Consider the following 461,373-nt stretch of genomic DNA (forward strand, 5'->3'; position numbering starts at 1 on the left):
CATAGGCGGTTTTATAGCATCCTCTCTTATTTCGGCCCCTTTTAAACTCATCATTCTTAGAAAATGATTGTCAAAAGAAGATTATAGAACAGTTTAAGGAATAAAGCTGACAATTTTCGAATATATCATTAAAAAAAAACCTATTATCGAATCCAAATTATGACACACTTTGGATGTGCAGTAGGATATACTTCGATAACAAAAGGGAAGAAAAAGGGGGAAAACATTGGTAGTCTATCTCGATGTGATATGGCTATTAAACTTGCTGGTGGACAGTTTGTTGTTATGGATGACGGCGCTTTTTTTAAAAAGGCAAGTGTCCTTTTTTCGTATTCTTCTCGGAGGGATAATCGGATCTTGCCTTGTTCTTCTATTGGCAACCAAGTTTGCGCCGATCGCGGGAAATCCGGCTGTGAAAGTTTTGTTCTCCATATGGATGGTATTGGCGGTGTTCGGCTATAAAAGGTTTCGCTTTTTTCTGTCCAATTTACTGACATTATATTTTGCAACTTTTCTGCTGGGGGGAATCTTAATAGGCATTCATTATTTTATTTCATTTGATTCCGATCTTCACTCCGCCACGCTTCTAGCAAATGTAAAAGGATTTGGCGATCCCATCAGCTGGGTGTTTGTCATGTTGGCGATTCCGGTTGCTTGGTATTTCTCTAAACGAAGATTGGAAGATTTTGAAACGGCCAAAATTCAATATGATCAACTTGTTGATGTGATGATTCATTTTGCCGGCTGCCAATTGGAATTGAAAGGGCTTGTCGACAGTGGCAATCACCTTTTCGATCCTTTGACAAAAACGCCCGTTATGATTGTTTCTACCAAAGGTCTGGAAAATACTCTTCCTAGAGAAATATTGGAAATAGCCGAAGAACCAGATAAGTTTTTAAATGGGGAATTAGAATTAAACCAAAAGTGGGCGGACCGGGTCCATTTCATTCCTGCTCAAAGCGTCGGAAAAACTCGTCAGCTTTTGCTGGCTTTTAAATCGGATGGGGTGGAAATCCAAAACCAACCTAGAGGAACTGTCAGCAAAGCATTGATTCATTTTACCGTTCAACAATTGTCGGCAGATCAATCTTTTGCATGTATCGTTCACCCGAAATTAGCGGCAACTGCCCCGAAAGAAAGTGCATCTTAACGTATTATTACTATACTCGTATGGATCGAAAATAGAAGGGGGATGACAAAAAATGAAAAAATGGAGAGTGCGATGGACGTATTTGTGGTATAAATTATTGATTGCTTTAGGATTAAAAACCGATGAAATTTATTACATCGGGGGGAGCGAGGCTCTTCCTCCGCCGCTGTCTAAAGAAGAAGAAAAAGTGCTGCTTGAGAAGCTGCCAAAAGGGGATAAAGCCGCTCGATCCATTTTAATTGAACGCAACTTAAGGCTGGTAGTCTACATCGCCCGAAAATTCGAGAATACAGGCATTAACATAGAAGATCTGATTAGTATCGGTACAATTGGTCTCATCAAAGCCGTTAACACGTTTAATCCTGAGAAAAAAATCAAATTAGCTACATATGCCTCTCGCTGTATTGAAAATGAAATTTTAATGCATTTAAGAAGAAACAATAAGATCCGTTCTGAAGTTTCCTTCGATGAGCCACTCAATGTCGATTGGGATGGAAACGAATTGCTTTTATCGGATGTGCTTGGTACTGAGGATAATATTATCACGAAAGACTTAGAATCGACTGTGGACAAAAAATTGTTGTTTAAAGCTTTGCATCAACTATCGGACAGAGAGAAGCAAATTATGGAGCTGAGATTCGGCCTGAACGGGGAAGAAGAAAAAACGCAAAAAGATGTCGCAGATATGCTTGGAATTTCCCAATCATACATTTCTCGGCTGGAAAAACGAATTATTCAAAGACTCCGAAAAGAGTTTAATAAAATGGTTTAAACAGTTAAGATTGATTGACATCCGATCATTTGTCGGAAAATAAAAAATAGATGGAAATAATAAATTTTAAAAGCGATCTAACGAAAAATACGGGCCAATCGCTTTACAGATAAGCGGCGGCGACAGGTTTTGAAGATGGATTCAGGCGTGCATAAAATTCCCTTCCAAGGAGATACTGATCTTTGAAATAGCAGCTCCTGCAAGGAGGGGAATCAATGGCTCGCAACAAAGTTGAAATCTGTGGTGTGAATACTTCTAAACTCCCTGTATTGAAAAATGAGGAGATGCGTGAGCTTTTTAAGCAAATGCAAGCAGGTGACATTTCTGCAAGAGAAAAGCTCGTTAATGGAAATCTTCGTCTTGTTTTAAGTGTGATCCAGCGGTTTAATAATCGCGGTGAATACGTGGATGACTTATTTCAAGTGGGCTGCATCGGATTAATGAAATCGATCGATAATTTTGATTTAAGTCAAAATGTTAAATTTTCCACTTATGCGGTCCCGATGATTATTGGGGAAATTCGCCGTTATTTGCGAGACAATAACCCAATCCGTGTTTCGCGTTCCCTTCGAGACATCGCCTATAAAGCGTTGCAAGTACGGGAACGGCTGATCAGTGAAACCTCAAAGGAACCAACAGCCGAAGAAATCAGCAAGGAATTGGATGTCCCCCATGAAGAAATTGTGTTCGCATTAGATGCCATTCAAGATCCCGTTTCTCTTTTTGAACCCATTTATAATGACGGGGGGGATCCCATTTATGTCATGGATCAGCTGAGCGACGAGAAAAATTTAGACAGCCAGTGGATTGAAGGGATCGCGCTTAAAGAAGGAATGAAGAGATTGAATGAACGCGAAAAAATGATCATAAGGAAACGCTTTTTCCAAGGAAAAACTCAAATGGAGGTGGCCGAAGAGATAGGCATTTCGCAAGCGCAAGTTTCAAGATTGGAAAAAGCGGCCATCCGACAAATGAATAAAAATATTCAATAAGAAACGGACCTCGCAAGCGAACAGCTTGCGGGGTCTTTTGTGCGGAGAAAGAGCATATATTGTAACAATAAGACGGAAAAGAAATGGGGAGAGATAATGGCAAGAGTCTCTGATTTTCAAGTGAAGGACGTTGTCAATGTTTCTGACGGAAAAAAGCTTGGAAATATAACGGATATTGAAATTAATCTCGATACTGGAAAAATTGATGCGATTGTGATGAATAACGGCGGAAAAGTCCTTGGCTTTTTTGGAAAAGAAGAAGAAACAGTCATACCTTGGAGTCAGATAGTAAAAATCGGCGAAGATGTGATTCTTGTCCGAACACGCGGATCTTATTATACTCAGTCGAAATTAGAAGAACCAAAAGAATAAATCACTTTAACAGTGACGTTTGTTGGCAATCGTGTTAAACTAAAGAAAAAACGGGAGTTGTCGTTATGACAGAACCTTTTCGTTTAATGAATGACCTCTATATTCTTGACTCCTGGATGAAGAACAATTCCGGCCTCGTAGCCGGATTTACGACGAGAAATGGAGGAAAAAGCAGCGAACCGTTTCGCAGCATGAACTTGGCGTTTCATGTCAATGACAACAGCGACGATGTGTGCGAAAACCGCCGTATATTAGCAAAAAAGATCGGGTTTCCTCTTCAGCAATGGGTAAGCGCAGAACAGACTCATGGAAAAAATATTCGCCGCATCTCGCAAAATGATCGTGGAAAAGGCGCACTTCGTTATGAAGATAGCATAAAGGACACTGACGGTTTTTACACAGAGGAAAAAGGCATTTTGCTTACCATGTGTTATGCTGACTGTGTCCCTATCTATTTTCTTGCCCCTAAACAGCAAAGAATCGGCATTGTTCATTCCGGATGGAAAGGAACCGTGCAAAAAATTGCCGGGGAAATGGCGGCAAAATGGCTGAGTGATGGAATCGATCCGACTGAGCTTTTTGCGGCCATTGGACCTTCTATCTGCCAAAATTGTTATCAAGTGGATGATCGTGTCATTCAACAAGTCGATGCCGTTCTATCTCCTAACGACGACATTCCATATGTTGAAACAGAAAAAGGGCGTTATCAATTGGATTTAAAAGCGTTAAACCGCACTATTTTAGAAAATGCGGGATTGCCAAAAGAAAACATCCTTGTCACCTCATTATGTACAAGCTGTCATCACGAGTTTTATTCTCATCGCCGCGATAATGGAAAGACGGGGAGAATGCTTGGTTTTATCGGATGGAATAAGGAGGTTTCGCATCTTGAGAGTAGCCGATAAGCTGGCAAACATACAAAAACAGATTGAAGAAGCATGTGGACGTTCAGGGCGCAGTCCGGAAGAAATTCAAATCGTGGCCGTTACGAAATATGTATCCGTTGAGAGGGCGAAAGAAGCTCTGGATGCAGGGATCATTCATCTTGGCGAGAATCGAGACGATAGTCTTCTTTCCAAGTGGGAAGCATTAAAAGATCAGCCTGTGTGGCATTTTATCGGCACGCTGCAAAGCCGAAAAGTAAAAAACATTATAGATAAAGTTTCCTACATACACTCTTTGGATAGACTGTCGCTCGCTAAAGAGATCGATAAGAGGGCGAATGAACCAATCTCTTGTTTCGTCCAAGTGAATACGTCGGGAGAGGAAACGAAACATGGATTAGCTCCTGAAGCGGTTGAAGATTTTGTTAAGCGATTGGAAGAATTTCCAAAGATTAAGGTGGTCGGTCTCATGACGATGGCCCCGTTTACAACCGATGAGCTCATCATAAGGGACTGTTTCAGACGATTGAAACAATTGCAGTTGGAAATTCAAAATCTCGATTTGCCTTATGCGCCTTGCACGGAACTATCTATGGGCATGAGCAATGATTTTCCCATCGCGATTGAAGAAGGTGCAACTTTTATCAGGATCGGAACAGCTCTTGTAGGTGAATAAAGGAGGGTTGGAAGGATGGGAATCAAGTCAAAAATTAAAACGTTTTTCCTTTTGGACGATGATTATGAAGCGGTTGAGGAGAGCGAAGTACAGGAAGAGCCGAAACAACCGTCAAAAGAAGCTCCAAAACGAAATGTTGTCAGTTTGCAAAGTGTGCAAAAATCATCTAAAGTGATTTTAATAGAACCGCGTGCTTTTGCTGAAGCTCAAGAAATTGCAGATCATTTAAAAAGTCATAAAGCGGTGATTGTCAATTTACAAAGAATCCAGCATGACCAAGCCAAAAGGATTGTGGATTTTTTGAGCGGAACTGTTTATGCTATTGGTGGAGACATCCAGCATTTAGGACCGAAAATTTTTCTTTGCGCTCCTGACAATGTGGAGGTTTCCGGTTCTATTTCTGAAATATTGTCAGAAGAAAATATGGATAATTCAAGGTGGTTATAAGAAGAATGGTATTCGTTTTTAATGCTTTGTCTTGGCTCATTGAAATCTATTCATGGGCGTTAATTATCTACATTTTGATGTCTTGGTTGCCTGGAGCTAGAGAATCTGGTTTCGGACAGTTTCTTGCTAAAATATGTGAACCTTATTTAGAACCGTTCAGACGCATCGTGCCTCCGATCGGGATGATAGATTTTTCCCCTATTGTGGCGTTCATTGTTTTAAACCTAGCTACTCGGGGACTGCATCAACTTGCCTACTGGGTGTTATAGCAGAGTTGAAAATTCCGTTTCGCAACGTTTTTTGTGATCGTTGCGAAAGGAAAATTCTGTAATCATGCTAATCATGACCGACAAACCATTGTGCGGAAGAGAAAGGTTATTTAAATATTTATTTCGATTTCGTTAGTGAAAAGGAGTAAACGATGTCATCGATTTATCAGCACTTTCGACCGGAGGAAAAGGAATTTATTGACGATGTCCTCGAGTCGATTCGACAGGTCGAAGAAAAATATGCACCAAAATTGATGGATTTTTTAGATCCTCGGGAACAGCAAATTTTGTCTTCATTGCTGGGGAAAAACACCGAGGTTAACGTGTCGTTTTTCGGAGGAACGGTACAGGCGGAACGAAAGAGGGCGCTCCTTTATCCGCCTTACTTTTCTGTACAGCAAGAAGACTTTCAAGTAGCGCTTTTTGAAATTCTCTACCCGCAAAAATTTGTTGTTTTAAATCATCGCGACGTATTAGGAAGTTTAATGGGTCTTGGACTTCGACGCGAAAAATTCGGCGATATTCTAGCTAAAGAAGGGCGTTTTCAGTTTTTAGTTGCTGCGGAAATGGCTGATTTTGTGAAATTAAATTTTCGTCAAGTGGGAAAAGCGTCCGTCCAATTGGAAGAAAAAAAACTAGAAGAAGCGATTGAATCAGAAGAAAGCTGGCAACCGGTTCAAACAACCGTCTCATCGTTGCGTTTAGATGTTATGATTTCCGCTTATGCCAAGCTGTCCCGCCAAAAAGTGCAGACGATGATCAAAAGCGGCTTAGTCAAAGTGAATTGGAAAGTGGTGGACAACCCTGCTTTTCTATGCGAAGAAGGGGATGTTCTCTCCGTGCGTGGAAAAGGAAGGTGCAAGCTGCTGTCGATTGATGATAAAACAAAAAAAGAGAAGTGGCGAATTACATTAGGTCTTTTGAAATAATTTGGGGAAAATTGCAAGATATTCATTACAAATGGGAAAAAAACCGTTATAATAAAGTCCATAGATAGGTATGGAGGTGGCTGTATGCCTTTAACGCCCTTGGACATACATAATAAAGAATTCAGTAAAGGATTTAGAGGCTATGATGAAGATGAAGTCAACGAGTTTCTAAATCAAGTGATTAAAGACTACGAACTGATATTGCGGGAAAAAAAAGATCTGGAAGAACAGCTGGAATCTTTGCGTGAACGTCTGAATCATTATTCAGATATTGAAGAAACGCTCAATAAATCGATTTTGATCGCTCAGGAAGCCGCGGAAGACGTAAAGCGGAATGCTCAAAAAGAAGCTAAGCTAATCATTAAGGAAGCGGAGAAAAATGCGGATCGCATTGTCAATGAAGCTTTATCAAAAGCGAGGAAAATCGCTCTTGACATCGAAGAGCTCAAAAAGCAGTCAAAAGTATTTCGCACTCGTTTTAAAATGCTTGTGGAAGCCCAACTGGATTTGTTAAACAACGACGATTGGGATCAGCTGATGGAATTTGAAGTAGATGCAACCGATCTTAAAAGTCTGCAAAATGAACACGAGGAGTAAGATTTATTTTTGATTGTCTCACCGTTCTATCCGGAAGAGAGTGCCGTTGCAAGACTTGACTGACAGACATACGATTTCTATAATGTAAAAGGTATAAGGGAAAAACGATGACGGGGAGAGTACATTCTTTTAGCTTATTGTTCAGCGAGCCGGGACGGTGGAAGCCGGTATAAGCGAAGAGTGGAAGATCACCCTTGAGTCCTGTCTTTGAAAATCCTAAACGGATGTGTAGAAGACAGCGGTTTGTTCACGTTACGAATGAAAGAGAGGGCAGACAGTTTGTTTGCCAATAAGGGTGGTACCGCGGGAATCATCAACCTTCTCGTCCCTTTTTGGGGATGAGAAGGTTTTTTTGTATTTACATTCACGAACGGACAAGGAGGTAAAAAGAATGGACTATAAAGAAACACTGTTAATGCCTAAGACGGATTTTCCAATGCGTGGGAATTTACCAAAAAGAGAGCCTGCCATTCAAAAAAAATGGGAAGAAATGAATATTTACCAAAAAGTGCAAAAACGTACGGAAGGACGCCCCCTTTTTGTTTTGCATGACGGCCCTCCTTATGCGAACGGAGATATTCATATGGGGCATGCGCTGAATAAAATTTTAAAGGATTTTATCGTCCGCTATAAATCAATGAGCGGTTATCACGCCCCTTACGTTCCCGGTTGGGATACGCACGGACTTCCGATTGAACAGGCTTTGACGAATAAAGGCGTCAATCGGAAAGAAATGAGCGTGGCCGAATTCCGTAAACTTTGCGAGCAGTACGCTTACGAACAAATTAACAATCAGCGTGAACAATTTAAAAGACTAGGTGTACGAGGAGATTGGGAGAATCCTTATATTACATTAAAGCCGGAGTATGAAGCCCAACAAATTAAAGTTTTTGGTGAAATGGCCAAAAAAGGATACATTTATAAAGGCTTAAAACCGGTATATTGGTCTCCTTCCAGCGAATCGGCCTTGGCAGAAGCGGAAATCGAATACAAAGACAAAAGATCCCCGTCCATTTATGTTGCTTTTCCTGTGAAGGATGGAAAAGGGGTACTGGATTCGGATACAAGCATCGTCATTTGGACGACCACTCCTTGGACGATACCTGCCAATCTTGGGATTTCGGTTCATCCTGACATTAATTACGTGGTAGTTCAAGTCAATGGCCACAAATATGTGGTGGCGGAAGCTCTGCTTGAAGATGTATCATCTACGCTTGAATGGAATGAGCCAAGTGTAGTGAAAACATTAAAGGGCACAGAACTGGAGTATGTCGTTGCCAAACATCCTTTATACGGACGCGATTCCTTAGTGATGCTGGGAGAGCACGTGACCACGGATTCAGGTACGGGATGTGTTCATACAGCTCCTGGACACGGGGAAGACGATTTCTTGGTCGGGAAAAAATACAATTTGGATGTCTTATCAGTGGTAGATGATAAAGGCTGCATGACAGAAGATGCTCCAGGTTTTGAAGGACTCTTTTACGATGATGCGAATAAAGCCATTACGAAAAAATTGGAAGAAGCAGGCGCACTGTTAAAACTTGCGTTTATTACCCATTCTTATCCACACGATTGGCGTACGAAAAAACCGGTCATTTTTAGAGCCACTGCTCAATGGTTCGCTTCTATCGACGCCTTCAGAGAACAGCTTCTGGAAGCCGTAAAAGAAACGAATTGGGTGCCTGAATGGGGAGAAACTCGTCTTTACAATATGATTCGTGACCGCGGTGATTGGTGTATTTCCCGTCAGCGGGCTTGGGGAGTGCCGATTCCGGTATTTTATGCGGAAAACGGGGAAGCTATTATTACCGATGAAACCATTCAGCATGTTTCGGAATTGTTCCGTCAATACGGTTCCAATGTATGGTTTGAAAGGGAGGCTAAAGATCTTCTTCCGGAAGGATTTACTCATCCTGGCAGCCCGAACGGTCAATTTACAAAAGAAACGGATATTATGGACGTATGGTTTGATTCCGGATCATCGCATCAAGCCGTTTTACTGGAAAGAGAAGAATTGAACCGTCCTGCCGATCTGTACTTGGAAGGTTCCGACCAATACCGCGGCTGGTTTAACTCTTCATTGACAACCGCTGTCGCTGTAACGGGAAAAGCTCCGTACAAAGCCGTTCTTAGCCACGGATTTGCTTTAGACGGTGAAGGACGAAAAATGAGTAAATCGCTTGGCAACGTGGTTGTACCGGCAAAAGTCATGAATCAATACGGCGCTGATATTTTGAGACTTTGGGTAGCTTCTGTTGATTTTCAAGCCGATGTGCGCGTGTCTGATGCGATCTTAAAGCAAGTTTCGGAAGTGTATCGCAAAATCCGCAATACGTTCCGATTCCTTTTAGGAAACCTTGCCGATTTCGATCCGAAAAAAGACTCGCTTTCTTATGACAACCTGCGTGAAGTCGACCAATATATCCTTGTAAAATTAAATCATTTAATTAAAAGTGTTCACGATCATTATGAACATTATGAATACTCGGCGATTTATCACGAAATTAATAACTTTTGCACATTTGATTTAAGTTCGTTCTATCTCGATTTTGCGAAAGACATTCTGTATATTGAACCGATGAACTTCTATGAACGGAGGGCCATTCAGACCGTTTTGTATGAATGTCTCGTTTCCCTCGTCAAATTAATAGCTCCTATTCTGGCGCATACGGCGGATGAAGTGTGGGAACATATTCCGGGTGTAACGGAAGAAAGTGTGCAGTTAACTGACATGCCGGTTTATAAAGAGATTCCTAACAGTAAAGAATTAGAAGAAAAATGGGATCAATTTATGAAACTGCGCGATGATGTTCTTAAAGCGCTAGAAGAGGCGCGGAACGAAAAAATAATTGGAAAATCGCTGACCGCCCACGTCAAACTTTATGTAAACGATGAAACAAAAGCTCTGCTTGATTCCATTCATGAAAACTTAAAACAATTGTTCATCGTGTCGGGATTTGAAGTAGCTGGTCGGTTGGAAGACGCTCCTGAACACGCCTTAAAGCTGGAACGGGCAGCCGTTGTGGTCGAAAAAGCGGAAGGGGAAACATGTGAACGCTGCTGGACAGTGACGCCGGAAGTTGGATCAGATCCGGAACATCCGACTCTTTGCCCGCGCTGTGCGGATGTGGTGAAAAATCATTATTCCCATTTAGCTTAATTCGAAAGAAGCTTTGGATCATAATTTATCCAAAGCTTCTTTTTCTTTCATCGTAATAATTTTGTTCATAAAGGAACACTAACGATAACAAGAAATTCAGAAGTGAGCGTTTTCGCGTTGATGCAGTTTTCAATAAGACTTCCCGGGAATAAACTTCAATCGGTGTTAACGGAGGGATGAAGATGGCAACGTATGATAAGATCTATCATGAATTGCAGATCGTCTATCAAGAATTAATGAATTCACGATCCCAAAAAGAAGAAGTGTATCGTTACATCGAGCAGGAAAAGAAGGATATTGTAAAAGCTTTAAAAAAATTTGAGTCGGGAGATTTTGGAAAATGCGAAATCAGCGGAGAATGGATTCCCTTTGAATGGATCAAACAAATTCCTACAATGGAAACGATCGATGAATGGGAGAAATGCGTTTTAACATATGGCAGAAAAGGGATATACGGATAAATTCATTCTACAATTGTTGAATCAAAAAGGTTATGCTAAAATGCAAAGGTAACAATTCACTTTAGAGGTGGAGGTAACCAATGTGCGTTTATTGTATTACTTTGGTTTAGCAATTGTGGTGGTGATAATCGATCAATGGTCGAAGTGGTTGATTGTCAAATACATGCAAGTCGGTCAAAGCATAGAGATCGTGCCGAATCTTTTGTACTTAACTTCCCATCGCAATAAAGGAGCAGCATGGGGAATGCTCCAAGGACAGCTATGGCTGTTTTATATCTTAACCGTCATTGTTGTCATTGGCATCATTTATTACATGGTAAAATACGGAAAAGATAAAACGCTTCAATCCATCGGTTTTTCCTTTATTCTCGGGGGAGCGATTGGAAATTTTCTGGACCGTTTTTTCCGGAAAGAAGTCGTCGATTTTATCCATACGTATATTTTCCATTATGATTTTCCAATATTTAATTTCGCCGATTCATCGCTCACCATCGGGGTGGTGCTTTTGATTATTGCTCTGTTATTAGAAGATCGGAGGGAAAGACAGAAAGCGAATGGAACGAATTGAACATATCATCACAGAAGAGGAACAGCATCAACGAATTGATAAAGTTCTTAGTCAATGGAACGAAGATTGGTCACGGAGTCAAGTTCAAGAATGGATTAAAGAAGGACGTGTAACAGTCAATGGAGCGACTGTGAAAGCAAATTATAAATGTGAGGCAGATGACCGTATTGTTGTTAGCGTTCCGGAACCGGAAGTACTGGAAATCACACCGGAAAAAATGGACTTGGACATTTACTATGAAGATCGAGATGTCATCGTTGTCAATAAACCGCGTGGAATGGTGGTTCATCCGGCTCCAGGGCATCTGTCAGGCACTCTTGTCAATGGGTTGATGGCTCACTGCAAAGACTTGTCAGGCATCAACGGCGTTCTAAGGCCTGGAATTGTTCATCGCATTGATAAAGATACTTCCGGATTATTGATGGCGGCTAAAAATGATTATGCTCATGAAAAGCTTTCTCAGCAGCTTTCTAATAAAACGGTTACAAGAAAATACAAAGCCATCGTTCACGGCATGATTCCACATGATGTTGGAACGATTGATGCTCCCATTGGCAGAGACCCAAAAGACAGGCAAAAAATGGCGGTTGTCGATAACGGCAAACATGCGGTCACTCATTTTCGAGTTTTGGAACGTTTTAGTCAATATAGTTTAATTGAATGTGAGTTGGAAACGGGAAGGACTCATCAAATCCGCGTTCATATGAAATACATCGGTCATCCTTTAGCCGGAGATCCGAAGTATGGCCCCAAAAAAACATTAAATATTGAAGGACAAGCTTTACATGCTGAGGTACTTGGCTTCATTCATCCGAGAACGGAAGAATATTTAGAGTTTAAAGCGCCATTACCGGATGATTTTTCTCGAATTCTGACTTTTTTGCGATTGGAAGGTTGACAGTACATTTTGAAAAGAGTATCATAATGGCAGTTGAATATGAACCTTTAATCCAGTCCCGTGAGGCTGAGAAGGAAACGGAAATGATCGTAATCACTTTGACAAGATATGCTTTCGAAATGAATCCTCTCATCCTGACGATGAGAGTTTTTTTTGTGCCGTTTCCAAAAAAAGAGAGAAGGTGAGTCCGATGCAAAAAGCTATGGTGCTTGATCAGCCTGCCATACGCAGGTCCTTGACTCGAATTGCCCATGAAATTATCGAAAAAAATAAAGGTATTCATAATTGCTTGCTTGTCGGCATCCGGACGAGAGGCATTTATCTCGCAAACAGACTAGCAAAAAAAATCGAGGAAATCGAGGGACAGAGTGTTCCGGTCGGAGAGCTGGACATCACTTTATATCGAGATGATCTCACGTATAAATCTAATCGTAAGGAGCCACAGGTAAAAGGGTCGGATATTCCGACAGATGTCACTGATCGTAAAGTGATATTAGTAGACGATGTTCTTTTTACGGGAAGAACAGTGAGAGCAGCGATGGACGCTTTAATGGATATGGGGCGTCCTGCTCAGATTCAACTGGCGGTTCTTGTGGACAGAGGACATAGGGAATTGCCCATTCGAGCGGATTATGTCGGAAAGAACATACCTACCTCCATTCATGAAAAAATTGTAGTAGAGCTGGAGGAGGTAGATCAACACGAGAGAGTAACGATCCATGAACGGATTGAAAACTAAATAAGTTCCCTTTTAAATGCAGTCCAGAGAGGCTGACAAAGGGCAGAATGAATGACGGCGCTGCTGATTTCGGTACCGTGTATGGGAGATCGAACAGCGAGCGCATGATTTTGCTTACCTCTTTGTCGGCGTTTAGCTGCAAAGAGGTTTTTTTATGCTTGTATAAAAAAACAAATATCAAAAAACACAATATTTTTGGATGATTCGAACGAAAAAAGAAAAACTTTTTTATTCAAGCAAAAAAACGAAATTTAAGGGGTGCAGAGCGCATGTTAAAAAATTTAGTATCAATTAAGGATTTGCATAAAGATAAAATTTTGTTAATATTAATGCAAGCCGATTATTTTAGCAAAGGCTATCGCTGGCAACCTGACAATCAAACTTTTATCGCAAACTTATTTTTTGAGCCGAGCACAAGAACAAAAAGCAGCTTTGAGATGGCCGAGAGGAAATTAGGACTTGAAGTGATACCGTTTGAAGCGGGAAGTTCAAGCGTATTAAAGGGAGAAACTCTTTATGATACAGTCCGTACTTTGGAATCACTAGGAGTGGATGCGGTTGTGATTCGCCATGAAGAAGATGAATACTATCGCCACTTAATTGGAAAAGTGAATATCCCCGTTATTAACGCAGGCGATGGATGCGGGCAGCATCCGACTCAAAGTTTGCTGGATTTATTTACGATTCAGCAAGAGTTTGGAAGTTTTGAAGGATTGAAGATTGGAATTGTCGGCGATATTCGTCACAGCCGAGTTGCCCGTTCCGACGCAGAGGCATTAAGAAAACTGGGAGCGAATGTTTTTTATTCAGGTCCGAAAGAATGGTTTGATCAGGATTTCTTGTATTCGGGTGAATTTGCAGCGATCGACGATTTGATTCCTGAGGTGGATGTGCTGATGCTTTTAAGAATTCAGCATGAACGTCATAACGAACATACCTCTTTTTCAACAGAGGAATATCACGAATTGTACGGCCTGACCGTTGAACGCGAGAAAAGAATGAAACCGGGAAGCATCATCATGCATCCCGCTCCCGTTAATCGAGGCGTTGAAATCGATGATCGTTTAGTTGAATGTAGAAGATCAAGAATATTTAAGCAAATGGAAAATGGAGTTTATGTCCGCATGGCTGTTTTAAAAGAAGTGTTGGAAGGGAGAATGGCCAATGAAGCTGCTGATCAAAAATGGCAATATTCTTTGTAAAAACGGTAAAATGAAAATCGTCGATATTCGCGTGGAAGCCGGAAAAATAACCGAAATGGGAGAGCATCTGACCGCTTTCGATGAAACCATTTTGGACGCTGGAGGAAATTTGGTTGCGCCTGGCTTTATCGATGTCCATGTTCATTTACGTGAGCCGGGCGGAGAACAGAAAGAAACAATCGAAACCGGTACGCTCGCCGCGGCACGAGGAGGATTTACGACCGTCTGCGCCATGCCTAACACAAAGCCGGTTCCCGATACGGTGGAACGGATGCAAGAATTGCAGAAGCGAATTAAGGAAAAAGCTTATGTGCGCGTTCTCCCTTATGCCTCGATTACTGTCAATGAAGCGGGGAAGGAATTGACGGATTTTGAAAGTTTGCAAAAAGAAGGAGCATTTGCCTTTACCGATGACGGGGTTGGTGTTCAAAATGCAGGAATGATGCTTTTGGCAATGAAAAAGGCGGCGGCCGTTCAAGCATCGATTGTCGCCCACTGCGAAGAGAATACTTTAATTTTCGGAGGAGTCGTCCACGACGGCACGTTTGCGAAAAAACATCATTTGAAAGGAATCCCTTCCGTATGTGAAGCGGTACATATCGCAAGGGACGTGCTGCTCGCTGAAGCAGCGGGATGCCACTACCATGTTTGCCATATCAGTACGAAAGAATCGGTAAGAGCCGTACGGGATGCCAAAAAAGCGGGTGTTCGTGTGACGGCGGAAGTAACGCCTCATCATTTGCTGTTGACAGAGGAAGACATTCCGGGGCTTGACGCTAATTTTAAAATGAATCCTCCTCTTCGCAGCAAAGAAGATCGTGAAGCTTTAATCGAAGGGCTTTTAGATGGAACCATTGACTGTATAGCAACAGACCACGCTCCGCATACAATGGAGGAAAAACAAGCAGGGATTGAAAAAGCTCCTTTCGGGATCGTCGGTCTGGAAACAGCTTTCCCGCTGCTTTATTCACGATATGTTCAAACAGGCATTTTTACGTTAAAACAGCTAGTCGATTGGATGACGATTAAACCGGCGGAAGTGTTTCATTTGCCATATGGGAAGCTTGAGGAAGGAGCTCCCGCAGATCTTGTGATCATTGACTTGAACTTGGAAAAGAAAATTGAGCCAAAGCATTTTGCTTCTAAAGGACGGAATACTCCGTTTGCAGGGTGGAAATGCAAAGGTTGGCCAGTCGCAACCATCGTAAACGGAAAAATAGTTTGGCAGGAAGGAAGGATTTACGCGTGAAGAAACAGCTTATTTTAGAAGATGGGACCATCATGATCGGTGAAGGGTTTGGAAGCGAAAAAGAAACGATTGGAGAAGTCGTATTTACTACAGGGATGACAGGTTACCAAGAAGTGCTGTCCGACCCTTCTTATTGCGGTCAAATCGTCACATTTACTTATCCGCTCATTGGAAATTATGGCATAAACCGAGATGATTTTGAAACGATCCATCCGGCGGTAAAAGGATTGATCGTAAAAGAAGCCGCGGACTTTCCTTCCAATTGGCGGAGTGAATGGTCGATCGATGAATTCTTGAAACATAGAGACATTCCCGGCATATCAGGGGTGGACACGAGAAAACTAACGCGAATTATCCGCCGATACGGCACATTAAAAGGGGCGATTGTTTCCGAAAACGAATCTCCTGATCGCGTCATTGCTCGTTTAAAAGAAACGAAACTGTCAACCGATCAAGTAAAACAAGTATCGGTTAAAGCTCCATTCCCGAGCCCTGGTCGAGGATTTCGCGTGGTGCTGATGGATTTTGGGATGAAACACGGCATTTTAAGGGAGCTAAACAAACGAAATTGTGATGTTGTCGTTGTTCCATACAATACAACTGCAGAAGACATTCTTCGATATAAGCCGGATGGTGTGATGCTTTCCAATGGCCCGGGAGATCCGAAAAACGTTCCTGAAGCCATTGAAACCGTCGGTAAACTGCTTGGAAAAGTGCCTGTTTTCGGCATCTGCCTGGGACATCAGCTATTTGCATTAGCTTGCGGTGCAGATACGTTCAAATTAAAATTCGGCCATCGAGGATCCAATCATCCTGTAAAAGATTTAGAAACAGGAAAAACCGCCTTAACTTCCCAAAATCACGGATTTGCCGTAAACGAGGCTTCTCTTGAAAATACAAGATTGGAAATCACCCATATTGCTCTGAATGACGGAACGATCGAAGGGTTGAAGCACAAAGATTATCCGGCTTTTACCGTTCAGTACCATCCGGAAGCCTCACCGGGTCCGGAAGATGATAATTCGTTATTTGATCGTTTTATGCGCATGATGGAAAACTATCAACATGTTGGAAAGGAGACTCTCCATGCCTAAACGTACAGATATTGAAAGCATTTTAGTAATTGGATCCGGCCCGATTATTATCGGTCAAGCAGCAGAATTTGACTATGCAGGGACGCAAGCTTGTTTGGCTTTGAAAGAGGAAGGCTATCGGGTCATTCTAGTCAACTCAAATCCGGCGACCATTATGACGGATACTGAAATTGCCGATGTTGTGTATATGGAGCCTTTAACTTTAGAGTTTGTGACCCGAGTGATTCAAAAAGAACGACCTGACGCCATTTTGCCAACGCTTGGCGGTCAAACCGGCTTGAACTTAGCTGTCGAACTGGCGAAAGAAGGCGTGTTAGAACAGTACGGAGTGGAAATTTTAGGGACGAAGCTATCCGCCATTCAAAAAGCAGAAGATCGGGAATTGTTCCGCAATCTGATGAAAGAATTGGGCGAACCGGTTCCGGAAAGCGAGATTGTCCACACTTTGGAAGAAGCCTATTCCTTTGTGGAAAAAATCGGTTATCCGGTCATTGTTCGTCCTGCCTATACACTTGGCGGGACCGGCGGCGGAATTTGCCATAACGAGGAAGAACTCATTGAAATTGTATCAGGAGGACTGAAAAAAAGCCCGGTTCATCAATGCTTGGTAGAAAAAAGTATCGCCGGGTATAAGGAAATCGAATATGAAGTCATGCGTGATTCCAATGACAATGCCATCGTTGTCTGCAACATGGAGAACATCGATCCGGTCGGCATTCATACAGGCGATTCCATCGTTGTAGCGCCAAGCCAAACACTTAGCGACCGCGAATATCAAATGCTTCGCAATACGTCATTAAAAATTATCCGCGCTTTAGAAATCGAAGGCGGATGCAATGTCCAGCTGGCGCTTGATCCGAACAGTTTCCATTACTATATCATCGAAGTGAATCCACGCGTTAGCCGCTCGTCGGCGCTCGCTTCAAAAGCAACGGGATATCCCATTGCCAAATTGGCGGCCAAAATCGCTGTTGGATTAACACTTGATGAAATAAAGAACCCTGTGACCGGGAAAACGTACGCTTGTTTTGAACCGGCCCTTGATTATGTCGTTTCTAAAATTCCGCGTTGGCCATTTGATAAATTCGAATCGGCAAACCGCATTCTCGGAACGCAGATGAAAGCGACTGGAGAAGTAATGGCGATTGGAAGAACGTTTGAAGAATCCATCTTAAAAGCCGTCCGCTCCCTGGAAAACAATGTGTTCCATTTAGAACGGAAAGAGTTGGCGGGACTGGATGAGCAAACATTGGCGACCCGAATTAAAACAGCAGATGATGAACGATTGTTTTGCATTGGCGAAGCTCTTCGCAGGGGGATTTCGATTGAAACCATCCATGAATGGAGCAAAATCGATCTCTTTTTCTTAAAGAAGCTTCAAAACATTGTATCCTATGAATCTGTATTAAAAGCCCACCCGTTTGATGTGGAAAAAACGAAGAAAGCTAAACAAATGGGCTTTGCCGATGCGACTATTGCAAAACTGTGGAACGTGACTGAAAAAGAAGTATATGACTGGAGAAAACAATACGGGATTGTTCCGGTTTATAAAATGGTCGATACGTGTGCTGCCGAATTTGAGTCGGAAACTCCTTATTATTATGGAACGTATGAAGAGGAAAATGAATCGATTGTCACCCGTCGGAAATCGGTGGTCGTAATCGGATCTGGACCCATCCGAATTGGTCAAGGAGTGGAATTTGATTATGCGACGGTCCATTCTGTCTGGGCCATTCAAGAAGCAGGGTATGAAGCGATTATCATTAATAACAATCCGGAAACGGTTTCCACTGATTTCAGCATTTCGGATAAACTTTATTTCGAGCCGCTCACGATTGAAGATGTCATGAATATTATTGATTTGGAAAAACCGGAAGGAGTTATCGTCCAATTCGGAGGACAGACAGCTATTAACTTGGCAGATTCATTAGTGGAGAGGGGAGTCAACATTTTAGGAACATCTCTGGAAGACATTGATCGTGCGGAAGATCGCGACAAGTTTGAAATCGCACTCGATCAATTCAACATTCCGAAACCGCTTGGAAAGACGGCCTTCTCCGCAGAAGAAGCAGTGAAAATCGCAGCTGAAATCGGCTACCCGGTTCTTGTGAGACCATCTTATGTGTTAGGTGGTCGTGCCATGGAAATCGTTTATCATGAAGAGGAATTGCTTCATTACATGAAAAATGCTGTCAAAATCAATCCAGAACATCCGGTGCTGATTGATCGTTATCTAACAGGAAAAGAAATCGAGGTTGATGCCGTTTCGGATGGAAACGATGTGCTCATCCCGGGAATTATGGAGCATATTGAACGTGCCGGCGTCCATTCAGGTGATTCCATTGCTGTCTACCCGCCGCAAACGTTGACGAAAGAACAGAAAGACAAAATCGTCGATTATACGATTAAATTAGCAAAAGGTTTAAACATTATCGGTTTACTGAATATTCAATATGTGGTGACCAAGGAAGATGTATTTGTTCTGGAAGTCAATCCGCGTTCAAGCCGCACAGTGCCGTTTTTAAGCAAAATCACGAATATTCCAATGGCAAACTTGGCGACAAAAGCCATTTTGGGAACGAATTTAAAAGAAATGGGTTATTCTACAGGATTAGCTGAAGAACAAAAGGGTGTATATGTAAAAGTTCCTGTTTTTTCCTTTGCGAAGCTGCGCCAAGTGGATACAACACTTGGACCGGAAATGAAATCAACCGGGGAAGTGATGGGGAAAGACGTCACATTGGAAAAAGCGCTCTATAAAGGGCTGCTTGCTTCCGGAATCAAAATTCAGCAAAAAGGTTCCATCTTATTGACCGTTGCGGACAAGGATAAGGAAGAAACGTTGGAACTAGCCAAACGATTTGCGGCCATTGGCTTTAAACTTCTGGCGACAAGCGGTACAGCCAAATATTTGCAAATGGGAGGCATTTCAGCAGAAACGGTAGGAAAAATAGGCTCGAAACAGCCGGATATATTGGATGTCATTCGTCAAGGACAAGCGCAGTTTATCATTAATACGTTGACAAAAGGAAAGCAGCCGCAGCGCGACGGCTTTAAAATTCGGCGTGAAGCGGTGGAAAACGGCATTCCATGTTTAACGTCGCTAGATACAGCGGAAGCGATATTGAGAGTGCTGGAATCGATGACTTTTTCGATGGAAGCTATGCCGAAAACAAAAATGAAAGGACACATCGAGGCGGTGATGGCGTGATCAAACAAGAGTTTATGACCATTGTTTCTCAACAACAAATTGCCAAGAATATTTATGAATTAACAATGGAAGGCGAATTGGTTCAGGAGATGGACGAACCGGGAAGGTTTGTTCATCTCCGTATCAACGGCGGGACTGCACCCCTTTTGAGGCGGCCCATCAGTGTTGCTGCGGTTCATCAACATTTGGGACAGTTTACCATTATTTATCGAGCGGGCGGGGAAGGGACACGACTTCTTTCCGAAAAGAAAGCGGGGGAAAGAATCGATGTCCTGGGCCCTCTCGGCCACGGCTTTCCGTTGGAAGCGATCGAATCTGGTCAAACCGCCGTTCTCGTCGGCGGAGGAATCGGAGTGCCTCCTCTTTATGATTTGTCGCGACGACTTAAAGAAAAAAATGTTCATGTCATCCATGTTCTTGGTTTTCAAAATCAAGAGAGTGCTTTTTATATGGAAAAATTTTGTGATTTAGGTGAAACCTATATGGCGACGGAGGATGGTTCGCTTGGAATAAAAGGATTTGTCACAGATGCCATCAAGCAGTTTTCTGTAAAAGGAGATGTTTTATATGCTTGCGGTCCGATCCCGATGCTGAAAGCTCTTGAAAAGGAAAATCCGGCCGATCGGGGGTTCGTTTCCCTTGAACAGCGGATGGGTTGCGGAATCGGAGCCTGTTTTGCCTGTGTTTGCCATCCTAGTAATGATCCAAAGGGAACGGAATATCGAAAAATATGCAGCGATGGTCCGGTGTTCCCGATTGGGGAGGTTGTATTGTGAATCCATTGCATGTCCAATTGCCAGGTTTAGAGTTGAAAAATCCAGTGATGCCGGCCTCAGGCTGCTTCGGATTTGGAAGAGAGTTCAGTCAGTTATATGATTTGAATCAGTTGGGAGCGATTATGATCAAAGCGACCACACCGGAACCAAGGTTTGGAAATCCGACTCCGCGAGTAGCAGAAACACCTTCGGGAATGTTGAATGCCATTGGGCTGCAAAATCCGGGATTAAAAAAAGTAATCAGTGACGAGCTTCCATGGCTCTCACAATTTGATGTGCCGATTATCGCCAATATCGCCGGATCGGAAATGGAAGACTATGTAACGGTTGCTGAAGCCATCTCACAAGTGGACAACGTGAAAGCGTTGGAACTGAATATTTCTTGTCCGAATGTTAAAACAGGCGGGATTGCTTTTGGGACGGTACCGGAAATTGCAAAAGAACTGACGAAAAAAGTGAAAGAAGTATCCGAAGTTCCGGTATATGTGAAATTGTCTCCTAATGTCACCAATATTGTGGAAATAGCAAAAGCAGTAGAAGAAGGCGGAGCGGACGGTATTACGATGATTAATACGCTTTTAGGCATGAAGATAGACATCCATACTGGAAGGGCTCTATTGGCAAACGGCACCGGAGGTTTGTCAGGTCCCGCTGTCAAACCGATTGCGGTGCGGATGATCTATGAAGTGAGCCAGCATGTCCATATTCCGATCATTGGAATGGGCGGTATTTCCTCGCTCGATGATATTCTCGAATTTTTTTATGCGGGGGCCAGCGCAGTGGCCATCGGTACAGCGAATTTTGTTGATCCGTTTATTTGCCCGAAACTCATTGATCAGCTGCAAGACTATGTGGCTTCTAAAGGAATTGATCATATCAGCGAATTGACGGGAAGGAGCTGGAAGTCTCATGGAAACAGAACCTATATTGGCTCTTGATTTTTCCGATTGGAATCAAACAAAAGCATTTTTGGCGCCGTTTTCCGGGAAGCCATTGTATGTAAAAGTGGGAATGGAACTTTATTTTCAGAATGGACCAGTCATCATCGAAGCATTAAAAGCAGAGAATCATCGAATTTTTTTGGATTTAAAACTCCATGATATCCCTAATACGGTCAAACAAGCGATGAAAGGCTTGGCGAATCTCGGAGTGGATATGGTCAACGTGCATGCAGCGGGCGGGAGACGGATGATGGAAGCGGCTTTGGAAGGGTTAGAAGCCGGAACGCCGGCAGGGAAATCGCGCCCACTGTTATTGGCCGTCACCCAGCTTACGTCAACAAGTGAACTTGAGATGCAGTCTGAACAGCTTGTTGCTGTCTCGCTGGAGGAATCAGTGGTCCATTATGCAAAGCTGGCAAAAGCGGCTGGTTGCAACGGAGTCGTATGCTCTGTACATGAAGCAGTAAAAATATCGGAAGCATGTGGAGCCGAATTTCTAAAGGTGACACCGGGAATCCGCTTGCAAACAGATCAATCTCATGATCAAAGTCGTGTGGCAGATCCGAAAACCGCCAGACAACTTGGTGCAAGCATGATCGTGGTGGGAAGACCGATTACTAAAGCTCCAGATCCTCTACATGCATATCAACAGGTAAAAAAACTATGGAATGATTATTCAAAGCCTCTTGTTAGAAATTCTGGTCTATAAACCAGCAGATCTGAAAAAAAGCTGTAAAAATGGTGAGAGGAGAACAGTCACATGCAGAACGATCATATACAAAGTAAAAGAATAGCAGAACAGCTTCTCAATATTGAAGCCATCTATTTGCAACCAAACGATCCATTTACATGGTCCTCAGGAATAAAATCGCCCATATATTGCGACAATCGTCTTACCCTCTCTTATCCGGCGGTGCGAAAAGAAGTTGCGAAAGGACTCGTTTCTTTGATTAACAAACATTTTTCAGAAGTACAATGCATTGCCGGGACTGCGACAGCGGGCATTCCTCATGCGGCTTGGGTAAGCGATCTACTCGATTTGCCCATGTGCTATGTTCGTTCAAAAGCGAAAAGCCATGGAAAAGGGAAACAAATAGAGGGAAAAGTACAGCCGGGCGTTAAAACGGTGGTCGTAGAAGACTTAATTTCGACAGGAGGAAGCGCTATTCAAGCAGCTAACGTCTTGCGAGAATCAGGATGCGAGGTGCTTGGAGTCGTGTCGATTTTTACTTATGAACTTGAAATAGGAAAGCAGCTGCTTGATGAAGCCAATTTAAAAGCTTATAGTTTAAGCAATTATTCAGCGCTAATGGAAGTTGCTTTAGAAAAAGGAGCGATTCAACCCACGGATTTAGAGACTCTTCGTCAATGGCGGGAAAATCCTGAGCATTGGCCGATGGTACAATCGTAATACATAGATGAAAAAATAAGGAAGAGAGCGACTCTTCCTTATTTTTTCAATTTCACCACTAAATCAGGATCCGGTGTAACATAAATGGTTTGCTGATTGTCATAGATGACAAATCCAGGTTTTGAACCGTTCGGTTTTTTGACATAACGAATTTTCGTGTAATCCACCGGTACCGAACTGGAATGTTTTGCTTTGCTGAAATAAGCGGCCAGGTTGGCGGCTTCCAACAGCGTTTCTTCGGATGGGTTATTATGGCGAATCACAACATGGGAACCGGGAATGTCTTTTGTGTGCAGCCAAATATCATCTCGTCGAGCGAGTTTCGTTGTGACATAATCATTTTGTTTATTGTTTTTGCCCACTAATATAATCGTTCCGTCACTGGCTGTGTAAGTATCGATCATTGGTTTCTCTTTTCCTTGTTTTCTCTTCGCTTTCGATTTCATCCGCAAATAGCCTTCTTCCTCTAATTCTTCGCGGATTTCTTCAATGTCTTTCGGGGATGCGGATTCAAGCTGCTGAAGCAAATTTTCAAAGTATTGAATTTCTTGCTTTGTTTTATCGATTTGCTCGTTTACAACGACCAATGCATGTTTTGCTTTTTGATACTTCGAAAAATAAGACTGGGCATTTTCCGACGGACTTTTTTTCGGGTCCAAAGGAATGGTGACCTTTTCTCCGTTTTCATCATAATAATTGATGACTTCAATTTCCGTCATTCCTTTTTGAACGGCGTACAGATTGGCGGTCAGCAATTCGCCGAGTATTTGGTACTCATCGGCATTTTCCGCTTCCTGAAGCGTTTTTTCCAATTTTTTTAGCTTGGATATATTTTTTTCTAATTCATTTTTCACCAGTCGTTCTAAATCACTGCCCAGCTGTTTTACACGGTCCCGCTCCGCTTTGCCGAAATAAAAACGGTCAAGTAGAGAACTTAGGGAATGAAACGGCTGCTTGGTTCCTTTAAGATGATTGAGATCCCGCCAGTAAAAATGCTCTTTTTCGTCTCCTTTCCACAGCATTGGCTGAAAACGCCCTTCTTTTAGCGGCTGCAGCAGGCGAATAAAGGCAGCCGGGACTGTCGTACGGTTAGGAATTCCGGCTTCATGAAGCACTTCCTTCGCGAACAACGGTGAAACACCGGAAAAGTGCTGAACTAGCTGTTTGTCGAGTTTTCCGCCATTAAAATCGAGGAGACGAAGCACGTCATCTTCGGTCGCCTCCAGTGGATTCAACTTGTTTTGGGAAGGCGGATATAAATATTCGTTTCCTGGCAATACGGTTCGGTACCGGCTAAGGGCAGGCGTAATATGTTTAATGCTGTCAATAATTTTCTGCGTCGGCTGATCCACCAGGACAATATTGCTGTGGCGTCCCATAATTTCAACGATTAACTGTTTAGTAGAAACATCGCCGATTTCGTTTTTTCCTTTTAGCTTAAAAATCAGTATACGGTCCAATTCTTTCTGTTTCAGTTCTTCGATAATAGCCCCTTCTAAGTGCTTGCGCAAAAGCATGCAGAACATGGGCGGTTCTTTCGGATTTTCGTACGGCTCATTTGTCAGCTGCACCCTGGCATAGGTAGGATGGGCAGATAGAAGCAGTTTATAATTTTTCCCTTTGGAACGGACGATGAGAATAATTTCGTTTTTATAAGGTTGATGGATTTTCGTAATTCTTCCGCCAGTGAGTACTTTTTGCAGCTCCATCATCATGGCGTGGGTAAATAATCCGTCAAACGACATAATGAAACATCCTTTTCTTTATATGATTTTAATGTTCCTTGTAAGAGCGTCCTTTTTTATGAATCTTTATTATTATAATGGAAACTCTCATTGAGTTGTTGTTAGAAATCTGTGCAAGGGAATTATGAATGGATTAAAATCCATTAGCCTTCATTTGTTTTTGCCATCACAACTAACTCCAAGCGTGAAAAGTGCTCTTTTCTAATAAATCATATCATTTTTTTGGACGAGTCTGAATAACCTTGCTATAAGAGCGACGTTTAAGGGGAGAGTGTGATAGAGAAATGAAATTCTATGAGATGGAAAGGCCGGATATAGAAAAAAAATTGAATGTTAATCTGGAAAAGGGATTGAACTCAAAAGAAGTAGAAAAAAGGAGAAAACAATTCGGCGTTAATGAATTGGAAGAAGGGGAATCCCAGTCCGCGTTTAAATTGTTTATTTCTCAGTTTAAAGATTTTATGATATTGGTTTTACTGGCAGCTACCTTAGTGTCTGGATTGATGGGGGAGTACATGGACGCGATCGCTATCGTTGCCATCGTGATCGTGAATGGGTTTCTTGGCTTTTTTCAGGAACGTAAAGCCGAACAATCTTTGCAAGCATTAAAGGAATTATCTGCTCCCAAAGTAAACGTGCTCCGGAACGGTGAATGGATAAAAATTCCTTCAAAAGAGCTCGTGATCGGGGACGTGATGAAATTCGAAAGCGGAGACCGAATTGGTGCCGACGTCCGTATTTTAAAAGCGAATAACTTAGAATTGGAAGAGTCCGCTTTAACAGGAGAATCGGTCCCTGTACCTAAAATCGCTGAATCGATTCACGGGGAACATTTAAATATCGGGGATTTAGAGAATATGGCTTTCATGGGGACAATGGTTACGAGGGGAAACGGAATCGGAGTTGTTACGGCAATCGGCATGAATACGGCAATGGGAAAAATTGCTGATTTGCTTCAAAATGCCGAAACCCTTTCTACCCCGCTCCAAATGCGGTTGGAACAGCTGGGAAAAGTATTAATTGTCGCCGCTTTGTTTTTAACGGCGTTAGTGGTGGGCATTGGGATTTTGCAAGGTCATGGTTTTTATGAAATGATTTTTGCTGGCGTATCGCTGGCGGTTGCGGCGATTCCGGAAGGGCTTCCGGCCATTGTGACAGTCGCTTTGTCATTGGGGGTTCAGCGGATGATTAAAAAAAGGGCCGTTGTCCGCAAATTGCCGGCTGTCGAAACGCTTGGATGCGCATCCGTTATTTGTTCCGATAAAACCGGAACGATGACGCAAAATAAAATGTCCGTGACCCATTTATGGTCGAATGGGAAAACGTGGACCGTAAGCGGAACAGGTTTTTCACCGAATGGAGAATTTTTTGAAGATGGCGTCCGGATCATACCCCAACGGGAAAAAAGTCTTTACCAGCTGCTGACATTCGGACTTTTATGTAATCATGCGGAGTTAAAACAAAACAAGCGTGATTTTTTTATTGACGGCGATCCAACGGAAGGGGCTTTATTGGTGGCGGCGATGAAAGCGGGCCTGACAAGGGAGAATTTGTCGCAACAATTCACAATTGAACAAGAATTCGCGTTCGACTCTATTCGAAAAATGATGTCCGTTGTGGTGAAAGATCAAAGCGGGCAGCGTTTTGTCATCACCAAAGGAGCACCGGACGTGTTAATCCAAAAGTGTTCGTCGATTCTATGGAACGAGAAAAAGGTAAACTTTTCCCGGGATCATAAAAAGATCGTAGACAACGTAATCAGTGATTTTGCTGGCATGGCTCTTCGCAATATTGCAGTTGCTTACAAACCGCTTAAGGAGAGGGAATCAGCTATTCAAAATGTAGAAGAAGCGGAAAAAGAGCTTATTTTTATTGGCATTGAAGGAATGATTGATCCGCCTCGTCCGGAAGTCAGACAAGCCATCAAAGAGTGCCGAGAAGCTGGCATTAAGACCATTATGATTACAGGAGACCATGTAATGACAGCAAGAGCCATTGCCAAGCAATTAGGGATTTTAGATAATCGTTCCAAAGTGGTCAGTGGTCAGGAACTTAATCAAATGTCTATCGCTGAACTGGAAGAAGTAGTTCAAGATACAGCTGTATTCGCCAGAGTCTCCCCGGAACATAAATTAAAAATCGTTCGGGCTCTCCAAAATAATGGCCACATTGTGGCGATGACGGGAGATGGAGTCAATGACGCACCTGCCATCAAAGCTGCTGATATCGGGATTGCCATGGGGATCTCGGGTACAGATGTGGCTAAAGAAGCTTCTTCGCTTGTGCTCATGGACGACAATTTTGCCACTATTAAGTCAGCGATTCAAGAAGGAAGAAATATATATGAAAATATTCGCAAATTTATTCGCTATTTATTAGCTTCCAATGTAGGGGAAATTTTAGTGATGCTATTTGCCATGATTTTAGCCTTTCCTCTTCCACTCGTCCCCATTCAAATTTTATGGGTCAATTTAGTGACGGATGGACTTCCGGCCATGGCACTAGGACTGGACCATCCGGAAGAAGATGTGATGAAGCGCAAACCGAGAAATCCAAAAGAAGGGGTATTTGCTCGTGGTCTTGGTTGGAAGGTTTTGTCCAGAGGATTTTTAATTGGCGCTGTCACCATCATCGCTTTTATTGTTGCTCGAAAACAGCATCCGGAAAATTTAGCCTATGCTCAAACGATTGCTTTTGCCACTTTAACCGTTAGTCAATTGATTCTTGTATTTGATTGTAGAAGCGAACATTCGATCTTTTCTCGAAATCCGTTTGAGAATCGTTGGCTCGTTCTGGCTGTTCTCTCATCGGCCGTTCTATTGCTGGCGGTGATCTATATTCCTTCGCTGCAGCCGGTTTTTCAAACGGTCACCCTTCCTCCCAGGGAATGGCTGCTTATATTAGGGCTAAGTGCATTACCGACATTTCTTTTGGCAGGCTCTTTTTATACAAGAAAAAGAAAATGATTTGTGATATAATCCAAAAGGTATCAGAGGATTTCCTCTATACCTTTTCTTTTTGCAGAAAGACATTTATCATAATGGACCCTTTTTTCATCATGTCAATATATGTAATTGACTGAATCAATAAGAAGGTTGCGTCCGATTGTCAGCTGTCCCAAAAATGCATAAAGCTTGAATGACAGCAATCCGGAAGATTACCTTGTGGATGAAGGACATTTGGGAGGGTGAAATGCTCTCCTCGATAGACGTTGTTCGTAAAAGAGAAATTCATAGCTGGATAGGATGTGAAACCGATGGTTGTTAGCATGACAGGCTTTGGAAGAAGCAAAGCAGAGTCTGCTCAGCATGCGGTTACGGTTGAAATGAAATCAGTGAACCACCGCTTTTGCGAGTTTACGATACGCATGCCCCGACAGTTATTAAAGCTGGAAGATAAAATCAAAAAATATCTCGGACAATACATAAAACGTGGGCGTGTTGAAATTTTTGTGATCATCGAAGGAGCGGGGGCTCTTAAACGTTCAATACATGTTGACTGGAATTTGATTGAGGATTATTATCAATTCATAAAAAAAATAAAAGAAAAATATCAGTTAAATGGCGAAATCCAAATCAGCGACTTTCTTCGTAAAGAAGAATTAATTACGATAGAAGAAAGAGAGGAAGAAAACGAGGAACTTGAAAAACTTGTTTTCCAAACGATAGAAGAAGCTGTTCGAAATTTGTTGGAAATGCGTAGATTAGAAGGGGAACAGCTTGAAAAAGATTTGCTGATTCAATTAAATAAAATTCAGACGGTCATTAAAAAAATTCAATCTCTTGCACCGAAAGTGTCCAAGCATTATCAAGAACGCCTTGAAAAGAAAGTAAAAGAAGCTGTGTCCAATAACGAGGTGGATGAAGCCAGAATTTTATCGGAAGTGGCTATTTTGGCTGATAAAGCGGATATTAATGAGGAATGTGTAAGATTAGCCAGCCATATAAAGCAATTTTCACAGCTTTTGGAGAAAGATGAACCGATCGGCAGAAGGCTTGATTTCATCATTCAAGAAATGAACAGAGAAGTCAATACGATTGGTTCCAAAGCGAATGACTCAGAGATCGCGGCAAATGTCATTGAATTAAAAAGCTGTTTAGAAAAAATGAAAGAACAAGTACAAAATATTGAGTAATAGGTCAGAACTTCTACGTTCAAAATCAAACATTGATTGGAGGAGCCGCATGTCCATCAGGCTGATTAATATTGGGTTTGGAAATATTGTTTCTGTCAATCGAATCATTTCCATAGTCAGTCCTGAATCCGCCCCGATTAAGCGGTTGGTTCAGGAAGCGCGCGAAAGAGGTTCATTAATTGACGCTACATACGGGAGAAGGACTAGAGCTGTCATTATTATGGACAGCGGTCATATTATACTCTCAGCCGTTCAGCCCGAAACGGTCGCGCATCGAATTGTTTCAAAAGAAGAATTGGAGGAAGGATAATTTCATGAGGAAAGAAAAAGGATTGTTGATTGTCTTGTCCGGGCCGTCCGGTGTAGGAAAGGGAACGGTGCGCAAGGCGATTTTTTCAGACCCAAATGTTGATTTCGAATACTCGATTTCCATGACGACCAGACAGCCTCGGGAAGGTGAAGTAGACGGTGTAGATTATTTTTTTAAAACCCGCGAACAATTCGAACAGCTTATAAAGGAAGGAAAGTTGCTTGAATATGCGGAGTATGTGGGGAATTATTACGGAACTCCGCTTGATTATGTGAAAGAAACATTGGAAGCGGGAAAAGACATCTTTCTGGAAATCGAAGTGCAAGGAGCCAAACAAGTACGTGAAAAAATTCCCGATGGCTTATTTATTTTCCTTGCGCCGCCAAGCCTTTCCGAACTGTATAATCGCATCGTGAATAGAGGAACAGAAGATGATGAACGAATTCGCGGACGAATGGAAAAGGCTCGCAAAGAAATCGAAATGATGGATTTATACGACTATGTAGTGGAAAATGATGAAGTGGAAAAGGCATGCGAACGCATTAAAGCCATCGTTATTGCCGAGCATTGCCGACGTGAAAGAGTTCAGCATCATTATAAAAAAATGTTGGAGGTAGAATAGTATGCTTTATCCATCGATTGACTCTTTATTAAAGAAAATTGATTCCAAATACTCACTTGTCAGCATTGCCGCCAAAAGAGCGCGTCAATTACAAGATCATCCTGAAGACGAACTTTTAGATTCCTATGTTTCACAGAAATATGTCGGTAAAGCATTGGAAGAAATAGATGCCGAGTATTTAACCTTAAAAGAAAAAACAGAAGGTACAACTTACTCCGATGAAGGATAACAACCTTATTAGGTTGTTATTTTTTCTTAATCAAAAAAGTCGAATCATGTCAGCGGTTTTCATTCGTGTGACATAAAAGCATAGACAAGTCAGTCGTTTATACGAAGAAGGAATTTTGAAATAGGAAGAGATGCTTTTAACCTGTAGGCGCCCATTAACCGATTTTATTTCCGTGAGGTTTTTTGTTTTGCTTCTTGATCCGGAATGTTTCGTTTACAAAGTCGAGTGAAAAAACAAAGCTTTTCTGTCCAATAGCGGTACAATGGTATAGAGAAGGGGGTTTCATAATGTTGAAAGGAAAAAACATCTTACTATGCGTTACAGGTGGCATTGCCGTTTACAAAGCAGCGGCATTGACCAGTAAATTAACGCAGGCGGGGGCTTCTGTAAAAGTCATTATGTCCAACGGAGCTCAAAAATTTGTCACGCCCTTAACGTTTCAAGCGCTGTCTAGAAACGATGTTTATACAGATACATTTGATGAAAAGCATCCCGAATCGATCGCCCATATTGACCTGGCAGATTGGGCCGATCTCGTTCTCGTGGCGCCGGCTACAGCGAATATAATCGGAAAACTTGCCAACGGCATAGCGGATGATATGATTTCGACGACTTTGCTTGCTGCTACTGCTCCGGTTTGGATAGCGCCGGCAATGAACGTCCATATGTACGACCATCCTGCGGTGAAGCGGAATATTGAACGTCTGCAATCTTACGGTTATCAATTTGTAGAACCAAATGAAGGTTATTTGGCTTGCGGATATGTAGGAAAAGGAAGGATGGAGGAACCGGAGAACATTGTCAAGTTGATTAGCTCGTATTGGGAAAAAGAAAAAAATCAGCCTTTGAAAGGAAAGAAAATCGTCATAACAGCGGGGCCGACACGCGAAATTTTAGATCCTGTCCGCTTTTTTTCCAACCGTTCTAGCGGAAAAATGGGATACGCCTTGGCGGAAGAGGCCCATCAATTAGGAGCTGATGTAACGCTTATTTCCGGCCCGGTTTCGTTAAATCCGCCGATCGGTGTGAACGTAAAATATATAGAAAACGCAGAAGAAATGTACGACGCCGTACTGGAGGAGTTTCCGTCCGCAGACATTGTCATTAAAAGTGCGGCTGTTGCCGATTATCGTCCAAAACAAGTATCCAATGAAAAGATGAAAAAACAGGATGGAGATTTGATCATCCAAATGGAACGGACGAAAGATATTTTAAAAACGCTCGGCGAAAGAAAAGATCATCAGTTCCTCGTTGGTTTTGCCGCTGAGACTTCCAATCTCGATGAATATGCAATGAGTAAATTGAAGCGGAAAAACGCAGATATGATCATTGCCAATAATGTGAACGAAAAAGGCGCCGGCTTTGAGGAAGATACCAATATTGTGACAATCTATAAAAAAGACGGTTCAAACAAACGATTAGGGCTTATGTCCAAAAAAGAATTGGCAAAAGAAATCTTTCGTGAAATCGTCAAAACGCTTCAAGAGGAAAGATCAAAATGAACGTAGCAAGCGTGATTGTGGATGTACCAACCATGCAAACCGACCGGCCGTTTGATTACTTGATTCCTGAAAAATGGAGTCAAATGATCCAGCCAGGCATGAGAGTGATCGTGCCTTTCGGGTCAAGAAATGTGCAAGGGTATGTAGTGAAAGTAAAAGACCATTCGTCTTTTCCTCAGTTAAAAGCCATTCGAGAGCCAATGGACGTTGTTCCGGTACTGAATCAAGAGTTGATGGATCTAGCTGACTGGTTGACGAAAACGACGCTTTGTTTTAAAGTTTCGGCCTATCAAGCGATGCTTCCAGCTGCCATGAAAGCAAAATACGAAAAGCGATTCGCGGCAGTCAACGAAGAGAAGATAGCGGATGAGAAGGTAGCCGAGCTGTTTAAGAATAAAAAGGAAATCACTTGGGAAGAAGGGGAAAAGGCGGGACTTTTAACCTCTATACAAAAAGAGGTGAAAGCTGGAACGGTTGAATTGATTTATAAGGTGAAAAGCAAAGGAAACAAAAAGACAGTACGGATGATTGGCACGAGATTATCGGCCGAGGAACTGTCAGAAGCCGCTTCCCGTTTAAAGGGGAATGCCGTCAAACAAAAACGGCTGATCGATGTGTTTAAACAACATCCAGGAGAAATGATATCTGCAAAAGAACTGCTGGAGAATGCAAACAGTACGTCATCCAGTTTGCAGGCGCTGATCCAAAAAGGGATTTTGTATGAAGAGCAAAAAGAAGTATATCGCGATCCTTATGCTCAAACGGATTTTGAAAAAACAAGTCCCTTTCCTTTGACAGATGAGCAAAGAAAAGCCATTTCCCCCATTATTGAAGCTTTGGAAGAAGAAAAGCATGAAACTTTTTTATTATACGGAGTGACAGGCAGCGGAAAAACAGAGATTTATTTGCAATCGATCCAAAAGGTACTGGAAAAAGGAAAAGAAGCCATTGTGCTCGTACCGGAAATTTCTCTGACACCGCAAATGGTTCATCGCTTTAAAAGCCGATTTGGTGATGATGTAGCCGTTTTGCACAGCGGATTGTCCATTGGCGAAAAGTATGATGAATGGCGGAAAATTTTAAAAAAAGAAGCGAAAGTAGTGGTGGGAGCTCGTTCGGCTATTTTTGCGCCGTTTGAAAACATCGGGATCATCATCATTGATGAGGAACATGAGACAAGCTATAAACAAGAAGAAACTCCGCGATATCATGCTAGGGACGTCGCGATCAAAAGAGCACAGCATTTTAATTGTCCCGTCATTTTAGGAAGCGCCACTCCTTCGTTGGAAAGTTTCGCGAGGGCGCAAAAAGGTGTATACCATTTATTAACGCTGAAAAACCGTATGAATCACCGCGATCTTCCTGAAGTGGAAATTGTCGATATGAGAGAAGAGCTGCGGGCTGGCAATCGTTCGATATTTTCAAGGTCTCTATTTGAAAAGTTAAAAGATAGAGTGGAAAAGGGCGAACAAACCGTGCTGCTTTTAAACCGAAGAGGACATTCCTCCTTTGTCATGTGCCGAGACTGCGGCTATGTCGTTCAATGTCCGCATTGCGACATTTCATTAACATATCACCATTTTTCAAATGAAATGAAATGCCATTATTGCGGCTATGAAACAATAGCGCCGTCTGTTTGCCCGGAATGCGGCAGCCCATATATTCGCTATTTTGGGACCGGAACACAAAAAGTAGAGGAAGAATTGGGAAAGCTGCTGCCTGAGGCCAGAGTCATTAGAATGGATGTGGATACGACACGAAAAAAAGGCGCTCACGAAACTCTTCTGCGCCAGTTTTCAGAAGGAAAAGCCGATATTTTACTAGGAACGCAAATGATTGCGAAAGGGCTGGATTTTCCGAATATTACACTTGTCGGGGTGTTAAGTGCGGATACGATGCTGCATCTTCCCGATTTCCGCTCGTCAGAAAAAACGTTTCAGCTATTAACCCAGGTGAGCGGACGAGCCGGCAGGCATGAATTGCAAGGAGAAGTGGTTGTTCAAACCTATACCCCTGAACATTACAGCATACAGCTTGCCGGTCAACAAAATTTTGAGCGTTTTTATCAGCGGGAGATGATCATGAGAAAATTGGGAAGTTATCCTCCGTTTTATTATTTGGCCCTTGTCAATGTCAGCCATGAGGATCCGCTCGTGGCAGCCTCCGTAACAGAAAAAATTACGAAATTCATCCGCAGCCGGCTCTCCAATAAAACGGTTGTTCTCGGACCGACTGTTTCTCCCATTCCTCGGATCAATGATAGATATCGCTATCAATGTTTGATAAAATACAAGCATGAACCAATGCTTTCCGATACGTTGAAATCGATATTGGAACAGTATAACGGACAAGGATCCTATTCTCATTTGCAAATAGCAGTGGATATCAATCCGTTTGTGATGATGTAAGTTAGGAGGAAAAGTTTTGGCGATATTACCTATTGTCACTTATCCGGCAGAAATATTAGAAAAAGAATGCAAGCGAGTGACATCTTTTGATAAACATTTAAAAAAATTGATTAAAGATATGCACGAAACAATGTTAGAGGCGGACGGGGTTGGTCTGGCCGCTCCTCAAGTCGGGATCGATCTCCAAGTAGCAGTTGTGGATATCGGAGACGAAAATGGAATGATCGCACTTGTCAATCCGGAAATTTTGGAAACAAAAGGGACCCAAACAGATATAGAAGGCTGTTTAAGTATTCCCGGTCTATACGGGGAAGTGACAAGGCCCTATTACGTGAAGGTAAGGGCAAAAGATTGGAAAGGTCGAACTTTCATCATCGAAGCCAATGGTTTTTTGGCAAGGGCGATTCAACATGAAATTGATCATCTTCACGGTATTTTGTTTACTACTAAAGTAGATAAATATATAGAAAAAGAATCGTTGGAAGGGTATGAGGCTGAATGATCAAGATTGTATTTATGGGAACACCCGATTTTTCTGTTCCTATTCTAAGAAGGCTAATAGAAGACGGCTATGAAATTCAAGCGGTTGTGACACAGCCTGACCGCCCTGTTGGCCGCAAAAAAATACTCACTCCGCCTCCTGTTAAAGTAGAAGCAGAAAAACATGGCATTCCCGTTCTCCAGCCAGAAAAATTGAGAAACTCAGACGAATTGCGAACGATATTGAGTTTCAAGCCGGATATCGTCGTGACCGCAGCCTACGGACAAATTTTGCCAAAGGAACTGCTTGAAGCACCCAAATACGGCTGTATAAATGTTCATGCTTCTCTTTTGCCGGAACTTCGCGGCGGAGCGCCGATCCACTACGCGATCATACAAGGCAAAAAGAAAACAGGCATCACCATCATGTATATGGCAGAAAAATTGGATGCCGGAGATATTATCAGCCAAGTGGAAGTGCCGATCGAAGAAACGGATCATGTCGGCATCTTGCATGACAAATTAAGCAGGGAAGGGGCCGAATTGCTTTCCAAAACGCTTCCAAAAATTATAAATGGCGAAATCACGCCGATTAAGCAAGACGAGAGTCGGGCGACATTTGCTCACAATATTAAGCGAGAGCAGGAAAAAATTGATTGGACCAAGCCGGGTGAGGATATTTACAATCATATACGTGGTTTGCATCCTTGGCCGGTTGCCTATACTACACTTGATGGGAATATAGTGAAAATTTGGTGGGGAGAAAAACAAACGCTCCCTGAAAAACAAGAACCCGGAACCATCATGGCGATAGAAAATGACGGAATTCTCGTCGCTTCCGGAAATGAAACAGGCATCAAGATTACGGAGCTCCAGCCAGCCGGAAAAAAGAGGATGAAAGCAGAACAGTTTTTGAGAGGAGCCGGATCTCTGCAAATTGGAATGAAATTGGGAGATTGAAATGGAGAAAAAAAAGAAAAATGTTCGCGAGGCTGCGCTTGAACTGTTGGAAGCAGTCGAACAAAATCAGTCATACAGTAATTTATTGCTGAATTCAGCTATTCAAAAATACGATTTAACAGGTCCGGATGCCGGTTTATTGACAGAATTAACATATGGGACGATACAAAGAAAATTTACGCTGGATTATTTTTTGGCACCGTTTTTGAAACACAAGCTAAAATCATGGGTACGAAATTTATTGCGATTATCTTTGTACCAAATGGTGTATTTAGACAAAGTTCCTGACCGTGCTGTTATATTCGAAGCGGTGGAAATAGCCAAAAAACGGGGCCATAAAGGAATTGCCGGCATGGTCAATGGCGTGCTTCGCTCCATACAACGAAAGGGATTGCCAGCATTAGATGCGATCACGGATCCAGTCAAGCGAATTTCGATTGAGACAAGTCATCCGGAGTGGCTTGTCAAGCGCTGGATTCGTCAATTCGGATTGGAAAAAACAATAGCGATGTGTGAAACCAATTTGTCCGTTCCTGTTCAAACGGTGCGCGTGAATGAAACGAAAGCAGATAGGGCGGAAGTTTTAATCAGCTTGCGCCAAGAAGGATTTTCAGCAGAAGAAAGTCCGATTTTGCCGGAAGCCATTCGAGTTTTGAAAGGGAACGCAGCCCAATCGTCCGCTTTTCAGAAAGGGTTGATGACCATTCAAGATGAAAGTTCTATGCTGGTAGCGCACGCCATGAAACTGGAACCCGGAATGGTTGTCCTTGACGCCTGCGCTGCTCCCGGCGGGAAAACGACCCATATGGCGGAAAAAATGCAGGGAACAGGAAAAGTGTATGCTCTTGATTTACATCCTCATAAAATCAAATTGATTGAAGAAAATGCAGTTCGATTAGGTCTTGAAAATATTTCCTCCCTCCCTCTTGATAGCCGTAAAGGAGGAGAAAAGTTCCCGCCGCAATCTTTCGACCGTATTTTAGTCGATGCCCCCTGCTCTGGACTAGGCGTTTTAAGACGGAAGCCGGATATAAAATATGTCAAAAAACAGGAAGATCTTCAGTCTTTGCAGAAAATACAATTGGAAATATTGGACGCCCAGGCACCTCTTTTGAAATCCGGCGGCCTTTTGATCTACAGTACTTGTACGGTGGACCAAGAAGAAAATGAAGGTACCGCCAATCGATTTCTTGATCGCCATCCTGAATTTGAACCCGAGCCGTTGGATCATCTGCCGGAAGCGGTGCAGCCGTTTGTAACGGGACATTTTCTTCAAATTTTTCCTCAAGATTTTGGCGGAGATGGATTTTTTATCAGCTGTTTTAGAAAGAAGGATGAATGAAAATGGAACAGACAATCACGATGACGAAAAAATCTAAGAAAATGATAGAAGACAGGCCGCCTTCTATCTACTCAATGGAACTGCCTGAGTTGAAAGAATGGATCCGCCATCATGGCGAAAAACCTTTCAGAGCAGAACAAATTTATGATTGGCTCTATAAGAAACGGGTCACGTCGTTTGAAGAAATGACGAATTTGCCGAAAAGCCTTCGGGATAAACTGGCGGAACACTTTACTATCACCACATTGAAAACGATTGTTCAACAAACTTCTCAAGATGGCACCATTAAATTTTTATTTGAATTGCATGATGGATTTTCTATTGAAACGGTGCTAATGCGTCATCGATACGGAAATTCGGTTTGCGTGACCACACAAGTTGGATGCCGGATTGGATGCACATTTTGTGCCTCAACTTTAGGAGGATTAAAAAGAAATTTAGAGGCGGGGGAAATCGTGGCGCAAGCGGTGCATGTGCAAAAAGCGCTCGATGAAATGGGAGAACGGGTCAGTTCCGTCGTCATTATGGGAATTGGAGAACCGTTTGATAATTATGATCAAATGCTTTCGTTTTTAAAAATTATCAACCATGAAAAAGGACTCAATATCGGCGCTCGCCATATTACGGTTTCTACAAGCGGAATCATACCGAAAATCTATCAATTTGCCGATGAAAATTTGCAAATTAATTTCGCCATTTCCCTCCATGCTCCTAATAATGAGCTTCGCAGCAAATTAATGCCAATTAACCGCGCATACAAATTGCCGGATTTAATCGAAGCCGTAAAGTATTATATTGAAAAAACAGGCAGAAGAGTCAGCTTTGAATACGGATTGTTCGGCGGAGTAAATGATTCGGTTGAACACGCCGAAGAATTGGCCGAGCTGATCAAAGATCTAAAGTGTCATGTCAATTTAATTCCAGTGAACTATGTTCCGGAACGAAATTATGTTCGGACGCCGAGAAGCCAAATCTTTAAATTTGAGAAAACGTTGAAAAAACACGGAATCAATGTAACGATTCGCCGTGAACACGGGCATGATATTGACGCTGCTTGCGGGCAACTCCGCGCTAAGGAGCGGAAAGAAGAAACGAGGTGACCGCTTATGGAGTCAGTGTTTAAGACTGATAAAGGATTAGTCCGCCAGCATAACGAAGACAGCGGCGGAATTTTTCGCAACTCATCCGGTGACCTCTTGGCCATTGTGGCCGATGGAATGGGCGGCCACAATGCTGGAGATGTCGCCAGTGAAATGACGATCAAAGAATTGCAAAAAGAGTGGCAGCAAACAGAGATGATTTCCACCCCTGACAAGGCGGAAGAATGGCTAAAGACGGCCATTGTCAAAGTGAATGAGAAGATTTTATCCCACTCAAGGGAAAATATTGAATGTTCGGGTATGGGCACGACCATTGTGGCTGCGGTTTGCACAAGCCGCTTCTGCACGATTGCCAATATCGGGGATAGCCGTTGTTATATTTTGAATGAAAACGGCTTTCAAAAGCTGACGGAAGATCATTCTTTAGTGAACGAACTTGTAAGAACAGGACAAATCACCAAAGAGGATGCTGAACATCACCCCCGCAAAAATGTTTTGACGAAAGCCCTTGGGACAGAGGAGGAAGTAGCTGCCGATGTGCTAAGCATCACCTTTGAAGATGGCGATTATTTGCTGCTCTGCTCGGATGGCCTTTCCAATAAAGTTTCGGAAGCGAAAATGGAAGAAGTGATTAAAGGGGAACTTCCGTTGGCGGAAAAAGCTCAAACGCTCATTGACTTAGCCAATCAAGAAGGCGGAGAGGATAATATCACCATTGTGATTTTACACCAGACAGCCGGGAGTGAAAGCGGGTGATCGGAATGCTTGCCGGCAGGAGAATCAGCGGAAGATACAAAGTAATCGAAATGATTGGCGGAGGCGGGATGGCGCATGTCTATTTAGCACGAGATATCATATTGGACCGAGATGTGGCTCTAAAAGTATTGAGAATGGATTTTGCCGAAGAAGAAGAATTTATACGCCGTTTTCAAAGAGAAGCTCAATCGGCAACCAGTCTTGTTCACCCGAATATCGTGAATATTTATGATGTGGGAGAAGAAGACAATATTTTTTACATTGTGATGGAATATGTGGATGGAATGACTTTAAAACAATACATAATGCAGCATTCCCCTATCCCGGTGGAGAAAGTGCTAGACATCATGAGTCAGCTGACTTCTGCTATCGCCCATGCACACCGCAATTCGATTATTCACCGTGATATTAAACCGCAGAATATTTTGATCGATCACAATGGTCATGTCAAAATTACCGATTTTGGCATTGCGATGGCTTTAAGTGCGACGTCGATTACCCAAACCAACTCTTTTCTCGGATCTGTGCATTACATCTCTCCTGAACAAGCTCGAGGAGGAGTAGCAACAAAAAAATCAGACATTTACTCTCTTGGTATTGTAATGTATGAACTGCTGACAGGAAATTTGCCATTTTCAGGAGAAACAGCTATTTCCATCGCCTTAAAACATTTGCAATCCAATACCCCCTCTTTGCGGGAAAAATTTCCGGAAATTCCGCAAAGTGTGGAAAATATTGTGCTGAAAGCTACTTGCAAAGACCCTTTTTACCGTTATAACAGCGTGGAAGAAATGGAAGAAGATATAAGGACTGCTCTTGAACCGAGCCGACTGAATGAACCGAAATTTACCATTTTGGTGGACGAAGAAGAAACAAAAGTCATACCTGCCATTAAAGGTCCACTTCCGGTAGATGATTTAGAATCGACGGCTGTTTACCCATTAAAAGAAGAAACGAACAGTGGGTCGGACAAGCCGGAAAAAAAGAAAAGAAAAAAATGGCCTTGGATTGTAATCGGAATTTTCTTGCTCTTGTTGTTGGCAGCGGGGAGCGTCTTTGTGATCCCGGATTTATTGGGACCGAAAGAAATCAAGGTGCCGGATGTTCATGGGAAAACGGTGGATGACGCCGTTTCGAAATTGGTGACGGATGGATTGAAAGTTGGAGACACGATCGAAAGGTTTAGCGATCATGTACCGGCAGGAAAGGTCATCTATACCAAACCTGGTGCTAATCAAACAGTAAAAGAGGGATCTTCTGTTGATCTGTATGTAAGCTCCGGGAAAAAAACATTTAAACTGGATGATTATCGTGATCGGGATTATAATGAAATCGCCGACATGTTGGAAAAAGAACATTTTAAAAGGATCCGTAAAGTAGAGATATATGACGATCACCCGCCGGGAACCATCATAGACCAAGATCCGGGGCCAAATGAAAAAGTCGTTCCGGAAGAAACAGAGATGACATTTACGGTAAGCAGGGGTCCGGAAAAGGTATCGCTGATTGATTTGACTGATTACAACGAGAAAAGTTTGAAAGATTATGCGGCCACAAGCGGTTTAAAAGTGGACATTGTCAGAAGAGATTATTCTGACAGTGTGCCGGAAGGGCTGGTAATCTCTCAAAATCCTTCAGCCGGTACGCTGTTAAACAAAGGGGATAGAGTGGAAGTTGTGCTGTCAAAAGGCAAAAAAGAAATTCCGCCTAAAACCGTTACAAAAGAATTGTTCATTCCATATGAACCGGATGAAGAAGGAAAGCCTCAAGAAGTGGTCATTTACATCGAAGACGCAAACAACAGCATGACTGTACCATATGAGACTTTTTTCATTCATGAAGACACGAGAAAAACGATTTCATTGACGATTGCCAGTGGCAAAAAAGCAGGATATAAAGTGGTTAGAGATAAAAAAGTCATCATTGACGAAATGGTCCCTTTTCCGGATGACGAGTAAGTCCATAACGACAACTTTGACCAACTATTTTTCTTGAGCGATCCGTTGGCTTTAAAAGTCTTACCTGTAAGAAAATCATTTTGAGTAAGGAGGAATGCAATGGCTAATGGAAAAATTATTAAAGCGCTGAGCGGATTTTATTATGTATTAGATGGAGAAAAAGTGGTTCGATGCCGAGGAAGAGGGGTGTTTCGAAAACAAAAAATTTCCCCTCTTGTCGGTGATTATGTGGAATATCAGTTGGAAAGCAATCAGGAAGGATATATTTTAAGCATAGAGAAGCGCAAAAATGAGCTGATCCGTCCGCCCATTGCGAACGTAGACCAAGCCATTTTGGTTTTTTCAGTGGCGCGTCCCAATTTTCATCTCGGGCTTTTGGACCGTTTCCTTGTGTTAATCGAATCTAAAGCGATCACACCGATCATATGCCTCACAAAAATGGATTTGCTTTCGCCGGAAGACGAACAAAAAATCCACTCATACTGTGAGGATTACAGGGAAATCGGCTATCAAGTCATTACCACATCTGTTAAAAACGGGAGCGGCTTAGATCAAATTCGTGCTGTTTTGCAAGAGAAAACATCGGTGTTTGCTGGACAATCTGGTGTCGGTAAATCTTCGCTTTTGAATGCATTGCGTCCAGACTTACAATTAGAGACGAAAGATATTTCCGATTCGCTGGGAAGGGGAAAACATACCACTCGCCATGTGGAATTGATTGAAATAGATAATGGTCTTGTGGCCGATACTCCTGGTTTTAGCTCCCTTGAATTAGGAGACTTGGACCTTGATGAATTGTCGTCTTGTTTTCCGGAAATTCATCAACTAAGTCAATATTGCAAGTTCCGAGGGTGTCGTCATTTGAATGAACCAAAATGTGCAGTGAGAGAAGCGGTGGAAATGAAGAAAATTCCCGCTTATCGTTATGATCATTACCAACAGTTTTTAGTTGAAATAAAAGAGAGAAAGCCGAGGTATTGATGGACTATGATCAAAATTGCACCTTCCATCCTTTCCGCCAATTTTTCGAAATTAGGGGAAGAAGTGAAAGAAGTTGAAAAAGGCGGGGCCGACTACATTCATGTGGATGTGATGGATGGACATTTTGTCCCTAACATTACGATGGGACCGTTGATTGTCGAAGCCGTCCGACCTGTTACGAAGCTGCCGCTGGATGTCCACTTAATGATTGAAAACCCGGATGCTTATATTGACACATTTGCCAAAGCAGGTGCTGATTATATTACGGTCCATGTGGAAGCGTGTCCGCATCTTCATCGCACGATTCAACACATCCGTTCGCTGCGAGTAAAGGCAGGTGTAGCGGTCAATCCGGCTACCCCTGTAGAAATGATCCGTCATGTGCTAAATGACGTTGATTTAGTTCTCGTCATGACCGTCAATCCTGGATTTGGCGGACAAACCTTTATCGATACTGTTCTTCCGAAAATTCGTCAAGTGCGGCAATTAGTGAGTGAAAACGGTCTTGATGTCGAAATTGAAGTGGATGGCGGTATCAACGCAGAAACAGCAAAATTATGCGTCGATGCCGGCGCGAACGTGTTAGTGGCCGGCTCAGCCATTTTTAATCAGGAAGATCGCCAAAAAGCGATCAGCTTGATCCGTAAACGACTGGAACAATAATGGATAAAGGATATTGTTGTATCCTCCATCTTTATACTCTTACACAATAGTTTCATAGAAAAGGCGGAGGACCTCCCTCCCTTTTTTTAATGGTTGATTCGCTAAGAAGAGGGAAAAAATATTTGCACATTAGGCGTTTCCCGTTTGGAAAAGTTTAAAATCAGTACTCATTGCTATAGATGCATTCATGGGAATCGATAGGAGGAATATGGATGAATGTGGGCATTGTGGCAGGCGGTCCCCGTATATGTATACCGGATTTAAAAGCGTTTGATGGACAAGAGATGTATTGGATCGGGGTCGATAAAGGCGTGCAATATTTGCTGGATGAACAAATTGTGCCTGATCTCGCTGTAGGTGATTTTGATTCCATTCGAGAGAGCGAATGGAAGCGAATAAAGGAAAAAGTGCGAAATATTAAAAAATACAGACCGGAAAAAGATGAAACCGATATGGAGCTAGCCATCGAATACGGTGTAAAGCAAAATCCAAACACCATCTCTCTGTTTGGCGCCACCGGCGGGAGGCTGGATCATTTTTTGGCTAATATCAGTTTGCTTGTGAATGAGAAATGGAGCAAAAGCTCTATAGATTTTAAGATCATCGATCGCCAAAATATCATCTCGGTTCATCGTCCGAAAAAATATGAAATACGAAAACTTCCTGATAAGCCATATGTTTCTTTTCTTCCTGTGAACGGCCATGTTGAAGGATTAACGCTTACAGGGTTTAAATATCCTTTACATAATTATACGGCAATATTTGGATCGACTCGATGCATAAGCAATGAACTGATTGAAGAAAAAGGTACTTTTTCCTTTACAAGCGGCATATTAATGATGGTAAGAAGTTCCGATGAAATGCCAATCAGTCCGGCACGTTAGGACGATACGTACTTATTTCCTTTGTTTGAATATAATATGGCGAATAGACCATTATCATCCTTCAGATGAATGGGGAGGGACATGGAATGAAATTTTATACGATTAAATTGCCTAGATTTTTAGGCGGAATTGTCCGGGCAATGCTTGGTACCTTTAAAAAAGGATAAAGAGAAAAGAGAAATGGTTTCCAAGGGGCTGACGTCGGGCGGAAGGCCAGATTTTTCAGCATGCTATGAACTGCCCAGCGTAGCGTGTCTTGAGTGATTGAGTGAGTCAGGCCTTTGGACTCACCCCCCTTTTCATGAGACATAAATGGGTGAAAGCGTAAAAAAGAGAAACGAGAGGAAAGCGAAAATGGTCACCTGAAATGGCCGTTGAAGTGAAAATGGAATGGCTGCAGATCATTCATTATATTATATGACGGGATAAAAAACAAGCACCCGAGAGTGGGTGCTTATTGTCATTATACACGTTCAACTTTTCCGGATTTTAAAGCTCTTGCAGAAACCCAAACCCGTTTTGGCTTACCGTTAACTAGAATGCGCACTTTTTGTAAGTTTGCTCCCCAAGTACGCTTGTTGGCATTCATAGCGTGGGAACGTCTATTTCCGGTACGCGTTCTGCGACCAGTAATCACGCATTGTTTTGCCATTTGATTCCCTCCTAACTGCAGAAGCTGAAAATGTTCAATTTCATTACTTCCTTATCTTCAAACAGACACTAATATAATTTAACATAGAATATTGGTTAATGCAATATCAGGAAGGGAAAAGACACCGATGAATCTCTGGCTTTTTAGCTATTAAGATGTAAAAAATGACCAAATCATGGGAGGCAAAGCTTTTGTTCACAGTTAAAATGGATTTTGAAGGATTAAACAGCTGTCTGTTGTACTCATGCACAAAATTTGATGTTCAATAGAAGCCATCTGGCTGTACGTTCATTGATCTGTATGATAGAAAAGGAAGGAAAAGCAAGAATGAAAGAGTCATTTCTCATCTCTTCTTGTAATAAAATAAGTTGGGTTTGGTTGATTCACAAGGACAGAAGGGAAGAGGACTTATTTTTAATATGATAGGAATTTACGAATAGGAGACAAAAACTGGAACAAAATATCTTTCAAGAAAAACACCTTGACGCTGATCGATTAATTTGGAATGATAAGAACGGAAGGTTCACTTTTAAAAAGCCCCTATGTATAGTAAAATGTTTGTAACAAAGGAAGAATCCGATAAGGAGGGCTCTTTTCATGTCGATTGAGCTAAAAACGAAGTATGGAACGGTAGATATTTCTAATGAAGTCATTGCCACTATTGCCGGTGGAGCTGCTGTAGATTGTTACGGCATAGTGGGTATGGCGTCCAAAAATCAACTGAAAGATGGATTAACGGAAATTTTGAGACGAGAAAATTTCACCCGTGGCGTGATTGTTCGGCAAGAAGGCGATCGGATTCATATCGATATGTACATTATCGTTAGCTATGGAACGAAAATTTCCGAAGTGGCCCATAACGTTCAAACGAAAGTAAAATATACACTTGATCAAACAGTTGGGCTGTCAGTTGATACAGTCAATATTTTTATACAAGGTGTCAGGGTGACGAACCCTTAGTGAGGAGGAAAAAATACGTGTCGATAACATCTTTGGATGGTAAGCGTTTTGCGGAAATGATCATTGCCGGTGCCAATAACTTGGCTGCCAATGCACAAATGGTCAATGCATTAAACGTATTCCCTGTTCCTGACGGCGACACGGGAACAAACATGAATTTGTCTATGACTTCCGGAGCTAAGGAAGTTCAAGAACATTTAACAGATCATGTAGGTAAGACTGCGGCTTCCCTTGCAAGAGGATTATTGATGGGAGCGCGCGGCAACTCAGGTGTGATTCTTTCCCAATTATTCCGTGGGTTTGCTAAAGCAATTGAACAAAAAGAATGGATTAATAGCCAAGAATTCGCTAATGCTTTTGAAGCTGGAGTAGATACAGCTTATAAAGCGGTCATGAAGCCGGTAGAAGGAACGATATTAACGGTTGCGAAAGATGCTGCAAAAAAAGCCGTTCTAACGGCTAAGCATGAGCGCGATATTGTGAAAGTGACGGAAGCATTGCTGGAAGAAGCGAAAAGCTCTTTGAAACGAACCCCAGAATTGCTCCCGGTGTTAAAGGAAGTGGGGGTAGTCGACAGCGGGGGACAAGGGCTTGTCCTTGTATATGAAGGATTTTTAGCCGCTTTAAAAGGGGAACAATTGCCCGGAACTCCTGCGATTGAACCGACGCTTGACGAACTCGTCAAAGCGGAACATCATAAAGCTCAAAGCTTCATGAAAACAGAAGACATTGTGTATGGCTATTGTACGGAGTTTATGGTTCGTTTGGAAAAAGAGAAACTCAAAGATCATCCATTTTCAGAAGAAAAATTTCGGGAAGACCTTAGCCAATTTGGCGATTCTCTGCTTGTTGTTGCAGATGACGAAGTGGCTAAAGTACATATCCACTCGGAACGACCTGGTGAAGTGCTTACATATGGACAGCAATATGGAAGCTTCATTAAAATAAAAATCGAAAACATGCGTGAACAGCATAGTCAAATTGTAGGGGAAACCCACCAACAGCTGCATACGGATACAAAGAAGAAAGAGAAACAGCCGTATGGGATTGTAACGGTTGCCATGGGAGAAGGAATTGCTGAAATGTTCAAGAGCATAGGAGCTTCTGCAGTCATTCCGGGCGGACAAACGATGAATCCAAGTACGGAGGACATCGTCAAAGCGGCGCAGGAAGTTAACGCTGAAAAAGTCATCATTCTCCCAAATAATAAGAACATTATTTTAGCAACGGAACAGGCAAAAGAAATGATTGATGCAGAAGTAGTGGTGGTCCCTTCGAAATCGGTTCCCCAAGGAATAGCCGCTCTGCTTGCTTTTCGTCCAGACCAAAGTTTGGAGAAAAATCAGGCAGCTATGGCGGAAGCGATGGCTCATGTTAAGACGGGACAAATTACGTATGCCGTTCGAGATACGGCGATTGACGGCATTTCCATTGCTAAAAATGATTTTATGGGCATTTTAGATGGAAAGATTGTAACGACCAGCAAAGATAAAATGGAAGCTGCCATACATTTAATTGAGAATATGGTGGAAGAAGATAGTGAAATTATCACCATTTTTTATGGTGAAGATGTTTCCAAAGAAGAAACAGAAGAACTCGTTGCTTTCATTGAAGAGAAATATGAGGATTTGGAAATAGAAGTTCATAATGGAAAGCAACCGCTTTATTCTTTTATTATTTCGATTGAATAGGAAAAGGAACTAAATCGAATATTGGGAAGTCGACGAATAGAAGGGGATATTCCCCTTCTATTTCGTATGGAAATCATTTTAATTAAAAAAATGATTTCGTTGGGAAAGATGGAATATGGCGGCTGTGTGAAACGGGACTATTAACCCTTTTTGAATTCAATCACGAAACAGAAAGCTTTAGCCAAAGTAAAAAAGTGATAGAAAGGTGCTGCCTCTGTCAAAAGTATCTTTGCCATTCACGATAATGATAGTCACAGCAGAAGGGGGGGATGCGGTGGCTCTCCTGTAGGAGATGTCCGTAATAAGGGGGAGACATCGCAAAATAACCGTGAATAATCTGCTTTCTCGAGACGTTGGTGTTTTAAAAGGGATCGGTAAAGAAACAGCCAATTCGCTTGCGGAAATGAACATTTACTCCATTAAGGACTTATTGGAATATTTTCCTTACAGGTACGAAGATTACCGCTTGAGAGACTTGGCCGATGTCCCTCATGAAGAGAGGGTAACGGTCGAAGGGAAAGTTCACAGTGATCCTTCTGTCATGTATTACGGTCGGAAAAAATCACGTTTAACGTTTAAACTTCTTGTAGATCGCTATTTAGTGACAGCGGTCTTTTTCAATCAGCCCTTTTTAAAGAAAAAAATCAAACTGAACGATACGATCACAGTCACCGGAAAATGGGATCGCCACCGTCAAACGATCACTGTGCAACACTATCATCTCGGTCCCTACTCATATCGCAGCGAATTTGAACCGGTATATTCTTTAAAGGGAAACATCACGTCCAATATGTTGAAAAAATTTATTGCAACCGCCCTTAATGAATATGGAGATTATATTCGAGAAAATCTACCGACCGCATTTCTTGAAAATTATAAATTACCGGGTCGCCGGGAAGCCATTCGGGCGATACATTTCCCGAAAAACGCGCAGGAATTAAAACAGGCGCGCCGTCGTTTTGTGTACGAGGAATTTCTATACTTCCAATTAAAAATACAGGCGTTGCGAAAATTTGAGAGAGAGCATTCAAAAGGTCAAGAGCAACATTATGATGTGAAAAAACTTAGAGAATTTATTCAACATTTGCCATTTCCTCTGACTAATGCTCAGAAACGTGTGATCAATGAAATTTGCGCCGATTTAAAATCGCCTTACCGTATGAACCGATTGCTTCAAGGAGATGTTGGTTCGGGAAAAACTGTCGTGGCTGCCGTTTGTTTATATGCAACGATTACAGCAGGCAATCAAGGAGCCTTGATGGTGCCGACGGAAATATTGGCGGAACAGCATACGGCGTCTTTACGTGAACTTTTTGAACCTTTTGACGTCACCGTTGAGCTGCTTTCAAGTTCTGTAAAAGGAAAGAAAAGAAAACAGGTATTGGAACAGCTGGAAAACGGAGACATTGATATTTTGGTAGGTACTCACGCTCTCATACAAGAGGATGTAAATTTCAAACAATTAGGCACGGTCATTACGGATGAACAGCATCGATTCGGAGTTGAACAAAGAAGAGTGTTGCGGGAAAAAGGAGAAAATCCCGATGTGTTGTTTATGACGGCGACGCCGATACCGAGAACGCTGGCGATCACCGCTTTTGGAGAGATGGATGTGTCCATCATTGATGAAATGCCAAAAGGACGAAAAGCGATTGAAACGTATTGGGCAAAGCATGATATGTTTGAACGTGTTCTAGCCTTTATGGAAAAGGAGCTGCGTCGAAATAAGCAGGCATATGTGATCTGCCCGCTGATTGAGGAATCTGAAAAGCTGGACGTGCAAAATGCCATCGATATTCATGCCCAATTAACCCATTATTTTCACAACCGCTACAACATCGGGCTGATGCACGGACGACTAAGTGCTGAGGAGAAAGACCAAGTGATGAATGCATTTAGTCGCAATGAAATTCATGTTCTTGTTTCCACAACTGTTGTCGAGGTCGGAGTGAATGTTCCAAATGCTACCATTATGGTGATTTATGATGCTGATCGTTTCGGACTTGCTCAGCTGCATCAATTAAGGGGACGTGTTGGACGAGGGAATGAGCAATCGTATTGTATTCTAATCGCTGATCCTAAAACAGAAGTAGGTAAAGAACGTATGAAAATTATGACGGAAACGAACAACGGGTTCGTTTTAAGCGAAAAAGACTTGGAATTGCGCGGACCGGGAGATTTATTTGGGAAAAAACAAAGCGGGTTGCCAGATTTTAAAGTGGCTGATGTCGTTCATGATTATCGTGCGCTGGAAACAGCCCGGAAAGATGCGGCCGAGCTTATCCAGTCAGATGCTTTTTGGACCACCGAAGAATACGAACCGCTGCGCACGTATTTACAAGAGTCGGGAGTCCTGTCTGGCGAAAAGCTGGATTAACCAAAAAAGAGAGGTCGTTTCCTTCCGCATCCTTTACTCTCACTCGTCGGGAGGAAAGATTTGAATGATTGTCTCGGTTGAGGAAGAAAAACGTTTACAAATTACGAACGGAATGCCAATATGATCTTGCATTCTATATTTTTTGATTATATACTACTGTTAGTACCTAGTACTAATATCGGATGGTGTATAATATGAGATTATCCAAAAAAGAACGGCAAAAAAGGCTCCAGGAGACAATTGAAGACAATCCTTTTATCACCGACGAAGAATTAGCAGAACGATTTCGTGTGAGTGTGCAAACCATTCGATTAGATCGTATGGAACTTTCCATCCCGGAGTTGCGGGAACGGATTAAACACGTGGCAGAAGAGCGATTTCGGAACGAAGTCCGTTCTCTCCCGATTGAAGAAGTGATCGGTGATATTGTTGATATAGAACTTGATAAGAGCGCCATCTCCATTTTTGATGTGAAAGAAGAACATGTTTTTAGCAGAAATAAAATTGCCAGAGGCCATCATCTTTTTGCCCAAGCCAATTCGCTTGCAGTCGCTGTGATCAATGATGAGCTTGCTCTTACGGAAAAAGCCAACATTCACTTTACCCGTTCTGTCAAAGAAGGAGAGAGGGTAGTAGCAAAGGCGAAAGTATCAAATCCTCAAACGGAAACGGGAAGAGCGATTGTGAAAGTAAGAAGTTATGTTGGACAAGAGCTGGTATTTTATGGAGAATTTACTATGTTTCGTTCGAAATCAACAACAAAGGATGAAGAACTATGAAAATAGCAGTAGACGCCATGGGCGGTGACAACGCCCCGAAAGAAATAGTGCTGGGAACAAACAGGGCTTTAGAAGAGTTTCCGGATTTAGAAATTGTTTTGTTTGGAAAAGAACAAGAGATTAAACAGTATTTAAAAGCAAGCGATCGAGTGAAAATTGTACATACGGATGAAGTCATTCTGGGGACGGATGAACCCGTAAAAGCAGTTAGAAGGAAAAAAAATTCATCCATGGTTTTAATGGCTGAAGCGGTAAAATCAGGAGAAGCAGATGCGTGCGTGTCTGCCGGAAACACAGGGGCTTTAATGGCCACGGGACTGTTCGTGGTTGGAAGAATTCCGGGAATTTCCCGTCCGGCTCTCGCCATCACGTTGCCGACAGTTGACGGAAAAGGCTTTTTAATGCTTGACTTGGGAGCCAATGCTGAAGCAAAACCGGAGAACTTGCTTCAATATGCTTTGATGGGGACGATATACTCTGAAAAAGTTCGGGGAATATCCCGTCCGCGGGTAGGACTTTTGAATATTGGAACCGAAGAGAAAAAAGGAAATGAACTGACGAAATCGACATTTGATCTATTGTCCCATACAAATCTCAACTTTACGGGCAATGTGGAAGCAAGAGATTTGCTTCAGGGGGCAGCGGATGTCGTTGTGACAGACGGATTTACCGGAAATATGGTGTTAAAAACAATCGAAGGAACGGCTCTTTCTGTTTTTTCTATGACAAAAGAAGTCATGCTGTCGTCATGGAAAACAAAATTGGGAGCTAGCTTGATGAAATCGGAATTATCAGGGCTGAAAAAGAAAATGGATTATTCGGAATATGGAGGCGCCGGGCTCCTTGGGTTGAAAGCACCAGTCATTAAGGCTCATGGATCTTCCAACGCCACAGCTTTTTATAACGCCCTTCGCCAGGCGCAGGAAATGGTCAAATACAACATAACCGGAATTGTGAAGGAAGAAGCGGAAAAACTGCAAAATCAAGAAGCGTAAGGAGAGACAAGAATGGGAAAAATAGCCTTTGTATTTCCTGGACAAGGATCACAAACAGTTGGCATGGGGAAGGAATTGGCACAACAAGATCAGGAAGCTGCCGCCCTTTTCGCTAAAGCAGATGAAAAACTTGGTTACTCGTTAAGCGATATTATGTTCAATGGTCCTCAAGAGACGCTCACACTGACGTACAATGCTCAGCCGGCTTTATTGACTGTAAGTTCGGCGCTAGTGAACAGGCTCAATAAAGAGGGAATTCATGCCGATTATGCCGCTGGACACAGTCTGGGAGAATATTCTGCGTTGACTTATGCCGGAGCTCTCCGTTTCGAAGATGCCGTTTATACTGTGCACATGCGTGGACGTTATATGGAAGAAGCAGTTCCGGCAGGTGTAGGGACAATGGCTGCCGTGTTGGGCATGGAGCGTGAAGAACTGCTGAAAGTGACGGAAGAAGTATCGCAAGGCGGGGATAGTGTCCAATTAGCCAATTTGAACTGTCCTGGGCAAATTGTCATATCGGGGACAAAAAAAGGCGTCGAAACAGCTGGAGAACTGGCCAAGGAACGTGGAGCTAAAAGAGTCATTCCACTGCAAGTGAGCGGGCCGTTCCATTCTAGTTTAATGAAGCCTGCTACAGAAAAACTGGAAAAAGTGTTGGATCAAATAGAGATTCATGACTGCAAAGTCCCGGTAGTCGCCAATGTGGACGCCCGTCCGGTTCAACTTGCCAGCGATATTCGTGCTAAGCTGTTGGAACAGCTTTATTCTCCTGTATTGTGGGAAGATACCATTCAAACACTTTTGGAGCTGGGGGTTGATACTTTTATTGAAATTGGGCCGGGAAAAGTACTGTCTGGTTTGATTAAAAAAGTGAACCGCCGAGTTCGTACATTCGCCGTTTCGGACGAAGAATCGATTCGGTCCACCGTTCAAGAACTGAAGGAGGGAACAGTGTGAGATTAGAAGGAAAAGTGGCCCTTGTGACAGGGGCTTCAAGAGGAATCGGCCGGGAAATAGCACTTGAGTTTGCAAGAGAAGGAGCCGATGTAGCTGTTAATTACGCTGGCAGTGAAGAAAAAGCCCGTGAAGTAGCCGAAGAAATTAAAGCAATGGGAAGAAAAGCACTCCTTGTTCAATGTGATGTTTCGGATAGTCAAGCTGTTCAAGATATGATAAAATCAGTTGTCGATTACTTTGGTGGTTTAGATATCCTTGTCAATAACGCTGGTATTACGAGAGATAATTTGATTTTGAGAATGAAAGAAGAGGAATGGGATGCTGTCATCAACACGAACTTAAAAGGTGTCTTTTTATGTACAAAGGCAGCAGCACGGGCCATGATGAAGAAAAGAAGTGGTCGCATTATCAATATTTCCTCTATTGTCGGGATTACTGGAAATCCAGGTCAAGCGAATTATGTGGCAGCCAAGTCAGGGGTAATCGGTTTAACCAAAACCACCGCGAAGGAGTTTGCTTCGAGGGGAATTACGGTCAATGCGATCGCGCCTGGATTTATATCTACTGATATGACAGAAGACCTGCCAGAAGAAGTAAAAGAAGCCATGATCAAACAAGTTCCTCTTGCTCGAATAGGGGAGCCGAAAGAGATTGCAAGAGTGGCCTTATTTTTGGCGTCGCCTGATTCCAGTTATATGACTGGGCAAATATTGCGGGTTGACGGTGGAATGGGCATGTGATATAAGAGTTAAGTCGAAGTATTTGAGGGGAGGTGAGTAGAATGGACGACGTTTTAGAGCGTGTAACTAAAATTGTTGTGGACCGCCTAGGAGTGGAAGCATCTCAAGTGACGCTTGATGCTTCTTTTAAAGAAGACCTTGGTGCTGATTCTCTTGACGTAGTAGAACTTGTCATGGAATTGGAAGATGAATTTGAAATGGAAATTTCTGACGAAGAAGCTGAAAAAATCGTAACAGTCGGTGATGCTGTTAATTACATAAAAAGTAAACAATAATCGTCAGAAGTTTAAAGCGGTCGCTCGTCCTTCCAAAGGAGGCGGCTGCTTTTTTTTGTAAGAATCTTTGTTTCAAACACATTTATTCCCATATACGATTTTTTCTAATCCTCCTGTATACATATCGCAAATGGCAATTGTTTAACGGAAGAAATGACATTTCACATTCCATTAGTCAGAACACACGAAGGATCAACGATGATCGTCTTTCCAAAACAAATGATTGAATGTCCATGACCATAATGCTCGAAAAGTTCAACTAGTCATCAGTTTTTTTCATTAACTCTGATGAAAGTTGCACTTTTACACTGATTATTTCAGAAGGCTCTGTGCCGAAAAGAAAATTGGGAAAACATTTTGCGCTGAAAGGATATTTCGTCTAAACTTGTTATGTGAGTGAAGATGGAGGCATTCAGACTAAGAAGTTTTTCATTTTATGCTAGTGGAGGAACTTTGTAATGAGGAAACAATCCAAAGAAGACAAGAGAATAGAAGAGCAGCGATTTCGGCAGCTGCAAAAGAAGCTTGAAATTGATTTTCATGATCAAAGCCTTTTAATGCAAGCCTTTACCCATTCATCTTATGTGAATGAGCATCGAAAAAAGCCAAACGATGATAACGAAAGGTTGGAGTTTTTAGGAGATGCAGTGCTGGAACTGACGGTATCCAATTATTTATTCAACAAATATCCTTTCATGAGCGAAGGTGAATTAACAAAGCTGCGTGCGGCGGTTGTATGTGAACCTTCCCTTGTCGGATTCTCCAACGAACTGCAATTCGGTCAATACATTCGATTGGGAAAAGGAGAAGAGATGACTGGAGGACGAACGCGGCCTGCTTTGCTCGCTGATGTGTTTGAAGCGTTCATAGGGGCTCTTTATCTTGATCAAGGATTAGAGGTCGTTGTCCAGTTTTTAGAAAAAATCGTGTTTCCTAAAATCGATGCCGGTGCTTTTTCTCATGTGATGGATTTTAAAACTCAGCTTCAGGAAATGGTTCAAAGGGACGGAAACGGTATTTTAACGTATCGTATACTGCAAGAAAAAGGACCGGCCCATCATCGGGAATTTGTTTCTGAAGTTGCCTTAAACGGTCAGGTTCTCGGCGTAGGGACAGGGCGGTCTAAGAAAGAAGCGGAGCAGCGTGCCGCCGAACAAGCATTGTCTAAACTAAAACAAAATCAGAAATGACAGGGGGAAAATAAATGTTCCTCAAACGATTGGAGATCGTTGGCTTTAAATCGTTTGCTGACAGAATCACCATTGATTTTGTTCCTGGTATAACAGCAGTGGTTGGGCCAAACGGGTCGGGGAAAAGCAATATTACCGATGCCGTCAGGTGGGTATTAGGAGAGCATTCTGCAAAGTCGCTCCGCGGATCAAAGATGGAAGATGTTATTTTTGCTGGAAGTGATACCCGAAAAGCCTTAAATTTTGCGGAAGTTACGTTAGTTCTCGATAATGAAGATGAATTTTTGCCGCTGGAATATAATGAAATCAGTGTCACTAGAAGGGTGACTCGATCTGGTGAAAGCGAGTTTTTTATTAACAAACAGCCATGCCGATTGAGAGACATTGTCGAGTTGTTCATGGATTCCGGTCTTGGCAGGGAAGCTTTTTCTATGATAGGACAGGGCCGCGTAGAAGAAATTTTGAACAGCAAGCCGGAAGACAGACGAAGCATTTTTGAAGAAGCAGCGGGAGTGTTGAAATACAAAACGCGCAAAAAAAAGGCAGAGGCCAGATTGGCTGAAACGGAAGAAAATCTGAACAGGGTCAATGACATTTTGCACGAACTGGAACACCAAGTAGAGCCGCTCAAAATTCAAGCTTCTATCGCCAAAGATTATCTTCAGAAAAAAGAGGATTTAGAAAAGGTGGAAGTGGCTTGCATCGTTTATGAGATTGAAGAATTACATAAGCGATGGGAAAAATTGAGCAGCGAGCTGGATAGTCATAAAAAAGATGAAATGGCTCGATCGGCCGAAATTCAAAAAAAGGAAGCTAGGCTTGCGGAGTTGAGGGATCGGCTGACGGCATTGGATGAATCCATTAGTGATTTGCAAAATGTTTTGTTGGCGGCCAGTGAAGAATTGGAGAAACTGGAAGGGCAAAAAAAGGTATTAATAGAAAGAAAGAAAAATGCGGCTCAAAACGAAAGCCAATTAAGGCAAAATGTTATCGAACTTACAGAACGTCTTCAATCTTTGCAAAACGAAAAAGAGCTTCTCAAACAAGAAACGGAAAACTGTAAAGAGGAAGCGCTCGCCTTAAAACAATCACTCGCTGATAAACAAAAACAATTAAACGAGCTGGCCGACGACGTAGACGAACGGATTGATTCATTAAAAACCGATTATATCGATCATTTAAACAATCAAGCGTCTATCAAAAATGAGCTGCAGTACATTGAACAGCAATGGCAGCAATATGAAGCTCGCCAACAAAGGCTGACGAAGGAAAACGAAAAATATTTAAGCTCTCGTACTGAATTTGAAAACGAAAGAAAAAATTTAGAAAACGAGTTGAAACGAATTGAACTTGAGTTGAATCAGCACATTCATTCTTTCCAAACGGAAAAACGAACGCTTGAAGCACAGAAACAAAAATATGCGAAATTGGAATCGAATTTATATCAAGCCTATAAAATTCTGCAGCAAGCCAAGTCTCGTAAAGAAATGCTCGAAACGATGGAAGAAGAGTATGCCGGCTTTTTCCAAGGCGTAAAAGAAGTTTTGAAAGCTAAAAATTCGGTTCTTCATGGAATTGAAGGAGCGGTGGCTGAACTGATTGAAGTCCCGAAAGAATTGGAAAAGGCCATCGAGACAGCTCTCGGCAGTGCCACGCAGCACATCGTGACGGTGGACGAGCGTTCTGCCCGTGAAGCTATCGGATTTTTGAAGAAGCATCATTACGGCAGGGCGACTTTTTTGCCGTTGAATATCATAAAAGGCAAATCGATTTCCAATGACCTGATTGCATTGCTGCGATCGGATAGCCGTTTTGTCGGAATTGCGGCAGAATTGATTCGTTGTGAAGATAAATATCGTGACATCATTTCCAATTTGTTAGGAAATGTTGTGATCACAACGGATTTAAAAGCAGCTAATGATCTGGCTAAAAAACTTGGATACCGATTGCGGATGGTAACGCTTGATGGCGATGTCGTCAACCCCGGAGGTTCCATGACAGGAGGAGCAGTTAAACAAAAGAATGCTTCCATTTTAAGTCGCAAAAATGAGCTGGAATCTTTAAAGCAGGAAATCGAAATCATGGAACAAAAAACAACGGAGGCGGAAAAAAAGGTAAAGGAATTAAAATCGGAAATCCAATCCCGCGAATCTCATTTGGAAGAAATGCGAAAAGATGGGGAAAAGCTTCGTTTGCAGCAGCAAGAATGGAAAGCCAAATGGCGTGAAAACGAAATGGCCTTTGAGAATCTAAATGAAAAACTGGCCGTGTACGATTTGGAAAAATCGGAATACGAGCGGGAAAAACAAGCGTTGACAGAGCGAAAAGAGTCTTTGCTTCGATCTCTTGAAAATACAGAATCTGCGTTGAAGAAAATCAATGCTGAATTAGAACGTCTGACAGAGCAGAAATATCATGAGAAAGAATCAAAAGAAAAACTGCAAAGTGAAATCAGCGATTTGAAAGCATTATTGGCGGTTAAAAATGAGCAGCTTAACGCACGCAAAAAAGAACTTCAAAGAGTAGAAACGGAGATTGAAGTAGCATCCAACAAACAAAAGCAATTGGAAAACGATTTGAACGATCTGCAGTCCGAAATGGTGAACAGTGAAGACGGGGAAGTTCAAGTGGAAGCAGCTGCTAAGCAAAAATCCCAAGATAAGGAAGAGACAGCACGTCTCATCTCATTGAGAAGGGAAGAACGATTCAAGCTTCAGCAAATCATTGAAGATGAAGAACTTGAATTAAAAGAATTAAAACGAATTCACAAAGGTCTTGTCGAAGTTGTTCAAGATGAAGAAGTAAAGATTAATCGTTTGGATGTCGAACTAGAAAACCGTCTTTCCGTTTTAAATCAAGAATACAAGCTGACATTTGAAGCGGCAAAAGAACATTATCCGCTTACGATTCCCATTGAAGAAGCTCGCAAGCAATTAAAACTAATCAAATTGGCGATTGAGGAATTAGGGACGGTCAATTTGGGAGCGATAGATGAGTATAAGCGGATTTCCGAACGTTATTCCTTTTTGTTGGAACAAAAAAATGATCTTCAAGAAGCGAAAGAAACACTCTATCGTGTGATCTCCGAGATGGATGAAGAAATGGCTCGACGTTTCGAAGAGACCTTCACTGCTGTACGTAAACAATTTGGCTCGGTTTTTTCGCAATTGTTTGGTGGAGGAAGAGCTGAATTAAAATTAACAGATCCTGAGCATATGTTGACTACCGGTATTGAAATAATTGCTCAGCCTCCAGGAAAAAAACTGCAAAATTTGGGGCTTCTCTCCGGCGGAGAACGGGCGCTTACGGCCATTGCATTGCTCTTTTCGATTTTAAAAGTACGTCCCGTTCCATTTTGCATTATGGACGAAGTAGAAGCAGCGCTTGACGAAGCCAATGTCTATCGCTTCAGCCGTTATTTAAAGCAATTCAGCGAAGAAACACAGTTTATTGTCATCACTCACCGAAAAGGTACAATGGAAGAAGCCGATGTGCTGTATGGAGTCACAATGCAAGAATCAGGAGTATCAAAGCTCGTTTCCGTCCGGTTGGAAGAAACGAAGGAATTGTTAAAAGTGTAAGAAACACTTTTTCTTAATGTCTCATTTTGAACTTTTTCTTTTAAGAATCAAGCAATCTTCTGTTTAAGTCCAAATTCGATTTTTATTCAGAATACAAAGGTTTGTTTTGAAGGTAAAAAGAAGCGCAAAGACTCTGGTAGTATGAGTAAAGGAAGTGAAATGATGAGCTTTTTTCAAAAACTAAAATCAAAATTTACGAAATCAACGGATACTGTAACAGAAAAATTCAAGAGCGGTTTGTCGAAAACAAGAAATGGATTTTCGAGTAAAATCAACGATTTGATCGCCCGCTATCGGAAAGTGGACGAGGAGTTTTTTGAGGAATTGGAAGAAATTATGATCAGTGCCGATGTCGGTGTTCAAACCGTGATGGAACTGGTGGAAGAGCTGAAAATGGAGGCCAAACGCCGTAAAATTCAAGACTCTGCTGAATTGCAAGATGTGATTGTGGAAAAACTCGTGGAGATTTATCAAGGGGGAGATGAAACCCTTCATGACCTCAATCTCCAGAAAGACAGTCTGACAGTTATTTTATTTGTCGGCGTGAATGGGGTCGGCAAAACGACAACGATAGGGAAGCTGGCCCATAAATTTAAAAATGAAGGAAAATCAGTGCTTCTGGCTGCAGGTGATACGTTCCGCGCCGGAGCCATTGAACAATTGGAAGTATGGGGGGAAAGGGTCGGAGTCGATGTGATCAAACAGACTGAAGGTTCGGACCCAGCTGCTGTCATGTTTGACGCCATCAAAGCAGCAAAAGCGAGAAAAGTAGACGTTCTCCTTTGCGATACGGCTGGACGCCTGCAAAATAAAGTGAACTTGATGAAGGAATTAGAAAAAGTGAAACGCGTGATCGAAAGGGAAGTGCCCGGGGCTCCTCATGAAGTGCTTCTCGTTTTAGATGCCACAACCGGCCAAAATGCACTGATCCAAGCAAAAACCTTTAAAGAAGCTACCCAAGTCACAGGAATTGTGTTGACCAAGCTGGATGGCACGGCGAAAGGGGGCATCGTGCTGGCGATACGAAATGAATTGCAAATTCCGGTAAAATTTGTTGGACTTGGTGAAAAAATGGATGATTTGCAGGAGTTTGATGTTGAAAAGTATGTATACGGATTATTTTCCGACCTTATGAAAGAGGATTCCACCAACTGACGTTTTGGGGGAGAGGCAGGAATAAAGGCTTCTTCTAATACCGTTTGAGCCGCAGCTGGGACTATCCGGTCAGATGGAAATAAACAGTCTATGGCTCAAACGGTTTTTCGCTTTTGAAATAAGGGGAATGGGAGCTCCATGAGTTCCTTTATCGCCAAAAAGCGCTTTATATTCTGTCGTCAGGCACATGCAAGGGAATTTCCTTGACATTTGAAGTCATTCAAAGTACACTGAAATAGTGTAAAGGAATTCCACTTAACAACGAAAAGAGGGGAATGGCATGCTGGAAAAAACAACGAGAATGAATTTCTTGTATGATTTTTATCAATCGTTGTTGACTCCAAAGCAGCGTAATTATATGGCCCTCTATTACCTCGATGATTACTCGTTGGGGGAAATAGCAGAAGAATATGGTATAAGCCGTCAAGCGGTTTATGATAACATTAAACGGACAGAAGCCATGCTGGAAGAATATGAAGAAAAATTGTCTTTATTCAAAAAGTTTCAAATGAGGACTGAACTGTTTCAACAATTAAAGAATGCCATCTCTTCTGACAACCATTCAAAAGAGCAGTTGCTCGAGTTGGTGGAACAATTGGAGAGGTTGGAGTAGATTTTTTATAAAGAAAGGAGGCGGCAGCATTGGCTTTTGAAGGATTGGCCGAGCGTTTGCAAAACACCATTCAAAAAATCCGCGGCAAAGGAAAAGTATCCGAAGCGGATGTGAAAGAGATGATGAGAGAAGTTCGTTTAGCGCTTTTGGAAGCAGACGTCAACTTTAAAGTTGTAAAGGACTTTGTAAAAAAAGTGAGCGAACGCGCCGTTGGCCAAGAAGTGATGAAGAGTCTGACTCCCGGCCAACAAGTCATCAAAGTCGTTAAGGAAGAATTGACCGAGCTGATGGGCGGTGAACAGAGCCAAATTGCCGTTGCGAAGCGCCCTCCGACTGTTGTGATGATGGTCGGTCTCCAAGGAGCGGGGAAAACGACGACAACAGGCAAGCTGGCTAACCTTTTGAGGAAAAAATACAACCGCAAGCCGTTGCTGGTCGCTGCGGATATTTACCGTCCTGCTGCCATCAAGCAGTTGGAAACTCTCGGCAAACAGCTGAATATGCCTGTCTTTTCTCTCGGCGATCAAGTCAGCCCGGTGGAAATTGCCCAAAAGGCGATTGAAAAAGCAAAAGAAGAGCATTATGACTATGTTTTAATTGATACCGCCGGTCGGCTCCATATTGATGAAAATTTGATGGAAGAATTAAAACAAATCCAGTCTTTGACCAAGCCTGAGGAAATTTTTCTTGTCGTTGATGCGATGACAGGGCAGGATGCTGTCAATGTCGCTCAAAGCTTTGATGAGCAGCTTGGCATCACCGGCGTCATCTTAACCAAGCTGGACGGGGATACACGCGGAGGGGCAGCCTTATCGATTCGTTCGGTAACCGGCAAGCCCATCAAATTTGCCGGAATGGGCGAGAAAATGGATGCTCTTGAACCTTTCCATCCGGAACGAATGGCATCGCGCATTCTCGGAATGGGAGATGTGCTGACATTAATTGAAAAAGCGCAGGCTTCCGTTGACGAAGAGAAAGCAAAACAGCTTGAACAAAAAATCCGAACGATGTCATTTACACTCGATGATTTTCTTGACCAATTGGGCCAAGTCCGCTCGATGGGTCCACTCGATGAATTATTAAAAATGATCCCCGGAATGAACAGGATCAAAGGGCTGAACAACATTCAAATTGATGAAAAGCAAATCAGCCATGTGGAAGCGATTATTCGCTCAATGACAAAAGAAGAGAAAGAGCATCCGGAAATTATCAACTCCAGTCGAAGAAAACGTATCGCAAAAGGAAGCGGTACAACCATTCAAGAAGTCAATCGGCTGTTGAAACAATTTGAAGAAATGAAAAAAATGATGAAACAAATGACCAGCATGCAAAAAGGAAAGAAAAAGGGCTTCAAATTCCCTTTTATGTAACGCGATGAGCGGCCCGTAACTATTTCACCCTTTTCATGTGAGATCTATGATGTTTTACTTTTACGGGTCTTGATCTAAACACTTTTAAATTGTAAGTTTTTTGAGGCAATATTCATGTGTTAAGAAAAAACACTTTACAAGCAATAGGATTTTTTGATAACATACTATCTTGTGTGAAACTATTCGGAGGTGCATTAATCATGGCAGTAAAAATTCGTTTAAAACGTATGGGGGCAAAAAAAGCTCCGTTCTATCGTATTGTAGTGGCAGATTCTCGTTTTCCTCGCGATGGCCGTTCTATTGAAACCATCGGAACATACAATCCGTTGACTCAACCGGCTCAAGTCGAAATTAACGAAGAATTGGCGCTTAAATGGTTGCAAAACGGTGCAAAACCGTCTGACACAGTTCGCAACCTTTTCTCTCAAAAAGGAATTATGGAAAAATTCCACAACGCTAAATACGGCAAATAAGAATAATTGAATTCATTCTTGCCGTTGACCAACCTTTCGCGGACCACTCGGAAAAAGCTCCGTGTCGATCCGCGAAGAAAGGTTTCTAGCCTTTCCAATGGACCGGCTGATACCGGAAAAGTGGTTGAAAAATACGGACGTATGGTGAAAACCATCCGGACTGTTCTTTAGGCAGCTAGTGCTGATATAAAGGAAAAAGTATATTTGGAAATTGCCGAAAAAGGGAGGGAAAACCTCCCTTTTTGTATAGGACTCATGGTCAGCCTATTGGGGGCAATCTCGGAGGTGTCCCGATGGAAATTATCCAAAAAGTGGTCGTTAAGCAAGTATTAACGGAAAAAAGCAAAGAGTTGCTAATCCAAAAATACTCGGAAAAAATCGAGCAGCTGGAAAAGGAATGTGCTCAGCTTCAATTTGAGCAAAAAAAGGTAGAAAAAGAAAAAAAATTCTCCCTTGCGCAAGTTCGTGCCTACTTCGGAAAGGAAATCGACAAACGAAGAGAAAAAATCAAGCAATATGAATTTCAACTTCAACAATTGGATTTATTGCCGCTTGGAAGCGAAATAAAAGAGCAGGAATTGGAGACGATTGTAACAGTGGAAATTGGAGACCGTTGGGATGAAGTGGCAAAAGGGAAAACGATTGTCGTGAAAGACGGAATAATTATTGACATTCGTGAGGGGTGAAAGAATGGAGAAATGGTTCAATATCGGTAAAATCGTGAATACACACGGAATCAAGGGAGAAGTGCGGGTGCTCTCCCGTACCGACTTCCCGGAAAAACGCTATAAAAAAGGCAATACTCTCTATTTATTCCTCCCCGGACAAACGGAAGGAATTCCGCTCGTGGTGAATAGTCATAGGACTCATAAGTCATTCGATCTTCTTTCATTTGAAGGTTATGAAAGCATCAACGATGTGGAAAAGTTTAAAGGTGCGATGTTAAAGATTCCTGAAAGCCAGCAACACGAATTGGAGGAAGGGGAATATTACTTTCATCAAATCATTGGCTGTCAAGTAAAGACGGAAGATGGCGACCCGGTGGGAATCGTAACGGAAATTCTTACACCGGGAGCCAATGATGTCTGGGTGGTAAAAGACTCCAATGGAAAAGAATATTATATTCCGTATATTGAGGACATCGTGAAGAAGGTAGATATTGACGAAAAAATCATTATAATCCATCCAATGGAAGGACTGCTGTCATGAAGATTGATATTTTAACATTGTTTCCGGAAATGTTTGACGGTGTCTTGTCATCTTCCATTCTAAAAAAAGCGGCAGAAAAGCAAATTGTCACTTATCATGTAGTCAATTTCAGAGAATTTTCTAATGACAAGCATCAATCAGTAGATGATTATCCATACGGGGGCGGCGCCGGGATGGTATTAAAACCACAGCCCATTTTCGACGCCGTCGCCCATTTGAAACAAAAAAGCGAAAACACTCAGCCAAGAGTGATCCTTATGTGCCCCCAAGGCGAGAGATATACGCAGAAAAAAGCGGAAGAGCTGGCCGAAGAAGACCATTTGATTTTAATTTGCGGACATTATGAAGGCTATGATGAACGTATTCGGACGATCGTTACCGATGAAATTTCCATTGGCGATTTTGTGTTGACTGGAGGCGAAATCGGTGCGTTGGCAGTTGTCGACAGCGTTGTAAGACTGCTTCCCGGAGTTTTAGGCAATGAGAATTCACCGATTATGGACTCTTTTTCCTCTGGATTGCTGGAACATCCTCATTATACACGCCCCGCCGACTTTCGTGGGTTGAAAGTTCCAGACGTACTGTTGTCCGGAAATCACCGATTGATTGAGCAATGGCGGATGAAGGAGTCGCTGCGAAGAACTTGGGAAAGAAGGCCTGACTTGTTAGAAAATTATCCATTAACTCCAGAGCAAAAAGAATGGCTGCAAGAATGGGAAAAGGGGAATTACTCGTCCAACGACTCTTAAAAACGTACTGGCAAAATTTCTAATTGCTGCTTGATTTGCGGTTGGCGATATGATAAGATTTAGCTTGTGATTTGAACGAAATATTTCGTTCTTTTCGTTTGAAAACGATGTTCCGCTGCAAACGATCGATCTGCAAGAGCATCTGTTGGAAGGAGTTGAATACGATGCACCATTTAATTGATGAAATTACAAAAGAACAACTTCGCAATGATATTCCGGATTTCCGTCCAGGGGATACTGTACGCGTACACGTGAAGGTTGTAGAAGGAAATCGCGAACGTATCCAAATTTTTGAAGGTGTTGTAATCAAACGCCGCGGCGGCGGAATCAGCGAAACTTTTACTGTACGTAAAGTTTCTTACGGTGTAGGGGTTGAACGTACATTCCCTCTTCACACACCAAAAATTGCGAAGATTGAAGTTGTGCGTCGCGGTAAAGTTCGTCGTGCGAAACTTTACTATTTGCGTAACTTGCGAGGAAAAGCTGCTCGTATTAAAGAAATTCGATAATAGAACGATCTTTGCAAAAAGGAGCTTGTATTCAAGCTCCTTTTTATGTCCCAATACATACTGCATGCCGTTCCAAATGGTGGCAAAAATATTTTAAATGAAGTAAAATAAATGCCATGTATGGATTCTTCAGACGAAGCTTCGTTTTATGGATGACCAAGTACACTGTGTGAATAACGCTTCAACAAATAATAAGAGTTGCGGCAGGAAAACGTATAGATCAGATCATATTTCCGTTTTTTCTGCTTGAATTAATAGAAAAACAAACGCCGTTTTTCCTCGAAATTTGTGTGGCAATGGTCCGAGGAAACAGCATGCAGGCGCAATTTTGATTCTATATAGGCATTGGGTGGTGGACAATTTGGCAAAACAGAAAAATGAATTATGGGAATGGACAAAAGCTCTTTTAATCGCGGTGGCTCTCGCGGCGATTATTCGTTACTTCGTTTTTGCTCCTATTGTGGTTGACGGACTTTCGATGATGCCGACACTACATAACGGAGACCGTATGATTGTCAATAAACTTGCGAAACCCAAACGATTCGATATTGTCGTATTTCACGCACCGGAAGGAAAAGATTATATTAAACGAGTGATCGGGCTTCCGGGAGATAGAATCGAATATAAGAATGACAAATTGTATATTAATGGAAAATACTATAAAGAACCCTATTTAGACAAATACAAAAAAGAAGTGACGGACGGCCCTTTAACACAAGATTTTACTTTGAAAGAAATTATTGGCCGCGATACAGTACCAAAAGGAGAGATTTTTGTCTTAGGGGACAATCGCCGATTCAGCAAAGACAGCCGCCATATCGGGACGATCAAAATGGATAAAATAGTAGGAGAGACAAAGTTTATTTATTGGCCGATTAAAGATTTCGGAATAGCCAAATAGCCTGTTTTTTGTACCAAAGGGATGTTTATTTGTCATTCCATTAAACCCTGTTTTCTGAATCGCGGATTCATCTTAGAATTTCTCGTTGGGATAAGCTTGGCTTGATCAAAAGCACTTCATCTCATAGCTAAGCTTATCAGAAACCATTCAGATAGGAGGTGAAATCATGACGATACAATGGTTTCCTGGCCATATGGCAAAGGCGAGGAGAGAAGTGACCGAGAAACTTAAACTTATTGATATCGTTTTTGAGCTGGTAGATGCTCGTTTGCCTCTGTCTTCACGAAATCCGATGATCGATGAAATCATCCAGCAAAAACCTAGAATCATTTTATTGAACAAAGCGGATTTGGCTGATTCGGAATGGACGAAAGAATGGATCGCTTACTTCAAGAGTCGCCAATTGCCCGCCATTGCAATAAACTCTCAAGAGGGTCAGGGACTTTCCCAAATAATGAATAAGACAAAAGACCTGTTGAAAGAAAAATTTGAGCGAATGAGAGCAAGGGGGATCAAGCCCCGTGCTGTTCGTGCGATGATTGTCGGTATTCCAAATGTGGGGAAATCCACTCTGATTAATCGGCTGGCTAAACGAAACATTGCCAAGACAGGCAATACACCAGGGGTGACGAAAGCTCAACAATGGATAAAAGTGGGGAAGGAACTGGAACTTTTAGATACCCCAGGTATTTTATGGCCTAAATTTGAAGATGAGGAAGTAGGATATAAATTGGCGCTAACGGGGGCCATAAAAGATTCGATCATTAATTTGCAAGATGTTGCAGCTTATGGACTGCGATTTTTAAAGGAGCATTATCCCGAGCGTCTGACAGAGCGATACCAGATTGACCCTCATTTGGAAATCATCGAAATGTTTGATGCCATTGGAAAACTGAGAGGCTGCCTGCTAAAAGGCGGAGAAATTGATTACGATAAAACTACTGATATTATCATCCGCGATATCCGTTCTGAAAAGTTAGGGAAATTGACATTTGATTTTCCGGAAAATCACCTTTCTTAAAGATATTTGCGGCGTAACCCCTTTTCTTTTTAACCTGCCTGTGAGGGAATAAAGACGAAGCTTTTTGGGGAGAAGCTGAATTTTTTCCATATGGACGCTTCAAAGTTAAATGAATCGGACGATGTCCACGACAGACTCAAGACCCTCTTAGCGGGTCTTTATTTTTTATTGTGAAAAGCCGATAATAAAACCAAGAGGGGACATGCCCCTTATCCAATATCGAGCATTTTCTGATGAAATTCAGCTGACGATTCGAAGTTTTGGATGTTTATTCTGTCCTTTTATCCAGATAGAAAGAAAAGGGATTCTTAGAATAGAAGTAATAGTTTTGAAAGATTTCCGTTCCATTTCAAAAAGGAGGAGACGGTATATGAGCCTGACAATTGGGGAAATCAAAGAAAAAATCAAAGAGATCGAGTCTGAGGATGACCCGTTATTTCGGGAATGGCTGCGTGATGAGCGAAAAGGAGTGCAAAAACTGATTCAGGCTTGGTATAAAGAACAAGAAAAGAAACAGAGAGAAAAAGAACAATTTCGATCACTATTTACTTATGAAAATAAAGCCAAAAAAAAAGGTTATTCGATTATTGCCGGGATCGATGAAGTTGGCAGAGGGCCGCTTGCCGGACCCGTTGTAGCGGCGGCGGTCATTTTGTCGGAAGATTTTTATTTGCCGGGTCTCAATGATTCTAAAAAACTGAGTAAAGCAAAACGAGAATCCTATTATACATATATTAAACAACATGCAGACATAGGAATCGGGATTGTGGACCATAAGGAAATTGACCAATTGAACATCTATCAAGCGACAAAAAAAGCAATGCAGATGGCTGTACAATCGCTCACTCGAACTCCGGATTATTTGCTGATCGATGCCATGACTCTCCCGCTTTCTGTTCCTCAAGAATCTATTATAAAAGGAGACACTAAAAGTGCTTCGATTGCCGCCGCATCGATTGTTGCGAAAGTGGTAAGAGACAGGATGATGGAACAGTTCGCAAAGAAGTACCCCTATTACGGATTTGATCAAAACATGGGCTACGGAACGAAGGAGCATCTCGATGGTTTGAAAATATACGGCCCTTCAGACATCCATCGCCTATCCTTTTCTCCGGTGAAAGAAATCGTGGAGAGCCTAAAAGGGGAGAAGATTCATTGAATATTTTGCAAAGTATTGTTTCCCTCAAAGGGATCCCTCAGGAAAGACAAGTCCATTTTCAGACAGGAGAAATGTTTTCGGCCAAAATTGTCCGGTGGCTTCCGCAAAATATGGCAGAAATCAATATAAAAGGACAAAAGATGTTCGCTAAAATGGAAGTTCCGCTCCAAGCCGGAGAACGGTACTGGTTTATAGTAGCCACGGTGAAAAATGGTTTGCACTTAAAAGTGCTTGCCAATGCAGCAGAAATGGGGACGGACCCTAAACTTGCGGCCGAAAGTCTTGTGAAAAAACTTTCTCTTCCCGTTTCTCCGGAGATCAAGGCGATTGCAGAAAAAATGGCGGCTGAACAATGGGTGCTGACAAAAGAAAAAATGGAAAATGCAGCCCAATGGCTGAAGCTGACGGATACAAAAGCAGGGCTTGACATTTTAAAGTTGATGATGGATCGTTCCCTCCCATTTACGAAAAGCGTCTTTAATTCATTGATGTCAGTAATGGGGGAGACGGGCAGCACCCATTCATTGTTGTCGGCATTAAGGGAACAGATGGCGTCTTCATCGCCTGAAGGAGATCTTGTGCCCCCATTGATGAACACGCTTCATCAAATAAAGGATCCTTCCACAAAATTATTGGCAATGAAGTTTTTCCAAAAGTTTCTTGCGCTTCTGGAAAGCGGCGGTCCATCCGAACAAGATGCCGCAGCTGATTTGCTTCAAAAGTGGGGATTTTTGCCGAAAGAAGAACAAAACGGTGTTCGACTGTCCGATTTGGCGATCAAATGGCTGAATTCTTTATTTTCTTCTTCAACGGATGATGATTCCTTTCAACGGCTTTTTTCATCGGGGGAGATTGGAAGAAAACAGCTTTCATCCTTTTTATCCCGGCTGGATCCCGCCCAGCAAGAATTGGTTCGTGATATTTTGCGTGAGAGTGGATCGAAACAGTCGCAGACAACGGAATGGGCTGAAAAAGTTTATTCGGCATTGCTGAAGGAGGCGGCATCCATTCCGGAAAACGGTGAAATCTCATTAAAGAAACTGGCTGCTTTGCTGACAGTTTCGGAAGGCCAGCTGCTAAAACTAGTGGAACAGGAGGCTGACCGTACGAGACAGCTTCCCTTAGATAGCTTAAGCGAAGGGGAAAAACTGTTCCAAGGCTTGTGGGAAAAAGTAAAACAAGAGACGGAAAATCATTTAACAGGCAAGGATGCTTTTGCTCTCTTGAAAACGATGATGAAATTATTGGGCGCCGATTACGAATCCAACCTTTTATCTTTCACTGAAAATTGGAAAGAAGTTTTAAAACCACAGCTGGCCGATCTTGTAAAAGACCAGGCTTCCGGAGAGATCAAAGACAGCGCCGAAAAACTATTGGCGAGGCTGAATGCATACCCGATTTTATCAAACGATCTGGGAGCCGCTCAAACCATTGTCATGAATTTTCCTCTTTCTTTTTTCGGGCTCAACACAGATTTGACGATAAAATGGTCTGGAAAAAAGAACAAAGACGGAAAGCTTGACCCGGACTATTGCCGAATTCTTTTTTATTTGGATTTGAAAAATTTAAAGGAGGTTGTTGTCGATATGCAAGTTCAAAACCGTATCGTCACTCTCCTTATAATGAACGACAACCCGGAACTAAAAACGATTGCCTCTCCGCTTCTATCCAACTTAAAAGAAGGATTGCAACAGATTCGCTACCAATTATCTTCTGTCCAGTTTAAACCTTTAGATGAAAAAAACGGGAAAATGATCCTTCAGGAAATGATGCAAGATCCATTTTCGACCGGAGTGAATATTTTGATATGAAAAAAGAAAACGGAATAAAACGAAAACAAGCAGCTGCTCTTTCTTATGATCCTCATAAGCATCAAGCTCCAATTCTTATCGCTAAAGGGTCGGGCAAAACGGCTGAGGCGATTATTGAAAAAGCTAAAGAAAACCATATTCCCATTCAAGAAGACCGTAATTTAGTGGAATTGCTTTGCAAACTGGAATTGTCTACAGCGATACCGGAAGAACTGTATCAAGCAGTTGCAGAAGTTTTTGCCTTTATTTATCGGTTGGATAAAGCAGAGAAAGAAGGGCATAATGAGTGAACCGGCGGAATGCCGGTTCTTTTTCGCAATTATTAAAGTAAAAGAGAAGAATAGGGACATAAAATACAAAAAAAAAGACATAAATGCTGATAAAATGAGAGAAGAGCTAGACAAATAGTCAGAGTTTTTATAAAATAAACAATACGCAGTCCATTATTGGTTGTTAATAGGAGGATGGAATGAATGAATATCCATGAGTACCAAGGAAAAGAAATACTCAGAAAGTATGGGGTGGCGGTTCCAAACGGCAAAGCGGCTTTTTCTGTGGAAGAAGCAGTCGAAGCCGCTAAAGAACTGGGGACGGATGTTTGGGTTGTGAAAGCGCAGATTCATGCTGGGGGACGTGGAAAAGCAGGCGGCGTCAAAATTGCGAAAAACTTAGATGAAGTTCGTACATATGCGGAGGAATTGTTGGGGAAAACACTTGTCACACATCAAACTGGTCCAAAAGGCAAAGAAGTAAAGCGCTTACTTATTGAAGAAGGCTGCGATATAAAGAAAGAATATTATGTGGGGATCGTGCTGGACCGTGCCGCTTCCCGCGTTGTATTAATGGCTTCAGAAGAAGGCGGTACGGAAATAGAAGAAGTGGCTACGAAGACACCTGAGAAAATTTTCAAAGAGACGATAGATCCATTAACGGGATTAACACCTTTCCAAGCCCGCAGGATTGCTTTCCATATCAACATTCCAAATGAACTGGTGAATCAAGCGGCGAATTTCATGCTGGGTCTTTACAAAGTATTTGTTGAGAAAGACTGTTCCATTGCAGAAATTAATCCGCTTGTTGTGACCGGCGACGGAAAAGTCATGGCGTTGGATGCAAAGCTTAACTTTGACTCAAATGCTCTGTATCGCCATAAAGATATCCTTGAATACCGCGATTTAGACGAAGAAGATCCAAAAGAAATCGAAGCTTCTAAATATGATTTAAGCTACATTTCTCTTGAAGGCAATATCGGTTGCATGGTAAATGGAGCTGGTCTTGCGATGGCAACTATGGATATTATTAAATATTACGGCGGTGAGCCAGCGAATTTCCTCGATGTCGGGGGCGGCGCTACAGCTGAGAAAGTAACGGAAGCCTTTAAGATTATATTATCTGATCCCAATGTAAAAGGGATATTTGTCAATATTTTTGGAGGCATTATGAAATGCGACATCATCGCGACGGGTATTGTCGAAGCCGCTAAAGAACTTGGCTTGCAAGTTCCGCTTGTGGTACGTCTAGAAGGAACCAACGTGGATCTAGGCAAGAAAATTTTAAATGAATCTGGTCTTCATATTATAGCCGCAGAATCCATGGCGGATGGAGCACAAAAAATAGTGGAACAAGTAGGTTAAGAAAGGCGGGGAAAAAATGAGTGTATATGTGAATAAAGAAACAAAAGTCATTGTTCAAGGAATTACCGGATCTACTGCTCGATTTCATACAAAACAAATGCTGGAATATGGTACGAAAATTGTGGGCGGTACTTCACCTGGTAAAGGTGGCACGGAAATAGAAGGGGTGCCCGTATTTAATACTGTGAAAGAAGCCGTGGAAACCACCGGGGCAAACGCATCGGTTATTTATGTACCTGCGCCTTTTGCTGCCGACGCGATTATGGAAGCAGTAGATGCCGAACTGGAATTGGTCGTCTGCATCACAGAGCATATTCCCGTTTTGGATATGGTTCAAGTAAAACGCTTTATGGAAGGAAAGAAAACACGGTTAATTGGTCCCAACTGTCCAGGCGTTATTACACCGGAAGAATGCAAAATTGGCATTATGCCCGGATATATTCATAAAAAAGGCCATGTCGGCGTCGTTTCCCGGTCTGGAACTTTAACGTATGAAGCTGTGCACCAATTGTCACAAGCCGGTATTGGCCAATCTTCAGCCGTCGGGATCGGAGGAGATCCTGTCAACGGAACGAATTTTATTGATGTTTTAAAAGAGTTTAATCATGATCCCGACACTTATGCCGTCATTCTGATTGGAGAAATCGGTGGTACCGCAGAGGAAGACGCGGCCCGCTGGATAAAAGCCAATATGAAAAAGCCGGTTGTCGGATTTATCGGTGGAAGGACGGCCCCTCCGGGTAAACGTATGGGTCATGCCGGCGCGATTATTTCAGGCGGCAAAGGGACGGCGGATGAAAAAATCCGCGTGATGAAAGAATGCGGCATTAAAATAGCGGATACGCCGGCGAAAATAGGCGAAACATTGATTGAAGCCATTAAAGAGGCAGGACTGTACGAACAATGTAAGACCCATTGACCAAAATGAAGTTTAAACAGACAATCTTTTTTTGTCAAAATACTTGTAATAGTCGGCCGTTGGGAAAAGCAATCGGTGGTTCTGCAACCAACCATTGCTGAAAAGTCCCAACGGCTTATCAAGCTTAACTAGGAGTAAGAATATTTCTTAGTACAAGATTGTTTCGGTGCTTAATTTAGTAAAAAGTTCGTTTTCTACCGTTCCGTTCCTTTAGATGCCTCAATGTATTGACCCCAATTTGTAAAAAGGACGCTGTATTAAGAACCAATCAGACATTCGGAAGAGTTTCCCCATTGAACCAATATTAGACTTGCCAATATTGAAGAAGGGGCTTCCTGCCCGTTCATGTGCGATAAAGGAAACTTCCGTCAAGAGACCGGTGATGGTTAGTTGAACCAAAAAAGGAGGACTTTTATGGATGAATTGTCGCAAAAACTGTTTCATTTATCTCATTGCCCGTCGATGACTTGGAACAGAATCTTTCGCCTGTTAAAGGCCGATCCTTCGTTGAAACATATCTACTCTTATTCTGCCCGCCATTTCAGTGAAGTTTTGTCCATCCCCTTGGAAAAATCTCTTCAGATTTATCACGAAATCCATTCCTTTGACATTCATCGATCGTTGAATATATATAATCTTTATCAAATTAAGTTTTTTCCCATATATGATTCTAATTATCCTCGCTTGTTAAAGCAAATCCCCACTCCGCCTTGGGGTCTTTATGCAGCAGGAGATTCCCGGCTTTTATCTGATGAGAAAAAGATTGCGTTTGTTGGATCCAGAAAAGGAAATGATTATGGAAAAAAAGTCATCTCCGAGTTTATACCGCCGTTGGTAGAGGAAAAATTTATTATTGTCAGCGGTTTGGCTTCCGGTATTGATTCCTTCAGCCACCAAGCGGCCTTACAAGCTGGCGGGAAAACCATTGCTGTACTTGGCGGCGGCTTTTTTCATCTTTATCCGAAAGAAAACGCTCCTTTAGCGAAACTTATTGCGGAAAAAGGGCTTTTAATTTCAGAATATCCGCCAAATAGGAAACCGAAAAAGTGGCATTTTCCGGAACGAAATCGAATTATTAGCGGTATGACGATTGGTACGGTGGTCATACAGGCAGGAAAGCGGAGCGGATCTTTGATCACCGTTCAGCATGCTTTGGAGCAAGGAAAAGAAGTGTTTGCAGTCCCCGGCGCCATTTTTGATCCCCTTTCCGAAGGCACACATGATTTAATTGCGGATGGAGCTCATCTCGTTAGAAACGCCGAAGATATTATAAAGGCTTTTTAAATGGAGGCAAAGAAAAAAATTTCAACATAAAAATGAAAATAGGAATTTTTTCATCCACAACGGATTATGAATGAAAAACAGATTTTTTATGTAAAAAGGTTGCATTTCTTTTCATTCTGTTATACATTGTGCAACAGAATACTCGCAAACAAGTTTCCAAAATTATGAAAACTGAAAAACGAGAGAAAACATTACAAACGGAAGATGCCTCTAATCAGTGGGTATATCTTTCGTATAAATGTTTCCATTTTTACCCGTTAGGGGAGGTTTACACATGTCAGATTATCTCGTAATAGTGGAATCCCCAGCAAAAGCAAAAACCATTGAAAAATATTTGGGGAAAAAATATAAAGTGAAGGCTTCCATGGGGCATGTCCGCGATTTGCCTAAAAGCCAAATGGGAGTTGATATAAAAAATCGTTTTGAACCAAAATATATTACTATTCGCGGAAAAGGCGCCATCTTAAAAGAGCTGAAATCAGCAGCCAAAAAGGCGAAAAAAGTTTATCTTGCCGCCGACCCGGACCGTGAAGGAGAAGCCATTGCATGGCATCTGGCTCACAGCTTAAACCTTGATATAGACTCTGATTGCCGTGTAGTTTTTAATGAAATCACAAAAGATGCCATTAAAGAATCTTTCAAACATCCACGGCCGATCAATATGGATTTGGTCGATGCCCAGCAGGCGCGCAGGGTGCTGGATCGTCTCGTAGGGTATAAAATAAGCCCGCTGCTTTGGAAGAAAGTAAAAAAAGGATTGAGCGCAGGCCGAGTTCAATCGGTTGCACTTCGGCTTATCATCGATCGAGAAAAAGAAATTCAGAATTTTAAGCCGGAGGAATATTGGACGATCGAAGCAGTCTTTCGAAAAAATAGCGATCGTTTTCAAGCTTCGTTTTACGGGATCGATGGAAAAAAACAGGATGTGAAATCAGAGGAGCAAGTAAAGGAAATTTTAGCCAAACTTAACGGAGAAGAATTCACGGTTGATAGCGTTACGAAAAAAGAACGAAAACGAAACCCTGCTCCGCCTTTTACCACATCTTCTTTACAGCAAGAAGCTGCCAGAAAGCTTAATTTCCGTGCGAAGAAAACAATGATGATCGCCCAGCAGCTTTATGAAGGGATTGATCTGGGAAAAGAAGGCACGGTCGGTTTGATTACGTACATGAGAACCGATTCGACACGTATATCGGAAGTGGCTCAGAAAGAATCTTTACAGTATATAGAAGAACATTTTGGAAAAAACTATACTCCAACGGAAAAGCGAAAAGAAAGAAAGCAAACAAATGCCCAAGATGCCCATGAAGCGATTCGGCCTACCAGCACATTTAGAGAGCCGGCGAAAATAAAAGAATATTTAACCAGAGATCAATTTAAACTGTATAAACTGATTTGGGAGCGTTTTGTAGCTAGTCAAATGGCTCCTGCGATCATGGATACCATCAGTGTGGATCTTCTGCAAAATGGGGTCATGTTTCGGGCAAATGGTTCGAAAATAAAATTTCCGGGATTTATGAAAGTTTATGTGGAAGGAACGGACGATAACAAAGAAGAAAAGGAAAATTGGTTGCCTGATTTACAAAAAGGTGATAGAGTAAATTCGGAAAAAATTGAACCTGTACAGCATTTTACACAACCACCGCCAAGATATACGGAAGCTCGTTTAGTGAAAACGCTGGAGGAGCTTGGAATTGGACGGCCATCCACCTATGCTCCTACTCTTGATACGATACAAAAACGAGGCTATGTGTCTTTAGATAATAAACGCTTTGTTCCCACAGAGCTTGGCGAAATTGTCTATGAATTATTGCTTGAGTTTTTCTCGGAAATTGTAGATGTGGAATTTACGGCCAATATGGAAAAGGAATTGGATGAAATCGAAGAAGGAAAAGTAGAGTGGATCAAAGTCATAGATGATTTTTACAAAGGCTTTGAAAAACATTTGGATAAAGCAGAACAAGAAATGGAAAAAGTAGAAATAAAAGATGAGTATGCCGGGGAAGATTGCGAACGATGCGGAAGCCCGATGGTATTTAAAATGGGCAGATACGGAAAGTTTATGGCCTGCAGCAATTTTCCGGAATGCCGAAACACTAAGCCGATAGTGAAAGAAATCGGAGTGAAATGCCCGAAATGCCATAAAGGAAATATAATAGAAAGAAAAAGCAAAAAAAGCCGGATTTTTTACGGCTGCGACCGTTATCCGGAATGCGATTTTCTTTCATGGGATAAACCGATTGATCGTAAATGCCCGAAATGCGAAGGACTGTTAGTAGAAAAAAAATTAAAAAAAGGTGTGCAAGTTCAATGTACACAGTGTGAATATAAAGAACAACCGCAACAATAAATGGAATTTGGCTGCATGATTGAATGTGGGCGTTCTTTGTCCTTTCGTTCCGAAAATGCCTGCAGCAAAAGCAGTCCGTAAAACAGCCTCGTGTGAGGAATGTTAAGATTCCAATAAGATCACGGAAGGGTGGGCAAAATCGCTCACTCTTTCTTCGTGGTAAGCAAAACGCTTTTTTTGACGATTCAGCTGTTGTAAAATCCATACGGGATAAAGAAGAGACAGTAAAACGATAAGGTTCATCTATCAGGAGGCAATATAAATATGACACAAACAGTAAATGTAGTAGGAGCCGGTCTTGCCGGAAGCGAAGCCGCGTTCCAAATCGCAGAACGGGGATTAAAGGTCAATCTTTATGAAATGAGGCCGGTCAAACAAACACCGGCTCATCATACCGATAAATTTGCGGAACTGGTATGTTCCAACTCTTTGCGGGCCAATACGCTTACCAATGCGGTAGGCGTACTAAAAGAAGAAATGAGGGCACTCAATTCCGTTATCATTCGTTCTGCTGATGATTGCCAGGTACCTGCAGGCGGAGCGCTTGCGGTTGACCGCCATGAATTTGCGGCCAACGTGACAGAACGAGTCAAAAACCACTCGAACGTGACAGTTTTTACGGAAGAAGTGACTGAAATACCAGAAGGCATCACGGTTATTGCGACCGGTCCTCTGACCAGCCCCTCGTTGTCAGAAAAATTAAAAGAGCTGACTGGCGAAGATTATCTTTATTTTTATGATGCCGCGGCGCCGATCATTGAGAAAGAAAGCATCGATATGGACAAAGTATATTTAAAATCGCGCTATGATAAAGGGGAAGCGGCCTACTTAAACTGTCCGATGACGGAAGAAGAATTTAATCGTTTTTACGAAGCGCTTTTGGCGGCGGAAACCGTTCCTCTCAGAGAGTTTGAAGAAGAAAAATATTTTGAAGGCTGCATGCCGGTGGAAGTGATGGCGCGAAGAGGGAAAAAGACGCTGCTGTTTGGACCTTTAAAACCAGTTGGATTGGAAGATCCTCGAACGAATAAACGCCCGTTTGCCGTTGTGCAATTGAGACAGGATGATGCTGCTGGAACATTGTATAATATTGTTGGATTCCAAACTCATATGAAATGGGGACCGCAAAAAGAAGTCATCCGTTTGATTCCTGGATTAGAAAATGCGGAAATTGTCCGCTATGGTGTGATGCATCGAAATACATTTATTAATTCTCCGAAGGTGTTAAAAGCGACCTATCAATTTCGTAAACGGGACACTCTATTTTTTGCGGGACAAATGACGGGGGTCGAAGGTTATGTAGAATCAGCTGCCAGCGGATTAGTGGCAGGATTAAACGCTGCAAGACTGGCGAAAGGCTTAGACCCTGTGGAATTTCCTGCTGTTACGGCGATTGGCAGTATGGCACATTATATTACGACTGCTAATCCGGACCATTTTCAACCGATGAATGCGAACTTTGGATTGTTTCCTGTACTTCCGAAGAAAATTCGTGATAAAAAAGAAAGAAATATGGAATACGCACGCCGAGCATTAGAAACAATTCATAACTTTGTGAAAAGTTTGTAGAAACATTGCAAGGGCTGCTGATATATGTTACTATTTAGTAGCCCTGTGAGGTGTCCAACATGGAAGATGAGTTGAAGTTCTTTTTGCAGTATTTGCAAATAGAAAAAAACTACTCCGAATATACAATTGACAATTATCGCCGTGATATCGAGCAGTTTTATAAGTTCATGATTGAGCAAAGTATCAAAAAGGTCGAGGATGTGGAGTATATAGATGCCCGGCTTTTTTTGACGAAGTTATATGAAGAGCAAATGGCTAGAACGACCGTTTCTAGAAAAATATCCAGTTTAAGAAGTTTTTATCGCTTTTTAGAAAGAGAAAATAAGATTACTGGAAATCCATTTTTACTTGTGTCCCAGCCTAAAAAAGGAAAAAGGCTGCCTGACTTTTTTTATGATGAAGAAATGCAAGCTTTATTTGCTGCTTGTGAAGGCGAGGAACCCCTTGCCATCCGAAATAAAGCGTTGCTGGAACTATTATACGCCACCGGAATTCGCGTAAGCGAGTGTGCTAATATTCAAATGAATGATATTGATTTCGAATTGTGTACACTTTTAGTGAAAGGAAAGGGAAAAAAAGAAAGATATGTCCCTTTTGGCAGTTTTGCCGAAGAAGCCATCAAGCGTTACATACAAAAATCTAGAAGCATACTTATACAAAAAAATGACCATCAACATTCCGCCTTATTTGTGAATGCCCGCGGTGGACCATTAACGCCCAGGGGCATACGGCATATTTTAAATCAAATCATAAAAAAAGCATCATTGTCTGGAAAAATTCACCCTCATATGTTAAGGCACACCTTTGCAACGCATATGTTGAATAATGGGGCGGATTTGCGAGCGGTTCAGGAATTGTTGGGCCATTCTCATTTATCGTCTACTCAGTTGTACACACATGTGACGAATGAGCATTTGCGAAAGAGTTACTTAAATCATCATCCTCGGGCTTAGTCCGGATAAGGAGGAAGGACAGTGAGCAATTTTCATGCGACAACCATTTTTGCCATACAGCATAATGGTCAATGTGCAATGGCGGGGGATGGCCAAGTCACGTTTGGCGAAGCCGTAATCATGAAACACACGGCTCGAAAAGTCAGAAAAATTTTCAACGGACGTGTGCTTGCTGGTTTTGCCGGAAGCGTAGCGGATGCCTTTACTTTATTCGACATGTTTGAAGGAAAGCTTCAAGAGTATAATGGAAATCTGCAAAGGGCTGCTGTGGAGCTTGCCAAAGAATGGCGAAGCGATAAAGTGCTTCGAAAATTGGAGGCCATGTTGATTGTCATGGATCAAAAAGATCTTCTACTCATCTCTGGAACAGGGGAAGTCATTGAACCGGATGACGGTGTTTTGGCGATTGGTTCCGGAGGGAATTATGCACTGGCTGCAGGCCGTGCCTTAAAAAGATTTTCTGGAAATGAGCTTTCGGCGAAAGAAATTGCGAGAGCGGCTCTTGAAATTGCCGGTGAAATTTGCGTCTATACGAATGACCATATTATAGTGGAAGAGCTGTAAAGGGGTGAGTTTCCATGAAAAAAAGCGCTCTGGAATTAACGCCAAAACAAATTGTCGATCGGCTTGATCAATATATCATCGGGCAAAAGGAAGCGAAGAAAGCAGTGGCGGTGGCACTGAGAAATCGATATCGCCGCAGTTTGCTTCCGGATCATGTTCGGGATGAAATTATTCCGAAAAATATTTTGATGATTGGACCGACAGGAGTCGGTAAAACGGAAATCGCTCGACGAATTGCCCGAATAGTCGGAGCTCCATTTGTCAAAGTAGAAGCGACAAAATTCACGGAAGTCGGATATGTGGGACGTGATGTTGAATCAATGGTCCGTGATCTGGCGGAAGTTTCGGTCCGTATGGTAAAAGAAGAAAAAATGCTGGGGGTAAAAGAACGTGCAGAAGAAGCGGCAAACAGGCGGCTTGTTGAACTGCTCGTTCCCGGCAAAAACAATTCCCATCACTATAAAAATCCTTTTGAAATGATATTCGGCAGCAGCACAGAAATGGAATCAAATCAAGCGGGCGACACGGATAATGATCAAAATATCCACGAAAAGCGCAAGAGAATTGCCGAAAGGTTGGCAAAAGGGGAATTGGAAGACGAACTGGTCACCATTGAAATTGAAGAACAACAACCTTCCATGTTCGACCTTCTGCAAGGGTCCGGAATTGAACAAATGGGGCAAAACTTCCAAGAGGCCCTTGGCAGCCTTATGCCAAAGAAAAAGAAAAAACGAAAAATGCCGGTGAAAGAAGCGCGGAAAGTACTCACCAATGAGGAAGCTCAAAAATTAATTGATATGGACGAAGTCGTTCAAGAAGCCATCTATCGTGCTGAACAGACTGGCATTATTTTCATCGATGAAATTGATAAAATCGCCAATAAAAATGGAACCTCTTCTTCTGCCGATGTATCGAGAGAAGGTGTTCAAAGAGATATTTTGCCAATCGTAGAAGGCTCGACTGTGACGACCAAATATGGTTCAATTAAAACGGATTATATTTTGTTCATTGCGGCGGGTGCTTTCCATATGGCAAAACCGTCTGATCTCATACCGGAACTTCAGGGCCGCTTTCCGATCAGGGTAGAACTGCAAAAGTTGTCTGTAGAAGATTTTCAACGCATTCTTGTTGAACCTGATAATGCTTTGATTAAACAATATCAAGCATTATTGGAAACGGAAGGTATAAAAATAGAATTTTCTGACGATGCTATAAAAAGAATCGCTGAACTTGCATTTAAGGTTAATCAAAATACTGATAATATTGGAGCCAGAAGACTTCAAACCATCATGGAAAAATTGTTGGAAGACTTATCCTTTGAAGCACCGGATATCAATTTGGAAACGATCCAAATCACTCCTCAATATGTGGATGAAAAATTAGCAGCTATTTCAAAGGATAAGGATTTAAGCCAGTTTATACTCTAGTTTGAATCTTCTTGACAGAGTTATAAAATAGGGAAAATGCAACGTTCATACCATAAATAAAAATTGAATAGTATTAGGAGGAACAGTAATGGATCTATTAACAAAAACTAGAAAAATTAATGCGATGCTACAAAAAGCTGCAGGAAAACCTGTGAATTTTAAAGAAATGGCGATCACGATGGCCAAAGTGATTGGAGCCAACGTGTTTGTGGTAAGCCGTCGAGGAAAATTGCTCGGATTTGCCGTTCATCAGCAAATTGAAAATGAGCGTATGAAAAAAATGCTGGAAGAACGCCGTTTTCCGGAAGAATATACGAATAATTTGTTCAACATTAAAGAAACTTCTCCAAACTTGGATATCGACAGTGAATATACTGCTTTTCCGGTTGAGAACAAAGACTTGTTCAGAAATGGCTTAACAACAATCGTGCCAATCGTGGGCGGAGGAGAGCGTCTTGGAACTCTCATACTTGCCCGCTTGAATGAACAATTTTCAGACGATGACTTGATCTTGGCGGAATATGGAGCTACTGTAGTCGGAATGGAAATTTTACGTGAAAAAACGGAAGAAATTGAAGAAGAAGCCCGTAGCAAAGCGGTTGTTCAAATGGCTATCAGTTCGCTCTCTTACAGTGAATTGGAAGCGATCGAACATATATTTGAGGAACTGGACGGCAAAGAAGGGCTGTTAGTGGCTTCGAAAATCGCTGACCGTGTCGGCATTACCCGTTCTGTTATTGTCAACGCCCTTCGCAAACTGGAAAGTGCCGGAGTGATCGAATCACGCTCTCTTGGAATGAAAGGTACTTATATTAAAGTATTAAACGATAAATTTTTAGTGGAACTTGAAAAATTAAAATCTCATTAATCATGTTCAACCGCCGATTTTTCGGCGGTTTTTTTATGAGTATAAATACAAAAGACGAATGTGAATTTTTTCAATTGAATGAACAAAGGGATCTTAATCATATGGGAAAGTACGGGAAAATACAGCACCCCTTTCATATGATAACGGGCATGTGATAAAGGAACCAGCTATATTCGTATAATTGACAAAAAATGACAAGAAACAACCATTTCGTATAAAGTGGTATAAACAAATCCATGATAGAAAAAGACAAGAGAATAGCATTTTTTTGAAAGCAAAAGAACGTTATACTAATAATAACAATTATCCTTCTATTCAGAATTATTACAAGTGTATTAAGAGCAAAAAGTCCCAGTGTTTCGACAAGGAAAAATATGATATATTTTACATTGTAGGATTTTTTAGTTAATAGGTCATGGTGCAAATATGTCCCATAGGTTATTATTGGTAAAGGGATGTTGAGATTTTTGTCTTGTCCATCATGATTGGAATTGGCCGCGACACCATCATTCTAAAAAAACATGATCAATTATCGAAAAAGAAAGATTTTGACGGTTTTTAAGACAAAGAATTCAAGGGATGGGGGGTGAAAAAATGGATTTCTTTTCAAATTCAATCACAACGCTAGAACAGGCGCTAAACTATTCGGCATTAAAACAAAAGGTCATAGCCAATAATATCGCCAATGTTGACACGCCCAACTACAAAGCCCAGGATGTCAGTTTTCAAAAACTGCTGGAATCGTCCAAGTCCAACCAATTAACCGCCTATCGAACGGATCGGAGACATTTCCCGTTTCCAAACGAAGATACATTGTCTAGTGCCATTTTCAGCCGTCCATCATCCTATAACGAGAATGGAAATAGTGTCGATATGGATAAAGAAATGTCGGATCTTGCAAGTAATCAAATTTATTATAATGCGATGGCCGAGTTGATTAGTGGAAAATTTTCTTCCTTAAATACGGTTATTAAAGGTGGGAAATAGTCATGTCGATTTTTCAAAGCTTGAATATAAGCTCTTCCGCGTTAACTGCTGACAGAGTAAGAATGGACGTCATATCGTCTAATATGGCGAATATGGATACGACAAGGGCGAAAATGGTCAACGGACATTGGGAGCCTTATCGGAGAAAAACGGTTGTTTTGGAGCCGCAACAGACCAATTTTTCATCCTACATGCAGGCAGCGATAAATGGCGGCAATGCCCCCACTGCCGGCGGCGGCGTAAAAGTGACGAAAATTGTAGAAGACCAGACGACACCTTTTCAACTTGTTTATGATCCGGAAAATCCAGATGCCAATGCGGCCGGATACGTACAAATGCCCAATGTCGATCCTTTAAGAGAAATGGTGGATTTAATGTCATCAACCCGTTCGTATGAAGCAAATGTCACCGTACTGAATGCCACAAAGGGGATGTTAATGAAAGCTTTGGAAATCGGAAAATAAGCTCATAAACTTATAATCACACTGAAAGGAGTTATGCAAATATGGCGATTCAATCAATAGGTGCGGTTGAGTCCGTTTTTAAGCCGTCCGCTCCTACACTCACAAAAGCTGCTGATACAAACCAGCAAAAAGACTCCAGTTTTCGTGATATATTAAAAAATTCCATAAACAGCTTGAATGACAGCCAATTGCAGGCCGACCAACTTAGCCAAAAACTGGCTCTCGGTGATGATGTAGATCTTCATGAAGTCATGATTGCTTCCCAAAAAGCACAAGTAGCGCTGAATTTAGCGGTAGAAGTTAGAAATAAAGCGGTCGAAGCTTACCAGGAAATCATGAGAATGCAAGTCTAATAAAACGGTTATGTTGAGAGATTAAGAGAAATAACCGGGGGATCATAATGAACGAAAAATTAAAACAGTATTTTGCCAATGCATCTAATTTCTGGAAAAGTCGTTCAAAGAAACAAAAAACGATTTTTCTAAGCAGCTTAGCGTTAATTGTGCTACTGGCGAGTGTTATCACCTTTTTTGCAACGCGAACGAAAATGGAGCCTTTGTACAGCAATTTATCGCCGGAAGAAGTCGGTTCAATCAAGCAAGATTTGGATTCCCGCGGCGTCAAGTATGAAATTACCGACGGGGGAACCACCATCATGGTGCCTTCAGATTCGGTGGATTCGCTGAAAGTGGACCTGGCGGCTGAAGGATTGCCTAAAACGGGGCAGATTGACTACAGCTTTTTTAGCCAAAATGCAAAATTCGGAATGACAGACAACGAATTCAACGTGTTGAAGTTGGATGCCATGCAAACCGAACTTGCGAACTTAATTAAAAGCATTGATGGTGTCAAAGATGCAAAAGTCATGATCAATCTTCCAGAAAAAAGTGTGTTTGTCAGTGATAAAAACGAAGAAGCATCAGCGTCTGTCGTTTTGCAAACCGAGCCGGGATATCAATTTGATAACAAGCAAATCAAAGCCCTTTATCATTTGGTTTCCAAAAGCGTTCCGAATTTGCCGGAAGATAATATTGTCATTATGAACCAAAATTTTGAGTACTATGATTTGCAAAATAATGACGATACAACCGGCGATGAGTTCGCACAGCAATTGAATGTGAGAAAGCAAGTGGAACGGGACATCCAACAGCAAGTCCAAACCATGCTCGGTACTTTGATGGGACAAGACAAAGTAGTCGTATCTGTTACGGCCGATATCGACTTTACAAAAGAAAAACGGGATGAAAAATTAGTAGAACCTGTTGATAAAGAAAATATGAAGGGAATTGAGATCAGCGCCCAACGAATATCCGATACATATACTGGGACAAACGCAGCTCAAGGAGGAACCCCTCAATCCCAAAACCAAGCGGATACAGTAGGATCCACTTATGTTCAAGGTCAAACCGGCAGCGGAAATTCCGAACATAAAGAAGAAACGATTAACTATGAGATCAACCGCATTCATAGACAAATTGTAGAAAGCCCTTATAAAATTCGCGATTTAGGTATTCAAGTGTTAGTTGAGCCGCCAAAAGCGAATGATCCGGCGTCTCTTCCGCAAAGCCGGGTGGACGACATAAAAAAAATATTGTCAACTGTTGTTAGCACGTCCATTGACAAGAGTACAGGAACACAGTTGACGGATAATGACATTCAAAACAAAATTGCCGTTTCTGTTCAACCGTTTAACGGCAAAATCAAGTTTCAGGATCAAAAGCAGCCGCTCCTTCCGTGGTGGGCTTATTTGATCGGAGCGATCTTATTATTAATCATTGGCTTGCTTGTTTTCTTCTTAATCCGTTCGCGGATGGCAAGAGAGGACGAATTAGAGGAAGAACTGTTGGAGTCTGAACTTGCAGCTGAAAAAATTCAACAAGAAGAAGAAAAAAATAATGAGCAATTGGAGCGCAGGAAGCAGATAGAAAAAATGGCGAAAGAAAAGCCAGAAGAGTTTGCAAAACTAATCAGAACTTGGTTGTCTGAGGAATAGGAGGGTGAAGGTTGGCCGGAACGAAAAACAAGTTAACAGGCAAACAAAAAGCAGCCATTCTCCTTATTTCGATGGGGCCGGATGTTTCGGCGTCCGTCTACAAACATTTGACCGAAGAAGAGATTGAGCGGTTAACATTGGAGATTTCCAATGTGAAAAAAGTAGATTCAAAGGCAAAAGATGAAGTGATGGAAGAATTTCAGCAACTTGCCATGGCCCAAGACTATATTTCTCAAGGAGGGATCGGTTATGCGAAAACGATCCTTGAAAAAGCGCTTGGCAAAGAACAAGCTCAGGACATCATCAATCGGCTTACTTCTTCCTTGCAAGTCCGTCCGTTCGATTTCGCACGGCGAGCGGACCCGAGTCAAATTTTAAATTTTATCCAAAATGAGCATCCGCAAACGATTGCGTTAATACTTTCTTATTTGGATCCGCAGCAAGCAGGGCAAATTCTGTCAGAATTGCCTCAAGATGTTCAAGCGGATGTGGCGCGTAGAATAGCGATTATGGACCGGACTTCGCCGGAAATCATCAGTGAAGTTGAGGCGATTTTAGAAAGAAAATTAAGTGCCACCGTTACACAAGACTACACGCAAACTGGAGGAATTGAAGCAGTTGTTGAAGTGTTAAACGGTGTGGATCGTTCGACGGAAAAAACGATTTTAGATACTTTAGAAGTTCAAGATCCGGAACTGGCAGAAGAAATTAAAAAGCGGATGTTTGTATTTGAAGATATCGTGACATTAGATAACCGTTCGATCCAGCGTGTTATCCGCGATTGCGAAAATGAAGATTTGCTGCTTGCGTTAAAAGTCGCGAGCGAGGAAGTGAAAGAAGTAGTCTTTCGAAATATGTCGTCCAGAATGGCAGAAACGTTTAAAGAAGAAATGCAATACATGGGCCCTGTCCGTCTTCGTGATGTCGAAGAGGCTCAGTCGCGAATTGTCGGCGTCATTCGGAGATTGGAAGATGCTGGAGAAATTATTATTGCCCGGGGCGGAGGAGATGATATTATTGTCTAAAATATTGAAATCTTCGTGGGGCTACCAGCAAAAACGATCCGCGAGAGTGATCACCATTAGAGAAGTCTCCACCACCGAATTAAATGAAGAGTCTGCTGCCGGCACAGACTTAGACAAGGGGCAACTACTTGTAAAGGCAAGGCAAGAAGCAGATGAAATCATGGAGAAAGCGGAATACGAAGCAAAAAAGCTAAAGGAACAACTAGAACAAGAAAAATTGTCGTGGAAACAAGAAAAGGAATCTTTAATGGAGCAAGCTTATCAGGAAGGATATGAACGAGGGATAGAACAAGGACGGCAGGATGGCTACAAGGAATATAAAACTTTGCTTCAATCCGCGAAAAATGTTGTCGAACAATCAAAAATGGAAGCTCAAAAGAATATTATTCAGTCGGAAAAAGTCATTTTAGAGCTAGCGATGAAAACCGCGGAAAAGATTTTAGGGACGGTTTTAGAAAAAGATGAGGAACTGTTCTCGTCTCTTGTTAAAAGGAGTTTTAAGGAAATTAAGGATTCACGGGAAGTTGAAGTCCACGTTCATCCGTCTCGTTATGAGTTTTTGCTTTCGCAAAAGGAAGAATTGGAGGCCATTTTTCCGGCTGTCGTTGAACTTTATCTGTATCCGGATGAAGACTTAGACATAAATGATTGCATTATCGAAACTATACATGGAAGGTTGGACGCCAGCGTTGACAGTCAATTGTTCAAAATCAGGCAGACGCTCATGGAAATGTTTGAAGGTGATCTTGCTTGAAAGCGGCTGATCTTATTCATAAAATCGCCAATATAGCGTCCTATCAGCAATATGGACGAGTCAAGCGGGTCGTCGGACTTATGATCGAATCTCAAGGCCCCGATTGTTCGGTAGGCGATATATGCTATATTTACCCTTCGCAAAAACAATCAGATAAGAAGATTCTGGCGGAAGTTGTCGGTTTTCGTGATGAAATGGTCATTTTAATGCCATATACTCATTTGAGTGAAATTGCGCCGGGAAGTTTAGTAGAATCTGAGGGAAAACCGTTGGAAATTAAAGTGGGTTCCGCTTTGATCGGTAAAATTGTCGATCCACTCGGTATGCCGATGGACGGTTCGGTTTTGCCTAGAGGTCTCTCGTCTATCGCAACCGATCAGGAACCGCCCAATCCTTTAAAGCGCCCTCCTATATCGGAGCGTTTGGAAGTAGGGGTTCGTGCAATTGACAGCCTGCTTACTGTAGGAAAAGGTCAGCGTGTCGGCATTTTTGCAGGCAGCGGCGTCGGTAAAAGCACATTGCTTGGCATGATTGCCCGCAATACGAAAGCGGATCTCAACGTGATCGGTCTCATCGGAGAAAGAGGAAGAGAAGTGCGGGAATTTGTTGAGCGAGATTTGGGGCCTGAAGGTTTATCTCGTTCCATTGTAGTGGCCGCCACTTCCGATCAGCCTGCCCTCATGAGGATCAAGGGGGCCTATACGGCGACAAGCATTGCAGAATATTTTCGTGATAAAGGATTCAATGTCATGTTGCTGATGGATTCTGTCACCCGCGTAGCGATGGCTCAGCGGGAAATCGGGCTTGCTACCGGAGAGCCGCCGGCGACAAAGGGTTATACGCCTAGCGTCTTTGCCATTTTGCCTAAATTGCTGGAGAGAACCGGTACTAGCGAAAAAGGAACCATCACCGCTTTTTACACGGTGCTGGTAGACGGTGATGACATGAACGAACCGATTGCAGACACCGTTCGCGGAATTTTAGACGGACATATTGTCCTGGACCGAAACCTTGCGAATAAAGGTCAATTCCCGGCCATTCATGTACTGAAAAGCATCAGCCGTCTGATGAACACGTTGGCGGAAGAAGACCACAAACATGCTGCTGCAAAAATAAGAGAAATGATGAGTACATATTTAAACGCCGAAGATTTAATTAATATCGGCGCCTACAAAAAAGGCTCATCCGAGGATATTGACAAAGCGATTGCTTATTATCCAAAAATTGTTTCCTTTTTGAAACAAGATGTGAATGAAAAGTCGACGATGGAAGAAAGTATCCGTTCGCTTATTCATTTAAGTGAAAAAGGAGACTGGCAGTAATGGGATACTATTTTAAGTTCGAAAAAATCCTGCAAATAAAAGAACGCGAAAAAGAAGAAATTCAATCGGGATATCACCGCGCCAAAAGGCAATTTGAACAAGTCGCCGAGAAATTATACGAGTTATTAAAGAAAAAGGAAGATTTACTGGCTTTTCAAGAGACCCAATTGGCATCCGGCTTTCCGGTGTATGAAATCCAGCATTATCAGTTGTTCATCAGTAATTTGGAAAAGATGATTGACTATCAGCAGCAACTGGTGATGAACGCACGAAATAGAATGTTCTGGTTTGAAAACAAGCTGAAAGAAAAGAACATAGAAGTGAAAAAATACGAAAAAATTAAAGAAAAAGAATGGCAGAAATATCAAAAGTTGTTAGGGCAGATGGAAAACAGAGAAATGGATGAACTTTCCGTTATTCAGTTTATGAATCGGAGAAACAGGTGAGTCAAATGGCAAAAAACAAGATATCCGGCAAACCAGATCAAGAAGAGAAAGAGTATAGCGCTTTTCAATGGATATTATTTGTTGGCATTATACCGCTTGTGTTTGCTGCTGTGATTGCTTATTTTGTTATGTCAGTGTCCGGTGTATCGGTTGCTGACGCTATCAAAAAAGCGGGTGGCAAAATTCCATTTTTAGATCAAATGGCCGCTTCCCATGAGCAGAAGCAAAAGATGAATGAATATGTGCACAAAATTGCTTCCTTAGAAAAAGAAGTGAAAAAAAAGCAATCGAAAATTGATCAATTGCAAAACCAGCTGGATTCTGCCAATTCAAAAATGGAGGATCTGCAAGTAGAAAATGATCGACTAAATATTGAAATGGAAAATCTCTCGAAGCAAAAACAAGCAGCCAATAAAGCTCAAATGAGCAAAAACGTTGCGAAAACATACGAAACGATGTCGCCTCAAAATGTAGCGGCCATATTAATGAAAATGACGGATGAACAAGCGGTCAGCATTTTGTCACAGCTGAATACGGACCAACAAGCTCAAGTGTTGGAAAAACTCCCGCCAGATACAGCCGCCAAATACACAAGATTGTTGGCCAATCCGTAATGACATTTCTTCTGTATCGATGGGAACTGGAAAGGAGGTGAGGGTTTGAATGCAGGGATGAAACAAATGCCCTTGTTGGGGAGCATGATCCCCTTTTCGAACAAAAACGGGGTCAGTTTAAATGCAGAAATGATGAAAATGCCATTGTTGGGTGCGGTCCAATCAACGGCTGCATTAGAGTTGCCTGATTTCCAAATGGCTGAAGGCTCACCGTTTGCTGCTTTGTTCAGCCAAGTTATGGAAGAAAGCGGAAAGGGATCAAAGTCCGTTATCACACCGCAGCAAAACAATGCGTCTTCGCAAGACTGGATCGCTCGTGTTTTGCAGATTCTTGAGGGCAGTCAAGGCTCGGGTGAGGGTTTGGAAAAATCGTCCATCGAGTGGCAAGGCGAATCGTTAAAAGATCTAGTGTTGCCGTCTGAATTATTACAAAAGGCTCAAGCTGTGGTTTCAGATGCCCTCCACAAATGGCTGGGATCAGGAGCGCCTGACATCGAACAAAACGATTCAAAGATACAAAAGGATTCTGTTGAACAATTGATCGCAGTGTTAGAAGGGCTAGTCGCTTTACCCATCGATCAGTGGAAAAAACTAGATCCAAATGTAATGGTGCCACTGTTCGCAGCGGCAAAACAGCTAACGAACCTCGACAGTAAAGCACAGTTATCACCGAATGTATCAGAGTCTGTGCACTGGATTCAAAAGCTTTTAAGTGAAATCAGCCAAAAAGCGGAGACGGAAACGGTTGAAGCCGATAACCAGCAGCTGGCCATTTTGAAAAAGGCTTATTCCCATTATGTTCAACCGCAAACGCAAACGACAGATGGAGAAAAGGAACTGTCAGGACTTGAATCGGTCGCTAAATGGGGAGAGAGTGCAAAGGAAATTCAGCCGTTGAATGAACATGAAGCGTCTTTTAATTCTTCATTGCAGTCCAATACGGCTAAGGCCGGGGAAACGATTTCAGTTCCGTTGCAATCAAATCCGAAACTGATGAACTTGCAGCAGTTTATTGATAAATTTAGACAGATCTTAGAAAAGTCGCAATTTGCTAAACAACCGAATGCGAATACTTTAATGATTAAATTGTATCCAGAGAATTTGGGGACGCTGCGGATTGAGCTGCAGCAAAAAGATGGCGTTGTAACAGCGCGAATTTTGGCTTCCGCTCAAACCGTTAAAGAATTGATTGATTCTAATATAGCTTCTTTAAAACAGGCATTCACTCAACAAAATATTTCCGTAGATAAAGTGGAGATCGTGTTTCATCCGCCTGAATTAGACACATATCATCGCGATTCATCTGAAGGCGGGCGCCAAGAACAGCGGCAGCAGCCGCAAAAACAAAAGGACGATGAAAAAGAATCCGACCGTTCCTTTGAAGAACTACTCATTAATATGGAAGTTTAGGTGAGAATATGGGAAATACCATTGATCCAAGCCTTTATTTACCGACGACTAATAATCAATCCAATACGAATGGAAAAGACAATTCGATTTTAGGAAAAGATGATTTCTTAAAACTGTTAATGGCCGAGATGCAAAATCAAGATCCTTTGAGTCCGATGGACAATAATGAGATGATCGGCCAAATGGCGCAATTTTCGACGTTGGAACAAATCACGAATTTGGCTGCTTCTTTTGAGAAACTTTTGAACATGGAGCAGCAAAATCAATATATTGCTTACAGTTCTTTTGTCGGGAAAAACGTCACTTATCACAAACTGGAAGACAGCGATGATCCAAATGGAGACCCGGTGGTAAAAGAAGGACATGGAGTGGTATCATCCGTACGATTTACAGGAGATAGCGTTGAGTTTGTGTTAACGGATGGCACAGTATTGGAGCCTGCCAATATTTCAGAAATTCAAGCATCGTCTGAAACTCCTAGTACGGATGAAACCTGAAAAAGTCTGTGCATGGCTCAATAATATGGAAACTATCATCATTTGAAGCTAGAAACTAAATGAATGATGATAGAACGACCTCTTGTTATGGAATGCTTGAGACAAGCGATGAACTGTCGCAGAAAATCGGAAAGGGGAAATGTGATATGCTTCGATCCATGTACTCGGGAATCGGCGGAATGAAAAATTTCCAAACGAAACTCGATGTCATCGGGAACAATATTGCCAACGTCAACACTTATGGCTTTAAAAAAGGACGTACGATTTTTAAAGACCTCGTCAGCCAGGAAATTTCCGGGGCAAGTGCTCCAGTGGCTGGGGCAGTAGGAGGAACAAATCCGAAACAAGTCGGTTTGGGCTCTACACTTGGTGCTATCGATACAGTGCAAACGCAAGGAAGCTTGCAGACTACCGGCAGGACGCTTGATTTGGCCATTTCCGGTGATGGATTTTTTATTGTACGTGATGGAACGAATGATTACTTAACTAGAGCCGGAAACTTTTATCTCGATAAAAATGGAGATCTTGTGAATGAAGATGGGCTATATGTAATGGGTATGGGTGACAAAAAAATTAATATTCCCACTTCAGCTAAATCGATTAGTATAGGTGCTGATGGAACAGTTACTTATGTAGATGATTCGGACACTCTAAAAACGGCAGGGCAAATCGCATTGGCTAAGTTGCCCAACCCCGAAGGTTTAGAAAAGGTTGGAAATAACCTTTATCAGGTCACAACGAATTCAGGCAATATGAATAGTAATGCACCAGGAACAAAGGGAGCAGGAAAAATTGTTCCCGGTGCTTTGGAAATGTCCAATGTCGATTTATCTGAGGAATTCACGGAAATGATTGTGGCCCAACGCGGCTTTCAAGCCAATTCAAGAATTATTACGACTTCGGACCAAATTTTGGAAGAGTTGGTCAATCTAAAACGATAGAATACGAGTTTTTTAGCAAGGGAGGGAGGGGCCGCAGGCTCTTAGCGGCCCTCTGACAGTATGATTACATTAACGCGCTTAAATGGAAGGCCCTTTCAGTTAAACGCACTTTACATAGAAACGATCGAAGCTTTTCCGGATACGACGATTACGTTAACGAATGGGCGCAAATATGTAGTGAAAGAATCCAAAGATCAGGTGCAAAAGCTGGTGCTGGATTTTTATCGGAGCATTCAGCTGTTCGGAAAATTGGATAAGGAGGTGTCTGGCGATGGGGAATGAAGCGGTTAGCCAAGGTCGAAATAAAATGCTGACCATTATGCTCATTATTTTAACCGTCATCACATTGGCCGGGGCTGTTGCGCTGGTGATCATGTTAAAGTCGAACAGCGGGCATCAAGGAAAAGAACCGGATATTGATCAAGTTCTGGAATGTTCCGTCGATGTACCGGAAATTACAACCAATTTGGCTTCGAACGACTTCATCCGCATTTCCTTTAAAATTCAAACCGACAGCAAAAAAGCAAAAGAAGAACTCGAAAAACGTGATTTTCAAACAAAGGACATCATTATAGAATTATTATCCGGGATGAGAGCGGAAGATTTGAAAGGAGCAGCCGGAAAAGAAAAGCTGGCGGAAATGTTGAAATCAAGATTAAACGAGGTGATGCAGGAAGGAAAAATCGTCAAAGTGTACATTACCTCCTATATCATCCAACAATCTTGATGGAACCGTAAGGAGGTGAAGCTCTTTGTCGGAGGAAGTATTATCCCAAAGTGAAATTGATGCTCTTTTGTCGGCTCTATCTGCCGGGGAAATGAATGCGGATGAATTAAAAAAAGAAGAAGAAGAAAAAAAGGTTAAAGTATACGACTTTAAACGAGCGCTGCGGTTTTCAAAAGATCAAATCCGCAGTTTAACTCGGGTTCATGAAAACTTTTCACGGTTATTGACGACGTTTTTTTCTGCTCAGCTGCGAACTTATGTACAAATATCTGTTGCTTCAGCGGACCAAATTCCTTATGAAGAATTTATACGATCAATCCCTAATTTGACGATCTTAAACGTATTTGAGGTTCCGCCGTTAGATGGAAGGATTATTATGGAAATTAATCCGAATATCGCCTATGCGCTGGTTGATCGTTTGCTGGGAGGAAGAGGATCAGGAGAAAGTAAAATTGAAAAATTGACGGAAATCGAAACAAATATTATGTCAAACATGTTTGAACGAGCTTTTTATCATTATCGGGAAGCATGGGAAAACATTGTTGAAATCAATCCGTCCTTGACTGAATTTGAAGTAAATCCACAGTTTTTACAAATGATTTCGCCCAATGAAACCGTCGTGGTCATTTCTTTGAACACGGTCATTGGCGAAGTGATGGGCATGATCAATATTTGTATCCCTCATGTAGTGTTGGAACCTATTCTTCCGAAATTATCCGTACACTATTGGATGCAAACATCTGAAAAAAAAGAGCGCAAGCCCGGGGAATTGGAGATTTTAGAAAAGAATCTACGAAATGCGCAAATTCCGGTGACGGCAGAACTGGGAACTTCTGAGATTACGATTGAGGAATTTTTAACGTTGGATGTGGGAGATGTCATCAGACTGGATAGAAAAATCGATGAGCCATTGATAATCAAAACAGGGGATGTTCCTAAATTTATCGGCCAACCGGGAAGAGTCAACAAACAACTGGCTGTGCAAATTATAGATTCCATTGAGGGGGGAGAAAACGATGAAAAATGATGACATGCTCTCGCAGGATGAGATTGACGCTTTGCTGAAAGGAACTGTGAATGACGCAGAAGCTCCGAATCAAGAGATAGACGATGTGGAAACGCAACAAGAAAAACAAGAACAACAGGAAATGATACATACGGAAGATTATTTAACGCCGGTTGAAGAAGATGCCTTGGGTGAAATCGGCAATATCTCGTTCGGTAGCTCGGCAACAGCCTTGTCCAGTCTATTAAACCAAAAAGTAGATATTACCACACCTTCTGTTTCGATTATCCCTCGGAGCAAAATTCAGGATGAATTTCCTCATCCGTATGTTGCGATATTGGTAGAATATCGCGATGGGTTTGCCGGAGTGAATCTTTTAGTGATAAAACAGCAAGACGCCGCGATCATTGCGGATCTCATGCTAGGGGGAACTGGTGAGAATCCAAGCGAAACTTTGGATGACATCAAACTAAGCGCCGTCCAGGAAGCAATGAACCAAATGATGGGTTCGGCGGCCACGTCCATGTCGACCATCTTCCAAAAGCGTGTAGATATTTCCCCGCCTTCGCTCGTCTTAATGGACTTAAAAAACGGAGAAGGATCTGACGCTATACCTGATCACGAACTGTTCGTCAAAGTCTCCTTCCGTTTAACGATTGGAAACTTAATTGATTCCAATATCATGCAATTATTGCCGATTTCATTTGCCAAAAGTCTTGTAGAAGAATTGGTGAACCCTTCAACCGATGGGGAAGAGCCGCAAATGGCAAATGAAGAAAACGCATCAGATAAAAATTCTGTTCAAAAAGGAACAATCGCTGAGGGAAGGAAAGAGACTGCGTCGAAAACCGACCGACCACAACCCGATGTTCAGAAAGAAGAGAATGTAGGAAAAAGCAGGAAAACGGAACCGATGGTTCATGTGGAGCCTGCCGCTTTTGCGGAATTTCAGCCGACAACCGCACCTTCTGTTGAAACAAGAAATTTAGATTTATTGCTTGATATTCCTTTAAATGTGACTGTCGAGCTTGGAAGAACCGTGCGCACGGTAAAGGATATTCTGGAACTTTCCTCCGGCTCTATCATTGAGCTCGATAAACTGGCAGGGGAACCGGTGGATATATTGGTCAATAATAGGTTGATAGCAAAGGGCGAAGTTGTGGTTATAGATGAAAATTTCGGTGTTCGTATAACGGAAATACAAAGCCAAAGTGAACGCATTCATCAATTAAAATAATCATTTGAGGAGGAATGAAAATGGGAAATCGTATTTTAGTTGTAGATGATGCAGCTTTTATGAGAATGATGATCAAAGATATTTTAACGAAAAACGGTTATGAAGTGGTTGGAGAAGCGGCCGATGGAAATCAAGCCGTGGAAAAATATAAAGAGTTGCAGCCGGATCTTGTAACGATGGATATTACGATGCCTGACATGGATGGAATTGAAGCGTTAAAAGCGATAAAAGCGATTGATGCCAATGCGAAAGTCATTATGTGTTCGGCCATGGGACAGCAGGCTATGGTCATTGATGCGATTCAAGCCGGAGCAAAAGACTTTATCGTCAAGCCTTTCCAAGCGGATCGGGTGATAGAAGCAATTAAAAAGACGCTTGGTTAATGTTAAGAAGGTGCTTTCGATTGAATCTGGAACGAGTCAAAAAGTGTTTGATCATATTCATTAGCCTGTTTCTCTTGGGTATTGGCGGAACATCTGTCACTGCCGCGGGAACTTTGAGCGGAAACGTAAAAGATTGTATCGAACATCCTGATAAATGTCAGGATTCAGGAACATCTAAAAAAGAAAAAAGCACTGCGACGGACGATATTTCCGGAGTCAGTGCTTGGGATTATGCAAGAATGCTGTTCGCGCTCCTTTTTGTGATTGTATTAATCTACTTTTTAATCAAATTTATCAATAAAAAAAGCCAAACTTATCAAGATTCGAAGCTGATCCAGCATTTGGGCGGTTCTCCTCTTGGAGGAAACCGCTCCATCCAATTGGTAAAGGTGGGAGAACGCATTTTTATTCTGGGAGTTGGTGAAAACATAGAACTGCTGAAAGAAATCAACGACCAAGAAGAATATAAACAGCTTTTGCAAGTTTACAATCAACAAAAGGATCTATTGCTGGATACGAAAGATATTTTTACGGTCGCTTTGAGAAAATGGCAGGAGAGAAAACAAAAAGCGGTCAAAAAAGGTGGTTCAGCGCCTTTTAAAAGTGTGCTTGAAAAGCAGTTAAACGAAATAAAAACTTCAAGGGAGCAAGCGCTCCAGCAGCTGGAAACCAAGGAGAAGAAGTCTGATGAATGAATTTATGCATTATTTTAATAACAGCTCCCCGGAAAATGTGTCATTGTCGGTAAAACTGCTTCTTCTTTTGACCGTTTTATCGCTGGCGCCGAGTATTTTGATTTTAATGACTTGTTTTACGCGCATCATCATTGTGCTGTCTTTTGTCCGTACTGCCTTGGGAACGCAACAGATGCCGCCGAACCAAGTATTGGTGGGCCTTGCTTTGTTTTTGACTTTTTTTATCATGACGCCGGTGTTTCAACAGGTCAATAAAGAAGCTTTGACTCCTCTTTTTAAAAATGAAATCAATCTGGAAGAAGCTTATGATCGGGCGAGCGTCCCTTTTAAAGACTTTATGAGTCGATACACGAGAGAAAAGGATTTGGACTTATTTTTGCAATATTCGAATGCGAAACGGCCAAAAAGCATAGAGGATATACCGTTAACTGCGCTTGTGCCGGCGTTTGCGATCAGCGAGTTGAAAACGGCGTTTCAAATGGGATTTATGCTTTTTATTCCTTTTCTTGTCATCGATATGGTGGTGTCCAGTGTACTCATGTCTATGGGGATGATGATGCTTCCTCCGATTATGATTTCATTGCCATTTAAAATATTATTATTCGTTCTTGTCGATGGCTGGCATTTAGTGATTGAGTCGCTTTTACAAAGTTATAAGTAGGTGAAGAGTACATGAATCCCGAAATGGTCATTTCTCTCGCAGAAAAAGGAGTTTATATGATTTTGATTCTATCCGGTCCGATCATGCTGATTGGGCTCATTGTCGGACTTGTCGTGAGTATTTTTCAAGCAATGACTCAAATTCAAGAACAAACACTCGCTTTCATTCCTAAAATTGTGGCGATGCTGGTTGGATTGGTATTTTTTGGTCCTTGGATGCTGACTCATATGATTTCTTATACTTCGCAAATTTTATCGAATTTAACACAGTTTGTGGGATGATGGCATGGATCAGCTAGTTCCGAAATTCTCCGTGTTTCTTCTCATTTTTGTCCGGGTAGCGTCTTTTTTTGTGACCGTGCCGCTTTTTTCGTATCGGACCATTCCGGCCATACATCGGGTGGGCGTTTCTTTCGCTCTTTCTTGGATGATGTACTATACCATGAATACTGCGCCGATTGCGATAGATGGCGCCTACTTTTTATTAATATTAAAAGAGATGCTTGTCGGTCTGTTGATTGGATTTACAGCTGCGTTGGTGATGGCGGCGGTTCAAGTAGCCGGAGCTCTCATTGATTTTCAGATGGGGTTTACCATTGCCAATGTCATTGATCCTCACACAGGAATGCAAAGTCCGATCATGGGACAATATTTTTACATGTTTGCTCTGCTTTTTTTGCTTTCTGTAAACGGGCATCATCTTCTCTTGGACGGAATTTATTACAGTTATCAGCTCATACCGCTGGAACAAGGGAAGTTTTCGCTTGGCAGCAGCTCTTTTGCGCAGTATATGATTCATGCTTTCCAATCCATGTTTGTCATCGCCTTTCAAATGGCCATTCCGGTGGTTGCATCCCTATTTCTAGTCGACGTCGCGTTGGGGATTATTGCCCGCACCGTTCCGCAGATGAATATTTTTGTTGTCGGATTTCCTGTGAAGATTGCCGTGGCTTTTATTGTCATGATCGTGGTGATGAGTGCCATTTTCGCGGTGGTGCAACATTTATTTGAAATGATGCTATACGCGATGAGAGATGTGATGAAAATCATCGGAGGGACGTAAAGTGAGATTATTGACCGTTGATTTGCAGTTTTTTGCGGGGGAGAAAACGGAAAAAGCCACACCCAAAAGAAGGGAAGAAGCGAAGAAGAAAGGTCAAGTGGCAAAAAGCCAAGAGGTCGTTACGGCAATCAATCTGTTGGCTGTTTTTTCCTCGCTCTATTTTGCTTCTTCTTTTCTTGGCGATATTGTGAGGCGGCTCTTTTCACGTTCTTTTCAAGATTATATGCTCATGCCTATTACGGAAGGAAACTTAAAATCCATCGTTTTAGATGTATTGAAAGATTTTGCATATATGGTCGGCCCTTTTCTGCTTGTCGCATTAGTGGGAAGTTTAGCCGCCAATTATCTGCAAGTTGGGTTTTTGTTTACGACGGAGACGTTGGTTCCCAAGCTGGAAAAAATCGATCCTATGAAAGGATTTCAAAGGATTTTTTCGATTAAGGCACTAGTAGAGTTACTGAAGTCCATTTTAAAAATTTCCATTGTCGGAACCGTGACCTTTGTGATTTTGTGGATGAATATGGACAGAGTACTTGGCCTGTCTTTTGAGTCATTGTCCGATTCATTGAAAACGGTAGGAACGTTAACGGTGCAAATGGGAATTTCTGCTTCGATCGCTCTGTTGTTTTTGGCCTTGTTTGATTATCTTTATCAGAAATACGATTTTGAAAAAAGCATTCGAATGTCAAAGCAAGACATTAAAGATGAATATAAAAACTCAGAAGGCGACCCGCAAATCAAATCACGGATTAAGCAAAGACAACGGGAAATGGCGATGAGAAGAATGATGCAAGAAGTGCCTAACGCAGACGTCGTAATCACCAATCCAACTCATTTTGCCGTTGCGCTGAAATATGAAGAGGAGAAAATGGATGCGCCGGTTGTAGTCGCTAAAGGGGCAGATTATTTGGCGCAAAAGATTAAGGCCATCGCCAAAGAGAATCATGTTGAAACGGTTGAAAACCGTCCGTTGGCAAGGGCTCTGTACACCCAGGTGGAAATTGGAGAGAGGATACCGGAAGAATTTTTCAAAGCGGTCGCTGAAATTTTGGCGTATGTGTACCGATTAAAAAATAAAGTGTAGGTCTTATTGAAAGTTGGGAGAGAACATCATGAAGGTAAGAGATTTTTCGGTGTTACTGGGAGTCATTTTAATCGTCGCAATGCTTATTATTCCTTTTCCTTCATGGCTATTAAGCATTTTGATTATCCTGAACATATCTCTTGCGTTATTGGTGCTGTTAACAACCATGAATATGAATGAAGCGCTCCAATTTTCCGTATTTCCGTCTTTGCTGCTTCTATTAACCTTATTTCGATTAGGTTTAAACGTGTCGACAACGCGTTCTATTTTGAGCAAAGGGGAGGCAGGAGGCGTTGTCGAAACGTTTGGAACGTTTGTTGTCGGCGGAAATTTGGTTGTTGGTTTAGTCGTGTTCCTCATATTAATCATTATTCAGTTTGTTGTCATCACGAGAGGAGCAGAACGCGTTTCTGAAGTGGCAGCACGTTTTACTTTAGATGCTATGCCGGGTAAACAGATGGCCATTGACGCGGATTTAAATGCAGGAATGATATCGGAGCAGGAAGCGCGGGAACGACGTGAAAATATTTCACGGGAAGCAGATTTTTACGGAGCGATGGATGGTGCGACTAAATTTGTAAAAGGCGATGCGATCGCCGGTATTATTATCGTCATCATTAACTTGATTTTTGGAATGGTCATTGGCATGGTCCAGCAAGGTATGGGGTTTCAAGATGCAGCCAATCATTATTCATTGTTGACAGTGGGGGACGGAATTGTCAGCCAGATACCGGCATTATTAATTTCCACCGCTACTGGCATCATTGTCACTCGAACCGCTTCAAACAGCAATCTTGGCGAAGATGTAATGTCTCAATTGTTATCCTATCCTAAAATGTTATATGTTACGGCCGGTACCATTTTTTTGCTTGGAATTGCCACGCCTATTAATGATTTGCTGACGATTCCGGTTGCGGCGCTGCTTGCGATCGGAGGATACAGGCTTCAAAAAGTTCCGGATGAGCCGGTGGAAACGGAAGAGGTTCAAGAAGAGAACGAAGCAGAAGAATTGCGGCGGCCCGAAAATGTCGTCAATTTATTAAATATTGACCCGATTGAATTTGAATTTGGCTATGGACTTATCCCTCTTGCCGATGCAAACCAAGGCGGCGACTTGCTTGATCGGATTGTGATGATCCGAAGACAGCTGGCCATGGAATTGGGGATTATTCTTCCGGTTGTGCGCATCAGAGATAATATTCAATTAGCCCCGAATGAATACAGAATTAAAATTAAAGGAAATGAAGTGGCCAAAGGAGAGTTGTTTCTTGATCACTATTTGGCCATGAATTCCGGCGAAGAAGAGGATTCGATTGAAGGAATTGATACGATTGAGCCTTCATTCGGTCTTCCTGCCAAATGGATTACGGAAGAAGTAAAAGATCAAGCAGAAATGCTGGGCTATACTGTCGTCGACCCACCGAGTGTTGTTTCCACTCATTTAACGGAAGTATTGAAAGCAAATGCCCATGATTTGCTCGGAAGACAAGAAACGCAGCAATTGATTGACCATATGAAAGAAACGTATCCTGTTCTTGTTGAAGAAGTAACACCGAATCCTTTATCCGTTGGAGACATACAAAAAGTGTTGGCAAAACTGTTAAAAGAAAATATTTCGATACGCAATCTGCCGATCATTTTTGAAACGCTAGCCGATTACGGCAAATTAACATCCGACACCGATTTGTTAACCGAGTATGTTCGTCAAGCTTTATCACGACAAATTACCAATCAATATGCCGATGAAGGAACCATCAAAGTGATCACTTTGTCAGCGCAGGTGGAAAAATTGATCGCTGATAGTGTACAACAAACAGAGCATGGAAATTATTTGTCGATCGACCCGGTCAATTCGCAAAAATTAATAGAAGCCGTTTCAAAAAAAGTAGAAGAAGTTTCTATCATGCAGCAAATGCCGGTCATTTTATGTTCTCCGGCAATTCGAATGTTTGTAAGGCAGCTGTTGGAAAGATATTTTCCACGATTACCGATCCTATCTTTCAACGAACTTGAACCAAATGTGGAAGTACAAAGCGTCGGGGTGGTGACCATCGAATGAAAGTGAAGAAATTTATAGCCCCTTCCATGCCGGAAGCCATGAAAAAAATTAGAAAGGAGTTAGGCGAGCACGCTGTTATTCTGAATTCCAAGATTACGTACGGTGGAGGCTTTCTCGGTTTTTTTAAAAAGAAACAATTTGAAGTGATTGCCGCTGTGGATCCTGAACTGGAAATGATGGAAAGGATGGAAAGGATGGAAGCGGAACAGCCGAAAATGCCTCTCCATGTTTCAGAACGGCAAAAGCAAGCTGACCACGGCGAAAATCAACAGCTCAAACAGGAATTAGAAGAATTAAAGTCGATGATCGCTCTTTTGACATCAAAAGAGGATCGTTCCAAATACCCGGAAATGATTCATTCCATTCTGTCAGAATTGGAGCAAAAAGAAATCGGATCCGACCATGTGCGAACCATCGGGGACGAGCTATATGCGTTTTATATTGAATCCAAGGGCGAAGTGAGCGAAACAGAAATACGCAAACGAGCCATTGATTACTTAAAAAGAAAACTTCAATCCGTTCAAACCGACAACCCACTATTTGCTAAAAAATATATCAATGTTGTCGGGCCGACTGGCGTGGGAAAAACGACTACGTTGGCGAAATTGGCGGCAAAAGCAGTGCTGGAACACAAGAAAAAAATCGCTTTTATCACCACGGATACTTTCCGAATTGCCGCGATTGAACAATTAAAAACTTATGCCAATTTGCTGAACGTGCCTGTAGAGGTTGTTTATAATTCTGCTGATTTTGAAAAGGCGACGCAAAAATTTTTGGATTATGACCTCGTTTTGATTGACACGGCGGGACGTAATTATCGGGAAAATCAGTATATCGACCAATTAAAAGAAATCATTCCGGTCCGTGAAGAGATGGAGACATATCTTGTGCTGGCTCTTACGTCCAAAGCAGAAGATTTGGATGAAATAATAGAAAAATTTCAAGACCTTCCATTTGATCAATTTATTTTTACGAAATTAGATGAAACAAAGCGAAAAGGCTCATTGTTCAATCTTGTTTGCAAGTACAGGAAAAAAGTGGGGTTCCTGGCAAATGGACAAAACGTCCCGGACGATTTATTGACTGGCAATCCTGAAATCATTTTGAAAGAAATATTGAGGGAGTAAGCATATGAAAGACCAAGCAGAAGGATTAAGGCTGAAATTGAGAGAGTTGCATCAGTCACCTGCTAAAACGGCTGCCGTGATCAGCGGTAAAGGGGGCGTGGGAAAGTCCAATATTTCTGTGAACATAGCTGTCATTTTGGCGCAGTTAGGAAAAAAAGTTTTATTGTTTGATTTGGATATTGGCATGGCGAATATTCATATTTTATCAGGTATTAGTGCGGATCGCTCGATTGTAGATTTTATAGAAAACGGATATGAATTGAAGGATCTGATCATTTCCGGTCCGGGGGGCTTTTCCTACATATTCGGCGGTTCTGGTCTTGGGCGTCTTCTTGAATGGTCTGAGAATGATTTTCAACGTTGGATCGAGTCCGTAGCAAAATTGCAGTGGGAATATGATTATATTTTGTTTGATATGGGGGCCGGAGCATCAAAAGAAAGCTTGGAGCTGTTGATGTCTGTTGATGATTTATTGGTGATCACGACCCCTGAACCGACTGCTGTGACAGACGCGTATTCCATGATGAAATATATTCAAATAAGAGATCAAGACAAACATTTTTATTTGATTTGCAATCGTGCTGAATCCAATCAAGAAGGACAAGTCACGCTCGAACGTATATCGATGGCCATGGAGAAATTTTTGCATAAAGAGGTTTCAAAACTTGGAATATTGCCTGAAGATAAAATCGTAAAGAATGCAGTCGCAAGCCAGACACCTTTCTTTTTATACAATCCTTATTCCAGTATTTCCCGCTCATTAAAATCGATCGTGGAAATTTATTTGTCCCAATCGAACGCAATGGGAACCATCCAAAAGGGTCGTTTTATTGGGAAGCTTCGCCAGTTTTTTCTGAAAGGCAGTGTTGGAGATGGATAAAAAGAAAGTACTCATAGTAGATGATTCCGCATTCATGAGAAAATTGATCTCGGACTTTGTTTCCGAACATCCTGAATTGGAAGTGGTCGGGACAGCTAGAAACGGAAAAGATGCCATAGAAAAAGTGAAGACGTTATGTCCGGATGTCGTCACGATGGACATCGAAATGCCAGTCATGAACGGACTTGAAGCGCTAAAATGGATCATCAGCCATTATCAGCTGCCGGTTGTAATGCTGTCGAGTACGACGAAGGAAGGAACAGAAAATGCGATTAAAGCCCTTGAAAATGGAGCTTTTGATTTTGTGGCAAAGCCGTCCGGACCGATTTCGCTGGATCTGGATAAGGTAAAAAATGAATTGATCTCGAAACTTTTGCTGGCTTCAAAGGTAAAAAAAGGAACGAAAAGCAACGTGCGGGTCCATACAGACGAGATGGATCGCGGCCTAATGACGTCCAATAGGGAGTCGGAGTTAAACCATTGGAGTACGAAAGAATATGCAAAAAGTTTAGTGCTAATTGGCACTTCCACCGGTGGACCGAGAGCGCTTCAAGAAGTGCTGCCGCAACTGCCAAAGGAAATTGGAGCGCCTATTCTAATCGTTCAACACATGCCTCCAGGATTTACAAAATCCTTGGCTGATCGTTTGAATCAACTGTCACGCATCTACGTTAAAGAAGCGGAAGACGGTGAGCTGTTGAAAAAAGGAGTTGCCTATATTGCCCCCGGGAATTTTCATATGAAAATCAAGGAGGTAGGAAGGTCTCTTGCCATCTCGCTTGATCAATCTCCCCGAATGAATGGTCACAAGCCTTCTGTAGATGTTCTTTTTGAGTCAGCTAGCAAATTGGAATTTTATAAAAAAATTGCCGTTATTTTAACTGGAATGGGTTCAGATGGGACTTATGGTCTGATAAAATTAAAAGAAAAAGGCAATGTACATGCCATTGCTGAGTCTAAAGACTCATGCGTTGTATTTGGAATGCCAAAATCTGCAATTGAAGCGAATGTCATTGATGAAGTGAAACCGATTCAAGATATCGCTCAATCAATCTTAAAATATTTGTCTTAGGAAGAGGTGGAACAGATGGAAACGACTCAATATCTTGAAATATTCATAGAAGAAAGCAAAGAGCATTTGCAAGCTATTAATGAAAATCTTCTTGAGCTTGAAAAAAACCCGGAAGATATGGAGATCGTCAATGAGGTATTCCGGTCTGCCCATACTTTAAAGGGAATGTCCGCCACAATGGGATTTGAAGATTTAGCAAACCTCACTCATAAAATGGAAAATGTTCTGGATGCCATCCGCAACCATAAAATAAAAGTTACAACAGACGTATTAGATGTTGTCTTTGCTTCGGTGGATGATTTGGAGGCCATGATTCAAGATATTGCTTCTGGTGGAGATGGCAAAAGAAATGTAGAGGAGATAGTGGCACGGCTTAAAGCGATTGAAAGCGGATCGAACGTCGAAAAGAAGGAGAAAAGTGAAGTCCGGGAGCCAAGCCATTCAAGTGAAGGGAATTCTGTGCAATATGACGAATTTGAAACAACCGTTATTCAGCAGTCAAAAGAACAAGGATTTTCCTGTTACGAAGTGATCGTTACATTAAAGGAAGACTGTCTGTTAAAAGCGGCACGGGTTTATATGATTTTTGAAGTTCTTGAAAAATGCGGAGAAATCATTAAATCTGTTCCTGCAGTAGAAGAGTTGGAAGAAGAGCATTTTGATCATCGATTTACGGTAACGATTGTGACGAAAGACGAAGCTTCTGAGATTGAAAAGAAAGTGATGAAAGTTTCAGAAGTAGAAAAAGTGGTCGTTCAGCCTTTTGCAGATTCTCCAAAACAAGCCAGCGACCATTCAAAAGAAACAGATCATTCCGACAAGGAGGAAAAGAAAAAGGCCTCTGCAGAAAAAAACGCGAAAGATCATCAAGCAGATGGAGGCAAACAAAGAAAATCCAAAAATGTTTCCAATAAAACGATTCGTGTCAACATCGAACGTTTGGACAGCTTGATGAATTTATTTGAAGAACTGGTGATTGACCGCGGACGACTTGAGCAAATCTCCCGTGAGTTAAATCACCCTGAATTGACTGAAACAGTGGAACGGATGTCCAGAATTTCCGGAGACTTGCAAAATATTATTTTAAATATGCGGATGATTCCGGTTGAAACGGTATTTAATCGTTTCCCGCGGATGGTTCGTAAACTAGCCCGCGAATTAGATAAACAAATTAATTTAGAAATCATCGGGGCGGAAACGGAGCTGGACCGGACGGTTATAGATGAAATCGGTGATCCGCTTGTCCACTTGCTCAGAAATGCTGTCGATCATGGAATTGAAACGAAAGAAGAAAGAAAAGCGAAGGGGAAACCGATAGAAGGTACAGTAAAGTTAAAAGCCTATACAAGCGGAAACCATGTTTTCATTGAAGTGGAGGATGATGGAGCGGGAATCAACCGTGAGAAAGTATTAAAAAAAGCCATTGATAAAGGAATTGTATCTCAAGAGGAAGCGGAGAAATTAACGGACAGTGAAGTATTTGGCCTCATTATGGAATCCGGTTTTTCGACAGCCGACCGTATTACGGATATTTCCGGAAGAGGTGTGGGACTTGATGTAGTCAAGACGACGATTGAATCGATTGGCGGATCCATCAATATCAACTCAGTTGAAGGCAAAGGTTCCGTCTTTTCTATTCAGCTGCCGCTGACACTCTCTATTATTTCAGTCATGCTGATCGAAGTAGGAAATGAAAAATATGCCATACCGTTATCCTCCATAATCGAAACAGCCATTATCAAAAAAGAAGACATCTTAAGTGCGCATAGTAAAAAAGTCATTGATTTTAGAGGGAAAGTCGTGCCTCTTCTCTTTTTGGAAAAGCTCTTCGAGGTACCGAAAGAAGAGGCGGAAGATGATTACTTGTCAGTTGTCATCGTCCGAAAAGGCGACAAAATGGCGGCATTGGTCGTGGATTCTTTTATTGGGCAGCAAGAAGTGGTATTGAAAAGTCTCGGGAATTATCTAACGAACGTATTTGCCATATCCGGAGCGACTATTTTAGGAGACGGTCAAGTAGCATTAATCATTGATTGTAACGCACTAATCAAATAGGGAAGGGGAGAGAAAAAATGAGCAAAATATCAGCACCTTCTGTTCTGAAGGTTATTGCCTTTCAATTAGGCGACAACGAATATGCGCTGCCAATCCATCAAGTCCAATCCATCGAAAGATTGATGCCTATTACTCGAGTACCTAAGACGGTCCCGTTTATCAAAGGTGTGATCAATTTAAGGGGAGTGGTCACCCCGATCATTGATTTAAGAACACGATTTGGGCTTCCCGAAAAAGAGTTTGATGATGGTACAAGAATTATTGTTGCGACGCTTAATGAAATGGAAGTAGGGTTCATTGTGGACGGAGCGAATGATGTGTTAGATATTTCCGAAGAGTTCATCGAACCCCAGCCTGAAATGGTAGGGGAAATTGAAGCAGAATATATCACGGGTGTTGTCAAATGGGAAAAAAGGCTTCTTATTTTATTAAGTCTTGAAAAAATTCTAGAAAAATAAGGATGAAAGCTGATGAGTTACTTAGATCGGATACAAAACGCTCATTTAGACACGTTCAAGGAAATTGGAAATATCGGGGCGGGCCATGCAGCCACTGCTTTGTCCACTTTGATGAATAAAAAAATAAATATGGTGGTTCCCACTGTACAAATTCTTCACTTTGATGACGTGATGGAAATGGCGGGCGGACCGGACAACATTGTAGCAAGCGTTTTTTTGCGGATTGAAGGAGATATTGAAGGAAGCATGTTTTTCGTCCTCCAGCTGGAACAGGCAGCACTTTTTATACAAAAGCTGACTGGCGACCAATCTTTTTCTTTTGACCATCCGCCCTATTCGGAAATGGCTTTATCGGCGCTTCAAGAATTAGGAAATATTTTGTCCGGTTCGTATTTGTCTGCTTTGGGAGATTTTACGGGTCTGCATGTTTTTCCGTCCGTACCCGCCTTGGCCATTGATATGGTGGGAGCCGTAATGAGTGATGGATTGTTTGAAATATCCCAATACAGCGATTATGCCATTTTTATTGACACGACTTTGAAAGAAGCAGATGGAAAAGCCTCTGATTCCGTGAAAGGACATTTTTTTCTCTTGCCTGACCCGAATTCCTTTTGGAAAGTTTTGGATGCATTGGGAGTGCCGCTAGATGAATGAGACGGTAAAAGTCATTAAAGTAGGTATCGCTGATTTAAATGTGGTGCGCCCACCCGATCGAATTCGAACGGCTGGTTTAGGTTCTTGCGTTGGAATTGTCATATTTGATGAAAAAACAAAAATTGGCGGGTTGGCTCATATTATGCTGCCGGATTCTTCGCTAGCCAAGACGGAAACATTTAATAAAGCCAAATTTGCTGATACAGCTATTCCCCAATTAACGGATATGTTAATCAACGAAGGTGCGCTGCGTAAACGATTAAAAGCAAAAATTGCCGGAGGAGCACAAATGTTCCAATTCTCGTCCAAAAATGAAATAATGAGAATCGGACCGAGAAATGTCGAGGCAGTGAAAAAACAATTGAACAGAGAACATATTCCCATCGTAGCCGAGGACGTTGGCGGTAACAGTGGAAGAACCATTGAGTTTGATCCTTCCACTGGCCTTTTGGAAATCAGAACCGTGAATAAAGGCGTGTCCATCATTTAACATTTTTTTCGAAAGAAGCCCGTCTTTAAGCGAAGTGTAGGGGCGACGAAAGGGTTTGTTATTTTAGATGTGTGTGACGGGAAAAGGAAACTTCTGATCGAAAAAATAGTAGAATACTAGATGTATTATCATTTCGTATACTCGGATACTGTCTCAAAGAGCAATAGACGATTTTTCATTCGCTTCGCTCGACTGTTGTTTGTTTCGAAATCACATCCGTCGCAATAAAGATCATCTATTTTCTGCTATTTTTACCGCATTCATTCAGGCAAACAAAAAATGGTTGTACGAAAACCGAATATCGGCCTCGCTATGAATCACAAACTTCCCTGGGAAACATTCGAGGAGGAGAATCATGATAGATGTACAACTTGTAGAGGAGAAAAAATGGTGGGATTTATGGCTTACATCAAGAGATCCGGACGCCGGGGATTTGCTTGTCAAACGATATACTCCGCTTGTCAGTTATCATGTTCAGCGCCTCTCTGTTCACATGCCGAAAAATGTAAGCCGGGATGAACTCAAAAGCCTCGGATTTTTAGGCTTGGTGGATGCGTTGACAAAATTTGATCCGTCCAGAGATTTAAAGTTTGATACATACGCTTCTTTTCGTATTAGAGGAGCAATATTAGATGGGCTCAGAAAAGAGGACTGGCTTCCAAGAGGGACGAGGGAAAAAGCGAAAAAAATCGAAGCCAAAATCGAAGAATTAGAGCAGCAATTTTTAAGACATGTCACGGCGGAAGAAGTCGCAAACGAACTAGACATGAGCGTAGAGGAACTTCAACAAATCATGGCTGAATATTATACGGCCAACATATTATCGATGGACGATCAAATAAAAGATCAAGAGGAAATGGATGGAAAAGGCTACGATATCAAAGATGACCGAATCTCTACTCCTGAAGAAGAGGTTGTCAAAGAGGAGTTAATCCAAGAGTTATCCCGTGAAATAGCGGGATTGTCTGAGAAAGAAAAATTAGTGCTGAGCCTATTTTATCAGGAGGAGTTAACATTGACTGAAATTGGAGAGATTCTGAATCTTTCCACTTCACGAATTTCACAGATCCATTCGAAAGCTCTTTTTAAATTGCGGAACAAGCTAAAAAAAGTCAGCGGCATCCCTTTTCGCTGCTAAAAGAATTGAAATTCAGGTGGGAATCATGGTGTCAACTTTTTTGTTTTTCATATCCATTATTTTTAATGTCATCACACTGTTTGCTGTTGTGCTCCTTTACATGAGACAAAACCGCCTTTTCGGATTAAAAGAGGAGCAAGAAAAAATGATTCAAGATACGGAAGAATTGTTATCAACCTATCTTCTTCAAATGAAAGATGAAAATGAAGCATTTCTGAAAAAAATATCGTCCATGGATGCTGAACAGCCGCAGCTTAAGCATAAAAAGGAAAGTTTCGAGATTCAGTCGAAACAGGATGAACGGAAATGGACCCAGTCCAAACAGCCTGTCGTTTCGAAAAAAGAAGCGTTGAAAAAATACCAGCAAGAACCGTCGGTCGTTGGGTCTAAAGAATCCAAAACGGAGATGGACGTATTGGATTGGACGGAAGACGACTTATATGAAAATGTATTGTTTTTACAAAAAAAGGGTTTAACGATTGAAGAAATTGCGCATAAATTAAATAAAGGTACAACAGAAATACAACTGCTTTTAAAATTTCGAACAAATGGGCAATGATAAGCTTGATAGTTAGATTTGATTATGATATAGTATCTTTTGGTGTGAATACACACGTTCTCGGATTTAATCAGAGGGTGCTGATTTTTGTCAGTCTCTGTTTAAATATGAAGAGGACGGAGGATAATAACCCATAGGAGGAAAGAAAAAATGTCTGTTATTTCTATGAAACAATTATTAGAAGCAGGTGTGCATTTTGGACACCAAACACGCCGTTGGAATCCGAAAATGAAAAAATACATTTTCCAAGAACGCAACGGCATCTATATTATCGATCTTCAAAAAACCGTGAAGAAAGTAGAAGAAGCTTATCAATTCGTTAAAGAATTGGCTGCTAACGGCGGAAAAGTTCTTTTTGTTGGTACGAAAAAACAAGCACAAGAATCCGTAAAAGAAGAAGCAGAGCGTTCCGGAATGTATTATGTAAATCATCGTTGGCTCGGTGGAACGTTAACCAACTTCCAAACGATTCAAAAACGTGTTCAACGTCTGAAAGACATCGAAAGAATGGAAGAAGACGGCACATTCGATGTATTGCCTAAAAAAGAAGTCGTTCAGCTGAAAAAAGAACATGAACGCCTTGTGAAATTTCTTGGCGGCATTAAAGATATGAAAGAACTTCCTGACGCTTTGTTTGTGATCGATCCACGCAAAGAACGTATCGCAGTAGCAGAAGCACGGAAATTGAATATTCCGATTATCGGTATTGTTGATACGAACTGTGATCCGGATGAAATTGATTATGTCATTCCTGCGAATGACGATGCGATTCGCGCTGTTAAACTTCTGACTTCAAAAATGGCGGATGCTATTTTAGAAGCTAAACAAGGTGAAGAAACAGCTGAAGTTTCTGAAACGGCAGAAGTTGCTGCTGAATAAGCTCCAGCGCCAATCAAGATAAAAATGAAAAGGTGATAAGAGGGAAGGCCCTTATCACCTTTTTTTAAGAAATTTTACGGTGAAATCAAAAGCTGGATGGCTGTTTCGGCTATTGCGGCTTAGTACATATATTCTTAAGGAGGAAAAAAAGATGGCAATTACTGCGCAAATGGTAAAAGAACTACGTGAAAAAACGGGCGCCGGCATGATGGATTGCAAAAAAGCGCTGACAGAAACGAATGGCGATATGGAAAAAGCGATCGATTTTCTTCGTGAAAAAGGAATGGCCAAAGCTGCCAAAAAAGCTGACCGCGTAGCAGCTGAAGGAACAACTTATCTGTTAAGCGAAGGAAATAAAGCCGTTATTTTGGAAGTCAACTCCGAAACAGATTTCGTGGCTAAAAACGAAAGCTTCCAAAATCTCGTAAAAGAATTGGCTCAACATATTTTGAAAAATGAACCAAAAACAGTCGAAGAAGCTCTTGACCAAACGATGGAAAATGGCGCAAAAGTAAGTGAATACATCAATGAAGCCATCGCTAAAATCGGTGAAAAATTAACTCTTCGCCGTTTCGAAGTGAAGACGAAAGGCGAAAATGAAGTTTTTGGTGAATATTTGCATATGGGTGGACGAATCGGCGTTCTTGCCCTCTTAAGTGGAACGACGGATGAAAGTGTAGCAAAAGATGTAGCTATGCATGCTGCTGCCTTGAATCCAAAATACGTTTCTCGCGACCAAGTGCCGCAAGAAGAAGTAGAGCACGAACGTCAAGTTTTGAAACAGCAAGCTCTCAATGAAGGAAAACCTGAAAAAATTGTTGAAAAAATGGTTGAAGGACGTCTTAACAAATTCTTTGAAGAAATTTGTCTGCTTGAACAATCCTTTGTTAAAAACCCTGATCAAAAAGTTCGCCAATTCGTTGAATCTAAAGGTGCAACTGTCAAAGATTTTGTGCGTTTCGAAGTAGGAGAAGGAATTGAAAAACGCCAAGAAAACTTCGCTGAAGAAGTAATGAATCAAATGAAAAAATAATTTCGACCTTTCCAAGAATATCTGAGTGAGAAGATACTCACTATGCCTTATTTGAAAACAAGATGAACGTTTTTTGTTCTCGGAAATCGAGGGAATAGAGGGAACACAATGTGTTCCCTTTTTTTCAGAATGACATGACATTAAATTAAGAAGGTACACAGCTAAACGATAAAAACTAGTGATTTACATACGGAGGTTCTTATGAGCGTTCCAAAATATAAACGTGTTGTATTAAAATTAAGCGGTGAAGCGCTGGCTGGGGATCGGGGCTTTGGCATTCACCCGGAAGTCGTGAAATCCATTGCGGAACAAGTGAAAGAAATTGCTGAACTTGGTGTCGAAGTGGCAGTAGTCGTTGGGGGAGGAAATATTTGGCGCGGGAAAACCGGAAGCGAAATGGGAATGGATCGTGCCACCGCTGATTATATGGGAATGTTGGCAACGGTCATGAATTCAATGGCGCTTCAAGACAGCTTAGAGCAGCTTGGAATTGAAACTCGTGTACAAACTTCCATTGAAATGAGACAGGTGGCGGAACCTTATATAAGAAGAAGGGCCATTCGCCATCTGGAAAAGAAACGGGTTGTGATTTTTGCCGCCGGCACCGGAAACCCTTATTTCTCTACGGATACGACGGCTGCGTTGCGTGCGGCGGAAATTGAAGCAGAAGTCATCTTAATGGCCAAAAATAATGTAGATGGTGTTTACTCTGCAGATCCAAAAGTGGATAAATCGGCTGTGAAATACGATCAGATTTCCTATCTGGATATGTTAAAAGAAGGTCTGGCCGTAATGGACTCCACTGCTTCCTCGTTATGTATGGACAATGATATACCGCTCATTGTATTCTCTATTATGGAAAAAGGCAATATTAAAAAGGCTGTTTTAGGAGAATCCATTGGAACGATGATAAGGGGGAAAGCCGAATGACAAAACAAGTGATTGAGCAAGCGAAAGACAAAATGTCAAAAGCGATTCAAGCTTTATCCAGGGAATTGGCGACGATTCGGGCAGGGCGTGCAAACGCATCGCTGCTTGATAAAGTAGTAGTGGATTACTATGGAGCGCCTACACCGGTGAATCAACTGGCATCGATTTCAGTTCCGGAGGCTAGATTGCTTGTCATTCAGCCTTATGACAAATCCGTTGTCGGAGAAGTGGAAAAAGCGATTTTAAAATCGGATCTTGGATTGACGCCTACGAGCGATGGCAGCGTCATTCGCATCACGATTCCGCCGCTTACCGAAGAACGCCGCAAAGAATTAGTAAAATTAGTGCGAAAAGAAGCGGAAGAAGCGAAAGTAGCAGTACGGAATGTTCGCAGGGATGCAAACGAAGATTTGAAAAAATTAGAGAAGAACGGGGAAATTACAGAGGACGATTTACGCGGCTATACAGAAGATGTCCAAAAGATTACCGATGAACATGTGAAAAAGATTGACGACATGGCGAAAAAGAAAGAAAAAGAAATTATGGAAGTTTGATCGTGTGAAAACCCTCTTGCCAAAAGGGGGTTTTTCCGTTATATACATACTTCGTTTTTATTGATGTGTCTATCGCTGGGATGGATTGTGAAATTCCATCGAAAAAATGAGGAAGATCGGTAATTAATAGAGATACTGTCTCAAGTTTTTGGTATTATAGATTTGCACCGTGTGAAAAATAAACACCAATGAGCGCTTATCGCGATAAATGATTGGTAAGGATGCGAAGTGGAGGATGTTATATGATTAATAAAAACAAGCTTTGGAAAACCCATAACAATCTCTCACTGGAAGAACGAATGGAGATTGTTAAAAAAGGCCCCATTCCGAGCCACGTCGCCATCATTATGGATGGAAATGGAAGATGGGCGAGAAAACGCGCCTTACCGAGAATTGCCGGTCATCACGAGGGAATGAAAACCGTTCGCAAAATCACTCGGCTCGCCAATCGTTTAGGCGTGAAAGCATTGACCCTTTACGCTTTCTCAACCGAAAATTGGAAACGTCCCAAAAAGGAAGTGGACTATTTAATGAAGCTTCCCCAAGAGTTTCTTGGAACGTTTTTGCCAGAACTGGTTGAAGAAAATGTAAAAGTGCAAATGATGGGCAACCAACAGCAATTGCCTTCCTATACGGTAGATGCCATTAAAAAAGCGATCAATGATACAAAACAGAATAACGGGCTTATTCTTAATTTCGCCTTGAATTATGGAAGCAGAGCAGAAATTATGGAAGCCGTCCATCATGTACTGGAAGACATTAAAAACGGCGTAATGAACGAAAAGCTCTTAAATGAGGAAACTTTCTCCCGCTATTTAATGACGAAACAGCTGCCTGATCCGGATTTGTTGATACGTACAAGCGGGGAAATCCGTTTAAGCAACTTTATGCTTTGGCAGCTGGCCTACACGGAACTATGGTTTACAGATACTCTTTGGCCGGATTTTTCAGAACACCATTTTCTTGAAGCGGTGGAATCTTATCAAAAACGGTCACGCCGCTTTGGTGGATTAGGCTAATGTCCATTCACGAAAGAGGATGATCAAGCAAAGCGGTTTGTAAAGATCCGTTATCATCGATCAAGGAATGAAGATCATAGAAGAGCTTGAAAAAATTATTTGAAATCAAATGGCATTGTCTGAGATAACGTAGAAAGATGAATTCGGTGATCGAGGGATTTAATATGGAATAGTAGCGTATGTAATCAAAGTTGGTATGGAGAAAAGTGAGGAGTCAATCGTATGAAACAGCGATTTATAACTGGTGTCATAGCGGCAGCCATCTTTTTGCCTATTGTTCTTTATGGAGGATGGCCGTTTCTAATATTAACGTATTTAATGGCGTCCGTGGGGCTTTATGAAGCACTGAAAATGAAGAAAATTCGGCTATTGTCGCTTGAAAGCGTGATCCCTTTCATTATGTTATGGCTATTGCTCATTCCGAATCGGTATGAGAACCTCATAGAAAAATGGGGGTATCATAAGCTTGAACTTTTGCTTTTCTTGGTGTTGATTTATTTAATGTATACAGTCGTCACCAAAAATCGTTTTACATTTGATGATGCGGCGTTTGGAGTTCTTTCCGCACTGTATGTAGGGTTCGGGTTCTATTATTTAATCGAAACGAGAAATGCGGGAGTGGCTTATGTATTTTTGGCGTTGTTTATCATTTGGGCGACTGACATCGGCGCCTATTTAATAGGAAGATCGTTTGGAAAGAAAAAATTGTGGCCTGAAATCAGTCCTAAAAAAACAGTCGAAGGTTTTTTTGGCGGCATTCTTTCCGCCTGTGTAGTCGCATTTGTCTTTGCGTTCTCGATCCATTTGGAGGTGCCTTTAGCGAAGCTCTTGATAGCGGCTCTCGTGATGGCTGTTTTTGGACAAATTGGCGATTTGGTTGAATCCGCACTGAAGCGGCATTATAATATTAAAGATTCTGGGAATATTTTGCCTGGACATGGCGGAATTTTAGATCGCTGTGACAGCTGGCTGTTTGTTCTGCCGTTGATACATATTTTTCACATCATATAAGACGGCGGAACCAATATGGAGGAGATGAGTTTTTTGAAGAACATCAGTCTATTGGGGGCAACCGGTTCTATCGGAAGGCAAACATTGGATATTATCCGGCAGCATTCAGACTATTTCCGATTATCGTCTTTTTCAGCCGGACGAAATATAGAGGAAACGCGAAAAATTATTAAAGAATTTTCTCCAAAGCTTGTGTCCGTATTGGAAAAAGATGATGCTTTAAGGCTGAAAGGAGAATTTCCTTTCGTTCAATTCGTATATGGAGAAAAAGGTTTAACGGAGACAGCCCTTTTTTCTGAATCGGATACGGTTGTCAATGCAGTCATGGGGAGCGTTGGACTGATTCCAACGTTGGAAGCGATCAAAGCGGGGAAAACAATTGCATTGGCCAATAAGGAAACACTCGTTACAGCTGGCCATTTGGTGATGAGAGCTGCCCAAAAATATCATGTCGATATTTTGCCTGTGGACAGCGAACATTCGGCTATTTTCCAATGTCTTCAAGGTGAAAACAGCCAAAATGTTGCTAGGCTCATATTAACGGCTTCAGGAGGAAGTTTTCGTGATCGAACGAGAGAAGAGCTGCGACACGTTACTCGTGAAGAAGCTTTGAACCATCCGAATTGGTCGATGGGTGCCAAGATCACCATTGATTCGGCTACCATGATGAATAAAGGATTGGAAGTCATCGAAGCGCACTGGCTTTTTCAAATGCCATATGAACAAATCGATGTTATACTTCATCGTGAAAGTATTATTCATTCTATGGTAGAATATCAGGACCATTCTGTCATTGCTCAGCTCGGAACTCCTGATATGCGTGTTCCAATTCAATATGCTTTAACTTATCCTGAAAGGCTTCCATTACCTGTTACAAAGCGGCTCAATTTAGCAGCCATTGGGTCTCTTCATTTTGAAGAAGTAGATTTTGACCGTTTTCGTTGTCTTGCATTTGCTTATGAAGCAGGAAAAGCAGGAGGCAGCATGCCTACTGTGTTGAATGCGGCAAACGAAGTGGCAGTAAAAGCCTTTTTGGATGGAAAAATTTCTTTCCTCAAAATTGAAGAATTAATCGGAAAAGCGCTAGAATGGCATACACTAATAAAAGACCCGGATTTAGAATCCATTCAATGCATCGATCGAGAAACACGCCGATTTATCGACTCACTATTATAAAAAGGTGGTTATTCATTTGAGTACAATTTTAGCCTTTGTTGTGATTTTTGGAGCTCTCGTGTTTTTCCATGAATTTGGCCATTTTATTTTTGCTAAAAGAGCAGGGATCCTTTGCCGTGAGTTCGCCATTGGATTTGGTCCGAAGATTTTTGCACACAAAAAAGGGGAAACCGTCTATACGATTCGTTTATTGCCGATCGGCGGATATGTCAGAATGGCCGGCGAAGATGCGGAAACGGTTGAATTAAAACCTGGTTATCGCGCCGGTCTCATCCTTAATGACAAAGGAGAAGCGGTGAAAATCATATTAAATCGAAAAGACCGCTATTCGAATGCAAAAGTAGTGGAAGTAGAGTACGCTGACTTGGAAAAAGAGTTGTTGATCCGTGGCTATGAAGATGGCGAAGAAGAGTTAAAAACTTTTCCTGTCCATCGAGAAGCAGTTATCGTTGAAAATGGCATTGAAACGCAAATTGCGCCTTTAGACCGTCAATTTGCTTCCAAGTCTCTTGGCAAAAGAGCGATGACGATTTTTGCCGGACCTATGATGAATTTTGTTTTAGCGTTTATTGCCTTTTTGTTAATTGCCGCCTTGCAAGGAGTTCCAACCAATCAACCTGAATTGGGGAAATTAACGGATAATGGCGCTGCAAAACAAGCTGGATTAAAAGAAGGCGATGTTGTACTGAGCATAAATGGAAAAGAAACGAACAGCTGGAACGATATTGTGTCCATTATTCAAAAACATCCGGAACAAGAACTTCGTTTCAGTATAGAACGAGGCAAGAAAACGCTGGAAGTTCCTGTAACTCCCGAAGCAAAGAAAATCGATGGGAAAACGATTGGGATTATTGGCGTTTATAACCCTGTTGAGAAGTCAGTGTTCGGCACTATTACTTATGCGGCTGAAGAAACGTATTCTTGGACCGTTGAGATTTTTCACTTGTTAGGGAAACTTATCACGGGCGGTTTTTCCATTAACATGTTGTCAGGACCTGTTGGTATTTACGCATCCACCGAGACCGTCGCCAAATCAGGAATTATTTATTTAATCAAATGGGCGGGAGTGCTAAGTATTAACATTGGCATTATGAACTTGCTTCCCATTCCGGCGTTGGATGGAGGCCGTTTGATGTTTTTTGCCATTGAAGCAGTTAGAGGAAAACCGATCGATCAACAGAAAGAAGGACTTGTTCATTTTATCGGATTTGCTCTATTAATGCTGCTGATGATTGTGGTAACATGGAATGACATCCAAAGATTCTTTTTATAAATCAATGCTTCATAATCGAAATGAAAATTCCTCAAAAGGCGATGAAACGAAAGATAAGTTTGAAAGTTTATTCACGACCAATAGAAAAATCATGGATGTATGTATGAAAAAATGATCGATCGTTTGTTGCCTGATGAGGAGACTCCCTGCGAAGCAGCGATATTTGAAACAAGATAGAAGTATTAGAAATGATGGGGTGCTAAAGATGAGACAAAGTCAAACGCTTATACCAACTATGAGAGAAATTCCTGCTGATGCGGAAACAAAAAGCCATCAGCTTTTACTTAGAGCGGGATTTATCCGCCAAACAGCAAGTGGAATTTATACTTTTTTGCCTTTAGGGAAGAGAGTTTTAAAGAAAGTAGAAGAAATTGTACGTCAAGAAATGGATGCAGCCGGAGCAGTCGAAATGTTGATGCCCAGCTTGCAACAAGCTGAATTATGGCAAGAATCCGGAAGATGGTATACATACGGCCCGGAGCTTATGCGTTTAAAAGATCGACATGACCGCGAATTCGCACTAGGACCGACTCATGAAGAAGTCGTTACGAGCATTGTTCGTGATGAAATCAAATCATATAAACGCTTGCCGCTCATCGTTTATCAAATTCAAACAAAATTTCGTGATGAAAAGCGTCCTCGTTTTGGACTGCTTCGCGGCAGGGAATTTATCATGAAAGACGCTTATTCTTTTCATTCTAATACACAAAGTTTAGACGAAGTCTATGATCGTATTTTTCAAGCTTATTCTAATATTTTCAGGAGATTAGGATTGAACTTTCGTGCTGTTATTGCCGATTCTGGGGCCATGGGTGGAAAAGATACGCACGAATTTATGGTGCTCTCTGAAATCGGTGAAGATACCATTGCTTACTCCGACTCGTCTGATTATGCAGCAAACATAGAAATGGCGCCGGTAGTGTCTACATACGAAAAACCGGATGAACCGTTAAAAGAAAGGCAGAAAGTTTCCACACCAAATGCCAAAACGATTGAAGAAGTTTCAAAGTTATTAAACGTAGAAGAAACACGCTGCATTAAAACGCTTCTTTTCAAAGTGGATGATAAGTACGTACTTGTGCTTGTACGTGGAGACCACGAAGTAAATGACGTCAAGGTAAAAAATTATTTTCAGGCAAGTGTAGTGGAATTGGCTAGTCCCGAAGAAGTGAAATCCGTTTTAGGCTGTCCTATTGGTTCACTCGGACCTGTAGAAGTAAAAGAAGGTATTCAAGTGATTGCCGATCATGCAGTCCAAGCTATTGTCAACGGAGTTTGCGGCGCGAATGAAGATGGATGGCATTTTGTCAATGTGAATCCGGAAAGAGATTTTCAAGTGACAGCCTATACAGATTTACGTTTTATTCAAGAAGGCGACCCTTCTCCGGATGGAAAAGGAACGATTCGATTTGCGAAAGGAATTGAAGTCGGCCACGTGTTTAAGCTTGGCACGCGATATAGCGAAGCGATGGGGGCTTACTATTTAGATGAAAACGGAAAATCTCAACCGATGATTATGGGATGCTATGGAATAGGAGTTTCCAGAACGGTTTCAGCTGTGGCAGAACAATTTAATGATGAAAAAGGTTTTATTTGGCCTAAACAAATTGCTCCGTTCGATGTACATTTAATTGCGGTCAATACAAAAGATGAAGTTCAAAGAGAACTGGCGGAACAACTTTATCAATCGCTTCAAAAAGAGCGGTACGAAGTGTTGTTTGATGATCGTCCGGAACGTGCCGGTGTGAAATTCGCCGATGCTGATTTAATCGGGCTTCCTGTTCGTGTAACCGTCGGAAAAAAAGCTTCTGAAGGCATTGTCGAAGTAAAAGTGCGTAAAACACAAGAAACGTTTGAAGTCCCTGCATCTGACATTGTTTCTCAACTTGCATCTATTTTTGAGCGCTTGTAAAAAATCTTTTGGACAAGCCGGTCGATGCTTATAAGGTGCCTGAAAGGCGCCTTTTTCTCTTTTGAATGGAATGAATTGGGGGATTTATAGAAAGGAAAGTTTCCTTCTATTGAAAGACTAGTGGTCTTTTTTTAAGATGATAGTAGTATGAAGAAATTTAAACGAATTGGGAGAGGTCACAAATGAATGAAAAGGCCGAAGGGAAAAAGCAACGGTTTCAGCTGCTTCTTGAGCAGTTGAATTTGAAAAACCAAGAGCTTGAAACCTATTTTTGCAACGCTGAAATCGATAAATTAACCGTATTGCGGAAAGAAAAAAAGTGGCATTTTCATTTTACGTTTGAGCGAATCATCCCGGCGGCCATTTGGAGACAACTGCAGCAGCAGCTATCCATTGCTTTTCGGGAAATCGCGGATGTCACCTTTTCTGCAAAAGTGCTCGATCCTTCGTTCACAGAAGATTTGATAAGAGGTTACTGGCAAGATTGTATTCGAAATTTGGATGGAATTTCTCCGCCGGTGAGAAAAATTCTTGAAACCCAGGAACCGGTTCTCCAAGGAAACAAACTGTTGATTCAAGCCCCCGGCGAAATGGAAGCTTTGACGATCAAAAGAAAATATGGTTCTTTCATTCAAGCAAACTATCAAAACTATGGATTCCCCCTTTTGCAGGTGGATGTCGAGATCAGTCAGCAGCAAGACATGCAAGAATATGCGCAATTTTTGCAGGAAAAACAAAAAGAAGATGAAGAGAGAGCGAAGCAAGCCATTGCGGAAATGCGGAAACGAGAAGAACGTAAGAATGAAGAGGCCAATGGAAGTGCAGAAGATGATGGTCCGCTAATGATCGGATATGCCATAAAAGATGATGCTGATTTCCGGAAGCTGGAAGATATCGTAGATGAGGAACGTCGAGTTACGATCGAAGGTTATGTGTTTGATGCGGAAACAAAAGAGTTAAGAAGCGGCAGAACACTTCTTACTTTTAAAATCACCGACTACACTAGTTCGATCTTAGTCAAAATGTTTTCAAGAGATAAAGAAGATGCTGCTCTGTTAAACAAGGTGAAAAAAGGGATGTGGCTCAGGGTTCGCGGTTCTGTACAAAACGATACGTTTGTCCGCGACCTTGTGATGATCGCCAATGATATTAATGAAGTGAAAGCGGTAGTGCGGGAAGACAAAGCTCCTGAAAATGAAAAGAGAGTGGAACTTCATCTTCATACTCCAATGAGTCAGATGGACGCTGTCACCAGTGTTTCCGACCTAATTGCTCAGGCAAAAAAATGGGGTCATAAAGCGATTGCGGTCACAGACCATGCCGTCGTACAGGCTTTTCCGGAAGCATACAGCGCCAGCAAAAAGCATGGCATCAAAGTGCTGTACGGATTGGAAGCAAACTTAGTGGATGACGGTGTTCCCATCGCGTACAACGACGCAAACCGCCTGCTTGCCGATGATACATTTGTTGTCTTTGACGTGGAAACGACGGGACTCTCAGCTGTATACGACACCATAATTGAACTGGCTGCCGTAAAAATTCGTGATGGGGAAATTATTGATCGATTTGAACGGTTTGCCAATCCGCATCACCCGTTATCAGCGGAAACGATCGAATTGACGGGAATTACGGATGAAATGCTGGAAAATGCACCGGATGATGAGGTCGTTCTAAAAGAATTTTTTGAATGGGCAGGAGATTCGATTTTAGTAGCCCACAATGCTACATTTGACATGGGATTTTTAAATGTCGGTTTCCAAAAAATTGGGCTGGAACGAGCAAAAAATCCGGTTATCGATACTCTGGAACTTGCCAGATTTCTCTATCCGGAGTTGAAAAATCACCGGTTAAATACGTTGGCAAAACGATTTGATGTAGAATTGACGCAGCATCACAGAGCGATCTATGACGCGGAAGCAACCGGTTATTTGTTGTTGAAAATGCTGAAGGACGCCAAAGAAAAAGGAATTGAATACCATCACCAGTTTAATGAGCATATGGGGGAAGGAGAGGCCTATAAGCGGAGCCGTCCGTTCCATTGCACGCTGCTCGCGCAAAATCAAAAAGGATTAAAAAACTTATTCAAACTGGTGTCGATCGCCCATATCGACTATTACTACCGGGTTCCGCGGATTCCGCGCTCAAAGCTGCAACAATACCGAGAAGGCATCATTGTCGGATCCGGCTGCGATAAAGGCGAGGTATTTGTGGGAATGATGCAAAAAGCTCCTGAAGAAGTAGAGGAGATGGCCCGATTTTATGATTATTTGGAAGTTCATCCAAAACCCGTATATGCTCCGCTTCTTGAACAAGGTTTGATCAAGAACGAACAAGATTTAGAGGAGATCATTTCCAATATCGTGAAACTTGGAGAAAAATTGCATATCCCTGTAGTAGCAACCGGGAATGTGCATTATTTGAATCCGACCGATAAAATATATCGCGAAATACTGGTACGGTCACAAAGCGGCGCCAATCCACTGAATCGTTATCAGTTGCCTGAAGTTCATTTTCGGACGACGGATGAAATGCTTGAAGAATTTTCATTTTTAGGGGAAGAAAAAGCGAAAGAAATCGTAGTGGAAAACACCAATAAAATTGCTGATTTGATTGAAGAAGTGAAGCCGATTAAAGATGAACTGTACACACCGAAAATCGAGGGAGCAGAGGAAGAAATTCGGCGAATGAGCTATGATCGGGCAAAAAAAATATACGGCGATCCACTTCCGGAAATAGTGGAAGCCCGTCTGGAAAAAGAATTGCAAAGTATTATCGGGCACGGATTTGCCGTTATTTATTTAATTTCCCATAAACTTGTAAAAAAATCGCTGGAAGACGGCTATCTTGTCGGGTCGCGGGGATCTGTAGGATCATCCTTTGTCGCCACGATGACAGAAATTACAGAAGTGAATCCTCTTCCGCCGCACTATGTCTGTCCAAACTGCAAACACTCAGAGTTTTTTAACGATGGATCTGTCGGATCAGGATTTGATTTGCCTGACAAAAATTGTCCTAAGTGCGGAGCCAAATATAAAAAAGATGGACATGATATTCCATTTGAAACTTTCTTGGGATTCAAAGGCGACAAAGTACCGGATATCGATTTGAATTTTTCCGGAGATTATCAGCCTAGAGCCCACAATTATACAAAAGTGCTTTTCGGTGAAGATAATGTGTATCGAGCTGGAACGATCGGCACTGTGGCTGATAAAACGGCATACGGCTATGTGAAGGGATATGCCCAAGACCACAATTTGCAATTGAGAGGGGCCGAAATCGACCGCCTTGCTCAAGGATGTACAGGTGTAAAAAGGACAACGGGGCAACATCCGGGAGGGATTATCATTGTTCCGGATTATATGGATATTTACGATTTTTCGCCGATCCAATATCCGGCTGACGATCAATCTTCTGAATGGAGAACGACCCATTTTGATTTCCACTCAATCCATGATAATGTGCTGAAAATGGATATTCTCGGCCACGATGATCCGACCGTTATCCGGATGCTTCAAGATTTGAGCGGTATTGATCCGAAGACGATTCCGACCGATGATCCGGAAGTGATGAAAATTTTTCAAAGCCCTGAACCGTTGGGAGTTACAGAAGAGCAAATCATGTGTAAAACAGGAACGCTTGGCATTCCTGAGTTCGGTACTCGATTTGTTCGGCAAATGCTGGAAGACACAAAGCCTTCCACTTTTTCGGAGCTTGTGCAAATTTCCGGATTGTCTCACGGAACGGATGTATGGCTTGGAAATGCAGAAGAATTAATTCAAAATGGCACGTGCGAATTAAGCGACGTGATCGGTTGTCGTGACGACATCATGGTTTATTTGATTTATCAAGGCTTAGAGCCAAGTTTTGCTTTTAAAATCATGGAATCCGTCCGCAAAGGTAAAGGGTTGACGGAAGAGATGGAAGCGGAAATGAGGAATCATGATGTACCGGAATGGTATATCAATTCTTGCAAAAAAATAAAATATATGTTCCCTAAAGCCCACGCGACCGCTTACGTTTTAATGGCTGTCAGAATTGCTTATTTTAAGGTTCATCATCCGCTATTATTCTATGCCGCCTATTTTACGGTAAGAGCGGAGGACTTCGATCTTGATGCGATGGTACGCGGCTCTCAGGCTATCCGTGCTCGAATCGAAGAAATCAATGCCAAAGGTTTGGATGCCTCGCCAAAAGAGAAAAGCTTGTTGACGGTTTTAGAAATGGCGCTTGAAATGTGTGAAAGAGGCTACAAATTTAAAATGGTTGATCTCGAACGGTCGAGCGCTTCTGAATTTATCATCGATGGCGATGCGCTCATTCCGCCGTTTAATGCCATCCCGGGTCTTGGAACAAGCGTGGCCTTAAATATTGTGAAAGCACGATCTGAAGGCGAGTTTTTATCAAAAGAGGACTTGCAGCAAAGAGGAAAAGTGTCGAAAACGATCATGGAATATTTGGATCAACATGGCTGCCTGGATGCTCTTCCTGAACAAAATCAATTGTCCTTGTTTTAGCCATTATTCCGCACTATTGCATAATTTTAATGGTTATGGTATATTTTTAGTGGAAATACTAACAATAACTCTCTTTTGAAAGAGTGGGGTGTCCCCACTCTTTCGTGTTTGTTATCCTATTTTTCATTCTTGGTAAATTTTTTTCGGCCAGGAGGTTTCTATGAGTAAAATTACAGAATTAGTAGAGCGGCTAGTCCAACCCATACTGGACGATATGAAACTCGACTTAGTCGATGTCGAATATGTAAAAGAAGGAAAAAATTGGTTTCTTCGCGTCTATATTGATAAAGAGGAAGGCGTGGACATCGAAGAGTGCGGAACGGTCAGCGAACGTTTAAGCGAAAAATTAGACGAATTGGATCCAATTTCCCATAATTATTTTTTGGAGGTTTCATCGCCCGGAGCGGAGAGGCCGCTGAAAAAAAAGAGCGATTTCGAAAAAGCCGTTGGAAAGCACGTTCATGTTAAAACTTTTGAACCTATTGATGGCGAAAAAGAATTTGAAGGGAAAATGATATCGTTTCGTGATGATGAATTGGTGTTAGAAATCCGCGTGAAAACACGGAAAAAAGAAGTCATCATTCCGTTCCAAAAAGTGGCCAAAGCCCGTTTAGCCGTTTCCTTCTTTTAATGAAAGGATTCTATTCAAAGCGAGTCAGTCTGTTCACAATCCGTGGAAAGGGATCCGCTTTCGAATGAACGTTATCATATAATGATAGAGCTTAATTGTGATCTTGAAGGGGGATGAACCGACAATGAGCACAGAGTTTTTAGATGCTCTTGTTATTTTGGAAAAAGAAAAAGGGATTTCAAGAGAAGTGATTGTCGATGCCATTGAAGCCGCGCTTGTTTCGGCTTATAAACGGAACTTTAACCAAGCCCAAAACGTTCGTGTCGACTTAAATGTAGAAACGGGAACGATGAGAGTTTTTGCCAGAAAAGAAGTGGTGGAAGAAGTATTTGATTCTCGTTTGGAAATTTCTCTGGACGAGGCTAAAAAAATAAACCCGTCCTATGAAATCGGCGATATTGTAGAATTGGAAGTTACACCGAAAAACTTTGGAAGAATTGCGGCACAAACCGCGAAGCAAGTAGTGACGCAGAGAGTTCGGGAAGCGGAAAGAGGAATTATTTATTCCGAGTTTATTGACCGTGAAGAAGATATCATGACGGGGATTGTGCAGCGGCAAGATTCTCGTTTTATCTATGTCAGTCTAGGGAAGATTGAAGCGCTCCTTCCGCAAAACGAGCAAATGCCGAATGAAACGTACAAGCCGCATGATCGCATTAAAGTCTATATTACGAAAGTAGAAAAAACGACAAAAGGACCGCAAATCTATGTATCGCGTACTCATCCTGGCTTGCTGAAAAGACTATTTGAAATTGAAGTTCCTGAAATTTTTGATGGCACCGTTGAAATTAAGTCGGTCGCTCGTGAAGCGGGAGATCGTTCAAAAATTTCGGTGTATGCGGAAAATCCGGATGTCGATCCTGTCGGTGCTTGCGTCGGTCCTAAAGGCGCCCGTGTTCAGGCGGTTGTAAACGAACTAAAAGGAGAAAAAATCGATATTGTCAAATGGTCCGACGATCCTGTAGTGTTCGTGGCCAATGCGTTAAGCCCTTCCAAAGTGTTGGATGTTCAGGTGAATGAGGAAGGAAAAGCGACGACTGTCGTTGTTCCGGATTATCAACTTTCGCTGGCCATTGGCAAAAGAGGTCAAAATGCACGGCTTGCGGCTAAACTAACCGGATGGAAAATTGATATTAAAAGTGAATCGGAAGCGAGAAAACTTGGAATCTATCCTCCGGCTGCCGCAAACTTGGAAGAAGAAATAAACGAGAGTGATGAATCTGAAACGACAGAAGAAATGATACAGCTTGAGGAAGTGGAGAATTCACAAGAAACGGGTACAGAAGCAACTGATTTTTCATCTGAAAAAATCGAATAGGGGTGGAGAATCATGGCTGTTCAGAAAAAAATACCATTGCGTAAATGTGTTGCAACGGGTGAAATGAAACCTAAAAAAGAAATGATTCGCATCGTCCGTTCGAAAGAAGGAACGGTTTCGATTGATCCAACCGGCAAAAAATCCGGAAGAGGAGCCTATTTGTCAAAAGATAAAGAAGCGGTCCTTCTGGCCAAAAAAACCAATGCGCTTTCCAGACATTTAAATGTTCAGATCGACGATTCTTTATACTCAGAACTAATCGAGTATATCGAAAAGGAGAAAAAGTAAGTGAAACAGGAAAAGTGGGTTTCACTTCTTGGATTGGCCAATAGAGCGGGGAAAATTATTTCCGGAGAAGAATTGGCAGTGAAAGAAATTCGAACGGGTCGAGCAAAGCTCGTCCTTTTGTCGAAAGACGCCTCGGAAAACACCATAAAAAAAATAAAAGATAAATGCCTTTATTACCAAGTTCCTGTAAAAGAAGTTTCCAACCGGTATTTGTTGGGACAATCGATCGGAAAAAAGGAAAGAGTCGTGGTGGCTGTGCTGGACGAAGGCTTTGCGAAAAAGCTGCATTTTCTGCTCGACGAAACTATACGGGGGTGAACATATGAGTAAAATGAGAATATATGAGTATGCCAAGACCAAGCATGTGTCTAGTAAAGAGGTGATTTCTAAGCTTCAGGAATTAGATATTGATGTTTCCAACCATATGACGACCATCAATGATGAAACCATTCAAAAACTGGACAAAGCGTTCGATCAATTACACAAAGAAAAAGAACATGGCCATCGCCATGAGAAGAATCCGGAAAGGTCAAACAAGCCGCAATCGAAAGCTTCTCCTCAGTTCAAGCAGTCGAATGAGGAAAACGCAAAAGAAAATCGTGTGAAATCACAGCCAAGATCGGGATCAAAAGGCGGAGAAGGCAAAAAACATGATCATCATGATCACCGTCCGAAAGAAACTGCTGCCTTCGACCGTAAAGGAAACAAGCCAAAAAACAACAAGCATAGAAATCAAAAAGGAAAGAAAGCGCATCAACCATCCAATGCTCAACAGCCTTCTGCCAAGAAAAGAGAACTTCCTGAAAAAATAACATTCTCAGGATCTATGACAGTTGCTGAATTTGCCAAAAAATTGCATGTTGAGCCGTCCGAAATCATTAAAAAATTATTTATGCTAGGAATTATGGCCACGATCAACCAAGAATTAGATAAAGATGCCATTGAGTTGATTGCGGACGAATACGGTGTGGCAGTAGAAGAAGAAGTCCAAATTGATGAAACCGATCTGGAAGTGTACTTTACGGAAGATCAACCGGAAGATTTAGTAGAGCGGCCATCTGTTGTGACGATTATGGGGCATGTTGACCACGGGAAAACGACATTGCTGGATTCGATCCGTCATACAAAAGTGACGGAAGGAGAAGCAGGAGGAATTACCCAACATATTGGTGCTTACCAAGTCGAAGTGAACGGAAAGAAAATCACGTTTTTGGATACGCCGGGCCATGCTGCTTTTACAACGATGCGGGCCCGTGGGGCACAAGTGACGGACATCACTGTGCTGGTTGTTGCTGCCGATGACGGGGTAATGCCGCAAACGGTTGAAGCCATCAATCATGCGAAAGCGGCTAATGTACCGATCATTGTAGCGGTCAATAAGATTGATAAACCATCTGCCAATCCGGATCGTGTCATGCAAGAATTGACGGAATACGGATTGGTTCCTGAGGATTGGGGCGGCGATACGATCTTTGTTCCAATATCGGCCTTAACCGGAGAAGGCATCGATAATTTATTGGAAATGATCCTGTTGGTCAGCGAAGTAGAGGAGTTAAAAGCGAATCCGAATCGACTGGCGCTCGGAACGGTGATTGAAGCGCAGCTAGATAAAGGCCGTGGCCCTGTAGCCACATTGCTTGTTCAAAACGGTACTCTTCATGTGGGAGATCCGATTGTAGTAGGAAATACTTACGGTCGGGTTCGTGCGATGGTAAACGATCTAGGGCGTCGTGTCAAAACGGCTGGACCGTCTACTCCGGTAGAAATTACTGGTTTAAACGACGTTCCTCAGGCTGGTGACCGTTTTGTTGTATTTGAAGATGAGAAAAAAGCCCGTCAAATTGGCGAGGCAAGGGCTCAACAAGCACTGGCGGCACAACGAAGCGAAAAAGCCAAGATCAGCCTCGACAATTTGTTTGAACATATGAAACAAGGGGAAATGAAAGAGTTAAATATCATTTTAAAAGCCGACGTGCAAGGATCGGTTGAGGCACTGGCTGCTGCTTTACAAAAAATTGATGTAGAGGGCGTAAATGTAAAAATTATTCATACGGGTGTTGGAGCGATTACGGAATCAGATATTATTTTAGCAAGTGCTTCCAATGCCATCGTTATAGGTTTTAATGTTCGTCCGGATGTAAATGCTAAACGTGCGGCTGAGACGGAAAAAGTCGATATCCGTCTGCACCGTATTATTTACAAAGCGATTGAAGAAATTGAATCCGCAATGAAAGGAATGCTTGATCCGGAATACGAAGAAAAAATTATTGGTCAAGCAGAGGTTCGACAAACGTTTAAAGTTTCTAAAATTGGTACCATTGCCGGTTCTTATGTAACGGAAGGAAAAATTACCCGTGATAGCGGAGTTCGGCTCATTCGTGACGGCATCGTCATCTTTGAAGGCGAGATTGATACTTTGAAACGTTTTAAAGACGATGTAAAAGAAGTCCATCAAGGATATGAATGCGGAATTACCATTAAAAACTTTAATGACATTAAAGAAGGAGATGTCATTGAAGCATTTGTCATGAAAGAAGTGGAACGTTAATGACGATCGGCAGCCTGGAAGTTGAATTTTTCATCCAGGATGCCCGGTCATTAAAAGAAAAACGGGCTGTACTTCAGCGTGTGTTAACACGTTTGAAGCAAAAAATGAATGTTTCCGTGGCTGAAATCGACCATCAAGATGTCTGGCAACGAACAAGAATTGCGGTTGTGACGGTAGCATCGTCACGACAAGCTTGTGAACGCCAATTGGAGAATGCCCTCCGTTATTTGGATTCATTTCCTGAGTGGGAAAGGTTAAGCGCATCTTATGAATGGTTATAGAGATAGAGGTGATAAATGTGAACCTTCGTGCAAACCGAGTCGGAGAACAAATGAAAAAAGAGCTGTCGGATATCATCGGCAGAAAAATTAAAGATCCGCGTATTGGTTTTGTCACTGTGACGGATGTGCAATTGACAGGCGACTTGCAGCAGGCAAAAGTATATATTTCCGTGTTAGGCGATGAAAAACAAAAAAAGGATACATTAAAAGCTCTTGCCAAAGCGAAAGGATTCATTCGTTCTGAAATCGGCCAACGAATTCGCCTGCGGAAAACGCCCGATCTTCTTTTTGAATTTGATGAATCCATTGATTATGGCAATCGCATTGAAACGCTGCTGAAAGAAATCAGCAGCAATGAATCCAATCAGGAGAATTAAAGGAAGGGGATAGACCCACAAGTCTATCCTTTTTCTTTAAGGGTTCTGTACGATCTTAAAAAAGGTTCATGTTATGTAATGACCATTCAAACGAAGGAAATCGATATTTCTATTGTATTGGTCTGTAATCAGCCCTTTTTCTATATAGAGCTTTTCGTAAAAAATCATTTTCATAATGATAATGAAACCGTCTAGTGACAGAAAAAAAGGATGTGAATCGATGGACGGTATTGTAGCACTTTGGAAAGAACGAGGAATGACATCGCATGACTGCGTTTTTCAAATCCGAAAATTGTTTAAAACAAAACGAGTCGGCCATACAGGTACGCTGGATCCGAATGTGTCTGGTGTTTTACCTATCTGTATAGGCAAAGCGACTAAAATCGCCGAATACATGACGAATGCAGGAAAGACATATGAAGGAGAGGTAACGATCGGACTTTCCACGACAACGGAGGACGCCGACGGAGAAACCGTAGAAGTAAAAACGGTAGATAAAACCTTTTCTCGGAAAGAAATTTTGGATGTGTTCGAGCGGTTGACGGGTACCATTGAACAAACGCCGCCCATGTTTTCGGCAGTGAAAGTGAATGGAAAGCGACTATACGAATATGCAAGACAAGGGTTGGAAGTGGAAAGACCTAAAAGAACGGTCACCATTTATGAACTGGAGTTATTGGATGACCGTGAATGGTTCTCTGGAGAATTTGTCTCCATTCCATTTAGAGTCGTTTGCAGCAAAGGAACATACATTCGTACTCTTGCTGTCATGATTGGTCAAGAGCTTGGATATCCTGCCTATATGTCCAAATTAACGAGAACAGCGTCGGGTGGTTTTTCCAAAACAGATTGTGTCACGCTTTCAGATTTATCCAAGCTGGCTGAAAAAAATCAGCTGGAAACAATCCTTTTTCCATTGGAACAAGGTGTGTCCCATTTGCCGAAATGGAATATTAGTGATAAAGTAGCGGAGAAAGTAAAAAACGGAGCAATATTGGAAAAACCTATTGATTGGCCGGAAAATGACGGAAAAGTGGCGGTTTTTTACAAAAATCGTCTGATGGCCATCTATCAAACACATCCTACGAAACAGCTATACATAAAACCAGTGAAAGTTTTGACTGAATGAGATAACGGACAGATGTCAGACTCTATTGTCGGCAAGGGCTGGACAGACTGTTTCGCGTCTGTTCAATTCCGCGAAGAGAAATGCGGAAGAAAGAGGGATAGGTGAGGATAATGAAAATAACGATGTTGAATCACCCGCACTCCATCCAAAAAGAGGAACTGCCCCCGATGGCAATGGCATTAGGATTTTTTGACGGGGTGCATGCGGGTCACCAGCAAGTGATTGAGACAGCGAAGAACATTGCGGCCGAACGAAACTGGAAAAGTGCAGTGATGACGTTTGATCCCCATCCTTCCGTCGTGTTGGGGAAAAAACATGAAAAGATTCAGTATATCACTCCCCTTGAGGAAAAGATTCGAATGATAGAACATCTAGGAATCGATCATTTGTTTGTTATTCGATTTACGTCTGATTTTGCCAACTTGGAACCGCAGCAATTCGTAGATCAATATATTATTGGTTTAAATGTCCAGCATGTTGTGGCAGGCTACGATTTTACATACGGCCGGTGCGGAAATGGAACGATGGACACGCTTCCAATGCATTCTCGTCATTTATTTGCCATCACAAAAGTGGATAAGCTTGCATACGACGGGGAAAAAGTCAGCTCCACCAAAATTCGATGCTTACTAACGGAAGGGCAAATCGAAGAAGCCAATCGTCTTTTAGGGCGGCCTTATCGAATTACCGGGACGGTGGTCCACGGTGACCAACGGGGAAGAAAAATTGGATTCCCGACAGCTAATGTGGAATGTGATGACGACTATTATCTGCCGAAAACGGGAGTATATGCGGTGAAAATGAAAGTGAAAGACAAATGGGTGAATGGTGTATGCAATATTGGGTATAGACCTACTTTTAAACAACCGGATGAACGTTTCATGTCGATTGAGGTTCATTTGTTTGAATTTGACCACTCCATCTATGGCGAAGAAGTGACAGTAGAATGGTACAAGCACATTCGACAAGAACGCAAATTCAACGGCGTTCAAGAATTGGTCGCTCAAATTGAAAAAGATAAACAATCGGCCATCAAATATTTTCAAAATGAAGCCGAATAGACTTGCTTTTTGTTTGAAAACATAGTATTCTAATTATCGTATGAAAAAGAACCATTACTTGGCATGACGTTGCTCCGGCGCTTGCTCAGTAATTGGGGATCGAAAAGAAAATGGAGGTGAAAAGGATGGCTTTATCACAAGAACGCAAAAACGAGATCATCAATCAATTCAAAACACACGAGAATGACACTGGTTCTCCAGAAGTTCAAATCGCTGTCCTGACTGAACAAATCAATGTATTGAATGATCATTTACGTGTTCATAAAAAAGACCACCATTCACGTCGCGGTCTTATGAAAATGGTAGGGAAACGCCGCAACTTATTGACGTACCTACGCAAAAAAGACGTGCAACGTTACCGTGAATTGATTCAAAAACTTGGTTTGCGCCGATAATCAGCAAAAAGCGGGATTTTTCCCGCTTTTTTGTTAGCAGAAAAATAAGTGGCTTTTAGTGCGTGATATAAGCAAGTCGACCGCACTGAGCCTGTATGTTCCAGGATGACAGATGTTAAATTCGGTAAAAATACATAATACAGAGTTTTGTTCTAATGGGTTTTCCATTTACGACACCCTTAGGTTTGTCCGTTTCGTGTTTCATGGCTCGATGGAAAAGCATGGAGATTATTTTTTGTCTATACTTTTCCTGAAAGCAATGATATTCTTGAAGGCAAGAGTGCGTCATTAGGAACTATGTGATTGAATAGAGAGGAGTTCATTTATGGAGCAAGAGAAACAAACATTTTCTATAGATTGGGCTGGACGCAAACTGACGGTGGAAATTGGACAGGTTGCCAAACAAGCGAACGGCGCTGCGCTCGTGTATTATGGTGATACGGTAGTTTTAAGTACGGCAACCGCTTCAAAAGAACCAAAGTCAGTAGACTTTTTTCCGCTTACCGTCAATTATGAAGAAAGATTGTATGCGGTTGGTAAAATCCCAGGCGGATTTATTAAAAGGGAAGGCCGGCCCAGCGAAAAAGCCATTCTTGCAAGTCGTTTAATAGACCGCCCGATCCGTCCGTTATTTGCGGAAGGATTTCGAAATGAAGTTCAAGTCGTAAGTATGGTGATGAGCGTTGACCAAAACTGTTCATCGGAAATGGCAGCGATGCTTGGTTCATCACTTGCGCTCAGCATTTCGGATATTCCTTTTGAAGGACCGATTGCTGGGGTCATTGTCGGGCGCGTTGACGGTGAATTTGTCATTAACCCGACAGTGGAACAAATGGAAAAAAGCGATATTCATTTAACCGTTGCCGGTACAAAAGATGCCATTAATATGGTGGAAGCTGGAGCGAATGAAGTACCAGAAGAAACCATGTTAGAAGCGATAATGTTCGGTCATGAAGAAATCAAACGGTTGATCGCTTTCCAAGAAGAAATCGTCAAATTAGTTGGCAAAGAAAAAATGGAAGTTCAGCTGTATGAAATTGATCCTGAATTGGAAAAACAAGTTCGTTCCATGTGCGAACAAGAAATGTTGGCTGCCATTCAAGTAAAAGAAAAGCATGCCAGGGATGACGCCATCCAAGAGATAAAAGACCGAGTAGTTGCGGAATTTGAAGAGAAAGAAGATATTGAGGAAGAAACGATTAAACAAGTAAAAGAAATACTGGATAAAATCGTGAAAGAGGAAGTCCGTCGTTTGATTACAGTCGAAAAAATTCGCCCGGACGGACGAAAAATCGATGAAATTCGTCCGCTTTCTTCTGCTGTTGGCTTATTGCCGCGTACACATGGTTCCGCATTGTTTACTCGTGGACAAACACAGGCTTTAAGCGTATGTACATTAGGAGCGCTTGGTGATGTTCAAATCTTGGACGGTCTCGGAATTGAAGAATCAAAACGTTTTATGCATCATTATAATTTCCCTCCTTTTAGTGTAGGGGAAACTGGACCAATGAGAGGACCGGGACGCCGGGAAATTGGGCATGGTGCATTGGGAGAAAGAGCTCTGGAACCTGTTGTTCCGAATGAGAAAGAATTCCCTTATACCATTCGTCTTGTTTCTGAAGTTTTGGAATCAAACGGATCGACATCTCAGGCTAGTATTTGTGCTAGTACGCTGGCGATGATGGACGCCGGTGTGCCCATTAAAGCGCCGGTTGCGGGAATTGCAATGGGATTAGTGAAATCCGGAGAACATTATACGGTCTTAACAGACATTCAAGGAATGGAAGATCATCTTGGCGATATGGACTTTAAAGTTGCCGGTACAGAAAAAGGCGTTACCGCTCTGCAAATGGATATTAAAATAAAAGGACTAAATCGTGAAATCTTGGAAGAAGCACTCCAACAAGCTAGACGGGGAAGATTGAAAATCCTTGAACATATGATGAGCACCATTTCAAAACCACGCACCCATTTATCGATGTATGCTCCTAAAATTTTGTCGATGACCATTAATCCGGATAAAATCCGCGATGTCATCGGACCAAGCGGAAAACAAATCAATAAAATCATCGAAGAAACAGGAGTTAAAATCGATATTGAACAAGATGGAACGATCTTTATTTCTTCAGTAGATGAAGAAATGAATAATAAAGCCAAAAAGATCATTGAAGATATCGTTCGAGAAGTTGAACCAGGGCAAATCTATCTTGGGACTGTTAAACGGATTGAAAAATTCGGTGCTTTCGTGGAAATTTTCAACGGAAAAGACGGCTTAGTCCACATTTCTGAATTGGCGGAAGAAAGAATTCGAAAAGTAGAAGATGTCGTGTCGATAGGAGACCAAATACTAGTGAAAGTCATCAATATTGATGAACATGGTCGGATCAATTTATCGCGAAAAGCGGTGTTAAGAGATCAAAAGAAAAAAAATGAACAAGCATAATTTTCATCCAGCCATTGAAACGGATTTTCATCCTATGTTATAAATAATGAGTAAAGAGGTCAGGGGTTCCCTGGCTTTTTTGTTGCAGAATAACGCTTTGAAGAAACACGGTTCTAACTGTCCCTCTTGTTTCATATGGTAGTGAAGGGGGGAGGGAAAACCGTGGCTAATTCAAGACGAATCTTTGGCATCCTTTTTTTATGTGTGCTATCCTTTTTCATTGTGGATAACCCTATGACGACCCAATACTTATCTTCTTTGAAATCAGAGGCGCTTTCTGCAGATGCCAAGGCTGAGCCATCTTTGTATAACCAAATCAAAGCAGCTGATCATAAATATTCCCGAAAAGCGCAAGATGCCGTGATTGATCGGGTTTGGAAGAAAATCCCCGGTTATAATGGGATAAAAGTGGATGTGAAACGTTCTTACGAAAGAATGAAAAAAGACGGAAAGTTTAATGAGGATAAACTTGTTTTTCATCAAACGAAACCCCAAGTTCATTTACATAATCTTCCTCCCGCTCCCATATACCGCGGTCATCCCGATAAGCCGATGGTTAGTTTTGCGGTGAACGTGGCGTGGGGAAATGAGTATTTGCCCAAAATCCTTTCTGTCTTAAAAAAGCATCATATTCATGCCACTTTTTTTCTGGAGGGGCGATGGGTAAAGAAAAATCCGGATTTAGCCAAAATGATTGTGGACGGTGGACATGAAGTGGGAAATCATTCCTTCACACATCCTGACATGAAAACCCTCTCGTCCGACCGAATCAGGGAAGAGATGATCAAAACGAATCAAGTGATAGAGGCGACGACAGGAAAAAACGTTTCGCTCTTTGCGCCTCCAAGCGGAAGCTATCGCGATGAAGTTGTCAAAATTGCGGACAGTCTAGGGATGGAAACAATCATGTGGACGGTTGATACCATTGATTGGAGAAATCCTGCCCCAGATGAATTGGTTAATAGGGTCATTTCCAATGTCGGACCGGGGTCGATTGTTCTCATGCATCCGACAAAAAGCACCGCAGCTTCTTTGGAACGATTAATCACAAAAATTCAAAAAAAGAATTTGAAGATCAACACGGTGTCGCAGTTATTAAACGAAGAACGCATTTTTCCAATAGAAGATGAGAAAAATGACTAATAATGGAAGCAGCAAGATAGGAGGATGCAATTTGATCAAAACTTATACTTGTCAGAATGGAGTAAGAATCGTATTAGAAACTATTCCTACGGTCCGCTCCGTTGCCATCGGAATATGGGTAGGAACCGGTTCGAGGGATGAATCCCCTGAAAACAATGGCATTTCCCACTTTTTAGAGCATATGTTTTTTAAAGGGACAGAATCCAAGAATGCAAAGGAAATTGCTGAGAGTTTTGATAGCATAGGCGGACAAGTCAATGCGTTCACATCGAAAGAATACACGTGCTATTATGCAAAAGTTCTTGATAATCATGCCTCATATGCATTAGAACTGTTAGCCGATATGTTTTTCCATTCCACATTTGAGGAAGAGGAATTAAAAAAAGAAAAAAATGTCGTTTTAGAAGAAATTAAAATGTATGAAGACACTCCTGACGATCTTGTACACGACTTGTTAAGCAAAGCAGCATACGGACGGCATCCTTTAGGATATCCTATCCTTGGAACGGAAGAGACTTTGGAGAGCTTTACTAGCCAAAAATTAAAAGAATATATGCATCAAATGTATACTCCGGATCGTGTTGTGATCTCTATCGCAGGAAACGTCGATGAAACGTTTATAAAAGAAGTGGAAAAACGATTTGGCTCTTATGAAGGTGGAAAACGTGATCGGGGATCCATTCAACCCACATTCCATGCTGACCGGATTTCAAAAACAAAAGACACCGAACAAGCCCATTTATGTATCGGTTTCAAAGGATTGGAAGTTGGACATGAAGATAGTTATAATCTCATCATTTTAAACAATGTGCTGGGCGGCAGCATGTCTTCAAGACTGTTCCAAGAAGTCAGAGAGCAAAGAGGGCTTGCTTATTCCGTCTTTTCGTATCATTCATCCTACCGTGACAACGGGATGATCGCCATCTACGGCGGTACAGGGGCCGATCAGCTGGATCAACTTTCTGAAACGATTTTTCAAACGCTGGAACACTTAAAGCAACAGGGTATCACGGAGAAAGAGCTACATAACAGTAAAGAACAACTAAAGGGCAATTTAATGCTAGGGCTGGAAAGCACAAACAGTCGTATGAGCCGAAACGGCAAAAACGAATTATTGCTGAAAAGACATCGCACTTTGGATGAAATGATTCAATTAATCGATCAAGTGAATATTCAGTCCGTCAATGAAATGGCGCAAGAACTTTTTTCGAAACCATATGCCCTTTCGTTGATCAGCCCTGATGGGAAACTGCCGTCATCCCTTATATAATCATCTCCATTCCAGCGGTTGGCCGCGGGTGGAAGACGCTGATTAAAAAGAAGAGCTGTAGCCACACAGAACCAGTTCTCTACGTTTATTTTAATGAAAAAGTTGATGCACTGGATCTTTAATTTTTAAAAAAGATTTTTGGATTTTCACATTGAACGGATTTTTTGATGCATAAAAAAGGAATCTGATCCCCTTATAGTAGATAAAATCTGCTATAAGGGGTTTTTGTTTGGCTAGAAATGAGTGGTTCACCTTTTGATCTTGTGCAAAGTATGAGTGAGTTTTAGACGAAAAAAGGCTGCCCATGTTCATCCAAATTAGATCAATAAAACATATGGATTGCAAGCTAAAATTTTTTTGAAAGGAACAAATAGGTTAAATTCAAAGAAATATCCTGTTTTTTATGTCAACTATTTATTTGATAGGTTGACAATCAAAAATGGAAAGATTATGCTATTTGGTAGAGACAGAAAGGGGAGAGGGTGTTGAAACCAAGAAATATAAAGGCGATTGATTTGACGATGATGGCGTTGTTTGCTGCATTGATGATGATCGGGGCAAATATTACTTCTTTTGCACCTTTTATGGTCATTAACGGGGTGCCCATTACGTTGCAGACAGTCTTTGCCGTTCTGGCTGGTGCGGTTCTCGGCAAACGGCTAGGGGCTATCTCCATGACTGTTTATGCCCTTATCGGAATAATCGGTGTACCGGTTTTTGCCCAATTTAAAGGAGGTTTCGAAACGATTTTTAGCCCGACATTTGGGTTTATATTGTCTTTTATTTTGGCTGCGTACATAACAGGATGGATAATCGAAAAAAAGAAAACGCAGACTGCCTACGTAATAGCCTCATTAGCCGGTATGGCAGCCAATTATCTTTTCGGAACGAACTGGATGTATATGGCGATGAAATTGTGGGCAGATGCCCCGCCGGCTTTTTCTTATAAAGCCGCTTGGCTGACGATGTTAGTCCCGCTTCCGAAAGATATCCTTTTATCTGTTTTTGCCGGATTTCTTGCTTATCGGTTAGAACGTACTGTACTTTCCAAAAGCAAATTGCGTAATCAAAATGTATAGAAAGAAGGGAAAAAATGTCTAGATGGATCGAACTGGCTGAAAGCGTTTTAAACGGTTATGAAATAAGCGATTTGGAAGCGATGAATATTTTGAATTGCCCCGATGCAGAATTGCTTGAACTGCTTCAGGGAGCCTATCGGATACGGCACCACTATTACGGCAACAAGGTAAAATTAAATATGATTTTAAATACAAAATCAGGACTCTGTCCAGAAAACTGCAGCTACTGCTCTCAATCCGTCATATCCACAGCACCGATTGAAAAATATCGGATGATGGATAAAGAAACGATTTTAAAAGGAGCAGAAAGGGCGCGGCAATTAAATGCCGGAACATTCTGCATCGTGGCGAGCGGAAGAGGACCTAGCAATAAAGAAGTGGAACACATTGCTGCCGCCGTGGAAGAAATTAAAGAGCGATATCAAATGAAAATATGTGCTTGCTTGGGGATATTGAAGCCGGAACAAGCCAAGCGGTTGAAAGAAGCGGGGGTAGACCGTTACAACCATAATATCAATACATCGGAGCGCCACTATGAAAACATCACGACAACGCATACGTACGAGGATCGCGTAGAAACCATTGAAACGGTGAAAGAAAGCGGAATTTCCCCTTGTTCGGGTGTCATAGTCGGAATGAAGGAAACGAAAGAAGATGTCATCCATATGGCCCGCAGTTTGCATATTTTAGATGCAGACTCGATACCGGTGAACTTTTTAAATCCGATAGAGGGAACGCCGCTCGAAGGAGTAAGGGAGTTGAACCCGCTCTATTGTTTAAAAGTTCTATGTTTATTCCGTTATATCAATCCGTCAAAGGAAATTCGCATCGCCGGCGGAAGAGAAGTGAACTTGCGCAGTTTGCAGCCATTTGGACTCTATCCGGCCAATTCGATTTTTATCGGAGACTATTTGACAACGGAAGGCCAGGAAACAACCGCAGACCATCAAATGATTACCGATTTAGGTTTTGAAATCGAATTCGTGCAAGAAAAAGAACAGGTGATTTAAATAAAAATGCAATCACAAAGAAAGGCTGATTCAGCCGTCGTACAGGCCGCCGCTTCCATGAAGCGGCGATTTTTTGTGTTTTGTTCATGGAAGATGGTTTGTCTTGCTCAGGATGGTTAGGACAGTGACAATAAAAGGATGAGACCGCACAATCATGAACGGGTTCGGTGTGGACATCCTATCGTGATAAAAAGTTTAAGGCGTTGATAAAATAAGGACTTTTTTTCATTTCAATCATTCTACGGAAAATTTGTTATGATTTACATATATTTCAAATTATGATATCATTTTGATATAAATTCCAATAGGAAGGGGAAGCGAAAATTGAAAGAGAAAAATGCATGGCACATGAACGGATTTATCGGAATTTTGTTAATTATCGCTCTGTTGGCTGTGGCTTTTTTAGCCATGTCTCGAGATCATTTTTTTCGTTCTATTTTGTTGGTGATCATTGCCATACTGATCGGGAGCGGTCTGACTATTGTACAGCCTAACCAAGCCAATGTTGTCGTTTTTTTCGGGCGTTATGTAGGAACCATTCGAAAAAGCGGTATAGCTTTAACTGTTCCATTTACGAATAAGAAAAAAGTGTCTCTTCGCGTGCGAAATTTTAACAGCAAAAAACTGAAAGTAAATGATGTGGAAGGAAATCCGATTGAAATTGCTTCCGTCATCGTCTTTAAAGTCATTGATTCAGCGAAAGCAACTTTTGATGTAGATGATTATGAAGAATTCGTGGAAATCCAAAGCGAGGCTGCTATCCGCCACGTCGCAACAAAGTATCCTTATGATACGTTGGATGACCACCATATTACATTAAGAGGCAATGCGGATATTGTTTCCAAAGAATTGGCCGACGAATTGCAAGAACGGTTAAACGTTGCGGGAGTTCAAGTAATCGAAGCGAGGCTGACCCATTTGGCTTATTCGACAGAAATTGCGAGCGCCATGCTTCAGCGTCAACAGGCCGCCGCCGTTCTATCGGCCAGAAAAATGATTGTAGAAGGTGCTGTCAGTATGGCTCAAATGGCCGTCGAACAGCTTTCGAACGATGGAACGATTGAACTGGATGAGGAAAGAAAAGTGAACATGGTCAATAATTTAATGATTGCGATCATATCTGACCGTGGCGCTCAGCCGGTCATTAATACCGGCAGCTTGTACTAATGGTTGTGGATCAACATGGCCAACAAGAAACATTTTCCGTTGAGAATAGATCCTGAATTGTATGCAATCATTGAACGGTGGGCGCAAGAAGAATTCCGTAGTGTGAATGCTCATATTGAATTTTTATTAAGAGAGGCTGCTCGGCGTGAAAAGAGATTGCCAAAGAGAAAAAAAGAGGATGAATAATTTTTTCATACACTTGCTTTTGATTCATAAATGATAAGAGGATATGATGTTCGTTCAAGAACGTATATCCTCTTTTTTATAGACGCATACAGGGGACGGATCGATGAAAGGGATTAGCTGAATTTTCTATCATTCTTTTAGACTAGGAAAAAAGGCAGCAGGGAAATCATTGTTTATTCCTATTAAAATATGTTAATATTCTGATATATTATAATTTTCTGAACAATGGAGGAGATGAGTTATGCACGTTCCTTTAGTACTGACAGATTTTTTAGATCGCGCTGCTGATTTGTATGCAGAAAAAATTGGAGTGATTAATGACGATCGCTACTTCACTTATCGACAATTAAAAGAAAGAGTGAATCAGTTGTCTCATGGGTTGTATTCACTAGGCATCCAGAAGGGAGATCGAGTGGCGTATTTGGCGCCCAACACATTGGAAATGCTTGAAGGTTTTTATGGAATTTTTCAGCTAGGAGCTATTATGGTTCCTTTGAATATTCGATTGAAACCTGAAGATTATTTGTTTATGCTAAATCATAGTGAATCGAAAGTACTGTTTGTCGACCAAGATCTTTATCATTTGATCCAACCGGTGAAAGACCGTCTAGAGACCGTTGAACATATTATTGTTCATTATAAAGACAAAGACAACGAGGAAATAGATTATGACAATTGGTTGAGCATGTTTCCAACTAACGAAATAGAACGACCCGAAATCCATGAAGAAGATGTATGTAGTTTATTGTATACGAGCGGGACGACCGGGAACCCAAAAGGGGTTATGTTGACGCATCGCAATAATTATCTTCATGCACTTTGGTCGATGCATCATTTGCGCGTTTCGGATCGAGACAAGCTGCTTCATGTACTGCCTATGTTCCACGTCAACGGTTGGGGAGCCCCCTTTTATTTTACAGCCAATGGAGCGACTCATGTAGCTTTGAGAAAAGTGGAAGCAAAAACGATATTTGATTTAGTGCAAAAGCATCGTGTAACCTTTATGGAAATGGCTCCAACAGTATTGAATTCCTTGCTTCAATATAATGAACAGCATCATCCAGTAATCGAACAAGATGTACGTGTAGTTATTGCCGGATCAGCTCCTCCGCCTTCCTTTGTGAAAAGAGTAGAGAATGAATTGGGTTGGGAGTTTATCCAAGTTTACGGAATGACGGAAAGTACGCCGCTGCATTTGGTTTCCACCGTTCGTTCCCATTTGAGCCATTTACCTTTGGAAGAGCAATGGCGTGTGAGAGCCAAAGCCGGTTATCCGATGATTGGTTGTCGTGTTAAGGTTGTTAATGAACATGGGGAGGAAGTAGCACGAAACGGAAAGGAAATAGGAGAACTGGTTATTCGAAGCAACGCCGTGATGAAAGGTTATTGGAAAAATGAAGAAGCGACAATGGAGACGATCCGAAACGGTTGGCTTCATACCGGCGATATGGGGACGATTGATGAGTACGGGTATATCGACATTGTGGACAGAAAAAAAGATATTATCATTAGCGGCGGAGAAAATATTTCCTCTATTGAAGTCGAGGGCGTTCTCTACGAGCATCCGGCTGTATTAGAAGCTGCTGTCATCGCCGTGCCGCATGAAAAGTGGGGAGAAACTCCGCATGCTTTTGTAGTCAAGAAACCGAACGAAACCGTAACAGAACAAGAATTAATCGAATTTTCCCGTTCAAAGTTAGCTCATTTTAAAGCGATTACAGGAGTAACGTTTGTGGAGGAACTGCCGAAAACGGCATCGGGAAAGATTCAAAAGGTGTTATTAAGAAAAAATTATTGGGAATCAAAAGGAATAACGGGGCGATTGGTCAATTAATGAAATGGGCGGCAAGTTTCTTTTGCCGTCTTTTTCATAATTTGGTTCCTCTCATACCCTTCATAACGTTGTTTACGAATATTAGCCGCACCTTTTTCTCCTGAATCAGGTCTGATTTTCTTTTTTGATCTGTACATTATTCATAAAGAGAGTCGAAAATGGCATCAGGAAAAAAACGGTGTACGTACAATGAATTTTCCTTTACAATAGAAAAAAGGGAGCGTACTCTGCTCCCTTTTTCTATCGTTATGGAAATGAGAGACGTTTCACAAAAAAAGAAACGAGCTTAAAAAGGAACATTCCTTTTTGGGAGATGAAAACAATGAAAATTCCAATTCTTGATACGTTGAATCGACCTTTGCGAGATTTGCGTATAAGTGTGACTGATCGCTGTAATTTCCGCTGTCAATATTGTATGCCCGCCGAAATATTTGGCCCGGATTTTGCTTTTTTGCCGAAAGAGGAAGTGCTTTCGTTTGAGGAAATAGAAAGATTGGCAATCATCTTTAGCAAATTGGGGGTCAGAAAAATCCGAGTTACAGGCGGGGAACCGCTCATGAGAAAAGAACTCCCCTCCCTCATTCAGCGATTGTTGAAAATTCCCAGCATTCAAGATATTGGTCTTACAACAAATGGAGTATATTTGCCTAAATATGCAAAAGAATTGAAAGAAGCTGGTTTAAAACGGGTGAATGTCAGCCTTGACGCTCTGAATGATGAAATTTTTATGAAAATGAACGGCCGAGGAGTCCGTTCCAAGGCAGTCATAAAGGGGATTGACGCTGCTCTTGCCCATGGCCTTAAGGTGAAAATAAACATGGTTGTCCAAAGAAGTATGAATGAAGACGAGATTTTGCCGATGGCAGAATTTTGTCGAAAAAAAGGACTTTCTCTCCGTTTTATTGAATTTATGGATGTCGGAAATTCAAATGGATGGAAATTAGATCAAGTGGTAACCAAAAAAGAAATATACGAAAAATTAAAGAGCCGTTTTCAATTAGAGCCAGTGGAACCGGCGTATTTTGGCGAAGTGGCTAAACGGTATCGTTATCAAGGTGAACAAACGGAAGTCGGTTTTATCACCTCTGTTACAGAATCTTTTTGCTCAAGCTGCACAAGAGCCAGAATTTCGGCCGAAGGAAAACTGTATACTTGCCTGTTTGCAAGTGAAGGCTACGACTTGAGAGCTCTTCTGCGAAGCGGGGCGAAGGATGAAGAAATTGCACAAAAAGTAGCAGACATTTGGAACCACCGAGCAGATCGTTATTCAGATGAACGTTTGGCTAATACTCATCATCCCCGTAAAAAAATTGAAATGTCCTATATCGGTGGATAACCGTCCAATAAGAAAAAAACAAATGCGCGTATTGTCAAAACGAACAAGATATAATCAGAAAAAATTGAAGGAAATCTTCCATACAAGGACTGAAAGTTGATCAAGCCTGACATATGGAAAAAAGGAGCAAAAGTGACCGGACGGAAGAGATGGAGAATCCATTTCTCCCATTGGTATTTGCTGAACTTCAAAACGACGCCAGGGAAAATGTGGTATAATCTACAAAGAATGAAGGATAAAAGAGAAGAACATCATTCGAAAATTTGTTAATTTCCCTTTTATAAAATGGATCGGAACGAAAAAATCACTCGATCGCTCTATATATGGATGAATGGAACGAGTATGGGTCCAACCGGATCAAGAACGTTGACTGGAACTGGCTCAAAGTTGCCGACGTCGAAGAATGATGGTGGTAAAGAGAAAGGATGAGGATCATGGTGGAACGGAGAAGCCCGATCAAAGTTGGTGAAGCCGTTCGGAGAGTCATGGAGTGGAAGCAGCTTGGAGAAATAGAATATGTGGATATTGATGCGTGCGATCGCCGCTTTTTAGGAAAACCGTTAGTAGCGGATCACGATGTACCGCCCTTTGACCGCTCTCCTTATGATGGGTTTGCCGTCCGCAGCGAAGATACTGCAGATGCGACTAGCGACAGCCCGGTTTTTCTTGAAGTCATCGATGAAATTGGAGCCGGGCAAGTAAGTCCTTTTCGAGTTGGGAAAATGGAGGCAATCCGCATTATGACAGGAGCGGCTATTCCGGAAGGGACGGACTGTGTCGTCATGCTTGAATTGGTTCATGAGGAAAAACGGGATGGCAAAACATTTATTGCGATCAAACGGCCGTTCCAAAAACATGATAATATTTCCTTTAAAGGAGAAGATGCCAAGAAAGGTCAGCCTTTGATAGAAGAAGGAATTCAAATTAATCCCGGTGTAAAAGCGTTGCTTGCAACTTTCGGTTATGCCAAAGTTCCCGTTGTGAAACCTCCCGTTGTCGGTGTACTTGCTACGGGATCTGAGCTATTAAATGTAGATGAAGAATTGGTGCCGGGAAAAATCCGCAATTCCAATCTGTACATGATCGCTTCGCAAATTGAAAGAGCAGGGGGAAAAGTCAAAACATACGGGCAATGCGCCGATGATGTCGATTCGGTATTAAATGCTGTCAAAACTGCGTACAAAGAATGCGATATAGTCATTACGACGGGCGGAGTTTCTGTAGGAGATTTTGACTATTTGCCGGAAATTTATCGCCAAATGAAGGCTGAAGTGCTTTTTAATAAAATCGCTATGCGTCCTGGTAGTGTGACAACGGCCGCCGTTTTGAATGGCAAAATGCTGTTTGGATTGTCCGGAAATCCTTCTGCTTGTTATGTTGGATTTGAATTGTATGTTCGCCCCCTTATACGTTACTGGCTTCATTCTTCTAAACCATACTTGCGCCAAGGAAAAGCTTTTTTACAATCAGAATTCCCGAAAGCCAATCCTTTTTCCAGGTTTGTGCGCAGCAGAGTCTTTTATGGCGAGGACGGAAAGCTGCATGTAAAACCGGTGGGACTGGATAAATCAAACGTCGTAACGTCCTTGGCGTGGTCAGACTGCTTAATGGTTCTTCCGGGAGGAACAAGAGGGTTTGGAAGCGGAGATCTTGTAGATGTTCTCTTTCTCGAAGATAACACGGGGAGTGAGTCGTGGTGGGAAGAGAGCAAAAGATCTTCCAAATAGTAGGGTATCAAAATAGCGGGAAAACAACTTGGATCGAATATTTGCTTGAATATGCTTCTTTTCACGGAAAAACGGTGGGCGTAGTGAAACATCATGGACATGGTGGACGACCTGTCATCGGAGATAAAGGAAAAGATACAGAAAGGTATCGGAAAAAAGGCGCTTATGCTGTTACGGTAGAAGGCGGAAACACAGCCGTTGTCACGATCAACGGTTACTATGGCTTAGAAGACATATTGAAACTGTATCAATCGCTTCCACTTGATTTCATTTTGATAGAAGGCTATAAAAAAGCTTCGTTTCCTAAAGCGGTTATGATTCACCGAGAAGAGGACAAGAATTTATTGAAATTGGAAAATGTACAAGCCGTCATCACGCCTTTCCCGCATCAATTTAAACAAATTCCTGCTTTTCACGTTGAGGATAAAAAATCAATGGCAGAATGGCTATGGAACTATTTCTTGTTATAGGCGGAAAAACACGAAAAAATCATTTCAGCATGAAAAATACAAGCAGCTCATAATAAGATTTCTCTGAGATGAACCGTCTTGCTAAATGGTAAATGACGAAAAGCCAAGTCTTTTCCATTGTCTGCTTTTTTGTCGGTGTCAAACTTCAAACAACAGATAAGGACTTTTGTCTTTTCTGACGTTCTAGTAAGCAATTGAGACTGGATGGGAAAGTTTTCAACAGTAAGCACTTCACTTGAGAGAGCATATGAAAGCCGGAAAAAACACTCAGCGGGTTTTCCCGCTGAGTGTCTCTATTGAAGTCGGTTTTCAACTTCACGACAAACTTCATCGGCGCTTAAGCCGTCGGCGTTGATGACTGGTCCTTTTATGACCGTATTTTGAATGCCCAACATATCGAAGTCCAATCCGGTGACCACACAACAATCGCAGCCGCGGGCGTCAGACTCCTTCTTCAATTCCACCACTTGATATCCTCTTTCTTTTAAGGCTTCGGATACATTGTGCAATGATTCTTCTACTCCGATTTTTGCCATTCCTAACACCTCCCTTCCTATCGTTTTCTAGGATGAAAGGATTTATACACAATATGGCGTCTGTTTTTTTCGAAAACGATGAAAGATGGATTTTTTTCTCCATTCATTGGACGAATGAGTTACAATAAAATTAATTGTTATTTGAATTTTCGGTAAAATGGAGGTGTGAGTGATGAAGCAGGGATTTATTTTTGTGTTGCAAATCGCTTTTTTATGGCTTATCAATGAGATTAGCTATAGTATCGTCGAGTTTTTTCATATCCCCATTCCGGGAAACGTGCTGGGAATGGTGATTTTATTTATACTGCTTCTAACTGGAATTGTGAAAATTCATTGGGTGGAGAGGGGAGCTTCTTTTCTAAATAAGCATTTAGCGTTTTTCTTCATTCCCATTTCAGTAGGTTTCATGAGCTATGGGAATTTTTTTGTCAAAAATGGATTTGCATTGATCATTATTTTACTGGGCAGCTCCATTATCGGTCTGTTGATTACGGGGTATACAAGTCAATGGCTGGGAAAAGAGAAAGAAGGGAATATGGATGAAGATCGCCATTACAGTGTTTAGTATTGTCGTGACGATAGCGGCTTATTGGATTTCTCGCATTTTGGCCCGGAAATACCCATCCCCTTTGACCACACCTGTTTTTTTGAGTACAGTACTCATCATCATCGTGCTTACGGTATGTAGAATGGATTACAAAGACTATGGGCCGGCAAAGGATATTATGACTTATCTGCTTGGACCAGCGACAGTGGCGCTTGCTGTTCCGCTTTATCATAATAAAGATTTGCTGTTAAAAAAATGGATGCCTGCACTTGCCGGACTCGTCTTGGGTACCTTTTCAACCGTCATTTCTGCTGTTTTGCTTGCCAAACTATTTGATTTTTCGGGAACCATTGCAGCCTCAGTAGCGACGAAATCGGTTACAACGCCGGTTGCCATAGAAGAAGCGAAGATTATAGGGGGAGATCCTGCGCTATCGGCGATTTTTGTCATGGTCGCCGGCATCTTCGGAGCAATGTTCGGACCGTGGCTATTGAATGTGACGAGGATATCAGATCCGTTTTCCAGAGGACTATCCATTGGTACGGTTTCTCACGGTATCGGCACAGCGCAAATACTGTCAGAAGGGTCGTTGCCGGGAGGAGTATCCGGGGCTGCCATGGGGTTTGCGTCCATTTTGACATCAGCCGTTCTTCCGTGGTTGTTTCCGCTCTTGTTCTGACGGACAAACAAGATTTAAGTCACGGACGTGGATTTCCATCCTAAAAAAAGCAGCTGGTATGATACATAAAAAGCGGCTGTCAAGGTAAAGTAAGACAGAGGTGATGGAAATTGAGCAAACGAGTAAAAAAAGATCCTTCCACTATTGGTTTAGACTCTTCTCAAACGGAAGGGCAAGGAACAACGGAACGAGAAACAGCCGGCGGTGTGAGCCACTCATCAGCAGAGAAAAAACAGAAAAAGTATTGATTTTTATTGGTTTCCTCCGGTTTCCATTGGTCATCCTGACTTGGCCCGGAGGAAACTGATTTTTTATTGAGCGCAAAAGTTTGTAAATAACGGATGGACCAAAATAGGATTTTCCTATTTTTATGTCGAATAAAATTTTCAGAATTTTATAAAATATTATTGTCAGGAATACTTAATTGATATAACATACAATTAACGGCACATACCGACCGGTTAGTTAAAAAAGGGGGCCAAACTTCTATGGATTTTTCGTTTTCCGAAAAAGTGATCAATCTTCAAAAGCGGTTGACAGCCTTTATGGAAGAATACATTTATCCGAATGAAAAAACATTCGAGGAACAGTTGAATGATCAAGAAACTCGCTGGTCCATTCCACCCATTTTAGAAGAGCTGAAGCAGAAGGCTAAGAAAGAAGGATTATGGAATTTGTTTTTGCCTGACAGCGAATATGGCGCCGGATTGACCAATTTGGAATATGCCCCGCTCTGCGAAATTATGGGAAGAAGCATGATCGCTCCGGAAATATTTAACTGCAATGCACCTGATACCGGGAATATGGAAGTTCTCGTCCGTTATGGAAGCGAGCAGCAAAAAGAAAAGTGGCTGAAACCTCTTCTGAACGGCGACATTCGTTCTTGTTTTTCGATGACGGAACCGGATGTTGCGAGCAGCGACGCCACCAATATTTCGGCCAGCATCGTGCGGGATGGAGACGAATATGTGATAAACGGTTTGAAATGGTGGTCTTCCGGAGCAGGGGATCCGCGTTGCAAATTTGCCATCGTCATGGGCAAATCGAACCCCGATGCTCCAAAACACGAACAGCAATCCATGATTATCGTTCCTCTTGATACAAAGGGTGTGGAGATTAAGCGCATGCTCCCCGTTTTTGGATATGATCACGCTCCACATGGGCATGCGGAAATTCTTTTTCACGACGTGAGGGTACCGGCGGAAAATATCATTTGGGAAGAAGGCAAAGGATTCGCCATCGCCCAAGGTAGGTTGGGACCTGGACGAATTCATCATTGCATGAGAATTATTGGCGCTGCAGAAAGAGCGCTGGACGAAATGTGTAAACGCGTACAAGAAAGGGAGGCTTTTGGCGAATCTTTATCGAAGAAAGGAGTGATCCAAGATTGGATTGCTCAATCGCGGATCGAAATTGAACAGGCAAGGCTGTTGACTTTAAAAGCGGCTTATATGATGGATACGGTCGGCAATAAAGCGGCCAAAAAAGAGATTGCGATGATTAAAGTGATTGCTCCGAATATGGCCTTAAAAGTAATAGACCGCGCCATACAAGCATTCGGTGCGAAAGGCGTCAGCAATGATACGACTCTTGCCGCTCATTGGGCCAATATAAGAACACTAAGACTAGCTGATGGTCCGGATGAAGTTCATAAACAGCAAATTGCGAAGCTGGAATTGCGTGAGCATTCACTAGAAAGGGAGAGATTTCAATGGCAACAGTAAAGGAACTGTTTGACTTAACCGGAAAAACGGCGATTATTACTGGAGGAGGGCGAGGATTAGGAGAGCAGATCGCAGAAGCGTACGCTGAATCAGGAGTGAACGTTGTCCTTTGTTCGCGTAAAGTAGAGAATTGTCAAGAAACAGCTGAACGTTTACAGTCCGTGTACGGGATAAAAACATTAGCTCTGGAATGCGATGTCACAAAACCGGAGGATGTTCAGACGGTAGTGGATCAAACGATTCGCAAGTTGGGACGCATTGATATTTTAGTGAATAACAGCGGAGTTTCATGGGGGGCGCCAGCGGCGGAAATGCCGATTGATGCTTGGAAAAAAGTAATCGATGTGAATGTTACCGGCACGTTTTTAATGTCGCAAGCGGTTGGGAAAAAAATGATAGAGCAGCAGTCGGGAAAGATTATAAATATGGCTTCGATTGCCGGGCTTGGCGGAACGGATCCCGATTATTTGGATGCCATCGGCTACAATACCAGCAAAGGTGCCATCATTACTTTTACAAAAGATTTGGCGGTGAAATGGGGGCCGTATCATATTCATGTGAATGCGATTGCGCCGGGGTTCTTCCCGACGAAAATGTCGAATGTCGTTATTGAGAAAGGGAAAGATTATTGGCTGTCACATACGCCGTTAAGAAGATTCGGTAGTGACGATGATTTAAAGGGAGCGGCCGTTTTTTTGGCCTCAAAAGCTTCGGATTATATAACCGGGGATGTCCTCTTTGTGGATGGTGGATCGCACGCTCTGACATAAAATTTCCGGACTGATTGGATCAAAAGGGGGATTTTCCAATGGAGGAAGTTCAATACTTTGCTCCCTATCAGGGAAACTGTTCCCATGATATAACGATTCCGGAAATGACATTGCCTGAAATGTTAGAACAGTCGGTGGAAAAATTCCCTCAAGCATATGTCGCCAGTTTTTATGGCCGTAAACTGACATATGAACAACTTTGGGAAGCAGTTCAAATATTTGCCGCCCATTTGCAGAAACTAGGTGTTCAAAAAGGTGACCGGGTCGCCATACAATTGCCAAATTGCCCACAATATTTGATCAGTTATTATGGGATCCTTGCCGCTGGCGGAATCGTCACCCAGCTAAACCCGATGCTATCGGAGAAAGAACTGGAGTATATTTTAAAAGATTGTCAGGCGAAAATCATCATTCTGATAGATGCTCTTTACCCAAAAATAAAATCAGTACAGAAATATACGGCAATTGAAACCGTGATGACTGTCAGTTTAGGAGATCTTTTTCATCCTAAGCTTCCCGATTTGGCGCTTCAATCTGTTCTTTCAGTAAAAAACGATTTTTTGCCTGTGAAGATAGATCCAAAAAACGATATTGCGGTTTTGCAGTATACGGGCGGTACTACAGGCAGATCAAAAGGGGCTATGCTGACTCATTTTAATTTGGTGGCTAACATTGTTCAAACTTACGAGTTTTTTAAAAGTGAATTAAATCCAGGCAATGAAAAATGTTTAACGGTTATTCCACTATTTCATGTATTTGGGATGACATCATGCATGAACTTTTCCATTTTTTGTGGGAATGAAATGATCCTTCTCCCAAAATTTGATCTTCAAGAAGTGTTGGAGACCATTAAGAAAGAACAGCCGACGGTATTTCCAGGTGTTCCAACCATGTATGTAGCGATTACCAATCACCCACGCGCCCACGAGTACCAATTGGATTCTATGAAATTATGCAATTCCGGAAGTGCGCCTATGCCAATAGAAGTCATGAAAGAATTTGAAAGAAAAACAGGAGCGAAAATAGTAGAGGGGTACGGTCTTTCAGAAGCGTCACCTACAACCCATTGCAATCCTCCGTTTGCAGCAAGAAAAGCGGGAACGGTTGGGATCGGGTTCCCTCGGACAGCTTATAAAATAGTCGATTTGGAATCTGGAACGAAAGAAATGCCGCCTGGTGAGCCAGGAGAATTGGTCATCAAAGGCCCGCAAGTAATGAAAGGATACTGGAACCAACCGGAAGAAACGGCGATGACGTTACGCAACGGCTGGCTGTATACGGGAGATATCGCCAAAATGGATATGGAAGGATACGTATCCATTATCGATCGCAAAAAAGATATGATTATCGCAAGTGGCTATAATATTTATCCGCGCGACGTAGAAGAAGTTTTATACGAGCATCCAGCCGTTCAGGAAGCAGTGGTGATTGGCGTTCCAGATGCCTACAGAGGGGAGACGGTTAAAGCTGTTATCGTCTTAAAGGAAGGGGCAACAACAAGCGAGAAAGAATTGATCGATCACTGCAAACAGCATCTATCCGCATATAAAGTACCAAAAATCATTGAATTTAGAAACGAATTGCCCAAAACCAATATAGGGAAAATTTTGAGAAGAGCCATCCGAGAAGAGTCAATGAAAAAACAATGAAGACTTGTATTGATGCTCTCGTTCTTATAGTATAATCACAAAAAACTGATAACGGTGAGGATTGTACAATGAAAGAAACAATCATGGACAAGAGCATCGAGCTATTTGCTGAAAAAGGCTTTAAAGAAACCTCTATACAGGACATCATGGATGAACTGCATGTAACGAAAGGAACCTTTTATTATTATTTCAAAAGCAAAGAAGAATTGCTAAAGGATATCCATTTGCAATATATCGAACGTCTTTTAGAGAATCAGAAAAAAATCATCTCGGATCCAAGCAAAACGTGTCAAGAAAAATTATTTGCGATCATTTATAAATTAATTCAAGATATCGAAAAAGAAGGACAGCGAGCAAAAGTATTCATAAGGGAAATCAATCATTTAAGCGATCAATATCTTGATATCGTTCTGCCGAAAAGAGATCAATTTCGAGAAAATGTTCAATTATTGATTGAAGAGGGAATAAAAAACGGAGAATTCCGCACAGACTTGCCGCCTGATATTGTTTCATTCGGCATTTTAGGCATTGCCAATTGGAGCTATTTTTGGTTTAAGCCAACAGGAAAAGTGAGCGACAAGCGTGTGGCCGAAATTTTTTATGAAATGCTCATTCATGGGATCCAACATAATAATTGATATTCAGTATCAACTCTTGATTGCGATGTAATGAGTCCATAAGGGGGTACTGTCATGAACATTAATGATGTGAAGAAAATAGCAGTGATCGGATCAGGACAAATGGGGCACCAAATTGCGATGTTGGCTGCATTGGGCGGTTTTGAAACCGCTATCCAAGACATAAGCGAAAGCGCGCTAACGAAAGCTGAAAAATCTTTGAATGGAATTATGAATAAATGGGTTTCCAAAGGGAAAATCACAGAGGATGCCGTAAATGCCGCTTTTGCCCGGCTCGTTTTTTCCACGAATTTAAAGGAAGCGGTTCAAGATGCCGATTTTGTCATTGAAGCGGTTGTCGAGAAACTGGAAGTGAAGCGGAGCGTATTTAAGGAGCTTGATACATGGGCGCCAAAACACGCTATATTAGCCACCAACAGTTCTACGATCGTGAATTCTCTCATAGCAGAAGTAACGGAACGGCCGGAAAAAATGATTAATATGCACTTTTTCTTCCCACCGCTTGTCATGGATTGTGTGGAAGTCGTCATGAGCAGCCAAACAAGCGAAGAAACGGCAAAGGTGACGATGGAAGTCTGCGAACGGATGAATCGAACAGCTGTCCTGTTAAAAAAAGAAATTTCCGGATTTATTGCAAACCGGATTTTAGGTGCACTAAATAAGGAAGCTATTTATCTATATGAAAATGGCTATGCCGACTATCAAGATATTGATTTGATCGTTAAGAAAGCATTAGGTCATCCGATGGGGCCGTTTGAGTTAATGGATTTCTCTGGTCTAGATGTTGTCTATTTCGTTCAAAATCAGCAATATCAAGAATCAGGAAACCCTCTGGAACGACCGGCGAAATGTTTGCAAGAGAAAGTGGAAAAGGGAGAGCTTGGACGAAAAACAGGCAAGGGTTTCTATACGTATGAAAAAGAAGAGGTGAAATAAGAATGACATTAATAAGCCTTGAAAAAGAAGGAAGGACAGCGATTGTGACGATAAACAATCCTCCTCTCAATGTGTTAAGCCGACAAGTGACAAATGAAATTTCGGAAATTTTCGATCAACTGGAAGAGGACGAAAACGATTACTGCTATTCTTCTAACTGGTGCAGGAGAACGGGCTTTTATGGCGGGAGCGGATATAAAAGATTTCCCACGATGGATTGGGAAAAAGGGGCTTCAAGAAGAATTCATGAAAACGGATAATTTTTTCTTTAAAATTCAGAATATTAAAAAACCTACGATAGCTGTGTTAAATGGATTGGCATTGGGAGGCGGCTGCGAATTAGCACTGACAGCTGATCTCCGGATAGCCGAAGATCACGTCCAAATCGGTTTGCGGGAAATCAAGCTAGGCCTATTCCCAGGGGGGAGGGACTCAACGGCTTCCACGCCTAATTGGGGCAAGCAAAGCGAAGGAATTGATGTTCACAGGTGATCCCATATCGGCAGAAAAAGCACTTCAAATTGGGCTCGTGGATCATGTTGTCCCGAAAGGAGAAGGTTTAAACTATGCAAAAAAACTGGCGGAAAAAATCAACCGCTTTTCCTTGCCAGCTTTAATCAGAATTAAAAAAGCCATCAATGAAGGTCTTCAAGCTCCATTGTGGGAAGGAATTCAGCTGGAAGCACAGCTCTTTGAAGAAGTTTTTCAAACAGAAGATATCAAAGAAGGTGTGCAAGCGTTTATAGAAAAAAGGGAAGCATCTTTTTCCCATCGGTAAAGGAGGAAATTCGTTGCATTCAACTGAAATCCGTGTCCGTTTTTGTGAAACGGATGCTTTTGGGCATGTGAATAATACTAGTTATTTTGCTTATTTAGAGGAAGCGCGTCTCGATTTTTTGGAAGAAACTAATATGGATCATTGTTTTATATTGGCTTCCACACGCTGTGATTTTGTTGCTCAAGCCTATTATAATCAAAGGCTTGTTGTCACGACATCGATCAAAAAAATCGGAACGAAAAGTTTTACATTGGGTCACGAAATTATAGACAAACATACTGGCAAAACTGTCGCTTGTGCCGAAGCCGTGATCGTCTATTTTAACTTTGATACCCAAGAAAGCGAACCTTTGCCGACAGAACTGAGAAATTATTTACATCAACACTTGGAAGAAACGGAATTTCTGAAAAGGAAGTGATACCGATTGTCCCATATCATACCTGTCCGAAAAGGAGAGGAAATAAATAAAGAAAAATTGGAAGCGTATTTACGCAAGAATTTTAAGGATTTACCGGATTCGCCGTTAGAGATCCGGCAATTCGGTACGGGAGCCTCGAACCTCACATATGCATTAAACATAGGAAATTGGGAGGCGGTATTAAGGCGTGCGCCTATGGGGCCTGTTGCTCCGAAAGCTCATGATATGAAACGGGAGCATCAATTTCTGTCAGTATTAGCGGAACATTTCCCTTTGGCGCCGCGGCCATTTCTATTTTGCGAAGATGATTCTATTGTGGGAAAGCCATTTATTTTGATGGAAAAAAAAGAAGGGATTTTGATCGATACCGATTTTCCGGAAGAGATTGAACCAACGCCGGCATTAGGGAAGCGCATTTCTGAGATGATGGTCGATATGCTTGTGAATCTTCACTCTGTTCCATATAAAGGAACAATACTAGAGAAAATGACGAAGCCGGAAGGATTTTTACAACGGCAAGTGCATGGCTGGATCGCTCGTTTTGAACGAGTGAAAACGGAAGATCTTCCCGAGTTGGAACGGTTGAAAACATGGCTTGTCCACCATATTCCAACTTCACCTGAACCGGCCATTATCCATTATGATTACAAGCTGAACAATGCTCTATTTTCTGAAGATTTGTCGAAGATGACAGGGTTGCTTGACTGGGAAATGGCAACAGTAGGAGATCCATTGGCTGATTTGGGAGCAGCTATGAGCTATTGGCAGGAACCAGATGATCCGCCCGAGTTGAAAGCAGGATTTGGGAAGCCCTCTGTCACAACGTTGGCTGGATTTTACACAAGAAAGGAATTTGTGAAAAGCTACAGCAGGAAAAGCGGAAGGGACGTGGAACATTTTCCATTTTATTTATCGTTCGGATATTTTAAATTAGCTGGTATTTGCCAGCAGATTTATTATCGTTACAAAAACGGCCAGACAAATGATCATCGCTTTGCCCGCTACGGAGAATTTGCCAAATCATTAGTTCGATATTCCTGGCTGACGGCTTTTCATAGTGAAAGAGGTGAGCTATGACAAGGAAGATCCACGTAGTATTGAAAAAAGAAGATTTAGTGATGGAAAGATTGGCAGGAAAAATCGCCGTTGTATTTGATATTATACTGGCCACATCCACCATTACGGCTGCGCTGGAACAAGGGGCCGAAGCCGTGATTCCTGTATACGACAGGGAAGAAGCAGTCGAAGTATCCTCTGCATTTCCGTCATCGTCTGCTGTGCTTGCCGGAGAATATAACGGGAAATCAATGGAAGGGTTTCTGGATCCTTATCCAAAAGAGCTGGGAAAAAGGATTAAAGAAAAAACGCTCATTTTATCGACGACAAATGGTACAGTGGCACTGAAGAAAGCGGAGTCGGCCAAAAAATTATACGCAGCCAGCCTATTAAATACAGAAGCTGTCGCAGCCGACATTGTGAAACATTATCAAAATGAAACCATCCTCCTTATTTGCGGAGGGTCGCGCGGCAGCTTCAGTATGGAAGATTTTTATGGGGCCGGCTACATGGTCGACTGCTTGCTTTCGCTTCATTCTTTTCAGTTGACGGATGCTGCGAAAACGGCGCAATTGTTTTATCGATCCCAAAAGGATCATCCTTATGAACTTTTGCGCTTAACAAGAATCGGAAAAATACTTTCGCGCTATTCGTATGATGATGAATTGGACTTTATTTCCCAAAAAAGTGCCTTCACTGTCGTTCCGCGCTGGAAAGACGGAAAGTTAATCCATGTGGAAAATGAGCAGGATAGTCAACCTCATTTTTAAGGGAAGTCTGAATCCAATCAGATATACAATATGAGTGGGTATATACTCATTACAAAAAGGAGAAGCGTCCAACAATCCATTTGGAAAGCGTTTACTTTTGTTCTGTGATTCCAGCGGAACAGTTGTTCAAATACACGGATCAACGTCGCCACTAATTTATTAGTAGATTCGGTAAGTTGATCAAAAAAATGGGAAAAGGAGATGGAAAAGAATGAGTGATGTATTAGTGGAGAAACAAGGAAAAATTTTGATTTTGACGTTAAATCGTCCGGAAAGTTTAAACGCTTTTAGCGAGGATATGCTCATTGGTTTGAGAGAACAACTGCAACAAGCGGGTGAGGATGATTCAGTGAAGGCAATCGTCATAAGAGGTTCAGGCAGAGCTTTCTCTGCGGGGGGTGATGTGAAAAGCATGGCCAGCCGAACTGACATCACATCCTTGTATGAGCATGTAGGTCATCTCAATCAATGTATCTTGACGATGCAAGAAGTGGAAAAACCGATTGTGGCAGCCGTTCATGGATATGCGGCAGGAGCGGGATTTAATTTGGCTCTAGCTTGCGATTTTATTCTTGCATCGGATGAAAGTAAATTTATCTTAAGTTTTGCTCAAGTAGGGCTTATTTCCGATGGCGGAGGCCTCCATTTTTTACCTAAAATTTTAGGTCCCCATAAAGTGAAAGAATTGTTCTTCTTAGCAGAGCCTATCACAGCAAAAGAAGCGCTTGCGTTAGGAATCATCAACCGCGTGGTGCCTATCGAAGAGCTGCAGGATGAAGTCATCATTTTTGCTGCGCGCTTATCGCAAGGACCTCTTAAAGCGTATGGAAAAATGAAAAAGTTGATCAATGAATCTTATCAGCTGACTTTAGAACAAGTGCTTGAAAGAGAAAGGCTCACACAGATGCTGATGGCGGAAACAGAGGACCATAAAGAAGGTGTTACCGCTTTTAATGAAAAAAGAACACCGATTTTTCGAGGAAAATAAACGGCTGCACTGAAATACACGATGAAGCTCGACTATGGATCATGATAGAAAGAACGATAAAGATTGTTTCTGATTATGAATAACGTTCAGATGCCTGTGGTAAAGACCGTATAACAAGTTGACACACTAAAACTGGAATATTAGAAATCTCCCTTTTAGACACCCGGCTGTTTTGATAAAAGGAAAATATTATGAATTCATGAGGTGAGGAGAAAAATGAAAAATACTGCCCATTTTTCATTCTGGCCAACAAGAGTCCCCAAAACGCTAACGGTTCCAAAAACCAATATTTTCGATAATTTAGTTGTTTCCGCCAAACGATTTCCTCAAAAAAATGCCATTTATTATTATGGCGCCACGTATTCTTATCAACAAATTTTGGAAGAAGCAGAGAGAATCGCGGGTTTTTTGGAAAAAAGGCTGCACGTCCAAAAAGGGGACCGTGTCATGCTGTATATGCAAAACTCGCCTCAATTTATCATTTCTTATTACGCTATATCCAGGATTAATGCGATTGTCGTTCCGATCAATCCGATGAATACAAACGAAGAACTTAGATTTTATATTCAAGACGCCCAGATCAAAACCGGTATCGTTTCACAAGAAATTTATGATTATGTTGCCCCGCTTTTGGAACAAACTCCTCTAGAACAGTTAGTGATCGCTTGTTATCATGATTATTTGCCCGAAGAAGTGGATGATCCAATTCCTCCGGTAGTGGCAGAAAGTCGCCGTCTGTTCTCAAAACAAAATCATTATTTATGGAAAGATGTGTTAGAAGCTGGAGAAAAACCGGAGTGTACGCTGGGAGATGCGGACGATCTTGCCGTCATGCCGTACACATCCGGTACAACGGGTTTGCCAAAAGGATGCTTGCATAAACATAGCAGTGTCCAGGCAAACACGATAGGTGGAGCATATTGGGATATTTTAACGCCCAATTCAGTTTGTTTCACAACATTGCCGCTGTTCCATGTGACCGGAATGATTCACAGCATGCATATGCCTATTTTTGTAGGAGCGGAAATGATCGTATTAACGCGCTGGGACCGCGAATATGCCAGAAAAATCATAAAAAAGAAACAGATTTCTCATTGGGTGGTCATCAGCACCATGCTTATTGATTTTCTTGCCAATCCCCTGCTGAAAAAAGAAGATGTCGACTCGCTGGAATTAATTGCGGGGGGAGGAGCTTCGCTGCCAGCGGCCGTTGGGGAGAAGCTGTACAAATTAACGGGCCTTCGCTATGTAGAAGGATATGGATTATCCGAAACGATTTCTCATACACATTTCAATCCGCCGGATCGCCCAAAATTGCAATGTTTAGGGGTTCCATCGTTCGATGTTGATGCTAGAATCATAAACCCACAAACTTTAGAAGAATTGGACGACGGTCAAGAAGGGGAAATTGTGGTACACGGTCCTCAAGTATTTGTCGGATATTATAACCGCAAAGAGGATAACGAAAAGGCTTTCCTTGAAATAGATGGTAAAAAATTCTTCCGGACTGGCGATATTGGGGTTCGCGATGAAGAAGGATATTATTTCATTGTGGACCGTTTAAAAAGAATGATCAATGCTTCGGGATTTAAAGTTTGGCCGACTGAAGTCGAAAGTTATCTTTACAAACATCCAGCCGTGCAGCAAGCTTGTGTGGTCGGAATTCCAGATCCAAAAAGAGGTGAAAATGTAAAGGCTTTCATCATTTTGAATGAAGACTACAAAGGAAAAATTACGGAAGAAGAATTGATTCGTTGGTCTAAAGAACACATGGCAGCTTATAAATATCCAAGATTTATTGAATTCCGCGATTCCTTGCCCACTACGTCCAGTGGAAAGCTTTTGTGGAGAAAACTCGCGGAAGAAGAGAAGAAAAAATTTGAAATGAATAAATAATTCCTGAAAAAGGTCAAAAAGACCGTGCGTTTCAACATTTGCACGGTCTTTTTCTGTAATCGGATATTTTTTGGACCGAAAACCGATCACGTTTGTGAAGGATTCATTTCGATTGTACTTTTACTGTTGAGAAAGGGGAAGGTTTGATTTTGTTCAAAGTAAAAAAGTGAAACACGGAATTCTCATAAGCATTTGGCCGTTTTTGAAGGAAGAAGAAGAATTCATAAATCGGGGGAAGGTGAAACTTTTAGAATGAACCATCTTCAAAAAAGTAAAAATCGAATTTATCACAGCAAAGAAAAATAAGGCAAGGCAAAAGGCAAAAGAACCAGATTCCTCCCAGCTTCTCTAAATTCAAGCGATTCGCTGAATTTAGAGGAAAATCAATAGAGGATCCAGCTCTTGTAAGCCCTTACTATTTTACCGCTATTAGTTCAGAGAGATCCACACGCTTTTTACTTCCGTATAGTTTTGCAAAGCGTAGGAGCCCATTTCCCGGCCGATACCGGACTGTTTGTATCCACCGAAAGGACTTGCAGCGTCAAATATGTTGTAACAGTTGACCCAAACGGTTCCAGCACGGAGATTATTGGCGATGTAATGTGCTTTTTTCACATCTTGTGTCCAAACTCCAGCAGCCAATCCATAGATGGAATCGTTCGCGCGATTGATTAAGTCATCTAAATCTTCATACGGCAGGGCAGAAATGACCGGACCGAAAATCTCTTCTTTTGCAATCGTCATATCGTCTTCCACATTGGCGAAAATGGTAGGAGTGACGAAATAACCTTCCTCAAACGGTTTCTTTCCTCCGGTGACTAATTCAGCGCCTTCTTCCAATCCTTTTTCAATATATCCAAGAACGCGATTTTGCTGCTCATCGGATACAAGCGGACCCATTTCTGTATCGGAATGAAGTCCGAAACCTTGCTTAATGTTTTTCGCATAATCCGCCATATCGGAAACGATATTATCATATTGCTTTTTCGGTACAAAGACGCGTGAGCCGGCACAGCATACTTGACCTTGATTGAACATAACCCCGTTTAAAGCTCCCGGGATGGCTTTTGAAAAATCTGCGTCCGGAAGGATGATGTTCGGTGATTTACCACCCAATTCAAGCGTGATCCGTTTGATCGAATTGGATGCTCGCTTCATAATTAATTTTCCGACTTCTGTTGAACCTGTAAAGGCAATTTTATCGACAAGAGGATGGTCTACAAGCGGTTGCCCGGCTGTTTCACCAAATCCTGGTACGACGTTCACTACTCCTTTAGGAAAACCGGCTTCATCGATCAGCTCAGCTAAATACAAAGCGGATAAAGGCGTTTGTTCTGCTGGTTTTAATACGACGGTGCAGCCGGTAGCAAGTGCGGCCCCTAATTTCCACAACGCCATTAAAAGCGGGAAGTTCCAAGGGATAATTTGGCCGACTACTCCAACCGGTTCATGGCGGGTGTAGTTAAAGAACGGACCGTTCACAGGGATGGTTTGGCCAACGATCTTCGTTGTCCAACCGGCATAATAGCGCAAATGTTCAATGGCCAACGGAACATCGGCATTCAAAGTTTCCCTGATCGGCTTACCATTATCGAGGGTTTCTAGTTGAGCCAGTTCTTCTTTATTTTCTTCCATTAAATCTGCGAGTTTGTACATTAATCGGCTTCTTTCCGCGGGGGTTAGTTTAGACCACGGACCATTGTCAAATGCTTCTCTTGCTGCTTTTACAGCACGGTCAATATCTTCTTCTTGCGCTTCATAAACTGTAGCCAACACTTCACCCGTCGCAGGGTTGGGAGTATCAAAGGTTTTTTCAGAGGCGCTTTTTACAAATTCTCCGTTAATGTACAATTTTTTGACACCAGACAAAAATTGTTCAACTTTTTCCTTTAATGGAGTTGCAACTGAGCTCATCGAATTCCTCCTTACATTTTAGTTTGGGAGTTACCACTATCAATCTAACATGAAAATAAATGACTTTCAATTATAAATATTAAAAATATTTAATTTATTTTTCGACAACAATCTTGTTTTTTCTTCGCAATCTATAAATATCTTGCCATGATATAGGGCATTGAATAGAATTTTATATTGAAATTCTTCTTTAGAGCAGCAATTTTGGAGGAATGAAAATGTCAAACAAAAGGAGCGAAACAGAGACAATAAAAGGATCTTCAAAAGTAAAATTGCCTCAAATAACCTGAATTTTGTGTATAATAGAAAATAATGACATTTTTCTTCATTGCTAAGGGGTTTAATTTTATGGTGAACAAAAAAAACATTTCATTTATTGTGAATAAATTCCAATCGTTGATCAAAGATTCCAGACATCTGATCATGTGTATTTCTTCCAACGGCAGATTGACGTACGTATCACCAGCCTCAGCTCTCATCCTTGGCTATGAAGCTTACGAATTGCTGGGGACGTTTATCTATTCCTACATCCATCCGGAAGATCGGTATAAGTTGCAACTTTCCGATCATGGCTGGGATAAGATTGAGTACCGTGCACGAAGAAAGTGCGGCGATTATGTTTGGCTTGAAACGAGCTGCATTGCTATGACAAATGAAATGGAATATTTTTGTATCTCCCATGATGTGTCTGAACGAAAAGTGTTTGAAGAACAAATTCAAGAAGAAAAAGAAAAGTACCGCCTTTTGTTGGAAAATACGGTCGATACAATAGGAATCGTCACGGAGGAAGGCTTTTTTGTCGATATTAACCAAGCCGGTAAACAACTACTCGGTTCAGCAAGAAAGGAGGAAATTATTGGCCGTTCCCTTTTCGACTATCTCCTTGAGGAATATATCCCGCTTGTTAAAACATATCTTCAACATCCTCACCAGCAAGATTCGCTGGAAGTTTGCATTAGAAGAGTGGATCAAATTGTTAAATGCGTAGAATTCAAATTAATACCTCTGTTTTATAAAAATCGGCATACATATCAAATCATTTTAAAAGATATCACCAACAAAAAAGAAACGGAAAAAATGCTTCAGAAAGCTGAAAAGCTGACCATTGTCGGACAGTTGGCCGCGGGTATCGCCCATGAAATACGAAATCCGTTAACGGCGATCAAAGGGTTTACCCAATTATTAAGCAATATGGGTCATCGGGATTATACGGATGTGATTTTGACAGAACTCGACCGTATTGATAAAATTGTCAGCGATTTGCTTGTGCTTGCCAAACCGCAGATTTCCCATCTTGAAGAAATCAATTTAGTCGAGTTAATTGATCGTGTTGTCACGCTCCTAAGGACTCAAGCTATTATGTATAATATTGATATTATTTCTGATATTCGCTTGAAGGATTGTCCTGTGATTGAAGCGGAAGCGGATCAAATTAAACAAGTGTTAATTAATCTTATTAAAAATGCGATTGAAGCGATGCCGGAAGGCGGGACCGTCACGATTGAAGCCGAAGTGGATCATTCCGAAGATCATGTGGTGATACGTGTGATCGACGAAGGAATTGGAATTCCAAGAGAGCTGATTTCAAGATTGGGGGAACCGTTTTTTAGCACAAAAGAAAAAGGAACGGGTCTTGGATTAATGATTTGTCAGAGAATCATAAAAAATCATAAAGGGTCTTTGGAAATTGATAGTGAAGTAAATAAAGGCACTACTTTTACGATTCGATTGCCTAGAAAAATCAGCAAAAAAACGATAGGCAGAAGATAAAGCCGGATGGAACAATATAAAAGCGCCGATCGCGTTTAAAAACTTCCTCCTTCTTAATCTTCTAAACGGAGAGAAACGAAATGGTTTTCCGAATGTTAATTGTTGTTGTGTTTCACTCCAAGGAAAAAGATCTTTTATATGCTTTGCTGAACGGTTCGCGATCGTCGAAATTCGGTTTAGAAAAAGTCGCACACATCGAATGAAAATCCTTTCTTTTTTTATAGAATCTCTCCTTCTTATATTTCGTTGTTGATCGTAAAAAACGAAAAGATGATAGGGCTTTCAAACTCCTTATCGCTTTCTTTTTTATTTTTTGGCGAATAATTGAGGGAGAAAATACAAGTTTAATATAAGGATCGAGAGACTCGAGAACCCCCTGTTCCAGAGGACGGAACGACTAAAAAGTCGCATTAAAATAAAAACTAGAATAGTATAAAGAAAGCAGAAGCAGGAAAAGAAAGAGAGCTGGTCAGAAATGAATTTTGCGAGAACAAAGGAAGAACAAGAACGTTTGGAACGAATTGGGAAATTGGCTGTTCGTTTTTCTGAAAGAGCGGGTAAAATAGACGAAACGGGAGATTTTCCATATGAGAATATGGAAGATTTAAAAGAGGCAGGCTATACGACGTGGACTTTAGACAAAGAATTTGGCGGAAAAGGAATTTCTTTATATGAATTTCTTCTTTATCAAGAAAAAATTGCCGAAGGAGACGGCTCTACTGCTTTGGCAATCGGCTGGCACATGGGCACGATGATGGATTTATCCGCAAGGCGGCCATGGAATCAAGATGTTTGGAACGAAGTAGTGAAGAAAGTAAAAAAAGGGGCTTTAATCAACACTGCAGCTACTGAGCCGCAAACGGGAAGTCCAACTCGAGGTGGCTTGCCGCAAACTACGGCTGTATTCGAAAACGGACAGTGGGTGATCAATGGCCGAAAAACGCATACGACTTTATCCCCCGTTCTCGATTTCATATTGGTAAAGGCTTATATTCCTCAACGAAAAAAGGTCGGTATTTTTCTCATACCGAAAGAAACGAAAGGGGTTTCCGTTGAAGAAACTTGGAATACCATTTCGATGAGAGGAACCGGAAGCCATGACTTATTATTAAAAGATGTTCGTATAGATGAAAAATATTTTGTGGAGACCGTCGATCCTGTGAACAATCAATCAGCGGGATGGCTGCTCCATATCCCGGCCTGCTACCTTGGAATTGCCGGTGCTGCCCGTAATTATGCCCTCCGATTTTCGACTGAATATTCTCCCAACAGCATAGAAGGCACGATCAGTGATTTACCGAATATCCGCCAGCTGATTGGGCAAATGGAACTAGAACTCTTGCAAGCTCGTACGTTTATGTATGCAATCGCAGAAAAATGGGATCGTTCGGAATCCAAAGTGGAACTTCAGGCAGCTCTAGGAGCCGTAAAACATGTGGCTGTGAATGCAAGTATACGCGTTGTGGATGCGGCCATGCGGATTGCCGGCTCCAAAAGTTTATTTTTCGAAAATCCTTTGCAGCGCTATTACAGAGATGTTCGAGCCGGATTGCATAATCCTCCAATGGATGACGCTGTCATTGCCATGCTGGCCCAAAAAGCTCTTGATGGGATTCAAAATTGAACAAAATGGAATTCCATTTTGTGGATAGATATTTGTAAATGCCTCCGAGTCTTTCGCTCGGAGGTTTTTCGCTCGTTTTTAGAAAACCGGGAAGTATGGGAGCGGCGGTGCTATTGAAATTCAATGTCAATCGTTTTACGATTGGAATTCTGCAATTTGTTGGCTCTTATTTCAAGAATACCGTTCTTATAAGTGGCTCGAACGCTGTTTTCATCCACTTTTGCAGGCAAAGTTATTTTTCTTTGGAAGCTTCCATAATATCGTTCTTCATGATGAATCTGCTCTGATTCCCTTTTTTCGGTTTTTTCTATTTTTCCAGAAATTTGAAGTTCTGTGCCATCTAAATGAATAAACAAGTCTTCTTTTTTCTCTAATCCTGGAATTTCACAAGTAACAATAACTTCATTATCCGTTTCACGCACATCCATTCTTGGAAAGTTGAAATTATTTTGGAAAAATGAAGGGAAATTTGTATTAAAGAAACGTTCCATGTCTTTTCGAAACTGGCCTAAAGGTTGGAAAGCATCATTGCTTGGCCATTGAATCACCATGATAACCTCCTTTATAAAATGATCGATCCTTTAAATAAGATTCCCACTTCTGAAAAAAACATTCATGGTGCGTTGAAAAATGGTTCCGTGAGGACGATGGATTATCCCTTTTTTATCAATTGTTTCCTTTTGAATGAAAGGGGCTTTGGAAAAGTTGATTTATAAAACAGACAGAAAGAGCGATATTACGTCAAGAAAAGGATTCTCCATTGATTCAGAAGAATTTTTCAGCAAAATGGTTTGAAGTGAAAAATAAAAAGAACAGAACATCAAAGGCAAACTGACAGGGGGAAGGAAATGGATATACGGAATGGACTGAAATCAATTTTGATTTCTGTTAGAAAACGTTGAATTTTTTGTGTGGACTACATTTTGGGGAAAGAATCTTCAAGGAGCGTTTGGGGCTATCCTTGAGATTGCGTTCGTTCAATCCTTTGGTTCAATATGGACGTGAGCCCCAAATACGTCATATTTTTCCGTTAAAATATTTTCCACTTTGTCGGAAATTCCATGGCTGGAACGGACATCAAGAGTAGGGTCAACGAGGATCACGATATCCACTATGACATTGTTTCCGTATTTTCGTGCTTTGACGCTTTTTACTTTAATCACGCCGGGAACGGTAAGAACAGTTTCTTTAAATTTCTGTAATTGCCCTTCATCAAAACCATCTGTCAAGTCATGAGAAGCATCTCGGAAAATTTCCCATGCAGTGCGGCAAATTAATAATCCAATGATGACAGCGGCCAAAGGATCGAGCCAGGCTAGGTGAAATTGGGAGCCGATGATTCCAATTGCTGTCCCGACCCCGACTAAGGCATCAGACAAATTGTCTTTAGCGGCAGCCATAACCGATTGGCTGTTAATGCGTTTGGCGAGACGACGATTATAAAGATAAACAAGAAACATGACAAAAGAGCCGAAAAGAGCGGCCCATGCAGATATCCAATCAGGAATTTGTTCCTTATGATGAAAGATGGAGGAAACAGCGTTGAAAAGCACTTGCAAACCTACCATCATCATAATGAATGAAGCCATAAGAGATGCGACCGTTTCTGCGCGCCAATGGCCATATGGATGATCTTCATCGGCAGGTTTACGCGCCAATCTCAATCCAATGAGTACCGCGACAGAGGCGATGATATCAGTGGTGTTATTCAAACCATCCGCTTTAAGGGCTTCCGAGTGGCTCGTAATTCCGATCAACAGTTTGAAAACCGATAAAAAGAGATAAGAAAAAATGCTGATGACAGCGCCTCTTTCTCCTGCCTTCAGATCTTGAAATTTTTTTTCATCCATATGCGACTATCTCCTTACCAACTTATGCTACTAGAACATGTTACCAAATGGATGGCGTTTGAGTCTATAGCAACCTTTTTAGGAACGTTCATGAATATAGGAAGGTGTAAAAAAAGTTTCTCTATGGAAAAACAAACGTTGTATCGATCGGCTTTTCTATTTTTTACTAACTGCTTTGTTTCATTCAATAAAAAACAGCACAAAGTCGTTTAGAAAAGAATATGTCATTTATTAAGCGGCAGTGCCTGATCGCTTCTTAGATGAGAGCACATTAGATAGAAAAATTGCGTATTCTGTTAACACACCATATCAAAGCAAATCATTCGCCTATACGCGGCCATTTTTTTTTGAATAAACTATAATGTCAAAAATGCGGGAGGAGGGCAGAGCAATGGCAGAGAAAAAAAAGAAACAGCCGAAAAAAGAAAAAATCAAGGAAAAGACCGAGAAAAAGACTGAGGAAAGGATCGAGGAAAAGGCCAAAGAGCAGTCTCCTGAACGATCTCCATCAGTTTGGGACAATTTTTGGCGGATCCGACCCCATGAAGAAGAAGCAACCAACGAGACAAAAGGGGAGGAACAGCCCCGTTTCCGTTGGATATAAAAATCAAATGAATTTTTTTTCATCAATTGGAAGTCCTCGGGTTTTGGCTTGCGAAAATCCGAGGATTTTTATAAGGAGAAAACTTTTTTGTTTCTAATTTTCCGATAATTATATATAATATTGACAATCTAAACTAAATTGAAAGAGTGAAGGGAAATGACAAGTATTGCAAAAGAAAAACAACCCATGCCAAAAGGCGCAATGGCCACCGTATACGGCATCCTTTTGGCCATAAGCACCGGTCATCTTGTGAACGATTCCATCCAGTCGGTCGTCCCGGCTATGTACCCGATTTTAGAACATTCATTACATATTACTTATGCCCAAATTGGGTTGATTGCTTTTATGTTAAACATGACGTCCTCTGTGATGCAGCCGGTGTTTGGTGTATTTGCGGATAGAAGACCAACCCCTTTTTTGCTTCCTTTTGGGATGTTCATGAGTACATTAGGTCTGATCGGATTTTCCATATCCAATGAATTTTGGGCGCTGTTGGCATCGGTCATTTTCATCGGCCTTGGTTCAGCGGTTTTTCATCCTGAAGGCTCGCGGGTAGCGTATATGGCGGCAGGGAGCAAAAGAGGACTGGCACAATCCATTTACCAAGTAGGGGGGAATGCCGGCCAATCGCTAGCTCCTCTTTTCACAGCTTTGATTTTTGTTCCTTTAGGTCAAAGAGGAGGATTATGGTTTACATTCGTTACGGTTATGGGCATTATTTTATTATTTATGGTTTCGAGATGGTACAGCAGGCAGCCTGTCATTATAGAGAAAAAAAGAAGACAAGGTGCAAAACCGGCAAGTCAAAATACGAAAATTCAGCAATCGATTTCTGGCAAAATCAAATGGGCGATGGTCGTGTTGGTTTTCTTCGTGTTTGCTCGTTCTTGGTATTATGCCGGGATCTCCAATTTTTATCAATTTTATTTGTTGGATGATTATGGCTTATCGATTCAAGAAGCGCAAATTTATTTATTTGTTTTTTTAGTTGCTGGAGTGCTAGGAACATTTTTTGGCGGCCCGCTTGCAGACCGTTTCGGACGAAGAAATATCATCGCTGTTTCCATGCTCGGCTCCGCTCCGTTGGCTGTCCTATTGCCGCATGTTCCGTTATGGCTGGTAATTCCAATGATAGCACTTATTGGTTTTATTTTGATGACGAGTTTCAGTGTCACAGTCGTATATGCTCAAGAGCTGATGCCGAAGAAAGTAGGTATGGCTTCGGGGCTAATCGTCGGATTGGCTTTTGGAATGGGAGGAGTTGGATCCGTTTTATTTGGTTCGCTTGCCGATTTGTTCAGCATTCGCTTTGTCATGATTTTTTGTAGTTTATTGCCTCTTTTTGGATTGGTTTCTTGGCTGCTTCCGAGAGATGAAAAAGTTCGCGAGATAACAGGTCAATAGTTTCGTTGTGAATTGGCATGAGTGTTCCTTCATATCAATATGGACTTGTTCGATTGAAAATCATCGTTCGTTAGAAGCCTTAATTTGGTGCACTTATGAGTTTGCGGATGTCAATGCAAATAGAAGTCATTAAATGGCCTATCTTGCGGATAGGCCATCTTTTTTCGGAGATATTCCTACCATTTTGATCGATTTTGTATTATATTAATGAATATGAAAAGGAGGGAATGATATTGGAATTAGCAGCTCACAATCGTACAGAACAAATGAAAAAACCAATATCAGGTAAACCGCACTATTTTGATATTATGCTGAAAATCATATCAGCGGCCGTTCTTTTAGGAGGTGCCGTCTTTTTATACGAGCGGGTTTCCGTCAGTCAAGCTTTATTATATCTTCTTGGTGGCTTGGGTGGTTTTACTCTTTATCAAGCGCACTTTGGCTTCACTTCTGCTTGGCGTAAGTTCATTCTTTACCGAAAAGGGGAAGGTTTGCGTGCCCACATGATTATGTTGGCAACAGCAAGTCTTTTATTTTTACCTTTTCTAATAAAAGGATCCATATTCGGTCATCCAGTTGAAGGATATGTATCACCCGTCGGAATGTCTGTTTTGATCGGAGCCTTTTTGTTTGGCATTGGAATGCAGCTTGGAGACGGTTGTGCTTCTGGAACGCTTTATCATATAGGCGGCGGAGATGTTAACGGGATTGTGACGTTAATCGGATTTATTATAGGATCTGTAATCGCGACAACTCATTTCAATTGGTGGATGAATACGCCTCATTTTGAACCCATTTCCTTTATCCAAACCTTCGGGCCGCTGGGAGGATACATCTTTCAACTGATTATAATAGCCGTTGTGTTTGTTATCACGATTATGTTAGAGAAACGCCGAAATGGCCATTGGGTTGCGCCGACACTTAAACAGGGAAATGGTTGGAAATCGGTGTTTACCGGACCTTGGTCTCTTGTCATTGGCGGATTATTATTGGCTATTGTGAACACGCTCGTCCTGATTATTCAAGGAAAGCCTTGGGGAATCACTTCGGCGTTTGCCTTATGGGGAGCCAAAATTGTGCAGCTGTTCGGAGGCCATCCGGAACATTGGTCGTATTGGACTGATCCGGCGAGAGCAGCTTCTCTCCACAATCCATTATATATGGATATTACAACAGTGATGGATATTAGTGTGATGGTTGGAGCTTTATTGGCTGCGGCAGTTGCCGGTCGATTTAAGAAACCTATTCATTGGAAACGCCCGACAAGAATGACCATTGCTGCCCTATGCGGCGGAGTGATTATGGGTTATGGAGCTCGGATTTCCTTTGGCTGCAACATCGGATCTTATTTTGATGGAATCGCATCTTTCAGCGTTCATGGTTGGTTGTGGTTTGCTTCCGCTTATATAGGAAGTATGATTGGAGTCAAATTGCGCCCATATTGTGCTTATGAACAATAGAGAAAAGAGGGACTGGATTGTATTTCCAGTCCTTTTGTGTTTGGGAGAAAATAGTTAAAATCATCTAGGTTTGGGAAAGCAAATCGGTTTAATGAGCAATATGGCTTGATAAAGGATATAGTAAGAAAAAAAGGCCAAAATCATCATAAATCCTTGTAAAATGGGGAATGTATAGGAAACAAGCAGGGCGATGAATGTGCTGAAGGAATCGCCGGCATGAAAATAAGAACGGGGATGATTCCATTGAATAGCTTTCGACACAATCGTGGAGACGAAGAAAGCAAAAACTCGAACGTTTTCGTTGGAAGAGCAAAAGAATATTTAAAAGATAAGAGAAAAGCGATGAAACTTATTCGGCGGGCGACAATAAAAGCAGGAAAAAACAGAAGGCGCCTTCGTGATGTTTGGAACAATTTGCAATTATTATTAGAACTGGCTAAAGCTTGGTCGAAAGGGGAATACCGCCAAATTCCTTATCGTTCGATGCTGTCCATTTTTGCGGCCATCGTCTATTTTGCTGTCCCAACGGATGCGATTCCTGATGTCTTGCTAGGATTTGGACTGATCGATGACGCGGCCGTCATTGGTTTTACATTAAAATTAGTGGAAAAAGACTTAGAGCGATTTAAACAGTGGAAAGAAAAAAAGAACAGTCCCCAAATGATTGATACAAAAGAATAATTTTATAATCCATTGAAAAGAGCTTTAAAATAAGAGTTCATACTGAAAAAGAAATGTTCATGTTTAAAAAAGGGGGAGGGGAAAAAACGAATGAGACAAAAGAAATTCTTTTGCATCATTCCGTGTGGCAAACGGAAAATTTGGGATCAACATCCAGAGGCCGGACCGGTGCGGGCTGATGCGGCCTATATCGGAATATTTCATGGCCTTTGTCAAAACTACGCTCGCCTGTTTTTTGATCATTGGGGCATTTTGTCGGCTAAGCATGGGTTATTGCTTCCGGATGATATTGTCCCTGGTAATTATGATTTATCTTTTTCAGATCATCATCGAAAATCGGAAATGATCGAAATAAGCCAACTGAGAGAACAAGCGGAGGTAAAAGGAGCCGCTGCGGTTGACGTGGTTGTCATGTTGGGTGGAAAAAAATTTCAACCCATTTTGCGGGAAATGTTCCCGGAATGCCACGATATTCAGTTTCCGCTCCAAGGAAGCAGAGGGATCGGCGACATGCAAAAACGATTAAAAGACGCAATAGAAAACAGGAACCCCATTCATAAAATTGATTTCGATTAAAATTTATTATAATAATGTTATGTTAACAAGTGACCCACAATATGTAATGGTAATGTGCTCACTGATGAATAAATCAAAAAATCGGTAGCCTTTTTTTATTTTATCAGATGATTCAGCTGGGTGATGTCGGGTATATAAGAACCGACTTCTCTTGATGGATGTTCAATCCATCACTATGTTTGTTGCATGATGTTTTCAATATGAGTCCATTTTAACGTGTTTATCAAAAAGAAATGTTTGGAAACAGCTATTCGACTAAGTAGGAATTCAAATAAGTGTACATAATAATAAGCAAGATTGAAAAGGAAGGAAAGGATTCATTCATGGAGCATATTGAATATCCAGCTGAAGGCTACAGCAAAAAAAGATCCGCCTCTCAACAAGAAAAAAAACATCGTAAACCGGCGGCCGTATTATCAATCTCAACGGTTCCTCTTATTATGACACTTGGGAATTCTATGCTTATACCGGTTCTTCCAGTTATAGAAAAGCAATTGGGGATTTCGAATTTGCAATCGAGCTTGATTATTACGGTTTATTCAGTTGTTCCGATATTGCTTATTCCCATTGCTGGTTATCTTTCGGACAGACTGGGACGTAAAATGGTCATGATTCCGAGTTTGATCATTTCGGGAATAGGTGGGCTTTTGGCGGGATGGGCCTCTTGGAAGATGTCGAACCCATACTATATGATCCTGATCGGCAGGATGCTGCAAGGAGTGGGGGCATCTGGAGCTTTTCCTATTGTACTGCCCCTAGTCGGAGATTTGTTCCGACAAGAAGAGGAAGTAAGCGCGACGCTTGGTGTCATTGAAACGTCGAACACGCTTGGAAAAGTACTCAGTCCCATCTTGGGAGCTTTGTTGGCGGGTTGGATTTGGTTTATGCCTTTTTTTTCTTTTCCGTTATTTTGTTTAGTCTCTATTTTCCTTTTGCTTCTTTTCGTTAAAAGCCCAAAAAGAGAAGAAGAGAATAAAGAATCGATTCGTGAATTTATCCAAAAGGTGAAGGAAATTTTTCAGAGGGAAGGCAGATGGCTTTATGCCGTTTTTGCTATTGGGACTATATTAATGTTTGTTTTGTTTGGATTTCAATTTTATTTATCGAGCATCTTGGAAGATCAATTTCATACTGTTGGAATTATGAAAGGATTTTTGCTTGCGATCCCGCTCGCAGCTTTATGCTTTGCTTCTTTTTTAACCGGGAAATATATTAAAGGGAATAAAAAGACGATGAAATGGATTACAACGATCGGGCTTGTTGTCACTGCTATATCATTATGTATGATCCTTTTTTCAGATCGATTGTGGTATATATTAGCCATTTTTGTGATCTGCGGGATCGGCATTGGTGCCGGCTTGCCTTGTATGGATGCCATGATCACAAGCAGCATTGAAAAGGAAGAGCGAGGGACGATTACTTCTATTTACAGTGCTATGCGTTTTGCCGGTGTAGCAGCGGGGCCTCCTGTCAGCTCCATTCTCATGAAAAATTCGGAATTTGTGATGTTCTTTATTTTGGCCTTTTTATGCCTCGTATCCGCTTTTTTTTCGATGAAAGCAATAAAGCCAAATTCTTAATGAAAAAGAACGAGAAGGAATTTTTCTTTCTCGTTCTTTATGTTTGCATTGATTTTTCATCAAACTAAGGTAGCAAATAAAACAAAACAGCAAAGAAATGGGCAAATGATCCACCTAAAACAAACAGATGCCAAACCGCATGATGGTAATGAAATCCCCTCCACACGTAAAAAACTGTTCCCACTGTATAGAATATGCCGCCGATGACTAACAGTAAAATTCCGTTTGGAGCCACCGTTTCTGTCAGAGGACCCCATGCAACAACCACAAGCCAGCCCATCGCTACATACAAAAGAGTGGAGGTGTAAAGAAATTTATTCACAAAAAAACATTTAAAAATGGTTCCGCCCACAGCTATCCCCCACACGATGCCAAAAAGCGTCCATCCAAGCCAGCCTTTTATCGCCAGTAAAGCAAAGGGAGTATAAGTACCAGCGATAAAAAAATAGATCGACGAGTGATCGAAAATTTCAAATAATTTTTTTGCTTTCCCAGGCGGAAGGCTATGCACAATCGTGGAGGATAAGTATAAAAGAAGCATGGTGGCGCCGAACAACGTAAAACAAACGATATGAAGGGGTCCGCCATACGATGCAGAGTACACAATCAACATCACTAATGCCGCAATGCTAAACAGCGCTCCAATGCCGTGAGTAATCGAGTTGGCAATTTCCTCATTTTTTGAATAAGAATGCGTATTGGCCATTAGTCAGTCCTTTCCATCCATTAGGATCGTTCAACTTATTGAAAGACATTTGAAAAACTTTGTTATCCATAATGAAGCTTCCTATTCATTTTACCATAAAGTCTTTCGAGTATGTAAAATTGTACAGGTTAAATCTCAAAAAGTTATGGAAACAAATGTAAAATTAATGATAAATTAACAAATTTTTCATTCAGCATTAACAGTTTAATAGTTTAATAGATTACAGAGAAAAGAAACGATCTTGAACTAGGAGATGAAAAGTAGATGAAGCTGATTACGAAAAAAGGAGCCACATTCGCATTCGCACTAGCTTTAACCATTCCTGCTGTAACACCGGTTGCTGCGGCGAGTAACGAGAAAGTGAGCATTGATTCCATCCAATTTAACGGAATGAATCCACCTTCCACGATTGATCAAATGGTGAATACTTATACCGATGCATCAGTTGAGGTAAAATACAGCGATGGCAGAGTTCGAAAGTTTCCGCTTGCCTATAAAACATTGTTTAAATCGGAAGATCAAGTAGCCGCGAACAAAGGCGAAAAAATTCCGGCGGGTACACCGATTGATGTACATGGGAATCCCATTATGGATCACAGTGTTGAAGGTAAACCAACTTATTTTATATCGGATGCACCTGACTCAAATAGCTTATTAAATATAAAAGGTCAACTTTATATGGTGACCCATTATGAATACGACACATTTGATGCGGCCGGCCATTCAGCTTATGGATTAGTTCCAGCCTCTATGACTTTGACGAAATTAGCGCAGGATAAGAAAACTGGGGAGCTGAAAGCAGTAGAAGTGAAAAAAATTGATTTTTCTTCCGTAAATGGTCTTTGGATTCCATGTAATGGCAGTGTATCGCCTTGGAACACTCATCTCGGATCAGAAGAATATGAGCCGGATGCACGCAGTTTTGAATTCAATCCACAATCTTCTGCAAGAACCTGGACAGAAAGTTTTGCTAAGCTTTATTTTGGTGATGAATCGAAAGCAAATCCTTATTACTACGGATTTATTCCGGAGATTACGGTGAAGGAAGACGGTTCAACAAAGGTGGAAAAACATTATAGCGTTGGGCGCTTTTCACATGAATTAATGAAGGTGATGCCTGATAAACGTACAGCCTTTTTTGGTGATGATGGCTCTTATACTACTTTATTCATGTACGTAGCGGATAAGCCTGCGGATTTATCAGCAGGTACACTTTATGCTGCTAAATTTCATCAAACCGGTACTGAAAATGGCGGTAGCGGGAAATTAGAATGGATTAAGCTAGGTCATGCTACAGATAAAGAGATAAAAGATATCATTGACAGTGGCATTCAATTTAGTGATATTTTCGAAACTTCAGATGCGCCCAAAGAAGGCTTTACTGCCATCAAGCAATATTCCTACGGCAAAACAGAATATTTAAAATTAAAACCAGGAATGGAAAAAGCAGCTGCCTTTTTAGAATCACGACGTTATGCAGCCATGCTTGGAGCGACATCTGAATTTAATAAAATGGAAGGTGTTGCACTTAATGCAAAAGATAAAAAAGTTTATATAGCCATTTCAGACCAAAGCAGCGGAATGGCAAAAGATACAAAAGGAACAGATCCTGTTGACGATATTCAATTACCAGTCATTAAATCGGGTGTCACGTACCAATTGGATTTAACCGGCGGGCAAAAAGATAAGGATGGAAATGCCATTGATAGCGACTATGTTGCCGCGACCATGTCTGGTTTAATTGCCGGTGAAGATTTAACAACAGCGGATTCATACGGCAATACGGCTAATGTGGACAAAGTAGCCAATACGGATAATTTAAGCTATTCCGAGCCGCTTAGAACATTATTCATAGGCGAAGACAGCGGAAAACATACGAACAACTTTGTGTGGGCGTACAATGTCGATACAAAAAAATTGTCCCGTATTTTATCTGTTCCGGCCGGGGCAGAAGCAACCGGTTTGTCAGCGGTAGATAATATGAACGGTTTCTCTTATATTTTGAGCAATTTCCAGCATCCTGGAGATGAATTAGATCAAAACAGCATTACGGCTGTTGACAAATCAGAGTTAAAAAAAGCGATGGAAGAAAAGATTGGAATCGATAAAACAGGCGGTGTTGGGTATATAACCGGACTGCCTTCACTCACAAAATTGCCGAAGCCTTATAAATTCAAAGATGTAGACAAAAGTCATTGGGCTTATGAATATGTCTCGGATTTACAATTAAGAGGAATCGCAAAAGGCATGACAGAAAAATCTTTTGTGCCGAACCAAAATGTGACTCGCGGCCAGTTTACTTCCCTTATCGTCCGTGCTTTAGGATTAGAAGCAAAGGGAAAACCGCCATTTAAGGATATTAAAGGTTTGGAACTTTCTCAAGATATTGCCGCAGCCTATGAAGCAGGAATCATTGATGGAAAAACAAAGGATAAATTTGCTCCGAACGACACAATTACTCGCGAGCAAACAGCGAAAATCTTAATGAAGGCCTATGAAGTGAAAACGGGACAACGTATTGCGACCACACATAAAACCATTTTTAAAGATACATCTGCGATTTCAGCAGAATTTTTGCCCTATGTCAATGCGGCCTACGAAAAAGGCTTCCTTAGTGGCTATCGAGATGGTACCTTTGCTCCTAATAAAAACTTAACTCGTGCTCAAGCGGCCAAACTCGTTGATTTATTTTTAAAAAATGTGGAATCATAGACAAACGGTTGATCCGTTATGCCGATGAGTATCTTTGCTGATCATCGTTGCTTGTTTGTAAAGACTGTGAGTAACTCTGATGTTTATACAGTGGCTTATTCGAACATAAGGATGGTTGTTAAAATAGGAAAAGGCTGGCTCAATATCGCTCCAACGCGATGTTTTGAGTCAGTCTTTTTTTGACAATGGGAGGTATGATAGTTTTCAAAGGCTTGCTTTTTTAATTAAATGTGTATGAATAAGAGAGAGCAGATGCCGTTAAAGAATGCTAAAAAACATGATGAAAAAGCGATGCTGGAATTCGTTACTGCACACTTTCAGAATGAATTGTTTTGAAAAAAAGAAAAAAGTAAGATAGTATAGGAAACGAATATTTACAAAATAAGAAGGAAGAGAGATATGATTGTAAAAACGGAACAAGAACTAGAAGGGTTAAAGCAAAGCGGTAAAGTGATGGCCGCGATTCGCGACCAATTAAAAATCCATACAAAGCCCGGCATCACAACAAAGGAATTAGATGAATTAGCCGGAAAATTATTTGCAGAATACGGTGCAGAATCAGGACCGAAAAAAGAATACAATTTTCCCGGCTATACTTGTATAAGCGTGAATGATGAAGTAGCACACGGAATACCCGGCGACAAGGTCATTCAAGAAGGGGATCTTGTAAATATTGATGTCTCCGGGTCTTTCGACGGTTTTTTTACAGATACGGGAATTTCATTTGTTGTCGGCAATGGGGATCCAGAACTGTATCGATTATGTGAAACGGCGGAGAAAGCTTTTCAACAAGGAATATTAAAAGCAAAAGCGGGGTCTAAACAAAATCAAATTGGTAAAGCAGTGATGAAAGAAGCAAAGCGCAATGGCTTTTCTGTCATCCTGAATTTAACCGGCCATGGAGTTGGCCGATCACTCCATGAAAAGCCCGATCATATATTGAATTATTACGACCCGTGGGATAATGAATTATTAAAAGAGGGTCTTGTCATTGCGGTTGAGCCGTTTATCTCTACAGGGGCTGATATGATTGAAGAAGCAGGAGATGGATGGACTTACAAAACTCCTGACGGCAGCCTGGTGGCTCAAGTGGAGCATACTATTATCGTAACAAAAGATAAGCCGATTATTTTGACTTTGTAGAAGGAGAAAAGAAATCGACAGCTGGTAGGCTGTCGATTTTTTCGTATTTATGAAATCGTTGTTTCTTCCTCTAAGACGTACGAATTTCGTCCTGCACCTAGTCCAGAAACCAATTGAACGGTTGTGGCTGCCACCAGAAGAAAGAGGGGAACGAACCAGTGGCCTGTCAAGTCATGCAAAAGTCCAAACAGAAAAGGGCCAAATGCTGCGAACAAATATCCGATTGATTGAGCCATACCCGAAAGTCTTGCCGCCGTATAATCCGTTTTTGCCCGCAAAGAAATAAAAGTCAAAGCTAAACCGAACGTCGCTCCTTGCGAGATGCCTATGAGCAAAACCCACCAAATCGTATAATCGGGATTTTCCATTAGAAGTCCTGCATAGCCGATAATCCCGATCAAGCAGACGATGGTGGATAAAAGCCGCTGACTACTCCAGCGCTCTGCAAGGATCGGAACTATAAAGGTCGCCGGCATACCAACAAACTGCATGATGGAGACCATCCAACCCGATGCCTCAGCACTCATTCCACGATCTTGAAAAACGTTGGGAAACCAGTTAATGGATATATAAAAAACAAAAGACTGGAAACCCATAAAAATCGTCACTTTCCAAGCAAGCTTGGATCTCCAGAGCCGGTTTTTTTCCTTGTTTTTATACGTTGGTAAGTGGTTCATCGTTGTATGGCGGAGCTGAGGCTGCCAAATGAACAGCGCCACAAGCGACAACAAAGCCCAAAACATAAGGGAGCCTTGCCATCCATAGCCAAGAGCATGAGTCAATGGAACACTTAGGCCGGATCCAAGTGCGGCAAAAGTGTTCATCGAAAGAGAATATCCGCCTGTCATCAGCCCTACTTGATGAGGGAAATCCCTTTTGATCAGCCCCGGCAAAAGAACATTGCCAGCAGCAATCGCCGTTCCTATCATAAATGTTCCTAAAAATAACGTAAAAATAGAGGAACAGGAACGTATGAATATGCCCGCCGTCAATAACAGCAAGCTGAAAAAGAGGGTTCGTTCCATTCCAAACTTCCCAGAAAGTTGAGGAACCAGTGGGGAAAAAACGAAAAATGCCATAAGCGGGAGTGTGGAAAGCAACCCGGCCACGGAATGGGACAAACCTAAATCTTCTCTGATAAAACCGAGCACCGGCCCCACTGCGGTCAGAGAAGGGCGTAAATTGGCTGCTACGAATAAAATTACTATTACTAAGAAGACCCATTTTTTATCAAAATGTTTGAACGCAGCCGTTTCTTTCATGACAAAACCACCTTTCATTCACATGCATCCAGTCAATAATTTAAGGAAAATGATTGCAAAATGACGGTACGGCCTCCCATTTTAACGTCTCAATCCATTAAGACTCATCCGCCATCCACAAACTGTTGATGAGTGTATCAACATTTAGGGAGTTCATACAGTCGGTTGAACGGATCGTTTAAAAGGCCATTGGCTTAAATGAAAAAAGACTCGAATCCCAGTATATCATATTTCAAAACATGACAGCCGTAAATGTGCCATGACATATCCTAAATTACATTGCGAACTTTCTTCAGTCGCCAGGGCAAAGAATGATAGTAGAACAATAAAAAAAGGAGACCTTAAGGGGGTCTCCTCTTGATTAGCTAAAAGCCTGCCGTTTTTCGTGAAAGGTGTGGCTTGAGTTTGTTTGCGCAAAGAAGGATAGAAGATCAGTCCACTAGCCAATAAAGCGGCTCCGAACAAAAATGTTTTTAAATCAGAAGTACCTGCATAAATGACCCAAATGGAATAAATAGTGGACAATAAAGCAATAAGACCATCGGTGTACCGGCTTTTGTTAAGCTGATACGTTTCACCGGTACAAACGAGCTTAAGCTGGAACAAGGATGCAATAAGATAAGGCATGAGATAAGCCAATGTGGCGATATAAATGACAAAGTCAAATGCATGGGCCATTGAATTGGATATGGTTGAAAAAATAAAGAGTTGTCCAAGAACGTTTGACAGCCATAAGGAAAAGGATGGAACGCCTCTTTTGTTTTCTTTTAGAAAAGAAGCTAAAAACAATCCTTGCTTAGCCGCTTGATAAGGAACCTCGGCGCTCATTAACACCCAACCTATTGTGGAGCCGGCTAAACTAATCAAGCCCAATCCAGCGATTAAATAAGCTCCGATTGGTCCGATTATGGTTTCAATAGCATCCACGAGTGGTTTTTCGGAATGTATTAGAGTTTCCTGTGGCAGAACGCCCATCACCAGCAAGGAAATACCGATATAAATCGCCAATGCAATCATTAGCCCAATAATAGTGGCCCGTTTTATATCACTTTGTTTTTTGGCTCTGGAGGCAAATACAATAGCCGATTCAACACCTACGAAAGCCCAAAGTGTTGAGACAGCTGCGTGGTTTATTTGTGTTAAAATTCCTAATGGATGTCCGCTATCATCTAAGCGTGGAGCCGTAAATGGAAGCAAATTACTTTTTTGAAACGCAAACAGGCTTAGGACAATAAATAAAAAGAAACCGATCACTTTTGCGCTCGTGGCCAAAAAATTGATTTTTCCGGCTCCTTCAATTCCTCTTAAAATTAAAAAATGTGTAAACCAAAGCATGGCGGTGCATATAATAAAGGTTAGAACGTTGCCTGTTTTGAAAGCAACGGTTCCGATTGTGAATAACGGGGCTTTGCTGTTTAAAATGGGAAAAAAGGTTGCTAAATAGCTTGTAAAAGTAGTGATAATAGCAACATTTCCAGCGAAGTTTCCGATCCAATACCCCCAAGAAGACATAAATCCTGACAATGTGGAAAGTGTTGATCCCTCTTTAAACAGTTCTTTTGCGTAAATTTGTGGTCCGCCGTTCAGTTCTGGTTTTCGGATGGATAAATTACCGAAGACAAGAGCCGTTGTGAGGACACCGAAACCAGTTAAAGACCATCCCAATAACACAGCAGCTGGATTGGCGGCTTCAGAAAGCGTTCGTGGCAACATGAATATTCCGGATCCTACCATATTTCCAACGACCAGTGCGGTCAAAAGCCAAAACCCTAATCGTTTTTGTTCCATTGAATCAATGAACCCCTTTCTACTTGGATGACGAAACAGTGCTGCAAATGTAAAACGGGGATTGACATTTGCGAAAATGTAATGAGAATGTGTTTATTTATTCGCAACCAGGCAGGCATGTTTTTTATGCATCCTTCATCCGGTAACGTTTACCGCCGTCTCGTTTGAAATTTTCGCAGATGCCTTCAAAATAGTATTCAAGTACGTTGAAAACAGCCCGATCAGTCAATCGATCATTATTTGTATATTTTTGCAGAAATGACTATCATTCTTCATTGTGAAGGTATGATTATTTAGAACGCAAAATAAATATACAACAATCGACACAATTCGTCTATTGTTATTTTTATCCGCAGAAAAATCCTTTTGCTGTAAGTTTCACGATATCTTAAGGAAAAAAGGAAGCGAATGGTATTTTGAAGTCGTTCTCACTAAAATCGGTCTTTTAAGGTTATAATCTGTCTTCTCGAGGCATAATCTTAATACGTAGTAGCCATTCAATAGAACGAATGGGAGGACTAGAAATTTGAGCGAGATTGGCTTTCTGTCAATTAAGTGGTAAGATAGAAGTACGACTTGTTGCTTTATCAGTAAAGTCAGGGCCCTCATCCCAAAATTGGTCGTATACTGTTATGAAGTTGTTCTTCATTCTACTTGAGATCGGGCTTTTTGTGTTTTGCAGAAACATCATCAATTATAATAAAGGGGTCTTTATTTGTGTATTATAATAAACGGAATCAAGAAGAAGTTGAAATGGTCGAAACGAGTGTCTACGCTTGCCAATCGCCTGATTGCAATGTTTGGATGAGAAAAGAATTTGCGACACCCAATTTGCATTGCCCAATTTGCGGAAGTGAAATGAAAGAAGAGATACGGGAGTTATATCCAATCAAAAAGAACTAATGTATGATGGCAGCTGCCTATAAGTGGCAGCTTTTCTTTTTTTATGACGAGTTTATGTTCTCGCTTTACTTTAAGGCGTTCCCACAAACGCTTAGAAAAAGAATAAAGTCCTCTTTTTTGGGGAAGATTTCCTTTAGATACTAACCCCATGAAGGAGGAATTGGATGTTTTCGGAAAATGCAAGCCAACACATGCCTCCATTTCCCGAGTCTTTTTGGAGATCCAATTTGGAATTACCGTCTTTTCCGAAACTGGAGAAAGATATAGAGGTGGACATTTCCATTGTTGGTGGCGGAATTGTCGGAATCACTTCTGCCAACTTATTAGGAAAAGCAGGAATGAAAGTCGCTCTGATCGACGCTGGCAAAATTCTCACTGGCACAACGGGGCACACAACTGCCAAAATTACCGCTCAGCATGATTTAATCTACCACGAATTGATGGAACATTTTGGATTGGAGAAAGCACGTGGTTATTATGAAGCGAATATGTCTGCCTTACATTTTATCCGCGACACCGTTTTACGTCATCAAATCGAATGCGATTTTACCGAAGAAGATGCTTATCTCTACACGAATACGGATTCTTATATAAGCAAACTTGAAAAGGAGATGGAGGCCTATGAAAAACTGGGGATAGAGGGAGACTATCGCAACTCTATTCCCGTTGATATACCCGTAAAAGCAGCCGTTAGGATGAATGCGCAAGGCCAATTCCATCCGTTAAAATATTTAAAAAAACTATTGGAAGAGACCGAACATCAAGGAGCAGAAATATTTGAAAATACGACCGCAGTGGATATAGAGCAAGGGAATGAGATAAAAGTTGTTGCTAGAAATGGCTGCACGATTTCATGTAAGCAAGTAGTCATTGCGTCCCATTATCCGTTTTACGATGGGGCAGGATTTTATTTTGCCAGAATGTATCCAGAAAGATCTTATCTTCTTGCCGTCAAACCTCAAAAAACATTTTCTGGCGGCATGTATCTTATGGTTGAAGAACCAACACGATCGTTGCGGTATACGCTGTGCGACAATGAAAAAATATTGCTTGTAGGCGGGGAACGTCATAAGACTGGACAAGGGATTTCTACGATACATCATTATGAAGCACTGCAAAAATACGCAGAAGAAACATTTGGAATCAACGAATTTTTGTACCGCTGGTCGGCGCAAGATTGGACGACATTAGATAAAGTGCCTTTTATTGGGCGAATCACTTCTGAAAAACCGAATATTTATGTTGCAACGGGTTTTCGAAAGTGGGGAATGACAAACGGAACAGCGGCAGCCCAATTAATCAGTGATTTAATTTTAGAAAAGCCCAATCCTTATGAAGAGTTGTTTACTCCTTCTCGTTTCAACGTGGATCCATCAGTGAAAACATTGATTAGAGAAAATACCAATGTCGCGGGGCATTTATTAAAAGGGAAATGGGAATCCCCGTTAAAAACGGTGGATGATTTACAAACGGATGAAGGCTCTGTCATTCGTGTGAACGGAAAAAGAGCGGGGGCCTATAAAGATAAAAATCAAAACGTATATATGGTGGATACCACTTGCCGGCATATGGGGTGTGAAGTGGAATGGAACAGTGGTGATCGTACTTGGGATTGCCCGTGCCACGGGTCACGTTATTCAGTGACAGGAGAAGTATTGGAAGGACCGGCGAAACAGCCGCTCAATAAGGTGGAAGAATGAAAAAATTTGGTTTCGATGGTAAGGATAAGGGAAACTTCCATCAGCAGGGGCAGTGTCCCCGCTGATGGTTGGCTGAACGAATCGAATTTTTAGGCGGTAGCCTGGCGCCAAATTGTTTTTGTCCATCATGGCCTTAATGAGGACGTTGGCGGAGATGATATTTTTTGAAGGCTTTCGAATTCAAAAGGATGGGAGAGGCGATGGACGTTTCTTTCTATTTTTTTCCTTTTTTAAAGGGTGGTTAAAATGCCTAGCAATACATATGCGGCTGTCGGTATGCCATAATAAATAAACTGATTTGTTGGAACGTTGTTCACTTTTTCCACCTCCCTCTTTATAGCCTCCCCTTAAGCTTTGCTTTTCATGATAAATGGTTGGCCATGGAATTGACAAAATTTTAATTCAATTTATAGTGGAAGTAGACGAAAAAATGAAAATTCACTGTATGTAAAGGGTGGATCTACATAATGGCAGAGAATGCTCGAATAAATACTATTTCATATCCATATTCGGAAGAGGGGTTTTGGCAAGGGGCGAAAGACTGCGTGCCCACATTATTGGGCTATTGGAGCATCGGTTTTGCAGCCGGTGTGGTGGAAAAAACAGCGGGGCTTACCATCGCGGAAATTGTGCTGATTTCCCTTATTCTTTATGCCGGATCGGGGCAATTTATTGCATCAGGAATGATCGCGGCCGCAAATCCTGTTTCCGCTATTATTTTTACGATCTTTTTTATTAATCTTCGTCATCTTCTCATGAGTGCAGCGATATCCCCTTATTTTCGTCATCTTCCTTTGTGGAAAAATGTGTTGACCGGTTCGTTGTTAACGGATGAAACATTTGGCGTTGCGATGAATCATTTATCTAATCGAGCAGCCGGAAGTTTTAAATGGATGCTCGGTTTGAATGTCACTGCTTATGTCAACTGGCTAATTGGCAATGTAGCAGGTGGATTTTTTGGAGAATGGATTCCAGATCCGAATGCATTTGGACTTGATTTTGCCCTGCCAGCGATGTTTATTGGATTGCTTGTTTTACAGATTACTAGCAGAAAAAAATGGATGGTCGATTTAGCAGTGGCTATATGCAGTGCATCATCGATCGTGATCTTAAGCTTTTTTGTTTCGGGCAGCACGGGAGTGATTACCGCAGCCATCGTGGCGGCAACAGCGGGGGTGTTTATTGAAAAATGGAAATAAGATCATATGTTTTGGCGGTCATTATTGGATCGGGGATTGTCACGATCATACCGCGAATTCTTCCGCTGATGATTTTAAGCCGATTTCAATTGCCCCAATGGGCTGAACGTTGGTTAAGCCATGTGCCTGTTGCGGTCATGACGGCCCTGTTGGCGCAAGAGCTGCTGCTTTCAAACGGAAAATTTTCGATCATGGAAAATCGACTGGAGTTGTTGGCAGCCATACCGGCATTTGTGGTGGCGCTTGCGACCCGCAGTTTATTAGGGACGGTTGTGATAGGAATTGTCGCGATGATGGCTGCGCGCTTTTTTATTTAGGTTAGAATAAAGAAAACGGGAAGGAATCATTTTCCTTCCCATTTTTTAACCGTCCTAATAGATGAAAAACCGTAAGAGCTTCTTTTTTCCATTTCCAGTTTACCTTTTTGGTTGCCACCAACTGCTCCTTTAATACCGATCCGTACATCCATCCACCGATCAACTGGACTTTCAAAGGTCTAAGCAATGTTAAGAAGCTTATTCTTCTTTGTTGGCTAAGCAGCGGTCGCATTCCATCATATACGATTCAGCCTGTTCTTCAATATATTCACCGCATTCCGGACAAACTTTTTTAGGAAGATCACGGAACATTTCAACCGGACTTGGAACCATTTTTATTCCTCCTTATCAAATTTTTTCATTTTTGTTCTAATGAAGCCGAATATTGTCTCAATGAAAAAATAATGAACTTATGAAGTGGATGAAACGGATGTTATTCTTCTGATTGCGCAAGGCAGCGATCGCACTCCATCATATAAGATTCCGCTTGCTCATCCATATGCTGGCCGCATACCGAACAAACTTTAATGGATATGGTTTGGAAAAATTCAACCGGACTTTGAACCATTTCAGGCACCTCCTTTTTATAATACAGATTATAAAATATTGTTTCTGTTATAATACAGTATACACAACATTTTTCTTGTTGTGTACCCCTTTTTTAAAAAATTTAAAAAAATAAAATATAAATGAATATTCGCTGAAAAGAATGGATCTAATTTTCATGCAATAGAATTTTTATTTATTTCCATATGAAAGGAAAAAGGGTCGTAAAAGAATTTTTACTATGATAAAAGTATGAACAAAATGGTTCCGCTTAATCCAAAATAAGCGAAACAGATTTTCTATCGCTTCACTTGAAAAAACAGAAGTCGCTCCTTTTTAAAAGAATGAAACTTGTCATTTCACTTTGGTCCAATCAGCTTTTTCGCCGCGAGCTTTTCGTGTACACAGCTGTTTTATTTCGTTGTTTACAATAGATTGATATCTTGGTATAGTATTTTCGAGAATGGATAGATCGTCTATTCATTTGGGCAGCGGTTCTAATTATTTCTTTTAGTTTGGATTGAAACCGCTGCCATTAACATGTTATTGGAGGAGAGCTGCTGTGAGAGTTGTTTTTTTTCTAACTGGTTTGCTGTTAGTGTATGGGCTTGCCATGTTGGTCAGCTATGATCGAAAACATGTGCGCTATAAGGCAATTTTTACTATGCTGATTGCCCAATTAGTACTTGCTTTTATTATGTTTAATACAAAAGCAGGCATTTCGGTCATTGGATTTGTGTCGAAAATGTTCAGTAAATTGCTTGAGATGGGCAGTAAAGGGGTCGACTTTGTTTTTGGAGGGTTGGAAAACAAAGGGATATCCAATTTTTTTCTTGATGTGTTAATGCCTATTATTTTTATTTCGGTTTTGATCGGTATTTTGAACTATTTCAAAATTTTGCCTGTGATTATTAAATATGTTGGCCTTGTTTTAAGCAAACTAAACGGGATGGGGAAACTAGAAAATTACATTGCGGTTTCTTCTGCTGTCTTAGGACAATCAGAAGTGTTTTTGACGACGAAAAAGCAAATTGGACACATTTCCCGGAAGCGTTTGTACACACTATGTACGTCGGCTATGAGCGCTGTCAGCATATCGATTGTCGGTGCTTATATGACCATGCTGGAGCCGAAATACGTCGTGATTGCGATAATACTCAATATATTTTCCGCTTTGATTGTCGGAAATATCATTAATCCTTATGAAATTTCAGAGGAAGAGGACTTGCTTGTCGTTGAAGAAACAAAAAAATTGAGCTTTTTTCAAATGATCAGCGAAAGTATCATGGATGGGCTGAAAGTAGCTATTATTGTAGCAGCGATGTTAATTGGATTTATTGCATTGATCAACTTAATTGATTATCTCTTTACGCTGGTCTTCCATATATCATTCCAAACAATACTCGGCTATGTCTTTTCTCCTATCGCCTTTTTAATGGGTGTTCCTTGGGGAGAAGCAGTCAAAGCCGGCAGCATCATGGCTACAAAATTAGTGACAAATGAATTTGTGGCGATGGCTAATTTTACAAAAATATCCCACTCGCTGTCCGAAAAAACAGTTGGAATTGTCTCCGTGTTCCTGATCAGTTTCGCGAATTTTAGTTCGATCGGAATTGTCACTGGCGCCGTGAAAGCGTTAAATGACAAACAAGGAGACGCAGTGGCGAATTTTGGCTTGAAATTATTGTATGGTTCAACTTTGGCGTCCATTTTATCCGGGACGATTATCGGTTTATTTTTGTAATGGGGAATGGTGGTTGAATAAAAAGGATCGGTCTTCATGTTGTGGTTTAACAAAATGGAAGTAGAGTGATACCATGGATGCCAGCGGTGATCAGTGAGGGTGAAATTCAAAATTCATGGCAATTTCACATCTTTCGGCTTTGAAAATAAGACAAGATCCTGTTACACTTTAAAAGGAAATAGCAGCTGCTGCCGATAGAAAAATATACGGTTAAGGAGATGTACTTCGATGTTGTTGGAAAAAGCAAACATGATTGATCATACATTATTAAAAGCCGATGCTACGAAGGATGATATCGTCCGGTTGGCGGAAGAAGCCAAAAAATACGGTTTTGCTTCGGTGTGCGTAAACCCGGTTTGGGTGAAAACCGCTTATGAAATTTTAAAAGATACCGATGTGAAAGTATGTACCGTCATCGGTTTTCCACTCGGCGCAACCACGCCTGAAGTTAAAGCTTTTGAAACGACCAATGCCATTCAAAATGGAGCCGAAGAAGTGGATATGGTGATCAATATCGGGGCTCTTAAAAGTCGTGATCTGGAATTGGTGGAAAATGATATTCGAGCCGTCGTGGAAGCAGCAAAGGGAAAAGCGCTGGTGAAAGTGATTATTGAAGCCTGCTTGCTGACAGAAGAGGAAAAAGTGCTCGCTTGTCAATTAGCAGTCAAAGCCGGAGCAGATTTTGTCAAAACATCTACCGGTTTTTCGACAGGAGGAGCAACAGTGGAAGATGTTGCATTAATGCGTAAAACGGTTGGACCGGATTTTGGGGTGAAAGCTTCTGGAGGAATTCGAACTGCAGAAGACTTGCTGGCGATGGAAAAAGCAGGGGCAAATCGTATCGGAGCCAGTGCGGGCGTAAAAATTGTGACAGGCCAAGCTTAAAATGTTAGAAATGTAAAGAGGACAACAAATCCGCACATTTTCAGCCCGCTCCCGTTTTACAAAATTTCTCTAAGGGGGAAGGGACTTGATTAGCGAAACGTTGATTCAAGCAGCTGTCGCGGGGAGAGAAAAAGCATATGCCCCTTACTCTCATTTTAAGGTGGGCGCTGCCATAGCGACTAAAAGCGGAGACATTTATTCAGGATGCAATATTGAGAATGCATCTTATGGTCTATGTAACTGTGCAGAGAGAACGGCCATCTTTAAAGCGATTTCGGAAGGACAAACTGATTTTGCGATGTTGGCGGTGGTCGGGGATACGGATGGTCCTATTTCGCCTTGTGGAGCTTGCCGCCAAGTGATTGCAGAATTTTGCACTCCGGATATGCCGGTTATTTTAACGAATTTAAAAGGAGAAAGAAAAGAGACAACCGTTAAGGAACTGTTGCCGTATGCTTTTTCACCAAGTCATTTAGATTAATGAAAGGGGATTAAGGAGATGTCCTTGATCCCAAATTGCAGGAAGAAATAATCACTCATTTCAGTTTTGAGTCGAGCTGGCTTTTTCATCGGTTAAGCCAGCTTTTTTATTTTACTCTTAAGAAAAAGGTAAATTCTGCAAAAATAAAGCAGCGGACAAAGAACGTTTAGCAAGCATATGAAAATAAGCCGTATGAACGGATAAAACGGCAATGATGATAATGTTTTTAATCGCTTTTCGCTTTTCTTCATCCAGCTGGAAATGCTCCTGAACCATTTCCTCTGCCTTATATTTAATAATTCTTTCGATCGTTTCGATCGTTCCTTCATTCGGTAAGCGGTTTTCGCTCAAAGAATGATCATTGATTTCTTCAAACAGGGTAGAGTAACATGCATACAGATGAATAGGATTGATGAGATCATCTTTTTGGTCATCAGGATCGTTGATAATCAACTTTAATAGTTGACGAATGGATTCAAAGTCAAGGGCTGTTTTTAAATCCTCTACAATGAATAAAAGCGCGGTTTGCTCAAGTGAATATTTTTTTCCTTTTTGGGGAGAGCCGATCATTTCTTTAATATCCCGTTTAATCCAGTTTTGTAACGCCGTGACAGAAAAATTAGTGTACTCGATTTGATTGCCAAGTGCTGCTATTTCGTTTAAAGAAAAACCTCTATCGAGTTTATTCGTTTTTATGATTTTTTCAAAAATGGGCGGAAGCGTTCCAACGTTCGCAGCATTTGGATCGAGTTCGGAGAGAGAACCATGTTCTTCAGAGTGAATCCATGCTTCTTGCAGTACCGAAAGCGGTGGTTTTTTGCTCCAACCTTTTAATGAAAGGAGAAGGAACGCCATTTCCTTTCTTGTTAATTGAAAGGTATTCACGAAGTTTCCTCCTATTTACAAGTTCTTTTGAACTTATCTTACGCTTTGATATTAAGAAAGTCAAATGACTTTGTTACTAAATGAACTTCATGTCGTTACAATAGCCGGTTTAAAAATAAAAGGAATCGGTCTATCTTCTTTTCAAAATGGAAGAAATTCTACTTGAAAATTTTTAGATAAGATCATATAATAAGTTCATAAGAACCTGAACATGACAGTTCTTTAAACTAAAATAAAAAATATGGAAAAGGAGTCGAATTCATCGATGTTCAAAAAATGGGTTAAATGGCTTTCTTCATTAGCTCTTGTTTTTTCTCTTGTTGGACTAGGTATGGTAGACAGCGCTGCGGCAAAAGGATACAGATCTGGAAAAGGATTTTATCAGCCGAGTCATAGCCAGCAAGTTGTTCCGAACAAAAATCAAAATTCTAGCATCTTCAATTCGTCAAAATCAAACACTACTCCATACACTCATACGGTTCCGCCAAAAAGCAGCAAAGGCAGTTTTGCCAAAGGGCTTTTATTGGGTGGTCTAGGCGGATTTTTAGCAGGAAGTTTGTTTCATGGTCTCGGACCAATCAGCTCCATGCTGGGATTTGTCATCAATTTATTTCTTCTATTTGCCGTTGTCATGCTGGTGTTGAGCGCTATAAAATTGATCTTTAATCGCAGACATCAAAGGGAGTATGACTCATGGAGACGTTAAAACTTTCTGAACAAGAAATCATAAATGCCGTCTGTGTTTATGTAGCGGCGAAAGCAAATGTTCGCCCGGAAGATGTCATTACTGAATTACTGTACGATGATGACACTGGATTTGGAGCAGAAGGAGAAATTGCAGGCGTATTGCATCCATTGACAGAACCACAACTTATTGAGGCGATCAGAGGTTGGATTAAGAGCGAGTATCAAATCGATCCGTATGCGGCTGGAATTCAGCTGAAATTAGATGATCATGAAGGAATTATCGCTATGATAAACGAATAAAGACATCCAAAATTTTAATATTGTGGCGTTTGAAGTCTCCTTGGGTAAAACCCGAGGAGATTTTTTTACCATGAAAAAACATTACGCATTTTTTAGATTGATGAAATGATAGCAGGATCATAAAAGTTTCAACATGAGGGAAAACGGGGTTTTAAAAAATAATAAAAGGTTGTCACTGCGGGAATTTTCTTAGTGGAAATTTTCCAATGGAAATGAAACAAAGGATGAAGGGAAAAACCTTTCATCCTTTTGCGTAATTATTTAGCCAATCTTAGTTCCCACATATTTCCGTTTTTCCAGAATCTTTTTTTTGTTACAAAGCGGTTTCTGGCCGTCTCACTTGAATATTGGAAAAAACTTCTAGAAGTACTGCGTCTGGAAGAGCGCCTAGAAGTCCGTCTGGAAGAACGCCTAGAAGTCCGTCTGGAAGAACGCCTAGAAGTCTGTCTGGAAGAACGCCTAGAAGTCCGTCTGGAAGAACGCCTAGAAGTCTGTCTGGAAGAACGCCTAGAAGTCTGTCTGGAAGAGCGTCTGGAAGTCTGTCTGGAAGAGCGTCTGGAAGAGCGTCTGGAAGAGCGTCTGGAAGAGCGCCTAGAAGTCCGTCTGGAAGAACGCCTAGAAGTCCGTCTAGAAGAGCGTCTGGAAGAACGTCTAGAAGAACGTCTGGAAGAACGCCTAGAAGAGGTGCTCGACCTGCGGGACGTTGATGGACCGCCTTTTACTTCCTTAACGACGCTTGGATCTTGATACATAAAATCCTCTAACCCAGCATCAGTTGCTTTTTCAACGGCCTCTTTAATATCATCATGGGTGATCTGTCCCATGTGAAAACCTCCTTTAAAAATTATATAAAAAATGTAAATTTCTTTTCACGATTCATAGTATGAGGACAATGAGGAATTGCCTGAGACAAATATGTAGTTTTTGTAAAAAAATTATGAAGGTGTCTTCAGGTGTCACCCTCTTATTTTTTTCATATGATTATAGTAATCATGCGAGATTTCTTTATATGGAGCGAGGAGGAGAGAGATGGATAAAAACAACTTGACTCAATATGAACTTTATATCCATCCTAAAGATTACCAAGAGCTGAGAAGAGATATTTGGAACGATGAACCACTGCCGGCAAAATTAAAAATAGGCAACAAGAAGCTTGAAATTGATATAGCTTATCGTGGTTCGCATATCAGAAAATTTAAAAAAAAATCTTATCATATCGCTTTTTATAAACCCCAAATATACAGGGGAGCGAAAGAAATTCATCTGAATGCAGAGTTTAAAGATCCGGCCGTCATCCGAAATAAATTATCATTTGATTTCTTCAACGAAATAGGCGTATTGTCGCCGCGTTCCCAGCATATTTTTTTGTCCATAAATGGCCGAAACGAAGGGATCTATTTAGAATTGGAATCTGTAGATGAATGTTTTCTTAAGAAAAGGAGCTTGCCAGAAGGGGCCATTTTTTATGCGGTGGATGGGGATGCCAATTTTTCATTAATGAGTGATCTAGACAAGGAAGTGAAACGTTCGTTGGATTTAGGATATGAAATGAAATGGGGGAATGAACAAGACATATTTTACTTGCAAGAGATGATTCTTAAATTGAATACTACTCCGCGGGCGGAATTTGAAAAAGAGATTCAAAAATATTTTCATGTCGAGCAATATCTATACTGGCTTTCAGGAATCGTCTGCACTCAAAATTACGATGGATTTGTTCATAATTACGCGTTATATCTGAACAGGGAAACGGGTTTATTTGAAATTATCCCTTGGGATTATGATGCAACATGGGGAAGGGACATCAATGGAAAGGAAATGTCGGAAGATTATGTAAGAATTCAAGGATATAATACTCTTACAGCTCGACTTCTGGACGTTCCCTCGTTTCGAAAAAAGTATCAATTGATTTTGCAAGAAATATTGGAAGAAAAATATACCGTTGCAAACTTGCAGCCGAAAGTGGAACAGCTCTACAAACAAATTAAACCGTATGTACAAAAAGATCCCTATATAAGAGACCGTCAGATGCTATTTGAAAATGAACCTGAACTCATCTTGCGTTTTATTGAAAAAAGAGGAAATTATATTCGAAATCATTTACAAGTATTGGATTAGTAAGGTGGAAATTTTTGTGAATAGGCAACTACAAGGTTCATCTCTTCCTTGTGATGAGTATACATGCACTGTAGTTATACCATATGGATCACGAACAAGGAGGATATGAATGAATAAGAAATCGAATTTGAACCATCAGTGCAACAAGGAGCGATTTCAATCCTTTTTAGAATCCTTAAAAGGACGGATGGTTACTATATATCGCAACGATCCCGAAGCAAAAACGGGACGTTTGTTGGACGTTCAGTCAGATTATATTGTTTTAGAGCTTGAACATAATACGATCGTTTATTATCAAATTCATCATGTCAAAAGCGTAAGTGAAGATTCCAAAGCCAATCAACCAGTAAAGGAACTGGACGAGGAGTTGGATTTTATTAAAGAGGAGAGCTTTAGTGATCTATTCCGCCACTTAAAAAACGAATATATTCAAATCAATCAAGGCGGGCCTGATTTGGTTGTCGGGACATTACTGGAAACAAGCAACGATTATATTATCTTGGCATTGGAAAACAACGAGATCGTGTATTTTAATCTTGATCATGTGAAAAGTGCATTGAAACTATCTAAGGGAATAAAATCTAATCATTTAACCGAAACGAAAGAATCTGATCAAACAATGGTTTCAGTGTCATCCAAACCTTCGACTTCTATAAGCCACGAGATATTAAAAGCCGAATATTTTGCCGATCTTTTTGATCAATTGATGCATAAATGGGTATTGATCAATCGCCGAGGTCCCGATGCTTTGGAAGGCATTTTAGTGGAAAATGCTGGAGGATATTTCACCATTACGAACAACCATGAAATTATACGAATCAATCCGTTTCATATTAAATGCATAAGTATAGGTCCAAAAACGGATAAAAAAGAAGAAAACGACCAAATTGAAGCAGAGGAAGATCCTCCACTAAGATCACTCCACAAAGAAAAAAAACCATCCCTCGAAAGACGATCCGGAAGACGATCCGGAAGACGATCTGAAAAACGATTCCATTCTAGATCTGCATAGTTAAGAAGAACTTCCATAAGATCGGATAGAATCCAAAATAAGATATAGCACCTCTCGCTCCACAGCCAGAATTAAAAATAGTGATCCATCATAGCGGAACAAAAGGATGAGGTAGAGAAAGAAAACGATTATTGAGAACGGAAAACCGATATCCACAATCATTGCCATCGTGCTGGGTGCATGAGTATATGCGACGCTGGTGCACCTGGTATTATTATAGGATAGGAAGGAGAATAAGATGGAACAATTAAAAAAATATATCGGCACGGAAATTGAATTGGAGATATCCGATAAGACTAAGCTTTATGGAATTTTAATGGATATTGGCTCTGATATATTAGTCCTGTTTGATGGACGCAAAGATTTTTATATTCCTTTTTTGCATGTCCATAACATTAAAGAACGGAGCAAAAACGAATTGACAGGCGTTCAACCGCCTGTGACCGTCGGCTTTAAAGATGACGATCATGAACTTTCTTACCGAAAAACACTGTTAAAAGCAAAAGGACATTTTCTTGAATTATTCGCTGCCAAAAACAAATCCCTCCATGGTTATATTACGAGTGTATTAAATGATTACATCGTATTTTACTCTCCCGTTTATAAAACTATTTTTATTTCCATGCACCATTTAAAGTGGTTTACACCATACTCTGTTCCATCCACCCCATATACGCTAAGCAGCAAAGAACTTCCTGTCGTTCCTTTGAACATCCCGTTGGCTAGATCGTTTGAAGAACAATTAAAAAAATACAAAGAAACGTTAGTGGTTTTTGATTTGGGAGAGGAAGCAGACAAAATCGGACTGTTGAAAAACGTAGAGAACAATATGGTCAAACTTGCCGCGGCAGATAGTCGAACGGTTTTTTGGAAGCTCTCTCATTTGAAAATGTTTCATCTCCCTTAAAAAACCAATGAATAACGACTCATTTGTTTTGAAGAATAATGGACACGCTGAAGCTTTAAAAATGGACAACTTAAATGAACTTATAAATTGAAAAATAAAAGGAATCCGAACTGACTAGAGCATAACCGGCAGTCGCTCGAATGACGAACAAGCTGTATCAATCAAAGTCGCTATAGAAGTAAGGAAAAGAGTTATGAAATCAATGAGTGGTCATTTCGCTCCCTAAAAATGTCGTTTCGACATCGATTGATCATTGGCATTGTATGCATATAAGGCTAAGAAAGAAACTGGTATACTGAATGACCAATTCCAACCCAAAAAATAAACAAGCAGATACATATTTCCGTCTGCTTGTTTATGTTGATTTCATGATTTTACGCCACTAGCAAAATGATCGTTTAAAGGAAAAACGACCAAATAGAAAGTTAAACTGTCTATTTGCCCCAATGTTCCTTGATAAAAAGATCCCGTCCAGATTTTTCTCTGTCTTTCTTGTATTCTTCTGGATTTTTTTTATAAAAATCTTGGTGATAGTCCTCTGCAGGGTAGAAAGTAGAAGCAGGCAAAATTTTAGTTACAATCGGTTTTTTGAATTTACCGCTTTTTTCGAGGCGTTCTTTTGATTCCTCTGCCAATTTTCGTTGCTCTTCTGTATGATAAAAAATGGCCGTTCGGTAGTTGTCTCCTCGGTCATGGAATTGTCCGCCATCATCTGTCGGATCAATTTGCTGCCAATAAATTTCTAAAATTTTGCTGTAAGGAAAAACAGTTGGATCATAAAGAATTTCCACTGCTTCATAATGACCTGTTTTGCCGGATTTAACTTGTTCATAGGTTGGATTTTCTACATGTCCTCCTGTATAACCGGAAGTTACCTTATGAATGCCATCCCATTGATCAAAAGGTTTTACCATGCACCAAAAACATCCACCGGCAAACGTTGCTTTTTCTAATTGCTTTTTCATTTTTAAACACCTCAAAACGTTGGTTTCACGATACAATGCTCATTTTATCACTAAAAGAAATAAGACGGCAATAAAAGAGATGAAACAGCCATTCTTGTGTATGTAGAAAAAAGTTGAAAGGAAGGAGCAGGAGATCGAGAATCGCATCGGCATCCAGAATAAATTGAAAAGGGAAATAGTGGTGTCGGGATGATTCGTGTGAGGCCAATTATCTTTCGGTGATGACCTTGAATAAAAGCGAAAACAAACTCATTTCAAAGATTTTTTAAAATGAAGAATACAACAAAGTTTTGATGGTTCACAATACAACGAATAGGAGTCGTTCTTTCATCGATAAACAGATCATAATGACTTACATTTTTCAGGAACAGATCATCTTCATATCACAGGAAGCAGGGGATTCGTTGCGGCGGCAAAGCCATGAATGAAGCTTTGCCTTACTCGTGTTCACAGTGATCTTCAATGACCACCCATTCGTTTGCCCAATTTTCCAGCTCCCGTATGAAGGGTTCTAATGCTTTCCCTTTTTCCGTCAAAGAGTACTCGATTCTTACCGGTGTTTCTGGATATACTTTTCGATTGACAATTCCTTCTTGCTCCAATTCCTTTAGTCTTTCGGATAACAGTCGACCACTGATCGGAATAGAAGATTCAATGGTGCAGAAACGCTGTGGACCTGAAAGCAGTTGATGTATGATAAAACCTGTCCAACGTTTGCTGATAATGTTCATTGCTTTTTCAAATTTGGGACATAAGGTTGATTGGCTCAATATGATCACCTCTGGAACCCATTATAACCTAAATTCATATGCTTGTAATCTTTCATAGTCAATAGCAGATGGAAATGTTTCTAGTTTTGAAAATGATTCAAATTAGAATTGGGATCAATTTAAATCAGTTTTTTTGCGTTTCTCAGCTTAGAGAAAAATTTAATCAAATACATTAATGGTAAATTTTGGATAATGATTCACAAAACCAATTTAAAAGGATCTGATGAATAAAATCATTAGATCCTTTTTAGCACGTTTATTTTTGTTCCGTCCGGCCTTTGTTTAACGATAGCAAATATTTCGCTAAAGCTATCTGTTCTTTCTTCGTAAAGCCGCTCTCTTGATCGACCCAGAAAGAATGGCCATCACCTGTTATATGGACGGAATGGAGAGGGGCATTCGCTTTTATGACTTTTTGGCGTTCTTTTCGATCCACAAGCGCGATGATGCTTCTGTATGGATCGACCGGTTTTCCTTTGAGAAGTGTGCCGGTAAGGCCGTAGTTATGTTCATACCCTACTGCAACGCCACCGTCATGAAGATAAGGTGCTTGCCAATAAAGGCCGATCAAGCTGGGCGTTTTATAACCGCCTTTTCCATCGTGTGCAAAACCTAATCGCAGCTGTTGTTCGTCAATGTTGTCCATCGGGATTTTCAGCACACGTGCATTTTTTCTGATCGGCACATTCTCAGTCGGTGAATAGAGAAGAGGCTCTGCAAAAATTTTAGCCGTTTTGGCCAGAGCTTTTGCTCTTGACGGTTCTGTCCCAATTTCGTCCGCTGAAACGATTTGATGGTTAGTAAAATAAGAGCCGGCATGACATTTAATGCATCCTGCTTTCGAAAAAACGTTATACCCATCATCGGTTTCCGATTTGCTAATGGTTATGTTCGGTTTAGGTGGAACGAGCGCATTTTGAAAAGCAGACATTGCATTGTTTTGTTCATTAAAATGAAACCCAGGGCTGCTGACGATTAAACCATCCGGGGCAACCGGAGATACGTTTGGAAATGTCGGAGGTTTGACCATTTCGTTTATTCCTGGGGCTGCAGGCGTCGGATCCACTTCAGCGAAAAAAGCGGAAGGGCTTTTTCCTTTGCTTGGATCGAACCGAAATTTTGGATTAGCCGCATTTTGCAAAATGGTTCCAATATAGGTTTCTTTCTCAATGTCAAAGAGCGGTTTGGCAATATCTGCTTGTGAAAGGGAATCGGAATTTTGAGCATGAACATTATTGTTAAAAACGGTTAATCCGTGGAATGAACCAGCCATGCCAAATCCACTCCAACTATAAGGGAAATTTTGAAAGGTAAAAGAGGAAGGGATTTGAGCTGGATTTCCTTTTAAATCAATCGTGGAGTCAAAATTCCCTGGTGGCCACAGGAGCAATGTCTTGTCTACCGACTCTTCTAATTTTTCTTTATTGGGAAGTTTAAGATTCCCCTGTTTTTGAAGGAATTGAGAAAAATTAGAAATATTCGCGTGAGTGAAATAGGCGGCTGTATTGGGTGCTAAAGCAAGGAGCAGACCTGCATTTAAATCTGAGTTGGGGGCGCCTTCCACTACACGCTTCGTTTCTTGATCGACCGTCGCGTGGCAAGCCGCGCAGCTAATGCCAGCTTTTAACTCTCCTTTAGAAAATGAAACAGGCATACCTAAAGGAGCAAAAGAACCTTTTGGAACATCAAGTCCTGTTGAAATCATCTGACCTTTTTTGAATGATTGCCCGCCGATCTTAACGTCTTTTGCCAGTTCTACTTTTAAATTGGTTGTACCTTCCCCTTTTAGAGCAAGGATGGCTTTCATCAAATTAGGTGCCGTTAACGGTCCATCCAAAATGCCGATTATATCTGTAAGGAATACTTCGTTTCCAAATGTTTCTTTATAGAAAGCGTCTCTTCCTTTTTCAAACAAATCATGGTCCACTTTCACCGCACCATTCTTTTCTGAAAGTTTTTTTGCATTTCCTTCAGAGAGACTGAGTGTTTGTCCGTACCAATCATAGCTGTTTACATTTCGATAAGAACTGATGATGTCCTCTTTATCAGGGACATAGGCATAATCAAGATCTATAAAATAAACAATGGCTGCGATAAAAATGATGAATCCTATGATGGCTATAAACCAAGACTTGTTTATCAAAGCGATCCCCCGTCGTCCTGTTGCTCTTTTATGATGGAATGTTGGAAACCAGATGAATGACTTAGATGATGAATGTTTTGGAAATAAAGATTTTGGAAAGAAGATGTTTTGAAACAACGTATCGAATTTAAGATACAGTGGGCAGCCAACGTTTTTTATTGTTTCTAGAAAACACAGCGTTTATTCCGACAAGTGAAGGCGGTTCAGTGGAACTTTATTTCCGTATGATGGTTGATATTTATGGTTGGATGTAGCTTGTGTATTGTAAAAAGAAAATCGATTAGAAAATGAGTTCATAAAGAAACAAATGTAGATTTTGAATGGACGCAAAATGGGGGTCACTCGACCAGTAAATTAAAACGGCAAAGGGTATACTAAAAAAACTTGCAATGTAGTAAGGAGGTGAATCATTTGCCGAGCGGAAAAGAATTAGAACAGTTGCCAATTTCCAACATAGCCCTTGGAGCGGGAAAAGCCCCCGATCGTTTCGATGGAAAGTTAATCAAAAGCGCATCAAAAAGGGAAGAGAAAAAGAAAATCAATTGAAAACAGTAACAAAAACAGGAAGAGTCCGTGGTTATCGTTTTGACTACTTCTTATCGCTCCATGATCCTTCTCACCAAATATTGGATAGTGAGAATTCGATAGCAAAGAGCAAAAGACATGACTATAAGGAAGCAATAAAGAACAATGGGAGAATTGATCCATTTGTCCTTTTGCTTAGTGCAGGGAGCGTTGGATTTCTAAAAGAGCAAAATAAAAAGGGGGGATCGAATGGGAGCGATTGAACGGAACGGATATCGGTTTGTGCCGGAGTTCAGTGTGACTTATCAAAAAGGTGCTGTCCATGTGTATCGAAATGGAAAATATCTGGATGAAATTACATTTGATTTTTCGGGAAAATATCCGGATGTTGATCAAATTGAGGAGTTAGTAGAACAATATTGTAAAAACAATCGGATTACGCCATCTTCAAATTAGAGTCATGTGATATGGCAAAACTGATTGAAAAGGGCTTGATTTAAAGATCAGCCCTTTTCTTTGGCATTCCTTATGATGAAACGCATTGAAGAAGAATACCAAAACATACTCCGTATATGTCTAACCTTCATTCTTGGGAAGGACACGTTTGAACCATGTTGGATATTACAGCCGACCGTTTCGCACAACATCAACCATGGCTTTATTAGGATAATCGTTTTCCATATATTGCTGTACTGTTTTTTCAATATCATAGTTTACTCGTTCAATAGAAACGCGTACATTTCCATCTTCTGCTTCCACGATACCATAAGAAGCCATCGCTTGGCCGTCGAACGGTAATCCGACGCTGCCAATATTCAATACTGTTTTGCCGTTCAAGAAACGGATATAAGGTAAATGAATATGACCATAAATATAAAAATCAGCCATGTTTTCGGCCATTAGCCTTTTTTCCAAATGAACATCATCGGTGTCGGGACGGATGATGTCAAATAAGCTGTTTGGAGTTGCGTGAAACGCTAGGATTGCCTTACCGTTCAAGTCGATTTGGAGAGTTTGCGGAAGGTTTTGTAAATAATCGATATCCGCTGAATCTAGATGAGCGACTGTCCATTCTCGTTCCTTTTTCATTACATCCAGCGCCTTATCCGGTACTTCTCCTTTTTGAATGCCGCGTACCACCCATTCGTCGGCATTTCCTTTGATCACATTGGCATTCAATGAACGAATCAGGTCTAAAGCTTGTTTTGGATTCGGCCCTCGAAAGCAAAGATCACCCAGTACATAAATTTGATCGATCTGTTTTTTGGCGATATCGTCCAAAACGGCTTCGAGTGCGAATGCATTTCCATGAATATCAGAGATAAAAGCAGCTTTCATTCATTATGCACCTCTTTTTCCTTGAAAAGGATATTGGAATCAACTTTAAGTTGCCAGTCAGTAAAGGCAATTCCATTCTTTTTATACCACATTTGGTGGGTTCCGACCAATTTGAAAAGGCATGGATGAAGATGAATCAAGACTAGAAATGACAGAATAAATCGCTTTCGTTAACGAACAATATAGTAGGAAAAGAAGTAAAGGGAGTGCATGGACATGGACAGAAACAAAAGTTCTTCTAAGGAGGGGCAGCTTGAATGGTGGCAGTTATCCTTAATCGGGGTCGGCTGCATAATCGGCACCGGCTATTTCCTTGGATCCGGTCTTGCCATCCGCAATGCTGGGCCATCCGTCATCCTTTCTTATATTCTTGCGGCAATTTCCACTTACATCGTTTTTGATGCGTTAGCAAAAATGACAAAAAATGACCCGCAAAAAGGCTCTTTTAGATCTTATGCCAAAAAAGCTTATGGACGATGGGCTGGATTTTCCACAGGGTGGGTTTATTGGTGTTCGGAAATGTTAATTATGGGAAGCCAAATGACTGCGTTATCGATATTTTCGCGTTTCTGGTTTCCAAATGTCCCATTATGGGTCTTTGCAGCCGGTTATGCCGTTTTGGGGATTATGGTTGTATTAACGGGTACGAAAGGTTTTGACAGGCTAGAAAATGTTTTTGCCGTTATGAAAGTTTCCGCCATTTTGATGTTTATTGTGATCGCTTTGCTTGCATTATGTGGAGTTTTAGACGGAGGAAATGGCTTTCGAGTACCAACTACTATCCAACAACTATTTCCGAATGGAGTCATAGGAGTTTGGGCTTCACTCATCTACGCCTTTTATTCATTTGGCGGGATTGAAATCATGGGAATACTGGCGATTCGCTTGCGGAAAAAAGAAGATGACCCAAAATCCGGAAGCTTCATGCTTTTTTTGCTGGCACTCATTTACTGCCTCTCTCTCGGTTTGGCGGTGATGATGGATTCTTGGAAGGCCTTTTATTCGAAGGAAAGTCCTTTTGTCATCGCTTTAAATGACTATCACCTGCCGTTTTTCCCGCATATTTTTAACGGAGCGTTCATTATCGCCGGTTTTTCCACGATGTGCGCTTCCTTGTTTTCGATTACATCTATGCTTGTGATGTTAGCGCAAGATGGAGATGCCCCTGCTGCGTTAGCAAAAAATGGGAAATGGAAATTAAAAGTTCCTGTAAAAGCTCTGGGTTTGACGGCGGCAGGAATGGCCGCTTCCGTTATATTGGCGCTCGCGATGCCGGATAAAGTGTATGAATATATTACAACTGCCGCCGGTTTAATGCTTTTGTATAATTGGTTTTTTATTCTTCTCTATTCAAGGCGGCTGATCGAATTAAACGCATGGGGCAAAACAAAGAGATGGTCAGGGATGGTGCTCATCATTTTGGCGGTTAGCGGTACTTTATTGGAAAAAACGAGTCGATTTGGTTTTTTCGGCAGCTTATTGTTTGTCGGAATCGTTGCCATTGTAGTGCTGAAAATACGATCCAATTGGAAAAAGGAGCAAAAACCGGCTCCTGTTTAATGGGCGATGAGAGTCATAATACCTTGAAAACCGAAATAAAAGCCAAAACCGACGAGCGACAGACCGGATAGAAAAGAAGTCAAATACAAAAAGTTGGTGGACAAAAGTTTGCGAAAACTGCTAGCGATAAATGCCATCGTTAGATCCCATAAAAAAATACCCGCGAAGATGGTTCCGCTCAAAAAGAACAATTGCTCTTTTCCGTAAGTAGTGGCTGTTTTAGCCAGCACCGAACCGTAAATCCCCAACCAAAATAAAATGGTTAACGGATTGGACAAAGACATAAAAAAACCGGAAATAAACGTTTTAAAAAGCGGTTGGCTGCTTCGGTGAACATTTGCAGAAATTTTTCCGGCCGTTAAAAGACTTTCAACGCCAGTGTAAACAAGTACAAAAAATCCGAACAACCAAAGAAAGGCTTGGATGAAAGGAGCGTCAAGAAAACGGACAAAACCAAGATAAACAAGCATCATATAAAACGCGTCTGCAATGAGAGCGCCGACGCCGACAAGCCAGGCGTGCATAAAACCGTTTTTGATTCCTTTGTCCAATTGAGCGGCATTAATCGGTCCGATCGGTGCCGCCAACGATAATCCTAAAAGAAGATAACTGACAAATAAACTGACGCTCATTGAGTCTACCCTCCACGTTCTTTGCTCGTAAGATTCTATTCCAAAAGAAAGACTTGTATAACTCAAGCTTTTGGAAAAAAGATAATATCCAGTTAATAGAAAAATGATGAAATGTGATGTAAATGCGTGGAGGGAGTTTGACAAAAGATCAACCCAAAATAGAAAAAGGCGGATGCGGATGGATAATGACCGTAAGCATGAAAACGAAAAGTCTCTTTTGTGTAAAAAAATTATTGGAGACGATCCATATCGAAGCAATAAGGCTGGAAGGAATATCATGAAAATATTCTGAATTTTCAATAAAAATATGGTGCTTATGCAGGATTTTTTTATTTTGCCACGAAATAGACAAATAAAATTCATAAAATAGACAAAAATTTCATAAGATACCAATAGAAAGGGAGGCGTAAAGGATGTGGGCATTTTTGGGTGAGCATATGCTATCCATTATTAAATTTTTGATTGGAAGCGTTTACATCGTGTTTTTGATAGTCCCGTTTTATTTGGCCAAATATTTTAAGCAATTGGAAGAGCAAGAGAAATGGGACAAATGGAATGAACAGATGGAAAAATACAAACTCTCTGTTCGGAAGAGAAAAAAACGACCCGTCAATTTTTAGAAGTCGCTGGCCCTTGGATGAATCCAAGGGTCTTTTTTAATGGAGAATTTTAAAAAGTATGTACTAAAAAAGAATGGATTCGTTCATTAGAGTTCAAGGAAGCAATTGTTTTTGAAATTTGGGACGAGCAGTTTTTTGATTGAAAAGCGATCAGTGAAAATTCTTTAAATCATGTTTGTTTTTTTGATGTAAGGTGATTTTTCATCATGATATTTGATAAGTAAACTTTTATATAATGAAAGTGAACATACATGCCACATTTGTTATAATCACTAGTAAGCTTTCATCGTGGGAGGGAGATACTGTTGGAAGACAAGGTGACAATGGTCCGATCTGTTTGTCCGCTGGATTGTCCGGATGCTTGCAGTTTAATGGTGGAAAAACGAAATGGAAGAATTGTAAAAGTGGAGGGGAACAAAGATCATCCCGTGACAAAAGGGGTCATTTGCCATAAAGTTCGAAAATTCCCGGAAAGAACCTATCACAAAGAGCGTGTTCTTTATCCGTTAAAAAGAACGGGAAAAAAGGGGACGATGACTTTTCAAAGGATATCTTGGGAGGAAGCTTATGATGAAATCGTTACACGATTTCAGCGGGTGATCCAAACTTATGGCAGTGAAGCCATTTTGCCTTACAGCTTTTATGGAAATATGGGGATATTAAACAGCGAAGGGATGGATCGGAGATTTTTTCATAAATTAGGCGCCAGTTTTTTGGATCGGACGATTTGCAATTCGGCCGGAGCGCAAGGATTTCGATACACGATGGGGGCAAACAAAGGCATTGATCCAGAAGAAACGATTTATTCTAAGCTCATTTTGATTTGGGGCTGCAATGCCGTGAGCACTAATTTGCATCAAGTACTCTATGCCAATGAAGCCAAAAAACGTGGAGCGAAAATTGTTGTCATCGATACGCATCGCAACCGTACTGCAAAATGGGCTGATTGTTTTTTGCAGATCCGACCCGGAACGGATGCAGCGTTAGCGATTGGCTTGATGCATGTACTGATTCAAGAAAACTTGATTGATACAGATTTTATTCAAAAATATACAATCGGCTTTGAAGAATTAAAAAAGGAGGCTTTAGCTTATACTCCTTCCATCACGGCAAAATGGACAGGCCTTTCTGAGGAAGAGATTCTTTCATTGGCGAGATTATACGGTCAAACCACTCCTTCTTTTATTAGAATTGGAAATGGCTTGCAGCATCATGAAAATGGCGGGATGGCCGTCCGTGCCATCGCATGTTTGCCGGCTTTAACCGGACAGTGGGGAATTCGTGGTGGAGGTGCTTTAAAAGGAAACAGTGGTTTTTTTCCTTTTCATCATTATAAAATCCAACGTCCTGATCTCCATCAAAATCCTCGCGCCTACACCATTAACATGAATCAGCTCGGAAATGCTCTGCTTGATCGGTCTCGCCCGATTAAAGTGTTGTTTGTGTATAACAGTAATCCGGCGCAAGTAGCACCTGATCAACAAAAGGTAAGAGCCGGATTGTTGCGGGACGATTTATTTACCGTTGTTCATGATCAGTTTCTTACGGATACTTGCCGTTATGCAGATATCGTTCTTCCTGCAACCACTCATTTCGAAAATTGGGACCTGTATAAATCATACTGGCATCTGTATTTGCAGCTTCACGAGCCGGTCATTCCTCCTCAAGGAGAAGCAAAATCGAATTTTACCTTGTTTAAGGAACTAGCGGAGCGTATGGGATTTGATGATGTGGCATTTCGTGTTACTGAAGAAGAGATGATAAAAGAAATTGTAGAGGATATCGGCATCGATTATGACGAATTAAAGAAAAAGGGCTATGTCAAAATAGGCGCTGCAAACAATACTTTTCCGCAGTACTTTCCCACTCCATCCAAAAAAGTGGAATTTTACTCGGAAAGGATGAAAAAAGAGGGGTTGCCGCCTGTCCCTGTATTTACTCCTATTCAACCAATGGAGAAAAAATTCCCTCTCATGTTGATTTCTGGACCCAATCATCAATTCTTAAATTCTACTTTTGGAAATATAGCTGCATTAAAAAAATTTGAAGGAAAACCTCGGCTGCAAATCCATCCAAAAGATGCTATACAACGCGGAATCAAAACAGACGATATGGTCATTGTTTACAATCAGAGGGGGCGCTGCCGTTTGTTCGCAAACGTCACAGAAGATTGTTTAAAAGGAACCGCCGTAATTCAAGGACTTTGGTGGGATGACGAACAATCCGGATTCCAATCCGTCAATGTTTTAACGTCGCAGCAATTGGCAGACATGGGAGGAGGAGCTTGCTTTTTTTCTACTTTTGTAGAAGTTCAAAAAGAGAGCCAGTAAGTTTTAGCTGACGATGAAAGGATCGTCAGTTTTTTCGCTTGTAAAAAAAGGAAATGCAAAGTATTTTAGAGCAAATACGTTTGAAAAGGTTGCTGCAAGCCTAAATGTATGCTGGAGTGTCAGCCTTTGCGACTTATATATTCAAAACGGATTTTTTTCATGCAAATAAAATGAAACATTTTTCCGAACTTTCCATTACTTCCGCAAACTGTTAAACTAGTAGTATTAGGGAGGGAGAATCATTTGGAAAGAGGGGATACAATGCCAAGTGCGCAATATTTGGGCCACGGGATTTCGTTATTGGACGTACGGGATTTAGGACGTGAAAAAAGAACGGGAACATATGTAATTCAAGAAGAAAAATTGACGATTATTGAAACAAGTGGAAGTCCATCTATCCCTTATATTCTGCAGGGATTGGAACAGTTGGGGCTAAAGGCTGCTGACATTCAATACATCATTGTGACACATATTCATCTCGATCACGCTGGAGGAGCAGGACTGCTTTTGGAAAAATGCCCGAAAGCAAAAGTGATTGTACATCCAAAGGGGAAACGACATCTTATCGATCCATCGAGATTGATCCAAGGGGCAAAGGCTGTATATGGCGAAAAATTCGAAGAGTTTTTTGAACCTGTTGTGCCTGTTCCGGAAGATCGTTTAATCGTGAAACGGGATGGGGAAACGCTGGAAATTGGTCATGACCGTATACTTACGTTTTTGGATACACCAGGCCATGCTTATCATCATTTTTCTATTTATGACCCGAAAAGCAACGGTATCTTTACGGGAGATACAGTTGGGATTATCTATACTCCGCTTTTGGAAAATGGACTGGATTTTTATTTGCCTACAACTTCTCCGAATCATTTTAATCCGGAAGCAATGCTCCAATCTGCTGATCGAATTGAGAAACTAGGGATTAGCCGGATTTATTTTGGCCATTTTGGAATGAGTGAAGATCCATCCGCTGCTTTCCGGCAATTACGATTTTGGCTTCCTATATTTGTAGAAGCAGGACAGCAAGTGGCCGACAGCAACCTTTCTTTTGAAAAAAAGACGGAGGCCGTTTATCAAACATTAAAGAAAAAAGTTACTCGATATTTGGATGAACGAAAGGTGCCACGCACTTCAAACGTTTATGAAATACTCGATTTAGATTTAACGATCTGCTCGATGGGAATTGTTGATTATTTTCAAAAAAGAATGGCTGAATCTGAGAAATAATCGTTCGAGCGGCTTTCAACAAGGAGGGGTCACATTGAGTAAAGGTCTATCAGGTAAGCGAATCGTGATTGGCGGTTCGCGAAAAACAGAAGAGATGAGCACATTAATCGAAAAACAAGGCGGAACACCGATCGTCCGTCCACTTCAAGGAACCGTTTTCAAAGCAGAAAAGGAAGTGGAGCCGGATTTGCGGAAATTTGTTGATGAAGGATCGGACTGGACCGTGTTTACAACCGGAGCGGGAGTACAAACGCTTTTGGACTTGGCAGAAAAGATCGGAATACAAGAAAAATTTTTACATAGGATCCGAACCACGAGTGTTGCCGCAAGAGGCTATAAGACGATCGCTGCTCTTAAAAAGATCGGAATTCAACCGGTCGTCGTTGATGAAGATGGTACGACAAGAGGACTGATACGAGCGCTACAAGGAACCGATTTTTCAGGAAAGAAGGTTACGATACAGCTGCATGGAGAAAAAGCTCCTCGATTGAAGCAATTTTTTCAAGATCAAGGCGTTTCGGATATTTTAGAGATTCTTCCTTATCAGCATATTCCGCCGAAACGGGAAACAGTGGATACATTATGTCAGGAAATTTTGCAGCATGACGTGGATGCCGTTTGTTTCACGAGCGCGATACAAGTTCACTCTTTATTTTCGTTTGCTAAATCACAAAGATTGGATGAAGAACTGGTCAGGGCATTTCGTAATACAGTTTTGCCTGTCGCCGTGGGGAAAGTAACGGCAGAAGCTTTGCAAGAGGAAGGGATTGACCGTTATCTCGTTCCGGAAAACGAACGTATGGGAGCGATGATTATAGAACTATCCCGTTATTATCAGCAACAATCAGAAAAAGTCGAAGACAATGTTTGAAGTCGCTTTCACGAAGCGGTTTTTTCCTCTGCGTTTGCCAGCTTTTTGGCGTTTTCCCTAAACGAACAATCAAGTGATCCGCCTTGTCTTTTCTTTCATCGAGGATTGAATCAATTTCTTTTTCAAACATTAAGCACATTAGTTTCATTTTTATCAAAAAAAGGGGATAATGGTAAGGTATTTGTTTGAAAGAGGAGTGATTTTGATGAAATGCAAACTAAATCGTAATGCAGCGAAAGTATTAAAAAAAATGCTGGAAAGCCCGGAAGCGGAAGGAAAAATGATTCGAGTATATATTACGGAAATTCACGGTGATCATGCTCATTATGGAATTAAGCTTGATACTCCAACAGAACATGATGAAATCGTGAATACGGATAAAGATATCGATATCTTATTAGATCGACGCGAAGAGTTTTTAGACGGAGTTTGGGTCCAATATTTCTACGTACCTCAGGAAGAATTCGTCATTACAAACCCATGGAAAGAGAAAGAAGCTCACCAGCATCACCATCATCATTAATAATTAATCATTCACAAAAGACAAGCCATCCTTTAGCGCTTGTCTTTTGTTCAAAAGGCAAAAGGATCAGCTCTTTTTCTGTCCATTTTAAACATATTCTGGCTGGTGTTGAAAAATGCTAAATCTTGCTTTTTTATTGTTCTATGTGACTGCAAAAGAAATGATTGAACAAAGGTTTTATTTTATGAGGAGTGTGACATCGTAAAGTATGAAGCAGGAAATATGGCAACTTGGCTAAAACCGTGAACAGATATTATCTTCATTTTTTATATGCCGTTTTTTCGCGCGGAAAAGACCGATCCAGTTCCGTTCTGCTTAACGTCCGGGAAATATTTTTATCATTATATTGTTTATTGATATAATATTATTAATTTTTTTAATATATTGAATTATATTTATTGTAATTGTATAATTTCATTATATGATCCTTCTTATAAGTTCAAATAATAAATTTTAATAGCGCTTTCAAAAAGTGTAATGTATGAATTTGTTTGAAGAAAATATAAAACTTGTACAATCGATATACTATTCTAAAAATATTTGTAAATCGGTATGTAAAATGGGAATATGGACAAGGAGGTTATGACGATGACTCAATCATTTGATTCGGCAAAAACGCGACGCATCACAAGCAACATCTTTAAAGGATCCGTCGGCAATCTGATTGAATGGTACGACTGGTACGTCTATTCTGCTTTCGCTGTATATTTCTCTGCGGAGTTCTTTCCTGAGGGGGATTCCACCAGCCAACTGCTCAATACGGCTGCTATCTTCGCCGTCGGCTTTCTGATGCGCCCAATCGGAAGCCTATTGATGGGTCGATACGCTGATCGTCACGGCCGACGTGCAGCGCTGACGCTTTCCATCAGCCTCATGGCCGGTGGTTCCCTGATCATTGCCGTTACTCCGAGCTACAGCACGATTGGCGTGTTGGCGCCTATTATTCTAGTTCTCGCACGTCTGCTCCAAGGGATATCGGTAGGCGGGGAGTATGGAACATCGGCCACGTACTTGTCCGAGATGGCAAAAAGCGGTCGACGCGGGTTCTACTCGAGCTTCCAGTATGTCACACTCGTTTCCGGACAGTTAGTGGCACTGGGTGTTCAGATTATTCTTCAACAAATCATCAGCGAACCCGAAATGAAGTCCTGGGGCTGGCGTATTCCTTTCGTCATCGGTGCATTGGGAGCTTTGGCCGTGTTGTGGCTGCGACGAACGATGGACGAATCGGAACAGTTTTCAAAATTGGATTCTGAAAGCAGGGCAAGTGCCGGAACCATTCGAGCGCTGATGAAATATCCCAAGGCAGTGCTGACAGTGGTCGGGCTAACACTCGGCGGAACCGTCGCCTTTTATACTTACACGACGTACTTACAAAAGTTTATGGTGAACACGGTGGGCATTCAAAAGGAGATCGTCAGTTGGATTAATTTTATTGCTTTGTTAATATTTGTCATACTTCAACCGCTCGCCGGGATGCTATCTGACCGGATCGGTCGTCGCCCGCTATTGATGGGTTTCGGTATTCTGGGAACATTGCTGACAGTGCCGCTGTTCCTTTTGATGGAGCAGACGAAGAACCCTTTCGCTGCCTTCTTTCTTATGATGGTTGGACTCATTATTGTCACCGGTTACACTTCCATTAATGCCATCGTGAAAGCGGAACTATTCCCGACCGAAATCCGCGCCCTAGGAGTAGGATTTCCCTACGGCCTTACCGTTGCGGTGTTCGGAGGAACAGCGGAATTCGTTGCATTATGGCTGAAGAGCATCGGAGAAGAGTCGCTCTTTTTCTTCTACGTGGCTCTCTGCATTGCGGTGAGTTTGATCGTCTATTGGCGTATGGGTGAGTCTTCGAAGTCTTCCCGCATTGAAGCTGAACAGGATGCAAGCTAGATCATCGTCGTCTGGTACTCTGAAATAGGGTAAGCGACAAGCTGTGGGTTAGCTATCACGGTCTACACGATTTGCTGGAGCCTTTATAGATTGCTTGATGATTATAGAACGAGAATGGAAAGAACAGACATCGATATGATGATGCCTGTTGTACAACAAAATGAACAAAGCGAACATGGGAAAGGACAGGTCGTTAAACGGCACAGGTCGTTAAACGGCCTGCCTTTTTATGTGGACTTGATAAAGATGACAATCGTCAAGTATGAAGACAGAAGTAACGGCTCGATTAACGCAAGGGTGTCCGGGATGGCATGAAAGATGAAGATTGCAAACGGCAAGGTCATTCCAATACCCAATACAAGGAAGTTTGATGAAATCGTAGAAATATCCAAAATAGAAGATGTTTGCTATATTTGAAGAGATGGGAATAGGCAATTTTCTATCGTTTCGGTAAAATAAGAATCGACTAGTTTTGATATTCCAGAATCGAATACTCTACTTCCGAAAACGTCATTCCTTCTTATCTAAATGGGGTTAACAAAGACTCGATCCGAAAAAAGGAGTTAGCATATGAAGCAGTATGATTTTACAAGTGGAAATATTATGAAGCAGCTGGTGATGTTTTCGACACCGATTCTGCTGACTAATTTTCTGCAAACCTCTTTTCAATTAATCGATAGCTTATGGGTTGGCAATTTGCTCGGTTCTAACGCTTTAGGAGCTGTTGCCGTTTCTGGAACGGTGATTTTTACCGTCTTGTCATTTATTATCGGTATTAATAATGCTACATTAACCATATTATCCCAGCTGAAAGGGAAAAATGACGAGATCGGCCTAAAACGATATGTGAATGCTTTTGTTGTGATATTAACGTTTATTTCTCTTACACTCGGGGCGATGGGAATGATGTTAGCCGTTCCCATTTTGAAGTTTCTTGGAACTCCGTCGACGATGGTTCCTGAAGCGAAAAGCTATTTAGAAATCAATTTTGCCGGAATTTTGTTTTTATTTGGTTATAATTTTATCGGAACAGTGTTTCGTGCTCTAGGCGACAGCCGGACGCCGATTCGATTTGTTTTCTTTGCCGTAGTGCTGAACGCTGTGTTAGATCCACTTTTTATTGAAGTGTGGGGACTTGGTTTAAATGGAGCGGCTTATGCAACGATTCTTTCCCAAGGAGTTTCATTTCTATACGGATTGTACTACAGTTTACGGAAACATCTGATTCCCTTTTCAGTTCCGAGATGGCCTCATAGAAAAGAAGTTTCCATGATTTTAAAACTCGGGATACCGGCCGGGCTGCAAATGATGGTGATTTCAGCAGGAACGGCTGCTATTATGAGTGTCGTCACTTCCTTTGGGGGACATGTTGTCGCTGGGTTCGGCGCTGCTCAACGGATTGACAGTCTTTTGATGCTGCCGGCACAGGCGCTGGGAACGGCTGTCAACAGCATGGCCGGACAAAACATTGGAGCCAATCAATGGACTCGCGTTCGTCAAATCGCTGTAAACGGAGTCCTCTATAATATTTCCATTATGTTGGTCATCGCGTTTTTCGTTGCTTTGCTTGCAGACAGAATCGTCAAGCTATTCATCCAGCAGCCTGAATCATCCGTCTCGTTTGGAGCTGAATATTTAGGAATCATCGCATTTTTCTATCCGTTTTTGGGAATTAATTTTATTTTAAACGGAATTGTGCGGGCTTCAGGTGCGATGTTTCAAGTGCTGGTTCTCAATATCGTATCTTTATGGATTCTCCGATATCCTTTAACAGAATTGTCGGCTTCTTACATAGGCGAAAAGGGAATTGCTTTTGGAATGGGAGCCAGTTTTGTTATAAGCAGCATCATCGCTTTCCTTTATTATCGTTATGGAACATGGAGGAAAAAACAATTATTTACGGAAAGAGAATAAAATGGAGTAATACAGAAGCAGAATCACGATTCCTAAGTGATTTTGAATCAATATCTTGAACGATTGCTTGAAACACGATATGATGAAAGTAATGAAAATCATTCGGAGAAATGCAATACTTTAAAGTGATCGGAAACCTATTTCGTGAAAACGACATCATTTAAAAACGTCATAGTTCTATTTGTGGAATAGGCTTATTGAGGAGATTCTCGGTTTCATTGCATGAGAAGCGCTGCCTCCTATCCATCATTGGATCAGGAGGGTTTTTTGTGCCGGCAAATGGATGTTCGAATGATGATGAAACCGTTCAACTTAATAAAACGTCGAAAGAAAATGATGAAAAGCGGCATTTTGATTTTGGGATTCAGCGTTCTGAAACTGTTGATTCAGCGGCTCTTCGCACCTAAGAAAAAGGGAGTTTGTTAACCCGATATATATTGCAAGTTTGTCACTGGTACGTTGTGGTCGAAAGCATGAGTGATAATATAGGACCAAAAGCTTGGTGTTTCCGGGTACGTGTTGTTTCGAAATAGAGGGTAGGGGGGACATAAATTAGCTTAACCTCTTGTTTTGTTTAACAGGATTTAGTGGAAGGTGAAACGTATGGACGTGAAACGATTTTTAAAAGGATTGGGCGATCGGAAACCTGCCATAATGGGTAGCGAACATTTTTCAAAATTTGCTGTTTTTTTACCGCTGCTTAAAATGAATAATGAATATCATCTTTTATTTGAAGTGCGCTCCATGCAGCTGAGGCATCAGCCGGGCGAAATTTGTTTTCCGGGAGGAAGAATGGAGCCTGATGATCGAACGGCGAAAGAGACGGCTATGAGAGAAACGTCAGAAGAGTTGGGAATACCCATCACTTCCTTATCGGAAGTGTATCCCTTGGATTACGTTATACCCGGTTTTGGGAAAAGGATCATATATCCGTATGTGGGTCTTATTGAACAGGGCACGGAAATCCGGCCAAATCCTCAAGAAGTTGAAACTATATTTACAGTACCGCTCTCGTATCTTCAATCTGTGGAGCCTGAGTGTTATAAAATCAATTTTAAAATAGCTCCTGAAAAAAATTTCCCATTACATTTGATCCCCGGCGGAAAAAATTATAATTGGCAAATCAAACAAATGGATGAGTACTTTTACTACTACAAAGACTATGTGATTTGGGGATTGACAGCCAGTATATTGAAACATTTTTTGGATTTGACTGCGAAATCAGCCAAAGAACAAGATCGTTTTACAGAATAGTCGCCAATCAAGACAAGGGGAACAATTCGTTTGTTGCTCCTTACATTACTATTGGATATTACAGATTAAAGAAGCGGAAACTTAAGGGTTCTTATTTCAGGAAAGCTTTTCATTTTATCATCACGATTATTTCGTTATGAATATTTTTTGTAATCAGGATTTTAAAACCCCTGCCTTTGTGATCAGGCAGGGGAAAATCATATAAATATACTCAAATACAATATGGATAATCGATTCATGATACCATACCGGTTGAACAGCAGATCCGTAAGACAAAAACACTCCATTGCAGTATGAAGTTTTATATTATCGTTATTGTTCCTGAGTGATTTTAAATGTTGCCATACGCTCTTGCAGACTGAGTGCTAGTTCGGATAGAGAAGCGGCTGCTGCTGAAATTTCTTCCATTGAGGCCAGTTGTTCTTCCGTTGAAGCCACGACTGTTTGTGAATGGCTGGATGTCTGTTTAGAGGCGGAAGCTAGTTCAAACATCGCGTCTGAAATCATTTGGATTTTTCCAGACATTTCTTGGATATTTGCAGACAGCGATTGAAGTTCGGATTCGATATCCGTAACCGAATGGACAATTTCTTCAAAGTTTTCCTTCGTATTTTTTACGATGCCTAATCCGTTTTGAACATCGTCCTTGACTCGTTCAATGGAATCAGTGGAACGAGCCATTTCCTCTTGGATTTCTTTTATGAGACCCGCAATTTGCTTAGAAGATTCTTGAGATTGTACTGCGAGTTTTCTTACTTCCTCCGCTACAACCGCAAAACCTTTCCCGTGTTCTCCCGCTCTGGCTGCTTCAATTGCGGCATTTAGCGCCAACAAATTGGTTTGATCCGCTATATCCGAAATAACCTTTGTGATCATGTCGATTTCCCGTGATTTATGACCAAGCATTTTAATAGCTTCGCCACTTTCTTGAACGGATTTATGGATTTCATTCATTTGTTTAGAAGTCTGCTGTACGTATAACCCGCCTTGTCTTGCTTTTTCTTTTGCGTCTATTCCTTTTTCCGCCATTTTTTCCGAGTTCATTGATACGTTTTGGATGGCTTTCGACATTGTCTCAATGGCTTTTTCGCTTTTTTCCACACTCATGGTTTGATTTTCGACTGCCTGGGATACTTCCTGTATGGTTTCCGTGATTTGTTCAGCGGTGCTGCTGGTTTGTTCTGCACTGGCTGTTAACTGTTGAGAGGAGGCAGCTACTTGTTCAGACGTTTCCAGTACATGTTGGATCATGATTCGTAAATTTTCTTTCATATCATTATAGCTTTTGGACAATTGTCCTAATTCATCACGGGAAGAATCGTGGACTGAAACCGTAAAGTCTCCTTTTCCTGAATGCTCCAGTGCTTCCGCTAAAACATGCAAACGTTTTTTCAGTGAGTTTGTAAACCAGAACGCAACCGTCAGAGATAGGAGAACGGCAACGATTAAAACAACGGAAAAGACGATAAGAAATGAATGAATGGTGCGATCGATGATGCTTTGATCAGCTCCTACATATAAAATGCCGATAATCTTTCCATTTTTATCATGCAGCGGCATATAAGCGGTTTGGTGCATTTTCCCTGCAACGTTTGCTTCCCCGTAGTAATTTCGTCCTTCTTTAAGAACGGTCCGTTCTACAACGGGCGAAACTTTTGTTCCGATGACTCGTTGTCCTTGTTTCCAAACATTTGTGGCAACCCGGGTATCTCCCTGGAAAATGGTAATGGTATCATTTGTGTCCTTTCCTATTTGATCCACGATTTTTTCATTATTATTCATTAAAGTGGACCCTTTGTACAATTTTCCATTTTTAATGGCCCAATCGCCTTCGTATTTAGAATCAATATAGTGATAGCTTAAACGTAAATCACTTTTGGCTTTATGAATCGCAAAATCTTTAATGCTGGTAGAAACTTTTTCCATAGCTGCAATACAAACGGTAAACGAAATAAAAAGAATAATGCTTATGACTAGTACATTAATTTTTGCATTTAACTTCAACATTCTTCACCTTCATATTCCTGTTATCTTTTGATTATATTTTTAAGCAACGATATTTCTGCCGAATAATGGCTGGCATGTATGTAAGGATGGGAGGGGACGTTCACAGCGATGAAAGCGATCGGAAAATCAGTTCAAAAATTCGGGCAAAAACGAAAAAAGAATAGAACAGCACAAAGGCGAATGGAACGTCCTTTCTCCGCACCAAATCGAAAAAAGGCTGAGCAGAAAATAGGGGCTATTCCGCTCAGCCTCTTTTTATAAATAAGAGGGATGGATGTCATCCATTTTCTTTTAATCCTTGCCCCATTCCTTTTAGAAAGTGGAGCCCAAAGCCAATCGCACGATTAATATCCGGATCGTTCAGGACTTTCAATAAATCTCGGAATTTTACTTTATCGCCGTTTTGCAGATGATGATTTCCTTCCTTTATACCGTTCGTGATGCTATTCATTAGTTTTGCGGTGAAGTCGGGATCTATATTGGAAACGGCACCTGCTGCACCCATTAAGTTGTTGATCAAATTGGTTACCGGTTCACGTGACACCTGACCAAGAGCAATTTTGGCGATTTTTTCCCGCGCTTGAAGCATAGCATTTGCGGCTTCCAGCAATCCTGCTTGATTCAATTCGCCGATTATCTTAAGCAAATTCGTCAAATCATCATCATGATCTGCCAGAAGGGATTTCAGTTCATCCAACTTTTGCTGGATTTGCTCTTCTTTCGTCATTTCCTTTTTGCGAATAAAGGTAATGGGTTCCGCCATTTTTAGAATTCCTCCTTTCTATTAATCTGTTAATTGAACGAAATCACGCCGCTTCCACTTGCGATATACCTCTACACCATTTTGTGGATGGCGCTTTTTGTTGCGTGGATTGGTTTTCGGTAGCGGACTCTTCCCATCTACATCCAATACTTCCAACCGTACTTTCGCTTGTTTATATGCTGGTGTATGGGTACGACCGTCGACCGCTGTCCCTGTTAAAAAGTTAATGGCTGACTCTTTTGACGTTGAGTTCATAGGCAAGAAGAGCTCATTGCCTTTTACTCGGTCGGTAACCAGTGCAGGCAATTTCAACGCTCCAAATGGAGAAACTAAACGAACTATTGATCCGTCCTTAATTCCTCGCTCTTTTGCTAATTCAGGCGATACTTCCACGAAGACATCCGGCACTTTAGAACGGATACCTTTGGATCGATTGGTCAAGTTTCCTTCATGGAAATGTTCTAAAAGCCGACCGTTGTTGATGTGAAGATCGTATTCTTCAGGAAACTCAACGGGAGGAACCCAATCGGACAAGGCAAAACGCGCTTTTTTATCAGGAAAGTTAAAACCGTCAACGTAAAGAAGCGGAGTATTTTTGCCGTCAAGGCTTCCCCATAAAAAGCTGTTCCAGCCTTCCAGAACTTCATAGCTTGCACCGGAGAAGAGCGGAGACAAACTAGCCATTTCTGCAAAAATTTCGCTTGGGTGACTGTAATTCCAACCGGCTCCTAGACGATTGGCAATTTCTTGAATAATCCACCAATCCGGTTTGGAGTCTCCCAGTGTAGGAAGTGCTTGATATAATCTTTGAACACGACGTTCAGTATTGGTAAACGTTCCATCTTTTTCAAGAGAAGGAGCTCCCGGCAAAACAACGTCCGCATATTGAGCCGTTCTTGAAAGAAAGATATCTTGAACAACTAAGAAATCAAGCTTTGAAAGCATTTCATGAACATAATTGGCGTTGGAGTCGACAAGAGCCATGTCTTCGCCAACAATGTACATGCCTTTCAATTTGCCTTCTTCGATTGCATGAAGCATTTGGATATTGTCAAGTCCTGGTTTACCATCAATTTTAACGCCGTACGCTTTTTCAAACTTTGCACGAGCCACATCATCGGTAATATGTTGATATCCAGGCAGCCAGCCAGGAAGGCTTCCCATATCGCAAGCTCCTTGAACATTGTTATGACCGCGGAGAGGATAGGCGCCGGCACCAGGACGGCGGTAGTTTCCGGTGGCGAGCAACAAATTGGAGATGGCTGCAGACGTTTCAGAACCTCCTACGTTTTGGGTAACTCCCATACCCCATAAAATACAAGTACCGTCCGCTTCATGAATCATTTGTGCCACTTGAATGAGCGTTTCTTTTGAAATGCCTGTGATTTCTTCTGCGTATTCAAGCGTATATTTTTCAAGCAGTTCTTTAAATTCATCAAAATATTTAACGTTTTCATCAATAAACGCTTGGTCATGCCAACCTTGATCAATGATATATTTCGTAACGGCCATCAACCATACTTGGTCTGTGCCTTGTTTTGGACTGATAAAAATGTCTGCGCGTTCTGCCATTTCATTTTTACGGAGATCAGCTACAATCAGCTTTTGTCCGTGGAGCTTATGAGCACGTTTTACGCGAGTCGCAAGCACCGGATGCCCTTCTGCTGGGTTGGCTCCGACAATAATAACAAGTCCTGCTTTTGCAATGTCTTTAATCGTTCCAGAGTCGCCTCCCATCCCAACAGTTTTGAACAAACCGTCTGTTGCAGGGGATTGACAGTAGCGGGAACAGTTATCCACATTGTTTGTTTCAAATACTTGCCGGGCCAATTTTTGCATGAGATAGTTTTCTTCATTAGTGGTTTTGGAAGATGAGATGAAACCTAAAGCTCCTGAACCATATTGTTGTTTGATCGATCCCAGTCGGCTTGCTACTAAATCAAGAGCTTCTTCCCAAGTGGATTCCACAAATTCACCGTTTTTACGGATTAATGGTTTGGTCAACCGATCTTCGGAGTTGACAAAATCCCAGCCGAATTTTCCTTTTACACATGTAGAAATGGCGTTGACAGGAGCATTGTGACTAGGCTGTACTTTTAAAATTTTGCGTCCTTTCGTCCAGACTTCAAACGTACAACCGACACCGCAGAAAGTACAAACCGTTTTCGTTTTTTTCGTTCGGGTTTCCCGCATAGCGGCTTCTACTTCAGAAATAGCGAAAATACCACTGTATCCAGGTTCCACTTCTTTCACAAGATCGATCATGGGCTCCAACATGTCTTCTTTCAACCCCGTCATAAATCCAGCTTCGCCCAGCATGGATTTTTCCATTAAGGCGTTGCAAGGGCAGATGGTAACACATTGGCCGCAGCCGACGCACGATGATTCATTGATCGGTACGCCGTCATCCCAAATGACTCGTGGACGTTCAGCTTCCCAGTCGATGGAGAGTGTTTCATTCACTTGAAGGTTTTGACAGACCTCTACGCATTGACCGCAAGCAATACATTGATTAGGGTCATAACGATAAAACGGGTGGGACATATCTACTTCGGATTTATCCACTTTTGGTCGGTACGGATATTTTTGATGCTCAATTCCCATTAGTTCGGCCGTATTATGCAGTTTGCAGTTTCCGTTATTGTTATCACAAACTGTGCAGTATAACAAGTGATTTTCTAAAAGACGGTCCATTGCTTCAGTTTGCGCCTCTTTGGCACGATTGGATGATAGTTCAATATTCATGCCGTCCACAGCAGGTGTCGAGCAAGAACGTACAAGCTTTCCATCCGCTTCGACGATACATGTGTCGCACGTTTGAATAGGATCCACTTCCGGTACATAGCATATTTGAGGATGTTCAATCCCGTTGGCATTGATGATTTCTAATATGGTTGATCCCGGATCGGCCTCAAATATCTGACCGTTAATCGTGACGTGGATCATTTGATTATCCATCTTGTTACCTCCTTTTTTCAAACACAAAAAAATCCACCATGAAAAGCAACGCCTACTGACAGGCCGCTTTCATGGTGGATTAGTTTATTAGCAGAACTTGCTAACAGACCATCCATTGATATGTGAGTCGATAGAATCATAACAGACCTTGTTATGATTCCATCTTTAAATTCAACTGTTATTATAGTGCTAAATTGAAAAATAGACAATACTTTACAATGAAACTTCCATTTTCTAATTCTTTTTCCAAGCTAGCTTTTCTTTTTAAAAGGGATGTTTTATGATAGGACATGTAAAATTTATGGAATTTCATGAAAGAAGGGGAAGGGATGTCTAAAAAGATACACGAATTCAATGATATTATCCGCAAACTTCGTAAAGAGCTGTTTGGGAAAGGGCCGGAGAGAATTCATACGGTGTTTGTGGAGAATATGGCGGTCTCCACATTGTACGGCAATTTGACGCCAACGGAAAAATTTATCGCCAACACGCAGGAAGGAAAAGAAATGGTCCATACGGCGAGGACAAGAATGATTCAGGAATTATATTCGATTCATCCTCCTGATGGTATGGAAGAAGTGATAGGAGCTAAGCTTTTGTACTTATTTTCTGATATCAAAGTGGAAGAGGATATAGCAGTTTCGGTTTTTATTTTTGATCAAAACATTACTTGAAAAAAGGAGGCTCGGATCATGAAGCCGATCGAAGTGAGCCGAAACATTTTTCGTTTTGAGAACGGTTGTGTAGAAGAAAAAGAAGACAAAGTCGTAACAGAATTCCCGGTGACAGTGAAAGTAAACGGACAAGAATTCGTGACGATGGTATGCACTCCGGAATTTATAGAAGATATGGTTATAGGATTTTTAGCTTCAGAAGGGGTGATACGTCGATATGAGGATATCCAAGATATATGGGTGCAGGAGAAAGAAGGATTTGTCCATGTCCAGACGGAGAATATCAACCCTTATTACCGGAATTTTCAAAACAAGCGATATATCACTTCATGCTGCGGAGTGAGCAGACAAGGTTTCGTATTCGTCAACGATGCTTTAACGGCCAAAAAAATGAAGGATATTCGAGTCAAAGTGTCCATAGACGATTGTTTTCGATTGATGAATACCATGCAGGAATCAGCTGAAACGTTTCGCGAAACCGGCGGCGTTCATAATGCGGCGCTATGTGATGTTCATCAAATAATATTAAGTCGAATGGACATCGGGCGCCACAATGCGTTGGATAAAATATATGGCTATTGCCTAAAACATAGTATTCCAATAGGAGATAAAATTATCGTATTTAGCGGACGGATTTCTTCGGAAATCTTGCTTAAAGTAGCGAAAATTGGCTGCGAAGTCATTTTATCCAAATCAGCACCTACGGAATTGGCTCTTCAGCTAGCGGAGGATTTGGGAATTACGGCAGTCGGTTTTATTCGCAATCGTTCGCTTAATGTCTATACCCATCCGGAACGCATCATCGATCTGGAAAAATAGGCATATCGATTTCATTCCGTGTAAGTTTCGAGAGACAGAACGGGGAGGTCGGCTTTTGACTCTCATTTTCAAAAGAGTTTGCATGCTGCCATCTGTTTTGTTATAATTACCATCGTTTTCATGAACCATACAAATATAGGCAAATATGGATATGGTGTACATGTTTTGTAGATTATCAAATTCATAGAAAATATCTTGTCCTGGTATGGTAAAGGAAGCAGCCATCTTGCCCTTTGCATGGGGTGAAGGGTTGTGTGGTTGTTGATATTTTTTGAAGAAAGGGATGATGGGGATGGCGTTTTACAAGCCGGACAAAATTGCAAGTATCGCGATCGATGCAGGGGTGAAAAAAACACAGCTGCCTCTATCCTCAATTCTCATTTTGGGGTTTTTTGGAGGAGCCTTTATTGCGCTTGGTTTTTTGCTTGATATTCGAGTGAGCGGGAATTTGCCGCCGGAATGGGGAAGTTTTGGCAATTTTTTAGGCGCCGCGGTGTTTCCGTTGGGACTTATTTTAGTATTATTGGCTGGATCTGAATTGTTAACGGGTAATATTATGTCTGTTGCTATGGCTGTCTATGCGGGCAAAGTGACCGTTCCGAAATTAATCGCTAACTGGATTGTCATTACCATTATGAATTTTATAGGAGCCATTTTTGTTGCTTATTTCTTTGGACATGTTGTGGGTCTAACGGAAACGGGAACGTTTTTGGATAAAACAGTGTCTATTGCGCAAGGAAAATTAGATCAAACTTTTTGGCAAACTCTTGTCTCTGGAATTGGCTGTAACTGGCTGGTTTGCCTGGCCGTTTGGCTTTCTTACGGAGCTGATGATTTTGCTGGAAAAATACTCGGAATTTGGTTTCCAATTATGGCTTTTGTGGCTATTGGATTTCAACACGTGGTCGCCAATATGTTTGTGATTCCGGCTGCCATTTTTGCGGGACATTTTTCATGGGCTGATTTTATTAGAAATATTATTCCAACCTTGATTGGCAACATCATAGGTGGAGCTATCTTTGTTGGACTTGCTTATTTCCTTGCTTATCAAAAACAAAACAAAGCTGCGGGGGAATAAGAATAATGGTTAAAAAAGGCAGGACGTTTTATGTCCTGCCTCAGACTGTCGACAAATCCGAAAAAACCGGATTTGCCGACAGTCTTTTTTTGTATAATTAAGATACCGTAATGAATTGAGGTGGATGAAGTGCTAACAAAAAATACACAGATGAATCGTGATCAAATAGAAATGATAGCTTTAGACCAACTTGTACCTGCAGATCATTTGGTTCGTAAAATCGACGCTGCTATTGATTTTTCATTTATCTATTCGCTTGTTCAAGACATGTATTCATCGGAAAGAGGTCGACCAAGTATTGATCCAGTTGTATTGATTAAAATGGCTTTCATCCAATATACCTTCGGTATTCGTTCCATGCGAAAAACTATAGAGGAAATCGAAACGAATCTGGCTTACCGTTGGTTTCTTGGATTTGGTTTTTATGATAAGGTACCTCACTTTTCAACGTTTGGGAAAAACTACGAGCGACGCTTTAAGGATACAGACTTATTTGAACAGATATTCTATCGCATTTTGAAAGAAGCTGCAGATAAGAAGCTGATAAGCAGTGAGCATGTCTTTATTGATTCTACTCATGTCAAAGCGAGTGCGAATAAGCATAAATTTGTGAAGAAAGTGGTTCGAAAAGAAACGAAAGCCTATCAAGCACGTCTACAAGATGAGATAAATGCTGATCGAGAAGCACATGGAAAAAAGCCATTTCCTCCAGATAAATTTGGGAAAGAAGAATATAAAGAAATAAAAGAAAGTACCACTGATCCGGAAAGTGGTTACTACGTAAAAGACGAGCGAACAAAACAGTTTGCTTACTCATTCCATGCTGCTGCGGATCGAAATGGCTTTGTTTTGGGGGCTATTGTAACGCCAGGGAATATTCATGACAGTTCCGTATTGGAGCCACTTCTTGAAAAAGTCATAGAAAAACATGGAAAACCGGTTGTAGTTGCTGCTGACGCTGGATATAAAACTCCCGCCGTTGCCCAATACATATTTGAAAATGATATGACCCCTGCTTTACCTTATACTCGCCCTCGTACAAAGGATGGTTATTTCAAAAAACATGAGTATGTTTACGATGAATACTACGATTGTTATCTTTGTCCGCAAGGACAAGTGTTAAAATATGCAACTACGACGAAGGAAGGCTATCGTCAATATTTTTCTGATCCAGTCCAGTGTAAAGATTGTCCATTCCTCTCGAAGTGCACCCAAAGTAAGGAGCATAAAAAACTAATTCAGCGACATGTATGGGAATTTTATTTAGAGGAAGCTGATCATCTTCGGCATACACAAGAGAATAAGAGCATTTATGCAAGACGGAAAGAAACCATTGAACGTGTTTTTGCTGATGCAAAGGAAAAGCATGGTATGCGTTGGACAACTTTAAGAGGTTTAAAAAAATTGTCCATGCAGGCGATGCTAACTTTTGCTGCAATGAATTTGAAAAAGATGGCTTGCTGGACATGGAAAAGTCCAGCAATAACATAAAATAGACCCCTGGAGGGGTCTATTCCAAACATTTGAAAGCATAAAAGTGACAAAAGGCATCCGAAAGCGCACATTCGGATGCCTTTTGTCTACACTCTGAGGCAGAACGTTTTATGTCCTGCCTTTTTTATCTTTCTTCTCTTTGAGGCTAATGTAAATGTTTCTGACTAGAATGAACCTTTTTTCTTCCTATACACTATATGTCATCTCACTATCAAACAGAATATTCCAATGTTTCTGATGCCGGCATTGGCTTCATGAGCCGATCATAGCCCTTTCTTGCCTTTGACGAGTAAAAAGGACGGTTTCCTAATAATCAAGGTCCAATCATGTCTCATTGTTTATTTTTAAGCGGAATGAAAACTCTTTGTTCTTACGGAAACAAGACAAAGATGGCGCATGAAAAAGAACCATTTTTGAAATGAATTTTTTGATTAGTGTTGGTGCGTATTTCGTTCACTGTATCCATCTTCTAAACTAGCCGATCACCAAATATTGTTTCAGCTCCAACAAGGCCATTTTAAAGGTTTTTCTAATTGCATCGTCATCTTTCATGGAATCACGCAATATGATAAAGGAGACGAATTGGGAGGTGGCAATATGGCCGTTGTAAAGGCGAGAGAATCGGACGTCGCCCTTTTAGCGAGATTGATCAGAGCTGAGGCAGAAGGCGAAGGCGATTACGGAATGTTGTGTGTGGGGAACGTAGGCATCAATCGCATTAGGGCCAATTGTTCAGATTTCGTAGGAATTCGAACCATTCCGCAAATGGTATTTCAACCACATGCTTTCGAAGCCGTTTTATATGGATACTTTTATCAAAGAGCGAGAGAAAAAGAAAAGCGTTTAGCAAGAAGGGTGATAAATGGAGAAAGGCACTGGCCGGCAAAATTCAGTTTATGGTATTTTCGGCCAGAGGGCGATTGTCCTCCGCGTTGGTACAATCAGCCGTTGGCAGGCCGCTACAAATTGCACTGTTTCTATCAGCCAACAGCAGAAGAATGCTTAAATGTTTATTTAACATTTTAATACGCGGGTGGAAAGAGAAATAACCCCACACACCGTAGCGCCAATCGAAAAAATCTTAACGATTAGAATGACAAAAAGCCGTCCTCTCTTTGGACGTTTTTGTTAGGATTCGGAAAAATTACTTATTCTTTGAATGAAACCTTACAACCTTCAGCAATCAAGAAAATTCCTATATTCACGAATAACGGTTTTTTGAACCATTTTTACTTTAAGATGATTCCACTTGTTAAAGGCTAAATGGGTGTGAATTGCTTATTTTCGTAGTAGTATAGTAGAGAAAGTGATGATTTAATCGAAACATTCACAAGTGAGGAGAAGAGGATCAGCTGATGAAACTTGTATCGTGGAATGTAAACGGCCTTCGGGCTTGTGTACGCAAGGGATTTCTCGATTATTTTCAAGAAGTGGATGCAGATATCTTTTGTGTTCAAGAGACGAAATTGCAATCCGGACAAATTGAATTGGATTTAAAAGGCTACCATCAATATTGGAATTATGCAGAGAAGAAGGGGTATTCCGGTACCGCTGTATTCACGAAAGAAGAGCCCTTATCCGTTCATTACGGACTGGGCGACGTTGAAAACGAGCCGGAAGGAAGAATAATAACATTGGAGTTTCCAAAGTTTTATTTGGTGAATGTGTACACCCCTAATTCACAAAGGGATCTGGCAAGGCTTCCTTATCGTTTGGAATGGGAAGATCGAATCCGAAGTTATCTCATCGATTTAGATAAGGACAAGCCTGTTCTTTTATGCGGGGATCTCAATGTCGCTCACCAAGAAATCGATTTAAGGAATCCGAAATCCAATCAAGGAAATTCAGGTTTTACAAAAGAAGAAAGGGCGAAAATGTCGGAATTGCTGAATGCGGGCTTTATCGATACGTTTCGATATTTTTATCCCGAAAAAGAAGGGGCTTATACATGGTGGTCCTATATCAATAAAGCAAGAGAGCGCAATATTGGCTGGCGAATCGACTATTTTATTGCATCCAACAGATTATCCAGTTTTTTAAAAACGGCTGATATTCACTCTCATGTGATGGGAAGCGATCATTGTCCGATTGTCTTGGAGATTGATTTCTCGAGATTATAAAAGGATGCAATGCAAGTACTGCATTTTGCAAAGGAAATAAAAGAACCGTAGTGAGAATGATAAATCGCGGCGATTCGGAGCTTGATGATTTGTCCCGTGTATTCTTGCGTTTTGAAATTCGCCAAAAAAATATCCTAAGTGGATAGATTTATTCAAACCGTTCAATATCGGTTAGATTCAATTTTGACATTAGGAGGGGTCAACGATGAATGAACGAGGCATTCGCCGTATTCAATCAGTAAACTTAAAACAAAACAGTCCCATCCATCAAAATGGATATGTATTAGAACCAGGAAATTGGAAAGAATATGATCCATTTTTGATGTTGATGGAAGATGTTTTCCAAAAAGGAGCTTTTGATTTTCACCCTCACCGCGGCATTGAAACAGTGACATATGTGATCGACGGAACACTAGAACATGAAGACAATCAAGCGGGTAAAGGAAAATTGGAAGCAGGAGATGTTCAATGGATGACGGCAGGAAGAGGGGTTATTCATAAAGAAGATCCGGCGCCTGGTTCCACCGTTCACAGCTTGCAGCTGTGGATTAATTTGCCAAAAATAAAGAAAATGACTGAACCACGTTATCAAAACTTAAAAAGAGAAAGCGTACCGGTACGGAAAGAGGAGGGGGCCGTCATACGTGTTTTTTCAGGCTCTTCTCAAGGTGTAAAAGCAAAAACACTGAACCATGTGCCTATAACGATGGTGGAGATCGACTTGGAACCGAAAGCTAGCATAGTTCAGGATCTTCCGGGCAGCTATAACGGATTTCTTTATGTTTTGGAAGGAAGCGGATTTTTTGGCGTGGATGAAACGGAAGGCCGTGCCGGACAAGTGCTCTTTTTAACTAGGGATAACGAAGATTCAGATAGTATCATTAAAATAACAGCGAAAGAAAAGATGCGGGTGTTATTGTATGCCGGTGAACCGATCAATGAACCGGTGGTAGCGTACGGACCGTTTGTGATGACAACACAAGAAGAGATTCGCCAAGCAATATTGGATTTCCAAAACGGAAAATTTCATCAACAGTGATTTTTTCCGTCATCCGGCATTGAAAGAGTGAGGGAATGGTTGCATCATTTCCTCACCCCATGGCCTTATAAAGCAGATGAAAAAATGAACTTGGATGAGTGTTCACAAGAGGAAAGCGGTTTTTCATATTGCCCTTTCCTTTTTTTATTCTTATTCGATGATCCCTGTTGCAACAGGTGACGGCCTTTAAGAAATGCCGTTCTCAGAAGAGAGGGGTGAACCAGTAGAAGTATGCTGATTGACCCATTCACGAGCGGTATTCGAAACAGTAGACCAATTGGGGATTTCGTTGCTGTGTTGGGAAATCCAATCGAAGCAGAACTGTGGATCGATGTTGTGTTCCAAGCATTGAGATAAGAAAGACGAAATGTTCGCGTTATTACAATTTTGCCACGATCCGCATGTCGAACTCCAAATCTCTTCCATCGTTTTTTGGACAAAATGAGGAGTTGTCGTATTCGTTGAAAAATTTTCTTTTGCCAACTGAATTCCTCCCTTTTCAGTAAAAATGCCTCTTTAGAAGTATATCCAAAGAACCATTAGCCATGCAGACCCCATCACCCTTTTCCATAACCTTTGCGCTATCTTAATAAAAGAAGTTTCAAAATGATGTCGTATGTATTAGATAGCAAAAAGATTGCAACAAGATCTGATGCATTGATAAAAAACGGTTTGAAGATACAAGATTAGAGATTCTCCTTTTGACCTATACTAGAACTGATGTGTCTCTTCTTTAAGATTCAAATGATAAAGCGGGTGACGAACATTGTCTTGTCAATCAAGCGAGGAGTTAAATGAATTATTATTGGAAGCGAAACATTATACAAAATACGGTACGGTAGCTGATTATATTCCCGCTTTAAAAAAAGCGAATCCTCATGACTTATCAGCCACTATATACTACCCCGACGGAACGTGCCTATCGGCAGGGGACATACAACAAAAAATGACATTGCAAAGCATTTCGAAAGTACTCACTCTTGCATTGGCACTGATGGATTGCGGGGAAGAATCCGTGTTTCATAAGGTCGGATATGAACCAACAGGAGATCCTTTCCATTCTATTTTAAAATTGGAAATAAACAACCCATCCAAACCTTTAAATCCGATGATTAATGCCGGGGCTTTAGCTGTGACTCATATGATTAAAGGAAAAAACATCGAAGAACGATTTCAACGCATTTTGCACTTTGTACATGAATTAACCGGAAATTCAAAAATTACTTATTCTCAAGAAGTGGCGAAATCGGAGTTTGAAACTTCTTTTATCAATCGTTCTCTTTGCTATTACATGAAGCAGGATGGAATTATCACAGAAGATGTGGAAGAACTGATCTGTCTTTATACAAAACAGTGCGCTATTGAATTAGATTGTTTTGACTTGGCCAGAATAGGGGTTGTTTTCGCGATGGACGGGGTAGAACCGATGACTGGAAAAAGACTCCTGCCGGCCGATATAGCGAGACTTTGCAAAACGTTTATGGTAACATGCGGTATGTATAACGCTTCCGGTGAATTTGCTTCTAAAGTAGGGATTCCGGCAAAAAGCGGGGTTTCGGGCGGAATTATGGGAGCGGTGCCTAATCGATTGGGAGTATTCGGCCCGGCTTTAGATCATAAAGGAAACAGCATAGCGGGAGTGAAATTGTTGGAAATGCTGTCTAAGAAGTATTCTTGGAGTATGTTCTAACACTCTCCTATTCGCGTCATTTCGAGCAGATACTCAAAAAAGGAGAGAAACGGTCAAACAACCCGCTTTTCTTTTGTGATCGCAAAACGGCGAATTATTTAGAAACAGCAACATTTCACCTGTGATAAGTTTTTCGACCGAAAGATGGTTATGAATGAAATGAAAAGATAAAAGAAGGTTCGGTTCTTAAAGCAATTCCCCCTCTTCCGTCAAACAGAAGGAGAAAAAAGAAGAGGGGAAAACTCAAACGCAATGGTGGCGTTTTTATTTTTCTTCATGTTTGATAATTTGATATCCCCCGACAAATAGTATTACAACCGAGGCAATATACAACAAAGTCATAAGAGCAAAATACACGGTCATTCTCTCCTTTCCTCGAATTCCAATGATAAGGGCAACGAATGAAGGTTGAAAGGAGCAGCCATTCAAAGAAAAATGAAGAACTGCGCTATTGATTTGTAAATGTATGATTCCTTTTCTCACGTGTGGCTGTTATCCATCTAAAATTCGTTGCTTTGAATCGTAAAAGATCATCATCCATACTTAAGTAGGGAGACTTTTTATTATTCCCGCTGTTTTTTGTTTTGAAAAACAATTGGTCAAAACATCTTGCTACTATTATTATATAAGACTTTCGTATTTTCACAATCACTATGTTGCAAAATCCATCAAATTGAAACAATTTTATCGATCTTCAGTTCCATTATGAGTAAAGATTTGCCTGAGAAAAGATTCATGCCGTTGACATTTTGAAATCATTTAGATTTCTGTTCGATCGTAATTCTTCCGGTTTGTTTACTATTTTCATCCGATGGCTTTTGTATTTACATAGCGGATGGCAAATAATAAACTTAATATAAAGAAAAGTCAGTATATTCATAAAGAAAGAAGGTTTATCATGATGTGGCATGAAACGGAAGTGACGAAAAGATTATCGTTAAAGTATCCCATCATTCAAGCAGGGATGGCTGGCGGAATTACTACGCCTGAACTGGTTGCGGCTGTATCGAATGCAGGAGGTTTGGGGATGATCGGGGCCGGTTATATGACTCCGAAAGATTTGGAATCATCCATTCAAAAAGTAAAGGAGTGGACTGACCAACCATTTGGGGTGAATTTGTTCGTTCCTGAAAATCCGGTTATTGTTCAAGAGGAAATAGAAAGAGCAAATCAATTATTGGAACCCATTCGCCAAAAGTTGGGGATCGAAAAGAAAAAAGAAGATCCGATACTGAACAACTCCACTTTTGAAGAACAGATTCAAATTGTTATAAAAAACAAAATTCCCGTCGCAAGCTTTACATTTGGCATCCCGCCGAGAAATGTGATCGAGCAATTAAAAGACAACGATATTGTGGTAATCGGAACGGCTACAACCGTAAACGAAGCCATACAAAATGAAGACGCCGGGATGGATATGATTGTCGTCCAGGGAAGTGAAGCGGGTGGACATAGAGGGAGTTTTGCGGAACCATTTGACCAAGCGATGATTGGAACCATAACGTTAATACCGCAAGTATCCGATCGGGTGAAGATTCCGGTGATCGCGGCCGGCGGGATTATGGACGGGAGAGGTGTGCTGGCATCGCTAATATTAGGAGCGCAAGCCGTTCAGATGGGAACAGCTTTTGTGACCTGTAAGGAAAGCGGAGCTCATGAACTGCACAAAAAAGCAATTTTAAACAGCAGCGAAGAGCAAACAGCGATCACGTCGGCCTTCAGTGGCAAGCCGGCAAGAGGGGTGAACAATGAATTTATAAGGATGATGAAAAACTATGAGAGGGAATTGCCGCCGTATCCTATTCAAAATAACCTCACCCAAACCATTCGTAAAGAAGCAGCCAAGCAAGGAAAAAGAGAATGGATGTCACTCTGGTGTGGACAAAATCCACGTCTTAGCCAACATGTAACGGCAGCAGAATTGATCCATTCGGTGGTCGATCAAGTAGAAAAAAGCCTTAAATCAATAGAGTTCCAAAAAGTAAACAGTGAAAAATAGTTTTCGTATTTTTGTTTTCAAAGCATCTGAATCCAATATGTGATGAATAGGCCTGATGGTGAAATTGGCGTTATTACGTTATGAAGCCGGTTGTTATGTTGCACAAGCTTGCCTCAAACTTTCACCGCAAAGAGGATGACGAGAGAGCGGATGATGAAGCTTGTGCAACCTCAGTAGCAATGAAGGAAATACCTGCCCCAAGTCACGCACGGTTCGATGACTTTCTCTTTCCTGTATGCCATCCAATCCATTCTATATTTATTGAGTTGATTACCTTAACGTATCGATTCATTTTCGTCATCATGGAAGAATCGATCAATATTTATCAATCACAGTCTTCCCGACTAGGATATATCACGATACGACAAGGGATGAAATCTCTTGGACTGTTGATTTCTATCCTGTTTTTAAAAGTGTTTGAACGGACGAAACAATTATCCATTGCCATGAATTCCAGAGGCTACGGGGATGAAATTTTGTTTTTTGATCCATCTTATCGTTATTCCCTTGTCAATTGGTTTATCATTTTACTTATATTGGCAGGAATGGCCTTTATCTATGTACAGTTTGGAGGAATTTTATAATGCAGCCAATTCTTTTTGACATCGAAAATTTAACTCATTGTTATGCGGATGGCACCATCGCTTTAAGAAACCTCTCCATTACGGTTAAGCAGGGAAAGAAAATAGCCATATTAGGTAATAACGGAGCCGGGAAATCTACATTGCTGCTGCATTTGAATGGTATTCTGCAACCGACAAACGGAACCATTCGTTTTAAAGGCAAAGAAGTGAAATATGATCGAAAATCGCTTCTATCATTACGCAAGCATGTGGGAATTGTCTTTCAAGATCCGGATTCTCAATTGTTCTCGGCTAATGTCATTCAAGATATTGCTTTTGGCCCGCAAAATTTGGGTCTGCCAAAGGAAGAAGTGTCGCGAAAAGTGGAATGGGCCATGGAGCAGACAGAAACGACAGAATTTAGCGATAAGCCGACCCATTTTTTAAGCTTAGGACAAAAAAAACGTGTCGCCATAGCAGGGGTGCTCGCCATGGATCCTGAAATCATCATTCTAGATGAACCTACAGCAGGACTCGATTCTTATTTTTCAAAACAAATCATGAAGGTATTAGATCACATCCAAAAACAGGGAAAAACCATTATTTTGTCTACCCATGATGTGAATCTAGCCTACCAGTGGGCTGATGAAATTATCATCATGTATGATGGAGAAATCTTGTGTTATGGCGATCCGGTCACCGTATTTGAACAAGCTCATTTGATAAGAAAAGCTCATTTAGATGCACCATGGGTTATGGAAACCTTCCAATTTCTCGTACAAGAAAAATTTTTTTCTGCAAATGAAGCGATCCCTCAAATCAAAGAAGAATTGTTTCAAAAGATTAGCTCTATAAAAAGTTGGAATTCAGGCAAAATTTCCGGATGAAAAAACTCACGCCCTTTATATGGGAATTAGTCAGAATCAACGAATGACTTATGTTTACTTTGAAAAGTACTGCGAAGAATCCGGAGTAAAAACTGTTCAGAGAAGAGGGTGAGATCGGGAGGCGTTTTCAATTATGTTGAAATAGGATAAAACATCATTGTTGTCCCTAGTGCGGGAAAGAAACGAAGTGTGTTTATAACTATTGATGACAGATCGCAAAACGTCTCAAGTTGGTTTAGAATATCGATCAAAAAAGGTCGATATGTTTGTACAAGCGATAATGGTTCCCGGAAACAATCTCGATTATGCTAGATACCATATCAACGAACATCGATTGAGCGGAATACGGTTGATCATTTGATCCAAAGCAAGTTAAACCACTGCCACTTTTTATGAGTATAAATGAAAGAAGGTATCAAACCATCATGATTAATGAGAAGGCGCAACAACCGTCAGAAACTCTAACGAAGAACGGCTTCGTATGAAATAGGTGTTCATATTGGACAAAGGAGTCGACAGACATCATTTATCTTGCAAGAAAAAGAAACTTCCATTTCCTCAAAAATATTGAAGACGAATCAAAATCCTTCTCATAAAGTGCTTCTACCCGTTCGTTCTCCTGGTCAGTTTATTAAACAAGACCATAACAATCTGTAAACTTATGCACCCGTGTAATATCCTTTCGCAATGTGCTTATAGGTTCCAACCTTATTTTACCGTTTTAGAAAGAAATTGATCTATTAAAGGATTTTAACGGGAAAATCAAGATTTTCCATGCTTGTTTAGATAAGTATCAAATAATGACGAATACAAGGTGAAACGTACCACAATTTACTGAATAAGTGTGGTAAAATGAACTTGATAAATGGGGATCATTTGTAGATGGCCAACACTTTTCATCTTTCGAGTGAAGTGTCTATTTATTCATTGGGATTGTTTTTTCCAATGGAATCAACTTAAAGGGGAAACTCGTATATAATGAATTAAGTAGACATTTAAAGAAATAAATTTGATAAACAGAATTATGGCTTAAAGGAGTCTTCGATATGGGACATCATCACAGTCATGGAAGTCATTCACATGCACATCATGCAAATCGAAAAGCATTGCTATATAGCTTTTTTCTGATTTTCTCTTTTCTCATTGTGGAACTGATCGGTGGAATCATGACGAACAGTCTTGCGTTGCTATCTGATACAGGACACATGTTAAGTGATGCAGCGGCATTAGGTTTCAGCTTGTTAGCTTTGAAAATAGGGGAAAAGCAAGCAAATGAAACGAAAACGTACGGATATAAACGTTTTGAAATTTTAGCTGCATTGTTGAATGGACTGACACTATTGCTTATTTCGGTCATGATTTTCTATGAAGCATACCAACGTTTTTATTATCCACCTAAAGTAATGAGTTCGGGAATGTTGACAGTCGCAGGAATGGGGCTGATCGTCAATATTTTAGCTGCATGGATTTTGATGAAAGGGGATAAGAACGACAACCTAAACATAAGAAGCGCCTTTTTACACGTGCTGGGGGATTTGCTTGGATCTATCGGGGCCATTGTTACCGGCTTGCTGATATGGCTTTTTGGCTGGAATATTGCCGATCCGATAGCCAGTGTATTGGTTTCTGTTTTAATTATGATCAGTGGTTGGCGCATAGTGAAGGACTCTATCCATATTCTGATGGAAGGGAGACCATCGAATATTGATTTGCAAGAAGTAAAAAATCAATTATTGTCTTTGGCGGGAGTCACCAATGTTCATGATTTACATGTATGGTCCATTACTTCAGATTTTCCTGCTTTAAGCTGTCATCTTGTCGTCCGTCCTCAAATTGATAGGGATCAATTATTATATGAGGCAAGAGAGAAGCTGCATAAACAATTTGGCATTCATCATACCACTATACAAATAGAAGAAACGAAAAAATGTACGGAAGTAGATATTTGCAATTAATCTCCCTTTAAACGAGGGAGATTTTTCATTTTATTTTTTACAGCAACAATTATAGTCGTAAAAAGATCAAATATACGGCTAGAATACGACTTTTTTTATGGCTATTAAGACATTTGAAGCGATACTATATCATCCTATTTTTATTTGCTTATATAAGCATATTGTTATATTATGATATATGAATGGAGGAGTGGTAAAATGAATCGAGTGGTTACGAATATAGACGACGTCGCGACAATATTAAAGTTATTAGGCGATAAAACTAGACTTACCATGATGGCGTTATTAGACAATAAAAATTGTTGCGTATGTGAGTTGGTTGAATTTTTTCAGATGAGTCAACCCGCCATTAGCCAACATCTCAGGAAGTTAAAAGATGCAGGTTTACTAAATGAAACCAAGAAAGCCCAATGGGTTTTTTATTCTGTCAATAAGGAACATGAAATGTATTCGCTCATTCAAGATATATTGGCTCATGTTCCTGACCAGCAAGAAAAATTAAAAGAACTTGAAGAAAAAGGCACAAGAATTTTATGTGAATAACGATAGAGGTGATTTTTTGCTTTCCGTCCTACTAGCATCATTGATTTTCCTCGCAACTTTAATATTTGTGATTTGGCAACCCAAAAACTTATCTATTGGATGGTCTGCATGCGGGGGCGCTCTGCTTTCTATTATGGTAGGTGTAGTAGATTTTCAAGATGTCCTAACTGTGACAGGAATTGTGTGGAATGCGACTCTTGCTTTTATTTTTATTATTATCATATCAATGATTTTAGATGAAATTGGATTTTTTGAATGGGCCGCATTACATATGGCAAAAGCGGCAAAAGGAAACGGAGTAAAGATGTTTATCTTTGTTTCTATTTTAGGAGCCATAGTAGCCGCCTTTTTTGCGAATGATGGGGCAGCCCTCATTTTAACTCCCATTGTTCTTGCCATGGTACGAGCTTTACAATTTGATGAAAAGAAAGTACTGCCTTTTATTCTGGCAAGTGGTTTTATCGCAGATACAACCTCATTACCGTTTGTGGTTAGTAACCTAGTAAACATTGTTTCCGCCGATTATTTTCATATTAAGTTTGTTGAGTATGCAACGCGCATGATCATTCCTACCGTTTTCTCGTTTGGAGCCAGTATTTTGGTTTTATATTTGTATTTTCAAAAAAATATACCAAAACAATATGATGTGTCTCATTTAAAGAAACCAATTGAAGCCATTAAGGATCAAAAAATGTTTAAGATAGCTTGGAGTGTATTAAGTATTTTATTAGTAGGCTATTTTATCAGTCAATTTACTAAAATTCCTGTGTCTATCATTGCGGGAGTGGTCGCACTTGTTTTCTTGTCCATTGGTAGAAGAACCCCAGCTGTTCACGTTAAACAAATACTAAAAGGTGCACCATGGGAAATTGTCTTTTTCTCTATTGGTATGTATGTCGTCGTCTACGGATTAAGAAACGTAGGATTGACGAATGTATTATCTGATGTGATTCAAGCCGCGGCAAATAAAGGTTTACTTGTAGGAACCATTTCAATGGGGTTTATCGCAGCGATTCTTTCATCGATTATGAATAACATGCCGACCGTAATGATTGATGCTTTAGCCATAGCTAATACAAACACAACCGGAATCATTCGTGAAGGACTCATTTATGCGAATGTGATTGGTTCTGATTTAGGGCCTAAAATTACCCCAATCGGTTCTTTGGCCACCCTCCTTTGGCTGCATGTATTATCGACGAAAGGAGTCAAAATTACTTGGGGAACCTACTTTAAAAACGGGATTATTTTAACCGTACCAACCATACTCATTACACTGATTGGACTTTATTTATGGTTGCTTATCATCTAATAAAGGAGCATGTGAAAATGAAGAAGAAAACCATTTACTTTTTATGCACCGGAAACTCTTGCCGCAGTCAGATGGCAGAAGGTTGGGCCAAAAAATATCTTGGTGATGAGTGGGAAATATATAGTGCCGGCATTGAGGCCCACGGATTAAATCCGAATGCAGTAAAAGCCATGAAAGAAGTGGGGATTGACATTGCGAACCAAACATCGGATGTCATTGATCCTGACTTGTTAAACAATGCGGATATGGTGGTAACATTATGCGGGCATGCTGCTGATAACTGTCCAGTAACATCGCCGCATGTGAAGCGCGTACACTGGGGATTTGACGATCCTGCAAAAGCGGAAGGGACAGAAGAAGAAAATTGGGCTGTATTCCAGCGTGTTCGCGATGAGATCGGGGAAAGAATTAAGCGATTTGCAGAGACGGGTGAATAAAAGTATTATTGTCTATACAGAAAAATCAATATTATTAACATCAATTTATAGCCGTCACTTGCATCCGAGAGAGTGTTCTCTCGGCTACTATTCTACAGTAAGGAAGGTATATTGTGTGAAAAAGATCAACCAAGCAATGTGTGAACCTACGAGTAAATGGGTTTAAAACATCAATCTTCATTAACAAAAACCGCGATGAAGTGAAAAAGGGACAACAAGACAGTCTTAAGGAACTTGGAAGTTCACAAATCTTATCCCGACTAAATTCACACATGGGTCTGAAAGGAGTAGCACTAATGAAATACACACTAGTTGAAAGAGATCATTTTCAAGTAGTTGGAATAAAGAGAGAAATTTCGTTTGTCAATAATGAGAATTTTGAGAGTATTCCAAAATTATGGGATCAATGGAAGAAGGATGGGACAGTTGATTTATTATTTAAGTTGAACAATGGTGAAATAAAAGGTGTATTAGGTGTATGTGCCGCTAACAGTCATACTCAATCGAAGCAAGTAATGGATTATTGGGTAGCAACTGAATATGATGGCAAAACACCTGACGGACTATGTAATTTGAAAATACCTGCATCAAAATGGGCTGTATTTGAAGTTCACGGACCGATGCCTGAAGCTATTCAGAAAGCATGGGTACAAATTTTTTCAGAATGGTTCCCATCTAGTGGCTATAAGCACGCAGGAACACCAGCGTTAGAAGTGTATACAAATGAAGATCCCGCCAGCCCTGATTTTTATTCGAAAATTTGGGTGCCAGTCAATTGACCTGCTCGTCATTTTCTGCCCTGCCAACTGTCGCTAGTCTTCAAGTTTTTGAACACTCCCTATAGCCAAAAAAGCCGTTGTGAACTTCAGTGACTTTTTTGGCTCAATCGAGAGTTAAGTGGTTAGCTCACGGATCACTTTCGAAAGAAGAACCATTCCTCTATTCAAATCAGCTATAGAAGCATAGGAATAAGAAAGTCGAAGATACTGAGTCGCATGTTGATCGTAGACATTTCCTGGATTCAATAGAATTCCGTGTTCTAATGCTTTTTCAAAAAGTTCACGTATAGAGAGTGAAGGTAATAAGCGAAGCCATATATAAAAACCGCCTTTTGGAACAGACCAGGTCGCAATGTCGGAAAAATACCTTTGCAATGAATCATTCATGACCTCTCTTCGCACCTTCAATGCTTTTCTGACCTCATCCAAATGGCGATGGTATAATCCGCTTGAAAGCCATTCCGCAACCGCCCACTGGGACAAGGAACTGGATCCGTAATCGGTTTGCATTTTAATATCCGCCAATCGCTCAATGACAGGGATCGGCCCAACTACCCAGCCGATTCTCAAGCCGGGACTCAATGTTTTCGACATGCTCCCGAGATACAGAACAAGTCCATTTTTATCGATGGCTTTCAAAGGCGGGGGAGGCGGAGAATCGAGCCAAAGTTCCCTATATACGTCATCTTCAATAATCGGCAGTCGCTCCTGTTCACATACATCCATCAATTCTCTTCGTCTTTCTTCAGACATCAAAATTCCTGTTGGATTATGGAAGGACGGGATCGTATAAAGCAACGCAGCGTTTTGCCGCTTTTTTTGTTCCGTAATCTTTTTTATTTGAACTCCATCTTCATCTATAGGAAGTCCAAATAATCGCATCCCGGCAGATTGAAACACATGCAGGGAATACAGGTATGATGGTTTTTCTAGAAAGATCGTAGACCCTCGCTGCAAGAGGCCCATTGAAATCAATTGCAATGCTTGTAAAGCTCCGGACACAATCAAAATGGAAGAAGGGGAAGCCTCAATTCCTATGGTTTTTAAATATCCGCTAAGCTGTTCCCTAAGAAACAGCAGCCCTTTAGGCTCTTCGTAGCCTAGTGAATTGATGCGGTCCGGCAGTCGTTTAAAGACTTCTTTCATCATCTCACGAGGAAATAAATCAGGCGAAAGCTCTCCTGTTCCCAGCCGGATGATATTTGGAGCAAATTCTGCTTGATTGATTTCCTGTATCGTAGGCAAATTAGGATAATGGCTCCCTGCTTGCACATAGGAATTCCAATCTGGGGGCGGGGCAGAGTTCATCAAGGACCATGTATTATTAATAATCTTGGTACCGCTCCCGCTTTTTCCTTCCAGCAATCCATCAGCAATCAATTCTTCCACAGCCGCCACGATCGTACTGCGGTTCACTTCCCATGCTTGGGCTAATGTACGTTGAGGAGGGATTTTCATCCCTACAGTCCATTCTCCTGTTTCAATTTTTTCTTTTATATACTCTTTGATTTGGATGTAGAGGGGAGTTGGAGATGATTTGTCGGGTTTCCAATCCAATTCGATCATGAAAAAATTCTCTCCCATAAAAAATTTTTGAATTCATCTATTTGGATGAGTCTTTAGAGAAGATAGGGCATTAAACAAAAAGCTCTCCTTTTATAACTGTGACAGCTTTACCGGATAATAGGACACGGTTGTTTGCCATTTTGACCTTTATCATTCCTCCTCTGGCTGAGGCTTGATAGGCAATAAACTCGTCTTTGTTTAATCGGCGCTTCCAATAAGGGCCCAAACAACAATGTGCCGAACCGGTAACGGCGTCTTCGACAATCCCTTGTGCGGGAGAAAATAACCGAGAAATGAAATCAAACCTTCCGGAACTTGATCGGCTTGTCACGATGACTCCACGAATTGGGAGTTGGGCAATGGAATCGATATCAGGTATGAGATTTTTTACTACATCGTCTGACTCGACTTCGACGATATAATCAAGCTGATTTTTTCCTACGTATTTTGGTACAACTCCCAATGCTTGAATCAGTCTGTCCGGAGCATTGATTTCGTGGTCCGGAGCGGATGGAAAATCAAGTTCAATCCAGCCATTCTTTACGGTGGCAGTCAGTACTCCGCTTTTTGTGCTAAAACTTACTGGATTTTCCGCTTTTATGTATCCCATCTCCCATAAAACGTAGGCGCTAGCCAAAGTTCCATGACCACAGAGGGGGATTTCCATAGACGGAGTAAACCAACGCAAGCTGAATTTGCCATTTGTATGTTTGATAAAAGCAGTTGTTGGCAAATGGATCTCCTTCGCTACCTTTTGCATCCATCCCGCATCTTTTGATTCCGGTAAAAAACAAACAGCAGCAGCGTTTCCCGCAAATGGTTGATCCGTAAACGCATTTATTAGAAAAATGTTCATTTCGTCCTCTCCCCATAATGCTTGTTTTGATTATACAACTTAGTTGGTATCGAATCCAACCAATTGGTTGGAGACAACGATTGATATTCGAGTAAAATGGTATTCATACGATAGCAATAGGGGGGATTTGAATGACAGAAGCCTTCATTCACGGACTTATTCTCGCATTTGGACTAATCCTTCCTCTTGGCGTCCAAAACGTTTTTGTTTTTAATCAGGGGGCCCTTCAGAAACGCTTTATCCATGCTTTCCCGGTCGTTTTAACGGCTTCAATATGCGATACACTTTTAATCACCCTTGCTGTTTTGGGTGTATCTCTTATGGTTTTGGGTTCTTTTTGGATCAAAACGATCCTATTAACCACTGGAATGGTGTTTTTGTTCTATATGGGGTGGAGTACTTGGAAAAGCACTCCTGCTGCTGAAAAAGGAAAGAACGAAAATACTGCCAAAGAAACTTTTACTCCTTTAAAACAAGTTGTGTTTTCGGCATCGGTCTCGTTGCTGAATCCTCATGCGATCATGGATACGGTTGGAGTGATCGGAACGAGTTCACTTCAATACAATGGGTCTGAAAAAATGGCCTTCTCACTTGCTTGTATTCTGGTTTCTTGGATCTGGTTTGCGGGACTGGCAGTGGCTGGCCGGATAACAGGGGAGATAGATAAATCTGGACGCTTGATGAGGATTTTCAACAAAATTTCAGCATTGGTAATGTGGGGAGCAGCCATATATATTGGATTCACGCTGATAATATAAAAGCCGGGTTTCTGGATCACAGTGGTGGAAATCATTCGTAACGAGGTTTCATTTTCCTCGCCAATGATTGAACTATCAATACTAAGATTAAAAACTCTTGTAAGTCTATTAAACATAGTAATAGTCTAAAAGTGAATCCAGTTACTGATGACGATCATAATAGGGAGATCAAGAAGCAGTGGAAACTTTTTAAGCGGAATCGAAAGGAGGAGTTAGGATTGAAACACCCGTTTGCACATTATCGTTCTTTATTTCCTGTTTTAGAGTCGAAAATCCATCTGGCGAGTTGTTCGCAAGGCGCCATTTCAAAAACTGTATCCGAATCGATTGAAGAGTATATGAATAGTTTATTATCGATGGGCGTTAATTGGAATCAAGCCATAAAGGAAGTGGAAAAGGCAAAATCCAGTTTTGCAAAATTAATTGGTGCTGCACCTGATGAGATTGCTGTATTCAGTTCGGTATCTGACATTTTTTCTGCTATTGCTTCTTCTCTTTTTTTTGAAAAAGGTAAAAATATCGTTGTGACTACAGATATGGACTTTCCAACCGTCGGTCATGTATGGCTTGCTCAGGAGAAATTTGGAGCAAATGTGAGATTTATTCCTTCACAACAAGGAGTGATCCCTTTAGAATATTACGAACGTTATGTAACTTCTGATACGCTCATCACATCCATTTCCCATATTGGTTATCACAATGGATTCAAACAAGATATTCAAGCAATCGCGGAAATTGTCCATCGTAAAGGTTCTCTTTTATTGGTGGATGCTTATCAATCAGCAGGACAAGTTCCTATTGATGTAAAGAAAATGGATATTGACATATTGGCGGCAGGAACGAGGAAATACATATTAGGTATTCCGGGCATATCCTTCTTATATATAAAAAAAGAATTAGCAGAAAAATGGAAGCCTCGTATAACAGGATGGTTTGGTCAAGAAAATCATTCGAAATTCAACGTTCATCAATTCACATTAGCAGCTGGAGCACGTCGTTTTGAAACTGGTACACCTTCTTTTATCAGCGCTTATGCCGCTGCCGCCGCTCTTCGTTTGCTTCTTGATATAGGAGTGGAGAATATATCTTCTTATTTAAATCCATTAGCTCAATTCGCATTAGATTATGGACAAGAAAAAGGATTACACGTTGCTGGGCCTCTATCTGCTGATCAGCGAGGCGCCATGACAGCTTTTTATGTGAAAAATGCTGAGCAGATTGTATCTATTTTGAAAGAGAGAAATATCATTGTTTCTGCAAGAAACGACGTCATCCGAATCGCTCCCCATTTTTACAATACGCAGGATGAAATTCGGCAGGCGATTGGCGAGTTGACAACCGCTCTTATACAAACGAACGGGGGAAATGAATGAGATGGTCATTAAGAAAAAGGGACATGAAACAGGCGCCAATGGAGTTGATTTGACAATATATAAAAAAGAGCATGCCAAATGCGAATTTTTGTTTGAAAAATGTTAAGATTAAAATAAAGATTTATCCACTTTCACCAGCCTTCACAAAGATTGAATCGCTGATTTGTCTTCATTGGGCTTATCAAAGAAGTTATCCTGTTGAACGATTAAAATGAGGCATGGACTTGTTACTCGATTGAATAAACTATAGGATAAGAAACTGTTTTGAATTCATCCAGATCATTTTTCTTCAACAGTTTCCTTTTGCGGCAAAAAAGCGAAAAATGGTACCATACCCATAAATCTTCTGGTGAAGGGACAGAATAGTTGTGAAAGTAGGAATTGCTTTAGGAGGCGGTGCCGTACGCGGGATAGCCCATATTGGAGTGTTAAAAGTATTAAAGAAGCATCAAATCCCCATTGATTTTATATCGGGAACGAGTATGGGCGGTGCGATTGGAGGCTTAGTTGCCGCGGGTATTGATGTAGAAGAAATTGAAGAGTTTGTTCTAAGCACGCCATCTTATCGATTGATGGATATTGGAATTCGAAAACGTGGAATTTTAGCCGGAAATAAAATATACGCTATTTTGATTCAATTTTTGGAGCAAAAAGGGCTTGGTGATATTAAAATCGAGGATTTGAAGATACCGTTTCGGGCAGTATCGGTCGATTTGATCAAAGGAAGTGTTTTCGTGATGAAAGAAGGCAGCCTTGTCTTGGCTATTCGAGCAACCACATCGGTTCCTGGTATTTTTTCTCCTGTTCATTATCAAGGCAAAGTATTGGTGGATGGTGGAATTTTAAATAATCTCCCTGCCGACTTGCTTCATGAAGCCGGAATGGATAAGATCCTTGCAGTAGATGTCGAAAGGGAACATGATGAACAGGAACCTCGTAATATATTCGAAACGGTTTATCGTTCGTTTACAATTATGATGACCGTGCAGCGCCGTGTCAACTTGAAGTATGCAGATGTCGTTTTTCGTCCGGAAGTAGGTCATATTTTAGCGTTCGACACAAGCAGAATCCGAGAATGCATTGAAGCTGGTGAGCGAGAAGCTCAACGGAAGATTCCTGAAGTGTTATCTTTGTTAGAATAAAATAGTATAGGGGGTTGAATTGGAAATGGATTTAATCAAAAAAGGATTGTCATTTGGACTTGGTTTAGCTGTTACAAGCAAGGAACAAGCAGAAAAATTTGTGAATGATTTGGTGAAAAAAGGGGAGTTGTCTCTGGAAGAATCAAAAGACATGGTCAATCAGCTGATTCAGCGGGGAGAAGAAGAAAAAAAAGGATTACAACGCATTGTACGGGAGCAAATCAAACAAATATTAAACGAATTGGATTTAGCGACAAAAGAGGATATTCAAAAACTGGAACAACGAATTCAGAAATTGGAAAATGATGATAAGTAAAGGAACCCTGTCTCGGGTTCCTAGTCTTTTGAAGGGGATATAGTATGATTGGGAAAAGAATTCGTCATATCAGTCGTTATCGCGATATTGCTATTACGTTGATTCGCAATGGCTTTGGAATGGTGGTCGAGGAAACCGGCATTACTCAATTTCTCTCCCTCCCTCAGCGTCTGTTTTTCGAGAAGAAAGAAAAAGCTTCTAAATCTGTCGGTGAACGAATTAGAATCGTTCTGGAAGAATTAGGTCCTACTTTCGTGAAATTGGGGCAAATCGCCAGTACTCGCCCTGATTTGATTCCTGAAGAAATCATCAGAGAATTAGAAAAACTGCAAGACCATGTTCCACCTTTCTCTTTTCAAGAAGTGCGTGAAATTGTTCAAAGTGAATTAGGAGAGGAAATTGAAAACATATTTCTCCATTTTGAGGACGTGCCGCTTGCGGCTGCTTCGATCGGACAAGTCCATCGGGCCACTTTGCGCACCGGGGAACAGGTAGCAGTCAAAATACAACGTCCAAATATTACAACTGTGATTGAAACAGATTTGGAAATTCTTCAAGATTTGGCGACATTAGCTGAACAACGATCGGAATTGGCAGCAAAGTATCAAATCCGTGATATGATGGATGAATTTTCTAAGTCCCTTCGCGAAGAACTCGATTATACGAATGAAGCACGGAATGCGGAGAAAATTGCCAATCAGTTTAAAGATGACTCTACCATCTATGTTCCAAAAGTTTTTTGGGAGTATACCACTAAAAAAGTATTAACGATGGAATATGTCGAAGGGGTAAAATTCAATGAAATAGACCAAATGAAGAAAAATGGCTACAACTTAAAAAACTTAGCTGAACGTCTTGCAAAAGGAATTTTTCAACAAGTTTTCATCGGTGGCTTTTTTCACGGGGACCCGCATCCAGGAAATGTACTAGTATTACCTGGAGAGATCATTGCTTTTCTCGATTTTGGAATGGTAGGGCGGCTTACTCCCGATATGAGATATCATTTTTCATCTTTAATCATTTCGTTGATGCGTCAAAGTACCGATGGGGTGATTCATTCGATCAGTGCAATGGGATTGATTCCGGATGATGTAAACATGAAACAGTTGCGAGCTGATGTAGAACGTATGAGGGAAAAGTATTATGATGTTCCTTTAAGCCAAATTCGTTTAGGGGAGGCCGTGAACGATTTATTTCGTTTAGCTTTTCAGCATTCAATCCGAATTCCGGCCGACTTATCATTATTAGGAAAAACTTTGCTGACGGTTGAAGGCGTAGTTGAAAATCTTGATCCTGAATTCAGCATACTCGATATTGCCGAACCATTTGGCCGTCGACTGTTAAAAGAACGATACCATCCCAAAAATGTAGCAGAAACGGTATGGAAGCAAGTTTCTGATTATAGAGAATTGATTTTGGACTTTCCAAAACACATGAAAGAATTTACTTCTTTGGTCAAGCGGGGAAGACTTCGTATGGAGGTCGGCATCCCGGAACTGGATCTTTTTTTAAAGAAATTGGATCAGATCAGTAATCGATTATCATTTAGCATTGTTTTATTGTCTTTCAGCATCATTATGGTTGGGATCATTATCGGTTCTTCCATGAATAGACAATCCACGTTGTTGTGGAAATTTCCTGCCATTGAGATGGGATTCGTGGTGGCAACACTCATGTTTTTTTGGCTTTTGTATTCGATTTTTAAGTCAGGAAGATTTTAACGAAATAGAAAAATGGATGATCGCAAGTGGAAGAACCCCCGGCTGTAGGGGGAGTTTCACTGTATACATTACGATTGGGCAGCAAGTCTAATGCATAACAGGAAAAAGTCTAAAAGGAGAACGCCTTTTAGTGATTGGTATTCGATGATGTTTTTGCGGGATGGTGTCAAAAAATAAGAATAAAATGGGGCTGTATGGTTGTGTTTTATACCCCTTACCGGTATAATGTATAATGAAGATGCGATCAGAATGAGGTGATATCAGTGGACCACTGTGAAGATAATTCCATCAATCCTAAAATGGTTCCCCGAACAGAGGAAGAAATTGAAAGTTTAATAAAGCGCTTGAAACGCATTGAAGGACAAGTGCGTGGAGTGCAAAAAATGGTGGAGGACAACCGTTATTGTATTGATATTTTAGTTCAAATTTCGGCTATTCAAGCCGCATTAAAGAAAGTAGGTTTTAATTTGTTGGAACGTCATGCCAATCATTGTGTTTCTAAAGCTATTCGTGAAGGCAACGGAGAAGAATCCATTCAAGAGTTAATGGAAGTTGTTAAGCAATTCTCTAAGTAAAGGGGGGAATGCTTTATGAGTGAACAAAAGATCGTCACATTAAAAGTGACTGGTATGACATGTGCCGCTTGTTCCAATCGTATTGAGAAAGTGCTGAACAAGATGGATGGAGTAGAAGCCAATGTCAATTTAGCGATGGAAAAAGCAACGGTTAAATATGATCCGGCTAAACAAAGTGTAGCCGATATTCAAACAAGAATTAACAAATTAGGATATGGCGTTGCGACTGAAAAAGTAACGCTGGATATTGAAGGGATGACATGCGCGGCCTGTGCGACTCGTATCGAAAAAGGGCTAAAACGCATGGAGGGCGTTACAAGTGCGGTTGTTAACCTGGCGACAAACAGTGCGGTTGTAGAATACAATGAAGGCGTTTCTTCTGTAGAAGATATTTTAGAAAAAATCAAAAAGCTAGGCTACAAGGGACAGATCCACGATGAAGAACAAGATCAAGCTGATCGAAGAAAAGTGCAGCTGAAACAAAAGCAACGACAGCTGGCTATTTCGATCATCTTATCATTGCCCTTGCTTTATACGATGATTGCTCATATGCCTTTTGATTTAGGCTTGCCGCTGCCGCATTTATTAATGAATCCATGGTTCCAGCTTCTATTAGCGACACCCGTTCAGTTTTACATAGGCGGTCCTTTTTATGTTGGGGCATATCGGGCATTGCGGAACAAAAGCGCCAACATGGATGTATTAGTAGCTCTTGGAACATCGGCCGCTTACTTTTACAGCTTGTACGAAGCGTTTAAAACTTTAGCCAATCCCGAATATATGCCGAAATTGTATTTTGAAACAAGTGCCTTGCTGATTACGCTTGTACTGGTCGGAAAATACTTCGAGTCACTGGCAAAAGGAAGAACGACAGAAGCCATCTCTAAGCTGTTGAGCTTGCAAGCAAAAGAAGCTCTTGTGATCCGTAATGGTCAAGAAGTAAAAGTTCCGCTTGAAGAAGTGGTGATCGGAGATACCATTCTTGTCAAACCCGGAGAAAAAATCCCGGTAGACGGCACTGTTATTTCCGGGATATCCTCCGTGGACGAATCCATGATTACTGGCGAATCGATTCCGGTTGATAAGAAAGAAGGAGACGCTGTCATAGGAGCTACTTTGAATACAAATGGCGTACTGACCATTCGAGCCGAAAAGGTAGGAAAAGAGACGGCCCTTGCCAATATCATTAAAATCGTTGAAGAGGCTCAAGGTTCTAAAGCGCCGATTCAGCGGATGGCAGATGTCATCTCAGGAATTTTCGTGCCTATTGTGGTAGGGATTTCTGTTGCATCGTTTATGATATGGTACTTCATTGTGGCGCCGGGTGACTTGCCAAAGGCGCTTGAAGTGGCCATTGCGGTTCTTGTCATCGCCTGTCCTTGTGCGCTTGGATTGGCCACTCCGACATCCATTATGGTCGGAACCGGTAAAGGGGCGGAAAAAGGGATCCTCTTTAAAGGGGGTGAGTATTTAGAAGGAACGCATACAATCAATGCTGTGCTGCTGGATAAAACAGGTACTGTTACAAAGGGAAAACCAGAAGTAACAGATGTAGTAGAGTTTCAAAATGGCATGCTTGATTATGCCGTTTCAGCCGAGAGCGCTTCTGAACATCCGCTGGCCCAGGCGATAGTGGAATACGGAAAAAAACAAGCGATTTCCATAAAACCATCGGAGCATTTCTCCGCCATTCCCGGCCACGGAATTGAAGCTGTTATTGAAGGCAAACATGTTCTTGTTGGAACGCGAAAATTGATGAAGGAACACTCGATTGACATATCCGAGCATGAAAATCAAATGGCGGATTTTGAAAAACAAGGGAAAACCGCCATGCTGGTTGCCATTGACCATCAGATTGCCGGCATCATTGCTGTCGCGGATACCGTAAAAGAAAGCTCCAAAGAAGCCATTCAAACTTTAAAACAAATGGGTATAGAAGTGTACATGGTAACGGGAGACAATCAACGCACGGCTGAAGCGATAGCGAAGCAAGTGAATGTGGATCATGTGTATGCCGAAGTGCTCCCTGAAGACAAAGCGAAAATCGTTGAAGAACTCCAAAAACAAGGAAAACGAGTGACGATGGTCGGCGATGGGATCAATGATGCTCCCGCTCTTGCAAAAGCGGATATCGGAATGGCCATCGGCACAGGAACGGATGTCGCGATTGAAACGGCTGATGTAACGTTGGTTGGCGGAGATCTGGCACATATTCCAAATGCGATTGAGTTAAGTCGTAAAACGATGAGAAACATTCGACAAAATCTATTTTGGGCTTTGTTTTATAATTCTATTGGCATTCCTGTGGCAGCAGCTGGATTATTGGAGCCTTGGGTTGCGGGAGCGGCTATGGCATTCAGCTCTGTATCGGTTGTGACAAACGCGCTTCGTTTGAAACGCGTGAAAATAGAAAATGGAACGATATAAAGGAGGAATTCTTAATGGACATTACATTAAACGTAGAAGGAATGACTTGCGGACACTGCAAAATGGCCGTAACAAATGCTCTTAAAGAGCTGGAAGGTGTGAAAAATGTAGATGTGCATCTAAAAGAAGGCACTGTGGATGTAGTTTTTGATGAGACAAAAGTCAGTGTAGAAAAAATGAAAGAAGCGATCGAGGATCAAGGTTACGATGTGAAATAACATCCACAAGAGATCATGGAGCAAAAATCCATGATCTCTTATCATTTTTGACATGATCAACGGTTTGGACGACAAAAGTCTGACAAGCCTAACTATGAACATTTTTACGGACAAATTTGGCGTTAGAAATGGTGAATACAACCTTTCCCATTTTGATAGGGCGTTAAACTACAAGAAAGCAGAGAAACAGTATGGAGAAACACAAAAAAGGAGTGGAATAAAATGAAAGTCCTTATTGCAGGTGCAAATGGTCATACAGGTCGATTGATCGTGGAGCTGCTTGGAAAAAGCAAACATGAAGCGTATGCGATGATTCGAGATGAATCTCAAGCAGAAAATTTGAAACAACTTGGTGCAAAGGAAGCAATCGTAGCTGATTTGGAAAAAGATTTGACTCATGCTGTAAAAGGGATGGATGCTGTAATATTCGCGGCTGGTTCCGGTTCCAAAACAGGTCCGGATAAAACCATTTCAGTCGACCAAGAAGGAGCAAAACGCCTGGTTGACGCTGCGAAAAAAGAAGGTATTTCCCATTTTATCATGCTCAGTTCTTATGGAGCCGGTGTTCCGGATGCTTTGCCGAATTTGGAACTTTATTTGAAAGCAAAAGGGGAAGCTGATCGATACTTACAAGAGAGTGGATTAACATATACGATTGTCCGACCAGGTTGGCTAAGTTTTGATCCACCTACAGGAAAAGTCGAAATAGCTGATCATTTTGAAAGTGTGGAAGGACGGAATATTCCGCGAGGTGACGTAGCTAAAGTGATTGTCTCTTGTCTTGATTTGGAAAATGCCAAAAATAAAACGTTCGAGCTTCTAGCAGGTGATCAATCCATAGAGGATGCACTCCGTACGTTATAAGGGATTTGGAAAACACGGAACATGATTGAACAGTTGTAAAGATATTTAAGCGCGGTTCTTTAAAGGCTGACTCAACGGGATAAATCCGTGAATGATTGCTCTATTGTAAAAGATCGGAAGTGTCAAGGAGCTTTCGTAGCATGCTGTTGTTGCATAATACTACGAACTCCTTGACATGATCCGATACGTTTGCAATTCAATGAATGATCATCCATATTCAATCCCCAATTTACATTCAGAATAGTTGACATCTTCCATCTAATCCTTCATCTTATACTCATACCACCCATTTGAATTCCGCTTCCATTCTTCCGATTGAAGGTCAAAAACCCTTGCTTTGTTGTCCAAATGGCAAACAAAAGGATAGATAGTGTAAGAATTGATTTAATCTTCGTGATAGTTCCGGTGCGCAATAATGCGTTTCGTACGAATCCTACGAAATGAATCCAAAAATAGCCATCAAAACCGCATAATTAACTGTATGTTCAGAAAATAAAAAATTTTAAAATAAATACATGAACCTACACTTATTTTAGAAAAGGGGTGCTTAAAATGGCTGTTATGCGGATAGGTCGTGCTGAATTAAGGGTCTTGGATCTTGAAGAATCCGTCAAGTATTATACGGAAGTGATTGGACTGGATGAAGTGGGAAGAAGTGACGGAAAAGTGTACTTTAAAGCGTGGGATGAATTCGATCACCACAGTCTCATTCTTCAAGAGGCCGATTCCCCGGGACTTGATCACTTGGCTTTTAAAGTGGAAAATGAAGAGGATTTATCCAAGTTTGAAAAAAAGATCGAGCAATTCGGATGTACGTTGAAAAGGATTTCCAAAAGAACAAGACTTGCAGAAGGGGAAGCGATACGTTTTGAACTTCCAACAGGACATCATGTGGAATTGTACTATGACATATTGCGTGTTGGATCGAAAACCGGGTCTTTGAATCCTCCTCCTTGGCCGGATGGACTAAGAGGAATAGCGCCGCATCGGCTGGATCACCTGGCCCTGACCGGTGAGGACATTAACACGGTAACAAGATTTTTCACAGAAGTCTTAGGTATGTTTGTCAGTGAACAAATCACAACAGTTGATGGAGAAGAGATGGTAGGAAGCTTTATATTCGCCAGCAATGGAAAGCCTCATGACGTTGCTTTTATTAAGGGGCCTGATAAGAAACTGCATCATGCCGCGTTCTATGTTGACAATTGGTATGATGTGTTAAAAGCGGCAGACATTTTGTCGAAAAATAATGTCTCATTTGATGTTACGCCGACTCGTCACGGTATTACTCGCGGACAGACTACTTATTTCTTTGATCCTTCAGGAAATCGCAATGAAGCATTTGCGAGCGGTTACATTACGTATCCTGATTTTCCTACGATTACATGGACGGAAGATAAAATTGGTCAAGGCATTTTTTATCATAGGAGAGAACTGACGGAGTCGTTTGCCAAAGCACTTACCTGATGAAGCGGGAAATTGGCGGATGGATCGGTGGGTCTAATGTAGTCGCTGAGACGTGAAAATTCTAAATCCGGTGCCAAAATGTTTAAAAGCATCATAATGAATTATTTTGAAAGCGCTGTCTTTTTAGGTAGAATACGATACTCTTTTTTCTATTTTTCTAATAGAGGGAAGGCAGGCTCCGAAGGGGTCCCTTCCTTCCATGACGATTCCGGGGAAAGAAAACGGACCTTTGCCAAAATGAGAGGAGGAAAAGAAATGGTTGAAAAGAAAATATTCATAAAAGAGAAGCCGAATACTGCCGAATTGCTTGCAAGAGCGGAGGAGATTGGGCGTCTTGCAGAGCAAGAAGCAAAAGAAGCGGAGCAAAATGCCCGGTTTTCAGATCGGGTGCCAAAAGCGATTAAAGATGCTGATTTCCACAAACTTTTGCGTCCAAAGCGGTATGGAGGGCTACAAGTAGACTTGCGGACTTACGCAGAGATTGTCCGAACGGTATCTCGGTACAGTGTTGCTGCCGGTTGGTTGACATATTTTTACTCCATGCATGAGGTATGGGTTGCTTATCTTCCTCCTGAAGGCAGGAATGAAATATTTGAACAAGGCGGGTTGTTAGCGGACGTCGTTGCACCTGTGGGACGTGTAAAGAAGGATGGTGACGGTTATAGGCTTTACGGTCAGTGGAACTTTTGCAGTGGTGTTTTGCATAGCGATTGGATTGGGCTTGGAGCCATGATGGAGCTTCCTGACAGTGAAAGCCCTGAGTACTGCTTGTTGGTTGTTCCTAAGTCTGATGTAAAAATAGTGGAAAATTGGGATACTATTGGTCTGCGCGGCTCAGGAAGCAATGGTGTATTGGTTGAAGGAGCTTATGTGCCATTGCATCACATCATGCCAGCCGGTCGAGTGATGGCGACGGGGAAACTGGCGGGAGGGGATTATGACGCGGATGATCCGGTGTATCGCATGCCGTTTATGCCTCTTTTTTTACTAGGCTTTCCTTTAGTTTCCTGGGGTGGTGCTGAACGAATGATTTCTCTCTTCCAAGAGTGTACCGAAAAACGTATTCGGGTTTATAAAGCGGGTGCGAAGGAAAAGGAATCCGCCGGAAGCCAACGGTTATTGGCAGAGTTGAAAACAGAGTTAAATACGATCGAAGGCACTGTGGAACATTATATTCGCAAGCTAGATGCTTGTATTAAAGAAGGAAAGGCTGTGATATGCGATGAGGAGCGCGAACAGTTATACGCATGGCGTGGTTATGTCTCGAGAACGTCGGTGGATATCGCCGTTAGAACGCTGTTGACTCTTGGAGGAAATGCCATCTTTAAAGGAGATCCGGTAGAGTTGTTCACAAGGGATTTAATGGCGGTGGCGGCGCATCCAAATTCTTTGTGGGAAGATGCTATGGCTGCGTATGGAAGGACAATATTTGGTCTTCCGGGCGATCCTGTATGGTAAGAGAGGGGCGGAAGCGGGAGAAGTTGTTATTCCTTTTGGAAGCATCCGTTCTAAGTGTATTTGCAAATAAAGAAAAAACGTTTTCCTTTTCATCGCAAATTCTACGGCATATTTAAAAGATCATTCATCATATGTGGAATAATTAGTAGAATGAAGCGAGTTGGTAGCACGTGAGATTTTGAAACAGGGGGATGAACCATGTTTACTATAAAAGTCTTGGATGGCATTGAAGAACACATTGGTTTGCCATGCCAAGAGAATGAAAGTCTTTTGGATGCTGTCAATAAGCGGGAAAAGAAAATTATACGTTGGCGTGCAAGACTTATCCGATTTCTGATATGAAGATCCTCATCGATTTATCAAAACTCACTCATTCTTCTTAGGTGGTGAAAACATGAAAGCGGACGAATTGGACTTAACACAAATCTATAAAATTTCTACGCTTCACAATCAAGACGATCCACAAGAACGAATGGTGACCAACAGCCGCCATAGGGATGCTGCGCCATGAGCTTATAAAGACATTAGGGCTCGAACGGACGAAGGGATTCTTGCTGCGTCATGGCTGGCATTGCGGGGTGAAGGATGCACAGAAAGCATTGGAAATGGATTGGGATAATAAAAAGGAACTTTTATATGTCGGTCCAAAAATGCATACGCTGCACGGTTATTTGGAAGAAGCAGAGCTGCTCGTTGCCGAAGCAGATTTTTCGAATGGATGGATGCACCATGAAGCGATCTGGAAAAATTCTTATGAGGCTGAAGAACATTTGAAAAAGTTTGGTCCAAGCAACGATCCTGTTTGTCACACGTTAGTCGGCTATGCAAGCGGGTATCTGTCTACAATTCTCGGGAAAAAAGTCATCGCCAAAGAGATTGAGTGTAAAGCGATGGGACACAAACATTGTCATGCAGTATGCCGGACTGTGGAAGAATGGAATGGCGAAATAGATAACGAATTGAAATTTTATGAGGCTGATAATATTATTGGTGAGCTGGATCAAACATTTGAAAAACTAAAAATAGAAAGAGATAATTTCAGCAGAGCTTATGTGGTCCATCAAAAACTGATGGAAGAAGTATTGAAGGAACATGATTTGTCTTCAATAGCCAAAGTTCTTCATCAAATTTCCAAATTGCCGGTTTTCATTGAAGACGTGAATGTACAACTGATTGCTGCATCAGGTATTCCGGAGCAAGAAGCTTCTCTCTTTTCTGAAAAACTAAAGAAGTGCTTTCATAAGAATAGACAAAAATATTCAGATAATTTAAAATACTCAAAACAAACTTTGTTTTTAAATTGTTCTCCGGAGCATAAAAGGATGATTACACCGATTTACCTGCATCGAAAAATTGTCGGCTATTGTTCTTTTCTTTACCGCGAAACGGTGCCGCAGGAGGTCGATAAGTTAATTTTAGAACATGGAGCACTGGCTTGTTCGCTTTATTTATTGAATGAACGCACTCGTTTTAATACCGAACAACGAATTAAAGGTCATTTTTTAGAAGATATTTTATCCAATCGGATGACATTGGAAGAATTGACCGAACGGGCTTATTATTTAGGATTTCAATTAAAAGATCCATACTTTATGATTGCCGTTCACAGTTTGCTTCAAAAGCCATCCGTTAAAGAAGAACTGGAATTTAACGATGAATTGATTAATGAGCTTTCGGCATTTATGAAAGATCAAAGAATCAATGCCTTGTTTGGCCAAAAATCGGGTAAAGTCATTATTCTATTATCGGAATGTCTATTATTAAAAAACAAAATGAAAAAGGAAATATTTTGTCAAACATTAATGGACCATTGCCTGAAAAAATTTCCTTCCCGTTTATTTAAATTAGGCATCAGTTCGACTTCCCTGTCAATTGAAGAGGCCCCACAATTATATGAAGAATGTCTCTCGGCGCTGAGGGCTGCGAACCTTCATCAAAAAATCATTTTCTTTGACTCCTTGGGAATTGAAGGAGTCATGTTTCAAATGAAAAATATGAACCCTATTCAAAAATTCATTCATAAAATGCTGGGAAAGTTATTGGAACAAGATAAAAGCAGGAATATGGAATTAACGAAAACGCTTTACTATTACTTAAGCAACGGCTGTAGTGTGCACAAAACCGCCCGGGCGATGAATTTTTCCATTAGTGGTTTACGTTATCGACTGCAAAAAATCACCGATATTTTACAAACCGATATCAACGTCCCAAGCGTCGGTTATCAATTGTATGTATCTCTTCAGTTTTTAATTTATTGGGGAGAACTTGACATCGATTTAAATGCTCAATCGGAGGAAGAGAAAACGATCGGCGATTGAAACGGATGATAAAAAGATGCGACAATCATTGAATGAGAACTCTGAAGGAACAGTAAACATTAATACCGTTAAAAGAGCTGTCAACTAGATGATTTCCGTGACTCTCAATATCTTCAAGAATATCATTCTTGTTTCCTGATGATTGCGATTCCCTTGAAAAAACGCAAAGAATTCCGTCGACAACACTTTTGTTTCTGTTTCCACGACTGACATCCATATGCGATTATTCTTTTAATCTATTCCATTGTAGGAGGTAAATTTGAATGAGCAGCACCTATGTCTATAAAACGCTTCTCCCTTCTGTCATAGAGGATGGAAAGAAATATCCAGTTGTTTTTGCACTGCACGGTATAGGATATAACGAACAGCACATGCTCGCAGTAGTGGAAGAACTAAAAGAAGAATTTATTTTGATAGGCATTCGGGGCGATCTCCCTTATGAAGAAGGATATGCTTACTATTATTTAAAAGAATACGGAAATCCAGAACGTAAGTTATTCGATGATAGTATAGACAAACTTAAAGAGTTTATTGAATATACGTTCCAACAGTATCCAATAGATTCTGACAGAGTCTATTTTATCGGTTTCAGTCAAGGAGCTATTCTAAGCATGACTCTTGCGTTGGCACTGGGGGATACTGTGAAAGGAATGGTCGCCATGAACGGATATATACCATCCTTTGTAAAGGAAGAATATCCAATAAAATCTATCTCTCATTTATCCGTGTTTCTAACCCAAGGAGAATCGGATTCTATCTTTCCATTACAAGTGGGGCAAGAAAACTATGATTATTTGCGTAAACATGCAGGATCTGTAAAATATACAATTTATCCGTCTGGACACGAAATTACACAAGACATCCAGCGAGATGCAGTGGCATGGCTGCGTTACGATTGTTTCAATGCCCGTCGAAATCACAAATCCAGCAGCATTGCCTCAAATGATCGTTGAATTTTTATCTATTTGAAGATTTCATCGACTAACGAAATGGAGGAAATTCTATTATGATGGATAAGGGAAAATATGTGGACGTTCAAGGAATTCAAACTCATTATCACGAAGAAGGAAAGGGAGAACCGCTTCTTCTTATACATGGCTCTGGCCCCGGGGTCTCTGCTTGGGCGAATTGGCGGTTAGTATTTCCTATTCTGTCCCGGCATTATCATTTATACGCTCCTGATGTCGTGGGATTCGGATACACAGAAAGGCCGGAAAATATTCAATATTCTGTGGATTTGTGGGTCGAACACATGATTGCTTTTATCGAAACGATGAATCTTCGCAACGTGTCGATTATCGGTAATTCCATGGGCGGTGCTTTAGCGCTGCATGTTGCCAATCGACGTCCCGATCTTGTCAAAAAAATCATTTTGATGGGGAGCGCCGGCATTGAATTTCCGATCACGGCAGAATTGGATGCCGTGTGGGGTTATACGCCAAGCATAGAAAACATGAAAAAGCTCATTTCGATCTTTTCCAATGATCAAAGCATGGCAGAAAATGATAATTTAGTAAAAATGCGCTATGAATCCAGTATAGAACCTGGGTTCCAAGAAGCGTTCTCTGCTATGTTTCCGGCACCTCGGAAAAGACATGTGAATGCTTTAGCCCTTACGGAAAACCAATTAAGTAAAATAGAAATTCCGATTTTACTGATTCACGGAAGAGAAGATCGGGTCATCCCATTAGAAAAGACAAACTGGAAATTATCCCAAATTATTCCGAATGCGGAACTCCATGTTTTTCCCAATTGCGGACATTGGGTGCAAATCGAGAAAACCGAACCTTTTATAGGTCAGGTGATAGAATTTTTAAAAAAATAAGCGGATTTCAATTTGATTTGCCATAGGAGAATCAATGAGCCTATTATCAGTGAAGGAACAGGATAAGATGAAAACCTTTACAATAATAAACAAAAATACAAATATAAGAAATGGATTTTTCATCCCCTGATGAACAGGGGGTTTTTACGGATGAAACGATTTTGTATGCAATTTTTGACAAAGAAACAGACATCCAAAGTGAATGAAATTATCATGGAAAGGCTGGCAAACAGTTTATTTTGAATATTGACATGAAACCAAATGGTTTCATATAATATAAAACGAAACCATTTGGTTTCATAATAAAAAGGAGTGATTGAATAAAAGAATAGTCATTTAGAAAGCAACGTTTATAAGAAGGACAAGTCTTCGTTTCTCTATTGATAAGTTCAGCTCAAAAAAAGGATGAAAGAATATTGAAACGAGGGCAACTGAAATAAGGATAAGGATTCTTTTATTGAAAAAGAATAGTAACTGAGTATTGTGCTGAGATGGTTGGCCGCAAAGTAGTCAATAAAGAGATGTAGTCTGCAAAGATAATGCTACTACATACAGAAAATTTTTTGGGAGGGTATAGCATTGACAACGGAAAAAAATATTTCTGACATTCGTCATACTTATGTATTTAACGCACCGATTCAAAAAGTTTGGGAGGCTGTCTCGACTTCGGAAGGTCTTGCTGCATGGTTTATGCCAAATGATTTTCAGCCTATAGTAGGCCATGAATTTCACTTAAATGCAGGCCCTTATGGCATGTCTCCTTGTAAAGTGGTGGAAATAGATCCGCCTCATCGTCTGTCCTTCCGTTGGGGGAAAGATTGGACCCTTACATTCGAATTAAAAGAGCTTGACGGCAAGACGGAGTTTACGCTCATCCATTCTGGTTGGGACGCAAACAAAGTGACGGAATTCGGAGAATCTCATACGGTCGTACGGGATCGGATGGATCAGGGATGGTCTCGACTTGGAAAATCTCTTGGAGCGTATGTCGAAGCTTGAAATGGCCGCTTTATCATCGAAACATGACGTCTTTCAAGCCATCGCTGATCCTACTCGTCGCAAGTTGTTAAAATTGCTGGCTGAAAAGGAGATGCCTGTTACCGTAATAAGTGGACATTTTCCAATAAGTCGGACAGCTGTTTCTAAACATTTGCGCATTTTGGCAGATGCAGGTCTTGTCAAAGAGAGAAAAGTTGGGCGAGAGACGCGCTATCGACTGGAACCTGCACCACTACTTGAATTGAAACAGTGGCTGACCTTTTATGAACGATTTTGGGAAAATAAAATGGCAATGCTTCAACATTACGTTGAAAACGGCGAGGCAAGTGATTTGAAACTTGTTGAATCCAAACATGATGGAGAAGAATTTAAAGAGTAGAAAAAATAGAAATCATGAAATGAACGTTTGATCAAAAAATGGAAGGCTGACTTAAACATTGCTTTAGCGATGTTTAAGTCAGCCTTCTTTGCATTTAGTGGATGGGACTGTACATTTATGAGGTTTTTTAATTTCATTTGATAGCGCGAAATTCCTTATTCAATCATTTTTTGTTGCTTAGAGGACTCCTTTCACTTTTATTTTGGTGAGCCTCATAGAATATATCATTGAATTTCCATAAAAGCAGAAATTTTGTAAAAAAGATATTTTACCTATAAAAATAACATACCTTTGTACGATAATATAATTGTAAATTAATAATGAGAATAGATTGATAATCATAGAGGATGGGATAAAGGACTTAATAGTTTTGGGGTACTTTCATCCCTGTTTTTTACAACTAGTATGAATCAAAAATTGGGTAGATGAATGCTAAAGTGATCAGACGTAAAATAATGCGTCACATCAAAACAGAAAGGAAGTAGCTATTAAATGAATATAAAGGTTAAGGTGATTGGGCTATTATGTGCATCCTTTTTCTTGCCTACAATTTTTTTATTGCTTTATTTCGCCGATCATTCTTTCGATTGGCTAATCGGATTCGCAATTTTAATTTCTTTTATTTTTATTCTGATTTCAATTGTTTTCGTGAATCGAAATATTCCGATTGAATCTCATTCAATTCATGATGAAAATCGAGATACACCCGCCGAAAATAATGAACAGATCGTTTTCATCAAAAGCATTGAGCAAGATGTGAAAGAATTAATGGATTCTTTGCAGACAATCAGTAGTGAATTTGATCATTTTTCCAAAATGTCTTCGGATATTTTGGAAGGCGCTATGATTCAGTCTAAAAATGTAGAAAAAAGTACCGAAGCTATGATGGATATTTCATCCGGAATTCAACAAATTGCTTCCAATGCGGAGAACGTATCCAATACATCAACGGCAACCTTGCAAACTGTTGCAGAGGGATCTAGGGCTATTGATACGGTCATTGGTCAAATGAGATCGATTCATCAAAAAGTAGAAAATCTTTCAAATGTTATTACCGATTTGTCTAAGTTTTCTAGGGAGATCGGAAATATCGTCAAAACGATTACGGATATTTCAAGTCAAACGAACTTATTAGCGTTAAACGCGGCAATTGAAGCAGCACGTGCTGGAGAGCATGGAAAAGGATTTGCTGTAGTGGCAGATGAAGTAAGAAAATTATCTGAACAGGCGGCTTCTTCAACGAGTCAAATTAGTGAAATTGTTTCAACAATCCAAGAAAATATTTCAAAATCTGTGGAATATATGAACGAAGGAAAAGAAGAAGTGACAAATGGGATGCGTATCGTTAATGACGCCAAACACGCTTTTGAAGTGATTCAATCAGATATAAACGATGTTTCACAACAAATTACAGAAGTATCGGCCGCTGTTCAAGAACTTTCAGCTGGCTCTGAAGAAATAAGAAAAATTACTGATTTCACCAGAAAAGTTCAAAATGGTGGTGTCAAAAAAATCAATAATATGAAAGAACTTTTGGAAGAGTTTATAACATCAGCCAAAATGAGCCTTTCAACCGCTCAACGCTTGTATCAAAAAATAAATCATTCAAATGAAAAGGGGGATATAGACGATGAAACATCAACTATTCATTGAGGCGGCCATGCGATCCAAGCTTTATCAAAACAAGTTAAAAAATATCAATCTTGAAGATTGGAATAGCATTCCTTTTACAACGAAAGAGGATCTTAGAAAGGCGGATACATATGATGTACTAGGTGTTCCACTACATCAAGTGGCTACTTATCATGAGACGAGCGGAACAACGGGTACTCCTACTCCAAGTTGGTACAGCCATAAAGATCACGAACATGGAGCCCAAGTCGTTCTTCGATCTGCTCTAAAATTAAATGATCAGGATATCGTTTTAAATCGGTTTCCTTTTGCGTTGGCCATCCCTTCATTTATTGTATATGATGCGTGTCAAAATGCCGGGGCCGTTCATATTGGCGTCGATAAAGCAAGCATGGTTACTCCTGATCGGCGTGTGATCGAAATTATACAACGAACTCATCCTACTGTTTTAACCATGCTTCCATCCGAAGCTGAAAAATTGTACCATGTCGGTATGCAAATGGGGGTTCATTTTCCGACTCAAGGTTTAAGGGCATTACTTTTAGCAGGTGAACTTGTTTCTCCGGCAAGAAAAAAATACATTGAAAACATGTGGGGTGTTCCGGTTCACATGTTGTTTGGTAGTACGGAGACAGGCGGACTGTTTATGACATGTGAAAATGGACATTATCATCTTGACAATACGAATGTATTAATTGAAGTAGTAGATGATTCAGGAATCCCTGTTGAAATTGGGAAGACAGGTAATTGTGTGATTTCTTCATCAAGAGAAGGGATGCCGCTGCTTAGATATTTTAATCAAGATATCATCCAATTAATGGATGGAGCACATTGCGATTGTAAAAAAACGGAACCGATCATGATCCACTATGGTCGAAAAGAAGATGTTATCGAATATCAAAACAAGTCTGTCAACTTTTATGAACTGCAAGAGGCTGTTTATACACTTAGTAGGGTCCCATTTATGTGGAAAATGAAAACTTCAAGGAATCGAGTACAATTTTTATGTCAGTTCATTGAACCAATTGGAGAAGCTATCTTATCGGCTATTCAACATGAATTATGTGAAAAATTGGGATTTGAAGTGGATATTCAACCAACAGAGATCATTCCCCTTAAAAAATTGACGGATAAACCTGCTTATGGGAAATATGCCTACATAGAACGTGAATGTGCCGATGAACATGAATTACTTATAAAATAGAAGAAAGGTTACAGGGGGATAAGCAAATAGATTTATTTGAGTATTCACTTTTTTAAATCAGTTTTTTTATTCGAACGCAATACTTCATTTGAGGTGTTGCGCTTTCTTTTTTGTCTAGAAATTTCGGTGGGGAAAACTTTATTGGATTTCTATAATAATATTATGTAAACAAATTTTAACCATCCCATTATTGATTAAAAAAGGAGTTTAAATCGGTAATCGCAAATCCTTTCTTTCAGCATATTTATAAAACAATACGAAATCCTGTATGAGTCTAATATTGGAAGAAAATAAACCAATATGTATTCATTGCGATTTGAAGTGGGAAGTGTTAACATGTTATTCGGATTTATTTTATAGGATATGGAGGAATTGGGATTGGGCAGAGAATTTAATGAGCTATTTGACGAATGGTCCCATTCTTATGATCAAACAGTGTCTGGTCAAGATGCTGAATATGTAGAAGTATTTTCTAAATATGATGAGATTCTTTCAACAGTTGCTGACAAAGCGAAAGGTATTGTTGTAGAATTTGGAGTTGGGACAGGAAATTTAACGACTAAATTGGTTCAAAAAGGTTTGCATGTAATTGGAATCGAACCATCTTCCAATATGAGGAAAATCGCTCGAAATAAGCTTCCAAATGTAAAAATTATAGATGGTGATTTCCTTGATTTTGATGTTACAGAGAAAATCGATACTTTTGTGAGCACGTATGCTTTCCACCACTTAACGGATGTTGAAAAAAGAAAAGCGATTGCCAAATTCAGACAAAGATTAAATCCGCTTGGCCGTGTTGTATTTGCTGATACCGTTTTTGCCACAGATGAGGATAAGCAAGAAATGATACAGGAATCTTATAAAAAAGGTTTCAATCGTCTTGCTGAAGATTTGCAGCGTGAATATTATACGACCATTCCTGTACTTACGAATTTATTTGAGGAAAATGGTTTTAACGTTTCATTTACGCAATTAAATCGCTTTGTGTGGCTAATGGATGCAAAATTAAAAGGAGATGATAAACATGACGGAACAAAAGAAAATGAACGTTGAAAGTTTTAATTTAGATCATACAAAAGTGAAAGCCCCTTATGTTCGTTTGGCAGGTATTAAAGAGGGGATTCATGGAGATGTCATTCGCAAATACGATATTCGTTTTTGCCAACCGAACAAAGAACACATGGATATGCCAGGACTTCATTCTTTGGAACATATGATGGCAGAATTCAGCCGCAACTATTCTGATAAAATAGTCGATATAAGTCCGATGGGATGCCAAACGGGTTTTTATTTTACTGTTATCAATCATGATGACTATGATGAAGTTCTTGATATCATTGAAAAAACACTTAAAGATGTTTTAAAAGCAACAGAAGTTCCGGCTTGCAATGAAGTTCAATGCGGCTGGGCAGCAAGCCATTCATTAGAAGGGGCAAAAGAAATTGCAAGAAAAATGTTAGCGAAACGTGATGAATGGAAACAAGTTTTTGCCTAAAATGGGGAATGAAAAATGAAATTCGCAAAAAATGTGTTTGAACTTATTGGGAATACACCGTTAGTTGAAATCACTTCTTATCCCTTGCCTGAAGGTGTACGCCTGTTTGCCAAACTTGAATATCTCAATCCAGGCGGAAGTGTAAAAGATCGTCTCGGGCAATATTTGTTGAAGCGTGCGTTCCATGAAGGTAAACTAAAAAAAGGTTGGACCATTATTGAACCGACTGCTGGAAACACTGGAATTGGTCTCGCTCTTGCAGCTATTCAATTTGGTGTACAAGCAATATTTGTCGTACCTGAGAAATTCAGTATAGAAAAGCAAACATTGATGAAAGCTCTCGGAGCAAAAGTTATCAATACGCCTACGTCTCTTGGAATGGAAGGGGCAATTGAGAAAGCAAAAGAATTGTTGGAAACAACGCCTAATTCTTTTTATCCGGGACAGTTTCAAAATTTTTCCAACCCTGATACGTATTATGAAAGCCTCGGTCCAGAAATATACGATGCTTTAGATGGCCATGTTGATGTGTTTGTTGCGGGCGCCGGTTCAGGCGGCACTTTTATGGGAACGGCTCGTTACTTAAAAGAAAAAAATCCTCAAATAAAAACGGTGATTGTAGAGCCGGAGGGCTCGATACTAAATGGGGGAGAACCCGGAAGCCATCGTACAGAAGGAATCGGCATGGAATTTCTCCCGCCGTTTATCGATAAAAAGTACTTCGATGCCATTCATACAATTCCTGATGAGGACGCCTTTTTCCGTTTGGCCGAAGTAGCTCGGAAAGAAGGATTACTTGTAGGAAGCTCTTCAGGTGCAGCGCTTGAAGCCAGTCTGAAAGAAGCGGAAATAGCGAAACCAGGGACCAATATTGTCACCATTTTTCCAGACAGCAGTGAGCGTTATTTAAGTAGTGGAATTTATTCATTTTCAAACAATGAATAAAAGATTTTCATTTATTTTCTTTTAAAGGAGTTTTAACATGCGTAAGAAAACAAAATTTATTCACGGTGGTATTAGTCGTGATCCGTATACTGGTGCGGTTTCGACGCCTATTTATCAAGTGAGCACATACAAACAAGATGGAGTAGGTAATTTTAAATATGAATACTCCAGAACGGGAAACCCGACTCGTGAAGCGTTGGAAAAATTAATTGCCGATATTGAAGAAGGAACGCATGGATTTGCGTTCAGTTCTGGAATGGCGGCCATTACCGCAGCCATTCAATTATTTTCCGCCGGCGACCATGTCATTGCTACAGATGATGTGTACGGTGGAACGTTCCGCGTCATGACGAAAGTGTTAAATCGTTTCAACATCGATGTTACTTTTGTGGATACAAGTAATCTGGATGCAGTGAAAGAAGCGATTCAACCGAATACAAAAGCGATTTATGTAGAAACGCCAACCAATCCGCTTTTGAAAATCACCGATTTGAAAGCCATTAGTAAAATTGCGAAAGAACATCAATTAACGTTTATCGTAGACAATACATTCAGCACTCCTTATTGGCAAAATCCATTGACACTTGGGGCTGATATCGTCGTTCACAGCGCAACCAAATATCTTGGAGGACATAGTGATGTCGTAGCCGGTCTTATTGTTGTAAAAGATGAAAAACTGGCAGAAGATATTCATTTTATTCAGAATTCAACAGGTGGAATTCTTGGACCACAAGACAGCTGGCTTCTGATGCGCGGCATCAAAACATTAGGTGTCCGCATGGAGGAAATCGAACAGAACACCAAAAGAATCGTGGAATTTTTACAAAACCATCCACAAGTTGAAAAAGTGTACTATCCGGGTCTTGAAACCCATCCAGGACACGAAATTCACCGTTCACAATCTGCCGGATTTGGCGGAATGATTTCCTTTACTGTAGAATCTCAAGAAAAAGCGCTGGATGTATTGAAAAAGACACGCTACTTTACGTTGGCTGAAAGTCTTGGGGCAGTAGAAAGTTTAATTTCGATTCCTTCACTTATGACGCATGCCTCGATTCCACGCGAACGTCGCCTTGAACTCGGCATTGAAGATGGATTGATCCGCATTTCAGTCGGAATTGAAGACATCGAGGATTTGCTTGAAGATCTAGAAGCTGCATTACAATAAAGGTCTATGAGTTCCGTTAAAAATAGAGGTTAAAATATCCCTTGCTTACTGGCAAGGGATATTTTCTTTCAAACGATTTTTTAGTGTTTTTTCCAAATGGGAAATTTCGAATTCAGTTAAAATGAAAGTCGACACATGTAAATGCAATCTCGAAAGCTTATCCAATATACTAAGAAACGCTTTCTGCAATCGTCTCTTTGAAAAATCCGACCTACTTAACTTCAAGCAAATTCTAGATTTCTTCCCTCATCCTGAAACCTTCTTTTTTTATAAATAGATATAGGACGCGTTTCAATCCTCTAAACATTAGTTATCATTCTCTGTTTTCTAAAATTTTGGGTCAATCCGAGAATTCCTTCTATATTTTTTTTTGAGTTAGGCAGCACATTATACGAGAAGTAAGGGATAAATATGAAGGACAAGACGGAAGACAGAAAAAATTCATATTTTGTTTCACTATAAAATATAAATAATTACAAAAGTATGGATGCTCTCCTAATAAAAAACGAGTAGAATGCTTAGGAGAATAAAAACACTTTTTGGAAATGAAGGCTTTAACATTTTCGGAGATTTCATCATTTGACGGTCTATTTTGAAAGCGTTTCCTTATGTCTTTCTTGAAAGAAAGTACTGTACAACAATGACTGAAAAGACAAATGCCTGCGTGTACAGGAATGAATGTTTATTGCTCGATGTCACACTGTTATAGCCTCTCATCCTGTGACCTATCTTCTGCCGTTATTAAATGGGCTCATCCAAATCCATAGCGATTCAGAAGTATTTACTTTATTGCCAAAAATGTAGAGAAAATCAGAAATACACAAGTCTTTCATTATAAGGGGGAAATGATGATGAAAGCAGCGAAAATTATTCATCATAAAAAACCGTTGGAAATTCAAACTGTGTCGGATCCTAAACCGGGGCCAGAAGACGCGGTGATTAAAATCGAAGCGTGTGGAGTATGCCGCAGTGACTGGCATGCTTGGCAAGGCGATTGGTCGTGGATTGGTTTGTCTCCGGAATTACCCATTACTCCTGGGCATGAATTTGGAGGGATAGTGGAAGAAGTCGGGAAAGATGTGAAGTCATTTCGCCCGGGAGATCGTGTCACCGTTCCGTTCCATTCTGCCTGTGGGCGATGTGAATACTGCAAAAAAGGGGTGCCGAATTTATGCGAAGATCTTCAAATTTACGGATTGGTGTCTGGACTTGAAGGCGGATATGCGGAATATATTTTAATTCGCAACGCGGATTTTAACCTGATCAGGCTCCCTGACAATGTGGACAGTTTGACAGCAGCTGCAGTGGGCTGCCGTTACATGACAGGCTATCACGGTATCGTAAGAGGCAATGTCAAACCCGGTGATTGGGTCGCTGTACATGGAGCAGGAGGGGTAGGACTTTCTGCCATTCAGGTGGCTAATGCTTTAGGGGCACAAGTCATTGCAGTCGATATTGATGATCAAAAACTTGAAATTGCTAAGCAGGAAGGCGCTGTCGCCACAGTCAATGCCAGAAAAGAAAGCGTTTCCGAAGCGATAAAAGAAATAACCAAAGGCGGTGCCCATGTCGGATTAGATGCTTTAGGGATTAAAGATACCGTGTTAAATTCGGTTTCATCTCTTAGAAAAGGAGGAAGACATGTTCAAGTAGGGTTAACTACCTCAGAAGAAGGAGGTTTTGTTTCGCTTCCTGTTGACCTCATTACTGCAGCTGAAATTGAATTTGTCGGAAGTCTCGGAAATCCTCATCCGGATTATCGCGGATTACTGAGCTTGATTTCTTCCGGACGACTGAATCCGAAACGATTGATCGAACGGGAAGTCCACTTGAAAGAGGTAAACACGGTATTTGACAATATGACACAATATAAAACAAAAGGATTTAACGTCATCACAAGCTTTCGTTGATGAAAAAAGCCCTTCCGGATAGCGTTCCGGAGGGGTATTTAGATCGCGATGAGCTTTTGCCAGTGTTCTATTGAACTATAAAAAGACAGACTATATAAAATCCGTAACTGATCTTTTTACTATGTCTTTTACTACGGACCTGTTTTCAGGGTGACCTAAAAAGGAAATTTGTAGAGGAAAATCGAATCTGTCAAGCAGGAATTTGAATGGTCATTATGGAACATGTTGCACAAATTGTTAGCTGAACCAGTATCAAATGGAACAAAAGGGGGTGTAATCCTGGCTGCTAAAATCTTTGTCGTGTACTGGCAATTGGAAGGAATGGTACACGACAGGTGCCAAGGTAACAGTGAGCTACAGGGTGGAATCCCGGTGTTTCCTGAGTGGCAGGCGATGTTTGCTGGTTCTATCGCCATATTCGAATTTTTACGATTTTAGCAGCTTGGAATGAAAAATGGGTGAAAGATTTAAAGGAAGAGTAGCCATTGTGACAGGAGGAAGCCGCGGAATTGGAAGAGCGATCGCTGAGCTCTTTGCCGAAGAAGGAGCAAAAGTAGCCATTATGGATTTGAATGAAGAAGCGTTAAGTCAAACGGCTGCTGAATTAAAAGCAAAAGGATTTGACATTTATACGAGAGTGGCAAATGTCACTGATGCATCGCAGGTGGAAGACTTTACGAAAAAAACAGTCGACACGTTTGGCTCGATTGATATTCTTGTCAATAACGCAGGAGTGATTCGGGATAACCTGCTTTTCAAAATGACAGACTCTGATTGGGAAACCGTGATGGATGTTCATTTAAAGGGATCCTTTCATTGCGCTCGTGCTGTTCAAAAATATATGGTAGAGAAACGATATGGTCGCATCATCAACATTTCGTCCACTTCGGCTCTCGGAAACCGAGGTCAGGCCAATTATGCCGCAGCAAAAGCGGGACTGCAAGGATTTACAAAAACATTGGCCATTGAACTTGGAAAATTTGGCATTACGACTAATGCGGTAGCTCCTGGATTTATCGAAACAGATATGACAAAAGAGACAGCAAGACGACTTGGTTTATCATTTGAGGAATTTGTTCATCACAGCGTTTCACAAATACCGGTTGGAAGAAGCGGAAAGCCTTTCGACATTGCGCATGCTGTCGCTTTCTTTGCAGACGAGAATTCTTCCTTTATCAACGGCCAAGTTTTATATGTAGCGGGAGGTCCAAAAAATTGAGAGGAAGGAGCGACTTTAAATGTTTGCGGAACAAATCGGAAAATATTCTGAAAAGGTGAAGAATAAAATTGAAAGAAGCGTTGTCAAAAAATTTGCAGAAGCCATAGGCGATCCAAATCCAATCTATTGGGATGAGGAAATTGGAAAAAAATCCAGATATAAAAATAATATTGCTCCGCCAACGTTTCCAAAGGTCTTGGATTACGGCGTGGTGGACGGATTGAAACTTCCAAGCAAAGGGCTTATTCACGGAGAGCAGACTTTTCATTATGAGCGGCCTCTTTTTGTTGAAGAAGAAATTTATTGCTACTCGAAAGTGGAAAAGTACTATGAGAAAAAAGGAAGCAACGATCAGTTAGGATTTTTGGTTATAAAAGGCTACGGAGAAGAACCGTCCGGTGAAATCATTTTTACTACCACACAAACTATCATCATAACCGAAACAGTTAGAAAGGCGATGATCGAATGAAAGAGCTCATAAAATTGCAGGTGGGAGATTCACTGGAAGAGGTACAGCTTCCTCCCGTTACGCGGCTTGATTTAATTAAATATGCCGGGGCTTCCGGAGATTACAATCCTATTCATACCATTGATGAAGAAGCGAAAAAAGCCGGTTTGCCGGGAATTATCGCACACGGTATGTGGACAATGGGAAATCTCGCAAAGCTTTTTACTCCTTATTATGAAGATGGGTTTATACAAGATTATTCGGTCCGGTTTAAAAGAATGGTCTTTCTTAACGATATTATTACTTTAAAAGCTACTCTAAAAGAAAAAAATGAGAATCAACTGCGTTTTCATGTTCAAGCTATAAATCAAAACGGGCAGGAAGTGGTAAAAGGAGAAGTTGTATTTTCTCCGTATTAAACATACTAAAGGGCTGATATTTAAGAGTTTTTAAACTGCGAATAGGCCTCCCTTTTTACTGCGGTTCATTTTTGAGAGCCGAGAAGAATCGTGAAGAGAGATGCTGAAATGGGGGACAAGCAGAGAATTCATGATGTGATCTGAATTATACTTGCAACAAAAAATACGAATTTTCACATTATCATTTCTATTTTTATGTTAAAATGTTAGAAAATTTCATTTTAACAGATGATTAGCAGATAAATAGTGGAGGACGATCATGCTTAGACTTCCAATTGACGATCAAACTTATCTCAAATTACTCGAAGAACAGGATGCCGAACCATTATTTAACCTCACGGATTCTTGCAGAACATACCTTAGAGAATGGCTTCCTTGGGTTGACTCGACCAAAGCGGTAGAAGATACGATTTCTTTCATTGAGTTGTCAAAGAAAAAATTTGCTTCGAAAAATGGAATGGATGCAGGTATTTGGTACAACGGTCAGTTGGCGGGGATAATCGGATTACATTTTATTGATTGGTCCAACAAGAAAACAAGCATAGGATATTGGTTAGGAGAACCATTTCAAGGCCGTGGTTTGATGACCAAAGCATGTATAGCCATGATCCATCATATTTTCAACGACTTACATTTAAACAGAGTAGAAATAAGATGTGCAGTTTTGAATTCCAAAAGTCGAGCCATCCCAGAAAGATTAGGTTTTTCTAAGGAAGGGACGTTCAGGGAGGCTGAATGGCTTTATGACCATTTTGTAGACCACATCGTTTATAGCCTATTAGCTAGAGAATGGAAAACGCAAGAGAAAGATCCGTTTAAACAGTCGATTATCTAACTCTTGAAAAGTCTAAACTTTCCCGAAACTATCAATTGTGATGGGATCGATATTGATAATCTAAAGGATGAGAATTTTCTTACTGTGAATCCACAGTAACCTTGCTTAAAAATTTGGTTTCGCTTCTTAAGAAAGGTAGATTGTCGTGAAGATTAGAAAATTGAATTCAAACGAATCCCCTCCAATGGATTTACTATTGTTAGCAGATCCCGCTAAAGATTTGGTTAAAGAATATGCAACAAGAGGTCAATGCTTTGTAGCAGAAGATAATGGACAAATCATCGGAGTCTATATATTATTGCCTACAAGACCAGGAACAGTTGAGTTAGTCAATATTGCCGTTAAAAAAGAGAACCAAGGGAATGGGACTGGAAAACAGTTAGTCCAGCACGCTGAACAAAATGCGAAAAATCAAGGGTACAAAACTATGGAAATAGGTACCGGAAATTCAAGTATAGCACCACTTATCCTTTATCAAAAATGTGGCTTTAGAATAACGGGAATAGATAGGGATTTCTTCATTCGACATTATTCTGAGGAAATATTTGAAAACGGTATACAATGCAAAGATATGATACGTTTATCAAAAGATCTGTGATGTCTATGTGAGCTGCTAGGAAGAGAATAAAGGTCAGCATAGCCTTTAATGAAAATCATAGCAACACAAAATGACCGTATTAATTAAAGGAAACGGTTATTCCATAAAAATAGCTGCACTCTAGCAGCTATTTTCAACATGTTTGTTTTTTGGAAATAAATACGTTCATCTCCAAGATGATGTAAATCAAAATAATTTACAGGTGCTGAAATAACAGCGGGAAGAAGAATACAATGATAAAATATTTTGATAATTCTTTGACTTTTGTATTTTTTTGTTTATATTAAATATGGGTGACCGGTCACCTCTAAGAAAGGGAAATTAAATTGGATGATCCAAAGAAACTAAAGCGACAGAAGATTATTGAGATTGCAGCCAAAGAATTTGCTGAAAAGGGCTATGATGCTGCAAATATAAATGAAATAGCAGCACTTTCTGGAATTGGCAAGGGATCTATTTACCTTTACTTTAAAACAAAAAAAGAGTTATTTTTAGCCACAATGGAAACCGTCGTGGAAAAATTCAATGAAATATCAGATGCTGTAATGGATCTTGATTGTTCCTTAATGGACAAATTAAAACTATGTTTAGAATATTTATTAACTCAACTTTCGCAGTGAAAAATTTATGAATAATCCTTGATTTGATAGGTTTCTTTGGGTATCTCATATTCACTTGACACTGAAAAAATTCGTCTAAAAAACAAAAAGACACCTCTTTCTTTTGGTAAACTATTGGTGACCAAACCAAAAACCAAAGAAAGAAAGGTGTCACCATTATGATAACGAAAAAAGAGTATTTTGCGCAATTACCAAAAGAAATAAAAGACGGATTTTCTGAATTACAAATTGGTAATCATTTAAGAAAAGCAGGAATTATCAAGGCTTGTGGTTATTCTTGTTTATCGATTTTTCAACTATTATTTCTTCTTGTTTTTCAATACAGAAACTGGTACCACGCCTTACAAAGCAAAAAGGCTGCCGATTTACCAGGAAAAGATACCATTTATCGTTTTTTGAACTCGTCTACGTATAACTGGAGAACCTTTTTACTATCTCTGAGCTCCGAAGTGATTCGTCGTGTGAAACAAACGATTTCGAAGCGCCGTGTTACCGTGTTTATTGTAGACGATTCGATTTATTCTCGTAACCGTAGTAAATCGGTTGAGCTTCTAGCTAAAGTATTCGATCATTCCACTCGTCAGTTTGTCAATGGTTTTCAACTATTAACGCTCGGATGGTCCGATGGCTTTACATTTGTACCTATCGATTTCGCTCTTTTGAGTTCAGCGAACCAAAAGAATCGCTTGAACGAAATCCATTCGTCCATTGATAAACGAACCACAGGCTACAAACGACGGCTCGAGGCATTGGAAGCAAAACCAAACATGGTGTTGAAATTAGTAGAACATGCATTGGATAAAGGAATTTTCGCTGATTATGTGCTCATGGATACATGGTTTACTCATGCCCCGTTGGTGGAGAAGATTCACTCCAAAGGCCTTTTTGTCATTGGTATGGTCAAACAGCTGAAACAACGGTATCTTTTCAACGGAGAACGTTTAACCTTGGAACAACTGTATCGAAAAGCGAAACGAGACATTGGCAAAAAAGAAACACTCGGCTCGATTCACGCAACCCTTCATACGGGTTTACCAGTGAAAATCGTGTTTGTGCGGAATCGAAACAACCAAAGTGAATGGCTAGCCATTTTGAGTACAGATACCACGCTGTCTAATGAAGAAATCGTTCGAATCTATGGGATGCGTTGGGACATTGAAACCTTTTTTAAATTCAGTAAATCGTTTTTACATTTAGCCAAAGAGTTTCAAGGTCGTTCCTATGACATGATGATTAGCCATACTACCATTGTCTTCACTCGGTATATCTTGATTGCTTGGCAACTTCGGAAAGAAGAGGATCCGAAGACCATGGGCAACTTATTCTTGTTTCTATGTGACGAAGTAAAGGAGATGGACTTTAAAACGGCTTTACTACAATTGATTTCTCTTTTCCAAACTTTGGCTGAAGCTAAGGTTTATTTGAGTATGGACATTTTTCAGTGTCAAATGTCCAATTGGATTACTTCTTTACCTCGTTATATCAAGGACTGTCTTCATATTTCTGTGTGCGAAAGTTGAGTTTATAATTAAACATTCGGAAAAATCATTCCAAAAATGTCCATTTATTACGGAGGTGAAATATGTCCTTAAATACAGATTTCTCTACTGCTATTGTTATTTGTATTATTACTGGTTTATTATTCATTCTTGTTGGTTGGCTTATTTGGAGAAAAAAGAAATTGAAATTAATTGCCGGGTATGATGAAAAACAATATAAAGGAGATAAGAATAAATTAGCAAGAGTGATGGGAATATATTCGATTACTCTTGGGATTATTATAATAATTTTCCCTTTTCTAATGGAATATCTGGGTGACTGGTCTTCATGGATATTAATTGGAATCATTGTGCTTTTAACGTTTTTCACTTTAATTAGAGTCTATTTTTAAATGAATACAAAATATGAAATAAGGTGAATTAATTATGTCTAAAATTATTGTCCTTTATGATAGTTGGTGTCCTCTCTGTGTGAGTATGAAAGAAAATATACAACGTCTTAATTGGTTACGTCTTATTGAATTCCAAACCATACGTGATGATTCAAGAATAATAAACATTCCCATACAGAAATTAGAAAAAGAAATGCATTGTATAAATATTAATAATGGAAAGATTGCAACTGGAATTGATGCAATTGCTTCAATCATCGCTAGAATTCCCTTGCTGACCATCTTTTACATTCCAATTAAATTATCAAGTTATTTCGGATTCGGTCATTATGTTTATAATTATATAGCAAGCACAAGAAAAATTGTACCAATAGGCAATTGCTCAGAAGAAACTTGTGATATTAAAAACATTTAAGTAACAAATATAAAGAAAGATAGAGGGAATTTTAATAAGGTCATGAATCAGGAAATTAAGAATAATACTGTAATGTCTTTCTATATTACTCTGTTTATCTTGTTATCGATTTTTGTACTTTCTATTATTGCTGCCTTACCACCAAATCCTATTAATATAAAAAGTGATTATAAACTTGTGATTTCGCAAATAATGCCACAAGGATGGGGGTTCTTCAGCAAAAGTCCTAGAGATGAATACTTGGATGTCTATTCTTTAGATGGAGAAAAGTCAGTAAAATGGCCAAATATGAGAGTTTCAAACCTATTTGGGATTAGTAGAGAAGGTAGAGCACAAGGAACAGAAATTGGGATGTTTCTACAAGAAATACAAGGGTCTGAATTTAAAGAATGTTCAAAATATGATATAAAATATTGTATTAAAGAGATAGAGGATGTTAAGCCAATTGAAATTATAAACAAAACACCTGAACCAACCCTTTGCGGAGTACATATTATTACAATCAAGGAACCAATGCCATGGTCTTGGAGTTCTAGTATAGAAAGAAATTATAAAACTATGAAAATGGTGAAGGTAGAATTAAAATGTTCCAAAACATAAAGGAATCAACTGTAAACCAACTAAATAACCTTGGATCTCCATTTACCAATGTTTATGGTTTAGCAAGAACCATTTTAGCACTTTCCTCTATTATGACTCTTATGTTTAATGAAGTGAGTACACTATTCAAACCCGTGGCAGGGATTGAAGAATATCCATTTTGCTCCACTGGCATTAGTCGTATAAGTGCATTTTGTATTTTACCTGTAGAGTTCTTACCAACCGTTAAAATTATTGTGATTTTCTTATTACTACTGGTAGCGTCAGGGTGGAGACCAAGAATCACAGGGATAATACATTGGTGGATTGCATTTAGTATCCAAAACTCAATGACAACACTAGATGGTGGAGATCAAGTTATTAGTGTATTAACCTTTTTATTACTTCCTATTACTTTAGGAGATAAAAGAAAATGGCATTGGGAAAGAAAAACTTCAGTAGAAGAATCAAAAGTTGCTAATGCGATTGCTTGGGCAGCTATCTTCGTTATCCAACTTCAAATTGCTATTTTATATTTACATTCTAGTATTGCAAAACTGTTTAATGCAGAATGGGTTAATGGAACAGCTGTTTACTACTATATCAATGACCCAATGTTTGGAGTAAATCCAAAACTTATGACCCTTATTGAACCAATTGCGGAAAGTTGGTTAATTATTATACCTACTTGGGGAACAATCGTTTTGCAATTATTACTATTTTGTGGATTATTTTCTAATTACTCAACTTTCGCAGTGAAAAATTTATGAATAATCCTTGATTTGATAGGTTTCTTTGGGTATCTCATATTCACTTGACACTGAAAAAATTCGTCTAAAAAACAAAAAGACACCTCTTTCTTTTGGTAAACTATTGGTGACCAAACCAAAAAAACCAAAGAAAGAAAGGTGTCACCATTATGATAACGAAAAAAGAGTATTTTGCGCAATTACCAAAAGAAATAAAAGACGGATTTTCTGAATTACAAATTGGTAATCATTTAAGAAAAGCAGGAATTATCAAGGCTTGTGGTTATTCTTGTTTATCGATTTTTCAACTATTATTTCTTCTTGTTTTTCAATACAGAAACTGGTACCACGCCTTACAAAGCAAAAAGGCTGCCGATTTACCAGGAAAAGATACCATTTATCGTTTTTTGAACTCGTCTACGTATAACTGGAGAACCTTTTTACTATCTCTGAGCTCCGAAGTGATTCGTCGTGTGAAACAAACGATTTCGAAGCGCCGTGTTACCGTGTTTATTGTAGACGATTCGATTTATTCTCGTAACCGTAGTAAATCGGTTGAGCTTCTAGCTAAAGTATTCGATCATTCCACTCGTCAGTTTGTCAATGGTTTTCAACTATTAACGCTCGGATGGTCCGATGGCTTTACATTTGTACCTATCGATTTCGCTCTTTTGAGTTCAGCGAACCAAAAGAATCGCTTGAACGAAATCCATTCGTCCATTGATAAACGAACCACAGGCTACAAACGACGGCTCGAGGCATTGGAAGCAAAACCAAACATGGTGTTGAAATTAGTAGAACATGCATTGGATAAAGGAATTTTCGCTGATTATGTGCTCATGGATACATGGTTTACTCATGCCCCGTTGGTGGAGAAGATTCACTCCAAAGGCCTTTTTGTCATTGGTATGGTCAAACAGCTGAAACAACGGTATCTTTTCAACGGAGAACGTTTAACCTTGGAACAACTGTATCGAAAAGCGAAACGAGACATTGGCAAAAAAGAAACACTCGGCTCGATTCACGCAACCCTTCATACGGGTTTACCAGTGAAAATCGTGTTTGTGCGGAATCGAAACAACCAAAGTGAATGGCTAGCCATTTTGAGTACAGATACCACGCTGTCTAATGAAGAAATCGTTCGAATCTATGGGATGCGTTGGGACATTGAAACCTTTTTTAAATTCAGTAAATCGTTTTTACATTTAGCCAAAGAGTTTCAAGGTCGTTCCTATGACATGATGATTAGCCATACTACCATTGTCTTCACTCGGTATATCTTGATTGCTTGGCAACTTCGGAAAGAAGAGGATCCGAAGACCATGGGCAACTTATTCTTGTTTCTATGTGACGAAGTAAAGGAGATGGACTTTAAAACGGCTTTACTACAATTGATTTCTCTTTTCCAAACTTTGGCTGAAGCTAAGGTTTATTTGAGTATGGACATTTTTCAGTGTCAACTGTCCAATTGGATTACTTCTTTACCTCGTTATATCAAGGACTGTCTCCATATTTCTGTGTGCGAAAGTTGAGTAATTATAAAATAAAAAAAATCTTGTTTTTACTTGCCATTTTTATGCACGAAATTTTTGCTATTATGTTAGGTTTAATTAGTTTTTCTACTGCGATGATAGCAGCTTTAATACTATACCTAGAACCACTAAATAAAGAGTATAAACTATTACTACTTGAAAGGAGGTGAAAAAGAAATGAAAAAGGTTCTATCTCTACTAGCTATATTCACTTTAGTAGTGTCCATTTTTTCTACCATTCCCGTAAACAATGTACAAAGTAAAGAATTAAAAGATTACTCCGGTGAGGAGCTTTTTGAAGGTGTAATATTCGGGTATGGTGAGGTAGCTAAATTATTCCCCGAAATGTGGGAAGAATCGCTACTGAAGGATTTTACTTACACTGATGAACAAGTCCAAAAGATAAAGGAAATCGAGTCGGAACTCAAACAAGTTGACCCTGATTTCTTTACAAAATTTAAAGAAGGCATCCAAAGTGGAGATCATGTGGTCATAGAGGAAACTATCCAAAAAACAGAAGAATCTTTAATGAAAGTATTTGAAGATGAGGTAAAACAAGCAAGTTCCGATAAGAAAATGCGAGCAATGGCAACTAAGCCAGGATTCGTCATAGCATTAGCCTATTCCTACGTTGGTGCTACACATATTGCCGCAGCATTTGTATTGACTGTTGTAGCAGTAGGAACAAAATTTGTTGGTCCTAGCTCTGTTGAAAGCGATAATTTATTAGCTAGAGAACAATACATTGACTTAATTGCCGAAAGAATTCCCTAATCTGCTGACAACGTTTCTGTTAAATAATGAATAAAGTTTATCAATTGTACTATGCCATACTACTTATTATACCATCTAGAACAATATTTTAAATGCCGAATCTTTTCCACTAAGAAACGGGATAGATTCGGCATTTTTCTTGTAATTCTAATGAGATTGCCAAAGGAGAAACCATTGAATAAACTTAGCTCTTTACGATCTGGAAGGTAATTAAACTTTAATAATTCAACGTGAAAAAAGAGGTGATACTTGTGTCGAAAGAATGGAAAATAAAGCTGGTTTCCTTACTTACATTGTTAGGTACAATTGGGATAATTGCCATCATCCCGGATCGAATAACAGCTCTAAAAAATACTCTTACGAATAATAAATATTACCAAATCTCTCCGGAAGATATAAATGTTCCTTTGGTTGTGGCAATAGATACGCTCATTAGTATTATATTTTTATTTATCCAAGTATTGATAGGTGTACGACTTCAACGAAGAACTGGTTTAAGGTCTCCTATTTTAGAATCGTTGGTTTATAAAAAGAGAATACCTAAAATCTCAAAAAAATGGATGATAATTGGTGTTTTAGTTACATTAGTTGGGACAATTCTCATCATCATCCTTGATTCATTTGTATTTACACCTCTAATTGACATCCACAAGGATGAGATTCCTGTTACAAAATGGTGGCAAGGATTACTTGCTATGTTTTATGGAGGAATCACAGAAGAGTTAATGCTGCGTTTATTTATAATGACACTAATCGTCTGGTTACTGGCACGTATAACAAAAAAAGAAAAAGAGGGTATTCCCAATAGCTTCTATTATATAGCAATTTTTCTGACAGCACTTTTATTTGGACTTGGGCATTTGCCATCTAATGTGCAAATATTAGGTGAATTTTCATTAATTATTCTCATTCGAACATTAGTATTAAACGGCCTTTTGGGTTTATGGTTCGGATATTTATATTGGAAAAAAGGATTGGAATATGCAATGATTGCACATATGTCGGCAGATTTCTTTATTCATGTCTTGTTTATGTCTATTTTTTATTAAATAAGGTTTAATTATAACTCAACTTTCGCAGTCCAAAATCTTGTTTAAATGCTTGATGTAAATGGGTTTTGGAAGTACAAAATTATCATTTGACATTTTTTAAAACATAAAGAAAGACACCTATTCTTTTGGTAAAATATTGGTGACGAAACCAAATCCAAAAGAAAGGTGTCACCACTATGATAACGAATAAAGACTACTTTGCGCAATTACCAAAAGAAATTAAACAAGGATTTTCCGAATTAAATATTGGATATCATTTAAGAAAAGCGAATATTACGAAACTTTCCGGGTATTCTTGTCTTACTGTTTTCAAACTGATTTTTCTTTTAGTCTTCCAATATAAGAACTGGTTTCGTGCTTTTATGAGTAAACGATCTCAGGATCTGCCCGGAAAGGATACAGTCTATCGCTTTTTAAATACACCAACCTATCATTGGAGAAAGTTTCTGCTTTCATTAAGCAGTGAAATGATCCGTCTGCTTCAACCATTAACTTCAAAAGATCGTGTCACAGCTTTTGTGATTGATGATTCTGTCTTTTCAAGAAACCGTAGTAAGTCGGTTGAACTGTTGGCTAAGGTTTTTGATCACTCTACCCATCAGTACTTGAAAGGGTTTCAAATGCTTACCCTTGGCTGGACCGATAGTTTTACTTTTATTCCCGTTGATTTTGCTCTTCTAAGTTCACCGAAAAAGGAAAATCGCCTGCAAGAAATCAATACCAATATTGATAAACGAACATCTGGCTATAAGCGTCGCCAGGAAGCTCTGAAATCAAAACCGGACGTGGCTTCAGCTTTACTTGATCATGCGCTTGAAAAAGGGATTATAGCTGACTATGTTCTCATGGATTCCTGGTTTACACAAGCGCCTTTAATTGAGAAGATTACGAACAAAGGGTTATTTGTCATTGGCTTGGTGAAGCAATTAAAGCAGCGATACGTTTACAATGGTGAACGTTTCACACTGAATCAACTTTACAAATTGGCAAAACCTCACATGGGTAAAAAAGACATTCGCGGATCCGTTTATGCTACTTTAGACAATGGAATTCCAGTAAAAATTCTATTTGTACGAAACCGTAATAAACGGAGCGAATGGCTTGCCATTCTCAGCACAGATACAACATTAGAAAATGAAGAGATCATTCGTATTTACGGCATGCGTTGGGACATTGAAGTCTTCTTCAAATGCAATAAATCCCTTTTAAATTTAGAGAAAGAATTCCAGGGACGTTCCTACGACATGTTAATTAGCCATACAACCATTGTTTTTACACGATATATTCTCATTGCTTGGCAAATGCGAAAAGAGGAGGATCCTAAGACGATTGGCAACCTTTTTTACATCCTTTGCGAAGATGTAAAAGACATAGATTTTATTACTGCCCTTCAATCACTTATTGACCTTTTCCAAACTTTGGCGGAAGCCGAGGTTTCTTTGAACATGGACATCTTTAAAAATCAAATGAATAAATGGTTGGCCACTATACCTAATTATATCAAGCAATGCTTAAATATTACTGTGTGCGAAAGTTGAGTTATTAAAATTTGGTGAGAACTACATTCCATTTGTAATTTTGTGGTCCAGGTACCAATTGCAAAACCACCCTGATTTTCAAGATGAAGTGTTTGAGATATTTAAAGACCTCAGACATCCGTTCTGTGAAATATTAAAGGAAGGTACGAAACAGGGAATCTTTAAAACTCCCTATCCTGAAGCAGCGGGTTATTTAATACTTTCAATGGTTTATACATTGATTCCTAATTTGCAGCCAAAGAATTTGCCATTAGATTTACCTGTAGATGAAAAAATTGAATTTTTAATCAACTTCGTACTAAATGGATTAGGGTGTAATAAAAATTAGGGAAATAAGTTTTCCTTTTTTTAAACAACATAAATGGGTGACTGGTCACTCACCCGAAAGGAAGAAAGAATGTTGAATAAATTTGATTCTGTTAAGACGGCACCAGAAGTGTTATCAAAAGGTGGATTGATCCCTGTTTCCCGATGACGAATGTAGAGAAAAACGAAGGAGAACTAGTGGAAATTCTGAATTCATTACACTTTAATCCATAAATTTTGGTGGAAGATGTTCTAACACTAAGTCAAATGCCGATTCCCGTAAAAAATTTGAAGCTTTTATGTGAATAGATCTGAAATTCAAACTAGAGAATAGGATGATGAATGAATGTTTACCAAACTCGCAAAATGGGTGACTGGTCACCCAAAGAAAATCCTGTTATTTTGGATTTTAATATTATTAGCAGGGGGATACTTTGCCATTAATCTTCCTAATCAATTATCTTCTGGTGGTTTTAATGACCCTAAAAGCGAATCGATGACTGAAAAGAATATAATACAAAAAGAATTTTCCAATAAATATCCTCAAAACTTAATTGTGGTGGTTCAACACAAATCAAAGACAGTTTCTGATAAAGATTATGAAAAGATTATTGGAGAAATTAAGAACTAACTCAATGGTTTTAGCCAAATTAAAGAAGTAACGACTTATTATGATCACAAGAATAAACAATTAGTCTCTAAAGATAAATCAACAACTTATATAGCAGTTGGACTATCTGCAACTGAAGATCAAGCAGCGAGCTTGGTACCTAAGATTGAATCTAAATTAGGCAGTATTGGTCATAAAAATTTTAACGTGAAAGTAACCGGTGGACCCGCTCTTAATTACGCTTTAAATAAAGCTACAAAAGAGTCGGTATCAAAAGCTGAAATGATTGCATTTCCGGTAATGGTTATAGTTCTTCTCATCGTATTTAGGACTGTATTTTCTGCAGTATTGCCTTTAGCAATGGCAATGTTTGCTCTAACTGGTACGATGGCTACAGTATATTTTATAGCTCAGAACTATTCTCTAAATATTTTAGTTACCAATATTATCAGTATGGTTGGGCTAGGAGTTGCGGTTGACTATTCACTGTTTATCGTAAGTAGGTACAGAAAAGAGCTGGAGCATTCAAGTGTTATCGAGGCAGTAAAAAAAACGATGGAAACGGCAGGTAGATCTGTTCTTTATTCGGGCTTAACTGTAGCAATTAGTTTATCCGCTTTGTTTATTCCCAATATAATGATTTTTAATTCCATCGCATTGGGAGGAGTCATCGTCGTTTTCTTCTCTATCTTGGTTTCCATAACATTGTTGCCCGCTCTTTTAACAATGATGGGAACCCGGGTAAACAAATGGAGAATACCTTTATTTAATAGGCGTAATAAAACAAATATATGGGAACGGTTGGCGAATAAGTTAATTAAACATCCAGTTGTCTTTTTAATCCCATCGCTTTTCATTCTATTGATCATTGCTGTTCCTGCCATAAAAACAAACATGCAAGTACCAGTTGCTAGTGCATCTTCTATTCCAAACGATTCTCCGGAACGTGAAGGATTTGAGATGTTGATCAATAAGTTTGATCAAGGTGATGTATTTCCAATTGAGATTGTTTTGAAATCGCAACATGGAAAAATAATTGATAAATCAAACTTAGAAACAGTTAATCGAATTACAAATGAAGTAAGCAAATTGGATTACGTTGATAAAGTAACGAGTATCACTAATTGGAACAATGAATGGAAATTAGAAGATTATGAAGGAGCTTATAAAAATTTCAATTTGTTTTCAGGCACACTAAAAGAACAATTAGAGAACTTGTTAAATGCAGACAATGGCAAAGATACTACAGTTATCCTTGTAGCATCTGATATAGCAGCAGATTCAAAAATCTCTCATAATCTTGTAAAGGATATCAGGGAAACCGTTAAGAAAAACAATACGAATCATCTAACTACTTATGTAGGGGGAGAAACTGCAACAGGATTGGATTTTGACCATAAGGTTTTCGAAAGTATTCCGATCATGATTTTAACCGTGTTTATAGTCAGTTTCTTTGTTTTAGTCATAACCTTTAAATCCATTATTATTCCAATTAAAGCAATTGTCCTAAATACACTTGTCACTTTAGCAAGTATAGGAGTATTGGTTTTTGGTTTTCAAAACAAGTTCTCATTAAACTTTGACCCGAATCAAACCATAAATTCAATCACGCCAGTTGTACTTTTCACGGTTCTCTTTGGACTAAGTATGGATTATGAAGTAATTATCATTAGTCGAATGAAAGAATTTTTTGAAGAAGGTCTATCCCATGACAATAGTATCGTGAAAGGATTATCAGATACAGCAGGATTAGTGAATGGAGCAGCAATTATAATGATAGCTGTTTTTGGCGCATTTTCATTAGTAAATGTAAGAGTTGTTGCAGAGATGGGACTTGGATTAGCATTTGCAATACTTGTGGATGCTTTATTGGTAAGAACGATTCTAATTCCGATATTGATGAAATTATTTGGAGAATTAAATTGGTGGATACCGTTTAAAAAGAAAGGAACATCAAAAACAAAAGTTCCACATGAATCATTACCTGTACGGGGAGGAACAAATTCATGATTGATACAGTTGGGTTTCTAAATGTAGAAGGAGTATACTTCATTACGTTTTTTAAATAAAGAAAATGTCGCAAAGGACACTATATTATTTTAATGCGAGTGACCCAATATGACAGTAGCAGCACAAAATGGCCGTTAACGAGAGGAAACGGTTATTCCATAAAAATAGCTGCACTTTTAGCAGCTATTTTTATGCTTTAAACATGTTCATTTTTTTGAAATAAAAGAACGGTAGGTTCGTGATATGAAAAAAGCAATGATGATCAAACGGTGACTGCTTGTCCAATACGAGTCGCTTCTGGTACTTCCACGAGACGACCGCTTTTCACGTCATAAATAAATCCGTAGATCGGAATGTAATTTGGCACGAGAGGGTGAGAACGAATGCGTTCAACATCGTCGATGACACTTTGTTTTAGATTGCGGATTGGCAAAAATTCTATGTACTCGCCTTCTTTCGAACCGGAGTCTCTTCCTACATCTTTCCAATTTTGTCCGTCAAATTCAGCTGTTTCCAGGCTGTTGGAGAGCAATTGGCGGATCACGTCATTGGTAAATGTCTCCATCCCACAATCGGTATGATGAATCACGAACCATTCTCTTGTTCCTAACAGTTTATATGAGATAATGAGGGAACGAATGGCATCGTCACTTGCACGACCTCCGGCATTTCTGATCACATGAGCATCACCCTCTGCTAGTCCTGCAAACTTAGCCGGATCAAGACGGGCGTCCATGCAAGTCAGAATGGCAAAACGACGCTTTGGCGGCAGCGGCAAATGGGCTTTATCGCCGAAATGAGCAGAGTATTCTTCGTTGGCGGCCAATACTTCATTTAAAATGTCACTCATTTTCCAACACCCTTTCTTTCAAAATTTCATAAATCATATCTGTTTACTATGATTATATCCAATCGCCGCGTGACCGTCAATTTATTTTTAGAATATTCAGATTTTTATTTTCGGTTTTCTATAAAAAGAGATCGTTATTTTCAATAGAATCTATAAAGAGATTTATCCTTATTTTTATGAACAATGAACAGGAATTAGGATCCTTTTTGCGAAATAAAACAAATATAACGATCTTTTTTGGAGGTGCTGAAGTGACAATTGGTCAAGAGTATTTAAAGGTTGTGCGTGAACGTTTTTTGGATATGAAGAAAACAGCAGAGAGAGCGATGGAACAATTGTCCGAAGATGAACTTTTTTACTGTTTTAACGAAGAATCCAATAGTATTGGCATGATTGTTAAACATATGAACGGCAACATGATTTCGCGCTGGACCGACTTTTTTGCTTCAGACGGAGAAAAACCAAATCGAAATCGCGATGATGAATTTACCAACGATCTAAAAAGCAGGGAAGAACTTCTTGATCACTGGGAAAAAGGATGGCAAATTTTTTTAAAAACTTTATATGAAATCGACGAAAAAGATCTTTTAAAAACCATCACGATCCGGAATGAGCCTCATACTGTCATCCAAGCTATCGAAAGACAAATGTACCACTATTCTTATCACATCGGACAGATCGTCTATATTGCAAAACAAATAAAATCTACAGATTGGAAAACGTTAACGATACCAAGGAGAAGACAGTAGAGTAGCACCATCGTTGGAATGAAACTAATAAAAATGATTAGCATTTTTGTTTTTTAAACCAGATTACGATACTGGCTTTTAGGAATTTCTTTTAATGGGGCGAAAGGGAGACTTGATTTGAATTCAGGGAAATCATCTGGAAGTGGCAAAATGTCCATTCAATATGGATGGAAAATCGGATTTTTGCCTAATGAATGCATTAAAGATGAACCGGAAGGAAGTCCATGTCGATCATTTGATGATGCTCAAACCGTATATTCCTAGCATTTATTATGGAGCTGACTTCACTACCATTTGGTTGAAAAATTTAAAATCGTTAATAGCATCCGTATCATAAAAGAATTGATAGATTTTTTGGATGAATGATAAAAATCTTTCTATCACCGGAAGTATTGCTTTTTTGTCATTTCCGGTGATAAGATTAATCATAAAAATAAAACCTATTATTCATACCAAAAAACTAAGAATAGAAAAGAGGGAGATGCACATTAGTGATCAGTTTGGATTAGATCAAAGTCCGATCCTTGAAGGCTCTTCAGCTGTTGACGCCTCGCTCAAAAAGCAGGGGGCTACTCGCGCTTCTGGGTGTCGAAGCATCATCATACGGAACAGTTGGCCGGGTCGTCTCCGGAAGTTTTAATGTCGTATTTGCTTGCCCGAACGAGGTCGATCCGCATCGGATCAGGAGGCGTCATGCTTCAGCATTATAGTCCTTTTAAAGTAGCGGAAAATTTTCATGTTTTGTCTACTCTAGCTTCCGGAAGAGTCGATCTTGGGATTGGGAAGGCTCCGGGCGGACTGCCGTTATCGACAAAAGCGTTGCAATTTAGCGCCGTGAATGACGGACAATATTTTGAAGAAAGGTTTCTTTTTTTAAAAAATTAATTGAAAATTCAGTCTGTTAAGATCATCCGCTTGCCGGGATCTCGAAAAAATTACAATAGCCGTTTGGAAAGAGGGACGGTCTGAAGTGCGATGGTGTGGATGCCACCCATAAAAGGAAGGTAGGGACATGCTTAGCAATGAAGAGGCAGAAAGTAACGGAGAATATTCAAATTACAAGAGATGTATCTGTTCCTATGAGAGATGGGACCATTTTGTATGCAGATATATACCGGCCAGATGACCAAGAAAAATATCCGGTTTTGCTATTAAGAACCCCTTACAACAAGAGCGATGCCCAGACAATGAATTACGCTCATCCAATATGGTATGCCCAAAATGGGTATGTAGTTATTGTTCAAGATACTCGTGGGAGGTGGGAGTCTGAAGGGACATTTGATCCTTATCGGACGGAAGGACAGGACGGCTATGATACGGTTGTATGGTCGGCGCATTTGCCTGATGTAGAACCTAAAGTCGGGATGTACGGTTTTTCTTATGCTGGTGCAGTGCAATTGTTAACAGCTGCTGAGAGGCCTCCTTATTTAAAATGTATTGTTCCGGCAATGATTGGTTCGGATGGCTATAACGGACAGGTTTATAAACATGGTGCATTTGCTCTTGCTTTGAATTTGTCTTGGACATTGTTTGTTAGCCAGAATGAAGGGTTTCGCAGAGGAAAATGGGAGTGGTTAAAAGAGATTTCTTTCAAGACTCCGACGATCCACTCATTCTATCATTACCTGCCTTTGAAGGATGTGCCGGTTGTAAAAGAGGAATTAACACCATTTTATAAAGAGTGGCTTGAACATAACGTGAGGGATGAATATTGGGATCGATACTCTATACGGGACTATTATGAGAAAATAACCGTTCCTGCTCTACATATTGGTGGATGGTATGACATCTTCATCGACGGAACAATTGAAAACTTTCAAGGTATAAAAAAATATGCGAACGCTGTGGCAGCCAATGAACAATATTTGTTTATTACTCCTTGGTACCATATGCCATGGTCGAGATTTGTTGGTGAACTTGATTTTGGAAAAGATGCCGGCAACCGCATCGATGAAATTCAACTGAGCTGGTTTAACCGATGGTTAAAAGATGAAGTAAACGAATGGGGACATAAAAAGCCAGTGCAGTACTTTTTGATGGGCAGCAATGAGTGGAGAGAGTCATCTCAATGGCCGCCTCCTAATACGGTAAATACCAATTACTATCTGCATAGTTCATATAAAGCCAATTCAATCAATGGTGATGGAAAGCTCTCCATTCATCCACCTGAAAATGAATCACCTGATATTTTTGTTTATCACCCTTCCATTCCAGTACCGGCACTTGGCGGAAGATCAGGAGCTGATCCCGTTTTAACGCCGATGGGTCCGAAAAATCAACTTCCCATTGAAGTGAGAAACGATGTTTTAGTTTATACATCAGACATATTAGAAGAAGATGTTTCTGTTGTTGGCGACATAAAAGTCATCCTGTATGCATCGACGACTGCGCAAGATACAGACTTTGTCGTGAAGCTCATCGATGTTCATCCGAACGGAAATGCGTATAACGTTGCAGAAGGAATCATTAGGGCGAGTTTTCGGAACTCCTTGGAACGACAAGAACCTGTGCCGGCTTCCCGAGTCATTAAATATGAAATAAATGCCGGCGCTGTTGCCAACGTTTTTCATAAAGGGCATTCCATTCGTCTTGATATAACTAGTTCATTGTTTCCGACATTTGACCGTAATCCAAATAGATTGGTCAAACCGGGAAGTGCGACGGAAGCGGATTTTATTGCTGCAACTCAAACGATTTATCATGACGGACGATATCCGTCGCATGTCGTCCTACCGATTGTTAAAGAGTAACTCCGAGTTTTAAAATGAATGTCCACGTTAAAAAGAAGGAAGGAACACATGGAAAAAAAGTTCGTTTGGTTTGATTTAGGCTATACCCTTTTTTATCAGCAACGAGAGGACGTTTATCAGCAATTTTTAGCGGAAAATGGAATTTATATTTCGTTGGAAAAAATCGAAAGGGCTTATCATCTGACAGATAAATATTTTATGAGAGAGTATCCTAGTGTTTTAGGAAAAGATGTTCAAACTTTCTATCCTTGGTATTTAGGTGTTTTGAATTTTAAGCTTGGCCTCCATTTTCATTTGAGCAGACAGAGCGAAAGAATGCTGGAGATGAAAAAGCCTATAGAGCAATGGCGTCCTTTCGCTTTTGTGAATTCGGTGTTAACTAAATTAAAAAGGCATTCTTACGGACTGGGAGTGATCAGCAACTGGGATCACAGTGCAAGAGAACTTTTGGAAAGACATCATTTAACTGCTTATTTTGATCATATAATTATTTCTTCAGAAGTTGGCGTTGAAAAGCCGGATGCAGCGATTTTTGAAATAGCTTTAAAAGACGCTGGCGTGTCCGGAGAAGAGTGCATATACGTCGGGGACAACTACTATGATGATGTGGTTGGCAGTTCGAAAGTAAGAATGAAAGCTTTGTTGATTAATCGGTTTAATCAGGAGGGAATAGAGGAAATTCGGTATCCTCACACGATTCGTTCTATAGAAGAAGTGCCAGATTTATTAAATAAAATGGATCTTCTTTTATAAATATAATTCCTCATTTTAACGTAAAGGGGAGTCATTTGGATGGCTTTAAGTATTAAAAGAAGAAAAAGGAAAAAAACCAATTTCATGAAAAGGCTATGGTTAAGCATTTCGATTGTTTTATTGCTATCCGCATGTGAAAGCCAAAAAGAGGTATCAATTGGCACTTCTTCCACAAAAGAAAAAGGGGATAAAGAAGTGGTCGTCGCAGTTCCTCAAGATCCCGATTATTTGGACCCATTTTTGGCTCAAGCCGCGGGAACAAGAGAAATAATGTTCAATGTTTTTGAAGGGCTGCTAAAGCCAAACAATAAAGGTGAGCTTATCCCGGCAATTGCGAAATCTTATAAAATTTCGCAGGATGGTTTAACTTATACATTTGTGCTGAGAGATGGAGTCAAATTTCATAACGGGCAAGAGGTGACTGCTGAGGATGTAAAGTATTCCTATGATCTTTTAGCGGGGATTGGTACAGGAAAACCATTGTACACTTCATTTAGCAATGTGGAATCTATTACGGCACCGGATAAGAAAACGGTCGTCATTAAACTGAAACAAAGGGAAGCCGCTTTCTTAACGGCAGTGACGGCTGCCGTTATTCCGAAAGGTTATAAGGACAGCAATAAAACTCCAATTGGGACAGGTCCTTTTAAGTTTGTGGAATACTTGCCAGGGCAGCGTCTTGTTCTGGAGAAAAACCCTAATTACTATGTGAAAGGTGTTCCTTATTTGGACAAGGTTGAGTTTCAGATTATTAAAGATGCCGAAGCCGCTTTCTTGGCTTTTAAATCAGGAGAAATTGATATTTATCCTCGAATCGGCAGTGAAAAATTAGATGAGTTAGGCAAAGGATACAAATATGTAAGCGCTCCGCAAAACTTAGTACAATTACTTGCATTTAACCATAAAAGAAAGCCATTCAATAACAAATTGGTCCGCCAGGCAATCAATTATGCTATTGATAAAGATGAAATTATTAAAGGAGTGGCTTTAGGAAAAGGAACAAAGATCGGTTCGAACATGAGCCCGATTATGGGCAAATATTATCAAGAAGACTTGGAAGACAAGTATGCGTTTAATATCAAAAAAGCGAAAAAGTTACTTGCAAAAGCGGGTTATCCGAATGGATTTGAAACAACGATAACGGTACCGTCCAATTATCAATTTCATGTGGATACAGCTCAAGTAATCGTGCGGTATCTCGAAAAAATCGGAATTAAAGCAAAAATTGAAACCGTCGAATGGGGAGTATGGCTTGATCGTGTTTATCAAGGCAGAGATTATGACATGACCATTATAGGGCTGGATGGAAAATTAGATCCATATGAAATCTTAAATAAATATTTATCAACATCCAAAAATAATTTCTTTAATTTTTCTAACACCCAGTTTGATCACGTGTTAGAACAGGCAAGAACGGCAATGGATGAAAATAAGCGGGTAGAACTCATTAAAAAGGCACAGACCATTTTGGCTGAAGAAGCAGCAGCCGTTTATATTATGGATCCGAACACAAATACGGCATTAAAAGACAATTTGGAAGGATATAAAACGTATCCGATTTATGTTCAAGATTTGTCAACGATTAAGGTGAAAGAATAAGAGGCAATGAATTAGGCAAAGGGACAAGGTGATTGTATGAATTTTGTAGTAAGGAGAATCATTACTTTTTTTCTGACACTGATTTTTGTCGTTTTCCTGTCTTTTTGCGCATTTCGAATTATTCCCGGGAATCCCGCTTTGGCGATTTTAGGAACGGAGGCTACCCCGGCGCAATTAGAAGCTCTAAATAAAAAACTCGGAACTGACAAACCTCTTATCGAACAATTTGGATCATGGATGACGGACATTTTTCATTTAGATTTTGGAGAATCGCTGCGATTTTCTGAACCCGTTTTAAATTTAATAATAAGCCGCTCCTCCGTTACGTTTTCTTTAGCCATCATTGCTTTAAGCATAATCATTGTTACAGCGATACCTTTAGGAATTTTGGCAGCGAAGAGCAAAGGGAAAACGATGGATTTTTTGATCTCGATCATTACACAAATCGGGCTTTCGGTTCCTTCGTTTTGGTCTGGCATTCTGCTTATATTGATTTTCGGATTTACATTGAATTGGTTTTCTGCAGGGGGATACGTTCCGTGGTCGAAAAATCCATTCCTGGCTTTTCGTTCTCTTTTCTTGCCGTCGCTGGCAGTAGCAATTCCGCAGATCGCCATCGTTGTACGATATTTACGAACTACGATGATTGAACAGCTGAACGAGGATTATGTCCGTACTGCATATAGTAAAGGCTTAAAAGAATCGACTATTTATTTTAAACATGTATTAAAAAATGCCCTTATCCCTGTCGTTACAGTAGTTGGAATGAATTTTGGCGAAATTCTTGCAGGAAGTTTAGTCATTGAACAGGTTTTTACACTTCCCGGGTTTGGAAGTTTGCTTGTTTCCGCCATCGGCAGCCGTGATTATCCGCTTATTCAAGGGATGGTCCTTATTATAGCGTTTCTTGTTGTTTTAGTTAACTTAATAGTGGATTTAACCTATCGTTGGTTAGATCCGAAAATAGAATTAAAATAGGGTGGTCCGCATGAATCTTTCGAAAAACAGCAATCTATGGATTGGAATGATTTTGGTTTCGGCAATGTTTTTACTCATGTTGGTAAGTTTCGTCTATTTGCCGCACAACGTGAATGAAATGAACATTGGGGATCGCCTTGCCAGTCCAAGCCTCAAGTATCTTTTAGGGACAGATAACTTTGGAAGGGATATTTTAAGCCGCGTAATGGAGGGTTCTCAAACAGCTTTTACAGTAGGTTTCTTCTCCGTTGCCATTGGCATCACCGGTGGATTGGTCATCGGGGCTGCTTCGGGTTATTTAGGAAAATGGGTGGATGAAATTTTGATGCGCCTGATGGATGCTTTATTGGCATTTCCAGGAATTATCATAGCACTCGTTCTCGTCTCTATTTTTAAGCCCGATTTAACGCAGACGATTATAGCGGTTGGTATTTTTTTTATTCCCGGGTTTGCCCGAATTATTCGCAGCGGCTTTTTGGCCTATAAAAAAACTGATTTTGTAACAGCGGCCAGACATTTAGGAGCGGGGCATCTTAGAATCATTGTTTATCATATTCTTCCAAATATTTTGTCGCCTATTATTGTAGCAGCCTCTTTAAATTTTTCAGCTGCTATTTTAATAGAAGCGGCACTCAGTTATTTGGGATTAGGTGTTCAACCTCCGGATCCAAGTTGGGGCAGAATGTTGAATGAATCGCAAAGTTACATTTATAAAGCACCATGGTATACACTTGCTCCCGGCATATTCATTACGTTGACGGTTCTTGGATTCAACTTGTTTGGAGATGGGATAAGGGACTGGATAGCGCGGAAGGACTAGAAAGGAGGGAAAGTAATGTTGAAAGAAAATCATGAGAAAGAAGAGCTGCTTAAAATAAGTGATCTTCATGTTTCGTTGAAAAATTCGAGAAGAAATCTGAAAGTCATTAATGGAGTCTCTTTAACAATCCACGTGGGTGAAACATTAGGGATTGTTGGTGAATCTGGGAGCGGAAAAAGCGCTCTTGCTCTTTCCATCGTAGATCTTCTGCCGAACTCCATGGTTTTATCAGAAGGTAGAATTACATACGGTTCCCAATCTCTTCATGAAAAAAAAAGAGACGAAATACGTCGCTTACGCGGAAAAGAGATTTCGATGATTTTTCAAGATCCAATGACCTCACTGAATCCTTCATTGACAGTGGGAGAACAGATAATGGAAATGTTTACGTTTCATTTAGGAATGAAGTGTAAGGAGGCAAAACAGCAAGCTGTTCATATCATGAAAAAAGTGGGCTTATCCCGGCCAGAAGATTTGCTGAAAGAGTATCCCCATCGACTTTCAGGAGGGATGAGGCAGAGGGTGATGATTGCCATTGCTTTAGCCTGCTATCCTAAATTGCTCATTGCTGATGAGCCAACAACTGCTTTAGATGTGACCATTCAAGCTCAAATCCTGCAATTGATGGAAGAAGTGAAGAAAGAAGGGACGGCTCTTCTGTTTATTTCTCATGATATGGGGGTTATAGCCGAAATTTGTGATCGTGTGGCGGTCATGTATGCCGGACAAATTGTTGAAGAAGGAACGGTTCAGCAAGTATTTGACTCTCCTCAGCATCCTTATACAATCGGGCTTTTAAATTCAATTCCCACGCCAAATAAGAAAAATAAACGTTTATATTCCATTCGTGGAACAGTTCCTGCTATTTCTGATAGGGGAGCAGGTTGCCCGTTTCATTCTCGGTGTGATCATGCAATGGATATTTGCTTTCATCATAATCCGGAATTTATTCAGACGAATGACCGGCAGTTGGTCCGTTGTTTTTTGGTTAAGAAGGAGGGAGGGAGTTTTCATGCCGGCACCCGATCTAGTTGAAATACTGAACTTGAAAAAACATTATCCAATTCATCGTTTTGGTATAAAGAAAAAGGTAATCCGAGTCGTGGACGGTGTATCTCTTTCAATAAAAAAAGGGGAAACACTTGGACTGGTAGGAGAAAGCGGGTGCGGTAAATCAACTACCGGACGAATGATCGCGCAACTTATTTCTTCAACAGAGGGAGAAATATTTTTTAAAGGAGAAAATATATCCAATTTCGTTGGAAAGAAATCAAAACAGCTGAGTAAAAAAATTCAGTATGTATTTCAAGATCCGTATACATCGCTAAACCCGAGGCATAAAATTGGTGCATTATTAAAAGAACCTTTAACCATCCACAACATTGGAAATAAACAAGATCGTCGTCAATCTGTTTTGGAAATGCTTGAACAAATAGGTCTTGATCCATCTTTTGAAAATAAGTACATCCATCAATTGAGCGGCGGTCAGCGTCAGCGTATTGCGATTGCTCGTGCGCTTATGCTGCGCCCTGAACTTCTTATTCTGGATGAACCTGTTTCTGCACTTGATGTTTCGGTTCAATCACAAATATTAAATTTGTTAAAAGACTTACAACAGCAATTTTCGTTGACGTATTTATTTATTTCGCATGATCTTAACGTTGTTCATTATATGAGTGATCGAGTAACCGTTATGTATTTAGGGAAAATTGTGGAGGCATCGGATGTTGATCATATTTACAAAGAACCACTTCATCCTTATACGCAAACCCTTGTTTCTTCTATACCTTCAGTTTTGAAAGAAGAAAAGCGAAAACGAATTTTTTTAGAAGGGGAGATTCCAAATCCTTCGTCCACTATAAAAGGTTGCTCTTTTCAAAGCCGTTGCCCATTGGCGTATGATAGATGCAAAGTTGAACAGCCAAAGCTAATCAATCTTGGTAATGAACGAATGGTTCGTTGTCATTTATATTCTTAAGAAGGTGTGTACAACATGACACTAACCATAACAGAAACCGATCGAGTCGCTTTTGTCATTCCGATAAAGAATTTCCCTCATTTTTTCGGGGCTGACTAGGGAGCTTCCGCTTTTTATCGCTAATAAAACTTGAAACGAATATATTTTTAGAAAATTTTAAAAATAAAATTGACATTTATGGATTTTGGGAGTAAATTTTATATAAAATTAAACCTATATATTTAGTTGGATAAGTAAAGTCTTTCATATTTTTCGTATTTGCCGATTAGTCAACTAAAGGCATCTTCTTCTTTCTAAGAAGCAAAGAAGATAGATGCCTTTTTTTGAAAATTTTTATCAAAATGAATTGGGAAGGGAGAATGATGATGTCAAACGAAAGAAAGCTCCAGCCTGAAACATTAGCTGTGCATGCAGGGCAAGTTCCAGATCCTACTACTTTATCTAGGGCAGTACCGATTTATCAAACAAGCTCGTTTGTATTTAATGACAGTCAACATGCTGCCGACTTGTTTGGCTTAAAAGAAGAAGGTTTTGTCTACACAAGAATTATTAATCCTACGACTGATGTATTTGAAAAACGAATTGCTGCTCTTGAAGGCGGTGTGGGAGCGCTTGCGCTTGCATCTGGGCAAGCATCTGTCTTTTATTCCATCTTAAATATTGCGTCTGTCGGAGATGAAATTGTTTCTTCATCAAGTCTTTATGGGGGAACGTATAATTTGTTTTCTCATACACTACCTAGCTTTGGAATTACCGTTAAATTTGTGGATCCTGCCGATCCGAAAAACTTTGAAAAAGCGATTACGAGCAAAACAAAAGCAGTGTTTGCCGAAACGATTGGCAATCCAAAAGGGGACGTATTGGATATCGAAGCCGTTGCGGAAATTGCCCATCATCATTCGATTCCGCTCATTGTAGATAACACCATCCCCAGCCCATACTTGCTTCGTCCAATTGACTTTGGGGCAGATATTGTTGTGCATTCTGCCACAAAATTTATCGGGGGGCATGGAAATGCAATCGGCGGCGTTATTGTCGACAGCGGAAAGTTTGACTGGAATAAGAGCGGAAAGTTCCCGGGCTTAACCGAACCGGATCCAAGCTACCACGGCCTAATCTACACAGAAGAAGCCGGAGAAGCGGCTTATATTACAAAAGCACGCGTAAAACTGCTTAGAGATCTTGGTGCGCCTTTGTCGCCATTCAACTCATTCCTATTTTTGCAAGGACTTGAAACTTTACATTTGCGTTTAGAACGCCATAGCCAAAATGCTTTGGAGGTAGCGAAGTTTTTAGAAAAAGAAGAAGCTGTTAAATCAGTAAGTTATCCTGGGTTGGAAAGCCATCCTTCTTATGAATTAGCGAAAAAGTATTTGCCAAAAGGGCAAGGTGCCGTCTTAACATTTGAAATTAAATGCGGCGTTGAAGCAGGGAAAAAATTGATTGATTCCGTTCAGCTATTTTCTCACTTAGCCAATATTGGTGATTCCAAATCTTTAATTATTCATCCGGCCAGCACAACGCATCAGCAATTAAGCAACGAGGAACAATTAGATACCGGCGTTACACCTGGACTTATTCGTTTATCTGTAGGTACAGAGGCAATTGACGATATTCTGTATGATCTAAAGCAAGCCATTAAAGCCAGTCAAGAAGTAACTTCCTTTGTGAAGTAAACTCTTTTTTATCGAATCCCCCTCTTAGTTTAATATATTTGTTTTGAACTCAATCAAATGACGATTGAGCTTTTTTTGATGCGACGAGCATATCAATCCAATAGTCTGCCATGTGCCAAACCCTAGAATGGGATTGTTTTATCTGCAAGAAAAAAGCCATTTAGATCAGTACTTCCAATGAATTAATAGATTTTTTCTATTAATTGTATAAATCTTTCTATCACCGGAAGTCTTGCCATTTCGCGATTTTTGGTGGTAGGATAAATCACAATAATAAAACCTATTATTTCTACCAATTAACTAAGAATAAACAAGGAGAAAGGTAGCGAAAATGAGAAAATTTTATTTATTGGTCTTATTCACGGTTTTATTTGCTATTTTAGTAGGTTGCGGCAAAAACGAAGCCCTTGTCAATGGAAAAGAATCAAAAGGTACAACTGAAAAGAAAACAGTAACATTAAAGATTGGAGCTTCATCGACACCACATGCGGAAATTCTTGAATTTATTAAACCAAAGCTAGAAAAAGAAGGTGTAAAGCTTGACATTAAAATCATTAACGATGGCATTCTGACAAATGAACAGACAGCTAATGGCGAGTTGGATGCAAACTATTTCCAGAATGCTCCATTTTTAAAACAGACAAACAAAGATAGCGGTTTAAATCTCGTGAAAGTTGTCGGTGTTCACATCGAGCCGTTTGGCGTTTATTCGAAAAAAATCAAATCGATTGACGAACTGCCAAAAGGGGCAAAGATAGCCATTCCAAAGGATCCTGTTAACTTCTCTCGCGCTTTGCAATTGTTTGCCGCCAACGGACTGATTGAATTAAATGAATCTTCAAATACAAACAAAAATTATACCGTGCAAGACATAAAGAAAAATGCGAAAAAACTTCAATTTATTCCAGTTGATGGTCCGCTTCTGGTGCGTTCACTGGACGATGTCGAGGCGGCCGCCATTAATACAAACTACGCTTTGGAGGCGGGGCTTAAACCAAAAAAAGATGCTCTGATCATAGAGGGAGATAAGTCCCCGTATGTCAACATTTTAGTAGCTCGTCCAGACAACAAGGATTCAGATGCGATTCAAAAACTTGCAAAAGCATTAACAAGTCCAGAAGTAAAGAAGTTTATTGAAGATAAATATGATGGAGCTGTTGTTCCGGCATTTTAAGGCAGGGGGAGTAAAGTGATTGAGTTTCGCAATATATCGAAAATTTTCAAAAATGAAAATCGAACGATCGAAGCGTTAAAAAATATCAATTTGACGATTAAGAAAGGGGACATTTTCGGCGTTATTGGCTTTAGTGGAGCGGGGAAAAGTACATTGATTCGAATGGTTAATTTGCTGGAAAAGCCCACCTCCGGACAAATTTTAGTCGATGGCCAAGATTTTTCGAAGTTATCAGAAAAAGAGTTGCGTCAAGCGAAAAAAAACATCGGAATGATTTTTCAGCAATTTAATTTATTGGGGTCCAAAACCGTTTTTGACAATGTCGCAATGCCTCTTAAGCTTAGTAAAACACCTAAATCAGTGATTGCAAAGCGCGTTCATGAATTATTAAATTTTGTCGGTCTTTCTGATAAGGCGAACAGCTATCCGAATCAGTTATCAGGCGGTCAAAAGCAGCGTGTAGGCATCGCTCGTGCATTGGCTACAAATCCATCGATTCTCCTTTGTGATGAACCGACTTCGGCACTGGACCCGCAAACAACGACGTCGATTTTGCAGCTTTTAAAACGAGTAAATCAGAAATACAACGTGACGATTTTGATTATTACACACGAAATGGAAGTGATTAAGCAAATATGTGATCGTGTTGCCGTGATGCAGGACGGCGAGATCATTGAAGAAGGCACGATTTTAGATATTTTTTCCAACCCAAAAACTGAGACGGCACGCAATTTTGTTCATTCGGTTTTAAGAGACGAGATACCACCTAGTATTTTTAATATGATTCAATCCAGCAATACATTTAGCAAAATTTACAATATCGAATTTGTTGGAGAAAGTTCCGGAAAGCCTATTTTATCGCAAGTGGCAAAATCGTTCGCAGTGGATGTGAACATTTTGTTTGGCAGTATCAATGAGCTACAGGGAGTTCCATTTGGCAATTTGATCGTTGAGTTGCAGGGCGAAAAAGAAGAAATTTCTCGAGCCTATGATTTTATCGTTCAGCAAAAAGTGATAGTGAATGAGGTGATTCGCAATGGAAGTTAGTCCGGAGTTAATTTTACAGGCATGCTGGGAGACGTTGTACATGGTCAGCGTGTCGCTCGTATTTGGAGCATTAATTGGTTTGCCTCTTGGGATTTTATTAGTCGTCACTCGAAAAGGTCATATTTTAGAGAATACGTTTATATTTTCCGTTTTAAATCCGATTGTCAATATTTTACGGTCGATTCCGTTCATTATTTTGCTCGTTGCGATCATTCCGTTTACGAGATTTTTGGTCGGTACGGCGATTGGGACAACGGCAGCCATAGTTCCGCTTGTCCTTCATATCGGACCGTACATGTCGCGGCTGATTGAAAATTCTCTCCTGGAAGTGGATAAAGGAATTATTGAAAGCGCACAAGCGATGGGCGCCGCTCCATTGCAAATTATTTTCCGCTTTCTGTTGCCGGAGGCGCTTCCTTCTATTGTTTTAAGCATCACAACAGCCACGATTGGCCTCATCGGTGCTACAGCGATGGCAGGAGCAGTGGGCGGAGGCGGTTTAGGTGACTTGGCGATTACCTATGGTTATCAGCGCTTCAGCACAATCACCATTGTGGTCACGGTTGTGATACTAGTTTTGCTTGTGCAGGTCATACAATCACTGGGGAATTTTATCGAGCGAAAAATGAGAAAGATGTAGTCAAGTCAGCATGTAAATGAGAGAGAAGGAGGAAAGATGGTGAAAAAAGCCTTTATATCGATTCTTGTTTTTATTTTGTTCCTTAGTTTGGGAGGGTGCGGAAAAACAACAGTAAGTGAAACGAAAGACAAAAAAATTAAGGTTGGTATTCGCAGTTCAGAATTACGTACGTGGGAATTCATAAAAAAGAAGCATTCCTGTAATGAGGAAATTTGAGGTTTGATAAAAAAAAGTCCCCTTGGTATAGTACAGGGTGTCAATGCGCGTTGACCCCGAATTTCAATAAACCAAGGAGGACTCAAAATGAATTATACACAAAATCAAAAAATCTCTCAAATTACACCATCAACTCTCATTGTAGGTATTGATGTAGCTAAAGAAAAGCACGTTGCCCGTTTTCAAGATGACCGAGGCTTAGAATTTGGCAAGAGATTGATCTTTGAAAATCGTATACACGGCTTTCAAACCTTATTAGATTGGGTTAATCATATTCAAAAAGAAAATCATAAGGACCACGTGATTTTTGGAATGGAGCCAACAGGTCATTATTGGCTAAATCTTGCTTACTTTCTTAAGGCAAAAGGATATGATGTAGTGCTAGTGAATCCCATGCACGTCAAAAAAAGTAAAGAGCTTGATGACAATTCGCCTACAAAAAACGATACAAAAGATGCTCGTGTCATTGCACAGTTAATGAAAGATGGGCGATACTCCGTACCGAACCTATTAGAGGGCGTATACGCTGAACTAAGGGAAGGCGTCAAATTACGAGATCAGCTCATCAAACAGCTTATGATCATTGAAGGGCGGATTGAAAACGTCATTCAGCGCTTTTTCCCAGAGTTTTTCGATGTGTTTGGAGATTGGAAAGGTAAAGCCGCCTTTTATACCTTGCGCATGTTTCCATTTCCCTCTCATATTCAAAAGTTGTCACCAGAAGAAGTGCTGCAAAAATGGAAACCGTATGTACAGCGTGGGGTTGGGCTGAAACGAGCAACCCGACTCGTAGAAGTAGCGAAAAAGAGCGTTGGGATTGAGACAGGAATCCAGTTCGCAAAAAGAGAATTGGATTGCCTATTGGATCAATATGAGCTTTACAAGAAACAGTTAGCACAACTAGATGAAGAACTAGAAGGTGTTGTTGAAAGCATACCAGGTGCGAAACAAATGACCAATATCCCGGGACTTAGTTACACTACCATTGCTTTGTTCTTTGCGGAAGTAGGAGATTTAACCAAGTACAATCATCCGCAACAATTAGTCAATCTGGCAGGGCTTTCTTTAAGAGAACACAGTTCAGGAAAGTATAAAGGGCAAACACGCATAACCAAAAGGGGTCGAAGACGTTTACGAAAAGCATTATACCTGGCCATTCGACCATTGGTTGCCCATAATCCTGTATTTAAAGCCTTGCATCATTACTATACCAATCGGCCAGACAGGCCGTTAAAAAAACAACAGTCTCTGATTGCCTTGTGTTGTAAATTATTACGTGTGTTATTTGCCATTGGTAAGAAACAGTGTGAGTTTGATGGATTAAAGCTATTAAAGGGATTACCTCAAATAAAAGCATTACAGGCTGCATAAAAGCTTTCAAACGACTTGTTATTCTGACAAACACCAATAGTGCAGAGTTGGAGTATATTTTCACCATTCGGGCATTAGACCCTGTAAAGGAGCATATCCAACCTCCACCTCATGGGTACGCAGGACGAAGGAATGTGTGGATCTTAAAATCCAGTGATACATGGGAGGGTGAGCGACCATGAGAAGTGTGGAGACTTCTTGCACGGTCATACATGATATTACAGATATTGTAAATCTGTATTATAGGATGCACCTTACCATGTAAATATATTGAATAAATACAAGTAATATCCACTCATTTGAGGTGAAGAAGCTATTATGTGTTAGCGAAATTTAAAGAAAACGTGAGAATTTTGAAGAAAATTAAAGTTTATAGAGGGAGGCGAAAAAGGAAGGGTTGGATCTTGAATTGGTTAATTTTAACGCTTCGGTTGACCCCAATCAGGCTCTAGCTGAAGGTGATATTGATGTCAATGCGTTTCAGCATATTGCCTATTTAACGAGCTTTAATGAAAAAAACGGTACAGATATTGTCCCGATCGGAACGACGATTATTGCACCGTTAGGTCTTTATTCAAAGAAATACAAATCTCTTGATGAGCTGCCCAAAAAGGCCAAAATCGCAGTGCCAAATGATGCATCGAACTGGGGGCGTGCCTTGTTATTATTGCAAGAAGCGAAGCTGATCAAAGTAGTGGACAATTTTGATGGAAATGGCGGAGTGGACAAAATCAAAGAAAATCCAAAAAACATTAAGATTATTCCCGTTGATGGGGCAAATACTCCGCGAGTCATGGATGACGTTGATGCATCTATTATTAACAACGGTGTAGCGGTAGAAGCAGGATTGTATTTGAAAGATGCGCTCATTCATGAAAGCAAAACGGCTAAGCCTTATATCAACGTGATTGCGGCGCGGAAAGAAGACGCCAACCGCCCTGAGTTAAAGAAACTAGTCAAAATTTATCAAACAGATGAAGTGGCGAATTTCATTAAGAAAACTTATAAAGGCAACTACATTCCAACGTTTATTTCGTTAAAGGAGTTAAAAACATTTAAAGACGCTTACAAAAACTAAAAGGAATTTCATAACTTTGGGGGAGATAAAATTGGCAAAGAAAAAGCAGATTAAATTGGCTGCTTATTTAATTGGAACGGGGATGCATATCGCATCATGGCGGCATCCGGATGCGAAACCGACAGCAAGCATAGACGTCCATCACTTTATCCAACTTGCCCAAACGGCAGAACGAGGTAAATTTGATATGGTGTTTTTCCCCGATAGCTTGGCGATTAATGAGGATTCCCATCCAAACATTTTAAATCGATTCGACCCCGTCGTTTTAATTACAGCGATTGCGACGGCAACATCCAAAATTGGTCTCGTCGCAACGGCTTCAACTTCTTACGGAGAACCGTATATTCTGGCACGGCAATTTGCTTCGGTCGATCATATTAGTAACGGACGTGTTGGCTGGAATGTTGTGACAACGGGAGACGCTACGGGTGCTACGGCGCTAAACTTCAGCAGAACGGAGCACTATCCACACGATGAACGTTATCGAAGAGCTGAAGAATTTATTGATGTTGTTCAAGGACTGTGGGATTCTTGGGAAGATGATGCTTTTGTCTTCGACAAGGAGAAGGGAGTGTTTTTTGATTCAGAGAAGCTCCATACGCTTGATTATAAAGGACAATATTTCTCCGTTCGCGGTCCATTGAACATTGCACGATCGACGCAAGGACATCCGGTTATTGTGCAAGCAGGATCTTCAGAACCGGGTCAGCGGTTAGCCGCAAGAACGGCGGAAGTTGTTTTCGCACAACGTAGTGATTTGGAGAAAGCAAAGGAATTATACAAAAACTTAAAATCCAAAATGTCAGACTATGGCCGTCATTCAGATGAACTTTCGATTTTAGTCGGCATTTCGCCCATTATTGGGGAGACGGAAGAATTGGCACAAAGAAAATTTGAGGAGCTGCAAAAGCTTGTTCATCCATACCAAGCCTTAAAATTCTTGTCAGGGTACATGGGAAATGTAGATTTTACAAAATATTCACTTGATACACCGGTAAAAGAAGTGAACCTTCCAGATGAAATAAATGGAATTCAGAGTCATTATGAAGAGATAAAACGAATTATTTACACAGAAGATTTAACAGTCGATCAGCTTTACTCTCGTCTTTTCATCGGTGCAGGCAGGTTTGACAGTTTTGTCGGTACTCCGGAAAAGGTCGCAGCTGAAATGGAAAAATGGGTTACGGAAGAGGCGGCGGACGGCTTTATTCTTCAGTCACCGTTGTACCCGAGAGATTTAGAAGATTTCGTAAATCATGTCGTACCCATTCTTCAAGAACGCGGTCTATTTCGACGTGAATATGAAGGAGATACGTTGCGCGATCATTTAGGGCTTCAGAAGCCAATCAATCGTTATACGCAAGCAAGACAATCCAAATTAGCTAACAAATAAAGAGGGAATTGCATCATAAAATAGAGAGAGTTCTATCCTTATATAAGGAACGAAAAAAAAGCAGTGCTTGTTAGTGGCCGGCCAATCAAATAGCTAAAAGAGCTCATATGGACGATAAAAATGAAGTACTCCCGTTTCAATACTTTGATTTGCTACGCCAAAGAAGGTAATTGAAGTTGACAAGAGAAAATTTTTTCTTATGTACACTGAATATCGCTAATCCAGGAAAACTTGCTTGAGGAGACGATTCGACTGCCCTTGGCGGTAGTTGGCATCTCCTCGTTTTTTCATTTGTACAGCGTTCGCCCTTGAAAGCAAGGAGCGTTTTCCAGACTTTCAAAACAGACGTGAAAAGGGGAAAATGCTGAATAGCTTTTTAACATAAGAGAGAACGGCAAGATTCTTTATCCCTCAACGACTAAAAGAGCTTCACATCGCAGCAATTGAACGAAATCCATGGTTAACAACTCGGAAGTGATGAATGGAAAAACAGGAAGTGAAAGATGACTTTTGATGCCAATGTATTATGCGATAGTTTGGTTATATAAGGATTCTTTGCAAATAATAAAGTTCAAATATAAACGAAAATCGGCAAATGGACTTCCAACGAATCATGAAAAGAGGCCCTGTAATGACGATTTCGTTACGGCGAGTGATTCCGAATTAAGGTTTTCCTAAGTTGCAGGCAATGGATACACCAGAATGATTGTCCATATGAAAGAGATAGCTTTATTTTTTCGTCTAAAGATGGTGCTCACTATACCTTTGGTTTCATCCATTTTGTTTATCCATTTTGTTTATCCATTGCATCAACAAACGGACAAAAAGCGATAAAAAAAAGATGGTTATAAACGAATACATCCATGTCCAATTATGGTACTCGATTAAATCTGTATATTTTTCACAAAGAACTTCAATGATTGTTAAAGCAGCGGTATACAATGCACATTGTAGAACAATGCCTGGAAATTTGGAATGATAAGTTGTTTGAAAAAAGTAAACACACATTATTGGGTATAGAAAGGATTCAAAAACAATGCTCGTATCGAAATATTTGCTTAAAAACCGAACAGGGTATTCAATCAATTTCTCTTTTGCAACAAAAATGCCAATAAATGTGGAAAAATAAGCTTTTAATAAGAAAACTAAAATCGAGTCTTTGATTAGTGTTTTTTTTCTGAATCTAAAAAGCAATAAGGCCATTCCAATGATTACAAACGACCACAAAATCATTTTGCTCATGGATCAATCAGTCTCCCGCGTTCATTCTCTTTTGCTTTATTATCCCTAAATCATCGCGGAATATTTATCGATTGCATGAAAGGTTTTTACTGAAGGCATCATTTCTGCTGTTTGAACAGGAAAATATCGGATAATGTTTTTCTGGTGAAATATCGCTGACTTAACAATTCCGAAAGTGCAGATGTTTTGAACAAGCGTCTTAATGCTACTCATATAAAACGGATACTCGCAAATGACAGCTCTTAGCAAAAGTTTATTAAGGACCTTTTCGTGGTTTGGAAAGAAATTGTAAAAAATGTTTTGCCTTGGTGGGAAAGGGAAGACAATGATTCAAAGATCGTAGAATTTTTATAGGCTGGGAAAATATTGTTTATGTGATTCGAGGCGACTACTGTAATCCATTTTCATGATGAATCGTTTTATAAAAAATAGGGCTATTTTTCTTGAAAAGAAACTTTTCCATTAAATTCAATGATAAATTGCAAAATGGATGAATGGATTCTGCTAGAAAACCAATGATCCGTTTAATGGTAAAAAAGTAATGATTTTCATATTGAAATTTTAGTAGAGGAACATTAAGAAATAACCCAATCTTTATGGACCATTTTTATTATGACGAGTACAAGTTTGCTTCCTTATACGCTCCGGCAACATCTTGAAAAATAATGCTTTCCATCTTTTCCCTATATATTGAAATACGATAAAAAACTTAATCAAAATATTGTTGTATCTTTCGAGTCGTTTTATTTGATCTTTTCTATTAATCATTGTATAAAAGAATACGAAAGGGGTTGCAAAACTACTAGGAAATAAGTCCTTCTTATAGTTTTCCCTTTTTCAAAACAACACACACGTGAAAGGACGGTTCTACAACAGGTACCGTCAAGAATTTTGTGTAAGAGAGTATTCTCAGATACGTTTTTTTAATCTTGGAGGAGGTGTTTAGTTGTCTTATATGAGACTGAATATTCAGTCTCATATAAGACAACTTAGTCTCCCTAGACTCTGTTCTTCATGAACAAAATTTGGTCTTTCAGTATCTTTCTTCAAACATATCTTGAAGTGCCTTGTATGCCGTAGAAAACCCTTTAAGTTTTCTAGTGGACCATTTTTCATTCAAGTCCTGTACCGTTAAGAACGTGATTTTTTCTGCTGCTTCAATACTGGTTAAGCTGTTCATCGTTTTGAGTCGTTTACGTATATCTTTAATCGTTCGTTCAATAGCATTGGTCGTGTAGATGACACTACGAATACTGGTCGGATATTTCATGAATGTTAGGAGGACATCTAAATCCTGTTCCCAAGATTGGACTTCTCTAGGATACTTTTTAGACCACTTGTCTTTAAACTCATGAAAGGCTTGAATGGCTGCGTCTCTTGTCATCGAACGATAGATCAGCTTTAGGTCTTCAGCCACTTCAAATTGGTCTTTTTTCCTTACCTTGTTTAACGTATTTCTTACTTTGTGGACCACACATCGTTGAACATCGGCTTTCGGATAGACGGCTTTAAAGGCTTCTTCAAGACCTGGGAGTCCATCAAAAACACCAAGTAAGACTTCATGAGCACCGCGTGTATAAAGGTCTTGGAGAATCTCTTGCCAGCCATGCGCGCTTTCTTGACCTCCAACGTAAAAGCCAAGAATTTCACGATAACCTTCTTCATTGACACCAAGAACAACGTAAATGACTTCTTTGGCATACGTATCACGACGAACTTTTATATAAAACCCATCAAGATACAACACAGAATACCGTTTGTTTAATGGACGTTGTTGCCATTTTTGAATATCCTCCAACGCGGCATCTGTAATATGACTAATCGTGGTAGGAGAGTAGGTTGAACCAAGAATTCTTTCGATAAACTTCCCAATTTCTCGAGTGCTCATCCCACTTTGATACATTTTAATAATCGCCTGTTCCAGCCAGCCGTCTTGACGTTGATAAGGCTCAAACAGTTGAGTCTGGAAATCCCCGTTGCGATCTCTTGGAACCGTAAGAGCTTCTATTTTCCCGTACTTTGTATCAAGAGTACGGTGATAATAACCATTTCTTGAGTTTTGAACGTGTTCCTGTTCCACTTGGAGGAAATTTTTGATTTCTTCTCTCATGATGAATTCAAGCTTTTCTTGAACAAAATCTTTTATCATATTTTCCAGTTGATTTGCGAAATCTGAGTTGAGTATACTATTACTCATAAGGTAGGGTATCTCCTTTCAGTTTTGTTTGGTCGCAAATCTGAGAATACCCTGCCTTTTTCTTTTTTTCTAGTAGAAAAATTTGCTTACACAAAATAATTTACATCATCGCGAAATAATAGGAATATTACAATAAATGAAAATTCACTGTATAATGAAATGGAATCCTGTGATGATTTCTTCCATTTTTTTAATCTTTTGAAAATCAGAGTTTATGAAATCTTGTGTTAGCTCGGAGGAGAGATGATTGGTTATGGAGGGGAAGTTGTTTTTGAGATAATATTTGAAAGAAAGGAATGCTTTTATATCATGAATATGCCAGTCGACATTCGTAAAGCAACCATTCAAGATTTAGAAGAAATTGTAAGATTGCGTTTGGAACTTTTTAAGGAATTAGGAGAAGTGCGATCTGAACAAGAAGAGGCTCTCGTTATAACCGCTACAAAAGAATATTTAGAAGAAGCACTTACAAATAATGAATTCATTTCATACTTAGCTCTATTAAATGATCATGTGATCAGTGTAAGCGGGATGGTTTTATTTAAACGGCCGCCTTATTTAGAGAATCTAAAAGGACTGGAGGCTTACATATTGAATATGTATACCATTCCTCAATATCGGGGGAAAGGTATAGCAAGATCATTATTAGAAAAGTTGATAGAGGAATGCAAAAAAACAGGAGTGAGACGACTTTGGTTGCATGCATCTGATGATGGAAAGCCGTTATATACAAAAATGGGATTTACTTTTCATCACGGTGAAATGGAATTATTTATTTAAATAATGGTATTGGAACCATCTTCTTATTGAACGGATCGATTTTGATGCCATGTACTCGAAACTTAAAGAAATTATAGAAAAATAGAAAAAATGATGATCGCGGAGGAGAAAAAATGAACCATCATGTAGTCATAAGGCCGGCAATGGAGCAAGATATTTCTGAATTATATGAACTAATGCTGCAGTATATTGTTGATTTTTACAAACAACCTGTCCCTAAAGAAAGGGATTTAAAAGACTTGATTCATCATTTAATGGAAAATCCTTCGAGCGGACTTCAATTTGTTGCTGAACATCAAGGAGAACTGGTAGGTTTTGCTACTTTGTACTTTACTTTTAGCACTTTAAAAGTAAAAAAACAGGCCATTTTAAATGATTTATTTGTGATTCCGAATGCAAGAGGAAAGAAAATCGGACAGAAATTATTTCAAGCATGCTTAGAATACATACGAGAAAACGACTTTGCCTTTATGACATGGGAAACGGCAAAAGATAATAAAATTGCACAGTCTTTATACAACAAAATGGGTGGAAAATTATCGGAGTGGCTATATTATGAAATCAGCTGATTTTCATATCGTTGCAATCGGAAAACATTAAGTAATTATGTCAAAATTCTTGTTTATTCAATCTAACTAATAGAAGAGGAGATAGAACATTGCTTTATTTTTTAGAAGAAGTTTTAAGATTATCATAAAATTATTATGTAAACTTGAAGATATTTAAAAGGGAATGCAAAAAAATTCGTTTGATTTATAAAAAATTCGAAGATGAATCTCCGTTGGGAGCCTAAATTGTTAAATTGGGGGATGAACATGGATTCCAATCAACAAATCGTGACGTTCAACAAGGATTTGAAGATAAAAGATGGGGAAAGCGCAATAATCCGAACACTGAAGAAAATATTTACATTTTATTAAAAATATGGAGAGAGAAGCAATGACCTGTTATCCATGTCCACATATATCGACGAATTCTCATTCACCTCTGGCTGCTAACAGTAAAGGAGTTTCGTTTAAGGAGATTGTAAATCATTAGAAGGCGAAGTCATCATTCAAAAACATGTGAACAGTGCCTTTATAGGGACTAATTTGGAACAATACCTTAAGGAACACGGTATCCATCATGTCGTGATCACCGGTTTAACGACTCCTCATTGCGTTTCCACCACGACAAGAATGAGTGGAAACCTAGGATTTAATACAAATCTAGTATCAGGCGCTATAGCTGCCTTTGGATTAAAAGGACCTGATGGTGTCTATTATGATGCTGATCAAATTCATACCATTTCTCTTGCCACTTTGCATGGAGAATTTGCAACGGTTTTGACTAAGGAAGAACTGATTGAACAAATCATAGGACCTAAATTTTTAATATAATTTTTTTAGTGTTAAGACAAAAATACAATAAGCATTCCCACTATTAATATGAATCATTCCATATCCCATTGACCGTTAACTTGTTCCTGCTTTAGGGCTAAATCTCATGGCAGAGGAGAAGTCGGTATTGTTGAAGTGGAAGATACAGATGGATTCTATATTATGAAATCAATTTGAATAGACAATGATCTAGTCACAGGCACCTGTAAGGCACCTGTAATGATCTACAGGTGCCTTTTCTTGTTAGCTAAGTATGGATATGTAGTCAGAAGGACGTAAGTCGAGCATGATAGGCAGTAATAGTGGTTTGCAGGGTTAATGTATTTTGGATATCCAATTCATGAACCACAATTAATCAACTCCTCCAAAGGATAATATACAGACATTCAATAACAAGAAACGCCGACTTTTTATTTAGATAAGTGCCGCAAGTGGAAATGAGCCGAATGTATTTATTTCTCATAGTCTTATGTTCGCTTCAATTGTATAAAATTTGATTCAAACCACGTTTTCCTACCGTTGCTTTTTGCGAAAAAAATCTTAATAGACAAACAACTGACATACACCTATATCGTTCTTTCAGAATAATCTAAAAAACTAAGGGGAGGGACGCATTAATGTCTTCTGACTTTGTAGGGATCCATTCTTATCAACGAAATGATTATCTTGATGCTATTGAGGCTGCGTTAAAAAAAGGGATGGCCGCCAAGGAAGTAGTGTGTTCTATTACAACAGGTTTTCGAAGAATTCCATCTATAAGAGTGGCGCCGGGACTGAATCCGTATCATGCAACAGTTGCGGATATCGGCTACGGATTTGACGCTGTACAAGGAACGATTCAACGCATCCGTCAAGGCGATTTGATTCCTCTTGAAAAAGAAATGCTTGTCTTTGAACTTGATACTTTGCGTATTAGTGAAAAACAATTAAGTCCCAATTTTGAATTAGCTGTTCAAGGAGCTGATCCGAGCGTTTTTTATGTGCGCCCGGCATGTACATGAACTATAGGGTGTAAGTCCCGAACCCCGAAGACAGAAGTAGAGGTTAGCCAAGAGCAAGGGTGTCCGTGGTGACGCGGAATCTGAAGGAAGCTGGAGGCAAAACACCGGTCCGAGGAACACGAACCTCATATAAGGCTAGGTATGATTGAGTGAGTTTGCATAACAAAACAAAGCTCTTTCTGTCGAAGGTCATATCGAGTAAATGAGGCGGATAGATGGTGTGAAAGTGCATGTACTTACCCGGGGAGGTCTGGCGGATATGTGAAGTACTCTTCATAACCTACTTAGTGATAAGTAGCTGAACCGTCAGAAGTCAGCAGAGGTCATAGTATTAGTTGGTCTAGAACAACTAAGAAGGACCGAACAATTAAGAGAGAATAGCCCTTGGTATTCAGTGAGTCATGATGAACACAGAAAACGTAGTACCTCACTTGAGGGAGGAAGCGGTGAATCCCGTGGGAGACCTCTTGGAGGGTGGAGTGACCACTGGCATAAAGAGAACAGCTATTCACGGAAGTTATAAAGACTTGCGTCAATTATCTTAATTGAACCGCCGTATACGGAACCGTACGTACGGTGGTGTGAGAGGACGGGAGTTAATCGCTCCCTCCTACTCGATTTAGTCGAGCAAAGTCGATATTTAAACCGTCAAATCGCTAAAATGATTAAGAGAGCTAATAAGCTTGGCCAGTCCTTTCTTGGTCCTGAATGGGAGGCAATACGCGCGAAGAACGAGAAAATTCAAGCAATCCCTCGTCTTTAGGAGGAAAGTTCTTTATGCTTAATACACGACTTATCAATATGAGTGCAGAGAAACAGCATTGCTTGATGGAGTGGTGGAACGCAACGGAGTCTGCCAAGCCAGTGGTACAACGTTTAGTCTCATTGGTAAGTGAACTTCGTTTACATCCGTAATCCAGCAATGCAGATGGGATGATTCTTTTTTATAGGGCTGCTTCCGAAATTTCATATGGTTATGCAGGTATGCGCGGATGTTTACGCCGAGCTTTTGCAGGTGAATACAACGAAGCTCTTCGGAAGAATATGATAATGTGTCAAGGGTTTGCCCGTAAATTTTCTGTTGATACGAAAGTTCTTCTTGAACGTGTGGCCAAGCAAATCTCTGGACCAAACGCTTTGCAATTGATCCATCGAATACGCGAGACGTTAGTGGAAAATGATGCGATGCTAAATGAAATAGAGAAAAGAGCTCGTGCTTTCTATGAAGAGAGGGATCGCTGACAAAACGGGGCCAATGTATACAAAAGATAAAAAATTAAAACATTTCACAAAATATTAAATGGAAGTCTCTAAATAAAATCTAATGACCATGTCCAAAAAGATACAATGACTCAAAGGGCCGATTTTTATTGATCGTACATTTTCATTCACGTTTCTCAATCAAACTTGGACGGAAAACATCCGCCCTTTTTTATTATTTAAAATTCGGATTCCAAAGCCAGACTGATAAGTCCCTTCCACAGTCTTATCCTTATAGGTTGTCCGGCAACCAAAACAACTTTTTCCCGCCAATAAGGAACATGAAATCCATAATGTCGTCATTACTGGTTTAACGACTTCTCAATGCGATCCACTCCACTACTACAAGAATGAGTGGAAACCTAGGATTTAATACATATCTAGTATCAGGCGCTACAGCTGCCTTTGGATTAAAAGGACCTGCTAGTGCATATTATGATGCTGATCAAATTCATGCCATTTCTCTAGCCACTTTGCATGGAGAATTTGCAACGGTTCTGACTACTGAAGAACTAATCGATTTTATTGAAAAATCCCATTCCATGAACTAAGCTAAGAGTGAAAACATCGTCCAAACAAGCAATCCGTCTGGCGATACAGGAATTCTTGATTGAAATAATCGTGAAGCAATCCAAATTTGTCAAGAACAATTATTGAAAAACGGAAATTTCGTAGTATATATAGATGTAGACTTTAAATGGAAAGGCTATGGATTCATGGATGAGAAAAAACGTACCGTTACAGAAGATTCAAAATATATTCAGCAGCATTTAGCTAACGAACGAACATTTTTGGCATGGATTCGAACTGCGATTGCAATTATGGGAATCGGTTTTCTTATTCTAAACTTGCATATCAAATCGGCTACTCAATCCTTATCCAATATGACTGTGCAAATCATCGGGCTATTATCGGTCTTAACAGGCATATGTACAATCCTGTTTTCGACTTTCAGCTATTTTCAAAAAGCGAAACAAATTAATGAACAAACGTTTCGATCTTCTCGTTCTCTTATTTTGTTTTTAGCAATGTTAATGTTACTTGTCACTTTTTTGTTCGGTTATTATTTCTTTGTTTCGTTAATAGGAAAATAAATGATCGCTCGAATCCTCATTTGCCTATCATTAGAAGATAGAACAAGTCGATATGGCTTATATCCTATTTGACAAATGCCATTTTCTGTGCTATCTAAACAATTGATTAGCACTCAATATGCGAGAGTGCTAATATTGATTATAAAGCGATAAGGACATTCTTTACATATAGGAATTTTGTTCGTGGAAAGGAGAGTCTTTATGGCAAAAAAGCAGTTTAAAGCCGAATCGAAACGACTGTTAGAAATGATGATCCATTCCATTTATTCTCAAAAAGAAATCTTTTTAAGAGAGCTCATTTCCAATGCCAGTGACGCCATTGACAAAATCTATTACAAAGCGCTGACAGATGATTCGCTCACTTTTGACAAAGACAATTACTATATTAAAATCATCCCCAATAAAGAAAACAGAACGTTGACGATCGTGGATACCGGGATTGGGATGACGAAAGAAGAGCTTGAACATAACCTTGGAACTATCGCAAAAAGCGGCTCTCTTGCCTTTAAAAATGAAAATGAATTGAAAGACGGCCATGAGATCATTGGTCAATTCGGGGTAGGATTTTATTCTGCTTTTATGGTCGCGGATGTTGTGACGGTCATCAGCAAGGCTTTAGGCAGCGATGAAGCTTATAAATGGGAATCTCAAGGTGCTGATGGATATAGTATTGAACCGTGCGAGAAAGATTCAGTTGGAACCGAAATAATTTTAAAATTAAAAGAGAATACAGAAGATGAAAATTATGATGAATATCTAGATGAGTATCGTTTAAAAGCGATTATCAAAAAATATTCTGATTTCATTCGCTACCCAATCAAAATGGATGTAACGGAAAGAAGACGGAAAGAGGGCAGCGAAAACGAATTTGAAGAATATAAAGAAGAACAGATTATTAATAGTATGGTTCCGATTTGGAGAAAAAATAAAAACGAACTGACGGACGAAGATTACGAGAATTTTTATCGAGAAAAACATTACGGTTTCGACAAACCGATCAAACATATCCATATTAGCGTTGACGGTACGGTACGATATCAAGCTATTTTATTCATTCCTGAGAAAATTCCTTTTGACTATTACACAAAAGAATTTGAAAAAGGGTTAGAGCTGTATTCTAGCGGTGTCTTAATTATGGACAAGTGTCCAGACTTGCTTCCAGATTATTTCAGCTTTGTCAAAGGAATGGTCGACTCCGAAGATTTATCTCTCAATATTTCAAGAGAGATGTTGCAACAGGATAAACAAGTAAAGTTTATCGCTAAAAATATTAAACATAAAATAAAAAGAGAATTGGAGCGTTTATTAAAAAATGATCGTGAGAAGTACGAAGCATTTTATCAATCCTTTGGCAGACAGTTAAAGTTTGGAGTCTATAATGATTTTGGAAAAGATAAAGAATTACTGCAGGACTTATTGATGTTCTACTCCTCAAAAGAGAAGAAGCTGGTCACCTTAAATGAATATGTTTCCAGAATGACGGAAGATCAAAAATATATTTATTATGCAACTGGAGAAACCATTGAACGGATTGAAAAGCTTCCGCAGACAGAGATCGTAGCAGAAAAAGGTTATGAAATTCTATATTTCACCGATGATATCGACGAATTTGCGATCAAAATGCTAATGAAATACAAAGACAAAGAATTTAAATCTGTATCGAGCGGCGACTTAGGAATTGAAGAAGACAAGGCTCAAGCCGAAGCGGAAGAAAAAGAACACAAAGAACTCTTTGATTTTATGAAAGAAGTTTTATCCGGCAAAGTCAAAGACGTCAGAGCATCCGCAAGATTAAAATCGCATCCTGTATGTTTTGCAACAGAAGGCGAAGTATCAATTGAAATGGAAAAAGTCCTAAGCACGATGCCGAACAACCCAAACATTAAAGCGGAAAAAATTTTAGAAATCAATATCCATCACGATGTCTTTCAATCTTTAAAAGACGCCTATGCAAACGACAAAGACAAATTAAAACTGTACACGAACTTGTTGTACAATCAAGCTCTTCTCATTGAAGGCTTGCCGATTCAAGACCCGGTTGAGTTTTCAAATGACATTTGCAAAATGATGGTTTGATAGGGTGAAAGATTCAAGGCTTTACTTCGCAGGAGGTAAAGCCTGTTTTTAAATTTATTCATATACCAATTACCATTAAATGGGATATGGAAGTTTTCAGAATATCGTTTCCGTACTTATAAAAAAAGCGGGCAACACACAAATAAGAGTGATCGTTTGTCAAGAAACTGTACCATTTTTGGCGAACTGGAACAAAAGAGTTTCAAAATAAAAATGATATAATACAACTGCTAAAAACATTTTTTTAAGGGAGAGTTAGACAATGTTTAAAAGATTCCTTGCAAGTTTTGGAAAAGGTTCAGCTACCGTTGACTTGCGTTTATATACGAATTCCTTTCATGTCGGGGAAAGTGTTCAAGGAGAAGTCCTCATCTATGGAGGAGAATATGAACAAAAAATCAAATCCATTGATGTGGGACTGTTTATGGAAATTCGCAATGAACACGGCATTACAAAACATCATATCGATACCATTCCAGCCAGCGGGCCATTTATCATTCAAGCTAAAGAGCAAAAAACCATTCCATTTGCCTATCAACTTCCTTATACATTACCTGTTTCCAGTCCGACCGTATCCTTTTACTTTGATACATATTTAGACATTGAAGGCGGGGCGGATAAATCAGATGTAGATTATATTGAAATTAAACCGGTACCGCAAATCATCCATGTGTTTGAAGCAATGGAAAGAATCGGATTCCGCCAAAAACCCACTTCTGGAAAATTGGACAGCCAAGGCCAAGAATTTTCGTTTTTCCCAATGAATCATTTTGCCCAAGAAATTCATGAAATTGAAATGCGTTTTTCCATCGAGGAACATGGAATCCGCCTCTGGATGGAAATCGAAGCTCGGCAAGGCTATCATGAAGTCGAAATCAAAAGAGATTTCTTTTTGCCAGAAGGAATATTGAATAATATGTCGGAGTTAGTAAACGTGTTGGAAAGGTATATTGTTGAATCCGTTCGCCAGCCTGGTTCTTATTATGAACCGCATTCTTATTATGAACCACATTCTTATCATGAACCATATTTTTACCACCAACCGCATTCTTATCGACACGAACCATATTATGACGATGATTATGACGTCCATCATCGTCATGGAAGCTCCGCCGCCGGAATGATTGGCAGCTTTGCAGCCGGTGCATTGGGAGGCATATTGATGGATGAAGTCATGCAGGAATTCATGCATGAAGATCACGATCAAGACCACGATCAAAATCATGATCAAGATCATGATCATGATGGATTTGATTTTGGCGATTTCTTTGGTGATGATGAGTGAGAATTCACCTTTTTTAATGGAAACGAATAAAAGCTTTGAACAAAAGAAAAGGGGATACCCGAAAAGTATAACCTTTTGGGTAACCCTTTTCCTTTTTTAAAAACACACAAGAAAAACTAAATAGGCGATGACATCGGAAAAATCAAAAAAGTTCAATTGAGAACAAGAAAGAATGAAAAGGATTTTGTCTAGAAGCGCCAAGAAAAAAACACCTGCGGGGATTGAATTGGCAACCTTTACGAAAAGAAAAAGGAAAATCCGTTTATTTGTAGCTCACCATTATACATCGGTAGCGTGGAAAAGCCTGTTTGATCTCGCAATTTCAAGAAAAAACAAGTTACTTGATCACTTTATAAAAGTGATACAGACTGTCGACAAATCCGAAAAAACCGGATTTGCCGACAGTCTTTTTTTGTATAATTAAGATACCGTAATGAATTGAGGTGGATGAAGTGCTAACAAAAAATACACAGATGAATCGTGATCAAATAGAAATGATAGCTTTAGACCAACTTGTACCTGCAGATCATTTGGTTCGTAAAATCGACGCTGCTATTGATTTTTCATTTATCTATTCGCTTGTTCAAGACATGTATTCATCGGAAAGAGGTCGACCAAGTATTGATCCAGTTGTATTGATTAAAATGGCTTTCATCCAATATACCTTCGGTATTCGTTCCATGCGAAAAACTATAGAGGAAATCGAAACGAATCTGGCTTACCGTTGGTTTCTTGGATTTGGTTTTTATGATAAGGTACCTCACTTTTCAACGTTTGGGAAAAACTACGAGCGACGCTTTAAGGATACAGACTTATTTGAACAGATATTCTATCGCATTTTGAAAGAAGCTGCAGATAAGAAGCTGATAAGCAGTGAGCATGTCTTTATTGATTCTACTCATGTCAAAGCGAGTGCGAATAAGCATAAATTTGTGAAGAAAGTGGTTCGAAAAGAAACGAAAGCCTATCAAGCACGTCTACAAGATGAGATAAATGCTGATCGAGAAGCACATGGAAAAAAGCCATTTCCTCCAGATAAATTTGGGAAAGAAGAATATAAAGAAATAAAAGAAAGTACCACTGATCCGGAAAGTGGTTACTACGTAAAAGACGAGCGAACAAAACAGTTTGCTTACTCATTCCATGCTGCTGCGGATCGAAATGGCTTTGTTTTGGGGGCTATTGTAACGCCAGGGAATATTCATGACAGTTCCGTATTGGAGCCACTTCTTGAAAAAGTCATCAAAAAACATGGAAAACCGGTTGTAGTTGCTGCTGACGCTGGATATAAAACTCCCGCCGTTGCCCAATACATATTTGAAAATGATATGACCCCTGCTTTACCTTATACTCGCCCTCGTACAAAGGATGGTTATTTCAAAAAACATGAGTATGTTTACGATGAATACTACGATTGTTATCTTTGTCCGCAAGGACAAGTGTTAAAATATGCAACTACGACGAAGGAAGGCTATCGTCAATATTTTTCTGATCCAGTCCAGTGTAAAGATTGTCCATTCCTTTCGAAGTGCACCCAAAGTAAGGAGCATAAAAAACTGATTCAGCGACATGTATGGGAATTTTATTTAGAGGAAGCTGATCATCTTCGGCATACACAAGAGAATAAGAGCATTTATGCAAGACGGAAAGAAACCATTGAACGTGTTTTTGCTGATGCAAAGGAAAAGCATGGTATGCGTTGGACAACTTTAAGAGGTTTAAAAAAATTGTCCATGCAGGCGATGCTAACTTTTGCTGCAATGAATTTGAAAAAGATGGCTTGCTGGACATGGAAAAGTCCAGCAATAACATAAAATAGACCCCTGGAGGGGTCTATTCCAAACATTTGAAAGCATAAAAGTGACAAAAGGCATCCGAAAGCGCACATTCGGATGCCTTTTGTCTACACTCTGGATCACTTTATAAAAGTGATATATTCTATTTTCATGGTTAAATTGATAGAGAGAAAGAAGAGAAAGCATGAGAGAGTTATCACGTTTTAAAACCATTAGTCTTATTACGTTTCTTGTATTAGTATGGGGAGTATCATGGCCTATATACAAAATTGCCTTAGAGTATACCCCACCTCTCCTATTTGCTGGAATGCGCACCCTTTTTGGCGGGCTGTTGTTGGTTATTCTATTATTGCCAAAATGGAAAGAAATTCGCTGGAAAGAAAACTGGCCTATTTATCTCATTTCGTCCATATTTAATGTCATTTTGTTTTATGGATTACAAACGGTCGGGCTCATGTATATCCCATCCGGATTATTTTCGGTAATTGTATATCTTCAGCCTGTCCTTGTCGGCATTTTTGCTTGGTTATGGCTTAAAGAACCGATGTCAGCCTTAAAAGTCATCGGTTTATTCATTGGCTTTATTGGAGTGGCCGTGGTCAGTGCGAGCGGCTTTTCTGGGCATATTGCGGTTGCGGGGATCATTTTAGCCCTTCTTACAGGAATTAGCTGGGCGCTTGGCACGGTGTATGTCAAAAAAATCAGCTCCCAGGTTGATTCTATGTGGCTCACAGCCTTTCAATGTGTAATCGGGGGAATCGTCCTTACTGGAATTGGTTCGGGTATGGAGAGCTGGTCCGACATCGTATGGAATGTTCCTTACTTATTCGGCTTAATCTTTGGGGCCATTCTAGGTTTATCCGTGAGTTGGATTATTTACTTTACCCTTGTCAATTCCGGAGACGCCAGCAAGGTTGCATCTTACACATTTCTTGTTCCCGTTATCTCCGTCTTTACTGGAACATTATTCTTAAGAGAGCCATTTACGTTCAATCTGGTCATAGGACTCCTCTTAATCGCGTTGAGCATTTATTTAGTCAATCGAAAACCAAAAAACCATATCGAACAACAGAAAAAAGCAGCTTAAAGTTGAAAACCCTCTTGTCGAGACCATCGCATAAGAGGGTTTTTTTATGGCGTTGCCTTGGAGAAGACTTTATTTGACCTTCAGATACTTCAAGATTTCCTCTTGTTTGAATTGAACAGATTCTACCTTTTTCTCTAATTTTTCCATTCTTTCTATTACCGGGTTTAAAGCTTCCTCTAAAATACGCTGCAGCCGAATCGCTTTGTCTTGATCCATCACAATCTAACCTCCGCATCAAAACGATTTTGTTTAAAGATGTATTTTGAATACATCTATATCATACCGTTTGTCATCACTGAAATGAATCGAAAAATGGAAGTTTTAAAAAATTTGTCAAAATAGGGGGGAGATCTTTTTGAGAAAGCTGTAATCTCATATATTAAAGTTCTCAAGGCTAAACTAGTTAGGGAGAGAAAATAATAGCTGGATTCATCAACCGATTCTCTTTTCTAATTAGGGAATTTTAAATCCGTTGCTGTTTGGAATTTTAACACCTTTAATTAAAATTTATAATTCTATAACCATGAGTATACCAAATTATGCTAAAATACTGTTAAAATTGGACTATATAAAAAACGGCGCTTTGTGACTAATCAAAAGAAATACAAGAGTTTCGATCAAAATGAGTATTTCTGTCAACTCCCATTGTCACTTTAGAAGAAGCAATATCAAACGAGATAGACAATATCTGAAATATTTTTGGTACTTTATTAATATAGATTTTTTCTAAATCACCTAAAAAAGAGTAAAGGTTAATATTTGATGAAACACAAAATTAGTTGAAAGTGTGGCAGCATCCAAATTAATGAAAAGAAAAAACAAGAACAAAAACACTTCATTGATTATAACTAGCAAATTTAGCGAATAGACATGCCTTTACTCTTATTAAGAAACGGGAAATACAGATAAAAAATAGGGAGGAAATAAGAATGCAAAAAACATTAAATGCGGAAGAAATGCCGCTTTATAAAGTTTTTTCGGATGATTTCCTGTTTACTATTCCGTCTGTACAGCGCCCATATTCATGGACGTCTGATCAAGCAGGGGATTTGTTAGACGATCTTCTCGATTATATTGATCATCAATCCATCACGAAAGACGATTTTTCTAAGATTGATGAGCCTTATTTTTTGGGCAGTATTGTTCTAGTGAAAAAAGGAGAAAACCTTTATGAGGTTTTGGATGGACAGCAACGGTTAACGACATTAACAATTTTGTTGGCGGTTTTACGTGACTATTTAGGGGGAGAATACGCGAAAACCATTAAACCGATGATTGCCCAAGAAGGCAATATGTTTCTTCAAACAAAAGATCAATATAGAATTGAGTTAAGAAAGATAGATCAATCCTTTTTTCAACATTATATTCAAGAAGAGGGAGCAACTACGAAGCTGAAAGAAAATACTCCAGTTAAAACAGATAGTCAAAAGCGGATTCGAGAGAATGCACTATATTTTATTAACCGTCTAAATACTATAGATCCAGAATTAGTAAAAACATTGCCAGGTGTTATTTATGGACTTTGCTATCTAGTCGTTGTATCAACACCAAATTTTGATTCTGCATTTCGAATTTTCACTGTTTTAAATGATCGTGGTTTGGATTTAATGCCTAGTGATATTTTTAAAGCAAGGGCGTTAGGAGATATACCAGAAGAAGAACAGGAGATTTACACGACAAAGTGGGAAGAAGTAGAAGTTGCGCTTGGCCGCGATCAATTTAATAAGCTGTTTGAACACATTCGCGTAATCATTCAGAAACGAAAAAGCAGCGCGAATATCAAGGATGAATATGAAGGTATATTTTGGCTAGTTGTATAATCAAATGCAACAAGCATAAAAAATGAAAAACCATAGATAAACCACGTATGATTAAGTCGACTAAAACAATATCGATACGGAGGATTTATCTATGGCAATTACTAATTCTACCATAGGAGCTCGGCATTTCAAACACTTAACGGCTTATGACCGTGGGAAAATTGCGGCCTTACACGCTGCTGGTAAGACTCAACAGGAGATTGCAGATTATGTTGGTTGTCACAAAAGCACCATCTCCCGTGAGTTAAGAAGAGGTACAGTGCCACAAAGAAAAAGCAACGGGAAAATTGTTCATGTCTATTTTCCAGACACAGGTCAACTTCTCTATGAGAGAAACAGGAAAGCCTGTGGCCGCAAGCTAAAACTAGACGATGCCATCGAGTTTATTAAGTATGCCGAAACTCAGATCCTTGATAAGAAATGGTCTCCTGATGCGGTATGTGGGAGAGCCAAACGTGATGGGAAATTCAAAGACAAAATGGTTTGCACCAAGACCCTTTATAACTATATTGATCTAGGACTTATAGGCGTTAAAAACATTGACCTACCTATGAAAATTACCCTGAACACCAAGAAAAAACGTAACCGGAAGAATAAGAAGATCTTAGGACGCAGTATCGATGAGCGACCAATTGAAGTCAATGAACGCCAAGAGTTTGGTCACTGGGAAATTGATACGGTTATAGGCAAGAAGACTAAAGATCAGGCCTTATTGACTCTTACTGAGCGCAAAACCCGTAAAGAAATAATTTTGAGAGTGACAGCCAAGGATAGTCTATCCGTTTCAGAAGTCATATCTCAGTTGAAAGTGTCTTATGGTAATCGGTTCTCTAAAGTGTTTAAAACCATTACGGCTGATAACGGTTCTGAATTTGCTGACCTCGGCCTTAGTGTTGAAAAAGATCTAACAGAGGTTTATTTTACACACCCTTACACATCCTGTGAACGAGGAACCAACGAGCGTCATAATGGCCTTATTAGGCGCTTCATACCAAAGGGGAGACCCATTTCCTCTGTGGCAGACGAAACCATTACCTATGTTGAAAATTGGTGTAACCATCTTCCAAGGAAGATCCTCAATTATCGTACACCTGAGGAGTGTTTCCAAATAGAGTTAGCTGGCTTAGCTTCTTAACCTTAAGCCAGCTAACCCAAAGGGTTGGTTTTTAGCAACTTGACAAAGAGCCTCTGCGGGCATGGCTACCAGCCATGAAGCCAGGTATACGGTACTGGCTGGGCCAACCAGGCTACCATGCCCGCCACTCCACGTCAAGTTGCGCAGAGTGTCCCGATTCTACTTAATCATGGGTTATCTGGTCTTTCAATACTTGTTGCATTTAATATTGCAATTTAAGGAAGGTATATTTTCAAAAATATGCGGTAAAAATTTTATTGATGAAATGCTTATACCATATAGTGAGATATATTTGAAGCTAGTGGATTATCAGACTTATTATTCTAATGATCCAAGTATGGTCAAATTACTGAGTCTAATGAATCGAATTGATAACTCTGATTGGATGCCAGTAGCGATGTATTATATTCGTCATCACAATGAAAGAATAAAAGAATTTTTACAACGTTTGGAAACCTTTGCGGCAACGAGCATGATTTTACGGAGAAACTATAATTGGCGTATGTCGAAATATTCAGCGATTTTAAAAGAAATGGATAAAGGGATTGATGTTTTCTCAGAAATGTCAACACTAGAACTATCAAATACAGATAGAGCAGAAGTCATTCATCAATTAAATGGTGATGTATACATAAATTTAAAAGATACGGCTAAGCGGTATATTTTATTACGATTAGATTCTCTTTTAACAAAAGGTCAACCGTATTACAATCATTCGGTTATTACAGTTGAGCATGTATTGCCGCAAAATCCTAAACCTGAAAGCGAATGGCTCAAGAAATTTGAGGAGCCTGAAAAGTATGTACATAAACTAGGAAATCTCGTTCTTTTAACACGGAAGAAAAATTCACAAGCTCAAAATTATGACTTTCCAAAGAAAAAAGCTTCATATTTTCAAACGTCTGGTGGTGTTACATCCTTTGCTTTAACTTCCCAAGTTATTCAATTGGATCAATGGACTCCAGAAGTGGTCGAAAAACGTCAGCGAGAACTGGTCCAATTATTGATCGATGAATGGAAATTGGATAAGCATATCGATTTTAATACATTCAATCAAAATTTTTATATCGAAACACCGAAAGGAATTTCTGCTTCCGGATATCCAGTTGATGAAGGGTTTTTAGTAAAGAAAGGATCCAAATTTTCTTCCTCTGTTAGCCATTCTATAGGAACTGGTTATGCGGAACTTCGCAAAAAGTTGATAGATATGAAAATCTTAAATAAGCAAGAGAATTACTTGGTATTGACTAAGGATCATAAGTTCACGAGCCCTTCTACCGCTTCATCCATCATTCTTGGAAGAAGCTCCAATGGATTGACCGAATGGAAACTTTTAAATGGAAAAACTTTGAAAGAAGTGTTGGGAAAGTAAAAAGGGATCTTTGCACAACAACATAAAATTACTTCGTTTAAGCTATAGCAATTATAAGAAAATAGAGTTACTAAATATCATTCAGGGATTTATGTAAACATAAACATGGCTAAATATTTAACTGAAAAGGCAATGAAGGGAGAAAGCGAAAAAATGTCTTTTTTAAGAAAACAGGTACTTTGATAGGGAAAACTGTAGGATTTGTAACAGGAGAACCTATAAAATTTATAGGTAAAAAGTTAAATAATGATTACATTCAAGAAATTGACGATGGAATTAAAAAAGCCACAACGAATACTGGAACAACGATTGGAAGTATTGCTGAAGGCACATGGAATACAGCTTCAGGTTTAATCAATAAAGATGAAAATAAACGTGATGAAGGTTTAAAGGAATTAAAAAATACCACAATTCGAACGGCAAAAGGAATTGGACAATCTATAAAAAGTACATACAATAATGGAAAAGATGTAGTTCAAGGCGTAGTTAATAATGATAAAGAACAGATGATTAAAGGAGCAAAAGGAATCGGAAAAACGATTCACAACGGGAACAAATATTTGCGAATGAAACACCTGAAGGGTATACATGGCATCATAGTGAAGAACCAGGGAAACTGGAATTGGTAGATGAAGAGATACATGCCGAGACGGCTCATACTGGTGGCAGAGAACTATGGGGAGGCGGAAGTGAAAACCGTTAACATAAAAATCTTAATTTTAAAGTACGACCAATAGGATATAGGGCTAGGCACCACCCTGGTTTTGTTGATATTGAAAGAAAGGGGAGACGGCAGTTAAAGTGGCTATCAGTTTTTTTAGGTATAGTAAAAAAGGAATTGTTGTTTTATACATGTTCATCTTCAAATTTGTTTTGGAAAAACGATTTTTGAAGAGTTGGCCATTCAATCTTTTATAGGGGTTGACGAGGGGGGTGAAAACGTTTTTCGACATTTTGCTTGTATCAATGTATTCTTTTCATGTATATTCAAAATGGTCATAATTATATCGAACTTTTGGCATTCATTATTCATCAGCCAATACACATATTGAATGGTCTTGATTGAAAGGGAATGCAGTATACCGGAACAGAGTTTTAAAGTTTGATAAATTTTACAATTTTGCTTAAATGAGTATTTATGCAGGGGGAATCATCATGAGTGAGATACGATACGTGAGAGAGACAAGAACTTTTAAAGCGAGTCATGTTCTCCCACCGGATACCAATAATCATAATACGTTGTTTGGCGGAAAATTAATGGCACATATCGATGATGTAGCGGCTCTTGCCGCCATGAAGCTTGCGGGAGGCCCAGTTGTAACCGCCTCAACCGATTCTGTCGATTTTCTTCATCCTATTAAAGTAGACGATGAGGTTTCTCTTGAAGCATTTGTGACTTGGACTCATCAAACGTCGATGGAAGTGTTTGTAAAAATCGTCGCAGAAGATCTGATTACTGGTGAACGCACTGTATGCGCCACTTCCTTTTTAACCTTTGTGGCCATTGGAAAAGACGGTCGGCCGACTCCTGTGCCGAAAATTGTTCCGGAAACCGAAGAGGAAAAATTTTTGCATCAAGGGGCGCCAGAAAGAGCAGCTAATCGTAAACAACGCAGAGATCGCAGCAAACATTTAGCAGCTTTATTAGGGACGAAACGGCCATGGGAGACTGACTGACTTGGTTCCTTCATCGACATTAGAACAGGCTTTTAAATTAGACCTTCCTTAGCTGAGGCAGTGATAGTGTTCAGTTCCAACTTTTCTTTACGGTTTTAAGAAGAAGTTAATGAAAGTAGTCTATTGTTGGTGTTAATACGCATGTGTATACACGGTCGGAAGTACATAACAAAAAAGGCAGAGGAAATAGGCAAAAGTGTGTCAAAACTATGGCCAGCGCGTCCAAAATTTTGTATTTGCATGTGTAGTAAAACCGCGCAATTTGCAGCTTTAGAATAGAATTGCCTAATGTTAAAACTGAATATATATTTTGTATGAAACAATCCGTTCATATAGGAGGAATAGTGCGAATGTAAAGCGCACATAAAATCACCGAAACATTCGCACCTGAATCCGACCCTTTTATTCGAAAATTATGGTATTCATTTAAAAAATTTCTTTGTTTTGTTAAAAGAAAATAGTGAGTTTTTGATCAAAAAGACGGGAATTTTCGGTTTTTTTGATCAAAAACCGCTGTCGCACTCTACATGAGTGCGTGGATTTAAATTTTATCCATATTCCGATAGTAAAGGACTGCTAATCGTCGCACTCTACATGAGTGCGTGGATTTAAATTTTATCCATATTCCGATAGTAAAGGACTGCTAATCGTCGCACTCTACATGAGTGCGTGGATTTAAATTTTATCCATATTCCGATAGTAAAGGACTGCTAATCGTCGCACTCTATATGAGTGCGTGGATTGAAATCCATATTTAGAAACAAATCGATTTCTTGGCAATAATATCAGCGCCACAACAAATATTTCAAGCTAGATGAAAAACAACTGTGATATGCTATTCTAATTAAAATTCACTAATTTATTTGCAAGTTAAGATTAATAATAACACAGACAAAAATTAACCCTCTTTTGTTATTAAAGCCATCCCCGCTCAAGGGATGGCTTTGTTCATGGCAAAACTTAGCGTTGTCTCTTGATTTTCCCTCGTCATAAAGAAATTTTTTCAATAGAGGCTGCTGCCAAAATAGATTGTTCAAGAATTTCCAGCCCTTCTTGCAATTGTTCATCAGTAATGGTAATCGGCATCAGCAAACGTATAACATTGCCGAATATGCCTGCGCTTAAAAGAAGTAAACCACGCTTATTGGCTTCAGCGATGATTCGATTGGTTAAATCTTTGTTAGGCTCTTTTGTCTCTCTGTCTTTTACAAGCTCTATTGCACACATTGCTCCCAGCCCCCGAATATCGCCGATAAACTCGAATCGATCGTACCAATTTTTAAACTTGTTCATGACGGTTTTACCGATTTGTTCGCCGCGAGCGTTTAAATTCTCGGATTCAATGATGTCCAATACGGCTAATGCAGCCGCACAACCGAGTGGGCTTCCGCAATAAGTTCCGCCTAATTCACCTGGCGAAGCAGCATCCATAATGTCGCTTCTACCAATCACGCCGCTTAACGGTACTCCTGCAGCAAGTGATTTAGAAACGGTGATCAAATCAGGAACAATGTCGAAATGCTCAATGGCAAAATAACGGCCAGTCCGGCAAAAACCTGTTTGGATTTCATCCGCCACGAATAAAATGCCATATTCATGGCAAATGTCATAAACCGCTTGAACAAATTTTTTACTGGGAACGATGAAACCACCTTCGCCTTGTACAGGTTCCATAACAACAGCCGCTACCATTTCTGGAGCAACGTCATTTTTGAAAAAGTTTTTAAATTCTTCGATGATAAAATTTTCATATTCTTCGTCCGAAATGTTGCCTGGTTTTCTATAAAAATATGGATAAGGCGCTTTATAAACCTCTGAAGCAAATGGGCCGAATTCAAATTTATAAGGCTTTACTTTGCTTGTCATCGACATCGTCATTAATGTCCTTCCATGGAAACCTCGTGTAAAGCTAATGATGCCCGGTCTTTTTGTGTATTTTCTAGCAATTTTCACGGCGTTTTCTACTGCTTCTGCGCCGCTGTTGAGGAGAATCACTTTTTTATCATCATTTCCCGGGGCGATGGCCGCTAGTTTTTCAGCTAATTCAATATATGGTTCATACATCACGACATTAAATCCTGTATGAATATATTGATCGATTTGAGCTTTTAAAGCATCTACCACTTTTGGATGGCGGTGTCCTACATTGATCGTACCTATGGCTCCTGCAAAATCTATAAACATATTACCATCCACGTCTGTTACGAGTGCACCAGCTGCTTCTTTGGCGAAAGTAGGTATTCCATAGCTAACTCCACGGGGGATCGCTTTTTCTCTTCTTTCCAACAAGCTTTTAGAGATGCTTCCTGGTAAACTGCTTTTAACATTTGCGTATTTCATTTGTATCCATCCTTTCCATTTTAAATAGATTTTTGATCAAGAGGCAATTCTGTCGGACTTTCAACGCTTTGAAAATCCATTTCGGGTGGTGCTATTTTAAAGCCTTTTGTTAAAAAGGCTAGATAAACGATTCCGATGAAGGTCCATATCGAACCGAGAATTTTTGCATTTTTATCCAAATTCAAAAATAGTCCAAAGTCTAAAACGGCTCCTACTAAAGGAATGAGAAAATAGAAAAAAGTATCCTTGCTTGAACGATTTTTTTGTTTTATATAGTAGTGAAAAATCACATCCACATTGACAAATATAAATGTCAAAAACGCTCCGAAATTAATAAAGGATGTGGATGTCGTAACGTCCATATTCACCGCTAGCAAAGAAATGGCTCCAATTATCACAATATTGAGAATGGGTGTTTTGGTTTTTGCATTTAAATAGCCAAATAATTTTGTCGGCAATACGTTGTCTCTGCCCATTGCATATAAAAGGCGCGCACCGCTTGCCTGGGCAGCGATTCCCGATGCAAATTGGGCAATGATCATACCGGCAAGGAAAATGGAGCTTAACAATGTTCCGCCAATTTGTTTAGCAATTTCAAATGCAGCTGAATCAAGATTTTGAAAATCAATGTAGTTTGGATGAACAAGATACAGAAAACAAGAGGAAATGACAAAGATGATTCCACCGATGAAAGTAACAAGCAAAATAGCTCGCGGCAGCGTTTTTTCCGGCTGCAGCGTTTCTTCAGACATGGTTGTGACAGCGTCAAATCCTAAAAATGAATAACATGCGATGGAAGCTCCTGCAAGTATAGATGAAAGAGAGGAGTGACTGTTGAAAAATGGGTTGTGATCGAATGAGTTGCCTCCAGTATTCGAAGTTATGTTCATGATGGATAATATGAGAAAAAAAGCAATCACTAGCAGTTGAAAAACCATCATGAAAAAATTGACATTTGTCGTCATTTTAACGCTAATGACATTAATGATGGATGTGATGACAATAAAGGCGATAATCCATATCCATAGAGGAACGGACGGAAAGGCAGAATGAAGATATACGGATCCGATCAGCCAGATGACCATGGGAAGGAATAAATAATCTAATAATATAGCCCAGCCAATAATGAACCCCAAATGTGAACTGATCGACTTTCGAGTATAAGTATAGGCTGAACCTGAGGTGGGGAAGGCTTTTACCATTTTTCCATAGCTGTAGGCGGTAAATAGCATGGCGATCAACGCAACGACATAGGCGGTTGGAACAGAACCGTGGGTGGTCTCGGCTAAAATGCCATAGGTTCCGAAAACAATCATAGGTGCCATATAAGCAAGGCCAAAAATAATCACTTGCGGCAGCTTTAATGTTCGTTTCAGATGAAGCTGTTTCTTCATATCCATATCATCTCCTTTGTTTGGTTTTGTTTTCTGATTTATCAGTCAATTCATCGGATAGCTCGACGTATAAGTCGGTTCTCCGATCCGCCAAATAATTTAAATGTTCATCAAATGGTTTATTTAGCGGAACATGAATGGTGATTAGCTGTTCTTCATCATTAAGTTTGACGATTACAGTGCCGTTTGCGTCGACGGCAGCGCTTTCACCAAAGAAAGTAGTATCACATTCTGTTCCGGTACGATTGCACAATACGATTGGAATTTGATTTTCCATAGCTCGGCTTTGTAAATAAATGAATTGATGCTTTTCATAAGGCTTCATGTTTGCCAGCGGTACGAGTAGAAGCTCTGCTCCCTTAAGCCGGAGTATTCTTGCGACTTCTGGAAATTCCAGATCATAGCAAATCATTAATGCTATTTTTCCAAGCTTGGTATCAAAGACAGGCAGCTCTGTTCCTCCTTTAAATACATTTCTTTCGTTAGCAAAGAGATGGGATTTTCGATAGATGCCTCTTATCGTCCCTTTGTCGTCAATCAGAATGGCAGTGATAGAGAAGGTGGAGTCCTTATTTTTTTCCGGAAAAGAGATAACAGCAAAGATTTCATGTTCTCTACAAGCACTTTGGAAAATTTGAATGCAATTGCCTGAAAGCGGCTCGGCCAACTCACTTAAAGATTCCCAAACAAAATATCCAGTTAAACATAATTCCGGAAACAGAATGAGCTGTGATTGCTGCTTTTTTGCTGTTTTCATCATTTCGATCATTTTATGAATATTCTCTTTTTTATCGCCTTGTTTTGGTGAAAATTGAGCCATGGTCACTCGAACCATTTGGTTTACCTCCCAGTACTGAGGATTTATCTTATGTATACAAAAATTGTATACAATTTATGCCGTGGCTTTATACGTAACGATGAATGATTTGTGTAATCGAGACAGGATCCGTAAATTCTTTTGAAAAATCAATATCGTTTTGAATCGATTCGATATGTTTAAAAGCTAGTTCTTTTGCTGCTTTAGGCTGGTGATTTTTAATCGCCTCTAATAATTCATCATGCTCACAGATGGCGTTTGCTTCTTTATGTTCAGATACATCATAGAAGCTTAATATGATATGGGATAAAGTAATAATTTTTTTAAGAAATTCGATTAAATACGAATTTCTGGATGCTTCAATGATACTCAAATGCAAATTCTTTGTTGCCACTAATGACTGGTGAAACAAATGATCTTTCATTAATTTTCGTTCTTCTTCTAAAAAATGATGCATACGATCGATTTCTGCCGATGTTGCATAGTGGGCCGCCAGTTCAGTCGCTTGGGGTTCCAACATTTTCCGGACGCTGAATATTTGCTCCGCTTCAGCTGGAGTGGGGCAGTACACAAAGGCACCTCTTTTTGGCTTTAATTCGATTAATGAATCGTATTTCAATCGCTGAAAAACCGTTCGAATAGGTGTACGGCTGACCCCGAAGGCTTCTGCTAATACATTTTCTTTTAATTGTTGCCCGGGAGGAAAATCTGCATTTACAATGGCGTCACGGAGAACATGATATATTTTCTCCTCAGTCATTTTAGGTGCAGTCTTCATTGAATCATTCCTTTCTAATGAATGGTTTCTTATAAAATAACACGAATTTTCAGAAATATCAAATTTATTGTCAGATTATCTCTCATACTTTTTACTATTGAAATAGGCAAACAATTGATTGGGATGCAAATGACAGACTTATTTCATCCAACTATGTATACGACGAAAGAAAGCATATTCGTAATGCGTTCATCTATCAGTCAGCTATTGAATTTTTCTATAAATGATGATCAATAGGCTGCCAGTAATCGTCTGGAGAAATAGCAGCGAAAGTTGGGAGAGAGGGGATCGATACTGAAAAATGATTAATCAAGGAAGAAGTTTCCAAAAGGTATTTTTTAGTTCGAGCAAAGTGAAGTTCGTCATGATTTGGATCATTCATTTGCGAAAAAAGTACGTCATACAAAGTTAAAAACACCCTTTCATCCAGTCCATAAGCTAATTTTTTATGTTAATTTTTGATTTAACAACGAACTTTATTTCTTCATAATTTTTTAGGATTCATCGTCACTATGAAGCTTGCTGGAATCATATAAATATGGGAAAATAAGATTGACTGAATACCAAAATTTTCAAAACAAAATGTAAGGGGTTACATATTATCTGAAGAAAAATACTTTTTTAGACGTGAACCATAGCATACCCAATCATTCATGCTGTTAGTCATTTGTTGAGCGGAATATCATTTTATTTTATAGGATATTCATAACTATAAAACCTTGAAAATACAATAGGGGGCTAAACGATGAAAAAGATATTAAATGATCCTAAAAATGTTTTGGACGAAATGCTGAACGGTTTTGTTTATGCAAATGAAGGACTAGTAAAGAGGTTAGAAGAAACAGGTGTCATTTATCGAACTTTTAAAGACGAGGGCAAAGTGGGACTAGTCAGCGGAGGAGGGAGCGGTCATGAACCAAGCCATGCAGGTTTTGTCGGTCAAGGCATGCTGTCGGCTGCCGTCTGTGGCGAAGTCTTTACTTCTCCAACACCTGACCAAATAGTTGAAGCCATTAAGATAGCGGATCTAGGTGCGGGTATTTTATTGATTGTGAAAAACTACACTGGTGATGTGATGAATTTTGAGATGGCTCAAGAGATGGCTGAAATGGAAAATATACAAGTCGAAAAATTAATTGTTGATGATGACATCGCCGTTGAAGATAGCACTTTCACGGCCGGAAGAAGGGGAATAGCGGGAACTGTTCTGGTACATAAAATTTTAGGTGCTGCGGCAGCGTCTGGTTTATCCCTTAAAGAAATAAAAGAATTGGGGGATCAGTTAGTACCCAATATCAAAACAATAGGGGTATCTATTTCTCCGGCGACCGTTCCGGAAGTAGGCAAACCGGGATTTCAACTAGCAGAGGATGAAATGGAGTACGGTGTTGGAATTCATGGGGAACCGGGATACCGTCGTGAAAAAATAAAAACTTCAAAAGAAATCGCAAAAGAACTAGTCACCCAATTGAAAAAAGCATTCAATTGGAAAAAAGGGGATCATTATGCCGTATTAGTAAATGGACTAGGTGCTACGCCGTTAATGGAACAATATGTGTTCATGAATGATGTCCATGCTTTATTAAAGGAAGAAGAGTTGGTGATTGATTATAAAAAAGTTGGTTCCTTTATGACTTCTATTGATATGGCAGGGGTCTCTTTAACTCTTGTCAAACTGGCAGATGATACTTGGACCCACTATTTGAAACTTCCAGTTAAGACACCTGCATGGGTATAGAAGGAGGAATGATGGATGTTAACGACTGAAAATACTGTCAAATGGCTCATTTTATTTGCTGGCAAAGTGAATGAACAAAAGGTTTATTTAAGTGAATTAGACAGCGCTATAGGCGACGGCGATCATGGCACGAATATGGCGCGCGGAACAAAGGACATGGAAGAAAAATTAAAAGAGGAGGAATATGCGACGGTACAAGATGTTTTTAAAAAAGCTTCCATGTCGCTTCTGAGTAAAATCGGAGGCGCCTCCGGACCTCTTTATGGATCTGCCCTTATGGCGATGGCCAAACAAGCCGGCAAGGATGAAAAAGATATAGCGGCGATTCTAAAAGCAGGGCTTGAAGGGATTCAAAAGAGGGGAAAGGCAGTACCGGGCGAAAAAACCATGGTGGATGTTTGGGTCCCTGTGATCGAAGCGCTGGAATCCGGAAATTTAACAAAAGAAACGATACAGGAAGCTGTGAATCAAACAAAAGATATGAAAGCAACGAAGGGACGCGCCTCTTATCTTGGAGAACGTTCCATCGGGCATCTGGATCCCGGCGCCGTTTCAAGCGGATACTTTTTTGAAGCGATGTTAGAGGGAGGCATTCTGAATGAATAAAAAAGAATATGGGATTGTCATTGTCTCCCACGTCGAAGAACTGGCGGAAGGTGCGGCGCGATTATTAAAAGAGGCAGCCCGAGACGTTTCGATCACTTGTGCAGGAGGAACAGATGAAGGGGGTGTAGGGACAAGTTTTGAGAAGATCAGCTCCGCGATCTCCGAGAATAGTGCTGATAAACTGTTGGCCTTTTATGATCTAGGCAGTGCGAAAATGAACTTAGAAATGGCGATGGAAATAACCGAAAAGCAAGTTCATCTTATGGATACCGCGTTAGTTGAGAGCGCTTATACAGCAGCCGCATTGATACAAGCTGATGCACCCTTCGAAGAAATTATAGATCAACTCAAACCATTGAAAATAAAATAAAAACAAGCTTCCAATTTGCAAGATAGTCTTGCAGATTGGAAGTTTTTTATTTGATCCAAAATTTTTATCTAACGCCATATCGAAGTATGATAGATGGAATGAAGCCAAAATATCATGGATCGAATGGGGCTGATTCGTCTGTTGTCGATAGGTTGTTTAGAGCATATGAAAAAAGGCCAAAAACCTAACGAATCCAGGTTCTTGGCCTTTTTAACAAGTCTTTTATCTTTTTGATTTGACAGTAAAAGAAAGAAGAATAAGTACAGCGACAATGACCAGACAGACAATCGTTCCAATGATATTTTGTTTATTAAAAATAAAAGCTAAAAAGATGAAAGATAAACAAATGGCAGCGATAATCGTCGTATAAGGAAACCCTTTTACCTGAAAAACAGGTTTTTCCGAGTATTGAGGCCGGAGCTTTAATTGGGCTAAACATATCCCGATCCAAATTAATAAAACGGTAAATCCTGGAATGGTCATAAGATAGCTGATGACTTGATCAGGGGTCATATAAGCTAGAAATACACCCACTAATATACAAATGGTTGTTAATAATATTCCGTTTAACGGAACGCCTTGTTTGGACGTTTTCAAAAAGGCCTTAGGAGCTTCACCTGTTTGAGACATCGTAAACAATGTTCTGGATGTAGCGTATATTCCTGAATTAGCAGCTGACAGAACAGCCGTTAAAAGCACAAAATTCATTACATGAGCAGCGCCTGGAAGTCCTGAGAAGCCGAAAACTTGCACGAAAGGACTTTCTTTAGAGGATACTTGATCCCAAGGAACGATTCCGCAAATGATGAGAATGGGCAGGACGTAAAAAATAATGACTCTCCAAACGGTTCCTTTAATAATTTTCGGCAAAACACGCTGGCTGTCTTTTGTCTCCGTGACACTGACTCCAATTAACTCAGCTCCGCCGTATGAAAACATCACCACTAAAAAGGCACTGAACGTTCCACCTAAACCATGGGGGAAGAAACCGCCATGGGCTGTGTAATTTGATAAGGAGGACGTGGTACCGGGAAAAATCCCTAGCAAGATTAAAGAACCTAAAAGAATAAAAGCCATTAACGTAACAATTTTAATGCCGGCAATCCAATATTCAAGTTCGCCGTAGTATTTTACTTGAAATAAATTGATTCCCACGATAAAGGCAGCACAGATGAAACTTAACAACCATAATGGCATAGAAGGAAACCAGTATTGCAAAAAACTTCCGGCTGCCAGCAATTCAACGACAGTTACAATAATCCAATTAATCCAATAGAGCCATCCGACGATAAAGGATATCCGATTGCCAAAAGCTTTATTGATCAGATGCTGCACATTGAGTTTAGGATAAACAATCGCCATTTCTCCTAATGCGACCATGACAATAAAAAGCAATAGTCCTCCAATTAAATAGGCAAGCACAACACTGGGACCGGCCATATTGACAGTGTCCGAGCTTCCTTTAAATATCCCTGTTCCAATCATGCCTGCCAAAGCAATAAATTGGACATGTCTTGGCAACAGTCCCTTACGTAAACCTTGATTTTTTTCTTCCATGTTTTCTCATTCCTGTTACTCTTAATATTTTACTTTTGCACTAAAGCATTTTAATCATATAACGTTTTGATGTTTAAATGCTTTTAAGCGCTAAAGTTTTTGATATTACTATATCATAATGAAGCACTGTGTCAATGTAAGTTTAAAAGATCGGAAAATTACGAATAAACTGATTTTTAAAGATGTAGGTATAATCCAAAATGAAAAAACAAATGGGAACTTATAAAAGAATGTCATATTTATCATTATCTGAACAGAAGGTTTCTATTATCGTAAAATAGTATAGGAAAGTGATTTAAGTCATAAAAATGGATGGAGGAAAAACGCTCAATCGATCTTAAGGGATTTACTATAAAAAATTTCGTAAAAAATTTCGTTTTCCTTTTAAAAAAAGCGAACTTGACCTATTCACTCGTCACAGCAGATCGTAAGGGGATAGTGTATTTACAATCCTAATAAAATGTAGGACTAGTAAAGAAAGATAACGGTTAAACATCTCTTCATGAAGCGTTGATCAATAATGAGGGGGTTACTCTTTCGGATGGCAGGTACACAGAAAGTGTGTTTTGGAATCGTTGCCTAAACATCCTTTTATTTATATCCTAAAAAGCATATTGTTGTGAACGGACTGAAATTCAAAATTCATCGTAAATGATCTTCTTAAATGTATTTTTGTTTTTCCGGAGCGGTCCAAAGGAAGTAGCCGAAAACAAGAGCAATAATACAGCCGGCAAAAGTGTACACCAGACGATCGATCATTAAATCAAAAGAAATGTGCTTTCCTTTGCCAAGCAAAATAAAAAGCAAAGGTACCATCGCCATTGAATAAAATACATAATTTTGAGTCTTTAAATAACTGCGAATTCCACCGATGAACGCCACTATGACAACGATCCACAAAAAGGACAACGGAAATATTAAAATGGCGCCACCAATCAGAACGCCGAAAAAAGTTCCAAGAGCGCGTTGATAAATTCTAGAAGGACCGATAGACGTTTTTCTTTGGAGCACCAAAACAACAGTCAGACTGATCCAATAGGCATGTGGATTCTTTAAATATAATTGAATCACTTGTGCTACGCTCAAACACAAAACGACACGGATCGTATAGAGCCAAGCCCGAGATGTTTTCAATCTGATTAGCCAGTATTTACATTGCGTAAAAAAATCAACATTGGAGGGATTGTTGGATAATGATTTGCTAAACGGTTTCTTTTTTATAAAAAACCGATAAGAAACAGAAAAACAGAGAAATAGAAATACAGCCCATATTGAACCTAAAGAAAAAAACAAACCTATCAGCAATGGGCTGATCTGTGTGGGCGGGGATATACCTGCACCGATCATAGATAAAATAGTAAAACGCATGCTGTTCACAGCGAACGTACGATTCAGGCCGCCTACTAGAGAAACTAATCCGTTCACAAACACCAAAAAGATACTAGCTGATAGCGAATGATGATTTCCAATAAATACTCCTAAACTAATGACAATAAATCCTGCGACGATGATCTGCACATAGTTTAAAACTTCTTCCTTTAACGAATGATCCACATTTGGAGGGTTCATAAAAAGACTGCCTAGAGCAACGATGAATCCCGTTTCTACATGGCCGATTAACGCACCGACAATAATCGGCAAAGCCATTCCTAAAGCACTTGAAAAAATTTGCAATTTCGGGACAGGAATAGAAGGATCCCATTGCAAAAAGTATTTCAAAAAATTCAGCGGTTTATGATTCATTTCTTTCCTCCTGTTTCATTCTCTACCATTCATATTATGGAATAACCTAAGAATAATGAACAACCTTACCCCGATAAAAGTACCGGAATAAGGTTGCTGAAATAAATGATCTTTATTTAATGGACAAGTGGAACTTTAAGTAAAGAATCTGGCTTTGTATAGATTTTATTTGATACTTTGGTTCGTTCTATTTTGTTTCAGGAATGGCGCAGCTTCCATCAGCACAGCTTACATTATCTTCCGTTGAAAGGTCTTCAAAGGCAGGGGAAGCGGATTCTTCTTGCCATACTTTTTGCAGAGCACCAACAAAGGTTTCCAATGGTTGAGCACCAGAAATGGCATATTTTTGGTTGATGAGAAAGAATGGAACACCTCTAATGCCATATTGCTGCGCTATGGCTTCGTCTATGCGGACATCATTGGCATAAGCATTTTGATCGTGAAGAACGTCTAAAGCTTGCTTGCGATCTAGCCCGGCTGCTTCGGCGATATCGGCTAATGTTTCGTGATCCCCAATATGCTTGCCTTCCGTGAAGTAAGCCCGAAAGAGTTTTTCGGAAATGTCCGCTTCTTTCCCTTGAGTTTTTGCAAATTTTACTAAACGATGAGCGTCGAAAGTATTCGTCGGCTTCATTCGATCAAAATCGAAAGAAAGTCCAACGCTGGCGGCTTGTTGGCCTATACCTTGATTGGTTTGTTTCGCTTGTTCGATACTCATTCCATATTTTTCTGCAATGGCTTCATGTATGCTTTTTCCACTGTTTTTTGGTGCATTCGGATCCAACTCAAAGCTTTTGAATTCAATTTCTACTTGATCTTTATGCGGAAATTGCGATAAGGCCATTTCTAATCGATGTTTTCCTATATAGCAAAATGGACAAACGTAGTCAGACCATACTTCAATTTTCATATTGAACACCTCATATTATTGGATTCCACCATATAGTAACACAAAGCTGATTAAATCCCACGTATCTTGCTCATTGTGTTGTTATTCCTTATGCTCTATGTAAAAAGTGAAGAGGATTGGATGAAAAAGCCAAGCTTGCTAATTGCGGCTTTTTCCTGTCAAAACAAAATAATTTATGAAATAAGAAGAAATATAATATGATATAGGAGGAAATATCTTACAGACCGATAAGAATTAAACCCATACTTATCAATTTAGCGAAAATCTAAACTAACTAAATGGTTTGGAGGCATTATGGCACAAAATAAACCTAGAGTTTTTATTGGATCTGCAAGAGAGTCAATTGATTATGTAAATGCTGTACATGAAGCACTTAGTTATGTTGCAGAAGTTACTCCTTGGTCTGCTGGAGCTTTCAATCCTTTAAATTACACAATGGAAGATCTCGAAGCGCAATTAGATCAAAATGACTTTGCTGTTTTCATATTCTCCCCAGACGATATCGTAAATATACGGGGTACAACGGCTGTCATGACACGAGATAATACATTGTTTGAAATGGGTCTTTTTTGGGGAAGGTTAAGAAGAGGACGGGTTTTTTACTTGATTCCGAATACAGTACCTAAAGTTTTAAACGAAACAGAAATCGAAGGTTATCGCCTGCCTACAGATTTAATTGGAATTTCTCCTTTGAAATATGAAGTGCGAGAAAAACAAAATTTTGCTGCTGCAGTAAATGTAGCTTGCAGTCATATAAAACGAAAAATTCAAGAACAGGGACCTTATGAAGACCCGGCTATACTTTTAGAAGAAGCAAAATTAAGACAAAAAGAGCGGGACGCAGTGGCTCTTTTTACCCTTAAATTAACCAAAGAACTTATTCATTCTGATGAGACCAAAATCTACGATTACTTGTCTGATGCACTTCGAAGTGTATATGCTATTCATCCACTATTCAGTATAGACGGAGTAGGCGTGTGGAAAAAAGAAGGTAATGATGGATTAAGACATGTTGCAGGAAAAGTAGGACGAGTCGATTTTTATCCTTTTACAATAAACGATGGGAAAAAAGAAGAGGACGAAGATAGGATTCTGGTTATCGATAGCTTTTTAAAAGGGGAAGAATTGGTCCTCTTAACAAAAGATCACTTGTTTAAAACTTATTTAATATGCTATCCTATAGGTAATGAATTGGTTATAACTGTAACTATTTCCGGGTCAACCTTTTTAACTGATGATGAAATAGGATCCCAATTTCTTGCAAACTATGAATTGATGAAAACAATCCATTATCTTTTTGGAGGTGCTTCTGAATGACAAGGTTTATTAATCCAGCAGTGAAAAGAAAGGTTTCTGCCAAGGATTCATATAAACTTGGCGAGCCTGTTGTTGGAGTAAAGGCAGTGGCACCCGTTAAAGGTAAGGAACAAGTCGGAGCCGTAGTGTATAAACGCAAAGCAAAATACGGTGACCTTTTTGAAAATTGGGCATAAGAAACTTATTAAGTTTTTTTTAAAACACTTCAATCTTTATGGTGAAGTGTTTTTACTTTTATGGAGGAATAGTTCTTTAGGCGTTTCTCGAAGATTCGTCATACCAATTCCATCGACATGACCTGAATCGATATACTGCTTGTTGCCTTCTCAACGATTTCCCCTTTTTGATGAAAAAATGACACCAGAAGTAGTAGCTTGGTGTGTCGTAATAACTTTTGATCAAAAATAATTCCTTCTTAAAGACGTTCTTCTCAGTTGTTGTGAAAAAACATCCTTATTCCATTTCAGCCATCCGTTACTAAAAAACAAAACCCTCCCTTCAAACCTATTTTTATATTTTTTTACAATTTAAGCAATCCTTTATTTAAATGGATAAAACCATATTTTTTTCACAAAAAATTGATCATGGAAGGATGATGGCTAGTCAAGAGGTAAGTGTAGTATTCAATCATTTGACAAGTAATTTTTTACTATAGATAACGATTTATTATACCTTAATTTGCTACTAAGAAAACCAGACAATCGATTTCCATTTTCATTCGTTTTTGACATTTTGATACAATCATAGTAGGGAAAAAGGGGGGTTTTCATGTTTAAAATATTGATTGTAGAAGATGACATCCAACTGGTTCGTCTACTTGAAAAGCATCTACATAAATTCAACTTTGATACAAAATCAATAGAAAATTTTGAAACAGTCAAAGCTCAATTTGAACAATATGATCCACATCTTGTTCTTTTAGATGTGAACCTGCCTAAATTTGACGGGTATTATTGGTGCCGTCAAATTCGCACCATTTCCACTTGTCCCATCTTATTTATTTCTGCACGCGACAGCAAGATGGACCAAGTCATGGCACTGGAAAATGGAGCGGATGATTATATTACAAAGCCCTTTGATTATGAAATTGTGACGGCTAAAATCAATAGTCAATTAAGACGCGCCTATGGGCCGTATGCCCATTCTAACAATGAACGAATGGTGATTGTGTCGGGTTTAAAGCTGGATCTGGAACGTTTGTTGCTTTCTTTAGAGGATCAAACTATTGATCTAAGTCTCACGGAAGCCAAAATATTGGATGAATTGATGAAAAAAGCAGAGAAAGTCGTGAGCCGTGATCGACTATTAGAAAAAATTTGGGATGATCAAGCGTTTGTGGACGACAACACTTTAAATGTGTATGTCACACGGGTCCGGAAAAAATTAGCTTTATTACAGATTCATGATGCGATCGAAACCATTCGAGGCCAAGGATATCGATTCATGCCAAACTGGGAGACGAAAAAATGAAGCTTTTTATACGAGATCAACTGCCGCTCTTTTTTCTTTACTTCGTTCAATTGTTCGTGGTGACGTCCATTTACTGGCTGGATGGTTATCATCATTTGACGATTAGTTTATATGCGATCTTTCTCAGTACTTGTCTTTTGATCGCCTATCTTTGCTACCGATATTGGATGAATCGTTCTTTTTATCAACGATTAGAAAAGCCGTTGACTTCAATGGAAGATTTTACGAGCGAATGGCAGCGATCCCCTCTATCTGAAAGTTTACATCAACTTCTCATCAGCCAATTCGATCATTATAAAAGAGATTTACATAACTATAAATATAAGCTGGAAGATCATGTACAATTTATTCATCAATGGGTACATCAAATGAAGACTCCTATATCCGTTATTCATTTAATTATTCAAGATGAGGATGATGTTCGTTTTCGGGCCATTGGTGATGAGCTCGATCGTTTAAAAAAAGGATTGGAAATGGTTTTATACACGGCTCGTTTAGATTTATTTGAACACGATTTTTATGTAGAAACGATTCAATTGGAAAAAATGGTCCGTTCAGTTACATCCAGTCAAAAACGTCTTTTTATTCGAAAACACGTTTTTCCTTCGATAGAAATCCCTGAAAACTTGACTATAATCACTGATGAAAAATGGCTGTCTTTTGTTTTGACACAACTGATCACAAATGCTGTAAAATATACGATTCATGAAAATCGAAAAGTATATTTTCGCGGATTGAAACAGGGCCGTCATATCATTTTGGAAATACAAGATGAAGGGGTGGGAATACCCGAAAGCGATTTGCCCCGTGTTTTCGAACCATATTTCACTGGCGAAAATGGTCGTCATTTCCAAGAATCCACGGGAATGGGTCTCCATTTAGCGAAACAAATTTGTGAAAAATTGGGCCACCGTATTGAAATAGAATCGAAAGTGGGTCAAGGAACGACGGTTCGAATTCTCTTCTAGCAATCAGAAACCTTACAAAACTGTAAGTCAACTGTAATCTTACGAAATGGTGAGGAAGCGGGTTTCTCGATAAAATGAAGATACCAATGATCAGGGAGTGCATTCGAAATGTCGATTTTAGAAGTGAAACATTTAGAAAAAATTTATGAGGGCAAAGTAGCCTATAAAGCGTTAAATAACATTCATTTTTCTGTTGAAAAAGGCGAATTTGTTGGCATTATGGGGCCATCTGGAAGCGGGAAAACCACTCTTTTAAATGTGATCGCCACCATTGATCGCCCTACAGCGGGTGAAATTTTCATTAATGGGAAAAACCCCCACACTTTAAGTCGAAAGGAGACGGCGCTGTTTCGAAGACATGAGCTTGGTTTTGTGTTCCAACACTTTAACTTGCTCGATACTTTAACTGTGGAGGAAAACATAGTATTGCCGCTAACCCTTGACGGCGTCAGTGTACGTGAAATGAAAAAAAGACTTGAGGTCGTTAGTGAGAAACTAGGAATCCAATCTATTTTAAAGAAGAGAACGTATGAAATATCAGGTGGTCAACAACAGCGAACAGCGATTGCCCGTGCCATCATTCACAAACCTTCTTTGATTTTGGCTGATGAACCGACAGGAAACTTAGATTCGAAGTCTTCCAAAGATGTAATGGAAATGCTGACAAAGATCAATGAACAGGATGGCGCTACTTGTTTGATGGTGACGCATGATGCTGTGGCCGCCAGCTATTGTCATCGCGTGATTTTTATTAAAGATGGACAACTTTATAATGAAATTTACCGCGGCGATAACCGCCAAACTTTTTTCCAAAAAATTATCGATATGCTTTCTTTATTAGGGGGGGACAGTCGTGAACTTTCCACAGTTCGTCTATAGAAATGTCACCCGAAACAAAAGAACGTATGCCGCTTATTTTTTCAGCAGCGCCTTTTCTGTTTTGATCTTCTTTGTGTATGCTTTGTTTATTTTTCATCCTGGAATCAAAAAAGGCGTCACTGCCATAACGGCGGTGGAATTAATGAAAGCAGCGGAAATGATCATGTACGTATTTTCTTTCTTATTTGTACTTTATTCTGTCAGTACCTTTCTAAAATCCCGTAAAAAAGAATTTGGAATTTTGATGATGCACGGGATGACAAAGGGACAATTGGTTTCTATGGTTTTTCTGGAAAATATGCTGATTGGAATCGGCGCGATCATTACAGGAATTATTATTGGCCTCATTACTGGAAAATTGTTTTTAATGATTGGATCGAATATGTTTGGAATGGAATCTTTGCCGTTTTACGTTTCTCCAAAAGCATTGTTCTTGACGATTGGAGCCTTTTTCGTTTTATTTTTCTGTATTTCCTTATTCACTACCATACTCGTTCAAGTCAACAAACTGATTGATCTATTCCAAGCAGGAGAAAAGCCGAAAAAAGAACCAAAAGTATCCAAACTTTTATCGCTATTCGCAGCTATTCTTTTAACGGTTAGTTATTACTTGGCCGCAACGACAACGATAGGAAACATGATGTCTCGAATATTGCCGGTCATTGGAATGACTATTGTCGGAACTTATTTTTTCTACACACAACTTTCTGTTTTTATTACAAAATTATTGCAAAAGAATCGATCTTTCTTTTGGAAAAAAACGAATATTATTACGATTTCAAGTTTAGCTTATCGTTTAAAAGACAATGCCCGCATGTTTTTTATGGTCACCATCGTTTCCACTGTGGCATTTTGCGCAATTGGGACACTCGCATCCATGAATGTAATGAATCGCCAATTTCAAAAAGATAATCCCGTTGCCGTCAGCTATCTTGCATTGGATCGATCACCAGTGCATCAACAGCATTTACAGCAGATCGAAAAGGATTTTCAAAAGAAGCATCTACACTACAAAAAATTTCAATTGCCAGTCAAAATCGTAAAAATGAAGACTTTTGATCAAACATCGTCTTCACGTTCAACGGAGCAGCTGTTACCGGTTCTTTCTTTTTCACAATATAAAAAATTGTCTAAGTTGGCAGGGCTGGATGTTCGAGAAAAACCGCTGGCTGGGAACAAAGCACGCTCTTTGTCATCATCAACTTCTTTTCGAATCAAGCCGAAAACGAAAACATATGCGATCCCGCAGCAAAATTTAACATGGAAAGATTTAACGTACACGAAAAATGCGGTTTTTCCTTTTCAGTTTTTTCATGAAGGCTTGGTTGTCAGCGATGAGTTATATCCTAAAATCAAACCTGTTAAGTGGGAAACTTTCACAGGCTATTACACAAAGCGGTTTGAAAAAACGGAAGGAATTGCCGATCGTTTAGTAAACAACGGTTTCGCCATTCCTGATGAAAAAGGGCCTTACTCCATGATGGTCAGCGGTACTATTTATGCCAACCAGATGAGTATGTACAAAACGATGCTATTTGTAGCTTTATTGATTGGAACAGTCTTTTTCGTCGCGGCAGGAAGCTTTTTATATTTCCGTTTGTACAGTGATTTGGACTATGACAGACGACAATATTTAACCATTAAAAAAGTCGGTTTGACCGACCAAGAATTGAATCAAATCGTCACTCGTCAAATGGCGCTGCTGTTCTTTGTCCCCATTGTCGTCGCCTGTATTCATAGCGCCTTCGCTTTTATGGCTTTGCAAAGTTTTTATATCTTATCCATTGCTAGAGAAATGATCATCGTATTAGCATGTTTTTTCATCGCCCAAGTCATCTATTTCTTAATCATTCGCTCGCGTTATTTGCGAAATCTGAAAAAATCGCTGATTTAATCATAATTGTGCGGAAGCCTCCATTTGAATGGGGGCTGTTTGTATGTCTATATGAAATATGCATTTCTTAAAGCAGTTAAGATTCCATTTATTTTGCCATCTAAATTCTTTATTTTTCTAGCCGATAAAAAGAATGTGGCGCCATACGGTTTAAAGGACAGCTTCGAATCTAATTTTAAATCTAAAACTCCCCTCTTTTTCATTCAAACCCTTTCTTAAAAAATTAAGGATTGGGCTATCTAAAAGCAAAAGGATAATGAAGAAAAGGGGAGATTAAAACCGGCTGTCAGCTCTTAGATTGAGACATATTCAGGCAAGCAGCTGGTAACAAGAGCGGGAGAGCGTTTTTGAATCGAGGTTATTCGCCATAGATCGCTGATACTAACATTATGAATGGACAATCGGAGGATTTGCAAATGACTAACATGAATCAACTGCAACAATTATTTCCTAGTGCTGATGGAAATGAGGAACAACGAAAAAAAATTTTAGAATATATCAATACTATTTTTACTAAAATCGATGAATTAAAAGATCCTTCCAAATTAACTTTAGGAGAAATGCCCAATTACACAAAAGATTATTATAATCGTGTGATCAAAGAGGCCAATGTACCGAAAAAAGGATTGCCAATGGAAGTAACGATTACGGAACTGATTGATCTGGCAAAAGGTCACCGTTTTGTGAATAGCAATTATGTAGCAAATGTATCACCACTGCCAAATATAGCCAGTATTTTAGGCAACTTAGTCATGGTTCTGCTAAATGGAAATGCCCTTTGGGATGTAGAGGGTTCAGGTGCAGCTAAAGCGGAAGTTATGGTGACGAGCATGCTGTCCAAAATGGTAGGGTATGACGAAAATACAAGTGCCGGATACGCAACGTGGGGAGGACAAGGAGCGGTCTTTCATTCATTACGAATCGCGATTTCTCGGCAATTTCCGGAATCGAATAAAGAAGGGGTTCCTAAAAACATATTTTGTTTCTGCTCCGAATTATCTCATTACAGTCTTTATAAAGCAGCAGAAGCAACAGGTATAGGTGTCAACAACATGATTCGTGTGAAGGTAAATGATGACCATTCCATGAATTTAGAAGATTTGAAGCTCAAAATGGAACAAGGGATCTCTGAAGGTGGAATACCGGTTTATGTCCTCGCGACTATGGGTACAACAGACACCTTTGGTATAGACGATATTGAAGGTATAAAGGCCATCACTAGCGAATTAGAGCAAAAATACAACTTAAAACCCATTTATATCCATGCCGACTCTGCTATGGGGGCTATGTACACATTCTTTAATGAATATGATTTTGTGAAGAATCCATTAAAATTCGAAGATCGTGTTTCTTTAGTTTTAAAAAGATACCAACAAAAATTAAAAAGTATACATTTAGCGGACAGTATGGTCTTTGATTTTCATAAAATGGGCCAAACCCCTTACATATCAAGTTTATTTCTGTTAAAAAACAGGGAAGATTTAAGGTTTGTAGACTTAGATGCTTCTGAAACGCCTTATGTCGGCAATAGAGGGTATGGAAGTTATCATACAAGCTACACGCTGGAATGTTCTCGTATGGGTAGTGCCATTACTATATATGCTTCACTGTTATCGATGGGGATTGAAGGCTACCAGTCACTGTTGGCCAACTATATTCGTGTGAACATAGCTTTTAGAGAATCTTTGCTAAGAGAGTTTGCCAATGTAGCTGTGACAAACGAAATAGCGCCAGTGACAACTTTTAGATTTTATCCGAACAAAGTTCTTTGGAAAGAAGAACTAGGAGGGAAATTAACAAAAGACGAAGTAGTGGCCATTAATGAATTTAATAGTGGATTTGCTGAATTAATCGGCGCCGACAGAGACAGGATCTATTTTGGCAATACATCCAAACAAAGATTAATTCCTGTTCGTGATAAGACCAAAAGGCTACCTGTTTATGCACACAAATTCTTCTCCATTTCACCATATACGACAATGGAAGAAGTAGACAAATATATAACCTTTTTGAAGGAACACATGAATATTTATCAGAAATCTCTATTTCTAGTATGATATTGTAGAGATAATGAATGGAAAAGAATCCAAATGAAGCGAAAAACCGATAGGGGATATGCATATCGGTTTTTTATGTGCGCCCGGCATGTACATGAACTATAGGGTGTAAGTCCCGAACCCCGAAGACAGAAGTAGAGGTTAGCCAAGAGCAAGGGTGTCCGTGGTGACGCGGAATCTGAAGGAAGCTGGAGGCAAAACACCGGTCCGAGGAACACGAACCTCATATAAGGCTAGGTATGATGGAGTGAGTTTGCATAACAAAACAAAGCTCTTTCTGTCGAAGGTCATATCGAGTAAATGAGGCGGATAGATGGTGTGAAAGTGCATGTACTTACCCGGGGAGGTCTGGCGGATATGTGAAGTACTCTTCATAACCTACTTAGTGATAAGTAGCTGAACCGTCAGAAGTCAGCAGAGGTCATAGTATTAGTTGGTCTAGAACAACTAAGAAGGACCGAACAATTAAGAGAGAATAGCCCTTGGTATTCAGTGAGTCATGATGAACACAGAAAACGTAGTACCTCACTTGAGGGAGGAAGCGGTGAATCCCGTGGGAGACCTCTTGGAGGGTGGAGTGACCACTGGCATAAAGAGAACAGCTATTCACGGAAGTTATAAAGACTTGCGTCAATTATCTTAATTGAACCGCCGTATACGGAACCGTACGTACGGTGGTGTGAGAGGACGGGAGTTAATCGCTCCCTCCTACTCGATTATGCTTTAAATTTAGTAATCATGGATTGCAAATCGTGTGCTAACTCATTTAATTCTCTAGAAGCTTCGTATAATTGATTGATGGATTCTAATTGTTGTCCAGTGCTTTCTTCTATTTCACGAGTGAAGTTTGAGTTATTTTGTGCAATTGCTTCAAGGTCTTTGACAGATGCCGTAACTTCTTCTGTTCCGGCAGAAATCTCTTGAGATGCGACTGAAACACCTTCGATTTGACTAGAAATTTGGTTTGCAATCTCTTTAATTTTAAAGAAAAGTTCTCCGGTTGTTTGAGCAATTTCGGTTCCTTTTTCTGCTTCAGCTGTTCCATGCTCCATAGCGGAAACAGCGTTGTTGGTTTCATTTTGGATCTCCTCAATGATTTTGGCAATTTTCTCAGTAGAATGGTTAGACTCTTCCGCCAACTTTCTGACCTCTTCCGCTACGACCGCAAACCCTTTACCGTGTTCGCCTGCGCGAGCCGCTTCAATCGCAGCGTTAAGAGCTAATAAATTCGTTTGGCTTGAAATATTGGTAATGACTTCGAGAATACCGGTAATTTCGTTTGAACGTTTTTGTAGCGAAGTGATCACATGACTGGATTGTTTTACAGTGTCATTAATGATTCTCATTTGTGAAATGACTTCATTGATTGCGTCTAGACCATTTATTGCGTAATCTTCCATACGTTTAGATACGGTAGAAACATCTTGAGCTGATTGTGCGATCGTGTTGATTTCAGTCGCGATTTGTTCGATAGCTCCTGCTGATTCTGTCACTGATACTTCTTGTACTTGGATCCCATCGATCATTTGTTTAATGTTATTACTGATGATGACAGAGTGATCTTTCGATTGTTCCGTAACTTTTGATGCTAATTCGGATGATTGTAATAAGGTATCAGAGGTTTGTCTCATTTTCCCAATCATTGATTTTAATTCGGACGCCATTTCATTGAATGCTTCATTCATTTTCCCTAAATCATCTTCTCTGGTAGGAAGTTGAATATCAAGATTTCCGCTTCTCATTTCGTTAATCCCCGTTAATAACTGTTTTAAGGGTTTGAAGCTTCTGCGACTAACCCATACATGAATAAGAATGATCACGATAATGGCAGGTATCAGAATCAACAATGAGTTAAGCAAAAATTTTTCCGTTCCATCCTTCACCATGCTCGCATCCACGTCTACTCCAAAGAACGCCCATACGTTCCCTGTACTGTCTTTAATGGGATAGAGCACGGTCACCCAAGTTCCGAATTGGTCTTCATACACATCCGAAACGGTTATTTTTTTTGTTTTATTTAATTCTTTAATCGGTTTAGCGATCGTTTTCGGTTGTTCATATAAATCACCGACGTTGATTCCGTTTTTTTGTAATCCTTCTTTTATATTTGTGGGTGTCGCAATAATAGCGGATTGATTTTTTTGATTCAGTTTGGTTCCCATTATATATGCTTGGGCAACATTTGGATTGTCACTCGAAATTTTGTCAAAAAAAGCGGTTAATTTTCTTTGGGTTTTACCATTGAAATCTTTTTCGTATGCAGCTTTCTCAACCAGAGAGGGATCAATTTCGTTTCCCCAACGTTGTGCAATATTCGTTGCTTGCTTCTCCATTTCTTTTGTCAATACTTCGTTTTGAATGGATAAACTTGAAAGGATAAGTATGGTTCCGACTAATAGGATGAGTGCTGTGGTTGCAACGATGGATTTTGTTGCAAATGAAAGTTTTTTAAATTGGTTTAAAGATAACTTTCTAAAAATATTCATGTTGAAATCTCCTTTTCTTTTTCTTTTTCTATAGCTTATATCGGTCATTTCAAAGAAAGTTATAGGGATAGAACAATAAAACGTGTTTTTCGTCTGCCAATGAGAATTTGAAAAAATAGGGGGAATAAAGAAATTCATAATCGTAAGAGATAATGCGAAGAATGCCGATAAGTTATTTTGCAGCCTACATTCGTTGCGATAAAGCTATTGTTCTAAAATAATCAATTGTAAGTGGGGATAATGGATAAATCCGAAGGCACCTACAATATGTACTGGACCTTCCTCAATCTTGTATCGATTAAAAGGAGATGCATGCAGAAAAACTAAAAACGTTCTTTGTATGCGACAGTTTTTTTATTATTAAGAAAGCGAAAGTGAAGAAATCGATAGTAAAATTGTAAAATATAAAAAATTCTGATAACATACTATCTAGCTAATTATCAAATCACTAGAAATGAGAATGAGGTGGCTATCATCATGTTATTTATCGAAAAAATTAGTTCTTTTGCAGGGAAAACCTTTACGTTTTGGGTTATTCTTTTTTCCATTATTGCTTATATTTTCCCAGATCATTTCAAATGGATCGGAGCCTATGTCGTTCCGTTGTTAGGAATTGTCATGTTCGGGATGGGACTCACATTATCCGCAGCTGATTTTAAAGAAGTATTTCGTCGGCCAAAATATGTAGCGTTAGGTGTTAGTGCCACTACATTATCATGCCGGGATTGGCTTTCTTATTGGCCTGGGGATTAAATCTGCCGCCGGAAGTGGCTGTTGGCGTCATCTTGGTAGGATGCTGTCCAAGTGGAACGGCATCGAATGTGATGGTGTTTCTAGCAAGAGGGGATGTGGCCCTCGCTGTGTCGATCGCATCGGTTTCAACCATTCTAGCACCGATTGTTACTCCGTTGCTTATTTTGCTACTGGCAAGCAAGTGGGTAGACATCAATATGTGGTCATTATTCGTCTCTATTATTCAAGTGGTGATTATTCCATTGGCACTCGGATTTGTCATTAGGAAATTCTTTGGCAAGCAGGCGGAAGCAAGTGCAAAGGCGCTGCCGCTAGTATCTACCATTGCGATCGTTATGATTGTAGCAGGTGTAGTAGCAGACAGTCACGATAAGCTGGCCACCACAGGTCCGCTCATTTTTGCTGTCGTTATCTTGCATAATGTGCTCGGCTTTTTGCTGGGATTTTTGCTTGCTCGTCTATTCGGAATGGATTTAGCCAAACAAAAGGCTGTGGCGATGGAAGTAGGAATGCAAAATTCGGGATTGGGTGTCGCCATTGCAACCGTTAATTTTTCGCCAATAGCGGCTGTGCCTAGTGCGATTTTTAGCGTCTGGCATAACATCTCCGATTCCATTCTCGCAACGATTTTCAGACGCATGGGAGAGAAAAAAGAACAAATATCAGAATTAACAATAAGTAAGTAAACATTTTTTCTATTCATTTGCGAAAGAACGTCAACCGGGAGATCTTATTGTAGGAGATGAGGATGGTCTCATAGTGGTCCCGGCAGAGATTCTGAATAAAGTAAAAACACAGTCTCAAAAAGAGAAAGAGTTTTTTCAATCCATAGAAGAAGGAACCGTAGACAGAAGCTGGATGGATATTGCCTTAAAAGAAAAAGGCTGTGAAATTTACGATACATCTTTATGAAATGATGGAGGTAGTCAATGAAACCGAAAGTTTATATCACGAGGAGAATTCCTGAACCATTCATAAACCGGTTAAGTCTTATTTGCGATGTGCGAATGTGGGAAAAAGAAGACATCCCTGTACCGTATGAGATTTTAAAAAATGAAATAGAAGATATTGACGGTTTATTGTGCATGTTAACAGACAATATAGATGATTCGCTCATAAGAAAAGCAAAAAGGCTTAAAATCATTGCTAATATGGCCGTCGGTTATAATAATATCGATATTAACAGCGCAACCAATCATGGTATTATGGTCACTAATACACCGGACGTTTTAACAGAGACGACGGCGGATTTAACGTTTGGCCTATTGATCGCAACAGCACGTCGTCTCATCGAGGCATCTGATTATTTAAAAAATGGGAATTGGAAATCATGGTCTCTCATGCAATTAACGGGGCAAGATGTATATGGATCCACTCTAGGCATCATCGGATTAGGGCGGATTGGCGAGGCTTTAGCAAAAAGAGCAAAAGGTTTTGACATGGAAATTTATTATTTTAACAGAAGGCGTAAATACGAAAAAGAAAAGGAATTAGGCGTTCAATATGCTCCGCTTAAAGAGCTTCTGAAAATATCGGATTTCGTTTGTATTATGACCCCTTATACCCCGGAAACGAAAAATTTAATCGACTATGAACAACTTTCTTTGATGAAAAAGAATGCGATCCTCATCAATACGGCAAGGGGAGGCATTGTGAATGAAACAGCTTTGTATCACGTTTTAAAAAACGGGGGAATTGCAGGAGCGGGTTTAGATGTCTTTGAAGAGGAGCCTGTATCTTTAGATAATCCCCTTTTAACTTTACCGAATGTCGTCGCCCTTCCGCATATAGGCAGCGCCAGCACTGCGACCAGAATGAAAATGGCTGATCTTGCCGTAACGAATTTAATAGCCGGTGTTCAAAACGAAAAACCTAAAAATCTGGTAAATTGTATACGGTAAAAATGAATCGCCACTTACGATGGAAGTGGTCAGAGTGTAGACAAAAGGCATCCGAATGTGCGCTTTCGGATGCCTTTTGTCACTTTTATGCTTTCAAATGTTTGGAATAGACCCCTCCAGGGGTCTATTTTATGTTATTGCTGGACTTTTCCATGTCCAGCAAGCCATCTTTTTCAAATTCATTGCAGCAAAAGTTAGCATCGCCTGCATGGACAATTTTTTTAGACCTCTTAAGGTTGTCCAACGCATACCATGCTTTTCCTTTGCATCAGCAAAAACACGTTCAATGGTTTCTTTCCGTCTTGCATAAATGCTCTTATTCTCTTGTGTATGCCGAAGATGATCAGCTTCCTCTAAATAAAATTCCCATACATGTCGCTGAATCAGTTTTTTATGCTCCTTACTTTGGGTGCACTTCGAGAGGAATGGACAATCTTTACACTGGACTGGATCAGAAAAATATTGACGATAGCCTTCCTTCGTCGTAGTTGCATATTTTAACACTTGTCCTTGCGGACAAAGATAACAATCGTAGTATTCATCGTAAACATACTCATGTTTTTTGAAATAACCATCCTTTGTACGAGGGCGAGTATAAGGTAAAGCAGGGGTCATATCATTTTCAAATATGTATTGGGCAACGGCGGGAGTTTTATATCCAGCGTCAGCAGCAACTACAACCGGTTTTCCATGTTTTTCTATGACTTTTTCAAGAAGTGGCTCCAATACGGAACTGTCATGAATATTCCCTGGCGTTACAATAGCCCCCAAAACAAAGCCATTTCGATCCGCAGCAGCATGGAATGAGTAAGCAAACTGTTTTGTTCGCTCGTCTTTTACGTAGTAACCACTTTCCGGATCAGTGGTACTTTCTTTTATTTCTTTATATTCTTCTTTCCCAAATTTATCTGGAGGAAATGGCTTTTTTCCATGTGCTTCTCGATCAGCATTTATCTCATCTTGTAGACGTGCTTGATAGGCTTTCGTTTCTTTTCGAACCACTTTCTTCACAAATTTATGCTTATTCGCACTCGCTTTGACATGAGTAGAATCAATAAAGACATGCTCACTGCTTATCAGCTTCTTATCTGCAGCTTCTTTCAAAATGCGATAGAATATCTGTTCAAATAAGTCTGTATCCTTAAAGCGTCGCTCGTAGTTTTTCCCAAACGTTGAAAAGTGAGGTACCTTATCATAAAAACCAAATCCAAGAAACCAACGGTAAGCCAGATTCGTTTCGATTTCCTCTATAGTTTTTCGCATGGAACGAATACCGAAGGTATATTGGATGAAAGCCATTTTAATCAATACAACTGGATCAATACTTGGTCGACCTCTTTCCGATGAATACATGTCTTGAACAAGCGAATAGATAAATGAAAAATCAATAGCAGCGTCGATTTTACGAACCAAATGATCTGCAGGTACAAGTTGGTCTAAAGCTATCATTTCTATTTGATCACGATTCATCTGTGTATTTTTTGTTAGCACTTCATCCACCTCAATTCATTACGGTATCTTAATTATACAAAAAAAGACTGTCGGCAAATCCGGTTTTTTCGGATTTGTCGACAGTCTGGCCACTTACGATGGAAGTGGTGATTCATACATATTTTCATAATTAAAATGTGGATCCAATCTTTCGGATCCGTTTTTTGTGATGATAAAAATGGAAAACAAAGCATATAATAAACAAAATGATGAATGAAAGCAGGCGGATACATGCTAAAAATGATTGACTTGTATAGGAAGCATTTAAGTGGCGAAACGTTTAAGGGGCTAAGCGAAATGAATTTGGATCATTTTCCCATTAAAAATCCTGCCGATCTTGCCGGGTCATCGCTAGTATTACAGCATATCGTTAAAAAACATTTGATGCTACGCCAATCATGAAAGGCACAAAAACAAAACAACCCGCTATGGAAGCGGGGCCAAGGTTTCATCATTTTAACGGCTATTGATAATTTTTTTGACCAAAGGATCATTTTTATCGACCCGGACAAGTTTGATTGTGCTACTCATAACATAACCTGTTTTTTTGCTGGCAGACGCCCTCTGCAATTTTCGTGCTGCACGTTCATTTACTGCCTTTGTACTGATTGGAGCTGTAGTTGACATAGACATCACACTCTTTTCTTTAATGTTGCGCGATAAATTATAAAGCGTAAAGAATTGCGGATACTCTTTTTCTTCAATTCTCCTTTGTCAATGCCACCATATATTCGATATTCTCAATGTTCCTTCCGACAACATTGTGTAACAGCAAAAACAAGGACCGGTCTAAAATATCGAAAGCATAAGTATAGATGCTGACGACTGTCACATATTCTTCATCGTTATAAGAGAATGAGTAAACGAGATAATTCTTTTTAAATAGGTTGTCTTGATTCTCTTTGTTACGCACAGCGGTTTCTTCCGATTCTTCAATCAAATCTTTTAATTTGTCAGGTGCATCTTGTTTTTCAAAAACTTTATATGAAAAAGAAGCATGAAGTGGATGGGTTTTATAACTTTCTTTTACTTCATAAAGAAAGTACTTTAGCACTTCTTTATACGGGAGGATATCTTCTCTTAAAAACGTAATCGTCGCACCCGCCATATCGTCACTTGATAATTTAGCCATAATTTGTGCTTTTAAAGCACTGATTTCAATATTTTCAATGGCTTCTTTTTCAACCTGAGCCACTTCAAATTCCATACTGAAAAACTTGAATCTTTTTAAATTTTTAAAAGCGACCGGGATCACAAGAAAGAACAACATCCAAATTATCAGTAAAAAGAGACCTTTAAAAATAATTTTATTAAAGTTCGATTCAACGATCGGTTTAATGAAAATGTTCATCCACGTATCTTTTGATTGGGGGGTGTTAGTATTGGAAGAGGACGTTACAGAAGGATCAGCATTATGGTTTGCTGATGAATTAGGAGTTGCGTTTACCGTAGTTTTAGGCTGTAGAAAGAATGATCGTGGATCGTCTTTCCATGTGTTCCATCCTAATATGGATAAAGAGATGATAATCTATCCGATAATCAATATAATGCCGAGCGCATATACATACGGGGTAACAAAATGAATCCATTGAAAGAACGTCCTTTTCTCGTGATCATCTTGCTGTTTTCCGAACATTGATTCACCAGCCTTTTCGATATCATTATTGCTCCTTTTATACCATATCTTGACAAAGTTTGGCTAAATAAACCAAATTTTTCCGTTAAAAATAATTGAATAAAATGAAGCAGAATTAGCCGTGGTCTCTTACCTTCGCAAATACACGAGTTTAATAGAGTTTTGCAGAAATGGTAAAGGTGAAGAAACTTTGGTGCTCTATGCCCGATGATGATAGTTTCACATTAAGGGTAAGTCCATGATTGTTAGGAATAAAAAGAATCATATGGATCAAGGAAATGAGAACTGAAATCATAAAGTAAAATTCATATGAATTCAAGATTTTTGATCTTATCAGAATTAATAGTGTTTTATCAGATATAGTGAGTGCTTGAATCACTTTTAATAAGAGAGATTGTGTTGTATAGTTGGAATGAATACCATCAATTTGACAAAGAATTTATAAATTCCGTATTTAATAGCGGTATAATTTGCATCAAGTTGACTTATAAGGAGGAGCTCATGAAAAAAGAAATTCACGTTGTCGGTGCAGTAATCATAAAAAATGGAAAAATTTTATGTGCACAAAGGGGACCAAGCAAATCATTACCTTATAAATGGGAATTTCCAGGAGGAAAAATCGAGGAAGGCGAGACTCCTCAACAAGCCCTGCAACGAGAAATACAAGAAGAGATGCTTTGCAAAGTAGAAATTGGAGATCAAATTGAATATACGGTGTATGAATATGATTTTGGAATTGTTCACTTAACGACATTTTATTGCACACTTATTGAAGGGGAACCCGTTTTAACAGAGCATGCTTCTATCAAATGGCTGCCAATAGAAGAATTGAAAACGTTGGATTGGGCACCGGCAGATGTTCCAGCGATTGAGAAGTTAACTAAAATATCATTATTAAATGAATAATTCATAATAAATGAGAAACAAAAAAGCTATTCTGATTTTCTGATTAGACATGAATAGCTTTTTTCAATTTCAACAATATTTGCACTTCAATATGACAAGAATTAAAATGAATAATAGATGATTGGCAGCAAGTGGTGATGGTGATAGAATGGGGAATTTTATACAAAACTTAGAAGCATCATTACATAAAGGATTTATCGATGAAAAGTATCATCAAATAGGGAGTTATAAACCTAAGCTTTTGGTTAATGATACGATCAAAAATGAGAATGTTTTAAATTCTTTATTAGAGGAACTCGAAAATTGTCGGTCCTTTATTTTTTCGGTGGCCTTTATTACAGAGAGTGGACTGGCAATGTTAAAATCTCATTTTCTTGATCTTAAATATAAAGGAATTAAAGGGCGTATTCTAACTTCTACTTTTTTAAATTTTAACCAGCCAAAAGTATTCAGAGAATTGATGAAGATCAAAAATGTCGAAGTGAGGTTAACCAATTTAAAAGGTTTTCACGCAAAAGGATACATATTTGAACACGATACGTATTATTCCTTAATTGTTGGGAGTTCTAATCTCACAGCACATGCCTTAAAAGTTAACTACGAATGGAATGTAAAACTAACATCACATGAAAACGGAGAAATTGTCCACCACTTCAAAAATCAATTTGAGGAAGTATGGGAAGAATCTCAAATATTGACTGAACAATGGATTGATCATTACGAAAAGACATATTCACAGAATGCAGACAAGAAAGCAACAGATCATGTGATCGAATTACCAACTCAATACAATAGGAATTCGATTAAAGATGCTTTAAAGATTGTTCCTAATAAAATGCAACGAGCCGCTTTAAAAGAAATTCAAGCTCTGCGTGAAGCTGGAAAAGATAAAGGAATAGTGATCTCAGCAACCGGAACGGGAAAAACCTATCTTTCTGCCTTTGACGTACGTAGTTTTGCTCCGAAACGTATGTTATTTATAGTTCACAGAGAGCAAATCTTACAAAAGGCAAAATCTGATTTTTATAGGGTTCTAGGAGGTCTAGAAAAAGATTTTGGCATTTTATCGGGTTCTTATAAGCAAACAGACGCTAAATATTTATTTGCTACGATCCAGACGATTTCAAAAGAAGAAATCTTGCACCAATTCGATCCTGAATGCTTTGATTATATTTTAGTGGATGAAGTTCACAAAGCGGGTGCCAAATCCTATCAAAAAGTCATTCATTATTTTAAACCTAAGTTTTTGTTGGGAATGACAGCTACACCTGAGCGGACGGATGATTTTAATATATTTCAATTGTTTGATCATAATATTGCCTATGAAATTCGTTTGCAAGAAGCATTAGAAGAAGATATGCTTTGTCCTTTTCACTATTATGGGGTAACAGACTTTAAATTTAATGGAGAGACAATAAACGATACCACAAAATTATCAAAGTTAGTTTCTGAAGAGCGTGTTAATCATATTGTCGAAAAGATTCAATACTATGGGTTTTCTGGTGACAAAGTAAGAGGGTTGATGTTCTGCAGCCGAAAAGAAGAAGCAGAAAAGTTATCTTCTTTATTGAATAAAAAAGGATTCAGAACAGTAACTTTAACAGGGGATCATTCTCAAGAAGAACGAATTCGTCGAGTAAATCAATTAGAAAATGGTTTACTGGATTATATTTTAACGGTGGATATATTTAACGAGGGCATTGATATTCCATGCATTAATCAAGTAGTTATGCTAAGACAAACAAAATCGAGCATTATCTTCATACAGCAACTTGGACGCGGACTCCGTAAGCATCCATCAAAAGAATTCGTTACGATCATTGATTTTATTGGCAATTATAAAAATAATTACTTAATTCCGATTGCTTTATCAGGCGACCAGTCGCTAAACAAAGACAATATTCGTCGACATATGACGGATACAAGCTATATAAAAGGTGTCTCAACAATAAACTTTGAAGAAATTGCCAAAAAACAAATTTTTAAAGCCATAAATAACAGCAATTTAACGTCAATAAAAATATTAAAAGAAGCCTTTATCGAGTTGAAAAATAGAATTGGCAGAATCCCATTTTTATATGATTTTGTTTCCGACCATTCAATTGATCCGGTTGTTATAGTAGAAAAGAATATGAACTACTATCAATTTTTATTAAAATTAAAGGAAAAAGTTCCTACATTATCAGATTATGAAAATAAAGTATTAACAATGTTTTCACTAGAAATATTGAATGGTAAACGACAGCATGAAATCATTTTATTAGATTTGTTACTTCGTCAAGAAAAAGTTGAATATGATGAATATCGTAAACGTTTAGCAGAGTCTAATTGTCGAATGGATGATGCGACAATTGTTTCCGTCCAACGCGTCTTTGATTTATCATTTTTCACCGAAAACACTAGAAAAAAATACGGAGATAAGCCAATTATTATTATTGATGAAGATAAACATTATAGGTTTAATGATTCAATTCGAGAGAGTATAAAGTCAAATGGATTTTTCAAAAAATTAGTAATGGACATTGTTCGAAGTGCAAAAGAAAAGAGCAAAGTTTATCAAAGCAGTCAACCGCTAACATTGTATAAAAAATATACAAGAAAAGATGTTTGCAAGCTGTTGAATTGGTTGAATGACGAAAGTTTTACCATGTATGGTTATAAGACAAAATACAATACGTGCCCAATATTTATCACTTACCATAAAAATGATGATATAGAGTCAAGTGTAGATTATGGTGATGAGTTTTTGAATCAAGAAGTATTAAAATGGTATACAAGAAGCAATAGAACGTTAGAATCAAAAGAAGTTAAAGCCATTATTGAAGCAGAAGAAAATAATATTGATATTCATATATTCGTAAAAAAAGATGATGATGAAGGAAGCGACTTTTATTATCTAGGCCAGGCGATTCCTGATAAGAAATCTGTTCAACAAACTGTAATGAAAGACAAAAATGATAAAGAAATTCCCGTTGTCTGTATGAACATGGTGATGGAGCAAAGCATCGATAATAAGCTTTATCATTATATTAAGAGTTGAACGTAAGAAGAAATGGTATACAAACGGATTATTTAGGATTATTTATTCCCTGCGGTTTTAGATTTGCCCATTTAACGAATTTTAGTTGTAAGTTAATGGATAGGGAGATGGGCAAGCGATTTCAGCAGAGCATTTGTTGATCCTGTTTAAGAAAGGGGGGTAATCACGAAATCTATTATCGAGCTGCAAGACATCACAAAACAATATAATGGCCAAACAGTTTTTGAGAATCTTTCTCTTCCATTAACGAAAAACAAATTATGGCTCTTGTGGGGAAAAATGGTTCAGGAAAAAGTACGGTGTTAAAAATGATAGGTGGCTTCATAAAGCCGGACAGCGGTAAAATCTCTCAATATAATGCCCCCTTAGGTGGAGGCCCAAAAATCTCGATGCAAAGCAATACGACCAATGGAACTTGGAGTTACAACAATGTCTATTACAAAAAGAAGGGGTGTTTTTCTCTTTGCCGACTTATAAGGGAAAACGTTGGTTAAGAGCTGTTTTATTAAATCCTTTTACCCCAATCTCCACTATCCAAAAAATTTTTAAAAGGGTAGATGATTTTTATATCCATTATCAAAGTTACAAATCTTAATGGAGCTATTCCGAGAAAATTAGTGCTGGAACTATCTAACCGCCACCTGTTGTGAAGCCAGCTTCAAAGTGAGCTAAACTTGATTTTTCATAATCTTTCATTGGTTGTCTGCGAACATTTGTTTCTGTAAAGTCGTTAGGCTTAACAGATTGACCATGTTGATGAAAGAGTTTTTTGCAACATATGTTTTGAAAAAGTGGTTTATTGAATTTAAATTGAATTTAAATTTATAAAAAGGTTTTTTATTTACACTTGCCATTTGACAATTCTAAATGTATCGTTTAGATTGTAAACAAAATAAAAGATCGGAAGGGTGAACCAACTAAATGATTTTCTAATCCTATTCACGAAGGTCAACAATTAAAGGCTATATTAGCAGAAAAATCTCCGCTTCATTTTCATTTATGAGGCCTTTAATTGTCGTTTTTCAGAATAGGATTGGACTTTCATAGGTTGGATCTAAAGGATCGTTTCTTTTGGTGTGCCCTATGATTTTGTGCCTCCTATTCTGAATGGATATAGGAGGTTTTTTTTTTGTCTCCTAAACTCGGGTACAAGGAGATGTTGATATGCTTTTATTAAAAGCTCACCATGTAAAGCACTATGTACAGGATCGTTTATTGATAGATGCGGATCCATTGCAAATTCATCAAAATGATCGAATTGGATTAGTTGGTCGAAATGGCAGCGGGAAAACGACGTTGCTTCAAATTCTGGCTAAAAAGATTTCTCCAGAAGAAGGGGTCGTTATTCAACATACTCGATGTGAACTTTTACCGCAGTTTAAACGAACAGATACAACCAAAAGTGGTGGTGAAGTGACGCAAGAATATATTCAAAAAGCTCTTGTTAAAGATCCGGGACTTTTACTTGCAGACGAACCAACAACAAATCTTGATACAGACCATATTGAATGGTTAGAAAAGAAGCTGAGAGAGTGGCAGGGGGCATTTATCATTGTTTCGCATGATCGTGAATTTTTGGATGCTCTTTGTACAACCATATGGGAAATCAATGAAGGAAAGATAAAAGAGTATGCAGGCAACTACAGCGATTACGTAAAACAAAAAGAAGCAGAGAAACATCAAGAACAATTAGCTTATGAAAAATATGTGAAAAAGAAAAAGCAGTTGGAAGAAGCATTAAAATTAAAAGAGAAAAAAGCGGAAAGAGCAACGAAGACGCCAAAAAGAGTCAGTGAATCGGAAGTAAGAGGGACAAAGCCATACTTTGCCAAAAAGCAAAAGAAACTGCAAAAAACAGCGAAAGCCATTCAAACGAGATTAGAAAAACTTGAAAAGGCAGAAAATGTGAAAGAACTCCCACCAATTAAGATGAACTTGCCGAATGCAGAAACGTTTAAAAATCGGATTATCTTTCGTGTAGCAGATGTAACGGGTATGATTGGAGAACGTGTGCTTTGGAGCCGTGCAAATTTTCAGGTTCGAGGTGGTGACAAATTAGCGATTATTGGTCCAAATGGAAGCGGGAAAACGACGTTAGTAAAAAAGATCGTCAACCAAGAGCCAGGCATCATGATTTCTCCTTCTGTTAAAATGGGCTATTTTAGCCAAAATTTAAATATATTGAATGTGGAAAAATCTATTATAGAGAATGTCCAATCCTCTTCAAAGCAAGATGAAACGCTTATTCGGACGGTCCTTGCAAGAATGCATTTTTTCAATGAAGATGTTTATAAGCCTGTAAGGGTTTTGAGTGGCGGAGAGCGAGTAAAAGTGGCACTAGCAAAACTATTTTTAAGTGACATTAATACGTTGATTTTAGATGAACCGACGAATTTTCTTGATACAGAATCTGTTGAAGCATTAGAGTCACTTCTAAAAGAATATGAAGGAAGCGTGATCTTCGTTTCACACGATCGCCGATTCATTGAGAATATCGCAACACGAATATTGGTCATTCGTAATCAAAAGATAGAATTATTTGAAGGAACCTTTCAGCAATATAAACATGTTCAACCACAAAAAACTCGAGACAGCAAAAAAGATCAACGTCTCTTACTCGAAACGAAAATTTCAGAAGTGCTAAGCCGCTTAAGTATTGAACCGTCTAAAGAATTAGAAATGGAATTTCAAAAACTTTTAAAGGAAAAAAGGGAATTGGACATAAATAAATAATTTTGAATATTGATTTTATAATAAAATTTTGTAATAGTTAAATTTACATCAACTGTTAAGCCCCCATAAGCTAATGAAGGGGGCTTTGTTTTTGATATAAAAAACATTTAGACCGTGCAGAAACGGTGATCTATTCCTGAGGTAAAAATGCGCTATTTAAGTTTGAAATGACGGTTTTAATCCATTATTATTCCAAAAATAAACCATCTTAGCTTTTATAAAGCAAGAAATTCTCCAAATGTAATTAGATATTGAATGAAGCATCGAACATGTATTATGGTCATTCCCCTAAGCTTCATTTAAATACATTGAAAAGAAGGGTAGGAAAGAGGAAGTTGAAAAAAGCAATTATTTTTGATATGGATGGTACATTATTTCAGAATTCGTCATCCGATCTTGCACATAATAGAGCCTCTTAGATTATGTGTACAAGCAAAAAATCAAAATTCCAAAATCATATTCTTTCTTTAACAATCTATTAAAGTTCTTGGTTCTTCTGTTCGACCGAAGCAGATTATTCATGAAAGAATAAGGTAAATAGCAACTTTCCTATAGCAGGATTTCGTGCAATGAGTGAGATCTGTCTCTTGATGTTGAAATCGGCAATCGGAAGAACCTTAATAACGGATCGATCAATATTATAGGTAAAAATTTCCGGTAGTATAGATATGCCTAAATTGGCTAAAATAAACCCGATAATACTTTGACCAAAGTCAATTTCAAAAGAAATATTCGGTTGAGAATGATGAAGTCTATAGGCTTCTTCTATTAACATACGAACATCGCATGAAGAAGGGAGAACAACGAGGGGTTCATCCTTGAAGTCATTAAAATAAATGACATCTTCATGCTTAGCCAGTGGATGGAGATGATTGACAAACAAATAAAAAGGTTCTTTAAAAAGAGGTTTAGACCAATATGAATGTTGAATTTCTCGATCATCTAGCAGTGCTGCATCAATGTCCCCGGTATGTAGGTAATTGAAAATATCATAATAATGATAAAAAATTTTAATATTCACTTCCCGGTCGTTCTCCTTAGCTGTAGCTAATTTATATGGGAGATAAAAGCTGGAAATACTCGGCCACGTTCCAATTTTAATTTCTGAAGTTTTTTGTGTTGATAGAATCTTTTTTTGTATAGAACGAATTTTATGTAAGACAGGTTCAATTTCTTTAAATAAAATATCCCCGGCTTCTGTTAGTTCTACTCCTTTGGCAGAACGTGTAAATAATGTTGCTCCTAAATCTTCTTCTAGTTTTCTAATTTGCTTGCTTAATGCTGGTTGTGTCATATGAAGTTGTTCACTAGCTTTTGTTAAACTTTTTGTCTTCGCTGTAACCAAGAAAGCCTCTAGCCACTCTGTTCTCATTTTGATCCCTCATAACTTTTTGTTATATCCCTAGTATATAAAGGAAGTACTCCTAATGCAAAAATCATGATAGTCTTTGGATGAGTTCAAAACAACATCTAAGGAGGACAATCCTATGTATCCAAACAAAATGTATATAGATGGACAGTGGGTGGATGCAAAAGAAACCATTGATGTCATCAATCCAGCTACAAAGGAGATCATCGGCACTATTCCCAACGGTGGTAAAAAAGAAGCAAAAATGGCAATAGATGCGGCATACTCTGCCTTCAAGGAGTGGTCTAAAAAGACTGCCGAAGAGCGCAGTCAACTTTTATTAAAATGGCATTGCTTAATTGAAGAACATACGGACGAACTAGCGGAAATCATAACAACTGAACTAGGAAAACCTCTTTCCGAAGCAAAAGGAGAAATTTTTTATGCCAATAGCTATATCTCTTGGTTTGCTGAAGAAGCAAAACGAATTTATGGCGAAACGATTCCGGCATCTTCTCCCAATAAACGTATTATAGTCAAAAAACAGCCTGTAGGTGTTGTTGCAGCCATCACTCCATGGAATTTTCCGGCAGCCATGATTACACGAAAAATTGCACCAGCTCTTGCTGCTGGTTGTACAACCGTTTTGAAACCATCTGAAGAGACGCCTTTCACTGCTTTGAAATTGGCAGAACTCGCTGAGCAAGCCGGGATTCCAAAGGGTGTCATAAATATTGTAACAGGCGATGCAGAACCGATTGTGGATGTTTGGCAAAAAGATGAACGTGTACGCAAGCTCACTTTTACCGGTTCTACACGCGTAGGGAAAATTTTAATGCGCGGGGCCGCTGACACTGTGAAAAAAATATCTCTCGAATTAGGAGGGCATGCTCCGTTCATCGTAACAGCTAATGCAGATATAGAGAAAGCTTTAGAGGGGGTTATGGCGTCTAAATTTAGAAATGCCGGCCAAACCTGTGTATGTGCAAACCGTATTTTTGTTGAAGAAGGAATCGCTGAAGAATTTTCTAATAAACTAGCAGAAAAAGTGTCAAAATTGAAAGTGGGTAATGGATTTGAAGAGGGTGTAGATATAGGTCCACTCATTAATGAAGCAGCCGTTCGGAAAGTAAAGGCACAAATTGAAGATGCAAAACAAAAAGGAGCTAAAATCCTTGTAGGAGGTAACTCCATAAAAGAAGAAGAAGGCTTTTTTATGGAACCAACTGTTATTATGAATGCTACTGACGATATGTACTGCATGCATGAGGAAACATTCGGGCCGCTTGCTCCTATCACAACATTTAAAACAGTAGAAGAAGTTATTGAACGTGCTAATAATAGTCCTTATGGATTGGCTGCTTACGTATTTACAGAGAATATTCAAGAAGCAGTTTATATAACAGAGGCATTAGAATATGGAATTATTGGTTTAAATGATGGTTCTCCTTCGGCCGCCCAAGCACCATTCGGTGGATTTAAAGAGAGTGGGATCGGTCGTGAAGGAAGCCATTATGGAATTGAAGACTATCTAGAAATTAAGTATATTTCACTTGGATTGTAATTGTGCCTCATAATAACAAAAAGGATCATAACGGGGAAATATCGATGAACACCAAAGTGTTTATAAAGCATCTTAGCAGAGAACTAAATCGTGCAGGCATCACCTTACAGACTTTTAAAATATCACTAGCAGCAGGAATTTCATGGTGGCTGGCGACTTTCATTACTCCCCATTTCTATCCTTATATCGCTCCGTTAACAGCCGTTTTAATTACCAATACGACTTTTGAAAAGGCTGTAACCAAAGCGATTCATCGTTTCTTAGGGGTTGTAGGTGGAGTGGCATGCAGTCTGATTGTCTCTCAGTGGATCATGCCTTCAGGAATGGCCGCTTTTCTAAGTATTTTTATAGGGATGGCAATGGCGAAAACTCTTAAACTTCATCAAGACAGCATCTCACAAATAGGCGTAACTGTCGTAATGGTTTTGGCTTTTTTGCATTCGGGAGGTTATGAATGGGCCCGCATCATGGAGACAGTCATAGGATCAGTCGTTGCCATTTTTGTCACTATACTTTTACCTAACAGGAGAGCAGGTCATGATGATACCCTTGACCTCGGCAAAGCAACGTAATATGTTGTTTTTTATGTTTATTATGTCTGTATTTCATTCAATTACTCGAAAAAGTACGGTTGGTTCATTTTCCTAGAGTAAACATATTGATTAAGGTATGCCAATTCGGCATACCTTCAGACTGTTGACAAATAGGTTTTATACCCTAGAATACTAGCTCACTGTCTTAATATTCTTATTATACGTTGAATGTCTGTTTCTACAGCAATACACGTTTGTTTAAAGCATCGGTTTTATCGTTCACATATTCTTGTAAAATAGTATTGATCCAACCTTCATATTTTTAACTGAATTTGTTTTTAAATCAATACTGTACATTTGTATTTGATTAATAAGCCATTCGGCTGCTTGAAACTTCATTGAAGACGTTTGTGCAATTCCTCCTTGGTACATACTGCTGGGATTTACGCTATAGATCTGTATAAAAACTCCTTCATATAAGCAAAAAGACCCACCTTGAGACATGGTCGGTGGTAATCATAATCCTCATACAAAATTTTATCAATTCATCAATGTTTCCCCACATAGAATATATAATCTTTTCTATACCAATGTTCAAAATCAAAATAATTGTATAACTATATTTCTGCGCCAATCTCACTACAAAAAGAAGGATTTTAGCAAATTTTGGCGAAAAAAAGAAGAATAACTTCTAAAACACTTGTTAAAACTGGGGTAGTTTTTATGAAGAACTTTGAAATCGGTACTTTTCTTAAAGAAATAAGTGAGGTAATAGAAGAACAAAGATCTGTTCACCACAATAAGGCAAAAAATCGAATTGATGATATTTATAAATTTAGATCTTCCCTCATTGATCGTATTATTCAATTATCTGAAGGGTATGGTTTACTCGTCATAAGAAATGAAATTGTTTATTATCATAACGAACAACATACGATTGATATCGCTCTTTATAATGATGACGACTGTGTACTTGCAATTGAAATTACATCTTCGAGGTTGAAAAGAGCCATTATGAATCTTCTTCATCATTGTTCATTGTACCGATTACTTATTACGTATTATCAAGAAGCAAGTTTTTGTAAAAATTTATTACTTCGATATGATGAGCAGCGGAAAATTACACTTTTACATATAAAGAATTTAAAGTACGATACACCAGAAATAAACAAAATTCCCTCTAAGCTTGGCATCAAGAATGTAAACTCACCTTTAGAAGTAAAGATTGAAAACGCGTTAAAAGAGTACGGAATCAAATTTGAAAGCCAATATGCAGTTTATCAAAAGATGGGCAGTAGAAACGGTTGGATCCCTAAATATATCATTGATTTTGTGATATATGGTGAACATTGCAAAATTGCCGTTGAATGCGATGGGCTCCGTTACCATTTAACCGATCAAGCAAAAGTGTACGATACAGAAAGAGATTTATGGCTGCTGAAAAACGGATTTGATGAGGTCATTCGGCTTCCAGAAGATAAAATAAAGGAAAATTTATCCGAATGCATGAATATGATTCGATCAAAAATATCTGCGTGGGATCAATTTTACGAAATGAGGAATCGAAAAGCGAAAATTCTTAACACAAATCTCGATGTTTCATGTATCGGTGATTATGTTCAAATCGTATTAAGAGAGTTACTTCCTGTCTTCCATAATATTACTCTTAAAAAGAAGGAAACGACAAAAGAAAAAATAAAACAGTTTGTAAACACCATTTTTAGGGCAGGTTATTCTCCTAACATTCAGACCTTTTATTACCAACTACCCCAATTAAGTGAGTTAATCACAAAAGGAAACGTCCATTGTGCATTTGTCGGCTATAATATCCCGTTTGTTTTATATTATGTCGAATCGTTATCGCAATGCCAGATTCCCAGTTGGTTAAGAAATGAAAAGAGAGTCGTGAAATTAATTATATATAAAAGGAAGTACCAAAAACGCCTTGCCATTGGTCGAAATACTCGCTCTTATGTATTAATTAACGGAAGTAATGGGATTGTTGAGGATTCCGATATTGTTAATAACGTCATCCTAAAGCAAGGAACAAAGCCAATCAAAAAGGAAAATACGGAAACGTTACGGAGCGTTCATACAAAGGAGAGTCAGTTAACTCCTGAAGTTCAAGGAAGTGGAATGATGGAGAAAAAGAAATCAAAATATTACGTGGTCTGGATAGGGAAACAGACAGGTATTTTTTCATCATGGGATGAATGCAAACAATATGTATTAGGGGTAGCCAGTGCAAAGTATAAGTCATTTTCATCCATCGAAGAGGCTAAACAAGCTTATCATGATGGTTGGACGAAATACTATAGGACTGCAGAGAAGGCCAAAACATCCCAACAGATATCCCTTAATTTAAATAAAGATATGACATATATAGAAGAGAGCATATGCGTAGATGCGGCATGTAGCGGCAATCCCGGACAAATGGAATACAAAGGAGTGTACACGAAAACTGGAAAAGTATTGTTTCACTTTGGCCCTATTCTTGGAACAAATAACGTCGGAGAATTTTTAGCTATCGTTCATGCTTTAGCCTTCCTAAAGCAGTATGGAAAAGATTATCCTATTTATTCAGACTCCCTAACCGCTATCAAATGGGTGAAAACTAAAAAGGTTAATACTGCGCTAATAAGAAATAAAGACACCGAACGAGTTTGGCGGCTCATTGAAAGAGCGAAGCAATGGCTCAAAAAAAACGATTACAATAACCCTATTCTCAAATGGGAAACAGACATATGGGGTGAGATTAAAGCAGATTTCGGACGGAAATAGCCGGTTGTCTACAATTTCTATGTAATATGAAGATGTCGATGAAGTTTATAGTTTTCGATTGTAGTAGTATTGTTTTGTTTTATTTGGACTCTAAAACAGATTTAACACAATTATTCTTTTATGTAAATGAAGCATCAAAGCTAATTTGCTGTATTCTCTCTGAGAAGCATGTCAGTCAATAGTATAATTTTTAAAAATACAAAATTTAGCTTTTATTGAATTGATGGGTGTAATTATTAGTGAAGAGGGGGTACCTCGATTTGGGGCTAAAAGTTTTTGCGCGTATAAAGTTACCTTATATTATCAGAGCAAAAGATACAGTAGATGAAGAAGGATTGGTTTATTTGGTTCGTATAGCCGGGGAGAACAAAGATAGTCCAGTGATATTGATGTGTTAGTGGAATTTATGGATGATGCCATGACATTCGATGATTATATGGATTTAAAATTCAATCTGGAAGATCATTTTCAAAAGCCGGTAGATTTAGACATTTTAGATGATATCAAACCAGCATTAAAGCCTAGTATTTTAAGGAGTGCTAATTATGCAGAGAGAGCCTAAAGTTTTTTTACAAGATATTCTCTGCAGAAAAAATTGAGAAATACACCAAGGGCTTATCTTATGATGATTTTCTAGACAAAGACTTAGTGTCGGACGCGGTAATTAAAAATATATTAGTGATTGGCTAAGCAACGAAAAACATTCCAAATGAAATCCGACAAGCACACCCACATATCGAATAGAGAAAGGTGGCTGGCATGAGAGATATGATGATTCACGGTTATTTCTCCATTAATTATCGAATTGTCTGGGATGTTGTTCAGAAATAAGATTCCTAAGTTAAAAAAACATGTTGAGCAGTTACTAAATGAAAATTAGAGTGAGACCAAATCTTTTTGAGTTGGCATAGAAGATGATAATCGATAATAATTTACTGTCGTTAAAAATCCATACTATCTATTTTCAACCGGCGTTCTCTTAAAATCTCTAGTTGCTCATCAAATGTAGTTGGGCGTTTAACATTTGCTGTATTTTCTAACCCCATAAATAAATGAAAAAGCCCCACCTTGGTACACATTGTTAAGAGTCGAGGTGGGTTCTGCTAATTTAATCGTAATCTTGTGTAAGTGAAGTGAAATGAAACATATGCCCATTTCTATAACTAAGATTAAAACAACTTCATCTGTTCGTTGTACGAAGTGTTTTTTTCATCCATAACATATCCCATTGCGCGATACCCCTCTAATCTTTTTTCAAACATCTTTTGCATAATCGGGATTTTTTTATCCACGTAGTCATATACACGTACTTCTTGTTTATTTGCATGAATTCGATGCAAGCGTCCGACATATTGTTGCAGGGTGCCTTTCCATGAAATTGGCATTGCTAAGAATAGAGTATCTAATCGGGCATTGTCAAATCCTTCGCCGATATATTTTCCTGTTGCAATCACTAATCTTTCCATGTCATCAGGAATGGAAGCAAGTCGTTGCAATTGTTCCATCCGTTCTTTTTTCGTCATATTCCCGGAGAGTACAATAATATTTTTGGCAAATCCTTTAAATAATTGCTTCAAAATTTCAATATGCTCAATTCGTTCCGTTAAGATTAACGGACAGCGGCCTTCTTCAAGTGCAGACAACACATCATCAAATAATTGCTGATTTCGCCGTTCATTGAGTGCTATTTCTGTATAAAGTTGCTGAATATCTTTGTGTGAGGACGTAAAGTTCGTGTACCTTGGAATTAAACGATGAACAAATGGCCTTACTTTTGCTTGTATTTTCCCGTCAATTTTATAACGAATAGGACCACACTGCATGTGAATAATAGGATGTAAACCATCTTTACGAATCGGTGTAGCTGTTAGACCATACACATACTTGGCGCGAACTTGTTTTAACACTTGTTCAAAGCTAAAGGCGGAAATATGATGGCATTCATCGACAATGATTTGGCCATATTGAGTAATAAATGACTTCAACTGACCCTTGTAATTTAAGCTTTGAATGGTTGCTATATCGATATTTCCTGTTATTTTGTTTTTTCCGCCTCCAATTTGTCCGATTTCTTTTGATGAAATATTAAGAAACGTTGATAATTGCTCTAACCATTGTTGCATCAACTGTGTACGATGAACGATGACTAACGTATTGGTTTTTCGTTCCGCAATAAGAGCTGCCGCTATAACCGTTTTGCCAAAACCAGTGGTTGCTGAAAGAACACCTGTATTGTGTTTCAATAATTGTGATATTGCATCGTGTTGCTGGAAAGTTAACTCACCTTGAAATTCCACATCAATCGTCTGGCCATCGAATTGATCATCAATGATTTCAGTTTGAATGGATAATGACGATAAAAGGTTGATAACCTCCTCCAAACAGCCACGAGGTAAGACCAAATATCCTTCCTTATCCCAAGAGCAATTAATCACTCGCGGTATTCCGTATGTAGACATGCGATTTTTCTGGGCTCTATAAAATTCAGGATTCGCTAACGTTGCTAGTTTCGTCAACTTAGTTAAAAGAGAAGAGGGGGCTCTATCTTTTAGAATGTATAGACCATTCTTTAATTCAATAGTAATTTTCTCTGGATACACTTCGTTTACAGTAATAGATTTATTTTCGTAAAGCTGTACCACATCTTGTACTTCTTTTTTTGTCATTGTTTGAACAGAAGATAAATACATCCATTGGTCTGGATAAGGAGTAAAGGATTCATCTACAAATACACTATTGCCGTTTGTCCTTGGCTTTCGCTGAAGCGGCAATGCAATTAAATTTCCGAATCCGCCTTTTGGAAGCGTATCTTGATTCGGGAATAATCGATCATAGGAGTCTAAACCTATTTCATATCTTTTTTCCATTGTTTTAGCGAGCAATGTCATTCCCATTTTGCGAGCTAATGAAGCAGGAATCGCTTCGGAGAAGAAAATCCATAAGTGTGCACCATTCCCAGATCTTGAGCGTTCAATACTATACGGTACGGAAAACTCTTTACATACACGAACAAACGCCAACACATCCTCTTGCCAATTCTTTTTGTCAAAATCAATCGCCAAAAAGAAACACGTTTCATCTTTTTGCATTGGATAAATTCCAACCGTATGCTTCCCGCTTAAATGATCGTAAAGCACTTGATCATTTAGCGGTAGCAATGATCGATGCTGACACTCACTGCATTTTATCTCCGGTTTTCGACAAATAGGCGGTTGCCACTCATAGGCGCAAGCAGGCGTATATCCCGCGCGACCGTTTTTTGATTCCCAGCGAACCGCATATACATCTGTTCGTCCTCTAAAAAGTTGCTTGAATAATCGTATCTTTTCTTCCGGTGACGATTGGTTGTTCACTATAGAACTAGCCATAGTTACAGAATGATTGTTTTCTTTCTTTTGCATCATCATTGAAAGAATGTGTTTTAAATATTCATTTTCTTTCCTTAAACGTTCACATTCCGCAAGAGCTTGTTGTAACTGAATCCGGATGTCCATGACTTTACCTCTAAAACATTTATTTAACTGTAATGATATTGTAAAGCATTGAGTTAGAAGTGTAAAAGTGATCATCCAAAATTAAACAACTCTTTATACTAGTATTTAACTCAGCTTTCGCAGTCCAAAATCTTGTTTAAATGCTTGATGTAAATGGGTTTTGGAAGTACAAAATTATCATTTGACATTTTTTAAAACATAAAGAAAGACACCTATTCTTTTGGTAAAATATTGGTGACGAAACCAAATCCAAAAGAAAGGTGTCACCACTATGATAACGAATAAAGACTACTTTGCGCAATTACCAAAAGAAATTAAACAAGGATTTTCCGAATTAAATATTGGATATCATTTAAGAAAAGCGAATATTACGAAACTTTCCGGGTATTCTTGTCTTACTGTTTTCAAACTGATTTTTCTTTTAGTCTTCCAATATAAGAACTGGTTTCGTGCTTTTATGAGTAAACGATCTCAGGATCTGCCCGGAAAGGATACAGTCTATCGCTTTTTAAATACACCAACCTATCATTGGAGAAAGTTTCTGCTTTCATTAAGCAGTGAAATGATCCGTCTGCTTCAACCATTAACTTCAAAAGATCGTGTCACAGCTTTTGTGATTGATGATTCTGTCTTTTCAAGAAACCGTAGTAAGTCGGTTGAACTGTTGGCTAAGGTTTTTGATCACTCTACCCATCAGTACTTGAAAGGGTTTCAAATGCTTACCCTTGGCTGGACCGATAGTTTTACTTTTATTCCCGTTGATTTTGCTCTTCTAAGTTCACCGAAAAAGGAAAATCGCCTGCAAGAAATCAATACCGATATTGATAAACGAACATCTGGCTATAAGCGTCGCCAGGAAGCTCTGAAATCAAAACCGGACGTGGCTTCAGCTTTACTTGATCATGCGCTTGAAAAAGGGATTATAGCTGACTATGTTCTCATGGATTCCTGGTTTACACAAGCGCCTTTAATTGAGAAGATTACGAACAAAGGGTTATTTGTCATTGGCTTGGTGAAGCAATTAAAGCAGCGATACGTTTACAATGGTGAACGTTTCACACTGAATCAACTTTACAAATTGGCAAAACCTCACATGGGTAAAAAAGACATTCGCGGATCCGTTTATGCTACTTTAGACAATGGAATTCCAGTAAAAATTCTATTTGTACGAAACCGTAATAAACGGAGCGAATGGCTTGCCATTCTCAGCACAGATACAACATTAGAAAATGAAGAGATCATTCGTATTTACGGCATGCGTTGGGACATTGAAGTCTTCTTCAAATGCAATAAATCCCTTTTAAATTTAGAGAAAGAATTCCAGGGACGTTCCTACGACATGTTAATTAGCCATACAACCATTGTTTTTACACGATATATTCTCATTGCTTGGCAAATGCGAAAAGAGGAGGATCCTAAGACGATTGGCAACCTTTTTTACATCCTTTGCGAAGATGTAAAAGACATAGATTTTATTACTGCCCTTCAATCACTTATTGACCTTTTCCAAACTTTGGCGGAAGCCGAGGTTTCTTTGAACATGGACATCTTTAAAAATCAAATGAATAAATGGTTGGCCACTATACCTAATTATATCAAGCAATGCTTAAATATTTCTGTGTGCGAAAGTTGAGTATTTAATTGAGCATTTTGCATATTTTTTGACCCAAGAGCCATAAGGATTTCAAAGACACAAAAAAGGACTTCACCCCTAAAATGTAGAATTTTTGAAGTGACGAAACCACAAAAATTCAAAAGGAGGAAGTCACTTTGTATATTCTACAAGAAAGCCTATTTTCCTTTGAAGAACTGCAAAAATTAGAGTCAAAAGAGAAATTACCTATCTTTTTTAGCTCGCTTGATTTACGCCCTTATGCTAAACAGTTGAGAAGTTCTTCACCCCGAGGGGCTGACGGTCATTCCAGAGAAGGGATTCTAAGGGCTCTCATCGCTGCCCCACTCGAAGGCATCGACACCTTTACCGCCCTTCATCATCGATTGGATAAAGACCTTCGTTTCCGTTATCAATGCGGTTTATCGATTGATCGCCCCGCACCGTCTATCTCCACTCTCAGCCGGGTTTTTGCGGCACTTATCAAAAAAAAGCTGGCTGAAAAGATCTTCCTTGACTTGGTACAGTTAGCTCAGGAGGAAGGAATAATTGACGGCAGCCACCAGGCCATCGACAGTGCCGCCATTGATGCCTATGAAAAGAAACAGCCCAAAAAGCGTAGTGAACAAACGGGTAATGCCAATTGGGGCGCAAAATATGATTCCTTCGGCAATAAAATTACCTGGTTTGGCTATAAGATGCATCTTTCAGTCGATACCGCAAGCGAACTGCCAATGGCCATAAAAGTAACCCCTGCCCATGTGAACGATGGAGAAGTCGCACCAGAATTAATAGAGCAAGTGGCAGAGCGTACCAAATCCAAAATTGAATTTCTGATCATGGATGGCGGATATGACCAACTAAAAAACTATGAATCAGCCAAAAACATTGGAGCGCAAGCCATTATCCCGCTCAATTTGCGCAACGAAAAAGAGCCTCCTGAAGGGATTTCTTCCAATGGAACTCCGCGTTGTTCCATGGGTTATGAAATGACTTATTGGGGAGCTGATAAGGACCAGCTCAAGTTCAGATGTCCTCACGCAACCGGCAAAGTGGATTGCCCATTAGGAATGGCAGCCTGTTCATCTTCCAACTATGGAATGGTGGTAAAAGTCGACATCAAAAAGGATGTGCGCCGATATTCCAATCCGCACCGTGATACAAAACGTTGGAAAGAGCTTTACAACGAGAGGACAAGTGTAGAACGCTGTAATTCAAGAATGAAAAGCTACCTTACGGCGAACTCCCTACATGTATGGGGAATTGAAAAAGTAAAGACCCATATTTACCTGAACGCTATTGTATTACTTGTTTCAGCGCTAGCGATGGCAAAGGAAAATAAAGGGAAGAAAGCCGCTTAAAAAAATTCAATGTGAAAAATTCTGTAGGTATGCCCGAAAACAAGATTATTGTAATATTTTGTAAAATAACATGCTGGTAGCTATTTGTCGAGTGCTTTATTTTTTATACTTTTATCCAAAAAATCTAATTGGCTAGTTGTATAATCAAATGCAACAAGCATAAAAAATGAAAAACCATAGATAAACCACGTATGATTAAGTCGACTAAAACAATATCGATACGGAGGATTTATCTATGGCAATTACTAATTCTACCATAGGAGCTCGGCATTTCAAACACTTAACGGCTTATGACCGTGGGAAAATTGCGGCCTTACACGCTGCTGGTAAGACTCAACAGGAGATTGCAGATTATGTTGGTTGTCACAAAAGCACCATCTCCCGTGAGTTAAGAAGAGGTACAGTGCCACAAAGAAAAAGCAACGGGAAAATTGTTCATGTCTATTTTCCAGACACAGGTCAACTTCTCTATGAGAGAAACAGGAAAGCCTGTGGCCGCAAGCTAAAACTAGACGATGCCATCGAGTTTATTAAGTATGCCGAAACTCAGATCCTTGATAAGAAATGGTCTCCTGATGCGGTATGTGGGAGAGCCAAACGTGATGGGAAATTCAAAGACAAAATGGTTTGCACCAAGACCCTTTATAACTATATTGATCTAGGACTTATAGGCGTTAAAAACATTGACCTACCTATGAAAATTACCCTGAACACCAAGAAAAAACGTAACCGGAAGAATAAGAAGATCTTAGGACGCAGTATCGATGAGCGACCAATTGAAGTCAATGAACGCCAAGAGTTTGGTCACTGGGAAATTGATACGGTTATAGGCAAGAAGACTAAAGATCAGGCCTTATTGACTCTTACTGAGCGCAAAACCCGTAAAGAAATAATTTTGAGAGTGACAGCCAAGGATAGTCTATCCGTTTCAGAAGTCATATCTCAGTTGAAAGTGTCTTATGGTAATCGGTTCTCTAAAGTGTTTAAAACCATTACGGCTGATAACGGTTCTGAATTTGCTGACCTCGGCCTTAGTGTTGAAAAAGATCTAACAGAGGTTTATTTTACACACCCTTACACATCCTGTGAACGAGGAACCAACGAGCGTCATAATGGCCTTATTAGGCGCTTCATACCAAAGGGGAGACCCATTTCCTCTGTGGCAGACGAAACCATTACCTATGTTGAAAATTGGTGTAACCATCTTCCAAGGAAGATCCTCAATTATCGTACACCTGAGGAGTGTTTCCAAATAGAGTTAGCTGGCTTAGCTTCTTAACCTTAAGCCAGCTAACCCAAAGGGTTGGTTTTTAGCAACTTGACAAAGAGCCTCTGCGGGCATGGCTACCAGCCATGAAGCCAGGTATACGGTACTGGCTGGGCCAACCAGGCTACCATGCCCGCCACTCCACGTCAAGTCGCGCAGAGTGTCCCGATTTACTTAATCATGGGTTATCTGGTCTTTCAATACTTGTTGCATTTAATATTGCAATTTAAGAAAAAATCTAATTTTGCAAAATGCTCAATTAAATTACTTACTTTCAATCAAACCACTTTAAGGAAGAAAAACTTATCATTGGAGGGGGAGGAATTTAGCAGTTTTTGTCGAACTTAAGTTCTAATGAATGTTTTTAAAGTAATTTTTTATGCTAAAAAGATCTAAAGGTTAGAGCAACACATGATTTGTGTGTGACGATATACATATTCAGTTTCAAACATTTTCAACACTATTCAAATTAAAATTCGGTAGGTGTAGGTGATAATTCGTGAAGGATGTTTTAACATCGATTGTAATTCCACTTGTGGTTGGAATTGTACCTGCTTTTATTTCGTTTTTAGGAGCTCGGTATCAGGCGAATAGTGCACTACAAACTGTTAAAGAACAACAACAGGCAGAGTTGCAAAAATTGAAAGAACAACACAGTGTTGATTTGCAGAAGCTAAGAGAACAACAACAGGCGGAGTTAGAAAAACTAAAAGAGCAGCAGAATGCAGAGATACAAAGGATAAGAGAGCAGTCTTTGCGTGATATAGAGAGAATAAAGGTTGAAATAGAAAAACAAGCAGAACTTTATGAAAAGAATGCCCAAACGGATATCATAAAAGAGTTGTTTGGAAAAGCAATTGAAGGGGACATGTCTGTATTCGAAAATTTAGAGAAGTTAGATAAATTATCTAAGCAGATGCAGAAAGGAATCCTTGTTAAGCACCTCAAACATCCTGCGAATAAAAGAAAAAAAGGTTAAGACAACAATATTCCATTAATCAAATAGATTCTAACTTCATAAATTCATGACACTAATAAAACCTCTGAAGAAATTCTCAAATCAAGTTATCAAGCTTTAAGACACGAATTTGCAAACGAACTAAATTTCTACGGATTTGGGAGATTGTTTAAAAAGTAAGGCGGTGTTATAATATGGATAGAACTACTATTTTATAAGTTCGGTTGCACAAGATGCTCTTTCCTCTATACGAAATGCTGTATTTGAAGAATTAAAAAATATGGGGCATGAACCTATTCGCTTTGAAGATAGTATGCGATATATTCACCAAGATGCTATCCGAACTTGTTTGGAATACGTATCAAGAAGTGATATCTTTCTACTATTTATCGCGGATAAAGCAGGAACATACTTAGAGGATGAAGGGAAAACTGTTACTCACCTTGAATTTTTGCGTGCATATCACGAAAATAAACGTCTTATCGTGTATGTTCACGATATAGTTCTTGATACCTATTTTCAGACATCAGACCTCAAATAAAACAATCGTTAGTACAGTATTTAAGCGAACACGATAAAGAACCGGATTCAATGTTGAAATTTATAAGCGAAAACATTAAAGAGCAGCCTCATGTTGCCGAAAATTACGTATGGTACTTTCTTTATGATGCAGAACAAAAAGGCATATATTTCGAAAAATGCTCATTAGGTGTCGAAATTCTTTCAAACATAAAAAGCTATCTTTCAGCTCTTTTCAAAGAAAGCCTTCAATACTTAAATATTCGTTCTGAAATCGAACGGAGCTTAGAACATGTAGAATTATACGGGGATTTTTATGAACTATCACTTGAATTCATAAGTTTATTGCAGAATGGGCAAATTACAAATTGGAGAAGGCTTTTAGCGCTTTTACGATCTAAGATGGTCGGCTGCAATATTTACTCTAAAAATACAAATTACCAACAAGAAGCTATAGGAGCATTAATGGACTGTAAAGCCGTAACTCTTTACGAAAAAAGAGATAACCAGATGATTTGCAAAGAATATGATGGATTAACAACTCCTGAGAACTTTTCATTAGATGATTCAAAATGCTGTTAGGAGGTCTCCCGAATGAACAATTATAAAGAAAATGTAATATTAATTGCCTCCGCACCACATGGATATGGAAAAAAAGTTGTAACGAATCGTCTTAGCCAAATGAAGCGTGATCATGCAAATTTTCAAAATAAACTTTCCCAAATAAAAAATTCATTTCGTAATTCAAAATAAACGCTCATGATGTAAAAAATGTTCTACTGATAGAAGGAGTAAAATCCATTTCTTCGAATGTTTCAAATTTGCCCGTTCTACAATTTCAATATTAAGAAGGATATTCCTATTCTTATTAGTAGGTCTTGTAGTTGGTTTTATATATCTGTTGTTATTATAGGTTTTAGTTTTAGTATTCAGCTAATAGGTAGAGTACTATAATTTTGTGAAAAAAGAAAATCTGTTTGTAGGTCACGGTGCCATAAATCCTTAGATCAATCTGTCTATTCCATTAGGTGAACAAAACAATGACTATGCTGCTGTTCGTGTAATTAGTCATGACTCAGATGGAATTGAGGTAAAAGGAGCAAAAATGATTGTAACTCTAGCTCCCATTGCCGACGAACTTCTAATATTTAACATGCCAGGCTTAAAGCCAGGGGATGAGGACTATGGGGTAGCTTTTGCTTTACCGGTAAATCACCCTGGAGTGAAGATCATATGTAGAAAGCCTTTAGTAAAAGAATCCTTTAGCGACTTTGATTATCCAATTGTAAATAGCTTTGATGAGATTGATGCCTATTTATTACTAGATAATGTTCATATTCCTTGGAATAGAGTTTTTGTGTTTAAGGATGTACAAAAGTCCAACATCTTTTACGATAAGACTTTTGCTCGAAATCATACTGGTCACCAAGGAATCGTAAGAGGTCTATCTAAAGCCGAATTTCTTACAGGTACTGCTATTAAGTTAGCAGAAGTATTGGGGGTAAATGGATTTATAAATGTTCAAGAGAAATTAGGTGAACTCACATCCTATATTGAATTACTGAAAGCAAGTATTCTCTTAAGTGAGGAGGAAGCTTCCATGAGTGAGGAAGGTGTACTCAATCCTAGTATTAGTGCTATTCAAGCTATTAGATATAACTTCCCTAAAATGTATGAACGAATGGTCAAACATATACAATCACTGGCAGCCGGATCTATGCTTTCCACACCACATTCAGGAGATTTCCACTCTCAAATGATATGGTTGATGCTAAAGATAGATCAAAACTTCTAATTTGGCTTGGGATGTTTCTGGTGATGGATTTGGGCAGAGACAGCTCATGTATGAATATTATCACGCAGGTGATCCAATGCGCATTGAAGCCGTCCATTATCTTACATATCAAAAGGATCACATGTTAAACATGGTAGAAAGGGCGTTAGCAAGAAATGAAGATAATAAAGTGTTCCTGTCTTGTTAATAAAAAAGAAGATAAGTTATTGTGTGTTAGAGTTAGGGATAATAAGCTTTGGTACCTACCTGGTGGTAAGATTGAACATGATGAGACACCTGAAGAAACTTTGGTAAGAGAGTTATATGAAGAACTCAGCATAAGAATTGAGCGTTCAAGTATAAAGTATCTTTGCAATATTATAGGTCCTGCTTATGGTGAAGAAGCTATGGTGGAGTTATACTGCTATACAGCTGAATGGACAGGGGAAATAAAACCTCATGCTGAAATTAGTGAAGTTTCTTGGATCGACATTAATCATAAAGAATTACTGGCTCCCGCCGTTATCGAACTCCTCAACCACTTATAATGAAGGAGGTTATATAGTGTCGTGTTTTACAATGAGAATCGATTAGTTGATAAAATGAAACAATATGATCTTGATGCCATAGTGGTCTCAACAAAAGAGAACATAAGATACTTTACAGGTTTTGAGCCTGTAATAAAAACCTTAAGTCCATACTTAGGTGAATGTTACATTGTTATAACAAGAGACAAACCTAATCAAGTTAACATCGTGCATTCAGTAGGGGAAATAGATCAAGTACTTGATGCTAAAGTAGCAATCGGTAAAGTTCAGACATATGGTACTTTTTATAGGGAGTATATGAATGGAGTTGAGCTTACTCACGAAGAAAGAAGGCTTAAGGAACTATCTGATCTTACTCACAGCGCTACTAGTGCACGAGAGGCCTTATCATCTTTGTTAAGAGAACTAGGATTAGCAAAATCAAGATTAGGGATCGATGAAGATGGCATGACAATGGCTTGTTTAAGTCATATTAAAAGTAGATTTCCAGGTATAGAATTTATATTTTTTTCTAACAAAATTAGGCAGATAAGGGCTGTTAAAACACCACATGAGATAGATGCGCTTACTTACGCGGCAAATTGTGTGGAAAAAGCCATTGAAGATGTTATCAGTAATCTCAAAGAAGGCATTAGTGAATTAGAAATAGCAAACATGTTTAATACATCTATAGCCAGTCAAGGAGCTATCGCTGCTTTACCAATGATCAAAATAGGTAGACACGCGGTTGGAGGACAACGTAGACAAAAATCGGAAATTAAGCTCCAACCTGGGGACTTAATATGGTTTGATTGCGATGTAGTCTGTAATGGGTATTGGGCAGATAATGCACGGGTGTTCTCATATAAATATATGAAACCCGAGTATGATAAATTTAATGCATTGTACAAGGGACAGCTTGTGGCAATTAATGAAGTAAAGATCGGTATGAAGGGAAAAGATGTATTTAAATTAACAATGAGTGCGGGTCTGAAAAAATTTCCATAAAGTCTTGACTTACTCTCCAATGCCGCTTAATATGCAGAGTGTTCCTGTAAGTAATTGGAATAATAATCAACGGGGAAGGTGAGAAAGATGAAATCCATTTGTGTATTTTGTGGTTCAAACTATGGGAATGACATGGAGTTTAGGCAAGCAGCCAGAGAGCTTGGAAAGTTCCTTGCCAATAAAAAAATATCCCTGATTTACGGTGGAGGGAAGGCGGGGCTAATGGGGGAAATTGCAGATGCTGTCTTAAGCCATAAAGGCCATGTTATTGGGATCATACCTAAGTTTTTAAAAGATAAGGAACTAGCACATGAAAATATAAGTGAACTCTTTATTGTAGACACAATGCATACACGCAAAGCGAAAATGTATGAGTTAGCAGATGGATTTATTGTCATGCCTGGAGGTTATGGAACTTATGAAGAACTTTTTGAAGTGCTCTCTTGGTTGCAAATAGGCATACATAATAAGCCAATTGCTCTGCTTAATGTCAATGGTTTCTTCGATCCTCTCATAAAAATGTTAGAACATACTGTCGATAAAGGTTTTGCAAAGCCTGAAAATCTAAAGTTAATTATAAGTGCTGGCAATGTGGCTACTCTTTATCAATTGATGGAGAATTTCAAACCTAATTTAGTAAATAAATGGACATGATACCTCTCCTGATGGCAAATCGACCTGTATCATTTTCTAGATAGCGAAAGAGTTTTTGCAACTCCTGCAAGTTCATATATACAGGTAGTTTATTATCAATCTTCGGGGTTTCGATACCAACCATAAAATCATTCATCAACAGGTTTTCGCGTGTACAGTACTTCATAAACGATTTTAAACAAGAGATTTTTCGGTGAATCGTTCTAGGTTTCATGTTTTCTTTTGTAATTTGTTCTTGGATAAAACGTCGCACGAGAGTTTTATGAATGTCATTCAATTCAAGGGATCGATGATGCTTTAGCAAAATCTAAATAACACCTTCAGTGATAATAAACGAATATTGATAACAAGTTTAAAAGATGATCATGATCGTCTAAAAAATAGATAATTCGTTTAACAAAAAACTGACGAAAAATTATGAGGAACTTAGAAGAGGAAGTACCTAATAATTGTTGTTATAGGAACTTGAAGGGAAGAAACCCTAACATTACGAAGAATTAAGTTAGTTTACATAATATATAGTGAAGGGCTTAAATAAAGACTTATAGGAAGTTCTCATAATTTATCGTACAAAATTTGATAAAACGAATAAAAAATGATAATTATCGTTCAAAAATATTTTACTAAATTTTAGCACACATGTTCTTAAAAGTCTACTGTAATACAATACTTAGGACTAATTGCTATCCTACAAAAAATGGGGTTGCTTATTATCCCCTAATGATGGATTTGGACACAGTGTTATCATTTTTTATCATCTTGGGATAAACTTTGTTAATTCTTTGAAAAAACGTAACGAAGAAGAGTTTTTCTTTTTGAACACCTCCTCATAACATAAAGGATAAAAAGTCCAGCTCTGTTCCAGACATTTTAATTATCCATGTAAATTCGAAAAGGACTAACCAATCGCTTGCTTACATATATGTATATAAATTAATAAACTAGGAGGGATCTTTCATTGTCGATAATATTAACCGGAATTATTGTGACGATTTTATCTCTGATTGTTATTGCTTTCGTATTTATAAAAAGAAAGAAAATCAAGGATATGATCGGTATGATGGCAGCAATGGCTTTAGGAATGTTGGTCGGACTAACAGGTGGCTTGCTTGCCGGAATTTTGTATAGCGGAAACCTCTTTATTTCAACCGTTTTAGGAATGGGCATTGGGTTTTTGGCCGGTTTTTTGACCGGATTACCGATAAATGTCATGGCTATAATAGATGGCGTTTTGTCAGGAATTATGGGTGGTATGATGGGTGCCATGTTAGGAGAAATGATTTCACCAGAATACCAAAATCGAATGATTCAAATCATGCTTGTCATATTTGTTGGGATGATTTGTATTGTTCTGTATATGCTCCAACAAGAAACCGGTTTTAACCGTTCATCTATTATTAACAAAATATTCCACAATCCGCTAATAATAGCATTCGTCTTTCTGCTGTTTTTCTACACATACAATCACTTGTTTAATGAACTCAATCAAGATTATATCGCTTCCCAAAAAAATTCCCATATGAGCCACTCTCTGATTAATAAAAAGTTGTCTGTCTCTCGGTTGAATTCCAGTGCAAAGATGAAAAAACTAGTCATTGAAGCAACCGACTTTTCTTACTACCCCAAAGAATTCAAACTTACTGTAGGACAGCCAGTAAACTTAATTCTCAAAAATAGCGGTGAGATTGAACATGATATAGAATTCGAAAACATGAAAGCATCTTTTTTACAACAGCCTCAACAAGGAAATCATTCAAAAGATCAAATAGTTCATATTCATTCATTGCCGGGAAAAACATCTGAAATGAGATTCATACCAAACGAAAGTGGTGTTTTTCGATTTTTTTGTACGGTACCCGGTCATAAAGAATCAGGTATGATTGGAATTGTTAAAGTTTCTTAATAAAAGTGGGGCACTGCCGAGGCACTACTCGGCTTTTTTCATTTATATTATTGTTTAGTTTTGCATACAACTAAGTTGACTCACGCTGAATATAATAAAGTTGTTTCATTATACGATTGAAGTACAAAAGGAAATGAACGAAACGATAAAGATATTGGAAGAAAGTCTAAAAAGAGAAGGGTTCGGAGCTTCATGGCAATTTAGTGTAACGGAAAAACTGCAGGAAAAAGGATTGGATTTTCCAATACCATTTGTAATTTTGGAAGTGTGTAATCCGCAAGAGGCAGCGCGTGTGCTTTCTGAAAACTTATTAGCAGGTTATTTTTTGCCATGCAAAATCGTGGTGTATAGTGAAAATGAAACAACAAAAATTGGTATGCCAAAACCAACCATGTTGATCAGCATGATAAATCATGAAGAATTGAAAAACTTAGCGGAGGACATTGAAAATAGGTTGATATCCTGTATCGTTGAATGCAGATAGCTGCTAAAAGTAAACCGAAATAACAATGTTTAAATTTTAATATAAATCTTTTTATTAGGCTTTTTATGGAATTTGGGAAAAGCTTAAAAGTAATAACAAATGGGAAGAAATAAAAAAGAAGACATTAGGGAGGATTACACATGATCAGTAAATTACATATGGGAGTCCTAGTAGCTGTGTTATCTGTCTTAATCAATGCTGGCTGTAACAATCAAATCAATGACAATAATCAGATGGATCATGACTCGAAAGAAATGGATCATGCAAATATGAATCATGAAGATATGGATATGTCCTCAAATGATAAAGCTAAGGATAGCAAAACAAATGAAATGGGGTTTGCGAAGCCGCCAAGCTCTTACAACCGTTTTGCGAACCAAAACATTATGATAACAGCGACGAAAAACGTTACCCGCATAAACACAGATGATCCCATTAAATTATCCGTCATGGTTTCACAAACGGTTTGGCCTGCCACTCATAAAGAAAACCAGCCCGGCGCAATTATTTTAGTGCCTCTTGAAAGCTGGCAAATGGCTTTGGCAAGTGTAGACTTAATTCATCATCCGAATAACGGCCCTGTTTTATTTACAAAAGATCGAAAAATACCGGATGCCGTCTTAATGGAAATAAACCGTCTTCAACCTTTAGGCACAGCTGACGGTACGCAAATCATGGTGATGGGAAATCTCGAGAAAAGCGAACTAGATAAATTAAAGAATTTTAAGTTGAAACAAATTAGTGAAACAGATCCAGCTGCGTTTGCGAAAGAAATTGACCAATTTTACAGCGACATTGCCGGTAAGACTCCGCAAAGTGTGATTATTGGTTCTTTGGAAGATAAGGCGAAATTGCACACACTCACAGCTACCAATTGGATTGCTCATATGGAAGAACCGTTACTGTATGTCTCTTCGAATAAAATTCCACGGCCAACAAAAGAGGCGTTACAGCTAAGAAAAGGAAAAGCAAATATATATCTTTTAGGTCCCGAATCAGTAATCTCTAAAGAAGTGGAAAACGAATTAAAATCATTTGGCACCGTTGTACGAATAGCGGGAGATACACCGGTGCAACAATCTATTTCTTTTGCTACTTACAAAGATGAAAAAACAAAATTTGGCTGGGGGCTAAATAATCCGGGGCATGGTATATCATTTGTTTCAACGAAAACCCCTGAATTAGCAATTGCAGCTGCGCCATTTTCCCATCTAGGAAAACACGCGCCTTTAATATGGCTAGAGAATGGAGCTTTAACAAAGGACGTATATGAATTTTTAGCCCGTTTAAAACCAACTTTTACGGATGATCCAACAGTTGGACCGTATAACCACGCATTTTTATCTGGTACATTCCGCTCCATCCCTTTTCAAACGCAAGGAATCATCGATGAAAAGCTCGAAATTGTTCCCGCAAAGGGAGAAGGGCATACAGGGCATTAGAAGAAGTACGTAAATCTATATACGCAGAACAGCCTGTAAGCCGAGCAGGCTGTTTTGTATCTATAGGTAGAAAGTCCCGATCCATGAAGATAGTAATAGTGATTTTAGCTTAACGCAAGGGTTTCCGTGGCGATACGGGATCTGATGGAAGCGAGCGGCCAATCTCTGATCTGAGGAACACGAATTTAATAGGAGGCTAGGTAATATTGGATGAGTCTAGATAACAAGACAAAGTCCATACTGCCGAAGGTGTTACGGAGTAAATGAAGCAGATAGGTGAAGAGAAAAACTGTACTCTTACCCAAGGAGGTCTGACGGACACGCCAACTGAATTGGTACCCATCTAGCGATAAATGGCTGAACCGTCAGAAGTCAGCTGATGTTCATAGAGAACAAATTATCGCTCAAAGTGGACGGAGAGAAGACCGCACTGGACCGACCATGGGACCCATCCTATTCACATCAGTTCTTCATAGGTGGTGTGTATGATGAAGGTAGAAGGTAAAGTAAGAAAGGAATGTTAATCAAGAAAAAGATAATAACTGGGATATTTGCTGTTACGTTATTTTAATGAATAGTCACCGGGATATTTACGTATAGTAACGGCTAGGGAAGGTACCTTGAATTTCGTTTAGATGCTTCCATTTATGTAGGAAAGGAACCCTCATTTGACTAGTTAAAAAACATGTATTCATGTCATGCACAAATGGAACTTAATGAAATAATGATGAATAACTTTTAGATAATGTGTGAGGTGATATCATGATGGGTGGTATGATGAGTGGATGGGGAATGATGGGATTTGGATTTTTCGGCTGGATCCTTAACCTGTTCATCATTGGATTAGTTGTCTATTGCCACCTTATGAAAATCATCATCTTAGACATCACGAAGATAATTATCATGAAGATCATGAACATGATCATAGCTATTACCACTAATACACGTAAATATGATGTGTGATAAGAATGAGGATTGATTTATAAAGAAGGCCCCTGAAGGCACTTTAGTTTTGTATATAACATATGCTCCATATGAAATCATTATAAAAGAGGAGGAGCCATAATGGCGCATACAAATTCCCATAATCATTCTCATGATCATAGTGATATTTTCATAGCTACGCACCATCAGTGAAAATGAAACAAGCATTTTTTTTAGCTATTATTATTTTAGTTGCTGAAATGTGTTTGGTATTATTTCAAACAGTTTAGCTTTGTTGGCCGATGCTTGGCACATGGCGACAGATTGGTCTTTCTTGGTTTGCCTTGGAACAATCAAAAAATCGCCAAACAAAAAAATGACATTTGGTTGAGCGTGCAGGTATTATAGGCTGCAGCTATCAATGGTTTAACACTTGTTTTAGTCGCTTTTTGGATTCTTTATTCCGCCATTGGTAGGATGATTAATCCCGAACCCGTTGTACTGGGGATGTTTATAGGAGTTGGAATAGGCTTAGTGGTCAATCTTTTCATTATCTTTCGATTAAAAGGAGATGAAGAAAACTTAAATGTCAAAGCTGCTCTACTACATGTTATAGGAGATGTTGGAGCATCGGCAGGTGTTATCATTGCAGGGGTTATTATTTATTTTACAAATTGGCAAATTGTCGATCCGATTCTAAGTGTATTCATTGCAATATTAGTTGCATTTAGTGTATGGAACATTATCAAGCAATGTTTCTGTATTTTAATGCAAGCTACACCACAAAATATTGACTTAAACGCACTTTCGGAAAAAATAAGATCAGTAAATGGGGTAAAAAGTGTCCATGATTTACATGTTTGGGCGCAAACAACCGGCCAAAATTTTCTAACTTGTCATGCTGTGTTAAATGAAAATATACAGTAAAGCGAAAGTCGATTTATTTTAGAAAAGAATAATGAGCAGCTCAAAATGCTAGGTATTCAACATTCCACTATACAAATTGAAGACCCAAACATACCTCATGAGGATACGCTCATCTGCGCTGAAATTCACCATTCTCATGATCATGATCACGATCATCGTCGTGAGCTTCACCATAACCATTAACTCTTTTATCCAGAGAAAACGGAGATTCCTAATAGGACATCTCCGTTATTTTTTTCACCTTAAATAAAACAATTTAGACATTTTTTGTACATTGAAAATAAAAGGAATTATAAATACTTGGTTAATTTTGTTATAACTGATCCTAAATCTTATTCAGAATGGAATATGACATCTATCTTTTGACATTTTCCCCCAAGGGATGAAGAATCTTTAATTAATTTATTGACTTTTTATCCAAAATCAATCTGCCTTCAGCAACTAAATATGAATGTAAATCAGTTATATCTTGTGCAACACGAACGTGACCCTGATCATGGTGATGATTGTGTTCGTGATGTGATTCGTCTGAATAAGCAAATTGTTGATTTGTTCCAATTGTTTCTCATCATATCTTCCTTACAAGTTGATAAGAGTGTCTTATATATTATCCTTTGTAAAGACGAATATTGATTGACATATCAGAGATATGCTTCATATAATTAAAACAATCATATGAACATATGAATTATTGTTCATATATAAAAGGGTGTGAGTAAATGAAAAATAAAATGATAACAGAAGAACGACCTGAGACAGTAGAATTATGTGAAGAAACTTGTGATAAAACGGTGATTCATGCAGAAGTCGTAACAAAGGTTAAAGAAAAGATCCCAAGTCTAGAAGTCTTATCTGAGATGGCGGAACTATTTAAAATACTTGGTGATAGAACAAGAACACGTATTTTATACGCTTTATTTGAATCGGAAATGTGTGTATGTGATTTAGCGTATTTACTCGGTATGTCGCAATCTTCTATTTCTCATCAGTTGCGGGTACTAAAGCAAGCCAAGCTAGTAAAAAATCGAAAAGAAGGAAAAGTAGTGTATTATTCACTTGCTGATAGTCATATCATTCAGATTTTTGATCAAGTATTGAAACACGTTAATGAAGATAAAATATAAAAAGGAAGAGAGACGGGAATCGGATGGAAGAGCAAAAACAGAAGATAAAGCGAGAATTTACGTTAGAAGGATTGGATTGTGCGAATTGCGCCATGAAAATTGAAAATGGTGTAAAAGGGATAGCTGGTGTTTCAGCTTGCTCTGTTAATTTTGCAACCAAAACACTTACGTTGGAAACAGAACAAACAAAAGAGGAAACTGTTGTATCCGAAGCAAAGAAAAAAGTAAAAATGTTAGAACCGCATATTAACCTACAAGAAAAAGGAATCATTACTCGAACCTTATTCTTAAAAGGATTAGATTGTGCACATTGTGCTGCAAAAATCGAACAAGAAGTGGGACAGCTAGAGGGTGTTACATCATCCACTGTTGATTTTGTTTCCAAAAAACTAATTTTTGAAAGTTCTAATCCATCTAACATAGATCGATTAGAAACAGAAGCGACAAAGATTATTAAACGATTAGAACCGGAAGTAGAAGTCGTGTCAGAATCGCACGATCATGAACGTGATCATAGCAATGATACCGGAAGTGAAGATACGAAAAAATTGTTAGTTCGATTAGGAATTAGTGCCATAATAGCCGGTATTGGGATGTTCGCACCTGTTTCCAGTACTATACAGCTCGGATTGTTTCTTATTGCCTACATTATTATAGGGGGAGACATTGTTCTAAATGCGGTTAAAAATATTCTGAGAGGGCAAGTGTTTGATGAGCACTTTCTAATGGCTCTAGCAACTATCGGAGCATTTGCCGTCAAGCAGTACCCAGAGGGAGTAGCTGTTATGCTATTCTATCAAGTAGGCGAATTATTTCAAGGGATTGCGGTTAATCGTTCCCGCAAGTCTATCAGTGCATTGATGGATATTCGGCCAGACTATGCTAATGTAAAGGTCGGTAATGATATTCAACGAGTGTCTCCAGAAGAAGTGAGAATTGGAGATCTCATTGTGGTAAAACCCGGTGAAAAAGTTCCATTAGACGGAAAAGTCGTAGAAGGTAGCTCTATGGTGGACACATCTGCTTTAACAGGAGAATCAGTCCCACGGGAAGTGGAAGCTGGAAGTGATATGTTAAGTGGTTTCATCAATAAAAATGGAGTCTTAACGGTTGAAGTTTCAAAAGGATTTGGAGAATCAACTGTATCTAAGATTTTAGACCTTGTCCAAAATGCAAGTAGTCGAAAAGCACCAACAGAAAATTTTATTACTAAATTTGCTCGTTATTATACACCCATAGTTGTGATCGTTGCAGTTGCATTAGCCTTAATACCACCACTTGCAATAAGTGGAGCAACGTTTTCAGATTGGGTGTATCGGGCATTGGTATTCTTGGTTATTTCCTGTCCATGTGCGCTTGTAGTTTCCATTCCGCTCGGATTCTTCGGGGGAATTGGTGCTGCATCCAAAGCGGGTATCCTTGTAAAGGGTAGTAACTATTTAGAAGCTTTAAATGATGTGAAATATGTTGTATTCGACAAAACGGGTACGCTAACCAAAGGTGTATTTAACGTGACAAGTATCCATCCAGTGGGTACGATGTCTAAAGAAGAATTGTTAGAATATGCAGCGTTTGCAGAAGTTCATTCCAACCATCCTATTGCCCAATCTATTCGCAGTGCATATGGGCAAGTGATTAAAGAAGAGGCTATCCAAGGTTATAATGAAATATCTGGACATGGGATTCAAGTAACAGTCAATGGAAAAGAAATCTTAGTTGGAAATGCAAAGCTCATGACAAAAGAACAAATCTCGTTCAAAGAGCCAAGTGAAATTGGAACCATTGTTCATGTCGCAGTAGATAAACAATATGCGGGATACATTGTTATTTCAGATGAAGTAAAAGAAGATTCAGCACAAGCTATCCGTTCATTAAAGAAACTAGGTATTAAAAAGACAGTCATGTTGACGGGAGATGCCAAAACAGTCGGAGATACGGTAGGAAAACAGTTAGGACTGGATGAAGTACATGCCGAATTGTTGCCGCAACATAAAGTAGCTGAAATTGAGAAGTTAGATGCACAAAAATCTCCAAAAGAAAAACTCGTGTTTGTCGGTGACGGTATTAATGACACACCTGTTCTGGCGCGAGCAGATGTAGGCATAGCAATGGGGGGATTTGGTTCTGATGCAGCCATTGAGGCGGCAGACATCGTCATTATGACAGATGAACCTTCTAAAATCCCAACGGCCATTGGTATCGCAAGACATACTCGTAGAATTGTATGGCAAAATATTATGTTTGCTTTAGGAGTGAAGGGAATTTTCCTTCTATTAGGTGCTTTTGGGATTGCAACAATGTGGGAAGCTGTTTTCTCAGATGTAGGTGTCACAGTACTAGCCGTTCTAAATGCCATGAGGGTGTTACGAGTGAAACAAACTTTATAATAACAAAGCCAACCTGTTTATGGTTGGTTTTGTTTGTGTATTTGAACACTTTGCGTAAGAAAAGTATGGTGCACTCAAAGGATTATGAAAATTTAATCAGTAGATATATTTCACATATATTATCCGTTTAATGACTTATAAAAAGAATGGATAGAGAAAAGCTGGTGTTTTCGATAACCAAAGCTGAAGAAGGAGAGATTGTCAGTGGCTCTAATCTAGCTAACTTATAGTCATTAATTCTGTTTAAATTTTAAACAATGGTGAAGAGACAAAAAAGAAGGGTTCGGGGTTTTGTGGGAATTTAGTGTAACGGAAACACAGTAAGAAAAATGATTCGATGGTCAGATATCATTTGTGAATATGGAAGTATATAATCCACAAGAGGTAGCGAGTGTGACTTGCTGTCACTTCTTTATTTAAATAGTTGTTTAATACAATATAGATAGTGGATGAATGGTAATTATAAATATCCTTATGGTAGTATATGTAGGTTATGTGGTGTATGAAATGAAGCAACAAAACAACATGAGTAGTTTAGGAGTTTGTTCTAATTTGGTATCGTTTATATTAAGTGAATATGAAAAACACAAAAAACCTATCATATCAAGGATCATTCATTTTATAGCTGCGAGAGTTGAAACATTAGAATAATAAGTGAATTGCCCCCCTAAATTCGGACACATCCTATCCTATTTTAGTTATTCTTTAAATTTCTCTTTTTTCTTGGATTAGATATGGGATACTAATTCATACATCTTCATAAGTTATCCACAATTTCTACATCAATTTTTCATAATTGGTGTTTACGATGAAGGTATGAAGGTAAATAAAAAAGGAGATGTTAATCATAAAAAGCTTATAAGTGGAATCTTCTTTGCTGCTACGTTAGTATTATAAATAGGTATAGGGGTATTTGTGTATAGTAACGGTCAGGGAAGATACCTTGAATTTCGTTCAGATGATTCCATTAGCGAAGGAATGCACAGCTAGATAATGTGTGAGGTGATGATCATGATGGGTGGTATGATGAGTGGTTGGGGAATGATGGGATTTGGATTCTTCGGCTGGCTCCTTAACCTGTTCATCATTGGATTAGTTGTCTATTTTGCCGTAAAATTAGCATTACGCAATAAAGACTAAAACAACTTTATATGGCTAATTAAGTAGGAGAGGGTAAATAACCCTTCTCCTTTTACAACAACGTACGTGCATTTCAGCATATGCGGCGGTTCTGTTAGGTCTCACGAATATATTCGTTTTGTTGTTAAAGACTCTCTAGCCCTTCGTTCTCCCAAGGATTTTATGCAGTCTGAAGCTACAGGAGATTTGGCAATATTTCTTCCGAGTTTTCCCCATTTTGGAATGCCCCTAATTTTTGGGCACATCTAACTTCATTTTTGTTATCCTTAAATTTTTTGTTTATTCTGACAAGTAAAAAAACCTCTCCTTCCTTTTACTCGAACTTCTTTAATCATCCATACTTCTTCGAGAATTGTCCCTCCGTAAATTTCCGTAAATAGAAAAAACAGCAGTCTTATAAGCTCAACCTGCTGTTTATTTATAAATACTTCTATCTATAAAATAATTTTTTTCGTTTCTTGTTATTTGCTTTGCTCCTTTCTCGTTGCGGACAGTTTATATTCACTCTCCCCTGAAGCAGTAAATAATCCTGCTTTTTACTAAACTGAAAGGAATGGTAGTAACAAAATATTTATTCGCTATGACGAATTTAAATTGTTCCATTTATTAAAATTCATAATTTCTCCAAATTTATCGTGTAAAATAATGCATATTTTAATTCTGGAATTATTTGTTCAATGGGAAGGAGAAACTGTCATGGGGACTAACTTCGTAAGGATGATTCAAGAGTATCGATCTGACATGGAATCAGTCTACCAAACTTGGTTTATAGATAATGACCAAAGATTAAAAGCATTCCGTACTATTCGAAACGGTGTAATAGAGGTAATTAACGATATAGAAAACAATACATTCGGAAACGACTTTAAGGGGTCCTCTTTAGAAATTGTTGTGACAGCCATTGCAGAACAAAAACAAGTTTTTGAAGGAGCCGCCCATGCATTTTATTGGAAACCAAAACTACGAATACCCGATATTTATGAAAATGAACTTAATAAAAAGGCTTTTAGCAGATTTTTGAAATCATGTCTACAAGCGACAACAGAAAAGCAACTTGTAGAAGAAATAGTAAAACTAGACCAATTACAAATTAAAGGGCTTGGACCTGCTGTAGCTAATATTCTCTATTTTCTTCATCCAACTTTTTTCCCGCCTTTTAATACAGCTATTGTAAAAGGGTTTAATCTTCTATTTGACCAAAAAATTAAGCTTGGTTCATGGCAAGAATATTTAAAAATGAGAGGAATCATTTTAGATTTTAATGAGAAACATAGAAATTTACTTTCCAAGGACCTTGGTGCAATAGGAGGACTCTTTTTTGAAATTGGAACGGGGAGATTAGTAATTAGCGAAAACTATGAAATCACATTAGAAAGTATGGAAAAACAAACAAAAGCAAAAATGAAACGTCATACTGAAGTGATAAATGATGCGATCGAGGAAAATGACCATTCGGAAATGCAATATCATTTAGCAAGGTTAGGAAAATCACTTGGTTATGATGTATGGATTGCCCAAAATGATCATAAAAGAGAATGGAATAACCAAAAGTTGGGGGAATTTTCCTTAAAACGATTAAATCTGCCAAATATCCCTCAGCCAGTAAAGGAAACCGTCGCACTAATTGATGTTATTTGGTTAGACAAAGAAAAAAGAATTGTTGGCGCATTTGAAGTTGAAAAAAGTACATCTATTTATTCAGGGATTTTAAGACTCTTTGATTTGGCTTTAACTATGAATGGAAACGAAACTAAGTTTTATTTAGTTGCTCCAGATAAACGCGAGAAAGAGATAAAAGCACAACTATTAAGGCCTTCTATTCGACATTCGAATGCTTGCCAAATTTCTTACATATTATTCTCTGACCTTCGATGTGATTGTGATGCGATGTGCAAATTTGGTAATGACATTGGTGTTTTAGACAAAGTTTCGAGAAATGTTGGATAAGTATCTATACGTTTCACTCCGATGGAAAATTGGGGAATAATAGAATACAAATACTCCATGAATAAGGGAGAGGAACAGATTAAGGCTAAAAATTCAACCAATGAATCTCCTATCAGTTTCTTCTCCAATTTATAAGGACCCCAAATAGCTATGGGCTGAATGGGAAGGGAAAAAAAGTGAGAAAAATTTCGTTCAAATTAGGATTATTATTTTTTGTATTTGTATTAGGAGTAGAGACGGTTTTATTTGCGTCTTTATATGTTACTCTGGTTCATTCGAGAATTAATGAGGAATTTGAGCAACTATTAGCAAGAGGGAACAGCCACCGCGATGTGTTAGAAAAAAATTATAATCCTTCTACGTTAGAACATGTCACATTGATGGAGTCTGAAGCGGAGACAGACGTCGTGATTACCAATGACAAGGGAAATATATTGTATTTTTCAAATAATATTTTACCAGTTGCTAAAAGAATCATTAAAAAAACAAATAAAAACATTCCCTATGGTGGAATGATAGTGCAAAAAAACTGGCAAAAGGAGTCGCATATTGCAACCGTAAGCCCGATTCGGATTAACGGCAAGCTAAAAGGATATGTCTATATGTTTCAAAATACCGATTCTATTCAATATATGATTTACAAGTTAAAGCACCATTTTATGATGGTTGGAATTCTTTCTGTATTTTTAACCATTATTACCATTGCTTTCTTATCAAGAGTCATTACCATACCTCTCATTCGTATGAAACAGATGACCGAAAAATTAAGTAAAGGTGATTTTTCTGTTCGATTACAAGTAAAAGGGGAGGACGAATTGGCGGAATTAGGGAAAGCCATTCAAACATTGGCACTGGATTTAGAATTCTTAAAAAAAGAAAGAAAAGAATTTCTCGCCAGTATATCTCATGAGCTTCGTACCCCACTGACTTATGTAAAAGGATATGCTGATATAGCTAGGAGACCCAATATTGAAGAAGCAGAGAGAAATCGATATTTGTCCATAATCTATGAAGAAGCAGAGCATATGCAAAAATTGGTAAAAGATCTCTTTGAGTTAGCACAGATGGATCAACATTCCTTTCACATTCATAAGGAACCTACAAACTTATGTGCATTCTTAAAAAAATTATGTGACAAAATGAATCCTGCTTTTCAAGCGAAAAACATGTCTCTTGTCTATTACTGTGATGGGAACATTACTGCCCACATAGACCAAAAACGTTTTGAGCAAGTAATGATGAATCTGTTAGACAATGCTTTAAAATATTCCGATCAAGGTTCTACCGTCACTATTGATGTAAGGGAGGAGAAAAAGAACATTGTAATGATTGTTTCGGACGAAGGAACGGGAATTCCTGAAGAGGATTTGCCGCATATTTTTGAACGGTTATACCGAGTGGAAAAATCAAGATCAAGAACCAACGGCGGAACGGGATTAGGCTTAGCAATAGTAAAAGAAATTATTGAAGCTCATGGAGGTTCTATTTATGCGGATAGTATCTACGGAAAAGGAACAAAAGTAATGATTACATTACAGGAGGGATGAGCATGTACACGATTTTACTAGTTGACGATGAAAAACGAATGTTAGATTTACTTGATCTTTATCTTTCGCCTAAAGGGTATCATTGTGTAAAGTGTGAATCCGGTTTATCAGCGATACAGTACTTAGAAAAGAACAAAGCTGATTTAGTCTTGCTCGATATAATGATGCCGGAACTGGATGGTTGGGAAACTTGTAAACGAATTAGAGAATTTTCTAATATCCCTATTATCATGGTAACTGCAAGAGATCAAACATTGGATAAAGTAAAAGGACTTAAAATGGGGGCGGATGATTATATCACAAAACCATTTAACGAATCCGAGTTGCTTGCTCGAATAGAGGCTGTACTACGCCGTTCGATAGGGATACATTCAAAAATTGAGTTACAAGGTTTAGTATGGGATGAAGGCCAGCATAAAGTTCAATATAAAAACCAGCCTATTTGTTTAACACCTAAAGAGTTTGCTGTATTAGGGCTTTTTCTGAAAAATCCAAGCAGAGTATTTAGCAGAGAACAAATCATCGTGTCATTATGGGGCTATAACGCAATCACAGAAGAACGTACAATAGATTCTCATATAAAAAATATTAGAGAAAAACTTAGACAAGCTGGTTTTCCGATAGATCAATATCTCCAAACTGTTTGGGGGGTAGGATATAAATGGGAGGTATAAGATGAGAGCATGAACATGCAAATCATTACACTATTCAATTAATATGAAAATGTTGTTTACCTCTCTAATATTGTGCTAATTATTATTTTCAGTGATTTAGTACTTGTACCAAGATGAACGTATTTTGATTTTAGAAAGGCACGTTTTTAAATTTTACAGGGAAAGAATTGAAGTAAATGATCTCCGTTTATTATATCGCAATGGATTTAGGAACTAACATAACTTCAAGGATTTTAGAAAGAATTATAACGAAGTTTTTTGGAAATAAACTTCTTAAATTCTATAAATATTTCTGTAAAAAAATTAAAAAAATAATATATCTACCTATTAAACGAAAAAGGGGCATCAGTAATGAAAAAAATGGTTAAAGCGATTATGTTAACATCCACCATACTTCTCCTAGGCGCTTGTTCATCATCAAATAACAAAGATCAATCCTTTATTACTAGTAAAGATCAATCAAAATCCAACGTATCTGTTACAAATAATCCATTCTTTAAAGAAAAGAAAGCAGGAAAATTCGAACATTTGCATGGAATTGGTTATGCAGGAAATAAAAATGCCATTTACTTTGCAACACATAAAGGTTTACTCGTTTACCAAAATAACAGGTGGTATGAAACGACATCAAATAAACATGATTATATGGGCTTTTCTGCAACAGACGATGGATTTTATTCATCGGGACATCCAGAAGAAGGCTCTTCTTTAGGAAATCCTCTTGGCCTTGTAAAAAGTTTTGATAATGGACAAACATTAATGAACTTAGGATTCTATAAAGAATCTGATTTCCATTATATGACGGTTGGCTATAAAACTCACATAATTTATGTAGTGAATCAAGTAGAAAACAAAACACTAGGACAAGGGGTATATTACAGTAAAGACGACGGCAAAACGTGGTCGCAAAGTCAACTAAATGGATTACCGCAAACTTCTGCAGGAACGATTGCTGCTCACCCAACAAAAGAAAATATGGTCGGAATTAGTACGCCAGAAGGAATTTTCGTTTCAAAAGATAATGGAAATACGTTTGAACGGTTTACTCGAAAAATTAATACGACAACTTTTGTATTCCAAGAAAAATCCATTTTATTTGCTGCTGTAGAGAATAATAAGCCTATACTTATAAAACAATCGTTAGATTCAAAACAGGAGGAAGTTCTTTCTGTTCCTGCACTGGATGAAAAAGACCATATCATGTATATAGCCTCTAATCCGGCAAATGAAAAGGAAATTGTGATCGTCACCATGACTGGGGATATTTTTATGACAAAAAATAACGGTGAAAACTGGACAAAGCTAGCTTCAAAAGGGGAAATTTAGGACAAAGACATGTTGCCAGCATGTCTTTGTTATTTACCACTTCATAATTTCTGCAAAATTTATTGCTGCAATATAGATTCTGGTAGAGAAGAAGGTGATAAGAATGATATATTCATTGTTGAGTCAAATTAGTAACTTTCTAAGTCAACCATTTCTGAATATTGCGAATACAACGACATCTATTCCCGTTTTGTCAGCCTTTGTTCTTGGTATAGTGGGAGCAATGGCTCCGTGTCAACTCACCGGTAACTTAGGAGCGATCACGTTATACAGTAATCAGTCCTTGCAAAAAGGAATTGCGTGGAAAGAGTTGCTCCTATTTATTTTGGGTAAAATCATTGCTTTTTCTGGTTTAGGCTTGATTGTCTGGCTGATGGGGAAAGAGATTCAAAGTACACTAACATTATATTTTCCGTGGTTAAGAAAGCTGATCGGTCCCATACTCATTTTTGTAGGTTTATATTTGTTAGGGCTCTTTAAAATGTATTGGAACTTAACGTTGTTCAGAGTGCCTGAGCGATTTTTAAAGAAAGGCAAAACAGGCGCCTTTTTAATGGGTTTCGGCTTTTCATTAGCTTTTTGCCCAACGATGTTTGTGCTGTTTTTTGTTACTCTTATGCCTCTTATATATTCAACGTTTTATGGGGTGCTATTACCGAGTGTCTTTGCCGTCGGAACCTCTGTGCCTGTTATTTTCTTCATCTTTATCCTTTGGTACTTAGGATTTAGCGGTACTCTAATGAAAAAAGGAAAACAAGCAGGAAGGTTCGTTCAGAAAGCAGCTGGCATTGTGATGGTTTTACTTGGCATATTAGACACCATCACTTATTGGTTCTAAAGTTAGGAAAAGGAGGAAAACAGAATGGGAATGTTTGGAGGTTCTGCGATGATGATCGGGATAATGTTATTCTGGGGTGTATGAATCGGCGTTGGTTTTTATCTCTTATATCGTTTTAACAATGACTATAAAGAAGAGTTATCTCCGATTGAAATATTAAAAGTACGATTAGCCAAAGGAGAGATCATCTTAGGCGAATTTGAACAGCTATCCAAAAAGTTATAGTAAAATTCAGTCTTTTTTCGTTATATTGAGCACAGTAAAGCGATTTAATACAATTGTTCCCCCAATTCAATTTATATAGATGAAGGAAGTTGTTGATAAGAGAGTATTGTCAACAGCTTCTTTTGTTTTTTAGCTTTTTATGAACATAGTAACCTCTCATCCTCATTCAACTTGACCTCTTATATTACATGTCTTCTTCTTTAGTTTTTACTCCTATCGTAAGCACTTCTGTGATATCGATATTTAACGAACTTTAGAGAATAGAGAAGGTTAGCTCTTAAAGAAATATATTTTTTATGCGCCATTATTTTTAAAAATCTTAGTTCTTTATTCTATTTACTTGATTCCATTCATAGATATTAATAATAGAATTTATAAGGGAGAGTAAAAATGCGAAAACAGTCTTCTCCAAAAAATACAATTGCATACTTATACAGTTTTCTAATTACGTTAATAGTCAGTGTATTTATTTTAAATATGATTATTGCTATTTTTTTTAAGAAGTTTTTAGTTTCTGAGTATTTAAGGGACCTTACATGGAAAGTGGAGTCCGTTTCATTTATATACATATTAGGGATGGAAAACCATTATTTCTCTCAGCGGTGTAATCAACGGTGATAAAATCCCCAATAACAACGGTTTAAAATTCCCCAATAATAACAGATAATCGTTTCGAAACAACGTCTTAGATGGAGTGGAGAAACGATGCTGAAGATTGGGGAGTTTTTTATGATTCGAGAGTTGTATCAGAAAGGCTGGACACAAACAGCGATTGCTAAAGAAACAGGGTTTGATCGGAAAACCATCCATAAGTATCTCAAGGAGGACAAGCTTCCAGAGCGCAAAGTCAATAAGAAAAAGAAAGAAAGTAAACTCGATCCTTATAAAAACTATCTTCTTCAACGAATACAAGAAGGGACCACAAATTGTGTCGTTCTCTTAGAGGAAATACAAGCGATGGGATACACCGGCAAGATCACGATATTAAGAGATTTTGTTCGACCTTATCGAGAACAGCCAAAGAAACAAGCTACCTTACGGTATGAAACACCACCAGGTAAATAAGCCCAAATGGACTGGGCCTACGTAGGAAAGTATATGGTGGCCAATCAATACCAAGATATTTATGCGTTCGTTATGGTACTTGGTTATTCTCGGATGAAATATGTGGAGTTTACCACCAATATGAATATGGAAACCTTAATGAAATGCCATATGAACTCATTTGCTTATTTTAACGGTATTCCTGAACAAATTCTCTATGACAACATGAAAACCGTTGTTCTCAAACATACTCCAGTGGAAATTCGATTTAACCGAAAATTTGAGGATTTTCTAGCCTACTACGGTATTATTCCAAATGCATGTCGACCGAAACGTCCCCAAACAAAGGGAAAAGTAGAAAGAGTAGTCAAGTATTTAAAAGAGAATTTTTTTCAACGAAAGCACGAATCTACTCTTCAAGCCTTAAACGAAGACATTCGAACTTGGCTGGATCAAGTGGCCAATCGAAAACCGAATCAAACAACGAAAGAACCGCCGATTCAACGTTTTGAGAAGGAACAGAAGTTCCTTCAATCATGGGGAGTCAAACCGTTATTCCCTACGAATCGTTGGGAAACACGAGAGGTCAGTCAAGATTGTTTTGTTTCATACAGAGGAAAAAATATTCTGTTCCCTATCGCTACGCAGGACAAACGGTCAAAATAAAAGAAACGCTTAACCATCATATTGAGATTTATGATGAACAGGAATGTATCGCGAGACATCCGATATGGATTGGGCAGGCATCCGCACAGATCCAAATGGAACATTGTGAAGGGATCTATTCAAACGAAAAAGGACAGAAAATAAAAGGCGTTCAAGGTTTGGCGACCAACGACCTCTCATCTTCTGCCCCATCTCCAAAAGTAGAACAACGTCCTCTCGCTGCTTACGCAGCATTGGAAGAAGGTGAAACTGTATGATGAAGGACATGTTAATCGAACGATTACAAAAACTCGGTTGGCATCACACAGCCCACCAACTGGATCATTTATTAGAAGACGCTTCTAGAGATAATGTATCATATTCTGAATTTCTAAACACTATTGTTTTACAAGAGATGGAATATCAAGAGTCTCAGCAACTAGAAAAGCGAATGAAACGAGCAAAACTACCTTATATCAAAACGATTCATGATTTTGACTTTTCTTTTCAACCGAGTATCAGTGAAAAGAGAGTAAAAGAAACGCTTACCTGTCGGTTTATTGCCAATGGGGAAATTCGAATTTTACTAGGTCCACCGGGTGTTGGGAAAACACATTTAGCCATTTCTGTTGCGATCGAAGCTATTACTCAAGGATATACCGCTTTATTTGTAACCGCAGGCGATTTAGTGGCAGAATGCCGAAAGGCAAACGAAAAAGGGACTCTCCAACGTTTAGTCAATCGTTGGAGTCGCCCAGACGTACTCATTATTGATGAGGTAGGATATTTTCCTTTTGATGAACTAACGGCGAATGTGTTTTTTCAAGTCATATCGAAACGATATGAACAAGGAGTGATGATTCTTACATCGAATAAAACCTATCTCGAATGGGGAAAAGTATTCGGCGATGATGTATTAGCTACAGCCATTTTAGATCGTCTTTTACATCATGCCATTACCTTTAACATTAAAGGAGATTCTTACCGCCTACGAGAAAAGAAAAAAGCAGGTCTTTATCCTGCCCAGTTATCGAATTAATCGTTCAAAATGGGGAATTTCATTTCGTTGAAATTGGGGAATTTTCAATCGGTGTTGACAAATGACTAAAAAACTTGAATTTTCAATATGTTTCTCCACAATTAATTCATATTTTTAATTTAAAATGAATGAATCACATAAATTTGGGGAGGGATGGTTAATGCAATTTAATAGTATTATAGTTCAAAATGAAAATATTTATCTATTAATCGGCTTGTTAATTAGTTATGTGATGTTTTATTACGGTGTTAGGATATTAAAAATAGAAAGAAACATCATGGATTTAATTTTCAACAGTTTTATTAATGGAGTTCTAATTTGGAAATTAAGCTATGTCGTTTTACACCCCCAATCAGTTCTTCAAAATCCTATGAACATACTTTATTTTAACGGCGGATATGTTGGAATCGGTATTGGGATTCTTTTTATCATAATCTACACTTGGTTAAAAATAAAAAAACAAAATATTCCAATGGATTCTTACACACGGGCAGTGGTTCCAGTATATTTTGGGTATTTTAGTGCTTTTGTATGGATACGCGTAATTGAAGAACCTCAAAATTATCCCAACATTTTGCAAGCTATAGTAGCGGTTTGCTTTTTTATACTATCATCACGATTCAAATCCCAAAAAACTCTACTACAAATTACTATATGGTTTCATTTAATCCAATTTGAAATAGCCTTATATAAAACCAAATTTGTATATGCTGGGATAATATCAAAAGAAGTATTGGTATATATTTCTATAATTATTATCTCAACTTTCGCACACAGAAATATTTAAGCATTGCTTGATATAATTAGGTATAGTGGCCAACCATTTATTCATTTGATTTTTAAAGATGTCCATGTTCAAAGAAACCTCGGCTTCCGCCAAAGTTTGGAAAAGGTCAATAAGTGATTGAAGGGCAGTAATAAAATCTATGTCTTTTACATCTTCGCAAAGGATGTAAAAAAGGTTGCCAATCGTCTTAGGATCCTCCTCTTTTCGCATTTGCCAAGCAATGAGAATATATCGTGTAAAAACAATGGTTGTATGGCTAATTAACATGTCGTAGGAACGTCCCTGGAATTCTTTCTCTAAATTTAAAAGGGATTTATTGCATTTGAAGAAGACTTCAATGTCCCAACGCATGCCGTAAATACGAATGATCTCTTCATTTTCTAATGTTGTATCTGTGCTGAGAATGGCAAGCCATTCGCTCCGTTTATTACGGTTTCGTACAAATAGAATTTTTACTGGAATTCCATTGTCTAAAGTAGCATAAACGGATCCGCGAATGTCTTTTTTACCCATGTGAGGTTTTGCCAATTTGTAAAGTTGATTCAGTGTGAAACGTTCACCATTGTAAACGTATCGCTGCTTTAATTGCTTCACCAAGCCAATGACAAATAACCCTTTGTTCGTAATCTTCTCAATTAAAGGCGCTTGTGTAAACCAGGAATCCATGAGAACATAGTCAGCTATAATCCCTTTTTCAAGCGCATGATCAAGTAAAGCTGAAGCCACGTCCGGTTTTGATTTCAGAGCTTCCTGGCGACGCTTATAGCCAGATGTTCGTTTATCAATATTGGTATTGATTTCTTGCAGGCGATTTTCCTTTTTCGGTGAACTTAGAAGAGCAAAATCAACGGGAATAAAAGTAAAACTATCGGTCCAGCCAAGGGTAAGCATTTGAAACCCTTTCAAGTACTGATGGGTAGAGTGATCAAAAACCTTAGCCAACAGTTCAACCGACTTACTACGGTTTCTTGAAAAGACAGAATCATCAATCACAAAAGCTGTGACACGATCTTTTGAAGTTAATGGTTGAAGCAGACGGATCATTTCACTGCTTAATGAAAGCAGAAACTTTCTCCAATGATAGGTTGGTGTATTTAAAAAGCGATAGACTGTATCCTTTCCGGGCAGATCCTGAGATCGTTTACTCATAAAAGCACGAAACCAGTTCTTATATTGGAAGACTAAAAGAAAAATCAGTTTGAAAACAGTAAGACAAGAATACCCGGAAAGTTTCGTAATATTCGCTTTTCTTAAATGATATCCAATATTTAATTCGGAAAATCCTTGTTTAATTTCTTTTGGTAATTGCGCAAAGTAGTCTTTATTCGTTATCATAGTGGTGACACCTTTCTTTTGGATTTGGTTTCGTCACCAATATTTTACCAAAAGAATAGGTGTCTTTCTTTATGTTTTAAAAAATGTCAAATGATAATTTTGTACTTCCCAAAACCATTTACATCAAGCATTTAAACAAGATTTTGGACTGCGAAAGCTGAGTTAATAAGAAATTTATTTAAATTGGCTAGTTGTATAATCAAATGCAACAAGCATAAAAAATGAAAAACCATAGATAAACCACGTATGATTAAGTCGACTAAAACAATATCGATACGGAGGATTTATCTATGGCAATTACTAATTCTACCATAGGAGCTCGGCATTTCAAACACTTAACGGCTTATGACCGTGGGAAAATTGCGGCCTTACACGCTGCTGGTAAGACTCAACAGGAGATTGCAGATTATGTTGGTTGTCACAAAAGCACCATCTCCCGTGAGTTAAGAAGAGGTACAGTGCCACAAAGAAAAAGCAACGGGAAAATTGTTCATGTCTATTTTCCAGACACAGGTCAACTTCTCTATGAGAGAAACAGGAAAGCCTGTGGCCGCAAGCTAAAACTAGACGATGCCATCGAGTTTATTAAGTATGCCGAAACTCAGATCCTTGATAAGAAATGGTCTCCTGATGCGGTATGTGGGAGAGCCAAACGTGATGGGAAATTCAAAGACAAAATGGTTTGCACCAAGACCCTTTATAACTATATTGATCTAGGACTTATAGGCGTTAAAAACATTGACCTACCTATGAAAATTACCCTGAACACCAAGAAAAAACGTAACCGGAAGAATAAGAAGATCTTAGGACGCAGTATCGATGAGCGACCAATTGAAGTCAATGAACGCCAAGAGTTTGGTCACTGGGAAATTGATACGGTTATAGGCAAGAAGACTAAAGATCAGGCCTTATTGACTCTTACTGAGCGCAAAACCCGTAAAGAAATAATTTTGAGAGTGACAGCCAAGGATAGTCTATCCGTTTCAGAAGTCATATCTCAGTTGAAAGTGTCTTATGGTAATCGGTTCTCTAAAGTGTTTAAAACCATTACGGCTGATAACGGTTCTGAATTTGCTGACCTCGGCCTTAGTGTTGAAAAAGATCTAACAGAGGTTTATTTTACACACCCTTACACATCCTGTGAACGAGGAACCAACGAGCGTCATAATGGCCTTATTAGGCGCTTCATACCAAAGGGGAGACCCATTTCCTCTGTGGCAGACGAAACCATTACCTATGTTGAAAATTGGTGTAACCATCTTCCAAGGAAGATCCTCAATTATCGTACACCTGAGGAGTGTTTCCAAATAGAGTTAGCTGGCTTAGCTTCTTAACCTTAAGCCAGCTAACCCAAAGGGTTGGTTTTTAGCAACTTGACAAAGAGCCTCTGCGGGCATGGCTACCAGCCATGAAGCCAGGTATACGGTACTGGCTGGGCCAACCAGGCTACCATGCCCGCCACTCCACGTCAAGTCGCGCAGAGTGTCCCGATTCTACTTAATCATGGGTTATCTGGTCTTTCAATACTTGTTGCATTTAATATTGCAATTTAAGATTTATTTAAATTTTATATGATAAGAAGAATACATTTCTCCATAAAAAATGCATAATTTTATTTTATAATCAAGATAATATACCTTTCGTTAGAGAAAATCGAAGAAAAAAGGATGGAAACCAATATGAGGGATATCAATGTATTTCTAGCATTCGGAGCGGGATTGCTCTCTTTTATTTCCCCCTGTTGCTTACCATTATATCCTGCTTTTTTATCTTACATTACAGGGGTATCAGTTGATGAAGTAAAGAAAGAGAATGTAATGCTTCAAAAACGTGCTATGCTTCATACACTTTTTTTCTTACTCGGTTTTTCTGTCATCTTCATTGCTATTGGTTTTAGTACTTCTGCAATAGGAAAAATATTTGCCGATTATCAAGATTTAATCAGACAAATTAGCGCCTTACTAATTATCTTTTTCGGTTTAGTAATATTAGGTGTATTTTCACCAGCTTTTATGATGAAGGATAAACGGTTCATCTTTCGCAACAAGCCCTCCGGTTATTTGGGTTCAATCTTAATTGGAATAGGATTTGCCGCAGGCTGGACTCCCTGTACAGGACCAATTCTTGTATCGGTTATAGCGTTGGCAGCTACCAAACCAAGTGCAGCAATTTTATACATGTTCGCCTATGTATTAGGTTTTGCCGTACCATTTTTCATTATGTCATTTTTTATTGGCAAACTAAATTGGATCAAAAGATATAACTCAGTCATCGTAAAAACTGGGGGATTTCTTATGATTGTCATGGGAATACTGCTGTTTTTTGATTGGATGACAAAAATCATTATCTTTTTTACAGGTTTATTTGGGGGGTTCACAGGTTTTTAACTGTTATGATCCGAAAATAGATATAATCATGAATTAACAGTTATAAGCATTCTTGATACTGTCAACTCAGACGGGACCATATCCCCCCTATCTATAAAAATATTTAGTGTTTATTATTGAATACTTGTGATAAAGCGATCCATCGTTTCATAAGACATAGGACCCACATACTTGTCTCTAATATTTCCATTTTTATCGATGATATACGAAGTGGGGATCGTTATTATGCTGTATAAATTACTGGTCTCTCCTTTTTTATCAAGCACGATTGTAAATGTCATTCCTTTATCCTTCACAAATTCTTTCACTGCATTAAGACTACTTTCGCTATTCGTTAAGTTTACTGCTAATATCTCTACATTGTTATTTTTTTTATCTTCATAGAACTTTTGAATTTCCGGAATTTCTGCTCTGCAAGGCGGACACCAAGTAGCCCAAAAATTCAATATAACCGTCTTTCCACGAAAATCAGACAACTTCACTTTATTTCCCGAAATTGAACGTAATTCAAAGTCTGGGGCAACTTCCCCTTTATTAGTCCCGATTTTGCCTGAAACAAATGAGTTAGACATAACTGTTTTAGGAGATACTATTCTCCCTGTTTCCTGTTGGTTTATAAGCATAGGAGTTATGGAAAGACTTAAAATAATAGCCACTAAAGCTATATTATTTGCTACATTTCTCCGCCCCTCTTTCTCGTCCATAGCAGCCTTTTTCCTTCCTTGTTTCTCTGACCAGTACGAAATACATAAAAAGATAATAACTCAACTTTCGCAGTGAAAAATTTATGAATAATCCTTGATTTGATAGGTTTCTTTGGGTATCTCATATTCACTTGACACTGAAAAAATTCGTCTAAAAAACAAAAAGACACCTCTTTCTTTTGGTAAACTATTGGTGACCAAACCAAAAACCAAAGAAAGAAAGGTGTCACCATTATGATAACGAAAAAAGAGTATTTTGCGCAATTACCAAAAGAAATAAAAGACGGATTTTCTGAATTACAAATTGGTAATCATTTAAGAAAAGCAGGAATTATCAAGGCTTGTGGTTATTCTTGTTTATCGATTTTTCAACTATTATTTCTTCTTGTTTTTCAATACAGAAACTGGTACCACGCCTTACAAAGCAAAAAGGCTGCCGATTTACCAGGAAAAGATACCATTTATCGTTTTTTGAACTCGTCTACGTATAACTGGAGAACCTTTTTACTATCTCTGAGCTCCGAAGTGATTCGTCGTGTGAAACAAACGATTTCGAAGCGCCGTGTTACCGTGTTTATTGTAGACGATTCGATTTATTCTCGTAACCGTAGTAAATCGGTTGAGCTTCTAGCTAAAGTATTCGATCATTCCACTCGTCAGTTTGTCAATGGTTTTCAACTATTAACGCTCGGATGGTCCGATGGCTTTACATTTGTACCTATCGATTTCGCTCTTTTGAGTTCAGCGAACCAAAAGAATCGCTTGAACGAAATCCATTCGTCCATTGATAAACGAACCACAGGCTACAAACGACGGCTCGAGGCATTGGAAGCAAAACCAAACATGGTGTTGAAATTAGTAGAACATGCATTGGATAAAGGAATTTTCGCTGATTATGTGCTCATGGATACATGGTTTACTCATGCCCCGTTGGTGGAGAAGATTCACTCCAAAGGCCTTTTTGTCATTGGTATGGTCAAACAGCTGAAACAACGGTATCTTTTCAACGGAGAACGTTTAACCTTGGAACAACTGTATCGAAAAGCGAAACGAGACATTGGCAAAAAAGAAACACTCGGCTCGATTCACGCAACCCTTCATACGGGTTTACCAGTGAAAATCGTGTTTGTGCGGAATCGAAACAACCAAAGTGAATGGCTAGCCATTTTGAGTACAGATACCACGCTGTCTAATGAAGAAATCGTTCGAATCTATGGGATGCGTTGGGACATTGAAACCTTTTTTAAATTCAGTAAATCGTTTTTACATTTAGCCAAAGAGTTTCAAGGTCGTTCCTATGACATGATGATTAGCCATACTACCATTGTCTTCACTCGGTATATCTTGATTGCTTGGCAACTTCGGAAAGAAGAGGATCCGAAGACCATGGGCAACTTATTCTTGTTTCTATGTGACGAAGTAAAGGAGATGGACTTTAAAACGGCTTTACTACAATTGATTTCTCTTTTCCAAACTTTGGCTGAAGCTAAGGTTTATTTGAGTATGGACATTTTTCAGTGTCAACTGTCCAATTGGATTACTTCTTTACCTCGTTATATCAAGGACTGTCTCCATATTTCTGTGTGCGAAAGTTGAGTTACTAAATAAAAAAGTTTAATTTATGTTGGTAATTTGACTTAAAGAACCAATTCCTTTTTATCCATGCAGCTTTAAACAGGAAATAATTGAATAATGTACATCACGTTGATCCAAAATAGGAATAAAAAATGATACATATAAAATCAATCATACATAAGTAAGATATCAGTTGCTTTATATACCCTATACGGGTATAATGTATATAAACGAAAATAGTTATAATCAACGAGGTGAACCTAAGTGACTCACTGTGAAGAACAACATATAAATCCAAAAATGGTTCCGCGAACCGAAGAAGAAATCGAAAGCATCATCAAGCGTTTGAAACGTATTGAAGGACAAGTGCGCGGTGTGCAAAAGATGGTCGAAGATAATCGTTACTGTATCGATGTTTTGGTTCAAATTTCCGCAATTCAAGCCGCGTTAAACAAAGTCGGGTTGAACTTGTTGGAACGCCATGTCAATCATTGCGTTTCCAAGGCGATTCGCGAAGGCAACGGAAAAGAATCGATCGACGAATTGATGGACGTCATTCGGCAATTTTCAAAGTAAAGGAGGGAAAGATTGATGAGTGAACAAAAGCTCGTTACGTTGAAGGTGACTGGTATGACATGTGCCGCTTGTTCCAATCGCATTGAGAAAGTATTGAACAAGATGGATGGAGTAGAAGCCAATGTCAATTTAGCAATGGAAAAAGCAACGGTTAAATATGATCCTTCTAAACAAAGTGTAGCTGATATCCAAACAAGAATTAATAAATTGGGATATGGTGTTGCGACTGAAAAAGTAACGCTAGATATTGAAGGGATGACTTGTGCGGCATGTGCGACTCGGATTGAAAAAGGGTTAAATCGTATGGAAGGCGTTACAAGTGCGACTGTAAACTTAGCGACAAACAGTGCGGTTGTAGAATACAACGAGGGTATTTTATCCGTAGGAGACATTTTAGAGAAAATCAAAAAGCTTGGGTACAAAGGACAGATTCGGAACGAAGAACAAGATCATGCTGGTCGAAGAGAAGAATTACTTAAACAAAAAAAACGGCAACTCACCATTTCTATCATCTTATCATTACCTTTGCTTTATACGATGATTGCTCATTTGCCTGTTGATTTAGGCTTACCGTTGCCACACATTTTAATGAATCCGTGGTTCCAACTTCTTTTAGCGACACCCGTTCAGTTCTATATTGGCGGTCCTTTCTATCTTGGGGCTTATCGGGCATTACGGAATAAAAGTGCAAACATGGATGTATTAGTAGCCCTTGGAACATCGGCCGCTTACTTTTACAGTTTGTATGAAGCTTTTAAAACTTTAGCCAATCCCGAATATATGCCCAAATTGTATTTTGAAACAAGTGCCGTGTTGATAACCCTTGTACTTGTTGGAAAATATTTTGAAACATTGGCGAAAGGGCGAACGACAGAAGCTATCTCTAAGCTGTTAAGTCTGCAGGCAAAAGAAGCTCTTGTCATCCGTAATGGGCAAGAAGTAAAAGTTCCGCTCGAAGAAGTGGTGATCGGTGATACGATTCTCGTCAAGCCCGGAGAAAAAATACCGGTAGACGGTACTGTAATCGCCGGAGTTTCCTCAGTGGACGAATCGATGATTACAGGTGAATCGATTCCGGTTGATAAGAAAGAAGGGGACTCTGTTATAGGAGCCACCATGAATACAAATGGTGTACTGACCATTCGAGCCGAAAAGGTAGGGAAAGAGACAGCCCTTGCCAATATTATTAAAATCGTTGAAGAGGCACAAGGCTCTAAAGCACCGATTCAGCGTATGGCTGATGTCATCTCAGGTATTTTCGTACCCATTGTGGTAGGAATTTCTGTTGTGGCGTTCATGTTATGGTACTTCATGGTGGCACCGGGTGACTTGCCAAAGGCGCTTGAAGTGGCCATTGCGGTTCTTGTCATCGCCTGTCCTTGTGCGCTTGGTTTAGCCACACCAACATCCATTATGGTCGGAACAGGTAAAGGGGCAGAAAAAGGGATCCTCTTTAAAGGGGGTGAGTATCTAGAAGGAACGCATAAAATCAATGCTGTGTTACTGGATAAAACAGGAACTGTTACAAAAGGGAAACCAGAAGTAACAGATGTAGTAGAGTTTCAAAAAGGCATGCTTGATTATGCCATTTCAGCCGAGAGCGCTTCTGAACATCCGTTGGCCCAAGCAATTGTGGAATATGGAAAGAAGCAAGCGATTTCTATAAAACCACTAGAGCATTTCGCCGCCATTACTGGTCACGGAATTGAAGCTACCATTGATGGCAAACATATCCTTGTTGGAACGCGAAAATTGATGAAGGAACACTCGATTGACATTTCCATGCATGAAGATCAAATGGCGGATCTTGAAAAACAAGGGAAAACCGCTATGTTGGTTGCCATTGACCATAAGATTGCCGGCATCATTGCTGTCGCGGATACCGTAAAAGAAAGCTCTAAAGAAGCCATTCAAACTTTAAAACAAATGGGTATAGAAGTGTACATGGTAACGGGAGACAATCAACGCACGGCTGAAGCGATTGCGAAGCAAGTGAATGTGGATCATGTGTATGCCGAAGTGCTCCCTGAAGACAAAGCGAAAATCGTTGAAGAACTCCAAAAACAAGGAAAACGAGTGGCGATGGTTGGCGATGGGATCAATGATGCTCCCGCTCTTGCAAAAGCGGATATCGGAATGGCCATCGGCACAGGAACGGATGTCGCGATTGAAACGGCTGATGTAACGTTGGTTGGCGGAGATCTGGCGCATATTCCCAATGCGATTGAGTTAAGCCGCAAAACGATGAGAAACATTCGACAAAATCTATTTTGGGCTTTGTTCTATAATTCCATTGGTATTCCTGTAGCAGCAGCTGGATTATTGGAGCCTTGGGTTGCGGGAGCAGCGATGGCATTCAGCTCAGTATCGGTTGTGACAAACGCGCTTCGTTTGAAACGCGTGAAAATAGAAAATGGAACCATATAAAGGAGGAAGTTTGAATGGACATTACATTAAACGTAGAAGGAATGACTTGCGGACACTGCAAAATGGCCGTAACGAATGCTCTTAAAGAGCTGGAAGGTGTGAAAAATGTGGATGTACATCTAGAAGAAGGCACTGTGGATGTGAATTATGATGAAACAAAAGTCAGTGTAGAAAAAATGAAAGAAGCCATTGAAGAACAAGGTTACGATGTGAAATAACATAATAAAAGAGATCATGGATCACAAATCCATGATCTCTTATTATTCAACGTTGTCAACGTTTTGGCACGACAAGAGTTTGACAGCCAAACCACGATGAAATTTTTTGTGCTTAACGGACAATGATCATTTGGATTCATATATGAAATCATGAGTATAACTTTATAAATTTTGATATCATTCGATATTTGTGCTAAAACCGAAAGAAAACATAGAAACAGTATTTGGATTAATACAAAAAAGGAGCATTCCTGTAATGAGGAAATTTGAGGTTTGATAAAAAAAGTCCCCTTGGTATAGTACAGGGTGTCAATGCGCGTTGACCCCGAATTTCAATAAACCAAGGAGGACTCAAAATGAATTATACACAAAATCAAAAAATCTCTCAAATTACACCATCAACTCTCATTGTAGGTATTGATGTAGCTAAAGAAAAGCACGTTGCCCGTTTTCAAGATGACCGAGGCTTAGAATTTGGCAAGAGATTGATCTTTGAAAATCGTATACACGGCTTTCAAACCTTATTAGATTGGGTTAATCATATTCAAAAAGAAAATCATAAGGACCACGTGATTTTTGGAATGGAGCCAACAGGTCATTATTGGCTAAATCTTGCTTACTTTCTTAAGGCAAAAGGATATGATGTAGTGCTAGTGAATCCCATGCACGTCAAAAAAAGTAAAGAGCTTGATGACAATTCGCCTACAAAAAACGATACAAAAGATGCTCGTGTCATTGCACAGTTAATGAAAGATGGGCGATACTCCGTACCGAACCTATTAGAGGGCGTATACGCTGAACTAAGGGAAGGCGTCAAATTACGAGATCAGCTCATCAAACAGCTTATGATCATTGAAGGGCGGATTGAAAACGTCATTCAGCGCTTTTTCCCAGAGTTTTTCGATGTGTTTGGAGATTGGAAAGGTAAAGCAGCCTTTTATACCTTGCGCATGTTTCCATTTCCCTCTCATATTCAAAAGTTGTCACCAGAAGAAGTGCTGCAAAAATGGAAACCGTATGTACAGCGTGGGGTTGGGCTGAAACGAGCAACCCGACTCGTAGAAGTAGCGAAAAAGAGCGTTGGGATTGAGACAGGAATCCAGTTCGCAAAAAGAGAATTGGATTGCCTATTGGATCAATATGAGCTTTACAAGAAACAGTTAGCACAACTAGATGAAGAACTAGAAGGTGTTGTTGAAAGCATACCAGGTGCGAAACAAATGACCAATATCCCGGGACTTAGTTACACTACCATTGCTTTGTTCTTTGCGGAAGTAGGAGATTTAACCAAGTACAATCATCCGCAACAATTAGTCAATCTGGCAGGGCTTTCTTTAAGAGAACACAGTTCAGGAAAGTATAAAGGGCAAACACGCATAACCAAAAGGGGTCGAAGACGTTTACGAAAAGCATTATACCTGGCCATTCGACCATTGGTTGCCCATAATCCTGTATTTAAAGCCTTGCATCATTACTATACCAATCGGCCAGACAGGCCGTTAAAAAAACAACAGTCTCTGATTGCCTTGTGTTGTAAATTATTACGTGTGTTATTTGCCATTGGTAAGAAACAGTGTGAGTTTGATGGATTAAAGCTATTAAAGGGATTACCTCAAATAAAAGCATTACAGGCTGCATAAAAGCTTTCAAACGACTTGTTATTCTGACAAACACCAATAGTGCAGAGTTGGAGTATATTTTCACCATTCGGGCATTAGACCCTGTAAAGGAGCATATCCAACCTCCACCTCATGGATACGCAGGACGAAGGAATGTGTGGATCTTATAATCCAGTGATACATGGGAGGGTGAGCGACCATGAGAAGTGTGGAGATTTCTTGCACGGTCATACATGATATTACAGATATTGTAAATCTGTATTATAGGATGCACCTTACCATGTAAATATATTGAATAAATACAAGTAATATCCACTCATTTGAGGTAAAGAAGCTATTATGTGTTAGCGAAATTTAAAGAAAACGCGAGAATTTTGAAGAAAATTAAAGTTTATAGAGGGAGAGTATAAACAATGCGGAAAATAAGCCGTAAATCCTTAGAAAAGTACATCAAACTGACTGGAGAAATGGCAAGAATTGAGGCGAAGAAAAATAATACTTACATCGTTTATAAAAATCATAAAGGTATTGTGAAAGAATATCCAAATGGAAAAATTGAAATAATCAAAGAGGGAGAGAAGTGACTAATATAACGGTCACTTTCTTTTTATATTATGCCAATAGTTCACTCGTTTATTTGATTAAGCTTTATTCAAGAATATTTTTTGAAAACTTAGAATATTTTTCGAAATGACGAAATCAGTAAATTACCTACTACTCCTTGTTATCATTGTTTTTATGAGAGATTAGGCAAAGCTCGATGGAATGACGTAATCTCTAGACTGCATATTGAATTTCATTGATTAAACTGTGGAATTTTCTTTTGTTATATTAAAACACATCGTCAGCCTTTAACAGTGAATTATTTTTTATCTGTCAAATGAAAAAATCAGCTTTAAATTTCTCGTTTCTCATATTTAATATCGACCCTATAAAGGTACTATTTTGCAAATTGAATTACATATTAAAGCGAATTTTATTAAAAAGATATAGGTAAAAATTCAAGAGCCTAATAAACATAGGTACTTAATATCGTTACGGTAACGAAAATTGGTAACCATTACTTGATAGTATATTTTTTATAATTTTAAAATAATAATTTAATTTATCAAGAAAATTTCTCGTTTTTCTATATTAAATAGTTTTTTTAAATTAAGAAATACGAAAAAATCACAAGTTTTTATCGTATTTAGTATCTAATGATCGTAACCAACATTCTCCACCATTTAAAGAAACCATTATAGTGTTACTAAATATTAAAGAATGAAATTTAGATAGATAATGAAAATAAGTATCACAACATGGTACCGTCAAGAATTTTGTGTAAGAGAGTATTCTCAGATACGTTTTTTTAATCTTGGAGGAGGTGTTTAGTTGTCTTATATGAGACTGAATATTCAGTCTCATATAAGACAACTTAGTCTCCCTAGACTCTGTTCTTCATGAACAAAATTTGGTCTTTCAGTATCTTTCTTCAAACATATCTTGAAGTGCCTTGTATGCCGTAGAAAACCCTTTAAGTTTTCTAGTGGACCATTTTTCATTCAAGTCCTGTACCGTTAAGAACGTGATTTTTTCTGCTGCTTCAATACTGGTTAAGCTGTTCATCGTTTTGAGTCGTTTACGTATATCTTTAATCGTTCGTTCAATAGCATTGGTCGTGTAGATGACACTACGAATACTGGTCGGATATTTCATGAATGTTAGGAGGACATCTAAATCTTGTTCCCAAGATTGGACTTCTCTAGGATACTTTTTAGACCACTTGTCTTTAAACTCATGAAAGGCTTGAATGGCTGCGTCTCTTGTCATCGAACGATAGATCAGCTTTAGGTCTTCAGCCACTTCAAATTGGTCTTTTTTCCTTACCTTGTTTAACGTATTTCTTACTTTGTGGACCACACATCGTTGAACATCGGCTTTCGGATAGACGGCTTTAAAGGCTTCTTCAAGACCTGGGAGTCCATCAAAAACACCAAGTAAGACTTCATGAGCACCGCGTGTATAAAGGTCTTGGAGAATCTCTTGCCAGCCATGCGCGCTTTCTTGACCTCCAACGTAAAAGCCAAGAATTTCACGATAACCTTCTTCATTGACACCAAGAACAACGTAAATGACTTCTTTGGCATACGTATCACGACGAACTTTTATATAAAACCCATCAAGATACAACACAGAATACCGTTTGTTTAATGGACGTTGTTGCCATTTTTGAATATCCTCCAACGCGGCATCTGTAATATGACTAATCGTGGTAGGAGAGTAGGTTGAACCAAGAATTCTTTCGATAAACTTCCCAATTTCTCGAGTGCTCATCCCACTTTGATACATTTTAATAATCGCCTGTTCCAGCCAGCCGTCTTGACGTTGATAAGGCTCAAACAGTTGAGTCTGGAAATCCCCGTTGCGATCTCTTGGAACCGTAAGAGCTTCTATTTTCCCGTACTTTGTATCAAGAGTACGGTGATAATAACCATTTCTTGAGTTTTGAACGTGTTCCTGTTCCACTTGGAGGAAATTTTTGATTTCTTCTCTCATGATGAATTCAAGCTTTTCTTGAACAAAATCTTTTATCATATTTTCCAGTTGATTTGCGAAATCTGAGTTGAGTATACTATTACTCATAAGGTAGGGTATCTCCTTTCAGTTTTGTTTGGTCGCAAATCTGAGAATACCCTGCCTTTTTCTTTTTTTCTAGTAGAAAAATTTGCTTACACAAAATAATTTACATCATCCACAACATTTGGATGAACACTTTGCAGTATATTTTAATTAAATAGTACCCCCACTAGATATAAGTGATAATTCTTCTCGAAGGGATTTTTTGTATCTGAATGAATACTCAATGATATTCGTTTCACTATTGTTTGAATGAAAACCTGCTACTTGATGAAAAAAATGAGTGGGGGAAGGATAATCAATAACGAATTTTACTGCATTTCGTAAGCAGAGTTCCATTTGTATAAAAGTATTAGCAAAAAACCGTTTTAAAGACTGTCAATAACGTACATAGTTTATCATGCATCCTGACGGTGTCCGTTCTATGTGCATAGTAAAAAGCTGGGAAATCCAAATATAATTCAATGTTTTTCTCATTTTTTATAAATGCAAAAAAACTCCGACTATATCAAAATAAATCTAGTTATTAACGTAGGAAAACGTTTCTATTAAATCTCTTCATATTTGATTGTTTTTTCACTACAATAGCAACGCCTCATATGTAGTAGGACTGGATGATCTGGCACATGATACTTTGATTATTGGTGAAAGCGGCTGTAACTTCCGAGATATATTGGAAGGTATAATGCTGAAAGCTTGCTCACAGTTTCAATCAGTTTTAGCAGTGAGCAGCATGCAAGCGGAAAACCAGTTTTCTGAAAACTGGTTGGGCAATTGTTTATTGGCGAAAAGCTCCTTAGAAGAAGATTTAGTAAATTTCACCTCTGGAGTGCTATAATTTAAGCATAAGAAAGTAATAAAAGAAAGTAGATTTTAATCTATTATCGATGGTGCTTAAATATGTCTGAAAAGATTATTCTAACTTGCCCACATTGTGGGAATAAAACTCCTATGGAATTATTAAATAGATTTGAAAAAGTAACAACAGTTCCTTTGCAATTTAGTGAAAAAGCCCATTTTCATGATATTTTTGAGGTGTTTGAGTGTCCTGTTTGCAAAGGTTTTCAGTTGTTTCATACTCACTGGAATACTGAAGAAGCATACCGTGAGGGTTTTGATATTTATGAAGAGGGGTCTGTTTTGTTTCCAACCTCTGAAAAGGTAAATTTATATAGTTTACCTAAAAATATTAAAGGTGCTTATGAGTCAGCTTTAAAGGTAAAGAATATTGATAACGCTGTTTGTGTAATGGCACTTAGAAGAACTTTTGAAATGGTTTGTAAAGATAAAGGAGCTGTAAATGGTCAACTTCATCAAAAGCTTAATCAATTACAGCAACAAGGCATTTTACCTCCCTCTATAAACTTTAATTTTCTTCAAAATTCTCGCGTTTTCTTTAAATTTCGCTAACACATAATAGCTTCTTTACCTCAAATGAGTGGATATTACTTGTATTTATTCAATATATTTACATGGTAAGGTGCATCCTATAATACAGATTTACAATATCTGTAATATCATGTATGACCGTGCAAGAAATCTCCACACTTCTCATGGTCGCTCACCCTCCCATGTATCACTGGATTATAAGATCCACACATTCCTTCGTCCTGCGTATCCATGAGGTGGAGGTTGGATATGCTCCTTTACAGGGTCTAATGCCCGAATGGTGAAAATATACTCCAACTCTGCACTATTGGTGTTTGTCAGAATAACAAGTCGTTTGAAAGCTTTTATGCAGCCTGTAATGCTTTTATTTGAGGTAATCCCTTTAATAGCTTTAATCCATCAAACTCACACTGTTTCTTACCAATGGCAAATAACACACGTAATAATTTACAACACAAGGCAATCAGAGACTGTTGTTTTTTTAACGGCCTGTCTGGCCGATTGGTATAGTAATGATGCAAGGCTTTAAATACAGGATTATGGGCAACCAATGGTCGAATGGCCAGGTATAATGCTTTTCGTAAACGTCTTCGACCCCTTTTGGTTATGCGTGTTTGCCCTTTATACTTTCCTGAACTGTGTTCTCTTAAAGAAAGCCCTGCCAGGTTGACTAGTTGTTGCGGATGATTGTACTTGCTCAAATCCCCTACTTCCGCAAAAAACAAAGCGATGGTGGTATGACCGAGTCCCGGGATACTCGTCATTTGCTTCGCACCTGGTATGCTTTCAACCCTGCCTTCTAGTTCCTCGTCTAATTGGGCTAACTGTGTCTTGTAAAGCTCATATTGATCCAATAGACAATCCAATTCTCTTTTGGCGAACTGGATTCCGACTTCAATCCCAACGCTCTTGTTCGCTACCTCTACGAGTTTGGTTGCACGTTTTAGCCCAACCCCACGCTGTACATGCGGTTTCCATTTTTGAAGTACTTCTTCTGGTGTCAACTTTTGAATATCAGAAGGAAATGGAAACATGCGCAAGGTATGAAAGGCGGCTTTCCCTTTTCAATCTCCAAACACATCGAAAAACTCTGGGAAAAAGCGCTGAATGACGTTTTCAATCCGCCCTTCAATGATCATAAGCTGTTTGATGAGCTGATCTCGTAATTTGACGCCTTCCCTTAGTTCAGCGTATACACCCTCTAATAGGTTCGGTACGGAGTATCGCCCATCTTTTATTAACTGTGCAATGACACGAGCGTCTTTTGTATCGTTTTTTGTAGGTGAATTATCATCCAGTTCTTTGCTTTTTTTGACGTGCATAGGATTCACTAGCACTACATCATATCCTTTTGCCTTAAGAAAATAGGCAAGATTTAGCCAATAATGACCTGTAGGCTCCATTCCAAAAATCACGTGATCCTTATGATTGTCATTTTGGTGACGCTTGACACAATCTAATAAGGTTTGAAAGCCGTGTATACGATTTTCAAAGATCAACCTCTTGCCAAATTCTAAGCCTCGATCATCTTGAAAACGGGCTACATGCTTTTCTTTAGCTACATCAATACCTACAATGAGAGTTGATGGTGTAATTTGAGAGATTTTTTGATTTTGTGTATAATTCATTTTGAGTCCTCCTTGGTTTATTGAAATTCGGGGTCAATGCGCATTGACACCCTGTACTATACCAAGGGGACTTTTTTTTTTCAAACCTCAAATTTCTTCATTACAGGAATGCTCCTTTAAAGGGAGACATATCTAAGGTAATAAAAGACTTTGGAAATATGGCGGCACATGGAGATCAAGTAAACTTTGATAAATACATGGTAGAAAGTATGTTCAGATTTACCAACAAGATACTTGAATATATTTACATACTCCCTAGAGAAATGAAAAGAGCAAGGCAAGAGCTAGAAGACTTGGCAGAGGAAGCTGAATCACAAGCCAACGCAACAAACTAGCTCATTGGTTGTAATACATAAAAAGAAACCTTTTGTGCTATGTCTCTCCTTGTTTATTCCTTAACTCGATTGTTCTCAAGGTCTCCGAGTTTATTTCCAATATCTTGTATCTCACGACTGTATTTTATGGTAATGCCAAGCTTTTGTCCGCTCATTATGATTTAACCTCCTCATTGTTATTTTCTTTAGACTATTTCTATAAAGATTTTATTCTTCCTTTAATATTGCCAATAGAAAGAATGTAATTTTACAAAAATTAAGGTATTAATCTAGGAGGAAGGTTGTTGAAGAACATTAATCATTTATATAATGACATAGAAGAATATAAAACACCTTTATAGATGAAATATACTTGAAGAAAAAACAAATCATAAACGAAAATAATGAATATGGGAAACTTGCTAGGTTGAAAAAAGGGCGTATCAAGGAATTTTTAGAAGAATGTTATCCACTTGAAAAGGGGGAGACAAACTATGTCATCATATTCTATTGAGCAAGGTGCTGAACAAATTTATCACCCAAAAACAAGGGAATATTTCAAGGAAGTTCTCCAGTCTTATGTAAATGGGAGTTACCGCTCAGCTGTCGTAATGCTTTATTCAGTTGTTATGTGTGATTTAATTTATAAGCTGAAAGACCTTAAAGAACTATATGATGATGAAACAGCAAAATCAATATTAGACAAAATAGAGGAAGAGCAAAAGAAAAATCCCACCAATCCGGGAAGCTGGGAAGGTGTACTTATCGAGGAAGTTAAAACAAGAACACTTTTATTAGAACCAGTTGACAAAATAAGTATAGACTCATTAAGACAGCACAGACATTTATCAGCTCACCCAGTTCTAACTCAACAAGATTTACTCTCAACACCAAACAAAGAAACTGTCAGAGCATTAATAAGAAATATGCTTGAAGGCCTACTTGTGAAAAACCCAGTTATGTCTAAGAAGGTTTTTACAATGTTTCTTGAGGATTTAGAACAACACAAGAATTTCTTCTCAGATGATTTGTCGCTTGAAAATTACATAGAGTCAAGATATTTGAAAAACACCAATGAACAAATGATAAATGCCATTTTTAAAGATCTATGGGGAATTACTTTCAATTGTACAAGCGACCCTTGTAGGTTAAATAGAGACATAAATTATCGAACACTAAAAATTCTATATAAAAGGTACAAAGCCAGCTTGTTGAAGTATATAGAGGAGAATTCTATTTCTTTTAACAAGTTTAAAGAGGATGAAGAGAGTATCTTGATAAGATTAACTGAGTTCTTTGGTAATAACCCCGAATTGTACAGTTTTGTGGAGAGCCATAATCAAACAAAACTCAAAGCGAAAATTGATAAGGAGTGGAAATTCAAAGTACGTTCTCCATTTTTAAGAGAGAGCATGGAAAAACACTTTGATTACTTAATTAAAAACATACATTGGACAGAGCATAGTTATTATGAAGAAAAGTTTTATGAGAGCTATATATTAAACAAAGCTGAAATGGATTTACTTTATAACTGGGCTTTAGAAAATGACTGTACAGATAAATATTATGATTTACTTATCGAGCAATTTATTCATAGTGGCAACTTTGACACAGCAAATTATAATTTTAGAGACTTTATTAAGCCAAACTTAAAACAATTCAATCGAGAACAGTTCCTTGCTTTATTTGATGGTATTAACAGAAACCGTCAATGTCATGGACATAAATACGCAAAAGTCAATAACACAGAAATTAAAGCTCACTCTGATTTAATACTCGGTTCAGATTTTGACTACAAAGGGAATTACCCAAATGTTCAATTTATAGAGAGTAAAGAAAAATGAGACGGTCAAGGGGGAAGTAAAACTCCCTTTTGTTGACCAACAAAGGTTTTACTCAAAAGCTCTCTTTGCATTTATCTTCTCTGAGTTGGGTAACTGATCAGTTTAATGTTTCCCAGAAGAAATACCACTATGCTGGTTTTTTACTTTAACACCTCCTCAAAGAAGTTATTATTATAAATAACTAAGGAGGTGGGAAAAATGAGCAAGAGCACTGTTTTAGTTATTCGAGTCTCGCAATCCAAGAAGAAAGGAAATAACTATTTTAATGTAAATATTGAGGGTCTTAATGTAATGCTTACAGTTCATGAGAACAAACAACCAAAAAGTTACGCTCGAATTAAAGAATGGATAGCGTCTGATGAGCCAGAGAGAAACCCTATATAGGACTTTGGGTATTTCTTCCAAAGAACAACTCGCACGTTTTGAATTAATCCAACCGATGTATAACCTGGTAAAACGTCAGGCCAAAGTAGAAATTTTCCAATGGCGAAGTCTGAACAAATTGGGGTCATTACATACAGTCCGCTTGGTGCCGGTTTATTAACCGGAAAATGTGGGGTGAACAAACGTCCTGATCATGGCCGAATTGTTGATGATGCCCGCTATCATGACCGTTACAGTGCCAAAGAAGATTTTGTTGTGGCTGATCAGTTCACCAAATATGCTTAATCTCGAGACGTGAAACCTGCAACTTTAGCAGTTGCTTGAGTAATGGCTAATCCCGCTGTGACTGCCCCAATTATTGGCGCACGTAATTTAAATCAATTGGAAGATTCGCTAGCAGCTGCCAATTTTAAAATGACAGCAGAAATGTATGCTGAAATTCCGATTTGTTAAGAACAACTTCGCCGGAAACAGATTGAACAGAGATATTGTCTGGTAAATGGAAATTAGACATGGTTTTTCTCTAACAAATCAAAGAAAAGAGATACTGGAATGGAAACTATGTTAATAGAGTATCCTTCATGGGAATGAAAAGACCCTAAAAACCTCGTTTACCAGAAGTACAAGCCCCTATGAGAATGAATACGTAATTATTAGAGAATTAATAATACTCAGGGAAATAAATTTGTCAATGATTAGTTTCTTAGTGGAGCTAGGCTAGACATTACAAAAGCATCCTTGGTAGCATGTGGATGAAATTCGCATAAAAATTAGGAAGTCCCAATATATTCAATGTTTTTCGCATCTTATATAAATACAAAAAACTCTGACTATATCAAAATAAAACAGGTTATTAACATAGGCAAACGTTTCTATTGAATCTTTTCATATTTGATGTTTTTTGTAGTAGGACTGGATGATCTAGCAAATGAAACTTTGATTATTTATGAAAGCCGCTATAATTTCCAAGATATATGCGCACAGTTTCAATCAGTTATAGCAGTGAGCAGCCTGATGGCGGAAAAGCAGTTTTCAAAAAACAGTTTCTCGGCATTTGTAAGTTGACGAAAAGCGCAGCAGAAGAAGATTTAAAAAGGAAGGTAGTTGCTCTTCCATGGAATGGCACGGAATTCGTCATCTACTCAGATCGTATATCATAAGGAATGTGTGTGCCCGCACTTCGAGAATTAAAGCAGGGAAAGACTCTATCATAGCTAGGGTAAATCCTCTAAGAATGTAGGTTTGAAAAGGGTTATAACCCCGATCCCCCAATTTCTACAAAAGGCAATAAATTCCTTGGCTCTATTGGTCTTTTTCTACGATTAAATCTTTCTAAGAGTGAGAGGTTCACTTTCGCGGTTCAACCCTACGATTGTTTGCTCAAATCCTATAAAAAAGTAAATGAGCGGAGAGAAAAGTGTGTGCTTTTCTCTCCGCTTGTCGTTTTATGGAGACTCACAAGACAAAGTGGTTTACTAGTGATTCTTTCAGAAGGTAAGTTACCAAATTCATTTGTTTACAACACTTCAAAAACAGCGAACAATGCCATGATGGTTGGGTTTGCACGTGAGCTTGAGGACACTGATGCTCAAATTTTTGCGGTAACGCCCGGACCAACATCTACAGATTTAAATGGTCATCATCCACTTGGAAAGTCTCCTGCTGAAGGAGCAAAAATTATTGTTGATTATTCAACAGACGGCAAACGACATCATGGGAAAATGCTCATGAAAGACGCCGTGCCCTTTGACTTTCTTCAAAATTTTGTTCCAAATTTCGAGCATAAAAGTCTTACTAATGTTGACATAAAAACGGTAGTCTTTATGAATATTGGAGATTAAAAAATACTGGATTGTTTACGAAAGATAGAAATGAGTATTATGGCAATCTATGGGTCAATATTGAAAATACAATATTTATTTTTCTGTATTTGACATGACAGTTTAATTTGAAATAAATTTTTGTAAAAATCTAATCCTTGATAAACGGAAGCAAAAGTACATATAGTCCCTTTTTTTGTTCTGTAGAAAGTGATGAAATCATTGAAATTAATTTTTCCTCTAATTCTTTATCTATGTCCAAACTGTCCTGATCAACTAAAGGTAATTGTAGTTTTTGTAACTCACTTTTCCCTTCTAGTCTGCGGAAAAAGTCACTCAATGATATATCAAATTCTCTACATATTTTAACAAGAAGAGAAAATGATACCTCTTGATTGCCACTCTCAATTCTGGATAGTGTTGGTTGAGATATGTTAATTTTTTTCGCAAAATCCACCATTGTTATTTCTCTTTCTCGTCTCATTTCTCTGATTAATCTTCCGATAAATAAGTTATTCATTATTTTTCCCTCATTACTTAAATTCTCTTTTAATCGTACAGTTTTTTGGTTTTACAATCAATAAAATATGTGTTATTCTATTTATGGATATATTCATAATATGAATAAAAGAGGTGTTCTTAGTGATAGAAGGATTCCAGAAAGCTGTGAATCAATTAATTGAGAATAGACTTGGAGATATAATTAATAGCGAAGAATATAGAATGTTTTCAGAGGCAATATATCGAGATTTGGAAGATAAACTTTCTTCAATTACAGAATCACTTAATGAAGATGCGAGAAATAATCTAATTGAAGATATTAAATCAAATATATTTGAACAAGTATTTTATCAAAGCAAGCTAACATACCGAGTTGCTTTTAATGATTCATTAATATTTTTAGTAAATACTCTTTTAATTCCAAAAAAATAAACAGTAAGGTAGGTATAAAACGATATGAATTTATTTAAAGGAAGAATGGTTATAGAACTCTCTACACTGGTTGATACAAATAACGAAGAAATAATGACAGAACAAGCACACGATGGTTTAACATCAGAATTATTTAATGAAATTATGATTTTATTAGGTGCAAAAGGTTATTTTGTCGGTTCAATTGGTGCAACATTAGAGGACTCAGGAAAGGCTAAAGATGAAGATTTTATACTTATTAAATCCAATACTGACAAGGCGTTAAGAGATATACACCAAGTTTATAATAAAGCAAATAGACAAATTTTTAAAATAGAGTAGAATGAGGAAGCTGGTGGGTGATTAAAGATGAAGAAGGCTTCAAATTTATTAAATATTTCCAACGCCTTGTATGAAGATCCTGAGATAAATAGAAATCGGGGAAGGTACATTCTTTACATACTAGAAAAGAATTTAGGAGATGAGATTCCCCATGAAAAGATCAAGAAATATGGTTTTTTTGGTGTGCCGCAAAGTATAATATCGCAATTTAAAAAAGGTTATCTAATTTTAGCAGAGGTAACCTTTCTTTTTGCCTGTTTTTATATTGCTAATAAAAATAAGAAAAGCAATATAAAAATGGAAAATGTATTAAGTTGTATTACAAATTGTTGGGATGAGGAGCGGACTCGTACGATGATGTAAATTATTTTGTGTAAGCAAATTTTTCTACTAGAAAAAAAGAAAAAGGCAGGGTATTCTCAGATTTGCGACCAAACAAAACTGAAAGGAGATACCCTACCTTATGAGTAATAGTATACTCAACTCAGATTTCGCAAATCAACTGGAAAATATGATAAAAGATTTTGTTCAAGAAAAGCTTGAATTCATCATGAGAGAAGAAATCAAAAATTTCCTCCAAGTGGAACAGGAACACGTTCAAAACTCAAGAAATGGTTATTATCACCGTACTCTTGATACAAAGTACGGGAAAATAGAAGCTCTTACGGTTCCAAGAGATCGCAACGGGGATTTCCAGACTCAACTGTTTGAGCCTTATCAACGTCAAGACGGCTGGCTGGAACAGGCGATTATTAAAATGTATCAAAGTGGGATGAGCACTCGAGAAATTGGGAAGTTTATCGAAAGAATTCTTGGTTCAACCTACTCTCCTACCACGATTAGTCATATTACAGATGCCGCGTTGGAGGATATTCAAAAATGGCAACAACGTCCATTAAACAAACGGTATTCTGTGTTGTATCTTGATGGGTTTTATATAAAAGTTCGTCGTGATACGTATGCCAAAGAAGTCATTTACGTTGTTCTTGGTGTCAATGAAGAAGGTTATCGTGAAATTCTTGGCTTTTACGTTGGAGGTCAAGAAAGCGCGCATGGCTGGCAAGAGATTCTCCAAGACCTTTATACACGCGGTGCTCATGAAGTCTTACTTGGTGTTTTTGATGGACTCCCAGGTCTTGAAGAAGCCTTTAAAGCCGTCTATCCGAAAGCCGATGTTCAACGATGTGTGGTCCACAAAGTAAGAAATACGTTAAACAAGGTAAGGAAAAAAGACCAATTTGAAGTGGCTGAAGACCTAAAGCTGATCTATCGTTCGATGACAAGAGACGCAGCCATTCAAGCCTTTCATGAGTTTAAAGACAAGTGGTCTAAAAAGTATCCTAGAGAAGTCCAATCTTGGGAACAGGATTTAGATGTCCTCCTAACATTCATGAAATATCCGACCAGTATTCGTAGTGTCATCTACACGACCAATGCTATTGAACGAACGATTAAAGATATACGTAAACGACTCAAAACGATGAACAGCTTAACCAGTATTGAAGCAGCAGAAAAAATCACGTTCTTAACGGTACAGGACTTGAATGAAAAATGGTCCACTAGAAAACTTAAAGGGTTTTCTACGGCATACAAGGCACTTCAAGATATGTTTGAAGAAAGATACTGAAAGACCAAATTTTGTTCATGAAGAACAGAGTCTAGGGAGACTAAGTTGTCTTATATGAGACTGAATATTCAGTCTCATATAAGACAACTAAACACCTCCTCCAAGATTAAAAAAACGTATCTGAGAATACTCTCTTACACAAAATTCTTGACGGTACCACTCGTACAGCCGAGATTACTATGAAACACACACTAGATAATATAGAAAAGTATAAAAGCTGGATTAAAAAACAAAAACATAATGGAAAATACTATGTTAAGTATTAAATTTAAAAATTAAAGACGGGGTGTTATTTTTTGGTACATATATTCAATTCCCTTTGATTCCATCCTCTGATTTAATTTACTTGCAAGCATGAGGATGGCCATAGTTTTTCTTATCCTTACGAAAATAAAAATTATGCTCCTATTTATTGGGAGCTTTTTTATTTTTTCTGATGATATCATTCTTAAATGGGAATATGTAATCATAATTTGATAATATCGATGGATGGAGTAAGTCATAAATGAGCTTCAAAATAAAACAACTGATTTATTAGATTAACGACTTATTGGGGCAGTTAAAGTAAAAGTCGCAGCATTAGATCGTGCTTAATTCGTTGCAGTAAGTTTAACTTCTCTAAAGCAATACGATTGCCGTAAAGAGTTATATGGGCAATACGCACACTAAATTCATTTTATTGACCAAGGCTTATTGTCGGTTAATGCGGGCCTGTACAAAGTTGGAACAAAGAGATTTTGTGGAGTCATTGGCTGAAGTGCTTATAAACGCAAACATTTCATCTTTATACACAAGTTAGTTTTTTAACGGAAAAGTACCGGCTTGTTTACCTATTTTCACACTTTTTGTTTGAGCTTGATTTTGTTTGAGCTTGAATTGTAAAGATTATGTTAAAATCTGTTAATGCTCTTGAATCATATAACTATATTGTTATATGATTACTTTAGGTGGAAGTTTAAGTGGAGGAGTCATGGAACCTCCAATTTTTCTCAATTAATAAGTAAATAGTTATATAATTATAAAAAAGGAGGGTGTTTTCGTGGTAAAAACGGTAACGGAACTAGAAAAAGTATCAAAGGCTTTAAAGTTACTTGGTGATAAAACCCGTTTAACGATTATGGCGATTTTAAAACAACGTGAGTGTTGTGTATGTGAACTTCTTGAAGTGTTCGAGATGAGTCAACCTTCTATTAGTCAGCATCTTCGCAAGTTAAAAGATTTAGGATTAGTCAAAGAGGATAGGAGAGGACAGTGGGTTTATTATTCCCTTAATCCACAAAGTGAGTTTTATGATTTAATCCATGATATTTTGAAACATATTCCAGATCAAACAGAAAAAATTCGTAAGATTGAGGAAATCAACCCTACGCTCCGTTGCGGTTGTTAACCTAATAATGAAATTGGGAGTGAAAAAATGAATAATCAGGGGAAAAAGCGTTTATCGTTCCTAGATCGATATTTAACCATTTGGATTTTTCTTGCTATGGCGGTTGGAATCGCTTTGGGATCTATATTTCCGGAGTTTGTAGACGGAATAAACAGTATGCAGGTTGGAACAACATCGATTCCAATTGCTATTGGCTTAATTTTAATGTTATATCCGCCGTTAGCAAAAGTTCGCTACGAGGAGATGGGACACGTCTTTAAAGACATAAAAGTATTGGTTTTGTCCCTTGTACAAAATTGGATTATTGGCCCAATATTGATGTTTGTATTGGCGATCGTATTCTTGCCTGATAAGCCAGAATACATGGTCGGACTCATCATGATTGGTCTGGCACGTTGTATTGCTATGGTAATTGTCTGGAATGATTTGGCGAAAGGAGATACAGAGTACGCAGCTGGACTTGTGGCGTTTAACTCTGTATTCCAAATGTTATTTTTCTCTGTTTATGCGTATGTGTTTGTGACAACTATTCCAGAATGGTTAGGATTAAAAGGTGCTATCGTTAATATTACAATGATTGAAGTCGCTAAGTCGGTGTTCATTTACTTAGGAATTCCGTTTTTGAGCGGGATGTTAACGCGTTTTGTGTTGGTAAAAGCAAAGGGTAGACAATGGTATGAAAAAGTATTCATTCCAAAAATCAGCCCGATTACATTGATTTCTTTATTGTTTACGATTATTGTCATGTTCTCTTTAAAAGGAGACGCTATCGTAAGCTTGCCGTTGGATGTAGTGAGAGTTGCAATTCCATTGTTAATTTACTTTGTGTTAATGTTCTTCGTTTCCTTCTTCTTAGGGAAGAAAATTGGAGCGAGCTATCCTGTAACCACTACACTTGCCTTTACAGCCGGCAGTAATAACTTTGAGTTAGCGATTGCCGTAGCTGTTGGCGTGTTTGGGATTCATTCTGGTGCAGCATTTGCAGCCGTGATTGGACCACTTGTGGAAGTACCTGTCATGATTGCTTTGGTTAACGTGGCATTATGGTTTCAACGAAAATATTTCAAAGCAGAATCAGTATATTACTAACAACAAAGGTGGAATGAAATATGAAAAACAAAAAGAAAATTTACTTCTTATGCACAGGTAACTCTTGCCGCAGCCAAATGGCAGAAGGATGGGCAAAAAAATATCTTGGTGATGAGTGGGAGGTTCAAAGTGCCGGAATTGAAGCACATGGCTTAAATCCCAATGCAGTAAAAGCAATGAAAGAAGTGGGTATTGATATTTCCAATCAAAAGTCCAAACTGATTGATCCGGAATACTTAAATCATGCCGATCTGGTTGTCACTCTTTGTGGCGATGCAGATGAGAGATGTCCGATGACACCGCCTCAAGTAAAACGGGTTCATTGGGGGTTTGAAGATCCAGCAAAAGCAGAAGGCACAGACGAAGAGAAATGGGCTGTATTCCAACGTGTACGCGATGAAATTGGCGCACGCATCAAAAAATTTGCGGAAACAGGCGAATAAGACTGAACTAACAGCCGAGAAGAATCTTCTCGGCTGATTTTATAGGAGGGAAATCATGATAAAAATCGAAATCTTTGATCCAGCAATGTGCTGTCCAACAGGGATTTGTGGTCCGAGTGTAGATCCGGAATTAATCCGTATCTCCGTAGCAGTAAACAATTTGAAGAATAAAGGGATTGATATTGTACGTTATAACCTTGGAAGCGAACCAGATGCTTTTGTAGCAAACGAAATCATCAGTAAACTACTGACAGAAAAAGGACCAGATGTATTACCGGTCATTTTAGTGGATGGTGAGATAATAAAAGAAAAAGGATATCCAACAAACGCTGAGTTAGCGAAATTAACTGGTATGACAGAAGAAGAATTAAACCAAAAACCAAAAGTTCGCTTAAGTCTCAATGTGAAAAAATAGCGAAAGAAGTGAATGATATGATTACTTTGTTCAACCCTCGATCCATAGATTTCACTCCCTTTTTATTTTTTACGGGAAAAGGAGGAGTAGGGAAAACATCAACGGCGTGTGCAACAGCTATTGCGTTAGCAGATAGTGGAAAACAAGTATTGCTCGTAAGCACAGATCCCGCGTCTAATTTACAAGATGTGTTTGAAGTAGAGCTGCAAAATAAACCTACCGCCATTCCAAATGTCCCAAATTTATTTGCTGCTAATCTCGATCCAGAAACTGCGGCAAATGAATTTAAAGAAAAAGTAGTTGCACCATATAGAGGGAAGTTGCCAGAAACCGTTATCGCCTCCATGGAGGAGCAACTATCGGGTGCATGTACCGTTGAAATTGCAGCCTTCGATGAGTTTTCTACATTATTGACGAACAAGGAACTTACTGTACAATATGATCATATTATTTTTGATACGGCTCCAACAGGACATACGTTGCGATTGTTGCAGTTGCCCACTGCGTGGAGTGGATTTCTAGCAGAGAGTACACATGGCGCTTCTTGTTTGGGTCCGTTAGCGGGACTAAGCGCTAAGAAGAGAATGTATGAACAAAGTGTAGAGGTACTAGCGAATCCAGAGAAAACAACCTTGCTTCTTGTGACTCGTCCTGACGGCTCTCCGCTTCAAGAAGCGGCACGAGCATCCAAAGAGTTACGAGAGATTGGGTTGAAAAATCAGTATCTTCTTATTAATGGTTTGATGAAAGATTTCGTTAAAAATGATGAGGTTTCTTCTGCTTTCTTTACTCGACAAGTTCGTGCATTAGAACAGATGCCGAATGAGTTAAAAGAATTGCAAACATTTGAAATTCCGTTAGTACCATTTAATATCGCCGGAGTAGAAAACATCCGTAAGTTATTCACCTTTGAACAGACAAGCGTTGTATCGGCAGATGAAACAAAGTCATTGCACGTTCCAGCTTTAAAAACGTTGATTGATGACTTATCAGAGTCAAGGAAGCGCGTAATTTTCACAATGGGTAAAGGCGGCGTAGGAAAAACAACAATTGCTTCTGTGATTGCAGTTGGGTTGGCTGAAAAAGGACATCGTGTTCATTTAACCACAACAGATCCGGCTGCTCATATAGATTATGTGATGCATGGAGTCCAAGAAAATATCTCTATTAGCCGTATTGATCCAAAAGTAGAAGTAGAGAAGTACCGTAACGAAGTCCTCAACCAAGCAAAAGATACAGTAGATGAAGAAGGATTGGTTTATTTAGAAGAGGACCTACGTTCTCCTTGTACAGAGGAAATCGCGGTATTCCGCGCCTTTGCAGATATCGTAGAAAAAGCGAGCGAAGAAATAATTGTCATTGATACAGCTCCGACAGGACATACTTTACTGTTATTGGATGCTGCACAAGTCTATAATAAAGAAATTGCGCGCTCTTCTGGAGAAGTACCGCGATCTGTGCAAAACTTGTTACCACGTCTTCGCAATCTGGAAGAAACAAGTGTAGTCATTGTTACATTGGCTGAAGCTACACCGGTTTATGAAGCAAGCCGTCTACAAGATGACTTAAAGCGCTCAGGAATCCAACCGAAGTGGTGGGTCATCAATCAAAGCTTCTATGCCACACATACAGTGGATCCTATTCTACGCGGACGAATACAGTCTGAAGTTCATTGGATTGAGGAAGTACAACGAAAATCACAAAACCATTGTGTGGTTATTCCTTGGCAGTCGGAAGATATAATAGGATATCAAAAACTTAAAGAATTAACTATCTAAGTTGGGATACAACAAGATGGGATTCGAATTGATTGTATGGCTGCGCTTGACTGTGAACATTTTTTAGAAGGTAGTGCAACACACGACTGAAGTAAATCATTTAAAGAGAGGGAGGAAGCCATGATTATTACAGAGGAAGCAAAATCATTTATTACACAAGTAATGGAAGAAAACGGAGTTCATACATTACGATTTGCATTTGAAGGCGCAGGATGTTGCGGCCCAAACTACAGCTTGACCTTAGCTAAAGGTGAGGAAAACGACATTACTGAAATCGTGAATGGCATTGAAGTAGCTATGGACCCGAAAGTAGTGGAGGTGGTACGTACTCTTACACAATTGAAAGGGGAGGGGAAAATGATTGGGATATATACATTCAGCTAATAAAGATGGTGGACAAATTAAGAAACAATTAAATGAGTGTTACTAACTTATAAAAAACGAACCGGTTAAAAAGAATATGTCGATATTGGAGAGACTGGTTTACAAAATAATTTTCCAGTGGCGCTTCAAGAATTGAATGTGGATATAGGCAAGGGGCTAGTCAAGAAAGTAATTTGTAACAGTCCGGATCGAATTTCAAGGCATAAAACAGACATAAAAATGTTTGTATTGCATTGTCAAGTAATGGTGTTGATCTTCAGTTTGTTGATGTTACAAATGTAATGATGTTGTTGTAAATTAATCTATGTTATTAAATCCAAAAAAATCGGCTAATGACGAAAGTTGATGACGTGTAGTTGTCAGCTTTTTTATTAAGTTGATATAAATACTTCATACAAAACAAAGGACGAAACATGTCGATAACTTTTCTTTATTTTTCAAAATTAAAAGTTGCAATTTGCAAATAATATGATATAAATAAGTCAGAGGTGAAAAAAATGGAAAACATTAGAGAGTTGTTTCAAGTGATGACACGTCGTTTCGGATTGCTGAATAAAAACTGCTGTTCAGTTGATGCTGTAGATATTTCTCTCCCTCAAAGCCATATTCTTTATGAAATCGACAAAAGAGAATACCCCTCTATGCAACAAGTAGCGGAATTATTGGGAATGGATATTACAACGTTCAGTAGACAGATTCAAAATTTAGTGAAAATGGGATTAGTAAAAAAAACGCCACTTCCTGAAGATCGAAGGGTATACACGTTATCGTTAACCACCGAGGGAAAGTTTATAGCAACAACCATTGATCGAGAAATAAATCAATATTTAGAAGAGGTATTTTCACATATGACGGAATTTGAGAAAGAAACAGTGATTCGTTCGATTAAATTGTTGAATGAATGCATGGCGAAATCAAGCGTTTGTTGTAAGCCGTTATCTTGAGACAAGTGTATCTAGGCTTGCCTTTTCATTAAATATATAGTTGCATTTTACAAATAAAATTAAAATAAGGGGAGATAACAAATGAGTATAGCGATTCTTCAAGACTTTCTTTATATTGCGTTAGAATTAACTCTTTTATTTTTGGCTATTTCGTTCATCATTAACTTTTTAGAAGGTTATATTCCTTATGCTAAAATGGAAAGTCTGTTAACAAAGCACCATCCGTTATTCGGAGCATTGGTTGCTGTCGCTTTTGCCTTTGTTACACCGTTTTGCTCCTGTTCTACGATTCCGGTTGTTGTAACGTTATTAAATCAGAAAGTCCGTTTCGGTATTGTGATGATTTTTCTATTTGCTTCCCCTGTGCTTGACCCAACAATATTGACACTCATGGCTGCGACACTCGGAGTAAAAGTGGCGATTTCTTATACCATTTTCACAACCATTTTATCCATACTGATTGGTTTTACTCTTGAAAAACTCGGATTTGAAAATCAAGTTAAGCAAGTAATGGTGAATGGAGAAGTAGAGATCCTAAAGAAACGAAACATGAAAGAAGCTTTACAGGAGACCTTACACTTAATGAAAACGGTTTATCCATATTTGCTTTTGGGTGCAGGCATTGGAGCCATTATTCATGGTGCTGTACCGACAGAATGGATCTCAACCTATATGGGAGGTGATAAGTGGTGGCTTGTTCCACTTGCAGCAATTATCGGAATTCCTTTGTATATTCGGCTTTCTTCGATGATTCCCATTTCGCAAATGTTGATTGCAAAAGGCATGGCATTGGGACCAGTCATGGCGCTGATGATTAGCTCAGCAGGTGCAAGCTTGCCGGAGATCACATTATTACACAGTATTTTTAGAAAGAAGCTGGTCTTAGCGTTTGTAGGTTCTGTCATGACGATGGCGACGTTATCAGGATTTTTATTCTATATCATTTAAGGAGGGATTCCACATGAACATCTTGAAAGTTATATTTGGCTATTCCCAAAAAAAGCAAGGTTGCTGCGATATTCAAATTGTGGAAGTAAAAGAAAACCAAGATGTTGCAGACAAAGTCACTATGGATCGTGAATGTTGCTCATCTACATCTCATCGTGAGTGTTGCTAATGGTTCATGGAAAAGGCATTAGGGCGATTTCTAGTGCCTTTTCTTATGAAAATAAGGAGGGAATTCTAATATGAACATTCGTAGTTTTCGCAAAGAGGATTGGATGCAAGTGAAGGAAATTTACGAGCAAGGAATTGCGACAGGACAAGCAACGTTTGAAACGACAGTACCATCGTTCGAAAAATGGGAATCGACCATTGCCGCAAATTTATGTTTAGTCGCTGAAAACGAAGAGGGCATTCAAGGTTGGTGTAAAATAAGTAAAGTATCGAGTCGCTGTGTGTATGAAGGAGTGGGAGAGGTGAGTGTGTATGTTCGAGATGTGAGTCGAGGTAAGGGAGTGGGAAAACAACTTCTACAAGCCATTATCAAAGAATCAGAGGAAAAAGGATTTTGGACATTAACTGCAGGGATTTTCCCTGAAAACATACCAAGTTTACGTTTACATCAAAGTGTTGGATTTCGTGAAGTTGGTATAAGACAGCGTATAGGAAAATTAAATGGAGTATGGCGTGATGTTGTAATGCTTGAACGTCGTAGTCAAATTGTAGGTATAGAATGATAATGCCTTTTAGATAACGAGTAATTTTAAGAATAACCTAAAATAAGATAATATGTGTCCAAAATTTAGGATCAATCCGGATTAGATTTAGTGTAAACTTAATTAGGTAATTCATCAGTCAATATTTATCTCGGCTTCCGCTCTTGATTTACACAAAACGATGCGTCTACTCAATTTGTTATCATTATTATATTGACTTTTTCGAAGGCGGGGGCGCTGGTGATCACTAAAATAAATTTTACAGATTCATATTAAAGATTCAATGTTCATTTATCATGAAAAAATCGATCAATGGATTTTTAATGATGATGAGACCAAGTTTTCAGTTAACGATTTTTATAAGTTAGAATACGATTTATTGGAACTTGAACAGATAAAAACATTAATTGAAAATTTGGATGTAGTTCATTGGGAGTGATGAGTACAGGTTGGAAGCGTATGATGAGTATCTCAGCGAATATCAGGAAAAAGCGATGAATGATGCTTCTAACATATTGACAGATCTATTAGAAGAAGCAAGAGAAGATGTATACTTAATATTTAACAGTTTAGAACAATTAATAAAACCCCTAAAAGTAATCAAAAACAACTTTTGAACAAGAAGTATGAACTTAACTAAAAAGTAGTAACAATAACAGTCAAAGCAAATGGCGATCACTAAACTCATTTAATTCATTTGATTTTTTGTCTTTCCAGAAATAAATAATTAAAAAAATTAGTTAAAAATCAAAATAAAAAATATTGACAATCAATATTAATTTGTTAAGATAATAGCATATCAAAAAATCTGAAAAATGAATATAAACCAACAAGGGAAAACCCCAAATCATTTAGCATTACTTTTCGTGCTTTATGCACGTTTAGTGATGGTAATGGTTTGGGGTTTTTATTATGTATTGGAGGATGAAGTATATGGAAAAAACGAGAATTACGGCAAAAAGTACACTCATTGAAGCTTATATTGACTTTGAGAGTAAAAAAAACTGGTCTAAAAATACGCGACGCAGTTATAGCAATACTATAAACGACGTTCAGGAAGATATGATTGCAAAAGGGATAGAACCCATACTAGAGAATCTTGACTATGATTATGCATTAACATGGGAAAACGAAATGCGAAAAGATAATTATAGCCCTAAAACAATTAAACAAAAACTAGCAACAATGGCTTCGCTTTTTTCACATCTAAACAAACTAGGTATTATAAACAGAAATCCTTTCTTAGCATTAAATGTTGAAGATTCTAATGAAATTAATCACCATTCAAGAGCATTGAGTATAGTAGAATTGTATGAAGTTTATAAAGCTGCACATGAATTAGATTCAGAAGGAGTAGCTGTTCTAATTCCCATACTTTTAGATATTTTTACTGGTCTACGCTCTACCTCATTAAAAAAATTAAAAGTACAGTCAATTTCTGAAGAATATAATGGGTTAATTTATAAATTTGACCCAAAAGAAGATCATGTCAAAAGTGAAAAAAAACTTAAAAAATATATAGATAACAATGAATATAATAGTTTAAATAGAAAAAACAAAAATTTTTTCTTGCCATTGCCACCTAAACTAATGACTATTTTAAAGAATTTTATACAAAATAAGAGACCAGAAGACCCGTTATTATATGGATTAAAAGGTAAGCCACTTGAGAATAAACAGATGAATTATATAACTGATAAAGTGTGTGAACACCTTGGGTGGATTAAAGTAGAATATGAGAATCCACCGATCATTGACAACAGAAGCAAAAAGAAAAAGAATCAAAAAAAAGGTAAAAAAATCATTACTAAGACAGAGAAATTCTTTACTCCTCACGGATTTAGATATACTATTGCGACTTTGTTTCATGAAATCGGTGTATCAGAAGATAGTATTAGATTCTTATTGGGGCATTCAAATTTTGAACTGCGCAATCTTAGACATTACATTCTTAGCGACGCGAAATATATCAAGGAAATTAGAGCTGCGCAAACTCTATTAGAGTCATTATTTGAAACTACAATGTATCTTGAGACAAATCATAATATTAAAGTAGATTTGGATTTGGTTTTTCAAGAGTTTCCAAATGCTTTTGATAAACAAAAGAAATACCCTAATTATGTAAATAACTTTACAGCGGAAATTATTTTTTTCTCGCTGTCCCAATTACGGCACGAGATTAATAAAAGAAGTCAAACTCAATTTGAAGATGGTATTACTTTCAAAGCTCCTGAATTGAATAATCAATTCCAAGTCATGCCGCAGCATGGATATGTGCCATTAAACAATCACATACCATTTAATGGAATATATAACCAAATACCGCAGGGAAGTTCAATGCCGTATAGCGGAGGAGGATACAACGGTTCATTGCAGCAACCAATATTTTTCACACACTGGTTACAGAATGAAAATAGATAACCAAATAACTACCCAATCTGGGTAGTTATTTGGTTATGAAGGGGCTTCAAAAATATTAAAGGAGTCGATTGCTTTCTTTTTCTGTTCAAAATCTACATGCGTATAGACTTGGGTTGTGACTAAACTTTCATGGCCAAGCAGCTCCTGAACGATACGTAGATCGACATTTTCTTTATTTTCTTGAATCAGTAATGTAGCAAAAGTATGACGCAAATGATGCAGAGAATACCGTTTAGGAGGCAAGCCAGCTTTTTCCAAAGTTTCTTTAAATATTTTATGTAGACCTCGTGGGTTCAACTGGTCGCCATTCTTATTAATAAATACAGGTTGTGAAGGATGTAACAGGTACTCAGGTAAGCTATTCTTATAGTCCACAATAAGAGGGACTATCATCGGGTGAAGAGGGAGTAGGCGTTCTTTTTTGCCTTTACCATGGATACGAATAGTGTTGTTAAATAGGTCAAGCTGCTCCCATGTTATGTCAACTAATTCAGATCTGCGCATACCAGTCGTTGCAAGTAATTTAAACATCAAATGGTTCCTAATGGCAAACCGACCTGTATCATTTTCAAGATATCGAAAGAGTTTTTGCAACTCCTGCAAGGTCATATATACAGGTAGTTTATTATCAATCTTCGGGGTTTCGATACCAACCATGAAATCATTCATCAACAGGTTTTCGCGTGTACAGTACTTCGTAAACGATTTTAAACAAGAGATTTTTCGGTGAATCGTTCTAGGTTTCATATTTTCTTTTGTAATTTGTTCTTGGATAAAACGTCGCACGAGAGTCTTATGAATGTCATTCAATTCAAGGGAACGATGATGCTTTAACAAAAAATCTTCAAATGTCCTAAGATCAAAAGAATAACCAGCAACAGTGTTTTTCGAATAGTTTTTTTCGATTTCTAGATACAGTAAAAATTCATCAATAGCTTCTTGCAGCAACATCTAAAATAACACCTCCAGTGATAATAAACGATTATTGATAACAAGTTCAAAAGATGATGATTATCGTCTAAAAAATAGATAATTCGTTTAACAAAAAACTGGCGAAAAATTATGAGGAACTTAGAAGAGGAAGTGCCTAATAATTGATCTTATAGGAACTTGAAGGGAAGAACCCCTAACATTACGAAAAAATAATTTAGTTTACATAATATATATTATAGGAAGTTAAGGATAGATTGTCTCATAATATAAGTATACTTGTTACATTGAGACAAAATAAAAATTTTGAAACGCTGATCTTAATTTTCATTTCAACCAATTATAAATCTTTCGGTATTCATTTTGAAAGTCTGATCGAAATGAATTCTATATGATCCTGTAAAGTCATTCATCGTGTAATGTTTTCATTCTGCATCGATCGATTATGATAATAATTTTATAATGTTGCTTTTTGGCTTAAACATCTCACAAATTAAACCGATCTATTTTCGCATCCGTCATTCTGTTTTATAACCTATATTTACCATTTAGAATGAAAGAATTGTAAGAAATTATTTTAGTCTATTCCATTCAATATTTCAGTGCAAACGCTATTTCTACAATTTATAATTCATTTTTCATTTATCCTCCTCCCTATTTTCCACCTAAAAGTCGTTCTGATGCTGCTGTTGCAGAGGACTCACCACTTGGTATTAGTTATATAAGATGGATATTTGAGATCATGCGGAGATATTCACTGGAATGATCCCCTTCTACTTTCGCACAGCATGAAACGCTTAAATTTCAATTTAACTGCTTCAAAACAGTTGCCTAACTATCCTTCTTTCTTTTTGCTTCGACCTTCCATCTTGTCAGTGTTACAATGCGTTCGTATTATTAAATAAAAGACAATTTTCATATCCTTTTTTGAAACCATTTGGCCTTTCGTTCGTAAAGAAAGTAAGGAGGCGATTGGATGCTAAAAAAATTTTTAAAAAGAATTTTAGACTCCTCTTCTTACCGTCACCATTCCCATTATAGCAGCGACGACAGCAGGAAATGGGAAAGAAGACACTCTTCCCACTACGGTCACCATTACTATAAGAAAAAATGGAAATCGAGCGGATTTTTCTTCCGTTCCCATAGCAGCTAATAAAGTCGGATGCGTATGAAGAAGTGGATAGACTTATTCGAAAGGGCCTTAAAAGTCGGAACCGTTCTCAACAATCGTTATGAAATCGTTCGATTGTTGGGTAAAGGAGGATATGGGCTGGTGTATGAAGCTCTTGACAACTCACTTGGCCAAAAAGTGGTTGTCAAACAATTAAGGAAGCGAAGAGCAAAATCCCAAAAGGATTGTCTCGCTTTTGAAAATGAAGCTGCCATATTGAAGTCTCTTTCCCATCCGGCTTTTCCTTCCTACATCGATTCTTTTCAAGATCAGACCGGAAAATTTATAGTGATGGAAAAATTGGACGGATACTCATTTGAAGAACTTATTTTTCAACAAAAAAAGGAATTTGATCATGACGATTCTTTGCTGATCTTATTAGAAGTGTTAAAACTTGTTCATTTTTTGCATTGCCAAGGGATTATACACCGCGATTTGCGGACCCCCAATATCCTGATGAACAACGATCAGCTGTTGATTATTGATTTTGGTTTAGCACGTCGAATAGGAGCTCGTGATGATTTCAATGAGAAAAATTTCAAACATGTCGCACGATGTTCCTTCTCGTTTCAAGAAGATCTAATGGCACTTGGCCATTTTGTTCTTTTTTTGCTGTATTCAACCTATAAGCCTGTTTCCATCAGGGAAAAGAGCTGGGAAGAAGAATTGAAGTTGCCTAGAAAAACTAAAGAGGTCATTCGAAAAATGCTTCATATCAGCCCTCCTTATGATTCTGTGGAACAAGTGATAGAAGATGTCCAAAACATCCTGTTTTCAAGTCCAAATCAGCGAGAAATAAAACCCATAATCGTTGCTCAAAATGGATAACGTGTAGCTGATTGTGGTTTCGAGATTGTTTGTTCCAATTCATGTTATGAACCATGATAAAAGAATGAAAGAAAAGAGCGTGTTTAAATCATCTTTTTTATAACACGCTCTTATAATATTAGAACTATATCACCCTATGTATAACATCTTCTCCTAAGCGTTCATTTATTAGTTAAAGGGACTCTTCAATTCTATCCAACCATTTATTTACTAGTTCCATACAACCACTCATTAAACGATGGTCAGGAGAATAACCATGCATCATGATAATCGGTTTACCTTCCCCTAAATCTTCATAATAGATTTCAGCTTGCCGAACTTTACAATAGGTCATATCTCATCCTTCTTTCTTCCATTTTGAAAAATCGCTTAATTGACATAATATTTATTCGCTTTTTTCGTCTTAAACTCCTGGTTCCTTTACTATTGCTTAAAAACATCCGATTTTTTTCATTTTCGCGATGATGAATACTATTTTTGTATTCTTAACCAATCATTTTTTCAAATAAAATGAACAACACGCCTGCTGATAACAGGCGTGTATGATAGTTTTGAAGGTTTTCTATTCGACATGAATCTTTTTAAGATTTTTGGTGAAACGGCTGTTTTGGGCCGCTAAATTTCGATGTTTTTTCATCACAAACAGTACGCTTAAAGCCCATACAAGGAAAACGGCGATATTAGCAAAAGTAATCCACGAATCAGATAAATTTCTTGATTTTAATAATGTTTGCAAATTCGAATAAATGATCATTCCACCAACAAGGACACCTAGCAAATGGGAAGGAATGATTTTTATTAAAAATGCGGCGATCGGTGCGGCAATCAGGCCTCCAATCATTAAGGCCAATGTCCAGATCCAGTTGATTTCATTCGCTCCTAGCGAAAGAAGAAATCCTATGCTTGACGCAAGTGATACTGCGAATTCGCTTGTATCCACTGAACCGATCACTTTCCTCGGTTCCAGATCCTTTTTGGATAACAATGTCGGGGTTGCTATCGGGCCCCATCCCCCACCGCCGGTCGCATCGAAAAATCCGGCGATAAATCCTAAGGGAACGAACAGTTTTTTGGACACTTTTTTTCCTTCAGCCTTTTCATTCTGACTGGATCGGAAAATAAAGCGAAATATAATGTACACCCCTAAAAGTAGAAGAAAAATGGAGATGTACGGCTTTAACACGTCTCCCGGAAGATTACTTAATACGGTAGCACCTAGGAAAGCCCCGATGGATCCAGGGATAATTAATTTCAAGACGATTTCTTTGTCGATGTTTCCGAAACGTATATGAGAAATGCCGGACGCTGCCGTTGTCACCACTTCTGCCAAATGAACAGAAGCGGAGGCTGCAGCCGGAGCGATGCCATACAATAACAGCAAGGAAGTGGATGTTAAACCATAACCCATTCCAAGCGATCCGTCTACTAATTGTGCCGCTAAACCTACTAATGCAAGTACGATTAATTTTTGCATTATTGTTCCTCCATTCAAACACAAACAAACCAATCATAATAGATCGTGATTCCATACAGATTCCAGTTGCTCTCTAAACCGTTGCTGTTCTTTGGTTGAAGATAGATAAATGGGGTCTACCGCTTTTTTCAGCCATTTTCTTTTTTCTTGCGGATCTGATATATGCTGTTTGATTGTTTCCCTGATTTCAAATAAAAATTCTAAGTAAGATTCATAGCGCTCATCATATTGCTCGGCTATTTGGTTTTTAATCTGTTTAGCCAAAGTGGGACTGGCTCCTCCTGTTGATACACCGATGACTAATTTTCCACGATTGAATGATGCCGGGATCGTGCAATTTCCTTTTTGGGGATCCGTTGTATTGACCACAAGCTGATGAGGTTTGGCCGAATTGGCTATTTGATCATTTACGATTTTGGAATTGGTAGCAGCAATGACGAAAAAAGCGTCTTTATAATCCTCATATTCAATCGACTTTTGAATAAGCGTCACCTTTTTTTCATTTGCCAGCTCCACGATCCTATGGTGAAAAGTAGGGCTCACAACATGAACATGAACGTGATATTTTAGCAAATGTTGAATCTTGTGGTAGGCGACATGACCGCCGCCCGCTACAACGATTTTTTTATCCGATAAATCAACCATAATAGGAAACATGGATTTCCCCCATTTTCAACGCATTTTTCACTCGATCTTGGACAGCTTCTTTCAGCAAAGGATCATATCCTAAATAACGGCATAAGATGACATCCTTTTCTGTATCGAGATCACGAATTTTCTTTTCCATCCCTTTCATTAAGAGTCCGGTAAATAACAAATATGGGAGTACAAAAATTTGTTTAAGTCGAGATTCATTGACCATCTCTTCCAAAGCTTCTTCAAAGCTTGGAGACGCCCCAGTTAGATAAGAAGTTTTCACATAAAAATACTCGGTTTTTTGTTTAAATCGACGAGCAAGTTCGTTAAAATCAAGCTGCATATCCTTGTCTTTGCTGCCGCGTGCTACAAGCAATACTCCTGCATGGTCCTTAATCGGAACTCCTGTTTCTTTGATTCTATTTTTTAATATTTCAGACACACTTTTATGTACGCCAATCGGTTCTCCATACAGGATCGTCACAGAAGGATAAGAAACTTGCAGCTGCAGCAAGATTTTAGGAATATCGGTTTTCACGTGTCCTGCCGCAAAGAGGAGAATGGGAATGACATATACTTCGTCAGCCCCTTTTTCAATGCAGCGTAAAAAAGCGTTTTTGATCGTAGGCCGGACCAATTCAAGAAATGCAATTTCTTGAATTGGGATGGATATCTCTTTTTGAACTTGTCGAACAAATTCAATCGCTTGTTCGCATCCTTTTTTGACCCGGCTTCCATGGCAAATATATAGGACGGCTTTCATACGGATTCCCCCATTAAAATGAACGGCTCGGTTTTTTCAAACCAACTCAGCTTCTCCCGCAGCTTTACCACTTCCCCAATCACAATCATGCTTGGATTTTCCACCTTTTCTCGACGAACTACATCAACGATGGTTTCCAACGTACCTGTTACAGTCCGCTGCTGGGAGGTAGTTCCCCAATGAACTAGAGCAACTGGGGTATCTTTCGGTTTGCCGAATTTCAGCAATTGTTCTTGAATGTACGGAAGATTGCTGACTCCCATATATATGGCCAGCGTATCGATTCCTTTTGCCAGAGCTTCCCATTTCAAGTCTTCATGGGTTCCTTCCTTGCGATGTCCAGCCACAAAAGCAAAACTGCCGCTATACTCCCGATGGGTAACAGGAATTCCGGCATAAGCCGGGGCAGCGATTCCTGATGTTATGCCAGGCACTACTTCAAACGGAATGCCATTCTTTACTAAAAATTCCGCTTCCTCCCCGCCTCTTCCAAACACAAAGGGATCGCCTCCTTTTAACCGCGTCACTGTTTTCCCTGCTTTTGCATGTTTTACTAGAATGTGATTAATCGTTTCTTGCTGGAGATGGTGATGTTTCGGCAATTTACCGCAGAAAATCAGAGTAGCTCCCTGTTTGGCATAATCCAACAATGCGGGATTTATAAGGCGGTCGTATAAAATCACGTCCGCCTCTTGAATGGCTTTTAAACCTTTTAATGTAATTAATTCTGGATCGCCTGGGCCGGCTCCCACCAGGAACACTTTTCCCAACTTTCTCAACTCCTATCAATATTTTGCGTATTGATCATGATCGGTTCCAATGACAAATCCGCCGCCATTTCTTAGTTTCTTTTTTTCATATAACACAATTTCTTCAATGGGCGGTAAGGTTAAATAAAATTTTTCCAATTCTATTTCAACTAATTCAAATGCCCGTTCGTCATTGTCAGCCGCAATGATGACAGGTATCATTTGCTGATCCTCTGTGATGACTTCAAAACGATATAGAGTCATAGTTTTCCTCTTTCTTGTCAAGCTGTTAAGGCCAAATTGCTTAATATACGATCCAACTCTTCTTGAAGTGGTTCTATTCCCACTCGTTTGAAGTATTCAAAAAACGTTTCGCCTTCCAATTTGGTCTTGCTGAAATAGGTTAAGAATTCTTTTAATACAAACGGCAGATGTTCGCCGTCGATTCTTCCTTTTAATTTTTGGTTAAATTGGCCGCCATTCAACAATGTTCCGCCAACATTGATTTCAAATGCTTGCACCATTTTCTTTTCTTTATTTTTCATTAAAACTCCTTGCAAGCCAATATCAGCAATTTGCCGCTGGCCGCAAGAGTTAGGGCAGCCCACCATATTGATGCGAACCGGAACATCCACATCCACTTCCTTGTCAAGAAATGCGGCAAGCCGTCTCATTCTTTCTTTTGTCTCAGTCAAAGCTAAATTACAAAATTCAATACCTGTGCATGAAATGGCATAAGCGGTGAAACGCGGTGGACGTATCGAGAATTTCTCCAGAATAGGTTCTTTAAGCAAAGCATCTACATTTTCAGTCGGAACATTGGCAATAATCAAATTTTGCGAACCACATGTCCGGACTTCTCCGTTTCCATATTTTTTCGCCAGCCGAGCCAATTCCAATGCATCTTCTACTTGCAGTCTTCCCACTGGAATATTCAAACCGACGTAATGCAGTCCTTCTTGTTTTTGTGGATGAACTCCGTAAAAATAGCTGGCATTCCATCCTTTTGTCAGATCAGTTCCTGCTTCAGGAAGCGGACCGGTAAGTTCTAACAATTTTTCTTTGAATTTTTCCGGACCCCAATCCGCCACTAAAAATTTCAAGCGTGCATGATTTCGTCTTTCCCGATAACCGTAATCACGGAAAATGGTCAGAACGCCTTTTACAACATCTTTTACTTTTTCAGGCAGTACAAAGATATCGAGTGGAACAGCTAGTTTTGGCACCGCGGACAACCCGCCGCCAACTTTTAGATGGAACCCTATCTTTTCCTCTCCGTCGATGACTTTTTTGGCTGGAACGAATGCACAGTCATTGATTTCTGCTTGTCCGGAATTATAAACATTAGCGTTGATTGAAATTTTAAACTTTCGAGGCAGGTTGGAAAAATCTTCGTTGCCGGTCAGAAATTCATGTATTTCTTGAACGATCGGACGAGTATCCAATACTTCGTCTTTATCAATGCCTGCCAACGGATTTCCGAGAATATTCCGAGGAACATCACCGCAGGCGAAAGTGCTGGTCAATCCCACTTTATTCAAGCGATCAAAAATTTCCGGAATGTTTTCAATTCTCAACCAATGAAATTGGACGGCTTGGCGAGTTGTAATATCAAAAAAGTTTCGTCCAAAATCTTTTGCAATGCCCGCCAAAGTTTCTAACTGTTCATTGTTTAGTATTCCAGTCGGCACTTTTACCCTCATCATAAAATAGCCGTCTTCTTTCGGACGTTGCAAATAAAGCCCCGCCCATTTAAATGCACCCCATTCTTCTTTTGGAATGGATGAGAAGCCGTGTTCCGCATAGTATGGAATATCATTAAAAATTTCCAAACCGTCTTTTTCCAGTTTCCGAAGTTCATCCTTATTCAATTTGGGATTATCCTTCCACACTTTTTCATAACTCATAGAAATTCCTCCTCCTTTAGATCCAATTTCTTTCTTTTATATAGGACAAAAGCTGTTCCGCGCATTCTTCGATTGAAAACCGATCGGTCTCCAATACGATTTCAGGCGATTCAGGCTCTTCATAGGGAGAAGAGATACCTGTGAAATCTGAAATCTCTCCTTTACGCGCCTTTTTATAAAGTCCTTTTGGATCACGTTCTTCGCATTGGCTGAGGGGACATTTGACATACACTTCAATAAATTCATCTTCTTCGAGCAATTTTCTGACCGTTTCACGATCTTCACGAAATGGGGAAATAAAAGCAGTAAATACCATTTGCCCACTATCTACAAATAATTTGGCGACTTCTCCAATTCGGCGAATGTTTTCTTTGCGATCTTGTTCCGAAAATCCGAGGTCTTTGTTTAAACCGTGGCGGATATTGTCCCCATCTAACACATAAGTCTGCACCCCTAATTCATGAAGTTTTTTGGCGACGCGGTTGGCGATCGTGGATTTTCCTGATCCCGACAGCCCTGTAAACCAGAATACAGCGCTGTGATGCCCATTCCGTTTCCGGCGTTCCTCTTTTTGCAAAGATGGTTCATGCCATACAATATTTTGTGCCATTCTATATTCCCCTTTTTGCTGACTCATTTATAAAAGCTTTATACAAGTAGTGTTGAGATCTATTAATACTTTTTGATTGAACCCGCCGCCAACTCCCTATTTAAGAAGTCAACGGCTGGTTTTAGAAGCACTAGCGCTTTTTTATTGATGAACCGGCGCTTTTTCTTTTAAGCCTTTAATTAAAACTTCCACCACTTCCTTACGGCTAAAAGTGCTAGGCGGCACTTCTCCATTGCGGAGCATTTCCCTTACTTTTGTTCCTGATAATATGACATGGTGTTCTTTTCCATGCGGGCAAGTTTTCGTAGACGCCATGCTTTCACATTTCGTACAGTAAAAACTATGTTCAAAGAATAAGAGAGTAATATCAATTTCCTCCCGAGTAAATTGGTCAAATATTTTTTGAGCGTCATACGTACCGTAATAATTTCCGACTCCTGCATGGTCTCTCCCGACGATAAAATGCGTGCAGCCATAATTTTTTCGCACCATCGCGTGGAATACAGCTTCCCTTGGGCCGGCGTAGCGCATGGCTGCCGGGAATACGGCTAAAAACACACGGTCTTCAGGGTAATAATTTTTCAAAAGTACTTGGTAGCTTTCCATCCGGACATCAGCAGGGATGTCGTCTGCTTTTGTTTCCCCGACAAGCGGATTTAAAAAGAGGCCGTCCACAATTTCAAGAGCTGATTTCTGAATATATTCATGCGCCCGATGAACCGGATTTCTGGTTTGAAAGCCGACAACTTTTTTCCAGCCTTTTTCTGCGAAAATTCTTCTCGTTTCTGCCGGGTCAAAATAAAATTCGCTAAATTGCGTTCTTTTAATTCTTTTGACTAGAACAATAGGACCTCCTACATAAACATTTCCGCGGCTGAACATTTTTTTCACACCCGGATGGGCTAGTTCCGTTGTTTTGTAAACCAATTCCGCCTCTTTTTGTTGATCTGGTTCATAAATATCTTTAATGGTGATCACACCATATGTAGCACCGTCAAAAGTAAGCCGAACCTGTTCCCCGATTTGTAGATCGGCTGCTTTTTCTTTTGTGACCGGCAGTGTAATGGGGATGCTCCAAACAATGCCGTTGGAGAGCCTCATCGTTTCGACTACGCTGTTGTAATCTTTTTCTTCTAGGAATCCTGTTAAAGGACTATAGGCTCCTGTCGCGATTAATTCAAGATCGCTTAAAGCAGTGGCATCCAGCTCAATTTCTTTTTCAATGCCTTCGAATGGATATTCTGGATTGTACGCTTGAATTAGAACTCCTCCGTGCGGTTTTATTTCGGTCATGTAGAGGATCCTCCTTATTTTATATATTTAATCAGTCTACTTGGTTTAGTGATTTTAAGAGGGCAGATGTAAACCGCATTCCGTTTTTCCGGTGCCTTTCCATCTTCCGGCCCGTAAATCCTCTAAATCAAATACAGGAGAGGTGCAAGGCTGGCATCCGATGCTTGGGTATCCTTGATCGTGCAAAGGATGGTAAGTCAGTTCTTCATTATACGCATACCGCCAAATTTCTTTCCACGTCCAATGAATTAATGGACAAATTTTAATTTTGCCAAACTTTTTATCAAGGTTTATGTAATTCGTGTGTTTTCTTGTTTCTGATTGTTCCCTTCTCAAGCCTGAGATCCATGCTTCAACAGGTTCGAGAACACTTTTTAGCGGAACAATTTTGCGTAGATGGCAGCACAAATTCGGATCTTTTTTCCATAATTCTTCACCGTATTGTTCACTTTGCTGCTGCAGCGTTAATTCCGGCTTTTGCATGACGATGTTCAGTTCCGGATAACGTTCTCTCGCTTTATCAATGGTTTCGTATGTTTCTTGAAAGTGCAGTCCTGTGTCTAAGAAAACGACGGTCGCTTTTGGATTGATTTTATAAATCAAGTCCACAAGTACACTTCCTTCTATTCCAAAACTGCACGAATAGACAATTTTTTCTCCATAATGGTCATAGGCCCATTCCAGAACTTCTAATGCCCCTTTTGTTTCACTCTTTTCATCAAATTTCGGTAGTTGATAATGATCCCACGTGTCAAACGTTAATAATTCGCTCAAAATACCCCTTCTTTCTATACCACTCATTGGTGTTCCTGTTTAGAGGCTGATGGTAAAATGAAAAAATCTTTCCATTTCAGGAAAGAATCAATAGGTACCATATCATACATACCTTATCTCCCAAAATGGATACCATTTTGCTGGAATTGGCACCTTACCTTCTTTTCAAGGCAGGTTGCCAGACTTCATTGGGCCAGGTCCCTCCGTCGTTCTTGATAAGTTTAATTGCTTTTTATTTTATCAGAAAGTTACTAAAAGTCAACGAATTTTTCCGCAGTTTTTTGATAGGAATTTATAGGAATTTATAAAATTTGTAGAATCATTTTACCTTTTCGTATAAATAAACTCATAGGCAGCAAGAAAAAATTTAAAGAGAACAACTCTTTGCTGAAATGAAATTTTTCTTCCTTCTTAAATTTGGGGCATTGTATTTCCTGCATTGGAGTCATTGTTTTGCCACATCCATTGCTTGAAAGGATTAACTTCTTGATGGGGCGTTTGAAGATTTTACGGTGGAAAACGGTTTGGCATTAAAAAGTAGTACCTTCTTGGAAGTGATCCGAAAAAGAGCGACATGTTTTAAAAAATGGATATAAATACCCATATCGTTTGTCTGATGATTTGTTCAAAACAATACAAATGAATTATTGTGCAAAAAAAATCTCCCATCAAAATCTTTTTGATGGGAGATCCTTCTACTTTTGTTTTACAGCATTGCTTATACATATATCTCGCCGTAGAAAAATCCTTTACTCTGTACCGGACGGTTTTTCTGTCCATCCTTCTATGACTGTACCGCTTTCTGATTCGTCAATGGCAAAATTGCCATTTGAGTAGCGGTCATTCTCTCTTAATCCGGAAAGGGAAACCGTTTCTACGACTCCTTTTTCCGTTCGCAAATAAACGATGGAGTCATTGTCGGTGAGATCTAAATACGCAATTCGGTGCGGATGGGATTTTAATTCTCTTAATAAAACAAGGCCCCGTTTGGCTCTGGACATTTTTTCCATTTCATTCAATTTCATTTTTTTCACAGCTCCGCGCTGGGTTGCCACAAAAATATAAGGCTGTTCTCCTCGGACGAATACTTTTCCTCTGACCACATAATCATCTTCTTTTAAATTGATGCCTTTTACTCCGGCCGCTCTTGGTCCTACGGTATTAATTTCTTCTTCTTCAAACCATAGCCCATATCCCAACCTTGTAGCAATGAACACATCCATTTGGCCGTTTGTTAAAAACACATCGATTACTTCATCATTATCTTTTAAATTAATGGCCACAAGCGGACGTGAATAGCGCTGTGCTTTATACTGAGACAGTTCAGATTTTTTGGTCATGCCGTTTTTCGTGAAAAAGAGAAGATAGCCCTTTTCCTCAAAATTTTGGACCGCAATGGCTTGAATGATCTTTTCGTCTTTTCCTATGGCGATCAGGTTGGCAATATGCTGCCCCATTTCTTTCCAGCGAATATCAGGCAATTCGTGTACAGGAATATACAAATAATTCCCTTTGTTAGTGAACAATAGCAGCACATCGGTGGTGCTCAATTCCGCTTGGAACAGCAACCGATCTGAATCTTTCATCGCCAAATCGGCACCGCTTGAAGCCGAGTAGGAACGAAGACTTGTTCTCTTAATATATCCTTCTTTCGTAACGGTTACCATGACGTCTTCAATAGCAACGGTCACTTCAGGATTGATTTTTATTTCTTCTATTTCTTTTTCAATGGTCGTCCGTCTTTCATCCCCATACCGCTTTTTCATTTCGATTAATTCCTTTTTAATAACGGACAATAGTTTCTTTTCGCTTTCCAATATGGCCGTCAATTCAGCGATTTTCTTTTTCAAATCTTCCGCTTCTTTTTGCAAAGCAGTGACATCCGTATTGGTAAGGCGGTACAGTTGAAGGGAAACGATCGCTTCTGCTTGCGGTTCAGAGAATTCAAATCGATTCATTAAATTCAGCTTTGCGTCTTTTTTGTCTTTGGATCCTCTAATCACCGCAATCACTTCATCGAGTATGGACAGCGCTTTGATTAATCCTTCTACAATATGTTGTCTTTCCTTCGCTTTTTGCAAATCGTATTTTGAACGGTTCGTGACCACTTCTTTTTGATGGGCGATATAAGCGTCCAACAGGGCAGGCAAACTCATCAGTTTCGGCCGGCGCTCATGAATCGCCACCATGTTGAAGTGGTACGCAATTTGCAGATCGCTATTTTTATACAAATAGTTCAGAATTCCTTCTGCATTTGCTTCTTTTTTCAATTCAATGACGATCCGCATGCCCGTTCGATCGGTTTCATCCCGGACTTCGGCGATTCCTTCCACTTTTTTGTCAATACGAAACTCTTCAATCCGTTTGACAAGATTCGCTTTATTGACATCAAACGGAATTTCAGTTACCACAATTTGTTTGCGCCCGCCGCGAATCGTTTCTATTTCCGTTTTACCGCGTATCACAATTTTTCCTTTTCCTGTTTCATATGCTTTTTTGATTCCGTCAATTCCTTGTATAATGCCCCCGGTCGGGAAATCAGGACCCTTAATGACCTTCATCAAATCGTCTACGGTGCAATCAGGTTGATCCATTCGCATAATGACACCGTCAATAATTTCTCCTAAATGATGAGGCGGTATTTCCGTCGCATATCCAGCCGAAATACCCGTAGAACCGTTCACAAGCAAATTTGGAAATCTTGCCGGGAGGACGGTCGGTTCATATGCGGTATCATCAAAATTAGGCACAAAATCAACTGTTTTTTTATCAATGTCCCTCAGCAGCTCTGATGCGATCGCGGACAGTCTCGCTTCTGTATAACGCATTGCAGCCGGAGGGTCGCCGTCGATGCTTCCGTTGTTTCCTTGCATTTCGATCAGCAGGTTCCGCAATTTCCAGTCTTGGCTCATCCTGACCATGGCTTCGTAAACAGAGGAATCACCGTGCGGGTGGTAATTGCCAATGACATTACCTACCGTTTTAGCAGATTTTCGAAAAGCTTTGTCATGAGTATTGCCATCGACCAGCATTGCGTACAATATGCGCCTTTGTACAGGCTTTAAACCATCGCGGGCATCCGGCAGCGCCCGATCTTGAATGATGTATTTGCTGTACCGGCCAAAACGGTCGCCCAACACTTCCTCAAGTGGTAAATCTTGAAAACGTTCTTCCATTGCCATCGACTATTCAACCTCCTCTCGATGGGACAGATTTTCATTTTCCAGAAGACTCACATCTTCTTCAAGGCCAAACGCCACATGATTTTCAATCCATTTGCGACGCGGCTCTACTTTATCTCCCATCAAGGTCGTCACTCGCCGTTCCGCCCGGGCGGCATCATCGATTCGAACCCGGACGAGCGTTCTTGTTTCGGGATTCATAGTCGTTTCCCACAGCTGGTCCGCATTCATTTCGCCTAGCCCTTTATAGCGCTGAATCATATAGCCTTTGCCGACTTTTTTAATGGCCGCCTGCAATTCCTTTTCCGTCCATGCGTATTCCACTATCTCTTTTTTCCCCGTTCCTTTGCTGACCTTGTACAAAGGAGGAAGCGCGATAAATACTTTTCCCGCTTCAATTAATGGCCTCATATAGCGATAAAAGAACGTGAGAAGAAGTACTTGAATATGCGCTCCGTCCGTATCGGCATCCGTCATAATAATAACTTTGTCATAATTGGAGTCTTCTACAGAAAAATCAGGACCGACGCCGGCTCCAATGGCATGGATGATCGTATTGATTTCTTCATTTTTAAAAATATCCTGAAGCTTTGCCTTTTCCGTGTTGATTACTTTTCCACGCAACGGAAGCACAGCTTGGAATCTCCGGTCGCGTCCTTGTTTTGCAGAGCCGCCCGCGGAATCCCCTTCCACCAAATACAATTCATTACGATTAGGATTTCGCGATTGGGCAGGTGTCAATTTTCCGGACAGCATGGAATCTGATTTTTTTCGTTTTTTCCCGTTTCTCGCTTCTTCTCGCGCTTTTCTTGCTGCTTCTCTAGCCTGAGACGCTTTGATGGCTTTTTTGATCAACAAAGAACTGATATCAGGGTTTTCTTCTAAAAAGTAGGATAACTGTTCGGAAACAACGGCATCTACAGCGGAGCGGGCTTCGCTTGTTCCAAGTTTTCCTTTTGTTTGGCCTTCGAACTGAAGCAATTCTTCCGGGATCCGGACGGAAATGACAGCGGATAATCCTTCGCGAACGTCAGAGCCTTCTAAATTTTTATCTTTTTCTTTTAATAAATTGACTTTTCTGGCGTAATCATTAAACACCCGCGTCATCGCCGTTTTTGCTCCGGCTTCGTGAGTTCCCCCGTCTTTTGTACGGACATTGTTGACGAAGGAAAGAACATTTTCCGAAAATCCGTCATGAAATTGAAAAGCAAACTCCACTTCGATTCCGTTTTGTTTTCCTTCAAAAAACGCGACAGGATGCAAAGGTTCTTTATCTTCGTTCAAATATTCTACAAATGCTTCAATGCCGTTTTCAAAATAGAACGTATCATGTTGATTATAACGTTCATCCCGTATATCGATCTTTAGCCCTTTTAATAAAAAGGCACTTTCTCTTAGTCGTTCACATAAGATTTCATAATTGAACACAACCGTACTAAATATAGTCGGATCCGGTTTAAAGTGGATTTTTGTTCCTGTTTTCGTCGTTTTTCCGATTTTTTCTAAAGTCGTTTCCGGTTTTCCGCCATTTCGAAAGCGTTGTTCATAAATGAATCCGTCTCGCTGAATAGTCACAATCAGCCATTCCGATAAGGCATTGACCACGGAAGCGCCAACCCCATGCAAACCGCCGCTTGTTTTGTAGCCGCCTTGTCCGAATTTCCCCCCGGCGTGAAGCACCGTGAGAATGACTTCGGGAGTCGGCTTTCCAAGTTTATGCATTCCAGTCGGCATTCCACGACCGAAATCTTCCACACTAACCGAATTGTCTTTATGTATAACGACTCTAATTTCATCACCATAGCCAGACAATGCTTCATCCACCGCATTGTCGACAATTTCATACACCAAGTGATGCAATCCTTTCGAATCGGTTGATCCGATGTACATTCCTGGCCTTTTTCGAACCGCTTCCAAACCTTCTAATACTTGAATCGCATCCTCGTTATATTCCATTTGGTTCTTCTTATTTGCCACGAACATTCCCCTTTCAAAACAAAAACAAACAAACGTTCGCATTTTATTATAACATACATAATGATAAATGAAAAATCCGTCCAAATAACCAAAACATCTTTTATTTGGTTTTGTACAGGTTCATTTTAACCATCCAAAAGCGTTCTCCATTCACGTTCAAAAGACACCTATGCACTATTTTACCTTTTCATGAAAAAAGCGCAAGAAAGGAAATGAAAAACTGTTTCACAGATACAGGGCCAGGCCTCATTATATGAGGACTGGCCCTTGCCCAGGTAGGTATGTTGTTTATTTTGTCATGGCATGCTCGATTTTAATACAGCGATTCATAATAACGGTGTAGCCTTTTTCTTTTAAATATCGGTACACTTCTTCATTTTCGATCCCTAATTGAGCCCAAAAAACAGGACAATCAATCTTTGTAAATTCTTCCGCAATTTCCGGCAATGCCTCCGATCGACGGAAAACATTCACAATGTCAACCGGCCCTTCAATATCCGTTAAAGAGTCGACCGCTTGAACACCCAACACTTCATCTACAGCTGGGTTTACGGGAATGATTTCATATCCTGCCTGTTGCATCGCTTCCGCTACTTCATAAGAGGGGCGATTCGGATTATTGCTTAGACCCACAACGGCAATTCTTTTGGCTTTTTTTAAAATTTCTCCAATTTCTTCTCGTGATGGATTCTCGATCATACTGTTTCCTCCTTTTTTAGCCTGCATGCAGCTTTTTATTCTATTCTATCTCTTCAATCTAAATCCTGCTCATCTGAAGCTTTCGCTTTTCATAAAAAAATCTTTTTTTATTGATCCCGACCATGATAAAATAGAGTGAAACTTCCAATTGGGGCGTCCTGTTCAGCGGGAAAAGGCATTGTTCAAAAATTTTTAGGCGTTCATCAACGATTGTATAGGAATTGGATATAAAGAAAATAAAAACCGATAACAACATAGTTCGGAAAAAGGGGCAATGACCAGAATGGAATATGTAGTCTTTATTTTAATAGCTTATCTGCTTGGTTCCATTCCATCTGGCTTGATTGTGGGAAAGATATTTTATGGTGTGGATATCCGCGAACATGGAAGCGGAAATTTAGGAGCAACCAACGCTTTCCGCACACTTGGAATAAAAGCAGGATCTGTCGTGATTATCGCTGATATCCTAAAAGGCACGCTCGCTACTTTGCTTCCAATCTGGTTCGGTGCAGACTTGCATCCTCTGATCGCAGGTATGGCAGCTGCCGTTGGGCACAGCTTTCCCGTTTTTGCCGGATTTCGAGGAGGAAAAGCAGTGGCTACATCAGGGGGAGTACTGCTGGCGTACGAGCCGGTCTTATTCCTATTATTAGTCGTAGCCTTTTTGATTAGCTTATACATATCCAAATATGTATCGCTTTCCTCCATCATCGTTTCCATAATCGCTGTGATCTATACTTTCTTTAAAGGGGATATCCCCTTGATCATTGTCGTATTGTTCTTGGCATCCTTTGTTATTTTCCGCCACCGAGCAAACGTCAAAAGAATTCTGAATAAAACGGAGCCAAAAATTAAATGGATGTGAAAAAAGAGCCTTATCACAAAAGGCTCTTTTTTTCTGGGAGTGCCATTACGACATTATATATCTACAGAGAGAACGTTGATCCGATATTCGAACGATCGTATTCGCGAATAAGAGTAGAAGGAAACGGGTCAGCTTCGACGTGCTTATTGGTTGTTCTTTTTTGGCCAAGGAAGGTAAACTAACTATGAGATAAGTATTGGATCTAATCCAAAACAAAACGAGGTGTATGAAAAATGAATATTCAGATATCCAAAAAGGCGATTGAGTGGTTTGAGGATGAAATGGGCGTGAAAAAAGGAGAATTCGTACGATTCTTTGCCCGTTACGGCGGGTCCAGTCCGCTTCATCAAGGATTTTCACTGGGAGTTTCAAAAGAAGAACCCATCCAGATTGGAGCGAAAGCAGAATATAACGGGGTTGTATATTATGTAGATGAAAAAGACCTCTGGTTTTTCGACGAACATGATCTTTATGTGGATTATAGCGAAAAATTGGATGAACCGATTTATCAATATACGCTTCAATCGTAAAAAATTATAGGGCGGCCCCAAAAGAATTTCTTTTAGAGACCGCCCTGGAAGAATTAACGGAAAACGTTGAACCTAAAGGCGAAAATGCCGAATATGGTCTGTCAATCCTTCTGATTGAAGGATTTCTTTTTGTTTTTCCCCAAGAAGATCAAAATGGGAGTAACCGTCTCGTCGAATGTGAATCCATTCTTTTTTCAAACCGTATTTTTTCCCCCATTTGGCTAACTTTTCAAGGTCATTACACCCTACTTTCGTCACACTGTGACAATCAGGAAAGCGGCTGTCCAACCAAAAATGTGTTAAAAAAGCAATTTCGCCATTTTCAATTCGATGTTTCCAATTTAACAGTTCTTCCCTTTTGATTCCAAATGCCATAACCGTCCCTCCTTGCCTACGGATATTGCTTGGACAGGCATTTTAGATCGTTCTCATGCTTCGTGTCGTTCGGGAATGTTCTTTTTACAGCGAAATCGAAAGAACCTAATCTTTACACTTTACAGAAACAGCATTTCATCGTAAAAGGAGACGTTTCCCCTTTTTCCGTTTCCGCGGTGTACCCGTATGTAATCATTTCGATTCATTTTTTTCCGAAATAAGCATGAACACTCTCACTTCAAGCCATTGATATTTTATCACAATACTCGATCATTCGCTTTTAAACTGCTTCTGATGGCATAAGAAAAGGGCGACTCAAGTGAGTCAGCCCTAAATTTGTTATTCTGTTTGCTGATTGGAAGCTTCGTCTTTTATTTCATTCCGGAATCCCTCGATGCTTTGACGACGGCGTTCATTTTTTTCTTTAATTTTTTCTAATTGTTCTTCGGAATCTGTATAGGCCATTGATTCCTCTGCTCTTTCCATGTTTTCAATCGTATGATGAATCATGTTTTGCAATTTTTCTACATTGTCACTGCGATCGTCTGGATTTGGACGATGATTGGTCATGAAACATCCTCCTTGTCGTCATATATTGAGAGCTGGATTTACTCGCCTTTCGTCTGGATCACTTGTGCGTGGTGTCCTGATTTGTCTTGCATTTTTTTGCCTTTGTTGCCTCCTGCTGCACGAGGCTGGGTGCCTAAATGATCCGGCACAAAATATTTGCTTTTTTTATGTGGATTGCTCATAAAAAAATTCCCCCTTGACATAAAGTTTCTCCTGTTCTGGGGGGATTATAACGCAAAAATTTATTCCGCTTTTTCCATTCGTCTCATTTCCAGTCGTGCCTCAAGCCTCTCCTCGATCTTATCCAGCGCTTGTTGATCATGAAGAAGCGCTTGACGATTCTCTCTTACTAATTCATGAAAGGATCTTTTTCTGATTTTTCTCATTGTTTTCCCTCCGTTGTTAGTGCTGTTGATTTTTAGTATGGCCAAGTGGAAGAAAGAGTATAAACAAATTTGCAAAATTTTTTATTATTTTAGCCAATTGATCATTTGCTGAAGTTGTAAATTTCCAATATGTTTATGGATGATCACTCCATTTTCATCAATGACATAAGTTGTCGGAATAGCCGCTACTTTATATGTTTCATTCACTTTGCCGTCTTGATCTAAAAGAATAGGGTACGATATGCCATATTTCCGGGCAAACTGTGTAACATTTGATTCAGGATCCATATTGACTGCCAACAATTCCACTGATCCTTTATTTTGTTCATAAAATCTCTGCAAAACCGGAATTTCTTCTTTACAAGGTGGACACCACGTAGCCCAAAAGTTGATGATAATCTTTTGTCCTTTTCTCTCTTTTAAGCGTATCCGCTCTCCCTTTAAAGTCGTCAGCGTAAAATCCGGTGCGTTTTCACCTATTTTTAAACCAGGAAGACGATCTCCTTTCTTTAGACGCTGATCTTGTTTACCTGTCTTTTCCATTAGATTGGATTGATTCTTCTCTTCTTTCTTTGCATTTTCCGGAAATGGATCGGCTTTCAGTTGCTGGCTCGCAGCCATCAGCAGAAGACAAGCAATCAATAGGACTCCCCATTTTATTTTGATCATGCTGACACATTCCTTTCGAATATGCTTTGTCCTATTATATGCCTGTCCATAAATGTTAGAAGACAAAGAAAAAGAGGCTGACAAAATTTTGTCAACCTCTTTTTAAGAAGGATTACGCATGTTTTAATTGTTCAAATTTGCGACGAAGAACCATTTGTAAAATTCCGCCGTGACGGTAATAGTCAAGTTCTACTTCTGAATCAAAACGAACCATCACTTCGAATTCTTTCTTATTGCCGTTTTCGTCCGTTGCCGTTACTTTAATAATGTCATGAGGTTTGACATTATCGTCGATATGAACATCGATCGTTTCTTTACCGGTTAAGCCAAGAACTTCCGCATTTTCACCTTGTTTGAATTGAAGAGGAAGAACACCCATCATCACAAGGTTAGAACGGTGAATACGTTCATAGCTTTCAGCGATAACGGTTTTAATTCCTAAAAGTTTCGTACCTTTTGCTGCCCAGTCACGGGAAGAACCCATTCCATAGTCTTTTCCGGCGAGAACGACTAGACCCGTTCCGTCTTGTTGATATTTCATGCATGCATCATAAATTGGCATTACTTCTCCTGTCGGCCAATAAGTCGTAAATCCGCCTTCCGTTCCAGGAGCGATTTGGTTGCGGATGCGGATATTGGCAAATGTTCCACGCATCATGACTTCATGGTTGCCACGTCTGGAGCCGTACGAGTTGAAATTGCGCGGTTCTACGCCTTTGGAGCGTAAATATTTTCCTGCCGGAGTATTCACGCCAATGGCTCCTGCAGGCGAAATATGGTCTGTTGTAACGGAGTCGCCGAATTTTCCGACTACACGCAAACCTGTAAGCTGTTTAATTTCTTCAGGATTTTCAGAAAGCCCTTCAAAGAATGGAGGGTTTTGAATGTAAGTCGAATTTGGATCCCAATTATAAAGTGGTTCATTGCTGGTTTTAATCGCATTCCATTTGGCGTTGTCATCGAAAACACGTTCATATTCTTTACGGAACAATTCTGGAGTTACCGTACGTTGAACGACTTCTTTAATTTCATCGGAAGAAGGCCAGATATCCTTAAAGAATACATCGTTTCCATCTTTGTCTTTTCCGATTGGGTCGTTTTGCAAGTCGATATCCACTGTTCCGGCAAGTGCGTAAGCCACAACTAATGGAGGCGAAGCAAGATAGTTTGCTTTTACAAGCGGATGAATACGACCTTCAAAGTTGCGGTTTCCGGACAATACAGATGTCACGAAGAGGTCGGAATCCGTAATTGCTTTTTCAATTTCCGGAAGAAGCGGTCCGGAGTTGCCGATACACGTCGTACAACCGTAACCAACAAGGTTAAATCCGATTTTTTCAAGATAGCTTAACAAGCCGGAGTCGCGTAAATAACCAGTTACCACTTTAGATCCAGGAGCTAAAGAAGTTTTGACATATTTCGGTACATTCAGCCCTTTTTCAACGGCTTTTTTTGCCACCAATCCGGCACCGATCAATACATAAGGGTTAGATGTATTGGTACAGGAAGTGATAGCAGCGATCGCCACTGCTCCCGTTTTCATAGTCACTTCTTCGCCGTTTTCGAACTTTACAACGGCTTCTTTATCAAATTCTTTTTCCGTCAACCCGAAACCTTGCGTGCCTTGTGGTGCTGTAACGGCTTGACGGAAAGAAGATTGCATTTTTGAAAGCGGAATTAAGTCTTGTGGGCGTTTTGGGCCCGACAAATTCGACTCAATTTCAGAAAGATTGATTTCTACAACGTCTGTGTAGATTGGATCTTCTTTAGGATTAAAGAACATATCATTTTCTTTTAAGTATTTTTCAACAATTTGGACATGTTCTTCTTCGCGTCCAGTCAAGCGAAGATAGCTTAACGATACGTCATCTACCGGGAAGAATCCGCATGTTGCCCCATATTCAGGCGCCATATTGGCAATGGTAGCACGGTCGGCAAGCGGCAGCTTAGAAACACCCGGACCGAAGAATTCAACAAATTTTCCTACCACGCCTTTTTGACGAAGTACTTGAGTCACTTTTAACGCCAAGTCTGTCGCAGTCGAACCGTTTGGTAGTTCTCCTGTTAATTTGACACCAATGACTTCAGGAATTGGGAAATAAGAAGGTTGTCCAAGCATACCAGCTTCTGCTTCGATACCACCTACGCCCCATCCCAATACACCAAGTCCGTTGATCATGGTTGTATGGGAATCCGTACCTACTAGAGTATCTGGATAAGTTTCATATTCGTTCGGGCTTGTTTCTTTTACGTGAACCACACTTGCAAGATATTCAAGGTTTACTTGGTGGACAATCCCGGTTGCCGGCGGAACTGCACGATAGTTTTTAAAGGCCTTTTGTGCCCAGTTTAAGAATTGGTATCGTTCAGCATTTCGTTCAAATTCCAATTCCATGTTTTTTTCCAAAGCGTCAGAAGTTCCATATTTGTCGACTTGAACAGAATGGTCAACGACAAGATCCACCGGAATTTCCGGATTGATCATTTCTGGTTTTCCACCCATATCGCTCATCGCTTTACGCAATGAAGCCAGGTCTACAACCGCTGGTACACCTGTAAAATCTTGCAAAATAACGCGGGATGGTTTGAACGGAACTTCTCCGCCCTCTACGTCTTTTGAACCCCATTTCGCCAAATTTTCAATATGTTCTTTTTTAATGACTCTGCCATCATATTGGCGGAGAACTGATTCTAATAATACTTTGATCGAATATGGCAAGCGGCTGACATCTGCCACATTGGCATCCTTTAAAGCCGCTAGACGATAATAATGATATCGTTTACCATTCACTTCGAATGATGAACGAGCGTTAAAAACGTCGTTTGTCATCCCAATTCCCCCTCTTCTGTTATGTAAGACTATGCAGCGAAAAGTTTGAATGGAAATTCAAACTTTTCTTATATGTTCATCTTAATACAAGCGCTAACATAAGTAAATAACAAGAATGTTATTGTTTTTCATAAGTTTTCCTTATATCGACAAATTGTGTCGATATGAATGCCCAATCATAGGCATCATTTTTTCTCTTCATTTTTCAAATTTCTCTTGAAACTTTAACGGTCATTGCCCGTATTTTAATTAGTTAACCATAAACACCGGAGGCGATCAAAATGGAAATTCGAAAGCGTCCTGCATTAAAATTAAAAAAGAAGCCATTAGAAAACGTTCTAAACATCATTTCATTATTAGTGTACATCGGAAGTGTTATACACTTATTCATGCACTGGTCTTCCTTGCCGAATCGAGTTCCAATTCATTATAACTTGGTCGGAGAAATAGACAAATGGGGCAGCAAAGAGGCCATTTTTTTCCTCCCGATTACAGGCGCCATTTTATGGATGGGGCTTGCAATTCTCGAAAAATTCCCACACCTTTATAATTACATGGTTGTTTTAACGGAAGAAAATATAGAACGGCAATACAAAAACGCAAGTACTATGATCAACGTTGTAAAAAATGAAATCCTCCTTTATATTGCTTATTGCAGTTGGAAAGATGTGAATATTACCTATGGACGCGATGTCGTTTTAGAAACTTGGGATTTACCTATATTTCTTCTCATCCTTTTCGGTTCGATCGGATTTTTTATCATCAGGTCATTCCGTTTACAATAATGGTATAAGATTGGATGGTTTGTTTTTTTCATATAATAATTTTTTGAACCCGTCTTGGTTTTCATCAACACTGGATGATTATCGAAACATAGCATAAAGTGAGCATAAAAATGGAAATTGGGTACGATCATCACTTTCCAAAAGACATATATTTAAAAGGATGTTTATTCTGTAGATAAGAAAACTTGCCATGGAAAAGATTACACGGTCACCTACTTTTCTCCTTATTCTCCAACTTATTTTGATAAAGTTATTGACCTTCGTTCTAATTCACCTTATAATTTTTATCAGTGTCCCGGTAGCTCAGCAGGATAGAGCGACAGCCTCCTAAGCTGTAGGTCGCGAGTTCGAATCTCGCCCGGGACGTTTTTTCATGATTCATTTTCACAGTTGTATGAAGAAGGGAATAGAGACAGGGAGGTTGTCAAAAATCGAGACAGCCTCCCTGTTTCGCTTAAAGATTTGCAGTAGTTTAAAACGGTCCTATCTTGTTAAGCAATAATCATTCAATGGATGACATGATCTTTAATACGTGCTGCTAAGCGCTTTATCGGCCATAGCCGATTAACCAGCAGAATCCTTTGGTGTTATAGGTTTTAAGTTGGCGATCTTTACAATCCCCTGAACATGACCTTTTGCTATTTTTTCAATAAAGCTGGGATCTTTCAGCTTTGTCGCATCTTCAGTATTATCAATAAAAAGCCGTTTTCCGTTAAAAGCGCCGGCATTCGGCTTTCGCGAAGAACATGAAAGTCCCCCTGCTTTTTCCCTCGATCATAGAACCCCGTTGCTTTTATAATTTCTTGATGAATGGTATTTTGATACGAAGTGGTAGGTTGTCCGACGCCCGGATAGATAAAAGATTCGAATCCTGTTGCTCCCCCGGAATTAACGTGAACAGATAAATAAAAGTCTGCCCCCCAAGCGTTGGCTTTCTCTGTTCTGGCAGTCAATGTCGGATAAGAATCCCCTGAACGGCTCATGAGAATGGCAATTCCTTCATAATCGTTCTGCAGTCTGTCTCGAATCAGTTGACAAATTTTTAGTGTAATATTTTTTTCCATAAGGCCGTTTCCCGTTGCTCCAGAGTCTTTTCCCCCATGTCCTGGATCTAAAAAAAGTTTAAACATGCTTCATCCCCTCCTTTAGATATTCAACCTTTCCAGCTATCTCTCAAGGTTGTTTAGGATATATAACTCGTCAGTGAAGGACTTTAAAAAGCTGACCAATGCGTTCTGCTATATAAATACGGAATTTCTCAACGTAACGTTACGGTCATCATCCAAAAATGAATGCCGATAAAAAACAGAACATTCTGATATCAAGCATTAAAATATTCCAATTATATCTTGCAGCAAGGGTCCACAAGCTAGTTATAAGGAGGTGCACCATATGACCAAAAGAAAAGCAAACCATGTCATTCCCGGAATGAATGCATCCAAATCACAAGGAGATGGAGCTGGATACAACGAAGGGTCCTCCAACGAACCACTGACGGAACAGCAAAGACAAAACAATAAAAAAAGAAAGAAAAACCAATAAAATTTCACACTGACGACGACATCTTCTCAATCAAACCAAAAGGGATGGTCGAGACAAACAAACATCGCCTATGTTGGCGATGTTTGTTTATTCATATTCATTTACTTTTTCCACAATATCCGTTAAAACTGCATGGTATTTTTCCAATTGCCTTCTTTGAGTTTCCGTTGCGGTTTCTAAAGCATTTTCAACTTGCTGATAAGCTTTGTTTACCTCATTTTTTAAATGAGATAATTGGGAACCAAAATCAGCGGAATCGATTTCAAGTTCCAGAGATGCTTTTTCGACTTCAGAAACTCTCTGTTCAGCATCTTGAAACGCTCTCTGCTTACTTTTTTGATAAGGCATGATGGAGCAACTCCTTCATTGAAGAATCACTTTTATTCTGTGTCAAAAACAACAAATTATTCGGTGTTTGTTTTGAATAATCGCACACAATAAGGTATAGCAAGGAGGGATATAAAAATGAACAAAAACGATGGGAAAGATATGAGAAAAAATGCTCCAAAAGGACACCACACTGGTCAGCCTGAACCATTAAGCGGTTCCCATAAAGTCAAAAACAGAAACCATACCCGTCAAAAACATAATCCCGGCCACGGAATGTAAGTAAACACGCCGGTGACCCCGGCGTGTTTTTAAAACTTATTGTTCATTCTATTTGAATGAGTACTTTTTTCGGGTATTTAGTTTACATAATAATTTTATCGATAACTTTTTATCCACATCCATCTTTTCAAGAAAGATTCCGGAAGGTCCGTTGGCTGTACATCGGAATTTTTTATGAGTTCTTTTTATAAGAATCAGAATGTTTTCTTTTTCAAAAAAGCCTATTTTTTTAAATCAGGATACTTGTCCTTTCTATTTTGCATTTTTTTCATACTATACTAAGGAATTCGATTACCTGCTGTTCTTTTGACATTGAAAATGCTATTGGGTGATCAGGTATATCGTGCAGAAGTAAACTAAGCGCTTCTGTCAAAAGCAAGCTTTATCAATAATGAAGCGGGAGGTGTCTTTATGTCAGTACACCATTTTCATTCCTTATGTCAAAAACATATGGGTAGAGCCGTTCGTATTAGAACTCGCGATGGTAGGATTCACGAAGGAATCATTCATCGCGTTCATCGTGAGAGAGTATTCATCCGTCCTTTTTCTAGAGGTCGTTTTAACCGTTACGGAGGTTATGGTTATGGTTGGGGATATGGCTATGGATGGGGTGGTTTCGGCGTTGGAATTGCATTAGGAGCAATCGTCGGCCTCGCTCTTCTTCCTTTCTTTTTCTGGTAAACTAGATGGCTTTAGAAAAATGGCATAAGTTTTGCTCACTCATAGATGGATCGCTATTGATTATTTTAGCTTTTGTGAATCTCGTCCATATTACTTTCGCACATTTCATCGCTAAGAATGGAGAACCAAAGAATCAATAAAAGTCGCAAATAATATATTTACAAAGACGATTTGTATATGCCATTTCTTTCCTTTAGGTAAAGGACGGACGGGACCATTATATCCCCTAATATCTTTATCCGTCTATCTTTCTGATTGTTCGACGTTGTTTGAAATGCAAAATCCTTATAGATTCAATACTCTCAAGAAAAAGAGATGTCACAAACAACACGTAAACAAAAGAAAGCTGCACCCTAAATGGGCGCAGCTTCTCTTATCCTAGCCGGGATGACTCATTTCGTTTTTGGGACGATGTTATCGCTGAGAAGGACGAAATCCTGCAGCTTCCGCTTCTTCACGGGAACAGAACATTTTTTCCGGTTTCGTTTCATCATAATATTCGTCGCCAGGCATATGGTATATTTTTTTACCGGAACTGGAGATGTTCCCTTTAATATTGCAGCTTCCCTTGGAATGGTCTTGTGTTGACGATTTCTCTGTACCTGTTAATGAACTTTGTTCCTTTCCATTCGAATTATATCCATGGTCCGTTACATAATTTTCAATAGACCAGATTCCTTTCTTCTCTCTTTGCGCGACTGCTTGTGCAGCTCTAAATTCATCGACATATTTTGTATTAGGCGGAAAGACTGCCACGCGGGCGAGGCCCTTTTCAATCAGCAGTTTATTGTAATTTTGATGATTTAACCACACGTAAGCCAGAAGCCTGCCGTACTTGTCCCTTTCTTGAACATCAAACTCCAGCGTAACGGTTTTACCGGTCAATTGTGATTTTGTAAAGGAGGAGGCTTCCGGGCCAAACGGTTGAACCCCTAATCTAGGATGTTTCGTTTCCGGTGTATCAACTAAAATCATCCGTACCCGTTCTTCTTTTCCGTTTGCCATCCGGGCCACGAATGTATCACCGTCTACTACACGCACTACAACAGCACGTATCCCTTTTACATCGGATTTATTTGTTCCGGCATAGGCTTTTTTCGACTGCTGATCGGATGCTGCTTCATTAGTAGCAGATTCGTTTGTTGTTGTTGATGAATGCTTATTTTGCTGACCGCCGGTTAACGAACAGCCAGACAAAATAAGTACGCACATACTAAAGATAGCGAACCACTTTTTCATATTCTTCTCTCCCTAATCTATTGATGAAACTCTCTCTGTTGATGGCAAAATGAAAAGGGGAACGGCAAAACAGTCTCATCTTACCAAATAAAAAAGTTATGTAAACTCAAAAGCTTGTAGATTCAGTCATTTTATATTTATTCGTGTAAAAAAGTACTTCTTCTACATATTGCTCACTATGGTTATAAGCGTAGACCGCTTTCTTCCAGTGTCCATTAGCCGCCCCGTTTCGTGCTAAATAATTGGCTGCGCTAAATACTGCATCTTCAAGATCAAAAGGATCCGCCTTGCCGTCTCCGTTGGCATCCACACCATAGCCGCCGTATTTTTTTATGACAGCCGGATTGGTTTTATCTTTTTCAGGAATTTTGCCTTTTCCTTTCCCTTCGCAGCCAGGATATTTCCACCCCACAAACGTGCATGGCATGAATTGCATTGGGCCTTCAGCACCTGCAGGAGAAACTAACGGACCTTTAGAAAACTTCGTTTCCACTCGATGGTGTGCAGCTAAAAGCTCCCAAGGCACCCCGTATTTTTGTGCCGCAGCTTTATATATCGGAATATATTCCTTCGGTATGCTCACATTTTCCTCAATCTTTCCATTTGTCCATTTATAAGTCACGAAACCGACCAAAATAATAAATGGAAAAAGAAACCAAATGAACGCTTTTTTCATCACTGTACTTGTCACCCAATTCAAAAGTGATATCCATGTCTATATTATGGATAAATTGGAATGGATGCAAGTGAGTTTTTTTAAAACATTAGAAAGTAATGGGCTGATAGTCTTTGTACAAGTTAAAGGTAAGGTGGAAATTTTGCCAATAAAAAGCAAAACTTTTCTCCAATCCTTTCCAAGAGTAAATTGATTTTTCTTGTTGTTTCCATGTATACTGCTCATGGGAAGAATTTCGCCTTCTTTTTGAGCACAAGGCATATAAGCCTCTTTTCTCTTTCGGAAAACCAACGGTGATCTTATGAATAGAAATACAGCGCGTAATGAAAAGGGTTGATGAGGATGGAAAAAGGGAACATATTTTCATTTATACATACAATGGAACTATTGAACAACCGATTATTAATTTATTGGAATCAAATGTTTCCAAAAAACATCAGCATTTCTCAAATCCTCGTTTTAGCGGAGCTGTGGGAAAAAGGTCCAAGAAAACAATCGGACCTTGCTACGCGGCTTGGATTTACACCAGGAGCCATGACCAATATCGCCAATAAATTAATCGAAGCCGGAGTAGCGGAACGAATTTCAGATGAAAAAGATAGGAGAATTGTTTATTTAGCGATCAACCAATCTGGAGAAGATTTACTTTTGGAAGCCATGAAAATGGGACAAAAAATGTATTTGCAGCTTTTTCAACAGCTGACAAAAGAAGAGCATAAAGTATTAAACTCTGTCTATGGAAAATTACTGTCATTTTTGGAAAAACAAAAATAATCGGTTGTTCAGATGGAGCGGTTCCCGCATTCACCATTTTTGGTGGTTATGCAGGAACCGCTTTATCGTTTTCGAGAAAGTGCAAGATTAGGATTCCTGTCCTTTCCTAGCTGTTTAAGGCCATACGTCTCTTTTTCGGCTTCTTCCTTCCGCGCCAACAATTCTCGTTCTTCTTTCTTTAATTGGGAAATGCGCTGCTCAACTTCTGTCAATTTCTTTTCAGCCTCTGTCAGCTGTTTTTCACATTCATCCCTCTTAAAGGCAGAGTGTTCAATTTCTTGTGTTAAAACTGGATCATAGTCGGGATATTTCGAAATAGTCAACTCTGTCATTTCATCAAATATTTTATTTAACTTCTTCTCCCACTGTGCCTTTTCAGTTAAATAAAAACTTGATTGGAGAAAAGAAGCTACGGACTTGACCACTCCTTTTGCCCTCGCTTTCTTTTGCTCCAGCTTCTTGTCGATGTTTTCCATTTTTTCTTTGATTCGATAGTATTCAACAGTCGTATCGCCAAAATAAGGACGATTTTCATCAGCAATCAGTTGGTTTTTTAGTTTTTCTTTTGCGATCGAAAGATAGGTTTCACTTTCTTTTTTTATCGATAAGATTGTTGAACGCTCACTTTCCAAATCGTTCCGTTCTTTCTTATACTGTTCCTGCTCACTCCGATTTTTTTCCAATTGTAAAAGCAAAGAAATGTAATTTCTGTAACGTTTGCTCCAAACATCGGCTGTATTCTGAACATCAGCCAATTGAGAATATGGGGCTTCTAAACCATGCAACATTATTTCCAACAGGACAAAAGGAACCAATTCGTTTGAAAACAATAGATGCTGATAACGAAACGGAACAAGTTTAGGTCCAAAGAGAAGCGAATATAAAAAGTCCGGACTAAGCAAAAAGAATAGAAGCGGATCCGTTGTCAATTGGCTAAAAGCCGTGTTGGAAAATGATCGCAGCTCCCGAAATCTTTGCAAAAACTCCCCAAAATATGAATAGCCGGATACGGAAGTTAAAGCGTTGACCAACTGAACAATCCCTTCATTCTCTATCCATCGGCGTATCTGTTCTGAATCGAACTGATCGATCATCATGACAGACTTTAACTGCTGCCTTTCGTTTATGGGCAAAGAATTCAGTGTATCTGCAATCGTTTGATGCCATTCGGTTGAGTCTTCATTCAGCCTCCTGTGAAAATCTTTTAACAGCTGACTAAATTGCCAACTCACGATCATCCCAAGCTGGCTTTCCAAGTGATGCTGTTTGGCAAACGCAGAAAAATCCCGGTTCTTCTTGGAAAGGAGTTGGAACGTCTCTTCAATCACTTGGTCGAATCCTTTTGTAATTTCAAAGACCGTGTGAAATCGTCCGCCTTTAATCTTTAACACTTTTAATAACTGCAAAAAAATAGAAAGACGCAACTCATCCTCGCTTAGAAGAGAGGATTTCTTTGTTTCCGTTTCTATATATTTGAAAAAATGATCTTGATGATCTCTTGAAAACCAATCTTTTGTTTTATTGGATACAATGTCCCATATATTCGTTTTGCAAAAAAGAATATAAAGATAACGCAACTCATCGCCTTTTAAAGAGCTGAGCGAACGCGCCAGAAATGATCCGTCCATAGTCTCCCCCTCTTTACTGCGGCTGTTCTTTTTGTAGTTCTATTATAAACGATCTTCCTGATCATGAATAAGGAAATCTCTTTCTCCATTTTCCATCCGGCTTTGTTACTTGATAAAAAATGATTCCACTGTAGCTTATTCTATACGTTTTAAGAGAAGCACGATAAGCTTCATTTCCTCATGCGATTGAAATGGAAAAATCCTTATGGCTTGCTATATATGTTAGATACAGCCATAAGGATTTTACCCCTTTTTTTCCTACTGAACAATAGATGTCTTGCATAAAAGATCTTTAGAATCAGTCGTGTTTACGAAATCTTACCTAAGATGCCTGATTTTTTCATCCTTTTCGTTTCAATTTCTACCTATTTATTTTCGATTTTACCGATTCGGATTCTTTGTCATCTCGTAACGGAAACGTATGTTGTCGACCATCATGCTCGCACATTAGTTTCTAATTTGGCCGTTTCCATAAATCAAGTATTTCGTTGTCGTTAAAGCCTTTAATCCCATTGGTCCCCTTGCGTGCAATTTTTGCGTGCTGATGCCAATTTCAGCACCAAACCCGAATTCAAATCCATCCGTAAATCGAGTGGAAGCATTGTGATAAAGAGCTGCTGCATCCACTTCATTGAAAAATTTCGCTACATTTTGATCGTCAGCTGTAATGATGGCTTCTGAATGTTTCGTTCCATATTGGTTAATGTGTTCAATGGCTTCCTCTACTGAAGAAACGATTTTGGCAGCTATAATTTTATCCAAGTACTCGGTCGACCAATCTTCCTCAGTTGCAGGCTTCAGTCCGACGGCCAGTTGTTGGGCTTTTTGATCTCCTCGTACTTCGACTTCATGATCTTGAAGACGTTTGGCAAGTTCCGCAAAATACTTTGCAGCCCAGTTTTCATGGACGAGAACCTTCTCCGCCGCATTGCAGACGGAAGGTCGTTGAGTTTTGGCGTTAATGACGATATCAATGGCCATTTCTTTATCAGCTGATTCATCAATGTAAATGTGGCAATTTCCGACACCTGTTTCTAGCACTGGAACAGAAGCTTGTTCCACGACGGATTGGATCAAATTTTTTCCGCCGCGAGGAATCAACACATCTAAATATTCCGTGAGTGTAAATAATTGCTGAGCGGTTTCTCTTGAAGTATCTTCCAACAATTGAACAGCATCCGCAGGAATTTCCGTTCCTTCAAGGGCTCGTCTAATGCAATCACTAATCGCTATGTTGGAATGTTGAGCGGATGAACTGCCTCGCAGTATCACCGCATTTCCTGTCTTTAAGCATAGTGTGGCCGCATCCACGGTCACATTTGGACGTGCCTCATAAATCATCCCCACCACACCAAGTGGAACTCTCACTGTTTTGATTTGCAGTCCATTGGGCCGTTCCCAACTATCCAAAATTTCCCCTACAGGATCTTTTAAATCAATGAGTTGACGGATGCCGTCCGCCATATCTTGAATCCTTTTCTCATTGAGAGTCAAGCGATCAATCAATGCCTCTGTCATACCTTTGGCACGAGCGTTCTCAACGTCTTTTTTATTTTCCTCAAGAATAAAGGATATTTCTTCTATTAGTTGTTTCGAAATAGCAGCTAACGCTTCATTTTTTTGTTTTGTTGTTTTACTGGCTAGCTCAGCAGAAGCTTGCTTGGCCTTTTTCGCTTTTTCCAGCAACTCCGTCATTGTTTCGTACTCCTCCTTACCCTTTTTTACCAAATTTTTCAACGTGATCGGTTCGAATGAGCTAGAGACACCCAGTTATCACGGTGAATGACCTCACAATGATCGCGGTTATACTTTTGTTTGATTTCGTCGCTATGTTTTCCTTTTATTTCTTGCAATTCTGAGGAATCATAATTCACTTGTCCCTTTCCAAGCACTTCACCGCGAGGATTCACCACTTCAATCACATCGCCCGCGCGAAAGCTTCCGTTCACTGCCGTCACTCCGGCAGGCAATAGACTTTTCCCTTGATCCAAAAGAGCTTCAGCCGCTCCTTGATCAATTTCGACTTGCCCTTTTACGAAAGAATGAATGGCAATCCATTGCTTATTTGCTGTCATTCCTTTTCGTGGAGTATAGCCGATATACGTCCCGTCTCCCTTGCCTTCTAATATATCCACTAGTTTGTTTTCTCCTGTTCCTGTACCGATAAATAAACTGACTCCGAGAGAAAGAGCTGTTTTCGCCGCATCGATTTTCGACTTCATTCCCCCGGTACCGAACTTGGATCCGGAGGTATCGGCTAAATCAAGAATCTCATCGGTAATGGCTGGCAAGTAGTAATATTTTTTGGCTGTTGGATCTTCGCGCGGATTTTTATCATATAATCCGTTAATGTCCGTCAAGATAATGAGAAAATCAGCATGTATCAAACCGCTGACTAGAGCAGACAACATATCATTGTCCCCAAAAGTCAACTCTTCAATGGAAACCGAATCATTTTCATTGATAATTGGCAAAACCGAGCGGTCGAGTAGTTCCGTCAATGTTTCATAAGCATTGCTGTACTGCTGTTTTCTGGAAAAATCACTTCTCGTTAACAGCATCTGGGCGGCCACAATGTGATATTTTTTGAATTCCTCTGTATAAGCCTGCATAAGCAGTCCTTGCCCGACAGCCGCCGCTGCTTGTTTTCCTTTTATTGAAACCGGCCGGGTGGG

The 461,373-nt window shown here is 39.5% G+C and carries 429 protein-coding genes, 1 tRNA gene, 14 pseudogenes, 1 riboswitch and 1 other annotated feature (1 of these 446 running past the window's edge); of the genes and pseudogenes, 370 read left to right on the plus strand and 74 right to left on the minus strand.

Going from position 1 to position 461,373, the window contains the following annotated elements:
* Window positions 1-226: 226 nt before the first annotated feature.
* The 23 genes from spoIIGA to pyrE all read left to right on the plus strand — a co-directional run bounded on the left by spoIIGA (window position 227) and on the right by pyrE (window position 22,801).
* A complete protein-coding gene (gene spoIIGA, locus NST81_RS06955; protein WP_048623108.1) occupies window positions 227-1,150 on the plus strand; it encodes a sigma-E processing peptidase SpoIIGA in 924 nt (307 codons plus the stop codon).
* Between the two features lie 52 nt (window positions 1,151-1,202).
* On the plus strand, window positions 1,203-1,922 hold the full coding sequence (sigE, locus tag NST81_RS06960) for an RNA polymerase sporulation sigma factor SigE (RefSeq protein ID WP_341029064.1): 720 nt from the start codon (window positions 1,203-1,205) through the stop codon (window positions 1,920-1,922).
* 215 nt (window positions 1,923-2,137) lie between these two features.
* Entirely contained in the window at window positions 2,138-2,914 is a 777-nt protein-coding gene (gene sigG, locus NST81_RS06965) for an RNA polymerase sporulation sigma factor SigG (protein ID WP_003354491.1), read from the plus strand.
* A 96-nt stretch (window positions 2,915-3,010) separates the two neighbouring features.
* Complete coding sequence (locus NST81_RS06970; protein ID WP_003354492.1) at window positions 3,011-3,286, plus strand: YlmC/YmxH family sporulation protein; 276 nt, start codon at window positions 3,011-3,013, stop codon at window positions 3,284-3,286.
* 65 nt (window positions 3,287-3,351) lie between these two features.
* Window positions 3,352-4,191 (plus strand): peptidoglycan editing factor PgeF, encoded by an 840-nt coding sequence (gene pgeF / locus NST81_RS06975; RefSeq protein WP_048623110.1) that lies wholly within the window; start codon window positions 3,352-3,354, stop codon window positions 4,189-4,191.
* Window positions 4,175-4,846: a YggS family pyridoxal phosphate-dependent enzyme gene (locus NST81_RS06980; protein WP_048623111.1), complete on the plus strand. Its 672-nt coding sequence runs from the start codon at window positions 4,175-4,177 to the stop codon at window positions 4,844-4,846. The genes pgeF and NST81_RS06980 overlap by 17 nt, the downstream gene beginning before the upstream one ends.
* A gap of 15 nt (window positions 4,847-4,861) precedes the next feature.
* Complete coding sequence (locus NST81_RS06985) at window positions 4,862-5,293, plus strand: cell division protein SepF (protein WP_048623112.1); 432 nt, start codon at window positions 4,862-4,864, stop codon at window positions 5,291-5,293.
* Window positions 5,294-5,298: 5 nt separating this feature from the next.
* The gene (locus NST81_RS06990; RefSeq protein ID WP_003354496.1) at window positions 5,299-5,562 is read left to right on the plus strand and encodes a YggT family protein; all 264 of its coding nucleotides are present in this window, start codon (window positions 5,299-5,301) and stop codon (window positions 5,560-5,562) included.
* A 152-nt stretch (window positions 5,563-5,714) separates the two neighbouring features.
* Complete coding sequence (locus NST81_RS06995; RefSeq protein ID WP_003354498.1) at window positions 5,715-6,491, plus strand: YlmH family RNA-binding protein; 777 nt, start codon at window positions 5,715-5,717, stop codon at window positions 6,489-6,491.
* 84 nt (window positions 6,492-6,575) lie between these two features.
* The gene (locus NST81_RS07000; protein WP_048623113.1) at window positions 6,576-7,088 is read left to right on the plus strand and encodes a DivIVA domain-containing protein; all 513 of its coding nucleotides are present in this window, start codon (window positions 6,576-6,578) and stop codon (window positions 7,086-7,088) included.
* Window positions 7,089-7,186: 98 nt separating this feature from the next.
* Window positions 7,187-7,421, plus strand: a binding site (T-box leader).
* 58 nt (window positions 7,422-7,479) lie between these two features.
* Window positions 7,480-10,251, plus strand: coding sequence for an isoleucine--tRNA ligase (gene ileS / locus NST81_RS07005; RefSeq protein ID WP_341029071.1), 2,772 nt, complete (start codon window positions 7,480-7,482; stop codon window positions 10,249-10,251).
* Window positions 10,252-10,433: 182 nt separating this feature from the next.
* Window positions 10,434-10,712, plus strand: coding sequence for a hypothetical protein (locus tag NST81_RS07010; RefSeq protein WP_003354502.1), 279 nt, complete (start codon window positions 10,434-10,436; stop codon window positions 10,710-10,712).
* Between the two features lie 91 nt (window positions 10,713-10,803).
* A complete protein-coding gene (lspA, locus tag NST81_RS07015; RefSeq protein WP_048624422.1) occupies window positions 10,804-11,280 on the plus strand; it encodes a signal peptidase II in 477 nt (158 codons plus the stop codon).
* Window positions 11,267-12,178 carry an RluA family pseudouridine synthase gene (locus tag NST81_RS07020; RefSeq protein WP_048623115.1) on the plus strand — a complete coding sequence of 304 codons (912 nt, stop codon included), beginning with the start codon at window positions 11,267-11,269 and terminating at the stop codon, window positions 12,176-12,178. Before lspA ends, NST81_RS07020 begins: the two co-directional genes overlap by 14 nt.
* Window positions 12,179-12,359: 181 nt before the next feature.
* A complete protein-coding gene (pyrR, locus tag NST81_RS07025; RefSeq protein WP_255287916.1) occupies window positions 12,360-12,917 on the plus strand; it encodes a bifunctional pyr operon transcriptional regulator/uracil phosphoribosyltransferase PyrR in 558 nt (185 codons plus the stop codon).
* Window positions 12,918-13,186: 269 nt separating this feature from the next.
* The gene (locus tag NST81_RS07030) at window positions 13,187-14,119 is read left to right on the plus strand and encodes an aspartate carbamoyltransferase catalytic subunit (RefSeq protein ID WP_048623116.1); all 933 of its coding nucleotides are present in this window, start codon (window positions 13,187-13,189) and stop codon (window positions 14,117-14,119) included.
* A complete protein-coding gene (locus NST81_RS07035; protein WP_048623117.1) occupies window positions 14,082-15,368 on the plus strand; it encodes a dihydroorotase in 1,287 nt (428 codons plus the stop codon). The genes NST81_RS07030 and NST81_RS07035 overlap by 38 nt, the downstream gene beginning before the upstream one ends.
* Complete coding sequence (locus NST81_RS07040; protein WP_048623118.1) at window positions 15,365-16,462, plus strand: carbamoyl phosphate synthase small subunit; 1,098 nt, start codon at window positions 15,365-15,367, stop codon at window positions 16,460-16,462. The genes NST81_RS07035 and NST81_RS07040 overlap by 4 nt, the downstream gene beginning before the upstream one ends.
* Complete coding sequence (gene carB / locus NST81_RS07045; RefSeq protein ID WP_048623119.1) at window positions 16,455-19,673, plus strand: carbamoyl-phosphate synthase large subunit; 3,219 nt, start codon at window positions 16,455-16,457, stop codon at window positions 19,671-19,673. Before NST81_RS07040 ends, carB begins: the two co-directional genes overlap by 8 nt.
* The gene (locus tag NST81_RS07050) at window positions 19,670-20,449 is read left to right on the plus strand and encodes a dihydroorotate dehydrogenase electron transfer subunit (RefSeq protein ID WP_048623120.1); all 780 of its coding nucleotides are present in this window, start codon (window positions 19,670-19,672) and stop codon (window positions 20,447-20,449) included. The genes carB and NST81_RS07050 overlap by 4 nt, the downstream gene beginning before the upstream one ends.
* On the plus strand, window positions 20,446-21,387 hold the full coding sequence (locus NST81_RS07055; protein WP_048623121.1) for a dihydroorotate dehydrogenase: 942 nt from the start codon (window positions 20,446-20,448) through the stop codon (window positions 21,385-21,387). Before NST81_RS07050 ends, NST81_RS07055 begins: the two co-directional genes overlap by 4 nt.
* Complete coding sequence (gene pyrF / locus NST81_RS07060; RefSeq protein ID WP_048623122.1) at window positions 21,359-22,099, plus strand: orotidine-5'-phosphate decarboxylase; 741 nt, start codon at window positions 21,359-21,361, stop codon at window positions 22,097-22,099. Before NST81_RS07055 ends, pyrF begins: the two co-directional genes overlap by 29 nt.
* Window positions 22,100-22,150: 51 nt before the next feature.
* Window positions 22,151-22,801, plus strand: a complete 651-nt coding sequence (gene pyrE / locus NST81_RS07065) for an orotate phosphoribosyltransferase (RefSeq protein WP_048623123.1) — start codon at window positions 22,151-22,153, stop codon at window positions 22,799-22,801.
* A 38-nt stretch (window positions 22,802-22,839) separates the two neighbouring features.
* Here pyrE and NST81_RS07070 read toward each other — a convergent pair whose 3' ends face one another.
* The gene (locus tag NST81_RS07070; protein WP_048623124.1) at window positions 22,840-24,546 is read right to left on the minus strand and encodes an Rqc2 family fibronectin-binding protein; all 1,707 of its coding nucleotides are present in this window, start codon (window positions 24,544-24,546) and stop codon (window positions 22,840-22,842) included.
* 284 nt (window positions 24,547-24,830) lie between these two features.
* Between NST81_RS07070 and NST81_RS07075 the strand changes: the two genes are divergently transcribed.
* The 17 genes from NST81_RS07075 (at window position 24,831) to spoVM (ending at window position 43,043) form a co-directional block, all read left to right on the plus strand.
* The gene (locus NST81_RS07075; protein ID WP_048623125.1) at window positions 24,831-27,512 is read left to right on the plus strand and encodes a calcium-translocating P-type ATPase, SERCA-type; all 2,682 of its coding nucleotides are present in this window, start codon (window positions 24,831-24,833) and stop codon (window positions 27,510-27,512) included.
* Window positions 27,513-27,802: 290 nt separating this feature from the next.
* Window positions 27,803-28,681, plus strand: a complete 879-nt coding sequence (locus NST81_RS07080) for a YicC/YloC family endoribonuclease (protein ID WP_048623126.1) — start codon at window positions 27,803-27,805, stop codon at window positions 28,679-28,681.
* Between the two features lie 49 nt (window positions 28,682-28,730).
* Window positions 28,731-28,991, plus strand: a complete 261-nt coding sequence (remA, locus tag NST81_RS07085; protein ID WP_003354521.1) for an extracellular matrix/biofilm regulator RemA — start codon at window positions 28,731-28,733, stop codon at window positions 28,989-28,991.
* 4 nt (window positions 28,992-28,995) lie between these two features.
* Complete coding sequence (gene gmk, locus NST81_RS07090; protein ID WP_048623127.1) at window positions 28,996-29,613, plus strand: guanylate kinase; 618 nt, start codon at window positions 28,996-28,998, stop codon at window positions 29,611-29,613.
* Window position 29,614: 1 nt separating this feature from the next.
* Complete coding sequence (rpoZ, locus tag NST81_RS07095; RefSeq protein WP_003354523.1) at window positions 29,615-29,842, plus strand: DNA-directed RNA polymerase subunit omega; 228 nt, start codon at window positions 29,615-29,617, stop codon at window positions 29,840-29,842.
* Window positions 29,843-30,129: 287 nt separating this feature from the next.
* Window positions 30,130-31,344 carry a bifunctional phosphopantothenoylcysteine decarboxylase/phosphopantothenate--cysteine ligase CoaBC gene (gene coaBC / locus NST81_RS07100; RefSeq protein WP_048623128.1) on the plus strand — a complete coding sequence of 405 codons (1,215 nt, stop codon included), beginning with the start codon at window positions 30,130-30,132 and terminating at the stop codon, window positions 31,342-31,344.
* Window positions 31,341-33,752 (plus strand): primosomal protein N', encoded by a 2,412-nt coding sequence (gene priA, locus NST81_RS07105; protein WP_048623129.1) that lies wholly within the window; start codon window positions 31,341-31,343, stop codon window positions 33,750-33,752. The genes coaBC and priA overlap by 4 nt, the downstream gene beginning before the upstream one ends.
* A 16-nt stretch (window positions 33,753-33,768) precedes the next feature.
* A complete protein-coding gene (gene def, locus NST81_RS07110; RefSeq protein WP_048623130.1) occupies window positions 33,769-34,254 on the plus strand; it encodes a peptide deformylase in 486 nt (161 codons plus the stop codon).
* A complete protein-coding gene (fmt, locus tag NST81_RS07115) occupies window positions 34,251-35,192 on the plus strand; it encodes a methionyl-tRNA formyltransferase (RefSeq protein ID WP_048623131.1) in 942 nt (313 codons plus the stop codon). Before def ends, fmt begins: the two co-directional genes overlap by 4 nt.
* A gap of 1 nt (window position 35,193) precedes the next feature.
* Window positions 35,194-36,534, plus strand: a complete 1,341-nt coding sequence (gene rsmB, locus NST81_RS07120; RefSeq protein WP_048623132.1) for a 16S rRNA (cytosine(967)-C(5))-methyltransferase RsmB — start codon at window positions 35,194-35,196, stop codon at window positions 36,532-36,534.
* A gap of 20 nt (window positions 36,535-36,554) precedes the next feature.
* Window positions 36,555-37,634 carry a 23S rRNA (adenine(2503)-C(2))-methyltransferase RlmN gene (rlmN, locus tag NST81_RS07125; protein WP_371836613.1) on the plus strand — a complete coding sequence of 360 codons (1,080 nt, stop codon included), beginning with the start codon at window positions 36,555-36,557 and terminating at the stop codon, window positions 37,632-37,634.
* 6 nt (window positions 37,635-37,640) lie between these two features.
* On the plus strand, window positions 37,641-38,390 hold the full coding sequence (locus NST81_RS07130) for a Stp1/IreP family PP2C-type Ser/Thr phosphatase (RefSeq protein ID WP_003354530.1): 750 nt from the start codon (window positions 37,641-37,643) through the stop codon (window positions 38,388-38,390).
* Between the two features lie 5 nt (window positions 38,391-38,395).
* Window positions 38,396-40,348 (plus strand): Stk1 family PASTA domain-containing Ser/Thr kinase, encoded by a 1,953-nt coding sequence (pknB, locus tag NST81_RS07135; protein ID WP_048624423.1) that lies wholly within the window; start codon window positions 38,396-38,398, stop codon window positions 40,346-40,348.
* A gap of 99 nt (window positions 40,349-40,447) precedes the next feature.
* The gene (rsgA, locus tag NST81_RS07140; RefSeq protein WP_003354533.1) at window positions 40,448-41,329 is read left to right on the plus strand and encodes a ribosome small subunit-dependent GTPase A; all 882 of its coding nucleotides are present in this window, start codon (window positions 40,448-40,450) and stop codon (window positions 41,327-41,329) included.
* Window positions 41,330-41,335: 6 nt separating this feature from the next.
* On the plus strand, window positions 41,336-41,992 hold the full coding sequence (rpe, locus tag NST81_RS07145) for a ribulose-phosphate 3-epimerase (RefSeq protein ID WP_048623133.1): 657 nt from the start codon (window positions 41,336-41,338) through the stop codon (window positions 41,990-41,992).
* A 212-nt stretch (window positions 41,993-42,204) separates the two neighbouring features.
* Window positions 42,205-42,876, plus strand: coding sequence for a thiamine diphosphokinase (locus NST81_RS07150; RefSeq protein ID WP_048623134.1), 672 nt, complete (start codon window positions 42,205-42,207; stop codon window positions 42,874-42,876).
* 86 nt (window positions 42,877-42,962) lie between these two features.
* Window positions 42,963-43,043: a stage V sporulation protein SpoVM gene (gene spoVM / locus NST81_RS07155; protein ID WP_040341495.1), complete on the plus strand. Its 81-nt coding sequence runs from the start codon at window positions 42,963-42,965 to the stop codon at window positions 43,041-43,043.
* Between the two features lie 296 nt (window positions 43,044-43,339).
* Here spoVM and rpmB read toward each other — a convergent pair whose 3' ends face one another.
* Entirely contained in the window at window positions 43,340-43,528 is a 189-nt protein-coding gene (gene rpmB / locus NST81_RS07160) for a 50S ribosomal protein L28 (protein WP_003354536.1), read from the minus strand.
* A 597-nt stretch (window positions 43,529-44,125) separates the two neighbouring features.
* On the opposite strand from rpmB, the gene NST81_RS07165 reads away from it, so the two are divergent.
* The 95 genes from NST81_RS07165 (at window position 44,126) to mobB (ending at window position 143,408) form a co-directional block, all read left to right on the plus strand.
* Window positions 44,126-44,488 (plus strand): Asp23/Gls24 family envelope stress response protein, encoded by a 363-nt coding sequence (locus NST81_RS07165; protein WP_003354537.1) that lies wholly within the window; start codon window positions 44,126-44,128, stop codon window positions 44,486-44,488.
* A 17-nt stretch (window positions 44,489-44,505) separates the two neighbouring features.
* Entirely contained in the window at window positions 44,506-46,179 is a 1,674-nt protein-coding gene (locus NST81_RS07170) for a DAK2 domain-containing protein (RefSeq protein WP_048623135.1), read from the plus strand.
* A gap of 328 nt (window positions 46,180-46,507) precedes the next feature.
* The gene (gene recG, locus NST81_RS07175) at window positions 46,508-48,556 is read left to right on the plus strand and encodes an ATP-dependent DNA helicase RecG (protein ID WP_048623136.1); all 2,049 of its coding nucleotides are present in this window, start codon (window positions 46,508-46,510) and stop codon (window positions 48,554-48,556) included.
* Between the two features lie 194 nt (window positions 48,557-48,750).
* Window positions 48,751-49,335, plus strand: coding sequence for a transcription factor FapR (gene fapR, locus NST81_RS07180; protein WP_048623137.1), 585 nt, complete (start codon window positions 48,751-48,753; stop codon window positions 49,333-49,335).
* On the plus strand, window positions 49,332-50,330 hold the full coding sequence (plsX, locus tag NST81_RS07185; protein ID WP_048623138.1) for a phosphate acyltransferase PlsX: 999 nt from the start codon (window positions 49,332-49,334) through the stop codon (window positions 50,328-50,330). The genes fapR and plsX overlap by 4 nt, the downstream gene beginning before the upstream one ends.
* Window positions 50,331-50,342: 12 nt before the next feature.
* Window positions 50,343-51,290, plus strand: coding sequence for an ACP S-malonyltransferase (gene fabD, locus NST81_RS07190; RefSeq protein WP_003354542.1), 948 nt, complete (start codon window positions 50,343-50,345; stop codon window positions 51,288-51,290).
* Window positions 51,287-52,030: a 3-oxoacyl-[acyl-carrier-protein] reductase gene (fabG, locus tag NST81_RS07195; protein WP_048623139.1), complete on the plus strand. Its 744-nt coding sequence runs from the start codon at window positions 51,287-51,289 to the stop codon at window positions 52,028-52,030. Before fabD ends, fabG begins: the two co-directional genes overlap by 4 nt.
* 41 nt (window positions 52,031-52,071) lie before the next feature.
* A complete protein-coding gene (acpP, locus tag NST81_RS07200; protein ID WP_003354545.1) occupies window positions 52,072-52,305 on the plus strand; it encodes an acyl carrier protein in 234 nt (77 codons plus the stop codon).
* 458 nt (window positions 52,306-52,763) lie between these two features.
* Complete coding sequence (gene rnc / locus NST81_RS07205) at window positions 52,764-53,495, plus strand: ribonuclease III (protein WP_048623140.1); 732 nt, start codon at window positions 52,764-52,766, stop codon at window positions 53,493-53,495.
* Between the two features lie 14 nt (window positions 53,496-53,509).
* A complete protein-coding gene (gene smc / locus NST81_RS07210) occupies window positions 53,510-57,076 on the plus strand; it encodes a chromosome segregation protein SMC (RefSeq protein ID WP_048623141.1) in 3,567 nt (1,188 codons plus the stop codon).
* Between the two features lie 162 nt (window positions 57,077-57,238).
* Window positions 57,239-58,231, plus strand: coding sequence for a signal recognition particle-docking protein FtsY (gene ftsY / locus NST81_RS07215; protein ID WP_048623142.1), 993 nt, complete (start codon window positions 57,239-57,241; stop codon window positions 58,229-58,231).
* Window positions 58,232-58,511: 280 nt separating this feature from the next.
* Window positions 58,512-58,844 (plus strand): putative DNA-binding protein, encoded by a 333-nt coding sequence (locus NST81_RS07220; protein WP_003354549.1) that lies wholly within the window; start codon window positions 58,512-58,514, stop codon window positions 58,842-58,844.
* A 29-nt stretch (window positions 58,845-58,873) separates the two neighbouring features.
* Window positions 58,874-60,214, plus strand: a complete 1,341-nt coding sequence (gene ffh / locus NST81_RS07225; protein WP_003354550.1) for a signal recognition particle protein — start codon at window positions 58,874-58,876, stop codon at window positions 60,212-60,214.
* A gap of 200 nt (window positions 60,215-60,414) precedes the next feature.
* Entirely contained in the window at window positions 60,415-60,687 is a 273-nt protein-coding gene (gene rpsP, locus NST81_RS07230) for a 30S ribosomal protein S16 (protein WP_003354551.1), read from the plus strand.
* Between the two features lie 293 nt (window positions 60,688-60,980).
* A complete protein-coding gene (locus tag NST81_RS07235) occupies window positions 60,981-61,373 on the plus strand; it encodes a YlqD family protein (protein WP_048623143.1) in 393 nt (130 codons plus the stop codon).
* A 4-nt stretch (window positions 61,374-61,377) separates the two neighbouring features.
* Window positions 61,378-61,896, plus strand: a complete 519-nt coding sequence (rimM, locus tag NST81_RS07240; RefSeq protein ID WP_048623144.1) for a ribosome maturation factor RimM — start codon at window positions 61,378-61,380, stop codon at window positions 61,894-61,896.
* On the plus strand, window positions 61,893-62,645 hold the full coding sequence (trmD, locus tag NST81_RS07245; protein ID WP_048623145.1) for a tRNA (guanosine(37)-N1)-methyltransferase TrmD: 753 nt from the start codon (window positions 61,893-61,895) through the stop codon (window positions 62,643-62,645). The genes rimM and trmD overlap by 4 nt, the downstream gene beginning before the upstream one ends.
* 164 nt (window positions 62,646-62,809) lie before the next feature.
* A complete protein-coding gene (gene rplS, locus NST81_RS07250; protein ID WP_003354556.1) occupies window positions 62,810-63,154 on the plus strand; it encodes a 50S ribosomal protein L19 in 345 nt (114 codons plus the stop codon).
* A 361-nt stretch (window positions 63,155-63,515) separates the two neighbouring features.
* Entirely contained in the window at window positions 63,516-64,055 is a 540-nt protein-coding gene (lepB, locus tag NST81_RS07255; protein WP_040341500.1) for a signal peptidase I, read from the plus strand.
* A 166-nt stretch (window positions 64,056-64,221) separates the two neighbouring features.
* Entirely contained in the window at window positions 64,222-65,076 is an 855-nt protein-coding gene (gene ylqF / locus NST81_RS07260; RefSeq protein WP_048623146.1) for a ribosome biogenesis GTPase YlqF, read from the plus strand.
* A gap of 370 nt (window positions 65,077-65,446) precedes the next feature.
* Window positions 65,447-66,235, plus strand: a complete 789-nt coding sequence (locus NST81_RS07265) for a ribonuclease HII (RefSeq protein WP_048623147.1) — start codon at window positions 65,447-65,449, stop codon at window positions 66,233-66,235.
* Entirely contained in the window at window positions 66,232-68,046 is a 1,815-nt protein-coding gene (locus NST81_RS07270; protein WP_048623148.1) for a hypothetical protein, read from the plus strand. Before NST81_RS07265 ends, NST81_RS07270 begins: the two co-directional genes overlap by 4 nt.
* Window positions 68,043-68,336, plus strand: coding sequence for an EscU/YscU/HrcU family type III secretion system export apparatus switch protein (locus NST81_RS07275; RefSeq protein ID WP_048623149.1), 294 nt, complete (start codon window positions 68,043-68,045; stop codon window positions 68,334-68,336). Before NST81_RS07270 ends, NST81_RS07275 begins: the two co-directional genes overlap by 4 nt.
* Before the next feature lie 183 nt (window positions 68,337-68,519).
* The gene (gene sucC / locus NST81_RS07280) at window positions 68,520-69,680 is read left to right on the plus strand and encodes an ADP-forming succinate--CoA ligase subunit beta (protein ID WP_048623150.1); all 1,161 of its coding nucleotides are present in this window, start codon (window positions 68,520-68,522) and stop codon (window positions 69,678-69,680) included.
* A 16-nt stretch (window positions 69,681-69,696) separates the two neighbouring features.
* A complete protein-coding gene (gene sucD, locus NST81_RS07285) occupies window positions 69,697-70,599 on the plus strand; it encodes a succinate--CoA ligase subunit alpha (RefSeq protein WP_048623151.1) in 903 nt (300 codons plus the stop codon).
* Between the two features lie 414 nt (window positions 70,600-71,013).
* Window positions 71,014-71,883, plus strand: coding sequence for a DNA-processing protein DprA (gene dprA, locus NST81_RS07290; RefSeq protein ID WP_048623152.1), 870 nt, complete (start codon window positions 71,014-71,016; stop codon window positions 71,881-71,883).
* A 274-nt stretch (window positions 71,884-72,157) separates the two neighbouring features.
* Window positions 72,158-74,233, plus strand: a complete 2,076-nt coding sequence (gene topA / locus NST81_RS07295) for a type I DNA topoisomerase (RefSeq protein ID WP_048623153.1) — start codon at window positions 72,158-72,160, stop codon at window positions 74,231-74,233.
* 264 nt (window positions 74,234-74,497) lie between these two features.
* Complete coding sequence (trmFO, locus tag NST81_RS07300) at window positions 74,498-75,802, plus strand: FADH(2)-oxidizing methylenetetrahydrofolate--tRNA-(uracil(54)-C(5))-methyltransferase TrmFO (protein WP_048623154.1); 1,305 nt, start codon at window positions 74,498-74,500, stop codon at window positions 75,800-75,802.
* Between the two features lie 59 nt (window positions 75,803-75,861).
* On the plus strand, window positions 75,862-76,755 hold the full coding sequence (gene xerC, locus NST81_RS07305) for a tyrosine recombinase XerC (RefSeq protein ID WP_003354568.1): 894 nt from the start codon (window positions 75,862-75,864) through the stop codon (window positions 76,753-76,755).
* A 21-nt stretch (window positions 76,756-76,776) separates the two neighbouring features.
* Window positions 76,777-77,319, plus strand: a complete 543-nt coding sequence (hslV, locus tag NST81_RS07310; protein ID WP_003354569.1) for an ATP-dependent protease subunit HslV — start codon at window positions 76,777-76,779, stop codon at window positions 77,317-77,319.
* A 14-nt stretch (window positions 77,320-77,333) separates the two neighbouring features.
* Window positions 77,334-78,746 (plus strand): HslU--HslV peptidase ATPase subunit, encoded by a 1,413-nt coding sequence (gene hslU / locus NST81_RS07315; protein WP_003354570.1) that lies wholly within the window; start codon window positions 77,334-77,336, stop codon window positions 78,744-78,746.
* 88 nt (window positions 78,747-78,834) lie between these two features.
* Complete coding sequence (codY, locus tag NST81_RS07320) at window positions 78,835-79,614, plus strand: GTP-sensing pleiotropic transcriptional regulator CodY (protein WP_048623155.1); 780 nt, start codon at window positions 78,835-78,837, stop codon at window positions 79,612-79,614.
* 594 nt (window positions 79,615-80,208) lie between these two features.
* Window positions 80,209-80,601: a flagellar basal body rod protein FlgB gene (flgB, locus tag NST81_RS07325; protein WP_048623156.1), complete on the plus strand. Its 393-nt coding sequence runs from the start codon at window positions 80,209-80,211 to the stop codon at window positions 80,599-80,601.
* Between the two features lie 2 nt (window positions 80,602-80,603).
* Window positions 80,604-81,065 (plus strand): flagellar basal body rod protein FlgC, encoded by a 462-nt coding sequence (gene flgC, locus NST81_RS07330; RefSeq protein WP_048623157.1) that lies wholly within the window; start codon window positions 80,604-80,606, stop codon window positions 81,063-81,065.
* A 41-nt stretch (window positions 81,066-81,106) separates the two neighbouring features.
* The gene (gene fliE, locus NST81_RS07335) at window positions 81,107-81,418 is read left to right on the plus strand and encodes a flagellar hook-basal body complex protein FliE (protein WP_048623158.1); all 312 of its coding nucleotides are present in this window, start codon (window positions 81,107-81,109) and stop codon (window positions 81,416-81,418) included.
* Window positions 81,419-81,465: 47 nt separating this feature from the next.
* Complete coding sequence (fliF, locus tag NST81_RS07340) at window positions 81,466-83,058, plus strand: flagellar basal-body MS-ring/collar protein FliF (protein ID WP_048623159.1); 1,593 nt, start codon at window positions 81,466-81,468, stop codon at window positions 83,056-83,058.
* An 11-nt stretch (window positions 83,059-83,069) separates the two neighbouring features.
* Window positions 83,070-84,083, plus strand: coding sequence for a flagellar motor switch protein FliG (fliG, locus tag NST81_RS07345; RefSeq protein WP_048623160.1), 1,014 nt, complete (start codon window positions 83,070-83,072; stop codon window positions 84,081-84,083).
* The gene (gene fliH, locus NST81_RS07350) at window positions 84,076-84,837 is read left to right on the plus strand and encodes a flagellar assembly protein FliH (RefSeq protein WP_048623161.1); all 762 of its coding nucleotides are present in this window, start codon (window positions 84,076-84,078) and stop codon (window positions 84,835-84,837) included. Before fliG ends, fliH begins: the two co-directional genes overlap by 8 nt.
* Window positions 84,834-86,159: a flagellar protein export ATPase FliI gene (gene fliI / locus NST81_RS07355; RefSeq protein WP_048623162.1), complete on the plus strand. Its 1,326-nt coding sequence runs from the start codon at window positions 84,834-84,836 to the stop codon at window positions 86,157-86,159. The genes fliH and fliI overlap by 4 nt, the downstream gene beginning before the upstream one ends.
* Window positions 86,159-86,605, plus strand: coding sequence for a flagellar export protein FliJ (gene fliJ, locus NST81_RS07360; RefSeq protein ID WP_048623163.1), 447 nt, complete (start codon window positions 86,159-86,161; stop codon window positions 86,603-86,605). Before fliI ends, fliJ begins: the two co-directional genes overlap by 1 nt.
* Window positions 86,606-86,610: 5 nt before the next feature.
* Window positions 86,611-87,219: a MotE family protein gene (locus NST81_RS07365; RefSeq protein WP_048623164.1), complete on the plus strand. Its 609-nt coding sequence runs from the start codon at window positions 86,611-86,613 to the stop codon at window positions 87,217-87,219.
* Between the two features lie 45 nt (window positions 87,220-87,264).
* Window positions 87,265-88,629, plus strand: coding sequence for a flagellar hook-length control protein FliK (locus NST81_RS07370; protein ID WP_048623165.1), 1,365 nt, complete (start codon window positions 87,265-87,267; stop codon window positions 88,627-88,629).
* A gap of 8 nt (window positions 88,630-88,637) precedes the next feature.
* A complete protein-coding gene (locus NST81_RS07375) occupies window positions 88,638-89,126 on the plus strand; it encodes a flagellar hook capping FlgD N-terminal domain-containing protein (RefSeq protein WP_048623166.1) in 489 nt (162 codons plus the stop codon).
* Between the two features lie 146 nt (window positions 89,127-89,272).
* On the plus strand, window positions 89,273-90,067 hold the full coding sequence (gene flgG / locus NST81_RS07380; RefSeq protein WP_048623167.1) for a flagellar basal body rod protein FlgG: 795 nt from the start codon (window positions 89,273-89,275) through the stop codon (window positions 90,065-90,067).
* A gap of 60 nt (window positions 90,068-90,127) precedes the next feature.
* Window positions 90,128-90,349: a flagellar FlbD family protein gene (locus NST81_RS07385; RefSeq protein ID WP_040341507.1), complete on the plus strand. Its 222-nt coding sequence runs from the start codon at window positions 90,128-90,130 to the stop codon at window positions 90,347-90,349.
* Window positions 90,339-90,794 (plus strand): flagellar basal body-associated protein FliL, encoded by a 456-nt coding sequence (gene fliL, locus NST81_RS07390; protein WP_048623168.1) that lies wholly within the window; start codon window positions 90,339-90,341, stop codon window positions 90,792-90,794. The genes NST81_RS07385 and fliL overlap by 11 nt, the downstream gene beginning before the upstream one ends.
* 25 nt (window positions 90,795-90,819) lie before the next feature.
* Window positions 90,820-91,821, plus strand: a complete 1,002-nt coding sequence (fliM, locus tag NST81_RS07395) for a flagellar motor switch protein FliM (protein WP_003354587.1) — start codon at window positions 90,820-90,822, stop codon at window positions 91,819-91,821.
* Window positions 91,811-93,037, plus strand: a complete 1,227-nt coding sequence (gene fliY, locus NST81_RS07400) for a flagellar motor switch phosphatase FliY (protein WP_048623169.1) — start codon at window positions 91,811-91,813, stop codon at window positions 93,035-93,037. Before fliM ends, fliY begins: the two co-directional genes overlap by 11 nt.
* A 20-nt stretch (window positions 93,038-93,057) precedes the next feature.
* A complete protein-coding gene (locus NST81_RS07405; RefSeq protein ID WP_048623170.1) occupies window positions 93,058-93,420 on the plus strand; it encodes a response regulator in 363 nt (120 codons plus the stop codon).
* Between the two features lie 20 nt (window positions 93,421-93,440).
* Window positions 93,441-94,115, plus strand: coding sequence for a flagellar biosynthetic protein FliO (locus tag NST81_RS07410; protein ID WP_048623171.1), 675 nt, complete (start codon window positions 93,441-93,443; stop codon window positions 94,113-94,115).
* Window positions 94,108-94,776 (plus strand): flagellar type III secretion system pore protein FliP, encoded by a 669-nt coding sequence (gene fliP, locus NST81_RS07415; protein ID WP_003354593.1) that lies wholly within the window; start codon window positions 94,108-94,110, stop codon window positions 94,774-94,776. The genes NST81_RS07410 and fliP overlap by 8 nt, the downstream gene beginning before the upstream one ends.
* 11 nt (window positions 94,777-94,787) lie before the next feature.
* A complete protein-coding gene (gene fliQ / locus NST81_RS07420) occupies window positions 94,788-95,057 on the plus strand; it encodes a flagellar biosynthesis protein FliQ (RefSeq protein ID WP_003354594.1) in 270 nt (89 codons plus the stop codon).
* A 4-nt stretch (window positions 95,058-95,061) separates the two neighbouring features.
* Window positions 95,062-95,838, plus strand: coding sequence for a flagellar biosynthetic protein FliR (gene fliR / locus NST81_RS07425; protein ID WP_003354595.1), 777 nt, complete (start codon window positions 95,062-95,064; stop codon window positions 95,836-95,838).
* A 1-nt stretch (window position 95,839) separates the two neighbouring features.
* Window positions 95,840-96,922, plus strand: a complete 1,083-nt coding sequence (gene flhB / locus NST81_RS07430; RefSeq protein ID WP_048623173.1) for a flagellar biosynthesis protein FlhB — start codon at window positions 95,840-95,842, stop codon at window positions 96,920-96,922.
* A 28-nt stretch (window positions 96,923-96,950) separates the two neighbouring features.
* Window positions 96,951-98,981: a flagellar biosynthesis protein FlhA gene (gene flhA, locus NST81_RS07435; protein WP_061778453.1), complete on the plus strand. Its 2,031-nt coding sequence runs from the start codon at window positions 96,951-96,953 to the stop codon at window positions 98,979-98,981.
* Window positions 98,978-100,108 (plus strand): flagellar biosynthesis protein FlhF, encoded by a 1,131-nt coding sequence (flhF, locus tag NST81_RS07440; RefSeq protein ID WP_341029135.1) that lies wholly within the window; start codon window positions 98,978-98,980, stop codon window positions 100,106-100,108. Before flhA ends, flhF begins: the two co-directional genes overlap by 4 nt.
* A gap of 4 nt (window positions 100,109-100,112) precedes the next feature.
* Window positions 100,113-100,988 carry a MinD/ParA family protein gene (locus NST81_RS07445; RefSeq protein ID WP_048623176.1) on the plus strand — a complete coding sequence of 292 codons (876 nt, stop codon included), beginning with the start codon at window positions 100,113-100,115 and terminating at the stop codon, window positions 100,986-100,988.
* Complete coding sequence (locus NST81_RS07450; protein WP_341029138.1) at window positions 100,981-102,060, plus strand: protein-glutamate methylesterase/protein-glutamine glutaminase; 1,080 nt, start codon at window positions 100,981-100,983, stop codon at window positions 102,058-102,060. The genes NST81_RS07445 and NST81_RS07450 overlap by 8 nt, the downstream gene beginning before the upstream one ends.
* A 15-nt stretch (window positions 102,061-102,075) precedes the next feature.
* Complete coding sequence (locus tag NST81_RS07455; protein WP_048623178.1) at window positions 102,076-104,115, plus strand: chemotaxis protein CheA; 2,040 nt, start codon at window positions 102,076-102,078, stop codon at window positions 104,113-104,115.
* Between the two features lie 17 nt (window positions 104,116-104,132).
* Window positions 104,133-104,573: a chemotaxis protein CheW gene (locus tag NST81_RS07460; RefSeq protein WP_048623179.1), complete on the plus strand. Its 441-nt coding sequence runs from the start codon at window positions 104,133-104,135 to the stop codon at window positions 104,571-104,573.
* Window positions 104,574-104,585: 12 nt separating this feature from the next.
* Window positions 104,586-105,227 carry a chemotaxis protein CheC gene (locus NST81_RS07465; RefSeq protein WP_048623180.1) on the plus strand — a complete coding sequence of 214 codons (642 nt, stop codon included), beginning with the start codon at window positions 104,586-104,588 and terminating at the stop codon, window positions 105,225-105,227.
* A complete protein-coding gene (locus NST81_RS07470) occupies window positions 105,220-105,717 on the plus strand; it encodes a chemotaxis protein CheD (protein WP_003354605.1) in 498 nt (165 codons plus the stop codon). The genes NST81_RS07465 and NST81_RS07470 overlap by 8 nt, the downstream gene beginning before the upstream one ends.
* Before the next feature lie 355 nt (window positions 105,718-106,072).
* A complete protein-coding gene (locus NST81_RS07475) occupies window positions 106,073-106,855 on the plus strand; it encodes a FliA/WhiG family RNA polymerase sigma factor (protein ID WP_048623181.1) in 783 nt (260 codons plus the stop codon).
* Between the two features lie 25 nt (window positions 106,856-106,880).
* Window positions 106,881-107,414 carry a hypothetical protein gene (locus NST81_RS07480; protein WP_341029143.1) on the plus strand — a complete coding sequence of 178 codons (534 nt, stop codon included), beginning with the start codon at window positions 106,881-106,883 and terminating at the stop codon, window positions 107,412-107,414.
* A gap of 150 nt (window positions 107,415-107,564) precedes the next feature.
* Window positions 107,565-108,293: a 30S ribosomal protein S2 gene (rpsB, locus tag NST81_RS07485; protein WP_003354609.1), complete on the plus strand. Its 729-nt coding sequence runs from the start codon at window positions 107,565-107,567 to the stop codon at window positions 108,291-108,293.
* Window positions 108,294-108,444: 151 nt separating this feature from the next.
* On the plus strand, window positions 108,445-109,326 hold the full coding sequence (gene tsf / locus NST81_RS07490; protein ID WP_003354610.1) for a translation elongation factor Ts: 882 nt from the start codon (window positions 108,445-108,447) through the stop codon (window positions 109,324-109,326).
* A 201-nt stretch (window positions 109,327-109,527) separates the two neighbouring features.
* On the plus strand, window positions 109,528-110,256 hold the full coding sequence (gene pyrH / locus NST81_RS07495) for a UMP kinase (RefSeq protein WP_048623183.1): 729 nt from the start codon (window positions 109,528-109,530) through the stop codon (window positions 110,254-110,256).
* A complete protein-coding gene (gene frr / locus NST81_RS07500) occupies window positions 110,253-110,810 on the plus strand; it encodes a ribosome recycling factor (RefSeq protein ID WP_003354612.1) in 558 nt (185 codons plus the stop codon). Before pyrH ends, frr begins: the two co-directional genes overlap by 4 nt.
* A 242-nt stretch (window positions 110,811-111,052) precedes the next feature.
* Window positions 111,053-111,829, plus strand: coding sequence for an isoprenyl transferase (locus NST81_RS07505; RefSeq protein WP_048623184.1), 777 nt, complete (start codon window positions 111,053-111,055; stop codon window positions 111,827-111,829).
* A 222-nt stretch (window positions 111,830-112,051) separates the two neighbouring features.
* Window positions 112,052-112,840 carry a phosphatidate cytidylyltransferase gene (locus NST81_RS07510; protein WP_048623185.1) on the plus strand — a complete coding sequence of 263 codons (789 nt, stop codon included), beginning with the start codon at window positions 112,052-112,054 and terminating at the stop codon, window positions 112,838-112,840.
* Between the two features lie 33 nt (window positions 112,841-112,873).
* Complete coding sequence (gene dxr, locus NST81_RS07515) at window positions 112,874-114,016, plus strand: 1-deoxy-D-xylulose-5-phosphate reductoisomerase (RefSeq protein ID WP_040341512.1); 1,143 nt, start codon at window positions 112,874-112,876, stop codon at window positions 114,014-114,016.
* Window positions 114,017-114,032: 16 nt separating this feature from the next.
* Window positions 114,033-115,289: an RIP metalloprotease RseP gene (rseP, locus tag NST81_RS07520; protein ID WP_048623186.1), complete on the plus strand. Its 1,257-nt coding sequence runs from the start codon at window positions 114,033-114,035 to the stop codon at window positions 115,287-115,289.
* A 205-nt stretch (window positions 115,290-115,494) separates the two neighbouring features.
* Entirely contained in the window at window positions 115,495-117,201 is a 1,707-nt protein-coding gene (locus tag NST81_RS07525; protein ID WP_048623187.1) for a proline--tRNA ligase, read from the plus strand.
* Window positions 117,202-117,383: 182 nt separating this feature from the next.
* Window positions 117,384-121,715 (plus strand): PolC-type DNA polymerase III, encoded by a 4,332-nt coding sequence (locus tag NST81_RS07530; RefSeq protein WP_341029153.1) that lies wholly within the window; start codon window positions 117,384-117,386, stop codon window positions 121,713-121,715.
* Between the two features lie 160 nt (window positions 121,716-121,875).
* Window positions 121,876-122,346 (plus strand): ribosome maturation factor RimP, encoded by a 471-nt coding sequence (gene rimP, locus NST81_RS07535; RefSeq protein ID WP_003354620.1) that lies wholly within the window; start codon window positions 121,876-121,878, stop codon window positions 122,344-122,346.
* Window positions 122,347-122,470: 124 nt separating this feature from the next.
* The gene (nusA, locus tag NST81_RS07540) at window positions 122,471-123,664 is read left to right on the plus strand and encodes a transcription termination factor NusA (RefSeq protein WP_048623189.1); all 1,194 of its coding nucleotides are present in this window, start codon (window positions 122,471-122,473) and stop codon (window positions 123,662-123,664) included.
* Window positions 123,665-123,676: 12 nt separating this feature from the next.
* Complete coding sequence (rnpM, locus tag NST81_RS07545; RefSeq protein ID WP_003354622.1) at window positions 123,677-123,952, plus strand: RNase P modulator RnpM; 276 nt, start codon at window positions 123,677-123,679, stop codon at window positions 123,950-123,952.
* Window positions 123,953-124,270: a YlxQ family RNA-binding protein gene (locus NST81_RS07550; RefSeq protein WP_048623190.1), complete on the plus strand. Its 318-nt coding sequence runs from the start codon at window positions 123,953-123,955 to the stop codon at window positions 124,268-124,270. It abuts the gene before it with no gap.
* A 4-nt stretch (window positions 124,271-124,274) separates the two neighbouring features.
* A complete protein-coding gene (gene infB / locus NST81_RS07555) occupies window positions 124,275-126,500 on the plus strand; it encodes a translation initiation factor IF-2 (RefSeq protein ID WP_048623191.1) in 2,226 nt (741 codons plus the stop codon).
* Window positions 126,500-126,781 carry a DUF503 domain-containing protein gene (locus NST81_RS07560; protein ID WP_003354626.1) on the plus strand — a complete coding sequence of 94 codons (282 nt, stop codon included), beginning with the start codon at window positions 126,500-126,502 and terminating at the stop codon, window positions 126,779-126,781. Before infB ends, NST81_RS07560 begins: the two co-directional genes overlap by 1 nt.
* A gap of 17 nt (window positions 126,782-126,798) precedes the next feature.
* A complete protein-coding gene (rbfA, locus tag NST81_RS07565) occupies window positions 126,799-127,158 on the plus strand; it encodes a 30S ribosome-binding factor RbfA (RefSeq protein WP_048623192.1) in 360 nt (119 codons plus the stop codon).
* Between the two features lie 220 nt (window positions 127,159-127,378).
* On the plus strand, window positions 127,379-128,287 hold the full coding sequence (gene truB / locus NST81_RS07570) for a tRNA pseudouridine(55) synthase TruB (RefSeq protein WP_048623193.1): 909 nt from the start codon (window positions 127,379-127,381) through the stop codon (window positions 128,285-128,287).
* 110 nt (window positions 128,288-128,397) lie between these two features.
* Window positions 128,398-129,348, plus strand: coding sequence for a bifunctional riboflavin kinase/FAD synthetase (gene ribF, locus NST81_RS07575; protein WP_048623194.1), 951 nt, complete (start codon window positions 128,398-128,400; stop codon window positions 129,346-129,348).
* A gap of 125 nt (window positions 129,349-129,473) precedes the next feature.
* On the plus strand, window positions 129,474-129,743 hold the full coding sequence (gene rpsO, locus NST81_RS07580) for a 30S ribosomal protein S15 (protein ID WP_003354630.1): 270 nt from the start codon (window positions 129,474-129,476) through the stop codon (window positions 129,741-129,743).
* Window positions 129,744-130,068: 325 nt separating this feature from the next.
* Complete coding sequence (gene pnp, locus NST81_RS07585; protein WP_327803052.1) at window positions 130,069-132,186, plus strand: polyribonucleotide nucleotidyltransferase; 2,118 nt, start codon at window positions 130,069-130,071, stop codon at window positions 132,184-132,186.
* Between the two features lie 162 nt (window positions 132,187-132,348).
* Window positions 132,349-133,329 carry a polysaccharide deacetylase family protein gene (locus NST81_RS07590; protein ID WP_341029161.1) on the plus strand — a complete coding sequence of 327 codons (981 nt, stop codon included), beginning with the start codon at window positions 132,349-132,351 and terminating at the stop codon, window positions 133,327-133,329.
* Between the two features lie 31 nt (window positions 133,330-133,360).
* The gene (locus NST81_RS07595) at window positions 133,361-134,599 is read left to right on the plus strand and encodes a M16 family metallopeptidase (RefSeq protein WP_048623195.1); all 1,239 of its coding nucleotides are present in this window, start codon (window positions 133,361-133,363) and stop codon (window positions 134,597-134,599) included.
* Window positions 134,600-135,084: 485 nt separating this feature from the next.
* Window positions 135,085-135,678, plus strand: coding sequence for a biotin transporter BioY (locus NST81_RS07600; RefSeq protein WP_371836612.1), 594 nt, complete (start codon window positions 135,085-135,087; stop codon window positions 135,676-135,678).
* Between the two features lie 14 nt (window positions 135,679-135,692).
* A complete protein-coding gene (gene bioB / locus NST81_RS07605) occupies window positions 135,693-136,688 on the plus strand; it encodes a biotin synthase BioB (RefSeq protein WP_003354637.1) in 996 nt (331 codons plus the stop codon).
* A 324-nt stretch (window positions 136,689-137,012) separates the two neighbouring features.
* A complete protein-coding gene (locus NST81_RS07610; RefSeq protein WP_003354638.1) occupies window positions 137,013-137,855 on the plus strand; it encodes an SPFH domain-containing protein in 843 nt (280 codons plus the stop codon).
* A gap of 15 nt (window positions 137,856-137,870) precedes the next feature.
* Entirely contained in the window at window positions 137,871-138,041 is a 171-nt protein-coding gene (locus tag NST81_RS07615; protein WP_003354639.1) for a hypothetical protein, read from the plus strand.
* Window positions 138,042-138,282: 241 nt separating this feature from the next.
* Window positions 138,283-139,875, plus strand: coding sequence for a long-chain-fatty-acid--CoA ligase (locus NST81_RS07620; RefSeq protein WP_341029168.1), 1,593 nt, complete (start codon window positions 138,283-138,285; stop codon window positions 139,873-139,875).
* 322 nt (window positions 139,876-140,197) lie between these two features.
* Complete coding sequence (moaA, locus tag NST81_RS07625) at window positions 140,198-141,211, plus strand: GTP 3',8-cyclase MoaA (RefSeq protein WP_341029171.1); 1,014 nt, start codon at window positions 140,198-140,200, stop codon at window positions 141,209-141,211.
* A 434-nt stretch (window positions 141,212-141,645) separates the two neighbouring features.
* The gene (locus NST81_RS07630) at window positions 141,646-142,938 is read left to right on the plus strand and encodes a molybdopterin molybdotransferase MoeA (RefSeq protein WP_341029174.1); all 1,293 of its coding nucleotides are present in this window, start codon (window positions 141,646-141,648) and stop codon (window positions 142,936-142,938) included.
* Window positions 142,908-143,408: a molybdopterin-guanine dinucleotide biosynthesis protein B gene (gene mobB / locus NST81_RS07635; RefSeq protein WP_327797840.1), complete on the plus strand. Its 501-nt coding sequence runs from the start codon at window positions 142,908-142,910 to the stop codon at window positions 143,406-143,408. Before NST81_RS07630 ends, mobB begins: the two co-directional genes overlap by 31 nt.
* Before the next feature lie 293 nt (window positions 143,409-143,701).
* Here mobB and NST81_RS07640 read toward each other — a convergent pair whose 3' ends face one another.
* Window positions 143,702-143,944, minus strand: coding sequence for a YkuS family protein (locus tag NST81_RS07640; RefSeq protein ID WP_327797838.1), 243 nt, complete (start codon window positions 143,942-143,944; stop codon window positions 143,702-143,704).
* A 172-nt stretch (window positions 143,945-144,116) separates the two neighbouring features.
* Here NST81_RS07640 and NST81_RS07645 point away from each other — a divergent pair, with 172 nt between their 5' ends.
* From NST81_RS07645 to NST81_RS07710, 14 genes and pseudogenes are all read left to right on the plus strand, one after another.
* On the plus strand, window positions 144,117-144,509 hold the full coding sequence (locus tag NST81_RS07645; protein ID WP_003354647.1) for a CidA/LrgA family protein: 393 nt from the start codon (window positions 144,117-144,119) through the stop codon (window positions 144,507-144,509).
* Window positions 144,484-145,170, plus strand: a complete 687-nt coding sequence (locus tag NST81_RS07650; RefSeq protein ID WP_270582983.1) for an LrgB family protein — start codon at window positions 144,484-144,486, stop codon at window positions 145,168-145,170. Before NST81_RS07645 ends, NST81_RS07650 begins: the two co-directional genes overlap by 26 nt.
* Before the next feature lie 110 nt (window positions 145,171-145,280).
* Complete coding sequence (locus tag NST81_RS07655; RefSeq protein WP_341029180.1) at window positions 145,281-145,418, plus strand: YuzL family protein; 138 nt, start codon at window positions 145,281-145,283, stop codon at window positions 145,416-145,418.
* Between the two features lie 240 nt (window positions 145,419-145,658).
* Window positions 145,659-146,894: an acyl-CoA dehydrogenase family protein gene (locus tag NST81_RS07660; protein ID WP_341029183.1), complete on the plus strand. Its 1,236-nt coding sequence runs from the start codon at window positions 145,659-145,661 to the stop codon at window positions 146,892-146,894.
* Complete coding sequence (locus tag NST81_RS07665; protein WP_048623205.1) at window positions 146,882-147,664, plus strand: SDR family oxidoreductase; 783 nt, start codon at window positions 146,882-146,884, stop codon at window positions 147,662-147,664. The genes NST81_RS07660 and NST81_RS07665 overlap by 13 nt, the downstream gene beginning before the upstream one ends.
* Window positions 147,665-147,702: 38 nt before the next feature.
* Window positions 147,703-149,313: a long-chain-fatty-acid--CoA ligase gene (locus NST81_RS07670; RefSeq protein WP_048623206.1), complete on the plus strand. Its 1,611-nt coding sequence runs from the start codon at window positions 147,703-147,705 to the stop codon at window positions 149,311-149,313.
* A gap of 68 nt (window positions 149,314-149,381) precedes the next feature.
* A complete protein-coding gene (locus NST81_RS07675; RefSeq protein WP_048623207.1) occupies window positions 149,382-149,951 on the plus strand; it encodes a TetR/AcrR family transcriptional regulator in 570 nt (189 codons plus the stop codon).
* Window positions 149,952-150,005: 54 nt separating this feature from the next.
* Complete coding sequence (locus NST81_RS07680) at window positions 150,006-150,887, plus strand: 3-hydroxyacyl-CoA dehydrogenase family protein (protein ID WP_048623208.1); 882 nt, start codon at window positions 150,006-150,008, stop codon at window positions 150,885-150,887.
* A 2-nt stretch (window positions 150,888-150,889) separates the two neighbouring features.
* Window positions 150,890-151,665, plus strand: a pseudogene (locus NST81_RS07685) (enoyl-CoA hydratase).
* A 13-nt stretch (window positions 151,666-151,678) separates the two neighbouring features.
* Window positions 151,679-152,083: an acyl-CoA thioesterase gene (locus NST81_RS07690; protein ID WP_003354652.1), complete on the plus strand. Its 405-nt coding sequence runs from the start codon at window positions 151,679-151,681 to the stop codon at window positions 152,081-152,083.
* A 6-nt stretch (window positions 152,084-152,089) separates the two neighbouring features.
* Complete coding sequence (locus tag NST81_RS07695; protein WP_048623209.1) at window positions 152,090-153,160, plus strand: phosphotransferase family protein; 1,071 nt, start codon at window positions 152,090-152,092, stop codon at window positions 153,158-153,160.
* A complete protein-coding gene (locus tag NST81_RS07700) occupies window positions 153,157-153,909 on the plus strand; it encodes a 2-phosphosulfolactate phosphatase (protein WP_341029196.1) in 753 nt (250 codons plus the stop codon). Before NST81_RS07695 ends, NST81_RS07700 begins: the two co-directional genes overlap by 4 nt.
* Window positions 153,910-154,120: 211 nt before the next feature.
* Window positions 154,121-154,897 (plus strand): enoyl-CoA hydratase/isomerase family protein, encoded by a 777-nt coding sequence (locus NST81_RS07705; protein WP_048623211.1) that lies wholly within the window; start codon window positions 154,121-154,123, stop codon window positions 154,895-154,897.
* Between the two features lie 216 nt (window positions 154,898-155,113).
* Window positions 155,114-156,793, plus strand: coding sequence for a long-chain fatty acid--CoA ligase (locus NST81_RS07710; RefSeq protein ID WP_341029201.1), 1,680 nt, complete (start codon window positions 155,114-155,116; stop codon window positions 156,791-156,793).
* A gap of 429 nt (window positions 156,794-157,222) precedes the next feature.
* Here NST81_RS07710 and NST81_RS07715 read toward each other — a convergent pair whose 3' ends face one another.
* Window positions 157,223-158,707, minus strand: coding sequence for an aldehyde dehydrogenase family protein (locus NST81_RS07715; RefSeq protein ID WP_048623214.1), 1,485 nt, complete (start codon window positions 158,705-158,707; stop codon window positions 157,223-157,225).
* 348 nt (window positions 158,708-159,055) lie between these two features.
* Between NST81_RS07715 and NST81_RS07720 the strand changes: the two genes are divergently transcribed.
* Both NST81_RS07720 and NST81_RS07725 read left to right on the plus strand, forming a co-directional pair.
* Window positions 159,056-160,477 carry an ATP-binding protein gene (locus tag NST81_RS07720; protein WP_341029204.1) on the plus strand — a complete coding sequence of 474 codons (1,422 nt, stop codon included), beginning with the start codon at window positions 159,056-159,058 and terminating at the stop codon, window positions 160,475-160,477.
* Window positions 160,478-160,952: 475 nt separating this feature from the next.
* Window positions 160,953-162,101 carry an acyl-CoA dehydrogenase family protein gene (locus tag NST81_RS07725; protein ID WP_328201342.1) on the plus strand — a complete coding sequence of 383 codons (1,149 nt, stop codon included), beginning with the start codon at window positions 160,953-160,955 and terminating at the stop codon, window positions 162,099-162,101.
* A 110-nt stretch (window positions 162,102-162,211) separates the two neighbouring features.
* On the opposite strand, the gene NST81_RS07730 is transcribed toward NST81_RS07725, so the two are convergent.
* Window positions 162,212-162,652 (minus strand): Hsp20/alpha crystallin family protein, encoded by a 441-nt coding sequence (locus tag NST81_RS07730; protein ID WP_341029208.1) that lies wholly within the window; start codon window positions 162,650-162,652, stop codon window positions 162,212-162,214.
* Between the two features lie 426 nt (window positions 162,653-163,078).
* The gene (locus NST81_RS07735; protein ID WP_048623216.1) at window positions 163,079-163,951 is read right to left on the minus strand and encodes a cation diffusion facilitator family transporter; all 873 of its coding nucleotides are present in this window, start codon (window positions 163,949-163,951) and stop codon (window positions 163,079-163,081) included.
* Between the two features lie 391 nt (window positions 163,952-164,342).
* Here NST81_RS07735 and NST81_RS07740 point away from each other — a divergent pair, with 391 nt between their 5' ends.
* From NST81_RS07740 to NST81_RS07765, 6 genes are all read left to right on the plus strand, one after another.
* Entirely contained in the window at window positions 164,343-164,555 is a 213-nt protein-coding gene (locus NST81_RS07740) for a hypothetical protein (RefSeq protein ID WP_341029212.1), read from the plus strand.
* A gap of 156 nt (window positions 164,556-164,711) precedes the next feature.
* Window positions 164,712-165,959, plus strand: a complete 1,248-nt coding sequence (locus tag NST81_RS07745) for an MFS transporter (RefSeq protein WP_048623218.1) — start codon at window positions 164,712-164,714, stop codon at window positions 165,957-165,959.
* A gap of 233 nt (window positions 165,960-166,192) precedes the next feature.
* Window positions 166,193-167,419 carry a YeeE/YedE family protein gene (locus tag NST81_RS07750; RefSeq protein ID WP_412677281.1) on the plus strand — a complete coding sequence of 409 codons (1,227 nt, stop codon included), beginning with the start codon at window positions 166,193-166,195 and terminating at the stop codon, window positions 167,417-167,419.
* Between the two features lie 216 nt (window positions 167,420-167,635).
* On the plus strand, window positions 167,636-168,100 hold the full coding sequence (locus tag NST81_RS07755) for a YkvA family protein (protein ID WP_341029218.1): 465 nt from the start codon (window positions 167,636-167,638) through the stop codon (window positions 168,098-168,100).
* A gap of 90 nt (window positions 168,101-168,190) precedes the next feature.
* On the plus strand, window positions 168,191-168,676 hold the full coding sequence (locus NST81_RS07760) for a DUF6884 domain-containing protein (RefSeq protein WP_341029220.1): 486 nt from the start codon (window positions 168,191-168,193) through the stop codon (window positions 168,674-168,676).
* A gap of 323 nt (window positions 168,677-168,999) precedes the next feature.
* Complete coding sequence (locus NST81_RS07765; RefSeq protein WP_048623221.1) at window positions 169,000-170,256, plus strand: MFS transporter; 1,257 nt, start codon at window positions 169,000-169,002, stop codon at window positions 170,254-170,256.
* Window positions 170,257-170,320: 64 nt separating this feature from the next.
* Here NST81_RS07765 and trhA read toward each other — a convergent pair whose 3' ends face one another.
* A complete protein-coding gene (trhA, locus tag NST81_RS07770) occupies window positions 170,321-170,962 on the minus strand; it encodes a PAQR family membrane homeostasis protein TrhA (protein WP_048623222.1) in 642 nt (213 codons plus the stop codon).
* Window positions 170,963-171,226: 264 nt separating this feature from the next.
* Here trhA and NST81_RS07775 point away from each other — a divergent pair, with 264 nt between their 5' ends.
* Window positions 171,227-173,674 carry an S-layer homology domain-containing protein gene (locus NST81_RS07775; protein ID WP_048623223.1) on the plus strand — a complete coding sequence of 816 codons (2,448 nt, stop codon included), beginning with the start codon at window positions 171,227-171,229 and terminating at the stop codon, window positions 173,672-173,674.
* A 399-nt stretch (window positions 173,675-174,073) separates the two neighbouring features.
* Window positions 174,074-174,817, plus strand: coding sequence for a type I methionyl aminopeptidase (map, locus tag NST81_RS07780; protein WP_003352749.1), 744 nt, complete (start codon window positions 174,074-174,076; stop codon window positions 174,815-174,817).
* 47 nt (window positions 174,818-174,864) lie between these two features.
* On the opposite strand, the gene NST81_RS07785 is transcribed toward map, so the two are convergent.
* Both NST81_RS07785 and NST81_RS07790 read right to left on the minus strand, forming a co-directional pair.
* Complete coding sequence (locus NST81_RS07785; RefSeq protein WP_341029228.1) at window positions 174,865-176,079, minus strand: CynX/NimT family MFS transporter; 1,215 nt, start codon at window positions 176,077-176,079, stop codon at window positions 174,865-174,867.
* Window positions 176,080-176,304: 225 nt separating this feature from the next.
* Window positions 176,305-177,867, minus strand: coding sequence for an amino acid permease (locus NST81_RS07790; RefSeq protein ID WP_244878051.1), 1,563 nt, complete (start codon window positions 177,865-177,867; stop codon window positions 176,305-176,307).
* Window positions 177,868-178,584: 717 nt separating this feature from the next.
* On the opposite strand from NST81_RS07790, the gene NST81_RS07795 reads away from it, so the two are divergent.
* From NST81_RS07795 to NST81_RS07810, 4 genes are all read left to right on the plus strand, one after another.
* Window positions 178,585-178,770 (plus strand): cold-inducible protein YdjO-related protein, encoded by a 186-nt coding sequence (locus NST81_RS07795; protein ID WP_040340877.1) that lies wholly within the window; start codon window positions 178,585-178,587, stop codon window positions 178,768-178,770.
* A 164-nt stretch (window positions 178,771-178,934) separates the two neighbouring features.
* Window positions 178,935-180,470: an FAD-dependent oxidoreductase gene (locus NST81_RS07800; protein ID WP_341029232.1), complete on the plus strand. Its 1,536-nt coding sequence runs from the start codon at window positions 178,935-178,937 to the stop codon at window positions 180,468-180,470.
* 467 nt (window positions 180,471-180,937) lie between these two features.
* Window positions 180,938-181,669 carry an AzlC family ABC transporter permease gene (locus NST81_RS07805; RefSeq protein ID WP_341029235.1) on the plus strand — a complete coding sequence of 244 codons (732 nt, stop codon included), beginning with the start codon at window positions 180,938-180,940 and terminating at the stop codon, window positions 181,667-181,669.
* Window positions 181,660-181,986: an AzlD domain-containing protein gene (locus NST81_RS07810; RefSeq protein WP_003352756.1), complete on the plus strand. Its 327-nt coding sequence runs from the start codon at window positions 181,660-181,662 to the stop codon at window positions 181,984-181,986. Before NST81_RS07805 ends, NST81_RS07810 begins: the two co-directional genes overlap by 10 nt.
* Before the next feature lie 198 nt (window positions 181,987-182,184).
* Here NST81_RS07810 and yhfH (NST81_RS07815) read toward each other — a convergent pair whose 3' ends face one another.
* Both yhfH (NST81_RS07815) and yhfH (NST81_RS07820) read right to left on the minus strand, forming a co-directional pair.
* On the minus strand, window positions 182,185-182,319 hold the full coding sequence (yhfH, locus tag NST81_RS07815) for a protein YhfH (protein WP_003352759.1): 135 nt from the start codon (window positions 182,317-182,319) through the stop codon (window positions 182,185-182,187).
* Window positions 182,320-182,419: 100 nt separating this feature from the next.
* On the minus strand, window positions 182,420-182,554 hold the full coding sequence (gene yhfH, locus NST81_RS07820) for a protein YhfH (RefSeq protein ID WP_003352761.1): 135 nt from the start codon (window positions 182,552-182,554) through the stop codon (window positions 182,420-182,422).
* A 540-nt stretch (window positions 182,555-183,094) separates the two neighbouring features.
* Between yhfH (NST81_RS07820) and NST81_RS07825 the strand changes: the two genes are divergently transcribed.
* The 3 genes from NST81_RS07825 to NST81_RS07835 all read left to right on the plus strand — a co-directional run bounded on the left by NST81_RS07825 (window position 183,095) and on the right by NST81_RS07835 (window position 185,642).
* Window positions 183,095-184,276: a NupC/NupG family nucleoside CNT transporter gene (locus NST81_RS07825; protein ID WP_270584306.1), complete on the plus strand. Its 1,182-nt coding sequence runs from the start codon at window positions 183,095-183,097 to the stop codon at window positions 184,274-184,276.
* 228 nt (window positions 184,277-184,504) lie between these two features.
* A complete protein-coding gene (gene deoC / locus NST81_RS07830) occupies window positions 184,505-185,161 on the plus strand; it encodes a deoxyribose-phosphate aldolase (protein ID WP_003352764.1) in 657 nt (218 codons plus the stop codon).
* 85 nt (window positions 185,162-185,246) lie between these two features.
* The gene (locus NST81_RS07835; RefSeq protein WP_341029240.1) at window positions 185,247-185,642 is read left to right on the plus strand and encodes a cytidine deaminase; all 396 of its coding nucleotides are present in this window, start codon (window positions 185,247-185,249) and stop codon (window positions 185,640-185,642) included.
* A gap of 117 nt (window positions 185,643-185,759) precedes the next feature.
* On the opposite strand, the gene NST81_RS07840 is transcribed toward NST81_RS07835, so the two are convergent.
* Window positions 185,760-186,527, minus strand: a complete 768-nt coding sequence (locus tag NST81_RS07840; RefSeq protein WP_003352766.1) for a DUF1836 domain-containing protein — start codon at window positions 186,525-186,527, stop codon at window positions 185,760-185,762.
* Between the two features lie 265 nt (window positions 186,528-186,792).
* Between NST81_RS07840 and NST81_RS07845 the strand changes: the two genes are divergently transcribed.
* The 3 genes from NST81_RS07845 to NST81_RS07855 all read left to right on the plus strand — a co-directional run bounded on the left by NST81_RS07845 (window position 186,793) and on the right by NST81_RS07855 (window position 188,261).
* Complete coding sequence (locus NST81_RS07845) at window positions 186,793-187,233, plus strand: hypothetical protein (RefSeq protein WP_327823913.1); 441 nt, start codon at window positions 186,793-186,795, stop codon at window positions 187,231-187,233.
* Window positions 187,221-187,514: a YxcD family protein gene (locus NST81_RS07850; RefSeq protein ID WP_003352768.1), complete on the plus strand. Its 294-nt coding sequence runs from the start codon at window positions 187,221-187,223 to the stop codon at window positions 187,512-187,514. The genes NST81_RS07845 and NST81_RS07850 overlap by 13 nt, the downstream gene beginning before the upstream one ends.
* A 249-nt stretch (window positions 187,515-187,763) precedes the next feature.
* Window positions 187,764-188,261 carry a hypothetical protein gene (locus tag NST81_RS07855; protein ID WP_341029242.1) on the plus strand — a complete coding sequence of 166 codons (498 nt, stop codon included), beginning with the start codon at window positions 187,764-187,766 and terminating at the stop codon, window positions 188,259-188,261.
* Window positions 188,262-188,287: 26 nt separating this feature from the next.
* Here NST81_RS07855 and NST81_RS17605 read toward each other — a convergent pair.
* Window positions 188,288-188,338 (minus strand): annotated as a pseudogene (locus tag NST81_RS17605) (hypothetical protein); the annotation flags it as partial.
* 205 nt (window positions 188,339-188,543) lie between these two features.
* On the opposite strand from NST81_RS17605, the gene NST81_RS07860 reads away from it, so the two are divergent.
* The 3 genes from NST81_RS07860 to NST81_RS07870 all read left to right on the plus strand — a co-directional run bounded on the left by NST81_RS07860 (window position 188,544) and on the right by NST81_RS07870 (window position 191,551).
* Complete coding sequence (locus NST81_RS07860) at window positions 188,544-189,632, plus strand: CotH kinase family protein (RefSeq protein WP_341029244.1); 1,089 nt, start codon at window positions 188,544-188,546, stop codon at window positions 189,630-189,632.
* A gap of 109 nt (window positions 189,633-189,741) precedes the next feature.
* On the plus strand, window positions 189,742-190,644 hold the full coding sequence (locus NST81_RS07865) for a spore coat protein (RefSeq protein WP_327823910.1): 903 nt from the start codon (window positions 189,742-189,744) through the stop codon (window positions 190,642-190,644).
* Window positions 190,645-190,882: 238 nt separating this feature from the next.
* The gene (locus NST81_RS07870; protein WP_341029245.1) at window positions 190,883-191,551 is read left to right on the plus strand and encodes a DUF2642 domain-containing protein; all 669 of its coding nucleotides are present in this window, start codon (window positions 190,883-190,885) and stop codon (window positions 191,549-191,551) included.
* Window positions 191,552-191,985: 434 nt separating this feature from the next.
* Here NST81_RS07870 and msrA read toward each other — a convergent pair whose 3' ends face one another.
* The 3 genes from msrA to NST81_RS07885 form a co-directional block, all read right to left on the minus strand.
* Window positions 191,986-192,516: a peptide-methionine (S)-S-oxide reductase MsrA gene (gene msrA / locus NST81_RS07875; protein WP_048623233.1), complete on the minus strand. Its 531-nt coding sequence runs from the start codon at window positions 192,514-192,516 to the stop codon at window positions 191,986-191,988.
* A gap of 437 nt (window positions 192,517-192,953) precedes the next feature.
* The gene (locus NST81_RS07880; protein ID WP_341029248.1) at window positions 192,954-193,286 is read right to left on the minus strand and encodes a winged helix-turn-helix transcriptional regulator; all 333 of its coding nucleotides are present in this window, start codon (window positions 193,284-193,286) and stop codon (window positions 192,954-192,956) included.
* Window positions 193,287-193,542: 256 nt separating this feature from the next.
* Window positions 193,543-195,429: an electron transport protein gene (locus NST81_RS07885; RefSeq protein ID WP_341029251.1), complete on the minus strand. Its 1,887-nt coding sequence runs from the start codon at window positions 195,427-195,429 to the stop codon at window positions 193,543-193,545.
* Between the two features lie 411 nt (window positions 195,430-195,840).
* On the opposite strand from NST81_RS07885, the gene NST81_RS07890 reads away from it, so the two are divergent.
* Window positions 195,841-195,975 carry a hypothetical protein gene (locus tag NST81_RS07890; protein WP_261794203.1) on the plus strand — a complete coding sequence of 45 codons (135 nt, stop codon included), beginning with the start codon at window positions 195,841-195,843 and terminating at the stop codon, window positions 195,973-195,975.
* A gap of 228 nt (window positions 195,976-196,203) precedes the next feature.
* Window positions 196,204-196,410: a YbxH family protein gene (locus NST81_RS07895; protein WP_003352780.1), complete on the plus strand. Its 207-nt coding sequence runs from the start codon at window positions 196,204-196,206 to the stop codon at window positions 196,408-196,410.
* A gap of 165 nt (window positions 196,411-196,575) precedes the next feature.
* Here the strand turns inward: NST81_RS07895 and NST81_RS07900 are convergent, their stop codons facing one another.
* A complete protein-coding gene (locus NST81_RS07900; protein ID WP_048623236.1) occupies window positions 196,576-197,292 on the minus strand; it encodes a metallophosphoesterase family protein in 717 nt (238 codons plus the stop codon).
* A 216-nt stretch (window positions 197,293-197,508) separates the two neighbouring features.
* Here NST81_RS07900 and NST81_RS07905 point away from each other — a divergent pair, with 216 nt between their 5' ends.
* Window positions 197,509-198,852 carry an amino acid permease gene (locus NST81_RS07905; RefSeq protein ID WP_048623237.1) on the plus strand — a complete coding sequence of 448 codons (1,344 nt, stop codon included), beginning with the start codon at window positions 197,509-197,511 and terminating at the stop codon, window positions 198,850-198,852.
* Here the strand turns inward: NST81_RS07905 and NST81_RS07910 are convergent.
* Window positions 198,849-199,484, minus strand: a complete 636-nt coding sequence (locus NST81_RS07910) for a LysE family transporter (RefSeq protein ID WP_048623238.1) — start codon at window positions 199,482-199,484, stop codon at window positions 198,849-198,851. The two genes, NST81_RS07905 and NST81_RS07910, sit on opposite strands and share 4 nt — an antisense overlap.
* A gap of 413 nt (window positions 199,485-199,897) precedes the next feature.
* Between NST81_RS07910 and NST81_RS07915 the strand changes: the two genes are divergently transcribed.
* The 10 genes from NST81_RS07915 to NST81_RS07960 all read left to right on the plus strand — a co-directional run bounded on the left by NST81_RS07915 (window position 199,898) and on the right by NST81_RS07960 (window position 210,119).
* Entirely contained in the window at window positions 199,898-200,104 is a 207-nt protein-coding gene (locus tag NST81_RS07915) for a hypothetical protein (RefSeq protein WP_048623239.1), read from the plus strand.
* A gap of 323 nt (window positions 200,105-200,427) precedes the next feature.
* Entirely contained in the window at window positions 200,428-202,434 is a 2,007-nt protein-coding gene (locus tag NST81_RS07920; protein ID WP_048624431.1) for a molybdopterin-containing oxidoreductase family protein, read from the plus strand.
* Window positions 202,435-202,695: 261 nt separating this feature from the next.
* Window positions 202,696-203,661 carry an MBL fold metallo-hydrolase gene (locus NST81_RS07925; protein WP_048624432.1) on the plus strand — a complete coding sequence of 322 codons (966 nt, stop codon included), beginning with the start codon at window positions 202,696-202,698 and terminating at the stop codon, window positions 203,659-203,661.
* 34 nt (window positions 203,662-203,695) lie between these two features.
* Window positions 203,696-204,532 carry a uroporphyrinogen-III synthase gene (locus tag NST81_RS07930; RefSeq protein ID WP_048623240.1) on the plus strand — a complete coding sequence of 279 codons (837 nt, stop codon included), beginning with the start codon at window positions 203,696-203,698 and terminating at the stop codon, window positions 204,530-204,532.
* A gap of 205 nt (window positions 204,533-204,737) precedes the next feature.
* Window positions 204,738-205,055, plus strand: coding sequence for a heme biosynthesis protein HemY (locus NST81_RS07935; RefSeq protein ID WP_048623241.1), 318 nt, complete (start codon window positions 204,738-204,740; stop codon window positions 205,053-205,055).
* Window positions 205,056-205,643: 588 nt separating this feature from the next.
* Window positions 205,644-206,951 carry an MFS transporter gene (locus tag NST81_RS07940; RefSeq protein ID WP_328203810.1) on the plus strand — a complete coding sequence of 436 codons (1,308 nt, stop codon included), beginning with the start codon at window positions 205,644-205,646 and terminating at the stop codon, window positions 206,949-206,951.
* A 90-nt stretch (window positions 206,952-207,041) separates the two neighbouring features.
* The gene (locus tag NST81_RS07945) at window positions 207,042-207,266 is read left to right on the plus strand and encodes a hypothetical protein (RefSeq protein ID WP_048623243.1); all 225 of its coding nucleotides are present in this window, start codon (window positions 207,042-207,044) and stop codon (window positions 207,264-207,266) included.
* A gap of 255 nt (window positions 207,267-207,521) precedes the next feature.
* Complete coding sequence (locus NST81_RS07950) at window positions 207,522-208,865, plus strand: MATE family efflux transporter (protein ID WP_048623244.1); 1,344 nt, start codon at window positions 207,522-207,524, stop codon at window positions 208,863-208,865.
* A 269-nt stretch (window positions 208,866-209,134) separates the two neighbouring features.
* Window positions 209,135-209,272, plus strand: a complete 138-nt coding sequence (locus tag NST81_RS07955) for a hypothetical protein (protein ID WP_155814569.1) — start codon at window positions 209,135-209,137, stop codon at window positions 209,270-209,272.
* Between the two features lie 196 nt (window positions 209,273-209,468).
* Window positions 209,469-210,119 carry an NUDIX hydrolase gene (locus NST81_RS07960; RefSeq protein ID WP_048623245.1) on the plus strand — a complete coding sequence of 217 codons (651 nt, stop codon included), beginning with the start codon at window positions 209,469-209,471 and terminating at the stop codon, window positions 210,117-210,119.
* A gap of 312 nt (window positions 210,120-210,431) precedes the next feature.
* On the opposite strand, the gene NST81_RS07965 is transcribed toward NST81_RS07960, so the two are convergent.
* The 3 genes from NST81_RS07965 to fdhF form a co-directional block, all read right to left on the minus strand.
* Complete coding sequence (locus NST81_RS07965) at window positions 210,432-212,126, minus strand: methyl-accepting chemotaxis protein (protein WP_048623246.1); 1,695 nt, start codon at window positions 212,124-212,126, stop codon at window positions 210,432-210,434.
* A 277-nt stretch (window positions 212,127-212,403) separates the two neighbouring features.
* A complete protein-coding gene (locus NST81_RS07970; protein ID WP_048623247.1) occupies window positions 212,404-212,889 on the minus strand; it encodes a DUF1641 domain-containing protein in 486 nt (161 codons plus the stop codon).
* Between the two features lie 21 nt (window positions 212,890-212,910).
* On the minus strand, window positions 212,911-215,847 hold the full coding sequence (gene fdhF, locus NST81_RS07975; protein ID WP_048623248.1) for a formate dehydrogenase subunit alpha: 2,937 nt from the start codon (window positions 215,845-215,847) through the stop codon (window positions 212,911-212,913).
* Window positions 215,848-216,176: 329 nt separating this feature from the next.
* On the opposite strand from fdhF, the gene NST81_RS07980 reads away from it, so the two are divergent.
* The 7 genes from NST81_RS07980 (at window position 216,177) to NST81_RS08010 (ending at window position 223,071) form a co-directional block, all read left to right on the plus strand.
* Entirely contained in the window at window positions 216,177-216,521 is a 345-nt protein-coding gene (locus NST81_RS07980) for a DUF2294 domain-containing protein (protein ID WP_048623249.1), read from the plus strand.
* 18 nt (window positions 216,522-216,539) lie between these two features.
* A complete protein-coding gene (fdhD, locus tag NST81_RS07985) occupies window positions 216,540-217,340 on the plus strand; it encodes a formate dehydrogenase accessory sulfurtransferase FdhD (RefSeq protein ID WP_048623250.1) in 801 nt (266 codons plus the stop codon).
* A 292-nt stretch (window positions 217,341-217,632) separates the two neighbouring features.
* Window positions 217,633-218,418, plus strand: a complete 786-nt coding sequence (locus tag NST81_RS07990) for a formate/nitrite transporter family protein (RefSeq protein ID WP_341029273.1) — start codon at window positions 217,633-217,635, stop codon at window positions 218,416-218,418.
* A gap of 129 nt (window positions 218,419-218,547) precedes the next feature.
* Window positions 218,548-219,909: an IS1182 family transposase gene (locus tag NST81_RS07995; protein ID WP_003354354.1), complete on the plus strand. Its 1,362-nt coding sequence runs from the start codon at window positions 218,548-218,550 to the stop codon at window positions 219,907-219,909.
* Between the two features lie 600 nt (window positions 219,910-220,509).
* Window positions 220,510-220,938: a cell wall hydrolase gene (locus NST81_RS08000; RefSeq protein ID WP_003352805.1), complete on the plus strand. Its 429-nt coding sequence runs from the start codon at window positions 220,510-220,512 to the stop codon at window positions 220,936-220,938.
* Between the two features lie 329 nt (window positions 220,939-221,267).
* Window positions 221,268-222,032, plus strand: coding sequence for an exodeoxyribonuclease III (locus tag NST81_RS08005; RefSeq protein ID WP_270583659.1), 765 nt, complete (start codon window positions 221,268-221,270; stop codon window positions 222,030-222,032).
* 205 nt (window positions 222,033-222,237) lie between these two features.
* On the plus strand, window positions 222,238-223,071 hold the full coding sequence (locus tag NST81_RS08010) for a pirin family protein (RefSeq protein ID WP_327805584.1): 834 nt from the start codon (window positions 222,238-222,240) through the stop codon (window positions 223,069-223,071).
* Between the two features lie 186 nt (window positions 223,072-223,257).
* Here NST81_RS08010 and NST81_RS08015 read toward each other — a convergent pair whose 3' ends face one another.
* Complete coding sequence (locus NST81_RS08015; RefSeq protein ID WP_341029282.1) at window positions 223,258-223,554, minus strand: hypothetical protein; 297 nt, start codon at window positions 223,552-223,554, stop codon at window positions 223,258-223,260.
* A 283-nt stretch (window positions 223,555-223,837) separates the two neighbouring features.
* Here NST81_RS08015 and glsA point away from each other — a divergent pair, with 283 nt between their 5' ends.
* The 9 genes from glsA to NST81_RS08060 all read left to right on the plus strand — a co-directional run bounded on the left by glsA (window position 223,838) and on the right by NST81_RS08060 (window position 233,236).
* Window positions 223,838-224,761: a glutaminase A gene (gene glsA / locus NST81_RS08020; RefSeq protein WP_341029284.1), complete on the plus strand. Its 924-nt coding sequence runs from the start codon at window positions 223,838-223,840 to the stop codon at window positions 224,759-224,761.
* Between the two features lie 901 nt (window positions 224,762-225,662).
* A complete protein-coding gene (locus tag NST81_RS08025; protein WP_341030477.1) occupies window positions 225,663-226,760 on the plus strand; it encodes an NAD(P)H-dependent flavin oxidoreductase in 1,098 nt (365 codons plus the stop codon).
* A gap of 95 nt (window positions 226,761-226,855) precedes the next feature.
* Complete coding sequence (locus NST81_RS08030; RefSeq protein WP_341029287.1) at window positions 226,856-227,344, plus strand: energy-coupling factor transporter transmembrane component T family protein; 489 nt, start codon at window positions 226,856-226,858, stop codon at window positions 227,342-227,344.
* A complete protein-coding gene (locus NST81_RS08035; protein WP_341029289.1) occupies window positions 227,344-228,210 on the plus strand; it encodes an energy-coupling factor ABC transporter ATP-binding protein in 867 nt (288 codons plus the stop codon). Before NST81_RS08030 ends, NST81_RS08035 begins: the two co-directional genes overlap by 1 nt.
* 1,046 nt (window positions 228,211-229,256) lie before the next feature.
* Window positions 229,257-230,165 carry a cation diffusion facilitator family transporter gene (locus NST81_RS08040; protein WP_341029292.1) on the plus strand — a complete coding sequence of 303 codons (909 nt, stop codon included), beginning with the start codon at window positions 229,257-229,259 and terminating at the stop codon, window positions 230,163-230,165.
* 198 nt (window positions 230,166-230,363) lie between these two features.
* A complete protein-coding gene (locus NST81_RS08045) occupies window positions 230,364-230,708 on the plus strand; it encodes an ArsR/SmtB family transcription factor (RefSeq protein WP_003352816.1) in 345 nt (114 codons plus the stop codon).
* 16 nt (window positions 230,709-230,724) lie between these two features.
* Complete coding sequence (locus NST81_RS08050) at window positions 230,725-232,020, plus strand: arsenical efflux pump membrane protein ArsB (RefSeq protein ID WP_048623261.1); 1,296 nt, start codon at window positions 230,725-230,727, stop codon at window positions 232,018-232,020.
* A 17-nt stretch (window positions 232,021-232,037) separates the two neighbouring features.
* On the plus strand, window positions 232,038-232,457 hold the full coding sequence (gene arsC / locus NST81_RS08055; protein WP_048623262.1) for an arsenate reductase (thioredoxin): 420 nt from the start codon (window positions 232,038-232,040) through the stop codon (window positions 232,455-232,457).
* Between the two features lie 296 nt (window positions 232,458-232,753).
* Entirely contained in the window at window positions 232,754-233,236 is a 483-nt protein-coding gene (locus NST81_RS08060) for a GyrI-like domain-containing protein (protein ID WP_341029296.1), read from the plus strand.
* A 114-nt stretch (window positions 233,237-233,350) separates the two neighbouring features.
* Here NST81_RS08060 and pdxR read toward each other — a convergent pair whose 3' ends face one another.
* Together pdxR and NST81_RS08070 are read right to left on the minus strand one after the other, a co-directional pair.
* Entirely contained in the window at window positions 233,351-234,802 is a 1,452-nt protein-coding gene (gene pdxR, locus NST81_RS08065; protein ID WP_328203292.1) for a MocR-like pyridoxine biosynthesis transcription factor PdxR, read from the minus strand.
* Between the two features lie 70 nt (window positions 234,803-234,872).
* Window positions 234,873-235,658, minus strand: coding sequence for a PhzF family phenazine biosynthesis protein (locus NST81_RS08070; RefSeq protein WP_048623264.1), 786 nt, complete (start codon window positions 235,656-235,658; stop codon window positions 234,873-234,875).
* Between the two features lie 131 nt (window positions 235,659-235,789).
* On the opposite strand from NST81_RS08070, the gene NST81_RS08075 reads away from it, so the two are divergent.
* From NST81_RS08075 to NST81_RS08270, 40 genes are all read left to right on the plus strand, one after another.
* On the plus strand, window positions 235,790-236,416 hold the full coding sequence (locus NST81_RS08075) for a LysE/ArgO family amino acid transporter (RefSeq protein ID WP_048623265.1): 627 nt from the start codon (window positions 235,790-235,792) through the stop codon (window positions 236,414-236,416).
* Between the two features lie 218 nt (window positions 236,417-236,634).
* Entirely contained in the window at window positions 236,635-237,789 is a 1,155-nt protein-coding gene (locus NST81_RS08080; RefSeq protein ID WP_048623266.1) for an aminotransferase class V-fold PLP-dependent enzyme, read from the plus strand.
* A gap of 368 nt (window positions 237,790-238,157) precedes the next feature.
* Complete coding sequence (locus NST81_RS08085; RefSeq protein ID WP_048623267.1) at window positions 238,158-238,931, plus strand: patatin-like phospholipase family protein; 774 nt, start codon at window positions 238,158-238,160, stop codon at window positions 238,929-238,931.
* Between the two features lie 25 nt (window positions 238,932-238,956).
* The gene (locus NST81_RS08090) at window positions 238,957-239,247 is read left to right on the plus strand and encodes a phasin family protein (protein ID WP_048624435.1); all 291 of its coding nucleotides are present in this window, start codon (window positions 238,957-238,959) and stop codon (window positions 239,245-239,247) included.
* A gap of 44 nt (window positions 239,248-239,291) precedes the next feature.
* On the plus strand, window positions 239,292-240,968 hold the full coding sequence (gene ubiB, locus NST81_RS08095; RefSeq protein ID WP_341029306.1) for a 2-polyprenylphenol 6-hydroxylase: 1,677 nt from the start codon (window positions 239,292-239,294) through the stop codon (window positions 240,966-240,968).
* Between the two features lie 263 nt (window positions 240,969-241,231).
* Window positions 241,232-241,543: a metal-sensing transcriptional repressor gene (locus NST81_RS08100; RefSeq protein ID WP_003352825.1), complete on the plus strand. Its 312-nt coding sequence runs from the start codon at window positions 241,232-241,234 to the stop codon at window positions 241,541-241,543.
* Between the two features lie 15 nt (window positions 241,544-241,558).
* The gene (locus NST81_RS08105) at window positions 241,559-243,970 is read left to right on the plus strand and encodes a heavy metal translocating P-type ATPase (RefSeq protein ID WP_341029308.1); all 2,412 of its coding nucleotides are present in this window, start codon (window positions 241,559-241,561) and stop codon (window positions 243,968-243,970) included.
* Between the two features lie 14 nt (window positions 243,971-243,984).
* A complete protein-coding gene (gene copZ, locus NST81_RS08110) occupies window positions 243,985-244,188 on the plus strand; it encodes a copper chaperone CopZ (protein WP_270584557.1) in 204 nt (67 codons plus the stop codon).
* A 222-nt stretch (window positions 244,189-244,410) separates the two neighbouring features.
* A complete protein-coding gene (locus NST81_RS08115; RefSeq protein WP_048623271.1) occupies window positions 244,411-245,052 on the plus strand; it encodes an SDR family oxidoreductase in 642 nt (213 codons plus the stop codon).
* A gap of 552 nt (window positions 245,053-245,604) precedes the next feature.
* Entirely contained in the window at window positions 245,605-246,519 is a 915-nt protein-coding gene (locus NST81_RS08120; RefSeq protein WP_327797696.1) for a catechol 2,3-dioxygenase, read from the plus strand.
* A 255-nt stretch (window positions 246,520-246,774) separates the two neighbouring features.
* On the plus strand, window positions 246,775-247,977 hold the full coding sequence (locus NST81_RS08125; RefSeq protein WP_341029313.1) for a flavin-dependent monooxygenase: 1,203 nt from the start codon (window positions 246,775-246,777) through the stop codon (window positions 247,975-247,977).
* A gap of 497 nt (window positions 247,978-248,474) precedes the next feature.
* Complete coding sequence (locus tag NST81_RS08130; protein ID WP_048623273.1) at window positions 248,475-250,295, plus strand: XylR N-terminal domain-containing protein; 1,821 nt, start codon at window positions 248,475-248,477, stop codon at window positions 250,293-250,295.
* A 263-nt stretch (window positions 250,296-250,558) separates the two neighbouring features.
* On the plus strand, window positions 250,559-251,248 hold the full coding sequence (locus NST81_RS08135) for an alpha/beta hydrolase (protein ID WP_341029316.1): 690 nt from the start codon (window positions 250,559-250,561) through the stop codon (window positions 251,246-251,248).
* A 53-nt stretch (window positions 251,249-251,301) separates the two neighbouring features.
* Entirely contained in the window at window positions 251,302-252,120 is an 819-nt protein-coding gene (locus NST81_RS08140) for an alpha/beta fold hydrolase (RefSeq protein ID WP_341029319.1), read from the plus strand.
* 579 nt (window positions 252,121-252,699) lie between these two features.
* Window positions 252,700-253,119, plus strand: a complete 420-nt coding sequence (locus NST81_RS08145) for an SRPBCC family protein (protein WP_327805551.1) — start codon at window positions 252,700-252,702, stop codon at window positions 253,117-253,119.
* A 1-nt stretch (window position 253,120) separates the two neighbouring features.
* Window positions 253,121-253,498 (plus strand): ArsR/SmtB family transcription factor, encoded by a 378-nt coding sequence (locus tag NST81_RS08150; protein ID WP_048623276.1) that lies wholly within the window; start codon window positions 253,121-253,123, stop codon window positions 253,496-253,498.
* A 1,008-nt stretch (window positions 253,499-254,506) separates the two neighbouring features.
* On the plus strand, window positions 254,507-255,151 hold the full coding sequence (locus NST81_RS08155) for a methyl-accepting chemotaxis protein (RefSeq protein ID WP_371836629.1): 645 nt from the start codon (window positions 254,507-254,509) through the stop codon (window positions 255,149-255,151).
* On the plus strand, window positions 255,129-256,334 hold the full coding sequence (locus tag NST81_RS08160) for a phenylacetate--CoA ligase family protein (protein WP_327797688.1): 1,206 nt from the start codon (window positions 255,129-255,131) through the stop codon (window positions 256,332-256,334). Before NST81_RS08155 ends, NST81_RS08160 begins: the two co-directional genes overlap by 23 nt.
* A gap of 378 nt (window positions 256,335-256,712) precedes the next feature.
* Complete coding sequence (locus NST81_RS08165) at window positions 256,713-257,387, plus strand: class I SAM-dependent DNA methyltransferase (RefSeq protein WP_048623279.1); 675 nt, start codon at window positions 256,713-256,715, stop codon at window positions 257,385-257,387.
* Entirely contained in the window at window positions 257,359-257,829 is a 471-nt protein-coding gene (locus NST81_RS08170; RefSeq protein WP_048623280.1) for an S-ribosylhomocysteine lyase, read from the plus strand. The genes NST81_RS08165 and NST81_RS08170 overlap by 29 nt, the downstream gene beginning before the upstream one ends.
* A 15-nt stretch (window positions 257,830-257,844) precedes the next feature.
* Window positions 257,845-258,774: a PLP-dependent cysteine synthase family protein gene (locus tag NST81_RS08175; RefSeq protein WP_327797686.1), complete on the plus strand. Its 930-nt coding sequence runs from the start codon at window positions 257,845-257,847 to the stop codon at window positions 258,772-258,774.
* Between the two features lie 37 nt (window positions 258,775-258,811).
* The gene (locus tag NST81_RS08180; protein ID WP_340396390.1) at window positions 258,812-259,942 is read left to right on the plus strand and encodes a bifunctional cystathionine gamma-lyase/homocysteine desulfhydrase; all 1,131 of its coding nucleotides are present in this window, start codon (window positions 258,812-258,814) and stop codon (window positions 259,940-259,942) included.
* 851 nt (window positions 259,943-260,793) lie between these two features.
* The gene (locus NST81_RS08185; RefSeq protein WP_341029324.1) at window positions 260,794-261,852 is read left to right on the plus strand and encodes a zinc-dependent alcohol dehydrogenase family protein; all 1,059 of its coding nucleotides are present in this window, start codon (window positions 260,794-260,796) and stop codon (window positions 261,850-261,852) included.
* A 454-nt stretch (window positions 261,853-262,306) separates the two neighbouring features.
* Window positions 262,307-263,071, plus strand: coding sequence for a beta-ketoacyl-ACP reductase (locus NST81_RS08190; protein WP_270583928.1), 765 nt, complete (start codon window positions 262,307-262,309; stop codon window positions 263,069-263,071).
* Between the two features lie 19 nt (window positions 263,072-263,090).
* On the plus strand, window positions 263,091-263,540 hold the full coding sequence (locus NST81_RS08195) for a MaoC family dehydratase N-terminal domain-containing protein (protein WP_327805834.1): 450 nt from the start codon (window positions 263,091-263,093) through the stop codon (window positions 263,538-263,540).
* Window positions 263,537-263,938 (plus strand): MaoC family dehydratase, encoded by a 402-nt coding sequence (locus NST81_RS08200; RefSeq protein ID WP_341029329.1) that lies wholly within the window; start codon window positions 263,537-263,539, stop codon window positions 263,936-263,938. Before NST81_RS08195 ends, NST81_RS08200 begins: the two co-directional genes overlap by 4 nt.
* Before the next feature lie 259 nt (window positions 263,939-264,197).
* Entirely contained in the window at window positions 264,198-264,773 is a 576-nt protein-coding gene (locus NST81_RS08205) for a GNAT family N-acetyltransferase (protein ID WP_341029331.1), read from the plus strand.
* Window positions 264,774-264,918: 145 nt separating this feature from the next.
* Window positions 264,919-265,371 (plus strand): GNAT family N-acetyltransferase, encoded by a 453-nt coding sequence (locus tag NST81_RS08210; protein ID WP_048623300.1) that lies wholly within the window; start codon window positions 264,919-264,921, stop codon window positions 265,369-265,371.
* Window positions 265,372-265,697: 326 nt separating this feature from the next.
* Window positions 265,698-265,991, plus strand: a complete 294-nt coding sequence (locus NST81_RS08215) for a TetR/AcrR family transcriptional regulator (RefSeq protein ID WP_048623301.1) — start codon at window positions 265,698-265,700, stop codon at window positions 265,989-265,991.
* Window positions 265,992-266,149: 158 nt separating this feature from the next.
* The gene (locus NST81_RS08220) at window positions 266,150-267,511 is read left to right on the plus strand and encodes an IS4 family transposase (protein WP_341029335.1); all 1,362 of its coding nucleotides are present in this window, start codon (window positions 266,150-266,152) and stop codon (window positions 267,509-267,511) included.
* A gap of 62 nt (window positions 267,512-267,573) precedes the next feature.
* Window positions 267,574-267,882: a DUF3784 domain-containing protein gene (locus tag NST81_RS08225; protein WP_244878053.1), complete on the plus strand. Its 309-nt coding sequence runs from the start codon at window positions 267,574-267,576 to the stop codon at window positions 267,880-267,882.
* A gap of 34 nt (window positions 267,883-267,916) precedes the next feature.
* Entirely contained in the window at window positions 267,917-268,297 is a 381-nt protein-coding gene (locus tag NST81_RS08230; protein ID WP_048623302.1) for a thiol-disulfide oxidoreductase DCC family protein, read from the plus strand.
* A gap of 42 nt (window positions 268,298-268,339) precedes the next feature.
* Window positions 268,340-268,897, plus strand: coding sequence for an SdpA family antimicrobial peptide system protein (locus NST81_RS08235; RefSeq protein WP_048623303.1), 558 nt, complete (start codon window positions 268,340-268,342; stop codon window positions 268,895-268,897).
* Complete coding sequence (locus tag NST81_RS08240) at window positions 268,882-269,646, plus strand: sporulation-delaying protein SdpB family protein (RefSeq protein WP_341029339.1); 765 nt, start codon at window positions 268,882-268,884, stop codon at window positions 269,644-269,646. Before NST81_RS08235 ends, NST81_RS08240 begins: the two co-directional genes overlap by 16 nt.
* A gap of 149 nt (window positions 269,647-269,795) precedes the next feature.
* Entirely contained in the window at window positions 269,796-271,157 is a 1,362-nt protein-coding gene (locus NST81_RS08245; protein ID WP_003353499.1) for an IS4 family transposase, read from the plus strand.
* Between the two features lie 177 nt (window positions 271,158-271,334).
* A complete protein-coding gene (locus tag NST81_RS08250; protein ID WP_063329695.1) occupies window positions 271,335-271,931 on the plus strand; it encodes a sporulation delaying protein family toxin in 597 nt (198 codons plus the stop codon).
* 251 nt (window positions 271,932-272,182) lie between these two features.
* Window positions 272,183-272,980, plus strand: a complete 798-nt coding sequence (locus NST81_RS08255) for a CPBP family intramembrane glutamic endopeptidase (protein ID WP_341029344.1) — start codon at window positions 272,183-272,185, stop codon at window positions 272,978-272,980.
* 179 nt (window positions 272,981-273,159) lie between these two features.
* Window positions 273,160-274,521 carry an IS4 family transposase gene (locus NST81_RS08260; protein WP_341029346.1) on the plus strand — a complete coding sequence of 454 codons (1,362 nt, stop codon included), beginning with the start codon at window positions 273,160-273,162 and terminating at the stop codon, window positions 274,519-274,521.
* Window positions 274,522-275,173: 652 nt separating this feature from the next.
* Window positions 275,174-275,458 (plus strand): hypothetical protein, encoded by a 285-nt coding sequence (locus NST81_RS08265; protein WP_048623306.1) that lies wholly within the window; start codon window positions 275,174-275,176, stop codon window positions 275,456-275,458.
* Window positions 275,459-275,476: 18 nt separating this feature from the next.
* Window positions 275,477-277,447: an MMPL family transporter gene (locus tag NST81_RS08270; protein ID WP_255287952.1), complete on the plus strand. Its 1,971-nt coding sequence runs from the start codon at window positions 275,477-275,479 to the stop codon at window positions 277,445-277,447.
* Window positions 277,448-277,709: 262 nt separating this feature from the next.
* On the opposite strand, the gene NST81_RS08275 is transcribed toward NST81_RS08270, so the two are convergent.
* Window positions 277,710-278,297 carry a beta-class carbonic anhydrase gene (locus NST81_RS08275; protein WP_341029348.1) on the minus strand — a complete coding sequence of 196 codons (588 nt, stop codon included), beginning with the start codon at window positions 278,295-278,297 and terminating at the stop codon, window positions 277,710-277,712.
* Between the two features lie 251 nt (window positions 278,298-278,548).
* On the opposite strand from NST81_RS08275, the gene NST81_RS08280 reads away from it, so the two are divergent.
* The 17 genes and pseudogenes from NST81_RS08280 (at window position 278,549) to NST81_RS08360 (ending at window position 296,519) form a co-directional block, all read left to right on the plus strand.
* A complete protein-coding gene (locus NST81_RS08280) occupies window positions 278,549-279,046 on the plus strand; it encodes a DinB family protein (protein ID WP_341029349.1) in 498 nt (165 codons plus the stop codon).
* A 487-nt stretch (window positions 279,047-279,533) separates the two neighbouring features.
* Window positions 279,534-279,948 (plus strand): annotated as a pseudogene (locus NST81_RS08285) (LLM class flavin-dependent oxidoreductase); the annotation flags it as partial.
* A 120-nt stretch (window positions 279,949-280,068) separates the two neighbouring features.
* Window positions 280,069-281,796, plus strand: a complete 1,728-nt coding sequence (locus tag NST81_RS08290) for a CocE/NonD family hydrolase (protein WP_341029350.1) — start codon at window positions 280,069-280,071, stop codon at window positions 281,794-281,796.
* Window positions 281,797-281,844: 48 nt separating this feature from the next.
* On the plus strand, window positions 281,845-282,549 hold the full coding sequence (locus NST81_RS08295; RefSeq protein ID WP_341029351.1) for an HAD family hydrolase: 705 nt from the start codon (window positions 281,845-281,847) through the stop codon (window positions 282,547-282,549).
* A 39-nt stretch (window positions 282,550-282,588) separates the two neighbouring features.
* Complete coding sequence (locus NST81_RS08300; protein WP_341029353.1) at window positions 282,589-284,148, plus strand: ABC transporter substrate-binding protein; 1,560 nt, start codon at window positions 282,589-282,591, stop codon at window positions 284,146-284,148.
* 36 nt (window positions 284,149-284,184) lie between these two features.
* Complete coding sequence (locus NST81_RS08305) at window positions 284,185-285,126, plus strand: ABC transporter permease (protein ID WP_048623312.1); 942 nt, start codon at window positions 284,185-284,187, stop codon at window positions 285,124-285,126.
* A gap of 10 nt (window positions 285,127-285,136) precedes the next feature.
* Window positions 285,137-285,946 carry an ABC transporter permease gene (locus tag NST81_RS08310; protein WP_341029354.1) on the plus strand — a complete coding sequence of 270 codons (810 nt, stop codon included), beginning with the start codon at window positions 285,137-285,139 and terminating at the stop codon, window positions 285,944-285,946.
* A gap of 15 nt (window positions 285,947-285,961) precedes the next feature.
* Window positions 285,962-286,981 (plus strand): ABC transporter ATP-binding protein, encoded by a 1,020-nt coding sequence (locus tag NST81_RS08315; protein WP_341029355.1) that lies wholly within the window; start codon window positions 285,962-285,964, stop codon window positions 286,979-286,981.
* Window positions 286,959-287,924 carry an ABC transporter ATP-binding protein gene (locus NST81_RS08320; protein WP_341029356.1) on the plus strand — a complete coding sequence of 322 codons (966 nt, stop codon included), beginning with the start codon at window positions 286,959-286,961 and terminating at the stop codon, window positions 287,922-287,924. Before NST81_RS08315 ends, NST81_RS08320 begins: the two co-directional genes overlap by 23 nt.
* 365 nt (window positions 287,925-288,289) lie before the next feature.
* Window positions 288,290-289,600, plus strand: a complete 1,311-nt coding sequence (locus NST81_RS08325) for a homocysteine synthase (RefSeq protein WP_341029358.1) — start codon at window positions 288,290-288,292, stop codon at window positions 289,598-289,600.
* Window positions 289,601-289,931: 331 nt separating this feature from the next.
* Window positions 289,932-290,774 (plus strand): MetQ/NlpA family ABC transporter substrate-binding protein, encoded by an 843-nt coding sequence (locus tag NST81_RS08330; protein ID WP_341029360.1) that lies wholly within the window; start codon window positions 289,932-289,934, stop codon window positions 290,772-290,774.
* Between the two features lie 15 nt (window positions 290,775-290,789).
* On the plus strand, window positions 290,790-291,821 hold the full coding sequence (locus NST81_RS08335) for a methionine ABC transporter ATP-binding protein (RefSeq protein WP_341029362.1): 1,032 nt from the start codon (window positions 290,790-290,792) through the stop codon (window positions 291,819-291,821).
* On the plus strand, window positions 291,811-292,461 hold the full coding sequence (locus NST81_RS08340) for a methionine ABC transporter permease (protein WP_048623319.1): 651 nt from the start codon (window positions 291,811-291,813) through the stop codon (window positions 292,459-292,461). The genes NST81_RS08335 and NST81_RS08340 overlap by 11 nt, the downstream gene beginning before the upstream one ends.
* Before the next feature lie 39 nt (window positions 292,462-292,500).
* Entirely contained in the window at window positions 292,501-292,677 is a 177-nt protein-coding gene (locus NST81_RS08345; protein WP_341029364.1) for a hypothetical protein, read from the plus strand.
* A gap of 87 nt (window positions 292,678-292,764) precedes the next feature.
* A complete protein-coding gene (locus tag NST81_RS08350; RefSeq protein ID WP_048622726.1) occupies window positions 292,765-294,048 on the plus strand; it encodes an IS110 family transposase in 1,284 nt (427 codons plus the stop codon).
* A 379-nt stretch (window positions 294,049-294,427) separates the two neighbouring features.
* Window positions 294,428-295,126 (plus strand): annotated as a pseudogene (locus NST81_RS08355) (MetQ/NlpA family ABC transporter substrate-binding protein); the annotation flags it as partial.
* Between the two features lie 31 nt (window positions 295,127-295,157).
* The gene (locus NST81_RS08360; protein WP_328202950.1) at window positions 295,158-296,519 is read left to right on the plus strand and encodes an LLM class flavin-dependent oxidoreductase; all 1,362 of its coding nucleotides are present in this window, start codon (window positions 295,158-295,160) and stop codon (window positions 296,517-296,519) included.
* A gap of 771 nt (window positions 296,520-297,290) precedes the next feature.
* Here the strand turns inward: NST81_RS08360 and NST81_RS08365 are convergent.
* Together NST81_RS08365 and NST81_RS08370 are read right to left on the minus strand one after the other, a co-directional pair.
* Window positions 297,291-297,761, minus strand: a complete 471-nt coding sequence (locus NST81_RS08365; protein ID WP_328202952.1) for a CBO0543 family protein — start codon at window positions 297,759-297,761, stop codon at window positions 297,291-297,293.
* Between the two features lie 1,033 nt (window positions 297,762-298,794).
* On the minus strand, window positions 298,795-299,958 hold the full coding sequence (locus tag NST81_RS08370) for an IS256 family transposase (RefSeq protein WP_048623008.1): 1,164 nt from the start codon (window positions 299,956-299,958) through the stop codon (window positions 298,795-298,797).
* 309 nt (window positions 299,959-300,267) lie between these two features.
* Between NST81_RS08370 and NST81_RS08375 the strand changes: the two genes are divergently transcribed.
* The 12 genes and pseudogenes from NST81_RS08375 to NST81_RS08430 all read left to right on the plus strand — a co-directional run bounded on the left by NST81_RS08375 (window position 300,268) and on the right by NST81_RS08430 (window position 311,716).
* Window positions 300,268-300,738, plus strand: a complete 471-nt coding sequence (locus tag NST81_RS08375; RefSeq protein WP_048624441.1) for a GNAT family N-acetyltransferase — start codon at window positions 300,268-300,270, stop codon at window positions 300,736-300,738.
* 113 nt (window positions 300,739-300,851) lie between these two features.
* Window positions 300,852-301,307, plus strand: a complete 456-nt coding sequence (locus NST81_RS08380; RefSeq protein WP_048623323.1) for a GNAT family N-acetyltransferase — start codon at window positions 300,852-300,854, stop codon at window positions 301,305-301,307.
* Window positions 301,308-301,540: 233 nt separating this feature from the next.
* Window positions 301,541-302,117, plus strand: a pseudogene (locus NST81_RS08385) (isochorismatase family protein).
* A 617-nt stretch (window positions 302,118-302,734) separates the two neighbouring features.
* Window positions 302,735-303,118 (plus strand): hypothetical protein, encoded by a 384-nt coding sequence (locus NST81_RS08390; protein ID WP_341029366.1) that lies wholly within the window; start codon window positions 302,735-302,737, stop codon window positions 303,116-303,118.
* Window positions 303,119-303,895: 777 nt separating this feature from the next.
* Window positions 303,896-304,033: a hypothetical protein gene (locus NST81_RS08395; RefSeq protein ID WP_244878054.1), complete on the plus strand. Its 138-nt coding sequence runs from the start codon at window positions 303,896-303,898 to the stop codon at window positions 304,031-304,033.
* Window positions 304,034-304,168: 135 nt separating this feature from the next.
* Window positions 304,169-304,360 (plus strand): hypothetical protein, encoded by a 192-nt coding sequence (locus NST81_RS08400; RefSeq protein ID WP_244878055.1) that lies wholly within the window; start codon window positions 304,169-304,171, stop codon window positions 304,358-304,360.
* Between the two features lie 292 nt (window positions 304,361-304,652).
* Window positions 304,653-304,929: pseudogene (locus NST81_RS08405) on the plus strand (cysteine hydrolase family protein); the annotation flags it as partial.
* 165 nt (window positions 304,930-305,094) lie between these two features.
* Complete coding sequence (locus NST81_RS08410; protein WP_328204098.1) at window positions 305,095-305,472, plus strand: YidH family protein; 378 nt, start codon at window positions 305,095-305,097, stop codon at window positions 305,470-305,472.
* 201 nt (window positions 305,473-305,673) lie between these two features.
* Window positions 305,674-307,548, plus strand: a complete 1,875-nt coding sequence (gene htpG, locus NST81_RS08415; RefSeq protein WP_328204101.1) for a molecular chaperone HtpG — start codon at window positions 305,674-305,676, stop codon at window positions 307,546-307,548.
* Between the two features lie 262 nt (window positions 307,549-307,810).
* Window positions 307,811-308,833, plus strand: a complete 1,023-nt coding sequence (locus tag NST81_RS08420; protein ID WP_048623326.1) for a sporulation protein — start codon at window positions 307,811-307,813, stop codon at window positions 308,831-308,833.
* Window positions 308,834-309,285: 452 nt separating this feature from the next.
* Complete coding sequence (locus NST81_RS08425; RefSeq protein WP_341027651.1) at window positions 309,286-310,647, plus strand: IS1182 family transposase; 1,362 nt, start codon at window positions 309,286-309,288, stop codon at window positions 310,645-310,647.
* Window positions 310,648-310,813: 166 nt separating this feature from the next.
* A complete protein-coding gene (locus NST81_RS08430; protein WP_048623328.1) occupies window positions 310,814-311,716 on the plus strand; it encodes a DMT family transporter in 903 nt (300 codons plus the stop codon).
* Between the two features lie 69 nt (window positions 311,717-311,785).
* Here the strand turns inward: NST81_RS08430 and NST81_RS08435 are convergent, their stop codons facing one another.
* Window positions 311,786-311,935 carry a hypothetical protein gene (locus NST81_RS08435; protein ID WP_156179232.1) on the minus strand — a complete coding sequence of 50 codons (150 nt, stop codon included), beginning with the start codon at window positions 311,933-311,935 and terminating at the stop codon, window positions 311,786-311,788.
* A 710-nt stretch (window positions 311,936-312,645) separates the two neighbouring features.
* Here NST81_RS08435 and NST81_RS08440 point away from each other — a divergent pair.
* The 7 genes from NST81_RS08440 (at window position 312,646) to NST81_RS08470 (ending at window position 317,994) form a co-directional block, all read left to right on the plus strand.
* Entirely contained in the window at window positions 312,646-313,536 is an 891-nt protein-coding gene (locus tag NST81_RS08440) for a DUF262 domain-containing protein (RefSeq protein ID WP_053083238.1), read from the plus strand.
* Window positions 313,537-313,627: 91 nt separating this feature from the next.
* Entirely contained in the window at window positions 313,628-314,671 is a 1,044-nt protein-coding gene (locus NST81_RS08445; RefSeq protein WP_048622401.1) for an IS30 family transposase, read from the plus strand.
* A 301-nt stretch (window positions 314,672-314,972) separates the two neighbouring features.
* On the plus strand, window positions 314,973-316,043 hold the full coding sequence (locus NST81_RS08450) for a DUF4357 domain-containing protein (protein ID WP_328203079.1): 1,071 nt from the start codon (window positions 314,973-314,975) through the stop codon (window positions 316,041-316,043).
* Between the two features lie 179 nt (window positions 316,044-316,222).
* Window positions 316,223-316,672: a hypothetical protein gene (locus NST81_RS08455; RefSeq protein WP_048623329.1), complete on the plus strand. Its 450-nt coding sequence runs from the start codon at window positions 316,223-316,225 to the stop codon at window positions 316,670-316,672.
* Window positions 316,600-316,746, plus strand: a complete 147-nt coding sequence (locus NST81_RS08460) for an HNH endonuclease (RefSeq protein ID WP_082142283.1) — start codon at window positions 316,600-316,602, stop codon at window positions 316,744-316,746. The genes NST81_RS08455 and NST81_RS08460 overlap by 73 nt, the downstream gene beginning before the upstream one ends.
* A 452-nt stretch (window positions 316,747-317,198) precedes the next feature.
* Entirely contained in the window at window positions 317,199-317,720 is a 522-nt protein-coding gene (locus tag NST81_RS08465; RefSeq protein WP_048623330.1) for an acyl-CoA thioesterase, read from the plus strand.
* Between the two features lie 196 nt (window positions 317,721-317,916).
* On the plus strand, window positions 317,917-317,994 hold the full coding sequence (locus NST81_RS08470; RefSeq protein ID WP_371836630.1) for a CRISPR-associated endonuclease Cas2: 78 nt from the start codon (window positions 317,917-317,919) through the stop codon (window positions 317,992-317,994).
* A gap of 713 nt (window positions 317,995-318,707) precedes the next feature.
* On the opposite strand, the gene gabT is transcribed toward NST81_RS08470, so the two are convergent.
* The 4 genes from gabT to NST81_RS08490 form a co-directional block, all read right to left on the minus strand.
* Complete coding sequence (gene gabT, locus NST81_RS08475; RefSeq protein WP_048623331.1) at window positions 318,708-320,060, minus strand: 4-aminobutyrate--2-oxoglutarate transaminase; 1,353 nt, start codon at window positions 320,058-320,060, stop codon at window positions 318,708-318,710.
* 20 nt (window positions 320,061-320,080) lie between these two features.
* Window positions 320,081-321,454, minus strand: a complete 1,374-nt coding sequence (locus NST81_RS08480) for an APC family permease (protein ID WP_053083269.1) — start codon at window positions 321,452-321,454, stop codon at window positions 320,081-320,083.
* Between the two features lie 7 nt (window positions 321,455-321,461).
* Window positions 321,462-322,289 carry a carbon-nitrogen hydrolase family protein gene (locus NST81_RS08485; protein WP_048623333.1) on the minus strand — a complete coding sequence of 276 codons (828 nt, stop codon included), beginning with the start codon at window positions 322,287-322,289 and terminating at the stop codon, window positions 321,462-321,464.
* A 70-nt stretch (window positions 322,290-322,359) separates the two neighbouring features.
* Complete coding sequence (locus NST81_RS08490) at window positions 322,360-323,049, minus strand: GntR family transcriptional regulator (protein ID WP_048623334.1); 690 nt, start codon at window positions 323,047-323,049, stop codon at window positions 322,360-322,362.
* Between the two features lie 745 nt (window positions 323,050-323,794).
* Between NST81_RS08490 and dhaK the strand changes: the two genes are divergently transcribed.
* The 3 genes from dhaK to dhaM are packed head-to-tail and all read left to right on the plus strand — an operon-like array spanning window position 323,795 to window position 325,763.
* Window positions 323,795-324,787 (plus strand): dihydroxyacetone kinase subunit DhaK, encoded by a 993-nt coding sequence (dhaK, locus tag NST81_RS08495; protein WP_048623335.1) that lies wholly within the window; start codon window positions 323,795-323,797, stop codon window positions 324,785-324,787.
* Between the two features lie 15 nt (window positions 324,788-324,802).
* Window positions 324,803-325,393 (plus strand): dihydroxyacetone kinase subunit DhaL, encoded by a 591-nt coding sequence (dhaL, locus tag NST81_RS08500; RefSeq protein ID WP_048623336.1) that lies wholly within the window; start codon window positions 324,803-324,805, stop codon window positions 325,391-325,393.
* Window positions 325,386-325,763 carry a dihydroxyacetone kinase phosphoryl donor subunit DhaM gene (dhaM, locus tag NST81_RS08505; protein WP_048623337.1) on the plus strand — a complete coding sequence of 126 codons (378 nt, stop codon included), beginning with the start codon at window positions 325,386-325,388 and terminating at the stop codon, window positions 325,761-325,763. The genes dhaL and dhaM overlap by 8 nt, the downstream gene beginning before the upstream one ends.
* A gap of 222 nt (window positions 325,764-325,985) precedes the next feature.
* Here dhaM and NST81_RS08510 read toward each other — a convergent pair whose 3' ends face one another.
* From NST81_RS08510 to NST81_RS08520, 3 genes are all read right to left on the minus strand, one after another.
* The gene (locus tag NST81_RS08510) at window positions 325,986-327,320 is read right to left on the minus strand and encodes an amino acid permease (protein WP_048623338.1); all 1,335 of its coding nucleotides are present in this window, start codon (window positions 327,318-327,320) and stop codon (window positions 325,986-325,988) included.
* A 660-nt stretch (window positions 327,321-327,980) separates the two neighbouring features.
* Entirely contained in the window at window positions 327,981-329,063 is a 1,083-nt protein-coding gene (locus NST81_RS08515; RefSeq protein WP_328203066.1) for an FUSC family protein, read from the minus strand.
* A gap of 187 nt (window positions 329,064-329,250) precedes the next feature.
* Entirely contained in the window at window positions 329,251-329,973 is a 723-nt protein-coding gene (locus NST81_RS08520; RefSeq protein WP_003352875.1) for a DsbA family oxidoreductase, read from the minus strand.
* Window positions 329,974-330,267: 294 nt separating this feature from the next.
* Here NST81_RS08520 and NST81_RS08525 point away from each other — a divergent pair, with 294 nt between their 5' ends.
* From NST81_RS08525 to NST81_RS08555, 7 genes are all read left to right on the plus strand, one after another.
* The gene (locus NST81_RS08525; protein ID WP_328203069.1) at window positions 330,268-331,290 is read left to right on the plus strand and encodes a nucleotide-binding protein; all 1,023 of its coding nucleotides are present in this window, start codon (window positions 330,268-330,270) and stop codon (window positions 331,288-331,290) included.
* Window positions 331,287-331,466, plus strand: a complete 180-nt coding sequence (locus NST81_RS08530; RefSeq protein WP_003352877.1) for a hypothetical protein — start codon at window positions 331,287-331,289, stop codon at window positions 331,464-331,466. Before NST81_RS08525 ends, NST81_RS08530 begins: the two co-directional genes overlap by 4 nt.
* 592 nt (window positions 331,467-332,058) lie before the next feature.
* A complete protein-coding gene (locus NST81_RS08535; protein WP_270583792.1) occupies window positions 332,059-332,760 on the plus strand; it encodes a response regulator transcription factor in 702 nt (233 codons plus the stop codon).
* Window positions 332,757-333,728: a HAMP domain-containing histidine kinase gene (locus tag NST81_RS08540; RefSeq protein WP_341029380.1), complete on the plus strand. Its 972-nt coding sequence runs from the start codon at window positions 332,757-332,759 to the stop codon at window positions 333,726-333,728. The genes NST81_RS08535 and NST81_RS08540 overlap by 4 nt, the downstream gene beginning before the upstream one ends.
* 108 nt (window positions 333,729-333,836) lie before the next feature.
* Window positions 333,837-334,607, plus strand: a complete 771-nt coding sequence (locus NST81_RS08545; protein WP_270583793.1) for an ABC transporter ATP-binding protein — start codon at window positions 333,837-333,839, stop codon at window positions 334,605-334,607.
* Window positions 334,582-336,501, plus strand: coding sequence for an ABC transporter permease (locus tag NST81_RS08550; RefSeq protein ID WP_328203076.1), 1,920 nt, complete (start codon window positions 334,582-334,584; stop codon window positions 336,499-336,501). Before NST81_RS08545 ends, NST81_RS08550 begins: the two co-directional genes overlap by 26 nt.
* 425 nt (window positions 336,502-336,926) lie before the next feature.
* Window positions 336,927-338,558 carry a pyridoxal phosphate-dependent decarboxylase family protein gene (locus NST81_RS08555; protein ID WP_328203085.1) on the plus strand — a complete coding sequence of 544 codons (1,632 nt, stop codon included), beginning with the start codon at window positions 336,927-336,929 and terminating at the stop codon, window positions 338,556-338,558.
* Window positions 338,559-339,274: 716 nt separating this feature from the next.
* On the opposite strand, the gene NST81_RS17610 is transcribed toward NST81_RS08555, so the two are convergent.
* Both NST81_RS17610 and NST81_RS17615 read right to left on the minus strand, forming a co-directional pair.
* Complete coding sequence (locus NST81_RS17610; protein WP_371836631.1) at window positions 339,275-340,243, minus strand: methyl-accepting chemotaxis protein; 969 nt, start codon at window positions 340,241-340,243, stop codon at window positions 339,275-339,277.
* Window positions 340,217-341,182: pseudogene (locus NST81_RS17615) on the minus strand (HAMP domain-containing protein); the annotation flags it as partial. The pseudogene NST81_RS17615 and the gene NST81_RS17610, both read right to left, overlap by 27 nt.
* Window positions 341,183-341,521: 339 nt before the next feature.
* Between NST81_RS17615 and NST81_RS08565 the strand changes: the two are divergent.
* The 3 genes and pseudogenes from NST81_RS08565 (at window position 341,522) to NST81_RS08575 (ending at window position 343,698) form a co-directional block, all read left to right on the plus strand.
* A pseudogene (locus NST81_RS08565) lies at window positions 341,522-342,483 on the plus strand (bile acid:sodium symporter family protein).
* 73 nt (window positions 342,484-342,556) lie between these two features.
* Window positions 342,557-342,709, plus strand: coding sequence for a hypothetical protein (locus NST81_RS08570; RefSeq protein ID WP_328203836.1), 153 nt, complete (start codon window positions 342,557-342,559; stop codon window positions 342,707-342,709).
* Window positions 342,710-342,726: 17 nt separating this feature from the next.
* The gene (locus NST81_RS08575) at window positions 342,727-343,698 is read left to right on the plus strand and encodes a 2-hydroxyacid dehydrogenase (RefSeq protein WP_328203834.1); all 972 of its coding nucleotides are present in this window, start codon (window positions 342,727-342,729) and stop codon (window positions 343,696-343,698) included.
* A 129-nt stretch (window positions 343,699-343,827) separates the two neighbouring features.
* On the opposite strand, the gene NST81_RS08580 is transcribed toward NST81_RS08575, so the two are convergent.
* Together NST81_RS08580 and NST81_RS08585 are read right to left on the minus strand one after the other, a co-directional pair.
* Window positions 343,828-345,189: an IS1182 family transposase gene (locus NST81_RS08580; protein ID WP_003354354.1), complete on the minus strand. Its 1,362-nt coding sequence runs from the start codon at window positions 345,187-345,189 to the stop codon at window positions 343,828-343,830.
* A gap of 700 nt (window positions 345,190-345,889) precedes the next feature.
* Complete coding sequence (locus tag NST81_RS08585) at window positions 345,890-346,540, minus strand: hypothetical protein (RefSeq protein ID WP_341029385.1); 651 nt, start codon at window positions 346,538-346,540, stop codon at window positions 345,890-345,892.
* Between the two features lie 31 nt (window positions 346,541-346,571).
* On the opposite strand from NST81_RS08585, the gene NST81_RS08590 reads away from it, so the two are divergent.
* From NST81_RS08590 to NST81_RS08610, 5 genes are all read left to right on the plus strand, one after another.
* On the plus strand, window positions 346,572-346,772 hold the full coding sequence (locus NST81_RS08590; RefSeq protein ID WP_327805725.1) for a hypothetical protein: 201 nt from the start codon (window positions 346,572-346,574) through the stop codon (window positions 346,770-346,772).
* A gap of 554 nt (window positions 346,773-347,326) precedes the next feature.
* Entirely contained in the window at window positions 347,327-347,731 is a 405-nt protein-coding gene (locus tag NST81_RS08595; RefSeq protein ID WP_003352883.1) for a (deoxy)nucleoside triphosphate pyrophosphohydrolase, read from the plus strand.
* Between the two features lie 148 nt (window positions 347,732-347,879).
* On the plus strand, window positions 347,880-350,771 hold the full coding sequence (locus tag NST81_RS08600; protein ID WP_341030478.1) for a DEAD/DEAH box helicase: 2,892 nt from the start codon (window positions 347,880-347,882) through the stop codon (window positions 350,769-350,771).
* Between the two features lie 260 nt (window positions 350,772-351,031).
* On the plus strand, window positions 351,032-351,265 hold the full coding sequence (locus tag NST81_RS08605) for an ATP-binding cassette domain-containing protein (protein ID WP_278898843.1): 234 nt from the start codon (window positions 351,032-351,034) through the stop codon (window positions 351,263-351,265).
* 670 nt (window positions 351,266-351,935) lie between these two features.
* Window positions 351,936-353,504 carry a Vga family ABC-F type ribosomal protection protein gene (locus NST81_RS08610; protein ID WP_328202760.1) on the plus strand — a complete coding sequence of 523 codons (1,569 nt, stop codon included), beginning with the start codon at window positions 351,936-351,938 and terminating at the stop codon, window positions 353,502-353,504.
* A gap of 514 nt (window positions 353,505-354,018) precedes the next feature.
* On the opposite strand, the gene NST81_RS08615 is transcribed toward NST81_RS08610, so the two are convergent.
* Complete coding sequence (locus NST81_RS08615; RefSeq protein ID WP_341029390.1) at window positions 354,019-354,876, minus strand: LysR family transcriptional regulator; 858 nt, start codon at window positions 354,874-354,876, stop codon at window positions 354,019-354,021.
* A 115-nt stretch (window positions 354,877-354,991) separates the two neighbouring features.
* Between NST81_RS08615 and NST81_RS08620 the strand changes: the two genes are divergently transcribed.
* From NST81_RS08620 to NST81_RS08645, 6 genes and pseudogenes are all read left to right on the plus strand, one after another.
* Window positions 354,992-356,416, plus strand: coding sequence for an NAD-dependent succinate-semialdehyde dehydrogenase (locus tag NST81_RS08620; protein WP_341029391.1), 1,425 nt, complete (start codon window positions 354,992-354,994; stop codon window positions 356,414-356,416).
* Between the two features lie 44 nt (window positions 356,417-356,460).
* Entirely contained in the window at window positions 356,461-356,988 is a 528-nt protein-coding gene (locus NST81_RS08625) for an FUSC family protein (RefSeq protein WP_328202765.1), read from the plus strand.
* A gap of 1,248 nt (window positions 356,989-358,236) precedes the next feature.
* Window positions 358,237-358,464: pseudogene (locus NST81_RS08630) on the plus strand (endonuclease domain-containing protein); the annotation flags it as partial.
* 624 nt (window positions 358,465-359,088) lie between these two features.
* Window positions 359,089-359,730: a ribonuclease H1 domain-containing protein gene (locus tag NST81_RS08635; RefSeq protein WP_412678316.1), complete on the plus strand. Its 642-nt coding sequence runs from the start codon at window positions 359,089-359,091 to the stop codon at window positions 359,728-359,730.
* Window positions 359,731-360,064: 334 nt separating this feature from the next.
* Window positions 360,065-360,292: pseudogene (locus tag NST81_RS08640) on the plus strand (nucleotidyltransferase family protein).
* A 209-nt stretch (window positions 360,293-360,501) separates the two neighbouring features.
* A complete protein-coding gene (locus NST81_RS08645; RefSeq protein WP_234395415.1) occupies window positions 360,502-360,561 on the plus strand; it encodes a hypothetical protein in 60 nt (19 codons plus the stop codon).
* Window positions 360,562-360,899: 338 nt separating this feature from the next.
* On the opposite strand, the gene NST81_RS08650 is transcribed toward NST81_RS08645, so the two are convergent.
* Entirely contained in the window at window positions 360,900-363,224 is a 2,325-nt protein-coding gene (locus NST81_RS08650) for a TOTE conflict system archaeo-eukaryotic primase domain-containing protein (RefSeq protein WP_341029396.1), read from the minus strand.
* Window positions 363,225-363,495: 271 nt separating this feature from the next.
* On the opposite strand from NST81_RS08650, the gene NST81_RS08655 reads away from it, so the two are divergent.
* The 12 genes from NST81_RS08655 to NST81_RS08705 all read left to right on the plus strand — a co-directional run bounded on the left by NST81_RS08655 (window position 363,496) and on the right by NST81_RS08705 (window position 372,904).
* Window positions 363,496-364,857, plus strand: coding sequence for an IS4 family transposase (locus NST81_RS08655; RefSeq protein WP_341027776.1), 1,362 nt, complete (start codon window positions 363,496-363,498; stop codon window positions 364,855-364,857).
* A 137-nt stretch (window positions 364,858-364,994) separates the two neighbouring features.
* On the plus strand, window positions 364,995-366,197 hold the full coding sequence (locus tag NST81_RS08660) for a transposase (protein ID WP_048623400.1): 1,203 nt from the start codon (window positions 364,995-364,997) through the stop codon (window positions 366,195-366,197).
* A gap of 235 nt (window positions 366,198-366,432) precedes the next feature.
* Complete coding sequence (locus tag NST81_RS08665) at window positions 366,433-367,476, plus strand: IS30 family transposase (RefSeq protein ID WP_048622401.1); 1,044 nt, start codon at window positions 366,433-366,435, stop codon at window positions 367,474-367,476.
* A 487-nt stretch (window positions 367,477-367,963) separates the two neighbouring features.
* Window positions 367,964-368,443: a hypothetical protein gene (locus NST81_RS08670; protein ID WP_341029398.1), complete on the plus strand. Its 480-nt coding sequence runs from the start codon at window positions 367,964-367,966 to the stop codon at window positions 368,441-368,443.
* Between the two features lie 193 nt (window positions 368,444-368,636).
* On the plus strand, window positions 368,637-368,963 hold the full coding sequence (locus tag NST81_RS17620; protein ID WP_412677386.1) for a DUF4062 domain-containing protein: 327 nt from the start codon (window positions 368,637-368,639) through the stop codon (window positions 368,961-368,963).
* A 50-nt stretch (window positions 368,964-369,013) separates the two neighbouring features.
* Window positions 369,014-369,523 carry a hypothetical protein gene (locus NST81_RS08675; protein WP_327805740.1) on the plus strand — a complete coding sequence of 170 codons (510 nt, stop codon included), beginning with the start codon at window positions 369,014-369,016 and terminating at the stop codon, window positions 369,521-369,523.
* 12 nt (window positions 369,524-369,535) lie between these two features.
* Window positions 369,536-369,694 carry a hypothetical protein gene (locus tag NST81_RS08680; RefSeq protein ID WP_327805741.1) on the plus strand — a complete coding sequence of 53 codons (159 nt, stop codon included), beginning with the start codon at window positions 369,536-369,538 and terminating at the stop codon, window positions 369,692-369,694.
* Window positions 369,695-370,004: 310 nt separating this feature from the next.
* Window positions 370,005-370,736 (plus strand): 4-hydroxyphenylacetate 3-hydroxylase N-terminal domain-containing protein, encoded by a 732-nt coding sequence (locus NST81_RS08685; protein WP_412677387.1) that lies wholly within the window; start codon window positions 370,005-370,007, stop codon window positions 370,734-370,736.
* Between the two features lie 46 nt (window positions 370,737-370,782).
* Window positions 370,783-370,923 (plus strand): hypothetical protein, encoded by a 141-nt coding sequence (locus NST81_RS08690; protein ID WP_327805742.1) that lies wholly within the window; start codon window positions 370,783-370,785, stop codon window positions 370,921-370,923.
* On the plus strand, window positions 370,892-371,263 hold the full coding sequence (locus NST81_RS08695) for an NUDIX hydrolase (RefSeq protein ID WP_194520283.1): 372 nt from the start codon (window positions 370,892-370,894) through the stop codon (window positions 371,261-371,263). The genes NST81_RS08690 and NST81_RS08695 overlap by 32 nt, the downstream gene beginning before the upstream one ends.
* A 21-nt stretch (window positions 371,264-371,284) precedes the next feature.
* Window positions 371,285-372,250: a M24 family metallopeptidase gene (locus tag NST81_RS08700; RefSeq protein WP_341029403.1), complete on the plus strand. Its 966-nt coding sequence runs from the start codon at window positions 371,285-371,287 to the stop codon at window positions 372,248-372,250.
* Window positions 372,251-372,337: 87 nt separating this feature from the next.
* Window positions 372,338-372,904, plus strand: coding sequence for an LOG family protein (locus tag NST81_RS08705; RefSeq protein WP_003352899.1), 567 nt, complete (start codon window positions 372,338-372,340; stop codon window positions 372,902-372,904).
* Here the strand turns inward: NST81_RS08705 and NST81_RS08710 are convergent.
* A complete protein-coding gene (locus NST81_RS08710) occupies window positions 372,879-373,208 on the minus strand; it encodes a site-specific integrase (protein ID WP_053083245.1) in 330 nt (109 codons plus the stop codon). The two genes, NST81_RS08705 and NST81_RS08710, sit on opposite strands and share 26 nt — an antisense overlap.
* Before the next feature lie 660 nt (window positions 373,209-373,868).
* On the opposite strand from NST81_RS08710, the gene NST81_RS08715 reads away from it, so the two are divergent.
* The 17 genes and pseudogenes from NST81_RS08715 (at window position 373,869) to NST81_RS08790 (ending at window position 393,307) form a co-directional block, all read left to right on the plus strand.
* Entirely contained in the window at window positions 373,869-374,807 is a 939-nt protein-coding gene (locus NST81_RS08715) for a plastocyanin/azurin family copper-binding protein (RefSeq protein WP_407636406.1), read from the plus strand.
* A 100-nt stretch (window positions 374,808-374,907) separates the two neighbouring features.
* A complete protein-coding gene (locus tag NST81_RS08720; protein WP_026678747.1) occupies window positions 374,908-375,291 on the plus strand; it encodes a DUF302 domain-containing protein in 384 nt (127 codons plus the stop codon).
* A gap of 140 nt (window positions 375,292-375,431) precedes the next feature.
* Window positions 375,432-376,733, plus strand: a complete 1,302-nt coding sequence (locus tag NST81_RS08725; protein WP_407636404.1) for a cell wall-binding repeat-containing protein — start codon at window positions 375,432-375,434, stop codon at window positions 376,731-376,733.
* Window positions 376,734-377,498: 765 nt separating this feature from the next.
* Entirely contained in the window at window positions 377,499-377,696 is a 198-nt protein-coding gene (locus NST81_RS08730; RefSeq protein ID WP_340397466.1) for a hypothetical protein, read from the plus strand.
* A gap of 274 nt (window positions 377,697-377,970) precedes the next feature.
* Window positions 377,971-378,048: a hypothetical protein gene (locus NST81_RS17625; RefSeq protein WP_407636405.1), complete on the plus strand. Its 78-nt coding sequence runs from the start codon at window positions 377,971-377,973 to the stop codon at window positions 378,046-378,048.
* A 26-nt stretch (window positions 378,049-378,074) separates the two neighbouring features.
* Entirely contained in the window at window positions 378,075-378,584 is a 510-nt protein-coding gene (locus NST81_RS08735; RefSeq protein WP_340397473.1) for a cation diffusion facilitator family transporter, read from the plus strand.
* A gap of 731 nt (window positions 378,585-379,315) precedes the next feature.
* Window positions 379,316-379,708 (plus strand): ArsR/SmtB family transcription factor, encoded by a 393-nt coding sequence (locus NST81_RS08740; RefSeq protein WP_026678555.1) that lies wholly within the window; start codon window positions 379,316-379,318, stop codon window positions 379,706-379,708.
* A 23-nt stretch (window positions 379,709-379,731) separates the two neighbouring features.
* Complete coding sequence (locus NST81_RS08745; RefSeq protein WP_026678556.1) at window positions 379,732-382,095, plus strand: heavy metal translocating P-type ATPase; 2,364 nt, start codon at window positions 379,732-379,734, stop codon at window positions 382,093-382,095.
* Window positions 382,096-383,109: 1,014 nt separating this feature from the next.
* Window positions 383,110-383,235 carry a hypothetical protein gene (locus NST81_RS08750; RefSeq protein ID WP_341030515.1) on the plus strand — a complete coding sequence of 42 codons (126 nt, stop codon included), beginning with the start codon at window positions 383,110-383,112 and terminating at the stop codon, window positions 383,233-383,235.
* Between the two features lie 696 nt (window positions 383,236-383,931).
* Window positions 383,932-385,182, plus strand: coding sequence for a hypothetical protein (locus NST81_RS08755; RefSeq protein WP_341029410.1), 1,251 nt, complete (start codon window positions 383,932-383,934; stop codon window positions 385,180-385,182).
* Between the two features lie 176 nt (window positions 385,183-385,358).
* On the plus strand, window positions 385,359-386,729 hold the full coding sequence (locus NST81_RS08760) for a sensor histidine kinase (protein ID WP_026678558.1): 1,371 nt from the start codon (window positions 385,359-385,361) through the stop codon (window positions 386,727-386,729).
* A gap of 2 nt (window positions 386,730-386,731) precedes the next feature.
* Complete coding sequence (locus tag NST81_RS08765; RefSeq protein ID WP_025726860.1) at window positions 386,732-387,403, plus strand: response regulator transcription factor; 672 nt, start codon at window positions 386,732-386,734, stop codon at window positions 387,401-387,403.
* Between the two features lie 351 nt (window positions 387,404-387,754).
* A complete protein-coding gene (locus NST81_RS08770; RefSeq protein WP_025726862.1) occupies window positions 387,755-388,729 on the plus strand; it encodes a F510_1955 family glycosylhydrolase in 975 nt (324 codons plus the stop codon).
* A gap of 106 nt (window positions 388,730-388,835) precedes the next feature.
* Window positions 388,836-389,567 carry an urease accessory protein UreH domain-containing protein gene (locus NST81_RS08775; RefSeq protein ID WP_026678559.1) on the plus strand — a complete coding sequence of 244 codons (732 nt, stop codon included), beginning with the start codon at window positions 388,836-388,838 and terminating at the stop codon, window positions 389,565-389,567.
* 930 nt (window positions 389,568-390,497) lie between these two features.
* A pseudogene (istA, locus tag NST81_RS08780) lies at window positions 390,498-391,759 on the plus strand (IS21 family transposase).
* Window positions 391,756-392,520, plus strand: coding sequence for an IS21-like element helper ATPase IstB (gene istB, locus NST81_RS08785; protein WP_026678561.1), 765 nt, complete (start codon window positions 391,756-391,758; stop codon window positions 392,518-392,520). Before istA ends, istB begins: the two are co-directional and overlap by 4 nt.
* Window positions 392,521-392,680: 160 nt before the next feature.
* Window positions 392,681-393,307, plus strand: a complete 627-nt coding sequence (locus NST81_RS08790) for a membrane-associated thiol-disulfide oxidoreductase (protein ID WP_341029419.1) — start codon at window positions 392,681-392,683, stop codon at window positions 393,305-393,307.
* On the opposite strand, the gene NST81_RS08795 is transcribed toward NST81_RS08790, so the two are convergent.
* Entirely contained in the window at window positions 393,281-394,642 is a 1,362-nt protein-coding gene (locus tag NST81_RS08795; protein WP_087960047.1) for an IS4 family transposase, read from the minus strand. The genes NST81_RS08790 and NST81_RS08795 overlap by 27 nt on opposite strands.
* Window positions 394,643-394,932: 290 nt before the next feature.
* Here NST81_RS08795 and NST81_RS08800 point away from each other — a divergent pair, with 290 nt between their 5' ends.
* Together NST81_RS08800 and NST81_RS08805 are read left to right on the plus strand one after the other, a co-directional pair.
* Window positions 394,933-395,976 (plus strand): IS30 family transposase, encoded by a 1,044-nt coding sequence (locus NST81_RS08800; RefSeq protein WP_048622401.1) that lies wholly within the window; start codon window positions 394,933-394,935, stop codon window positions 395,974-395,976.
* Window positions 395,977-396,321: 345 nt separating this feature from the next.
* A complete protein-coding gene (locus tag NST81_RS08805; protein WP_026678563.1) occupies window positions 396,322-397,029 on the plus strand; it encodes a cytochrome c biogenesis protein CcdA in 708 nt (235 codons plus the stop codon).
* 113 nt (window positions 397,030-397,142) lie between these two features.
* Here NST81_RS08805 and NST81_RS08810 read toward each other — a convergent pair whose 3' ends face one another.
* Window positions 397,143-397,733 (minus strand): peroxiredoxin family protein, encoded by a 591-nt coding sequence (locus NST81_RS08810; RefSeq protein WP_341029422.1) that lies wholly within the window; start codon window positions 397,731-397,733, stop codon window positions 397,143-397,145.
* Between the two features lie 234 nt (window positions 397,734-397,967).
* Between NST81_RS08810 and NST81_RS08815 the strand changes: the two genes are divergently transcribed.
* The 6 genes from NST81_RS08815 (at window position 397,968) to NST81_RS08840 (ending at window position 404,732) form a co-directional block, all read left to right on the plus strand.
* Window positions 397,968-399,329, plus strand: coding sequence for an IS4 family transposase (locus tag NST81_RS08815; RefSeq protein ID WP_003353499.1), 1,362 nt, complete (start codon window positions 397,968-397,970; stop codon window positions 399,327-399,329).
* A gap of 279 nt (window positions 399,330-399,608) precedes the next feature.
* Window positions 399,609-399,884 (plus strand): metal-sensing transcriptional repressor, encoded by a 276-nt coding sequence (locus tag NST81_RS08820; RefSeq protein WP_211235576.1) that lies wholly within the window; start codon window positions 399,609-399,611, stop codon window positions 399,882-399,884.
* A 15-nt stretch (window positions 399,885-399,899) separates the two neighbouring features.
* Window positions 399,900-402,311, plus strand: coding sequence for a heavy metal translocating P-type ATPase (locus NST81_RS08825; protein WP_026678682.1), 2,412 nt, complete (start codon window positions 399,900-399,902; stop codon window positions 402,309-402,311).
* Between the two features lie 14 nt (window positions 402,312-402,325).
* On the plus strand, window positions 402,326-402,529 hold the full coding sequence (gene copZ, locus NST81_RS08830; protein ID WP_025726869.1) for a copper chaperone CopZ: 204 nt from the start codon (window positions 402,326-402,328) through the stop codon (window positions 402,527-402,529).
* Between the two features lie 356 nt (window positions 402,530-402,885).
* Complete coding sequence (locus NST81_RS08835; RefSeq protein WP_048622726.1) at window positions 402,886-404,169, plus strand: IS110 family transposase; 1,284 nt, start codon at window positions 402,886-402,888, stop codon at window positions 404,167-404,169.
* A 392-nt stretch (window positions 404,170-404,561) separates the two neighbouring features.
* Entirely contained in the window at window positions 404,562-404,732 is a 171-nt protein-coding gene (locus tag NST81_RS08840) for a hypothetical protein (RefSeq protein ID WP_197023470.1), read from the plus strand.
* An 877-nt stretch (window positions 404,733-405,609) separates the two neighbouring features.
* Here the strand turns inward: NST81_RS08840 and NST81_RS08845 are convergent.
* Complete coding sequence (locus NST81_RS08845; protein ID WP_048623008.1) at window positions 405,610-406,773, minus strand: IS256 family transposase; 1,164 nt, start codon at window positions 406,771-406,773, stop codon at window positions 405,610-405,612.
* A gap of 894 nt (window positions 406,774-407,667) precedes the next feature.
* On the opposite strand from NST81_RS08845, the gene NST81_RS08850 reads away from it, so the two are divergent.
* On the plus strand, window positions 407,668-408,177 hold the full coding sequence (locus NST81_RS08850) for a DUF4145 domain-containing protein (protein ID WP_341029433.1): 510 nt from the start codon (window positions 407,668-407,670) through the stop codon (window positions 408,175-408,177).
* Between the two features lie 323 nt (window positions 408,178-408,500).
* On the opposite strand, the pseudogene NST81_RS08855 reads toward NST81_RS08850, so the two are convergent.
* Window positions 408,501-409,784: pseudogene (locus NST81_RS08855) on the minus strand (IS110 family transposase).
* Between the two features lie 808 nt (window positions 409,785-410,592).
* Between NST81_RS08855 and NST81_RS08860 the strand changes: the two are divergent.
* The 5 genes from NST81_RS08860 to NST81_RS08880 all read left to right on the plus strand — a co-directional run bounded on the left by NST81_RS08860 (window position 410,593) and on the right by NST81_RS08880 (window position 414,167).
* Window positions 410,593-411,942, plus strand: a complete 1,350-nt coding sequence (locus tag NST81_RS08860; RefSeq protein WP_341029434.1) for a hypothetical protein — start codon at window positions 410,593-410,595, stop codon at window positions 411,940-411,942.
* 198 nt (window positions 411,943-412,140) lie between these two features.
* Window positions 412,141-412,326 (plus strand): hypothetical protein, encoded by a 186-nt coding sequence (locus NST81_RS08865; RefSeq protein WP_341029436.1) that lies wholly within the window; start codon window positions 412,141-412,143, stop codon window positions 412,324-412,326.
* A 99-nt stretch (window positions 412,327-412,425) separates the two neighbouring features.
* Window positions 412,426-412,611, plus strand: coding sequence for a hypothetical protein (locus NST81_RS08870; protein WP_025726878.1), 186 nt, complete (start codon window positions 412,426-412,428; stop codon window positions 412,609-412,611).
* Window positions 412,612-412,653: 42 nt separating this feature from the next.
* A complete protein-coding gene (locus NST81_RS08875; RefSeq protein ID WP_341029442.1) occupies window positions 412,654-412,779 on the plus strand; it encodes an aldo/keto reductase in 126 nt (41 codons plus the stop codon).
* Between the two features lie 1,025 nt (window positions 412,780-413,804).
* Window positions 413,805-414,167, plus strand: coding sequence for a hypothetical protein (locus tag NST81_RS08880; protein WP_341029444.1), 363 nt, complete (start codon window positions 413,805-413,807; stop codon window positions 414,165-414,167).
* Between the two features lie 130 nt (window positions 414,168-414,297).
* Here the strand turns inward: NST81_RS08880 and NST81_RS08885 are convergent, their stop codons facing one another.
* On the minus strand, window positions 414,298-414,666 hold the full coding sequence (locus tag NST81_RS08885; RefSeq protein WP_025726880.1) for a helix-turn-helix domain-containing protein: 369 nt from the start codon (window positions 414,664-414,666) through the stop codon (window positions 414,298-414,300).
* A 122-nt stretch (window positions 414,667-414,788) separates the two neighbouring features.
* Between NST81_RS08885 and NST81_RS08890 the strand changes: the two genes are divergently transcribed.
* The 16 genes from NST81_RS08890 to NST81_RS08965 all read left to right on the plus strand — a co-directional run bounded on the left by NST81_RS08890 (window position 414,789) and on the right by NST81_RS08965 (window position 427,546).
* Window positions 414,789-415,079 carry a hypothetical protein gene (locus tag NST81_RS08890; protein WP_025726881.1) on the plus strand — a complete coding sequence of 97 codons (291 nt, stop codon included), beginning with the start codon at window positions 414,789-414,791 and terminating at the stop codon, window positions 415,077-415,079.
* A gap of 24 nt (window positions 415,080-415,103) precedes the next feature.
* The gene (locus NST81_RS08895; RefSeq protein ID WP_327805838.1) at window positions 415,104-415,400 is read left to right on the plus strand and encodes a hypothetical protein; all 297 of its coding nucleotides are present in this window, start codon (window positions 415,104-415,106) and stop codon (window positions 415,398-415,400) included.
* Between the two features lie 27 nt (window positions 415,401-415,427).
* A complete protein-coding gene (locus tag NST81_RS08900; protein WP_341029446.1) occupies window positions 415,428-415,763 on the plus strand; it encodes a hypothetical protein in 336 nt (111 codons plus the stop codon).
* A gap of 100 nt (window positions 415,764-415,863) precedes the next feature.
* The gene (locus NST81_RS08905; protein ID WP_048623008.1) at window positions 415,864-417,027 is read left to right on the plus strand and encodes an IS256 family transposase; all 1,164 of its coding nucleotides are present in this window, start codon (window positions 415,864-415,866) and stop codon (window positions 417,025-417,027) included.
* 1,039 nt (window positions 417,028-418,066) lie between these two features.
* A complete protein-coding gene (locus NST81_RS08910; RefSeq protein ID WP_327805840.1) occupies window positions 418,067-418,414 on the plus strand; it encodes an ArsR/SmtB family transcription factor in 348 nt (115 codons plus the stop codon).
* A 27-nt stretch (window positions 418,415-418,441) separates the two neighbouring features.
* A complete protein-coding gene (arsB, locus tag NST81_RS08915) occupies window positions 418,442-419,503 on the plus strand; it encodes an ACR3 family arsenite efflux transporter (protein ID WP_341029447.1) in 1,062 nt (353 codons plus the stop codon).
* A gap of 20 nt (window positions 419,504-419,523) precedes the next feature.
* Entirely contained in the window at window positions 419,524-419,946 is a 423-nt protein-coding gene (gene arsC, locus NST81_RS08920) for an arsenate reductase (thioredoxin) (protein ID WP_017552541.1), read from the plus strand.
* 55 nt (window positions 419,947-420,001) lie between these two features.
* Window positions 420,002-420,361, plus strand: a complete 360-nt coding sequence (gene arsD / locus NST81_RS08925) for an arsenite efflux transporter metallochaperone ArsD (protein ID WP_341029450.1) — start codon at window positions 420,002-420,004, stop codon at window positions 420,359-420,361.
* Window positions 420,362-420,378: 17 nt separating this feature from the next.
* Complete coding sequence (gene arsA, locus NST81_RS08930) at window positions 420,379-422,139, plus strand: arsenical pump-driving ATPase (protein WP_341029452.1); 1,761 nt, start codon at window positions 420,379-420,381, stop codon at window positions 422,137-422,139.
* Between the two features lie 120 nt (window positions 422,140-422,259).
* Complete coding sequence (locus NST81_RS08935; RefSeq protein ID WP_341029454.1) at window positions 422,260-422,523, plus strand: adhesin; 264 nt, start codon at window positions 422,260-422,262, stop codon at window positions 422,521-422,523.
* A 497-nt stretch (window positions 422,524-423,020) separates the two neighbouring features.
* Window positions 423,021-423,467 (plus strand): MarR family winged helix-turn-helix transcriptional regulator, encoded by a 447-nt coding sequence (locus tag NST81_RS08940; RefSeq protein ID WP_341029456.1) that lies wholly within the window; start codon window positions 423,021-423,023, stop codon window positions 423,465-423,467.
* Window positions 423,468-423,548: 81 nt separating this feature from the next.
* A complete protein-coding gene (locus NST81_RS08945) occupies window positions 423,549-424,415 on the plus strand; it encodes a permease (RefSeq protein ID WP_341029457.1) in 867 nt (288 codons plus the stop codon).
* A gap of 13 nt (window positions 424,416-424,428) precedes the next feature.
* Entirely contained in the window at window positions 424,429-424,584 is a 156-nt protein-coding gene (locus NST81_RS08950; RefSeq protein ID WP_341029458.1) for a hypothetical protein, read from the plus strand.
* A 70-nt stretch (window positions 424,585-424,654) separates the two neighbouring features.
* Window positions 424,655-425,146: a GNAT family N-acetyltransferase gene (locus tag NST81_RS08955; protein ID WP_341029461.1), complete on the plus strand. Its 492-nt coding sequence runs from the start codon at window positions 424,655-424,657 to the stop codon at window positions 425,144-425,146.
* 428 nt (window positions 425,147-425,574) lie between these two features.
* A complete protein-coding gene (locus NST81_RS08960) occupies window positions 425,575-425,742 on the plus strand; it encodes a hypothetical protein (RefSeq protein ID WP_341029464.1) in 168 nt (55 codons plus the stop codon).
* 316 nt (window positions 425,743-426,058) lie between these two features.
* Window positions 426,059-427,546: a tyrosine-type recombinase/integrase gene (locus tag NST81_RS08965; RefSeq protein WP_341029466.1), complete on the plus strand. Its 1,488-nt coding sequence runs from the start codon at window positions 426,059-426,061 to the stop codon at window positions 427,544-427,546.
* 33 nt (window positions 427,547-427,579) lie between these two features.
* On the opposite strand, the gene NST81_RS08970 is transcribed toward NST81_RS08965, so the two are convergent.
* On the minus strand, window positions 427,580-428,497 hold the full coding sequence (locus NST81_RS08970; protein WP_341029467.1) for a tyrosine-type recombinase/integrase: 918 nt from the start codon (window positions 428,495-428,497) through the stop codon (window positions 427,580-427,582).
* 955 nt (window positions 428,498-429,452) lie between these two features.
* Between NST81_RS08970 and NST81_RS08975 the strand changes: the two genes are divergently transcribed.
* On the plus strand, window positions 429,453-429,629 hold the full coding sequence (locus tag NST81_RS08975; RefSeq protein ID WP_340396076.1) for a hypothetical protein: 177 nt from the start codon (window positions 429,453-429,455) through the stop codon (window positions 429,627-429,629).
* Window positions 429,630-429,644: 15 nt separating this feature from the next.
* Complete coding sequence (locus NST81_RS08980; RefSeq protein ID WP_169799156.1) at window positions 429,645-430,475, plus strand: serine/threonine-protein kinase; 831 nt, start codon at window positions 429,645-429,647, stop codon at window positions 430,473-430,475.
* A 214-nt stretch (window positions 430,476-430,689) separates the two neighbouring features.
* On the opposite strand, the pseudogene NST81_RS08985 reads toward NST81_RS08980, so the two are convergent.
* The 13 genes and pseudogenes from NST81_RS08985 to NST81_RS09045 form a co-directional block, all read right to left on the minus strand.
* Window positions 430,690-430,809: pseudogene (locus NST81_RS08985) on the minus strand (alpha/beta hydrolase); the annotation flags it as partial.
* A 228-nt stretch (window positions 430,810-431,037) separates the two neighbouring features.
* Window positions 431,038-431,949, minus strand: coding sequence for a sulfite exporter TauE/SafE family protein (locus NST81_RS08990; RefSeq protein WP_048623354.1), 912 nt, complete (start codon window positions 431,947-431,949; stop codon window positions 431,038-431,040).
* 33 nt (window positions 431,950-431,982) lie between these two features.
* A complete protein-coding gene (locus tag NST81_RS08995) occupies window positions 431,983-432,606 on the minus strand; it encodes an NAD(P)-binding protein (RefSeq protein ID WP_341029471.1) in 624 nt (207 codons plus the stop codon).
* Window positions 432,587-433,348: a sirohydrochlorin chelatase gene (locus NST81_RS09000; protein ID WP_341029473.1), complete on the minus strand. Its 762-nt coding sequence runs from the start codon at window positions 433,346-433,348 to the stop codon at window positions 432,587-432,589. The genes NST81_RS08995 and NST81_RS09000 overlap by 20 nt, the downstream gene beginning before the upstream one ends.
* Complete coding sequence (gene cobA / locus NST81_RS09005) at window positions 433,345-434,118, minus strand: uroporphyrinogen-III C-methyltransferase (RefSeq protein WP_341029474.1); 774 nt, start codon at window positions 434,116-434,118, stop codon at window positions 433,345-433,347. The genes NST81_RS09000 and cobA overlap by 4 nt, the downstream gene beginning before the upstream one ends.
* 15 nt (window positions 434,119-434,133) lie before the next feature.
* On the minus strand, window positions 434,134-434,361 hold the full coding sequence (locus tag NST81_RS09010) for a DUF3906 family protein (RefSeq protein ID WP_048623358.1): 228 nt from the start codon (window positions 434,359-434,361) through the stop codon (window positions 434,134-434,136).
* Between the two features lie 17 nt (window positions 434,362-434,378).
* Window positions 434,379-436,004 (minus strand): nitrite/sulfite reductase, encoded by a 1,626-nt coding sequence (locus tag NST81_RS09015; RefSeq protein WP_003352911.1) that lies wholly within the window; start codon window positions 436,002-436,004, stop codon window positions 434,379-434,381.
* A 16-nt stretch (window positions 436,005-436,020) separates the two neighbouring features.
* On the minus strand, window positions 436,021-436,614 hold the full coding sequence (gene cysC, locus NST81_RS09020; RefSeq protein WP_003352912.1) for an adenylyl-sulfate kinase: 594 nt from the start codon (window positions 436,612-436,614) through the stop codon (window positions 436,021-436,023).
* Window positions 436,615-436,755: 141 nt separating this feature from the next.
* Window positions 436,756-437,907: a sulfate adenylyltransferase gene (gene sat / locus NST81_RS09025; protein ID WP_270583807.1), complete on the minus strand. Its 1,152-nt coding sequence runs from the start codon at window positions 437,905-437,907 to the stop codon at window positions 436,756-436,758.
* Window positions 437,908-437,961: 54 nt separating this feature from the next.
* On the minus strand, window positions 437,962-438,708 hold the full coding sequence (locus tag NST81_RS09030; RefSeq protein WP_341029478.1) for a phosphoadenylyl-sulfate reductase: 747 nt from the start codon (window positions 438,706-438,708) through the stop codon (window positions 437,962-437,964).
* 83 nt (window positions 438,709-438,791) lie between these two features.
* Window positions 438,792-438,903: riboswitch (SAM riboswitch) on the minus strand.
* Window positions 438,904-439,430: 527 nt separating this feature from the next.
* Window positions 439,431-441,863: a DNA topoisomerase IV subunit A gene (gene parC / locus NST81_RS09035; RefSeq protein ID WP_048623362.1), complete on the minus strand. Its 2,433-nt coding sequence runs from the start codon at window positions 441,861-441,863 to the stop codon at window positions 439,431-439,433.
* Between the two features lie 3 nt (window positions 441,864-441,866).
* Window positions 441,867-443,840: a DNA topoisomerase IV subunit B gene (parE, locus tag NST81_RS09040; protein WP_280513057.1), complete on the minus strand. Its 1,974-nt coding sequence runs from the start codon at window positions 443,838-443,840 to the stop codon at window positions 441,867-441,869.
* A gap of 288 nt (window positions 443,841-444,128) precedes the next feature.
* Window positions 444,129-444,539, minus strand: a complete 411-nt coding sequence (locus NST81_RS09045) for a CoA-binding protein (protein ID WP_048623364.1) — start codon at window positions 444,537-444,539, stop codon at window positions 444,129-444,131.
* A 283-nt stretch (window positions 444,540-444,822) separates the two neighbouring features.
* Between NST81_RS09045 and plsY the strand changes: the two genes are divergently transcribed.
* Both plsY and NST81_RS09055 read left to right on the plus strand, forming a co-directional pair.
* Window positions 444,823-445,404: a glycerol-3-phosphate 1-O-acyltransferase PlsY gene (plsY, locus tag NST81_RS09050; protein WP_040340886.1), complete on the plus strand. Its 582-nt coding sequence runs from the start codon at window positions 444,823-444,825 to the stop codon at window positions 445,402-445,404.
* A gap of 233 nt (window positions 445,405-445,637) precedes the next feature.
* The gene (locus NST81_RS09055) at window positions 445,638-445,934 is read left to right on the plus strand and encodes a HesB/YadR/YfhF family protein (RefSeq protein WP_270583810.1); all 297 of its coding nucleotides are present in this window, start codon (window positions 445,638-445,640) and stop codon (window positions 445,932-445,934) included.
* A gap of 72 nt (window positions 445,935-446,006) precedes the next feature.
* On the opposite strand, the gene NST81_RS09060 is transcribed toward NST81_RS09055, so the two are convergent.
* The 6 genes from NST81_RS09060 to acnA form a co-directional block, all read right to left on the minus strand.
* On the minus strand, window positions 446,007-446,309 hold the full coding sequence (locus tag NST81_RS09060) for a hypothetical protein (RefSeq protein WP_048623366.1): 303 nt from the start codon (window positions 446,307-446,309) through the stop codon (window positions 446,007-446,009).
* Window positions 446,310-446,648: 339 nt separating this feature from the next.
* Window positions 446,649-446,879, minus strand: a complete 231-nt coding sequence (gene tlp, locus NST81_RS09065) for a small acid-soluble spore protein Tlp (protein ID WP_003352922.1) — start codon at window positions 446,877-446,879, stop codon at window positions 446,649-446,651.
* 38 nt (window positions 446,880-446,917) lie between these two features.
* Window positions 446,918-447,061: an acid-soluble spore protein N gene (locus NST81_RS09070; protein ID WP_040340887.1), complete on the minus strand. Its 144-nt coding sequence runs from the start codon at window positions 447,059-447,061 to the stop codon at window positions 446,918-446,920.
* A 60-nt stretch (window positions 447,062-447,121) separates the two neighbouring features.
* Window positions 447,122-447,265 carry an FbpB family small basic protein gene (locus tag NST81_RS09075; protein ID WP_082142289.1) on the minus strand — a complete coding sequence of 48 codons (144 nt, stop codon included), beginning with the start codon at window positions 447,263-447,265 and terminating at the stop codon, window positions 447,122-447,124.
* 84 nt (window positions 447,266-447,349) lie between these two features.
* Window positions 447,350-447,934, minus strand: a complete 585-nt coding sequence (locus tag NST81_RS09080; protein ID WP_048623367.1) for a peroxiredoxin family protein — start codon at window positions 447,932-447,934, stop codon at window positions 447,350-447,352.
* Window positions 447,935-448,046: 112 nt separating this feature from the next.
* Entirely contained in the window at window positions 448,047-450,764 is a 2,718-nt protein-coding gene (gene acnA / locus NST81_RS09085; protein WP_341029484.1) for an aconitate hydratase AcnA, read from the minus strand.
* A gap of 281 nt (window positions 450,765-451,045) precedes the next feature.
* Here acnA and NST81_RS09090 point away from each other — a divergent pair, with 281 nt between their 5' ends.
* Window positions 451,046-451,549, plus strand: coding sequence for a DUF1648 domain-containing protein (locus NST81_RS09090; protein ID WP_341029487.1), 504 nt, complete (start codon window positions 451,046-451,048; stop codon window positions 451,547-451,549).
* Window positions 451,550-451,841: 292 nt separating this feature from the next.
* A tRNA-Arg gene (locus NST81_RS09095) sits at window positions 451,842-451,915 on the plus strand.
* Between the two features lie 228 nt (window positions 451,916-452,143).
* Here the strand turns inward: NST81_RS09095 and NST81_RS09100 are convergent.
* Window positions 452,144-452,679 (minus strand): annotated as a pseudogene (locus NST81_RS09100) (N-acetylmuramoyl-L-alanine amidase family protein); the annotation flags it as partial.
* Between the two features lie 262 nt (window positions 452,680-452,941).
* Here NST81_RS09100 and sspO point away from each other — a divergent pair.
* Window positions 452,942-453,091, plus strand: a complete 150-nt coding sequence (gene sspO / locus NST81_RS09105; protein WP_048623370.1) for a small acid-soluble spore protein O — start codon at window positions 452,942-452,944, stop codon at window positions 453,089-453,091.
* 87 nt (window positions 453,092-453,178) lie between these two features.
* On the opposite strand, the gene NST81_RS09110 is transcribed toward sspO, so the two are convergent.
* A complete protein-coding gene (locus tag NST81_RS09110; RefSeq protein WP_003352930.1) occupies window positions 453,179-453,439 on the minus strand; it encodes a hypothetical protein in 261 nt (86 codons plus the stop codon).
* A gap of 117 nt (window positions 453,440-453,556) precedes the next feature.
* On the opposite strand from NST81_RS09110, the gene NST81_RS09115 reads away from it, so the two are divergent.
* Together NST81_RS09115 and NST81_RS09120 are read left to right on the plus strand one after the other, a co-directional pair.
* Entirely contained in the window at window positions 453,557-453,700 is a 144-nt protein-coding gene (locus tag NST81_RS09115) for a small acid-soluble spore protein P (protein ID WP_003352931.1), read from the plus strand.
* A 411-nt stretch (window positions 453,701-454,111) separates the two neighbouring features.
* Window positions 454,112-454,381: a hypothetical protein gene (locus NST81_RS09120; RefSeq protein WP_328201583.1), complete on the plus strand. Its 270-nt coding sequence runs from the start codon at window positions 454,112-454,114 to the stop codon at window positions 454,379-454,381.
* 414 nt (window positions 454,382-454,795) lie between these two features.
* Here the strand turns inward: NST81_RS09120 and NST81_RS09125 are convergent, their stop codons facing one another.
* Window positions 454,796-455,620 carry a thermonuclease family protein gene (locus tag NST81_RS09125; RefSeq protein WP_327824420.1) on the minus strand — a complete coding sequence of 275 codons (825 nt, stop codon included), beginning with the start codon at window positions 455,618-455,620 and terminating at the stop codon, window positions 454,796-454,798.
* Between the two features lie 106 nt (window positions 455,621-455,726).
* A complete protein-coding gene (locus NST81_RS09130; protein ID WP_040340921.1) occupies window positions 455,727-456,296 on the minus strand; it encodes a lytic transglycosylase domain-containing protein in 570 nt (189 codons plus the stop codon).
* Window positions 456,297-456,638: 342 nt separating this feature from the next.
* Between NST81_RS09130 and NST81_RS09135 the strand changes: the two genes are divergently transcribed.
* Entirely contained in the window at window positions 456,639-457,070 is a 432-nt protein-coding gene (locus tag NST81_RS09135; protein ID WP_003352937.1) for a MarR family winged helix-turn-helix transcriptional regulator, read from the plus strand.
* A gap of 62 nt (window positions 457,071-457,132) precedes the next feature.
* On the opposite strand, the gene NST81_RS09140 is transcribed toward NST81_RS09135, so the two are convergent.
* The 3 genes from NST81_RS09140 to proB form a co-directional block, all read right to left on the minus strand.
* Window positions 457,133-458,698 (minus strand): hypothetical protein, encoded by a 1,566-nt coding sequence (locus NST81_RS09140; protein WP_341029490.1) that lies wholly within the window; start codon window positions 458,696-458,698, stop codon window positions 457,133-457,135.
* A gap of 447 nt (window positions 458,699-459,145) precedes the next feature.
* Window positions 459,146-460,393 carry a glutamate-5-semialdehyde dehydrogenase gene (locus NST81_RS09145; protein ID WP_327797510.1) on the minus strand — a complete coding sequence of 416 codons (1,248 nt, stop codon included), beginning with the start codon at window positions 460,391-460,393 and terminating at the stop codon, window positions 459,146-459,148.
* Between the two features lie 38 nt (window positions 460,394-460,431).
* Window positions 460,432-461,373 carry the 3' portion of a glutamate 5-kinase gene (proB, locus tag NST81_RS09150; protein WP_327797511.1) on the minus strand. 183 nt of this gene lie beyond the right edge of the window, so the window shows 942 of its 1,125 coding nt (coding positions 184-1,125); its start codon lies beyond the right edge, outside the window; the stop codon is at window positions 460,432-460,434.

Origin of the sequence: Bacillus sp. FSL W8-0223, from assembly GCF_038006805.1 — a bacterium.
GTDB lineage: Bacteria > Bacillota > Bacilli > Bacillales > DSM-4216 > Bacillus_O > Bacillus_O smithii.

What these genes read in the sequence shown, in the direction of transcription:
- acnA (WP_341029484.1), bottom strand. Translation starts at nt 450,764, where the DNA reads ATGACAAACGACGTTTTTAACGCTCGTTCATCATTCGAAGTGAATGGT.
- NST81_RS07640 (WP_327797838.1), bottom strand. Translation starts at nt 143,944, where the DNA reads ATGGCAAAAATCGGAGTAGAAGAATCATTGCACAATGTATCCGAAGCC.
- rpmB (WP_003354536.1), bottom strand. Translation starts at nt 43,528, where the DNA reads ATGGCAAAACAATGCGTGATTACTGGTCGCAGAACGCGTACCGGAAAT.
- NST81_RS08315 (WP_341029355.1), top strand. Translation starts at nt 285,962, where the DNA reads ATGTTGAAAGAAAATCATGAGAAAGAAGAGCTGCTTAAAATAAGTGAT.
- copZ (WP_270584557.1), top strand. Translation starts at nt 243,985, where the DNA reads ATGGACATTACATTAAACGTAGAAGGAATGACTTGCGGACACTGCAAA.
- NST81_RS08090 (WP_048624435.1), top strand. Translation starts at nt 238,957, where the DNA reads ATGGATTTAATCAAAAAAGGATTGTCATTTGGACTTGGTTTAGCTGTT.
- NST81_RS06985 (WP_048623112.1), top strand. Translation starts at nt 4,862, where the DNA reads ATGGGAATCAAGTCAAAAATTAAAACGTTTTTCCTTTTGGACGATGAT.
- NST81_RS07480 (WP_341029143.1), top strand. Translation starts at nt 106,881, where the DNA reads ATGGTGTCAACTTTTTTGTTTTTCATATCCATTATTTTTAATGTCATC.
- NST81_RS08490 (WP_048623334.1), bottom strand. Translation starts at nt 323,049, where the DNA reads ATGAAGACTGCACCTAAAATGACTGAGGAGAAAATATATCATGTTCTC.
- NST81_RS09125 (WP_327824420.1), bottom strand. Translation starts at nt 455,620, where the DNA reads ATGAAAAAGTGGTTCGCTATCTTTAGTATGTGCGTACTTATTTTGTCT.
- map (WP_003352749.1), top strand. Translation starts at nt 174,074, where the DNA reads ATGATTGTAAAAACGGAACAAGAACTAGAAGGGTTAAAGCAAAGCGGT.
- frr (WP_003354612.1), top strand. Translation starts at nt 110,253, where the DNA reads ATGACAAAACAAGTGATTGAGCAAGCGAAAGACAAAATGTCAAAAGCG.
- pgeF (WP_048623110.1), top strand. Translation starts at nt 3,352, where the DNA reads ATGACAGAACCTTTTCGTTTAATGAATGACCTCTATATTCTTGACTCC.
- sigG (WP_003354491.1), top strand. Translation starts at nt 2,138, where the DNA reads ATGGCTCGCAACAAAGTTGAAATCTGTGGTGTGAATACTTCTAAACTC.
- NST81_RS08295 (WP_341029351.1), top strand. Translation starts at nt 281,845, where the DNA reads ATGGAAAAAAAGTTCGTTTGGTTTGATTTAGGCTATACCCTTTTTTAT.
- NST81_RS07615 (WP_003354639.1), top strand. Translation starts at nt 137,871, where the DNA reads ATGGCCAACAAGAAACATTTTCCGTTGAGAATAGATCCTGAATTGTAT.
- arsC (WP_048623262.1), top strand. Translation starts at nt 232,038, where the DNA reads ATGAAGAAGAAAACCATTTACTTTTTATGCACCGGAAACTCTTGCCGC.
- NST81_RS08190 (WP_270583928.1), top strand. Translation starts at nt 262,307, where the DNA reads ATGGGTGAAAGATTTAAAGGAAGAGTAGCCATTGTGACAGGAGGAAGC.
- NST81_RS07080 (WP_048623126.1), top strand. Translation starts at nt 27,803, where the DNA reads ATGGTTGTTAGCATGACAGGCTTTGGAAGAAGCAAAGCAGAGTCTGCT.
- NST81_RS08310 (WP_341029354.1), top strand. Translation starts at nt 285,137, where the DNA reads ATGAATCTTTCGAAAAACAGCAATCTATGGATTGGAATGATTTTGGTT.
- NST81_RS08755 (WP_341029410.1), top strand. Translation starts at nt 383,932, where the DNA reads ATGGGGACTAACTTCGTAAGGATGATTCAAGAGTATCGATCTGACATG.
- NST81_RS09135 (WP_003352937.1), top strand. Translation starts at nt 456,639, where the DNA reads ATGGAAAAAGGGAACATATTTTCATTTATACATACAATGGAACTATTG.
- NST81_RS07455 (WP_048623178.1), top strand. Translation starts at nt 102,076, where the DNA reads ATGGAAACGACTCAATATCTTGAAATATTCATAGAAGAAAGCAAAGAG.
- NST81_RS07670 (WP_048623206.1), top strand. Translation starts at nt 147,703, where the DNA reads ATGGAGGAAGTTCAATACTTTGCTCCCTATCAGGGAAACTGTTCCCAT.
- NST81_RS07075 (WP_048623125.1), top strand. Translation starts at nt 24,831, where the DNA reads ATGAAATTCTATGAGATGGAAAGGCCGGATATAGAAAAAAAATTGAAT.
- rpe (WP_048623133.1), top strand. Translation starts at nt 41,336, where the DNA reads ATGATCAAAATTGCACCTTCCATCCTTTCCGCCAATTTTTCGAAATTA.
- NST81_RS08040 (WP_341029292.1), top strand. Translation starts at nt 229,257, where the DNA reads ATGGGACATCATCACAGTCATGGAAGTCATTCACATGCACATCATGCA.
- NST81_RS08070 (WP_048623264.1), bottom strand. Translation starts at nt 235,658, where the DNA reads ATGAACATTTTTCTAATAAATGCGTTTACGGATCAACCATTTGCGGGA.
- NST81_RS07970 (WP_048623247.1), bottom strand. Translation starts at nt 212,889, where the DNA reads ATGGCGGAACCCATTACCTTTATTCGCAAAAAGGAAATGACGAAAGAA.
- NST81_RS08605 (WP_278898843.1), top strand. Translation starts at nt 351,032, where the DNA reads ATGGCTCTTGTGGGGAAAAATGGTTCAGGAAAAAGTACGGTGTTAAAA.
- NST81_RS07630 (WP_341029174.1), top strand. Translation starts at nt 141,646, where the DNA reads ATGGTGGAACGGAGAAGCCCGATCAAAGTTGGTGAAGCCGTTCGGAGA.
- NST81_RS08595 (WP_003352883.1), top strand. Translation starts at nt 347,327, where the DNA reads ATGAAAAAAGAAATTCACGTTGTCGGTGCAGTAATCATAAAAAATGGA.
- NST81_RS07650 (WP_270582983.1), top strand. Translation starts at nt 144,484, where the DNA reads ATGAAGATCGCCATTACAGTGTTTAGTATTGTCGTGACGATAGCGGCT.
- NST81_RS07940 (WP_328203810.1), top strand. Translation starts at nt 205,644, where the DNA reads ATGACTCAATCATTTGATTCGGCAAAAACGCGACGCATCACAAGCAAC.
- NST81_RS08840 (WP_197023470.1), top strand. Translation starts at nt 404,562, where the DNA reads ATGCGGAAAATAAGCCGTAAATCCTTAGAAAAGTACATCAAACTGACT.
- NST81_RS08540 (WP_341029380.1), top strand. Translation starts at nt 332,757, where the DNA reads ATGAAGCTTTTTATACGAGATCAACTGCCGCTCTTTTTTCTTTACTTC.
- NST81_RS08725 (WP_407636404.1), top strand. Translation starts at nt 375,432, where the DNA reads ATGATCAGTAAATTACATATGGGAGTCCTAGTAGCTGTGTTATCTGTC.
- NST81_RS07150 (WP_048623134.1), top strand. Translation starts at nt 42,205, where the DNA reads ATGAATGTGGGCATTGTGGCAGGCGGTCCCCGTATATGTATACCGGAT.
- NST81_RS07510 (WP_048623185.1), top strand. Translation starts at nt 112,052, where the DNA reads ATGAAACAGCGATTTATAACTGGTGTCATAGCGGCAGCCATCTTTTTG.
- NST81_RS07980 (WP_048623249.1), top strand. Translation starts at nt 216,177, where the DNA reads ATGTCTAAAAAGATACACGAATTCAATGATATTATCCGCAAACTTCGT.
- rplS (WP_003354556.1), top strand. Translation starts at nt 62,810, where the DNA reads ATGCACCATTTAATTGATGAAATTACAAAAGAACAACTTCGCAATGAT.
- NST81_RS07275 (WP_048623149.1), top strand. Translation starts at nt 68,043, where the DNA reads ATGAAAAAAGAAAACGGAATAAAACGAAAACAAGCAGCTGCTCTTTCT.
- NST81_RS07895 (WP_003352780.1), top strand. Translation starts at nt 196,204, where the DNA reads ATGGGAGCGATTGAACGGAACGGATATCGGTTTGTGCCGGAGTTCAGT.
- NST81_RS08945 (WP_341029457.1), top strand. Translation starts at nt 423,549, where the DNA reads ATGAGTATAGCGATTCTTCAAGACTTTCTTTATATTGCGTTAGAATTA.
- NST81_RS07705 (WP_048623211.1), top strand. Translation starts at nt 154,121, where the DNA reads ATGAGTGATGTATTAGTGGAGAAACAAGGAAAAATTTTGATTTTGACG.
- NST81_RS08705 (WP_003352899.1), top strand. Translation starts at nt 372,338, where the DNA reads ATGAAATCCATTTGTGTATTTTGTGGTTCAAACTATGGGAATGACATG.
- bioB (WP_003354637.1), top strand. Translation starts at nt 135,693, where the DNA reads ATGTCTAGATGGATCGAACTGGCTGAAAGCGTTTTAAACGGTTATGAA.
- NST81_RS08200 (WP_341029329.1), top strand. Translation starts at nt 263,537, where the DNA reads ATGAAAGAGCTCATAAAATTGCAGGTGGGAGATTCACTGGAAGAGGTA.
- NST81_RS08860 (WP_341029434.1), top strand. Translation starts at nt 410,593, where the DNA reads ATGTCATCATATTCTATTGAGCAAGGTGCTGAACAAATTTATCACCCA.
- NST81_RS07990 (WP_341029273.1), top strand. Translation starts at nt 217,633, where the DNA reads ATGGCGTTTTACAAGCCGGACAAAATTGCAAGTATCGCGATCGATGCA.
- NST81_RS08900 (WP_341029446.1), top strand. Translation starts at nt 415,428, where the DNA reads ATGAAGAAGGCTTCAAATTTATTAAATATTTCCAACGCCTTGTATGAA.
- arsB (WP_341029447.1), top strand. Translation starts at nt 418,442, where the DNA reads ATGAATAATCAGGGGAAAAAGCGTTTATCGTTCCTAGATCGATATTTA.
- NST81_RS07755 (WP_341029218.1), top strand. Translation starts at nt 167,636, where the DNA reads ATGAAAATAAGAACGGGGATGATTCCATTGAATAGCTTTCGACACAAT.
- NST81_RS09075 (WP_082142289.1), bottom strand. Translation starts at nt 447,265, where the DNA reads ATGAGAAAAATCAGAAAAAGATCCTTTCATGAATTAGTAAGAGAGAAT.
- NST81_RS08365 (WP_328202952.1), bottom strand. Translation starts at nt 297,761, where the DNA reads ATGAGCAAAATGATTTTGTGGTCGTTTGTAATCATTGGAATGGCCTTA.
- NST81_RS08480 (WP_053083269.1), bottom strand. Translation starts at nt 321,454, where the DNA reads ATGAAGAAACAGCTTCATCTGAAACGAACATTAAAGCTGCCGCAAGTG.
- NST81_RS08515 (WP_328203066.1), bottom strand. Translation starts at nt 329,063, where the DNA reads ATGAATCATAAACCGCTGAATTTTTTGAAATACTTTTTGCAATGGGAT.
- NST81_RS07020 (WP_048623115.1), top strand. Translation starts at nt 11,267, where the DNA reads ATGGAACGAATTGAACATATCATCACAGAAGAGGAACAGCATCAACGA.
- NST81_RS08420 (WP_048623326.1), top strand. Translation starts at nt 307,811, where the DNA reads ATGTTTAAAAGATTCCTTGCAAGTTTTGGAAAAGGTTCAGCTACCGTT.
- NST81_RS09130 (WP_040340921.1), bottom strand. Translation starts at nt 456,296, where the DNA reads ATGAAAAAAGCGTTCATTTGGTTTCTTTTTCCATTTATTATTTTGGTC.
- NST81_RS07850 (WP_003352768.1), top strand. Translation starts at nt 187,221, where the DNA reads ATGGAGACGTTAAAACTTTCTGAACAAGAAATCATAAATGCCGTCTGT.
- truB (WP_048623193.1), top strand. Translation starts at nt 127,379, where the DNA reads ATGGACGGTATTGTAGCACTTTGGAAAGAACGAGGAATGACATCGCAT.
- NST81_RS06995 (WP_003354498.1), top strand. Translation starts at nt 5,715, where the DNA reads ATGTCATCGATTTATCAGCACTTTCGACCGGAGGAAAAGGAATTTATT.
- fliY (WP_048623169.1), top strand. Translation starts at nt 91,811, where the DNA reads ATGAAAAATGATGACATGCTCTCGCAGGATGAGATTGACGCTTTGCTG.
- NST81_RS07900 (WP_048623236.1), bottom strand. Translation starts at nt 197,292, where the DNA reads ATGAAAGCTGCTTTTATCTCTGATATTCATGGAAATGCATTCGCACTC.
- NST81_RS08895 (WP_327805838.1), top strand. Translation starts at nt 415,104, where the DNA reads ATGAATTTATTTAAAGGAAGAATGGTTATAGAACTCTCTACACTGGTT.
- NST81_RS08400 (WP_244878055.1), top strand. Translation starts at nt 304,169, where the DNA reads ATGTGTCAAGGGTTTGCCCGTAAATTTTCTGTTGATACGAAAGTTCTT.
- NST81_RS08975 (WP_340396076.1), top strand. Translation starts at nt 429,453, where the DNA reads ATGCTAAAAAAATTTTTAAAAAGAATTTTAGACTCCTCTTCTTACCGT.
- hslU (WP_003354570.1), top strand. Translation starts at nt 77,334, where the DNA reads ATGAAAAAAAGCGCTCTGGAATTAACGCCAAAACAAATTGTCGATCGG.
- NST81_RS08105 (WP_341029308.1), top strand. Translation starts at nt 241,559, where the DNA reads ATGAGTGAACAAAAGATCGTCACATTAAAAGTGACTGGTATGACATGT.
- NST81_RS08440 (WP_053083238.1), top strand. Translation starts at nt 312,646, where the DNA reads ATGCAAAAAACATTAAATGCGGAAGAAATGCCGCTTTATAAAGTTTTT.
- NST81_RS08655 (WP_341027776.1), top strand. Translation starts at nt 363,496, where the DNA reads ATGATAACGAATAAAGACTACTTTGCGCAATTACCAAAAGAAATTAAA.
- NST81_RS08025 (WP_341030477.1), top strand. Translation starts at nt 225,663, where the DNA reads ATGTGGCATGAAACGGAAGTGACGAAAAGATTATCGTTAAAGTATCCC.
- NST81_RS08135 (WP_341029316.1), top strand. Translation starts at nt 250,559, where the DNA reads ATGAGCAGCACCTATGTCTATAAAACGCTTCTCCCTTCTGTCATAGAG.
- NST81_RS08610 (WP_328202760.1), top strand. Translation starts at nt 351,936, where the DNA reads ATGCTTTTATTAAAAGCTCACCATGTAAAGCACTATGTACAGGATCGT.
- NST81_RS07035 (WP_048623117.1), top strand. Translation starts at nt 14,082, where the DNA reads ATGAAGCTGCTGATCAAAAATGGCAATATTCTTTGTAAAAACGGTAAA.
- NST81_RS08445 (WP_048622401.1), top strand. Translation starts at nt 313,628, where the DNA reads ATGGCAATTACTAATTCTACCATAGGAGCTCGGCATTTCAAACACTTA.
- NST81_RS08575 (WP_328203834.1), top strand. Translation starts at nt 342,727, where the DNA reads ATGAAACCGAAAGTTTATATCACGAGGAGAATTCCTGAACCATTCATA.
- NST81_RS07365 (WP_048623164.1), top strand. Translation starts at nt 86,611, where the DNA reads ATGGCAAAAAACAAGATATCCGGCAAACCAGATCAAGAAGAGAAAGAG.
- ribF (WP_048623194.1), top strand. Translation starts at nt 128,398, where the DNA reads ATGAAAATAACGATGTTGAATCACCCGCACTCCATCCAAAAAGAGGAA.
- NST81_RS07710 (WP_341029201.1), top strand. Translation starts at nt 155,114, where the DNA reads ATGAAAAATACTGCCCATTTTTCATTCTGGCCAACAAGAGTCCCCAAA.
- NST81_RS08075 (WP_048623265.1), top strand. Translation starts at nt 235,790, where the DNA reads ATGACAGAAGCCTTCATTCACGGACTTATTCTCGCATTTGGACTAATC.
- pyrF (WP_048623122.1), top strand. Translation starts at nt 21,359, where the DNA reads ATGGAAACAGAACCTATATTGGCTCTTGATTTTTCCGATTGGAATCAA.
- NST81_RS08245 (WP_003353499.1), top strand. Translation starts at nt 269,796, where the DNA reads ATGATAACGAAAAAAGAGTATTTTGCGCAATTACCAAAAGAAATAAAA.
- NST81_RS07740 (WP_341029212.1), top strand. Translation starts at nt 164,343, where the DNA reads ATGGCAGAGAAAAAAAAGAAACAGCCGAAAAAAGAAAAAATCAAGGAA.
- NST81_RS08800 (WP_048622401.1), top strand. Translation starts at nt 394,933, where the DNA reads ATGGCAATTACTAATTCTACCATAGGAGCTCGGCATTTCAAACACTTA.
- NST81_RS07265 (WP_048623147.1), top strand. Translation starts at nt 65,447, where the DNA reads ATGAGCCTGACAATTGGGGAAATCAAAGAAAAAATCAAAGAGATCGAG.
- flgB (WP_048623156.1), top strand. Translation starts at nt 80,209, where the DNA reads ATGGATTTCTTTTCAAATTCAATCACAACGCTAGAACAGGCGCTAAAC.
- NST81_RS07715 (WP_048623214.1), bottom strand. Translation starts at nt 158,707, where the DNA reads ATGAGCTCAGTTGCAACTCCATTAAAGGAAAAAGTTGAACAATTTTTG.
- NST81_RS08155 (WP_371836629.1), top strand. Translation starts at nt 254,507, where the DNA reads ATGAGATCGATTCATCAAAAAGTAGAAAATCTTTCAAATGTTATTACC.
- arsD (WP_341029450.1), top strand. Translation starts at nt 420,002, where the DNA reads ATGATAAAAATCGAAATCTTTGATCCAGCAATGTGCTGTCCAACAGGG.
- NST81_RS17610 (WP_371836631.1), bottom strand. Translation starts at nt 340,243, where the DNA reads ATGAATGAAGCATTCAATGAAATGGCGTCCGAATTAAAATCAATGATT.
- NST81_RS08410 (WP_328204098.1), top strand. Translation starts at nt 305,095, where the DNA reads ATGGATGAGAAAAAACGTACCGTTACAGAAGATTCAAAATATATTCAG.
- NST81_RS07775 (WP_048623223.1), top strand. Translation starts at nt 171,227, where the DNA reads ATGAAGCTGATTACGAAAAAAGGAGCCACATTCGCATTCGCACTAGCT.
- sspO (WP_048623370.1), top strand. Translation starts at nt 452,942, where the DNA reads ATGACCAAAAGAAAAGCAAACCATGTCATTCCCGGAATGAATGCATCC.
- NST81_RS09110 (WP_003352930.1), bottom strand. Translation starts at nt 453,439, where the DNA reads ATGCCTTATCAAAAAAGTAAGCAGAGAGCGTTTCAAGATGCTGAACAG.
- NST81_RS08220 (WP_341029335.1), top strand. Translation starts at nt 266,150, where the DNA reads ATGATAACGAAAAAAGAGTATTTTGCGCAATTACCAAAAGAAATAAAA.
- NST81_RS07675 (WP_048623207.1), top strand. Translation starts at nt 149,382, where the DNA reads ATGAAAGAAACAATCATGGACAAGAGCATCGAGCTATTTGCTGAAAAA.
- NST81_RS07445 (WP_048623176.1), top strand. Translation starts at nt 100,113, where the DNA reads ATGAAAGACCAAGCAGAAGGATTAAGGCTGAAATTGAGAGAGTTGCAT.
- fliP (WP_003354593.1), top strand. Translation starts at nt 94,108, where the DNA reads ATGAATGAATTTATGCATTATTTTAATAACAGCTCCCCGGAAAATGTG.
- NST81_RS08965 (WP_341029466.1), top strand. Translation starts at nt 426,059, where the DNA reads ATGGAAAAAACGAGAATTACGGCAAAAAGTACACTCATTGAAGCTTAT.
- dhaK (WP_048623335.1), top strand. Translation starts at nt 323,795, where the DNA reads ATGAAAAAGATATTAAATGATCCTAAAAATGTTTTGGACGAAATGCTG.
- NST81_RS08585 (WP_341029385.1), bottom strand. Translation starts at nt 346,540, where the DNA reads ATGAACATTTTCATTAAACCGATCGTTGAATCGAACTTTAATAAAATT.
- msrA (WP_048623233.1), bottom strand. Translation starts at nt 192,516, where the DNA reads ATGAAAAAGCAATTAGAAAAAGCAACGTTTGCCGGTGGATGTTTTTGG.
- NST81_RS06990 (WP_003354496.1), top strand. Translation starts at nt 5,299, where the DNA reads ATGGTATTCGTTTTTAATGCTTTGTCTTGGCTCATTGAAATCTATTCA.
- NST81_RS08030 (WP_341029287.1), top strand. Translation starts at nt 226,856, where the DNA reads ATGTTGCACAAGCTTGCCTCAAACTTTCACCGCAAAGAGGATGACGAG.
- NST81_RS08750 (WP_341030515.1), top strand. Translation starts at nt 383,110, where the DNA reads ATGGGTGGTATGATGAGTGGTTGGGGAATGATGGGATTTGGATTCTTC.
- NST81_RS08180 (WP_340396390.1), top strand. Translation starts at nt 258,812, where the DNA reads ATGCGTAAGAAAACAAAATTTATTCACGGTGGTATTAGTCGTGATCCG.
- fdhD (WP_048623250.1), top strand. Translation starts at nt 216,540, where the DNA reads ATGAAGCCGATCGAAGTGAGCCGAAACATTTTTCGTTTTGAGAACGGT.
- NST81_RS09000 (WP_341029473.1), bottom strand. Translation starts at nt 433,348, where the DNA reads ATGAAAGCCGTCCTATATATTTGCCATGGAAGCCGGGTCAAAAAAGGA.
- NST81_RS07680 (WP_048623208.1), top strand. Translation starts at nt 150,006, where the DNA reads ATGAACATTAATGATGTGAAGAAAATAGCAGTGATCGGATCAGGACAA.
- NST81_RS08530 (WP_003352877.1), top strand. Translation starts at nt 331,287, where the DNA reads ATGACAAGGTTTATTAATCCAGCAGTGAAAAGAAAGGTTTCTGCCAAG.
- NST81_RS07220 (WP_003354549.1), top strand. Translation starts at nt 58,512, where the DNA reads ATGCTGGAAAAAACAACGAGAATGAATTTCTTGTATGATTTTTATCAA.
- NST81_RS08765 (WP_025726860.1), top strand. Translation starts at nt 386,732, where the DNA reads ATGTACACGATTTTACTAGTTGACGATGAAAAACGAATGTTAGATTTA.
- NST81_RS07925 (WP_048624432.1), top strand. Translation starts at nt 202,696, where the DNA reads ATGCCAAGTGCGCAATATTTGGGCCACGGGATTTCGTTATTGGACGTA.
- NST81_RS08870 (WP_025726878.1), top strand. Translation starts at nt 412,426, where the DNA reads ATGGCGAAGTCTGAACAAATTGGGGTCATTACATACAGTCCGCTTGGT.
- flgG (WP_048623167.1), top strand. Translation starts at nt 89,273, where the DNA reads ATGCTTCGATCCATGTACTCGGGAATCGGCGGAATGAAAAATTTCCAA.
- plsY (WP_040340886.1), top strand. Translation starts at nt 444,823, where the DNA reads ATGGAATATGTAGTCTTTATTTTAATAGCTTATCTGCTTGGTTCCATT.
- NST81_RS08545 (WP_270583793.1), top strand. Translation starts at nt 333,837, where the DNA reads ATGTCGATTTTAGAAGTGAAACATTTAGAAAAAATTTATGAGGGCAAA.
- NST81_RS08665 (WP_048622401.1), top strand. Translation starts at nt 366,433, where the DNA reads ATGGCAATTACTAATTCTACCATAGGAGCTCGGCATTTCAAACACTTA.
- NST81_RS07920 (WP_048624431.1), top strand. Translation starts at nt 200,428, where the DNA reads ATGGTCCGATCTGTTTGTCCGCTGGATTGTCCGGATGCTTGCAGTTTA.
- NST81_RS07010 (WP_003354502.1), top strand. Translation starts at nt 10,434, where the DNA reads ATGGCAACGTATGATAAGATCTATCATGAATTGCAGATCGTCTATCAA.
- NST81_RS08175 (WP_327797686.1), top strand. Translation starts at nt 257,845, where the DNA reads ATGAAATTCGCAAAAAATGTGTTTGAACTTATTGGGAATACACCGTTA.
- NST81_RS07960 (WP_048623245.1), top strand. Translation starts at nt 209,469, where the DNA reads ATGGACGTGAAACGATTTTTAAAAGGATTGGGCGATCGGAAACCTGCC.
- NST81_RS08160 (WP_327797688.1), top strand. Translation starts at nt 255,129, where the DNA reads ATGAAACATCAACTATTCATTGAGGCGGCCATGCGATCCAAGCTTTAT.
- NST81_RS08835 (WP_048622726.1), top strand. Translation starts at nt 402,886, where the DNA reads ATGAATTATACACAAAATCAAAAAATCTCTCAAATTACACCATCAACT.
- NST81_RS07735 (WP_048623216.1), bottom strand. Translation starts at nt 163,951, where the DNA reads ATGGATGAAAAAAAATTTCAAGATCTGAAGGCAGGAGAAAGAGGCGCT.
- NST81_RS08995 (WP_341029471.1), bottom strand. Translation starts at nt 432,606, where the DNA reads ATGTTTCCTATTATGGTTGATTTATCGGATAAAAAAATCGTTGTAGCG.
- rsgA (WP_003354533.1), top strand. Translation starts at nt 40,448, where the DNA reads ATGGCTAATGGAAAAATTATTAAAGCGCTGAGCGGATTTTATTATGTA.
- NST81_RS08120 (WP_327797696.1), top strand. Translation starts at nt 245,605, where the DNA reads ATGGCTGTTATGCGGATAGGTCGTGCTGAATTAAGGGTCTTGGATCTT.
- coaBC (WP_048623128.1), top strand. Translation starts at nt 30,130, where the DNA reads ATGTTGAAAGGAAAAAACATCTTACTATGCGTTACAGGTGGCATTGCC.
- NST81_RS08770 (WP_025726862.1), top strand. Translation starts at nt 387,755, where the DNA reads ATGAAAAAAATGGTTAAAGCGATTATGTTAACATCCACCATACTTCTC.
- rpoZ (WP_003354523.1), top strand. Translation starts at nt 29,615, where the DNA reads ATGCTTTATCCATCGATTGACTCTTTATTAAAGAAAATTGATTCCAAA.
- moaA (WP_341029171.1), top strand. Translation starts at nt 140,198, where the DNA reads ATGAAAATTCCAATTCTTGATACGTTGAATCGACCTTTGCGAGATTTG.
- NST81_RS08865 (WP_341029436.1), top strand. Translation starts at nt 412,141, where the DNA reads ATGAGCAAGAGCACTGTTTTAGTTATTCGAGTCTCGCAATCCAAGAAG.
- dhaL (WP_048623336.1), top strand. Translation starts at nt 324,803, where the DNA reads ATGTTAACGACTGAAAATACTGTCAAATGGCTCATTTTATTTGCTGGC.
- NST81_RS08620 (WP_341029391.1), top strand. Translation starts at nt 354,992, where the DNA reads ATGTATCCAAACAAAATGTATATAGATGGACAGTGGGTGGATGCAAAA.
- NST81_RS07405 (WP_048623170.1), top strand. Translation starts at nt 93,058, where the DNA reads ATGGGAAATCGTATTTTAGTTGTAGATGATGCAGCTTTTATGAGAATG.
- NST81_RS08815 (WP_003353499.1), top strand. Translation starts at nt 397,968, where the DNA reads ATGATAACGAAAAAAGAGTATTTTGCGCAATTACCAAAAGAAATAAAA.
- priA (WP_048623129.1), top strand. Translation starts at nt 31,341, where the DNA reads ATGAACGTAGCAAGCGTGATTGTGGATGTACCAACCATGCAAACCGAC.
- NST81_RS08325 (WP_341029358.1), top strand. Translation starts at nt 288,290, where the DNA reads ATGTCAAACGAAAGAAAGCTCCAGCCTGAAACATTAGCTGTGCATGCA.
- NST81_RS08300 (WP_341029353.1), top strand. Translation starts at nt 282,589, where the DNA reads ATGGCTTTAAGTATTAAAAGAAGAAAAAGGAAAAAAACCAATTTCATG.
- NST81_RS08970 (WP_341029467.1), bottom strand. Translation starts at nt 428,497, where the DNA reads ATGTTGCTGCAAGAAGCTATTGATGAATTTTTACTGTATCTAGAAATC.
- NST81_RS07905 (WP_048623237.1), top strand. Translation starts at nt 197,509, where the DNA reads ATGGACAGAAACAAAAGTTCTTCTAAGGAGGGGCAGCTTGAATGGTGG.
- fapR (WP_048623137.1), top strand. Translation starts at nt 48,751, where the DNA reads ATGAGATTATCCAAAAAAGAACGGCAAAAAAGGCTCCAGGAGACAATT.
- NST81_RS08250 (WP_063329695.1), top strand. Translation starts at nt 271,335, where the DNA reads ATGAAAAAGGTTCTATCTCTACTAGCTATATTCACTTTAGTAGTGTCC.
- rlmN (WP_371836613.1), top strand. Translation starts at nt 36,555, where the DNA reads ATGACGAAAAAATCTAAGAAAATGATAGAAGACAGGCCGCCTTCTATC.
- NST81_RS08330 (WP_341029360.1), top strand. Translation starts at nt 289,932, where the DNA reads ATGAGAAAATTTTATTTATTGGTCTTATTCACGGTTTTATTTGCTATT.
- gmk (WP_048623127.1), top strand. Translation starts at nt 28,996, where the DNA reads ATGAGGAAAGAAAAAGGATTGTTGATTGTCTTGTCCGGGCCGTCCGGT.
- NST81_RS07800 (WP_341029232.1), top strand. Translation starts at nt 178,935, where the DNA reads ATGTTTTCGGAAAATGCAAGCCAACACATGCCTCCATTTCCCGAGTCT.
- infB (WP_048623191.1), top strand. Translation starts at nt 124,275, where the DNA reads ATGAGTAAAATGAGAATATATGAGTATGCCAAGACCAAGCATGTGTCT.
- fabD (WP_003354542.1), top strand. Translation starts at nt 50,343, where the DNA reads ATGGGAAAAATAGCCTTTGTATTTCCTGGACAAGGATCACAAACAGTT.
- NST81_RS08695 (WP_194520283.1), top strand. Translation starts at nt 370,892, where the DNA reads ATGAAGATAATAAAGTGTTCCTGTCTTGTTAATAAAAAAGAAGATAAG.
- pyrE (WP_048623123.1), top strand. Translation starts at nt 22,151, where the DNA reads ATGCAGAACGATCATATACAAAGTAAAAGAATAGCAGAACAGCTTCTC.
- NST81_RS08675 (WP_327805740.1), top strand. Translation starts at nt 369,014, where the DNA reads ATGTTGAAATTTATAAGCGAAAACATTAAAGAGCAGCCTCATGTTGCC.
- NST81_RS08520 (WP_003352875.1), bottom strand. Translation starts at nt 329,973, where the DNA reads ATGAAAATTGAAGTATGGTCTGACTACGTTTGTCCATTTTGCTATATA.
- NST81_RS07505 (WP_048623184.1), top strand. Translation starts at nt 111,053, where the DNA reads ATGATTAATAAAAACAAGCTTTGGAAAACCCATAACAATCTCTCACTG.
- NST81_RS07530 (WP_341029153.1), top strand. Translation starts at nt 117,384, where the DNA reads ATGAATGAAAAGGCCGAAGGGAAAAAGCAACGGTTTCAGCTGCTTCTT.
- cysC (WP_003352912.1), bottom strand. Translation starts at nt 436,614, where the DNA reads ATGGCACAAAATATTGTATGGCATGAACCATCTTTGCAAAAAGAGGAA.
- rsmB (WP_048623132.1), top strand. Translation starts at nt 35,194, where the DNA reads ATGGAGAAAAAAAAGAAAAATGTTCGCGAGGCTGCGCTTGAACTGTTG.
- NST81_RS08635 (WP_412678316.1), top strand. Translation starts at nt 359,089, where the DNA reads ATGGAGAAAAAGAAATCAAAATATTACGTGGTCTGGATAGGGAAACAG.
- NST81_RS07785 (WP_341029228.1), bottom strand. Translation starts at nt 176,079, where the DNA reads ATGAAAGAAACGGCTGCGTTCAAACATTTTGATAAAAAATGGGTCTTC.
- NST81_RS08140 (WP_341029319.1), top strand. Translation starts at nt 251,302, where the DNA reads ATGATGGATAAGGGAAAATATGTGGACGTTCAAGGAATTCAAACTCAT.
- carB (WP_048623119.1), top strand. Translation starts at nt 16,455, where the DNA reads ATGCCTAAACGTACAGATATTGAAAGCATTTTAGTAATTGGATCCGGC.
- sat (WP_270583807.1), bottom strand. Translation starts at nt 437,907, where the DNA reads ATGACCGAAATAAAACCGCACGGAGGAGTTCTAATTCAAGCGTACAAT.
- NST81_RS08465 (WP_048623330.1), top strand. Translation starts at nt 317,199, where the DNA reads ATGAGTGAGATACGATACGTGAGAGAGACAAGAACTTTTAAAGCGAGT.
- NST81_RS08240 (WP_341029339.1), top strand. Translation starts at nt 268,882, where the DNA reads ATGTTCCAAAACATAAAGGAATCAACTGTAAACCAACTAAATAACCTT.
- NST81_RS07725 (WP_328201342.1), top strand. Translation starts at nt 160,953, where the DNA reads ATGAATTTTGCGAGAACAAAGGAAGAACAAGAACGTTTGGAACGAATT.
- NST81_RS08130 (WP_048623273.1), top strand. Translation starts at nt 248,475, where the DNA reads ATGCTGCGCCATGAGCTTATAAAGACATTAGGGCTCGAACGGACGAAG.
- NST81_RS08555 (WP_328203085.1), top strand. Translation starts at nt 336,927, where the DNA reads ATGAATCAACTGCAACAATTATTTCCTAGTGCTGATGGAAATGAGGAA.
- trmD (WP_048623145.1), top strand. Translation starts at nt 61,893, where the DNA reads ATGAAGATTGATATTTTAACATTGTTTCCGGAAATGTTTGACGGTGTC.
- NST81_RS08010 (WP_327805584.1), top strand. Translation starts at nt 222,238, where the DNA reads ATGAATGAACGAGGCATTCGCCGTATTCAATCAGTAAACTTAAAACAA.
- NST81_RS08905 (WP_048623008.1), top strand. Translation starts at nt 415,864, where the DNA reads ATGAGTAATAGTATACTCAACTCAGATTTCGCAAATCAACTGGAAAAT.
- NST81_RS07790 (WP_244878051.1), bottom strand. Translation starts at nt 177,867, where the DNA reads ATGGAACAAAAACGATTAGGGTTTTGGCTTTTGACCGCACTGGTCGTT.
- NST81_RS07235 (WP_048623143.1), top strand. Translation starts at nt 60,981, where the DNA reads ATGGAAATTATCCAAAAAGTGGTCGTTAAGCAAGTATTAACGGAAAAA.
- fliE (WP_048623158.1), top strand. Translation starts at nt 81,107, where the DNA reads ATGGCGATTCAATCAATAGGTGCGGTTGAGTCCGTTTTTAAGCCGTCC.
- NST81_RS09140 (WP_341029490.1), bottom strand. Translation starts at nt 458,698, where the DNA reads ATGGACGGATCATTTCTGGCGCGTTCGCTCAGCTCTTTAAAAGGCGAT.
- NST81_RS09055 (WP_270583810.1), top strand. Translation starts at nt 445,638, where the DNA reads ATGAATATTCAGATATCCAAAAAGGCGATTGAGTGGTTTGAGGATGAA.
- copZ (WP_025726869.1), top strand. Translation starts at nt 402,326, where the DNA reads ATGGACATTACATTAAACGTAGAAGGAATGACTTGCGGACACTGCAAA.
- NST81_RS08125 (WP_341029313.1), top strand. Translation starts at nt 246,775, where the DNA reads ATGGTTGAAAAGAAAATATTCATAAAAGAGAAGCCGAATACTGCCGAA.
- NST81_RS08845 (WP_048623008.1), bottom strand. Translation starts at nt 406,773, where the DNA reads ATGAGTAATAGTATACTCAACTCAGATTTCGCAAATCAACTGGAAAAT.
- NST81_RS08320 (WP_341029356.1), top strand. Translation starts at nt 286,959, where the DNA reads ATGCCGGCACCCGATCTAGTTGAAATACTGAACTTGAAAAAACATTAT.
- NST81_RS08000 (WP_003352805.1), top strand. Translation starts at nt 220,510, where the DNA reads ATGGCCGTTGTAAAGGCGAGAGAATCGGACGTCGCCCTTTTAGCGAGA.
- NST81_RS08265 (WP_048623306.1), top strand. Translation starts at nt 275,174, where the DNA reads ATGTTTACCAAACTCGCAAAATGGGTGACTGGTCACCCAAAGAAAATC.
- NST81_RS08225 (WP_244878053.1), top strand. Translation starts at nt 267,574, where the DNA reads ATGTCCTTAAATACAGATTTCTCTACTGCTATTGTTATTTGTATTATT.
- plsX (WP_048623138.1), top strand. Translation starts at nt 49,332, where the DNA reads ATGAAAATAGCAGTAGACGCCATGGGCGGTGACAACGCCCCGAAAGAA.
- NST81_RS08340 (WP_048623319.1), top strand. Translation starts at nt 291,811, where the DNA reads ATGGAAGTTAGTCCGGAGTTAATTTTACAGGCATGCTGGGAGACGTTG.
- NST81_RS08005 (WP_270583659.1), top strand. Translation starts at nt 221,268, where the DNA reads ATGAAACTTGTATCGTGGAATGTAAACGGCCTTCGGGCTTGTGTACGC.
- NST81_RS08850 (WP_341029433.1), top strand. Translation starts at nt 407,668, where the DNA reads ATGTCTGAAAAGATTATTCTAACTTGCCCACATTGTGGGAATAAAACT.
- dhaM (WP_048623337.1), top strand. Translation starts at nt 325,386, where the DNA reads ATGAATAAAAAAGAATATGGGATTGTCATTGTCTCCCACGTCGAAGAA.
- NST81_RS08885 (WP_025726880.1), bottom strand. Translation starts at nt 414,666, where the DNA reads ATGAATAACTTATTTATCGGAAGATTAATCAGAGAAATGAGACGAGAA.
- NST81_RS07765 (WP_048623221.1), top strand. Translation starts at nt 169,000, where the DNA reads ATGGAGCATATTGAATATCCAGCTGAAGGCTACAGCAAAAAAAGATCC.
- NST81_RS08390 (WP_341029366.1), top strand. Translation starts at nt 302,735, where the DNA reads ATGTCTTCTGACTTTGTAGGGATCCATTCTTATCAACGAAATGATTAT.
- codY (WP_048623155.1), top strand. Translation starts at nt 78,835, where the DNA reads ATGGATCTATTAACAAAAACTAGAAAAATTAATGCGATGCTACAAAAA.
- NST81_RS08170 (WP_048623280.1), top strand. Translation starts at nt 257,359, where the DNA reads ATGACGGAACAAAAGAAAATGAACGTTGAAAGTTTTAATTTAGATCAT.
- sigE (WP_341029064.1), top strand. Translation starts at nt 1,203, where the DNA reads ATGAAAAAATGGAGAGTGCGATGGACGTATTTGTGGTATAAATTATTG.
- NST81_RS07130 (WP_003354530.1), top strand. Translation starts at nt 37,641, where the DNA reads ATGGAGTCAGTGTTTAAGACTGATAAAGGATTAGTCCGCCAGCATAAC.
- yhfH (WP_003352759.1), bottom strand. Translation starts at nt 182,319, where the DNA reads ATGGTTCCAAGTCCGGTTGAAATGTTCCGTGATCTTCCTAAAAAAGTT.
- NST81_RS08940 (WP_341029456.1), top strand. Translation starts at nt 423,021, where the DNA reads ATGGAAAACATTAGAGAGTTGTTTCAAGTGATGACACGTCGTTTCGGA.
- NST81_RS08230 (WP_048623302.1), top strand. Translation starts at nt 267,917, where the DNA reads ATGTCTAAAATTATTGTCCTTTATGATAGTTGGTGTCCTCTCTGTGTG.
- NST81_RS09030 (WP_341029478.1), bottom strand. Translation starts at nt 438,708, where the DNA reads ATGAGTGGTATAGAAAGAAGGGGTATTTTGAGCGAATTATTAACGTTT.
- rpsB (WP_003354609.1), top strand. Translation starts at nt 107,565, where the DNA reads ATGTCTGTTATTTCTATGAAACAATTATTAGAAGCAGGTGTGCATTTT.
- NST81_RS08950 (WP_341029458.1), top strand. Translation starts at nt 424,429, where the DNA reads ATGAACATCTTGAAAGTTATATTTGGCTATTCCCAAAAAAAGCAAGGT.
- NST81_RS07030 (WP_048623116.1), top strand. Translation starts at nt 13,187, where the DNA reads ATGTTAAAAAATTTAGTATCAATTAAGGATTTGCATAAAGATAAAATT.
- NST81_RS08380 (WP_048623323.1), top strand. Translation starts at nt 300,852, where the DNA reads ATGAACCATCATGTAGTCATAAGGCCGGCAATGGAGCAAGATATTTCT.
- NST81_RS07450 (WP_341029138.1), top strand. Translation starts at nt 100,981, where the DNA reads ATGGATAAAAAGAAAGTACTCATAGTAGATGATTCCGCATTCATGAGA.
- NST81_RS08525 (WP_328203069.1), top strand. Translation starts at nt 330,268, where the DNA reads ATGGCACAAAATAAACCTAGAGTTTTTATTGGATCTGCAAGAGAGTCA.
- NST81_RS07730 (WP_341029208.1), bottom strand. Translation starts at nt 162,652, where the DNA reads ATGGTGATTCAATGGCCAAGCAATGATGCTTTCCAACCTTTAGGCCAG.
- pnp (WP_327803052.1), top strand. Translation starts at nt 130,069, where the DNA reads ATGGAGCAAGAGAAACAAACATTTTCTATAGATTGGGCTGGACGCAAA.
- spoVM (WP_040341495.1), top strand. Translation starts at nt 42,963, where the DNA reads ATGAAATTTTATACGATTAAATTGCCTAGATTTTTAGGCGGAATTGTC.
- pyrH (WP_048623183.1), top strand. Translation starts at nt 109,528, where the DNA reads ATGAGCGTTCCAAAATATAAACGTGTTGTATTAAAATTAAGCGGTGAA.
- NST81_RS08745 (WP_026678556.1), top strand. Translation starts at nt 379,732, where the DNA reads ATGGAAGAGCAAAAACAGAAGATAAAGCGAGAATTTACGTTAGAAGGA.
- ubiB (WP_341029306.1), top strand. Translation starts at nt 239,292, where the DNA reads ATGATTGGGAAAAGAATTCGTCATATCAGTCGTTATCGCGATATTGCT.
- NST81_RS09070 (WP_040340887.1), bottom strand. Translation starts at nt 447,061, where the DNA reads ATGAGCAATCCACATAAAAAAAGCAAATATTTTGTGCCGGATCATTTA.
- NST81_RS08260 (WP_341029346.1), top strand. Translation starts at nt 273,160, where the DNA reads ATGATAACGAATAAAGACTACTTTGCGCAATTACCAAAAGAAATTAAA.
- tlp (WP_003352922.1), bottom strand. Translation starts at nt 446,879, where the DNA reads ATGACCAATCATCGTCCAAATCCAGACGATCGCAGTGACAATGTAGAA.
- NST81_RS08290 (WP_341029350.1), top strand. Translation starts at nt 280,069, where the DNA reads ATGAAGAGGCAGAAAGTAACGGAGAATATTCAAATTACAAGAGATGTA.
- NST81_RS08195 (WP_327805834.1), top strand. Translation starts at nt 263,091, where the DNA reads ATGTTTGCGGAACAAATCGGAAAATATTCTGAAAAGGTGAAGAATAAA.
- NST81_RS07950 (WP_048623244.1), top strand. Translation starts at nt 207,522, where the DNA reads ATGAAGCAGTATGATTTTACAAGTGGAAATATTATGAAGCAGCTGGTG.
- dprA (WP_048623152.1), top strand. Translation starts at nt 71,014, where the DNA reads ATGGATGAATTGTCGCAAAAACTGTTTCATTTATCTCATTGCCCGTCG.
- flgC (WP_048623157.1), top strand. Translation starts at nt 80,604, where the DNA reads ATGTCGATTTTTCAAAGCTTGAATATAAGCTCTTCCGCGTTAACTGCT.
- rpsO (WP_003354630.1), top strand. Translation starts at nt 129,474, where the DNA reads ATGGCTTTATCACAAGAACGCAAAAACGAGATCATCAATCAATTCAAA.
- xerC (WP_003354568.1), top strand. Translation starts at nt 75,862, where the DNA reads ATGGAAGATGAGTTGAAGTTCTTTTTGCAGTATTTGCAAATAGAAAAA.
- NST81_RS07720 (WP_341029204.1), top strand. Translation starts at nt 159,056, where the DNA reads ATGGTGAACAAAAAAAACATTTCATTTATTGTGAATAAATTCCAATCG.
- flhF (WP_341029135.1), top strand. Translation starts at nt 98,978, where the DNA reads ATGAAAGTGAAGAAATTTATAGCCCCTTCCATGCCGGAAGCCATGAAA.
- NST81_RS09115 (WP_003352931.1), top strand. Translation starts at nt 453,557, where the DNA reads ATGAACAAAAACGATGGGAAAGATATGAGAAAAAATGCTCCAAAAGGA.
- NST81_RS08935 (WP_341029454.1), top strand. Translation starts at nt 422,260, where the DNA reads ATGATTATTACAGAGGAAGCAAAATCATTTATTACACAAGTAATGGAA.
- htpG (WP_328204101.1), top strand. Translation starts at nt 305,674, where the DNA reads ATGGCAAAAAAGCAGTTTAAAGCCGAATCGAAACGACTGTTAGAAATG.
- NST81_RS08060 (WP_341029296.1), top strand. Translation starts at nt 232,754, where the DNA reads ATGAAATACACACTAGTTGAAAGAGATCATTTTCAAGTAGTTGGAATA.
- NST81_RS08990 (WP_048623354.1), bottom strand. Translation starts at nt 431,949, where the DNA reads ATGCAAAAATTAATCGTACTTGCATTAGTAGGTTTAGCGGCACAATTA.
- rpsP (WP_003354551.1), top strand. Translation starts at nt 60,415, where the DNA reads ATGGCAGTAAAAATTCGTTTAAAACGTATGGGGGCAAAAAAAGCTCCG.
- sucC (WP_048623150.1), top strand. Translation starts at nt 68,520, where the DNA reads ATGAATATCCATGAGTACCAAGGAAAAGAAATACTCAGAAAGTATGGG.
- ylqF (WP_048623146.1), top strand. Translation starts at nt 64,222, where the DNA reads ATGACGATACAATGGTTTCCTGGCCATATGGCAAAGGCGAGGAGAGAA.
- NST81_RS08690 (WP_327805742.1), top strand. Translation starts at nt 370,783, where the DNA reads ATGTATGAATATTATCACGCAGGTGATCCAATGCGCATTGAAGCCGTC.
- NST81_RS08185 (WP_341029324.1), top strand. Translation starts at nt 260,794, where the DNA reads ATGAAAGCAGCGAAAATTATTCATCATAAAAAACCGTTGGAAATTCAA.
- NST81_RS08235 (WP_048623303.1), top strand. Translation starts at nt 268,340, where the DNA reads ATGAATCAGGAAATTAAGAATAATACTGTAATGTCTTTCTATATTACT.
- sucD (WP_048623151.1), top strand. Translation starts at nt 69,697, where the DNA reads ATGAGTGTATATGTGAATAAAGAAACAAAAGTCATTGTTCAAGGAATT.
- rnc (WP_048623140.1), top strand. Translation starts at nt 52,764, where the DNA reads ATGAGGAAACAATCCAAAGAAGACAAGAGAATAGAAGAGCAGCGATTT.
- NST81_RS07700 (WP_341029196.1), top strand. Translation starts at nt 153,157, where the DNA reads ATGACAAGGAAGATCCACGTAGTATTGAAAAAAGAAGATTTAGTGATG.
- fliF (WP_048623159.1), top strand. Translation starts at nt 81,466, where the DNA reads ATGAACGAAAAATTAAAACAGTATTTTGCCAATGCATCTAATTTCTGG.
- NST81_RS08790 (WP_341029419.1), top strand. Translation starts at nt 392,681, where the DNA reads ATGCAATTTAATAGTATTATAGTTCAAAATGAAAATATTTATCTATTA.
- tsf (WP_003354610.1), top strand. Translation starts at nt 108,445, where the DNA reads ATGGCAATTACTGCGCAAATGGTAAAAGAACTACGTGAAAAAACGGGC.
- NST81_RS07660 (WP_341029183.1), top strand. Translation starts at nt 145,659, where the DNA reads ATGGATTTTTCGTTTTCCGAAAAAGTGATCAATCTTCAAAAGCGGTTG.
- NST81_RS08205 (WP_341029331.1), top strand. Translation starts at nt 264,198, where the DNA reads ATGCTTAGACTTCCAATTGACGATCAAACTTATCTCAAATTACTCGAA.
- NST81_RS07645 (WP_003354647.1), top strand. Translation starts at nt 144,117, where the DNA reads ATGAAGCAGGGATTTATTTTTGTGTTGCAAATCGCTTTTTTATGGCTT.
- NST81_RS08375 (WP_048624441.1), top strand. Translation starts at nt 300,268, where the DNA reads ATGAATATGCCAGTCGACATTCGTAAAGCAACCATTCAAGATTTAGAA.
- NST81_RS08150 (WP_048623276.1), top strand. Translation starts at nt 253,121, where the DNA reads ATGGCCGCTTTATCATCGAAACATGACGTCTTTCAAGCCATCGCTGAT.
- NST81_RS07870 (WP_341029245.1), top strand. Translation starts at nt 190,883, where the DNA reads ATGGAACAATTAAAAAAATATATCGGCACGGAAATTGAATTGGAGATA.
- NST81_RS07070 (WP_048623124.1), bottom strand. Translation starts at nt 24,546, where the DNA reads ATGTCGTTTGACGGATTATTTACCCACGCCATGATGATGGAGCTGCAA.
- NST81_RS08395 (WP_244878054.1), top strand. Translation starts at nt 303,896, where the DNA reads ATGCTTAATACACGACTTATCAATATGAGTGCAGAGAAACAGCATTGC.
- NST81_RS08305 (WP_048623312.1), top strand. Translation starts at nt 284,185, where the DNA reads ATGAATTTTGTAGTAAGGAGAATCATTACTTTTTTTCTGACACTGATT.
- NST81_RS08370 (WP_048623008.1), bottom strand. Translation starts at nt 299,958, where the DNA reads ATGAGTAATAGTATACTCAACTCAGATTTCGCAAATCAACTGGAAAAT.
- NST81_RS07375 (WP_048623166.1), top strand. Translation starts at nt 88,638, where the DNA reads ATGGGAAATACCATTGATCCAAGCCTTTATTTACCGACGACTAATAAT.
- smc (WP_048623141.1), top strand. Translation starts at nt 53,510, where the DNA reads ATGTTCCTCAAACGATTGGAGATCGTTGGCTTTAAATCGTTTGCTGAC.
- NST81_RS17625 (WP_407636405.1), top strand. Translation starts at nt 377,971, where the DNA reads ATGGCGACAGATTGGTCTTTCTTGGTTTGCCTTGGAACAATCAAAAAA.
- trhA (WP_048623222.1), bottom strand. Translation starts at nt 170,962, where the DNA reads ATGGCCAATACGCATTCTTATTCAAAAAATGAGGAAATTGCCAACTCG.
- parC (WP_048623362.1), bottom strand. Translation starts at nt 441,863, where the DNA reads ATGGCAATGGAAGAACGTTTTCAAGATTTACCACTTGAGGAAGTGTTG.
- NST81_RS07760 (WP_341029220.1), top strand. Translation starts at nt 168,191, where the DNA reads ATGAGACAAAAGAAATTCTTTTGCATCATTCCGTGTGGCAAACGGAAA.
- NST81_RS07965 (WP_048623246.1), bottom strand. Translation starts at nt 212,126, where the DNA reads ATGTTGAAGTTAAATGCAAAAATTAATGTACTAGTCATAAGCATTATT.
- NST81_RS09145 (WP_327797510.1), bottom strand. Translation starts at nt 460,393, where the DNA reads ATGACGGAGTTGCTGGAAAAAGCGAAAAAGGCCAAGCAAGCTTCTGCT.
- NST81_RS08730 (WP_340397466.1), top strand. Translation starts at nt 377,499, where the DNA reads ATGGGTGGTATGATGAGTGGATGGGGAATGATGGGATTTGGATTTTTC.
- rimP (WP_003354620.1), top strand. Translation starts at nt 121,876, where the DNA reads ATGAGTAAAATTACAGAATTAGTAGAGCGGCTAGTCCAACCCATACTG.
- NST81_RS07460 (WP_048623179.1), top strand. Translation starts at nt 104,133, where the DNA reads ATGAGCAAAATATCAGCACCTTCTGTTCTGAAGGTTATTGCCTTTCAA.
- NST81_RS09060 (WP_048623366.1), bottom strand. Translation starts at nt 446,309, where the DNA reads ATGGCATTTGGAATCAAAAGGGAAGAACTGTTAAATTGGAAACATCGA.
- NST81_RS09090 (WP_341029487.1), top strand. Translation starts at nt 451,046, where the DNA reads ATGGAAATTCGAAAGCGTCCTGCATTAAAATTAAAAAAGAAGCCATTA.
- NST81_RS08650 (WP_341029396.1), bottom strand. Translation starts at nt 363,224, where the DNA reads ATGGACATCCGGATTCAGTTACAACAAGCTCTTGCGGAATGTGAACGT.
- NST81_RS09010 (WP_048623358.1), bottom strand. Translation starts at nt 434,361, where the DNA reads ATGACTCTATATCGTTTTGAAGTCATCACAGAGGATCAGCAAATGATA.
- NST81_RS08275 (WP_341029348.1), bottom strand. Translation starts at nt 278,297, where the DNA reads ATGAGTGACATTTTAAATGAAGTATTGGCCGCCAACGAAGAATACTCT.
- NST81_RS08875 (WP_341029442.1), top strand. Translation starts at nt 412,654, where the DNA reads ATGGCTAATCCCGCTGTGACTGCCCCAATTATTGGCGCACGTAATTTA.
- NST81_RS07470 (WP_003354605.1), top strand. Translation starts at nt 105,220, where the DNA reads ATGAATGAGACGGTAAAAGTCATTAAAGTAGGTATCGCTGATTTAAAT.
- NST81_RS09120 (WP_328201583.1), top strand. Translation starts at nt 454,112, where the DNA reads ATGTCAGTACACCATTTTCATTCCTTATGTCAAAAACATATGGGTAGA.
- rnpM (WP_003354622.1), top strand. Translation starts at nt 123,677, where the DNA reads ATGGCTGTTCAGAAAAAAATACCATTGCGTAAATGTGTTGCAACGGGT.
- rimM (WP_048623144.1), top strand. Translation starts at nt 61,378, where the DNA reads ATGGAGAAATGGTTCAATATCGGTAAAATCGTGAATACACACGGAATC.
- NST81_RS08600 (WP_341030478.1), top strand. Translation starts at nt 347,880, where the DNA reads ATGGGGAATTTTATACAAAACTTAGAAGCATCATTACATAAAGGATTT.
- NST81_RS09015 (WP_003352911.1), bottom strand. Translation starts at nt 436,004, where the DNA reads ATGAGTTATGAAAAAGTGTGGAAGGATAATCCCAAATTGAATAAGGAT.
- NST81_RS08825 (WP_026678682.1), top strand. Translation starts at nt 399,900, where the DNA reads ATGAGTGAACAAAAGCTCGTTACGTTGAAGGTGACTGGTATGACATGT.
- NST81_RS08115 (WP_048623271.1), top strand. Translation starts at nt 244,411, where the DNA reads ATGAAAGTCCTTATTGCAGGTGCAAATGGTCATACAGGTCGATTGATC.
- NST81_RS09045 (WP_048623364.1), bottom strand. Translation starts at nt 444,539, where the DNA reads ATGATCGAGAATCCATCACGAGAAGAAATTGGAGAAATTTTAAAAAAA.
- NST81_RS07915 (WP_048623239.1), top strand. Translation starts at nt 199,898, where the DNA reads ATGTGGGCATTTTTGGGTGAGCATATGCTATCCATTATTAAATTTTTG.
- NST81_RS07665 (WP_048623205.1), top strand. Translation starts at nt 146,882, where the DNA reads ATGGCAACAGTAAAGGAACTGTTTGACTTAACCGGAAAAACGGCGATT.
- NST81_RS08615 (WP_341029390.1), bottom strand. Translation starts at nt 354,876, where the DNA reads ATGAGAACAGAGTGGCTAGAGGCTTTCTTGGTTACAGCGAAGACAAAA.
- NST81_RS06970 (WP_003354492.1), top strand. Translation starts at nt 3,011, where the DNA reads ATGGCAAGAGTCTCTGATTTTCAAGTGAAGGACGTTGTCAATGTTTCT.
- NST81_RS07865 (WP_327823910.1), top strand. Translation starts at nt 189,742, where the DNA reads ATGAATAAGAAATCGAATTTGAACCATCAGTGCAACAAGGAGCGATTT.
- NST81_RS07620 (WP_341029168.1), top strand. Translation starts at nt 138,283, where the DNA reads ATGCACGTTCCTTTAGTACTGACAGATTTTTTAGATCGCGCTGCTGAT.
- fliQ (WP_003354594.1), top strand. Translation starts at nt 94,788, where the DNA reads ATGAATCCCGAAATGGTCATTTCTCTCGCAGAAAAAGGAGTTTATATG.
- NST81_RS07465 (WP_048623180.1), top strand. Translation starts at nt 104,586, where the DNA reads ATGAGTTACTTAGATCGGATACAAAACGCTCATTTAGACACGTTCAAG.
- NST81_RS08510 (WP_048623338.1), bottom strand. Translation starts at nt 327,320, where the DNA reads ATGGAAGAAAAAAATCAAGGTTTACGTAAGGGACTGTTGCCAAGACAT.
- deoC (WP_003352764.1), top strand. Translation starts at nt 184,505, where the DNA reads ATGTTGTTGGAAAAAGCAAACATGATTGATCATACATTATTAAAAGCC.
- NST81_RS07165 (WP_003354537.1), top strand. Translation starts at nt 44,126, where the DNA reads ATGTCGATTGAGCTAAAAACGAAGTATGGAACGGTAGATATTTCTAAT.
- gabT (WP_048623331.1), bottom strand. Translation starts at nt 320,060, where the DNA reads ATGAAATACGCAAATGTTAAAAGCAGTTTACCAGGAAGCATCTCTAAA.
- NST81_RS07805 (WP_341029235.1), top strand. Translation starts at nt 180,938, where the DNA reads ATGGCAGAGAATGCTCGAATAAATACTATTTCATATCCATATTCGGAA.
- arsA (WP_341029452.1), top strand. Translation starts at nt 420,379, where the DNA reads ATGATTACTTTGTTCAACCCTCGATCCATAGATTTCACTCCCTTTTTA.
- fliR (WP_003354595.1), top strand. Translation starts at nt 95,062, where the DNA reads ATGGATCAGCTAGTTCCGAAATTCTCCGTGTTTCTTCTCATTTTTGTC.
- NST81_RS08045 (WP_003352816.1), top strand. Translation starts at nt 230,364, where the DNA reads ATGAATCGAGTGGTTACGAATATAGACGACGTCGCGACAATATTAAAG.
- NST81_RS07385 (WP_040341507.1), top strand. Translation starts at nt 90,128, where the DNA reads ATGATTACATTAACGCGCTTAAATGGAAGGCCCTTTCAGTTAAACGCA.
- NST81_RS08680 (WP_327805741.1), top strand. Translation starts at nt 369,536, where the DNA reads ATGAACAATTATAAAGAAAATGTAATATTAATTGCCTCCGCACCACAT.
- NST81_RS08740 (WP_026678555.1), top strand. Translation starts at nt 379,316, where the DNA reads ATGATAACAGAAGAACGACCTGAGACAGTAGAATTATGTGAAGAAACT.
- ftsY (WP_048623142.1), top strand. Translation starts at nt 57,239, where the DNA reads ATGAGCTTTTTTCAAAAACTAAAATCAAAATTTACGAAATCAACGGAT.
- NST81_RS07910 (WP_048623238.1), bottom strand. Translation starts at nt 199,484, where the DNA reads ATGAGCGTCAGTTTATTTGTCAGTTATCTTCTTTTAGGATTATCGTTG.
- NST81_RS08485 (WP_048623333.1), bottom strand. Translation starts at nt 322,289, where the DNA reads ATGGTTCGAGTGACCATGGCTCAATTTTCACCAAAACAAGGCGATAAA.
- pdxR (WP_328203292.1), bottom strand. Translation starts at nt 234,802, where the DNA reads ATGATCGAATTGGATTGGAAACCCGACAAATCATCTCCAACTCCCCTC.
- NST81_RS07000 (WP_048623113.1), top strand. Translation starts at nt 6,576, where the DNA reads ATGCCTTTAACGCCCTTGGACATACATAATAAAGAATTCAGTAAAGGA.
- NST81_RS08805 (WP_026678563.1), top strand. Translation starts at nt 396,322, where the DNA reads ATGAGGGATATCAATGTATTTCTAGCATTCGGAGCGGGATTGCTCTCT.
- NST81_RS08535 (WP_270583792.1), top strand. Translation starts at nt 332,059, where the DNA reads ATGTTTAAAATATTGATTGTAGAAGATGACATCCAACTGGTTCGTCTA.
- fliL (WP_048623168.1), top strand. Translation starts at nt 90,339, where the DNA reads ATGGGGAATGAAGCGGTTAGCCAAGGTCGAAATAAAATGCTGACCATT.
- ileS (WP_341029071.1), top strand. Translation starts at nt 7,480, where the DNA reads ATGGACTATAAAGAAACACTGTTAATGCCTAAGACGGATTTTCCAATG.
- istB (WP_026678561.1), top strand. Translation starts at nt 391,756, where the DNA reads ATGATGAAGGACATGTTAATCGAACGATTACAAAAACTCGGTTGGCAT.
- NST81_RS07935 (WP_048623241.1), top strand. Translation starts at nt 204,738, where the DNA reads ATGAAATGCAAACTAAATCGTAATGCAGCGAAAGTATTAAAAAAAATG.
- NST81_RS07845 (WP_327823913.1), top strand. Translation starts at nt 186,793, where the DNA reads ATGTTCAAAAAATGGGTTAAATGGCTTTCTTCATTAGCTCTTGTTTTT.
- NST81_RS08980 (WP_169799156.1), top strand. Translation starts at nt 429,645, where the DNA reads ATGAAGAAGTGGATAGACTTATTCGAAAGGGCCTTAAAAGTCGGAACC.
- fliJ (WP_048623163.1), top strand. Translation starts at nt 86,159, where the DNA reads ATGGGATACTATTTTAAGTTCGAAAAAATCCTGCAAATAAAAGAACGC.
- NST81_RS07745 (WP_048623218.1), top strand. Translation starts at nt 164,712, where the DNA reads ATGACAAGTATTGCAAAAGAAAAACAACCCATGCCAAAAGGCGCAATG.
- NST81_RS07525 (WP_048623187.1), top strand. Translation starts at nt 115,495, where the DNA reads ATGAGACAAAGTCAAACGCTTATACCAACTATGAGAGAAATTCCTGCT.
- yhfH (WP_003352761.1), bottom strand. Translation starts at nt 182,554, where the DNA reads ATGGTTCAAAGTCCGGTTGAATTTTTCCAAACCATATCCATTAAAGTT.
- arsC (WP_017552541.1), top strand. Translation starts at nt 419,524, where the DNA reads ATGAAAAACAAAAAGAAAATTTACTTCTTATGCACAGGTAACTCTTGC.
- NST81_RS08820 (WP_211235576.1), top strand. Translation starts at nt 399,609, where the DNA reads ATGGTTCCGCGAACCGAAGAAGAAATCGAAAGCATCATCAAGCGTTTG.
- NST81_RS07810 (WP_003352756.1), top strand. Translation starts at nt 181,660, where the DNA reads ATGGAAATAAGATCATATGTTTTGGCGGTCATTATTGGATCGGGGATT.
- topA (WP_048623153.1), top strand. Translation starts at nt 72,158, where the DNA reads ATGTCAGATTATCTCGTAATAGTGGAATCCCCAGCAAAAGCAAAAACC.
- NST81_RS08035 (WP_341029289.1), top strand. Translation starts at nt 227,344, where the DNA reads ATGCAGCCAATTCTTTTTGACATCGAAAATTTAACTCATTGTTATGCG.
- NST81_RS09080 (WP_048623367.1), bottom strand. Translation starts at nt 447,934, where the DNA reads ATGATCAAAATAAAATGGGGAGTCCTATTGATTGCTTGTCTTCTGCTG.
- NST81_RS07560 (WP_003354626.1), top strand. Translation starts at nt 126,500, where the DNA reads ATGACGATCGGCAGCCTGGAAGTTGAATTTTTCATCCAGGATGCCCGG.
- remA (WP_003354521.1), top strand. Translation starts at nt 28,731, where the DNA reads ATGTCCATCAGGCTGATTAATATTGGGTTTGGAAATATTGTTTCTGTC.
- NST81_RS08350 (WP_048622726.1), top strand. Translation starts at nt 292,765, where the DNA reads ATGAATTATACACAAAATCAAAAAATCTCTCAAATTACACCATCAACT.
- NST81_RS08625 (WP_328202765.1), top strand. Translation starts at nt 356,461, where the DNA reads ATGAACACCAAAGTGTTTATAAAGCATCTTAGCAGAGAACTAAATCGT.
- fdhF (WP_048623248.1), bottom strand. Translation starts at nt 215,847, where the DNA reads ATGGATAATCAAATGATCCACGTCACGATTAACGGTCAGATATTTGAG.
- NST81_RS07860 (WP_341029244.1), top strand. Translation starts at nt 188,544, where the DNA reads ATGGATAAAAACAACTTGACTCAATATGAACTTTATATCCATCCTAAA.
- NST81_RS07475 (WP_048623181.1), top strand. Translation starts at nt 106,073, where the DNA reads ATGATAGATGTACAACTTGTAGAGGAGAAAAAATGGTGGGATTTATGG.
- trmFO (WP_048623154.1), top strand. Translation starts at nt 74,498, where the DNA reads ATGACACAAACAGTAAATGTAGTAGGAGCCGGTCTTGCCGGAAGCGAA.
- NST81_RS08795 (WP_087960047.1), bottom strand. Translation starts at nt 394,642, where the DNA reads ATGATAACGAATAAAGACTACTTTGCGCAATTACCAAAAGAAATTAAA.
- fmt (WP_048623131.1), top strand. Translation starts at nt 34,251, where the DNA reads ATGATCAAGATTGTATTTATGGGAACACCCGATTTTTCTGTTCCTATT.
- NST81_RS08955 (WP_341029461.1), top strand. Translation starts at nt 424,655, where the DNA reads ATGAACATTCGTAGTTTTCGCAAAGAGGATTGGATGCAAGTGAAGGAA.
- NST81_RS08430 (WP_048623328.1), top strand. Translation starts at nt 310,814, where the DNA reads ATGAGAGAGTTATCACGTTTTAAAACCATTAGTCTTATTACGTTTCTT.
- nusA (WP_048623189.1), top strand. Translation starts at nt 122,471, where the DNA reads ATGAGCACAGAGTTTTTAGATGCTCTTGTTATTTTGGAAAAAGAAAAA.
- acpP (WP_003354545.1), top strand. Translation starts at nt 52,072, where the DNA reads ATGGACGACGTTTTAGAGCGTGTAACTAAAATTGTTGTGGACCGCCTA.
- NST81_RS08810 (WP_341029422.1), bottom strand. Translation starts at nt 397,733, where the DNA reads ATGGACGAGAAAGAGGGGCGGAGAAATGTAGCAAATAATATAGCTTTA.
- flhA (WP_061778453.1), top strand. Translation starts at nt 96,951, where the DNA reads ATGAAGGTAAGAGATTTTTCGGTGTTACTGGGAGTCATTTTAATCGTC.
- pknB (WP_048624423.1), top strand. Translation starts at nt 38,396, where the DNA reads ATGCTTGCCGGCAGGAGAATCAGCGGAAGATACAAAGTAATCGAAATG.